Raw genomic sequence first — 455,617 nt, forward strand, 5'->3', positions numbered from 1 at the left:
ATCTGGACGGGGTGTGCACCTCCGTGGGTGACGTAGGTGCCGACGTCGTGGGTGTGGATGGTGCGGTTGCTGATGTAGTCGTTCATGTCAGGTTCCTCCTTCGTGGGTGATGACCGTGGCGGCGAGGGCCGCTGCGGCCGGGTCGAGATACGTGCCGCCCCGCGTCAGCGGATGCCCATCGGAGGCGAGGTCGTACATCAGGGGGTGTCCGGTCGGGATGTTGAGCGCGGCGACCTCGAGCGGGGTCAACGCGTCGAGCAGCAGGCAGAGTGCGCGGAGGCTGTTGCCATGGCCCACCACGAGCACGGTGCCGCCGGCGGTCCCGGCCTGGACCGCCTCGGTGACGGGGCGGACCCGGGCGATGACGTCGAGCAGGCTCTCGGCCCTGGTCCGGTTCTCGGGTTCCACATGACGGAGGGCATCCTGAGCCCACAGCTTCGCGAACAGCGCGTCAGAGGACGGCGGGGGCGGGGTTTCCAGGGAGCGCCGCCACAGGGTGAAGTCCTCCTCGCCGTCTGAGCGGCGAACATCCGCCTTGGTCCGTCCGGTCAGGTCGCCGTAATCGCGTTCCCGGAGTCGCACGTCGACGGTGACGGGCACGGGCCACTTGTTCTCGGCCACCATGACGCGGGCAGTCTCAGTTGCACGGGCCAGCGGTGAGCACAGGATCGATGCCGGGCGGAAACCCGCCTCGTCGAGCAGGTGTGCAGCACGGCGGGCCTCTTCCCGGCCTCCGGTCGTGAGGGGTGAGTCGGTGATACCGGTGAACAGCCCGTCGGCATTGGCCTGGCTTTCGCCATGTCGCACGAGGACGATCCGGGTCGTCACGGCCATGCCTTCGAGACCGGCACCACGAGTACCGGCACGGGTTGATGGTGCATGAGGAACGATGCCGTGGACCCGTGCAGTGCAGCCTTCAGGCCCGCGGCCGGACCGTTCGAGGATCCGACGACGATCATCACGGCGTGCGTGTCGGCGGCGACGCGGGCCAACGCCTTTGCGGGGTCACCGGCGAGGACACGGACGTCGACCGTGATCTGCACGTCGGTGCGGAGCCGGGCTGCCGTCGCCTCGAGGGCAGATCTGTCGACGGCGTCGTCGTCGTACTCGTCTGGGTCGAGGGGAACGGTCGCCCCTCGGCCGCTGGCGTCGTCGGGGTCGGCGGGGACGCGGGAGTCGTCGACCTGCACGACGACGAGTTGTGCCGACAACCGGGCCGCGAACCGGGCGGCGGTCGAGAGAACGGTGTTGGCCGTCCGGGTATGGGCTCCGACGACGATGGTGTCGGTGGTCATCTGGTCTCCTATCTCGGTATCTGGGCACGCCAGTGGATGAGATAGGGACTGTTGTCGACCTGAGTCGAGGTTGGTGACGGCGAGCCCCACCGCCGTGGCGTCTCCGCCACGCTCAGTGAAGCACTGATCCGACCAAGCTGCACCTGCTGATACAACATTCGTTCCGACCAAGAAAAGGGTGTGTTGGCCAGTCCCGATAGGGGATCGTTCACCGAGATCAGTTTCGGACTGATCTATCGAGACAGCCTGCGCCCCGTAGCTGCGGGGGAGTGGCTAGCGTCCGCCGCTGGTCGGTGACCGATCGTTCACCGAGATCAGTTTCGGACTGATCTATCGAGACAGCCTGCGCCCCGTAGCTGCGGGGGAGTGGCTAGCGTCCGCCGCTGGTCGGTGACCGATCGTTCACCGAGATCAGTTTCGGACTGATCTATCGAGACAGCCTGCGCCCCGTAGCTGCGGGGGAGTGGCTAGCGTCCGCCGCTGGTCGGTGACCGATCGTCTAATGAGACGAACGGGGAGGGGTGGCGCATGCTCCTCGGTCTCAGATCGCGGGTGTTCCTCAGCTCGCCAAAAATCGGCTGGAATTGATATCATCGGCGCGTGCCGATTATTAAAGAGTTAACTGCAGCGGTTTCGCTGTTCCATTCGCTGGCAGACCCGAGCCGTCTGCTCATCCTGCGCCGACTCAGCCAAAGCGAAGCGCGTGTACGGGATCTCACTGACGAACTTGGTTTAGCCCAGTCCACTGTTTCTGAGCATGTCGCCTGCCTTCGAGACTGCGGCCTTGTCACCGCTCGCGCCGAGGGGCGGCAGAACTTTTACTCAGTGGCCACACCGGAAGTCCTTGACGTCCTCGAATCCGCCGAGCAGCTGCTTGCCTCTACCGGGCACAAGGTCGACTTGTGCACGACTTACGGAAGCCAGACCCGATGATCGGCACCATCGTCGCCGCGGTCGGTCTTTTCGCGGCCACCAACATCGACGACCTCGTCGTCCTGACCGTTCTTTTCGTTGCGTCAGCACGAGGCGCTCTGCCCGGGTGGAAGGTTGTTGCCGGTCAGTACGCCGGGTTCGTGACCCTCGTCGCCATCAGCGTCGTGGCCGCTGCGGGGCTCACAATCGTGCCGGATAAGTGGGTTGGATTCCTCGGCCTCATTCCGCTTGCCATCGGCATCTACGGTCTCGTTCGCACCCTTCGGCGCCGAGGCGATGACGACGACGATGACGATGACGACGCAATTTCCGCAGTTGGTCTCCTAGGAGTTGCCGGCATCACAATCGCCAACGGTGCCGACAACATCTCGCTCTACACGCCCGTGTTCCGGACAAACCCCGTGCAGGACACCGTCGTCACAATCATCGTGTTCCTTGTCCTGGTGGCGGTGTGGTGCCTCACCGCTCGCTTCATCGGAACGAGCAAAACCGTCAGTGAGCTGCTCGAAAGAGTCGAGCACTGGCTCGTGCCCGCAGTGTTTATCGGCCTCGGGCTCTACATCCTGATCGAGTCCGGTGTCCTCATTCGGCTCGTCGAGGCCCTCTCATGACGGCCGGAGGGCGGGTCGCCGGTGCAGTCGTGATCACTGCGGCTGCGTTCGTTCTTGATCAGGTGTCGAAGGCATGGGCGCTGTCATTTCTCGGCGCAGAGCGTCAAATCGATTTAGGACTCGGCGCAAGTCTCCGGCTCGTGTTCAACCCCGGTGTCGCGTTTGGTCTCGGGGCCGAGTTCGGCCCAGCCCTGACCGTCGGCATCATAGCGATCGTTGCGGCCCTCGCCGCCTGGGTCCTTGTTCGGGCACTGAAGGAAAGGAGGACGTTTGCGACATTCCTTCTCGCGGTCGTTCTCGGCGGAGCCACGGGCAACGTTTGGGACCGCATCTCGCGAGCGGACAAAGGCCCCCTGTCTGGTGAGGTCGTCGACTTCATCGCGATCGACTGGTTTGCCATCTTCAATGTCGCCGACATCTTCACCACAGTCGGTCTCATCAGCTTCGCGGTTGTATCCGTGGCGTGCGATTCGAAGCCCACCCGACGTCACCCGGCTGACACTCCACCGACAACGTAGAAAATCGGCGACTTACCGCTCAGTCCCGCTTCCGGTCGAGCAGGCCCCAGAAGATTTGTCTCCATCCGCAAGCTCTTCCTGCTACCCCCTAGTCGAGGGTCTTTATTGGTGTGCGGGCCGGGGGGTGTTCATCGACGGTTTACCGAGTCGGGGTCTGCTGGTTCCTGCGCTGTAGCGGCTTCCGCATGGCGCTCACGGATCACGATCACCTGGAGCAGACACGTGTCACTGATGACTTCCGGCCGCGCAGCGGCCACGACGTTCGGAGCGGTGGCGCTTGCTGCCTCCGTCGCCCTCGTCCCGACCGCAGCCGTCGCCGCAACTCCCGCAGACGTTGCCCAGAACGGTGGTGCCGCCCGTAGCATCGACGACAGCACCCAGGCGATCCTCGACTCCGTCCAGGGCGGCCCGGCGAAGAACGTCATCCTGCTAATCGGTGACGGCATGGGCGACTCCGAAATCACCTCGGCCCGCAACTACGAGTACGGCGCGGGCGGTGTCCTGCCTGGCATCGACGCCCTGCCCCTGACGGGTCAGTACACGACGTACTCGCTCACGAGAGACGGCAAGGCCGACTACGTACCCGACTCCGCCGCGACCGGCTCCGCGTGGGCCACCGGCACGAAGACGTACGATAACGCCGTCTCGGTCGACATCGCCGGCACCCCGCAGGACACCCTGCTCGAGATCGCCAAGGCCAACGGCCTGAAGACCGGCAACGTCACCACCTCCGAGGTCCAGGACGCGACCCCCGCAGTCCAGGCCGCGCACGTCGCCGCGCGCAGCTGCTACGGCCCCGACAGCGTCACCCAGTGCGGTGCCGACGCTCTCGACCAGGGTGGTCGCGGCTCGATCAGCGAGCAGATCATCGGCACGCGCGCCGACCTCACCCTCGGTGGCGGCTCGGCCTCGTTCCGCCAGGCGGCCCGTGCCGGCCAGTACCAGGGCGACACGCTCTTCGACCAGGCCGGCGACCGCGGCTACCAGGTCATCGGTGACGCGGCGGGCCTGAGCGGCCTTGCCGCGGCCGACCAGACCGCGCCCGTGCTGGGCACGTTCACGGACGGCAACTTCCCCACGCGCTTCGCGCCCTCGACGGCCACCGTTGGTGGCGGCGACCTCGCCCCGCAGCGCTGCACGCCGAACCCTGCCCGCCTCTCGACGGACCTCTCGCTTCAGGCGATGACTGAGAAGTCGATCGACCTGCTCGACAACGAGGACGGCTTCTTCCTCCAGGTCGAGGGCGCCTCGATCGACAAGCGCGACCACAGCGCGGACGCTTGTGGCCAGATCGGTGAGGTCCTCGACCTTGACGAGGCCGTCCAGGCCGCGCTCGACTTCGCCAAGGCTGACGGAAACACGATGGTCATCGTCACCGCCGACCACGCCCACACCAGCCAGATCGTCGACGGAACCCCTCCTACCTCGCTCAGCACGTCGCTGCTGACCAACGAGGGCAGCACCATGAAGATCGCCTACGGCACCGCCGCGGCTGGTGGCTCGCAGCAGCACACCGGCAGCCAACTCCGCGTTGCCGGCTACGGTCCCGGCGCTGCCAACGTCGTCGGCCTGATCGACCAGACCGATAACTTCTTCACCATCGTCAACGCGCTCGAGCTCGACCGGAACCTCGACGGACTCAGCAATGACGCCACGATCTCCGCCCCGGCCGAGGTCGCTCCCGGAACAGACTTCACCGTGACCGCCTCCGGGATCGAGGGCGACCGTCAGGTCTCGGGCGTGTTCACCCCTGCCACCGGTGACCCCGTCGACCTTGGCTACGTCGATGTCATCGACGGAATCGCGACCTTCACGGTCACGGCTCCGACCGCACTGGGCGCTGGAACGGTCACCCTGACCGGGGTTCAGTCGGGTGTGGAGCTCACCGCCGCGGTGAACGTCATCGCCGGCGCCGTCACCCCGGCCCCGTCCGCCACCCCGACCCCTGGTGCTGTGCCCGCTGACGGCGGCAACACCGCCGGTGGTGTCGGGACCGCCGGGTCCGGCAACGGTCCTCTCGCCTTCACTGGCTCCGAGGTCCTGCCGGCGTTGCTGCTCGCCCTCATGCTGACTGGTGCCGGTGCGGTGCTCGTCGTGCGCCGCCGCCGCCGCGCAGGCATGATCGATCACTCTGGTGTGCAGATGTAACGCACGGACAGAGTTCGTGTGAATCAGGAGGAGGCGTGGCGCCGGTTGGTGCCACGCCTCCTCTGTGCGTCGTCCGCCGTCTACCGCTCCGCGCCTCTTCTCCGGGAGAGGACGCCGGCACCGAGCAGGACACTCAGACCAGTGATGCTGATGATCTTTTCGATCTGGCCGCCCCACATCGCCGCCGGCGTCAGATTCGTGGACAACGGAACGTCTTCCACCAACACCCCAGGACTGAACCAGGGCAGCTCAGCTGTCACGGAGCCGTCTGGCGCGATTACGGCGCTGCGGCCGACGGTCGAGATGTTGACGACACTCCGCCCCAGCTCGATCGCCCGAATCTGGGTGATCGCGAGCTGTTGGGCGCTCTGGTCGGAGCGTCCGAAATCGGCGTTGTTGGACGACGAGAACAGCACCTGGGCGCCTTCGGTGACGGACTGACGGAGTACGTCATCGTCGACGATGTCGAAGCAAATGCTGATGCCGACCGAAACCCCGGAGATGTCGAAGATGGGGTCGGTTGTCCCTGGGGTGTAGTCGCGAGCGACCATGTCGACCAGGTCAGGCGCGAGGGATCGCCAGAACGCCCGGTCGGGGACATACTCCCCGAACGGGACGGGGTGCTTCTTGTCGTAGAAATCGACAGGGCCACGGCCTGGCTCCCACTGGATTTCCGTGTTGTAGGTCCGTCCGTCCCGTTCCGTGATGGCCCACCCGATCAGCGGCGCCGCCGTCGCCTGGGCGATCGCATCGAACGTTGCAGCCGTGTCGTCGTCATCGAGGGCGCTTCGGTCCGTGGCGCCTTCGGGCCAGAGAACAGCATCAAGACGTTCATCGAGAAGGGGTGTGGTGGCGTCTACTTGGGCCTGGGTGAGGTCCCCGGGGTTTCTTTCGTCGAAGTAGCCCGCTGGACCATTCCCCTGCACAGCGCCCACCCGCATCGTCCCCGTCTGCGCGATGGGCCACGCCGGCAGACCCACGAGTATGGCCGCCGCGGCCACCGGTGCAATCCACCGGCCGGAGTGTCGAAGTGTTCTGGTGCTGACGATCTGCAGAATCATCGCGACAACGAGGACCATGACGAACCCCACACCCGATATTCCTAGCCACGCGAAGGCTTCTCGGAGAGGGCTGGTGGATTGTGACATCGCGGCTCGGCCCCAGGAGAACCCGCCATACGGCCAGGTGCTCGACACCGCCTCACGGGCACACCACACTGCCGCCACCACGGCCGGGACCCCAAGGCAGGCTCCACACGGGCCTGGCCACAGCTGGGGGAGCCACCGATACGCCAGGGTGATCGCCACGCATCCCGCCGCGAACAGCAACGCCTGCAAGAGAACTAGCGCTGCGATCGGGACGGGCCCGAGGAAGAGCGCTACCCACTGAATGTGGAAACCGTAGAACGAAACGCCCGCGACAAGCCCGACAGCGAACGCTGCCCCTGCGCGTCGTCCGGGGAGGGCCGCCAAGATCAACCCGATCCCCAGGAAGGCTAGAGGCCACCAGTTCTTGTCGGGAAAGGCGCCATCGAGAATGGCTCCACCTGCTGCCGCGGCCGCGAAAGCAGCAGGCAGCGGCATGACCGCGGGAGCCTTCGATATCTCGGCTGGCGGCCTCATGTGCCGTCGAGATTTTCTGGCGTGTCGCCAAGTTGGTGGGCGGCCCGCTCGCGCTCTTCCTTGTCGATCGCAGCGTAGGCCTGCCGTTCGTTGCGGTCGGCGCGCACGAGTGCCCGGACGACGAACCAGAAGATGAGCCCCACAACCAGGCTCGGGACGACGGAGAAGATGGCTGAGCCCCAGAACGATTCAGGCATGGGTGGCGTCCTTCGTTGTGACGGGTGGCTGAGGGAGACCTGTGGCCCGTGCCGGTGGCCGACGTGTCCTAGTCATTTCGGCCGCCATGGTTGATGTTCCTGAGGTAGGCGTTGTAGTCGTCGAGTTCGGTGTCGCCTTCGACGTCGGCACGCCTCGCCGCTCTTGCGGCTTTTCGGGTGTCCTGTCGCTGCCAGCGGGCGAGGCTGACGAGGAGGATCACCACGACGGGGAGTTCCCCGTACGTCCACACCAGGGCACCGGCGAGCTGCTGATCGCGGAGGGCATCGATGCCAAGGCGGGGTGAAGGGGAGCTGAAGGCTGCTACGAGGGGGGCGCTGCTGAAGATCAGGGTGAGGCCGAAGGCGGCGTGGATCTGCATCTCGAGGAACGCGTCGAAGACTCGAATGACGTAGGACGTCTGTCGAGGCAGCGGGTCTGTGGACACCAGGGGCACCATGACCACCACCCCGACAGCGACGAAGCCGATTTGCAGGGCCGCTCGTCCTGTTTCGGTGGCGAGGAGCGCGTCGATGGCGCCGGTCAGGTAGAGCCCGAACAGCGGAACCAGCAGCAGAGGGAACACGGCGATCGGGTTCACGACTGCACGGGCGAAGCTCGATCTGAGCGCCCCGACAGCTGCCCGAAGTGCGATAAGTCCTACGCCGTGCCGGGGCAGACCCCGCAGCAGCACCGTTCCTGGTCGTCCGAGGATGAGCAGCGGCGGCACGATCATCAGCAGCGTCAGCTGCTGGAACATGAACGCCGAGAACAGCTCCCGGCTGTACGTCTGCACCCCCGTTGCCGTGACCAGGACGATGAGTACGCAACCCAGAACGAACACCGCTGCCCGCCCGACACCAGGGCCACTCCGGCCAGGAGTAAGGGCCCGGTCCCGGCGTCGCGCCCGGCGAAACAGGAGCACGTAGCCGGCTGCCAACAGGGCGGCGCCGATCGCGACAGGGGACACCGGTCCCTGGGCCCAGCCCAGCAGAACGGCGAGGTCAAGTGCCGGCATCTCAGGCGCCCTCCTTCGAGCGGGTCACCGTGGCCAGGGCTGCCGCGAGTTCGTCGGGGTGCCGGGTGGACACAAGCCAGTACGGTGCCGGGTCTGTCTCGTCGAGAAGCTCGATCTTCACCACGGGATGCACCCACCCCCGGAACAGCGTCCACGCCCGGGCGTCCAAGCGGGGCCCGCGTTGTTGTGTGGCGTCTCCGCCGGTGTAGGTGGTGATGGTCCCGATCTCGTCGGGTGTGAGGCGGGCGGGACCGGCGAAGAACCCATCTGGGGTGACCTGGACGACGGGCGAGGTGCCGATGAAGGCTGCGACAGAGCCGAGGTAGAGCACGGCCGCGACGATGATCCCGGCGGTGACGTTGATGGGCAGGAACACCAAGAAGGTGGCGGGGATCACGAGCACGATCGCGAGGTAGAACGCCGGCGAGGGGGTGAGTCGTTCGCGGTGCAGAGGGAGGGAAGTCATAGGTTCCTGGTCGGTCAGAGGGGGAGGACGAAGCCGTTGATGAGGCCTTGGAGCTGGTAGATCAGGGCGGTCCAGATGCCGGTGGCCATGGCGATGCCGACGGCGATGAGGACGGCGCCGCCGGCGAGGTTGATGGCGCGGATGTGGCGTTTGACGAACGCCACAGATCCGGTCACCCAGGACAGGCCCAGGGCGACCAGCACGAAGGGCAGCCCGAGACCTATGCAGTACGCCAACCCGAGGAGGGCCCCGCGTCCTGCGGAGCCGCTGCTGAGGCTGAGAGCTGAGATCGCGGCAAGGGTCGGCCCGAAGCAGGGGGTCCATCCCAGGCCGAAGACGACTCCGAGAAGAGGTGCACCGGCAAGGCCGGTGACGGGCCGCCACCGCGGTGTCAAGGAGCGTTGCAGGAAGCTGACCTGCCCGATGAATACCAGCCCCATCAGGATCACGACGATTCCGAGGATGCGGGTGACGAGGCCCTGCCACTGGATCAGCCACACGCTCAGCGCCCCGAAGAGGGCCCCGTAAGCGATGAACACCGCAGCGAACCCCGCCACGAACAAGCCCACTCCGATCAGGAGACGTCTTTTGCCTGTCTTCGCGGTGGGGTCGGCAAGACCCCCGACGTAACCGAGGTAGCCGGGGACGAGGGGCAGAACGCAGGGGCTCACGAAAGAGACCAGCCCGGCGAGGAGGGCGATCGGGACGGCAAGGAGGAGCTGGCCGTCGAAGACGGTGTCGGCGAGGTTCATGGGGTCTCGGCGAGAACGGTGGTGATGAGGGAGTTGAGGATGGATTTCTCGGCTCGGCCGGTGATCCGGGCTGCTGCTCGGCCCTCTCGGTCGACGACGATCGTGGTGGGAACGGCGTTCGGGGACACCTGGCCGGCGAAGGCCAGCTGTACGGCGCTGTCGGTGATGTCGATGACGGAGGGGTAGGTGACGTTGAACCGTTCAGCGAAGGCGACCGCGGTGCTCGCCTGGTCGCGGACGTTCACTCCGATGAAGGACACGCCCTGGTCTTGGTACTGCTGGTGGAGGGCTTCGAGGTCAGGAGCTTCGGCTCGGCACGGGGGGCAGGCGGCGTACCAGAAGTTGACCACCATCACGTCGCCGTCGTAGTCGGCTGAGTCCAGCGGTTCGCCGAGGTCTGTGGTGCTGGTGAAGGAGATCGGTTCACCCCTGTTGGCCGGAGGAATCTCGACCACGGTGCCGTCGCCGCCGATGTAGTTCTTCGTGGACCCGTCCGCGTACTGTTCCGCGACAGAACTGCTCGAGCCGCAACCCGACGTGACGATGGCCATCGCGGCGACCAGGGCAGCGGCGACAAGGGTTCGGATGGTGGGGCGTGTCATGAACGTGAGTCCTCCGAGGTAAGGGACGGGGTGGCGGTGCGGGGCCCGGTGAGCGCACGGAGGGCCAGGACTGTTGCGGTGAGAGCTGTGGCGGCGGCGCTGATGAGGAGGATGACGCTCCCGAGGCGCTGATCGGCGTCGGCGGCGGGGTGTCCGCCGGGGTTCATCGTCTTGAACCAGTCGAGCATCACGGTCGGCCCCAAAAGGGTTACTGCGGTACCCGCGAGAGCACAGGCGGCGAGGCCGCCGATTAGGGCGATGTCGCCAGCTTTGTGGCCGGTCAGTGCCCGTCGGAGAGCGGACCCCAGCACGGCGCCGGCGACAACGACAGCGGTGAGGACGACGACACGTCCGAGGGGCTCGGTCACTGCCCAGCGCATGCCCGCCGGGATCATGGCCAGCACCACGGTCACCAGCACGATCAAGCCGACGCCGAGCGGGCTGTCGTCGAACAGGCCCAGGGGCCGGCGAAGGAGAGACGTCGCCCACTCCCGGGGGCCTCTCGTCCCGTCTTCTCTGAGTCTGAGGGTCGCTCGAGCAAGGGCGCCCGGGCGTCCCTGAGCGATGCAGGCCCCCGCGAGCAGAAGCGCCACGATCGTCACCACGTAGGAGCTGAGGAGGTACGTGGCGTAGATCGACAGTGGACCACACGTCACCCACAGGACGACGAGCAGGCCCGCTAGGAAAGGGGCACTGCGATGCCACGGCCAGGGCGTCCCGGGCCGGTGCTGCGCACGGGTGGCGAGGAGGTAGGTCGCTGCGGAGAAGAGGATGAGGAGGAGCCAGAAGGGATCTGGTTGACCTTGGAACACGGTGGCCCAGCTCGGTGGTGCAGGGAAGACCGACCCGGTGAGGGATTCAGCCGCGGTGACCGGACCCGTTTCGTAGATCTCTTGCTCAGCGCCAGGAGGCGCGGTGCGGGCGAGTACTCCGGCAAGACCGGACGCGACACCCATGAACGTGACCTCCACGGCGGCCAAAGCCCAGAAGAGACGCGTTCGGCCGGTGTGGATGTGCGGCAGCAACCATGTGCGGAAGACGGCAGCGAGGACGCCGACGAGGACCAACACGACGACCTTGCCGAGGACGATGAGGCCGTAGGAGGTGGTGGTGAGCGTTGTGGGGTCGGTGATGCGGATGGTGGCACTGACGAGGCCCGAGAGTGCCACGGCGACGAAGGCCGCGAACGCGATTGCCGAGTAGCGGCGGAGGACGACGGGGAACAGGTGCCCGGGGAGGGTTCGTCTGAGCCAGACGAGGGCGACGAGGCCGCCGACCCAGATCGAGGCGAACAGGACGTGCATCAGGATCGACACAACCGCGAGGTTGTGGGACGCCGAACCCGCCGCATGCCCTTGCTGGGCCAGAGGTATCAAGGCCAGGGCGCTCACCCCCGCGAGGGCTGCTGCGTGTCCGGGGGAGTGGGTGAGTGACGCCCACACGGTGACGAGGGCTGCTGCGGCAATGGTGGTTGTCCACGCCTGGCCGAGCTCGATTCCGCTGCTGTAGAAAGAGAATTGCGACCAGAAAGCGGCAGTTCCTGCTTCGTTGAGGGGAACGCCGCTGATGTTGGCGAACGTGAAGACGCTGGCAACGAAGCCCGCGATGGCCCAGACAGCAGCTGAGCTGCGCAGCAGGTGGAACAGGCTTCGCTGTGAGGGCTCGTGAACGGGGACGGCGGTGGCCAGGAGGAAAGCGGTACCGAGGGCGATCGCGGCCGCACTGTTGCTGAAGGTCTTGCTGACCGCATACCCAGACCTCACGATCTCTCCGGGGTCCACGATCAGCACGATCTCGCTCGATTTCACCGCCACCAGCAGAACCGCGACGGTCGCCGCAGCCGCGACCGCGGCCACCACCAGAGAGATGCCTGGTCGGGGGCTACTAGTGGTGCTGCGAGGGTGAAGAGGTGTGCTCACTCCTCAGTGCCTGCTGTCTCCGCAGGGTCCGCTGTCCCGGCCTTTTTCCGGCGGCGGGCGCGGAGAGCGAGGATGACGATGACCGGAATCAGGATCAATACCGCGAGAGCCGTCGCGCCCGCGATCCAGGGGATGAGGTTGCTTGAAGCAGGCTCGGTGGCAGAGTGCGTCGCGGCCGACGTTGGTGCTTCTTCCTCCGCCGAGGCGGCCGGTGTGCTCGCGTCGGGGGCCGGTGTTGTGGGGGCAGCTGCGGCGACGGGGCCGGCGTAGGTGAAGGTGTAGGTGCCGGAGATGGTGTGTCCGTCACTCGACACGCTCTGCCACGTCACGGTGTGTAGACCTGCCTCAGTGACCTCGACGGGAACAGAAAGGGTCGTTCCGTCCGCCACGGGGGCGCCTGTGGTGTCGGAAGTCCCGGCGGGGTCGGTGACGTTCAACGCGATGGCGTTCGCGAACTCGGCCAACGGTGTCTCCGAGAACGTCAGGGTCACCGAGGACAGTTCGGTCGTCACGGTCTCGTCAGCCGCGGGAACTGCTTGGGCGAGGGCGTCATGGGCGGCGGCAGGCCGAGCGTCCAGGACGGCGAGGCCAGCAGCGAGGGCGAGCATGACGAACAGTGCCGTCACGAGGTTTCGAAGAGGGGGGAAGGTCATGGGCTTTCTCAGTTCTCTGAGCAGGTGAAGGTGCCGAAGGCGCCGTCGTGGTCGCCGGGGCCGAGTTCGGCGCAGACACCGGTCTGGCCGGCGAAGACGGCTTGGAAGTAGATGACCCCGGCGACGAACGCCGCAGTCGTGGCGAGGCCGACGATCATCCCGACCAAAGCGACCGTGTTCTTTTCACCTGCTCGACGTGAGCGGATGAACGCGACGAGGCTGACGACGAAACCGACCGGGCCGGCGATGCAGGCCAGCAGCAGTCCAAGGACGGCCAGTGTGCGGAGGTTCGGCGGGGGAGCAGCGACGGGTTGCGCTTTCCGGGCGCGCCCGCGGTTCCTAGCCACCGGCGACTGCGCTTTCCACGGCCTTGTCGAGGTCGTCGACGGCGGTGAGTTCGATCATCTGACCGTCGACGAAGAACGTCGGGGTGCCGGTGACGCCGAGGGCGGTGCCCTCCGCCCGGTCGGCGACCACGCGCTCGAGGGTCGCCGGGTCGGCCACCGCCTCGTCGAACGCTGTCATGTCGAGCCCGAGGTCTTCAGCGAACGTGCGGAACAGGGCTGCTTCGGACTCCTGCTTCTCGCCCCACTCGGCCTGGGTCTCGTACATGCGCGCGTACATCGCCTCGAGCTGGCCCTGCTGGGCAGCCGCCTCGACGGCGACGGCCGCGTTCTCGGAGTTCCGGTGCGACGGGATCGGGAAGTAGCGGACCGCGAGGTTGATCTGCCCGGCGTACTTCTCCCGGACCTGCTCGACGTACGGGTACATGGCCGCGCACGACTCGCACTCGAAGTCGAGGAACTCCACGACGGTGACGGCGTCGCCCTCGACCTGGTCGAGGTAGCGGGTGTCGTCACGAACGACTTCCGCACTGGCCGGTGCGACGGTGGGGTCGGCGGCGAGGGGCTGGGCGGTGTCGGTGCGCGTGCCGTTGTAGATGATGACCGCGACGACGACGGCAGCGGTGACGATGAGTGCGATGACGGCGACGATGAATTGGTTCTTGACCATGGTCAGACTCCTTTGGTTCTGAGGTAGGCGATGGGGTCGGTGGCAGCTCCGCCCTGGCGGAGCTCGAAGTGGAGGTGGCAGCCCGTCGAGAGGCCGGCGTTGCCGACCTGGGCGATCTGCTGACCGGCGGTGACCTGCTGGCCGACACGGACTTGAACGCCAGAGGAATACATGTGGCCATAGTTGGTGGAAACCCCGCCGGCAGACGTAACCGTAATGAGGTTCCCGAATCCGCCGTAGGCGCCGGCATAGGTGACGGTGCCGGCGGTGGCGGCGTAGATCGCGTTTCCGCAGGAGGCCCCGAAGTCCGCCCCAGCATGCAGTTTCGGGTAGCCCAGGACTGGGTGGATGCGCATGCCGTAGGCCTGGTAGCTCGAGTACGCCGTGATCGGCATCGTCCATCCCGAAGGCGACACGGCGGAGGATGTGGGGGCTGCAGGAGCCGAGGTCGCCGCGGCTGCTGCGCGGGCGGCTGCGGCGCGAGCTGCCGCCTCGGCGGCCGCCTTGGCTCGCGCGGCTTCGGCCGCTGCGTACCCTTGTTCGGCGGTGGCAGTCTCTTGCTTCAACACGGCCAACTGAGCCTCGAGCTCGATGCTCCGTGTCTCTTGTTCCGCGACGGCGGCTTGCGCGGTGGTCGCCGCGGCAAGCGCGTCGTCGCGGGCTGTCTGCGCGAGACCCTGGAGTCGGTCCCGTTCGGTCGTTGCGACTTGAGCTTGATCGCGAAGGCTGCTGACGGTGTTCGCTTTCGCGGTCGCGTTTTCTAGCATCCGGTTCGAGGTTTTCGTCAGCTGCGAGGCCGTTCCGAGCCGGGAAAGCAGGTCATCGGCGTCGCCGCCGGCGACGGCGATGTTCATCGACACATCGGTCCCGCCGGCACGGCTCAGCGACGCAGCCCACTGGCTGATCTGCCGTTCTGCATTGTCGGCGTCCTGCTCGGCGCGGGCGACGTCGTCAGAAAGGGAACGAAGGGCTTCCGTTGCAGCGTCAGCGGCATCCTGAGCCTCTTGAAGCTCAAGGCCACGCTGATCGGCTGCAGTGGTCAGCGTCTCGGCTTGTTGCCGGAGGCCATCCAGTAGGCCGGTCAATTCGGTGATCTTGTCGGCGGTCGCCGCCTCGTTTGAGCGGGCGGCGATGACGTCATCCCAGGTTGGATAGGCCGCAGCGCGAGAAGGGGTGGCGGTAAGAAAGGTGGCGGCGAGAACGGCTACAAGGGCCGGCGCAGTCACCCTGACGATGCGAAGCATGTAAGGGGTGTCCTCGGTCTCGAAGGAGCACGCCGAACGCCTGATGACTGATCGTCATCGTCCGCCGACGCGCAGGTCGCGATCGGGGAGTGTCTAGATTCGGGAGATGCCCAGCACGGTAAGGCTCACGATCGCCGGGCGTCGCGCATCCGGGACGGAGGGCACTGTTGAGTCGGGGCCGGCGAGTGGATCGAGCGTTCGGGCGGCTGCGCCCCGCATCCGCACCAGGGCAACAGCGAGAGTCACCACGCAGAGGAGGGCCAGGAGGGTACAGGCCAGAACTCCACCGCTGTCAGTGAGCCCGGTCATGGCCTCGTCGCCGACTGACAGTGGAGGGAGGGAAGAGTCTCGAGGGGCCGGGTCGTCGACCGACACGGCCTGCGTCACGCTCGACGCGGCTTGCACCCCGCCGGAGAAGGCGTTGTCGCCGAGGGTGTGGATGCCCAGAACTGCTGCGAGGGTCGCGGCTGTGATGGACAGCAACAGTGCCCAGACCCCGACGGACCACCGTGAACGGGAGGCGCCGGACGTAGTTCTGAACATCACGCCTCCTTCCAGGTCCAGGTCTGACCAAAGGCTAATCAACAACAGGGGTACGTCGCTGCAGAACTGCCCCAAGACTCTAGACATCGAGGCAACGTCGTGTGACCATCTTCGCATGCACGAAGATACGCATCAAGAGGAACTCCACCCGGATGACGCGTTCGTGGAACTCGCCGTCGAAGTGTTCTCCATGCTTGCCGACGCAACCCGTGTCCGGATGATCCTTGCTCTCCGCGACGAAGAGTTATCGGTAAATCATCTGGCCGACATCGTTGACAAATCTCCCACTGCGGTCTCGCAACACCTCGCCAAGCTCCGTATGGCCCGGATGGTCTCGACGCGCCAGGCCGGCAACCGTGTCTTCTACAGGCTCGTCAACGATCACGCCAGCAAGCTCGTGCAAGACGCCATCTTCCAAGCCGAGCACTCCGTCGGCGCCGCTTACCGTCACCACCACGAAGGACACTGACATGGGCGCAGGCCACGATCACGCGGCACCCGGCGGCACCGACCACCGCCGCCGCCTCGCCATCGCCTTCGGGATCACCACCTCGATCCTGATCGTCGAAGTCATCGGCTCGGTCATCACGGGAAGCCTGTCGCTCCTGGTCGACGCAGCCCACATGCTCACCGACGCCGGCGGCCTCTTCATGGCGCTTCTCGCAGCCACCCTCATGAAGCGAGCCGCAACCTCAAAACGAACGTGGGGCTTCCAACGAGCGGAAGTGCTCGCCGCCACAGCCCAAGCGACGGTGCTTCTTGCGGTTGGCCTCTTCGCTCTCGTCGAAGGCATCCGGCGCCTGTTCGAGCCTCCTGCTGTGCCCTCTTCTGAGCTGCTCATCTTCGGCATCATCGGACTCGTGGGCAACATCGTGTCCATCACTGTTCTCACTGCCGGCCGCTCGGCCAACATGAACATGCGGGCAGCGTTCCTCGAAGTCGTCAACGACGCCCTCGGCTCAGTGGCCGTTATCGCCAGCGCCCTGATCATCATGACCACCGGATGGGGCCAAGCCGACGCACTCGCCGGAATGCTCATCGCCGTGCTCATCATCCCCCGCACCATCAAGCTGCTCCGCGAGACAACAGGGGTGCTGATGGAATCGACCCCCACCGGCCTTGACCTCGACGACGTTCGGGCTCACATGCTCGAGCTGCCACACGTCACCGAGGTCCACGACCTGCACGCTTCGCTCGTGGCCACGGGGCTGCCGATCCTGAGTGCGCACGTCACCGTCGAGGATTCCTGTTTCCAAGACGGGCACGCACCTCAGATCCTCGACGACCTCCAGAAGTGCGTCGCTGAACACTTCTCGATCAAGGTCGAGCACTCGACCTTCCAGATCGAGCCCGCCCAGCACGCTCAGCACGAGCACCACACCCACGTCTGAGCTTCCCCGGGGTCAGCAGCAATCGCAGGCCTCGACCTGGCGCTCGCCCGTCAGGGCCGACACGGGCGTCTTGCAGGCGTCGCCGCGCCAGGCCTCGAGGCCCTCCCTAACGGCGAAGACGACGATGACGAGCCCGGCCACGGGGTCGGCCCATGCCCACCCGAACGCGAGGTTGAGCACGAGTCCGACGAGGACCGCGGCCGAGAGGTATGAGCAGATCAGCGTTTGCTTCGAGTCGGCCACCGCGGACGCCGAGCCCAGCTCGATGCCGGTGCGGCGCTCGACCAGGCTGAGGAACGGCATGATCGCGAGACTGACCGCGGCGAGAACGATGCCGACGGGGGAGTGGTCGGGCTCGCGGATGCCGGTCAGGGCGAGTACTGCATCCACGGACACGTAGGCGGCTAGGCCGAAGAACGACACGGCGATGACGCGCAGCGCGAGCCGTTCGCGCTTCTCCGGGTCGGGGGCGGCGAACTGCCACGCGATCGCGGCGGCCGAGAGAACCTCCACGATCGAGTCCAGGCCGAAGCCGACCAGGGCCGTCGAGGAGGCGACGGTGCCGGCGGCGATCGCAACGATCGCCTCGATCACGTTGTAAGTGATCGTGATCGCGACGATGATCCGGATCCGACGCTGCAGGAGTAGCCGGCGTGCGGGCTTGAGCAGGGCAGGCAGCGTGGTCGTGCTCATGCGCCGGTTCCGCAGCAAAGGGGGACGTCGCATGCGTCGTCGGTGCAGGGCTCTCCGTCGTCGACGGCGAGCACGACGTCGACAAGGGCAGTGAGTGCCTTCGTGAGGTGAGCGTCAGCGATCTCGTAGCGGGTCGACCGACCCTCGGGAACGGCAACGACGATGCCGCAGCCGCGGAGGCACGAGAGGTGGTTCGACACGTTGGACCGCGTGAGATCGAGCTGCTCTGCCAGAGCGCCGGGGTAGCCGGGCTGGTTCAGGAGGTGCAGCAGGATGCGCGATCGTGTCGGATCGGCCATGGCGCGCCCGAGGCGGTTCATGACGTCGACGCGCGATGAAAGAGTCAGCATGCACTGACTCTACAGTCGACGCTGACTTGACACGACTGGCTAATTGGGCTCGGGTCTAGATGCCGCCGGTTCGATTCGCCCGGCCGAGCTCGGGACAAGACGAGGGACGAGTCGGACGAAGATCACCATGCCGATGAGCTCGACGAGCGTCTGGGTCACGACGACGACTGGAGTGAGCGACAGGGACGCCGGCAGGGCCAGCGCCAGCGGGAGGACCACGAGGGAGTTCCTGGTCGCGCCGCTGAACACCAGAGCACGGGTCGCTGGCACGTCAAGGCGGAAGATGCGGCCGGCGCCGATGCCGAGCACTGCCATGACGATGAGGAATTCGGCGTAGAGCGGCACCAGCACGAGCAGCTGGCCCAGGGAGTCTCCGACAGCACCGGCTTGTGAGGCCACGACGGTCAACAGGGTGGCCATCATCAGCGGCACCATCAGGCCGAGCGTCGTCCGCTCGATGACGACCCCGTATCGGTGTCGCCGGGCGAGTGCCTGCACGAGTGCGGCCGCGGTGAGCGGGACGACGATCAGGAGCAGGAACGCCCGGGCGAAGGGGCCGACCTCGACCACGGCGACGCCCTCGGGGCCGATGAACAGCAGCAGGTACAGCGGCAGGAGGAGGATCTGCGCCAGCATCAGCAGCGGCGCCGCGGCGAGGAGTCGTTCTGATGCCCCGCCGGCGAGGCCTGCGAACACGATCACGTAGTCGATGCACGGGGTCAGCAGCACCAGGAGCACCCCGAACAGCAGTGCCGGCTCGTCCGAGACGAACCGGGACAGCCCGTAGGCGACGAGGGGGACGACGACGAAGTTGAGCACCCCGACCGCGGCGAGGAACCGTCCGTCGCGGAGGGATTTCCCGATCGCGGCGAACGGGACCCCGAGGAATGTCGCGAACAGCAGCAGCGCGAGCACGGGCTCGATCGCTCCCTCTAGGTGGTGTGCTCCCGGCACGGTGAGGCCGACGACGCCGGCAGCCAGGATCGCCGCCAGGTAGAGGCCGATTTGCCGGTGTTCGAGCCAGGAGACGACCGCGTTCACGGCTGGACTGGTGTGGGGGAGGAAGGCACGTCAGTGACCGTAGAGGTTCGAGCCGCTTGAAGGTCAAGCGGCGTCGGCAGCTCTAGGGTCGCGGTGTGCGAATCTCCGAGGTCAGCAAGCGCAGCGGCGTCTCCGCAACGGCGCTCCGGTACTACGAGTCCATCGGGCTTTTGACCCCTGCTAGGGCTTTGAATGGGTACCGGGACTACAGCCCGGACGTGCTCAGCCGGCTCGACCTGATCGAGGCCAGCAAGGAACTCGGTCTGCCCCTCGATCAGATCGGCGCGCACCTCAGCACCATGGAATCGACGTCCTGCACCGACGTCCGGGAAGCGCTGCGCCCACTCCTGGCAGAGCAGGTGCGTCAGATCGAGGAGAAGCAGGCCCGGCTCGACGGGCTCCGGTCGCGTCTTGCTCGTGCCGAACACGACCTGGTCGAGTGCCCTGACCGGTCTGAGCGGTGCTCGACCGAGTGCGTCTTCCGAGCTGGCCCCTAGGAGGGGTCGGTGGGTGAGCGTCGTTCGATCAGAACGGTGTCGCGCCACACGCCGGCATAAGGGCCTGCTTCGGAGCGTGCGATCCGTTCCCGCGTCCCGATCCGGCGGAACCCTGCACGGTCGTGGAGGGCCAGGCTTGCCTCGTTCTCAGGGAAGATCGACGACTGCGCGGTCCAGATGCCGGCGGCATCCACCGAGTCAAGGAACGCCCCCAGCAGCGCTTGTCCGACCCCGTGGCCTTGGGCTGCCGCGGCGACGTAGACGGAGTGCTCGACGACGCCGGCATAGGCAGGCCTGGCCGACGTCGCGGACGCCGCCACCCAGCCGAGGACAGCGCCCGTGGTGTCGTCGACTGTCACGAACCGATGCGCGGCGAGCTTGCCGGCATCGAACGCCTCCCATGTCGGGGTACGGGTCTCGAAGGTGGCGTTACCGGTGTCGATGCCCTCTTGGTAGATCCGCTCGACGGCGGGCCAGTCGTCCGGGCTCATGGCCCGGACGGTGACGCTCACGAGCAGCACCCACCTGCTGCCGCTCCGTCGACGGCGCACCCGGAGGCGTCCGGGAGGTTCGTCGAGCAGACACCCGTGTCCGGGAGTTCGAGCTGCACGATCCGGGCGGCTTCATGGTTGCCGGCGAGTTCGTCCGCGATGGAGCGGACCTGCTCGTAGCCGGTGAGGAGCAGGAACGTCGGGGCGCGGCCGTATGACTTCATGCCGGCGATGTAGAAGTTCGGCTCCGGGTGCCCCAGCTCCGCGACCCCGTGCGGGTAGACCGTGCCGCAGGAATGCAGGTTCGGGTCGATCAGCGGGGCGAGCTGCCGAGGTGCTTCGACGATCTCGTCCAGGGATACCCGGACCTCACGAAGCATGTCGAGGTCAGGGCGGAACCCGGTCGCGTTCACCACCACGTCCGCAGCGACCGTCAGGGGCTCACCGCGTCGACGCCCGACGAGCTGCACGCCGTCAGCGGTCTTGGTCACGTCGTCGACCTCGAACCGGTCCACGAGGGCGATCGGGCCCGCACGGACGAGGTCGCGGACGGCGCTGCCGAGGTCGCCGCGGCCTTCGAGCTGGTCGGCTGCGGACCCGTAGACCCGGGCGGGGGTGCTGCTGCGGATCGCCCACGTGATCGTCGTCCCGGGGGCTTCCTTGGCGAGGGCCGCGAGCTTGATGAGGGTGTTCGCGGCCGAGTGGCCGGCGCCGACGACGACCGTGTGCCGGCCGGCGAACCGGTCCCGGTCGCGGCCGAGGACGTCGGGCAGGGCGTGGCTGATGCTGCCGGCGACGTCGTCGCTGTGGGAGAGGCCGACACCGGAGGAGGTGAGGGTGTTGGGGGTCGTGTAGGTGCCGGAGGTGTCGATGACGGCGCGGGCGAGTTCGTCGCGCACCTCGCCGTGGTGGTCGAGGTGCAGCAGGAACGGCGTCTCGGCACGTCCCGTGGAGCGGGTGCGGTCCATGCCCTGCCGGGACACCGCGGCGACCCGGTGCCCGTATCGGATGCGGCCCGACAGCTCGGGGGTGGCGGCGAGGGGTTCGAGGTAGTCGCGGACGAAGTCGGCACCGTAGGGGAGCTTCTTCGCTGCCGGGGCTTCCCAGTCGGTGGTGTCGAGGAGACGTGCGGCGGCCGGGTCGACGAGGTGCTCCCACGGGGTGAACAGGCGCGTGTGACCCCACGCACGGACCGCCGTTGCGGCACTCGGGCCGGCTTCGTAGATCGCGACGTCGACGCCTCGTTCGAGGAGCCGCGCGGCTGCGGCGAGGCCGACGGGGCCGGCGCCGATGACGGCGACGGGGAGCCCGGCGAGGGTGGGTGCGTCGGTGCGGGGAGGGACAGAGAGGGTGAGGCTCATGCGGGGAGGCCCTTCGATTCGATGCCGAGTTCGGCCAGGAGCGATTCGACGAGCTTGCGAACGTCGTCGCGGATGAGGCGCACCTTCTCGAGGGGGAGCCCGGCGGGGTCGGTGAGGTGCCAGTCGCGGTAGGTCTTGCTGGGGTAGATCGGGCACGCGTCGCCGCAGCCCATCGTGATCACGACGTCGGCTGCCTGCACGACGTCGTCGGTCAGAGGCTTCGGGAACGCCTCGTCAAGGTCCAGGCCCAGCTCCCGCATCGCTTCCGCGACGACGGGGTGGAGGTCCCGGGCGGGCAGGGACCCGGCCGAGCGGACGTGGACGGCACCGCCGGAGAGGACGTTGGTGAACACGGCTGCCATCTGGGAGCGGCCGGCGTTCTGCTCGCAGACGAACAGCACCTCCGGAACCGTCCGCTCGATCGCCCCGGTGGCCTGCCCGAGGGCGGTCAGTCGGTCGATAGCGAACCGGGTCGCGTTGGTGGTCAGGTGCGCCCGGACCTGCGCTGTGCGAAGGAGAGCCGTGTAGGACTCGAGCACGTACCGCTCGATCGTCTCGGGCCCGAAGATGCCCTCGAACCGGGTGGCGAGGTCGCCCGCGGCACGCTTGAGTGCGTCCTCGGGGAAGGCAAGGCCCGGCAGGCCGCGCCTCGTGGTCAGGTCCGTCATCGTCGTCTCCTCGCAGCTCAGGGTCAGGCGGTCGCGGGTGCGATCTCGGCCAGGAGGGCCTGGATGCGGCCCTTGATGTCGTCGCGGATGGGGCGGACGTCCTCGATGCCGCGGCCGGCGGGGTCGGTCAGCTCCCAGTCCTCGTAGCGCTTGCCGGGGAAGATCGGGCACGCGTCGCCGCAGCCCATCGTGATCACGACGTCGCTGTCCCGGACGGCCTCGGTGGTGAGGACCTTGGGCTGGTTCCCGGCGATGTCGATGCCCTCTTCGGCCATGGCCTGGATCGCGATCGGGTTGATCTGGTCCTTGGGCTCGCTGCCGGCGGAGAGGACGTCGACGCGGTCGCCGGCGAGGGCCTGCATGTAGCCGGCGGCCATCTGTGAGCGGCCGGCGTTGTGGACGCAGACGAACAGGACGGTGGGCTTGGTGCTCATGACGGGTTCCTTCGGGTGAGGGGTCAGACCCGTTCAGCGATGCGCGCTGCCGGGGCGGGGGAGGGGAACAGGCGTGGCCGGAGCCACAGGGACAGGTACACCAGCGCCACGAGCGCCGGGACCTCGATCAGGGGGCCGACGATGCCGGCGAGGGCCTGGCCGGAGGTTGCTCCGAACGTGCCGACCGCGACGGCGATCGCCAGCTCGAAGTTGTTTCCCGCGGCCGTGAACGCCAGCGTCGCGGTCCGCTCGTAGGCCAGGCCGATCGCGCGTCCGGTGAAGAACGCGACGAGGAACGTGACGGCGAAGTACACCAGCAACGGCAGGGCGATGCGGACGACGTCGAGAGGCCGGTCAACGACTTGCTGGCCTTGGAGGGCGAACAGCATCACGATCGTGAAGAGCAGCCCGTAGAGGGCGAAGGGGCCGATCTTCGGCAGGAATCGTGTCTCGTACCAGGTGCGCCCCTTGGTCGCTTCCCCGATGCGGCGGGAGAGGTAGCCGGCGAGGAGGGGGATACCGAGGAAAACCAGGACGCTGAGGGTGATGGACCAGATGCTGAACGACGCGCTGGTTGTGGGGAGTCCGAGCCAGGCGGGGAGGATCTGGAGGTAGAACCAGCCGAGGCCGGCGAAAGCGACGACCTGGAACACCGAATTGAGGGCCACGAGGAACGCGGCCGCCTCTCGGTCACCGCAGGCGAGGTCGTTCCAGATCAGCACCATGGCGATGCACCGGGCGAGGCCCACGATGATCAGACCCGTGCGGTACTCCGGCAGGTCGGGCAGGAACACCCACGCCAGGGCGAACATGAGCGCAGGCCCGACGACCCAATTCATGACGAGTGACGACACCAGGAGGCGCCGGTCGCCGGCTATGGCGCGGGTGTCGGAGTAGCGGACCTTCGCCAGCACCGGGTACATCATTACCAGCAGTCCGACCGCGATCGGGACGCTCACCTGTCCCACCTGGAACGAGTGCAGCAGTTCACCGAACGCCGGCACGAACACGGCCAGCAGCAGCCCTGCGCCCATGGCGGCGAGGATCCACACGGGGAGGAAGCGGTCAGCGGTCCCGAGCTGGGCAGGCGCGGTGGGGGTGATCGTCATGCAGCTCCGTAGATCGATGAGTGTCGATGTGTTGAGCCTGCCCCAACCCATCGACGACTGTCAATCTGTGTGGAAGAGTGTTCACATGCCCGTTGCCGAACTCCTGCCCCTTACGGACGTGACCGCGTGCTGCGCACCGCTGGCCCGCGAGGCGATGGACGCGGAGAACGCCGAGAAGCTGGCCCGCAGCCTGAAAGCCATCGCGGACCCGGCCCGGCTCCGGCTCATCTCGATGGTTGCCGCGCACGACGGGGCCGAGGCGTGCGTGTGTGACCTCACCGAACCTCTCGGGCTCAGCCAGCCGACTGTGTCGCACCACCTGAAGGTCCTCGTCGACGCCGGCATCCTCACTCGCGACAAGCGCGGGATCTGGGCGTACTACGCGCTCGTCCCTGGGGCCCTCGATTCCCTCGGCAAGCTCCTTGTAACGGCCTGAGTTCTGCTGCGTTTTCCCTCGTCTCTTGGCTGGCGCATGCACTCGAGATGCCGCATGGCTTACAGCTGGAGGGAATCAACATCGCGTAGTGTGAGTTGATCTCGTTGATGGGAATCATGACGAATGGGGGGTTGACCGTGGAGCGGACCGTTGCGGCTGCATCGATTGCGTCACGTCTGCTCGTCGCCGCGAATCACGATGGTCGAAGTCTCACCAACCTGCAACTGCAAAAGCTCGTCTTCCTTGTTCAGAGCAAGGGGCTGTCAGAGCGACATGCGCCGACGTTCCGAGAGCCGGTTCAGGCCTGGAAAAACGGCCCCGTGGTCAAGCCTCTCTACGGCTTGTACAAGGAGTACCACGATCAGCCAATAGCCCACATCGACACCTCAGCCATCAGCGTCGAGGAGTTGCGTGAGGAAGTCATCGATGACGTCGAAGACGTGTGGTCGCTTTTTGGAGATATGACCGGGGGCGCGCTCTGGACACTGACCCATGAGCCGGGCCGAGTGTGGGACAAGCATTACCGCGAGGGTTCGCTGAACATTGAACTGCCTCAGCCGGAGATCGGAAGCGACTGGGCCGCGTACCGGCGGGTAGCGGAGCTTCGCAAGGCTGGGCGGTTGCGGGCCTCCGAACATGCCGCGATTGAGCATCCGTCGCTCGGCACTGCTCAATTTGCTACGACATCTGGTCCCGCCTACGAGGCAGCAAAGTCACGATTCCGCCTTTCGCGGCCCGTTAGGCGTGCCAACTGACGCAGGGACGGGATCGCCAGCTAGGGCTTCACGCCTTGTAGTCATCCTGGACGTGAACGTCTACCTCGACGCCGCCCGAGTCGTCGGCGCGCCGTTCACCTGGGAGCGGCTCGTGGCAGCAGGGGTCCGGGCGCGAGCCGATGGAGTTCCGCACCGTAGGGATCCGGGACTTGACAGCGTGTTGACCATCCTCGCCTGCGCGGGCGGCCAGCACGCAGACGGGCGCAGCCTGAGTGTCTGGACGAGCGACCACATCAACCTCATGGTCGCGTCTAAGGCTGCCCATCCCACATCGGGCGTCGGGAACCCAGGTCTTGGATGGCTAGACGCCGATGCCCAGACCTTGCTCGAGGACCTCGTTTGGGAAGTCGTCATTCGCTCGGAGGGTGACACGGTGGGTGAGATCGTGAGCGCCTACGGGGATCCGCCGCTCGATCATGAAGATGGGACGGTGTACGCAACCGCCCGGGATGCCGACGATCCTGATGATGGCTACGTCGACCGCGTGTGCATCACTCGTGACACCGGCTTCCTCAACGCTTCACTCCCAGGCCTGATCCAGGTTGTTTCGCCCAGCACGTGGATCCTGGAATACCAGGCTGAAGAGCGCAAGCGAGCTATGCGTCGTCTTGGCGCCGCCCGTCCGCATTGAACCTCACCATTCCTTCTGGCTTTGTCGGACTCAAGAATCCGAAGGTAGTTCGGACAGCACAAGGCGAGCTTCGTAGGGGTTGTAGCCCACAGCGGCATACAGCTGCGGGAGATCATGATCAGGCAGCCCCATCATCTCGAGAGCTGTTTTGGCGAGATCGTGCGAAGCGCCGATGGACTGTCCGTCCGCGATGGACGCATAGAAGCGCGCCGCGTAGTTGATCGCATCAGAATCTCCGATCGAATCGGAATGACCGATAGCAAAGGCCGCAATGCCTTCTGTGAGGCGACGGGCCTGTTCCGCGGTCTTGCACGCATTCAGGACGACGAGAAGGGGAGTTTCGTCGACAGCTTGTAGAGCACGGCCAAGTAGCCGGCCGGACATCGCGCGGCCGTCATTGTGGGCGTCGACATCCTCTTCGAAGACGATGACGTCCTCGTTGCCGTGGCCGGAGAAGTGGACGACGTGAGGGGTGCCCTGCGTGAGACCGTTCAAGAGGTCCTCACCCGTCGCAGCCGGCCGGACGTCTAGCCGAACCTGATCGCGACCAGACGCGAACCGAACTGCATCCTGGATTTGCTTTTGCTCGCGTCCGACACGGAGGTCATCTCGGCCTGACGAGGTGAGGACGAGGATGCGGAGGCGCTCTTTCTTCGGCTGTCGAAGTTCGGCTATCGCTCTCTCGTGCACGTCGAAGCGCATCGCCGTCTCGTCGAGCAGACGGCCCGTCTCAGCTCTGGCTGCCGTCACTTGCTGAGCTCGTTGCCGTTCTAGGGCTGTGTCGGTCTGCTCACGCTTCCGCTCCGACGCCTTCTGTTCCGACCTCTCGGCGGCTGACAGCTGCTTTTGTAAAGCCACTTCCTCAACCAGGTACTTGCTCGCCTTGGTCTGCCAAGCGGCGGCGTCCTTGCCAGCGGCATTGGCGTCCTGCTCGTACCTGTCCGCGTCCCGCGATCGTGACTTTCGCGTCGAGTCGTTGCTCGTCTTGGATGCCGCAGCCCGAGCCTTCGTTGCATCGGCGCGCTTGGCGTTCTCCTTCGTTCGCGCCGCCGACGCCTTCTTCTCGGCATCGGCCTTTTGTGCGCGCTTCCGCTCGAGTTGAGACCGAATCGTCGAGCTGCTCATGGGACGAGGTTAAGGGAACGGCCCGACTCTCGAACGCGAAAGCGTCCAAGAGGCCGCACGGCGCGGTGACCTCGGCGCGCCCCCTGCGTCCGCGCATGGGGTGCTCATGCTCGAGGATCCCCCACTGGGCCGCGGGGCGGCCCGCCACCGCCCAGGTCAACTCGTCAACCATCTGGCGCCGTGGGGAGGCTTGCCCGATCGCAGGCGCGGCCACGGCAAGTCCAGTGCGCTTACGGGGTTGAGGGAGCCCGCAGGGGAAATCGCAGCGACCCTCGGGGGAAATGCAGCTTCATTAGGGTGTCCAAGGCCCGACTCCGCGGCGATTCAGGGGTTGTGCAAACAACCCGCCACGAGAAAGCCCCGCGAACCCAGCCTCACTGGGTTCCGGGGCTTTTCTCGTCTCGCGTGCTCCGGAGGGATCCGAGACGCAGTCTCGGGTCAGCTCACCGCGTCCGTCAGCGCGTCGAACTCGGCGTCGGTGAGCTCGATGGTCGCGCCGGCGAGGTTGTCCTCGAGGTGGGCGATGCTCGACGTGCCGGGGATCGGCAGCATCGCGGGCGAGCGCTTGAGGAGCCAGGCGAGGGCCAGCTGCGCCGGGGTGGCCTCGTGCTGCTCGGCGAGCTTCGTGAGCGGGCTGTCCGAACCGGTGAGGCCGCCGGTGGCGAGCGGGAACCAGGGGATGAAGGCCAGGCCGTTCTCGGTCGCCCAGTCGAGCAGCGGCTCGGCGGAGCGGTCGGTCAGGTTGAAGAGGTTCTGCACGGAGACGATCGGGGCGACCGCCTGTGCCGCCTTCACCTCGTCGATGCTGACCTCGCTGAGGCCGATGTGGCGGATCTTGCCCTCGTCGCGCAGTGCGCCCAGCTCGCCGATCTGGTCCTCGAGGGGGACGTTCGGGTCGATGCGGTGCAGCTGGAGGAGGTCGATGCGCTCCACGTCGAGGTGGCGGAGGTTCATCTCGACCTGCTGACGGAGGTAGGCCGGGACGCCGAGGGGAGTCCACTGGTCGGGGCCCTGGCGGGTGTTGCCGACCTTGGTGGCGATGACGATGTCGTCGGCGTAGGGGTGGAGGGCCTCGCGGAGGAGGCCGTCGGTGACGGCAGGACCGTAGGCGTCGGCGCTGTCGAAGAACGTCACGCCGAGCTCGACGGCGCGGCGGATGACGCGGACGGCTTCGTCGCGGTCGCTCGGCTCGCCCCAGACCCCGGGGCCGGTGAGCTGCATGGTGCCGTAGCCGAGGCGGGTGGTGGGCAGGTCCCCACCGATGCTGAAGGTGCCGGAGGCGGTGGCGGGACGGTTCGTGGTGGTGTCGGTCATGGACGCAGTCTGCTCCTCGACGTTCTTCCCGGGATCAGACGGGGAAGCTACGCCGAGCCAGTGAACAGGTCGGTGAAGGTCGCAAGCAGGATGACGACCGACCCAGCGACGAAGAAGAGGCCGACCACGAGCAGCATGCCCGGCTGGCTCTCCGAGCCGAGGTGGAGGCCGAGCCGCTTGCGTTCACGCTGCATCTGCCGCGCCACCGGGTGACGGAACAGCACGAGGCCGAGTCCCACCACCATGAAGAGGACGGCGCCCACCGCGGCCGCTGTCGCCTCCACCGTCACCGGTCCCTCCTCCGGACAGGAGCCGCCAGACGCGTCCGACTGCACAGAGGGGACGAGAGGGGAGCTGTCCAGATCACCCGTCCATCCAACGCCACTGTGCCGAGTCGGCGCCCCGGCGCCCGCCGCCCCGCCGAGCGGCCGGGCCCTCGGCGACGCCCGGCACGGCCCCGCACCCTCACCGGCCCCGCACCGCTCACCGGTACGAGTAGAAGCCCTCGCCCGACTCGACCCCGAGCTTGCCCTGGTCGAGGTAGTTGGTCTTGAGGTGGTCCGCCCAGAGCTGGGCCCCCTCCTCGTCGCTGGCAGCCGAGATGGCGTAGGCGGTCCGCAGGCCGACGATGTCGAAGATCTGGAACGGCCCCATCGGGGCACCCGTGCCGATGCGCCAGGTGGCGTCGATCGTCTCCGGGTCCGCGACGCCGCGCAGGACGAGCTCGGACGCGGCGCCGAGGAACGGCACGAGCAGCGAGTTGAGCACGTAGCCGGGCTGCTCCTTGTGGAGGGGGATCGGCACCATCCCGATCTCGCCCGCGAAGGCCACGACCTGGTCGAAGACGGCAGGGTCGGTCCGCGGGCTGCCCATGATCTCGGCCGTGTTCTGCCGCCAGATGTGGTTGGCGAAGTGCAGCGCGAGGAACTTCTCGGGGCGGCCCGTCGCGTCGGCCAGCTGGCTCGGCAGCAGGGTCGACGAGTTCGTCGCGAAGATCGTGCGCTCGGGCGCCGCGGCGGCGAGCCGCGCGTAGACGCCCTGCTTGAGCTCGAGCGTCTCCGGCACGGCCTCGACCACGAGGTCGGCGTCGGCGACCGCCTCGGCGAGGTCGGTGGTGAAGGCGATCCCGGCCACCGCCTCCTCGGCTGCCTGCCGGTGCTCGTCGCCGAGGTCGCCGACGTACTGCTCGACGATCGACCGGAGGCGCGCCTGGGCGGCCGTGACGGCGTCGTCGTCGACGTCCCAGGCGCGGACCGCGACGCCGTGGCTCGCGATCTGGAAGGCGATCTGGGCGCCGAGGACGCCGGCGCCGACGACGGTGACGTGGCTGAAGGTGGTCATGGGGTTCCTGTCTCTCGAGGGGGCGCGCGTCGTGGCGCCCTGCCTCATCGAGGTGTACTCCTCCGCGACCGGACGGGAGCTGTCGGTGGACAGCCGCCGACGATCAGCTGTCGAGGTCCCAGATCTGCTCGACGTAGTCCTGCGACCAGCCGGCGCGGAGGCGCGTCACGCCTCGGTCGTACGAGGCCAGCAGGTCCATCTCCGGCCGCACCATCGACTGCATCTGCAGCCCCTCGTAGAGGGCGATGAGCTGCTCGGCCCCGCGGACCGGGTCCATGGTCTCCGGCTCGCGTCCGACCTCGACGTCGACGGTGAGGCCGCCGAGGATCAGGGCGTGGAACTTGCGCCACTCGTGCTGCAGGGTCGGCGCCATGGGGTGCCCCGGCGTCGCGGCGACGTTCAGGAGCGAGGTGAGGAGGCGCATCAGCGACGGGTCGTGGACGTTGCGCTCCACGATCCCGCGGAGGAACCGCACGGTGCCGTGCGCGTGCATGAGGGGGATGACCGGCCGCATGCGCTCGGCGTTCCACCGGTCGACGGCGGCCATGACGAGGCCGTTCCAGCTCGGGAAGAGCCCGCGCACCGTCTCGACGGGCACGCCGGCCAGCTCGGAGACCACGTCGACGTCGGTCTCGTGGAACGCCCGGCTGCGGAACGCGACGATCACCGCCTCGACGACGCGGACCCGCAGCTCGGTGTCCTCGTCGAGGGGGGAGGCAGGGCGGGGGAGCGAGGGCACGTCGGTCACTGGTCCACCTCACCAGGCGGCGGCGGCCGCGGCCAGACCCCGTTCTGGTGGCGCGGAAACGCGCGGTGTCGGCCCGTGGTCGTAGGGTGCGGCCATGCAGACGAACGCGCAGAGCGCAGCACCGGCACGCGTCCCCGAGGAGGCGGTGGCCGACCTCCGGGAACGCCTCGCCCGCCGACGACGCGTCGACCTGCCCGCGGGGCTCGAGCCGCGGCACGGCGTGGACGCCGCGTGGCTCGAGCGGCTGCTCGCGCGCTGGGCCGACGGGTACGACTGGCGGGTGCACGAGCAGCGGGTCCTCGACCTTCCGTGGGAGCTCGTCGACGGTGCCGTCCCGCTCCGCGTCGTGCACCGCCGCGGTGCGCCCGACGCCCCGGTGGTCGTGCTGCTGCACGGCTGGCCCGACTCGGTGCTGCGCTTCGAGAAGGTGCTGCCGCTGCTCGGGGACGCGACCGTCGTGGTGCCGGCCCTGCCCGGGTACCCGTTCAGCGCCTCCTCGGCTGCCGGGGGCATGTCGGGCGTCGACATGGCCGACGTGGTCGCGGCCGCGATGCAGCAGCTGGGGCACGACCGGTACGTGGTCAGCGGCGGCGACATCGGGGCCGGCGTCGCCGAGGCGCTGCTGCGCCGGCACGGCCACGCGGTCTCGGCCGTGCACCTGACCGACGTGCCGCAGGGGCACCTCGCCGCCGAGCTGCCCGACGACCTCACCGACGAGGAGCGCGCCTACGCCGACCGCCGCGAGCAGTGGCAGGCGACCCAGGGCGGCTACGCCCACGAGCACGCGACCAAGCCGGCCACGCTCGCCGTCGCGCTCGGCGACTCCCCGGCGGGGCTGCTCGCCTGGATCGGCGAGAAGCTCTGGTCGTGGAGCGACCGCTCGGTCGAGGGCGGCATGGAGGCGGTCTTCGGCGACGACGACGTGCTCACCTGGGTCTCCGCCTACTGGTTCACGGGCACGATCGGCACGTCGTTCGGCGCCTACGCGCTGCGGGAGCCCTCGACCAACGAGCCGGTCGAGGCAGCCGTGCCCGCAGTGCTGTCGATCTTCCCCGGCGACCTGGCGAACGCCCCGCGCTCGTTCGCCGAGCGGCTGTTCGACGTGCGCGCGTTCCACGAACACGCGTCGGGCGGGCACTTCGCCGCGTGGGAGCGGCCCGAGCAGTTCGCCGCCGACCTGCGCGAGGCGATCGCGCTCGGCTCGGCGGGGGCCTAGCCCGAGCCGGCCGTTGCCTGTCGCCGAGACGGGTCAGGCGGCCGCGACCGCGGCGGCTGCGAGGCCGAGGACGGCGCAGACGCCCGTCAGCGTGCGGACGGTGTTCCACCGGGCCCACGGCGACTCGAACGCACGTCGCGCGGCGCTCGCCGAGGTCGGCCCGGACACGCTCGCCCGCGCGAGCGCCTCGTTCAGCGGCACGTTGCGCGCGACCGTGACGACGAAGGTGGCGACCGAGGCGGCCGCCGCCCCGACGGCCCACGCGCTCGCCGAGCTGCCGTCCACGACGTGCAGCACCGCGAGCAGCACCGCGGTGGCGGGTGCCGCGACGAACACGACGAGGAACGCCGGGCGCAGGATCGCCGCGTTGATCGCGCGGAACGCACCGGTGAAGGCGACGTCGTCGACCCGGCGCAGCCCCGGCGACACCGCGACCACGAAGGCGAAGAAGAGGCCCGCCACGAGACCGTTCGTGAGCAGCGCGACGACGGCGACGAGGTCAGGCACGAGTCCGCTCATGGCCGGAGGCTAGCGAGCCGACGTGAACAGCCGTCGACGGCGGGTCTCGTACGCCGAGGGCGGGCCTCGTACGCCGAGGGCGGGTCCGCGGCGACCCGCCCTCGAGCGGGAAGACCCGCCCTCGGCAGCACAGGTGGATCCGAATAACCGACGCGTCACGCGCGCCTGCTAGGGTCCCGACCGACAGCGCCTAGGGTTCCGGGATCTCGCGATCCGACTGGTCCGAGCGGCGCCACGGCCGGGCGCCACCGCCCCGCCGTCATCTGAACGGACAAAAGCCTGGAGGATCCTGCCGACGCGCCTGCGTCGGGTCGAAGGGTCCGATCTCATGTCCGGCACAGCTCTCCTCCTCGTCCTCGCCGCGGCCGTCTGCCACGCCTCGTGGAACGTCGTCGCCCACGGGGTCAGCCGCATCGGCACACCGTTCCTCTGGTGGGGCGCCGTCGCCAGCGCCGTGCTCTGGCTGCCCGTCGTCCCGTTCACGGGCGGGCTCGGGGGCAGCGTCGGGGGCCTCGCCCTCGGCGCGGGAGTCTCGGCGGTGCTGCACGTCGTCTACATGGTCGTGCTGCAGCGCGGCTACGCCGCCGGGTCGCTCTCCACGGTCTACGCGACCGCCCGCGGTACCGGCCCGGCCGTCAGCGCCGTGCTCGCCGTCCTCCTGCTCGGCGAGCGGCTGTCGGCGCTCGCCGCGATCGGCATCGCGGTCGTCGTCGCCGGCGTCGTCGCGACGGGCCTGGTCGACCGTCGCCCCCGGCAGGCACCCGCGCCGGTCGACGGTGCTGCCGCGATCGCTGACGGCGCCGCCGCCCCGGCGTCGACCGGCGGGGCCTCCGAGGAACCCGCGCCGAGAGCGGACGCGGCACCCCGCAGGAGGCGGCGGCTCGACCCCGGCATCGCCTGGGGCCTCCTGACCGGCCTGGCCATCGCCTCCTACACGATCTGGGACGCCCACGCCCTGCGCACCTGGGAGCTCTCGCCGGTGTCGTTCATGGTCGGGGTGACGGCTGTCGAGGTCCTGTTCTACACGGCGACGCTCGGCCGTCGACGCCGCGAGCTGCTCGACGTCGTCAGGGCTCACTGGCCGCGCGTGCTCGCCTTCGGGGTGCTGTCCCCGATGTCGTACATCCTCGTGCTCGTCGCGATCCAGACGACGCCGGTCGCCCTCGTCGCCCCGGCCCGCGAGACGAGCGTCGTGATGGTCGCGGTGTTCGGGGCCCTGGTGCTGCGCGAGGGGTCCGTGGCGAAGCGGCTCACGGCGTCGGTCGTCGTGCTGGGCGGCATCGCGCTGCTCGCCCTCTGAGCGGCGCCGAGCCGAGCCGCGCCGCCGTTCCGGCGCCGCACCCAGGGCGGTCGGGGATCCAGGTGACGCGTCGGGGGCATCGTGCCCCGCCCGACGCCTCCGGAGCGTCATCTCGACGATCCGTCCGCGCGCAGCGGGCACCTGCGCGCCAGGTTCGGCATACAAGAGGTGAACTCTGCCTGAACTAGCCCCGAGATAGGTTCCTATGTCGGCCGACCGCGTGTCAGCATCGTGACGTCCCGCTCCCCTCCGAAAGGCCGTCATGACCCTCCGCCGCTCCCGCGCCGCGATCGCCCTCGCCGGCACCGCGCTGCTCGCCACCGCCCTCGCCGGCTGCTCGACCGCCGCCTCTTCCGCCGAGGGCACCGGGTCGCCCGACGACGCCGCCGGCTACGCGGTCGACTCGAGCACCCTCGTCTTCGGCGTCGTGCCTGACTCGGTCGACACCGAGACCAACTACCAGCCGCTGATGGACTACATCGCGCAGGAGACCGGCAAGACCGTCGAGTACCACGAGTCGACCGACTACGCCTCTCTGATCGAGGCGAGCATCGCCGGCCAGATCGACGTCGCGTCGTTCTCGGGTTTCACCTACGTGACCGCCACGAACAACGGCGCCGAGCTGACCCCGATCTCGTCGATCACCACGGCCGAGGGCCAGGAGCCCGGCTACTACTCGCAGGCCATCGTGCCGAAGGGCAGCGACATCACGTCGATCGACGACATGGCAGGCAAGAAGATCTGCTTCGTCGACCCGTCGTCGACCTCGGGCTACCTGTTCCCGAGCTACGCGCTGCTCGAGGCGGGCATCGACCCGGAGAAGGACATCACCCCCGTCTTCGCGGGCAAGCACGACGTCAGCGTGCAGAAGGTCGGCGAGGGCACCGAGTGCGACGCCGGCTTCGCGGAGGACAGCGAGGTCGAGAAGAGCGACGCCGTCGAGGTCATCGACGAGCAGATGGTGCCCGGCGCCCCGATCGTCGAGTCGGACACCCTGCCCGACGACGTCAAGCAGCAGCTGAAGGACATCCTCTCGGACGTCACTGCCGACGACATGGTCGCCGCGGGCATCGAGAGCGCCGACAGCGAGGGCTTCCGTGCCGTGTTCTTCCAGACCACGCCGGTCGACGACGCGTACTACGACCAGATCCGCGACATCTGCGAGGCGACGAACGCCACGCAGTGCCAGGCCTGACGGCTTCTGCCTGAAGGAGGCGCGGTGACGGTCCCGAGCGTCGCCGCGCCTCCCGCGATCCGCACTTCCCGCACCGCACCGCGCACCTCGCATGCCGCGCCGCCCGCACCGCCCAGCCCCCTGGAGACGTCATGACCCCGCACGCCGACCCCGCCGCCCCGGCCGCTCCCTCCGCTCCCGGCTCAGCCGCCGCCCCCGCCGAGATCGTCGTCTCGCTCGAGGGCATCACCAAGCGCTTCGGCACGACGACGGCCCTGGACAGCGCGTCGCTAGACGTCCGGCGCGGCGAGGTCGTGGTGCTGCTCGGCCTCTCCGGCTCGGGCAAGTCGACGCTGCTGCGGCACGTCGACGGCCTCGAGCGGCCGACGTCGGGCACCGTGCACGTGCTCGGACGCGAGGTCACCGCGCTCTCGGGCCGCGCCCTCCGCGAACTGCGCAGCGAGGTCGGCTTCATCTTCCAGCAGTTCGAGCTCGTGCCCTCGCTCACGGTGCTCGAGAACGTGCTCACCGGCTCGCTCGCCGCCGTGCGGGGCCCGCGTCTCGGCCTCTGGTCGTACGGTCGCCCGGCCCGGGCCGAGGCGCTCGCCCGGCTCGAGCGCGTCGGCCTGCTCGAGCGCGCCTACCAGCGTGCCGACACCCTCTCGGGCGGCCAGCAGCAGCGCGTCGCCATCGCCCGCGCGCTGATGCAGCGGCCCCAGGTGCTGCTCGCCGACGAGCCCGTCGCCTCCCTCGACCCCGAGTCGAGCGACCAGGTGATGGCGCTCATCCGCGAGATCGCCGTCGACGAGGGCCTCACCGTGATCTGCAGCCTGCACCAGGTCGACCTGGCGCTCTCGTGGGCCGACCGCATCGTCGGGCTCCGGCACGGCGCGGTCGTGCTCGACACCGCGACCGAGGGGCTGTCGAAGGCCCAGGTCATGGAGATCTACGGCCGCGTCGCGACCAGCACCGGCGAGCTCGAGGCCATCGAGCTGGAGCTGGCCGGGGCCGCCAGCGCCACAGGCACCGGCAGCGCCGCAGGCGCCGCCGCCTCCGGGGACGCCGTCCGATGACCGCCGTGACCGAGCGCCCGCGCACGACCGACCCGGTCCTCGCGCCCGTCGCCGCGCCTCCTCGTCGTCGGGTCTCGCCCGAGCGCGTCGCCGCCGGCCTCACGATCGTCGCCCTGCTGGGGCTGAGCGTCGTGGCGCTCCGCAGCGTCGAGATCGACCCGGCCCGCATGCTGCAGAGCTGGTCGAACGCGGAGCGCTTCTTCGGCAGGGTCGGGGCGATCGAGTTCCCGCCGCTCGGCGAGCTGCTGCAGCTCACGGCGCTGACGCTCGGCCTCGTGATCTGCGGCACGCTGCTCGCCGCCGTGCTGTCTGTCCCGGTCGCGGTGCTCGCCGCCTCGAACACCACGCCCGGGCCCGTCTGGCGTGCCGCCGCCCGCTTCGTGACGGTGCTCGCCCGCGCCGTGCCCGACGTCGTGCTCGCGATGGTGTTCGTGCTGCTCTTCTCGCTCGGCACGCTGCCGGGCATCCTGGCGATCGGCCTGCACTCGGTCGGCATGATCTCGAAGCTCTTCGCCGACGCGATCGAGCAGATCGACGAGGGGCCGCGCACCGCCGTCCGCGCCGCCGGCGGCACCCGCCTGCAGCAGTTCTCCGCGGGGGTGCTGCCCCAGGTGCTGCCCTCGTGGGTGGCGACCGTGCTGCACCGCAACGACATCAACCTGCGCGGCAGCGTGATCCTCGGCTACGTCGGCGTGGTCGGCCTCGGCATGGAGATGTCGTTCGCCTTCAAGTCGCTCGACTACGGACTGGGGCTCGGCTACGCGCTCGTCATCTTCGTGCTCTGCGTCGTCATGGAGATCGTCTCCAGCTCGGTGCGCGCCGCCATGCTCGGCGTCGCGCCGACCGGTCGCGGCCTCGGCGACCGCGTCGTGCGACGCGCCACGAGGAGGCGCACGCCCGGGGCGTCCGCCGCGGTCGTCCCCGACGCCGCTGCGCCGGTCTCGGTCGACAGCATGCTGCGCCGCCCCTGGGACCGCACCCGCGTCCGGAACACGTCGTGGGGGGCGATCGCCGCCGCGGTCGTCGTCGCGAGCGTGCTCGTCTGCGACGTCGCCTGGTCCGACCTCGTCACCGTGTGGAGCGGCGTGCCCGCCGTCGCCGTGCAGTTCTGGCCGCCCTCGTTCGGCAGCTACGAGACGTCGACCATGGTCGCCGCGATGGGCGAGACGATCGCGATCGCGCTCGCCGCGACGCTGCTCACCCTGGTCGCTTCCGTCGTGATCGGCTCGCTCGCCGCCCGCAACGTCGCGCCGAGCCGGGGGATGCGCAGCGGCATGCGCCTGCTGCTCGTCGGGATCCGCGGCGTGCCCGAGGTCATCCTCGCGATCGTGCTGATCGTCGTCACGGGCCTCGGCACGCAGGCCGGCACGCTCGCCCTCGCGCTCGGCGGCGTCGGCCTGCTCGGCAAGCTGATCGCCGACTCGTTCGAGGAGGTGTCGGCCGGCCCCGAGCGCGCGCTCGCCGCCACCGGCGCCACCCGCCTGCAGGTCTACGCCGGCGCGACCCTGCCGCAGGGCACCCGTGCGCTCGTGGGCCACACCTTCTACATGCTCGACACGAACATCCGCGCGGCGACGCTGCTCGGCATCGTCGGCGCCGGGGGAGTCGGCTACTACCTGCTCAACGCCAGCCAGGGGTCGAACTACGGCGCGGTGACCGCGATCGTGCTGATGATCCTTGTCACCGTGCTCGCCGTCGAGGGGCTCGCGATGTGGATGCGGAAGGTGCTGCGATGAGCGCGCGGGCCGAGCTCCAGTCGGAGTCCGGCGTGCCCACGGAGTCCGTCCGGCATGCTGCGCCTGCCCACGACGTCGTCGTCGTCGGCTCGGGCATCGTCGGCCTGGGGGCGGCGCTCGCCGCCGTCGACCGCGGCCTGTCGGTGCTGGTGGTCGACCGCTCGGCCGTGATCGGCGGCTCGACGATCCGCAACTTCGGCCACCTCTGCCTGACTCCGCAGAGCGGCGAGGCCCGCCGGCACGCGCTCACGGCCCGCGGGCTCTGGCTGCGGCTCGCCCGCGACGCCGGGTTCTGGGCCTCCGAGCGCGGCACGCTCGTCGCCGCCCGGCACGCCGACGAGCTCGCGCTGCTCGACGAGCTCGCCGCCGCGCGCACCGAGCGCGTGCTCGGCGACCGGCCCGAGATCGAGCCGCTCGACGAGCGCGAGCTCCGCGCCCTCGCCCCGGTCTCGCCGGGAGTCACGCTCGGCGGAGCGCTGCTGCCGTACGACCTGCAGGTCGACCCGCGGGAGGCGGCGGACGCGATCCGCAGGCACCTCGAGTCGCGAGGGGTGCGCTTCCTGACCCGCACCTCCGTCGGGTCGGTCCGCAGCGGGCGCGTCGAGACGAGCCGCGGACCCATCGACGCCGGCACCGTGGTCGTCGCGACGAACCACGACCTCGACCAGCTGCTGCCCGATCTCGCCGAGCGCGCCGAGCTGCAGCGCTGCGGACTCGACATGCTCCGCGTGCGGGCCGACCTCGCGCGGCCGCTCGTCGCGCCGCTGCTGACCGGGTGGTCGCTGATCCGCTACAGCGCGTTCGCCGGCACGGCCGCGGCCGACCAGGTGCGGGCGAGGCTGCACGCCGACCGGCCCGACCTCGCCGCGCTCGACCTCAACCAGATGTACACGCAGCTGCCCGACGGCTCGGTCGTCGTCGGCGACAGCCACCAGAAGGGCGCGGCGATCTCGCCGTTCCAGGACGAGCGCGCCTCCGTGGCGTTCCTCGACGAGTTCCGGGCGCTGTTCGGCGCCGAGCCCGTCGTCACCGAGCGCTGGCAGGGCGTCTACGCCTCGGGCCGCGACGAGTTCGTCGTCGACGAGGTCGAGCCCGGCGTGCTCGTGACCGTCGTCGCCACCGGCATCGGCATGACCACCGGCCTCGGGCTCGCCGAGCACGTCGTCGGCAACCACCTCGACGGCGGGCGCGACGCGGCGCTCTCGCTCCCCGCGTCGCCCTCAGACGACTCCGCACCTCTCCCCTCCGTCCTGACAGGAAGCCGCTCATGAGCATCGAGACCACCTCCTCCCGCCCTGCCTCCGCCGCGCCCGCCGTCGAGCTCGTCGTGCTCGACATGGCCGGCACGACCGTCGTCGACGACGGCATCGTCGAGCAGGCCTTCGTCCGCACCGCCGACCGGGTCGACCTCGGCCCGTCGCTGACCCGCGAGGAGGCGCTGAAGCACGTCCGCGACACGATGGGGCAGTCGAAGATCGACGTGTTCCGGCACCTGGCCGGCGGCGACGAGCAGGTCGCGCAGCGCGCCGCCGAGCAGTTCGAGGTCGCCTACGGGGAGCTCGTCGACGAGCTCGGCGTCGACCCGATCGAGGGGGCGGGCGACCTGATCGACGCGCTGCGTGCCTGCGGTGTCGCCGTCGTCCTCACGACCGGCTTCGCCCCCGCCACGCGCGACCGCCTGCTCGACGCCCTCGGCTGGCAGGTCGACGCGGCGCTGTCGCCCGTCGACGCGGGTCGTGGGCGCCCCGCGCCCGACCTCGTGCTCACGGCGCTGCTGCGCACGGGCGCGTCGTCGGTCGCCTCGGTCGTCGTCGTCGGCGACACGGCGAGCGATGTGCTCTCGGGTCGTGCCGCGGGCGCCGGCCTCGTCGTCGGCGTCACGACGGGTGCGCACACGCGCGAGCAGCTGCTCGTGGCGGGCGCCGACGTCGTGCTCGACAGCGTGCGCGAGCTGGCGGGGCTGCCGCAGCTCGCGGGCCTGCTCACGACCGCGACGGCGACCGCGAGCCCGGTCCTGATCTCGTGACGACCGCCTCCTCGCGCTCGGCACGCACGACGCGCCCGCCGCGCTCGGTGGCCCTGGCCGGCGAGGAGGCGCGGGCCGCGTCGACGGGAGCGCCGTCCGGACAAGTCGACCTGCGTCTCGACCCGGCGCCCACGGCGATGGTCTGGACGCAGCCCGGTCGCCCGCACGACGCGGTCGCGGTGCCGAGCGTGCACCTGGCCCCGGGGGACCTGCTCGTCGAGGTGGAGCTGGCCACGATCTGCGGCTCCGACGTGCACACGACCCGCGGCGACCGCGGGGCCTCGGCGCCGCTCGTGCTCGGCCACGAGCAGGTCGGCCGGGTCGTCGCGGTCGGCGCGGGGGCGGTGGCCGTCGACGGGACGCCCCTCGTGCCCGGGCAGCGGGTCGTCTGGTCGCTCACCGTCAGCTGCGGGCGCTGCTCGACCTGCGGGCGGGGCCTGCCCCAGAAGTGCGAGTCGGTGCTCAAGTACGGGCACGAACGGCTCATCACGGGCTGGGAGCTCAGCGGCGGCTTCGCCACGCACGTCCACGTCCGCGCCGGCACCGCAGTCGTCCCCGTCGCCGACGACCTCGACGCCGCGCTGCTCGCCCCCGTCTCGTGCGGCACGGCGACCGCGCGGGCCGCCCTCGACTCGGCGGCGCAGGTCGTCGACCTCGCCGGGGCCGTCGTGCTCGTGCTCGGAGCCGGGCTCATCGGGCTCACGGCCGCCGCGATGGCGACGGACGCCGGGGCACGCGTCGTCGTCGTCGACCCCGATGCGTCTCGTCGTGCGCTCGCCGTCCGCTTCGGGGCCGTCGCCACGGCGTCGCCCACCGTCGCGCCCGGATCGGACGACAGCGTCGAGCACGCGCTCCGCACCGCAGGAGGCGCCCCCCTCGTGGCCGTGGAGGCGTCCGGATCGCCGCACGCCGTCGCTTCCGCGCTCGCCCTGCTCGGGACAGGCGGGGTCGCCGTGCTCGTCGGCAGCGTGTTCCCCGCGCCGGCCGTGCCGCTCGACGCCGAGAGCGTGGTGCGGCGGCTCGTGACGATCCGGGGCGTGCACAACTACGCGCCGCGGCACCTGGTCGAGGCGGCCCGCTTCGTCGAGGAGCGGCACGCGGCCTGGCCGCTCGCCGAGCTCGTGGGCGAGGTCGTGGCGCTGCCCGACCTCGACGCCGGCATCGCGGCTGCCGCGACGGGTGGCTCGGTGCGGGTGGGCGTCCGCCCGGCCTGACCGGGCTCTCCTGCGCGGTCGCACCGCCGCCTCCTCGTGTTCATCGAGGGCGGGTCTTCCGGGCCGAGGGCGGGTCCGCAGCGACCCGCCCTCGAGCCAGAAGACCCGCCCTCGGCAGGTGCGCAGCCTAGAGGAGGCGGCGCACGCCTCCTCGCGTCACGCGCCGGTCGAGCAGGTGTTCAGGCGCCGATCGCGCGGATGAAGTGGCCGCCCTCGCGCGCCCGGCCCGACGCTGCGACCGTGAAGCGGACGATGTCGCTGCGGTAGCGGTCGTCGGAGGCCTCGAAGGTGCGGCCGTCGCGGCCGCGGGTCACGCGGTGCAGCCGGAGGATCGGCGTCCCGAGGTCGACGCCCAGCAGCTCGGCGTCGAGCTCGTCGGCCGCCACCGCGTCGATCTCGTGGTCGATGTCGTCGTAGCCGAACCCCCGCGAGTCGAGGTACTCGGTGATCGAGACCGTGTCGAGGTCGACGTCGAACAGCACCCGACCGACCTCCTCGAGGAAGGTGAGGCGCTCGAGCATCGTGGGGCGGCCGTCGACGAGTCTCAGCCGCACGACGTCGACGACGAGGTCTCCGGGCTCGATGCCCAGCGCCCTCGCCTTCTCGTCGTCCGCCCGCCGCAGCGACACCTCCTGGGTGCGTGCGCCCGGCTCGCCGCCCACGTCGCGCACCCACTTCGTGAACGGGATCGACACGTCGACGGGGTGGTGCGCCTTGCGAGCGACGACGCGGGCGGGTCGACCGCGCCGGGTCTCGACGAGGCCCTCGCTGCGCAGCGCCGCGAGGGCGTTGCGGATGGGACCGCGGGAGGTGCGCCACTGCTCCGCGAGCTCGCCCTCGCTGGGCACGTCGTCGCCGACCGCGAGGTCGCCGCTGAGGATGCGGCGACGCAGGTCGTCGGCGATCTGGTCGTACAGGGAGCTGGCCACGCTCGGAGCCTACCGATCGCGCCCGTCGTGCCTCGGCGTGCGCGCCCTCTCGCCGCCGAGGGCGGGTGTGCCGCGCTCGAGGGCGGGTCCACGGCGACCCGCCCTCGAGCGCGACGACCCGCCCGCGAGCTTCACCCGCGCGGCGAGAGCTCGCCGTCGGGCCCGATGCGCGGCGTCGTCGCGGGCAGGTCGCGCTCGCCGAACTCGCGCACGAGGTCGGCCGCCTTCCCGGTGGGGTCGGGCACCGGGCGGCCGTCCACGAAGTCGAAGCGCGCCGAGCGCAGCTGCCCCCGCACGAACGACCCGTCCGCGTCGAGCACGACGTCCAGGTACACGCCGTGCCGCGTCGCCTCCTCTGCCCCGAAGACGCCCCCGCCGCCGAAGTTCCCGAGGCTGTAGGCGATGAGCTTCCCGTCGCGGAACTCGGCCCCCCGCAGCGAGTGCGGCCCGTGCCCGACCACGAGGTCTGCGCCGGCGTCGACGGCGGCGTGCGCGAAGGCCACGGGGTCGCCGCGGTCCTCGCCGAACATCTGCTCGGGGCCGGGACGGACGACGTTCGCGTCCGGCCCCTCGGCGCCCATGTGGGCGTGGACCACCACGACGTCGGCGGCCCTCCGCGCCGCGGCCACGAGCTTCCGCACGTGCCTGAAGTCGGTGACCCGGTTCGTGCCCGCGTACGGGGCGAAGCCGACGACGGCGACGACCGTGCTGCCGATCCGGGTGCAGACGATCTCGTCGCGCTCGCCGACGGCGGCGATGCCCTGGCCGGCCAGCGCCTCCCTCGTCTCGCGGTACCCGACCGGGCCGAAGTCGCCGGTGTGGTTGTTCGCCATGTTCATCAGGTCGAAGCCGGCGAGGTGCGCCGCCGTCCCCGGGTCGCTGCGGAACGCCAGGCAGTCGCTGCCGGCGGCGCACTTGTCGAACCCGGTGTCGTCGGCGACGACCTGCTCGAGGTTGCCCGTGACGAGGTCCTCGGTGAACCAGGGGCGCACCTCGTCGAAGTGACTCGCGCCTCCGTCGGCCGGCACGCGGTGCCCGACGTCGTGCATCAGGACGTCGCCGACGGCGCCGATGCTGACCTGCCCGTCGGCGGCGGCCGGGCGCGCGGGCAGGTCGACCGTGCACCCGGCGAGCTGCTGGGCACGGGTGCCCGCGACGCCGCCGAGCACGAGCAGCAGCACGGCAGCGCCGGCACGCCAGGGCGCCCGACTCGAGAGCCGCGCCGTCCGACCCGAGCGGCCCGAGCGACCCGCTGGTGGGTGCGGCCGGTCGACCTCGACCGCCCGGGGCGTGCGCCGCCCCGGCAGGTCCCAGAGCCAGCCCAGACCGTCGCGGGCCGCGAGCCGGTCGATCACGAGGCAGATCCCGACGAGCGCCGCCGTCAGCGCCACGGGCAGCGCGGTGGCGGCGACCAGCTTCGCGCCCACCCGCGCCCCCGAGAGCGGCTCGGCGAGCAGGTGGTCGGCGAGGGCGAGGAGGGGCATGTGCAGCAGGTAGATCGGCAGGCTCCGCCGTCCGAGCCGCACCAGCACGGGGCCGACGCCCCGGAGCCGCGCCAGCCACGGCGACGCCGCGAGGACCGCGCTCGACCCCAGCAGCGACAGGGCCAGCCAGGCACCCGGCACCGTCGCGGAGCCGGTGACGCGCACGGCCGCGAACGCCGCGGCGTACACGGCCACCAGCCCGAGGACGACCCGGAGGCGCGCGCCGGGCACGACCCGGCGGAGCCACGGCGCGAGGGAGGCGCCGAGCACGAAGAAGACGAGGTCGCCGAGCAGCTGCCCCCGGTTCGACACCACCTCGACGAGCCCGGACGAGACGACGACGGACAGCGCGGCGGCGGCCGCGACGACGACGACCGGCGGCACCCGGCGCAGCGCCTTCGCCACGACGAAGTAGAGCACGAGGGCGTAGAGGTACCAGGTGCTCATCGGGCTGATCGTGACGGCCTCGACGAACTCGGCCACGCTGCGGGGCACGAAGGTCGGGAACTCGGGGAACGCCCAGAGGGCGGCCGTGTGGATCAGCGACCACAGCAGGTACAGCCAGGCGAAGCGCAGCACCCGCGGCCGGAGGACCGCCGACCACGGCCGGGCCAGCGCACCCGCGGCGAAGACGCCCGAGACCAGCACGAACGCCGGCATGAGGAACGGCCAGACGGCGTCGACGGCGAGGCCCCAGGCGCCGGGCACCGGCAGGCCGAGCTGCCAGTCGACCTGCAACGTGCTCTTCAGGACGACGTGCCAGAGCACCACCAACACGATGAGCAGCCCCTTGAGCGCGTCGGCCCAGCCCTCGCGCGACGCGGGCGACGAGGTCGACGCCGGGGCGCTCGCGGCCGCGACGCTCACGCGCGACCGCCGGCCAGCGCGGCGTCGACGAGCGCCCCGACGAGCTCGACGTAGCCGAGGCCGACGGCCTCGAACATCCGGGGGACCTGCGACCGTTCGGTGAACCCCGGCGACGTGTTCACCTCGTTGAGCACGACGCCGGCGTCCGTGACGAAGAAGTCGAAGCGGGCGACGCCGTCGCAGCCGAGCGCGTCGTACAGCAGGCGGGCCGCCCGCTCGACCGCGGTGTGCTCGGCGAACGTGAGGCGGGCCGGCAGCGTGAACTCCGCGCTCCCGTCGTACTTGCTGTCGCGGTCGAAGACCCCGCGCGGGTCGACGCCGATCTCGAGGGTCGACCCAGCGCGCAGCACGCCTCCCGCGTCGCGGAACAGGGCGATGTCGACCTCGCGGCCCTCGACGAACGACTCGACGAGCACCAGCTCGCCGGCGGTCCGGGCGTGGGCCACCGCAGCGGGCAGCTCGGCGAGGTCGGCGACGACCGACACCCCGTCGCTCGACCCGGCGGACGTCGGCTTGACCACGAGGGGCGGCGCGAGCGTGATGCCGTGCGGCCCGTGGCCGCCGCCGCGGCAGACGCCGTCGCCGGCGCGCACGAGCACGCCCGGTGCGGTGGCCACGCCGACCGCCTCGGCGACGAGCTTCGTGGCCCACTTGTCGGCGGCGAGGGCGCCTGCCCGCACCGGCGAGCCGACGAAGGGCACCCCGGTCATCACGAGCAGCCCCGCCACGGCGCCGTCCTCGCCGTCGACGCCGTGCAGCACCGGGAAGGCGACGGCGCAGTCCGTCAGCACGGCCACGGCCTGCGCGGGCGTGAGGGCGCCCTCGCCCTCGAGGTGCCAGCCGCCCTCGCGGTCGACGGTGAGCGCGACGGCATCGGCGCCGAGCTCGCGCACCGCCCGCGTGACCGCCGCCGCCGAGGCGAGCGACACCTCGTGCTCGCCGTTCGCCCCGCCTCCGATCACGGCCACGCGCCGGCTCTCCCGGTCGGTCGTCACGGCGTTCTGTCCTGTCATGCGAGGGTTCCTGCTTCGTCGGAGGGGAGGGGGATCGAGGAGGCGCGGGGCGCGGAGGAAGGGCGGGGCGCGGGGGAGGCGCCGGGCGCGGAGGCAGCGGTCGTGCGGTGCACCCGCGCGACACGGCTGCCGATCCGCGTGACGATCTCGTGCGGCACGGTGTCGGCCCAGCGGGCCCAGTCGGCCACCGTGGGCTCGCCGTCCTCTCCCGGGCCGAACAGGACGGCGGACTCGCCCGGCCGAACGAGGTCGTCCCCCGTGTCGACGACGACCATGTCCATCGAGAAGAGGCCGACCACGCGTCGTCGGCGGCCGCGGACCAGGACCTCGGCGCGGTGCGAGGCCGCCCGGGGCAGGCCGTCGCCGTAGCCGATCGGGAGCAGGGCGAGGTTCGTGCGTCGCGGCAGCACGTGCGCCAGGCCGTACCCGACGCCGGTCCCCGCCGCGGCCTCGCGGGACGACACCACGTGCGACGTGAGCGTCAGGGCCGGACGCAGGGCCGAGGAGGTGCCCGACGGGTCGATCCCGAAGAGCCCCGCCCCGATCCGGTGCAGGTCGAAGCCGGCTCCCGCACCCGTCACGGTGGCCGCCGTCGCCGCGAGGTGGGCGACCGCGGGGGCCAGCCCGCGCCTCCTCGCCGTCCGCAGAGCCGCATCGAAGACGAAGCGCTCCCGCTCGTTCTGCTCGTCGCCCGGGCGGTCGGCGCACGACATGTGCCCCATCACCCCGACGACGCGCACCTGGCCGGTCGCGCGCAGCTCCCGGGCGAGGTCGCACAGGGCGCGCCACGCTGTCGGGGGGCAGCCGTCCCGCGCCATGCCGACGTCGACGTGCAGGTGCACGCGGGCCGGCCGCCCGGCGGAGCGGGCCGCGCGGGCGACCGTGTGCAGCAGCTCGGGCCCGGGGACGGCCAGGTCGACGTCGGCGCGGATCGCGGCCTCGAAGTCGGCGTCCGGCGGATTGAGCCAGCTGAGGACGGGCACGCGCACGCCCTCGGCGCGCAGGGCCAGCGCCTCCTCGACCGACGTCACGCCGACGGACCGCGCGCCGCTCTCGACCACCGACGCCGCCACCGAGCCGTGGCCGAAGCCGTCGGCCTTGAGCACGGCCATCAGCCGGCCGCCGGTCAGCGCGGCGAAGTGCGCCGTGTTGGCCCGGACGGCGTCGTCGTGCACGCGCAGGGAGGAGGGCACGCGCAGGGCGGACGCCGCGCTCACGCGCGCATCCTCGGGTCCTCGGTCGGGTCGCGGTACATCGGCGGGCAGCCGTTCCGCGAGGCGCCGTCCCGCAGCTCGTAGTGCCAAGTCTCGTTCTCGTAGACCTGGCAGAGGTCGTAGGAGGCGCCGTTCCGGGAGAACCAGTCGGTCGCGTCCCACGAGCCGATGTCGACGGCGTCGCCGCTCACGTGCGCGGAGGTGGCCGGCGTGGCCACCCAGCGCGCCGCCTCCTGGGCCGACCCGTACTGCGCGACCGCGTCCCGCAGCAGCTGTTCCTGGTGGGCCGCGGAGCGCCAGCCGCTGTTGACGACGACGTCCACCCCGTCGGAGGAGGCGTCGGTCGCGGCGTGCTGCAGGGCGTCGAGGAGGCGCGGGTCGAGCCCCGCGACGCCCGGCACGTCGACGTCGAAGGCCGAGGTGCCGTCGGGGACGACCCCGCCCGCCACCCCGGTCGCGTCCTGGCCGCGGGACGGATCGCCGTCGCCGGCGAGGGCCGCGCCGTCGACCGGCCCGCCGGCGCCGCTGCCGCCCGCGCGGCCGCCGCTGTCGGCACCGCCGCTGTCGGCACTGCCGCCGCCGGCCGGGGTGCCGCCGGAGAACGCGACGCCCGCCCAGGCGGCGGCCACGAGCGCGGCCACGAGGAGCACCGCAGCGGCCACCATGAGCGTGAGGTCGCGGGCGCCGAGTCGTCGACGGCGGGGAGCGGATGCGTCGGCGGGAGCAGGTGCCTCGGCGGGAGCCGCGAGGGGCGCACGGGGCGCCGGGATCGGGAGCGGGGCGGTGTCGGACATGGTCCCAGTGCACGGCAGGGGCCGTTGCCGTGACGTTGAGCATTTCTGATACGCGGCGGATACCTCCCGGCTCGTACCATCGAGCGCATGCGCGTGTTGATCCTCGAGGACGAGCCCCTGCTGGCCCAGGCGGTCCACGACGGCCTGCGGCTGGAGGCGATCGCCTCCGACGTGGCCGGCGACGGCGACACGGCACTCGAGCTGCTCGACCTCAACAGCTACGACGTCGCCGTGCTCGACCGCGACGTGCCCGGCCCCTCGGGCGACGAGGTCGCGGAGCGCATCGTCGCCTCGGGCAGCGGCGTCCGCGTGCTCATGCTCACGGCGGCGGACCGCCTCGACGACAAGTCGGCCGGCTTCGAGGCCGGCGCCGACGACTACCTCACGAAGCCGTTCGACCTGCGCGAGCTCGTGCTCCGGCTGAGGGCGCTCGACCGGAGGCGCACCCACCACCGCCCGCCGGTCACCGAGCTCGCCGGGCTGCGGATCGACCCGTTCCGTCGCGAGGTGCACCGCGACGGGCGACACGTCGCCCTCACCCGCAAGCAGTTCGCCGTGCTCGAGGTGCTCGTCGGGGCGGGCGGCGGGGTGGTCAGCGCCGAGCAGCTGCTCGAGCGGGCCTGGGACGAGAACGCGGACCCCTTCACGAACGCCGTCCGGATCACGATGTCGGCCCTGCGCAAGCGCCTGGGCGAGCCGTGGGTGATCGCGACGGTGCCGGGCGTCGGGTACCGGATCGACACCGGGTCCGCTCCGGCCGGTGACCGTGCGGAGGCCCCCGACCGTGCCTAGGCCCCCCGTGGCGCCGAGGCCCCGCGGCGTCAGCGTCCGCGTGCGCCTCGCGCTCAGCTACGCGGGCGTCGTGGTCGTCACGGGCCTGCTCCTGCTCGCGGTCGTCTGGCTGTTCCTGCTGCGCTACGTGCCCCGGCGAGTCGACTCCACGGGCAGTTTCGTGCCCGGGCGCGGCGACCTCGTCGACGCGTTCCTGCCCCGCGCCGGCCTCGCCCTCGCGGTCCTCCTCGTGCTCGGCCTGGTCGGCGGCTGGCTGCTCGCGGGTCAGGTGCTGGCCCCGCTCGAGCGGCTGGCCGAGGCCGCCCGCCGTGTCGAGGCCGGGTCCCTCTCGCACCGCGTCGACCTCCCCGGTCGCTCCGACGAGTTCCGCGACCTGGCCGACGCCTTCGACGCGATGCTCGAGACGGTGGAGGCGCAGGTCGAGACCCAGCAGGGGTTCGCGGCCAACGCCTCCCACGAGCTGAGGACGCCGCTCGCCGTGACCCGGGCGCTGCTCGACGTCGCGCGGGAGGACCCGTCCCGTGATGCCGCCCTGCTCGTCGAGCGCCTCAGCGCGGTCAACACGCGGGCCGTCGACCTGACCGAGGCCCTGCTGCTGCTGAGTCGGGCCGACCAGCTCCCCGCCGTGCGCGAGGTCGTCGACCTCTCCCTGCTGGCCGAGGAGGCGGTCGAGACGCTGCTGCCGCTGGCCGAGCCGAGGGGGGTCGCCCTCGACGCCTCGGGCGAGGCCGCGTCGACCTCGGGCTCGCCGGCGCTGCTGCTGCAGGTGGTGACGAACCTCGTGCACAACGGGATCGTCCACAACGTCGCCGGCTCCGTCGACGGCGCCGGACGCGGCGACGGCCGCTCGGGCCGGGCGGCCGTGGTGCACGTGCGGACCCGGGCCGACGGCGACCACGTCGAGCTCGTCGTCGAGAACACCGGCGCGGAGGTGCCCCGCGACCTGGTGCCGACGCTCACGCAGCCGTTCCAGCGCGGCGCCGCCCGCCTGCACGACGGGGACGGCGGCACGGGCCTCGGCCTCGCGATCGTGGACGCGGTCGTGCGGGCGCACGGCGGGCGGCTCGACCTCGCGCCCCGGCCCGGAGGCGGTCTCGTCGTCCGGGTGCGGCTCGCGCGCGCCTTCGTCGCCGACAGTCCTTGACTGCCGTGTGATACGTCAGTATCGTCGGCGTGCGGCATCTCGTTAGGCGAGGCGTCTGCGCGAACACAGGCCACTGATCCGACGACGTCGAGAGACGCCCAGGGTCAGGACAGATCTCTCCGGCTCAAGGGGTGATCCGAAGTGGCTTCCCGCTCGACCGTCGGTCGTCGGGATCACGTCGTGCAGTGCTGAAGCTCTCACGTGGGGATGCCGGCCGGCTCGTTCCGGTGCGCTGACGCGCGTCGTCGTCATGCGCCACGGTCGGCCCGTCGGGGCCCGGACAAGAGGAGGTGATGCTGCATGGGCAGTGGTCATGGTCGCGTTCCTCCTGCCCGCCCCGGGCGCGCCTGACGGTCGGCTGCACACGCAGCAGGCCGGCACGGTCGTCCGGCGGTGCGGCGCGCCTCCGGCGCCCCCGTCCCGCACGACCGAAAGGCACCACCATGTCCGTCCCCACCGCTCCCGCCTGCGCCCGCTGCGCCTCCTCGGCGACCGCCGCCGCGACCCTCTCGACCCCCGGCACGGTCCGTCGCGACCTCGACGCGAAGCTGTCGCCGCTGCGCTCGTTGTTCCTCAACCGGGCCCTGTGGCTCGTCCTCCTGACCCTCTTCGGGATCGTGACGAGCACTCTCGTCGCCGCCCAGGAGGAGATCCTCACGTCCGCCCTCGTCCTCGCCGCGTTCCTCGCGCCGATCATCGACATGGGCGGCAACACGGGCAGCCAGGCCGCCACGCTCGTGATCCGGTCCATGGCCGTCGACACCGTCAGGGCGACGTGGCGCGACGTCTGGGCCATCGTCCGCCGCGAGCTGCTGGTCGCCGCCTGCCTCGGCGCCACGGTCGCCGTCCTCGAGGTGGTCCTCGCGTACTTCGTCAAGAGCGTCAGTCTCGACATCATGGTCATCGTCGGGGCCACCATGCTGATCGTGACCGTGGTCGGCGGGCTCCTCGGCGCCGTGCTGCCCTTCGCGGCACGCGCCCTGCGGATCGACCCGGCGACGCTCTCGGCGCCCTTGATCACGTCGATCATGGACCTCGTGGGCGTGACGATCTACTTCGCGATCGCCGCCCTCGTGCTCAGCGACCAGCTGGTGTGAGGCGGGCCGAGACGACCGGCGACCGAGGCTCAGAACTCGACGTCCACGCGCAGTCCGCCCGCGCGCCTCGGCACGAGCTCGAGTCGGGCCCCGTGCCGGTCGGCGACGGCCTGCACGATCGCCAGGCCGAGCCCGTGCCCCCCGGCGCCGTGCACGCGGCGGGCGCCTCGGTGGAACGCCTCGGTCAGGCGGGCGACCTCGTCGGGCTCGAGGACGTCACCGTCGTTGGCGACGCTCAGGAGGCGGCCCCGGAGCACGACCTCGACCCGGCCGCCGGGGCGCCCGTGCCGCAGCGCGTTGTCGACGAGGTTCGTCACGAGGGCGGCGAGCAGTTCGGGGTCCCCCTCGACGACGGCCGGCTCGAGGTCGTCGACCAGCGTGGTGCCGGCCGCGGCGGCCGTCGGCTCAGCCCGGGCGAGCGCGTCGACGACGAGCTCGCGCAGGTCGACGGGGCGGTCGTCGCCCTGGCCGGCGGTCGCGTCCGCCAGGGTGAGCAGCGCCTCCACCGTCCTCAGGCTGCGGGTGTTGGTCTCGCGCAGCCGCGTGCCGAGACGTTCGAGGTCGACGCTCTGCGGCTCGGCGAGGGCGACGTCGAGCATCGCCTGGGTCGTCGCCAGCGGGGTCCGGAGCTCGTGGGAGGCGTTCGCGGCGAAGCGCTGCTGCGCCCGGTACGAGCCGTCGAGGCGCTCGAGCATGTCGTCGAACGCGTTCGCGAGGCGGTGGAACTCGTCGTGGGGACCGGCCAGCGCGAGGCGGTCGTGGTCGAGCGTCGGGCGCCTGCTCGTCTGGCCGAGCTCGGCCTCGCGTGCCGCGTCGGCGAGGTGGTCGAGGGGCCGCAGGAGGCGCCCGGCGAGCAGCCAGCTCAGCCAGGCGCCCAGCGCGAGCACGACGACGAAGACCACGAGGGACGTCGTGAGCAGCACGCGGAGCAGGTCGCCCTCACCGTTGATGGTCAGCGAGTCGGAGATCAGCGTGTCGGTCAGGCCGGTCGCGTCGGGGGCGACGGGGACGCGCTCGGAGGTCGGGGCCGGCGTCGGGGCCGTGACCTCGCTGGGGCGCATGTCGACCGCGGGGCCGACGACGGCGGTGATGGCGTAGCGGGGGAGGTACCGCATGACCACGACGACGCTCGTCACGATCGCGGCGCCGACCACGAAGAGCAGCCCCGTGAAGGTCAGGGTCAGCCTCGCCCGCGCGCTCAGTCGGCGTCGCTGCCAGTAGGTGCCGGTGCCGGGGCGCCTCACCGGGAGAGTCCCGTGCGGCCGACGTCCGAGGCGTCCCCACGAGTGCGGGCGGCCGCGTCGGTGCCCGTGCCCGTGCCCGCGTGCGTGTCCGTGTCCGTGTCGGGCAGCAGCCGGTAGCCGACGCCGGGCACGGTGTGGATCATCCACGGCTCGCCCAGCCGCTGGCGGAGGTTCGAGATGGTGACGCGGACCGAGTTCGTGAACGGGTCGGCGTTCTCGTCCCAGGCCTTCTCGAGCAGGTGCTCGGCGCTGACGACCCCGCCCTCGGCTGCCAGCAGCACGCCGAGCACCGCGAACTCCTTGCGGGTCAGCCGCACGTGGCGTCCGGAGCGCTCGACCTCGTGCCGGAACGGGTCCCAGCGCAGCGACCCGCAGCGGAGCACCGGAGGCGCCGCCCGGCGAGGGCGGCGCGCCAGCGACCGCAGGCGGGCGACCAGCTCGGGGAACTCCACCGGCTTCGTGAGGTAGTCGTCCGCCCCGAGCTCGAGACCGCCGACGCGGTCGCGCAGGGCGCCGGCGGCGGTCAGCATCAGCACGGCGGGCCCGTCGGGCGTCGCGGCGATCGCGGCGCAGACGTCGTCGCCGTGGACGCCCGGGAGGTCGCGGTCGAGCACGACGGCGTCGTAGTCCACCACGGCCAGGCGCTCGAGGGCGGCCTCGCCGTCGGGCGCGACGTCGACCGACATCGACGCGCGCTCGAGCGTGGTCTGCACGGCCTCGGCCAGCCAGGGCTCGTCCTCGACGACCAGTACGCGCACGGAGTTCCTCTCGATCGGGCGACGGGAGCGGATGCGCTTCCGGAGGAAGTGTCACATGTGACCTGTCACGTCAGCATAAAGCGGGCTGTTTACGACCTCGCAACGCGCTGGACGGTGGGATCGTCGTCGTCCCTCTCCGAGCGGACCGGGAGCGGCCGCGTGGTCGCCCCGCACCTCCTCCAGCGAAGGAACAGACCATGACCACCACCTCCCGCACCTCCCGTGCGCTGTTCGCCCTGGCCGCCGTGCCCCTCCTCGTCGTCGCCCTCGCCGCCTGCACCTCGGGCGACGGCGACGCGACGCCGGACGTGAAGAGCGACTCGCAGGTCTCCTCCGACGCGCAGAAGTGGGACGTCGCGAACGCGTCGTGCCTGCGCAGCGAGGGCATCGACATGCCGGACCCCTCCGCCGACGGCATGAAGCAGGGCATCCCCATGACCGGCGACATGGACGCCATGACCGCGTCCATCGACAAGTGCGAGAAGAAGGTCACGGACGAGCTCGGCCCGAGGCCCGTGACGGCCCAGGAGAAGAAGCTCCAGAAGGAGTTCGAGGAGCAGGCACGTGAGTCCGCGAAGTGCCTCCGCGAGAAGGGCTACGACGTCGCCGACCCGAGCGAGGGCGGCTCCGGCCTCGGCAACGGCGCGGAGGACGTCCCCGACGACGTCCTCGAGGCCTGCGGCGGGGCGGCGGGCAACGGCTCCGTGACGGTGCAGAAGTGACCTCGGTCGAGAACGACGCCGGCACCTCTCCGGGTCGCGGGCGCCGACGCCGCTGGGTGTGGCTGTCCGTCGCCGCCGTCGCGACCGCGGCCGTGGTCGTCACGGGAGTCGTGCTCGTCGGCCCGCCGGGCGGGGCCGCCGCCGACGCCGACGGCGAGTCCGGCGCGGGTGCGGCCGCCCCGACGGTCACGGCGAAGGTGACCCGGGGCGACCTCACCGGCGTCACGCAGAAGGCCGGCAAGCTCAGCCTCCTCGGCGGCCCGGCGGTCGTCGCCGGACTCGGCGGCACCGTCACGGAGCTGCCTGCCCCCGGGACGGAGCTCACGTCCCGCTCGGTGCTGTACCGGGTGGACGACACGCCCGTGCTCGCCGTCGAGGGGTCGCTGCCCCAGTGGCGCAGCATCGAGTCCGGGATGACCGACGGGCCCGACGTCGGGCAGCTCGAGCGCAGCCTCGTCGCGTGGGGCTTCCTCATGGGCACGGCGAACGACCACTTCGACGCGCGGACCGAGGCGGCCGTGAAGGCGTGGCAGAAAGAGCTCGGGCTGCCCCGCACCGGCGCGCTCGAGAAGGGGCGCATCCAGTTCGTCACGGGCACCTTCACCGCGGGCGAGGCCGGGGTCGCCGTCGGCGACGAGGTCGGCGCGGGGGCCCCGCTCTACCCGACCTCCCGTAGGGACCGCGTCGTCACCGTCGACCTGCCCGTCGGCTCCCCCCTCGCCCGCCTCGACGGGGTGGTGACGATCGACCTGCCGACCGGAGGGGCCGCCGCCGGAAGAGTCACCGGAGTCGGAGCGCCTCGTGACGCCGACGGCAAGACCGTCGTCGCCGTCTCGGTGTCGTTCGACGACCCGGCCGCCGCGGGGGACCTGACGGCAGCCGCCGTCCAGGTCGGGTTCCGGTCGGAGGTCCGCGAGGGCGTCCTGTCCGTGCCCGTCACGGCGCTCGGCGCCGCCAGCGGCGGCGGGTTCGTCGTCGAGGTCGTCGGCGGGGCCTCGGGCTCACGCCTGGTGCCCGTCGAGGTCGGCCTGTTCGCGGGAGACCGGGTCGAGATCTCGGGCGACGTCTCCGAGGGCGACGAGGTCGTGGTGCCCGCATGAGCACATCGGCAGTGGCCCCGACGTCGCCAGCGGGCGCGCCCGACCCGGTCGTCGAGCTCCGCGACGTCGGACGCACCTACGGCCGGCCGCCGACCGTCGCGCTCGCCGACGTCTCCCTGACCGTGCAGCGCGGCGAGCTGCTCGCGGTCGTCGGCCCGTCCGGGTCGGGCAAGTCGACCCTGCTCAACGTGCTCGGCACCCTCGACCGGCCGACGACGGGGACCGTCCTGATCGACGGTGTCGACGTCGCGGCCCAGAGCGACCGCGCCCTCTCGGGGCTGCGGGCCCACCGCATCGGCTTCGTGTTCCAGCAGTTCCACCTCAGCGAGGGCGTCTCGGCGGTCGACAACGTCGCCGCGGGGCTCCTCTACTCGGGCGTGCCACAGCGGTCGCGACGCCAGCGGGCGGTGGCGGCCCTCGAGCGGGTCGGACTCGGGCACCGGCTCGACCACGAGCCGAACCAGCTGTCGGGCGGGGAACGCCAACGCGTCGCGATCGCCCGGGCCGTGGTGCACCGGCCGCCGCTGCTGCTGGCCGACGAGCCCACCGGCAACCTCGACAGCCGCGCCGGCGCCGGCATCGTCGAGCTGCTGCACGAGCTGCACCGGGAGGGGACGTCGATCATCGTCATCACCCACGACGTCGACCTCGCAGCCCGTCTTCCCCGACGCGTGACCATCCGGGACGGCCACGTGGTGGACGACAGCTCGTCGCCGACCGCGCCGACGCCGGGTCCGGGCGGCCTGCCCACGCTCGCCCCGAGCAGAGGAGCCCTCTCATGACCGACCCGACCGCATCACGGCTGCTCCCGGCGGACGTCCTCCGCCTGGGAGCGTCCGGACTCCTCACCCGCCCCACCAGGGCCCTGCTCTCCGCCCTCGGGATCGCGATCGGCATCGCCGCGATGATCGCCGTCGTCGGCATCTCCACCTCGAGCCAGGCTCGGCTCGCAGCGCAGCTCGACACGCTCGGGACCAACCTGCTCGAGGCCAGCCAGGGGCAGGACCTCTTCGGGGAGAAGACGCCGTTGCCCCTGACCACGCTGGGGTCGGCAGCACGGGTCGACGGTGTCGAGTCGGTCGCGTCGACGGGGCTCGTCGCCGACACCGGCGTCTACCGCAGCGCCGCCGTTCCCGAGGGCGAGACCGGCGGGATCGCGGTGCGGACCGCCTCCTCGGGGCTGCTCGACGTGCTCGGCACGGACCTCGCCGCCGGCATCTGGTTCACGGACGGCACCGCGTCCTATCCCACCGTGGTGCTCGGATCGGCCGCTGCCGAGGCCCTCGGCGTCAGCAGGCCCGGCCAGCACGTGCTCGTCGGGAAGACCGAGCACCTCGTCATCGGGGTGCTCGAGCCCTCTCCGCTCGCGTCGGATGTCGACCGCTCCGCGCTGATCGGCGAGCGGGACGCCGAGGTGCTCACCGGCGCCGCCGTGCCGCCCTCGGCGGTGTACCTGAGGGTCGACGACGAGAGGGTCGACGAGGTGCGCGAGCTGATCGCGCCGACCATCCGCCCCGACGCGCCCTCCGAGGTCAGCGTGGCACGCCCCTCCGACGCCCTCGCCGCCAGGCAGGCGGCCGACCAGGCGTTCACCGGGCTGCTCGTGGGCCTGGGGTCGGTGGCCCTGCTCGTCGGCGGGATCGGCGTCGCGAACACGATGGTGATCTCGGTGCTCGAGCGGCGCCGCGAGATCGGGCTCCGTCGCGCGCTCGGGGCCACGAAGGCCCACGTGCGCGACCAGTTCCTCGCCGAGGCGCTGCTGCTGTCGCTGCTGGGCGGGGTCGGGGGGATCGTGCTCGGCCTGGCGGTCACCGCGGTGTTCGCGGCCTCGCGAGGGTGGCCGCTCGCCGTGCCGCCGGCCGTGCTCGGCGCCGGCCTCGGAGCGACCCTGCTGATCGGCGCGATCGCCGGGCTCTGGCCTGCGGTCCGCGCCGCGCGGACCCCGCGGACGGAGGCCCTGCAGTCGTGAGCCCGCGCCGTCGTCCCCGGCCTGTGACCTGCCTGCGCGTCCGGACGGCGACGAGCGTCGCGGAGTCTCCTGGTGGGGGTCCGTGCTGGACGGGCCGACGACGAGAGGACGACGACATGGGTCTCATGGACAGCGCGAAGGACGCGCTCAGCAGCGACAAGGGCGAGAAGGCCACCGACGCGGGGATCGACAAGGCCGAGCAGGCCGCCTCGCAGAAGACCGGCGGAAAGTACGACGACAAGATCGACAAGGCCGGCGACGCCGCCGACGGCAAGGTCGGCCACTGAGCCGACGCCCCAGACGAACGACCCGGTGCCCGGAACGGCGCCGGGTCGTTCGTCGTCAGGTCGTTCGGCGTCGTGTCGTTCGGCGTCGGGCCTGTCCGACGTCGGGCCGCCCGTGTCGCGGGCGACGCCTCACGTGCCCGCAGCCGCGAGCACGAGGCCGCCGGCCGCGGCGACGAGCACGACGGCCCACGGCGGGGTCCGCCATGCCGTCATCAGCACGAAGCACACGAGCGCGAGGCAGAACGCCCCGGTCGACGTGATCGCCGTCGTCACCACCGGGTCCCAGAGCGCGGCCGCGAGCAGCCCGACGACCGCGGCCCCCGCGCCCCGCATGACGCCGCGCAGCCAGGCGCGGTCCCGCAGCGCCGCCCAGAACGGCAGCACCCCGACGAGGAGGAGCAGGCCCGGCGCGAAGACCGCCAGCGTCGCGAGCAGGGCGCCGACGGCACCTCCCGGGCCGAGCGTCGTCACGGCGCCGAGGTAGGTGGCGAGGGTGAAGAGCGGGCCGGGCACGGCCTGGGCCGCCGCGTACCCCGTGAGGAACGCCTCCTCGGTCACCCAGCCCGGGTCGACGAGGCCCGCCTGCAGCAGCGGCAGCACCACGTGGCCGCCCCCGAACACCAGGGCTCCCGACCGGTAGAAGACGTCGACGAGGGCGACCGCCTCCGAGCCGGTCGCGCGGGCGAGCAGCGGCAGGCCGCCGAGCAGCGCGCCGAAGACCGCGAGGCACGTGACGGCGGCCCTCCGAGGAACGGCGGCCGCCCACGCCGCGGGTGCCTCCGGCGGGGAGGCGTCCGTGCCGCCGGCCGGGTCGCTCGCGCCGCGGAGCAGCCACAGCCCCGCCAGCACCCCGACGGCGATCGCGGAGAGCTGCCCCGCCGAGCCCGGCAGCGCGAGCGCGAGCACGGCGGCGACCACGGCGACGGAGGCGCGGGTCCGGTCGGCAGCCAGCGAGCGGGCCATCCCCGCGACGGCGTGCGCGACGATCGCCACCGCGCCGATCGTGAGGCCCGACACGAGCGCGGCACCCGCCGGACCCTCGAGGAACCCGACGCCCGAGGCGACCGCGAGCATGAGGAGGGCCGACGGGAGGGTGAAGGCTGCGAACGCGGCGAGGGCGCCGACCGGGCCGGCGCGCAGCAGGCCGAGGCCGAAGCCGACCTGGCTCGAGGCCGGACCGGGGAGGAACTGGCCCAGCACGACGAGGTCGCCGTAGTCGGCATCGCCGAGCCAGCGCCTCCGCTCGACGAGCTCGGCTCGGAAGAAGCCGAGGTGCGCGACCGGGCCGCCGAACGACGTGACGCCGAGCACGGCGAAGGCGCGCAGCACCTCGGACGGCGTGCCGGGGCGCGGTGCCGCCCCCTGGGGGGCGTCGCCCGTCCGGTCCGTCCTGTCCACGGAGTCCATCGTGGCGGACCTGGAGGTGGCGGGCCGACGGGCGAGGTGGACCACCGGTGACGAACGGGTGACCACCGCGTGCCGGTGCCCTGGGACTTCCGTCACATCCGAGCCGTGGAAGACTCGACGACGTGCGCATCCTCCTCGTCCGACACGGCCAGAGCACCGCCAACGCCGCAGGTGCCGTCTCCAGCGCGGCCCCCGGCCCCGACCTCACCGACCTCGGTCGCGAACAGGCCGAGGCCCTCGCCGGGACGCTGGGCGACGACCGGATCGACGCCGTCTACGCGTCGACGCTGGTCAGGGCCCAGCAGACCGCCTCCCCCCTCGCCGCCCGCCTCGGGCTCGACGTCGTCGTCCGTGACGGACTGCACGAGATCGAGGCCGGCGACCTCGAGGACCGCACCGACGAGGAGGCGCTCCGGGGCTACGTCCTGCCGCTGATCGCCTGGGCAGGGGGAGACCTCACGGCCTCGGCCCCGGGCGCCCCGGACGGCCACGCGTTCTTCGAGCGGTTCGACGCCGCGATCGCGGACATCGTCGCGCTGCACCGCGACGACGACCACGCGACCGTGGTGGTCGTCGGCCACGGCGCCGCCACCCGCGTCTGGCTCGGCGGCCGCGCGCTCAACGTCGACCCCGAGTTCACGACCAGCACCGAGATGGAGAACACGGGCGTCATCGAGGTCACCGGTTCGCCCGAGGCCGGCTGGACGGTCGTGAGCTGGCAGGGGGCGCCGGTCGGCGTCGCCGCCCCGAACGACCCGACGGGCGAGGCACTCGACGAGACGGTCGACGCGGACTGACGCACCTCGGGCTACGGGCGCCGGTAGTCGTCGTCCGACACGTGCTCGAGCCACGTCGTGGTCGTCGACGGGTCGTCGGCCGACTCGATCATCGCGAGGTGCTCCATGTAGTCGTCGGGAGTCGCGCCGTGCCAGTGCTGCTCGCCCGGAGGCGTGTAGATCGTCTGGCCGGGCAACGCCTCGACCACGGTGCCGTCCCGCGAGCCGAGCAGCGCGACGCCCTCGGTGACGTGCAGGGTCTGCCCCCTCGCGTGCGAGTGCCAGGCGGTGCGGGCGCCGGGCAGGAACCGCACCTTCACCACCGTCATCCGGTCGCCGTCCTGCTGCGGCGACGCGATCGCGTCGAGCCAGACGTCGCCGGTGAACTGCTCGGGCGGGTTCTTGACGGTGGGCGTCTTCGGGACGATCTGCACGGGTGCTCCTCGGTCGTGGGGGAGCGGCCGGCCGGGCGGCGGCCGCTCGCACCGCCGCGGGGCTGACCGCGAGGCGCACCTCGACGCTACGACGGCGACCCGCCGCCCGGGGTGCCCTGCTGGTGCCCCTGTGGAGCCGGGGCCGACGCCCGGTGCCGGGGAGGGGTCACGCCGATGGCTGGCAGGACGGAAGGAGGCGCGGCACCCGACGGGCACCGCGCCTCCTTCGTCCCAGGGCCGGGGGCCGGCGTCAGTCGGGCAGCGGCGCCGCGTAGACGCGGAAGTCGCCCTTCTCGGCGTGCATCGTCCACAGGGTGTCGGCGAGCACCTCCGGCTCGTGGGCAGGGTCGCCGCCGCCGATGCCGAGCGGGATGATCAGCTGTCCGACGTGGATGCCCTCGGGCGCCAGCGCGCCGTGCAGCAGCTCCGCGTACGCGCTCTCGCCCGCGAACGCGACGGCCGTGCCCGTGACGCCGTCGCGCGGTCGCACCGCGCTGGCGCCGTTGACGAAGAGGAGCGTGCCGCCGCCGATGCTGCGCATCCCCGGGATCACCTGGTGCGCCGCCGTCGCCGGGCCGTAGATCGAGAACTCGACCGGGCCGACGAGGTCGTCGGCGACGGTCTCGAGGACGGGGCGCATGAACTCCTTGGCGGGGAGGGGGCTGTACTGCAGCACCTCGATCGGCCCGAGGCGGGAGGCGGCCTGCCCGAGCGCGGAGACGAGCGAGGGGCGGTCGCGCACGTCGGCGACGAAGCCGGCGGCCGTGTGCCCCTCGGCGACGAGGGTCGCGGCGAGCTCGTCGACCCTGGCCTGGTCGCGGGCGATCAGCGCGATGCTGAGGCCCTCGCGGGCGAAGCGGCGGGCGACGGCCAGGCCGAGGCCCTGGCCGGCGCCGATGATGGCGAGTGTGGTCATGGCCCGACCCTACGGACGCCCGAGGAGGCGTGACGCACCCTGCCAGGGAACGCCCGGCGCACGAAGCACCCCGGAGTGGGGCGGGGCCCCCCCCCCCCCCGGGGGGGCGGGGCCCACCCGGGGGGGGGGGGGGGGGGGGGGGGGGGGCCGGGCCGGGGGGCGGGGGGGGGGGGCGGGGGCGGGGGCGGGGGGGGGGGGGCCGGGGCCCCCCCCCCCCCCCCCGCGCCCCCCCCCCCCCGGGGGCCCGCCCCCCCCCCCCCCCCGGGGGGGCCCCCCCCCCCACTCCGGGGTGCGGCGCGAGCGGCGGTTGTCGGCCGGGCCGGGCGGCCGGGCCGGGCGGCCGGGCCGGGCGGCCGGGCCGGGCTGGGTCAGGAGGCGCGCTCACGCAGCAGCGCCGCCTCCTCGTCGGGGGTGAGACCGGCACGGCGTGGACGGTCGACGCCGCGCGCGATCTCGTCGTGGCGCACTCGGGTCATCGTCTCGGCGAGGGGGCGGGTGGTCCCGCCCGCGGCACGGAACGCGGCCGTGCTGCGCCGGGCGAAGCCGGACGCCTCGAGCGGCAGCCAGAGCGGGAGCGACCGGGGTCCCGCCCACCACCGCACGTCGTGCTCGAGCAGCCAGGCGTCGTCGACCGCCACGAGCTCGACGTCGGTGCCGGACGCGACCCGCGCCTCCTCGATCACCTCGGCCAGGGGCACGGGCTCGCCGGCGGCGGTGAAGGCTCCGAGGAGGCGGTCGCGACCCGCCAGCACCACCCACGCCGCGAGGTCGGCCACGTCGATCACCTGCGCCCAGCGTCCCTCGGTCGTGGGCACGAGCATGCGGCCGCCCCGCAGCATCCGCGCGGGCCAGTGGCCGAACCGGTCGCTCGGGTCGCCCGGACCCACGACGAGCGAGGGCCGGACGACGAGGAGGCGGTCGCCCAGCCGGGCGGCGGAGGTGCGCTCCGCCCAGGCCTTCTGCTGCGCGTAGAGGTCGGGAGCGGCGTCGTCGGGGCGCTCGCCGACCGCGACGAGCTCGGCGGACTCGTCGGCGCCCGGCTCGTCGTCGCGGGCGTGGACGCTGACGGACGAGACGAGGGTCCAGTGCCGGGCGCGTGCGGCCAGGGCGTCCAGCGCGCCCTCGACGAGGCCGGGCGTCGTCGCGAGCTCGACGACCTCGTCCCACTCGTGGTCGACGCGGGCCACCGCGTCGTAGGCGCCGGGGCGGGTGCGGTCGGACCGGACCAGCGCTGCTCCCTCGGGGGCGCCTCCTGTGCTGCCTCGGGCGAGGCAGGTGACGTCGGCTCCGTCGGCCACCGCCTGCCGCGCGATCTCGTGGCCGAGCCACCCCGTCCCGCCGAGCACCAGCACCTTGCGCATGCGGGCCAGTCTGCCGTGTCCGCGGCGTGCCGGCGCACGCTCCGGGACTGCGGCAGACCCCTCGGACCCGCGCAGACCCCTCCGCGCGCCGACGGGTGTGCGCGGATCCACGGGGCCTCGAGTCGTGGGGATCGCACAGGGGGCGGAGGCAGAGAGAGGGCACGACCACCACGCAGGTGGCCGTGCCCGGGTCGATGTTGTCCGCATCTGAGCTTCACGGGCAGGGGAGCGGAGCAACACCGGCCGGTGAAGACGCATGGTGACGCCTTCGACCCGGTGGACGGTACGCCCTTCGAGCGGGGCCCGTCCGCATCCCGGTCAGGGCCCGGTCGGCACCGGGGCGAGCGGACGCCGGGATCGTGCACGACGCCCCCAGGTGGTGACGGTCTACCGTCGAGGACATGTCCGTCACCCTCCCTGCCCCTGGCCGCCTCGACGACCGCGCCGTCGTCGTCACCGGAGCGAGCTCCGGGATCGGCCGCGAGGCCGCCCGGGCGCTGTCGGAGCTCGGCGCGACCGTCGCGGTCGTCGGCCGGAACCCGGAACGCACCCGCGCGGTCGCCGACGAGGTCGGCGGCACCGCCTACCTCGCCGACTTCGCCGACCTCGCCTCGGTGCGCTCGCTCGCCGACCAGCTCCTGGCCGACCTGCCCCGCATCCACGTGCTCGCCAACAACGCCGGGGCCACGATCGCGGAGCGTCAGCGCACCTCCGACGGGTTCGAGCTGACGTTCCAGGGCAACCACCTGGCGCCGTTCCTGCTGACCTCGCTGCTGCTGCCGCGCATGGTCGAGACGGCGGCCGACCACGCGCCCGGCACGGTGCGCGTGGTCCAGACCTCCAGCGCCGGCAACCTCTTCGGCCGGGTCGACCTGGCCGACCTCGACGGCGACCACGAGCGCTGGTACGGCGGGTTCCGCGCCTACGGCACCTCGAAGCTGCTCAACATCCTCTTCACCCGCGAGCTCGCCCGTCGCCTCGGCAGCACGGGGGTCGACGCGTTCGCGTTCCACCCCGGCTTCGTCGCCTCGGGCTTCGGCGGGAACGGCCCCGTCGCCACCTTCGCCAAGCGCGCGGCCGTGTCGACCGAGCAGGGGGCCGAGCCCCTGGTGCGTCTCGCGGCGGCGCCGACGGTGCCCGCGCCGAGCGGCAACTACTTCGACCGGCTCCGCGCGCCGGGCCGCGTCGCGGCGCAGGCCGGCGACCGCGACCTGATGCGCGACCTCTGGGAGCGGAGCGCCGATCTGCTCGGCATCCCGTCCGACCCGCTCGCCTGAGCAGGAGCACGGGGGAGGCGCGGGTCAGGTGATCCTGACCCGCGCCTCCGTCGTCCCTCGCGTCCTCGGCGCGGCTCGCCTCAGTACGCGACGGAGATGTGCTCGCGGCGGTGCGCCGGCGTCTCGAGCTCGTCGACGATCGCGAGCGCGAAGTCGGCGCCGCTGACGGCGGAGACGCCGGCCTCGTCGGTGAAGGCGACCTCGCCGCCGACGCGGTAGCGGCCCAGCGCATCGCCGGGCGCGTACGCACCGAACTGCATCGCGGGCGACACGAACGTGAAGTCCAGCGACTCGGCACTGGCGAGCAGCTCGCCGAGCACCTCGTTCATCTGCAGCGCCTCGCCCGCGTACTCCGGCGGGATCTGGCCGGTCTCGGCCTGGCGCGGCCCGCCCTCCTCGAGGCGCAGCGAGCTGTAGCCGCCGACGACGACGAAGCGGGCGCCGTGCTGCTCGGCGAGGGCCGCGAGCTCGCGGTCGACCTCGACGATGCGTCCGTCGAGCTCGCCGCGGGGCGAGAGGCTCGAGACGACGACCTCGGCGTCGGCGACGGCGCGGGCGCGCACGTCGGCGTCCACCAGCGACCCGGTCTCGTAGCGGACGCCCTCGACGCGGGCCTCCTCGGCGGGCACGCTGCGGCTGACCGAGACGACCTCGTGGCTGCGGCGCGCGGCCTCGGCGACGATCGCGCTGCCGGCGTAGCCGGTCCCTCCGACGACGGTGATGCGGGTCATGGCGTTCTCCTTCTGGTTCTTCTGTCCGTGGGGCTTCGCGGCTACGCTAGGTCCATTGGTCACTGATGGGAAGTAGGCACTTTTTGGTAACTATTACCAGCTCAGAGGCTGCCCCGGCGGCTGCTCCCGCTCCTCCTGCGGGCGGTCCGCCCCCGCTCGACCCGTACGCCGCGGGCTGCCCGTCGCGCCGTCTGCTCGACCGCATCGGCGACCGCTGGACGGTGCTCGTCGTCGGCTCCCTCGGCACGGGCCCGCTGCGCTTCTCCGACATCCGGAGGCGCGTCGAGGGCATCTCGCAGAAGATGCTGACGCAGACCCTCCGGGGGCTCGAGCGCGACGGCCTCGTCACCCGAACCGTCTTCGCCGAGGTCCCGCCGCGCGTCGTCTACGAGCTGACGGAGGCGGGCGAGACGCTCCGGACGCCGCTGCGCGCCCTCGAGGAGTGGTCGATCGCCCACTTCGGGCAGGTGTCCGGCGCCTGGGCCGAGTACGACGAGAGGGCAGGCGGAGGCGCGGAGGGCTGACGCAGGAGGCCGGCGGCCCTGCAGGCCCGGTCGTGGGCACCGGGGTGGACGCAGCCCGGCACGAGTCGTATGGTCGACCCGTGATCATCACCGCAGTCGCGCTGCCCTCGGGGCGTCAGGAGGTCGTCGGCGCACTCTCCGCCGGCGGCAGGTAGTCGCACAGTCGACACCCCCTCCCTCCTCCCCTGATCACTGCTCATGTGCGCCGTCGTGCGCGCACCTCCTCGCCCCTCTACGTGCCTGCCTGCCGTCGAGTGGTCACTTCTCGTCCGTCCCCGTCGTGGGATCGACCGGAGCTGACCACTCGTCGTGCGGGCACGTCCTGACGGGGCCGGGGCAGGTGCGCGCGGCCCGATGCCCGAGCACCCCTACCGACTGGTGAATCCCTGATGCTGCCCCTGACCGCCTCCGCCCTCCGCACCTCCTTCGCGAACGCCTCGCGCAAGGAGACCTCCGACCTCGTGCTCCCGCCCGACCTCGACGCCCTCGACTGGGACTCCCTCGAGTTCGTCGGCTGGCGCGACCCGAAGCTGCCCCGCCGGGCCTGGGTCGTCGTGCCCGTCGACGGCGAGCCCGTCGGCCTCGTGCTGCGCCAGGCCGAGGCCACGCCCCGGTCCCGCGCCCAGTGCAGCTGGTGCCAGGACGTGACCCTGCCCGCTCCGGTCGCCTTCTTCAGCGCGAAGCGGGCCGGTGCTGCCGGACGCAACGGCGACACCGTCGGCACTCTCGTCTGCGCCGGGTTCGAGTGCAGCGCGAACGCCCACCGCCCGCCGCCGCCCGCGTACCTCGGCTTCGACGTCGCGGCCGCCGTCGAGCAGCGCGTGCTCAGCCTGCGCGAGCGGACCGCCGGGTTCGCCCGGACGGTGGTCGACGGGCGCTGACCAGCACGCGAGGGCGTGAAAGGTCAGTCGAGGAGGCGCCCCACGGCCACGCGCACGATCGCACGCTGGGCGTCTACGTCGGGCGTCCGCGGCTGGTCGTCGGGCAGGCCCGGCAGCTGCACCCACGCCGACGCGATCGCCAGCACGAGGGCGAAGAGGTCGTCGGGCGACCACGGCGGTGCCTCCGCCGACGCAGCCGTCGCGTCCACCGCCAGGCTGGCGCCGACGAGGCGCTCGAGGTGACCGACGGAGGTGGCCCGCACGCTCTCGAGGACCCCGAACGACGCCGCCCAGTCGTGCCGCTGCTCGAGCCGGGCCCAGGCGAGGAGGCGCTGGTTGGCGGGGTTGTCGACGAGATGGTCGAAGACGGCTACCGCGAAGTCCTCCACCGAGGCGAAGTCGGCCGAGGCGGCCTCGCCGAGGTGGGCGAAGGACGCGTTCAGCACCGCGGTGAAGAGCGACTCCTTGTCGCCGTAGTGCGCGTAGAGCCGCTCCTTGCTGCAGGCAGCCGCCGCGGCGATCCGGTCGACGCGGGCACCGGCGAGGCCGTGCTCGGCGAACTCCGCCGTGGCCGCCGCGAGGATGCGGCGGCGCGTCTCGTCCGCGTCGTAGGCCATGCGGCGAGATTAGCCCCTTACGAAGCCAACCAACTAGTAGGTAGTATCGCCAGGTCCACGACGGCCGCCCGTCGTGCGGCCCCCCGGAGCCCGGGGCCCAGAACCAGGAGAACAGTGACCACCTCAGCAGCACGGCCCGCCACCGGGTCGCACCAGACCGCACCTCCGTCCGACGCGCCCGCGTCCGCCCGCCGTTGGTGGGTGCTCGTCATCGTCGGGCTCGCGCAGCTCGTCGTCGTCCTCGACGGCACCATCGTCAACATCGCCCTGCCGCAGGCCCAGGCCGAGCTCGGCCTCTCGGACGAGAACCGCCAGTGGGTCGTCACGGCCTACGCCCTCGCCTTCGGCGCCCTGCTGCTGCTCGGCGGTCGCATCGCCGACTTCTGGGGCCGCAAGCGCACCTTCATCGTCGGCATGGTCGGCTTCGGCGCCGCGTCGGCCTTCGGCGGTCTCGTCTCGACCGGCGAGCTGCTCGTCACCGCCCGTGCGCTGCAGGGCGTCTTCGCCGCGCTGCTCGCCCCGGCCGCCCTGGCCGTGCTCACCACGACCTTCTCCCGGGGGCGCGAGCGCAACACCGCCTTCGCCGTCTTCGGCGCCATCTCGGGTGCGGGCGCGGCCGTCGGCCTCGTGCTCGGCGGCGTCCTCACGGAGTTCGTCAGCTGGCGCTGGTGCCTCCTCGTCAACGTGCCGATCGTGATCGTCGCGATCGTCGCCGCCGCGCTCGTCGTGCGCGAGAGCAAGGCCGAGGGCGACAACCGGCTCGACGTCGTCGGCACGGTCGTCGTGGCCCTCGGCCTCGCGTCGCTGGTCTACGGCTTCACCCAGGCCGAGGACGGCTGGGGCAGCCCCGTCGTGATCGGCTTCATCGCCCTCGGCGCCGGCCTGCTCGCCCTGTTCGTGCTCGTCCAGAAGCGCAGCGACCACCCCCTCCTGCCCCTCGGCGTGCTCACGAACCGCGTGCGCGGGGGAGCGTTCCTCGTCCAGCTGATCGTCGGCAGCGTCATGATCGGCGCCCTGCTCTACCTGACGTTCCACCTGCAGATCGTGCTGGGCTTCGGCCCGCTCGAGGCCGGTCTCGCGACCCTGCCGATGACGCTCGTCATCATGGTGATGGCCCCGGTCCTCACGAAGCTGCTGCCGGTGATCGGACCGCGCCTCCTCATGATCGTCGGGCCGATCGTGGCCGCCACGGGCCTGTTCTGGCTGTCGTTCATCACGGCCGACGGCGGGTACGCGACGCACGTGCTGCCCCCGCTGATCGTCATGGGCGTCGGCCTGGCGGGGATCTTCGTGCCGATGCAGAACCTCGCGCTGGCCGGGGTCGCGCCGCACGAGGCCGGCGCGGCCAGTGCCACCTCGAACGCGATGATGCAGATCGGCGGCTCGATCGGGCTCGCGGTCTACACGAACCTGTACGCGTCGGCCGTGGCCGGCAGCACCGCGGGCGGGCTCGGAGCGCTCGTGGACGGCTACTCGGCGGCGTTCGTCGCGGCCGCGGTCGCCGCGTTCGTCGCCGCGCCGATCTCGTTCTTCATGATCCGCGGCACGAAGGAGGAGCTGCTCCCGAGCGGCCCCGTCGTGCACCTGGGCTGAGCCCGTCCACGCGAAGGAGGCGCGGTGTCGGTCTGACCGGCACCGCGCCTCCTCCGTCTCGTGGGCCTGGCACCACCGAGTGGGCGCAACACCGCCTCAGCGGGCGGTGTTCCGTTCACTCGGCGGTGTCGGAGCAGGCCCGTCGCCGCGAGCAGAGGGGGCGAGCGGCCGGGCTACTCGGCCTTCTCGGTCTGCCACTTCTCGGGGGCACGGTCGCCGTTGGGGCGGACCGGGCGCACGTCGCCGACGATCGGGATGGCGCGCTTGCGCAGGGCCCACATGTAGCGGACGAAGAAGTGGGTCAGCGTCGACAGGCGGTTGCCGTTGCCGAGCAGGCTCGTGATGTGCACGAAGACCCAGAGCAGCCAGGCGACTGGCCCGGTCATCGTGAAGCCGTTCGGCAGCTGCACCACGGCCGCGTTCGTGCCGACCGTGGCCATCGTGCCCTTGTCGTGGTACTTGAACGGCGTGGACGGCTTGCCGGCGAGGAGGCGCTCGATCTGCTCGCCGATGTGCTCGCCGCCCTGGATGGCCGGCTGGGCGAGCTGGGCGAGGGCGTCGTCGGTCGCCGCGATGTCGCCGGCGGCCCAGATGCGGTCGAGGCCCTTGACCGTGAGGTCGTCGTTGACCTGGATGCGGCCGCCGTGGGTCTGCGGGACGCCCCACGCGGCGACCTCGGCGTGCGCGGCGACGCCGGTCGCCCACACGACGAGCTCGGCGGGGATGAACTCGCCCGACGTGGTGTGCACGCCGTCGGGCGTGACCTCGTCGACGCCCGTGTCGAGCCGCAGGTCGACGCCGCGCTTGCGCAGCACCTTCGCGGCGTAGCGACGGAGGCGCGGCGCGAACGGCTTGAGGAGCTCGCCGCTGCGGTGCACCAGCGTGATCGTGATGCTCGAGGCGTCGATCTCGGGGTAGGCGTCCTTGAGGGCCTGGTCGCGCAGCTCGGCCAGTGCTCCGGCCATCTCGACGCCGGTCGCGCCGCCGCCGACGATGACGACCCGCACCTCGCCGCTGCCCTGCGACGCCGCCGCGTTCTCGAGCTGCGTGAAGAGCTCGTCGCGGATGCGGAGGGCCTGCGAGCGGGAGTACATCGAGTAGGCGAACTCGTAGGCGCCCTTGGTGCCGAAGTAGCTCGTGTTCACGCCGTTCGCGAGGACGAGCGCGTCGTACGAGATCTCCTCGCCGTCACGGAGCGTGATGACGCGCTCGTCGGCCCGGACGGTCGTGAGGAGCCCGTGCCGGAAGTCGGCGTTCGACTGCTTCGAGCGGAGGCTGCGGAGGAAGTACGTGACGTCGCCGGCGTTCAGGCCTCCGGTCGCGACCTGGTACATGAGCGGCTGGAACATGTTGTAGACGTGCCGGTCGATCAGCGTGATGTCGACGTCGGCGTCCTTGAGGGCGCGCATCGTCGCGATGCCGGCGAAGCCGCCGCCGACCACGACGACGTGGGGCCGGGTGACGTGCTCGTCGGAGGTGCGGTCGTCGGACATGAGGGTGCTCCTGCGGGGTGCTCGGTTCGTGGCGGAGGTCGCCGGTGACCCCGATCTGCAGGCGGCTGGTTCCTCCGCCCGTGTCAGGTTACTCGCCTGCGAGGCGCCCTCGGACACCCTTCTGCAGGCTGCGCAACGACTGTTGTCCAGCGAGGGAGAGCGGTCCTCGCGGGGCAGGGCGGCGTAGCGTCGTCGTCACCGGATCAGAGGGCCCCGCGCGAGCGGACGGCCGAGGGGGTACAACGTCGTGACAGGACACCACCGTCGAGGCTGCCGCGTGCGGGGCGAGCGTCCGTGAAGGGCTACGTCCTCTGGCGTCGGGACGCGTCGCCCGTCGTCCGCCGCGACCGCGAGGGCGACGACCGCCTGCGGCTGGTGGCGTCCCTCGAGGACCTCGTGCCCCTCGGCGCCGAGATCGCCGGGCTCGTGATCGACGACGACACGGACACGGACACGGGCCACGAGACGCAGGACGCGTCGTCGTCGGCCGACCCGGACCCGGACGACCGGCCGCTCGCGCCCGTCGTCCCGCTCTTCTCCGCCGACCGTCCCGCTCGTCGCCGTCGCCGCCTCCACCGCTGACGTCGAGCTCTCGGGCTCGGGCTAGGGTCGTGACGACCGTCGCGCACCGGGCCGACGGCAGTCGAGGAGGCGCGCAGCCGTGACCGAGGTCGTCCTGTTCCACCACGCCCAGGGCCTGACCCGCGGGGTCGTCGCCTTCGCTGACGCGTTGCGGGCCGCCGGCCACGTCGTGCACACGCCCGACCTGTACGAGGGGCGCACCTTCGACTCCATCGACGAGGGCCTCGAGTTCGTGCACGGCCTCGGCGTCGGCGAGGTCGCCGCCCGCGGGGTCCGCTCGGCCGCCGACTTCGACGCCGACGTCGTCTACGCGGGCTTCTCGCTGGGCGTGCTGCCCGCGCAGCACCTGGCGCAGTCGCGCCCCGGTGCCCGCGGCGCGCTCTTCTTCCACGCCTGCGTGCCCGCGGCCGAGTTCGGCACCTGGCCGGCCGGCCTCGCCCTGCAGGTGCACGGCATGGACCACGACCCCTTCTTCGCCGACGAGGGCGACCTCGACGCCGCCCGCGAGCTCGTGGCCCAGCTGCGGGCCGACGACCCCGGGGCCGACGCCGAGGTCTTCACCTACCCCGGCAGCGAGCACCTCTTCGCCGACTCGTCGCTGGCCGCGTACGAGCCGGCCGCGTCGGCGCTGCTCACGGAGCGCGCGCTCGCGTTCCTCGCACGGCACTAGCGGAGGGTCGGCGAGAGGCGGCGACCGGGCGGGCCGAGGTCTGCCTGGGTCCTCGCCCGCACCTCCGGGGCAGAGTGGAGCGACCGCGGCACCCCCGACGTCGGGGGCGGACCCGCGGCACTCCACGAGAGAGGGACCAGACATGGGCGACACCACGAACGCACGCGACGACGACACGACGACCGGGACGGGCGTCGACGCAGGCTCCGGCGTCGAGGACGACGGCCGGTCGCCCCTCGGCCAGCAGGGCGCCTTCCGTGACGCGGAGGGGACGAGCGCCGACACCGAGTCGTCCGAGCAGGACGGCACGGAGAGCGTGCCGCGCGCGGGCGGCGGCCCGGCGCCGACGGACGGCACGGGCACGAGCGGCACGGGCGTGACCGGCTCGGCAGCCGTCAGCTAGTCCGCGCCGCAGTCCGCAGGAAGGCCCCGTCCCGGGAGGACGGGGCCTTCCTGCGTGTCCGGCCACCGGTGCAGAGCTGGCCCTCGACGTACCCCGTCGACCCGGACCTCGGCGGGCTCGCCGGCGCGGATTGTCACTGCTGGAGGGAGCCGTGGTCAAGCCCCCCTGCCCCTTTGTCCCCCTGATGCTCGTTCCTGGGACGAGCCTCCCCGAGCTCGGGACAGATTGAGGCGACCACAGACGACCGTGGTCACCACGGTCACGACCCTGGAGAGATTCGACATGAGCGACACCAACGGAGACGGCGCCACGCCGTCGACCCCCGTGTACGACCAGGCCGCCGAGACCGGCTCGCCGCTCGGCGAGGCCGGTGCCTACCGCGACGTCGAGAGCAGCCTCGAGCGTCCTCTCGACGACTCGAGCGGCGGCGGGAAGGCCGACGCGGCGAAGGGCGAGGCAGGCAAGGTCGCCGGCGACGCCGCGGAGCAGGCCGCGAACGTGGCCGGCAGCGCCAAGGAGCAGGCCGGCAAGGTCGCCTCGGAGGCCGCCGACCACGCCAAGCAGCTCTTCGGCCAGACGACGTCCGAGCTGAGGGACCAGGCCGGTGCGCAGCAGGAGAAGGCCGCGGCCGGCCTCCGCACCGTCGGTCAGCAGCTCGAGTCGATGGCGCAGGGCTCCGACAGCGGAGTCGCGCAGCAGCTCGTCGGCAACCTGTCGGGCCGCGCGCACGGCGTCGCCGAGTGGCTCGAGGGGCGCGACCCGGGGTCGCTGCTCGACGACGTCAAGCAGTTCGCCGCGCGCAAGCCCGGCACCTTCATCGCGATCGCCGCGGTCTCCGGCCTGCTCGCCGGCCGCGTCGTCAAGTCGCTGACCGCCGAGGCGAAGGACGAGCACGGGGCCGCGTCGACCTCCGCCCCGAGCGCCGGCACCTCGACCACGGGCGCGGCGCAGGCCACGGGTGCCGCGCACACCACGGGTACCTCGACCACCGGCCCGATCGCCGGCGAGTACGACGTCGTCACCGAGGGCGACGTCCCCGGTCTCGGCGCGACGGGCGGCACCGCCGGCACGAGCACCGCCGGCACGAGCACCAGCAGCGTGCCCGGCACCTGGCCCGACTCCACGGGGGCGCGCCCGTGACCGATCCGACCACGGGGGCGGCGTACCCGTCCTCTCCCGTCGGCGGCCCGGACCCCCGGGTCCCCGGCCCCGACTCACCCGCTCCGGAGGAACGCGCGGCGAACACGTCACTCGGCGACCTGCTGAGCGGCGTGACCGGTGACATCTCCACCCTCTTCCGCCAGGAGGTCGAGCTGGCCAAGGCCGAGCTCAGCGTCTCGGCCAAGAAGGCGGGCAAGGGCGCCGGCATGTTCGGCGGTGCCGGGCTCACCGGCCTGTTCGCCCTGCTGTTCCTGTCGCTGGCGGCCATGTGGGGCCTCGGCTCCCTCATCGGCCTCGGCTGGTCGTCGCTGATCATCGCGGTGATCTACGGCGTCGTCGCGCTCGTGCTGTTCCTGCGCGGCAAGAAGGAGCTGAAGCAGATCCAGGGGGCGCCGAAGACGGTCGACTCCCTCAAGAAGATCCCCGACACCGTGAAGCCTGGAGGCACCGCATGACCAACGCAGACGGGTCGAAGACCCCCGAGGAGATCCGCGCCGAGATCGAGCGCACCCGCGCCGGACTCAGCTACGACGTCGACACGCTGGCCGACAAGGTCGACCCGACGAGCATCGCCCACCGCCAGACCGACAAGGTCAAGGGCAGGTTGACCACCATGAAGGAGTCCGTCATGGGCACCGCCCACAGCGGCACGAGCAGCGTCTCCGGGGCAGCCTCCGGCGCCGTGGACTCGGCCGAGGAGACCGCGCACCGGGCAGTGGGCAAGGCCAAGGGCAACCCGCTCGCCGTGGGGCTCATCGCCTTCGGCGTCGGCGCGCTCGTCGCCTCGCTCATCCCCGCGTCCGACGCCGAGCAGGAGCTGGCCGCCACGGCCAAGGACAAGGCCGGGCCTGCCGTCGACGCTGCCGAGGGCGCCGCGAAGGACGTCGCGCAGAACCTGAAGGAGCCCGCCCAGGAGGCGTTCTCCAGCGTGGCGGACACCGCGCAGGAGGCGGCGGGCACCGTCAAGAGCGACGCCCAGTCGGCCGTCGGCGACGTCGAGGACAGCGCCCAGCAGTCGAAGGACACCGTCCAGGGCGCCTGAGCCCGTCACCCTCTCGAAAGGAACCACATGTTCTTCCACAAGCAAGAGCTGCAGCACAGCGCCACCCCCGACGCCCCCGACGCGGTCTACGCGCGCAAGCTCCAGGAGGTGCTGGGCGGCCAGTACGGCGAGATCACCATCGCCATGCAGTACGGCTTCCAGGCCTGGAACACGCACATCCCCGGCAAGTACCGCGACCTGCTCTACGGCATCGCCGCAGAGGAGTTCGGCCATGTCGAGATGCTCGCGATCATGATCTCGCAGCTGCTCGAGAAGGCCCCCGTCGGGCTCACCGACGAGGCCGTGCAGAACGACCCCGTCATGGCAGCCGTCATCGGCGGCACCGACGTGCAGCAGGCGATCGTCGCCGGCGCGGGCGCCCGCCCGGTCGACAGCATGGGCAACCCCTGGCAGGGCGCCTTCATCACCTCGAGCGGCAACCTGCTCGCCGACTTCACGGCGAACGCCAACGGCGAGATGCAGGGTCGCCTCCAGGCCGCGCGGCTGTACCACATGACCGACGACAAGGGCGTGAAGGACCTGCTGAGCTTCCTCATCGCCCGGGACACCATGCACCAGAACCAGTGGCTGGCCGCCATCCAGGAGCTGCAGGACGACGGGATCGAGCAGTTCCCGGTGCCGAGCACGTTCCCCCAGTCGAAGGAGGACCAGACGGTGAACTACCAGTACCTCAACTTCTCCGACGGCGAGCACGCGAAGGAGGGGTCGTGGGCCTCGGGCCCCTCGCCCGACGGCAAGGGCGAGTTCTCGTACCACGACGGTCCCACCACGACCGCGCCGATGCCCGCTCCGACCACGCCGGACGAGCGCTTCCACGGCACGACGGGCAAGCCGCCGCTGCTCGAGAAGACGAAGGGCGCCGTCAAGGACGCGCTGCACAAGGGCTGAGCGCAGACGCACGACGACCCCGTCCCCCTCGAGGGGCGGGGTCGTCGTGCGTCGTCGCGGCGGGTGCTAGCGGCCGAGAACGACGGAGCCGGTGTGCGTGCGGATCGTGGAGGTGCGGGTGCTGAACGCGTTCAGCTGGGCGCGCACGTAGCGGCCGAGCGAGGTGCGCTGCACCGACGGCGTCACGTAGGCGCCGATGGTGACGGCGTCGCGGTGCGCGGTCGAGACGTACGAGCCCACTGGCTCGTCGCGGCGGGTGGTGCTGACGTAGCGGCCGCCGAGCGGGAACGGCTGGGCGGGGGTGGTCGATGCGGTGCGGTCCATGGGGGCCTCCTCGTTCAGGGAGACGAGGGCCGCCGGTCGACTGAGGGCGGGGTGCTCGTCTCCGTCGGCGTGAGCACCACCCTAGCTCGCTTTCTTGAATAGTTCAAAACAATGCCCCGACCGAGGAGGCGTGCGTCACGCCCCGACCAGCAGTCGCAGCCCCAGCGCCGTCATCACCACGGCGATCAGGCCGTCGAGCACGCGCCACGACGACGGCTTCGCGAAGAACGGCTTGAGGAGGCGCGAGCCGAGGCCCAGCGCCGCGAACCACAGGAAGCTGCCCGCGATGGCCCCGCCCGCCCACCACCAGCGGAGGTCGCCCGGCTGCTGGTTCGCCACCGAGCCGAGGAACACGATCGTGTCGAGGTAGGTGTGGGGGTTCAGCCAGGTGAGGGCGAGCACGGTGACGACGGCGGTCTTCCTGCTCGGCTGCACCGCACCTCCTTCGGCCTGCAGCGCGCCCGACGGCCGGATCGCCCGCCTCGCGGCGAACCCCGCGTAGACGAGCAGGAACGCGGCCCCGACGATGCGCACCATCACGAGAGCCTGCGGGGCCGCCGCGATCAAGGCCCCGACACCGGCGACCCCGGCGATGATCAGCACGGCGTCGCTCACGGCGCAGACCGCGATGACCGGGAGGACCACGCGGTTGACGCCCTGCAGGCCGATCTTCAGCACGTACGCGTTCTGCGCGCCGATCGCGACGATCAGGGCGAGGCCGGTGCCCATGCCGAACAGGGCGGGCAGCAGGAGGGAGGAGAAGGTCACGTCCCGACGCTAGGGAGGATGCGATGCATCTCTCTAGCTCATGTTCGTGATGCTGCATAAGCTCTGCTGATGATCACCTTCGCCTCGGAGCACCTCGTGACCCTCCGCGCCCTCGTCGACGAGGGCACGTTCGAGGCCGCGGCCCAGCGGCTGCACATGACGCAGTCGGCCGTCTCGCAGCGCATCAAGCAGCTCGAGCGCACGGCGGGGCAGGTGCTCGTGCAGCGCACCACGCCCGTCGTGACGACCGCGGCCGGCGACGTGGTGCTGCGCTACGCCCGGCAGGTGCAGCTGCTCGCCGACGACGCGGCGGTCGAGCTGGGCGCCGGCGCGGGCGGCTCAGGAGGCACCGGCGGGCCGGGCGGGCTCGGCACGTCGATCGCCGTGGCGGTGAACGCGGACTCGCTCGCGACGTGGTTCCTCGAGGCGCTCGCCGCCCTGCCGCCCGAGGTGGGCGCCGTGTTCGACCTGCACCGCGAGGACCAGGAGAACACGACCTCGCTGCTGCGCTCGGGCACGGTGCTCGCCGCGGTCACGTCGACGCGGGAGCCGCTGCAGGGCTGCTCGTCCGAGCCGCTCGGGCTGATGCGCTACCGCGCGGTCGCCAGTCCCGGCTTCGTCGACCGCTGGCTCGGGGGAGTTCCGACGATGGGCCGCGTCGACGCCGCGCCGATGCTCGACTTCGACCGGTCGGACCAGCTGCAGCGCGGGTTCCTCCGGGCCTCGCTCGGCTACGACCCGCGGCCGCCGCGGACGTTCGTCCCGTCGTCGGCCGACTTCGCCCGCGCCGCCCGGCTCGGCCTCGGCTGGGGGCTGCTGCCCGAGGCCCAGTGCCTCGACCTGCTCGCCGACGGGTCGCTCGTCGAGCTCGCACCGGGCGAGCACGTCGACCTCGCCCTGTACTGGCAGCGCTGGGCCCTGTCGTCGCGGCTGCTCGACACGCTGACCGAGTCGGTGCGGCGCTCGGCGGCAGAGGTGCTGCTGCCGGCCTGAGCGGCGCCCCCGAGCACAGGAGGCGCGCGTACCGTGAGCCGGTGAGCAGCGCACCCGAGACCCGCACCGCCGAGACCGCCGCGGCGGAGACCCCCACCGCGGAGACCCTGGCCGCCGAGACCCGCACCTTCGAGACGCGGGTCGGCACGGTCGTCGGACGCGTCGACGGCGACGTGGTGCGGGTGCTCGGCGTGCCGTACGCGGTGGCCGAGCGCTTCGAGGCTCCCCGGCCCGCGCCTCCTGCGGTCGGCGACGACGGCCAGCCGATGCCCTTCCTCGCCTTCGAGCGCGCGCCTGCCTCGCCGCAGCTGTCGTCGCCCTCGATGCAGGTGCTCTTCGACGACGCGGCCCGCGGCATGGTCGACTCCGAGCACTGCCAGGCGCTGTCGATCACGCTGCCCGCCGACCTCGCCCCGGGGGAGCGGCTGCCCGTGATGGTGTGGATCCACGGCGGTGCCTACGTCAACGGCGCGGGCGACCTCGGCGTCTACGACCCGCGCTCGCTCGTGGTCGAGCAGCGCGTCGTCGTGGTCGCGGTGACCTACCGGCTGGGCGTCCTCGGGTTCCTCGGCGACGGCGACCGGGTGCCGTCGAACCTCGGGCTGCTCGACCAGCTCGAGGCGGTGCGCTGGGTGCACGACACGATCGACGCGTTCGGCGGCGACCCCGACACCGTGACGTTGTTCGGGCAGTCGTCGGGCGGCGACTCTATCGCCCACCTCATGATCAGCGACGGGGCGCGCGGGCTGTTCCGCCGCGCGATCGTGCAGAGCGCCCCGCTGGGGCTCGGCCGCGGCCGGTCCGCGATGTCGCGGGCGATGCTGCGGGTCGTCGGCGTCCCCGACCCCGACGCCACCGTCGAGGAGCTGCTGGCGGGGCAGCCCCCTGCCGAGCGCGCGGCCCTGCGCTTCGGGCTGCGCGGCGGCATGCCGTTCGGCCCGCAGTACGGCCGCGCCCCCCTGCCCGCCGAGGAGGACCGTGACGCGGCCTGGCGTGACGTCGCCCCGCACGTCGACCTGCTGATGGGGGCGACGACGGAGGAGACCGGGCTGTACGTGCCGCTCGTCCGGCCGCTCGACGTGCTGACGAGCCTGCCCGTCGTCGGCGGGCTCGTGCGCCGCGTGCTCGTCCGGGCGACGACGGGGGCCGTGTACGGACGCGACGCGCGCCGCTTCGTCGAACGGCACCGCGCCTCCGGCGGTCGTGCCGTGCGGTACGAGCTGAGCTGGGCTCCGCGGGGCAGCCGCTACGGAGCCGCCCACATCACCGACCTGCCGCTGCTGCTGGGGACGGAGGAGGCGTGGGGCCGGTCGGCCCTGCTGGGCGAGTCCGACTGGGCGGAGGTCGACCGGCTCGGGCGGCGGGTGCGGCAGATCTGGGCCGACTTCGCGCGGACCGGGACCGTCGCGGCGGACGCGGCCGCCGGGGCGTCGCAGGCGCTGGTGCTCGACCGCGGCTGAGCGCTGCCCGGCGTGACGCACCGCACCGCGAACGCGACAACGGGAGCGGCGGGTCGGTGCCCCTCGTGCTCGACCCGACGCTCCCGCGTCTTCCCCCCTCTCGCCGGCCGTCCCTCCCCGACGACCGGCCCGTCCGGCGCCCCCGCGCCGGATGGTCTCCGTGCCCCCGCAGGGGCTGCCCCGCAGGGCTGCTCGTCCCGGACTAGCCCCGTCCGGAGGCGGCGGCCTGGGCGGCGAGGACCGCCTCGCTGAGCGGGATCAGCAGCCCCGAGTCCTCGGGGTCGACGTATGCCAGCACCTGGACCCACGTGCCGTCCGACACCAGGTCCACCCAGCAGGAGGCTCCCTCGTGGGAGTAGCAGACGAGGGTGGCCGAGTCGGCCCCCGCGACCTCGACGGGGGTCCCCGGCATGGTCTCTCGTCCGTAGGCCCACGCGCTCCCCGACACGAACTCCACGGTCACCCCGCTGACGTACCCGTCCGGCTGCGTGTCGTCCGCCGACGCGATCGTCCAGGAGCACCGTGTCGACCACGCCTGGGTCTGGCGGATGCCCGTCGCGGGCGTCCATCCCTGCTCCACGACGTCGCCCATGTCGGGCGAGCCCGCGAGCTCGCCCACGGTGCGGCCCGACGGCAGAGCAGCGCAGGAAGTCCCTGCCCACGACGACTCCTGGCCGGCCCAGGGCGCACCCGGCGTGAGCGCGTCGGTGACCGTGACGACGCTGCCGGCGGCGGCCCGCGCCGTCTCCGTCGTCACGGGGGCGGAGGTGACGGTCGCGCCCAACGACAGCTCGATCCACCACGGACCCGACACCAGCGAGGCGTTGCACCTCGTGCCGTAGTCGTCCTCGCACCGGGCGGCCGACACGTCGCCCACCTGCAGGCCGGGGAGGCCGGACTGCGTCAGCCCCGAGATCCACTCCCTGCCCCGGTCCGCCGCGGGCGAGATCCGGATCTCGACGACGTCCTCCGAGAGCTCCGCGCCCTCGGCGGTCCAGCGGCAGTCGAGGACTCCCGCCTGCCGGTAGGCGGCGTCGCCCGAACCCCAGTAGCCCGGCTGCACCGTGACGAGCTGGGCGGCCGGCACCAGGGAGGTCACCTGCGCGCGGTCGCCCAGGGTCGCGCAGTCGATTCCCGTGGCGGGCGCGGGGACGGTCTGCGGGGGCGGGGCCGACGGGCTCGGAGCGGCCGAGGGCGTCGGCCGTGGGGTCGGCGTGGCCGACGGCGTGCTCGTGGGGGTGGCGGCCGGCGACGCCTGGAACGGCGAGGGCAGCACCAGCGCGAGCGCGCCTCCTGCGCCCCCGACGCCGAGCAGGGCGACGAGGCCGAGGGTCAGGCCGAGGTGGCGACGGGCCCAGGGGCGTCGTCGCGCAGGGGGCTCGGCGGCGGCGCGGCGCAGCACGTCCTGCTTCATCGAGACGAGCATGCGGTTCAGGTCGTCTCCGGTGGGGGGCTCAACGTCCATCGCGGATCACCGCCTTCCTCAGTCGTGTCCGGGTCCGGGAGACCCGTTGTGTCAGTGCGCCGACGCTCAGCCCGAGCAGCTTCGCGGCCTCGGCGTAGCTGCGGCCCTCGATCAGGCACAGCTCGCAGATCTGCTGGTCGACGGGGCTGAGCGCCTCGATCTCGGCACGGACCCAGCGGAGCCGCTCGCGCGCCTCCTGGGCGTCGTCGTCGGCGGGGGCGATCAGCTCGGCGGGCAGCTCGTCCGCCTCGGTGCGCTGCCGCTTGCGCCTCAGGTTCATCGCGTGGTTGCGGCAGGCGACGAGCAGCCACGGCAACAGCGACCCGTCGTGCAGGGTGATCTCGGCCGAGCGGCGCCAGAGGGTGACGAGCGTGTCCTGCACGATCTCCTCCACGTCCATCTTGCTGTCGGCGAGCGCCCAGGCGTAGCGCGTCAGCGTCGGCGCCCAGCGGTCGAAGATCTCCGACAACGCCCGCTCGTCCCCGCCCGACGTGCGTCGGACGAGGTCGGAGTCGTTCTCCGTCGTCATGTCCATGTCTGCCCCCCTCACTACAGGAATGTCGCAGATCGCCGAGGTCTGACAGAAATCGTCGAGAAAGTCCGACGAGTGCCTCGAGGGACTCAGGAAAGAGGTGCGGCCGCCTCCTGATTCGTGCACGTCTCAGGACTGGCGCTCCCCCCGTTACGCGATGCAGGACAGAAGTTCCTGAACGGAGAGGCGGCAGCCGAGCCGGGTGACCTGAGAATCGCTGCAAGGCCGAGGAGGCGGGTGAGAGCAAGCTGGACGGCATGCCCGACGCAGACAGCACCTCCACCGCCTCCTCGTCCGCCGACGCGCTCGAACTCGTGCGCTCCGAGGTGGACCGTGCCGTGCACGCGGTCGTCGAGACCGACGCCGAGGGCCTCGACGCCGTGGCCGACCTCGTGTCCGGTGCCGGGCGCGTCTTCGTGCACGGCGCGGGCCGCTCGGGCCTCGCGCTGCGGATGACCGCGATGCGGCTGATGCACCTCGGCCTGGCCGTGCACGTGGTCGGCGAGGTGACGTCCCCTGCGATCGGCGAGGGCGACGTGCTGCTGACCGCGAGCGGGTCGGGGACGACGAGCGGCATCGTCAGCGCGGCGCAGTCCGCCGTCGACGCCGGTGCCCGGGTCGCCGCCGTGACCACCGCCGCCGACTCGCCGCTGGCCGAGGTCGCGACCGCCGTCGTGCTCGTGCCCGCCGCCGAGAAGCTCGACCGCTCGGGCTCCGCCTCGGCGCAGTACGCCGGCGGCCTCTTCGAGCAGGTCGTCGTGCTCGTCGGCGACGCGCTGTTCCACGCTCTGTGGCAGCGCTCCGGCCAGAGCGCCGACGACATGTGGCCCCGCCACGCCAACCTCGAGTAGCCCCCGGCTGCTCGTCCGACACATCCCACCCCGAAAGAAGGAGCACCACATGAAGCTGCAGTTCGCCATGGACACCCTGACCACCGAGGCCGCCCTCGAGCTCGCCGCCGCCGCCGCGCCCAGCGTCGACATCATCGAGCTCGGCACCCCCTTGATCAAGGCCGAGGGCTTCCGCGCCATCACCGCGATCAAGGAGGCGCACCCCGACAAGGTCGTGTTCGCCGACCTCAAGACGATGGACGCCGGCGAGCTCGAGGCCGGCGAGGCGTTCAAGGCCGGTGCCGACCTCGTGACCGTGCTGGGCGTCGCGGGCGACAGCACCATCGCCGGTGCGGTCAAGGCCGCGAAGGAGCACGGCAAGGGCATCGTCGTCGACCTGATCGGCGTGCACGACAAGGCCGCCCGTGCGAAGGAGGTCGTCGCCCTCGGCGCCGAGTTCGTCGAGATGCACGCGGGCCTCGACGAGCAGGCCGAGGACGGCTTCACGTTCGAGGCCCTGCTCGAGGCCGGCAAGGCCTCGGGCGTGCCGTTCTCGGTCGCCGGAGGCGTCAAGGCCGCCACGGTCGGCTCGGTGCAGGACGCGGGCGCCCAGGTCGCCGTCGCGGGCGCCGCGATCTACGGTGCCGACGACGTCGCGGACGCCGCACGCGAGATCCGCGCCGCGATCAAGTAGCACCGCCGCAGACCGCTGAGGGCGGGTGAACTGCGCCGAGGGCGGGTCGTCAGCGACCCGCCCTCGAGCCAGTTCACCCGCCCTCGACGTGTGCCCGCGGCTAGTGCACCAGCACGACGGCGAGCGTCGTCGGGGCGTCGTGGCCCGGCCACGTCGCGGACAGGACCTGCGTCGTGTCGTCGTGCACGCCTCCTGCGGCCTCGGCGAGGGAGGCGGGCGAGCCGCCGCCGTCGGGAGTCCGCGCGACCACGAGGGTGCACGAGCCCGCGTCGACCACGGTCGCTCCGTCGACCACGCGCGTGCCGCGCACCGAGGTCGACGGCACCTCGGCGCCGGCCGTGCCGCTGCCGACGACGACCATGGTCTGCTCGTGGGGCACGCGCTCTCCGTCGGACTTCTGCAACACCTCGTCGGCCTGGCCGTCGCCGGTGAGCGCGGCCGCGATGGTCGCCGCGACGAAGACGGGGTCGCCGCACCCGTCGTAGACCCAGCGCTCGCCGAGCACCGAGTGCTGCATCGTGCCGACCAGCACGTCGTCGGCGCCCTCGAGCGGGGCGCCCCGGTAGGTCAGCGGCACCTGCAGCACGGGGCCGTCGCCGGCGCGGACGAGCAGCACCTCGACGCCGACCTCGCCGGCCGGGTCGTCGAGGCGGAACGCCGCGACCTTCTCGAGCGGCCCGGGATCGCCCTCGAACCACGGCTGGCTCGGCGCCCAGGCCGCGAGGGCCTCGAGCTTCGACGGGACGAGTTCGGCCTGGTGGAGGAGTGCCATGCCGCGATCGTAGGGGGCACGACCGACGCCGGCCAGCGCGGGCCTAGCCTGGTGCGGTGACCGCGACCCCCTCCGCCACCGGCCCTGTCCGCCCCGCCGAGCCCGCGCCTCCTGTGCCCGGCACGTACCGCCACTTCAAGGGCGGCCGCTACGAGGTGATCGGCACGGGGCGGCACGTCGACACCGAGGAGGCGCTGGTCTTCTACCGCACGCTCTACGGCGACCGCTCGCACTGGGTGCGTCCCGTGGCGCAGTTCGTCGAGCGCGTCACGCGAGACGGCTGGGACGGGCCGCGGTTCGTCCGCGAGGAGCCGCAGCCGGAGCAGCCGGAACAGCCGGAACAGCCGGAGCCGGAACCGGAGCCGCAGTCGGAGCCGGGCACGGAGCCCTAGCCCGGGGGGACGCGGGCTTCTCGCACCCACCCGTGGCGTCCGGAGTGCGGACGGGCGACGTCCCCCGGAGCGGGGTCTCGGAGGTCCCCGAAGTGGGGGACCGGGACTCGTTGCCTGCCCCCGGGGGGTCCTCCACAATGAGGACTGCCGCGTCCCGACCCGCGGCGACGCTCCCCGCGACTGAACCCGCGCACGAGGCGTCTCGCGCCCGGCTGCCCGGGCGAGCTCCTGGAGTCACCCGTGCCCCGTCCCGTCGCCCCTGCCCTCTCGCCTGCGCTCCCGGCCGGCCTCCCGCGCGCCCTCTGGCGCCTCCTGCTCGCGGTCGCCGTCGTGCTCGCGGGCCTCGCCGTCCCGGCCCTGGTCGCGCCGACCGCCGCCCGCGCGGCCGACGGGCTCGCCGTCACCTTCACCGAGTCCGCGCCCGCCAGCACCCTCGTCGGCGGCGCCGTCGCGGTGACGCTCACGGCCTCGAACGCGACGTCGACGCCCGGCTACAACCTGACCCTCACCGACGTGATCCCGGTCGGCGCGACGTTCGCCTCGGCCGACGCCGGCCTCGGCTCGCCCAGCCGAGTCGTGAAGCTCAAGGACGGCACGACGAAGCTGATCTGGTCGAACGTCGCCGACCTGCAGGCCGGGGTCACCGTCGCCTCCACGTACTCGTACACGACCACGGCGGCCGTCGGGGCCGTCGTGACGACCTCGGGCACCGCCTTCGTCAGCTCGGCCGCGCGGACCCTGCCGAAGTTCGACGCCGGCGCGCCCGTCGCCGACCCGGCCGTCGTGAGCGCGACCGGCGGCTCGACGACCACGCTCGTGCCGTTCAAGCTAGACAAGAAGGAGGACTCGAGCCCCGAGGGCGAGCTGCTCCGCGGCGTGCACGACCACCCCACGACCTACACGCTGACCGTCACGAACAACGAGGTCGGCCGCTCGACGGGCTTCTCGATCGTCGACTTCCTGCCTGCCGGCCTCGAGTTCCTCGGCTGCACGAGCGTCGACAACAGCGCGGCCGACACGGTCGAGTACCCGGGCGCTCCCCGCCTCGACAGCAGGCCGCTGCCCGACACGGCCGGGCTCTGCCACGAGCCGGCGAGCGTCAGCACCGTCCGGGTCGACCCTGACGGCACGGCCGGACCGCTGGCCCTCGGCGTGTACACGCGGGTCGAGTGGACCGGCCTCGGCGACCTCGCCGCCGGCGCGACGACCACCCTGCGCTACGCCGCGGCCGTGCCGCTGCGCGAGAACGAGCTGTTCCCCGCCGGGGCGCCCGCTGCGGGGGCGACCGGCCTCTCCACGGCGAACCTCGACAACAACACCGGCAGCGAGACCCGCGACGAGCAGCCGCTGACGAACAGCGCCACGACGTCGGGCAGCTGGCAGGGCACCGTCTACACGTCGTCGGCGACCGCGACGGTCAGCGCCGAGGACGTGCGTATCGTCAAGACCCGCGGCGTCAGCGGCGACGACCAGGGCGCGATCCGCCAGGGCGCCACGACGAACTGGCACCTCGCGATCGCCACCTCGGAGTACGCGCAGGGCACGAGCGACCTCACCGTCGTCGACACGATCCCGGACGGCCTGTCGTACGACGCGGGCTCCGCCACGCACCGCCAGTCGGGCACGGCCTTCGCACCCGTCTCGACCACCCCGGGCACGGCCAGCCCGTGGACCCAGGCGATCACCTGGACGGTGCCCGGCTTCACGGCGACGAACGGCGCCTTCACCGTCGACTTCACGACCACCACGCTCGCCTCGTACCGCAGCGGCGTGGGCCCCGTGGCCGCCGAGGACTCGTGGACCAACCGCGTCGACCTCACCTCGACGTCGACCCTCATCGACGCACGCAGCACGCCCGACTCGCTGCGCAGCCACGTGCTGGCGACCCCGGACGACTCGTCCGCCGGCCAGGAGGCCGCCGCCGTCGTGCTCACGAAGCAGGTCGCGGTGCCGCAGACGACCGCCGACTGCACCACCGCCTCCTGGGTGCCCGAGGGCGGCGCAGCCCCCTCGTACGGCCCCGGCGACACGGTCTGCTGGAAGATCGAGGCGACGTTCCCGGTCGGGCTCAACACGGTGTCGACCACGGTGAAGGACTTCCTGCCCGCCGGGTTCGCCTTCGTGGGCGCCGCGTACGGCGCGGGCCACACGGCCGCTCGCCCCGAGGCCGTGTCCGACGGAAGCGTCATCTCCTGGACCCTGCCCGACGAGGCGTCGGGCAACGTGTTCCAGGCGATCGTCACCTCGACCATCAGCGACCCGACGGCGGCCGCCGACGGCGACATCACGGCGAACCTCGCCAAGCTGACGTTCACGAACACGGCCGGTGCCGTCTTCCAGCTGCGCGACCAGGCCGACGCGGTCTGGACCGAGCCGCAGCTCACGACGGCCAAGACGGCCACGCCGACCACCGTGCAGGGCGGCGACACGGTCGACTACACGGTCACCGTCTCGAACTCCGGCCGTGCGCCCGCGACCGAGGTCAGCGTCCGCGACCTGCTGCCCGCCGGCTGGACCGCCGGCCAGGTCAGCCAGGTCACCGCAGGAGGCGCGGTGACGGACGAGAGCCCGCGCTCGCGGATCGACTGGTCGGGCCTGACCGTGCCTGCCAAGTCGGGGACGACCGACGGGCGTCTCGTGCTCACCTACTCGGTCGCCGTGCCGGCCGGCATCGCTGCCTCCGACGAGTTCAAGAACACGGCGGGCGTGCGGCAGTACCAGGACGCCACCAACACGGGCACGCCCTTCACGTACACACCCGCGAACAACGTCGACAAGACCCTCACGACCACGAACGCGGCCCACGCCGACGCCACCTCGACCGTCCGCGCCGGCGAGCCCACGGTCGCGAAGGACGTCGACGTCGCGACGGCTCCGGTGGGGTCGCAGATCACCTACCGCGTGACGACGACGATCCCGGGCGGCGTCTCGCTCTACAGCTCGGCGGAGGGGCTCGCGCCCTCGGTGACCGACCAGCTCCCCCAGGGTCTCCAGGTCGTCGGCGTGCCCACGGCCAGCATCAACGACGGGCCCGCCGCCCCCGCGTCGGTCGCCTCGGCGAACCGCCTCCGCCAGCGCGTGTCCTTCGACCTCCCGACGAACGCGCAGGGCGTCTACGTCAGCGAGCGGGGCGACGCCGACGTGGTCGTGCTCACGATCACGGCCACGGTCGTCGACTCGGCGGCGGACCCGGCCGTAGTTCGCGGCTACGCGCTCCGGAACACGGGCACCCTGGCGTGGTGGCCAGCGGCCTCGGCGGCGTCGACGCCGGCACGGACGGCCTTCAACTCCCGGCCCGCCACCACCACCGTCGTCGAGCCCGCCCTCACGCTCGCCAAGACCGACGACGCCACCGCCGGCAAGGTCGTCGTGGGCCAGGCGGTCACGTACTCGCTCCGGGTGCGGAACCCTGCCGGCACGGCCGTGTCCACGGCGCACGACGTCGTCGTCTCGGACGTGCTGCCGCAGGGCCTCACCTGGGTCGACGGCGGCACCTACGACCCGTCGAGCCGCACGATCACGTTCCCCGAGATCGACGTCGCGCCCGGCACCTCGCCGGCCGACTTCACCTTCCGCGCCACCGTGGACGAGACGGTCGGCGACACCCGCATCCGCAACGTCGCCACGGCGGTCGGCAGCTCGCTCGACGGCCCCGTCGAGGGCGAGCGCACCTACTCCGCCACCGCCGAGGACACCGTGACCGTCCCCTCCCTGTCGGTGGTCAAGGCCCTCGCGGACCCGGCCGTCACGACGCGCACGACCGGCGAGCTCACGACCTACACGCTCGACGTGCGCGTCCCCGCCGGCGTCTCCGCCTACGACGTCACCGTGCACGACACGCTGCCGAGCGGCCAGGCCTTCGGCTCCCTCACGGCCGTGACCTGCGCCTCCTGCGACCCGTCGCTCACCGCGTCGATGCTCGGCACCCCGAGCACGGGCACGATCGGCTTCTGGCTCGGCGACGTCACGGCGGCCGCAGCCGAGCGCGTCGTGCACCTCGAGTACACCGCGTACGCGCAGAAGTCGACGACGTCGGGCCAGGTGCTGACCAACGTCGCGCAGGTCGCGTTCGACAAGACCGACAAGATCGACGGCAAGCCGGCCTCGCGCCCGCTCGCGGCCTCGTACGACTACACGAGCCTCGCGTCGACCGCCGCCGTCACCGTCGTCGAGCCGCGCCTCGTGCTCGACAAGCGCGTCGACGGCCAGGTCGGCGACGCCGACACCCGTCGCGCCGTGCCCGGCGAGACCCTGACGTACCGCGTCGCCGTGACCAACACCGGCACCGGCCCCGCGTACGACGTGCAGGTCACGGACGCGCCGGACACGCGCTTCACGGGCTTCACCCCGGTCGAGGGAGGCGCGGGCACCGTCACCGGCGCCGTCCGCAGCTGGACGATCGACGGCCCCGTCGCCCCGGGCGAGACCCGCACGGTCGTCTACCGGCTGACCGTCCCCGCCGGCCTCGGCTCGGCCGACGAGGTCGCCGGCCCCGAGCTCGCCAACACGGCCGACGTGGCGTCGTACGCGGGCGTGGCCGACCAGCCGACCGACGGCCGAGACTACGAGACCTATCACGACGTCGACGCCGACACGGTCGGCATCGAGGTCGACCTGGCCTCGCTCGCGGGCTCGACCTGGTTCGACGCGAACGGCGACGGCGTCCGCACGGCAGGTGACCCGGGGCTCTCGGGCGTCGGCGTGACCGTCGTCTTCGCGGGCGTCGACGGCGTGCTCGGCACGGCCGACGACGAGCGCCACCCGACGACGTCGGGCCCCGACGGCTCGTGGAAGGTCGACCACCTGCCCGGCGGCAGCTACCGGGTCGACGTCGACCCCGCGACCCTGCCGGCCGGCCTCGTGCCGAGCTACGACCTCGACGGCGTGGCCTCGGCGAACTCGGCCGTGTTGACGCTGGCCGAGGGCGCCGACCGCACCGACGCCTCCTTCGGCTGGGCCGGCAGCGGCTCGCTCGGCGACCTCGTCTGGGCCGACCGCGACGGCGACGGCCGCCAGGGCGCGGGCGAGCCCGGGATCGGCGGCGCCGAGGTGCTCGTGACGTGGGCGGGCCAGGACGGCGACCTCGCGACCGAGGACGACAACGTCGAGTGGGAGCGCGACAGCGACGCCGAGACCGGCGCGTGGTCGGTCGGCAGCCTGCCCGCCGGGAACTACTCGGTGAAGGTCGGCAGCCTGCCGGCCGGCTACCTGCTCGCGTCCGGCCCCGCCGGCGTCTCGGGCCTCGGCGGCCGCACCGCGACCAGCACGCTCGTGCTCGGCGCGGGCCAGCAGGTCGTCGACCAGGACACCGGCTGGCGCGGCACCGGCGCGATCGGCGACCGCGTGTGGCTCGACCGCGACGGCGATGGCGTGCAGGACGACGGCGAGCAGGGGCTCGTGGGCGTCCAGCTCACGGTCACCTGGGCCGGCGCCGACGGCGAGCTCGACACGGCCGACGACGCGGTCGTCCCCGTGGTCACGGGCACCGACGGCTCGTGGCTCGTCGACCACCTGCTGCCCGGCGAGCACCGGGTCACGGTCACGGGCGCGCTGCCCGAGGGCGCGACCTCGAGCTACGACGAGGACGGCACCGCCACCGGCACCGCAGGAGGCGACAGCACGACGCGCGTCGTGCTCGCGGCCGGCGACGCCCCGCACCTGACGGCCGACTTCGGCTACGAGGTCACCTCGAGCATCGGCGACCGCGTGTGGTGGGACGTCGACGGCGACGGCGTGCAGCAGCCCGGCGAGCCCGGCCTGCGCGGCGTGGGCGTGACGGTCACCTGGCTCGGCGCGGACGGCGTGCTCGGCACGGCCGACGACCTCGTCTTCGGCGCCGTCACCGACGACGAGGGCGACTGGCTCGTCCGCGACCTGCCGAACGGCGACCACACGGTCGCCGTCACCTCGGGCGTCGCCCCCGGCTTCGTACCGACGCACGACGCCACCGGCCCGGCCGACGGCGTCTCGCGCACCTCCCTCTCGAGCGAGCGCTCCGTCGACCTCGACCAGGACTTCGGCTACCGCGGCGACTCGACGATCGGCGACCGGGTCTGGCTCGACCGCGACGGTGACGGCGTGCAGACGAGCGACGAGCCCGGCCTGCCCGGCGTGCGCGTCACGGTGACCTGGGCCGGGCCCGACGGCACGGCCGGCACCGCGGACGACGTAGCGCTGCCCTCGGTGCTGACGGACGCCTCCGGGGCCTGGTCGGTCGGCTCGCTGCCCCTCGGCTCGTTCTCGGTCGTGGTCGACCGGAGCACGCTGCTGCCCGGCCTGTCGTCGGTGCACGAACGTGACGCCGACCTCGACCTGGCCACGACCGTCGTCGTCGCCCGGACCGGGACGACCGTCGACGACGCCGACTTCGGCCTGCGCGGCGACAGCAGCGTCGGTCGGGTGGTCTGGCTCGACCGTGACCGCGACGGCGTGCTCGACGACGACGAGCGCGGCCTCGGCGGCGTGCGGGTCGACGTGCTCTGGGTCGGCCCCGACGGCCGGTTCGACACGGCCGACGACGCCGTGTTCAGCGCCGTCACCGCGACGGACGGCAGCTACCTGGTCGACGGCCTGCCCGCGGGCAGCTACCGCGTGAGCGTCGACAGCGCCTCCGTGCCCGCCGGGCTCGGCCTGGTGCGCGACGAGGACGCCAGCCCCGACGGGGTCACGACGATCGAGCTGCCGGTCGCCACGGCGCACCGGACGGCCGACTTCGCGTTCGCGGGCGGCGCCTCCGTGGGCAGCTCGGTCTGGCTCGACACGGACGGCGACGGCGTGCGCTCGTCGGACGAGCAGCCGGTGCCGGGCCAGCGCGTCTCGCTGACCTGGGCAGGCCCCGACGGCGTGCTCGACACCGCGGACGACCAGCTCTTCTCCACCCTGACCGCGGCCGACGGCTCATACCTGTTCACCTTGCTGCCCGACGGCCGCTACCGGGTGTCGGTCGACGGCGGCGTGGCTCTCGCCGCGGTGAACACCGGTGACCCCGACGGAGGTGCCCCGAACGTCTCGCAGGTCGAGATCGCCGGAGGCGCGTCGGACTTGGTGCAGGACTTCGGCTACCGAGGCACGAACGCCCTCGGCGACACGGTCTTCTGGGACCGCGACGCGGACGGGACCGACTCGGCTGGCGACCCGCGCCTGCCCGGAGTGAAGCTCGAGCTGACCTGGCTCGGCCCCGACGGCGTGGCCGGCGGCGGCGACGACGTCGTGCTGACGACGACGACCGACGCCGCGGGCTCGTGGCGGGTCGACGGCCTGCCGGACGGCCGCTGGACGGTCGCGGTGGTCGGCGGCGTGCCCGCCGGGCTCACGCCGAGCAGCGACGCGGACGGTGCGGACGCCACGGGCGGGTCGGACGGTGCGGGTGACGCATCGGCCGACGGCCGCAGCGCGCTCGAGCTGGGCGGCGGCGTGGTCGACCTCGACCAGGACTTCGGCTTCGCCGGGGCGGGCTCGATCGGCGACACGGTCTGGCTCGACGAGGACGGCGACGGTCGTCAGGGTGCCGACGAGGTCGGGATCCCCGGCGTCACGGTGACCCTGACCTGGGCCGGCGTCGACGGCGTGCTCGGCTCGCCCGACGACCGGGTCGAGACGGCCGTCACCGACGAGCAGGGCCGCTGGCTGGTCGAGCACCTCGCCGCGGGCGAGTTCCGGGTCGAGCTGACGGGCGGTGTGCCCGCCGGGCTGACGACGACGCGGGCCGGGTCCGAGTCTGGTGCTGGTGCTGGTGCTGGTGCTGGTGCTGGTGCTGGTTCGGGCTCCGGCCCTGGTGCCGGCAGCGGCTCCAGTTCCGTGCCGACGAGCACGACGACGCTGGCGGCCGGTGAGGCCGACCTCGACCAGGACTTCGGCTTCCGTGCCGACGCGTCGCTCGGCGACTCGGTCTGGCTCGACGTCGACGACGACGGCGTGCGCGACCCGCACGAGCCCGGCGTCGGCGGCGTGGTCGTCACCGTGCGCCTGGCCGGTGCCGACGGAGCCCTCGACACCGCCGACGACCTCGTGCTGACGCGGACGACCGACGCGTCGGGCGCCTGGACCGTCGACGGCCTCCCGGCCGGGGCGGTGCGGGTCAGCTACGACCCCTCGACCCTGCCTGCGGGCACCGTGCCGGCCTCCGACCTCGACGGCGGCACCCCGACGGCGACCACCGTGCAGCTGGAGGCCGGCGAGCAGCAGCTCGACGTCGACTTCGTGGTGCGCGGAACGGCCGGCGTCGGAGGCGTCGTGTTCGACGACGCGGACGGCGACGGAGTGCGCGACCCGGGCGAGAAGGGCGTCGGAGGCGTCGGCGTGACGATCGTCTGGAGCGGACCCGAGGGGCCGGTCACGATCGTCGTGACGACCGGGCCCGACGGCAGCTGGTCGGTCGGCGGTCTGCCCGCCGGCGACTACACGGTGACGGTGTCGATGGACGGAGTCCCCGCGGGGACGCGGCCGAGCACGGGCGTGCGCACCACGTTCACGCTCGCGCCCGGCGGCTCCGAGCAGGTGCTCACCGGCCTGACCGCGCAGCGTCTCGCCTTCACCGGTTCCGACCTCGGCGGAGTGCTGCTGATGGGGCTGTCGCTGCTCGTCGCCGGAGGCGCGGCCCTGGTCGTCTCGCGCCGGCCGAGCCGTCGCCGCCGCACCGTGACGGAGGACTGAGGAGGCGCCTCCTGCGGGCGACGACGACCCTCGACTTGCCACTTGGTGGGCCTCTGAGTCGTGCCAGACCCCGCCAACGGGCAACTCCCGAGGTGCCCAGACCGAGCAGCGACCCGGGATTCTGCGGGGACACTCAGGCTCGTGGTGCATGCTCGTCGCTTCGCCCGCGCCCGCCCGTACCCCTCGGGAGCGCTGGGCGGACGTGCCGGGCCCCGAGGCCCCGCTGGAACCGACACCGACCCGTCACCTCGACAGCACCTGCCGGTCGACCGGTCCGCCCCTGGCGGAACGGCCGGGCCGCCTCCGGGACCGACTCCCCGGCCGTGCCGTCGTGCACCGCGCCTCCCGCGGTGCTGCGCACCCGAGGCGCAGAGGTGAGTCGACGTGCCCCCGACCGAGGCGCGCCGAGCAGGCCGGCCGAGCAATGGGACGACATGACCTCCGAGAACACCCCCGCCCCCGAGGGCACCCGCAGCACCAGCACCGCCAGCACCACCCGCTCCACCACCGACGACTCCGCCGGCACCGCGGCCGCGCCGCTGACTCGCCGGGCCATCGCCGCCAGCCGTCGCCGGACGAGCCGCCGCCGCCTCGTCGGAGTGACCGCGGTCGCCGCCGTCGCGATCGTCGCGGGCACCGGCTTCGCCTTCGTCAACCGTGCCCCGTCGGCCGAGGCCGTCGCCGCGGCCCACGCGGAGAGCGTGAAGCAGAACGAGGAGGCGATCGCCGACTCGCTCGCCGAGGCCCAGGCCAAGGCCACGATCGACATCGCCTCGCAGGTCGTGACCTCGACGAAGGACAAGGTCGACGCCAGTGCGCTCGAGACCTCGGTCGCGTCGCTCGCGGACTACGAGAACCTCGACTCCGACACCCTCGCCGCCCGTGTTGCCGAGACGGCGACGACGGCGCAGACGGTCCAGGCCGCCGCGTCCGAGGCCGACCGCCAGGCCGCTGCCGCCGCCGCTGCCGCGAAGGCCGCCGCCGAGGCCCAGGCCGCCGCCGAGGCGCAGGCCGCCGCCGAGGCCGCCGCAGCCGCGGCCGCTGCCGCCCAGGCCGCCGCGAACACGCCCGCCGCCGCCAAGGCCGCCGCCCAGCAGCTCGCCTCGTCGAAGTACGGCTGGGGCAGCGACCAGTACGGCTGCCTCGTGAACCTGTGGCAGAAGGAGTCGGGCTGGAACTACAAGGCCTCGAACCCGAGCAGCGGAGCCGCCGGGATCCCGCAGGCGCTCCCGGGCAGCAAGATGGCCTCGGTCGGGACCGACTGGGCCACCAACGCCACGACGCAGGTCACGTGGGGCCTCGACTACATCAAGCGCGCCTACGGCACCCCGTGCAGCGCCTGGGGCCACAGCCAGTCGGTCAACTGGTACTGAGCCCGCCCGCCGGTCTCGGCCGCGTCCCGTCACGGGGGTGACGGGCGCGCTGAACCGTCAGAGGAGGTCCTCCCCGAGCTCGGGGAGGACCTCCTCTGTCGGTTCGAGCCTTCGCCGCCAGCAGCGTGGGCTAGTTCTGCGGCGGGATCGTCTGCCGGTCCGTGGGCTTGTCCGTGGTGACGGGCGCCTCCACCGAGGGCTCGGGGGTGGCCGGCTCGGGCGTCGCCGTCGGGCTCACCGGCGACGGGGTCGGCGTCACGACGGCGTCGTCGCGCTCGCCGCAGCCCGCTAGAGCCCCGACGGCGAGCGCGGCCACGGACAAAGCTGTCACGGCTCGCGCCGTCACGGCTCGTGCCGTCCTGCCTGCACTGCCCGTCCTGGCCCTGCCGCGCATCCCGTCCCTGCCGTCCATGTGCCGAGCCTACGCACGAGCGGGATCCGCCGAGTGGTCCCGAACTGTCGTCGCGCTCGCCGGGGACGACGACATCCGACCACTCGGCGGGGCGTGGCGCGTCAGACGGCGCCGACGAGGGTCCAGGCGCCGCCGTCGCGGCGGGTGACCCGGGCTCCGCGCACCTCGGCCAGCCGGTCGATCGTCGACTCGACCGCGGAGCCGACCCCGAGGGCGAAGCCGTCGTCCGTCCCCGTGAACCGCACCACGAGCTGGGGCTCGCCACGCAGCATCATGATGTCGTTCGCCTCGACGGTGGCGTGCTCGGCGGCGGACGCGGCCGCACTCGGCAGAAGCGTGTCGGGTCGCACCCCCGGTCGCAACGACCCGACGGAGAGCATCACGCGATAGGAGGGCATGCCTCGATCCTGCCCGACTACCGGTCGTCCTCCGTCGCCGGGGCGATCTCCGTCGGCTCCGACACGAGTCGCATCCCCACGGTCGTCGACGCCGACTCGAGCAGCTCGGCGACCCAGAGGCGGTTGACGGCGGCCATGCGACTCCCGGCATAGACGAAGTGGAGCGGGATGGACTCGTGCATCCAGATGACGGAACGGCCCTGACCGGACGGCTGGTCGTCACGCCACGTCAGCGAGAAGCTCTCGTGGCGGCGCAGCTTGGTCACCACGGCGAGCTGCAGGTGGGCGAGAGCTCGGTCGTCGATGTCGATGGCATATCGATCCGACCCGTAGAACAGTGTGCCCAAGTGCTTCCCTCCCTGCCGTTCGAGCGTAGATGCCTGCAGGCGCATGGAAGATTCCTCCTCCCACCCCTTGACACGGTGGTCATCCCGTCGCTATGCGAGGCGGCCCGATTCTTCGTCCGCGCGGGACGTGCTGCCGACACGAGTTCACCTGCGCGACCCAAGCCCGACTCGGCACCGACCCGCGGGCCTGCCAGGCTCGGGGCATGAAGCGCACCGCCTCCGCCCGTCTCGAGTTCGACGTCGCCGGCCCGGCCGAGTTCGTCCTGTCGGTCGCCGCCTCGGCCCTGTACGAACAGCGAGCGGAGGAGGCGCTGGTCGTGACCCAGGACGGCGCCCCCGTCACCGTGCGCGAGCTCGTCGACCAGCACGGCACCCGCCTGCACCTGTGCGACGTCGGCGCCGGTCGGGTGCTCGTCGACTACCGCGTCGTCGTCGAAGGGAGGCTCGCCCCGCCTCCGGTCGACGAGCTCGACCTCGTTCGCTCCCGTCGCCCGAGCCGCTACTGCGAGTCGGACACCCTGGCCCCGACGGCGCGGGCGGAGTTCGGCGGCCTCGCGGGTCGCGACCTGCTCGCGGCCGTCAGCTCGTGGGTGGGGTCGCACCTCGCCTACGTCCCCGGTGCCAGCGCGCCGACCGACGGAGCCGTGCAGACGCTGCTCGACCGCCAGGGCGTCTGCCGCGACTACGCGCACCTCGTGATCGCCCTGCTCCGCGCGCTCGACGTCCCGGCCCGGCTGGTGTCGGTCTACGCGCCGGGGCTGTCGCCGATGGACTTCCACGCCGTGGCCGAGGCCTTCGTCGACGACGAGTGGCACGTGGTCGACGCGACGACGCTCGCGCCGCGCAGCACGCTGCTGCGCATCGCGACCGGCCGGGACGCGAGCGACACCGCGTTCCTCACCAGCCACGGCGCCGCCGTGACCGTCGCGTCGATGCAGGTCGGCGCCGTCGCCGACGAGCTGCCCCGCGACGACGTGACCGCCTTCGTCAGCCTCGGCTGAGCGTCAGGCCAGGAGCCTCGACTGAGCGTCAGGCCAGGAGCCTCGGCTGAGCAGGCCGCTCAGTCGTCCTCGACCGCGGGCCACGACGACGGGCCGGCCGTGCCCGCCGGGTACTCGTCGATCGGCACGTCGCCGGCGCGCCACGCGTCGAGCACGGGGGCGACGATGCGCCACCCCTCGACGGCCGAGTCGCCGCGCACCGACAGCGTGGGGTCGCCGTCGAGGATCCCGGCGAGCACCTCGCCGTAGGCCGTCAGGACCCCGAGGCCGAACTCGGCGTGCAGGGTCGCCCGCGACAGGTCGTACGAGTCGCCGGGGCCGTTGACGTTGAGCTCGAGCGACATCTCGTCGGGGGCGATGGCGATGCGGAGGCGGTCCGGCGTGCCGCCGCCGACGAACTCGCGCGGCACGTGGGTCGGCGGGCGGAAGGTGATGACGATCTCGCGCCTCCTCGAGGCCAGGGCCTTGCCCGAGCGCAGCCGGATCGGCACGCCGGCCCAGCGCCAGTTCTGCACCTCGACCACCATCTCGGCGAGCGTCTCGGTCTCGATCGACGCGTCCACCCCCTGCTCGGCGGTGTACGCGGGCAGGTCGCGGCCCTCGATGGTGCCGGCCGTGTAGCGGGCGCGACGGCTGTTCGCGACGGGGTCCCCGTCGAGGAGGCGCGTGGCACGCAGCACGAGCTGCTTCTCGTCCCGCAGGTCGACGGCCGTCAGGGTCGAGGGCGCGTTCATCGTGAGCACGGCCATCACCTGCAGCAGGTGGCTCTGGATCATGTCGACGAGGGCGCCGGCGTGGTCGTAGTAGCGGGCCCGGCCCTCGAGGCCGAGGGTCTCGTCGTAGACGATGTCGATGCTCTCGACTTGCTGGTTGTTCAGCATCGGCTCGATCAGGCGGTTCGCGAAGCGCAGCCCGAGCAGGTTGAGCACCGTGGCCCGGCCGAGGAAGTGGTCGACGCGGTGCACGCGCTCCTCGGGGACGAGCTGCAGCACGAGCTCGTTGAGGTGCGCGGCCGACGCCACGTCGGTGCCGAACGGCTTCTCGAGGGCGAGCGCGGTGCCCTCGGGCAGCTGCACCTGCTTAAGGGCCTCGCAGGCCTTCTCGGTGACGGCGGGAGGCAGCGCGAAGTAGATCGCGGGAGGTGCCTCGCACGCGTCGAGCAGCGTGGTCAGGGCGTCGGCCGAGGTCACGTCCGCCGTGATGTAGCGGGTCGAGGCGAGCAGGGCGTCGACCGCGGGCCCGGCGGCTTCGACGCTCGCGAACGAGTCCCTGACCCGCTGGTGCCACTGTTCGTCCGAGTACTCCTCGACGCCGGCGCCGATCAGCTGCACGCGTCGCACCGGCTCGTGGGCGAGCAGCCCCCCGAGCCCGGGCATCAGGAGGCGGGCGGCCAGGTCGCCGGACGCGCCCAGGATCAGGAGCGTCACCGGCTCGCTGCTCGGCCCGCCCTCGTCGCCGATGGTCGCCTCCGTGGCGGGGTCGCTGGCCGTCTGTCGCGTCGCGGTCGTCATGCGGACGACGCTAGACCGCGCGCCGGTGCGGTGCCCTGCCCTCTCGTCGTGCGCCGCCGCCTCAGCAGCCCAGCTCGGGCAGGCTGGCGCGCTCGTCCCACTGGCTGAACGAGAAGACCGCGCGCCCCGACGCGTCGGCCGCCGTGAACGACACGGGCCGCGGCTCGCCCTCGGCGGAGACGACGAGGGTGCCCACGACCGAGGTGTCGTCCCCGACGACGAGCTCGACCGTGTCGGGCTCGCCCGGGCCTCCCTCGACGACGGCCCCCGTCGAGACGGTGACCGCGGCGTCGCCGCTGCGCAGCAAGGTCGAGAGCAGGGTGGGAGGCGAGAGCAGGGGTGCGAACCGGGTCACGGCCTCGTCGGCGGCGGACACGCAGGAGGCGCCGTCCGTCGTGATCTCGGCGTCGGCACCCGAGGTGCGGACGTAGGTCGTCTGCACGCCCGAGTCGTCCTCGACCTCGACCCGTGCGGAGTAGTCGGAGGCGGTCCCGACGAAGGACACGCCGAGGACGCGGCCCTCGGGCTGCACGTCCGACCCCTGCGGCGCTGCCAGGAGCTCGGTGAAGGTGCCGGCCATCGTGACGGACGTGGCGGTGCGGACCGAGCGCAGCACGGAGTCGAGCGCCGTCGGGCCGTCGAGGTACTCGAGGCCGTTCCGGTCGGGGTCGGACAGGTCGACGTCGGGGAGGGCGATGCCGGTGGGCGTCGGCACGGCGGGCGGCTCCGACGCGCAGCCCGCGAGCAGCGCCGCGGCGAGCGGCAGGGCCGCGACCGCGAGCAGGCGTCGCCGCGAGCAGCCGTCAGCCGGCATCGGCGTCGGCCACGCAGACGCTCTGGGCCGACTGGTCGCCCAGGTCGGCCGGCTCGAGCGAGACGGGGTCGCCCGCGGTCGCCTCGGCCGCGCGCACCACGAAGCAGGAGTCGTCGGTGACCAGGCCGCCGACCCGGGGGATCCACGCCTCGGTGCCGCGCACGAGCTGCGTGAGGTCGGTCGCCGCACCGTCGGAGGCGACGGCGTAGAGGTCGTAGGGCACGTCGGGGCCGTCCCAGGTGAGGCGCACGTTGCCCTCGCCGACGGCGACGGTCAGCGCGGTGACCTGGGGCGGGCCGGCCGAGGTGAGCGACAGGATCATCAGCGTCGCCCCGACCCCGACCGCGAGCACGGCGAGCACGCCCGACACGATGAACGCGGGGTGGCGCCAGAGCGGTCGCTTCTTCTCCTCGCGGTGCTCGAGCTCGGGCAGCACGCCGATCTCGCTGCCGAGCGGCCTCTTCGGGGCGGCCTCGACCGCCTCGCCGCCCTCGCCGAGCCGCGGGGCTCCCGGCTCCCAGCCGAGCCGGGACGCCGTGAGCGAGCCGGGCGCCGTGGTCCAGGACGGGGCGAGGGGCCCCGAGGCGACGGGGAGCGAGGAGGCGGGGGCAGGGGGGAGCGAGGAGGCGGGGGCAGGGGGGAGCGAGGAGGCGGGCGCCGGGGGGAGCGAGGAGGCGGGGGCCGGGGGGAGCGAGGAGGCGGGCATCGGAGGGAGCGGGGCCGCGGCAGCGGGCGGCGCCGAGGACGTCGGGGGAGCCTCGACCGAGTCCACCGGGACGTCGGCAGCGCGCCGGGCCCGGCGGCCGCGCGTGACGGTCAGCTCGAGGTCGTCGTCGGCCTCGGCCGGTCGCACGCCCTCGGACTCGTCCTCGGAGCCGCCCCCGCGGTGCTGTCCGTCGCTCATGGTCCCCCTGGGCCGTCACCGCCCGGTCTGTCGACGGTGGCCCTTAGTATATGGATCACTCGACGAGAGGGGAGCCGGGGGAGTGGGACGTTCTCTGCGTGCCGCCGTGCTCGCCGTGGTCGTCGCGACCGCCGCCTCCTCGGCGTTGCTCACCGGCACGGCCGGGTCGGCGCTCGCCGCAGCCCCCGGCTCGTCCGCCGCATCGCCCGGCTCGACCGCAGCGCCCGGCGAGGCCGAGGTGCCCGCCGATCCCGGCCTCGTGAGCATCCCCTTCGGCGACGAGGCCGAGGTGCCCATGGCCGAGGGGTGGTCCGTCGCCGACTGCACGGCCGTCGTCCCGCCCGCGGGCGTCGAGCTCGGCTGCGAGCCGAGCCGGCTGACCCTCTCCGTCGACGAGTACGACCCCGACGCGGGCACCGTCGTCATGCCGGTCGAGCTGCGCACCGGCCCCACCCGCGTGACCGTCTCGTACCGCGTCGAGCAGGCGCCGCCGACCCCTCCTGCCGCTCCCGAGCTCGTCTACGACCACCCGTTCGACTCCGGTGCGGTCGCGCTCGTGCCGCTGTCCGACCTCCTCGTCCACTGTGACGGCTGCGAGGGCGTCGGTGCCCGACTCCAGGTGCGCGGCGTCTCGCCCGAGGGCGCGGCCGTGGCCCGGGCGACCCCCTCGCACCTCGCCGTGCAGTCGGCGCCCGGGTTCGTCGGCGACGCCGTCGTGTCGTACCGGCTCCGCGACGCGCAGGACCAGTGGTCGGAGACGACCAGCCTCACGGTGGCGTTCACCGCTCCTCCTGCGGGCGCGACCGGGGCCGGGCCGCTGCAGGCGCTCGCCGTGACGGTGCCGCTCGCCGAGCAGGGCGACACGGTCGTCGACCTGGGCGCCCTGACCATCGCCGGCCCGACCGGCGGCGGCGACGCAGCGGACGCCCCGCGCCTGCTCGGCTGCGGCGCGCCCGCCGCCGGCACGGTGCGCTGCTCGGGCGACGAGGCCGTCTGGACGCCGCCCGCGAGCACCGACGACGACCCGACCACCGACGTCGACCAGTTCGCGTTCCACGTCGCGACGCCCGACGGCCGCCAGGCGACGGGCAGCGTGACGCTGGTGAGGGCCGGCTCCGACGCGGCCGAGGCGCTGCCGGTCGGCCTCGCCCGCGTCGCGCCCGTCCCCGGCCGCGGAGACGACGACGCCGCCGTCCGCACCCTCGTCCCCGCCCTGCCCGCGGACGACGGCGACGACGGCGCCCCCGACGCGCCCGTGCTGCTCGCGCCGCTCGTCTCGATCCTCGACCGCCTCGGAGGCACCCCGTGACCCTGCGACTCAGCCTGCGCGACACCGACGACGCCGGGGCCCCCGCCGGGCCGCCGCGTTTGGTCCTGCTCGACGTGACGGACGACACCTCCGTCGCCGAGGTGGCCGAGAGCCTGGGCGTCGACCCCTCCCTCGTGGCCCCGACTGTCCACCCCGACACCGCACTCGTCGACGCGCCCGTGCTCAACGGCCAGACCCTCCCCCCGCAGGAGGCGCCCGCCCTGCACCCGGGCCAGCCCCGTCTCGAGGTGGTCGGCGGCCCCTTCGCCGGCGAGGTCGTCCCGCTGGCCGCGGGCACCCCGCTGCGCATCGGCAGCGGCGCCGGGGTCGACCTGCGCATCGCGGACCCGTGGCTCGCCGGGCACCACGTCACGCTCACGCTCGACGCCGTCGACGAGGTCGGCGGCGCCCGCCGCGGCCCGCTCGCCGCTCGCCTCTCGGTCGTCGAGGGCGCCGCGGGCATCGCGGTGAACGGCGAGCCGCTCACCGGCGACGGGCGGATCGTCCCCGCCGACGTGGTGCAGCTGGGCAGCTCGGTCGTGCGCATCGGCCTCGCCCCGTGGAGCGACGCCGACACCGCGCCCGACGAGGTCGGCATGCGGGGCTTCAACCGCACCTCCCGCATCTCGCCCGCCACGACGCCGCCGGTGGTCGTGCTGCCGGGCGACCGCCCCGACGACGCCGACAAGACGCCGCTGCCGTGGCTGTCGGCGGTGATCCCCGTGATCCTGGGCGTGACGATGGCGATCGTCTTCAACCGCCCGGTGATGCTGATGATGGCCGCGGCGTCGCCCGTCATGGTGATCGGCACGTTCCTCACCTCGCGCTCCCGCGCGAAGAAGAAGGGGGTGCGCACCTTCGACGAGTGGCAGCAGGACATCGTCGACGGCCGCACGCGCATCGCCCGGCTCGTCCGCGAGCAGCGCCTCGACCGCTGGTACGCCCATCCCGACCCGGTGGTCGTGCGCGACGTCGCGACCCTGCCGCTCTCGCGCCTCTGGGAGCGCCGCAAGCGCGACGCCGACGCCGTGCACGTGCGCGTCGGCGTCACCGAGGTGCCGCTCGACGTGCGGTTCGAAGGAGGCGGCAGCCGCGACCGCGCGACGCCTCGCCACGTCGGGGTGGCCCCCTCGCCCGTCGCGGTCGACCTCTCCGCAGGCGTCGTCGGCCTGGCCGGCGCCCCCGACGCGACCCGCAGCGCCGTCCGCGCGATGCTCGCCTCGTTCGCGACGCTGCGCTCGCCGCGGGACGCGCAGGTCGTCGTGCTCTGCGACGACGACGACGCGGCCCTCTGGGAGTGGGTGCAGTGGCTGCCGCACGCCCAGGCGGGCTCGTCGGTCGTGGCCCTCGTCGGCAACACCGACGACACCCGGCGCGACCGGCTGCGCGAGCTGAGCGCGCTGACGACCGCGCGCCTCCGTGCCTCGACCGAGCGCGGCTCCGCCGCCTTCGACTCGACCGTCGTCGTCGTGGTCGACGGCGCCCGCCGGTTCCGCATGCTGCCCGGCATGGTCTCGCTGCTCGAGTCGGGCGGGCAGGCCGACGTGCACGTCATCGCGATCGACACCGACCGCACCCGCCTGCCCGAGGAGTCGCGCACGGTCGTCGTCGTCGACGGTGAGGACCACTCGCTCGCCCGCCTCGAGTCCGACGCCGCCTACTACCCCGACGTGCTGCTCGACGGGCTCTCGCTGCCCGCGGCCGAGCAGATCGCCCGCAGCCTCTGCTCGATCAAGCACGTCAGCGGCGTCGGCGACGAGGGCATGCTGCCGACGTCCGTCCGGTACACCGAGCTGCTCGGCGTCGACCTCGACGACCCGCAGGCGATCGTCGACCGCTGGCAGCTCTCGCCGCGGCGCACGGCCGTCGTCGTCGGCGCGGGGCCCGACTCGCAGTTCGCCGTCGACATCGCCGCCGACGGCCCGCACGCGCTCGTCGCCGGCACGACCGGCTCGGGCAAGTCGGAGTTCCTGCAGACCTGGGTCGTCTCCCTCGCCCTCGCGAACCGGCCCGACGCCCTCAACTTCGTCCTCGTCGACTACAAGGGCGCCTCCGCGTTCGAGGACTGCTCGCGCCTGCCGCACACGGTCGGCATGGTCACGAACCTCGACGCCCGCGAGACCGAACGGGCGCTGCAGTCGCTCGACGCCGAGCTCAAGCGCCGCGAGACCGTGCTGCGCCGCCCCGAGCTGGGCGTCAAGGACGTCGACGCGGCCTGGTCGAAGGACCCGGCGGCGGCGGCCCGCCTCGGCCTGGCCCGGCTGATGATCGTGATCGACGAGTTCGCCGAGCTCAAGACCGAGCACCCCGACTTCATCAACGGACTCGTGCGGATCGCCCGCGTCGGCCGCTCGCTCGGCGTGCACCTCGTGCTCGCGACGCAGCGTCCGAGCGGCGTCATCACGCCCGAGATGCAATCGAACATCAACCTCCGCGTCGCGCTGCGCGTCACCGACCGCGCCGACTCGACCGACGTGCTCGGCTCGCCCGAGGCGTCGCTGATCGGCGTGGCGACGCCCGGCCGCGGCTTCGTGCGCGCCGGGGTCGGCGTCGCGCCGGCGGCCTTCCAGACGGCCCGCGTCGCCGGCGTGCGCCCGGGCGCGCACCGCACGCGCAAGGTGCTGCCCGCGCTGGCCGAGCTCGACTGGCGCGCCGTCGGCTACCAGCCGCGGTTCCCGTCGCAGGGGGCCGCGTCGGCCGGGGTCGACCAGGACGACACCGACCTGCGCGCCCTCGTCGACCTCGTCACCGAGGCGACGCGGCTGCTCGGCGTGCCGGCCAACCCGTCGCCCTGGCTGCTGCCGCTGCCGACGATGCTCCCGCTGGAGGCGGTGGTCTCGTCCGCCGCGGACGCCCCTGCCCCCGACGGCACCGGCACCGCCGCGCACCCGCACGAGCTCGTCATCGGCCTCGAGGACGTCCCCGCGCAGCAGACCCAGCGCCCGCTCGTCTGGGACGTCGCCACGGGCTCGCACCTGCTCTTCATCGGTTCGGCGCTCTCGGGCCGCACGACCGCGCTCCGCACCCTGCTCGCCCAGGCCGTCCGGGCGCACGACCCGGCAGACCTGCACCTCTTCGTCGTCGACTACGGCAACGGCGGGCTGCTGCCGCTGGCCCGGGCGCCGCACACGGGCGCCGTGGTGACTGCGCTGGAGCCGACACGGCTGCCGCGGCTGATGACGCGCCTCCTCGACGAGCTGTCGCGCCGTCAGACGGTGCTGTCGCGCGCCTCCGTCGGCAGCGTGGTCGAGCAGCGCCGCCGGGCCGAGCCGGCCGACCGCCTGCCGTTCGTCGTCGTGGCCGTCGACGGCTGGGAGCGGGTCACCTCGACCCTGCAGTCGGACGAGCTCGTGCTGTTCCGCGACCAGGTGACGCGCGTGCTCCGCGAGGGGCCCGGCGTCGGCATCCGCGTCGTCATGGCCGCCGACCGCACCGTCTCGGGCGACCGCGTCTCGGGCTTCATCGGCGACCAGTACGTGCTGCCGCTGCGCGACGTCAACGACTACCGCGGCGCCGGCGTGATGATCCGCGAGCTGCCCGAGACGGTGCCCGCCGGACGGCTCATGTTCGGCGCGAGCGCCCGCGAGGCCCAGGTCGCGGTGATCGGCCGCGATGCCTCGGCCGAGGCGCAGACGGCCGTGCTGCGCGACATCGTCGAGGAGGCGCGGGCCGCGTTCGAGGCGGCCCCGCGCGACCCTGCCCTGCCGGTCCCGTTCCGCGTGGACGCCCTGCCCGGGGCGCTCTCGCTGAGCGACGCCGCGGAGCTGCCGCGCGCCTCCTGGTCGCCGGCCGAGTCGCCGACCGTCGGCGTCGGCGGCGACGTGCTGTCGCGGTACACGATCGACTGGCCCGCGATCGGCGGCTTCGCGGTGGTCGGCGACCGCGGCACCGGCCGCTCGACTGCGCTGGCCTCGATCGCCCACCAGCTGATGTGGGACGCGCGGCCCGTGCTCGTCGTCGCGACGCGCGAGTCCCCGCTGTCGCGCTGGGCGCGCACCGCCGAGGTGCCGCTCGCCGTCTCGTCGTCGTCGCCGTCGGCCGGCGACGACCTCGCGGCCGAGGTGGCCCGGGTCGGCGACGGCGTCGTGCTCACCGTCGTCGTCGACGACGTCGAGACGCTCCGCGACACCCCGCTCGAGCAGGCGCTGATGGCGCACCGCGACCGCCTGGCCTTCGTCGTGGCGCTGTCGCCCGACGCGGCCGGCAAGACGTTCTCGGGGCCGTACGGCGAGGTGCGGAAGACGCAGGAGGGGCTGGTGCTGTCCCCGACGTCCGCCCTCGTGGGCACGCAGCTCTTCGGGCAGAAGATCCCCAAGTTCATGGTCGGGCGCGCGGGTGCCGGCGGCGGGGCGCTGCACAGCGGCGGGCGCTGGGCGCAGGTGCAGGTGCCCGACGTCACCCGCTGACGCCGCCTCCTCGTGTGCCGCCGTGCCGCCGTGCCGCCGTGCCGCCGACAGCGGTCACGGTGAACCGGCGAGAAGTGCTCTCCGACGGGCGGGGGAGCGCAGTCCCTGCCGGCTCACCACGCCGCGGGAAGGCGTGGACCCGGCACGCCGGGCCGGCGCGGCCGGTCGCGTATCGTGGGGGACGGCTTCGAGGGGACGACGTGACGGGGACTGACGGCTGATGGCATCGCGCTGCGAGTACTGCGGGGCCGAGCTGCGCCCGAACAGCATGTTCTGCCTGTCGTGCGGGCAGCTCGTGACGTCGGGCCGCGCGCCGGTCGCGGCGCCGCTGCCGGCACCGGTGGCGAGCACGCGGCCGCCGCTCGAGCGCACGGCGCCGCCGGTCGTGCGGCCTGCCGTCGCCCCGGCGGCCGCGCCAGCGGCGACACCCGTGGCCGCACCCGCGCCCGCACCTGCCCCGGCTGCTGCCGCACCGGTCCCGGCGGCCGCGCCCGCGCCTCCTTCGCCCGTCGTCGCGAACGCGACCTTCGTCGTGGCGTTCTCGACCGGGCAGCGGCTCGTCGTCGACGGCCCGGTCGTCGTCGGGCGTCGTCCCGAGCAGGCCGCGGCCGAGGCCGGGTCCGCGGCGTTCGCGGTGACCGACCCCGAGCGGTCGACCTCGCGCGCCCACGCCGCCTTCGCCGTCGTCGACGGGCAGCTCGTGGTGACCGACCGCGGCTCCGGCAACGGCACCGTGGTGCACCGAGCCGGCGTCGAGATCGAGTGCGTCGAGGGGCGGCCCGTCGCGCTGCGCCCGGGCGACGAGCTCGAGCTGGGCTCGGTCGGCGCGACCGTCGCCGCCGTTTGACCGAGGCCGCGACCGTGACGCGGGCCGAGACCGTGACGAGCCCTAGGCTGTCGGCGTGACCACGACCCCGCGCCGTTCCCTGCTGGCCCTCGTCGCCCTCGCCTCCGTGACCGTGCTCGGCCTCTCGGGCTGCGTGGACATCGCGGACCACAGCGACCTCGACCTCGGCTCGACGGTGACGGTCAACCCGGCGCTCACCTCGTCGGCTGACGACACCCGTGTCGAGGTCACCGTGACCGACATCGCACGGGCCGATCCCGAGGACGTCGCCTCGTGGGACGAGTTCGACGCCGCGGGCGTCGACGTCTGGCTGGCGACCGTCGACCTCGCCGTGACCGAGGGGGCGATCCCGCCCGAGGGCGATCCCGGCTTCGGCAGCCAGTACTGGGGGCTCATGGTGGACGACGAGCTCGTGCACGGGGACCGTCTGCCCGGCGTGCTGGCCTTCGACGACGACTTCACCGCGGACTGCCCGCTCGAGGGGCGCGCCGTCGCGCCCGACCTGTCGCAGGGCTCCGCCACCACGTGCGTCGTGCTCACCGCCCCCGCCGGGGCCGAGCCGAGCCTCGTCGTCTTCGACAACTTCAGCATGGGCGGCCGCTACGGCCGCAGCCAGGCCGAGGCGAGCTGGGTCGTCGACGCGAGCTGACGGCCGGCGCGGCCGGCCTCGGTCGCAGCCCGATCGAGTCCGACCAGCCGCGACCAGCCCCGACCGGCAGTCCCTCTCGCTACCATCGGAGCAGTCCGACCGACGACGGGGGAGAGACGTGACCGACGACCTGGAGACCACGTGTGCGGCGTTGAAGGCGCCCACCATCGAGCTGATGAGCGCCACGATGCTGGCGCAGGGGAACCCCGGGGCGCTCGTGCGCGTGCAGGCCGCGGTCGAGGGCGTCCGCGCCGTGCTGGCCTCGGCGCCGTCGACGACGTCGTCCCCGGCGTTCGACGCGTGGGCCGCCTCCGCCCCCGCCGTGCTCGCCGAGATGGAGGCGGGCGTCGAGTCCCGTGACCCGCGTCGCGCCTGGCAGGCCTTCACCGACCCGGTGCGCGGCTTCGACCAGCTCGGCCAGGCGTGCGCGGGGATGCCGGGGTGGTGAGCCCCGCGGCCTCGCCCGAGGACGAGCGCAGGCGCCAGACCTGGCGCGACTTCTTCGCGGGGGGCAGGCGCTACGAGGTCCGCTACCTGCCCGCTCGGTGGCACGACATCGTCCGTCGCAACGTCGTCACCGCCGCGCTCATGATCGGCCTCGCCGTCGTGCTCGTCGCGGCGCTCTGGTGGTGGGGCCGTCTCGGCCCGTTCGTCCTCGGGAGCGTGCTCGCTCTCGTGATGGTCATCTACGCCCTCACGGCCCTCCACCGGCGCACGATGCTGATGGCGCAGTCCGGCGGGGAGCCCGGACTCGCCCTCGGCGTGTCCGACGAGGGCCTCCACACGCCGGTCCAGGGGGTCGGCACCGTCCCGTGGCCCGAGGTGCTCGGGATCTTCCTCGTGGACGCGCACGCGAAGGCCGACGCGATGCGTGCCGCGAAGGGGCTGCAGGGGGCCGCGGCGAGGTTCGCGGCGAAGAACGGCGCCGACTCGGTCCAGATCAACGTGGTGCTCTCCGACGGGAAGGCCGTGAGGATGCGCATCCCGCGACGATCCCACCGTCGCGTCGTGCAGACGTGGGCCCATCACGACGGTCCGCAGTTCGGCGTGATCTCGTTCTCGATGGACAGCGCCACGGACCAGAGCGACCCGTCTGCCATGCCCCGCCTGGGTCTCGCCCTCACCGTGCAGTGCGAGGACCGCGGCATCCCCGCGCGCCTCAACGACGACGCGACCCGCTTCACAGAGCACATGATGCGCATCTCGAACGTGTTCGACTACTCGGGCGTCGACGGCACGGCCGCGGGCACGGGCGCCGACGCGTCCGGGGGACAGTCGCGCACCTGATCTGGACGGATCGTTCTGCCCCGCCCTAAGCTCGCCCTGACAGCATGACGGATCGTCGCTATGCTGCCGGAGTTGTGTGCCTCGTCCAAGGGGGGACACGGGGGCGACACCACCGGTGCGTCCCGTGTACACGAGCGTTCAGGAGGAAGAACCATGGCCGACATCCGCGTCACGTCCGATTCACTGTCAGGCGTCTCGAACCAGCTGTCCTCGGGATCGCAGTCGATCGAGTCGCAGCTGCAGAACCTCAAGTCCCTCGTCGACGGCCTCGTCGGCGGCGACTGGTCGGGTGCGGCGTCGCAGTCGTTCCAGGAGCTCTACTCGCAGTGGGACCAGTCGGCGATCCAGCTCAAGGAGAGCCTGCAGGGCATCAGCGAGCTGCTGAGCCAGGCCGCCCTCTCGTACGAGGAGTCCGAGAACTCGATCTCGGGCACGTTCCGCGGCTAGCAGTCATCCGCCGTCGACGCCGCCTGCTCACCAGCGGGCGGCGGTGACGGCGTAGGGGGAGTCACATGGTCCAGTACCGGGTCAGGACAGAATCGCTGGGCGAGGTCGCGAACCTCCTCCAGTCGGTCGTGAGCACGTTCGACGCGCACGTCGCCGAGACGGGCTCCGTCGTGCGCAGCGTCGTCGACTCGTCGTGGGAGGGCGAGGACGCCACCCTCTTCGAGAAGAACTGGCAGGAGTTCCAGGCCGGCGCGACCGCGTTGCGCACCGTGCTCTCGAGCCTCGCGGGGCGCCTCCAGGCTGCCGAGGGCGGCTACGGCAGCACCGAGTCCGGCCTGAGCGGCGGGTTCTCCGAGAGCGCCGGGGCCATGGCCGTCCGCCCGGCCGCCGCGTCCGCCGGGCTCAGCGCGGCCGTCCCGGCCGACCAGCAGTCGCCCCCCGCCGTGGAGGGCCCCCGATGAGCGAGCAGCAGGCCGACACGACGACGCTGCAGCAGCTCGTCGACCAGATGCAGTCGCTCACCGAGTACTGCGACGCCCTCAAGCAGGGCGCCAGCACCTTCGCCTACATGCTGCCGAACGACTGGCAGGGCCCCGCGATGGCGGCGTTCCTCGGCAGCTTCGAGCAGTGGGCCGCCGGCGCCGAGGCGCTGACGCAGTCCGCCGAGGCCCTGCACCAGCAGGCCACGACCGCGCACACCGCCTACGAGTCGGCCGTCGAGCAGCTCGACACGCAGTGGAACGACTTCAGGGGGCAGCTGCCGTGACCACCGTCAGGCTGAACGCGTTCGGGCTCGTCACCGACGGCAGCGAGATGTCGACCATCGCGTCCGACGTCACCGCCGCCTGGACGAGCCTCTCGAGCTCGCTGAGCGGGTCGGCGGGCATGGCCGGCGACGACGAGCTCGCCGAGGACTGGAGCCCGGACTACGACGATGCCGCGAAGGGCTGTGCCAAGGGCACGGAGGCGATCGCGTCGTTCCTCCAGGGCTTCGACGGCCTGTTGGCCGGCACCGGCGCCGCCTACAAGGAGGCGGAGCTCACGGGGGCAGGAAAGCCCGGCACGAGCGGCATCGAGATCCCCGCCAGCACGACTCCGTCCGCTTCGGTGCCGCCGTCCGCGCTCGGGTCGAACCCCCTCCCGGGTGGTCTCGGCGAACTGGCCGAGCTCGTCGAGGGCGCCCTGTACGCCGTCGGCGTCGTGTTCCCTCGAGGCGACACGGAGAAGCTGCGCGCGGCCGCCCTCGCCTGGGGCACCTTCGCGACCGACCTCGACCGGGCCAAGTCGCGCCTCGGCAGCAGCCTCGTCGAGCTGGCGGCGTCCGAGGTGCCGCAGAGCGGCGTCGCCGACGAGGTGCGGACCGCCATCCAGAACATGATCGGCGAGTTCTCCGAGGCGGCGAGCGGCAACGAGGCCGCGCTGAGGGACCTCGCGCAGAACATCGACGACACCTGGGCCGAGATCCGCAGCATGCTCGAGAGCCTGGCCATCGAGCTGGCCATCGACATCGGCATCTCCGTGGCGCTCTCGTTCGTCACCTTCGGCGTCGGCGCCCTCGCCGGTGCGGCCAAGGCCACGACGACCATCGCTCGCTGGGTCGTCAAGATCGCCGAGCTGATCCGCAAGCTCAAGATCATCAACCGGATCCCCGCCGACAAGTTCCTCAAGGCGTCGAGCGTGCTGCGGAAGCTCGAGCACGGACCGATGCGCTGGCGCTTCGGGGCCGAGGTCGTCAAGGGCACCATCAGCGGTGCTGCCTCCTCGGTCATCGTGTCGGCTCGCAACGGCGACGAGATCACGGTCGACTCCCTGCTCGCGACGCTCGCGGGCGGCGTGGTCGGCGGCGTCGCCGGCGGTGGCGTGGGCGCGGGCTTCGCGGCCGCCTTCGGGCGACGTGCCGGGCGCCACGCCGTGCAGCCCACCTTCTTCCGCGCCACGGCGACCGAGGCCGCCAAGGGCGCTGCCGAGGGCGCCGCCGGTGGAGTCGCGGGCGGCTACACCGAGTCCCGCATCAAGGGCGAGGACTTCAACGCCGGTCTCGCGGCCCTCTTCGGCATGGGAGCCGGCTCCGCCATGGGCGCCGGCGGCCACGGCGTCGGCGCGGCGATCGACGCGCGCGGCGGGACGGGTCTCGGCTTCGACGCCGATGCCGCCCTGGCCGGCCGCGACGGCGAGAACGTGTCCCCGCAGTTCCTCGCCGACCGCCAGGCGTCCGCCGACGGCGGGGCGCTCGCTGACCGCGGAGGCGACGCCGGAGCAGGAGGCGCGGGCCAGGCCGGCGCCGACAGCGCCGCCCCCGGGGCAGCCGGCCCGACCGGCGCGACCACCGCCGGGGACGCGACGAGCGCCCCGGGTGACGCGTCGCAGGGCTCGGCCGCGCCGACGCCCGGTCCGGCCGCCGCGGGCGGGCCGTCTGCCGTCGCGGGCGGTCAGCACGTCTCGGTCGGCACGGACGGCCCCCCGGCGGCAGCGGGGACCGGGGGCGGAACCGGCGCCACCAACGCAGGAGGCGCCTCCTCGATCCGCACCGACGGCCCGGCCGTCGACACCCGGACCGCGCTCGACACGGCGCCTGCCGGCGGCGGCGACGTCTCGCACGGCGACGCGGTCGACCGGGCGGGCGACGGGGCGCCCGACCGCAGCAGCGACGACGCTGGTCGCGACGACGCTGGTCGTGACGATGCCGGTCGTGACGATGCCGGTCGTGACGACGCTGGTCGCGACGACGCTGGTCGTGACGATGCTGGTCGTGACGATGCTGGTCGTGCCGACGACGCGGCTCGGGGCGACGACCCCGGCCGAGGCGAGGGCGACCGTGCCGACGCTCGTGCCGACGCCGACAGCCGGACCGACGCCGACAGCCGGACCGACGCCGACGCGCGCCCCGACCCCGTGGAGCCTGCCGACGACGGCCCTGCGCCGGTCGACCCCGACGGCGCGGACACGGTCGAGGCGAGCACGGGCGCCGAGGGCGGCCGTGCCGCCGCGGCGGCACCCCTGCTGACCGCGGCCGACCTCGACGTCCACCTCGACCTGACGGCTGAGGGCGTCGACCCGACGGCTCCCGGAGGGTCGTCGTTCCTGGCCGACGTCCGCAGCGAGGTGGTCGCGGCGCAGACGAGCGCCGAGGCCGGGGCGACGGCGTCCGAGACGGGTGTCCCCGCCGAGACCGCGCCTCCGGCCGAGGCCGCTGTCGGCGAGACGACGGTGTCGGACTCCGCGCAGGCCGAGCCGGCGTCGGCGACGCCCGAGACGTCTGTCGACCCGTCCGCCGTCGCGGACGCCGGTGGCCAGGTCGCGGCGGACGCCCCAGGCGTGCACGCCGAGGCCACGGCTGCCGGACACGCCGAGTCGACCGTCGACCCCGACGGAGCCGCAGCCGCGGGCACAGCCGTGGCGGGCGGTGCCGCCACGGCGCTCGTCGGCGCCCCGCTGGGCCGCCGCACGCTGCTGCCTCGGCCCGGTGCGGGCACCCCGACCACGATCACGTCGACGGACGCCGCTGGTCCGACCGGCGACACCGTCGACACGACCGACGGCGATGACGCTCCCGAGGCCCGCGGCGCAAGCGAGGCCCTCGAGGCCAGCGAGGCTCACGGACCGCACGACATGAACGCAGGAGCCTCCGACGGGTCCTCGGCGGGGCACGTCGGTGAGCGCCTGACAGCGGCCGAGTTCTCCGACCTCGTCAGTGCCGACCCGGATGCCGCGTACGACTACGCCTTGGCCGAGGTGTCCGAGGGCGCGCGCACGTTCCCGGACGACGCCGCAGCCGACGCCTACGGACAATCCGTCTGGTCGGAGCACCTCGCGACCCTTCCGGAGTCGCAGACGGCTGCCATCGAGTCGTACACGTCGAACGACTACGAGCGGTGGAACGCGTACTTGCGGAGCCGCGACGAGAACGACGTGCTGGACGAGAGCCTGGCCGACGATCGCCTGAGAGGTCTGGTGGCCCACCTGGACACGGCAATGGCTTCGCTTGCCGTCCCCGACGCGGTGATGGTCGAACGCGGGATGGACCTCGATCACGTAGAGGACGACGTAGCCGATCTCGCGGGCCACTCGTTGGCCGACGACGCCTACCTCTCGACGGCCCTGGGCACCGTGCCCCGGCCGTTCGACGAGGCAGAGGCCATACTCCACTTGAAGGTGCCGGGCGGCATGCACGCCCTGTACCTCGAGAGCGTCAGCAGCACGAGGAACGAACGCGAGCTCCTCCTCGGACGAGGGCGCCAGATCGACGTCGCTCGCGTGCTCGCGCGAGACGGTCAGTGGCACATCTTCGGGGAGGTCCGATGAGCATCCGAGACAAGTATCCGCTGGAGCCGGCGGAGGAGCGTTTCGTCTCCCCGCTGCGTGTGACGCCCGAGTCGAGGGCAGGTGCGTTCAGCAAGACGGCAACGGGACCGGTCTCGTACCGAGTCGTCGTCAGGGACGGTGTCCCGCTCGGCTACGTGTGGCACGACGAGAGCGGTGGAGCTGCCGGGTGGGTGCCTCGGAAGGACGCTGGCGACGTGGGTCTCAACGCAGGCGTCTCCTGGGCTCGGGGCCTTCGCGAGCAGAAGGCCGCCGGCGCGGACTCGGTCCAGGCAGTCGAGAGACTCAGCGAACCGGGTGCGATCACGTCCTCCGCGGGATCGTCGGCGGGGTCCGAGGTGCGGGGCATCGAGTCGGTGGCCGAGTTGAGGGCCCTGGCCGCCCGGCCCTCCGCGTCGACGTGATCTGCGCTGCGGTCGATGACCACGGGACGAGGATCACGGCACGGACCGTGTCCTTCGACGGCAGATGGCGACTTCTCAGAGTGTCGCGATGAGGACGGGTGACCACGGCGACCCTGCGAAGGGACCGCTCTCTGCCGACCTGTCGGGCACCTTCACGGGCGGGCGACCGCGTTACGTCAACCACCCGGACGGCCCGTGCAGTCCTACGACCTCGTCCTCGACGGCCGCGTCATGGGACGCGTCTGGTGGGACTCCACCGGCGAGGCGACCGGGTACGTCGCGTCGCCCCACCAGGGCGACCTTGCCCACAACATCTCGGGACGCTGGACGAAGAAGCTGTCCGATTCGCGGGGACGCGGCCTGCCCTCCTCGGAGGCTGTCGCCGAGCTGTCGGTCCCGGGTGTCCTCCCGCCTGATGCCGGAGTGCTCTCCCCCGCCACGCACCGTGAGTTCACGTCCCTGGACGAGGCCCGAGTCTTCGAGCCCTGACTCGGTGGGAGGAGTGCGGCGCGCAGACGAGTCGCGACGGCCGGACACGACCACGGGGGCGAACGACGGATCTCGAGGATTCTGAGATGACGAGTGGCTACAAGGGTGACCCGAACAAGGGGCCGATGTCGGCCGACCTCTTCGGGACCTTCACGAACGTCCGGCCGCGATATGCGGACAAGGCGAGCGGACCGGTCACGGCCTACGACGTGGAGCGTGACGGAGTCGTCCTGGGACGGCTCTGGTGGGACTCGGCGGAGGGTGCCGCGAGTTACGTCCCCTCGCCCTCGCAGGGTGACGTCGCGAGGAACGTCGGCATCATCTGGAAGCGGAGACTGTCGGACGCGAAGTCTCGTGGCCTCACCGCGCAGGAAGCCGTGACCGGGCTGCTCGAGCCCGGTGCCGTCCCCGAGCACGCCGGCGCGATCTCTGCTGCGTCGCGGCGTGAGTTCACCTCCCTGGAGGAGGCCCGGGTCTTCGAGTCGGGAACGCCGGAGGAGACGCCGCCGCGGCTCCGTTCCTGACGGCGGTGCCGGGCGTGGTGGATCGACTTGTCTGTCCCCGCCCTGTGCCATCCTGGTCCGGGCGACCGACGAACCAGCGCCGTCGCCGAACGACCTCGGAGGGGCGCAGATGATCCTGCAGAAAGCCGTCACGCCGCAGCTGAGCGCGGCTTACCACGACCACGACCACGACCGGGTGGCGGGCTTCGTCGTGCCCTGGGGCGCCGTCGGCCACGCGCGCACGCCGCGTGAGCTGATCACGGCGCACGGCCTGGACTTCCCGGCGACGCCGTTCTCGGCGGACATGCCCCACATCGACGTGCTCCGGTTCGAGGGCACGGCGAACCTCCTCCTCGAGAAGGCCACGGGCGGTCCCGACCGGGCCACGCAGAACGTGACCGGCGGGCCGTTCCTCGACCGTCCTCCGTTCCGCGGGGACGGCTTCGTCGCCGACCCCGACCACGTCATCCCGCTCTCGTGGCTCCCGCACCGCCGCGTGCCGGCCGGCGCCGAGCTGCACCGCATCGCCGCCGACGGCACGAGCACCTACCTCGCGTACTTCCACTCCGCCGCCTGGGGCTGGATCTACGCGGACGACATCGAGGCGAGGCGTGAACGCCAGCCGCGCCTCGTCAGCCGCTTCGTCGGCGGCCTGGCCCGGATGGACGACGGCGAGGTCCGCATCGCCGACCTGATCGACGGCGGCACGCGGGTGATCGCCGTGCGCCAGGACGAGCAGGCCGAGGCCGACGGCTGGACGCCGACCACCCCGATGGTCTGGTCGCGCACCATCGACGCCGCCGACGCGCAGGAGTACTTCGAGCTCGACATCCGCACCCGCTGGAACGGCCTCGGCTACCGCGTCACCGACCAGTACCCGACCGCCACGGGCCTGCAGCTCAGCGGCACGTACACCGACCACGACGCCGACCTCGCCGAGGGGCTGCAGCTGGTCAAGATCGACGCCGCGGTCTACGAGGGCGAGCTGCCGGGCCACCTGCTCGAGGAGGCGACCATCCGTCAGACGCAGCTGCCGGAGTGGCCTGCCCTCGCGCTCACCTGACCCGCGCCCACCTGACCCGCGTCGACGCGGGCCGGCGCGGGCGCCCAGCTCGGGCCCGAGCGCTGAACCCGGCGTCAGGCGCGACGGGTCGGGCGCACCGACACCACCTCGGCCGTCGCGCCGTGGGGCAGGTCGACGACGAGGCGCACGGCGTCGGCCACCGACTGCGGCTCGAGGTAGAGCGACGCGTCGTAGACGCCTCCCTCGCTCTCGACCAGCTCGTGCTGCATGTCGGTGTCGACGCGGCCGGGATGGACCGAGCTGACGCGGACGCCGTGCCGGCGCTCCTCTTCGCGCAGCGAGTCGGTGAGGGCCCGCAGCGCGAACTTGCTCGCCGCGTAGGTGCTGCCACCGGGGCCGGCGGCGAAGCCCGAGCCGCTGTTGATCGCGACGACCGTGCCCTGGGTCGCGCGCAGCGCCGGCAGCAGCTGCCGGGTCAGCTCGGAGACGGCGAAGACGTTGACCTCGAAGACGCGGCGCCAGTCGTCGCGGCTCGTGCCCTCGACGGTCCCGCCGCCGATCACCCCCGCGGCGTGCACGACGACGTCGAGGCGGTCGAGCGCGGGCGCCTCGAAGGGCGACCCCGCGAGGTCCGCGACCCAGGGCGTGGCCGAGGGGAGCGAGTCGGCGAGGGCGACCAGCGCCTCCTCGTCCCGGCCGTGCACGACGACGTGGTGCGTGCGCGACAGGTCGCGGGCGACGGCGAGGCCGATGCCGCGGGTGGCTCCGGTGACGAGGGCGGTGGGGCGGGACGCGTCGGTGCTCATCGCCCCATTCTGACGCGTCGCGGCGTCACTCGCGGATGATCGGCAGCGGCCCCGTGAGCTGCGGCAGCTCGCGGTCGCTGAGCAGCCAGCGCTCGCCGGAGGCGGTCACGAGGAACGCGAGGGGCCCCGGCCGGCAGACCACGAGCGCCCCGCCGGACTGCTGCTGCAGCACCTGGTCGAGCGCGCCGCCGAGGTCACGGTCGTCCTCCGAGCCGCCGGCCGAGAGCACGGCGCAGCGCCCGTCGGCACCCATCGCCGAGAGCAGCCGGCGCACGCCCTCGGGGTCGCGCAGCTCGGGTGCCATGGGGTGCACGACGCCCATGTCGACCCACTCGACCGACTCGAGCAGGGCGTCGAGGCGCTCGCGGGGGGTGTCGACGCCCTCGGCCGCCTCGTGGGCCAGGCTCTGGACGGTGTCGCGGGCGTCGGGGGCGGCGAAGGCCTCGAGTGCCGCGATCACGGGTGCGGGCAGCTGCGGCACGGGGATCTCCTTCGGGGTCTGGATCTCCCATCCTCCCACCTGGTGCGGACGGGCGGGTCCTCCGCGCGGTCGAGGCGCCGACGGGGGCCGCGACTGCGAGGATGGGGCGGTGACCACCGCCTCCTCGTCCACCGCCTCCTCGACGCCCCCGCCCCTCGGCCTCCTCCTCGACGTCGACGGGCCGATCGCCAGCCCGGTCAGCCGCAGCATCGCCCTGCCGCAGATCACGCGAGACCTGGTCGCGCTCGCCGCGGCGGGCATCCCGGTCGTCTTCAACACGGGGCGGTCGGACGCGTTCATCCGCGACGAGGTCGTCGGCCCGATGATCGCGGCGGGCCTGCCCGCCGGGGCCCGCGTGCACGGCATCTGCGAGAAGGGCGCCTCGTGGTTCTCGATCGGGCCCGAGCACGGCCCCGGCGGCATGAGCGAGGTGCAGGTCGACTCCGCCCTGGCGATGCCCGCCGACTTCGCCGCCGAGATGGACGAGCTCGTCACGGCCGAGTTCGCCGACCTGGTCTTCTTCGACCACACCAAGCGCGCCATGGTCTCGATCGAGCAGCTCACGACGGTCGAGTCGGCCACCTACCTGGCCCGCCAGCGCGAGTTCGACGAGAAGGCGATGGAGGCGCTGGTCCGGCGAGGTGCCGGGGTCCGGCGACTCGACGACGAGCGTCGCGACGCCCGCGGCGAGGTGCAGTGGCGCGTCGACCCGACCATCATCTCCACGGACATCGAGTCGGTCCGCCTCGGCAAGGACCTCGGCGCCGAGCGCGCCCTCGAGCTGCTCGCCGAGGACGGCGAGCTGCCCCTCGCCTGGCGCACCGTCGGCGACTCGCGCAGCGACTACGCCATGGCGGACTGGCTGCACGCGAACGGCCACGACGTCGCGCACGTCGACGTCCGGCCCGCCGACGGCGTGCCGGCCACCGAGTACCCGGTGCTCACGAGCGCGACGGGGCTGATCCACGACGAGGCCGGGGCGGAGTTCCTGGCGCGCTGGGTCCGCGACGTCGGCGCCTGAGCCGGCCCGCGCCTCCCTCGGGACGTGCACCCTCTGCACGGAACCCGCCTGCGGGACGTGCATCCCCTGCACGGTTCCGCGTCTCCGGGCGGGCCGCTCGACGGGTGAGAGCGGGCGCCCCGGGTGAGTCTGTCCCTCGCCCGGGTGACACGACGGGCGATACCGCCGGGTATGAGGCCAGCAATGGCGCGGGTCCGGGAGGGCGTGTGCCCCACAGGAGGGGTACGACCCCCCGAACGGGTGACAACCCCGTTCCAGACCAGCCTGTACTGTTCTGATCAGTCGCCGCGAGGTCCCCCGAAAGGCCCACACGACGACCGCACCACCAGCACCACCGCTGCCCGGCGACCCACCGGGCGCACCCGACAGGCCCGTCCGAGAGGACGAGCCGCGGAGGCACCCTCCTCCGCTCACCGCCGTCGCCGGCTCACACCCAGGCCGTCGACTGCACGCACCCGTCGCCACAGCTGCCGACGCCCTCCCCGGACGTCTGCAGGCGACAACGGCTCCTCTCTGCCGTCCGGGATCTCCGCAGTCCCGAACCAGGAGAGAAGTACTCGCATGTCCCGAACCATGCGCGACGCTCCGCTGTCCCCGGAAACGGGGTCGGCCACCACGTCGTCCACCGCCGACCGCCTCGCGGCCGGCACCACCGCAACCACACCCGGCACCACCAGCACCGGCACCCTCGTCCTCGACGAGCGTCCCGACACCGCGACGACCGTCGACCAGAGGCACCTAGCACCCTCCGGACCCGTCGGCCAGCGTCGCGAGCCGGTGCCCGCTCCTCGGCCGCGGGCCGACCACGTCAGCGTGGCGGCCCGCCCCGAGGGCGGCAGGGCGCACAGCCCGGTCATGGTGCTGCTCGTGCTCATCGCGACGCTCGGCATCCTGCTCTACGCGCAGTTCCTGCTGAACCCGAGCAACCGCGGCGACATCCTGCCCTACGCGATGATCATCGTCGCCGAGGCGATCCTCGTCGTGCAGACGCTCTTCGCGATGTGGACGATCCTCTCGGGCGGCCAGGACCCCCGCGACTTCGACTTCCACGCGACACAGGACACCCTGTACGACGAGGACGAGATCGACCGCCTGGGCCTCCGCGGCACGCCGCACCTCTGGCCGATGCGCGTCGCCGGCGAGAAGATCGTCGCCGACGTGTTCATCACGGTCTACGGCGAGGAGCTCGCCAAGATCGCGACGACCGTCCAGGCCGCGCTGGCCCTCAAGGGCGAGCACCGCACCTGGGTGCTCGACGACGGCCGCAGCGACGAGGTCCGCGACCTCGCCGCGCAGCTCGGCGCGCGCTACATCCGCCGCCTCAGCAGCAACGGCGCGAAGGCCGGCAACGTGAACCACGCGCTGGCCATCGCGAAGGGCGACTACTTCGCCATCTTCGACGCCGACTTCGTGCCCGAGACGGACTTCCTGTTCGAGACGGTGCCGTTCTTCGTCGACGAGAAGGTCGCCTTCGTGCAGACCCCCCAGACCTACGGCAACCTGACGAGCCTCGTCAGCCGCGGTGCGGGCTACATGCAGACCGTCTTCTACCGCTTCATCCAGCCGGGCCGCAACCGCTTCAACGCGGCCTTCTGCGTCGGCACGAACGTGATCTTCCGCCGCAGCGCGATCGACGAGATCGGCGGCATCGACACCGACTCGAAGTCGGAGGACGTCTGGACGAGCCTGCACCTGCACGAGGCCGGCTGGAAGTCGATCTACATCCCCATGACGCTCGCCGTCGGCGACGCCCCCGAGACCATCGAGGCGTACAGCAAGCAGCAGCTGCGCTGGGCGACCGGCGGATTCGAGATCCTGTTCCGCCACAACCCGCTCAGCCCGCGCCGCACGCTCACGATGGACCAGCGCCTCCAGTACTTCGTCACCGCGACGAACTACCTGACCGGCATCGCCCCGCTGTTGCTGCTCATGGTGCCGCCGATGGAGATCTTCTTCGACCTCCGCCCGATGAACCTGCACATCTCGGTGCTGCAGTGGTTCCTCTTCTACGCCGGCTTCTACCTGATGCAGATCGTGCTGGCGTTCTACACGCTCGGCTCGTTCCGCTGGGAGGTGCTGATGCTCGCCACCGTGTCGTTCCCGATCTACGTCAAGGCCCTGTGGAACGTCATCAGCGGCAAGGACGAGGCGTGGAGCGTCACCGGCCGCAAGGGCAAGGTGTCGTCGCCGTTCAACTTCATCATCCCGCAGGTGCTGTTCTGGCTGTTCCTCACGCTGACCTCGTGCGTGGCGCTCGTCCGCGACGCCGACAACGGCGTGCTCACGCTGGCGACCGTGTGGAACCTGCTCAACACCTTCATCCTGTCGGCGTTCCTCGTCGCCGCCTGGCGCGAGGGCCGCACGCTCAAGCGCTTCGCGAAGGCCGAGCAGCGCGGCGAGGTGACCGACGCCCCCGTGGTGCTCACCGCGCCTCCCGGCTCAGCGCCCGTGTCGCGTCGCACGCAGGTCTCGCGGCCCGCACCGCGCACCGGCGAGGAGATCCTCGCCCTGCAGCAGGCCGACGAGGCCGAGCAGGCGGCGGCGACGGAGGCGGACCTCGCGACCGCGCACCGCCTCGCCGACCGCACGCCCTCCGACGACCCGGAGCAGACGGCTCGCGACCAGGCCCGCCAGGCCGAGCTCGCGGCGTCCCGCGCCTTCGCCCACGCCCACGAGAGGGACGCGCTGGCGCACGCCGCCGAGCACGACCCCGACTCGCTCGTCGGCGCAGCACGCCGGGCCGACCGGCCCAGCGGCCGCCGCGCCTCCGACGCCGCCCCCGACCACGGCGACGCCCCCGACCACGGCGCCAGCGCCGACGACTCCGGCGCCCGCGCCGACCAGCAGGAGAGGGTCACGTCATGACCTGGATGAACCGCCTCAAGATGACCGCCGGCATGCTCGTCGTGCTCGTGCTGGTCGCTGCCTTCACGATGATCTTCACGCAGCGCCAGCAGCAGGTGAACAGCACGAGCGCCGAGATCGCCGCCCAGGAGTACTCCGTCGGCACCGACTACAGCGGCACCATCACCCGCTCGTACGTCGAGAACGGCGACGAGGTGAAGGAGGGCGACACGCTCTTCGAGGTGCAGAGCCTCTCGCTGCTGCAGGACATCTCGCGCGGCCTGGTGACCTACGACACCGCGACCTACTCGGTGGCGCCCGACGGCACCCTCACCCTGAAGGCCGCCGTCGACGGCACCGTCGCCGACGTGCTCCTCAAGGAGGGCAGCTTCGTCCAGGCCGGCGGCTCGCTCGGCACCATCGACAAGGAGGACACCCTCTTCGTCGCCGCCGACTTCGTGCTGACGCCGCGTGACTACGAGCGGATCGAGTCGGGCGCCGAGGTCGACCTCATGCTGCCGAACCAGACCACCATCACGGGCAAGGTCGGCGTCGTGAACGTCGAGACCAAGGACGGCGACGCCGAGACGACGCTGCAGGTCTCGAGCGACCAGCTCGTCGAGGGCGCCTACAACGGCCTCGTCACTCCGGGCACGCCCGTCGAGGCGAAGCTGCACCTCCGGGACGACGGGGTGCTCGCCGGCCCCGTCGACTCCCTCACCGACTTCCTGCGTCAGATCGGGGTCTGATCATCGCTGACGCAGGAGAAGAGACGACGGGTCGTCGTCGTGGGCTGGGTCGTTCGGGACCCTCGACCGACGCCGCGACCACCCGTCACGCCGAGGAGGCGCGGGTCGACACCCGACGCGCGCCGCGCCTCCTCGGCACCCCCCGCCCCGCAGGGCACGGCCTCGCAGGCCGCCGCCTCGGAGCCCGCCGCCTGGCCGGTCGCCTCGTCGCGGCCCTGGCGCTCGTGACCGCCGGCGGCCTCGTGCTCGCCGGCTGCACGAGCGACGACGGCTCGGCCGGCCCCGACGGCGGCAGCACCGAGGGCCGCACCACGGCGGCCGGCGACGTGCTGCCCGCCTCGCAGGTCGACCCGCTCGTGGCCGCCCTGCCCGAGGAGTCGGTCGCCGACGTCCCGACGATGCGGCTCGCCGACGGCGTCCTGCCGCCGACCAACCGCTGGTTCTCGGGACTGGTCTTCGGCGACGAGCCGATGCCGGTCTTCCCGTTCCCGATCTCGTTCCAGCTGACCGACGACGGCTTCGCCGCCGGCCAGCCCGCCCCGGTGCCGTCCGCCACCGCGATCGTCGGCCCCGCGCTCACCGACGTCTCGGTCGACCTCGGGTCGTCCGACTTCGTCGTGAGCGGCTACGACGACGTGTCGGTCACCCTCGAGCACCGCGACGGCGACACCGTGCTCGGCCACACGACGATCGCCGAGGGCTCGCCCACGGTGTCGTACACCGCGGCGACGGCGCAGACCGACGCGCTCTCGGTGCTCGGCGACGGCACCTTCGAGGCGGCCGGCGACGGCCGCGCGACGGTCGAGGTCGGCGACGCCACCTGGGGGGTCGTCGTCACCGGCGGCACCCTCGACGCCGACGCCGCTTCCGTCTCGCTGGACGAGGGGGGCTCGGTCGTGCTCGTCTCGGTCCCGGCCGGCGCCTCCTCCGACCAGGCCGTGCAGGTGCTCGACGCGGCGGCCTCGCCGCTGACCGGAGTCACCACCTCGTACGGCACGAGCGGCAGCGGCGACCAGCAGCAGCAGACCACCGAGCTCGGCTACGTGACGGCGGCGGGCGGCGACGCCCTCGTCGTCGCGGCGCCCCACCAGGGCGACTCCGGCCCCGCGGCCGGCGGGACCGACACCGGCCTCACGTACCCGACCGTCTACGGGACGGTGCCCCTCTCGATCGGCACCGGCCTGTCGTTCGGGGCGCCCACCACGACGGCCTCGGCGGCGCTCGACCTGAGCGGGCTGAGCGACGCCGAGCGCGCCTCCGTGCGCGACCAGCTCGAGATCGACGTCAGCCTGACGCCGACCTTCGCGGCTGACACCTACTACGGCGGCAAGGCGCTCTACCGGGCGTCGATGCTCTACCAGCTCGCCGTGCAGCTCGACGACCAGGAGGTGGCGGCCGACCTCAAGAAGCGGATCGTCGACCAGCTCGACCTCTGGACCGAGCCCGACGGCTGCGAGTCGCGCGACCAGGAGTGCTTCGTCTACGACCCCGCGGTGAAGGGCGTCGTCGGCAAGGCCGCGTCGTTCGGCTCGGACGAGTTCAACGACCACTACTTCCACTACGGCTACTTCCTCTACGCGGCCGGCGTCATGGCCGCCGACGACCCGTCGCTCGCCGAGGGCTGGCAGCCCGTGATGGACCTGCTCGCCGCCGACATCGCGTCGGGCTCGCAGAACGGCTCGTTCCCCGACCGTCGCGCGTTCGACCCGTTCTGGTCGCACAGCTGGGCCAGCGGCTACTCGCCGTTCGCCGACGGCAACAACCAGGAGTCGTCGTCGGAGGCGGTGGGCGCCTACGCGGGCCTGTCGCTCTGGGCGTCGGCCACCGGCGACGATGCCCTCGGCGGCGAGGCGAGCTGGATGCTGAGCGCTGAGTCGCAGGCGGCCCTCGCCTACTTCGTGGCGCCCGACCTCAGCGACCCCGTGTTCCAGGGCGCGGCCGGCACGACGACCTTCGACCACACGGTCGTGTCGCTCAACTGGGGCGGCAAGCGGGACTACGCGACCTGGTTCTCGGCCGAGCCGTCGGCCATCGCGGGCATCCAGCTGATCCCGCTCAGCCCGACGTCGGTCGACTACCTGACCGCCGAGGCCGCAGGAGGCGCGGAGCAGGTCGACGCGTTCGTCGCGGAGGCAGCGCCCGACGGCTTCGACGGGCCGCTCGCCGACTACGTCCTGATGTACTCGGCCCTGGCCGGGAAGGACGCGGCCGCGTCGGCGCTCACGACGCTCGCCGCGCTGCCCGCGACGGGGATCGACGACGGGAACTCGCGGTCGTACGCGATGGCGTGGATCTTGGCGGCGCAGGCGCGCGGCTAGCTGCGCGCGGCCGCGGGTGTGGCTGCGGCTGCGGCCGCGGGTGTGGCTGCGGCGGCGCCTGCCTCGAACCGCGTTCCGAACCATGAACCGCGTTCGTTCGCGGTTCATGGTGCGGAACGCGGTTCCTCGCGTCCGGGGCGGCGTCAGCCGACGACGCGCGTGTCGTCGACGAGCTGCGTGACGACGCCGTCGTCGCCCACCGCGACGAGGGTGCCGCCCCAGAACTGCAGGTCGCGCATGCCGGCGGCGTCGCCCTCGCCGGGCGTGAGCTGCCAGAGCGCGCGGCCGTCGGCGAGGTCGTACGCGACGACGGCGCCGCCGAGCGACTCGCCGACGAGGCCGATGCGGTCGGGTGTCGTGAGGTAGAGCGCGGTGCGCGACCCGGCGACGGGGGCGGCCTCCAACGGTGCGGCCAGGCGGCTCCGGACGGCGCCGGTCGAGGCGTCGAGCACGAGCAGCTCCCGGCGCGGTCCTGTCCCGTCCGACTCGTCCGGCCGCCCGACGGGGACGGCCGTCCGCACCAGGACGTCGCCGTCGCGCTGCCCGGGGGCGGCCGCGAGCACGACGGGCGCAGACTCGTCGGCGCTCCCGGTCGGCGCCGACCAGCGCTCCGACCCGGTGTCGCGCTCGACGCACGTCACGGCCTCCTCGTCCGCGAAGACCACGCAGCCTCCCACCACCGCGGGCGGGCGATCGGGTGCGAAGCCCCGCCTCCACAGCTCACGTCCCTCGGCCGCGTAGGCGATGCGCTCGACCGGGAACCCGTCGTCGCCGTTGGCCTGCAGGTCGACGAAGACGAGGTCGTCGTCGACGACGCTCGACGTGCCTCGCCCCCACGCCTCGCCCCACGCGCGTGAGGCGCCGGTCGCCGGGTCGACGAGCGACGCCGCCCCCGCCGTGACGACGAGGACTCGACCCTCGACGAGTCCGGCGCGTCCCACGGTGCCGAGGTCCGCCTGCCACGTCGACCTGCCGATCTCGTCGCGGGACAGCGTCGCGACGCGGGTGCGCGCGGGGCCGTCGACGAAGCCCGTGCCGCGGTCGCCGCCGCCGCCCGCGCGGGTCGTGACGAGCACCCAGTCGTCGTCGGCCTCGAGCACGGTGACCGGGCCCTCGGCCGAGACGCGGCGCTCGAGGACGAGGCCCGTCGCGAGGTCGAGCAGCGCCACCGTGGTGCTGTCCGAGCCGAGTTCCGTCGCCGTGGTGCCGACGACGGCCGTCGACGCGTCGGCGTCGACCCAGGCGCCGAGCTGGCCCGGGGCGGAGGCGTCGCTGACGTCGGAGGTCGCCGTGCTCCACCGCACGTCTCCCGAGCGCGGGTCGACCCGCGCGATGCGGTCGCCTCGGGCGGCGCGGTCGAAGCAGCCCGTCGTCGCCGTGCCGAGCTGCGTGGTCGTCAGGACGAGCACGTCGCCCCCAGCCCGAGCCAGCACGCGCAGGTCGAGGCAGCCCGGCTGCACGTCGGGCACGCCGAGGTCGGCAGGGTCGATCCGCCAGCCCTCGGGCACGGGAGCGCTCCGCAGCTCGTCGACGACGAGCCCGTCCGCCGGAGCGCCCTCGGGGTACTCGGGCTGCGCGGCGAGCCCCGCAGAGACGACGAGGGCGACCGCCACGACGCCCGCCGCGGCGGCCGTGCCCGCTCGACGCCCTGAGGAGGCGCGCTGCCAGCGGGCGCGCAGGCCGCCTCCTCGTCTGCCCGGCCGGGCAGCACGGGCCCGGGCTCCGTCGTCCCGGGCGTCGCCTTCCGCTCGGCGTTCGTCGTCCCGGGCGTCGCCGAAGGGGCGCGTGTCCTCGTGGTCCGTCACGGTGCTCGTCCCCTCTCGCGCGCCTCCGCCGATGGTACGGCTGCTGCCGCGCCTGCCCTTGCTGCCCCCTCGCACCCGATCACTCCCGAAATTCGAGAGTGATCGGCACCGTCCGGCCCCGTGGAGCCCGGTGCCGCAGTCGTCCGGCGACGGATCTCTCTCGGCTCGCCCGGAACCGCCCGCCGTTAAGCTGGTCCCGCCCGATCACCGCCGCCCCAGCCCGAAGGACTCCCTCATCGAAGCCCTGGTCATCTCGATCCTCGCCGTCGCGGCGGTCGTCCTCATCGTGATGCAGGTCCTGTACCGCCGCCGGGTCATGCGCCGCCGCCAGGCCGCGGGCCAGGACCCGGTCGGGCGCGGCACCTACGTGATCTTCGCCGTGACCGCGGCCTTCTTCCTCTTCGCGGTCTTCGTCTTCCCGCTGCTCGTCCGCGGGAACTGACCCGCGCCTCCTGCACACGAGCCGCCCCGGCTCGTCGCGGCGGCCGCGGACTGCCTGCGGCGACGCGTTCCGGACATGGTGACGCGCTGGATCGCGTCACCGTGTCCGGAACGGGCCAGTCCGGCACGTGACGCCGCGTCGAGGTGCGGCTGAGCCCGCGACCACCCTCAGCCGGCGAGCTCGACGCCCGTCGTCAGCCCGTGCACGACCCCGTCGGGGTCGACGCGCACGAGCGTCGGCCCCCAGAACGCCGACGTGAACGAGCCCGACGAGAGCTCGATCGTCCACAGGGCGCGGCCGTCGGACAGGTCGAACGCGATCAGCGTGGGGGTGTCGCGGCCGCTGGGGAAGAACGTGGCCGCGTAGCCGGTCGTCCGCGAGGTGGCGATGACGTAGGAGGCGACCGGCAGCTCCGTCACCCACCGCTCGTCGCCGGAGAGCGCGGCCAGGGCGTGCACCTCCTTGCCGCGGTCCAGACCGCTCGGGTCGCCCTGCTCGTCCGCGTCGACGACGGCCGCCAGCACGTCGTCGGTCGCCGTGCCGAAGTACGCCTGCACCTGCTCGGCCTCGCCGCTGCCAGGACCGTCGTCGCCGTCGTCGCCGCCGCGGCCCGGGGCCTGGAGCGTGCGGCTCCAGAGCTCGTCGCCGGTGCGGGGGTCGAGGCAGGTGACCTCGCCGCCCGGGACGGTGACCGAGATGCACGAGTCCGTCACGGACGGGTAGCTCGTCGACGGGAGGCGGGCCGACCAGCGGAGTGCGCCGTCGGAGTCGAGCGACACCATCGTCGGCTCGCCCCCGGCGCGCCCGCTGAGCACGACCCCGTCGAGCGACGCGGCCCACGACTCGACGTTGCGCAGGCCGCCCGGCAGCGGCTCGACCGCGCCGTCACGCGCGTCGACGACGAGGGGCTCGTCGCCCACGTCGATGACCAGCAAGTCGCCGACCAGGCGCACGCTGAGGCCGGCGCCGGCGTTCCCCGTCCAGGTCGGCGCCGACAGGTCGTCCGCCCGGTAGAGGCGGTAGAGCGAGCGGCCGCCCTGGGAGACGGCGGCCCCTCCGTCCGAGAAGCGCTCGACGGGCTGCTCGGAGACGACGACGGCCGTCGTGCTGAGGCCCTCCACCTGGAGGACGGTGCCGGAGCTGCTGCCGGTGCCGGTGCCGGTGCCGGTGGACGGGCCGGAGCCCTCGGGGTCGTAGCCGGGGTCGCTCCCGTCGGCGGTGCCGCCCGTGGCCGACCCGTCCGAGCCGTCGGCTCCGTCCGATCCTTCGGCTCCGTCCGATCCTTCGGCTCCGTCCGATCCGTCGGACTCGTCCACCGGGTCCGTCGCGCCGTCGTCCGGCGGCCCGCGCAGCACCTCCCGCACCTCCCCGGTCTCCGTGTCGATCCGGGCGAGGCCCGAGCCGACGATCGACTGCACCGCGACCAGGGCGTCCCCGGTCGCCGGGTCGACGCTCGCCTGGAGCCCGATCGCGTCGATGCCGACCGCCTCGGCGACGTCGGCGACCCAGAGCACCTCGCCCGTGCGCGCGTCGAGGCGGGCCAGGCGGCCGGGAGCGTCCTCGCAGCCGGAGTCGGGCACGTACCCCTGCGCCGACGTCGTGACGAGCACGTCGTCGTCGCCGAGCCGGGTGCTGCCGTCGAAGCCGACGCAGTCCGCCTCCGCGCCGGGCGCGAGGGCCGATCGCAGGTCGGTGCTCCACGCCGTCGCCGTCGGGGCCGTGCGGAGGTCGTCGACCTCGAAGGAGGCCCTGGCCACGGGGGCGTACTCGGGCCCCGCCGCGACGCCCCCGACCGCCACGAGGGCGGCGACGAGGGCGGTCGCGCCGAGCAGGCCCGCCACCCGCCGCGTCGGGGCCAGCCGTCGCCAGCGGGCGGCCGCGGCACGCGCGACGCCGGTCAGGGCCGAGGAGGCGCGACCGGGAGGGCGGAGGGGGCCGGCCGTCGAGACGGCCGGGTCCGGCGCCGCGGGGGCGAGGTCGCCCGCGTCGTCGACGTCCACGGCGCGGGGCCCGCCGTCGCTCCGCGCCGGGGCCCCCTCCCACACGGCCGACGCCCGGGCGGGAGCCGCCGGGCGCCAAGGCTGATCGTCGTCGTCCCGCACGGCTCCATGCTAGGTCGGGACCGGGGCGACCGGGCCGGCCCGCACCTCCGCCGCCGCCCCTCTGCGACCGACCGTCCGGTCGCGCGACCGCCGTCGTCGAGCCGACGACCGCCTCCTCGACGACGCCTCGCGCGCGTGCACAGCCCGCAGTATGCTGGCGCGTCGCCCCCGGCCGGGGGCCGCGTCCGCCCACCGAGGAGCCACCCATGGCGACCACCCCGCCCCCGAGCGCCCGCCGCGGCCTGATGCGCACGAAGTCCGTCGAGTCGTCGATCCAGGACTCGCTCGAGGGCGAGAGCAAGCTGAAGCGCTCGCTGGGCGTCACCGACCTGACCCTGATGGGCATCGCCGTCGCCGTCGGCGCCGGCATCTTCTCGGTCGGCGCGAACGCCGCCGCGAACTTCGCCGGGCCCGGCGTCATCATCTCGTTCGTCCTCGCGGCCGTCACCTGCGGCCTGGCCATCATGTGCTACGCCGAGTTCGCCTCGACGATCCCCGTGGCCGGCAGCGCGTACACCTTCACCTACGCGACGATGGGCGAGTTCCTGGCCTGGATCATCGGGTGGGACCTCATCCTCGAGACCCTCACGGGCGCGGCCGTCCTCGCGAAGTACTGGGGCATCTACCTAAGCACCGTGTTCGAGCAGTTCGGCGTGCCGCTGCCCGACACGATCGCGCTCGGCCCGGTCCAGCTGAGCTGGGGGCCGTTCCTCATCGTCGCCGTCTTCACGGTGCTGCTCGTGCTCGGGACCCAGCTGAGCTCGCGGGTCGGCAGCGTCTTCACGGTGATCAAGGTCGGCATCGTGCTGTTCGTGATCGTCGTCGGCTTCTTCTTCGTGAAGGCGTCGAACTACACGCCGTTCATCCCGGAGTCGCAGCCGCGTACCGGCGAGGGCGCGACCGACGCCTGGACGCAGTCGCTGTTCTCGTTCCTCAGCGGGGCCGCCCCGGCCCAGTACGGCGTCTTCGGGCTGCTGGCCGGCGCCTCCCTGGTCTTCTTCGCCTTCATCGGGTTCGACATCGTCGCCACCAGCGCGGAAGAGGTCAAGGACCCGCAGAAGACCATGCCCCGCGGCATCTTCCTCGGCCTCGGCATCGTCACGCTGCTCTACGTGCTCGTCGCCGTGGTGCTGACCGGCATGGTGTCGTACCGCGACCTCGCCTCGAGCGAGACGCCGAACCTCGCCACGGCGTTCGAGCTCGTGGGCGTCGACTGGGCCGCGAAGGTCATCGCCGTCGGGGCGCTCGTCGGCCTCACCACCGTGATCATGGTGCTGCTGCTCGGCCTCGCCCGCATCGTCTTCTCGATGAGCCGCGACGGGCTGCTGCCCCGCGGCCTCTCGAAGACCTCCGCCAAGCGCGGCACGCCCGTGCGCGTGCAGGTGCTCGCGGGCGTCGTCGTCGCGCTGATCGCCGGGCTCACCGACGTCGGCGTGCTCGAGGAGATGATCAACATCGGCACCCTGTCGGCGTTCGTGCTGGTGAGCATCGGCGTGATCGTGCTGCGCCGCACCCGCTCGGACCTGCCGCGCGCGTTCCGCGTGCCACTCGTGCCGTTCCTGCCGATCCTCTCGGCGGTGCTCTGCATCTGGCTGATGCTCAACCTCACGACGCTGACCTGGGCGCGGTTCGCCGTGTGGCTCGTGATCGGCGTGGTCGTGTACTTCGCCTACGGGCGGCGGCACTCGCGCGTCGGGCGCGAGCAGGCGGCCGAGCGGCAGGAGGCGCCCCGGTCGTAGGGCGCGCGGGCTGCGGCTCGGCCGCGGCTCGGCTGCGCCTGCTCCTGCACCTGCGGCCGGCCGGGTGTCTCGGCGTCGAACCGCGTTCCGAACCATGAACCGCGATGAAACGCGGTTCATGGTTCGGAACGCAGTTCCTCGCGGTGCCGAGGTGGCCGAGGGACGCCGGTCGGCGCCGCCGCCGGTCGGCGCGTGCGCGGAGCGACGCGAAAGGGACAAGACGACGCGGGGGCCCGCGTCGTCTTGTCCCTTTCGAGTCGGCTCGCGTCCGGGGGCACCCGCGCCCGGGCGCGCCCGGGTCAGCTCAGCTGGTCGAGGGCGGCGACGACCTCGGCGACCTCGGTGCGGGTCGTGTAGTCGACGTGGACGTCGGCGAACACGACCCGGCCGTCTCCGTCGACCACGAGCACCGTCGGGAACGGGATGTCGCCCGTCGCGTCCGCGTTGCTGTCGGCGACGTCGAAGCCGAGCTGGGTGTGGGCCGCGCGCGCGTCGGCGGTGGGCTCGGTCACGATGCCGAGCGCGCGGCTGAGGACGTTGCCCGGGTCGGACAGCACGGGGAACTCGAGCGATCCGTTCGTCGTGGCGAGGTCGCTGCCCTCGGGGGTCTGCGGGCTGATGGCGACCAGGGCGACGCCGCGGTCGCGCAGGGTCGGGAGCAGCTCCTCCTGGTAGGTCTTCAGCGTCAGGTTGCAGTACGGGCACCAGGCGCCGCGGTAGAAGACGAGCACCGCGGCCGACTCGCCGATCGTCTCGGCGAGGGAGACCTCGTCGCCCGCCGGGGTGAGCAGCGTGGCGTCGACGACCTGGTCGCCGACGGCGATCGCGTCCTCGGGGACGCCGACCTCGCGGAGGCTGCGCTGCTCGGCGTCGAAGACGGCGCTGAGCTCGGGGCCGATCTGGGCCGTGAAGCCCTCGTTGAACGTGCTGACCTGCGTGGCGATGTCGGTCGTCATGGCGTGCTCCTCGGTGAGGCCGCGCGTCGGGTGCGGGCCGGGTGCGTGCGACTGTAGGGGCACCTCCTCGGGGTCGTTCCCAGGTGCGTCACGGTTCGTCACGAACGCCGTCGTCGTCGCTGCCGCGTGCGTGGGTCCACGACTCAGGACCAGCGGCCCGGGTCTTCCTGAACGGTGCACGGCTCAGGACTCCGAGTCCCCCCGTCCCGCGATGCAGGACAGAAGTTCCTGAATGAGGAGGGAGGCGCGTCAGCTCTGGCAGTGGGGGCACCAGTAGGTGTCGCGCAGCTCGAGCTCCGACTCGCCGAGCTCGCCCCGGACGATCTTCGTGCCGCAGCGGAGGCACGGCTTGCCTGCCCGCCCGTAGACCCAGTCGGTGGTGCCCCGGAGATTGCCCGTGGTGGTGCGTTCGATCCTGTCCTTGTTCGCGACGATGAGCCGGTGCGCGAGGTCGATCATCTTCGGGCGGTTCTCGACCTCGCCGACCGGACGGGTCGGGAGCACTCCGCGCAGGAAGCAGACCTCGGCCCGGTAGACGTTCCCGAGGCCCGCGAGCACGCGCTGGTCGAGCAGGGCGAGCCCGACCTCGCGCCCGGGGTCGGCCTCGAGGTTGCGGAGGGCCAGCGCGGCGTCCCAGTCGGGGCCGAGCAGGTCGGGGCCGAGGTACGCCGTGACGCTGTCCTCAGGGTCGCGGGCGACGAGCTCGACGATGCCGAGGTCGAAGCCGACGGTGACCCACTCCTCCGTCTCGAGCACGACCCGGGCCTGGTACGCGGGCCGCCGCCACTTCGTGCCGTGCCTGTAGACGTGCCACGAACCCTCCATCTTGAGGTGCGTGTGCAGCGTGTGGTCACCGATGTGGTGCAGGAGGTGCTTGCCGCGGGCGATCACGTCGTCGACCACCTCGCCGCTGAGGTCGACCGTGGCGAACGCCGGGACGCGGAAGTCGGTCGCCGTCAGCACCTGGCCGTGCAGCACGGCGTCGAGGTTCTTGGCGGAGCGGTAGACGGTGTCTCCCTCGGGCACGGTGGGGGCTCCTCCTGGTCGGTGCGGTGCGGTGCGGTGCGGTGCTGTGGGTGTGGGTGTGGGTGTGGGTGGCGGTGCAGGTGCGGGCGTGATGTTCGTGTGCTGGTGCTGGTGCTGGTGCTGGTGCGGTGCGGTGCGGTGTGCCGCCGCCGCCGCCGTCGGACGACTGGGGTGGTCGGCCCCGGCACGGCGACGGCCGGGCGCGGTCTACGACCGCAGCCGGATCCCGCTCGGGGTCGGGGCGAAGCCGGCGTCGCGCAGGGCGTCGCCGAGACGGGTGCCGAGGACGAACTCTCCGTCGACGCGCTCGACCGCGAGCTTGCCCAGCCTCGTCCGCACGACCGAGGCGAGCGAGCCGGCGGCCAGCGCGAGCTCGCGGTCGTCGGGCTCGCCGAACGTGAGCAGCGTCTTGCCGCCGCGCTCGACGTAGACGGTGAGGCGTCCGTCCACGAGCACGACGAGCGAGCCGGCCTTGCGGCCCGGACGGTGCCCGGTCTTCTTCGACGTGCCGGTACCCGTGCCCGACCCCGCGCCCGTGCTCGCGCCGGTGCCGGTGGTCGGCCGATCCGGGGCGGTGCCTGCTGCGTCGGGACGGGTCAGCCCCGCCGCCGCGGCTACGACGCCGGCGGCGCCCTCGGCCGCGGCGGGTTGCCCGGGCCAGGGCAGGGCGGCTCCGTAGGGGTTCGCGGGATCGGTCGCGGCCAGGGTCACGACGGGGATCTCGCGCCCGCGCCCGGCCGACGCGAGGGCGTCGTCGTCGCGGCGGTCGGTCTCGTCGCGGACGAACGACCGCAGCCGGTCGACCGTCGGCCCGGTCGCGAACTGGGCGGCGCCCAGACCCTCGACGAAGTAGCCACGGCGGGCCCGGCCCGTCTCCTCGAAGCCGCTCAGCACCTTGTAGACGGTCGAGAAGCCGCCTCGCACGCCCTCGTTCATGACGGCCCCGCGCGTCACGACGCCGTGTCGTTCGAGCAGGATCTCGGCTTGTGCCGTGGCGCGCACGGTGGCATCGGGCTCGGCCAAGGGCAGCAGCGACCAGCGGCCGCCGACCGTCGGGGGCCCGGCCTGACGCGGCATCGTCACACGACCTCGGCTGCGGTACGACGACCGCGACCTGGTCGGCGTGCGGGGACGGGACGCCTTGCCGCTCACCTGGGTGCGCAGCGGTGCGAACGTGTCGTTGGTGATCTGGCCGGCCCAGACGAGGTCCCAGATGGCGGTGACGAGCGCGGCGTCGTCGGTGCTGCCCACGGCGTCCGAGAGCTGCCGGAAGAAGTACGCCCCCCCGCCGGCCAGCGCGCCGAGCACCTCGCGCTGCAGCTCGTCGGTGTCGGTGCCGAGCGGCTCGGGCAACGTCACCTGCGCACCGTCCGCGAGGTGCAGGCTGACCCAGCCGTCGTTCCCGGCCAGGCTGCCCGAGCCCGACCAGATGACCTCGCCGGTCGCCGTCAGCTCGTCGAGCATGCCGGGGCCGTAGTCGGTGACGCGCGAGGGCAGGATCAGCGTCTCCCACGCGGAGGCAGGCAACGCGACCCCGCTGAGCTGGTCGACGACCTGCACCACGCCGTCGAGCCCGCGCAGCCCGGAGCCCTTGGTGCCGGTGGCGACGTGCTGCCAGGCCGGGAGGAACCGGCCGAGCGTGTCGGGCGCGACCGGCTCGACCTCGTGCCGCAGCGCCGCGAGCGACCGGCTGCGGAGCCGCTTGAGCACCTCGGAGTCGCACCACTCGCTGCCCTGCTGCTGGGGTCGGAACTCGCCCTCGACGACCCGCCGCTGCACCCCGAGCTTGCGCAGGGTGTCGAGCACGACGGCCGTCCCGAGCCCGAGCCGGTCGGCGACCATCTGCGGCGTGAACGGGGCGTGGGTGCGCGCGAAGCGACCGACGAGGTCGCCGAGCGGATCGTCGACCGGCTCGACGAACGCCGTGGGCACGCCGATCGGCAGGGCGACGCCGAGGGCGTCGCGCAGTCGCGACGCGTCCTCGATGCCGGCCCAGCGCTCGGTGCCGCCGTGGATGAAGCGCAGCACGCGGTTCGAGCGGACGAGGTCTGACAGGGCTGTCTCGAGCCTGGTGCGCCCCTCGGCCGCTTCTCCGGACGAGGCAGCCACGGCGTCGCCCACCGGGGCGCTCGCATCTGCGCCCGCTGCGCCCGCTGCGCCCCCGGTCTCGGCCTCGCCCTCGGCCGTGCTGGTCGCCGCGCTGCCGGCCGTCGTCGCCAGCCAGCTCCGGTCGACGATCTCGGAGGTGGTCAGCGGCCCGAGCAGGCGCAGCAGGTCGACGACGCCCTCGATGTCGCGGGCGCGGCGGTCGGGAGCCAGGCGCTGCAGCTCGAGCTCGTGCTGGTCGATGACGTCGGCGTCGAGCAGCTCGCGGAGCTCGGCCCGGCCCAGCAGCTCTTGCAGCAGGGTCGAGTCGAGCGAGAGGGCGGCCGCGCGGCGCTCGGCCAGCGGCGAGTCGCCCTCGTACATGAACGCGGCGACGTAGCCGAAGAGCAGCGACCGGGCGAAGGGCGAGGGCACCTCGGTCTCGACCTCGACGACGCGCACGGCGCGGGTCTCGAGCTCGCGGGTGAGGCTCATCAGGGCCGGCAGGTCGTAGACGTCCTGCAGGACCTCGCGCACGGCCTCGAGCACGATCGGGAACTGCGGGTACTTGCGTGCCACGTCGAGCAGCTGCGAGGCCCGCTGGCGCTGCTGCCAGAGCGGCGAGCGACGGCCGGGGTTGTACCGGGGCAACAACAACGCGCGGGCCGCGCACTCGCGGAAGCGGGAGGAGAACAGGGCGGAACCGCCCACCTCCTCCGTCACGATCGCGTCGAGGTCGTCGCCCTCGAACCGGAAGAGCTCGGCCCCGGGAGGCTCGGCGTCGGTGTCGGGGATGCGCACGACGATCCCGTCGTCGGCCGCCATCGCGCCGCCGTCGACGCCGAGCTGGTCGCGGATGCGGGCCGAGATCGCGAGGGCCCACGGCGCGTGCACCTGCATGCCGTAGGGGGAGTGGAGGACGAGCCGCCAGTCGCCGAGCTCGTCCCGGAAGCGCTCGACGACGAGGGTCGTGTCGGACGGCACGTGTCCGGTCGCCTCGCGCTGCTCGGTGACGAAGGCCAACAGGTTGCGGGCCGCGCGCTCGTCGAGCCCGCCCTGCGTGACCCGCCGGGTGGCGTCGTCGGTCGACGAGCTGGCGAGCTCACGGATGTAGCCCCCGATCGCACGGCCCAGCTCGGCCGGACGGCCGATCCCGTCGCCCTTCCAGAAGGGGACGCGACCCGGCTGCCCGTAGGCAGGGGAGACGAGCACGCGGTCGTGCGTGATGTCCTCGATGCGCCAGCTCGTCGCGCCGAGGGCGAAGACGTCGCCGACCCGGGACTCGTACACCATCTCTTCGTCGAGCTCGCCGACGCGGGCGGCCTTCTCGCCGACCATGAAGACGCCGAACAGGCCGCGGTCGGGGATGGTGCCGCCGCTCGTGACCGCGAGCCGCTGGGCGCCGGGTCGACCGGTGAGCGTGCCGTGCACGCGGTCCCAGACGATGCGGGGCCGCAGCTCGGCGAACTCGTCGGAGGGGTACTTGCCGCTCAGCAGGTCGAGCGTCGCGTCGTAGGCCGAGCGGGGCAGGGTCGCGAACGGGGCGCTGCGGCGCACGGTCTCGAACCACTCGTCGGCGTCGATCTCGTCGAGGGCGACGGCCGCGACGGTCTGCTGGGCGAGCACGTCGAGCGGGTTCGTCGGCACGCGCAGCTCTTCGATCAGGCCCGCCACCATCCGCTCGGCGGCGACGGCCGAGTGGATCAGGTCGGCCCGGTGCTTGGGGAACATCACGCCCCGGCTGATCTCGCCGACCTGGTGCCCGGCCCGCCCGACGCGCTGCAGGCCGCTGGCGACCGACGGCGGCGACTCGACCTGGACGACGAGGTCGACCGCACCCATGTCGATGCCGAGCTCGAGCGAGCTGGTCGCGACGACGCAGCGGAGGCGTCCGCTCTTCAGGTCGTCCTCGATGATCGCTCGCTGGTCTTTCGAGACGGAGCCGTGGTGCGCGCGCGCGAGCAGCGGCTCGCTGCCCTGGGTCTGCCCGCTGCCGCCGATCATCTGGGCCGGTGCGCCGCCTCCCACCATGGGGTTGCGGGTCGCCACCGTGGCTGCGGACGGCGCGAAGGGATCGACCGCGGTGGACGAGTCCGAGGCGTCGGAGCTGTCGGAGGCGCCGGCCGCGACCTCGGGGACGGCGCCGGCGGGCACCAGCTCGCCTCGCGCCTCCTCGGCGGCCTGCAGCGCGGCGGCCCGGGTCTCGACGTCGGCGCCCGTGCGCTCGAGGTAGATGTCGTTGAGGCGCGCGGTGAGCCGCTCGGCCAGCCGACGCGAGTTCGAGAAGACGATCGTCGAGCGGTGGTCGAGGATCAGGTCGACGATCCCCTCCTCGACGTGGGGCCAGATAGAGCCCTGCGGAGCACTGCCCGCGGCGGAGCCCTCGAGCGGCGCGGCCGTGCCCAGCTCGGTCATGTCGTCGACGGGCACGACGACGCGCAGGTCGAAGGTCTTCTCCGACCGTGGGTTGACGATCGTGACGGGCTTGCGGCCGGAGAGGAACCGGGCCACCTCGGTCGGCGGGCGCACCGTCGCCGACAACCCGATGCGCTGCGCGGGCTTCTCGAGCAGCGCGTCGAGCCGCTCGAGCGACAGGGCGAGGTGCGCGCCGCGCTTCGTGGCGGCGACGGCGTGCACCTCGTCGACGATGACGGTGTGCACGCCCTTGAGGTTCTCGCGGGCCGCCGAGGTGAGCATCAGGTAGAGCGACTCGGGAGTGGTGATGAGGATGTCGGGCGGGGTGCGCTGCAGGAGGCGGCGGTCGCCGGACGACGTGTCGCCCGACCGCACCCCCACGGTGAGCTCGGGTGCGTCGATGCCGAGCCGGCGAGCCGTCTGGGTGATGCCGACGAGGGGCGAGCGGAGGTTGCGCTCGACGTCGACGCCGAGGGCCTTGAGCGGCGAGATGTAGAGGACCCGTGTGCGGTGTTCTCTCACCTCGGGCGGCGGCCCGCTCGCGAGCGTGTCGATCGACCAGAGGAACGACGCGAGGGTCTTGCCCGAGCCGGTCGGCGCGATGACGAGGGCGTCGTCGCCCTCGCTGATCGCCTGCCACGCCGCCTGCTGCGCGAGGGTGGGCGCCGCGAAGGCGCCCCGGAACCACTCGCGGGTCGCGGGGGAGAAGCGCTCGAGGATGTCGGTCATCGTGAGGACCATCCTGCTCCGGACCACCGACACTGCGCCGAGAGCGCGGCACGACGGCGGCTGCCCGGGCCCCGGCCCCGGACGTCGGGGGCCGCCGCTACGGTGGGCGCATGCCGAACCTGCTGCACCTCGACTCGTCCGCCGACACGGCGACCAGCCGGTCGCGCGCCATCACCGCCTCCTTCGCCGACGCCTGGCGGTCGCTCGGCGACGACCACACGGTGACGCGCCGCGACCTGCACGTCGACCAGCCGCCGCACCTCAGCGACCCGGCCCTGCACTGGCCCGCGCGGCTGCGGCTCCCCGGCGCCGCCCCCGACCCTGCCGCCGAGGCCCTCCAGGCCGAGCTGATCGCCGAGCTGACGGCCGCCGACGTGGTCGTCGTCGGCGCCCCTCTCTACAACTACACGGTGCCGTCGACGCTCAAGGCCTGGCTCGACAACGTGCACCTGCCCGGGGTCACCGCGCCCTTCGACGGCGACGACCAGCAGCCGATGCTCGGCCGTCCGCTGCTGATCGCGACCAGCCGGGGCGGCTCGTACGACGTCGGCTCGCCGACCGAGGGCTGGGACCACGCGGTGCCGGTCCTCGAGCAGATCCTGGGGGCGACGCTCGGCATGGTCGTCGAGGTGATCGCGGTGAACCTCACGCTGAGCGGACAGATCGCGATGCCCGACGGGGCGCGCGAGCGAGCCGAGCGCGAGCTCGCCGAGGCGCTCGCGGCGGCCGCCGACGCCGCGCGCCGCCTCGGGTGAGCGGCCGTGCCGGCCGCCTCGGTCGCCGCGCGCAGATCGTCGCGGCCCGGGTGCTCGGCTACCTCTCGGCGGTGCTCGCCGTCGTCGGCGTCGTGACGCTCGCCAAGGGCAGCCCCGGCGTGGGCGGCCTGCTGTTGCTCGCCGCCTTCGTGCTCGTCGCGATCGCGTACGCGTTCGTCCGCAGCGTGGCCCGGCGCAGCGTGGCCCGGCGCAGCCCGGACCGGACCAGCCCGGACCGGCCCAGTTCGCGGCGCGGCTCCCGCCTCAGGCGACCCGGGCGATGAGTCCGCGGCCGTAGTTGAGGCGCGACTGGGCCTCGAACAGCTGCGCCTGGCCGTCGGGCAGTGCGGGCTCGAAGCTCTGGTGGGTGAACGAGCCGTTCGTCGCGGTGAACTGGACGAAGCCCGAGCGGCGGTCCGCCTTGACGAAGAAGAACGCGATCGCCCCCAGGCCGATGATCGTCCAGAAGAACAGCACGAGCAGCACGACGCCGAGGGCGATCGCCCAGCCCGGCGTGTAGCGGTCGGTCCGCGACATGTCCTGGACGAAGAGCTGCGTGCCCGCGAGCGGACGCGTGCCCGACGGGGTCACGAGCTCGTGCTCGGTGAGGGTGATGTCGCCGTACTGGACGAGCGCACGGGGAGGCGCGGGCCGGCGGGGCGGGACGGGGACGAGCTCGCTCGACATGAGGGCCTCTCGACGATCGGGGTGAGATCCCAGGATGGCGGTCTCGCGGGCCGGGCGCCAACCCCCTCGCGGGGGAGGAGCCCGGGGCGGCGACCGGGCACGCCGCCGGCCCCGCTGTCGGCGGCAGCGCCTAGGGTCGGACCATGCACAGTCGCACCCTGGGCCGCACCGGCCGCGAAGTATCCGTCATCGGCCTCGGCACCTGGCAGCTCGGCGCCGACTGGGGCGACGTCAGCGAGAGCGACGCGCTCGAGGTGCTCGGCGCCTCCGTCGAGTCGGGCGTCACCTTCTTCGACACCGCCGACGTCTACGGCGACGGCCGCAGCGAGAAGGTCATCAGCACGTTCCGCGCGGCGAACCCCGACCTCCCGCTGACCGTCGCCACCAAGATGGGCCGACGCCTCGACCAGGTGCCGTCCAACTACGTGCGCGAGAACTTCATCGCCTGGACCGACCGCTCGCGTCGCAACCTCGGCGTCGACACCCTCGACCTGGTCCAGTTGCACTGCCCGCCGTCCGCCGTGTACGACGACGACGCCGTGTACGACGCGCTCGACGAGCTCGTGCAGAACGGGGCCATCGCCTCCTACGGGGTGTCCGTCGAGGAGGCGCAGCAGGCGCTGACCGCGATCGCCCGCCCCGGCGTCGCGACCGTCCAGATCATCCTCAACGCGTTCCGGCTCAAGCCGCTCGACGAGGTCCTCCCCGCGGCTCAGCGGGCCGGGGTCGGCATCATCGCCCGCGTGCCGCTCGCCAGCGGGCTGCTCTCGGGCAAGTACACGGCCGAGACGACGTTCGCCGAGAACGACCACCGCACCTTCAACCGTCACGGCGAGGCCTTCGACCAGGGCGAGACCTTCAGCGGCGTCGACTTCGAGCAGGGCGTCCGCGCCGCGCAGGAGTTCGCGGCGGCCGTGCCCGACGGCGTCACCGTGCCCCAGGCGGCGCTCGCCTGGATCGTCGACCAGCCGGGCGTCAGCACCGTCATCCCGGGGGCGCGCAACGTCGAGCAGGCGAAGGCCAACGCGGCGGCCGGCGACGTCGAGCTCGAGGAGGGCCTCGACTCCGAGGTCGTCCGCATCTACGACGAGTACTTCCGCGCCGCGGTCCACCCCCGCTGGTGACCTGGTGAGAGGCCCGAGATCGACCGCGGCGCACACGCCGACGTCGATCTCGGGCCTCTCGTGCGCCCGGCCGGGCCGCCGTCGGGCTCGTGCGGGCCCGGCCGGGTCGCGGTCGGGCCCGGCCGTGCTCGGGCCGGGGTACAGCGACCTGACCAGCCGAGCAGCCGCGCGGGCGTAGACCGGGGTCATGGCCGACAACATGTACACGCCCCAGAACCCCGTCGAGCAGTACCCGCAGCCTCCCTTCGAGCCGCAGCAGCAGTCCGCGCCCGGCGACGTCCACGCGATGGTGCCCGAGCCCGACCACGGCGAGACCAGCTACGTCGGCAGCGGCCGTCTGGCTGGCCGCAAGGCGCTCGTCACCGGCGCCGACAGCGGCATCGGCCGTGCGACCGCCATCGCCTACGCCCGTGAGGGCGCCGACGTCGCGCTCAGCTACCTCCCCGAGGAGCAGGCCCAGGCCGAGGAGGTCGCCCAGCTCGTCCGCGACGCCGGACGCACCGCGGTGCTGCTGCCCGGCGACCTCCAGGACGAGCAGACCAACGCCGAGGTCGTCGAGAAGACGGTCGCGGAGCTCGGCGGGCTCGACATCCTCGCGATCATCGCCGGGGTCATGCCGACCGTCGACAGCATCGACGACTTCGAGACGAAGACGCTCGACCACGTCCTGAAGGCCAACATCTACCCGCTGTTCTGGCTGACCAAGGCGGCGTCGCCGCACCTGGAGCCGGGTGCGTCGATCCTCACGTGCTCGTCGATCCAGGGATTCCAGCCGTCGCCCTCGCTGGCCGAGTACGCCGTCTCGAAGGCCGGCATCGCCAACTGGACCCGTGCCATGGCCCAGCAGCTCGCCGAGCGCGGCATCCGGGTCAACGGCGTCGCCCCCGGCCCCGTCTGGACCCCGCTGCAGCCCGCGTTCGTGCCGAACGAGAAGATCGAGACGTTCGGGTCTGAGGCCGCCTACGGCCGTCCCGGACAGCCCGTCGAGCTGGCCCCGTCGTTCGTGTTCCTCGCGAGCCAGGAGTCCAGCTACATCAGCGGCGAGACCATCGCGGTCACCGGCGGCACGCCGATCCACTGAGCCGCGCCTCCTGCGGTCGTCGACGGTCCGTCCTGCAGCTGCGGGGCGGGCCGTCGGTCGTTCGGGGGCTCGTCCCGCGATGCGAGACGGATCCTCCTCCGCGCGACCGCGTTGCCGCCTCCTTGCGGCCCCCGACGCAGGAACGCTCTCACATTCGAGAGTGATCCGGATGCGGGTCCGGGTCCGGGTGCGGGTGCAGGTCCGAGCCCGAGCCCGAACCCGAGCCCGAGTCCGAGTCCGAGCATCGCCGCGGGACTACGCCCAGCGCGTGCCCTCGCCCGCGAGCACGGCCCGATACCCCTCGCGGAACGTCGGGTAGGCGAACGTGAAGCCCGTCCCGCGCAGCAGCCCGTTCGACAGCCGCTTGTCGCCGCCCGCCTGACGCCCCGCAGGAGGTGCGGGCTGCGGAGCAGGGACGCCCAGCTCCGCGGCCAGGAATACCAGGACGTCGTCGAGCCGCGCCGGCTCGTCGTCGGTGCCGAGGTAGACCGGTCCCACCATCGCGAGCCCGGCGAGGTGGACGAGCGCGGCGGCGGCGTCGTCCCGGTGGATCCGGTTGGTGTGCGGCGACGTGCCGGGCGTCTCAGCCAGGGTCGCCGACCCGCCGCGCACCTGCTCGATCAGGCGTTCGCGCCCCGGACCGTAGATGCCCGAGAGTCGCACCAGGGTCGCGTGCGGTGCGCGGTCGCGCAGCAGCGCCTCCGCCTCGACCAGCACCGCGGCCGTCGGGGTGCCGCCGGTCGCGGGGGTCTCCTCGGTGACGAGCCCGCCGTCCTCGACGTCGTACACCGCGGTCGACGAGACCACGAGGAGGCGCGGGTCGGCCGCCGAGCGCTCGATCCCGTCGAGCACGTGCGCCAGCCCGTCGACGTACGTGGCCCGGTACTCGTCCGGGTCGCGACTGCCCGCGGCGAGGGCGACCACGACGACCGTCGCGTCGTCGTCGATCACGGGAACCTCGGTGCGCAGGTCGACGGCGCGGCCCTCGAGCTGCTCGGGCAGCACCTCGGGCCGACGGCGCAGGCCCACCACGCGGTGCCCCGCGGCGGCGAACCGCAGGCCGGTCTCGGTGCCCAGGTCGCCGCAGCCGGCGATGACGATGCTCATCGACCGAGCGTACCCACGGAGGTGCGGCGCGGCCTGGGCGGGCGGCAGCGAGCTCGAGACGGGTGCGGCGGCTCAGAGCCGCTCGAGCGTCGCCGGGTCGAGCGTCCCGTCGAAGAACCGCCCGAGCGCCCGGGCGAAGCGCTCCTCGGAGGGGTCCGCCTGGGCGAAGAGCGTCAGCGACGAGTGCAGCTTCATCGCGTCGACCTCGCCGAGCACGTCGACGGCGGAAGGCCCGACAGCGCCGTCGCGCACACCGTCGACCGTCCCGTCGGGCAGCTCGAGCAGGGCGTCGACGCAGTCGAGGAGGCGCGGGCCGAGCACCGGGTGCGCGAGGAACGCCCGGGCGGCGCCGACCGTCTCGAGGGCGAAGTGCTGCGAGGTCGCGCTGGTGCCCAGCCCCGCCACCTGCGGGAACACGAACCACATCCAGTGGCCGCGCTTGCGCCCGGCGCGCAGCTCCCGCAGCGCGTGGTCGTACGTGCCGTCCGCCTCCTGGGCGTCGACGAAACGGTCGAGGTCGTGGCGCGAGAGCAGGTCGTCGTCGGTCATCGTCCCGGTCTACGCCCGTCGACGGGAGGTGCGTCCGACACGGGGCCCGTCCTCGCCCCTGCGAGCCCGCGACCCTCCAGGGGCTGGCGGAGCCGTCGCCGCACGAGCTAGTCTGGTCGGCTGCCCGGACCGGGCGGCGCGTCCCCGCCGCACGCCTCCGCGGCCCGAGAGACCACGATGACCTCCACCGCCGAGCCCGGCCACGAGCCCGTCCCCGAGACGCCGACGCACGCCGTCCCCGAGACGCCGACGCACGCCGTCGTCGTCGTCGAGCAGATCCCCTTCCCCGCGTCCGTGTCGCCCGACGCCGCCGACGTGCCCGACGCCGCCGCTGCCGACTACGTCGCCGCCGTCGACCTCGAGAACGCCGTCCGCCGCGCCGCGATCGGCTCCGACGAGCTCTCGTGGGAGCCCGACGAGCAGCTCCCCCACCTGCTCGACGAGGTGCACAGCGACCACCGGCTCTTCGGCGTGCGGGAGCAGGGCCGTCTCGTCGCGGTCGGCTGGTACGAGACGCGACGCGAGGGCGACGCGGCGACGACCGCCTGGCTCGACGTGTCGGTGCTGCCCGAGGCCCGTCGCCGCGGCCACGGCACGCTGCTGGCCGAGCACCTCGAGCAGCTCGCCCGCGCCGAGGGGCGGACCCAGGTGATCGCCTACGTGCGCTCCCGGGGCGAGGGCGAGCCGCGCCTCCTTCCTCCCACCGGCGCCGGGTCGGTGCCACGGGAGAACGACGAGGTGCGCTTCCTGCTGGCCCGGGGCTGGGAGCTCGGCCAGGTGATGCGCTGCAGGCGGCTGCCGCTGCCCCCGGACGAGGAGGCGCTCGGCACGGTCCGCGAGCGGGCTCGGTCGGCCGCGTGCGACGCCTACCGCCTGCACACGTGGGTCGGCCGCTCGCCCGAGCGCTGGGTCGACGACCTCGCCGCGCTCGAGACGCGGATGAGCACGGACGCCCCCGCCGGCGGCCTCGACGAGCCGGAGGACGTCTGGACCGCCGAGCGCTGGCGCGACGAGGAGGAGCGCTCGCTCTCCGGTCCGCGCACCCGCTTCACGGCGGTGGTCGAGCACGTCGCCTCCGGCCGGCTCGTCGGGTTCAGCCAGGTCGAGGCGCCGGCCGACCGCGCGCGACCGGCGTTCCAGCAGGACACCCTCGTGCTGCGCGAGCACCGAGGTCACCGGCTCGGCTGGCTGCTCAAGGTCGCCACGACCGACCTGCTGCTCGCCGAGCGTCCCGGGCACCCCGCGGTGTTCACCTTCAACGCGGAGGAGAACCGGCCGATGCTCGACGTCAACGAGGCCGTGGGCTTCGTGCCGTTCGAGCACGAGGGGGCGTGGAGCAAGAAGCTGTGACGCCGCGACCTCGTGTCAAGGCCCTGACCGCGTCCGACGTGCCCGGCTACCGTCGAGCACGACCGGCGGGGATGGCAGCTCCCCGCCGGTCGTCGACTCCCTGGACGTTCACGTCCGTCCGTCCGTCTGCCCCGCCCGCCGCCGTCGATGTCGAGAGGTCCCCGCCGTGAGTCCCTTCCTGCCCCGCACCGCTGTCGTCACGGGCTCCGAGTCCGGGATCGGCCGGGCGACCGCGGTCGCCCTCGCCGAGGCGGGCCTCGACGTCGGCGTGACCTGGCTCGACGACCAGGCGGGGGCGGAGGCGACCGCCGAGGAGGTGCGTTCCCGTGGGCGCACCGCCCACGTCGCGCACCTCGACCTAGGGCAGCTCGAGAGCTGCGGGGACGTCGTGGACGACCTGGCCGAGCGGCTCGGCGGCCTCGACGTGTTCGTGAACAACGCGGGCACGGGGTCGTCCGTCCCGGTCGTGGACCTCTCGCTCGAGGAGTGGCGGCGGGTCGTCACGGTCGACCTCGACGCCGCGTTCGTCTGCCTGCAGCGCGCCGCCCGGCGGATGGTCGCAGCGGGCACCGGCGGGCGCATCATCGGCGTGACGAGCGTGCACGAGCACCAGCCGCGGGTCGGCTCGGGCGCCTACGACGCCGCGAAGCACGGGCTCGGCGGGTTGCTAAAGACGATGGCGCTCGAGCTCGGCCGGGACGGCATCACCGTCAACGCGGTCGCGCCCGGCGAGATCGCGACCCCGATGACCGGGCAGGCCGACGTCGACCCCACGACGGTCGACCGGCCCGGCGTTCCGCTCGGTCGTCCCGGGGACGCGCGCGAGGTCGCGGCGGTGATCGCGTTCCTCGCGTCGCCCGCGGCCGGGTACGTGACGGGCGCCTCCTGGGCCGTCGACGGGGGGATGCTGCAGATGGGGCCACAGGGCGGGTCGCACCTGGTGGGCGACGGGTGGCGGCACGTCTGATCGCGGACTCGCGCCCTACGCCGTGAAGTCGGCGCTGAGCTCGGCGTGCACCTCGATGTCGGCGGGGGCGAGGTCGAAGCCGCCACCGCCTCCTGCGGGCGACATCGCGGCGCGGGCGAGGCCGAAGGTCGCCGCGCCGCCCGCCGCCCCGGGGCGCAGTCCGGGCTCGAAGACGGCGACGAGCACGGGCTGCGACAGGCCGAGCGCTTCCGCGTAGTCGCCCGCTCGCGTCACCGCGTCGGCCACGGCGGCGACGCGGGCCGCCCGCTCGGCCTCCGCCCGCGAGTCGTGGCCGAGCGACCACTCGAGCGCGTCGACCGAGACGCCGTCGACCCGGGCCAGCTCGGACACCCAGGCAGAGAGCGCCGCGAAGTCGCTGAACCGCACGACGACGACCGAGCGCGCCCGGAAGCGGGCGGGCAGGTCGGGGTCGGGAGTCGAGGAGGTGCCGTCCGCGTCCCAGCGGACCGGCGGGGCCACGGGGCCCACGGTCACGTCCTGCGCGCTCCACCAGGTCGCGGCGCCCTGCCGTCGGTGCCCCGTGGCCTGCTCGGAGACCTGCGCGTGCAGCGACTCGGCCTCGGCGACGACGGCCTCGCGGTCGGTGCCCTCGGCGACGAGCGACAGGTGCACGACACCCCGCTCGGCACGGTGCCGGTGGACGACGGAGCCGGTGACGGCGATGGTGGTCATGGTGCCTCCTCGAGCGGGCGGGCGGTCCGCCGGGGCGGGGCGCGCCTCCTCGGCGGTCACCGCTCGGCAGGCCGGGCTCGGCCTCCGGGGCCGGGCTGTGCCTCAGGCTACGGGCGCCTCGTCCGCGCCGTCGAGCACGGCGGGAGCCGTGACCCGCGACATGAACGCGACGAGGTCGGCGAGCTCCTCCTGCGAGACGCCGTGGGCGAGGCCCGGGTAGACGGTCTGCTCGGCGTCGGCGTGCGTCTCGAGCCAGGCGGAGGTGCGCTCGACCGCGGCGACCGGGATCACCGAGTCGACGTCGCCCCGACCGTAGAAGACGGGCGGCCGGACCTCGGCGAGGGCCTCGTCACGAGCGGCGGACGCGGCCGCGGTGTCGGGGTCGGCGTCCGACGCGGTCGGCACGACGAAGCCCGCCAGCACCGCGGCGAACTCGAAGCGGCGAGGAGCGTGGCGCAGCAGCTGCAGCGACAACGAGCCGCCCTGCGAGAAGCCGAGCAGGCTGACCGAGGGGTGTGCGTCGCCGAGCGAGTCGAGCCAGGAGAGCACGGCCTCCGCGGCGTCGTCCACCGCGCCGGCGGACGGTGCGCCCGGCGTGCTGAGCGGGTACCAGGAGAAGCCGTCGCCGTGCGGCATCGGGGCGCGCAGCGACGCGAGCACCACGTTCTGCGGCAGGTAGGGGGCGAGTCCGATCAGGTCGCCCTCGTGCGAGCCGACGCCGTGCAGCAGCACGACGAGCGGCCGCCCGGCCCGGTCGGGCTCCTCGACGGACCAGCGGACGAGGGCGGGATCGATCGTGACCATGCCTCGACCCTGCCAGACGGGCTGACGGGACGCGCGCCTCCTCGGGGCTCGGAGAGCGTTTCGTCACCCGACCGTGACGAAGGCCTAGTAGACAGGGGGCCATGAGCTCTGTCCAGACCCCCGACCCCACGCCCGGCGACCCCAACCCGGGCTGGCTGTCCGAGGAGGAGCTGTACACGATCCGGCAGCGCATGCCGATCCTCTACGTCGAGGCGGTGCCGGTGCGGACCGACGGCATGGGCGTCGTGACCGAGGTCGGGGTGCTGCTGCGCGCCTCCGAGGAGGGGTCGATCTCGCGGATGCTCGTCTCGGGGCGCGTGATGTACGGCGAGAGCCTGCGGACGGCGCTGTTCCGCCACCTCGAGAAGGACCTCGGGCCGATGGCGTTCCCGCAGCTGCCGCCGTCGCCGGTGCCGTTCCAGGTCGCCGAGTACTTCCCGCTGCCGGGGTCGTCGGTCTACACGGACGCCCGCCAGCACGCCGTGTCGCTCGCCTACGTCGTGCCCGTCACCGGCACCTGCGACCCCCGTCAGGACGCGCTCGAGCTCACCTGGCTGACGCCGCACCAGGCCGCGTCGGACGACGTCGCCGGCGAGATGGAGGGCGGGCGCGGGGCGCTGCTGCGGAGCGCGCTCGCCTCGGTCGGCGCGCTGCAGTAGCGCGCCGCGCCGCGCCGCGCTGCGTGGCGCGCCCGCGCCCGCGCTGCGTGGCGCGCCCGTCGGCATCGCTGCACCCCTGAACCCGCGCTGCACCCCTGGAACCGAGGGTGCGATGCGGATCCGCGGGTGCAATCGGATCCGAGGGGGTGGCCGGCGACTTGTCCACAGCCGAGGAGGCGCGGGTCGCGACCCGAGGACCGCCTGCGACATGCTCGTCTCGTGCGTGACATGTCAGGACTGCTCATCCTCCGGCAGGAGGTCGTGGCCGACGGGGGCGACAGCTCGACCCTCGAGCGCGACGCCCGGCGCGGGCGCCTCGTCCGCCTGACCGCAGGGGCGTACGTCCGCGCCGACGAGTGGGCCGCCCTGACCCGCGCAGAGCAGCACGGAGCCCGCGTGCACGCGGTCGTGCCGCGGCTCGGGCCGGACACGTTCGTGTCGCACGAGTCGGCCCTGGCGCTGCAGGGCTTCCCGCTGCTGGGCGAGTGGCCGACGCGGGTGCACGTCGTGTCCCGGGGACGCCCGCGCACCAAGGTCAGCTCGACCGTGCACCGACATGCCGTGGCCCTGCGGGACGACGAGACCTCCGTGGTCCAGGGGCTGCCGGTGGTGCTGCCGCGACGGGCAGCGGTCGACGTCGTCCGCCGACGGGACCTCCGTGGCGGGGCCGTCGTGCTCGACCACGGTCTCGCCGTCGGCGCGTTCTCCCGGGAAGACCTCGAGGGGGTCCTCGCCGAGCGCGGTCGTGCGCAGGGCAGCCGGCGGGCCGCCGCCTCCGTGGCCTTCGCCGACGGGCGAGCCGAGTCGCCCGGGGAGTCGATCAGCCGCGCCGCGATGCACTCCGCGGGGCTGACGCGACCCGAGCTGCAGGCCCGTCTGCCGGCCGAGGGGTCGCTCGTGGGGTTCGTCGACTTCTGGTGGCCGTGCTGCGGGGTGATCGGCGAGTTCGACGGGGAGGTGAAGTACAGGGACGCCGCGATGCGCGCAGGGCGCACCGCCGAGCAGGTCGTCGTCGATGAGAAGCTGCGGGAGGACGCCCTGCGTGCACTGCCCGGCGTCCGCACCGTCGTGCGCTGGGGCTGGGCGGAGGCGCTCGCGGTCGAGCCGCTCCTCCGGAAGCTCGCCCGCGCGGGCGTCTGCTGAGGCGGTACCGCCCGAGCGCGTGGTCCCCGTCGCGCGGTGCACCCCCTGTCCGGCACTGCACCAGCGGTTCCGGAGGTGTCGTGCGGGCTCGGGGGTGCAGCGCGCGGCGCAGGCTCGCAGCGTGGGCGGTCCGGCGTCGGGGGAACCGGCTGCGGCGGGCGCAGCGCGACGCCCCCGGGCGGGGCGGTGGCGCCGCCCGGGGGCGTGGGTGCAGGTGGTGCCGTGGGGCCTAGCGGCCGCCGCGCTGGCCGCCGCCGCTGCGGGGCTTGCCGCCGACGAGTCCGCCGACCTTCAGGCCGCCGGGACGACCGCCGTCCGAGGAGGCGCGACGCGAGCCGCCGCCGGAGCGACCGCCCTGCGAACGCTCGCCCTGCGACGCCGCGAAGTCGGCCTGGTCGTTGCGCACGGCGTTCGTGCGGCTCTGGCCGCCGTCGCTCTGGGCGCGGCGTCCGGGCTGGCGGGTGCCGCGAGCCTCGGAGTCGCGAGCGCCGCCGTCGCGGGCGCCGCCGTCGCGCACCGGCGACACCGCGCCGCGGCCCGACTCGGTCGAGTAGAAGGTCGAGGCGCCGCCGCGGGGAGCCGCGTCGCGCGAGCGACCGCCGTCACGACCGTCACGTCCGCCACGGGGTGCTCCGTCACGACCGCCCGAGCGGGCGGGCCCGCCGTCGCGACCCGCGCCTCCTGCACGCCCGCCGCCCGCAGCGGGACGACCCGAGCGGTCGGCACGAGCGATCGGGGCGCCGGTGCTGTCCTGGCGGGCGGCGCGCTTGCGCTGGGCGTTGGCGCCCTGCGAGCGACCTCCGCCGCCTCCGCCGTTGCCGCCCTGCTGCTGCTGCACGGCCGACTTCGGCAGGGGCTTGACGTACGCGGCGACCTCGCCGACGAGCGCCGCGACCTCGGGGGAGGAGGTCGTGACGGCCGTGGTGGTCGGCTTGATGTCGGCCTTCTTCATCAGCTGGGCGACGTCGCGCTTCTGGCTGGGGATGACGAGGGTGACGACGTCGCCCTCGGCTCCGGCACGAGCGGTGCGGCCCGAGCGGTGCAGGTACGCCTTGTGCTCGGTGGGCGGGTCGACGTGGATCACGAGCTCGATGTCGTCGACGTGCACCCCGCGGGCGGCGACGTCGGTGGCGACGAGCACACGGGCGGTGCCGTCCTGGAACGCGGCGAGGTTGCGGTCGCGCTGCGGCTGCGACAGGTTGCCGTGCAGGTCGACCGAGGGGATGCCGGCCTCGGTCAGCTTCTTGGCGAGCTTCTTGGCGTGGTGCTTGGTGCGCATGAAGAGGATGCGGCGGCCCTTGCCCGAGGCGAGCTTCTGCACGAGGGCGTTCTTGCTGTCGAGGTCGGGCGTCTCGAAGACGTGGTGGGTCATCGCGGCGACGGGCGAGTTGGCCTCGTCGACCGAGTGCAGCACCTCGTTGTGGAGGAACTGCTTGACCAGCTTGTCCACGCCGTTGTCGAGAGTCGCGCTGAAGAGCAGGCGCTGGCCGTCGTTCGGGGTGGCCTTCATGATGCGGGTGACGCCGGGCAGGAAGCCCAGGTCGGCCATGTGGTCGGCCTCGTCGAGCACGGTGATCTCGACGGCGTCGAGCTTGATGAAGCCCTGCTTCATCAGGTCCTCGAGGCGGCCGGGGCAGGCGATGACGATGTCGACGCCCGACTTGAGGGCCTGGACCTGGCGGTTCTGCGAGACGCCGCCGAAGATCGTGGTGGTGTTCATGCCGTACGCGGCCGCCATCGGCGCGAGGACGGCGTCGATCTGCGTGGCGAGCTCGCGGGTCGGGGCGAGCACGAGGCCGAGCGGGCGGCCCGGGCGGCGCTTGCCGCCGGCGAGCTTGCCGCCGAGGCGCGCGGCCATCGGGATGGAGAAGGCGAGGGTCTTGCCCGAGCCGGTCTTGCCACGGCCGAGGACGTCGCGTCCGCCGAGGGTGTCGGGGAGCGTGTCGACCTGGATCGGGAACGCGTTCTCCTTGCCGTCCTTCGCGAGGGCGGAGACGATCGGGGCAGGGACCCCGAGGGAGGCGAACGAGACGGCGGGAGCGTCGGTCGCGTCGGCGGCCGGGACGACGGGGGAGTCGGTGGTGAGTGACATGCGTGCCTTTCAGGGGCAGGTGTCGAGCCGGGCCGAGGCTGCGGGCCACGCGTCCTGGTCGCCTGGACACGGTGGTCGTGGGCGTTCCGGAGAACGGCGGTGCAGAGCCGGTGAGCGGCTGTCGTAGCCGGGCTCGAGGTGTGGCGACGGTGCAGGTGTGCACGATCGTTTCGCCGCAGAGTGAGCTTCGCGCGCCTGCTGGGTGCCTGGGTGTGTGCCAGGGCGAGAGGCGAGGAGGGGCGTGCTACGACGCAGGGAGCCGGTCGGGCCGACTCGCAAGTGACCCCAGCTTAGCGGCACTCGTCGCAGAACGCGAGGAGGTGCGAGCCGGGCACCCAGGAGCTGCGGGCCGGCACGCGAGGAGGCGCGGGCCGGACAGCCCGCCTGCGCCCGCCGGGCAGGTGGGTCGACCTAGGAGAAGAGGCCGCGGATCGCCTTGCCGAGGGCCGTCCTCCGACGGTGCCAGCCGTGTGCGGCGAGGGTCCGCTTGACGGGACCGACGACCTTCGCCGAGTTGAACGTGTACGAGCCGGACGCCGTCCCGACGCTGCGCTCGGTGTTGATCTCCGATCGCTTGTACTCATGGGTCTCGGGCAGCAGCGTGATGCGCAGCCGGTAGCTGGAGCGGCTGCTGCCGAGCATTCCCCGGGCGTCCTGGTACACCCAGGTGGCGACGATCCTGCCGCCCTCGACGGCGACCGTGAACGGGTTCGCGGGGTCGCGGCCGAGCACGAGCAACGCCTCCGTCACGACCTCGGGCGAGGAAGGGGCAGGCGTCGCGGCGGAGGAGCCGTCGGGCGGCGTCGTCGCGGTCATGCGGCCACGCTAGCGGACAGGTCGTCCTGCCCCTGCTGCGCCGTCCGGGCGGGGGCTCAGTGCGCCCCGGAGTACCGCTCGCCCACGGGGATCTCGACGGCGACGCGGTTGCCCGGCTGCGCGAGCGGGCAGGCCCACGCGGGGTCGTAGGCGCAGCTCGGGTTGTAGGCGAAGTTGAAGTCGAGCACGATCGTGCCCGGCTCCGAGCCGGGCCCGAGGTCGGCGCCCTTGACGGAGTCGATCAGGTACCGACCGCCTCCGTAGGTGCCGCCCGGCTTGCCGGCGAGCGCGTCCCCGACCGGGACGAACAGGCCGCCCCCGTACGAGCGCAGCCGCCAGACGTCGAGCGAGCCGACGCCCGGCACCTCGGCGCGGCCTACCCGGTCGAAGGGCACGTCGCCGTCGGTGCCCGTCTCGACGACCATGCGGTGCGGCTCCGCGGGCAGGATCGGCACCTCGAAGCGCCAGGCGGCGTCGTACGGCTTCGTCGGCAGGCCGGTGAAGTGAGGCCTGTCCTCGGGCAGCAGCGGCGTGACCGGGTTCGTCGTGAAGAGCTCGTCGCGGGTGCGCCGCCACAGGTCGTGCGCCGCCTCGAGGTCGGTCGCCTCACGCACCTGTCGGTACAGCCCGTGGATCGTCCGGCGCCACGCGGCCAGCGCGAGGCCCGAGTCGGTGTCGGGCACGAGCGGCGCGGCTGCGCCGGTGTCGCCTGCGGCGGAGGGGGACGAGGAGGTGGGGGTCGGGTCGGTCACGCGGGCGACGGTAGTCGGGACGCACGGTGTCGGTGCCAGACTCGACGGCGGGGAGCGAGGGGCGTTCCCCGGAACGAGGGGGAACACCATGCGGGCTCTGCACACCGCCGGCAGCGTCGTCATGATCGCCGTGCTGGCCGCCGGCCTCGCCGGCTGCACCGTCGAGGCGAACCGGACCGTGTCGGCTGACAAATTCGCCACGACCGTGGCGGACGGCCTGGAGGAGTCCGTCGGCACCCGGCCCGACGTCGACTGTGGCGACGAGGCGATCGACGTGGTGGACGGTGGGGAGGTCCACTGCGACGTGAACACGCCGGGCTACGACGTCGTCTACGACTCGCTCGTGACCATCAGCACCGACGGCGGCGAGGACTACCACGTGGACGTCGCCGTCGACGAGCAGCCGAAGGAGTAGGAGCGGGAGGGGCCGGGCGCGTCACGCCCCGGCCCTCCTGGTCAGCCTGCGTGCCGCGGGTGCGCCTCGGGTGCGCGCCAGCCCGGCGCGAGGGCGCGCATCCGGAGCGCGCGCCACTGCCAGACGAGCCAGAGCCCGGGCCAGAGCGCGATGCCGATCGGCCCGGCGTGGAACACCAGGCGGTCGCGCAGCAGGGTCTCGTCCGGGCCGAGCGGCGACACGGCCATGCGGTGGTCGATGCGCATCCGCGAGAACTGGCCGGCGGTGCCCTTCCCGGTGTCGCGCTGGATCCAGGCGCCGTCACGGTCGTGCCAGTCGAGGTCGACGTGCGTGTCGCCGAGGGGCAGCAGGCCCAGGATGTGCGCGGTCACGGGGTGCGCCTCCTCGGTCCAGCGGTCGGGGAAGCCCTCGGGCGCGAGCGAGCGGTAGCGAACCAGGGGCTTGGTCACGGCGACCATGACGGCGGGGTCGCGCAGGGCGTCGGCCGCGGCGTCGACGGGACAGGCGAGTCGGATCTTGAGCTGCACGTGCATGTGGACGAGTCTGCTCCCGTGGGCTGGGCGGCGGGCGCGGCGCTCGCGGGGCTCTCCTCGTTCAGGAAGATCTGTCCTGAGGCGTGCGGCGGGGGGACTCGCGGTCCTGAGTCGTGCACGGTCCAGGAGGCGCGGGTCGCGACTTCCTGAATGGTGCAGCCGGAGCAGGAGCAGGAGCCGGAGCCGGAGCCCTGAGCCCGGACCCCTGAGTTCGCGCCCCGCAGTCCGCGCCCGTCGTAACGCGGGGCAACGCACCGACCCGAGGAGGCGCCCCGACCTACCCTGAGGACGTGACCGCATCCCGCACAGCCCCGCAGCAGACGGCCCCGCACCAGCAGCAGGAGCCGCAGCCCCAGCACCGGAAGCCGCACCAGTCCAAGTACCAGGTCCGCCTCGACCAGGGCGTCGCCGGTGCGGCCCGCGTCGCGTCCGGGGCGCACGTCGTGGTCGTGGTCGACGTCCTCGACGGGCACGGTCTGCTGTCGACGGCGGACGTGCTCGACGCGGTCGCCGCCGTCTCGGACGCCGGGGCGCTAGTGCTGCACGCGACCGCCGCCTCCTCGGCCGACGTCGCCCGCCGGGTGCTCGACCGCCAGGCCGAGCGGGGCGACCGCGCGGTCGTGGCCGTGGTCGCCGCGGGCGCGCTCGACGACGACGGGTTCCGCTCCGCCGTCGAGGACGTCCTCGCCGCGGGGGCCGTGGTCGACGCGCTCGCCGCCTCCGGCATCGACTTCTCGTCGCCCGAGGCCGCCGTCGCGTGCGCCGCCGCCGTCTCGCTGCGGGGGGCGCAGTCCCACCTGCTGACCGCCTCCTCGTCCGCTGCCGAGCTCGCGGCGACCGGACGCGAGGAGGCGCTGGTCGCGGCCCGGACACCGGCCGCGGTCGCGACGGTGCACCGCGTGCCCCTCGTGGCGGAGGCGACCGGCCGAGACGGCGGTGCCCACGCCGGTGCGGGCACCCACGCCGGTGCGGGCACCCACGCCGGTGCGGGCGACGACACCGGTGCGGGCACCGACGGCGGTGCGAGCGGCGGCGGCGACGCGCTGCGCCTGGACGGCTCCCGCGCGCACGGCTCGCACGGGGAACAGAGCGAGCCGGCGTAGCGTTCTGCTCAGCACGGGGGCCGACCGAGCCCCCGACCAGAGGAGTGGACGATGAAGGCAGTTCTGAGCGACGGCACCGTGGTCGCCGAGGCACCGAAGGACGAGCTGATCTCGATCGAGGGCAACTGGTACTTCCCGCCCGCGAGCGTCAACGACGAGCTCTTCGAGAAGAGCCCCACGCAGTACCACTGCCCGTGGAAGGGCGACACCCAGTACTTCAGCGTGAAGGACGGCGAGACGCTGCTGCAGGACCGCGCGTGGAGCTACCCGACGCCGATCCCCGCGTCGTTCGACCGCGTCGGCAAGGACTACACCGGCTACGTCGCGTTCTGGAAGGACGTGCAGGTCGTCGAGTAGGCGCACCTGCCGCCTCGCACCCCCACACGAGCATCGGACCCCTGAATTCGAGGGTGCGAGGCTCGTTCAGGGGTGTGGCGAGGGGCGTGCGGGCTGCAGGCTCACCCGGCGCGTTCGGCGTGACGCTGGCGCGTCACCGCTGAGCCGCCCGGGTTCGCAGGCTCACCCGGCGCGTTCGGCGTGACGCTGGCGCGTCACCGCTGAGCCGAACGCGCCCGATGCGCGCGGACCTTGGCCCGGTTGCCGCAGCGCTGCATCGAGCACCAGCGGCGGCTGCGGGCCCGCGACTCGTCACGGTAGACGAGACCGCACAGCGCGTTGGCACAGCGACGGAGGCGCGACTCGTCCCCGCCGCCGAACCCCACCTCGTCGAAGAGCCGCACCCCGTCGCGGGCGACCGAGGCGAGCGCCTGACCCAGCCGCAGCCGCCCCGCGCCGGCCTGACGGCGGCCCCCGACGAGTGCGGGAGGCACGTCCGGCGTCGCGGCGAACAGGTTGAGCATGTCGACGTCGCCGGGGTCGGGCGAGGCTCCGTCGACCGCGGCGACGGCCAACCGGGCGATCGCGTCGCGGAGGCCACGGGCGTCCGCGAGCTCGCGGTCGGAGGCTCCGCCGCCTACCCCGGGGAACCGCTCGGAGAGCCAGTCGTCGAGGTCGGCGGGCAGCAGGAGGCCGTCCCAGGGCGACGAGCCGTCGGTGGGCTGAGCGAGGCCCGACTCGGGGCCGAGGCGCGAGCCGGCGCGGAACCCGCCGAGGTACGCGAAGTCGAGCGCGAGCGCCCCGGAGTCGAAGAACCAGCGCGTGCCGGTGTCGGAGCGCAGCCACTGCCCAGTCGTCATCTGACCACCCTAGCTGGTTACGCAGCCCGGCCCGCGCCTCCTGAGCTGCCTGGTCGGCACATGCCGACCGAGGGAGCGCGACACGCCACGTGTCGAGGCGCATCCCGAACGTGTCGCGGCTCTGCGGTCGGCATCTGCGGGCATCACGGGGCGGAGGCAGCGGCAGCGGCAGCAAAGCGAGAGAGATCTCGCAGACGACTCGCCGCGGGCCTGAGTCCTGGGTCGCCGACTGGCGGATCTCTCTCAAATTCGGCAGAAGTACAACGTGGCGCTCGGTGCCGGGTGCCCGGTGTCGGGCGTGAGGGCGCGACCCCGGGGCTCCGAGCCTCAGACCGCGCGCTTGGTCCAGGTGATGAGGTGCGCGGGGTCGTAGCGGCGCGAGCAGCGACCGCAGGCGAGGGGCCGCTTCGGCTCCCGGTAGCGGAAGTGCTCGTGTCCGGCGGCGCAGACGCCGACCCACGGGGCCAGCTCGGAGGCGATGGCCCCGTCGTGCAGCCGGCCGCCGACGTAGCCCAGCTCGGTGGCGACGCTCTTCCAGCGCGGACCGTGGCCCGCCCGCGACCCGGCGACGGCGTGCGCGACCTCGTGCAGCAGCACCTGGTGGATCTCGTCGTCCTCGTACCTGCCCGCGAGGTGCCGCGAGACGGTGATCCGCTTCTTGCCGTAGTCGCAGAGCCCGGCACGGGTCTTGGCCGCGTCGAAGCCGAAGCTCCACACGGCAGGGTCGAGGTGCAGGGCGATCAGGGCGTCGGCCCAGCGCCGCACCCGGTCGAGGTCGGCCACGGTCAGCGCCTCCCGACGGACGCCGAGGTCCGGGGCGTCACGAGGAGGTGCGGTGCAGCATCGACGCGCAGGTCAGCGCGCCGGGAACGGCCAGGTGGTCGGCTCGTCGTCGCGCGGCAGCCCGTCGACGACCCCGGTGACGCCGGTGGCGCCGCGGCGGGGCTCGCCGTCGTCGTCGACCGCGGGTGCGTCGACGACCACGGCACGCTCGCCGTCTCGGTCGCGGTGCCCGGCGGCGTTCGCCGCGAGGCTGGAGATCTTGCCCCAGAGGCTGGTGTCGGCGCGGGTCGACGGCTTGTCGAGCACGGGCTCTGACGGGGCGGCAGGCGCCGAGGAGGCGGCGGGCGCGTCACCGGGATCGATCCGCATCGCGGCGGCGAGGGCAGGCTCGATCGGCGCAGGGGCCTGCAGAGCGGGGGCCGGGGCCGACGCGGGAGCCGCGCCGGACTCGGGCGTCGCGGACGCAGCCGGGGCGGGTGCGGCGGAGGCGGCGGGAGCCGGGGCGTCCGCGTGCTCCGGGGACTGCGGCGCGCCTCCTTCGCCCTGGCCGTCGTGCCCGACGGCGGCGGTCGCGGTCGCGGACGACCCGTCCCCGACGCGGGGCAGGCCCGAGGGGTTCGTGTCGCCCGCCTCAGGCGGCGAGACGACGGCGGCGTGGGCGCCCGCCGCGGCCCGGCCGATCGGCGTGATCGAGCCGGTCTCGCGGGCGTGCGCGGGGCCCTCGTGCGCGGCCCGCATCAGCCCCTCGATCACCGTGCGGAGCGCGTCGAGCCGGTCGCGGGCGGCGCCGGCCTGCTCGTAGGCCGTCAGCGCGGCGGTGAGGACCTCGTCGCTCTCGTCGTACCGGCCCAGGTCGAAGAGCGTGTAGCCCTCGAGCTCGGCGGCGGTGGCCTCGAGCACGCGCCATTCCTCGGTGGAGGCGGTGATGCGGCTGGTGTGCAGGTCGCCGAGCGCGCGCTCGAGCTTGCCCTGCTCGCGCAGGACGTGCGCACGGCGGATGCGCGCCGCCGTGGAGTCGGCGCGGTCGCCGGTGAAGTGGGCGAGGCGGAACGCCTCCTCGGCGATGGCCAGGGCCTCGTCGAGGCGGCCGAGGGTGCGCAGCAGGTCGGCGCGCTCGCCCAGGGCGGAGGTGCTGCGGCTCTGGCCGAGGGCGGCGAGACGGGCCTCGGCGGTCCGCACGTCGACGGCGACACGGAGGCTGATCGGCTCGACGCCGGGCACGGGGCGGGAGGTGCGGCCCGAGGGCGCGTCGGAGCCCGGCGGCACGCTGCGGGGGCGGGTGCTGCCGGTCGCGGATCCGGGGTTCGAGTCGTGCTGGCTCATCGAGTACGAGGGTAACCGCAGGGTGGTCGTTCGGGCCGTCCGGCGCGCGCTCTGCGGCCGTCCTCTCGATTTCCGTGCTGCTCTTCTCGAGTTCGAGAGTGATCCGCCTCGCGGTGACCGGAACAGTCGCGCTGGCTCGTGCCGCGCCGCGCCGGTCAGTCGAGCGGCTGCAGCGGCACGCTGACGATGCGGTCGTCGCCCTGCCGGGCGTCGCCGCGGCCGTCGGTGTTGTTCGTCAGCAGCCAGAGCGTGCCGTCCGGACCGGGCAGCACGTCGCGGATCCGCCCGAGCGACTCGTCGCCCGAGAACCGCTCGGTCGAGGTCGCCTCGCCGGCCTCGGGCACCTGGATCTCGAAGAGCACCTCGCCGCCGAGCCCGGCCAGGAACAGGGTCGAGCCGACCGCCGTGAGGCCGCTCGGGCTCGCCTGGTCGGTGCGCCACTGCAGGACCGGCTCGAGGAACCGGCCCGCCGAGCCCGACGAGCCTGACGGCCCAGTCGATCCCGACGTGCCCCGGCCCTCGACCTCGGGCCAGCCGTAGTTCGCGCCGGGGGCGAGGGAGTTCAGCTCGTCCCAGGTGTCCTGGCCGAACTCGGCGACCCAGCCGCCGCCCCACGCGTCCCAGGCGATGCCCTGCGGGTTGCGGTGGCCGAGGCTCCAGACGGGCGACCCGGGCATCGGGTTGTCGCTCGGCACGGCGCCGGTCGGCGAGAGCCGCAGCACCTTGCCGCCGAGCGAGGTCTCGTCCTGGGAGGCGTCGTCGTCGGAGGCGTCGCCGGTCGTGGCCCAGAGCATGCCGTCGGGGCCGAAGGCGATGCGGCCGCCGTCGTGGTTCGAGGCCGCGGGGATGCCGGTGAAGACGTCCTCCACGGGGCCGAGGCCGTACGACCCGGCCGCCCCGGTGATGGCGGCCCGCACGATGCGGTTGTCGTCGGCGGTCGTCAGGTAGGCGTAGAGGTACGAGGGCGACCCCGCGAGCACGGCGAGCCCGAGCAGGCCCGACTCGCCCTGGTGCACGACCCCGTCGATCGTCGCGACGTCGCGGACCGCCCCGTCGTCGCCGATCTCGACCACGCGGCCGCTGTCGCGGAGGCTCACGAACGACGACCCGGAATCCAGCCGCACGACAGACCAGGGAGCCTCGAGGCCGGTGGCGACGTCGGTCGGCTCGGCGTCGTCGGCGACGCGGACGGCCGCCGTGTCCGTGGTCGGTGCCACGGGCCCGGGGCCCGGCGTCGTCTCGACGGGCGCGGCGGCGTCGCTCGCGGCGCCGGACGACGACGTGCTCGAGGTCGAGGTCCCCGCCCCGGTGCAGCCGGCCAGCAGCGCGAGGGCCGTCGTCACAGCGGCGCCGGCGACCACGGCGCGCGTGCGCCGGGCGGGCCGGTGTCGGGGCCGGTCTCGTGTCATGGGGTGCGCCTCCTCGTCCCTCAATCAGACACGAGGAGGGGCGGGCCGGGCGACGGGTGCGGCGCATCGTTGCACGACCGTGACGACTCCGTCACCGGACCGTGACGTATGAGCGACACTCGCCAGCTGTGCACGCAGCGCACGCGGAACGCCCGGCGCACGCGAAGCACCCCGGAGTGGACGATGCACCCCGCAACGACGGGGTGCAGCGTCCACTCGGGGGTGCGAGGCAGGTGGGCCGGGCGCGCGCGGGGCGCGGGAGCGACTCAGGCGCGCGCGGCGAGCTCCGCGCGGAGCGGCCAGTCCTGGCCCTCGAGGATGAGCTGCGCGGCCTGGCCGGTGCGCGTGTTGACGACGACCGGCGCGAGCAGGTTCACCGTCATGCCGCTGGCGGCGGGGGTCGCGACGACGAGCAGCAGCGCCTCCGCGGCGTCGTGCAGGTCGAGCCCGGTGGTCTGCTCGTCGGTCAGCACCGGCGAGTAGTCGGGCAGGTGCACGGCGGCGTCGAGCACGTAGAGGCGGACCTCGGACGACGTGTCCGACGTGTCCGTCGCCCGCAGCGCGAACAGGCCGGTCGCCCCCTCGACCTCGTCGAGGACGAAGTCGACCAGCGGCTCGAGCCCGAAGGGAGGCGCGACGAACGCCACGGGGGCGGTCACGGCGCTCATCGGAGGAAGTCCATCAGCGAGACCTGCAGCACCTTCGCGGTGACCTGCAGGGCGGCCTGGTACGAGTTGTTCTGCAGCTGCAGGTCGAGCACGGCCTGGCCGAGGTCGAGGTCCTCGAGCCCGGCGCGCTGTGCCTCCAGCGTGACCTTCGTGTCCATCAGGGTGTCCTCGGCTCTCAGCAGCTGGGCGTGTCGCGCGCCCATGTCGGACTGCACGCTGCGCAGGCCGGACACACGGGCGTCGACGGTGGTCAGGTGGGACGCGACGTCGCCTCCGGTGCGGAGGCTGGTCGCGATGTCGTCGATCAGGGCGAAGACGGAGGAGGCGCCGGCACCGAACGCGGCGGAGCCGTCCGAGTCGACCGCGACGGTCGTCTCCGGCCCGATGCGGCGGGTGACGCTGGAGCCGGCGGTGCCGGTCCAGCTGTAGTCGGCGCGGAAGGCGACCCCGGCGTCCGAGGTGCCGGCGAAGACGCTGCGGCCGTTGATGCTCGTGTTGGCGACGCCCAGCAGGTCGGCCTTGAGGCCCTCCAGCTCGACGGCCACCGCCTCCTTGGCGTTCGGGGACAGCGAGCCGTTGGCGCCCTGCAGCGTCAGCTCGCGCACCTTGGCCATCAGCGAGTCGGCAGCGATCAGGGCGGAGTCGGTCGTGCTCAACCAGCCGTCGCCGTCGGCGACGTTGCGGGTGTGCTGGGCGTGGGCCGACTGCAGGCTCTTCACGCGCAGGGCCTCGGCCGTGGCGGTGGGGTCGTCGGAGGGGCGGCTCAGCTTGTCGAGGCTCGTGGCCCGCTCCTGCGCCTGCGCCAGGCGCACGGAGCCTGCCTGCAGGTGCTGCTGCGACTGCAGCGCCGTCATCTGGTTCGTCACGCGTGTCAGCATCGTCCCTACCTCCCGACCCGGCCCATGCCGTTGATCAGCGTGTCGAGCATCTCGTCGATGGCCGTCATCACGCGTGCGGCGCCCTGGTAGGCGTGCTGGTAGCTCAGCAGCGAGACGTTCTCCTCGTCGAGGCTCACGCCCGAGCCCGAGAGCTGCCGGTTCTTCGCCGACGACGCGGCGAGGTCGGCGAGCGACGACTGCGCCATCTCGCTCTTGGCGGAGGCTCCGATGCCGGCGACGATCGACGACCAGGCGCGGTCGGGCGAGCCGGATCCGACGCCGATCTGCGCGATGCGCTGCGCGACGGAGCCGTCGAGGGCTCCCGCTCCGCCGCCCGAGGCGATCGAGGAGGCGCCGGTCGGCACGACCGTGAGGCCGCGTGCCGCCGAGACGCCGGGCGCCAGGGCGAAGAACTGGCCGGCGGGCTGGCCGTCGGCGCGGACGCCGCCGGCGTGCACGGCGTTGACCTGCGTCGCGAGCTGCGTGGCGAGGGCGTCGTACGACGCGGCGGCCTCGGCGAGGGCGCCGCCCTGTCCGCCGGCCGCGGGGCCGAGCAGCGAGACGGCGCCGGCGAGGCTGCCGCCGTCCATGGCCACGGCGTCGCCGGGACGGTGCGCCCACTCGACGGTCACGCCGGTCGAGGCGCTCATCGCGAACTCGCCCTTGACGACGATGCTCCGCGCCGTGGTGCCGCTGACGAGCGCGTTGCCGCCGATCAGGACGTCGACCGTGCCGTCGCCGGCGTCGCGGACCGTGCCGCCGGCGATCGAGGCGATCTGCTCGGTGAGGCGGGCGCGGGCGTCGATCAGCTCGTTGGCGCTGGTGCCGTCCTGCACGGCCGAGCGGATGCGGCCGTTGAGGTCGGCGACCTGGCGGGCGGCGTCGTTGAGCTGGACGCCGAGGGTCTGGGCGGTGCCGCGGGTGGCGCTCCACTGGTCCTCGACAGCCTGGTGGCCGGAGGCGATGCTCGCGGCGAGGGTCTTCGCCTGGCCGAGCAGCACCGACGCGGGGCCGGTCTGGTCGGGGTGGCTGCCGACGTCGCTCCACGAGTTCCAGAAGGCGCCGAGCTGGGCGGTGATGCCCGTGCTGCGCGGCTCGCCGAGACCCTGCTCGAGGGACGAGAGCGCGTCGGCACGCACCGACTGGTAGCCGGCGGCGGCCGCGGCGCTGCGCACCTGGCCGTCGACGACGGCGTTGCCGAGGCGGGCGATCGCGTCGACCGCGACGCCCTGCCCGGGCACGACGCCGGCGCTGAACCGGCCCGTCCGGGCCGGGGCCTCGACCGAGCTCTGGCCGACGCGCTGGCGCGTGTAGCCCTCGGTGTTGACGTTGGCGATGTTCTGGCCGGTGACGTCGATGCCGGTGCGGGCGGCGACGAGGCCGGTGTAGGCGGTGTGCAGGCTGCCGAAGGTGCTGACCATCACAGCCGCCCGTCGAAGAGCTGACCGCCGGAGACCTGGCTGCCGGAGGCGGCTCCCGCGCCGGCACGTCCGGCGCGCGACGCCGAGGCGCCCCCGACCGAGCCGCTGGCGTCGTAGATGCTGCCGGCGGCCGCGTCGGCCGCCGTGGCCATGGTCTCCTGCGTCGCCCGGGCGGCGGCGCGGAGGAACCGCTCGTTCTCGTCGCGCAGCTGCGCGATGCGGGCGGTGAGGTCGGTCATCGACCTCAGGTGCGCCGTGAAGATCTCTCCCCAGGGGCCCGCGGGAGCCGCGGCGATGATCTCGCGGAGGGGCGCCTCCTCGTCCGTGCCCCATTCCTGGGCGACCGACGAGACCTCGACGGCGCGGGCCAGCCCGGCCTCGCGGAGGCGCTCGAGCACCTGCTCGACCTCGCGGGTCGCGTGCTCGATCCAGCGGGTGCGGCCGGCGGTGAGCAGCAGCTGCTCCTCCTCCAGCTTGAAGGTCAGCAGCTCCAGCAGCTCTCGCTCACGCCAGAGCAGCGCGGACAGCTCGTTCGCGCCCATGGGGCCTCCTCGGTCAGGGGGTCGTCGGGTGGTGCAGGGGAGCGGTGATGTCCTCTGCACGGGGGACTATCGGCGTCCCGCCGTCCGGCGTTAGGCGACGGGCGTCCGCCTGCCCCTCCTCATCCAGGAACATCTGTCCTGAGTCGCGCGGCGGGGGGACCGATCGTCCTGACTCGTGCACGACGCAGGAACCCTCGCGCGCAGGTTCGTGCACGATGCGACCGCAGGCTCAGGCCAGGCCGCGCACCGAGAACACCTGGTCGAGGAACACCCGCCCCGCCCCTCGCAGCCCGCCCGAGCCCTGGTGGCGCGTGACCTCGACGGTCAGCTGGTCGGTGGCCATCGGCAGGCAGTCGGCCCAGAGGGTCGAGCGGACGCCGGCGACGAAGACGTCCGAGTCGGCCAGCACGCCGCCGAGCACGAGCCGGTCGGGGTTGAAGAAGTTGACGATGGTCGCGAGCACGCCGCCCGTCATGACCCCGGCTCCGCGCAGCAGGCCGGTGGCGAGGGGGTGCGCGTCGCGGGCCAGGTCGATCATCGCCTCGACGGTCGCGACGTCGTGTCCGGCCAGCTGCATCTCGCGCACGAGCGCGTTGCCCGAGGCGAGCGCGTCGAGGCAGCCGGTGCGGCCGCACGAGCACGGGACGGCGGTCGCGCCGGGCACCGTGACGTGGCTGATGTCGCCCGCCCAGCCGTTGCTGCCCGTGTAGAGCTCGCCGCGCGAGACGATGCCGCAGCCGATGCCCGAGCCGACCTTGACGAAGACCTGGTCGGCGGGCACGGCCTCGTCGCCCTCGGCCACGAGCTCGCCGGCCGCCATGAGGTTCGCGTCGTTGTTGACCACGACGGGCAGGTCGATCTCGCGCTGCACGACCTCGGCGACCGAGACGCCGTTCCAGCCGGGCATGCGCGAGGGCGAGACGATGCGCGCGGTCGTCGACGAGACGGGGCCGGGCACGCCCACCGACAGGCCGCTCAGGCGTGCGTGCTCGGGGTCGCCCAGCTCGTCGAGCATCCCGAGGAGGTGCGCCAGCGACGCCGACAGCACCGCGGTCGGCCCCTCGGCCACGTCCAGGGCCACGTGGCGCTCGGCCAGCAGCGCGCCCGAGAAGTCGACCAGCCCGAAGGACGCGCGGTCGACGCCGAGGTCGACGCAGCCGACGAGGCCGGCGTCGCCCCGGATCTGCAGCCGCCGGGGACGGCGGCCGCCCCGTGACGCGCCCTCGCCCGTCTCGACGACGTGGCCGAGACGGATCAGGTCCTCCACGCGGGAGGCGACGGTCGAGGGCGACAGCCCCGTCACCCGGGCGAGGTCCGCGCGTGACCTCGCGGCGCCCGTCCTCAGCGGACGCAGCACCTCGACGGCCTGGGGCGTGTGGCGGGGAGGGGCGCGGAACGCCTCGGTCGTCGTCATGGGCCCCTCGCGATGATCGGTCGCGAACCTGGTCAGGCTGGTCGCGTTCCTCCAGTATTGCACGAAGTTGATCGAAATCTACGTGTAACAATCGCACAGTAGGTTCCCGTCCCACACGGACGACGACCTCACCGGACGGCGACGCGGCCCCCTTGCCGCACCTCTCGAGAAAGCGGCACCAGCGTGGACAGCACCGCCTCAGGCACCAGCGCGAACGACATGATCACGATGCGCGACGTCCAGAAGCACTTCGGCGAGCACCACGTCCTCAAGGACGTCACGCTCAGCGTGGCACCGCGCGAGGTCGTCGTGGTCGTGGGCCCCTCCGGCTCGGGCAAGTCCACGCTCTGCCGCTGCCTCAACCGGCTCGAGACGACCACGAGCGGCGAGATCCTCGTCGACGGCGTCCGGCTGCCCGAGGAGGGCAAGGCGCTCGCCGCCCTCCGCTCGGACGTCGGCATGGTGTTCCAGTCGTTCAACCTCTTCGCGCACCGCACGATCCTCGACAACGTGACCCTGGCGCCGATCACCGTGCGGGGGGAGTCCAAGAAGGACGCCCAGGCCCACGGGCTCGAGCTGCTCGCCCGGGTCGGCATCGCCGACAAGGCCGACGCGTTCCCCGCCCAGCTCTCGGGCGGCCAGCAGCAGCGGGCCGCGATCGCCCGTGCCCTGGCGATGCGGCCGAAGGTGATGCTCTTCGACGAGCCGACGTCGGCGCTCGACCCCGAGATGGTGAACGAGGTGCTCGACGTGATGGTCTCCCTCGCCGCCGAGGGGATGACGATGATCGTCGTCACCCACGAGATGGGCTTCGCCCGTCGCGCCGCCGACCGCGTCGTGTTCATGGACGACGGCCGCATCGTCGAGCAGGCCGACCCGGCCACCTTCTTCGACCACCCCGAGTCCGACCGGGCGAAGGCGTTCCTGTCGAAGATCCTCACCCACTGACCTCCTCCCCCTCCGCACCTCCCGCAGCACCACCTCCCACAGCAGCCCCATCGAAGAGAGGCACCACCTTGCGCACCTCCCCCTCCCCCCTCCGCCTGCGTCGGGTCGTCCCGGCAGCCGTGGCCGTCGTCGCCATGCTCGGCCTCGCGGCCTGCTCGAGCGACAGCTCGGCCGTCCCCGGCGCCGACCCCAGCGCCTCCTCGGCCGCCTCGGCCCTCGACGAGGTCTACGCGAACGCGGTCGTCGCGGACGCGGCCGACATCCTGCCCGACTCGACGATGGCGAAGATCAAGGAGCGCGGGAAGCTGATCGTGGGCGAGGCCCTCGACGCGCCGCTGCTCTCGCAGCAGGACCCGTCGAACCCCGACGACGTGCAGGGCTTCGACGCCGACCTCGCCAAGCTGCTCGCCATCTACATCCTGGGCGAGCCGAACGTCGAGATCGTCCCGCCCGCCTCCGAGACCCGTGAGGCCCTGCTGCAGAACGGCACCGTCGACGTCGTCTTCAACACGTACACGATCACGGAGGAGCGGGCCGAGCAGATCTCGTTCGCCGGCCCCTACCTGGAGTCCGGCCTCGCAGTCGCGGTGAAGGCCGACGACGACGAGATCAAGGGCATCGAGGACCTCGGCGGCAAGAAGGTCATCGTCGGCGCCAACACGCCCGCCGTCACCGCCGTGCCCGAGGAGCAGCCGACCGCCACGCTCGTGTCGTTCGCGACCGACCCGCAGGCGATGCAGGCCCTCAAGCAGGGCCGCGGCGACGCCTACGTGCAGGACTTCACGCTGCTCGCCTCGAACGCCGCGTCGGACGACTCGATCAAGGTCGTCGGCCAGCCCTTCACGACCGAGGCCTACGGCATCGGCCTCGCCAAGGACGACGCCGACTTCAAGGCGTTCATCAACGACTGGCTCGTGCAGATCGAGGACGACGGCACCTGGGCGAAGGTCTGGGACGCGACCCTCGGCGCGGCCGTCGAGTCGGACACCCCCGACGCCCCCGAGATCGGCTCGGTCCCCGGCTCCTAGCCGGACCGCGGGCGCCGGTGCGCCGGCCGGCCGTGGGGGCGACCCGACGGCCGGCCGGCACCCGGTCGCCTCGCTGCAGCCGCACCTCCTGCGGTCTGCCCGTCCACCGCTCCTCCCCGTTCTCCGCACCTCCGGTTCACCGCACCTCCCCGTTCTCCGCCCCACCCGCCCTCGGCCCGAAAGACCCCATGGACCTCTTCGTCGACAGTGCAGGGCCGCTCCTCACGGCCCTCGGCACGACGATCGTGATGGCGCTGGTCGCCGGCGCCGGGGCCCTCGTGCTCGGCACGCTCGTCGCCGCCGCCCGGATCAGCCCGGTGCCCGTGCTGCGCGGCGTCGCCTGGGCGTACACGCAGTTCTTCGTCAACGTGCCGCTGCTGGCGCTGCTGATCCTCGCCGTCTTCGCCCTGCCCGACGCCGGGCTGATCATGCCGCTCGCGCCGACCACGGTGCTCGTGCTCGCCCTCTACGAGGCCGCCTACGTGGCGGAGGCGGTGCGCAGCGGCGTGAACACGGTCGGCAACGGCCAGATCGAGGCGAGCAGGGCCCTCGGGCTGACCCTCGGCCAGACGCTCCGGCTCGTCGTGCTGCCGCAGTCGCTGCGCGCGGCCGTGCAGCCGATCGGCAACGTGATGATCGCGCTCACGATGAACACGGCGCTCGCCGCGGCCGTCGGCGTCGTCGAGCTGACCAGCGCCGTGAACAAGCTCAACCTCGTCCAGGCCCAGCCGATCCTGATCTTCACCGCCGCCGGCCTCGTCTACATGGTGCTCGCCCTCGTCATCGGCCTCGGCGCCGGACGCCTCGAACGAAAGGCGGCGATCGTCCGATGACCACGCCGACCACCCCCTCCGCCCGTCCCGCGAGCGGCGCCGCCTCCGCCGCTGCCACCACCTCCGCCTCCGTCCGGAAGGCGCCCACGGTCTCGCTCTACGACGAGCCGGGCCCCCGCACGCGACGCGCCATCCGGCTCTGGTCGGTCGTCGTCGTGCTCGCCCTCGCGGGGCTCGTCGCGGCCGGGCTCGTCCAGTTCGGCTCGCGCGGGCAGCTCGACGCCGACCGCTGGACGCCGTTCCTCTCCTGGCCGATCTGGCAGTACCTGCTCGTGGGGCTCTGGGGCACGATCCAGGCCGCCGCCCTCGTCGCGGTGCTCGGCGGCGCGCTCGGCCTCCTGCTCGCACTCGGGCGGCTGAGCCCGCGTCGCCCGCTGCGCTGGCTGTCGACCGCCTACATCGAGGTCGCCCGCACCGTGCCGGTGCTGCTGCTCATCTACCTGATGCTCTTCGGGCTGCCGCAGCTCGGCCTCGACCTGCCGCTGATCTGGAAGCTCGTCGTGCCGCTGACCGTGGCGAACTCGGCCGCGTTCGCCGAGATCGTCCGCGCAGGGATCCTCGGGCTGTCGCGCGGCCAGCGCGAGGCCGGGCTCAGCCTCGGGCTCTCGTCGGCGCAGACGACCCGGCTCGTCGTGCTGCCGCAGGCGCTCCGCTTCGTCACCCCGTCGCTGGTGACCCAGCTGGTCAGCCTGGTCAAGGACACCTCGCTCGGCTACATCGTCGCGTTCACCGAGCTGCTCTACCGCGGCCAGGTGCTGTCGTCGTTCAACCACCTCCTGATCCAGACGTTCCTCGTCGTGACGCTCGTGTACCTCGTCTTCAACGGGGCGCTGTCGACGCTCGCCGCCCGCCTGCGGGCACGGCCGTCGCGGCGCAGCCCCCGGCGCGCGGCGGCTCCCGTGCCGGCGCCGGCCTCGGCGCCCGCGCTCGACTGACCCTCCCTCCCCTCCCCGTCACCAAGGAGCACACCGTGGCCCCCTCCCTCCCATCCCGTGCCGACGGTCTGCCGACGCCGACCGCCCCGACCGCCCCGGCCGCCCCTGCGGCACCGTCAGCCCCGGCCGCGTCGCTCGCCGAGCTCGCCGTCGTCGTGCGCTCGGGCGTGGTCGAGAGCCGGCACCTCGGCTGGCTCGTGGCCCTCGATGCCGAGGGCCGCGTCGCCGCCGACCTCGGCAGCGGCGCGACGCAGGTGCTGCCGCGCTCGACGACCAAGCCCGTGCAGGCGCTCGCCTGCCTCGAGGCCGGGGCCGACCTCGACGGCGAGGAGCTCGCGATCGCGGCCGGCAGCCACACCGGCGAGGACGCGCACGTCGAGGTCGTCCGCCGCATCCTCACCCGCGCGGGGCTCGACGAGTCGTCGCTCGGCTGCCCGGTCGACTGGCCCGAGGACGAGGCGACGCGCGAGCGGCTGATCCGCGACGGCGAGACCCGGTCGCGCGTCCGCATGAACTGCTCGGGCAAGCACGCGGCCATGCTGCTGGCGTGCGTGTCCGCGGGCTGGGACACCGCCTCCTACCTGGACCCTTCCCACCCACTGCAGCAGCTCGTCCGCCGGACGCTGGAGGCGGTGGCCGGCACGACCGTGGAGGCCACGGCCGTCGACGGCTGCGGGGCGCCCCTCTTCAGCACGACCGTCGAGGGGCTGGCGCGCTCGTTCCGGGCGCTCGTCACGGCTGAGGCGGGCACGCCCGCCCGCCGTGTCGCCGACGCGATGCGCGCGCACCCCTTCTACGTGGGCGGGAACGCCCACGCCAACAGCGACGCGATGACCCGCGTGCCCGGCCTGCTCGCCAAGGGCGGTGCCGAGGGCGTGATCGGGATGGCGACGTCGACCGGCGAGGCCGTGTCGATGAAGGTGGTCGACGGCAGCCCGCGGGCGACGACGCTGGTCGCGCTCGAGGTGCTCGGGGCGCTCGGCGTGGACGTCTCCGGGGCCGGGTCGCTGACCGCGCTGCCGGTGCTCGGCGGCGGGGTGCCCGTCGGCGAGATCCGGGTCGGGGCGGACGTCGCGGCGTGGGTCGCCGCGGTGCGCGGCGCCGGGGTCGACGCCTCGTGACGGACGTCGTCGTCGAGCTCTGCGTCGACGACCTCGACGGCGCCCTCGTGGCCGACCGTGCGGGCGTCGAGCGGATCGAGCTCTGCGCCGACCTGCTCGAGGGCGGGACGACGCCGAGCGCCGGGCTGGTCCGCTCGGTGCTCCGGGCCGTGCGGCACGTCGGCGTGCAGGTGATCGTCCGTCCGCGCGGCGGCGACTTCACGTACGACGACGGCGAGCTCGACGTCATGTGCGCCGACCTCGAGGCGATCGCGGCGCTCGCGGCCTCGCTGTCGGCCGGGGACTCTGCCGGCCGGGAGGGCGGCACCGAGGTCGGCGTGGTCCTCGGGGCCCTGACCCCCGCCTCCGAGGTCGACGTGCCGGCGATGCGCCGGCTGCTCGCCGCGGCCGGGCCGCTGCCCGTCACGTTCCACAAGGCGATCGACGCCACGCCCGACCTGCTCGCCGCGTACAACGTGCTGCGCTCGCTCGGCGTGCGCCGCGTCCTGACGGCGGGCGGACCGGGCACCGCGGCCGAGGGCGCGGACGTGCTGGCCGAGCTCGTGCGGCGGTCGGCCGTGAGCCGCGACGCCCCCGAGGTGCTCGTCGGCGGCGGGGTCCGGGCCGCGGGCGTGGGCTCCCTGCTCGCTGCGACCGGCGCCCCCTCGGTGCACCTGCGGGCGATGTCGCCGTCGCCGCGCGGCGACGGGACGCTGCGGACCGACCCTGCCGTCGTCGCGGAGTTCCTCGCGGCCGTCGGGCGCGGTCCACGCGACCCTCACGTCGCGGGCGTCGCAGGCGTCGCGGGCCCTGCCGGCGCCGTCAGGGTCGCCGACTCGGCGGACGTCCAGGGCGGCGAGAGCGCAGGAGGCGCGGTGCCGGACCCGGCCCCGTCCCGGTCCGCGGTCGTCGCGGTCGACATCGGGGGCACCTCCTTCAAGGGGGCGGTGGTCGACGACTCGGGGCGGACCGTCCTCTCCCTCTCGGTCGCGGCGGGAGCCACCGGCGCAGAGTCGATCGACCTGGTCGTCGGCCTGCTGCACGAGCTGCGGGCCGCGGCGCGCGCCTCGGGGCACGACGTCGTCGGGGTGGGCGTCGTGACGCCGGGCATGGTCGACGCCGAGCGCGGCGTCGTCCTCTTCGCGTCCACGCTCGGCTGGACGGACGTGCCGCTCGGCCCGATCCTTTCCGCCGAGCTCGGGGTGCCCGTCGAGATCGACCACGACGTCCGGACGAGCGGCCTGGCCGAGAGCCTGTTCGGCGCCTCGGAGGGGGTCGCCGACTCGGTGCTCGTCGCCGTCGGCACCGGCGTGGCCGCGTCGGTCACGAGCGGCGGGCACGCCGTGCGCGGGGCCCTGACGGCGGCGGGCGAGCTCGGCCACGTGCCGGCGGTGCCCGGCGGCGAGGCCTGCACCTGCGGCCAGCGCGGCTGCCTGGAGGTCTACCTGTCGGGGGCCGGCGTCGCCCGGCGCTACGCGGCCCTCGGCGGACTTCCCGGGCTCGACACGGCGGCCGTCGTCGCGCGGGTCGGGGGCGTCGAGGGCGTCGGGACCGGCGTCGACGCGGTCGCCGACCGGGTCTGGGCGGACGGCGTCCGGGCCCTCGCGCTCGGCCTGACGTCGCTCACGCTGCTCGTCGACCCGGCGGTGATCGTGCTCGCCGGGGGAGTGTCGCGCGCGGGCGCCGCCCTCGTCGACCCGCTGCGCGCCGAGCTCGCGGCCGGGCTGGCCTGGCGGGCCGCGCCCGAGGTGCGGCTGTCCGAGCTCGGCACGCACGGCGGGCGCATCGGCGCCGCGGTGCTCGCGTTCCGCGCCGGCGGGCGCGGGAGCGTCGTCGACTCGTGGTCGCGGTCGGACCTGCTCGCGGAGCAGCCGCGCCCCTGAGGCGGCCTTGCACCCCCGAACGAGCGCCGCACCCCCGAACCCGAGGGTGCGGCGCTCGTTCAGGGGTGCGACGCATCGCGGGAGCGCCGGAGCGCCGGTGTCGGAGGCGGTGGCGGAGGCGTCGGTAGCCTGCCCACGGCCCGAGGGTGGGTGGCGGGGCGCGCCGGGCGGCCGTGCCTGCGCTGCGGCACGACCGTGCTCGTGCGCGCCGAGGTCGCGGACGACCCCGGCCGGCGCCGCACCTGGTGGTGCCCGAGCTGCCAGCCGGTCCGCTGAGCGCACGGCCGCCGACACGACACGCCGATACCTGGCGGTATGCGCCTCTCATCGCCTACTCTCAGCACGTCTCGACGAGCGAGACCACCCGACGAAGCCGGATCCCGATGCGCCCTCTCCGTTCCCCCTTCCTCCGCCGTGCCGCCGCCGGGCTCGCCGCGACCACCGTCGCCGGGGCCCTGCTCCTCTCCGGGGTCGGTGCCGGTGCCGCCCAGGCGGCTCCTCCCGCGCAGACGGTGTTCCTCGACCAGAGCTTCGGCGGGGCCTCGGCCGGGCCCGACTTCCTGCTGCCGACGACGCCGTCGGGCAACGTGGCCTGCCTCACCGCAGGCACCGACGTCGCCGCGTCGCCGATCCCCGGGTGCCGCTTCGCGAACGACCCCGAGGGCTCGGGCGCGCTCCGCCTCACGGACACCGGCACGAGCCAGTCCGGCGGCGTCGGGTCGACCGTCTCGGTGCCCACGGCCCAAGGCCTCGACGTCACCTTCGACTCGTGGCAGTACGGCGGCGGCGCCGCCGACGGCCTGACCTTCTACCTGGCGGCGACGGATCCCTTCGACCCCGAGGTGCCGACGCGCCTCGGAGGCATCGGCGGCTCGCTGGGCTACAGCCCGCAGGACTCGCAGCTCGGCCTCGCGAACGGTTACCTGGGCGTGGGGCTGGACGCCTACGGCAACTTCGCCAACCCCGCCTTCAGCGGGAACTCGTGCCCGCCCGTCGGCGGGGCGGGCTCGAACGCCCTGACTCTCCGCGGGCCCGGCAACGGGTCGACGGGCTACTGCGTCCTGAGCAGCACCCCGGTCGACGGGAGCCTGCGCGGGTTCGACGGCGTCCGCGACGAGGCCGGTCGAGTCCCCGTCGAGGTGGCCGTGAACCCCTCGGCCGACCCCGTCACCTCGCCGTCGGGTCTCGAGGTGCCGGCCGGCAGCTACGTCGTGAGCCTCCAGGGGAGCTTCGGCAGCGCGCCGACGATCACCCAGGGCCCCCTGCCCTCCCTCCTCGGCTCGTCGACCGACCCCTCCTGGTACGACCCCACGACCGGCGTGCCCTACAAGCTCACCTTCGGCTGGACCGGCGGCACCGGCAGCCTGTCCGACTACCACGAGATCGCGAACGCCCGGGCGACGACCCTCGTCGGCCCAGCCCCCGTGCTCGCGCAGGCGACGTCCGGCAGCGCGACCGTCGTCCCGACTCGCAGCTCGAGCGTCAGCGTCGCCGCGTCGGTCAGTGCCGACGGCGGCGCCGAGGGAGAGCCCGTGGTGGCGACGCTCGTGTTCCCCGAGGCGCTCGCCCCGACGCTGCCGAGCGGGGCGACCGGCTGGGCGTGCACCGTCTCCGGCCGGACCGTGACGTGCACCGTCGTGCCCTCTCCCGAGTTCGCGCCGGGCGCCTCCCTGCCGGTCCTGACCTTGCCCTACACGGCGACCGCCGACGCTGCGGGCGCCCTGACCGTGCTCACGACCGTGTCGTCGACCGACTCCGCCGCGGCGACGTCGCAGCTCGAGGTCTCGGCAGTGCGTGAGCCCACGGTCGTCACGTCGTCGTCGGGCCGACAGACGCCGGGCACCACCGGCCTGTCCACCGTCTTCACCGCCGACGTCGCCTCGGCCGCGGCGACCGACCCGACGGCGCCCCTCGGCACGGTCGAGTTCGTCGACTCGGCCACCGAGGAGCTGCTCTGCGAGGCCGACCTCGTGCCGGCCGCGTCGGGACCGACGTCCACGGCGACGTGCACGACCGACGCCGACCCGTCGACCGCCGTCCGCGTCGACTACGACCAGGCCGACGCCGCGCACGAGCCGACCCGGGCCGACCTCGGCTCGTTCGTCGTCGTCACCACCCCCGTCACCCTGGCTGCCGCCGCGGTCGTCGTCGACGGCGACGCGCAGTTGAGCGTCACGGGGCTGCCCGCGGACGCCACCGGCACCGTCGTCTTCTCGACCGGAGCCACGACCGTCTGCACCGTGACCCTGCCGACCGTCGCCTGCATCGTCCCCGACCTGGCAGACGGCAGCTACACGGTGACCGCGGCCTACTCGGGCGACACGGTCTACGCGTCCGCCGAGGCCTCGACGGCGTTCCGGATCGGCACGGTCGCTGCACCGGTCCCTGCCCCCGCAGCCCCCGCAGCCCCCGCGGCGCCGGCGGCCACGTCGGCACCCGCGGCGGCCGCGCCCGTCGCCGACGACGAGGAGGCGCGCCTCGCCTTCACGGGATCGTCGCTCGTCGCCTGGACGGCCGGCGCCCTCGGCCTCGCGCTCGCCGCCGCCGGGGTCGTGCTGGTCGCCGCGCGCCGCCGCAGCCGTCTGACGGCCTGACGGCCTGACGGCCTGACGGCCTGACGGTCTGACGGCCTGACGGCCTGCCGCGGCGCGCTACGCGAGCGGGTCGGCGGCGCGCCGCTCGCGGAACGCGACCGCGTTCACGCGGTTGCTGCAGCGCACGCTGCAGAAGCGCTTGGAGGCGTTCCGCGAGAGGTCGACCAGCACGCCGTCGCAGTCGTCCGCCGCGCACTCGCGGAGGCGTCCGGTCTCGTCGGTCCGGACGACGTCGACGAGGGCCATGGCGGCCTCGACGAGGATGCGGTCCGCGAGGGGCGCCTCCTGCGGGGTGGCGTGCACGTGCCAGTCGAGGTCGCCGTGCCGCACGAGCCGCGGCACCGCCTGCAGCCGCGCGAGCAGCTCGTTCACCGCCTCGACCATCGCGTCGCGGTCGAGGGTCCAGAGCTGACGGAGGCGCGTGCGGGCCTGCCGCACGGCCTCGAGCTCGGCCTCGTCGCCGTCGAACCGGCCCGAGAAGCCGAAGCGCGTCATCAGCTCGGCCAGCTGGTCGGTCGTGGCGAGCTGGTCGACGCCGCTGCGGGTCGCTCGGGCGGCCGTGTTGAGGATCGTCGCGTCGAACTCCAGCACGTCTTCCGTGTCAGGGGCGAAAAGCACATTGACTCCTTACTCGCATCCAGTCTACTGTCAGGACTCATCACCCTTTAGCCCCTGATGAGAACAGTGCCCCTGACGCGCCGGTCGTCCTCGACGACCGGCAGCCCCTGACGAATCGAGCAGCCGTGGACCGCCGCCACCTCACGACCGGACTGATCGTCGCGGTCGTGGCCGCCGCCTCCTTCGGGGTGTCGGGCCCGTTCGTCAAGCCGCTGCTCGCCTCCGGCTGGAGCCCCGTCGCGGCCGTGGCCGTCCGCGCCCTGGTCGGGGGCGCGCTGCTGGCGCCGGTCGCCCTCGCGGCGCTCCGCCTCGACCTCCGACCGATCTGGCGGGCGCGTCGTCGTGTGCTCGGCATGGCCGTCGTCGGCGTCGCGGGCACGCAGGTCTTCTACTTCGCGGCGATCCAGCACATCCCGGTCGGCACGGCGATCCTGCTCGAGTACATGGCTCCGCTGCTCCTGGTCGCCGTCGCGTGGGTCGCCTCGCGGCGTCGGCCGGCCGGGGTCGTGCTGATCGGCTCCGCGGTCGCCGCCGCCGGGCTCGTGCTGGTCGTGTCGCCGGGCGGCGGGGGAGCGCTCGACCCCCTCGGCCTGCTCTTCGGCGTCCTCGCGATGGTCTGCTGCGCCGGGTACTTCGTCATCGCGGCGCAGCCGTCCGGCGACCTGCCGCCCGTCGCGCTCGCCGCCTCGGGGCTGCTGGTCGGGTCGGCGCTGCTCGGGCTCCTGGGCCTCACCGGGCTCGTGCCCTTCACGGCGTCGGCCGCCGACGTCGTGGTGCTCGGCGGCGTCGTCGCCTGGTGGGTGCCGATGCTGGTCATCGGGGTCGTCGCCACCGCCGTCGCCTACGCGACGAGCATCACCGCGAGCTCGATGCTCGGGTCGCGCCTGGCCTCGTTCGTCGGCCTGCTCGAGGTCGCGGCCGCCGCGGCCTGGGCGTGGGTGCTGCTCGACGAGGCGCTGACCCCGTGGCAGCTCGTCGGAGGCGTCCTGATCGTCGCCGGCATCGTCGCCGTGCGGTCGGACGCCGGGGCCGACCAGCCGAGTGCGGCGCCCGAGGTGCTCGCCTCGACGCTCGCCGGCCCGGCCGAGCAGTCGTCGACGACGGTGGTGGACGGCCCCCCGCGCCGATAGGGTCGGGCCACATCGACCGGCCGGGCCTCGCCTCCGCGAGGACGGCCGTCAGGGTCCGGCGTGGTCGCCGGCGAGGGGGGCGACATCGTGGGACGACGAGCACGGGCGGCGATCGTGGTGGCGGGCATCTGCGTCGGCGCGACGGTGACGAGCGGCCTCCCGGCCGTCGCCTCCGGCGGCGCCGTCGGGGGCGTCGGCACGCAGTACTTCCTCAACGACCGGTGGAGCGGCGACGCGGACCGGGCCTTCACCTGGGGGCTCGACGACGACGCCGTCCACGTCGGCGACTGGGACGGCGACGGGGCGGACAGCCTCGCGACCCGTCGCGACGCGACCTTCGCCTTCGACGACGTGCTCGGCGGCGGCGGCGACCTCCGGACCGGCCGCTTCGGGACGCCGTCCGACGTCGCGCTCACCGGCGACTGGGACGGCGACGGCGTGGACACGCCCGCCATCCGCCGTGGGTCGACCTACCACCTCACGAACCGGCTCACGGGCGGCGCCGCCGAGCAGGTGCTCGCCTACGGCCGGGCCGACGACCTCGTCCTCGTCGGCGACTGGGACGGCGACGGCCGCGACACCCTCGGCATCCGCCGGGGGAACGCCTTCCACCTCAAGAACACCATCGCCGGAGGCGCCGCCGACGTCGCCTTCACCTTCGGCCGCGCCGACGACCAGGTGTACGTCGGCGACTGGGACGGCGACGGTCGCGACACCCCCGTCGTGCGCCGCGCCACGACCTACTTCGTCAGCGACTCGTTCGCGGGCGGCGAGGCCGACCGCGTCCAGGCCTACGGGCGGGCAGGGGACACCACCCTCGTCGGCGACTGGGACGGAGACGGCCGCGACACGCTGGGCGTGCGACGCACCGCCGCGCTGCCTGCCGGGGTCGTCTGGGCACAGGAGTTCGACGGGGCCGCGGGCAGCGCTCCCGACCCGGCGACCTGGAACCTCGAGACCGGGGCCGGCGGCTGGGGCAACGCCGAGCTGCAGACGTACACGACGTCGAGGACCAACTCGGCGCTCGACGGAGCGGGCGCCCTCGTCATCACGGCGCGGAAGGAGGCGAACGGCACCTACACCTCCGCGCGCCTGACCACGCAGGGCACGTACGAGACCCAGTACGGACGCGTCGAGGCGCGGATCCAGGTCCCGCGGGGCCAGGGCATCTGGCCGGCCTTCTGGATGCTCGGCGCCGACCTGCCCGCGAAGGGCTGGCCCGCCGCGGGCGAGATCGACGTGATGGAGAACATCGGCCGCGAGCCGCACCTCGTGCACGGCACGGTGCACGGTCCGGGCTACTCGGGGGGCGAGGCGATCAGCGGCACGTACCGGCACCCCCAGGGCTGGGCGTTCGCGGACACCTTCCACACGTTCGCGGTCGACCGGAAGCCCGGGTCGATCGAGTGGTCGGTCGACGGGCAGGTCTACCACCGCGTCACGCGCGCGAGCACCGGGGGCGACCCGTGGGTGTTCGACGCCCCGTTCTTCCTCGTGCTCAACGTCGCGGTCGGCGGCCAGTGGCCGGGCTACCCGGACGGCACCACGGTGCTGCCGCAGCAGATGAAGGTGGACTGGATCCGCGTCTACCGCAACTGACCCGCCTCCGCCGTCCCCCTCCCCTTATCGCCTGACGCACCTCCCCCGCTAGGGCACCGCCGCCCCAGCCCGGGGGTCAGCACCGCCCGGCACCCCCCGAAGGCGCGCCGTGTGCGCCCCCTCACTGGGGACAGCGCACCCCTTATACGGCCCTCGGCCCGTCGATAGGTTTGCTCTTGCACGGCGGAGGACATCCGCCGGGCCGGGAGACCCGAAGTCCCTGGCCCGACGTCCACGGAGTCCGAGCCCTGCACCACCTCGCCTACCCGCGACCGAACGAGCGGACCGACGAACGAGCCCTGATCAGAGGGCTGTCCGTCGCGCCCGGAAACGAACACCGGCCTGCCCCGCGCAGGCCCCCGTCCTGCTGGGAGCACCGGATGAACCGCACCGAACGCAACGCCATGGTGGTCGAGAACCTGCCGCTGGTGGGCTACCTCGTCAGCGAGGTGTGCGCCCGCGCCACCCACCTGTCGCGCGACGACCTCGCGAGCGTCGGCGCCGTCGCCCTCGTGCAGGCCGCTGACGCGTTCGACCCGACCCTCGGCATCCCGTTCGGCGCCTACGCCCGCACCCGCATCGTCGGCGCCTTCGCCGACGACATGCGCTCCGGCGACTGGGCCAGCCGCGGCACCCGCAAGCGCATCAAGGAGACGCTGTCCACGCAGGAGGCGCTGACCGCGTCCCTGGGACGCGCCCCCTCGGTCGACGAGATCGCCGGCGCCCTCGGCGTCGACCGGCAGACCGCGTCGAGCGCCCTCGCCGACGCGGCCCGCACCGTCTCGACCCTCGACGACACGGTCGCCGACCACCTCGCGGCCGACGTGCCGATGCCCGGCGACCACCTCCTCGCCAGCGAGCGCAGCCGCTACGTGCGCGCCGCCGTCGACGCCCTCCCCGAGCGCATGCGCCTCATCGTCGAGGCCGTCTACTTCGGCGACCGCACGGTCACCGAGGTCGCCGCCGAGCTCGGCATCACCCACAGCGCGGTCTCGCAGCAGCGCACGGAGGCGGTCCGCCTGCTCCGGGACGCGCTCGCCGCGCACTACGCCGACGACGAGCAGGCCGAGTTCGTGCCCGTCTCCAAGACGGCGCACGCGCGCCGCAGCGCCTACCTCTCGAAGGTCGCCACGAACGCCGCCGTGGGCATCGCCCGCGCCGTGCGCGAGCCGGCCTCCGAGGGCTTCAGCGCCGCCGTCTAGCGGATCCAGAAAAACTTCGGCGCTCGGCTAACGAGCACCGGCGACCGGCCGAGAGTAGCCGGTGTCAGCCCACGGACGGGCTGACGAACACCACCCAGTCACGGAAGAGGAAACACCATGGGCATGCAGATCAACACCAACCTCGCGGCGAACAACACCTACCGCAACCTGAACGCCACGCAGAACGACCTGTCGAAGAGCCTGGAGAAGCTCTCGTCGGGCCTCCGCATCAACCGTGCCGCTGACGACGCGGCCGGCCTCTCGATCTCCGAGGGCCTGCGTTCGCAGGTCGGCGGACTGACGGTGGCCGCGCGCAACGCCCAGGACGGCATCTCCGTCGTCCAGACCGCTGAAGGCGGACTGAACGAGGTCCACTCCATCCTGCAGCGCGTCCGCGACCTCGCCGTCCAGGCCGGCAACGACTCGAACAACGCCGACGCCCGCAAGGCGATCACCACCGAGGTCACGGCCCTGTCGGACGAGCTCACGCGGCTCTCCGGCTCGACCAACTTCAACGGGATCGACCTGCTCAGCGCCGACAAGAGCCTGACCTTCCAGGTCGGCGCCGGCAGCATCGCCGCCAACGACCAGATCAACGTCAAGCTGATCAACGTCGGCGACGTCGCCACGAAGATCGGTGGCACGGTCGCGGCCGACGGCACGCGAACGGGTGCGCTCGTCTTCGACACTGCAGCCGACGCCCTCGACTCGATCAAGGCCATCGACGAGCAGATCACGAAGGTCTCGTCGGCTCGTTCGGACCTCGGTGCCGTGCAGAACCGCTTCGAGCACTCCATCGCGTCGACCAACGTCGCGAAGGAGAACCTCACGGCGGCGAACTCGCGCATCCGCGACGTCGACATGGCGGAGGAGATGGTCAAGTACACGCGATCCAACGTCCTCAGCCAGGCCGGCCAGGCGATGCTCGCACAGGCGAACCAGAGCACCCAGGGCGTGCTGTCGCTCCTCCGCTAGTCGTCACCGACCGGCGGTCGACCGGCTCCCGATCCCAGCGGGGGCCTGACACCACCTGAGCTCGGCTCCTCCGGGAGCGAACGGTTCACGACCGGTGGTCGGGACGCAGCAGCTGATCCTCTGCGTCCCGGCCCTCGGTCATCCCGAGCAGCATCCCCAGCGTCATCCCGAGCGTCGACGACGACCTCGCTGGCACCTCCCGCAGCACCGCACCACCCCACGACTCCTGCATCCTGCGGTCTCCTCCGCACCTCCTCAGCTCGCCCGCCCCCGTCCCCGAAGGAGCACCCGATGGCCTCGTTCGGCATCGACGGTCTCGTCTCCGGGCTCGACACCACCACGCTGATCAACGGCCTGATGGCGGCGGAGGCGGTGCCCCAGACGATCCTGAAGAACAAGGCGACCGCGAACCAGGCGCTGGTCACCGCGCTCCAGGGCCTCAACACGAAGGTCGCCGAGCTGGCGACCCTCGCGACCAAGACCGCGAAGGCCGACTCGCTCGCCGCCTTCACCGCCAGCAGCAGCTCGAAGGACGTCACGGCCACGACGACCGCGGCCGCGCTGCCCGGCTCGATCGACTTCACCGTCGGCGCCACCGCGCAGGCGAAGAGCGGCGTCACCGCCCCGATGACCGCCTGGCCCACGTCGCCCGCGACGCTGACCCTCACGTCGGCCGCCGGCAAGGCGGTCGAGGTGACCAGCGCCTCCTCGTCGCTCGACGACCTCGTGCGTGCCGTCAACTCGTCGGAGGCGGGTGTCAAGGCCGTCAAGGTCGCGTCCGGCAAGGACGCCGACGGAGCCGTCACGTACCGTCTGCAGCTCACCTCCGCGACGACCGGCGCCGCGGGCGGCTTCACGGTGCACCAGGGCACGGCCGCCGAGGTCGCCGCCGGCACCGCCCCCGACCTGCTCGCCGCCCCCGGCGCGGCCGTCGTCAAGCAGGCGCGCGACGCGTCCGTCACCCTCTGGGCGGGCACCGCCGCCGAGCAGGTCGTGACGAGCGCGACGAACACCTTCGCCGACCTGCTGCCCGGAGTCTCGGTCACCGTCACGGCGCCGAGCACCGACCCCGTCACGCTCACCGTCGCCCGCGACGGCGCCGCGTCGTCGAAGGTCGCCTCCGACCTCGTGTCGGGGCTGAACGGCATCCTCACGCTCATCGCGTCGAAGAGCGCGACGTCGACCTCGACCAGCGCCTCCGGAGCCGTGACGGTCACGTCGGGCACCTTCACCGGCAGCTCGACGACCCGCGACGTCGTGCAGAAGATGACCACCGCGATGTCGTCGCCGATCGGCGGCGTCTCGCCCTCGAGCATCGGCATCTCCATCACGAAGACCGGGGCGTTCGAGTTCGACGAGGCCAAGTTCTCGGCGGCGCTCGCGGCCGACCCCGTGAAGGTGCAGGCGACACTCTCCGAGATCGCCGGCCGCGTCGAGGCCGCCGCGACGAGCTCGTCCGACAAGCGCGACGGCACGCTGACGAAGATCATCACCGGCCAGCAGTCGGTCGTGAAGGACCTCACCGCCCAGATCGCGAACTGGGACGACCGGCTGGCGTCGCGTCGCACCCAGCTCCAGAAGACCTACACCGCCCTCGAGGTCGCACTCAGCTCGCTCACCGCGCAGCAGAGCTGGCTGACCAGCCAGATCTCGAGCCTGAACGCGAGCAGCTGATGGACGCCACCTCCTTCGCGGCCTTCGCCGCCGCCTCCCAGCCCACCACCGTCGTGCAGCGCCAGCGGTCGGAGTACGCCGAACAGGCCGTGCTCTCGGCGACGCCCGTGCAGCTCGTCACGATGCTCTACGACCGCCTGCTGCTCGACCTCGCGCGCGCCGAGAAGGCCCAGGTCGGCCAGGAGTGGGCGACTGCGTCCGAGCAGCTGCTGCACGCCCAGGCGATCATCGCCGAGCTCACCTCGTCGCTGCGCGTCGACGTGTGGGACGGCGGCGAGGGCCTGCTTGCGCTCTACAGCTACACCTCGACGGCGCTCGTCAACGCGAACGTCCATCGCGACGTGGCCCTGACCCGCGAGGTCACCGGGCTGCTCGAGCCGCTCCGCCAGGCGTGGCACGAGGCGGCGACGTCGCTCGGCGGCGGGGTGGCCGGCGGTGCCGGTGCGTCTGCGTCGGCCGGTGCCGGTGTCGCTGCTCCGGCCGCGGCCGCGCCCGCGTTCGCGGCGTCGGCCTTCCCGTCTGCGGCACCGGCCTCGCCGACCGCGTCGCAGCCCGGCGCCGGCTCGCCGCTGCCCGTGGGCGTCGCCGCCTTCGGGGCCGCGACCTCCGGCTACGGGGCGACCAACGCCTCCTCGACCTCTCTCGGGGGCGAGCTCGGTGTCGCCTAGGACCGACCGCACCCACGCCGCCTGGCTCGCCGCCCTCGACGAGCTCGAGGCGGTCGCGGGGCGCGACCCGCAGCTCGCCGCCGACGGCACCGGCGTGTCCGGTGCCGGTCTCGGTGCGCACGGCACCTGGACGCCGCCGGCCGGCCTCGGCCCGCTGCCCGCGGAGCTCGCCGACCGGGCCGCCGCCGTCGCCGGCGTGCAGCGCGGGGCCCTCGCCCGGCTCGACGCCGCACGAAAGGCCGTGCTCGCTCACCTCGGGGCCGTCCGCAGCGTCGAGTCGTCGCACGAGCCCGAGCGCCCGGTCTACCTCGACGCCACCGGCTGACCCCGCCCGGACTTCTCACGACGCGAGTGATCCGCGCTGCCGCACCCGCACCTCCTGGGGTCGCGAGGTCTACCGCGACCGATCACGCGCGGATCACGGGCACGACAGCCCGGGAGGCGCCTCCTCAGCCCCAGGGGATGACGCCGACGACGATCGCCACGGCCAGCATCACCAGCGACACGATCGCCGCGCGCCAGAGCACCTTCTTGTGGTGGTCGCCGAGGTTGACGTTCGCGAGGCTGACGAGCAGCAGGATCGCGGGCACGAGCGGGCTCTGCAGGTGCACGGGCTGTCCGACGACCGACGCGCGGGCCATCTCGACGGGGTCGATGCCGAACGCGGCGCCGCTCTGTGCGAGCACCGGCAGGATGCCGAAGTAGAAGGCGTCGTTGCTCATGAAGAACGTGAGCGGCAGGCTCAGCACCCCCGTGATGACGGCCAGGTACGGCCCCATCGAGGTGGGGATCACGTCGACCAGCCACTGGGCCATCGCGTCGACCATGCCGGTGCCGTTGAGCACGCCGATCAGCACGCCGGCCGCGAAGACCATCGACACGACGCCGACGATGCTCGGGGCGTGGGCGACGATCTCGGCCGACTGCTCCTTGACGCGGGGGAAGTTCACGAGCAGCGCGACCGCCGTCCCGACCATGAACACGTAGGCGAGCGGGAACAGGTCGGCGACGAGCAGCACCATCACGGCGACCGTGAGGACGAGGTTGAACCAGATCATCCGGGGCCGCAGCGTGGCGCGGTCGGGGTCGAGCATCGTGTCGGCCATCGTGACGCCGCCGCCGAGCGAGCCGTTCGCGCTGCCGTCCGAGCCCGAGCCGACACCGCCGCCGGGGTTGTCGACCGCTCGCTCGCCCGGCCCGTCCGCCCGCGAGCCGTCGGCCCGCCCGCCGCGCACGCCGAGGGCGACCGTCGGGCTGGTGAACATCGAGACGCCGACGCCGGGCACGCCGGGGCCGCCGCCGCGCGAGGCGCTCGCGAGCTCCTGCGAGAGCGGAGACATCGCCGACGCCGCGGCGGCCAGCTTCGAGCCGCCCAGCTCGAGCGTCCCGAGGCGGCGACGCTCGCTCAGCCCGAGCAGCCACGAGAACACGAAGACGAGCACGAGGCCCGCGATCAGCGACGGCACGAGCGGCACGAAGATCTCGCTCGGCTGCACCCCGAGGGCGGCGGCGGCGCGCACGGTGGGGCCGCCCCACGGCACGATGTTCAGCGTCCCGTTCGCGAGGCCGGCGACGCAGGTCAGCACCACCGGGCTCATGCCGAGCTTGAGGTAGATGGGCAGCATGGCCGCCGTCGTCACGATGAACGTCGTCGAGCCGTCGCCGTCGAGCGAGACCGCGCCGGCGAGCAGCGCCGTGCCGAGCACGACCTTCGCCGGGTCGTTGCCGGTCACCCGCAGGATCAGCCGCACCAGCGGGTCGAACAGTCCGACGTCGATCATCAGGCCGAAGTACATGATCGCGAACATGAGCAGCGCGGCCGTGGGGGCCAGGTCGCCGATCGCCTCGATCACCATGTCGCCGATGCCGAGCCCCGCGCCGGCGAAGAGGCCGAAGATCGTCGGGACCATGATCAGGGCGAGCATCGGCGAGAGCCGCTTGGTCATGATCAGCACCATGAAGGTGAGGACCATCAGATAGCCGAGTACAACGAGCATCAGGACTCCTTCGTCCGTCGGGCGCGGTGGCGCGTCCGGGCACGCTAGCCGGGCACGAGGAGGCGCGTCCTGCTTCTGCGCGTTGGGGCCGTTCCGCACGTTGGCCGCGTTCTGCGCGTTCTGCTCACGCGCCTCCCCCGCCGCCGCCTACGCTGGCGGACGTGACCGACGACAGCTCACGGGCGGCGCCCGCCGCGACACGCGCGCACGCGGCGACCGCGACCGCGTCCGCGCCGCGGCCTCGCCGGCGCACCCGCTTCGCGACGCAGGTGCTCCTGCTGCAGCTCTCGGTGGTGACCGCCATCGTCCTGCTCACCAGCGCCGTGTTCGTCGCCCTCGCCGTGCAGCGCCTCGAGCGCGAGGCCGAGTCGACGGCGCTCGCCGTGGCGCAGAGCGTCGCGAGCGACGTCGACGTCCGCACCGAGGTCGCGCGGCTGAGCGTCGACGGCACCGCCCTCGACGAGGAGGCGCTGGCCGACGGCGACCTGCAGCGCACCGCCGTCGCGGCCCAGCAGCGCACCGGGGCCCTGTTCGTCGTCGTCACCGACGACCGCGGGGTCCGCCTCGCGCACCCCGACCCCGACCGCATCGGCGAGATGGTCAGCACGAGCCCGGACGCGGCCCTCCGCGGCGAGGAGACCGTCTCGTGGGAGCGCGGCACCCTCGGCGACTCCGCCCGCGCGAAGGTCCCGATCTACGAGGCCGACGCCGCGGCCGACTCCGACGCCGCGGCCGACTCCGACGCCGCGGCCGGCTCCGATGCCGCTGCCGCGGGCCGGGCCGTGGTCGTCGGCGAGGTCAGCGTCGGCTACGCCCCGGCGCGGGTCTACGACACGCTGGTCCGCGACAGCCTGCCGGTGGCGGCCGTCGCGGTGCTCGCCCTCGGGCTCGGCGTCGTCGCGTCCGTGCTGATCCGGCGTCGCCTCGACCGGCTCACGCTGGGGCTGCAGCCCGACGACCTCGCGTCGCTCGTCCAGAACCAGCAGGCCGTGCTCGCCGGGGTCGGGGAGGGGGTGCTCGCCGTCGCGCGCGACGGGCGCGTGAGCGTGTGCAACGAGCAGGCGGCGCAGCTGCTCGGGCTCGCCGACGGAGCCGTGGGGCGCCTCCTCGGCGACCTCGACCTGCCCGAGCCGCTCGTCGCCCTGCTCGGCCGCGGCCCGGCCCGGCCCGAGTCGACGACGCTGGTCGTCGGGCCGCACGTGCTCTTCGTCGACGTGCGGCCGGTGCGGCGCGAGGGGGTCGACCTCGGGCGCGTCGCCGTGCTGCGCGACCGCACCGCCGTCGAGGCCCTGACCCGTCGGCTCGACGCGGTGGGCGCGATGACGACCGCCCTGCGCGCCCAGCGGCACGAGTTCGCGAACCGGCTGCACGCGGTCAGCGGGCTGCTCGAGATCGGGCGGGTCGACCAGGCCAAGCGCTACCTCGCCGACGTGCTCGAGCACGGGCCGCTGCGCTACCCCGTCAAGCACGCCGACCGGCTGACCGAGCCGCACCTGCAGGCGTTCCTCGGCGCGAAGGGGGTGGAGGCGGCGGAGAAGGGGGTCCTGCTGCAGCTCGGCCCCGAGACGCTGGTCTCGGGCTCCGTGGTCGAGCCCGGAGACGTGACGACCGTGCTCGGCAACCTCGTCGACAACGCGGTGCGCGCCGCGGTGGCGGGCGGCACCTCGCCGGCGTGGGTGGAGGTCGAGGTGCTCGACGACGGACGCGACCTGCACCTGTCGGTGATGGACTCGGGGCGCGGGGTCGACGACGAGCACGCCCTGTTCGCGCGACGGCCCGTGGCGGACCCGATCGGCGACGCCGGAGCCGACCCCCACGCCGACCCCGAGGCCGACCTCGACCCCGACCTCGACCCCGACCTCGACCCCGACCGCGTGCACGGCCTCGGCTTCGGCCTGCCCCTGTCGCGCGAGATCGCCCGCCGGGCCGGCGGCGACGTCTGGCTCGCGTCGCCGCGCGGCGACGGGCACGGCGCCGTGTTCTGCGCCCGGCTCGTCGGCGCGGTCGAACCGGGCGGCACCGCCTCCGCCGGCACCGGTCCGGCAGGCACCGACCCGACCCGCACCGTCCCGACCGGTGAGCCCGCGCCCGTCCCGACCCCGAGGAGCACCCCGTGACCGACGCCGCCGCACCCGCACCCGCGCCGGCACCTGCCCCCCTGACCGTGCTCGTGGTCGACGACGACTTCTTCGTGGCCGAGGTGCACCGTGCGCAGGTCGACGCGCAGCCCGAGCTGCGCGCGCTGCCGGCGGTCGGCACCGTCGCCGAGGCCCGCCGGGTGGTCGCCCGCGAGCGCGTCGACCTCGTGCTGCTCGACCTGTACCTGCCCGACGGCCGCGGGCTCGACCTGCTCCGCGAGCTGGACGTCGACACGTTCGTGCTCAGCGCGGCGTCCGACGGCGAGACGATCCGCACGGCGCTCCGCCGCGGAGCCCTCGCCTACCTGATCAAGCCGTTCGCAGCGGAGCTGCTCGTCGACCGGCTGCGGTCCTGGCTGCGGTTCCGGCACGTGCTCGACGGCGGCACCGACCAGGAGGCGGTCGAGCGTGCCCAGCGCATCCTCCACTCGGGAGACGCCCGCGCCTCCTCCCGGTCGCGCTCGGCGACGGAGCAGGCCGTGCTGGAGGCGGTGGTCGCCTCCTCCGTCGAGGTCTCGGCCTCGGAGGTGGCCGACCAGGTCGGCGTCAGCCGGGCGACCGCGCAGCGCTACCTCGCGCAGCTCAGCGCCGACGGGCAGCTCGCGATGCAGCTGCGCTACGGCGCGACCGGCCGGCCCGAGCACCGCTACCAGCGCCGCTGACCCTCGCCGCGCCTCCTCGCGCGGACTCGGCGGGACGATGTGACGCGTCGGAGGCGTCGCGGCAGCACGGACACCCCCGACGCGTCACATCGATCTCCACCTCACCGAACGGGCGTGTACTCGATGCCGCGACGGACCTGCTCGGCTCGCGACGCGCCTCCGAGGCGCATGACGAGGTGCAGCGCCATGTCGATCCCGGCGCTGACGCCCGCCGACGTGATCACGTCGCCGTCGTCCACGAAGCGCTCGTCCTCGCGCACGTCGATCGTCGGGTCGAGGCTGCCGAGCAGCACCGTCGAGCCCCAGTGCGTCGTGGCGGCACGCCCTGTGAGCAGGCCTGCGGCGGCGTAGACGAGGGCGCCCGTGCAGACGCTCGTCATCAGCGGCACGGTCTCGGCCTGCTGCCGCACCCACTCGAGCCGTTCCTCGTCGTCGAGGTGGGCGCGGGTGCCCTTGCCGCCCGGGTAGATCAGCACGTCGAGCGGCGGCAGCTCGTCGATCGTGGTGTCGGGCAGCACGCGCAGGCCCTTCGCGGCGGTGACCGGCCCGGGGGCGTCGCCGAACGTGATCACCTCCCAGCCGTCGCCGGGGTGCCCCTTCGTCCAGTACGAGAGCACCTCCCAGGGGCCGATCGCGTCGAGCTCCTCGTACTGGTCGAACAGGAAGATGCCGATCGTCTTGGTCATGCCCCCAGTCTCGTCGCTGGACGACAGGACGCCGCACCGCCGGCGGCCGACGGGGCGGGGCGAGTCTCAGCCCGCGAGGACGAGCACGGCCATCGGCCGCCGCACGCCGCTCACCGGAACCACCAGAGCGACGGCAGCTCGAGGGGCGGCGGCCGCAGGAACGCGATCCACGCGCCGACCGGCCACAGGAGCAGCGGCACGACCACGACCACGACGACCACCGCCGCGATCAGCCCGAGCAGGACGAGCCCCACGGCGCCGCCGAGTGAGCGGCCCAGCACGTGACGCACCCGGTCGGCGTCGTCCACGTCGCCGTCGACGGTCGCCGGCTCGGCCCCGTCGGGGGTGCCGAACAGGCGACGGGCATCGTCCAGCCCGTCGGGCCACGCGTCGTCGTCGCTCACGCCCCCAGTGTCGCATCGTGCCCGGCCGTGCCGCCGAGTTGCCCGAGATGGTCGCCTGGCCTCCGCCCAGCCGACCATCTCGGGCAACTCGTCGTCCGGACGCACCGCGCCCCCACTCCGGGGGCACGTGCCCCGCGCGGCCTTACGCACCCCCGGCCCGCGCCGATAGAGCGCCCTGAGCACGGATCGCTCGACCCCTCGGCCACGGATCGGCCCCCAGACCACACCACACCCCGGACGGGCACCATGCCGATCGAATCCGTGACCCAGGCGGCGCTGCAGAGCGCCCTGGACGGTCTCTCGCTGCGCCAGAAGACCATCGCCGCCAACATCTCGAACGTGAACACGCCCGGCTACCAGGCCAAGCGCGTGCAGTTCGAGGAGGCGCTCGGCCGGTCCGTCGCCCAGGGCGGCGCCGTGCAGGGGGCCGGCCACGTGCAGGCCACGACGCAGCGCTCGCTCGAGCCGACGCGGCTCGACGGCAACAACGTCAACCTCGACACCGAGACCCTGTCGAACATCGACACCGTGCTCCGCTACCAGTTCGCCACCCAGGCGATGAACGGCGAGCTGACCAGCGTCCGCGCCGCGTACAGGACGAACTGATGACCGCCTTCGACGCGATCGGCATCGCGAGCACCGGCCTGACCGTGCACCGCAAGTGGCTCGACGCCGTCTCCGACAACATCGCCAACGTCAACACGGTGAAGTCCATGGACGACACCGCGTTCCAGGCCCGCTACGTCGAGGTCCAGGAGGGCGCCGGCACCAGCGGCGTCTTCGTCAAGGCCGACCGCTACGGCAGCGAGGCCGGCCGCGTCACCTACCTGCCCGACCACCCGCTCGCCGACGCCGAGGGATACGTGCGCATGCCCGACATCGACCTGGGGGCCCAGATGGGCGACCTGATCATGGCCCAGCGCGGCTACCAGGCGAACGCCGCCGTGGTCGACCGCGCCAAGACCGCCTACGAGGCCGCTCTCCAGATCGGCCGCGGCTGATGCCGGTCGGCGGCGTCCCCGCGATCGGGGCAGTGCAGCAGACCGGCTTCGCCGACGTGTCCGCCCTGTTGCAGGGCGGTGCGGTCGGGAACGCAGGAGGCGCCTCCTCCGTCACCGGGACGACCGGCGCGGCCAGCGCCTCCGGTGCCGCCTTCGGCTCGAGCATGGTCGGCGCGGTCGAGGGCCTGCAGCAGCTGCAGAGCCAGTCGAAGACGCTCGCCGTGAAGGCCGTCACCGGCGACCTCACCGACATCCACGACGCGACCATCGCGGCCACCCGTGCCCAGGTGACGCTCGAGCTCGTCGCCGCCGTCCGCAACAAGGGCGTCGACGCCTTCACCGAGATCATGAGGATGCAGGCCTGATGCCGACCGCAGTGCAGAACTCCCTCGCCCGGATGCGGGCGACGATGGGCGGCTTCTCCGTCGCCCAGAAGACCATCGCGGTCATCCTGATCGCCGCGCTCGTGCTCGGCACGGTCGCCCTCGTGAGCTGGCTGACGAAGCCCAGCTACTCGCCGCTCTTCAGCGGCATCGAGCCCGCCGACGCGAGCGCCATCGTCGAGCAGCTCAAGGCCGACGGGGTGCCCTACGAGCTGACCGCGGGCGGCGGCACGATCCTCGTGCCCGAGGAGCACGTCTACCAGGAGCGCCTCACCGCCGCCGCGGCCGGCCTGCCCTCGACCGGCGGCCAGGGCGGCTACTCGCTGCTCGACACCATGGGCGTCACCTCGTCCGAGTTCCAGCAGGACGTCACCTACAAGCGCGCCATCGAGGGCGAGCTCGCCAAGACCATCTCGGCGATGGACGGCGTGAAGACCGCCACCGTGCAGCTCGCGATCCCCGAGGAGTCCGTCTTCGTGGCGGAGCAGAAGGACCCCACCGCGTCGGTGTTCGTCGAGACGCAGGGCGGCGTGACGCTGACCAGCAAGCAGGTGCAGGCGATCGTCAACCTGACCAGCGCCTCCGTCGAGGGCATGGCGACGACCGACGTCGCCGTCACCGACTCGACGGGCGCCGTGCTCTCGCAGGTCGGCACCGGGGCCGTCGGCGGCGCCGGCGACCAGGCCAGCGACTACGAGTCGAAGGTCCAGACCGCCGTGCAGACGATGCTCGACAAGGTCGTCGGCCCCGGCAAGTCGTCGGTGATCGTCGCCGCCGACCTCGACCAGAGCTCGGGCACGAAGGTCACCGAGTCGTTCGCGCAGCCCACCAGCGGCCCCATCGCCCTCAACGAGTCGAGCACCACCGAGCAGTACGGCGCGGGCTCCGGGGGAGCGGGCGGCACCGGCGCGACAGGCGTGCTCGGCCCCGACAACATCGCCGTGCCGAACGGCACCGGCACCGGCACCGACGCAGCCGGCACCGCGACCGGCGACGACGGCTACGTCAACGAGTCGGCCACCAAGAACAACGCGGTCGACAAGGTCACCGAGACGATGAGCGTGCCCGCAGGAGGCGTCAGCCGGCAGACCGTGTCGGTCGCCCTGGACGCGAACGCGGCCTCCGGCGTGAACATGCAGAGCATCAACGACCTCGTGCGGAACGCCGCGGGGATCGACACGGCGCGCGGCGACGCGGTCGAGGTCGCCCTGGTCGACTTCGACACCGAGGGCGCCGAGGCCGCGAAGGCGGCGCTCGCCGCGGCCGACGCGGCCGCCGCCTCCGAGGCCATGTGGGGCACGATCCGCACCGTCGGGATCGTCGCGCTGATCGTGATCGCGCTCATCGTCGGCCTGGTCGTCTTCGCGAAGAAGAACAAGCGGCACGACCGGGAGGACGTCGACCTCGGCGAGCTCGCGGCGGGCAACGCGGCCCAGACCTGGGACGCGACCATGCGGCTCGACCTCGACGACGCGGGCGCCGCCTCCCGCCGTCAGCTGCTCGCCGACGAGGCCGCCACCGTGGCCCTGCCGGTCGCGGCGCCCGAGCCCTCGCCCGAGTACGTGTCGGCCGAGCGCCGCCGCGCCGAGATCGACGCCCTCGCCGAGCGCGACCCCGAGAAGACCGCCGAGCTGCTGCGCGGCCTGATGGACGAGCGGGTCCAGTCGTGAGCGCGACCGCGTCCGCTGCGGACCTGACCCCGACGCAGGCGTTCGGGGTGCCCGCCGCCTTCGGCGCGCCTGCCACGCGCCCGGCGCTGACCGGGCCGCAGAAGGTCGCGGTCATCCTCATGCAGATGGAGCAGGCGCACGCCGCCGTCGTCATGAAGCAGTTCAGCGAGGAGGAGGCCGAGGAGATCACGGCCGAGATCGTCAAGCTGCGCCGCGTCGACCCCGCCGTGGCCGAGTCGGCCGTCGCCGAGTTCCACGACCTGACCCGCTCGGGCCGCTACCAGCGTCGCGGCGGACACGACGTCGCCGTCGGCCTGCTCGAGGCGTCGTTCGGCTCGGAGCGCGCCGCCGGCGTCATGGAGCGGCTCGCCTCGAACGCGATGGGCAAGAGCTTCGAGTTCCTCGACGAGGCCGACCCCGGCCAGGTCATCACCCTGCTCGACGGCGAGCTGCCGCAGACCATCGCCCTCGTGCTCGCGCACCTGCGGCCGCAGCAGGCCTCGGCCGTGCTCGCCGGCCTCGACGTCGCCGCCCGCACCGACGTCGCGCAGGCCATCGCCACGATGGGCACCGCGACGCCCGAGGCCGTCGGCATCGTCGCGACCACGCTCAAGGTCCGTGCCGGGGCCGTCGTCGCTCCGCGCGAGCAGGTCGAGGTCGTCGGAGGCATCCAGCCCCTCGTCGAGATCATCAACCGCAGCGACAGCGCCACCGAGCGCGCCCTGCTCGACGGCCTCGACGAGCGCGACCCCGAGCTCGCCGAGGAGGTCCGCTCGCGGATGCTCACCTTCGAGGACATCGTCAAGCTCGAGTCGCGCGACATCCAGCAGGTGCTCCGCGGGATCGACGCCGCCGTGCTCGCGACCGCGATGAAGGGGGCGCTCGCCGCCGTCGTCGAGGTCATCCGCGGCAACGTCTCGGAGCGCAACCGCGAGCTGCTCGACGACGAGCTGCAGTCGATGGGCCCCGTCCGCAAGTCGCAGGTCGAGGAGGCGCGGGCCGAGGTCGTGCGTGCCATCCGCGAGCTCGAGGCGCTCGGCACGATCACGATCCACCGCGCCGACGAGGACGCCCTCGTCGAGTAGCCCCTGCTGCCGCCGCCGCTGCTCGCCCTCGAAATTTGAGAGTGATGCGGCGGCGACTGCCCGGTTCTGCCCGGTCCTGTGCCCGGCGGAAGCGGATCTGTCTCGCTTTGGAACGGTGGCTGTTGTTACCCGGTCCACCGGTCGGCAAATGCCGACCGGTGAAGCTGCGATACGGGGATATCCGGGTACGAGAGGGTGATCCGGGCCCGTTCTGTCGGGTTCTGCGGCGTCTCGCGCGGCTCGGCCCGCGCCTCCTCGGCTCGCGACTGGATCACTCTCAAATTTGAGAGTGATCCAGTCGCGACGAGCATCGAACCCAGGAGGCGCGGTCGAGCTGGGCAGGATCTCTCTCGCTTTGCGGACGCCGGCAGGCCGCAGGCGGCCGGTAGTGGGCGTCGCGCAGCGCTAGCCGGCGGCGATCTCGCGCAGCACGGCGAGGTGCGCGGTCCAGGCGGCGCGCCCCTCCGGCGTCAGCTTCAGCGAGGTCCGCGGCCGCTTGCCGACGAACCCCTTCGACACCTTCACGAACCCGGCGGCCTCGAGCGTGCTGATCTGCTTGCTCAGCGCGGAGTCGGTCACCTGGACGGCGTCGCGGAGGTCCTTGAAGTCGAGCTGGTCGGCCGCCGCGAGCGCCGCCGCCATCGAGAACCGCACCGGCTGGTGCAGCGTCTCCGACAGCCGGAGGCGCGGGTGCGGACCGCGGGACGTGCCGTCGCCCCCCGCACCGGCGACGCTCCCCGCGACCGCGCCCGTGCCCGTGCTCGATCCCGTGCCCGTGCCCGTGCCCGACCCCGCACCGTCGCCGCTCATCGCTCCGCCTGCCGAGCCTCGTGCGTCGCCGCGGCGACGGAGACGACCATCAGCGCGGCGGCCAGCGCGCAGGTGCCGACGACGTCCTCGCCCTGGGACGAGCCGACGACGACCATCGCCACGACGTAGATCGCGAAGATCGCCCCGAGGTACAGGCCCCAGCGGCGGCCGAACCCGATGCGGTGCGACCGGAGGAAGGCTAGCTGGAACGCCACCACGACCGCGATCCAGACCAGCAGCGCGATCATCGCCACGAAGTAGTTCGTGCCCGTCGTGAGCCCGAGGGCGAGCGTGCCGAGCGACAGCACGGAGCCGAGCGAGAGCAGCACCGCGACGCCGGGCCAGCCGGCCCGAGCGGTGGCGTGGCGCCCTGTCGAGTCGGCCTCGTCCAGCAGTCGACGGGCCTCGTCCGGCGTGGGGAGCCTGGTCTGGTCGGTCATGGTGTCGTCCTCTCCTCGATGTGTTTCCCACTCTAGGAAGTACTTTCTTGTTAAGCAAGTACTTTCTGATCGCTTGAGAAAGCCGCCTCGCCGCACCTGCCCCCGTTCGGGGCAACGCCTTACGCGCCCCCCGCGACCTGCCGAGAGTCGCCCTTGAGCACGGATCGCTCGACCCCTGGCCACGGATCGGCCGCACCGCCCTCCCCTCTGAACGGCCCGTCGATGCTCGATCCCGCGATCTCCGCCTCGGAGACGATCTCCGCCCCGGAGTCGTTCTCGCGCGTCGTCTACCCCTCGCTCACGGAGGTGCGGTCCGGCTCGTCGACGACCGCCCCCGCACTCGACCCCGGTCACGCCGTGACCCGCGGCGCCGGCCTCGGCACGCTCGCCGGCCTCGGTGCCAGCGCCCAGGGTGCCGCCGCCCGCAGTGCGTCGCTCCGCTCTCCCCACGCCGAACCCGACGCCGCCGCACGCGCGGCCCGTGCCGAGGCCCGCGGCCACGCGGCCGGCTACGCGGCGGGCCTCCGCGCCGCCGAGGCCGACCTGGCCGCGCGCCGGGTCGCGATGGACGCCGAGCACGTCGAGTCCGTGACGCGCCTCGAGCGCTCGCTCGCCGCCTCCTTCGCCGCGCTCGACTCGGCCGCCGACGCATTGCGGCAGCGGGTCGCGCCGGTGCTCGCCGAGTCCGAGGAGGCGCTGGTCCAGACCGCCCTCGACCTCGCGTCGGCCGTGGTCGGCTACGAGGTCGCGGCGTCCGAGCCCGACGTCCGAGCCGGGAGCCGCCCCGCGGCCGAGCACGACGGCGTCGCCGAGCACCGCGCCGCCACCGAGCACCTCAGCGTCGCCGAGCACGCCGCCGCACCGCACCCCGCAGGCCCCCGCGAGGGCCGCACGGCCCGCGCCGCCGTCGCCCGCGCGCTCGACGGGCTCGACCGCTCGCTGGTCGTCGGCGTGCGCCTGCACCCGGCAGACCTGGCCGCCCTCGGGGACGCGGTCGCCGCCTCCGCGGTCCCGCTCGTCGCCGACGCCCGGCTCGCCCGGGGAGACGCCGAGGTCGACCTGCCCGCAGGCCTCGTCGACGCCCGGCTCGTCACCGCCCTCGCCCGGGCCCGCACCGCTCTGCTGGGGGCATCGTGACCCTCACCGCGCCCACCCGGACCCGCCTGGCCGCCGCCCGCGCCGCCGCGCGCCCGCAGCGCGTCGGCAGCGTCGTCAGCGCCGTCGGGCTCGGCATCACGGTGCGCGGGCTCGACGCCGCGGTCGGCGACGTGCTCGAGATCGGCGTGCCCGCCACCAGCACGGACGCCGCCTCCCTGAGCACCAGCGCCGCCGCCGCCTCCGTCACGACCGCCACCGTCACGACCGCCTCCGCCACGACGTCCGCCTCCGCCCTCGCCGAGGTCGTCGCGACCACCCCCGACGGCCTCCGCTGCATGCCGCTCGGCCGCCTCACCGGCGTGACGGCCGGCACGCCGGCGCGCTCGACCGGCCGCCCCCTCCTCGTCCCCACCGGTACCGGTCTCTTCGGCCGCGTGCTCGACGGGCTCGGCCGTCCGATCGACGGGCGCGGCCCGCTCCGCGACCCCGACGGCGGCTCCGTCGACCTCGTCCCGCTGCACCACGAGACCCCGTCCGCGATGCACCGTGCGCGGATCGACACCCCGCTCCAGCTCGGCGTCCGCGTGCTCGACACGCTGACGACCGTCGGGCGCGGGCAGCGCGTCGGCCTGTTCGCCGGCTCGGGAGTCGGCAAGTCGTCGCTGCTGTCGATGATCGCCCGCGGCACCGACGCGCAGGTCAGCGTCATCGCCCTCGTCGGCGAGCGAGGCAGGGAGGTGCGCGAGTTCCTCGAGGACGACCTCGGACCCGAGGGCCTCGCCCGCTCGGTCGTCGTGGTGTCGACGAGCGACGAGCCGGCGCTGATGCGCCTCCGTGCCGCGTTCGTCGCGACCCGCATCGCGGAGTCGTTCCGCGACCAGGGCGCCGACGTCGTGCTGATGATGGACTCGCTGACCCGCGTCGCGATGGCCCAGCGGGAGATCGGGCTGTCGGTCGGCGAGCCGCCGGCGACGCGGGGCTACCCGCCGTCGACGTTCTCGGTGCTCGCCGAGCTGCTCGAGCGTGCCGGGACCGACCGGATCGGCTCCGTCACGGGCCTGTACACGGTGCTCGTCGACGGCGACGACCACAACGAGCCCGTCGCCGACGCGGCCCGCAGCATCCTCGACGGGCACGTCGTGCTCGACCGCAAGCTGGCCGTGACCGGGCACTTCCCGTCGATCGACGCCCTCGGCTCCGTCTCACGCGTCGCCTCGAAGGTGACCACCCCCGAGCAGCGCGCCGCCACGACGAGCCTCCGCAAGGTGATGGCCGCGCGCCGCGCCGCGCAGGACCTGCTCGACGTGGGCGCCTACCAGCGGGGCACGAACCCGCTCGTCGACGCCGCGGTCGAGCACCAGGGCGCGATCGACGCGTTCCTGCAGCAGGGCATGGACGAGCGCGCCGACACCGCCGCCTCGTGGGCCGGACTCGCCCAGCTGACCGCCCGGCTCGGGGGTGCCTGATGGCCCGTGCCTTCTCCCTCCTCGGCCTCCTGCGGCTGCGCCACGCGCAGCAGGACCAGGCCGCCGGGCACCTCGCCGAGGCGAACGACCGGCTGCGCGACGCCGCCGACCGTCGCCTCGCCGCCAAGCGCACCCTCGACGACGGGCCCGCGCAGGTGACGGACGCGGCCATGCTCAGCGCGATCGCCGCCTCCCGCGCGTCGAGCCGGGCGATGCTCGCCGAGCTCGACGCGGTCGCGGCACGCCGCCGCGCCGAGGCGGACGAGGCGGAGACGGCGTTCGGGGCGGCGCGCCGGGCTGCGATCGGCCTCGAGAAGCTCGAGGCCGCGCACGCCGTCGAGGCCGCCGCCGAGGACCTCCGCACCGAGCAGGCCGCCCTCGACGAGATCGCCGGCCAGTCGTGGCGGGTGCGCCAGGCCGAGGCCGCCGCCTCCTCGACTGCTGCTGCTGCTGCCCGGCCCGCCGGCACCCCGACCCAGACACCGACGCCAGGAGGCGCACAGTGAGCCCCGTGAGTGAGGTCCTGTCCCGGATCGACGACATCAGGACGCAGATCGACCAGCTGCGGAACGGACGCACGCCGTCCGTGCTCGGCACGGCAGCCGCGGCGTCCGCCGGGTCGGGCAGCTCCGCGACCTCGGCCAGCGCGTTCGCCGACGCGCTCGCCGGCACGAGCGGCGCCGGTGCGACCGGTGCGGCAGGTGCTGCGGGCGGCCTCGCGACGACCCCCTCGGTGGCGGCTGTCAAGGGCTCCGTCGCGACCGGCAGCGGCGCGACCGGCGCCGACGTGGTCAGCGGCGCGAAGAAGTACCTCGGCGTGCCCTACGTGTTCGGCGGCGAGAGCGCGAGCGGGATGGACTGCTCCGGCCTCGTGCAGACCGTGTTCAAGGAGCTCGGCGTCTCGATGCCGCGCGTCGTGCCCGACCAGGCCCGGATGGGCGCCGAGGTGCCGTCGCTGGCCGAGGCGAAGCCGGGCGACCTGCTCGTCGCCAAGGGCGAGGGCCACATCGTGATCTACCTCGGCGACGGCAAGGTGCTGCACGCGCCCCGTCCCGGCAAGGACGTCCAGATCGTCGACAACTGGTACAAGGACTCCGACCTGTCGACCATCCGCCGCATCGTGCCCGCGACGGGGACCGCTCCCGCGTCCGCCGCTGCGGGCGCTTCGGCTGCAGGCGCCTCGGCGACCTCGCTGGCCTCGCTCGCGTCGTCGCTCGGCGTGACCGGCGCCGGTGCGGCGGGCGGCTCCGGCTCGACCGACCTGATGACCGCCGCGCTCCAGCGCCTGATGAGCGGAGGGGCCGCCTGATGAGCGTCCTGCGCACCCTGCCCTTCGTCGTCCCCGGCCCTGCCGACCGGGCTGACGCCTCCTCCGGTCCCGACCGCCCGGCGGGCGGCCGCTCGTCGGCCGGTCGTCCCGCGGCCGGGCGTTCCGCCGCGGGCTTCGGCGAGGCGATGTCGTCGGCTGCGCCACGCGATCCGGCGCAGGCGCACGCTCCGGGCCCGCGACGCCCGTCGTCGCCCGCTCCGACATCCGCGCCTCACGCGGCAGCCGCCGGGCGCGCGCTCGCGGCCGCTGCGGGCCCGGCCACTGCGGCTGGGTCTGGGTCTGCGTCTGCGTCTGCGTCCGCGGCAGGTCCGTTCACGGCCGGGGAGTCGGTCGAGGACGGAACCGTGGATCGCGTCGGCGATCGCCCCCAGGCGGGATCGTCCTCACCGGGAGCGACCTCCCTCCAGGCGGCCCTGGCCGCCGCGGGCCTCGGCTCCTCGTCGTCTCCGGCGAGCGTCTCTCCTGAGGCTGATCCGTCCCGTGACGGATCAGCGACCCTCCCCCTCTCCCCGACCGTCGGCCAGGCGATCGGCCCGGCGATCGGCCCGGCCTCGTCCCCGGCCCCGGTCGTGACGCCTGATCCGTCTCGTGACGGATCAGCCCTCGACCCGGCCGGCCTGAGCAGCGATCCGTCTCGTGACGGATCAGCTGCCTCGGCCACGGGCGCCGCGACGCCGGGACAGCTCCTGCAGGAGGCGGCCCTCGCGCCGACCGTGTCGGTCGCCGATCCGTCCCGTGACGGAACAGCCCTGAGCCCAGGCCTCCCCCCGACAGCGCCCGCCCCGAGCGCGGACGGCGGCGACGTGCCCGAGGGCCTCGCCGCCGCCGCGACCTCGGCCTCGGCCGCGACCTCTGCTACGACCGCGACCGCCGCGAGCAGCTCCACCGGCGCCGCGGTCGCCGGCTGGCGGCAGGCGGCAGCCTCGGGCACCTCGCCCGCGACGCCCGGCCCCGTCACGGCCGCGTCGCCGTCGGCGGGGGAGAAGGTCCCGACGGCCGCCGCGCCCTCGACCACCGTCCCGTCGGCATTCGTGCGCGCCACCTCGGCGGCCGCGGCTGGTTCGACGTCCGTCCCGGTCCCCGGCTGGGCCGCCGGACTCTCGGCGACCGCTGCGGACCGTGCGCTCGTCGCCGACGCAGGCGTCGCGACCACCACGACGACCAGCACGACGACCAGCACCTCCGCCTCCGCCGTGCCCGTCGCCCCGCCGATGGTCGCGGTGCCCGGCGCGCCCGCTCCGGCAGCCGCAGCGGGCTCGACCGCCGTCGCCGCGCCTCCTGCGGCCCCGGCGCCCCTCGGGCAGCAGCTCGCGCGTCCCCTGTTCTCTCTCGCGGCCGCCGGTGCCGGGACGCACGTCGTCACCGTCACCGTGAGCCCCGAGGCCATGGGCCCGGTCACCGTCCGGGCGCACGTCGGGGCGCACGGCATGCACGTCGAGATGTTTGCCCCGACCGACGCCGGGCGGGAGGCGGTGCGGGCGATCCTGCCCGACCTCCGCCGCGACCTCGGGGGAGCGGGGCTCCAGGCGAGCGTCGACCTCTCGAACCAGAACCAGCCGTCCGACGACCGTGCCGACCAGCAGCGGCTGCTCGACCAGCGGGCGGCGCAGCAGTCGGCCCAGGAGGCGCGCGACGGTTCCGCCCAGTCCGGCACCGGACAGCGCGGAGCCGGCCAGCCCGCCGGGCGCGACCCCGACGGCAGGCTCGGTCGGGACGACCCCGACCCCGACGGCCTGCGGGCCGGCGCACTCGCGGCCGCGGCCGGTGCGGGCGGGCTGCGCGGCACCTCCTCGTCGCCGACCGTCTCGATCGACGTGCTGGCCTAGCGCCCGCACCGCGCACCACGGCCCGCACCGCCGACCACGGCCCGCACCGCCGCACAGCACGACCCTCCACAGCTCGCCCCCGTTCCGCCCTCCACAGGAAGACACAGCAGATGCCCTCGATCGACCAGATCTCCGGAACCGTCGACCCGACCGTCATGGCCGCCGCCCAGCAGTCGTCCTCGGCGCGCACGACGAAGACCGCCATGGACGGCGAGATGTTCATGAACCTGCTGGTCACGCAGCTGAAGAACCAGGACCCGTCGTCGCCGATGGACACCAACGCGATGATGGCGCAGACCACGCAGCTCGCGATGATGGAGCAGATCACCAACCAGACGACCACCGCGAACGAGGGCTTCTCGCTGCAGATGCGCACCTCGGCGTCCGCCCTGGTCGGCCGCGAGGTCAGCTACACGGGCCCCGACGGCAAGGCCGTCACCGGCACCGCGACCAGCGTCTCGTTCGCCGAGTCCGTGCCCAAGGTCACCGTCGGTGGGAAGGAGGTCGCGTTGGATCTCATCTCCGGCATCACCGCGACGCCGAAGGCCTAGCGCCTCGTTCCCTCGCGGCCCAGCCGCACGGCACGGCCGCACAGCACCCCCGCTCTTCAGCACCGCTCCGGACGCAGGACGCGACCGGTCTCTCCGCGCAGGACGCGCCTCCTCAGCTCCGTCCGAAAGGCAGCTCCCATGCTCCGCTCCCTCTACTCCGGCATCTCCGGCCTCCGGTCGCACCAGACCATGCTCGACGTCACCGGCAACAACATCGCCAACGTCAACACCGCCGGCTTCAAGTCGTCGACCACGCAGTTCCAGGACACCCTGTCGCAGATGACCCAGGGCGCCGGAGGCCCGCAGACCGGCATCGGCGGCACGAACCCCGCGCAGGTCGGCCTCGGCGTGCAGGTCGCCGGCATCTCGACGAACTTCGCGCAAGGCTCGGCCCAGGCGACCGGCAAGGCGACCGACCTGATGATCTCGGGCGACGGCTTCTTCGTCACGCGTCTCGGCAACGACACCGTCTACACGCGTGCCGGCGCCTTCGACTTCGACGCGGACGGTCGTCTCGTCTCGGCCGACGGCAAGATCGTGCAGGGCTACTCGGCCACGAACGGCGTCGTGAACGACGGAGGCGCGGTGGGCGACATCATGCTGCCCCTGAACGGCGCGGCTCCGGCCACCGCCACGACCGGCGCGAACGTCGCCGGCAACCTGCCGTCCGAGACCGCGGTCGGCGAGACCCTGACGCGCGACTCGAAGGTCTACGACGCGTTCGGCAACGAGCGCACCCTGACCCTCTCGTTCAAGCGCACCGACATCGGCTGGGACGTCACCGGCGTCGACGGCACCGGCACGCCGAGCACGACGCAGCTCAGCTTCACCGACGGCGTGCAGAACGGCGCCGCGTCGCTGACCGTCGGGAACATCGCCGTCGACCTCTCGAAGATCACCGGCTTCGCGGCCCTGAACACGGTCGCGGTCACCGACCAGAACGGTCGCGAGGCCGGCACGTTGAAGGGCTTCAGCCTCTCGAAGGACGGCACGCTCGTCGGGCAGTTCAGCAACGGCGAGTCGCTCGCCGTCGGCCGCATCGCGCTGGCGACCTTCGCCAACCCGGGCGGCCTCGAGAAGTCCGGATCGTCGGGCTACCGCGCCACGGCGAACTCGGGCAACGCGGCGCTCGGCGTCCCCGGCTCGCCCGGAGTCGGCTCGCTCTCGAGCGGCACGCTCGAGATGAGCAACGTCGACCTCTCGCAGGAGTTCACGAACCTGATCGTCGCCCAGCGCGGCTTCCAGGCGAACGCCCGCATCATCACCACCTCGGACGAGGTGCTCCAGGAGCTCACGAACCTGAAGCGCTAGCCGCAGCGGCGCAGGAGGCGCGGGCCCGGTCCTCGAGACCGGCCCGCGCCTCCTGCGTCCCCCGCCCGCGCCCGCACCAAAGCGCGGGGTACGGCGGCCTGCCCTCCCAGCGCCCGCCGGGTAGACAAGATCGATGACGACGGGGACGGAGGCGCGGCGCGGCACGCAGCCGGAGCCCTCCGCCCCCGGCACCCGCAGCCGTGCCGTCGGCGCAGGGCTCGCCTCGCCCCGCCCGGGCCTCGCAACGACGCTCGTCCTGCTCGGCGTCTACGCCGCCTCGCGTCTCGTCACGACGCTGTTCCTCGCCGTGGTGCACGCCCTCACGGCGACCGCGACCTGGGCGCAGCACGACGGCGGTCCGGGCTTCGCCGGCTACCTCTCGTCGTGGGATGCCGCCTTCTACCGCGAGATCTCCGAGCAGGGATACCCGGTGGAGCTGCCGCGGGACGACGAGGGCCGGGTCGCCAAGAACGCGTGGGCGTTCATGCCGCTGTTCCCGGCTCTGGTGCGGGTCGTGCGGCCGGTGGTCGGCGGCGACTGGCTGATCGCGGCGATCGTCGTGGCGGTGCTGGCGGGGGCCGGGGCGACGCTGGTGCTCCACCGGCTGATGCTGACGCGGTTCGGGGCCCGCGCCTCCTTCTGGGGTGCGGTCTCCTTCTGCGTCGCGCCGATGTCGTTCGTGTTGCAGGTGCCCTACGCGGAGTCGCTGTTCCTGCTGCTGATGTTCGGCGCGCTGCTCGCGATGACCGCCCGGCGCTGGGCCTGGTTCACGGTGCTCGGCGTGCTCGCCTCGGTCGCGCACCCCGGCGCGCTCGCGCTCTCGGCCGCGCTCGGCCTGACCTGGCTGGTGCGGCTGGTCCGTGACCGCCGCGCTCGCCGCGGCGGCGTCGAGAACGAGCGCCTCGACGACTCGACGCCCCTCGCCGAGCACGTCCGCATCTGGGCGGCCGGCCTGGTCGTCACCGCGGCGGGCTTCGCGTGGCCGGTCGTCGTGGCCGTGGTCACGGGCGAGCGCGACGGCTACTTCGCGACGGAGTCGTCGTGGTGGCGTGACTACATCGGCTCCGACGGCTTCGTCCCCTTCACGCCGTGGTTCCGCTTCGGCGAGGCGATGGCCGGCTGGCTCGGGGTGGTGGCCGTGGTGCTGCTGCTCGCGGTCGTGGTGCTCGGGCTGGTGCGCCGCTCGCAGCGTCTCGGCCTCGAGCTGCAGACCTATGCGATCGGGTACGTCGCCTACCTGGTCGCCGTGTTCCTGCCGCAGCAGTCGAGCTTCCGCATGCTGATGCCGCTCGCGCCGCTGCTGGGCGATCCGCAGCTGTCGGCCACGAGGAGGCGCGTGGTCGTCACGATCGTCGCCGGCCTCGCGCTCCAGGTCGTCGCGATCGTGCTGCTCTGGACGGCCTGGCCGCCGTGAGGCTCATCCGCGTGACGGAGGTGGTCCGGCCAGGCCGCCCGTAGTGTCGGCGCAACGCACTCGACGATCTCGGCGCGGGTGCCCGTCACGACCTGACAGGAGACCCGCGATGACCCTCCTCACCCGCAGTGCCCGTGGCTTCGGCGTCGTCGCCCGCGGGCTGTCCAGTGCCCTCGTCGCCGTCGTCGGCGCCGTCGTCACAGGAGCGGCCGTCATGGTGGTGGTCCTGCTCGCAGCCGTGGCCGTCACCCTCACGACGGGCACGGCCGTCCACCTGCCCGGTGTCCTGCGGACCTGGCCCAGCACCGAGAACGGCGCGCCGGCGGTGCTCTTCGAGCCCGACGGCACCGGGGCTGCCGTGGCCGTCCTCGTCGTCGCCGCCGTCCTGGTCGCGGTCGGGCAGCTCTGGACCCGGCGGTCGCACGCCCGCACCCCCGCCGCCTGACGACACCCGCAGACGCGAAGGAGGCGCGGTGCCCGTCGAACGGGCACCGCGCCTCCTGCAGGAGATCCGGCTCGGATCAGTAGGTCGTGCCGACCTGTGCCATCCCGGCCGAGAAGACCGAGATGCTCACGATGACGCTGATGATCATGAAGACGATGCTGAGGATGACGCCGGCCAGCGCCAGGCCGCGGCCGCGCTCGCCCGTCTTCTTGATCTGCGAGAGCGCGATGATGCTGACGACGAGGCCGGCGAGGGCGAAGACGAACGCCAGGATGAACCCGACGATCGCGAGGACGTTGTAGCGGCCAGCCGTGCCGGGGGCCGTGGTGGCGGGGGTGTTCTGGTCGTAGGTCATGGTCGTGACTCCTCTAGAGCGGGGTGGCCTCGACGATCGTCGGCCCGTCGCCCAAGCTAGAGACTTTCTCGATTCTGTGTCCGACCTGGGAGCGATTCACCCCCAGATCACCCCCGAAGTGGTCACGTGCGACCGAGGTACCGCCCCTGCTTGTGGTTGAGGGCGAGCACGAGGTTGAGCACGACGGCGCCCGCGGCCGAGAGCAGCACGATCCACGGCGAGACGACGGTGAGCGAGAACAGGATGATGACGACGTCGACCGCCATCTGCACGTAGCCGGCCCGCCAGCCGAGCTTCTCCTGCAGAACGAGCGCGAGGATGTTGATGCCGCCGAGGCTCGCCCCGTGCCGGAACAGGATCAGCAGGCCCACCCCGACGAGCAGGTTGCCGCCGAGCGTGCCGTAGACCGGGTCCACGCTCTCGATGTGGAACACGGCGGGGTGGAGGTACGACATCGCCGACACCATCGCGACGGTGAGCACCGTCCGCAGGGTGAAAGCGATCCCCTTCTTCCACACCGCGAGCGCGAAGAACGGCACGTTCACCAGCATGAACAGCGCCCCGAACGACAGCGGCCCGGCGTAGTCGAGCAGCAGCGCGATGCCGGCGGTGCCGCCCGAGACTGCTCCGCTCGCCTTGAGCAGGAACAGCCCGAAGGAGGCGATGAAGACTCCCGTCACCACCCCCATCACGTTCTCGACCAGGGTGTGCCGGTTGGCGTCGGCGGTCGCGGCCGTCTCGGTCAGGGCCGGGTCGTCGACCAGCGGGGTCGCCGTGTCGGGCGACAGCGCGGCGTCCGGCCCGGTGGACTCGGGCGTCGAGTAGACGGGCGTCGAGCCGGTCGGCGTCGAGCCGACCGTGGGTGCGGCGTCGGGCGAGGCGGAGGCGGTGGCGGGGGAGGCGGAGGTGGGGGAGGAGGGCCGGGCGACAGGGGTGGCGTCGCGCGTGCCGTCGTTCGCGGGGGTGTCGGTCACCGCAGCATCTTGCCAGCCCGGTGTTGCGCGCATGTGTCGCCCGCCGCCTCCTGCGCGCCGTCCCGCTCGTCCCCCCGTCCCGGCGCCTCCCGTCCCCCGCCCGTCCCGCCTCAACGTGCCCCGCTCCGCTCGAGTGGTCACTTTCGGTCCATCCACGCGCTGACCCGACGCGAAAACGACAAGGCGACGTGGGGCCCCGCGTCGGCTTGTCGTTTTCGCGTCGGCTACCGCTCCGGGCAGCAACGACGCGCCGTCAGCCGAAGAGGCGACACCCACGCCGACCGGCGCCTAACGCCGACCCGACCCCTGCCGATAGTCCCCCCTGAGCAGCTCAGGACGAGCAGCTCGCCCGCCCCACGGACGGTGGCGGGAGACACAGACCTAGGACGGGCCGATGATCGTCGTCACGCGACTCAACGACAGCAGATTCGCTGTCAACCCAGACCTGATCGAGCGCATCCACGAGACGCCCGACACGACGCTGATCATGGTCGACGGGGCGAAGTACATCGTCACCGAGCCGATGGCCGTGGTGATCGAGATGATCGCCCGCTACCGTGCCCGCATCGTCTCGCTGGCCTACGACGCGCCCGACCTCGCCGCCCCCGCGACGCAGCCGCTCGGCAGCCGGACGTCGACCGGCCCGCAGCTCGGCATCGTCCGCGGCTCGCGAGGCGAAGGAGGCGGCGGCCTCGTCTCCGCCCTCCGCCCGGCCGAGCAGGCCCCCGCGACCACGGCCCCGGCCACCAGCACCACCACCGCGCCCGCACCGACCGGAGCCCGCTGATGGATCCGGCGACGATCATCGGCATCCTGCTCGCGTTCGGCGCGTTGTTCGGGATGATCAAGCTCGAGGGCGTCCACGTCGAGGGCCTGTTGCTGCCCGCGCCGATGCTGCTCGTCTTCGGCGCCACGATCGCGGTCGGCATCGCCGGCACGACGATCAAGGACGCGATGCTGAGCTTCAAGAAGATCCCGCACGCCTTCACGGGCAAGGTGATCCCGCCGCAGTCGGTCATCGACGACATCGTGGCGCTCGCCGAGAAGGCCCGCAGCGAGGGCCTGCTCTCGCTCGAGGCGGAGGCCGAGAAGGTCGAGGACCCCTTCATGAAGGGCGCCCTGCAGAACATCGCCGACGGCACCGACGGCGAGGAGCTGCGGATCCTGCTCGAGGACGAGATGGAGTCGCGTCTCGCCGCCGACCGCACGGCGAGCAAGTTCTTCAACAGCCTGGGCGGCTACGCCCCGACCGTCGGCATCATCGGCACGGTGGTCAGCCTGACCCACGTGCTCGAGAACCTCGCCTCTCCCGACGAGCTCGGCCCGCTGATCGCTGCGGCGTTCGTGGCGACCCTCTGGGGCCTGCTCAGCGCGAACTTCCTCTGGCTGCCGTTCGCCGGTCGCCTGAAGAAGCTGGCCGACCTCGACGAGGCGCGCATGACGCTGCTGATCGAGGGCGTGCTGGCCGTCCAGGCCGGGAGCCAGCCGCGCCTCCTCGGCGAGCGCCTCAAGGCCATGGTGCCGGTGCACTCGCTCGAGGCCGGTGCCGGCAAGGCGGGCAAGGCAGGCAAGGGCGCCAAGGCGAAGGCCGGCGCCGACGACCAGGGCCTCGCAGCGTGAGCGGCGCGCGCGGCGGCCGCAAGAAGAAGGGCCACGCCGAGGAGGAGCACCCCGACGAGCGCTGGCTGGCCTCGTACATGGACATGGTCACCGTGCTGATGTGCATGTTCATCGTGCTGTTCGCGATGTCGAGCGTCGACCAGGACAAGTACATCGCCCTGCGCAACTCGCTCGCCACCGGCTTCGGCCAGACCGACGTCGGCAAGGTCGACACGGCGTCGGGCACCGTCGTCACGGTCAACGACGTGACGCCGGAGGGCCAGGGCTACTCGACCGGCGACGAGACCGACATGAGCAAGGCCTCCGCGAGCGGGACGGCCGGCACGGCCGAGGAGCTCGCGCAGGCGCAGGCCGAGCTCGACGACCTGACCGCCATCAAGGAGGCGATCGCCGCGGGCCTCGCCGGCTCCGGCCTGAGCGCCGACGTGCAGTTCTCCACCGACGCGCGCGGCCTCACCGTCCGCCTGGTCGGCTCGGAGACGTTCTTCGGCACGAACAGCGCCGACCTGAGCGACACCGCCCGCCGTGTGATGGACGCGATCGCGCCCGTCCTCCGCGGCGCCGGCCACGACGTGTCGATCGAGGGGCACGCTGACCAGCGCAGCTCGACCGCTCCCTACGCGACCAACTGGGAGCTGTCCTCCGCCCGGGCCACGCAGGTGCTGCGCGACCTGGTCGAGCGCGGCGGTCTCCCGGTCGAGCACGCGCAGGCCGTCGGGTTCGGCTCGTCGCGCCCCCTCTCGACCGGCGGCACCGAGGCAGACTTCGCCACGAACCGCCGGGTCGACATCGTCGTCCTGTCGAACCAGTCCGACGACGTGAGCGCGCTGCTGCCCCAGCTGCAGGCGGCGGCCGAGGGCGCAGGAGGCGCGGTGACCGCCGGCAGGAACGCCGCCGCCGAGAGCCCGCCCGCCGTCGAGGACGCCGCCGCGACCACGACGACCACCGAGAAGAAGACCGACAAGACCGAGAAGAAGACGGAGAAGGAGTCCGAGGACGCCCACGCCGAGGGGGCCCAGTCCGGGGGGCACTGACCACGAGCGCCTAACGACGAGGAGGCGTGGGCCGAGAGTGCCGGTCGTGACGCTCCTCGAGACCCTGCCCCCGGGCACGCCCGCACCGGCCCCGGCCGTCGCTGCGCCGCGCCCGCCGAAGCAGGTCGAGATCTACGACTTCCGTCGTCCGACGACGCTGCCCCGTGAGCACTCGCGGGCCCTCGAGCTCGCGTTCGAGACGTTCGCCCGGCAGTGGGGCACGCAGCTCACCGCCAAGGTCCGCGTGCTGTCGCAGGTCACCTGCGAGCAGCTGCAGGTCCTCACCTACGACGAGTTCGCCGCCTCGCTGCCCGCGACGACCGCGATGGTGCTGTGCGGCATCGAGGGCACGACGCCCAAGGCCGTCATCCAGTTCCCGACGTCCGCGGCGCTCAGCTGGGTCAGCCACATGCTCGGCGGCACGCGAGCCTCGACCGTGCCCGAGCGCACCTTCACCCCGATCGAGCAGGCCCTCGTGCGGCGCCTCATGGAGGACGCCCTCGACGACCTCCGCTACTCGTTCGGCAACCTGCTCGTCGCCCAGATCGTCGTCGGCGGCTTCCAGTACAACTCGCAGTTCGCCCAGGCCGCGCAGAAGTCCGACCTGATGATCGTCGCCTCGTTCGACATCCGGGTCGGCGAGCGCAGCGCGGCCGGCACCGTCGCGATCCCCGCCGAGGTGCTGCTGCCCCAGCTCGGCGAGTCCGAGTCCGCGGTCGACCCGGTCGAGGTGCGCCGCCTGCTCGGCGGCCAGCTCGCCTCGGTGCCGGTCGACGTCGCGCTCCGTCTCGCCCCTGCGGCCGTGCTGCCGAGCGTCGTGCTCGACCTCGCCGTCGGCGACGTGCTGCCCCTGCCGCACCCGCAGTCCCGCCCGCTGGCGATCACGGTCGACGGCCAGGTCGTCGGCCGTGCCGCCGTCGGCTCCGCCGGCTCGCGCCTCGCGGGCATCGTCGTCTCCACCTCCCTCACCGGCACCGAAGAAGGAACCTCATGACCGGCACGACCATCACCCTGCACACCGCCGCGGCGGAGGCGCTCGTCGCGCAGCTGCCGACGCCCGTGCCGCTGCGGGCCGTGCCCGTCGACGCCGCGACCGCCCAGGCTCGCCGCAGCACCGCCTCCTCGGCCGTCGTCACCTCGTTCGTCGGCTCGCTCTCGGCCGACACCGCGCTGCTGCTCGCCGACATGGACCAGGTCGCCGCGGCCGCGGGCACCGACTCGCCCCTCGTCTCGGTCGTCGACGTGCTCCGTCCGGCCCTCGAGGCCGCGACCTCGGTCCTCGGCGCCGGCGTGCTCGGCGACAGCCAGCTCGAGTCGGCCGACGCGTTGTTCGCCGACCACTCCACCGTCGTGTTCGACCTGACCGCCGCGGGCGAGACGGTCGGCTGGTTCGCCGTGCGGCTCCGTGAGGACGGCACCGTCGGCCTCGTCTCGTCGAGCTCGCCCGCCTCCTCCGTCCCCGCCGCGCCGCTCGGCGCCGGCAACCTCGGCCGCATCAACAACGTCGAGATGGCGCTGACGGTCGAGATCGGCCGCACCCGCATGTCGGTCCGCGACGTGCTCGGCCTCGAGCCCGGCGCCGTCGTCGAGCTCGACCGCTCGGCCGGGGCCCCCGCCGACGTGCTGCTCAACGGCCGCCTGATCGCGCACGGCGAGGTCGTCGTCGTGGACCAGGACTACGCGATCCGCATCACCCGCATCCTCGACGTCGCCGACGGCGTCGCCTGATCGTGGACACGCTCTTCGTCGCGCTGCGCGTCGCCCTCTCGCTGGGCGTCGTGCTCGCCCTGCTGTGGGTGCTGCAGAAGCGCCTCGCGAAGGGCGGGCTCCGCGGGGGCCGTGCCTCGGCTCCCGTCTCGATCGTCGCCCGTCAGGGCATCGGCGCCAAGGCCAGCGTCGTCGTGGTCGACGTCGAGGGCGAGCGCCTCGTGCTCGGCGTGACCGAGTCGTCGATCACCGTGCTGGCCGCGGCCGACGCACCCGCCGCCCAGCCCGCCGTCGTCGCGCTCGAGGCCGCGCCCCAGTCTCCCGTCGTCGCGCTCGAGCCGGCCCCGCAGGAGGCGCGGGTCACCCCGATCGTCCCCCTCGCGTCGGTCGCCCCCGCGCCGGCCGCCTCCGCGACCCCGAGCTTCGACGCCGTCCTCGCCGCCGACTCCGCCCTCGCCGCCCACCCCGCCCGAGTTGCCCCGAACGGTCGCCTCGACGCGGCCGCGGCAGCGTTCTCGGGCAACTCGATCGCCGTTCCTGCGGGCGCGGCGATGCTGCGGCCGCGCGGGGCCGAGCGTCGTGCCGCGACGCGCGGCTCGCGCAGCACCGGCAGCGCCGCCGCACGCGACCCGCGCGAGCGCGCCCGTGGCCGCGCCGCGAAGCCGCTCGAGGGCTCGATCCTCGCCCCGGACACCTGGCGGCAGGCGGCCGCCGCCGTCCGCGCCGGTCGCGCCGGATGAGCGCGTCCGCCGCGCACCGCGCGACCGGAGCCGCCGCTCACCGCGCGACCCGCGCCTCCTCCGCTCCCACGTTCGTGCCGGCCTTCGCCACGGCGCTGCGGCAGCGCGTCCGCCCGACCCTCCGGGACGGCCTGCGCGGCGCCCCGCTGCGGCACGCCCGCCTCGGCGCCCCCGCCGTCGGCGCCGCGCCCGTCCGCTTCGCCGACACCCGCCTCGCCCGCGCGGTCGTCGTCGCCCTGCTCGCGATGGTCGTCGCGTCGGGGCTCGTCATGCTGATCGGCCAGCAGGCCTCCGCCGCGCCGGTCGCCCCCACGTCCCCGACCGCCCCCGCACAGCCCGGCACCGGCACCGGCAGCACCGGAGGAACCGGCAGCACCGACGGCTCGACCGGCACCGGCACCGGCGAGACCCCCGACTTCACCGAGTCCGACCAGACCGTCACCGACGGCACGGGCACCGGCGGCCTCAACATCGACATCAACGGCCCCGACGGCGCCCCCAGCCAGGCGATCGTCACCCTGCTCGGCATCACGCTGCTCAGCGTCGCGCCGGCGCTGCTGCTGATGATGACGTCGTTCACGAAGATCTTCGTCGTGCTCGCGATGACGCGGAACGCCCTCGCGCTGCCGTCGATCCCGCCGAACCAGGTGCTCGCGGGCCTCGCCCTGTTCCTGAGCCTGTTCATCATGGCGCCGATCCTGGGGCACATCAACGACGACGCCGTGCAGCCCTACCTGAACGGCCAGCTGGACTTCCAGGGCGCGATCGACGCCGGTGCCGCCCCGCTCCGCGAGTTCATGCTGGCGCACACCCGCGAAGAAGACCTCGCGCTGATGACCCGCTCCGCCGACCAGCCGAACCCCGCCAGCCAGGCCGACGTCCCGATGCTGACCCTCATCCCGTCGTTCATGATCAGCGAGCTGCGCGCCGCGTTCATCATCGGGTTCGTCATCTTCATCCCGTTCCTCGTCATCGACCTCGTCGTCAGCGCCGCCCTCATGTCGATGGGCATGATGATGCTGCCCCCGGTGATGATCTCGCTGCCGTTCAAGATCCTGCTGTTCGTGCTCGTCGACGGCTGGGGGCTCATCATCACGAGCCTGATCGAGAGCTACCAGGTGAGTGCCTGATGGACTCCAACGCCGTCCTCGACCTGTCGATGCAGGCCCTGATCATCACGGGCAAGCTCGCCGCGCCCGTGCTGATCACCTCGCTCGTAGTCGGCTTCGCGATCTCGCTGCTGCAGTCGATCACGCAGATCCAGGAGGTGACCCTCGCGTTCGTGCCCAAGGCCGTCGCGGTCGGGATCGCCCTGATCGTCTGCGGCCACTGGATGATCAGCGAGATGGTCTCGTTCACGACCATGGTCTTCGACCGCATCCCGCAGCTCCTGAGCGGGGGCTAGGCCGCCGTGTCGATCGACCTCAGCTGGCTCGAGGCGACCATGCTCGCCGCCGTGCGCATGACCGCCTTCATCGTCGTCGCGCCTCCGTTCTCGTACCGGGCGTTCCCCGGCCGGGTGAAGGCGATGCTCGGCGTCGGCCTCGCGCTCGCCGTGGCGCCGCGCGTCGCGCCCGGCTACGAGTCGCTCGACACGGGCGGCTTCGTGCTGGCGCTCGTGCTCGAGCTGGTCGTCGGCGCGGTGCTGGGGTTCCTCGTGTTCCTGGTCTTCGCGGCGATCCAGTCGGCGGGCAGCCTGATCGACCTGTTCGGCGGCTTCACGCTGGCGCAGGCCTTCGACCCGCAGTCGATGATCAACGGCGCCCAGTTCACCCGCCTGTTCCAGATGACGGCGCTGGCGCTGATGTTCGCGAGCGGCGGCTACCAGGTGCTGATCGGCGGGCTGACCCGCTCGTTCGACGCGTTCCCCCTCGGCCTCGGCATGGACCTCTCGCGACCCGTCGAGCTGATGACGAACGGCGTCTCGCAGATGTTCCTCGCGACGCTGCAGATCGCCGGCCCGCTCTGCGTCGTGCTGTTCCTCGCCGACGTCGGGCTCGGCCTGCTCAGCCGCGTCGCGCCGGCCCTGAACGCCTACGCGATGGGCTTCCCGCTCAAGATCCTGATGACCGTGATGCTCGCCGGCGGCGTGTTCCTCGCCCTGCCCGGCGTGGTGCAGAGCCTCACCGGCGACGCGGCCGACATGGTCCTGGGGGTGAGGTAGCGATGGCGGACGACAGCGGCGAGCGCTCCGAGGCGGCCACCGACAAGCGGATGAAGGAGGTCCGCTCCAAGGGCCAGCTCTCGCGCTCGCAGGACCTCAGCGCCTGGGTCGGCGTCGGCGCGGCCGCCGTCATGATCCCCAGCACCATCCAGCGCGGCGCCGAGGCCGGCACCGACCAGCTCTTCTCGATCGGCCAGGTGATCCGCCACCCCGACGACACCACCGTGCTGCAGCTGCTCGGCGGCGGCGTGGGCTCGATGGCCGGCACGATCGGCCCGATGCTCGCGGTCGTCGGCGTGGCCGTGCTCGCGACCGCGGTCGTGCAGGGCGGCGTGCACGTCAAGCGCATGACCGGCAACTACGAGCAGTTCAACCTGCTGAACGGCCTCAAGACCACGTTCGGCACCCAGGCGCTCTGGAACGGCGCCAAGGCCCTGATCAAGACCGCGGTCGTCGGCCTCGTCCTCTGGGCGGCCGTCCAGGGCCTCCTGCCCGTCCTCATGAGCGGAGGCGGCCTCAGCGTCTCCGCGATCATCGAGGAGGCGTCGGCCGGCACCACGGTCCTGCTCCAGGCCGCCATCGCGGCCGGCCTCCTCCTGGCGGCGGCCGACGTCTTCGTCGTCATGCGCCGCAACCGCAAGAAGACGCGCATGACCAAGAAGGAGGTGCGCGACGAGCACAAGAGCAGCGACGGCGACCCGCTGGTCAAGTCGCAGCGCCGCTCGCGCCAGCTCGCCATGAGCCGCAACCGCATGATGGGCGCGATCGTCGACGCCGACGTCGTGATGGTCAACCCGACCGACTACGCCGTCGCCCTCAAGTACGAGCCCGGCAAGGCCGCCCCCCGCGTCGTCGCGAAGGGCGCCGGCGCCGTCGCCGCGAAGATCCGCGAGCAGGCCGAGGCCGACGGCGTGCCGATGGTCGCCGACGTGCCGCTGACCCGGGCGCTGCACGCCTCGTGCGGCCTCGGCGAAGAGATCCCCGTCGACCTCTACACGCCGGTCGCCCGCGTCCTCACCTTCGTGATGGCCCTGAAGGCGCGCGGCGCGACCGCCGCCGTCGGCCGGGCCCACGCGAACCCCCGCCCCACCACGGCCGACGAGGTGTCGAGCGTGCTCGCGCCCGAGTCGCTGGCCCCCGACGCGGTGCCGCGCGCGATCCGCGCCGCCCGCGCCGCGCCTCCTGCGCCCGTCGCCGCCCCGGCCGCCTCGCCGGCCCCCTCGCTCTCGCCCCGCCCCGCCGCCACCGGAGGAACCGCCTGATGAAGAAGACACTCCCCAAGCTCGCCGTGCCGGTCGGCGTCGTCGCGATCGTGCTGCTGCTCGTCGTGCCCGTGCCGGCGCCGATGCTCGACGTGCTGATCATCCTCAACATCCTGCTGGCGCTGGTGATCCTGCTCACGACCCTGTTCGTGAAGAAGCCCCTCGACTTCTCGGTGTTCCCGTCGCTGCTGCTCGTCGCGACGCTGTTCCGCCTCGGGCTCAACGTCGCCTCGACGCGCCTCGTGCTCGGCGAGGGCTTCGCCGGCCACGTGATCGAGGCGTTCGGCCACGTGGCGGTGAGCGGCTCGATCATCATCGGCGCCGTCATCTTCTGCATCCTGATCATCATCCAGTTCGTGGTCGTGACGAAGGGCGCCGAGCGCGTCGCCGAGGTCGGGGCCCGCTTCACCCTCGACGCCATGCCCGGCAAGCAGATGGCGATCGACGCCGACCTCAACGCCGGCCTGATCACCGACGAGGTCGCCAAGGAGCGCCGCGCCGCCGTCAGCGCCGAGGCCGACTTCTACGGCTCGATGGACGGCGCCTCGAAGTTCGTCAAGGGCGACGCGATCGCCGGCATCCTGATCATCGTCATCAACCTGGTCGGCGGCGTCGCGATCGGCGCGATCCAGAACGGCATGGCGATCGGCGAGGCCCTGAACCACTACGGCCTGCTCACCATCGGCGACGGCCTCGTCACGCAGATCCCGGCGCTGCTGATGGCGGTCAGCACCGGCATGATCGTCACCCGCTCGGGCGCCGACAGCGACATGGGGTCGCAGGCGGCGGCGCAGCTCTCGCAGTCGCGCATCGCGATCATGATCGCCGGCGTCGCCGCGATCGGCATGGGGTTCATCCCCGGCATGCCGATCATCCCGTTCCTCCTGATCGGCGTCGGCCTGCTCGTCATCTCGCAGCGCCTCGCGGCGAAGGAGAAGGCCGAGGAGGCGCAGCAGGCCCTCGAGGCCCTCGCCGCGCCTCCTGCCCCCACCGACACCACCGAGGACCTGCTCGAGCAGATGCGCGTGCACGCCCTCGAGATCCTGCTGGCGCCCGACCTGGTCGACATGGTCAGCGGGTCGTCGGACGACCTGCTCGGCCGCGTCAAGGCGCTGCGCCGCAAGATCGCCGTCGACATGGGCATCGTCGTGCCGCCGGTGCGCACCCGCGACAGCGTCGACCTGCCGCCCTCGACCTACTCGATCCGCATCGCAGGAGTCGAGGCCGGCCGCGGCGTCGCCCCGACCCGCTCCGTGCTCGCCCTCGGCGACCAGCTCGACGGCCTGCCCGGCACGGCCACGGTCGAGCCCGTCTTCGGCCTCGCCGGCAAGTGGGTGCCCGCCGAGATGCGGCACAGCGCCGAGATGACCGGGGCGACCGTGATCGACCGCGTCTCGGTTCTGGTCACGCACCTGTCGTCGATCATCGGCGACAACGCCGCCCGGCTGCTCAGCCGTGAGGACGTCCGCGTCCTGACCGAGGGCCTCAAGCAGGTCAACGCCTCCGCGATCGACGACCTCGTGCCCGGCATGCTCTCGCTCGCCGAGCTGCAGCGCGTGCTGCAGGGGCTGCTCGCCGAGCGCGTCCCGATCAACGACCTCGGGCGCATCTGCGAGGGGCTGACCCTCCGCGCCAAGGTCTCGACCGACCCCGAGGGCCTGGTGGAGGCGGCCCGCGCCTCCCTGGGGCCGGCCCTGACCGCGCGCCACCTCGACCAGGGCGTGCTGCGCGTCATCATGATCGACCCGGGCCTCGAGCAGTCGATGCTCGAGGGGCTGCGGCCGTCCGACCAGGGCACGCAGATCCTGCTCGACGGCCACCGCGTCGAGCAGGTGCTGGGCTCGCTCCGCGAGTCGGTCGCCTCCGTCGAGGCCCAGGGCCTCAGCGCCGTGCTCGTCTGCGCGCCGGCCCTGCGCCCCGCCATCCACCGCCTCGTCTCGGCCCAGCAGGGCGGCCTGCCCGTGCTGTCGTACCAGGAGGCGACGGCCGCCGGCTCGACCATCGAGACCGTGGGCGTCGTCCGCGCCGCCGACCCGATCACGGCGATCTGACGTGCCCACGCGGAGGATGATGAGCGGCGAGTCGCTCGAGGCGCTGCGGGCCGAGGTCCGAGCCGTGCACGGCCCCGGCGCCCGGATCGTCGCGGCGCAGAAGGTGACCGTCGGGGGAGTAGCGGGCGTCTTCGCCCGCAAGCACTACGAGGTCACGGTCGAGGTGCCCGACCCGCGCACCGACGTGCCGACGGCACGCATCACGATCACGCCCCCGGCCTCGCGCGCCGGCATCGCGGCGCTGCTCGCCGACGCCGACGCCGCGGACGGGTTCGACCCGCGCGGCGGTGCCGACCTGCGCGGCGCCACCAGCCCGCAGGGCGACGGAGGCCCGCGCGACCCGTTCGACGACGTGCTGTCCGGGCGCGAGGCGACCGCGCCGCGGGTCGTCCGCGCGGTGCCTGCCTCCCCGGCGTCCTCCGCCGCAGCCGCAGCCGCAGCCGCTGCTGCCGCCGCCGCACGGCCGCCCGCCGCGGCCAGCCCGCGTCGCGCCGCCCGCGCCGCCGCGGCCGCTGCTGCCTCCGTCCCGTCGCCCGCCGTCGCCGCGGCCGCCGGCGACCTCTCGACCCGTACGGACGCGTTCGCCGAGATCATGGACGACTTCACCTTCAACGGCATCGCCGCCCCCGGGACCCCGGCGGCCGAGGTGCACGACGTCGAGGAGGCGCCCGCCGGCCCCCTGACGACCGCAGCCGCCTTCCTCGCCGCGGCCGCCGCCTCCTCGTCCGCCCCCTCGGCGCTCGCCCCGGGCGACGCGGGCGACCGCCCCGCGCCGTCCGTGCTGCGCGGGGCCGGCGACCTCGTGGTCGTCGTCGGGCGTCCGGGCGACGCGTTCCGCGTGGCCGCCCAGATGGCGACGTCGTTCGGGCTGCGCTCGGTCGACGCCGCCGACCGGCGCGGCGCGATCCTCGCCCGGGCGACCGGCGTGCACGAGGACTCCGCCGTCGTCACCGCCCTCGCGTGGGACGCCGCCGCGCCCGCCGCCCTCGAGGCGATCGCGGCCGACCAGGTCTGGGTCGCCGTCGACGTCGGCCGCAAGCACGACGACACCGCCCGCTGGGTCGAGGCCGTCCGGGCCGTCCAGCCGGTGGCGGCGGTCGCCGTCGTCGGCGAGGACGACACGTCGACGCCCGGCACGGTCCACCTGCTCGGCGTCCCGGTCGGCTGGCGCGCCTAGACCCGCCGGTCTGCGCCGTGTGCGGCCCCGCACCTCGTAAGGTGGGGGGATGCTGGTGTTGACGCGCAAGGTCGGGGAGCGGATCCTCATCGGTGACGACATCGTCATCACCGTGCTCGACTCCCGTGGCGACGGCGTGCGCATCGGCATCGACGCCCCCCGCGGCGTGAAGATCCAGCGCGAAGAGGTCGTCAAGGCCGTCACCGAGGCCAACGTCGAGGCCGCCGGCGCGACCTCCGCGGCCGACGCCGAGGCGCGCCTCCGTGCCGCCCTCGGCGCCCCTGCCCCGCGCGCCGACCAGTAGTTCCCGCAGACCAGTAGCTCCGCAGGCCGGCAGCTCCCCGCTGGCCAGCAGCCAGCAGCCAGCAGCCAGCAGCCAGCGGCCGGCAGCGAGCAGCCAGCAGCGTCAACGACTCCCGAACACGCTCCGCGACGGCTCCGGCGACGGCACCGCGGTCGCGTCCGTGACGACCGGTGCCCCGGCGACGAAGTCGCGCAGCTCGCGCCCGTGCACGACCTTCGCCGGCAGCGGGTCCGACGAGTAGAGACGCGGCATGCGGTCGGTGGGCAGCGGCGAGGGCGAGCCGATCAGCACGACGTTGCCGAACCTCCTGCCCTTGAGGGTGGCAGGGTCGGCGACCGCGGCGACGTGCTCGAAGACGGTCGACAGGGTCGACGCCTGTCCGCGGGCGAAGGCCAGCCCGGCCCCGTCGGCCGAGTTGACGATCAGCATGCCCGTCGGCGACAGGAACGAGGAGGCGGCCGTGTAGAACTCGAGGCTCGTCACGTGCGCGGGGATGCGCGACCCGCCGAAGACGTCGACGACGAGCAGGTCGACCGACCCGCGGAGCCCGGCCGGCAGCTTCTCCATCACCTCGCGGGCGTCGCCGTAGCGGAGCCGGATGGAGGCGCTCCGCGGGAACGGCAGCCGCTCGCGCACCAGCGCGATCAGGTCGGCCTCGAGCTCGATCACCTGCTGGCGCGAGCCGGGCCTCGTCGCCTCGACGTACCGGGGCAGCGTGAGCGCGCCGCCGCCGAGGTGCAGGGCCGTCAGGGGCCCCTCGGGCAGCAGATCGATCGCGTGGCCGATGCGGCGGACGTACTCGAAGGCGAGGTGCGTGGGGTCGTCGAGGTCGACGTGCGACTGCGGGGTGCCGTCGACGACGAGGGTGAACGAGCCGGGCCGGTGCCGGTCCTCGTCGACGCGGGCGAGGCCCGCTCCGATCGAGACCTCGGCGGGCGGGTCGTCGTGGGGTGCGGCCATGTCCCGATCCTCCCACCGAGGAGGCGCGGGCGGAATTCCGCGGGATCGCCTGCGTTATACCCGAGGTCAGCCCCGAGGTCAACGACAGGGCTTGCCAGGCGTGTCCCGGCTGCATAGTATTGACCTTTGCGCTCCCTCGTGCGTCCCGTCGTCATATCTCGGTCGACGACGCACATCCGAGACAGTCCCCCGAATATCGCGGCGGGGGCGTCCTCGGTCTCGGCCTCCGGCACGGTCCAGCGACCCTGCCGCGCGGCCGACGGTTCCCGGGAGGGCCGTTCACCACCCACTCATACTGTCCGACAGTGATGACCCGACGGGGTCCACGGAGGTAACTTCCTTGGCTGCTGCGAACACCGCATCCACCAACTCGCCCAAGAACGGCCGTGGCGCATCGCGCCTCTCGTTCGCCAAGATCACCGACACGCTCACGGTCCCCGACCTCCTGGCGCTGCAGACCGAGAGCTTCGACTGGCTCGTCGGCAACGACATCTGGAAGACCCGCCTCGCCGAGGCGACCGAGCAGGGTCGCACCGACCTCGCGCTGCACTCCGGCCTGGAGGAGATCTTCGAGGAGATCTCCCCGATCGAAGACCTGGGCGAGACCATGCAGCTCAGCTTCACGGCTCCCGAGCTCGAGGACCCGAAGTACTCCATCGACGAGTGCAAGGAGCGCGGCAAGACCTACGCCGCCCCCCTCTACGTCAACGCCGAGTTCATGAACCACCTCACCGGCGAGATCAAGACCCAGACGGTCTTCATGGGCGACTTCCCCCTCATGACCGAGCGCGGCACGTTCATCATCAACGGCACCGAGCGCGTCGTCGTGTCGCAGCTGGTCCGCAGCCCCGGCGTCTACTTCGAGCGCGCCTCCGACAAGACGTCCGACAAGGACATCTACTCGGCTCGCGTCATCCCCAGCCGCGGCGCCTGGCTCGAGTTCGAGATCGACAAGCGCGACCAGGTCGGCGTGCGCATCGACCGCAAGCGCAAGCAGAGCGTCACCGTCTTCCTCAAGGCCCTCGGCCTCACGAGCGAGGAGATCACGGAGAAGTTCCAGGGCTTCGCGTCCATCGAGGCCACCCTCGAGAAGGACGCCATCCTCACGAAAGAGGAGGCCCTCAAGGACATCTACCGCAAGCTCCGTCCCGGCGAGCAGGTCGCCGCCGAGGCCGCGCGTGCGCTCCTCGACAACTTCTACTTCAACCCGAAGCGCTACGACCTGGCGAAGGTGGGTCGCTACAAGATCAACCGCAAGCTCGGCATCGACGCGCCCCTCGGCGACTCGGTCCTGACCGTCGACGACATCGTCGCGACGATCAAGTACCTGGTCTCGCTGCACGCCGAGCAGAAGACGATCGACGGCACGCGCGACGGCGAGTCCGTCGAGCTGCGCCTCGACGTCGACGACATCGACCACTTCGGCAACCGTCGCATCCGCGCGGTCGGCGAGCTGATCCAGAACCAGGTCCGCACCGGCCTGTCCCGCATGGAGCGCGTCGTCCGCGAGCGCATGACCACGCAGGACATCGAGGCGATCACCCCGCAGACCCTGATCAACGTGCGCCCCGTCGTCGCCGCGATCAAGGAGTTCTTCGGCACGTCGCAGCTCTCGCAGTTCATGGACCAGAACAACCCGCTGTCGGGCCTGACGCACAAGCGTCGCCTCAGCGCGCTCGGCCCCGGCGGCCTGAGCCGCGAGCGCGCCGGCGTCGAGGTCCGCGACGTCCACCCGTCGCACTACGGCCGCATGTGCCCGATCGAGACCCCGGAAGGCCCGAACATCGGCCTGATCGGCTCGCTCGCGTCGTTCGCCCGCATCAACTCGTTCGGCTTCATCGAGACGCCCTACCGTCGTGTCAACGGCGGCAACGTCAGCACCACGATCGACTACCTCACCGCGTCTGAAGAGGACGAGTTCGTCGTCGCCCAGGCCAACGCCCCGCTCGACGACGACTTCAACTTCGTCGACGACAAGGTGCTGGTCCGCAAGAAGGGCGGCGAGGTGGAGCTCGTCGCCAAGGACGAGGTCGACTACATGGACGTCTCGCCGCGCCAGATGGTGTCGGTCGCGACCTCGCTCATCCCGTTCCTCGAGCACGACGACGCGAACCGCGCCCTGATGGGCGCGAACATGCAGCGTCAGGCCGTCCCGCTGGTCCGCAGCGAGAGCCCCCTGGTCGGCACCGGCATGGAGGGCTACACGGCCATCGACGCCGGCGACGTCGTCACCGCCGACGCCGCAGGTGTCGTCACTGAGGTCTCGGCCGACGTCGTCACCGTCCAGCTCGACGAGGGCGGCACGCAGGACTACTACCTGCGCAAGTTCGACCGCTCGAACCAGGGCGCCAGCTACAACCACCGCGTGATCGTCGACGCCGGTCAGCGCATCGAGGTCGGCGAGGTCATCGCCGACGGCCCTGCGACCGAGAACGGCGAGCTCGCGCTCGGCAAGAACCTGCTCGTCGCGTTCATGCCGTGGGAGGGCTACAACTACGAGGACGCGATGATCCTGTCGCAGAACCTCGTGAAGGACGACACGCTCTCCTCGATCCACATCGAGGAGTACGAGGTCGACGCCCGCGACACGAAGCTCGGCAAGGAGGAGATCACCCGTGACCTCCCCAACGTCAGCCCCGACCTGCTGGCCGACCTCGACGACCGCGGCATCATCCGCATCGGTGCCGAGGTCCGTCCCGGCGACATCCTCGTCGGCAAGGTCACGCCCAAGGGCGAGACCGAGCTGTCGGCCGAGGAGCGCCTCCTGCGCGCCATCTTCAACGAGAAGAGCCGTGAGGTCCGCGACACGTCCCTGAAGGTGCCCCACGGCGAGCAGGGAACCGTCATCGGCGTCAAGGTCTTCGACTCGCAAGACGGCGACGACGAGCTCGGCTCGGGCGTCAACCAGCGCGTCGTGGTGTTCATCGCGCAGCGACGCAAGATCACCGCGGGCGACAAGCTCGCCGGCCGTCACGGCAACAAGGGCGTCATCTCGACGATCCTCCCCGTCGAGGACATGCCGTTCCTCGCGGACGGCACGCCGGTCGACATCATCCTGAACCCGCTGGGCGTCCCCGGTCGCATGAACTTCGGCCAGGTGCTCGAGATCCACCTCGGGTGGATCGCGGCGCAGGGCTGGAACGTCGAGGGCATCCAGGAGTGGGCCAAGAACCTCCCGCCGGAGGCGCTCAGCGCGGCTCCCGGCACGAAGGTCGCCACCCCGGTGTTCGACGGTGCCGCCGAGCGCGAGATCGAGGGCCTCCTCGACTCGACGCTGCCCACGCGTGACGGCGACCGCCTGATCGGCTCCTCGGGCAAGACGATGTTGTTCGACGGTCGCTCGGGAGAGCCTTTCCCGAACCCGATCTCGGTCGGCTACATGTACATCCTGAAGCTGCACCACCTCGTCGACGACAAGATCCACGCTCGTTCGACGGGCCCCTACTCGATGATCACGCAGCAGCCCCTGGGCGGTAAGGCCCAGTTCGGCGGACAGCGGTTCGGAGAGATGGAGGTGTGGGCCCTCGAGGCCTACGGCGCCGCGTACGCGCTGCAGGAGCTCCTGACGATCAAGTCCGACGACATCCTCGGCCGCGTCAAGGTCTACGAGGCGATCGTCAAGGGCGAGAACATCCAGGAGCCCGGCATCCCCGAGAGCTTCAAGGTCCTCATCAAGGAGATGCAGTCGCTGTGCCTGAACGTCGAGGTCCTCTCGGCCGACGGCCAGACGGTCAGCCTGCGCGACACGGACGACGAGGTCTTCCGTGCTGCGGAAGAGCTCGGCATCAACATCTCCTCCCGCTTCGAGTCGTCGAACGTCGACGAGATCTAAGCCCCCTTCCCACAACGACACGTCGATACATCTGACAAGGGACTGAATTTTGATCGAAGCAACAACTTTCGATGAGCTGCGGATCGGCCTCGCCACGGCCGAGAACATCCGCGCCTGGTCGCACGGTGAGGTCAAGAAGCCGGAGACCATCAACTACCGCACGCTGAAGCCCGAGAAGGACGGCCTCTTCGGAGAGCAGATCTTCGGGCCGTCGCGTGACTGGGAGTGCGCGTGCGGCAAGTACAAGCGCGTCCGCTTCAAGGGCATCGTCTGCGAGCGCTGCGGCGTCGAGGTCACGAAGTCGTCGGTGCGCCGTGAGCGCATGGGCCACATCGAGCTCGCCGCCCCCGTCACGCACATCTGGTACTTCAAGGGCGTCCCGTCGCGCCTCGGCTACCTGCTCGACATGGCGCCGAAAGACCTGGAGAAGGTCATCTACTTCGCCGCCTACATGGTGATCTCGATCGACGACGAGGGCCGTCACGCCGACATGCCCGGTCTCGAGAACGAGCTCCGCCTCGAGATCAAGCAGCTCGAGACGCAGCGCGACACGCGCATCGCCGACCGTCTGCAGAAGCTCGAGGTCGACCTCGCCGCTCTTGAAGAAGAAGGTGCGAAGAGCGACCAGAAGCGTCGTGCGAAGGACGTCGCCGAGAAGGAGATGGGCCAGACCCGCAAGGCCTTCGACGAGGACATCAACCGCCTCGAGCGCGTGTGGGAGGACTTCCGCACGCTCAAGGTGGGCGACCTCAAGCCCGAGGACGCCGTCTTCCACGAGCTCCAGGACCGCTTCGGCATGTACTTCGAGGCCCACATGGGCGCCGAGGCCATCAAGAAGCGCCTCGAGGGCTTCGACCTGACCACCGAGGCCGAGAACCTGCACCTGCAGATCTCGGAGGGCAAGGGCCAGAAGAAGATCCGCGCGATCAAGCGCCTGCGCGTCGTCAGCTCCTTCCTCGCCACGGGCAACTCGCCCGCCGCGATGGTGCTCGACGTCGTGCCGGTGATCCCGCCCGAGCTGCGCCCGATGGTGCAGCTCGACGGTGGTCGCTTCGCGACGTCCGACCTGAACGACCTCTACCGTCGCGTCATCAACCGCAACAACCGCCTCCGTCGACTGCTCGACCTCGGTGCCCCCGAGATCATCGTCAACAACGAGAAGCGGATGCTGCAGGAGGCGGTGGACGCGCTCTTCGACAACGGTCGCCGCGGCCGTCCCGTCACGGGCACCGGCAACCGCGCCCTGAAGTCCCTGAGCGACATGCTCAAGGGAAAGCAGGGTCGGTTCCGCCAGAACCTGCTCGGCAAGCGAGTCGACTACTCCGGCCGTTCGGTCATCATCGTCGGCCCGACGCTCAAGCTGCACCAGTGCGGTCTGCCCAAGCAGATGGCGCTCGAGCTGTTCAAGCCGTTCGTGATCAAGCGCCTGATCGACCTGTCGCACGCTCAGAACATCAAGAGCGCCAAGCGCATGGTCGAGCGTTCGCGCCCGCAGGTGTGGGACGTCCTCGAGGAGATCATCCGCGAGCGCCCCGTGCTGCTGAACCGCGCGCCCACGCTGCACCGTCTCGGCATCCAGGCCTTCGAGCCCCAGCTGGTCGAGGGCAAGGCCATCCAGCTGCACCCGCTCGTCTGCGCGGCGTTCAACGCCGACTTCGACGGCGACCAGATGGCCGTGCACCTGCCGCTGTCCGTCGAGGCCCAGGCCGAGGCGCGCATCCTGATGCTCGCGTCGAACAACATCCTGAAGCCGTCCGACGGCCGACCGGTGACCCTGCCCGCACAGGACATGATCATCGGCCTGCACTACCTGACGACGGTCACCGAGGGCGCAGTCGGCGAGGGCCGTGCCTTCTCGTCTGTGTCCGAGGCGATCCTCGCCAAGGACCAGGGCACGCTCGACCTGAACGCGATGGCCAAGATCCGCATGAACGGCGTGCACTTCGCCGAGGGCGAGGCTCCCGAGGGCTACGAGGTCGGACAGGACATCCTGCTCGACACGACCCTCGGTCGCGCGCTCTTCAACGAGAACCTGCCGGCGGACTACCCGTTCGTGCAGCAGGTGACCGACAAGGGCACGCTCTCGACGATCGTCAACGACCTCGCCGAGCGCTACCCCAAGGTCGCGGTCGCGGCTGCCCTGGACAACATCAAGGACGCGGGCTTCTACTGGGCCTCGCGCTCCGGTGTCACGGTCGCCCTCTCCGACGTCCTCACGCCTCCGCGCAAGCCGGAGATCGTGGCGGGCTACGAGAAGCAGGCCGCAGCGGTCCAGTCCGAGTTCGACAAGGGCCTCATCAGCGACGCCGAGCGTCGTGCGGACCTGATCAAGATCTGGACGGAGGCCACGAACGAGGTCGCCGCCGAGATGCGGGCGAACTTCCCGGTCGACAACACGATCAACCGCATGGTCACCTCGGGTGCCCGAGGGAACTGGCTGCAGGTGCGCAACATCGCCGGCATGCGAGGCCTCGTGAACAACCCGAAGGGCGACATCATCCCCCGCCCGATCATCTCGTCGTACCGCGAGGGCCTGTCGGTGGCCGAGTACTTCATCGCGACGCACGGTGCCCGCAAGGGACTGGCCGACACGGCCCTCCGTACGGCCGACTCGGGGTACCTGACCCGTCGACTCGTCGACGTCTCGCAGGACGTCATCATCCGTGAGGACGACTGCGGCACTTCGCGCGGTCTCGAGATGCCCATCGCCGCACCCGACGCCGACGGCGTCATGGTGCGCGACGCGACCGTCGAGAACACCGTGTTCGCCCGTTCGCTGGCGGCCGCGGCCGTCGACGCGAAGGGCACCGTGCTGGCCGAGGCCGGCGCCGACGTCGGAGACGTGCTGATCGACGAGCTCGTGGCGGCAGGGGTCGAGACCATCAAGGTCCGTTCCGTGCTCACCTGCGAGGCCGCGGTCGGCGTCTGCGCCCAGTGCTACGGCCGCTCGCTCGCGACCGGCAACCTGGTCGACATCGGCGAGGCCGTCGGCATCATCGCGGCCCAGTCGATCGGCGAGCCCGGCACGCAGCTGACGATGCGCACCTTCCACACCGGCGGTTCGGCCTCGGCCGACGACATCACGCAGGGCCTGCCCCGCGTGACGGAGCTGTTCGAGGCACGTACCCCCAAGGGTGCGTCCCCGATCGCCGACGGTGCCGGTCGCATCACGATCGAGGACACGGACAAGGCCCGACGGGTCATCCTCAACCTCGACAACGGCGACGAGCCGGTCATCTACCCCGTGCTCAAGCGCTCGACCCTCCTCGTCGAGGACGGTCAGCACGTCGAGCTCGGTGCGCAGATCATCGCCGGTGCGGTCGACCCGAAGGAGGTCCTGCGAGTCAAGGGCGTCCGTGCGGTGCAGCAGCACCTCGTCGGGGGCGTCCAGGACGTCTACCGTTCGCAGGGCGTGCCGATCCACGACAAGCACATCGAGGTCATCGTCCGTCAGATGCTCCGCAAGGTCACCGTCGTCGACCACGCCGACACCGACCTGCTCCCCGGCGAGCTCGTCGACCGGTCGAAGTACAACGAGATCAACCGTGCGGCGCTGACCGAGGGCAAGCGGACCGCGTCCGCCCGCCAGGAGGTCATGGGCATCACCAAGGCCTCGCTCGCGACCGAGTCGTGGCTGTCGGCCGCCTCCTTCCAGGAGACGACCCGCGTGCTCACGCAGGCTGCGATGGAGGGCAAGAGCGACCCCCTGGTCGGTCTGAAGGAGAACGTGATCATCGGAAAGCTGATCCCCGCCGGAACCGGCCTGTCGCGCTACCGCGACGTCTCGGTCGAGGCGACGGAGGAGGCGAAGGCCGAGCGGTACCCCAACCGCGTGTTCACGGACGACGCGTCGTTCACCGAGGCTGACCTCAGCTTCGTGGACTTCGACTCGTTCTCGTCGGACGACTTCACCCCCGGCACCTACAACTGATCGGGATCGCCGTGGAGGCGCCGCGGGTCTGACGACCTGCGGAGCCCCCAGGCACCACGACGGGCCCCGGCCCTCGCACCACGCGAGGGACGGGGCCCGTCGTGGTTCCCGGGCACCTCAGGGAGGCGCGGGTCGGTCCCGCAGGCTCGCGAGCGGTCCCGTGACCTGAGCGGCTCCCGAGACCGGGCAGTATGGAGCGATGAGCACCGAGCAGTCCGCACAGCCGTCCCCGTCCGCCGAGCACCCCGAGCCCCCGGTCGCTCGGGGCGAGGCCGCGGCGGGCGTCCGGCTCGAGGCGGTCGACCTGCCCGTCAGCGCCCGGGTCCCGAGGCCGGACGCGCCCCTCCCTCGTGACCGTGACGGCCTGCGCTGGCGCCTGGCGACCCTCGCCGACCTCGGCGCCCTGCACGCGCTCGACGGGCGCGTGGCGTCGCTCGACCACCCGCTGCACGTGACGTCGCTGTCGTCGATGCGCCAGCTGCTCGAGATGCCCGGCATCGACCTCGAGCGCGACTCCCTCGTGGCCGACGAGGGGGACGGCCAGCTGGTGGCCTGGGGCCTGAGCTTCCTCTGGCCCGTCCGCGAGTCGGTCGTACGCGTGTCCGTCGACGGCGGCGTCGACCCGCGTCGGCGCGGGCAGGGCCTCGGGCGCGACCTCGTCGAGTGGCAGCGGCTGCGCGGTGAGCAGCACCTCTCCGGGTCGGACGACGTGCTGCCCGCCGTGCTGGCGGCGGGCGTCGAGCAGGAGGCGGAGGCCCACGGGGCGCTGCTGCAGCGCCAGGGCTTCGGCCCCGCGCGGTGGTGGAGCACGCTCAGCCGCGACCTGACCCGCCCGGTCGAGCCCGTGCCCCTCGACCCCGCGGTGCGGCTCGAGGAGTACTCGACGCCCCGCGAGGAGGCGACCCGGCTGGCCCGCAACGAGGCCTTCGTCGACCACTGGGGCAGCCAGGCGAGCACGCCCGAGGTGTGGCGCATGCTCGTCGGGGCGGCGACGTTCCGCCCCGACCTGTCGTTCGTGGCGGTCGCCGCGGGCGACGACGGCGAGGAGGAGGTGGTCGCCTTCGTGCTCACCACCGTCGAGCCCGAGCAGTGGCCGGCCCACGGCGGTCGCAGCGCCCACGTCGACTACGTGGGCGTCCGGCGGGCCTGGCGCGGCCGGCACCTCGCGCAGTCGCTGCTCGCGACGGCCCTCGCGCGTCAGGCCCACGAGGGCTTCGAGCTCTGCGTGCTCGACGTCGACTCGTCGAGCCCCACGGGTGCGGTCGGCCTCTACGAGCGTGCCGGGTTCACGGTCGCGGGGCGCCGGGCCGCCTACCTCCGCGAGTACTGACGCCCCCGTGCGTCGCCCGCGTGCCCGGCGGCTCGAGCTGCCGCTTCGAGGGCGTCCGCGCGCCCCACGCCCCCGCGAACCGGCGGTTCGACGAGCGGCCAGCCAGGAGGCGCTAGCCGCGGACGGTGAGGATCTCCGCGCCGTCCTCGGTGATGGCGACCGTGTGCTCGCTGTGCGCCGTCAGGCAGCCCGTCGCGCTGCGGAGGGTCCAGCCGTCGTCGTCGGTGACGAGCTCGTCGGTGTCGGCCATGACCCACGGCTCGAGGGCGAGCAGCAGTCCGGGACGCAGCTTGTATCCGCGGCCGGGTCGCCCGATGTTGGCGACGTGCGGGTCCTGGTGCATGGTCGAGCCGATGCCGTGGCCGCCGAACTGGACGTTCACGGGGTAGCCCGCCCCGGTGAGCACCGAGCCGATGGCGTACGAGACGTCGCCCATCTTCGCTCCCGGCACGGCGGCGGCGATCGCGGCGGCCAGGGCGCGCTCGGTCGTCTCGATCAGCTCGGTGCTGCCCGCGGGACGCGAGGTGCCGACGACGAAGCTGAGGGCCGAGTCGGCCGCGATGCCGTTCAGCACGACGGCGAGGTCGAGCGTGAGCAGATCGCCGTCGCGCAGGGCGTAGTCGTGGGGGAGGCCGTGCAGCACCGCGTCGTTGACCGCAGTGCAGATCCAGTGCCCGAACGGCCCGCGGCCGAACGACGGGGCGTAGTCGACGTAGCAGGACTCGGCGCCGGCCTCGACGATCATCTCGCGCGTCCACTCGTCGATCTCGAGCAGGTTCGTGCCGACCCCGACGCGCTGCGAGACGGTGTGCAGGATGTGCCCGACCAGCGCTCCGGAGTCACGGGCGCGGCCCAGCTCTGCGGGGCTGAAGATCTCGATCACGGGGCGTCTCCTCGGGTCTGCCGCCTGACGGCGGGACAACTGTCCCGGTAATGCTATCCCGGCCAGCGCCTCCTCGCGCTAGGCTCTGCGCATGGTCCGTCTGCCGCTGAGCCCCGCCGAGGTCGCTCGCGGCCGCCGCCTCGGGGCCCTGCTGCGGCAGGCGCGCGGCGAGCGGTCGATGCTCCGCACGGCCCTCGACGCCGGCGTCTCGCCCGAGACGCTGCGCAAGATCGAGTCCGGCCGGGTCGCGACCCCGTCGTTCCCCACCATCGCCGCGATCGCGCAGGTCGTCGGCGTCTCGCTCGACGACGTCTGGGCCGAGATCAGCCGGCCGGCACAGGGCGACCAGGCGCAGGAGGCGGTCGTCCCCGTCGACGCGCCGCTCGCCTCCTAGCCCCCTCGGCCACGTCGTCCCCCGACGGCTGCGTCACCGGCCCACGACGCCGGGCGCGGGCGCGGCCTAGGGTCAGAGGGTGCAGTTCGAGCAGGCCCTCACCGACACCGTCCTCCTGCGGGAGGCGCGGGTCGGCGACGCCGCCGCCCTCGCCGAGGCGCACCGGCGCAACCGCGAGCACCTCGCGCCGTGGGACCCGGAGCGGGCGCCGTCGTTCTTCGAGCCCGCCGGCCAGCGGGCCATGCTCACGGCGCGCATCGCGTCGGCCGCCGCCGGCGAGCAGCAGCCGTTCCACCTGATGGAGGGCGACCGCGTGGTCGGCACGATCGCCCTCAACCAGATCGTCCGCGGGCCGCTGCAGAAGGCGGCCGTCGGCTACTGGGTCGACCGGGAGCGGACGGGGCAGGGCCTGGCGAAGGCGGCGCTGGCGGTCGTCGTCGACCTCGCGGCGACCGCCCTCCGCCTGCACCGCCTCGAGGCGAGCGCCCTGCCGCACAACGCGGGGTCGCGTGCGGTGCTCGCCGCCTCGGGCTTCGAGCAGTACGGCACGGCGCCGGGCTACCTCCGCATCGCGGGGGAGTGGCGCGAGCACGTGCTGTACCAGCGCCTCCTCGACTAGACCGCCCGCATCCGCATCCGCATCCGCATCCGCATCCGCATCCGCATCCGCATCCGCACGCGCCCGCACCCGCGCACGACGACGGGGCGCCGACCTCAGTGGTCGACGCCCCGTCGGGGTGCTGCGGCTCAGGGGGCCGCGGCCCGGGTCAGAAGGCCAGCTGGCCCTCGACCTCCTTGGACTTCATGCGAGCGAGGGCGAGGTTCGCCTTCGAGCGGTCGAGCACGAAGTAGATGAAGACCTCGCGGTTGCTGGCGAGGGGGCGGATGATGTGGATCTGGCTCGACAGGGTGATGAGGATGTCCTCGATCGAGTCGGCGAGGCCGAGCGACTTCGCCGTCTTGAGCTTGGCGCGGACGACCTCGGTGTTGCCGGCCGCGGCCAGCTCCAGGTCGATCCCGGTGCCGGCGCCGCCGAGCAGCATGCCGGACGCGCTGTCGACGACGGCGGCCGCCATCGCGCCGTCGACGGTGAGGAGGGTCTCGAGGGAGTCGGAGATGTTCGCCATGGTGTCTGTGCTTCCTGTTCGGGTCAAGGCAGTTCGGGTGTGAGCTGTCCGGCCCTGACCTGGTCGGGTCAGGGGTGGTGCGGGCAGCGGTGCCGGCGTTGGGCGGGCACCGCTCGGCAGCCGGCCGCGGAGGTGCGGCCGGAGCGGTCGGAGGGGCAGGGCTGCGTGCCTGGCCAGGGTCAGAGCGCCGGGACGCCGTGGGCGTCGGCGTGCGCGCGTGCGTCGCCGTGCTCGACGGCGGCGTCCGGCTCGTGGGCGGCCGCGTCGGGCTGCACGGCCGGGCGGTCGGCCAAGGAGGCGGCCAGCTGCTGGGCGCAGCGGCGCGCGACCGAGAGGGCCTTGCCGAGGGTCTCGTCGTCGCCGAACAGCGCGCCGAGCACGACGGGGTGCCCGGGGACGCGCAGCTGGATGACGTGGCCCTTCTCGGAGGCGATGATGACGTACTCGCTCGAGCCGATCCGCACCTCCCGGGCGACGGCCTCGCTGAGCGCCTGGATGGAGCTGGCCATGCTGGCGAAGCGGTTCGCGTCGACCTTGCCGTCGGGCACGTGGACGACCTCGAAGCCGTCGTCGGTGAGGAACGAGCCGTAGACGAGCGAGCGGCTCACCTCGCCCATGTCGAGCAGGGCCCGGCGGCCGAGGTCGACGACGACGGGGTCGAGGTGGGGCGCGAGGCTCACTCGGCCACCGCCACGGCGGGCTGCGAGGGCGCGGCAGCAGCAGCGGGTGCAGAGAACATCTCGCGCATCTCGATGTTGGCGACGAGCGTCATGAGGACGGTGCGCATCTGGTCTTCCTGTCGGGGGTCGACCGTGAACACCGGCACGACCAGGTCGGGGCGGCGCTCGGTCAGCGCCGCCGAGTAGTCGGCCACCGTCGGGGTGGCCGAGACGTCGGAGCGCGTCGCCGCGACGACGACGCCGCCGCGGTCGTAGAGGTCGCGGAACTCGTCGAGGAACGTGAGCATCTCGCCCACCGGGTCGGCGGCGTCGTTGTTGACGAGCAGCACCATGCCCTTGGCGCGCTCCTTGAGGATCGTCCACATGAAGTCGAACCGCTGCTGGCCGGGGATGCCGTAGAGGCGCACCTTGTCGGTCTCGCCGAGGGTGATCTCGCCGTAGTCGAGGGCGACCGTCGTGGTGTCCTTGTCGGCGGTGGCGCGGTCGGTGTTCGCGGCCTCAGTGCGGACGACCTCGGTCTCGCTGAGCGTCTCGATCGCAGTCGTCTTGCCGGCGCCCATCGGGCCGCCGAAGAGGATGACGTGCTCGGCCATCAGAGGCCGAGCCGGTCGCGCAGGCGGCTGAACAGTCCGCCGCGGCGGGGCTGCGGGGCGACCCTGACGTACTCGGGGTCGGAGGAGGACGACGAGGCAGACGGCGACGAGGCAGACGACGACGAGCCGGCGGCGACCGCGGCAGGCTCGGGCGACTCGGCGCGCAGCAGGCGCATCAGGCTGAACGCGTTGACGAGGCGCCGCGCCTCGGCCGGATCCGACTCGCTGGCGTTGGCCAGCTCGCCGACCGGGAGGAACGTGTAGCCGAGCATCGCGGTCATCCGCATCTGCTCGGGGGTGTGCGTCAGCATCGTGAAGTTGGGCCAGCGCACCAGCTTGTAGCGGTCGTCGCGCTGCAGCCACCACGCGAGCTCGCCCAGGAACGAGTTGTTCCCGATCAGCCAGAGCAGCGCGTCGAGGTCGGTGCCGGGCGGGCGCGACGCCTCGACGGCGGGGTCCTTGGCCTCGACGACCACGTCGATGTCGACGGGCTCGGCGGGGAACGCCGTCAGGGGGGTGTCCCACCAGTAGGCGTTCGTCTCCACGTCGACGACGAGGGGGAGGTGGTCGGCCTGGCGGACGACCACGATCGACGCGGTCGGCTGCTGCTGGAGGCGGTGGAGGGCGATGGCCACGCCGGTCCAGCCGAACGACGGCACGGTGATGCCCGTCGTCTCGGGGCCGGCGGCGGCGCCTGTGTGGGGGGCCTGAGGGTCCGCGGGTGCGGTCCGGGCAGGCTCGAACGTCATCTCGTGACCGTGCATCGTGCGTGGCTCCTAGGGGGGTTCGGCGGTCGTCATCCGTGAACTGGGCCACACGTGTCGTCGGGCCCAGGATCGCCGTCGTCCACTAGACCAGGCCGGTCCGGCGGCGTGCCACCCCCTGTTCTGGGCGACGGCGACCCCCTTTCTGGGCGGTCGCCGCGCCTCCTCGTGTCTGCCGGGCGGTGCCGCGGAGCCGACCGGCAGCCCGCCGCGGAGGGCTGTGACGCAGACGGGGGGCACCCTCACTGGGACGTGTCGGGCGGGCGGCCCCGCCGTAGCGTGGCGACTGCTCGGGACGACTCCCGAGGACCTGCCGCCAGGACCCCGACTTGCCGGGCGCGCGTACCGAGGAGATGCACCCGTGGCTTCGATGACCGAGATCCTGATCCTGCACGGGCTGCTGCCCATGGAGCACCTCGACCGCGTGGGGCGCCGGGGCGCCGACGAGGAGGCGTCCATCCGGGAGCTGCTCGAGTCCGGCACCGTGACCCCCGCGCAGGTCGCCCGCGCCCGGGCACAGGCCAACGGCGTCGACTTCGTCGAGCTCGTCGACTACCCCGTCGACCGCGCCGCCGTGACGATGGTGCCCGCCGCCGTCTGTCGCCGGCACAGCGTGCTGCCGATCGCCGTTCGCGACGGCCTCCTCCTGCTCGCGATGGCCGACCCGGGCGACGTCTTCGCGATCGACGACGTGCGCGCCGCGCTCCGCATCGGCGTCGAGCCGGTGCTCGCCGACCGCGCCGACCTGCAGGCCGCGCTCGACCGCTACCTCCGTGCCGACGACGAGCTCAACGACCTCACCTCGACGCTCGAGGAGGAGACCAGCGCGATCGAGGCCGCCCAGGCCGACATCGCCTCCTCCGGCCCCGACGACGACGTGCCCATCGTGCGGTTCGTCAACCTGCTCGTCAGCCAGGCCATCACCGACCACGCCTCCGACATCCACATCGAGCCGGCCGAGCACGACGTGCGCATCCGCTACCGCATCGACGGGGTGCTGCACGAGATGCAGCCGGCCCCGAAGGCCATCCAGAACGGCGTGATCTCGCGCCTCAAGATCATGAGCGAGATCGACATCGCCGAGCGTCGACGCCCGCAGGACGGCCGCATGTCGGTCCGCCACGGCGGCCGCCAGATCGACCTCCGCGTCGCGACGCTGCCGACCGTGTGGGGCGAGAAGGTCGTCATGCGGATCCTCGACAACTCGAACACGTCGATGAGCCTCCGCGACCTCAACCTGCTCGAGCGCAACTTCGACGTCTACGCCGCGTCGTACTCGAAGCCCTACGGCATGATCCTCGTCACCGGCCCCACGGGCTCGGGCAAGTCGACGACGCTCTACACGACGCTCAACGCGGTCGCGCGCCCCGAGATCAACGTCATCACCGTCGAGGACCCGGTCGAGTACCGGATGGACGGCATCAACCAGGTGCAGGTGAACCCCAAGGCGGGCCTCACGTTCGCCGGCGCGCTGCGGAGCATCCTGCGGTCCGACCCGGACGTCGTCCTGCTCGGCGAGATCCGCGACCACGAGACCGCCCAGATCGCCATCGAGGCGTCGCTGACCGGCCACCTCGTGCTCAGCACGCTGCACACGAACGACGCCCCGAGCGCGATCACCCGCCTCACCGAGATGGGCATCGAGCCGTTCCTCGTCGGCAGCGCGATCGACTGCGTCGTCGCCCAGCGACTCGCGCGCCGCCTCTGTGACCGCTGCAAGACGCCGACCTCGTACACGCCCCGCCAGCTCGAGCACCTGCGGTTCCCGGTGCGCCTCGACGAGCCCGCGCCGCTCGTCTACCAGCCCGTCGGCTGCGCGCAGTGCTCGAACACGGGCTACCGCGGCCGCATCGCCCTGCACGAGGTGATGAGCGTCTCCGAGGAGATCGAGCGCCTCGCCGTCTCCCGCGCGTCGAGCGCCGAGATCGCCCGCGTCGCCACCGAGCAGGGCATGGTAAGCCTCCGCCACGACGGCTGGGCCAAGGCGAAGCTCGGCCTGACCAGCGTCGAAGAGATCCTGCGGGTCGTCGCGTGAGCGCCGCCGACGCCGCTCGCGCCGCCTGCGTCCGCCCGGCCCGCACCCGCACCCGCACCGCACCCGTCCGCACCGCCCGCCGCACCGCACCCGAGGGAACGCCCGCATGAGCGACAACGTCTTCGAGATCCCCGACCAGGTCGACCCGGCCGACGGCTGGACCCCGGGCACGCCCGGCAACGACCTGGGCACGCAGACCCCCGCGACCTCGTGGGAGCTGCCCAAGGTCGTGACGCCCCTGGCCCCCCACGTCGACGAGGCCGAGCGCGGCCCGGTCTACTCGATGGACGACGCCGGCGGGGAGGCGGTGCTCGGCTGGAGCCCCACCCCGGCGCCCACCAGCCGTCGCGCCGCGCGGCTCGCGAGCGCCCTCGAGGGCGGCGGCATGGCCGCCCGCACCCCGTGGAGCGACCCCCGCTTCGACGACTTCGACGACGCGGCTGCCCAGGTCGCCCCGGCCAGCCCCGCCGTGGGCGAGATCGGCTCGGGAGCGCCGCAGGCGTTCATGCCGGCGTATCTCGCCGCCGAGACCGCCCTCGACGACGCGGCCGCCGCCTCCTCGGCCCCCTCGCTGCCCGACGTGTCGTCGGCCGCGCCGACCTCGCCGGTCGTGCCCGCCGCCTCCTCGGCTCCCTCGCACTCCGCCGCCCCGGCGCCCGTCTCGCCCCAGCTCGGCGACGGCGGCCTGCTGCGCGTCCCGTCGTTCGCGCCGTCCAGCGCGCAGCACGCCGCCGAGGAGGCGCCCCCCGCCGCCCAGGTCGAGTCCCGACCCGGCATCGAGCTGCACGAGCACGCCCGCACGGTCGCTCACCCCGCCCTGATCTCGGCGCTCTGCGAGGTCGTGCTGCAGGGCGCCTCCGACCTGCACGTCACGGTCGACGCCGCCCCGACCCTCCGCGTCGACGGCGGCCTGCAGCCCGCCCTCGCCGGCGGCGAGCCCTGGGACGCCCCGACGGTCTCCGCAGCCCTGACCAGCCTGCTCACCCCGGCCATGAAGGAGCAGTTCGACGAGCGGCTCGAGCTCGACTTCGCCTACTCGCTGTCGGACGAGTCGCGCTTCCGCGTGAACTTCTACCAGCAGCGCGGCGCGATGGGCGCGGCCTTCCGCCTCATCCCGACCGAGATCAAGCAGCTCGCCGACCTGGGCGTGCCCGAGGTCGTCAGCCGCTTCGCGAAGCTGCCCCGCGGCCTCGTGCTCGTCACGGGCCCCACCGGCTCGGGCAAGTCGACGACCCTCGCCGCCTTGATCGACCTGGTCAACCGCACCCGCGCCGACCACATCGTGACGGTCGAGGACCCGATCGAGTTCATGCACCAGCACAAGAAGGCGATCGTCAACCAGCGCGAGGTCGGCCACGACACGCACAGCTTCGCGAACGCGCTCAAGCACGTGCTGCGCCAGGACCCCGACGTCATCCTCATCGGCGAGCTCCGCGACCTCGAGACCATCTCGGTCGCGCTGACCGCCGCCGAGACCGGCCACCTCGTGTTCGCGACCCTGCACACGCAGAGCGCCGCCCAGACGATCGACCGTGTGATCGACGTGTTCCCGCCGCACCAGCAGGACCAGGTGCGCACCCAGCTCGCGTCGACGCTCCAGGGCGTCGTCTGCCAGACGCTGCTGCCGAAGGCGGGCGGCAAGGGCCGTGTCGTCGCGACCGAGATCATGATGATGACCCCGGCCATCGGCAACCTCGTCCGCGAGGGCAAGACGTACCAGATCTCGTCGTCGATGCAGGCGGGGCGCGACCTCGGCATGCACACGATGGACCAGAAGCTGGCCGACCTCGTCAACACCGGCACCGTCACGCACAAGGCGGCGATGGAGAAGGTGCACGACACCGAGGGCTTCGACCGCCTCGTCACCCGCGTGATCAACAAGTCCGAGACGACCGGCCTCGACGCCGGCATCGACTTCGGCGACGCCTTCTCGATCGGGAGCAACTGATGGCCACCAGCACCGCCTACGCCTACAAGGGCCGCGACTCGGCCGGCAAGGTCGTCAAGGGCAAGGTCGACGCGTCCAGCGAGGGCGCCGTCGTCACCCGCCTGCGCACGATGGGCGTGCAGCCCATCTCGATCGCCGCGGCGAGCGACGGCACCGGCCTGCAGCGCGAGATCTCGATCGGCGGCCTCGGCGGCGGCGGGGTCAAGATGAAGGAGATCGCGGTCATGTCGCGCCAGATGGCGACCATGATCGCGTCGGGCCTGTCGCTGCTGCGCACCCTGACGATCCTCGCCGACCAGGTCGACAACAAGACGCTGCAGAAGGTCATGCAGGAGGTGCGCGACGACGTCGAGACCGGCGTCTCGTTCTCCGACGCGGTCGGCAAGCACGACAAGCACTTCCCGCCCCTGATGATCAACATGATCCGGGCCGGAGAGGTCGGCGGGTTCCTGGACAAGGCGCTCGAGTCGACCGCGGACAACTTCGAGAAGGAGGTGGCGCTGCGGTCCACGATCAAGTCGGCGATGACCTACCCGGTCGTCGTGCTCGTGATGTCGCTGCTCGCGGTCGTCATCATGCTGACCTTCATCGTGCCGATCTTCCAGGACATGTTCACGAACCTCGGCGGCCAGCTCCCCCTGCCGACGATGATGCTCGTCTACGCCTCACAGGCGATGCCCTACGTGCTGCCGGTGCTCATCATCGGCGGCATCGGCGGGTCGATCTGGTGGAAGACGAACAAGAACTCCGTCAAGGTCCGCTCGAAGCTCGATCCGCTGAAGCTCAAGCTGCCGGTGTTCGGCGAGCTGCTCCGCAAGATCGCCATCGCGCGTTTCTCCCGCAACTTCTCCAACATGATCGGCGCCGGCGTCCCCATCCTCACCGCCTTGCGCATCGTCGGCGAGGTCTCGGGCAACTACGTGCTCGAGGAGGCGCTGGTCGAGGTCGCGGAGTCGGTGCGGCAGGGCGAGTCCATCGCCGCCCCCCTGACCGCCTCCGGGGTCTTCCCGCCGATGGTCACGCAGATGATCTCGGTTGGCGAGGACGCCGGCTCGCTCGAGACGATGCTCGAGAAGGTGGCGGACTTCTACGACCAGGAGGTGAAGTCGACCACGGAGTCGCTCACGGCTCTGATCGAGCCCCTGCTGATCGCGTTCCTCGGCGTCGTCGTGGGCGGCATGATCGTCGCGCTGTACCTGCCTATCTTCCAGATCACGTCGCTGATCAAGTAGTCGCAGAGCGGCTCTGAGCCGTCCTTCCTCGCTGTGCCAGAAGGGCCCGACCCCCGGTCGGGCCCTTTGTCGTGTGCAACGGGTGTCGCTTTGCAGGTGACCCCTGAACAGGGGTTCTGCCCGTTCGGGGGTGACCCGGACTGGGGCCGTGTCGCGGGCAGAAACCCCCCGTCTGCGGGATTCTCGCGGGTCTCGGGGGCTGGGAGAGTCATCTCCGGCGGGAACGACGTGACCGCCTCCGATCACCTCTCCCGCACCCGATCTCGAACGGACCAGTCATGTACTTCGCACTCATGGGCAAGCTCTCCGCCCGCCGCCAGGACCTCGCCCAGGACAAGGACAAGGGCTTCACGCTCATCGAGCTCCTCGTCGTCGTCATCATCATCGGCATCCTCGCCGCCATCGCCATCCCCGTGTACCTCGGCGTGCAGAACAACGCCAAGGACTCGGGAGTCAAGAGCGACCTGTCGAACGCCAAGACCGCAGTCATCGCTTACCAGACCGAGAGCGGCTCGTTCCCGGCTTCCACTGACCTCACGGTCGAGAAGCTCGGCACCTACGGCTACACGGTCGGCGCCAACACCGCCGGACTCGCCTACAGCGGCACCGCCACCGCCGCCAAGTTCTGCCTCACGGCCAAGAAGGCCAGCGACGCGACGAAGAGCTTCTACGTCACCGAGTCCTCGGGCGTCGTCGAGGCCAAGCCTGCCGGCTCCGTCTGCTGATCATCCGGGACGGGTGTCCGCGCTTCGGCGTGGACACCCGTCCGCCCGATCGTCCCCCTGACGGTCTGACCTGAACCCACCCCTGAACCCGACCGGGAGGTGATCCACCATGTTCCGACGCCTCAACGACGTCCTCCGCCCCGCCAGCCCAGCCGAGCGTGACACCGGCTTCAGCCTCGTCGAGGTCATTGTCGCCATGATGGTCTTCACCATCATCTCCATCGGGGTCGCTTACACGATCACCAACTCCCTCGTCCTCACCCGCGAGAGCCGAGCCCGTGCCATCGCCACGCAGCTCGCCGCCCAGGACATCGATCTCCTGCGCAGCGTGAAGGACGTCTTCACCATCGTCGACAAGACGTGGACCACCGAGGTGGGCGGCACCACCTACGAGGTCACGCGCCGCGCCAGCTGGGCGACCACCACGTCGAACACGACCATCTGCGGCACCGGTACCGGCACGCTGCAGTACAAGCAGGTAGAGGTCTCCGTCAGCTACGCAGGCATGCGGCCCGGCGGCGAGATCACCAGCGCCACCGCCATCGCGCCGAACAGCCGCATCAACGACCCGAACAAGGGGACCATCGTCGTCGAGGTGCTAGGCGCCAGCGGCACGGGCACCTCGGGAGTGACTGTGCAGATCGCTGCGGCCACCGATTCCCCGAACGGCGCGGTTGCGCCGCCCACGCCGGCCAAGACCGACTCCACGGGCTGCACCTACGCGCTGGGCCTGGCCGCGGGCAACTACCAGGTGACCATCTCGAAGGGCGGCGCCGTCGGTCCAGACCAGAAGAGCACCCAGGTGATGACCCCGGTCGTCGTGACGGCCGGCACGTCGCAAACGGCCTCCTTCTCCTTCGACACCGCCGCCTCATTCAACGCCTCCGTCGGTCGAGAGCAGGCGCTGCTCCGCACCCTCCCCACGAACCTCGACCTGACCTTCCGCAGCAGCGCACAGGGCGACTACACGGTCGCTGCGTCCGCGGCTTCGCCGGTGCCGCTCTTCCCGTTCACCGGGGGGTACTCGGTCATGGCCGGTCGACACATCGACCCGACGACCGATCCCAAGAACAACGTCGAGTCGTCGTGCCTCAACGTCGACCCGTCCGCCTGGACCACCCCGGCCGCTGACGGCATGGTGGGCGCTCAGATCATGCCCGTAGGCGCTGCACCCGGCGACTCGGCGGTGCCGATCGTCCCGACCGGGGTCGTGCAGCTGGCCGACCTCCCAGGCGTCCAGCGGGTCGCCGCCGTGCAGCAGAACAGTAAGGCGAACGGTGACCCGGGATGCGTGACGGGCCAGACGTACTACTTCCCCTCGGTCACCGCCCTGACGGCGATGGCGCTGCCCTACGGCACCTGGAAGTTCTACACCTACAACACGAGTAACAGCGGCACCGTCTTCACCTTGAAGGACCAGATCACGCCGCGCGGTGACGCCGCCCGTACCCGGGGCATCGTCGACACGACGGCCAAGACGGTGTTGCTCGACCCCCGAGGCGGCACCCCGTGACGCTCCTCCGCGCTCGGCTTGCCGAGCTGAACGAACCAGGACGCCGCGACCTCGGCATCAGCCTCGCCGAGCTGCTCGTCTCGATGATGGTCTTCGCGATCCTCATGGCCATCACTGGCAGCTTCATGGTCGGTGCCTCGCGGGCCTCATCACAGGTCCGCGCCATCGACGGTGCGACCCGGACGGTGACGAACTCGATGACGGCGGTTACGCGCAACCTGCGGGCGGCCACTGACAACCCGGTCTCCGGGCAGCCTCTCGACGCACCCGCCTTCGAGCTGGCGAAGAGCAACAGCGTCAGGTTCTACGCCTACGTCAACTTGGTCTCGGCCGCTCAGACCCCGGTGATGGTGCAGTACGACCTGACAGGCGGGCAACTCGTGGAGAGCATCTGGCCCAGCTCCGTCACGTCCGATGGCTTCTACACCTTCAACGTGGCGAACGCCCCCGTTCGACGAGTCGTGGGCTCGCCCATGGTGCAGGGCGTCGATACCTTCACGTACCTCGACGCGGCCGGGGCCGTCATCCCTCTAACGACCGACGCGGTCCCCGCCTCCAAGGTGTCCACCGTCGCGGCAGTGCGTGTGCGCCTGCAAGCGGGCACCGGCACGACCCCGGCGACGTCCACGACGCTCGTGAACACCGTCGGCCTGCCCAACCTCGACATCGCCAGGACGCTGCCCTAATGACCCGACTCCTGCACCTGCACATGTTCCGGGGTGTCCTCCGCCGTCTGCGCGGCGACGACCGCGAACGCGGTGTCGCCTTGGCCAGCGTCATCGGGCTCGGAGCCGTGCTGCTCCTCCTGAGCGTCACGATGATCTCGGTCGCGGTCAGCGGCTCCGTCAAGGCCCGTGGCGACTCGGACTACAACGCTGCCATCGCCGCCGCCTACGCGGGTGTCGAGGACTACCAGAGCAAGCTCGCCAACAACAACGCCTACAGCCAGTACGGCGTGCGCGCTACGTCCTTCAGCAGCGGGAGCAGCTTCACCGGCACGAACGGAAACCCGGCTTTCGGCAAAGGCAAGGCCGGCACATGGCAGACCGTCCCCGGCTCCGACGCCTCGTACCGCTACGAAGTCGACACCTCGCAGTACTCGAGCAAGGGCAGCCTGCGGCTGCGCTCGACGGGACGCGTCGGCGACACCACCCGCAGCGTGGTCGCCGACCTCAAGCAGGACGGCTTCCTCGACTACGTCTACTTCACCGATTTCGAGATCAGCGACCCTGCGCTGTCGAGCACGAACTGCAGCCCGGCTTACGAATGGGCTGTGAACTCCCGGCCCAGTTGCACGACCATCCAGTTCGCCCCGGGCGACGTCATCAACGGTCCGCTGCACACGAACGACACCATGGTCGTCTGTGGTGGTCCTCAGTTCCTCGGTGCGACGACGACGGCGAGCACGCGTGCCAACCGCTTCAACTCGGCGACGGGGGCGAACTGCACGGGCACCCCGGTCTTCGGCAAGGACAAAAAGGCGACTCCCGACTACGCGGCCCAGATCACGATGCCGCAGACGAACGACAAGATGAAGCAGGAGACGAGGGCTGACCTGTCGGGATCAACTGTGCCGAACCCGGGTTGCCTCTACACCGGTCCGACCTCGATCACCCTGAACGGCGACGGCACGATGACCGTGTACTCGCCGTGGACCAAGTCCACACAGCTGAACAACGGGGCCGAGACGGGAGCCGTCCGGACGCCCGTCAAGTGCGGCATCGTCGGCGACCGAGCCGGCGGCGGTTCGCTCGGCAGCCCTGGCGGCCAGACACTGCCCGTGCTCGACGGCAACCTGATCTACGTCCAGGACGTCCCGACGGCATCGGGCAATGTCAACGCCCGTGTCGGCTCGAACCTGCCGGCGAAGTACAGCTGCACCGGTGCCGACGGCGCCGTCGCGGGCAACGGGGTGGGATTCCCTGCCGCGGGGGAGACCGGCGCGAGCTACTCGTGCACCGCCGGCGACGTCTTCGTCAAGGGCACGCTCAAGGGCAACATGACGATCGCGGCCTACAACTTCGTCTACGTCACGGGTGACGTCCTCCTCGCCGACTCTGCCCGCGACATGCTCGGCCTCGTCGGCACGAACGCGGTCTACGTCTACAACCCCACGAAGACCTACTCGACGACGACGACGCGCTACCGCACCGAGTACTACACCTGCTACTACAACGGCAGGGCCTACAACTGTCCTCGGGACGTCCCCTACGACGAGACCACTTATTCGACCGGGCTGATGGACCGCACCGCCAGCGACCGGACGATCCAGGCCGCGATCCTGTCCGTGGCGCACACCTTCACCGTGCAGAACTACAACCAGGACGGCGGCTTCCCGAAGGGCAAGCTGAACGTTCTCGGATCGATCTCGCAGAAGTTCCGCGGCCCGGTCGCGACCACGGGAGCCACGGGATACACGAAGTCCTACGTCTACGATCCGCGGATGCGCTACACGGCGCCGCCTAAGTTCCTCAGCCCGGTCTCGACCAGCTACGGCGTGACGCACATCGTCGAGAGCCAGACCGCCGTCGACTGGACCGGCAAGGAGGTCGTCTCGTGACCGCCCTCCTCCTCGCCGCGCTCACCGCCGGCGGGCTCGGCGTGCTGATCGGCTCGTTCCTCAACGTCGTCGTCTACCGCGTCCCCGCGGGCATGTCGATCTCGTCGCCGCCGAGCGCGTGCCCCGGGTGCCACACGCCGATCAGGGCCTACGACAACGTGCCCGTGCTCAGCTGGCTCGCGCTCAAGGGCCGTTGCCGCAGCTGCCGCACCGCCATCTCGGCCCGCTACCCGATCGTCGAGCTCGCCACCGGCGGCTTCTTCGCCCTCGTGGCGGCTGCAGTCTGGCCCTGGTCGGCCGTCCCGACCGAGGCCGCACCGCTCGTCGCCGCGCTGCTCGAGCTAGTCGCGTTCCTCTGGCTGGCCGGCGCGAGCGTCGCCCTCGCCATCATCGACGTCGAGCACCACCGGCTGCCCGACGCGATCGTGCTGCCGTCGTACGCGGTCGGCCTCGTGCTGCTGGGCGCCTCCTCGGCCCTGTCGGGGGAGTGGGACGCGCTGCTCCGCGGCGTGGTCGGCATGGCTGCCCTGTTCGTCTTCTACCTCGGGCTCGCCCTCGTCAAGCCCGGGGCCATGGGCCTCGGCGACGTCAAGCTCGCCGGCGTGCTGGGCCTCTGGCTCGGCTGGCTCGGCTGGGGCGAGCTCGTCGTCGGCGCCTTCGCCGCGTTCTTGCTCGGCGGCCTGTTCTCGCTCGTCCTGCTCGCCACCCGTCGTGCCCAACGCACCGGCGGCATCCCCTTCGGCCCCTGGATGCTCGCGGGCGCCTGGGTCGGCGTGCTCGTCGGCGGCATCGTCGCCGCCTCCTACCTCCAGCTCCTCACCCTCGCGTGAGCCCGAACTCACGCAGAAAAGAGACCACCCCATGACGAAGAACATCGTCGGCGTCGACATCGGCAGCCGATCGCTCCGCGCGGTCGAGGTCGCCGACGTCGACAAGCCGCGCCCCACCGTCGTCCGCTTCTCCGAGATGGCCCTCAGCGACGGCGCTGCCAGCCGCGGAGAAGTGCTCGAGCCCCAGACCGTCGCCAGCGCCCTCAAGCAGCTCTGGAGCGCCGGCGGGTTCAAGAGCAAGAACGTCGTGCTCGGCATGGGCAACCAGCGCGTGCTGGCCCGCGACCTGACCGTGGCGAAGGCGTCGCGCGAGCGGATCCGCGAGTCGCTGCCGTTCCAGGTCCAGGACATGCTGCCGGTGCCCGTCGCCGATGCGCTGCTCGACTTCTACCCCTACAAGGAGAGCGAGGGCGAGAACGGCCCCGTGCTCAACGGCCTGCTCATCGCCGCCGTCAAGGACGCCGTCCTCGGCAACGTCCGCGCCAGCAAGCTCGCCGGCCTGTCGACCATGGGCGTCGACCTCATCCCGTTCGCGAACACGCGCCTGCTGATCAACCGACCCGGCCTCACCGGCACCGTCGCCCTGATCGAGATCGGCCACAGCACGTCGTCCGTGATCGTCGCGACCGACGGCGTCCCGCAGTTCGTCCGCATCATCCCCTCGGGCGGCGACGACGTCACGCAGGCGATCGTCGCCAAGCGCGGCGTCTCGGTCGAGGAGGCGGTGGCCGTCAAGAGGCAGCGCGGCCTCAGCACCGTGATCACCAACGCGGAGGAGCAGGCCTCGTCGGCCGCCATCTTCGAGTCGGTCAACGAGCTGCTCGGCAGCTTCCGCAACACCGTCCAGTACTTCGTCAACACCAGGCCGACCGAGACGGTCTCCCAGATCGTCCTCGCCGGGGGCGGCGCACTGCTGCCGGGCCTCCCGGACGCGCTGTCCGAGGTGACGCGCCTGCCCGTGGTCGTCGCCGATCCGTTCGCCACCGTCGCGTTCGGCAAGAACGTCGACGAGGCCGCCCTCCGCGGACGCGCCTCCGACATGACCGTGGCCCTCGGGCTCGCACTGGGGAGCGCCGCATGAGCCGCACGAAGAAGACCGCCACGGCGGTCGTCGGGGGACTGCCCCGCGTCGACCTGCTGCCCCCGGAGGTCCGGGCCGAGCGCCGGGGCGGCGTCGCTGTGCGTCGAGCCTGGATGGGCGTCGTCGGGGCGGCCGCCGTGGCGGGAATCGCCGTGGGGGCCGCCACCCTGCACTCGATCGAAGCTCAGGACGAGCTGCTGGCCTCGCAGGCAGACACGCAGCAGCTGCTTCTCGAACAGGGCAAGTACACCGAGGTGCGCGACACCCAGTCCGAGATCACGCTGCTGACCGCCGCGCAGGCCGTCGCCGGAGCTACCGAGATCGCCTGGCCCTCGTATCTGGCCCAGATCCAGGCGACCCTTCCGGCGGGGGTGACGGTCTCGACGATCAGCATCGACCAAGCCACTCCGACGTCGGACTACGCACAGTCCGACACGCCCCTCCAGGGCGCTCGTATCGGAACCGTCACTTTCAGCGCGAGGAGCGCCGAGCTGCCGAGCGTCCCGGACTGGCTGGACGGCCTCGCGACTCTCCCCGGGTACACGGATGCGACCCCAGGGTCGGTATCTCTGGAGAACGGCGTCTACGAAGCAACAGTCACCATGCACATCGACCAGCGCGCGTTCTCGAACCGCTTCGCTCCGACGGAAGGCGAGTGACCTCGTGGACCGCAATCGCATCAAGATGATCGTCGCCGCGCTGAGCGGCGTCGCCGTCCTCGCGCTGGGCTTCCTGCTCGGCGTGCAGCCCCAGCTCTCCTCGGCGTCCGCCGCGGCCGAGCAGCGCGCTACGGTCGAGACGCAGAACGAGAGCCTCCGAGCCACGCTCGCCCAGCTCGTCTCCGAGAACGACCAGCTCTCGACCCTGACGGCCGATCGCGACACGCGTCGCGCGTCCGTGCCGGACGCGGCCGACATGCCCGCGCTGATCCGTCAGCTCGACGAGATGGCCGACGCCGCTGGGGTACCCGTCACGTCGTTCACGGCCGCGGATGCCGTCTCCTACGAGATGCCCGCGTCGGCTGCCGCTCCGGTCGCCGACGCGGCGACTGCCGAGGGCGCTGAGCCGACGGAGGGCGCAGACGCGTCGGCTGCCGCCCCGGCGGAGGCGGCAGGTCCCACCGCTCCCACCACGTTCACCGACCCCGCCGTCACGGCCGCCAATTTCTCGACCATCGCCGTCACGGTCGACATCGCGGGCTCGTACGACCAGGCGCTCGACTTCGTCGACCGCCTGCAGAAGGGCCCCCGCCTGTTCCTCGTGACCACCATCACGAGCAGCGACCCGGAGGAGGCCTCCGGGGGCGAGGCCGGTGCGGCCGAGGGCCAGACCTGGACGGTCGGCGGACTCGTCTTCGTCATGCAGGACGGCGAGACCGCCCCCGCCGACGGCGACGCCACGACGACGGCGCCGACGCAGGCCGAGGGCACCGACGAGGGTACGGACACGACCGCCAGCGGTCGCTGACCGGCCGACCCGCGCCTCCTGCGCTCGGCTAAGCGCCCAGAGCCCGGCTCCTCCCTCCACAGGGACGAGCCGGGCTCTTCCGCCGCCCGCGCCCGTCCTGGCCCGCCGCCTGGGACGTCCCGCGGCGTACCCTCGGCTCATGACCCGTGCCGTCTACGCCCTGATGGCGAGCGTCCTCTTCGGCGCCCTGCTCGTGGCGACGGCCGGCTTCGAGAGCCTGCTGCTCGACCGCGACGTCATCGGCGAGCCCGACGCGGGCCCCTTCCTCGGTCCGGCCATGGGCGGTGCCGCCCTCCTCGTCGTCCTCCTGGCCTTGATGCGCTCAGCCGCGCTCGCCGACGCCCGCGACGGGGGAGCGCCGGAGGTGCGGGGCACGTTCCCCGCGCAGCCCCTGCACGACGCCCGTCCGGCCCGCCGGGGCCCGCGCCCCGGAGACGCGGGCGGCGGCGCCCCGGGTCCCCGACCCGCGCCTCCGAGCCCCTGGCCCGCGGTCGTCTCCGCGGCCGCCGCCGTCTGGGCGGTCATGCTGCTCGTCGGCAGCGTCGGCTACGCCGTGGTGCGCGGCGAGGTCGTCTGGCTGGTGCTCTTCGCCGCCCGCTACGCGCTGTCGCCGTTCGTGCTCGGCGCCGTCGTCTGCGCCGCCCTCGTCGTGCTCGGCACGCTGCTGCTCTCGAGGGCCGAGCCCGCCCGCTGAGCGGGCCGGGAGGCGACTGGCCGTTCGCCCCGGGCGTCCCGTCGCAGCCCGGAGACATTTGATTAACCCCCTGTCCGAAGCTATGCTCTATCGGGTGTGCGCTTCATCGCGCGCCCGAAAATCCCGCTCGTACCACGGTCGACGACCCGGCACGAGCAGGGTCACACCGTCCCCCAGCTGTTCCGCGTGCTCGTCACGCGGCGGTCGCCGGGCGGGGCAGGGCCTCATCCGGCCCGGTCCCGACGAGACGAGGACGCCGACCATCCGGTCGGACAGAGCAGAGCACTGCACGGCGCAGCACCGGCCGAGAGCAGAGCGCAACCAAGGAGAACCAGTGCCAACCATCCAGCAGCTGGTCCGCAAGGGACGCACGCCGAAGGTCGTCAAGACCAAGGCCCCCGCCCTGCGGTCCAACCCCCAGCAGCGTGGCGTGTGCACCCGCGTGTACACCACCACCCCCAAGAAGCCGAACTCCGCGCTCCGCAAGGTCGCCCGTGTGAAGCTCTCCAACGGCACCGAGGTCACCGCCTACATCCCCGGCGAGGGCCACAACCTGCAGGAGCACTCGATGGTGCTCGTGCGCGGCGGTCGTGTGAAGGACCTCCCCGGCGTGCGCTACAAGATCGTCCGTGGCGCCCTCGACACCCAGGCCGTGAAGAACCGCAAGCAGGCTCGCAGCCTCTACGGTGCGAAGAAGGACAAGAAGTAATGCCTCGTAAAGGACCCGCGCCCAAGCGCCCCGTCGTCGCCGACCCGGTCTACGGTGCGCCGATCGTCAGCCAGCTCGTCAACAAGATCCTCCTCGACGGCAAGAAGGGCCTCGCCGAGCGCATCGTCTACGGTGCTCTCGCCGGCGTCTCCGCCAAGAACGACCAGGATGCCGTCGTCACGCTGAAGAAGGCGCTCGACAACGTGCGCCCGACCCTCGAGGTGCGTTCGCGCCGCGTCGGCGGCTCGACCTACCAGGTCCCCGTCGAGGTCAAGCCGCACCGCGCGAACACGCTCGCGCTCCGCTGGCTCACCACCTACGCCAAGGCTCGTCGCGAGAAGACGATGACCGAGCGCCTCATGAACGAGATCCTCGACGCCTCCAACGGCCTCGGCGCCGCTGTCAAGCGCCGTGAGGACACTCACAAGATGGCCGAGGCGAACAAGGCCTTCGCGCACTACCGCTGGTAACAGCCACGGAGGCGCGGTGTGCGCACGACGTGCACCGCGCCTCCTCGGCTCCCGCTTTCCCCACCTACCCCTTCGGAGGAACCTGTGGCACAGGACGTGCTCACCGACCTGAACAAGGTCCGCAACATCGGCATCATGGCGCACATCGATGCTGGCAAGACGACGACGACCGAGCGCATCCTGTACTACACCGGCATCACCCACAAGATCGGTGAGGTCCACGACGGTGCGGCCACGATGGACTGGATGGCGCAGGAGCAGGAGCGCGGCATCACGATCACGTCCGCCGCGACGACGTGCTTCTGGAACAAGAACCAGATCAACATCATCGACACCCCCGGCCACGTCGACTTCACGGTCGAGGTCGAGCGTTCGCTCCGCGTGCTCGACGGCGCGGTCGCCGTGTTCGACGGCAAGGAGGGCGTCGAGCCCCAGTCCGAGACCGTCTGGCGTCAGGCCGACAAGTACGACGTGCCCCGCATCTGCTTCGTCAACAAGATGGACAAGCTCGGCGCCGACTTCTACTTCACGGTCGACACGATCATCAACCGCCTGGGCGCCAAGCCCCTCGTCATGCAGCTCCCGATCGGTTCGGAGTCCTCGTTCGAGGGCGTCGTCGACCTCGTCGAGATGCGTGCGCTGACGTGGCGCGGCGACTCCAAGGGTGACGTCGAGCTGGGTGCCAAGTACGAGATCGAGGAGATCCCGGACGACCTCAAGGAGAAGGCCGCGGAGTACCGCGCCAAGCTCCTCGAGACGGTCGCCGAGTCGGACGACGCGCTGCTCGAGAAGTACTTCGGCGGCGAAGAGCTGACGATCGCCGAGATCAAGGGCGCCGTCCGCAAGATGACGGTCAACAGCGAGCTGTACCCGATCTTCTGTGGCTCCGCCTTCAAGAACCGCGGCGTCCAGCCGATGCTCGACGCGGTCATCGACTACCTCCCCTCGCCGCTCGACGTGCCTCCCATGGAGGGCCACGACGTCCGCGACGCCGAGAAGGTCATCATCCGCAAGCCCGAGTCGAGCGAGCCGTTCTCGGCCCTCGCCTTCAAGGTCGCGGTGCACCCCTTCTTCGGTCGCCTCACCTACGTCCGCGTGTACTCCGGCTCGATCGAGTCGGGTGCCCAGGTCATCAACTCGACCAAGGACAAGAAGGAGCGCATCGGCAAGATCTTCCAGATGCACTCCAACAAGGAGAACCCGGTCGACAGCGTCACCGCCGGCCACATCTACGCGGTCATCGGCCTGAAGTTCACCACCACCGGTGACACGCTGTGCGACCCGTCCGAGCAGATCGTGCTCGAGTCGATGACGTTCCCCGAGCCCGTCATCGAGGTCGCCATCGAGCCCAAGACGAAGGCCGACCAGGAGAAGCTCTCGCTGGCCATCCAGAAGCTCGCCGAGGAGGACCCGACGTTCCGCGTCGAGCTCAACGTCGAGACGGGCCAGACGGTCATCAAGGGCATGGGCGAGCTCCACCTCGACATCCTCGTCGACCGCATGAAGCGCGAGTTCAACGTCGAGGCGAACGTCGGCAAGCCCCAGGTGGCCTACCGCGAGACGCTCAAGAAGGGCATCGAGCGCTACGACTACACCCACAAGAAGCAGACCGGTGGGTCGGGTCAGTTCGCCAAGATCCAGATCGCCCTGGAGCCCTACGAGGTCACGGCCGAGTCGACCTACGAGTTCGTCAACAAGGTCACCGGCGGCCGCGTCCCGCGGGAGTACATCCCCTCGGTCGACGCCGGCATCCAGGACGCCATGCAGGTCGGAGTCCTCGCGGGCTACCCGACGGTGGGCGTCCGGGCGCTGCTCCTCGACGGCGCGGCGCACGACGTCGACTCGTCGGAGATGGCCTTCAAGATCGCTGGGTCGATCGCCTACAAAGAGGCGGCTCGCAAGGCCCAGCCCGTTCTCCTCGAGCCGCTCATGGCGGTCGAGGTGCGTACGCCCGAGGAGTACATGGGCGACGTCATTGGCGACCTCAGCTCGCGACGCGGGCAGATCTCGTCGATGGAAGACGCCAGTGGTGTGAAGGTCGTTCGGGCCAGCGTGCCGCTGTCGGAGATGTTCGGCTACGTCGGAGACCTGCGGTCGAAGACCTCGGGTCGTGCCGTCTACTCGATGACGTTCGAGTCGTACCAGGAAGTCCCCTCGGCCGTCGCCGAGGAGATCATCCAGAAGAACAAGGGCGAATAGTCCCGAATCTCGCGGCCGTTCCTCGACCGCGTAACATGTACACACACCAATCCGCAGTGTCCGGTAGGCCGGGTCATCGACCCGGCCCCCGGCCCCACTGCAACCGAGTCCTGAGGAGGACCCACAGTGGCTAAGGCCAAGTTCGAGCGGACCAAGCCGCACGTCAACATCGGAACCATCGGTCACGTCGACCACGGCAAGACCACGCTCACCGCGGCGATCACCAAGGTCCTGCACGACAAGTACCCGACCCTCAACGAGGCGTCGGCCTTCGACCAGATCGACAACGCGCCCGAAGAGAAGCAGCGCGGCATCACGATCAACATCTCGCACGTCGAGTACCAGACGGAGAAGCGTCACTACGCTCACGTCGACGCTCCCGGTCACGCCGACTACATCAAGAACATGATCACCGGCGCGGCTCAGATGGACGGCGCGATCCTCGTGGTCGCCGCCACCGACGGCCCGATGCCCCAGACGCGTGAGCACGTCCTGCTCGCCCGCCAGGTCGGCGTGCCCTACATCGTCGTGGCCCTCAACAAGTCCGACATGGTCGACGACGAGGAGATCCTCGAGCTCGTCGAGATCGAGGTGCGCGAGCTCCTCTCCAGCCAGGACTTCGACGGCGACAACGCCCCCGTCGTGCAGGTCTCCGCTCTCAAGGCCCTCGAGGGCGACGAGAAGTGGGCCGCCACGGTCGCCGACCTGATGGACCAGGTCGACGAGAACGTCCCCGAGCCCGTCCGTGCCACGGACCAGCCCTTCCTCATGCCCGTCGAGGACGTCTTCACGATCACCGGTCGTGGAACCGTCATCACCGGTCGTGTCGAGCGCGGCATCCTGAAGCCGAACGACGAGGTCGAGATCGTCGGCATCAAGGAGAAGTCGTCCAAGACGACCGTCACCGCCATCGAGATGTTCCGCAAGACCCTCGACGACGCGCGCGCCGGTGAGAACGTCGGACTCCTCCTCCGCGGCACCAAGCGTGAGGACGTCGAGCGCGGCCAGGTCGTGGTCAAGCCCGGCTCGATCACGCCCCACACCGAGTTCGAGGCGAACGTCTACATCCTCTCGAAGGACGAGGGCGGCCGTCACAACCCGTTCTACGCGAACTACCGCCCGCAGTTCTACTTCCGCACCACCGACGTCACGGGTGTCATCACGCTGCCCGAGGGCACCGAGATGGTCATGCCCGGCGACACGACTGAGATCACCGTCCAGCTGATCCAGCCCATCGCCATGGAAGAGGGCCTGCGCTTCGCCATCCGCGAGGGTGGCCGCACGGTCGGCGCCGGCACGGTCGTCAAGATCGTCAAGTAGCACCCGCCGCACAGGCACCTGCACGACCAGCACCACCTGAACACCCGAGAGGGGTCGGGCCCGAGAGGGCTCGGCCCCTCTCGTCGTGCACCGGGGGCACGACGGGGGTGCGTCGATCGCTGTTTCGCGGCAGAGTGGTGGCGTGCCGGAGACGCCGGCCAGAGGAGGCGCACCATGGCAGGCTTCGACGACATCACCAAGAAGGCCCAGGAGTTCCTGAAGGACGGCAAGGTCCAGGACGCCCTGAAGAGCGAGAAGGCCGAGGGCGTCAGCGACAAGATCCTCGACGCCGTCGCCGGTGCCGCCGACAAGGCCACCGGGGGCAAGCACAGCGACAAGATCGCCCAGGCGAAGGAGCAGGCCGACAAGAGGATCGGCGACCAGTAGCCCCGGCCATCCGCGACGCCCCGTTCCCTCCGGGACGGGGCGTGGCTTGTACCCCGGCCCACCGCGGGTCAGGCCGTCGGTGGTTCGATCGACGGATGCCGCGCCTCCGAAGGACGAACTCGAGCTCCCCGGGCCTCTCGCGAGTCCCGAGCGGTGCCGGATTCTCGTACCGTCACGCGGACGGCTCCAGCGTCACCGATCCCGAGCTCCGTGAGCGGTGCGAGCACCTCGGCATCCCGCCCGCCTGGACGGACGTCTGGATCGCCCCCTACGCCAACGGGCACATCCAGGCGACGGGCGTCGACGGCGCCGGGCGTCGGCAGTACATCTACCACCCGACCTGGCGGGAGCAGAAGGACCGCCTCAAGTTCGACCGAGCTCTCGCCCTGGCCGAGTCCCTCCCCGCGGCGCGACGTCTCGTGACCCGCGACCTGCGCCTCGACGAGCCTGTGCGCGACCGCGCCCTCGCCGCAGCGTTCCGCATGCTCGACACCGGGTCCCTCCGGGTGGGGTCGGAGCGGTACGCCGAGCAGCACGGCAGCCACGGCCTCTCCACGCTGCTGTGCGCGCACGCGAAGGTGTCCGGCGACGTGGTCTCGCTCGCCTTCCCGGGCAAGAGCGGCCAGGACTGGGACTCCCAGATCCGCGACCCCGACCTCGCGACGGTGGTGCGCGGGTACAAGCAACGCGGCGGACGGTCGCGGCTGCTCGCCTGGCGTCCCGAGGCGGGCTCGCCCTGGCGACCGCTGCACGCCTCCGAGATCAACGAGTACGTGAAGCTGCGTGCCGGGGACGAGTTCACGGCCAAGGACTTCCGCACCCTGCACGGCACGGTGGCTGCCGCGGTCAGCCTCGCGAGGACGGGCCCGCAGGCGGGAGTCGGCAAGCGCAAGGGTGCCGTGTCGCAGGCCATGCGCGACGCGGCCGACGTCCTCGGCAACACCCCGTCCGTCGCCCGTTCCTCGTACGTCGACCCCCGTCTCGTCGACGCCTACCTGCACGGCGAGACCATCGACCCCGGGCGCCTGGGGTCGGCCGAGTCCGAGGTTCGGTCGCTGCTCTTCCGATGACCCGGGGACGAGGAGGCGCCCGGCCGTCCCGCGGGCGGTCGCGAGCGGGCGGCCCCATGACGTACCGTAGAGGGTTGCGTCCGTTCGAGTCGGGCGCTCGAGAGGACCAACTGCAGTGACTGACGAGTGCATCCACGGTTTCGAGCGAGAGCTGTGCGACATCTGCGCACCGCGCAAGCGGGAGCCCCTGCTCGACGCTGACGGGCAGGCACGGACGCTGGTCACCAAGCGCCGCGCGCCCTCGCGCAAGCCCGAGTCGCTGCGCAGCACGCCGGCTCTGGCCCGTGACTCCGCAGCCGTGGCCGTGGCGGCGCAGTCCGCCGCTCGCGTCGCGCCCGCGTTCGAGGCGCAGCGCGTCTACCACTGGACCCACGTGAGCAACCTGCCGGCCGTGTTCGCCGCCGGCGAGCTCGTCCCCGCCGCCCAGGCGGCCCCCGTCCTCGACGTGAGCTCCGAGGCGACACGCGCCCTCCGCGCCTCCGTGACGACCGCCTCCGGCGCCGCCGTGGCCGCGCACGTGCCCTTCTCCCTCTCGCCGCACGCCTCTGCGTGGGAGGTCCTCCGCTCGGGCGCCGAGGGCTACGAGTGGTCCGACGCCGCCCGCGGCGCCAAGGCGACCGACTTCGTCATGCTCGTCGTGCCCGTGACCGCGCTGGAGGACGACTTCGTCGTCACCGAGCGCGACGCTGCCGTGCAGGGGGTCCGCTCGGCGGCCGGCGTCGACGCCGCCTCCTCGATGGTGCGCCGCTTCTCGCTCGCCGACCCCGACCTGCTCGAGCCCGAGGTGCTCGTCCCGCACGCCGTCCCGCTCGACTCCGTGATGCTGATCGGCGTCCCGAACGACAAGATGCGCGACCGGGTCAAGCAGCTGCTGGTCGAGGCCGGGGGCGCGGCCCCTCGCGTGGCGGTCTACCCGCCGTGGTTCCGCCCCGCCGAGACGGCCTGACGACGGCCTGAGGAAGGTCCGAGGGGGCCCGTCCGGCCCCCTCGACAGCGCGGCTGACATCCGCGACACGCCCGGGTTGCAGCTTGTGCCCAGGTGTGGCAAAATCGTCTAGTTCAACATTCCGAGCTCGCCGTGCGCGAGTGCCGGATCACTGCCAGGCAGTGCACAGACGCAAGACGTCTGGGCCGCGGGTAGCAGGACACATCTCACACAGGAACACCGCCAGGGCCGAGCTCTGCGCGACGGTGGACACGATGATGACCTCCCCGAGGTCCTCTCGCGCGGAACCCGTCGGGCGGCCGCCCGCATCGTTCCCGAGATGGCTTGACACCAGAACAGCGGTACGCGAGGGCGACAGCCCTCGGAGATCGTGTAGAGCCAGATGTTCGCCCAGCGAACAGCGTCAGGCGGCCCCCGAGGTGCGCGACGTCCGAACGAGAGAGAGTCACACATGGCGGGACAGAAGATCCGCATCCGGCTGAAGTCGTACGACCACGAGGTCATCGACACCTCCGCGCGAAAGATCGTCGACACGGTCACCCGCGCGGGCGCCACGGTGGTCGGCCCCGTGCCGCTGCCGACCGAGAAGAACGTGGTCGTCGTGATCCGTTCGCCCCACAAGTACAAGGACTCGCGCGAGCACTTCGAGAAGCGCACGCACAAGCGCCTCATCGACATCGTCGACCCGACGCCCAAGGCAGTCGACTCGCTCATGCGCCTCGACCTCCCGGCCGACGTCAACATCGAGATCAAGCTCTAGGGGAGGCGACCATGACCATCAGCAGCACCAAGAACGTCAAGGGCCTCCTGGGCAAGAAGCTCGGCATGACCCAGGTCTGGGACGAGAACAACAAGCTCGTCCCCGTCACCGTCGTGGAGATCGCTCCCAACGTCGTGACCCAGATCCGCTCGCTCGAGAAGGACGGCTACAGCGCCGTCCAGATCGCCGCCGGCCCCATCGACCCCCGCAAGTCGAACAAGCCCGCCACGGGCCACTTCGACGCCGCGGGCGTCACGCCCCGTCGCCACCTCACCGAGGTCCGCACCGCCGACGCCGCCGAGTACGCACTCGGCCAGGAGCTCACGGCTGCGACCTTCGAGGCCGGCCAGAAGGTCGACGTCGTCGGCACCTCCAAGGGCAAGGGCTTCGCCGGTGTCATGAAGCGTCACAACTTCAAGGGCGTCAGCGCCTCGCACGGTGCGCACCGCAACCACCGCAAGCCCGGCTCGATCGGTGCTTCGTCGACCCCCAGCCGTGTCTTCAAGGGCATGCGCATGGCCGGTCGCATGGGTGGGGACCGCGTCACCATCCTCAACCTCACGGTGCACGCCGTCGACGCCGAGAAGGGTCTGCTGCTCGTCAAGGGCGCCGTCCCCGGCGCTCGTGGCCGCATCGTCTTCGTCCGCACCGCCGTGAAGGGGAAGTAGCTCATGGCCACCATCAACGCAACGGCCACCTCGGTGGACGTCCTCGACGCCAAGGGCGTGAAGACCAGCACGGTCGAGCTGCCCGGCGAGATCTTCGACGTCGTCACGAACGTGCCGCTCATCCACCAGGTCGTCGTCGCCCAGCAGGCCGCCGCTCGCCAGGGCACGCACAAGACCAAGCGTCGCGGCGAGGTCTCCGGTGCCGGCCGCAAGCCGTTCAAGCAGAAGGGCACCGGCCGCGCTCGTCAGGGCTCGATCCGTGCTCCCCAGATGACCGGCGGTGGCATCGTCCACGGTCCGCAGCCACGTGACTACTCGCAGCGCACCCCCAAGAAGATGATCGCCGCCGCTCTGCTCGGCGCTCTGTCCGACCGTGCCCGCGGTGCTCGCGTGCACGTCGTCGAGAGCTTCGTCGCCGACACGGTGTCGACCAAGGTCGCACTCGAGCTGCTCTCGACGATCTCGTCGAGCAAGCACGTCCTGGTCGTCATCGACCGCGACGACGCGCTCACCCGCAAGAGCGTCAACAACGTGCCCACGGTCCACGTGATCACGTTCGACCAGCTCAACGCCTACGACGTCCTCGTCAGCGACGACATCGTCTTCACGAAGAGCGCCTTCGACGGCTTCGTCGCCTCGAAGAGCAAGAAGGAGGCCACCGCATGAGCGGCTACGGCAAGGACCCCCGCGACGTCATCATCGCGCCCGTCGTCTCCGAGAAGAGCTACTCCCTGATCGATCAGGGCAAGTACACCTTCATCGTCGACCCGCGGTCGAACAAGACCGAGATCAAGCTCGCGATCGAGAAGATCTTCGACGTCAAGGTCGACAGCATCAACACGTTGAACCGCGTCGGCAAGACCCGTCGCACCCGCTTCGGCACCGGCAAGCGCAAGGACACCAAGCGCGCCATCGTGACGCTCAAGTCGGGCTCCATCGACATCTTCACGGCTGTCGGCTAGGGCCCGGAGGGAAAACAAAATGGCTATTCGTAAGTACAAGCCCACGACTCCTGGTCGTCGCGGTTCGTCGGTCGCCGACTTCGCGGAGATCACGCGTTCCACCCCCGAGAAGTCGCTGCTCCGTCCGCTCTCCAAGAGCGGTGGCCGCAACAACGCCGGTCGGATCACGACGCGTCACATCGGTGGTGGCCACAAGCGCCAGTACCGCGTGATCGACTTCCGTCGCAACGACAAGGACGGCGTCAACGCCAAGGTCGCTCACATCGAGTACGACCCCAACCGCACGGCGCGCATCGCGCTCCTGCACTTCGTCGACGGCTCGAAGCGCTACATCATCGCGCCGAACAAGCTGTCGCAGGGTGACATCGTCGAGTCCGGTCCCGGCGCCGACATCAAGCCCGGCAACAACCTGCCGCTCAAGAACATCCCGGTCGGAACCATCATCCACGCGATCGAGCTGAAGCCCGGCGGCGGCGCGAAGATGGCCCGCTCGGCTGGTGCCTCGGTGCGTCTCGTCGCCAAGGACGGCCCCTACGCGCAGCTCCGCCTGCCGTCGGGCGAGGTCCGCAACGTCGACGCACGCTGCCGCGCCACCATCGGCGAGGTCGGCAACGCCGAGCAGTCGAACATCAACTGGGGCAAGGCCGGCCGCATGCGCTGGAAGGGCGTCCGCCCGACCGTCCGTGGTGTCGCCATGAACCCCGTCGACCACCCGCACGGTGGTGGTGAGGGCAAGACCTCCGGTGGACGCCACCCGGTCAGCCCGTGGGGCCAGAAAGAGGGCCGCACGCGCCACCCCAACAAGGAGAGCGACAAGCTCATCGTCCGCCGTCGTAACGCTGGCAAGAAGCGTAAGTAGGAGTTGTAGAAGATGCCACGCAGTCTTAAGAAGGGCCCCTTCGTCGATGACCACCTGCTTCGCAAGGTCGTCACGCAGAACGAGGCCAACACCAAGAACGTCATCAAGACCTGGTCGCGCCGTTCGATGATCGTCCCCAACATGCTGGGACACACCATCGCCGTGCACGACGGGCGCAAGCACATCCCCGTGTTCGTGACCGAGAGCATGATCGGCCACAAGCTCGGCGAGTTCGCGCCCACCCGCACCTTCCGCGGCCACGTGAAGGACGACAAGAAGGGTCGTCGCCGCTAACGCGGCGACGTAAGGAGGAGAGAAATGGTGGAGTCGATCGCACGCGTGCGTCACATCCGCGTCACCCCCATGAAGGCCCGTCGCGTCGTCAACCTGATCCGCGGCAAGCAGGCCCTCGAGGCCCTGGCCATCCTGAAGTTCGCGCCCCAGGGCGCCAGCGAGCCCGTCTACAAGCTCGTCGCGTCGGCCATGGCCAACGCACGTGTCAAGGCGGACAAGGACAACAGCTACCTGGACGAGCAGGACCTCTACGTGAGCCGTGCATTCGTCGACCAGGGCGCGACCCTCAAGCGGTTCCAGCCGCGTGCCCAGGGGCGTGCCTTCCAGATCCTGAAGCGCACCAGCCACATCACGATCGTCCTCGCGACGCCGGATGAGGTCGAGGCTGCCGCTGCTACGAAGAAGGCGAGCAAGTAATGGGCCAGAAAGTAAACCCGTACGGCTTCCGTCTGGGCATCACCACCGACCACGTGTCGCGGTGGTTCACCGACAGCACCAAGGCCGGTCAGCGCTACAGCGACTACGTCGCCGAGGACATCAAGATCCGCACGCTGCTCAAGACCTCGCTCGACCGCGCCGGCGTGGCCAAGATCGAGATCGAGCGCACCCGTGACCGCGTCCGCGTCGACATCCACACGGCCCGTCCGGGCATCGTGATCGGGCGTCGCGGCGCCGAGGCCGAGCGCATCCGCGGCGACCTCGAGAAGCTCACGAGCAAGCAGATCCAGCTGAACATCCTCGAGGTCAAGAACCCCGAGGCCGAGGCTCAGCTCGTCGCGCAGGGCATCGCCGAGCAGCTCGCTGCTCGTGTGGCGTTCCGTCGTGCGATGCGCAAGGGCCTCCAGGGCGCCCAGCGCGCCGGCGCCAAGGGCGTCCGGATCCAGGTCTCGGGTCGCCTCGGCGGCGCCGAGATGAGCCGCTCGGAGTTCTACCGCGAGGGCCGTGTGCCCCTGCACACCCTCCGCGCCAACATCGACTACGGCTTCTACGAGGCCAAGACCACCTTCGGTCGCATCGGTGTCAAGGTCTGGATCTACAAGGGCGACATCACCAACAAGGAGCTCGCGCGCGAGCAGGCGAACCAGAAGTCGTCTCGCCCCGAGCGCCGCAACGACCGTGACGGTGCACGTCGCGGGGGCAGCGACCGCGCCCCCCGCGAGCAGAAGGCACCCGCCACCACAGGAGCTGAGGCGTAACCATGCTTATCCCCCGTCGTGTCAAGCACCGCAAGCAGCACCACCCCGGCCGTAGCGGCCAGGCCACTGGTGGCACCAAGGTCAGCTTCGGTGAGTACGGCATCCAGGCACTCACGCCCGCCTACGTGACCAACCGTCAGATCGAGTCCGCTCGTATCGCCATGACGCGTCACATCAAGCGCGGCGGCAAGGTCTGGATCAACATCTACCCCGACCGTCCCCTCACGAAGAAGCCCGCCGAGACCCGCATGGGTTCCGGCAAGGGCTCGCCCGAGTGGTGGGTCGCCAACGTCAAGCCGGGTCGCGTGCTCTTCGAGCTCAGCGGCGTCAGCGAGGAGATCGCCAAGGAGGCGCTCACTCGTGCAATCCACAAGCTGCCCCTCAAGGCACGCATCATCAAGCGCGAGGAGGGCGACGCATAATGGCGATCGGTTCCAAGGAGCTCCGTCCTGTCGAGCTCGACACTTTCGAAGACGAGCGTCTCGTCGACGAGCTGAAGAAGGCCAAGGAAGAGCTGTTCAACCTGCGCTTCCAGTCGGCCACCGGCCAGCTCGAGAACCACGGCCGCGTGCGCGCCGTGAAGCGCGACATCGCTCGCATCTACACGGTCCTGCGTGAGCGCGAGCTCGGCATCCGTGCCACCCCCGCCCCGGTCGAGGCCGCCCCCAAGGCGACCAAGAAGTCGACCAAGAAGGCTGCCGCCGCCGACGAGGCGCCCGCCGCCGACACCGTCGAGACTGCCGAGGAGAAGTAATGGCCACCGAGAACAAGACCGAGGTCGACTCGGCAGCCGTCGAGGTCCGCGGCTACCGCAAGACCCGTCGCGGTTACGTGACCAGCGACAAGATGGACAAGACCATCGTCGTCGAGGTCGAGGACCGCGTGAAGCACCCCCTGTACGGCAAGGTCATCCGCCGCACCTCCAAGGTGAAGGTCCACGACGAGGCCAACGTGGCCGGCGTCGGCGACCTCGTCGTGATCAGCGAGACCCGTCCGCTCAGCGCCACCAAGCGCTGGCGCCTGGTCGAGATCCTCGAGAGGGCGAAGTAGGCCTCGCGGTCTGCTCGCGTAGAAGGAGACAGAAGTGATTCAGCAGGAATCCCGCCTCAAGATCGCCGACAACACCGGCGCCAAGGAGATCCTCACCATCCGCGTCCTCGGTGGCTCCGGCCGTCGTTACGCCGGACTCGGTGACGTGATCGTGGCGACCGTCAAGGACGCGATCCCCGGCGGCAACGTCAAGAAGGGTGACGTCGTCAAGGCCGTCATCGTTCGCACCAAGAAGGAGGTCCGTCGTCCGGACGGCTCCTACATCAAGTTCGACGAGAACGCCGCAGTGATCCTGAAGGCCGATGGCGACCCCCGTGGCACGCGCATCTTCGGACCGGTCGGTCGCGAGCTTCGCGACAAGAAGTTCATGAAGATCATCTCGCTGGCGCCGGAGGTTATCTAAGTCATGGCAAACATCAAGAAGGGTGACCTCGTGCAGGTCATCACCGGGGCGACCCAGGCCCGCGGCGGCGACCGCGGCAAGCAGGGCAAGGTCCTCGAGGTCCTCGTCGAGCGCAACCGCGTCGTGGTCGAGGGCATCAACCTCGTCACGAAGCACGTGCGCGTCGGCCAGACGCAGCGTGGCACCAAGACCGGTGGCATCGAGACGCACGAGGCCCCCCTCCACGTCTCGAACGTCGCCATCGTCGACCCCAAGACCAAGAAGCCGACCCGCGTCGGCTTCCGCGAAGAGACGGTCACGAAGAACGGCGTCACCAAGACCGTCCGCGTCCGCTACGCCAAGGCGTCGGGAGAGAACCTCTGATGACTGACACCACCACGAGCACGCCGGCCGCGCTGCCCCGCCTCAAGGCGAAGTACCGCGCCGAGATCCTGCCGCAGCTGAAGAGCGACTTCGGTTTCACGAACGTCCACCAGGTCCCCGGCCTGGTCAAGATCGTCGTGAACACCGGTGTCGGCGAGGCAGCTCGCGACAGCAAGATCATGGACGGCGCCATCAAGGACCTCACCGCCATCACGGGTCAGAAGCCGCAGGTCACCAAGGCACGCAAGTCGATCGCGCAGTTCAAGCTGCGTGAGGGCCAGGCCATCGGCGCTCACGTCACGCTGCGTGGCGACCGTGCCTGGGAGTTCCTGGACCGACTGCTCTCGCTGGCGCTGCCGCGCATCCGCGACTTCCGTGGTCTCAGCGACCGCCAGTTCGACGGCAACGGCAACTACACCTTCGGCCTCAACGAGCAGAGCATGTTCCACGAGATCGACCAGGACCGCATCGACCGTGTCCGTGGCTTCGACATCACCGTCGTCACCACGGCCCGGAACGACGACGAGGGCCGGGCTCTGCTCAAGGCTCTCGGCTTCCCGTTCCGCACGGCCGACCAGGCCAACTAAGATCGTCCGGTCGGCAACTCCTCATCGGAGTTGCCGACCGTTCCCCTGAGGTCACGGAGAATCGCTCCGTGACCGCCCGATCATCGAGGTCGGCACCCGGTGTACCGGATGTCGAAACCGGATGAGGAAGAGATCAACCGCATGACGATGACAGATCCGGTCGCAGACCTGCTGACCAGACTGCGCAACGCGAACTCGGCTCACCACGAGACCGTCTCGCTCCCCAGCAGCAAGCTCAAGTCCCACATCGCTGAGATCCTCAAGCGTGAGGGCTTCATCGAGTCGTGGAAGGTCGAGGACGCCCGCGTGGGCCAGACCCTCACCATCGACCTCAAGTACGGCCCCGACCGCCAGCGCTCCATCGTGGGCATCAAGCGCGTCTCGAAGCCCGGTCTCCGGGTGTACGCGAAGTCGACCGAGATCCCCCAGGTCTTCGGTGGCCTCGGCGTGGCGATCCTGTCCACCTCCTCCGGTCTGCTGACCGACCGTGAGGCCGAGAAGAAGGGCGTAGGCGGAGAAGTCCTCGCCTACGTGTGGTAACCCGCCATGTCTCGAATCGGAAGACTCCCCATCTCGATCCCTGCCGGGGTCGACGTGAAGATCGACGGCCAGGCCGTCTCGGTCAAGGGCCCGAAGGGCGAGCTCGCGCTCGTCGTCAAGAGCCCCATCGAAGCCAAGCTCGAAGAGGGCACCGTCGTCGTGACGCGTCCCGACGACGAGCGTGAGTCGCGTGCCCTGCACGGCCTGACCCGTACCCTCATCGCCAACCAGATCATCGGCGTGACCCAGGGCTACACCAAGGGCCTCGAGGTCGTCGGCACCGGTTACCGCGTGCAGGCGAAGGGCTCGAACGTCGAGTTCGCGCTCGGCTACTCGCACCCCATCACCGTCGAGCCGCCCGCGGGCATCAGCTTCACGGTCGAGGGCAACAACAAGCTCACGGTCGTCGGCATCGACAAGCAGGCCGTCGGCGAAGTCGCCGCCAACATCCGCAAGCTGCGCAAGCCCGAGCCCTACAAGGGCAAGGGTGTCCGCTACGCCGGCGAGGTCGTCCGCCGCAAGGCCGGAAAGTCAGGTAAGTAATCATGGGTCTCGGTACACGAGGAAAGTCCAAGTCGGCAGCCACCAAGCGCCGTCACACCCGCCTGCGCAAGAAGGTCGTGGGCACCGAAGAGCGCCCCCGTCTCGTCGTCACCCGCTCGGCCCGTCACGTCTTCGTGCAGGTCGTCGACGACAGCAAGGGCTTCACCGTCGCCAGCGCCTCGACCCTCGAGGCCGACATGCGCACGTTCGACGGTGACAAGACCGCTAAGTCCCGCAAGGTCGGCGCACTCGTCGCCGAGCGCGCGAAGGCCGCGGGCATCGAGGCCGTCGTGTTCGATCGCGGCGGCAACAAGTACGCCGGACGCGTCGCGGCCATCGCCGAAGGCGCCCGAGAGGCTGGTTTGAACCTGTGAGCGACGCTACGAACACCACTCCCCCCGAGGCCCCGGCCGAGGCGACGACGGAGGCCGCCAAGGCTCCCGCCGAGGCCGTCGTCGAGCGCCCCGTCGAGACGGCTGCCGGCTCGGAGTCCAACAACCGCGAAGGCGGTCGCACCGACCGTCGCGGCGGCCAGGGCCGCGGAGACCGCAACGCCGGTGGCCGTGGCCGCGGCGACCGTGACGACAAGAGCCAGTTCCTGGAGCGCGTCGTCACCATCAACCGCGTGTCCAAGGTCGTCAAGGGCGGTCGACGCTTCAGCTTCACGGCGCTCGTCGTCGTCGGCGACGGCAACGGACTCGTCGGCGTCGGCTACGGCAAGGCCCGCGAGGTCCCGACCGCCATCAGCAAGGGCGTCGAGGAGGCGAAGAAGAACTTCTTCCGCGTCCCCCGCATCGGCAACACCATCCCGCACCCCGTCCAGGGCGAGGCTGCTGCCGGCGTCGTGATGCTGCGTCCGGCCTCGGCCGGTACCGGTGTCATCGCCGGTGGTCCCGTCCGCGCCGTGCTCGAGTGCGCCGGCATCCACGACGTGCTCAGCAAGTCGCTCGGCTCGTCCAACACGATCAACATCGTGCACGCGACCGTCACTGCGCTGAAGCTCCTCGAGGAGCCTCGTGCCGTCGCGGCCCGTCGTGGCCTCGACATCGACCAGGTGATGCCGGCGTTCCTGCAGCGTGCAGAGGACGCAGCGCGCACCGCCGCGACCGAGAAGGCAGGTGCCTGATGGCCGCCAACCTCAAGGTGACCCAGATCAAGTCCGTAATCAGCGAGAAGCAGAACCAGCGTGACACGCTGCGGAGCCTGGGCCTCAAGCGCATCGGCCACTCGGTCGTTCGCGAGGACACCAAGCAGAACCGTGGCTACGTCAACGTGGTCGCTCACCTCGTGAAGGTCGAGGAGATTGACTAATGGCTGACGAGAAGAAGGAGCCGGCCGCGAAGGCCGCTCCCAAGAAGGCCGCCGCCCCCAAGGCGACGACCACCAAGGCTGCTGCCCCCAAGGCCGCCGCCAAGAAGCCGGCTGCCGACAAGGCCGCCGCGTCGACGGCGTCCAGCACGACGTCGGCTCCGGCCGGCTCGTCGGACGTCGCGCGTCCGCAGGTGCTCAAGGTGCACCACCTCCGCCCGGCTCCCGGTGCCAAGAAGGCGAAGACCCGCGTCGGACGCGGTGAGGGCTCGAAGGGCAAGACGGCCGGACGTGGCACCAAGGGCCAGAAGGCCCGGTACCAGGTCAAGGTCGGCTTCGAGGGCGGCCAGATGCCGCTGCACATGCGTACTCCGAAGCTGCGCGGGTTCAAGAACCCGTTCCGCGTCGAGTACCAGGTTGTGAACCTCGAGAAGCTCGGCGAGCTCTACCCCCAGGGAGGCGACGTCACCATCGTCGACCTGGTCGCCAAGGGCGCCGTCCGCAAGAACGAGAAGGTCAAGGTCCTCGGCCAGGGCGACCTCAGCGTCGCGCTGACCGTCGCGGTCGACAAGGTCTCCGGCTCTGCCGAAGAGAAGATCGTCGCCGCAGGCGGATCCGTCACCAAGTAATGCCCTGAGGGGGTGGTCCGTCAGGGCCACCCCCTTCAGTCGTCTATCCTTCACACCGGGAGGCCCACCATGTTCAGAGCTGTCGCGCGCATCATGCGCACGCCCGACCTTCGCCGCAAGATCGGGTTCACGCTCGGCATCATCGCGCTCTTCCGGCTGGGGTCCTTCATCCCTGCTCCGTTCGTGGACTACCAGAACGTGCAACTCTGCCTCGCCGGCAGCCAGGGCACCTCGGGCCTCTACGAGCTCGTGAACCTCTTCAGCGGCGGCGCACTGCTGCAGCTGTCCGTGTTCGCGCTGGGCATCATGCCCTATATCACGTCGTCGATCATCGTGCAGCTGCTGCGCGTGGTGATCCCGCACTTCGACACCCTCTACAAGGAGGGCCAGTCCGGCCAGGCCAAGCTGACCCAGTACACGCGGTACCTCACCATCGCGCTGGGCATCCTGCAGTCGACCACCCTCATCACCGTGGCCCGCTCCGGCACGCTCTTCGCGGGCTCCGGCGCCGCGGAGTGCCAGCAGCTCATCACGAACGACGCCTGGTACGCCGTGCTCCTCATGGTCATCACCATGACCGCCGGCACCGGCCTCATCATGTGGATGGGCGAGCTCATCACCGAGCGCGGCATCGGCAACGGCATGTCGCTCCTCATCTTCACGTCGATCGCGGCCCGCTTCCCCACGGCCCTCTGGAGCATCGCCCAGGCGCGCGGCTTCGAGATCTTCCTCATGGTCATCGCGGTCGGGCTGGTCATCATGGCCGCCGTCGTGTTCGTCGAGCAGTCGCAGCGACGAGTGCCCGTGCAGTACGCCAAGCGCATGGTCGGCAGGCGGACGTACGGGGGCAACAACACGTACATCCCGATCAAGGTCAACATGGCCGGCGTCGTGCCCGTCATCTTCGCCTCGTCGCTGCTGTACCTGCCGGCCCTGGTCGCCCAGTTCAACCGGCCTACCGACGGCACCGCCCCGGCGGCGTGGGTCTCGTGGGTCGAGGCGAACCTCACCTCGGGCGACAACCCGCTCTACATGGCGGTGTACTTCGCGCTCATCGTCGGGTTCACGTACTTCTACGTCGCGATCACCTTCAACCCCGAAGAGGTCGCGGACAACATGAAGAAGTACGGCGGGTTCATCCCCGGCATCCGTGCGGGCCGTCCGACGGCCGAGTACCTCGACTACGTCCTGACGCGGGTGACCCTGCCCGGCTCGCTGTACCTCGGCATCGTGGCGCTCATCCCGCTGATCGCCCTCGCCACCGTCGGCGCGAACCAGAACTTCCCCTTCGGCGGCGCGAGCATCCTGATCATCGTCGGCGTCGGCCTCGAGACGGTCAAGCAGATCGACTCGCAGCTCCAGCAGCGGCACTACGAGGGGCTCCTCCGATGACCGGCGCACAGTCGGTCCCGGCGCCGCGCCTCTTGATCGTCGGTCCGCCCGGCGCGGGCAAGGGCACCCAGGCGGTGCGCATCGCCGAGTCGTTCGGCATTCCCGCGATCTCGACGGGCGACATCTTCCGGGCCAACGTCGCCGGCGAGACCGATCTCGGCCTCAAGGTCAAGGCGATCCTCGACGCAGGCGACTACGTCCCGGACAGCCTGACCAACGAGCTCATCAGCGACCGCCTCACGGAGGCGGATGCCGAGCACGGGTTCCTGCTCGACGGCTACCCGCGCACCGTGCAGCAGGTCGACTTCCTCGACGAGTTCCTCGCCGGTCGCGGCGAGGCCCTCGCGGCCGTCGTGCAGCTCGTCGCCGATCGTGACGAGATCGTCGAGCGCCTGCGCCGACGCGCTCTCGACCAGGGGCGCTCCGACGACACGGAGGAGGCGATCCGCCACCGGCAGGACGTCTACCTCCGCGAGACCGCTCCACTGATCGAGACGTACCGCGATCGCGGCCTGCTCGTCGAGGTCGACGGCCTGGGCAGCATCGACGAGGTCGCCTCGCGCATCGACGACGCTCTCATGGGCGCCGGCTTCAGGCCCACCGCCTCCGCGTCCTGACCGACGTGGCGTTCCGCAAGCCCGGGATCTACAAGACCCCCGACGAGCTCCGGCTCATGGTGCGCCCTGGCGTCCTGACTGCGGAGGCGCTGGACGCCGTCGCTGCCGTCATCCGGCCCGGGGTCACCACCGGTGAGCTCGACGCCGTGGCAGAGCGCACGATCCGCGAAGGCGGCGGCGTGCCCAACTTCATGCTCGTGCCGGGCTACCGGCACACGATCTGCGCCTCCGTCAACGAGGAGGTCGTCCACGGCATCCCCGGCGACCGCGTCCTGCGGGCAGGTGACATCGTCTCCGTCGACTGCGGCGCCGAGGTCGACGGCTGGAACGGCGACAGCGCTCGGACCTTCGTCCTCGACGACCCGTCGCGCCCCGAGCTCGTGGCCGAGCGTCGGCTCCTCGCCGAGGTCACCGAGGAGGCGCTCTGGCGCGGCATCGCGGCCCTGGCCGTGGCCCGCCATCTGAACGAGGTCGGCGACGCCGTCGAGGACCACGTGGAGTCCCGGGGCGAGTTCGGCATCGTCGAGGACTACACGGGCCACGGCATCGGCCGGTCGATGCACGAGGAGCCGCCCGTCTTCAACTACCGGATCAAGGGCCACGGCCCCGCGGTGCGGCCCGGCCTCGTCGTCGCCATCGAGCCCATGGTCACGCGAGGAGGCGGCGACACGGTCACCCAGGACGACGACTGGACCGTGACCACCGTCGACGGCTCGGACGCTGCGCACTGGGAGCACTCGGTGGCTGTCCACGAAGGCGGCATCTGGGTCACGACGGCCCACGACGGGGGAGCAGCCGGCCTCGCCGCGCTCGGCGTCCGGCCCGTCCCCGTCGCCTGAGGCCTCGTCCGGCCAGCTCAGCCCCGCGAGGACCCGACCGAGCAGGTCGCCTCTGCGGCCGTCTGGCCCGTGATCGTCGACGGCAGGGTCGTCGTGACCGGTGCCGGCTCGGCCGGCGCTGTGGTCCCCGCATCGTCGGCACCGGTCGTCCCGGTGGCTGCAGGCGCGGGCGTCTCGGGCGCAGGTGCGGGCGCGGCCGACTCGTCCACGGTGGAGCCTCGGCCCACCGCCTCATCGCCGAGCGTGAACTTCTGGTCGGCCTGCAGCGCCGCCTCGAGCACCGCGGCGTCCGACTCGGCGGGGATCACCCGACCGGCCTGGTCGGGGTCGTCGACCACCGGGTACTGCACGAACACGATGTCGGCCGGGGTCAGGTTCCTCAGCGCGAGCGCGAGCGACACCAGCGTGTCGGGCGAGCTCAGGGACGACGAGAGGGTCATGTTGCCGAGCGCCGCCGAGGCCAGCTTGTAGAGCGTCGTCGGGCTGCCGAGCGTGCCGCCGGAGATGATCGTGCGCATCATCGACGACAGGAACACCTGCTGCGAGCTGATGCGGGCGAGGTCGCTCCCGTCGCCGACGCCGTGGCGCGTGCGGAGGAACTCGAGGGCGTCCTTGCCCTGCAGGGAGTGGGTGCCGGCCGAGAGGTCGAGCCCGGTGTCGGTGTCGCGGATCCGCTGCGTGACGCAGACGTCGACCCCGCCCAGGGCGTTCGACATCTCGATGACGCCGTCGAAGGTGATCATGCCCGCGTAGTAGACGCTGAGCCCCGTCATGCTCTCGACGGCGGCGACCGTGCAGCTGATGCCGCCGTCGCCGTAGAGGGTGTTGAACTGCTGGTACGTGGCGGCCGGATGCGCCGCCCCGTCGTCGCCGGTGCACGCGGGACGGTCGATCATCAGGTCGCGCGGGAAGCTGACGGCCGTGAGCTGGGTCTGGTCCTCGGACAGGTGCACGAGGATGTTGACGTCGTTCCGCACCCCGTCGACCACGCCGGCGTCCACCGCGCTGCCGGGATCACGCTGGTCGCTGCCGATCAGGAGGATGTTCGCGCCGCCGGGGATCGCCGAGATCTCCTTCGGGGCGGCCGTCTCGTTGTCCAGGGCGACCGACGTCACCGACGAGGTGAGCTGCTGGGCGGTGATGGCGGCCAAGGAGGCGCCGCTCACGAGCAGCACGGCCAGTGCGCTGGCCACGAGGGTCACCAAGGCCCGGAACGGCCCTCGCCGTCGGAGGCGACCGTGACGGGCGGCCCCTCGGCGGCCGGGCGTGCGTGTCTGCTGGGGCATGCGGAGCTCCTGGTCGGCGTCTCGTCGTCGACTCGGCGTGTCGGGTCGACGGGCGGGTTGCTGAAGTGTAGCGGCATCACCTAGGATCGATCTTTGGTGTTCCCAGGTCACATCTGTGTGCCCGGGGCGCCGACTGCCCGCACGACCAACACCCCCAACTCTGAGCGACTGTGAGTCCATGGCCAAAAAAGACGGTGTCATCGAAATCGAAGGAGCTGTGATCGAAGCTCTGCCCAACGCGATGTTCCGCGTCGAGCTGACCAACGGTCACAAGGTTCTCGCCCACATCTCGGGAAAGATGCGTCAGCACTACATCCGCATCCTCCCCGAAGACCGTGTGATCGTCGAGCTGAGCCCCTACGACCTGACCCGCGGCCGGATCGTCTACCGCTACAAGTAGGGCGTGCTGGAAAGGAACGGCCCCGCGCACCCGCGGGGCACGAAGCCAGCGAGATCAAGGAAACAACGATGAAGGTCAACCCCAGCGTCAAGCCCATCTGCGAGCACTGCAAGGTGATCCGCCGCAAGGGCAACGTCATGGTCATCTGCAAGAGCAACCCGCGTCACAAGCAGCGTCAGGGCTAGTCAGCGGCCACGCTCCGACCGCGACAGCGGTCAGCAGCAGCCGGGGCTCTCGAGCCCCACAGCACCACCCCACGAGCAGCACCAGAACTCGTCGACACGTCGCCCCGCGCGGCGGCCGGCGGGGGACACCCCGGGCGGAGGCCCGGGCACCGGTGCTGCGTCACACCTCCACCACTCTCTGAGGAGAAGCCACCATGGCACGTCTAGCAGGCGTTGACATCCCGCGTGACAAGCGCGTCGAAGTCGCACTGACCTACATCTACGGAGTCGGCCGCACCCGCGCGCTCAAGACTCTCGCCGAGACCGAGATCGACGGCAACATCCGCGTCAAGGACCTCACGGACGACCAGCTCGTCCTGCTCCGCGACCACATCGAGGGCAACTTCAAGGTAGAGGGCGACCTCCGCCGTGAGGTCGCCGCCGACATCCGCCGCAAGGTCGAGATCGGCAGCTACGAGGGCATCCGCCACCGCCGCGGCCTGCCTGTGCGCGGCCAGCGCACCAAGACGAACGCGCGTACCCGCAAGGGCCCGAAGCGCACCGTCGCCGGCAAGAAGAAGGCTCGCTAGGCCCCGGCTCCCGCCGTACGCCTCTAGGTTCGTAGGAGATCAAAATGGCAGCACCGAAGTCGGCCGCGCGCAAGCCCCGCCGCAAAGAGAAGAAGAACGTCGCCGTGGGCCAGGCCCACATCAAGAGCACGTTCAACAACACCATCGTGTCGATCACCGATCCCTCGGGTGCCGTGCTGAGCTGGGCTTCGTCCGGCGCCGTCGGCTTCAAGGGCTCGCGCAAGTCGACCCCGTTCGCCGCGCAGCTCGCGGCCGAGTCGGCTGCGCGTCAGGCGCAGGAGCACGGCGTCAAGAAGGTCGACGTCTTCGTCAAGGGCCCGGGCTCGGGTCGCGAGACCGCGATCCGCTCGCTCCAGGCCGCAGGCCTCGAGGTCGGCTCGATCAACGACGTCACCCCGCAGGCGCACAACGGCTGCCGCCCGCCGAAGCGTCGTCGCGTCTAACTGAGTTGCCGCCCGTCGTGCCTCCTCCTCCCCTCGTGGGGCGAGGAGGCGCGGCGGGCTCGACCGCGTCACCACCGCCTCCTGCGTCCCTCGCACGGGGCGCCCACAACTCAAGAGACCGACGGGCCAGCCACCCTGTCGTACCGCCGAGAGTCATATAGCGGACTCTCCGCCGAAAGGAACCCACAGTGCTCATTGCACAGCGCCCCACCCTCACCGAGGAGAACATCTCGGAGTTCCGCTCGCGTTTCGCGATCGAGCCCCTCGAGCCCGGCTTCGGCTACACCCTCGGCAACTCGCTGCGTCGCACGCTCCTGTCGTCGATCCCCGGCGCGGCCGTCACCAGCATCCGGATCGACGGCGTGCTGCACGAGTTCACGACCGTCCCCGGCGTGAAGGAGGACGTGACCGAGGTCATCCTCAACATCAAGCAGCTCGTCGTCTCGAGCGAGCACGACGAGCCCATCACGGCCTACCTGCGCAAGCAGGGCGCGGGCCAGGTCACGGCCGCCGACATCTCGGCTCCGGCCGGCGTCGAGATCCACAACCCCGAGCTCGTCATCGCCACGCTCAACGACAAGGCGAAGTTCGAGCTCGAGCTGACGATCGAGCGTGGCCGCGGCTACGTCTCGGCCGTGCAGAACCGCGCCGAGTTCAGCGAGGCCGGTCAGATCCCGATCGACTCGATCTACTCGCCCGTCCTCAAGGTCACGTACCGCGTCGAGGCGACTCGTGCCGGTGAGCGCACCGACTTCGACCGCCTCGTCGTCGACGTCGAGACGAAGCCGGCCATCACGCCGCGCGACGCCATCGCGTCGGCCGGTCGCACGCTGACCGAGCTGTTCGGCCTGGCGCGCGAGCTCAACACCGCTGCCGAGGGCATCGAGATCGGCCCCGCGCCGGTCGACGCCGTCCTCTCCAGCGAGCTGCAGACGCCGATCGAGGATCTCGACCTGTCGGTGCGCAGCTACAACTGCCTGAAGCGCGAGGGCATCAACACGGTGTCCGAGCTCGTCGCCCTCTCGGAGACGCAGCTCATGAACATCCGCAACTTCGGTCAGAAGTCGGTCGACGAGGTGAAGGACAAGCTCGTCGAGCTGGGTCTCTCGCTCAAGGACACGGTCCCCGGGTTCGACGGAGCCCACTTCTACAGCGGCTACGACGAGGAAGAGACCAACTAGGTCTCGTCTCCCGACGCCCCCCATCTTCGACAGCTAGGAACCAACGATCATGCCCAAGCCCACCAAGGGTCCCCGCCTCGGAGGCGGCCCGGCTCACGAGCGTCTGATGCTCGCGAACCTCGCCGCATCGCTCTTCGAGCACAAGAGCATCAAGACGACCGAGACGAAGGCCAAGCGCCTCCGTCCCGTCGCCGAGCGCCTCGTCACCTTCGCGAAGCGGGGCGACCTCGCGTCGCGTCGTCGCGCGATGCAGACGCTGCGCAACAACAAGGACGCCGCGCACATCCTCTTCACCGAGATCGCGCCGCTCGTCGAGAACCGTGAGGGCGGCTACACCCGCATCACGAAGCTCGGCTTCCGCAAGGGCGACAACGCCTCGATGGTGTCGATCGAGCTCGTGCTCGAGCCCGTCACCCCCAAGGTCAAGTCGTCGTCGAGCTCGAAGTCCACGCCGGCCGCCGCGCCCGTCGAGGAGCCTGCCGAGGCCCCCGTCGACGAGACCGAGACGGTCGAGCAGAGCGCGCTCGTCGAGGCCGAGACCGAGACGGCTGCCGCCGACGAGGTCGAGACCGACGCCGCCGCGAAGTCGGACGACGTGAAGTCGGACGACAAGTAGTCACGAGCACCACCGGCAGAGGGCCCGTCACCGCGAGGTGACGGGCCCTCCGTCGTCGGGGCGGGGCGGGGCGGGGCTGGGCGAGGCGGGGCGAGGCGGTGCGGGGCGAGGCGACGCGGGGCGGGACAGCTGGCGACGGGCCTCCGCCTACGCGACGACCGTCGTGTAGGTGATCATGCCGACACGCGGCGTCCCCCGAACGGGTGTCGTTCACCTGCTCGAAACCTGCAGGCCCTCGAGGCCCCGTAGCGTGACGGTGTCCCGCCGGATCAGCGGGCCCGAACCGTCACGAAGGACGTCATGCACCCCCGACCCCGTACCGTCAGGACGGTCGCGCTCGCGACCGGTCTCGGCGTCGCACTCGGCCTCGCGCCGCTGGTGCCCGCCACAGCCGCCCTCTCCTCGCCCTCCCTCGGCACCGCCGCCGTGGACGGCTCGGGCCTCGTCATCGACGAGGCCTACCTGAAGGGCGGCAGCGCGAACGCGCCCTTCACGAACAAGTTCGTCGAGCTGTACAACCCGACCGACGCCGCCGTCTCCCTGGCCGGCTGGTCGCTCCAGTACCGGGCAGCGACCTCGTCGGCCGTCTCGGGGGTCGGCGCCCTCGCCGGCACCGTTCCCGCGGGCGGCAGCTTCCTCGTGCAGCTCGGCAGCAACGGCACGGCCGGGGCGGCCCTGCCCCAGGCCGACGCCGTGCTCGGGCTGAACCCCAGCGGCACGACGGGCACCCTCGTGCTCGCCGACCGGGCCACGGCGGTGACGCTCCCCGTCGGCGCGTCGTCCGTCGGGGTCGACGGCGTCGTCGACCTGCTGGGCTACGGCACGTCCAACACCTCCGAGACCGCCGTCGCCGCGACGTCCGGCTCGAACTCCGTCCCCAACTCGCTGGTGCGCACCGACCATGTCGACACCGACGACAACGCGGCCGACTTCACGGTCAGCGACGTCGTCACGCCCGTGAACAGCGCAGGAGGCGCCCCCGCCGACCCCGAGGAGCCCACCGACCCCGAGCCCACCGAGCCGCCCGCGCCCGCGGTCGAGGCGACCATCGCCGAGATCCAGGGCACAGGCGACGCCAGCCCCCTCGCCGGGCAGGTCGTGAGGACGCGCGGCGTCGTCACGGCGACCTACCCGACGGGCGGCCTCGACGGCTACGTCGTGCAGACGCCGGGCACCGGAGGTGCGCTCGACCTCGCGACGCACGCCGCGTCCGACGCGGTCTTCGTCTTCAGCTCGGCCACCGCCTCCTCGGTGTCGGTCGGCGACCACGTCGAGCTCACCGGCGAGGTCACCGAGTACTACGGCCTGACCGAGCTGACGGTCGCCGACGCCTCCGGCCTGGTGCAGCTCGACGCGAGCACCGTCGAGGCCCCCCGGGCGGCGGCTGTCGCCTGGCCCACGACGGATCCCCAGCGCGAGTCGCTCGAGAGCATGCTCATCGCACCGCAGGGCGACTTCACGGTCTCCGACGTCTACACGACGAACCAGTACGGTGAGGTCGCGCTGGCGGCAGGCACCGGCCCGCTCCTGCAGCCGACCGAGGTGGGCCGTCCCGGCAGCGCCGAGGCGGCAGCCGTCGCCGCGGACAACGCCGCCCGTGCCGTCACGCTCGACGACGGCTCGAGCGTGAACTTCTTCACCGCGGCCAACCAGTCGATCCCGCTGCCGTGGCTCTCGCCCGAGACGCCGGTCACGGTCGGCGCCCCGGTCACCTTCGCGGAGCCCGTCGTGGTGGACTTCCGCAACGGCACCTGGAAGCTCCAGCCCACCGGCCGCGTGACCGGCGACACCCCCGTCGCCGAGCTGCCGGCCTCGTTCGGCGTCGTGCGCGAGTCGGCCCCCCGCGACGTCGGCGGCGACGTGTCGATCGCCAGCTTCAACGTGCTGAACTACTTCCCGACGACGGGCGACCAGCTCTCCGGCTGCACCTACTACCGTGACCGCGCCGGGGTGCCGCTCACGGTGAACAGCGGCTGCGACGCCCGAGGCGCCGCCACGCAGGAGAGCTTCGAGCGTCAGCAGTCGAAGATCGTCTCGGCGATCAACGGCCTCGACGCCGACGTCGTCTCGCTCGAGGAGATCGAGAACTCGGCCCGCTTCGGACAGGACCGCGACGCGGCCGTGTCGACCCTGGTCGACGCCCTCAACGCCGACCTCGGCGCCGACGAGTGGAGCTACGTCCCCTCGCCCGCGACGGTGCCGTCGAACGAGGACGTCATCCGCCTCGCCTTCATCTACAAGGCCGGCACGGTCGAGACGGTCGGTGGGTCGACGATCCTCACCGACGCCCCGGCCTTCAGCAACGCGCGTCAGCCGCTCGCCCAGGCGTTCCGCCCTGTCGCCGCGGCCGACTCCGACGACGCCACGTTCGTCGCGATCGCGAACCACTTCAAGTCGAAGGGGAGCGGATCGGGTGCCGACGCGGACCTCGGTGACGGCCAGGGCGCCTCCAACGCCTCGCGCGTCAACCAGGCGGAGGCGCTGGTCGCCTTCTCCGAGCGCGTGCAGCAGGCGGCGGGCACGGACCTGGCGTTCCTGCTCGGCGACTTCAACGCCTACTCGCAGGAGGACCCGATCGAGGTGCTCCGCGACGCGGGCTACGCCGACCTCGGCTCGACCGAGACCGACGAGTACAGCTACGTCTTCGGCGGCCTCAGCGGCTCGCTCGACCACGTGCTCGCCTCGCCGGCCGCGGCCGAGGCCGTCACCGCGGTGGACATCTGGAACATCAACTCGGGAGAGTCGGTGGGGCTCGAGTACAGCCGCTACAACTACAACGCCGTCCCGCTGTTCGAGGAGGGGCCGTTCCGTGCGAGCGACCACGACCCCGTCCACGTGGGCCTCTCCCTCGTCGCCGACGAGGACCCGACCGACCCGACCGACCCGACCGACCCGACGGACCCGACGGACCCGACGGACCCGACGGACCCGGGCACAGGCCCCACGGACCCGTCCGACCCCGGGCACGGCGGGGGCGCGCACCCGCTGCCGCCCGTGGTGCAGGTCATCGTCGCCGTCGTCACCGCCGTGGTGTCGTGGCTGACGAAGCTGTTCGGGTGGCGCTGGCGCTGAGTCGCCGAGTCGCTGACTCGCTGAGCCAGCCGGCGCGCGCGGGGCGGCTGCGCGAGGAGGCCCGAGGGGCGGACGGGCACGAGCCCGTCCGCCCCTCGCGTCGCCCGTAGCATGGACGGCGTGACGAGCGACGCCCCTCCTGCAGCCCCGGCCCTCGACGACCCGGCCTTCGTGCAGGCGGGCCTCACCCGGGTGCGGCTGACGGTGGCCTACGACGGCACCGCGTTCTCGGGCTGGAGCGAGCAGCCCGGCCGGCGCACGGTGCAGGGCGAGATGGAGGCGGCGCTCCGCACGCTCTTCGGCCGGCACGAGCACGTCCCGACCGTCACGGTCGCCGGCCGCACGGACGCCGGCGTGCACGCGCGGGGACAGGTGGTGCACCTCGACCTGACGGACGAGCAGATCGCCCAGCTGCAGCGGCCGCACCGCGGCATGGTCGACCGGTCGCCGCTCGACGCGCCGACGGTCCTCGCTCGGCGCCTGAACGGGCTGGCCGGCTCCTCGGACGAGATCGTCGTCTCGGGGGCGCGACTCGCGCCTCCCGGGTTCCACGCGCGCTTCGGCGCGTTGTGGCGGCGCTACGAGTACCGCATCGCCGACCGCGGGGCCGAGCGCGACCCGACGAGGCGCAGCCACACGCTCTGGTACGACCACCTGCTCGACCTCGACCTGATGAGCGCGACGGCTGCGGGCCTCGTGGGACTGCACGACTGGGCCGCCTACTGCCGCCACCGCGACTACGCGACCACCATCCGCGAGCTCCAGCACTTCACCTGGAGGCGCGACGCCGACGGCGTGCTCGTCGCGACCGTGCAGGCCGACGCCTTCTGCCACAACCTCGTGCGCAACCTCGTCGGCGCGTGCGTCGCGGTGGGGGAGGGCGCCATGCCCGAGCACCGGGCCGTCGGCGTGCGCCGCGAGGCCGCGCGCAACGGCGAGTTCCGCGTGGTCCCGGCGACGGGCCTGACCATGGTCGAGGTGGGCTACCCGTCCGACGACGAGGTCGCGGCACGCGTCGTGCTCACGCAGGTGAAGAGGTCGGCCGCTAGCCTCGACGGATGAGCGCTCCCCGCCCCGCTGCCCCGTCCGACGTCCCCGAGCTGCTGCGCCTGATCGTCGAGCTCGCGGTCTACGAGAAGGAGCCGGACGCCGTCAAGACGACCGAGGCCGACCTCGAGAGCGCGCTCTTCGGCGAGGGGCCCGCCGTCTTCGCCTTCGTGGTCGACGGCGACGAGCCGGGCGAGCTGGCGGGCCTCGCGATCTGGTTCCTCACCTTCTCGACCTGGGAGGGCGTCCACGGCATCCACCTCGAGGACCTGTACGTCGCGCCGCAGCACCGGGGCGCCGGCCACGGCCGGGCCCTGCTGGCGAGGCTGGCGCAGGAGGCGGTGGCCAGGGGGCTGGCCAGGGTCGAGTGGGCGGTCCTCGACTGGAACGAGCCCTCGATCGGCTTCTACCGGTCGCTCGGCGCCTCGTCGATGGACGAGTGGACCACCTTCCGGCTCGACGGCGACGCGCTCTCCTCGCTCGGCGCCTCCTGACGAGGGGGCGGTCCGCCGGTCGGGTCGGCCGGGCGCGACCGTTTGACGCCTCCGGGCGTGTCCGGTATCGTCGACCCTTGGTGTCTGCGCAACTGCGCGCGGCGCCCGAAGTTGAGCCCTCCACCTGACTCGTTCTCACGACATCGTCGCGACAACGGCAACGGAGCGGGATTCACGGACACCTCACCTCGACCAGGAAGCAGCACTACTGTGACGCGCACTTTCTCCCCCAAGCCGGCTGACGTCCAGCCGCAGTGGCTGATCATCGACGCGAACGACGTCGTCCTCGGCCGTCTGGCCTCGCACGTGGCAGCCCTGCTGCGCGGCAAGCACAAGGCGACCTTCGCCCCCCACATGGACATGGGCGACTTCGTCATCGTCATCAACGCCGACAAGGTGGCCCTCACCGGCTCCAAGCTGGCCGAGAAGCTCTACTACCGCCACTCGGGCTACCCGGGCGGCCTGACGGCGACGACCTACTCCGAGATGGTCGAGAAGCACCCCACGCGTGCCGTCGAGAAGGCCATCCGCGGCATGCTGCCGAAGAACTCGCTGGGCCGTGCCCAGATCAAGAAGCTGAAGGTGTACGCGGGTGCCGGGCACCCCCACGCTGCTCAGCAGCCCACGGTTTACACCCTCGACCAGGTCGCCCAGTAGCGTCCGCCTTCAGACTTAAGGACCCCCACACAGTGGCTCAGATCGCAGATTCCATCGACCAGGCTCCCGAGAGCTTCACCACCGAGAGCTCGGCTCCCGAGGCCCAGGCGACGCCCCGCGCCGTCCTGAACGTCTCCGGCTCGGCCGTCGGCCGCCGCAAGGAGGCCATCGCCCGTGCTCGCCTCGTGCCCGGCACCGGCACCTTCGTGGTCAACGGACGCACCCTCGAGGAGTACTTCCCGAACAAGCTGCACCAGCAGCTGATCAACGACCCGTTCAAGGTGCTCGACCTGCTCGGCGCCTACGACGTCACCGTCAAGGTCACCGGCGGCGGCCCCTCGGGCCAGGCGGGCGCCCTGCGTCTCGCCATCGCCCGCACGCTGAACGAGATCGACCGCGAGAACAACCGCGCCACGCTCAAGAAGGCCGGCTTCCTCACCCGCGACGCCCGCGTCATCGAGCGCAAGAAGGCCGGTCTCAAGAAGGCCCGCAAGGCCTCGCAGTTCTCGAAGCGCTAAGAAACACGAGGGGCAGGTCCGCGATGTCGCGACTCTTCGGTACCGACGGCGTTCGGGGACTTGCCAACCGCGAGCTGACCGCCGCGCTCGCCCTGGGCCTCGCCCAGGCGAGCGCGGTGGTGCTCACCAAGGGGCACCACGCCGAGGCGCGTCGTGCCGAGGGTCGGCGGCCGGTGGCGGTCGTCGCTCGTGACCCCCGCATCTCGGGGGAGTTCATCACCGCCGCCGTCTCGGCGGGCCTGGCCAGCTCCGGTGTCGACGTGCTCGACGCCGGGGTCATCCCGACCCCCGCGGCGGCGTTCCTCGTCGACGACATCGGCGCCGACTTCGGCGTCATGATCAGCGCCTCGCACAACCCCGCGCCCGACAACGGGATCAAATTCTTCGCGTTCGGCGGCACGAAGCTGCCCGACGAGGTGGAGGACCGCATCGAGGCCGCCATGAGCGAGCCGCAGCTGATGCCGGTCGGGGGCGACGTCGGTCGCATCCGCCGCTTCGCCGACGCCGAGGACCGCTACGTCCTCCATCTCCTGGGCGCCCTGCCGAACCGGCTTGACGGCATCCACGTCGTGCTCGACTGCGCCCACGGCGCCGCGTCCGCCGTGTCGCCCGAGGTCTTCACCGACGCCGGCGCGACGATCACCCTCATCGGGGCCGACCCCGACGGCATGAACATCAACGACGGCGTCGGCTCGACGCACCTCGACAACCTCGCCGCCGCCGTGCTCGAGCACGGCGCCGACATCGGGATCGCCCACGACGGCGACTCCGACCGCTGCCTCGCGGTCGACGCGAGCGGAGCGGTCGTCGACGGCGACCAGATCATGGCGATCCTCGCCGTCGCCCAGAAAGAACACGGCAGGCTGGCGCACGACACGCTCGTCGCCACGGTCATGAGCAACCTCGGGCTGATCCGCGCGATGGCCGACCACGGCATCACGGTCCGGCAGACCCGGGTCGGCGACCGGTACGTGCTCGAGGACATGAACGAGCACGGCTTCACGTTGGGCGGCGAGCAGTCGGGCCACATCGTCTTCAGCGACTACGCGACGACGGGCGACGGCATCCTCACGGGCCTCTCGCTCGTGGCGCGCATGGCCGAGACCGGCAAGACCCTCGCCGAGCTGGCCCAGGTCATGACGGTCTTCCCCCAGATCCTGATCAACGTGAAGGGCGTCGACCGTGAGCGCCTGGCGGGCGACGAGGGCGTCGCCGAGGCCGTCGCCGCCTTCGAGCGCGAGCTCGGCGACTCGGGTCGCGTGCTGCTCCGCCCGTCGGGCACGGAGCCCGTCGTCCGGGTCATGGTCGAGGCCGCCGACCAGGAGACCGCCGACCGCGTCGCGCACGCGCTCGCCGACGTCGTCCGCGAGCGGCTCGCCCTCTAGCGACCGCTCGGACGGCACGGGCATCGTGCCGCGCCGCCGCTGGTCGGGCACGATGGGCGCATGACCCTCCTCGTGCCGGCTGCCGTCTTCGCGATCCTCTACGTCGTGAGCCGGCGCCGCGACGCCCGGCGGCTGCGCAACGGGGTCTTCCTCGTCGGGGCGCTCGGGGCGCTGCTGCTCGCAGGGGTGCTCGAGCTGGCCGCCGCCAGCGCGCTGCTCCAGCTGGTCGTCGTCCTCGGCTTCGGGCTCGCGGGCGTCCTGATCCTCGTCCTGGCCGTGTTCCTGGTGGCCAACGGGGTCACGATGCTGCGCCTCGAGGGGCGCAGCCTCGGCAACCTGCTGTCGCTGCTGGCCGGGCTGGCGCTGGTCGCCCTGCCGACCGCCGCCGTGCTGCTCGTCTTCCTCCCCGCGAGGACGGCACTGCCGTCGGGCGTCGTCACGGTGCTGGTGTCGCTCGGCGTCCTCGTCTTCCTGGCCTGCCTCTACGCCGCGGCGACCTTCGCGGCCTTCGGGCTCTACTCGCTCGTCTACAGCCGGTACCGCCACACGGACCGTCCCGACGCGCTGGTCGTGCTCGGCTCCGGGCTCATCCGCGGCGAGGTGCCCCCGCTGCTGCGCAGCCGGCTCGACAGGGCCCTCGCGATCTACCGGTCGGTGCCGGTCGGGACGCGACGGCCGATCCTGGTGCCGTCCGGCGGGCAGGGGTCCGACGAGCCGCGGCCGGAGGGCGAGGCCATGGCCGAGTACCTGCTGGCCCAGGGCGTCGACCCGGCCGACGTGCACCCCGAGACCGCGTCCACGAGCACTCGCGAGAACCTCGTGCTCTCGCGGGAGGTGCAGCACGCGACAGGTCGCGGGGGCAGCACGCTCGTCGTCACCAACGACTACCACGTGCTCCGTGCCGCCCTGCTCGCCAGGGCGGTCGGCAGCGACGCCCAGGTGGTCGGCTCACCGACGGCCGCGTATTACGTGCCGAGCGCGTTCCTCCGCGAGTACGTGGCCATCATGGTCGAGCACAAGCGCCTCAACGCGGTCGCGATCGCCGCCGTCGTCGCCTTCGTCGCGCTGCTGACCGTGGTGTCGTTCCTGCCGGTGTGACGACCGCGGCGGGCCAGGGTGCCGGCCCGCGCCTCCTCGGGCCTAGATCTTGCGGAGCAGGACCGAGCTGACCTTGTGGTCGGCCGCCTTGCGGAGCACCAGGGTGGCGCGCGACCGCGTGGGGAGGACGTTCTCGATCAGGTTGGGCTCGTTGACCGAGCGCCACACGGTCGAGGCGAAGGCCCTGGCCTCGGCCTCGTCCATGTCGGCGAACCGGTGGAAGAACGAGCGCTCCTGCGTGAAGGCGCTCTTCTGCAGCGCGAGGAACCGGTCGACGAACCAGCTCTCGATGTCGCTGGTGCGGGCGTCGACGTAGACGGTGAAGTCGAAGAGGTCACTCAGCGCGAGCCGCCCCGCGACGGGGGGCTGCAGCACGTTGAGACCCTCGACGATCAGGATGTCGGGCCGCCGGACGACCACCTCGGCCCCCGGCATGATGTCGTAGCTCGTGTGCGAGTAGAAGGGCGCCCGCACCTCTTCCGCACCGCTCTTGACCTGGGAGACGAAGCGCAGCAGGTGCCGGCGGTCGTAGGACTCGGGGAACCCCTTGCGGTCCATGATGCCGCGGCGCTCGAGCTCGGCGTTCGGGTAGAGGAACCCGTCGGTGGTGACGAGCTCGACGCGGGGCGTGTCGTCCCACCGGCTGAGCAGCTCGCGCAGGAGGCGCGCGACGGTCGACTTGCCGACTGCCACCGAGCCCGCGACGCCGATCACGAACGGGGTGCGCTGCGCCCGCTCGCCCAGGAAGTCGCTGGTGGCCCGGTGCAGGTTGCGCGCACCGGCGGCGTAGAGGTTGAGGAGGCGGCTGAGGGGCACGTAGACGTCCTGCACCTCGCGCATGTCCAGCCGGTCGCCGAGGCCGCGGAGCTGCACGATCTCCGTCTCGGTGAGCGGGAGGCGCGTCGCCGGGGCGAGGTCGGCCCAGGCGTCGCGGTGGATCTCGACGAACGGCGTCGCGTGGGTCGTCGGGGAGCTCGCGTCGGCCATGGGCCCGAGGCTACCCGGTCGGCCGCCCGGCGCACCCGGGCGTGCCGCGGAGCCGGCGCGGCAGGCTCGAGAGGGCTCGTCGGGTCGTCTCCCCGGGCCCCGCCGGGCCACGCCCGGGGGCCTCGCCGACCGACCAGCGCCGACGCCCTAGGATCGTCTGCATGTGTGGAATCGTGGGATACGTGGGCTCTGCCGGAGCCGGTGAGAAGAGCGTCGAGGTGCTGCTGGGCGGCCTGAAGCGGCTCGAGTACCGCGGCTACGACTCGGCCGGGGTCGCGGTCATCGGCGCGGACGGCGCGCTCGACAGCCGCAAGAAGGCCGGCAAGCTCCAGGTGCTGGTCGACGACCTCGAGGCCGACCCCCTGCGCGACGGCCAGACCGGCATCGGCCACACCCGCTGGGCGACCCACGGCGGCCCGACCGACGAGAACGCGCACCCGCACCTCGCCGACGACGGCAAGCTCGCCCTCATCCACAACGGCATCATCGAGAACTTCTCCGAGCTCAAGGCCGAGCTGCTCGCCGAGGGCGTCGAGTTCCTCAGCGAGACCGACTCCGAGGTCGCGGCGCACCTCGTGGCCCGTGCCTACCGCGCCACCGGCGACCTCGCCGAGGCGCTGCGCACCGTCGTCGCCACCCTCGACGGCGCCTTCACCCTCCTCGTCGTGCACGCGGACCAGCCCGGTGTCGTCGTCGGCGCCCGCCGCAACTCGCCGCTCGTGATCGGGCTCGGCGACGGCGAGAACTTCCTCGGCAGCGACGTCGCGGCGTTCGTCGCCCACACCCGTCGTGCCATGTCGATCGGCCAGGACCAGCTGGTCACCATCCGCCCCGACTCGGTCGAGGTCGTCGACTTCGACGGCGCCCCCGTCGAGACGAGCGAGTTCGAGATCGACTGGGACGCCTCGGCCGCCGACAAGGGCGGCTGGTCCAGCTTCATGGCGAAGGAGATCAGCGAGGAGCCCGAGGCCGTCGCGAAGACCCTGCTCGGCCGCGTGTCGGGCGGCGTCGTCTCGCTCCGCGAGCTGGACGGCGTCGCCGACCGCCTCGTGACGGTCGACCGCGTCATCGTCATCGCCTGCGGCACCGCCGCCTACGCCGGCATCCTCGGCAAGTACGCCATCGAGCAGTGGGCCCGCGTGCCCGTCGAGGTCGAGCTCGCGCACGAGTTCCGCTACCGCGACCCCGTGCTCGACGAGAAGACGCTGGTCGTCTCGATCAGCCAGTCCGGCGAGACCATGGACACGCTCATGGCCGTCAAGTACGCCCGTGAGCAGGGCGCGCAGGTCCTGTCGATCTGCAACACGCAGGGCTCGACCATCCCGCGCGAGTCCGACGCGGTCATCTACACGCACGCCGGCCCCGAGGTCGCCGTCGCGTCGACCAAGGCGTTCGTCGCCCAGGGCACGGCCCTGTTCCTGCTCGGGCTGCACCTCGCGAAGCTCCGCGGCACGCTCAGCACCGACGAGATCGCCGCGCAGGTCACCGACCTCCAGGCCATCCCGGAGAAGATCGAGCGCGTGCTCGAGTCGTCCGAGCGCATCCGCACCCTGGCGGGCTGGATGGCCGACACGCGGTCGGTGCTGTTCCTCGGCCGCCACGTGGGCTACCCGATCGCCCTCGAGGGCGCCCTGAAGCTCAAGGAGCTCGCGTACATCCACGCCGAGGGCTTCGCCGCCGGCGAGCTGAAGCACGGCCCGATCGCGCTGATCGAGCCCGGCCAGATCGTCTTCGTGATCGTGCCGTCGCCCCGCGACCCGCGCTCGCTGCACCCGAAGGTCGTCTCGAACATCCAGGAGATCCGCGCCCGAGGTGCTCGCGTCATCGCGATCGCCGAGGAGGGCGACGCCGCGGTGCTGCCCTTCGCCGATGAGGTGCTGCACATCCCGCTCGCCGCGCCGCTCTTCGAGTCGCTGCTCGCCGTCGTGCCGTTGCACGTCTTCGGGATGGAGCTCGCCGCGGCCAAGGGCCTGGACGTCGACCAGCCGCGCAACCTCGCCAAGTCGGTCACCGTCGAGTAGCGGGCCGCCGATGACACACCCCCGCAGATCGTGATCGTGGGCATCGGGGTCGACGTGGTCGACCTGGACCGCTTCGAGGGCTCGCTCGACCGCACGCCGGCCCTGCGCACCCGCCTGTTCGGCGAGGCCGAGCTGGTGCTGCGCGACGGCTCGCCCCGTCGCGTCGAGTCGCTGGCCGCCCGCTTCGCCGCCAAGGAGGCGCTGATCAAGGCCCTGGGCGGCTCGGCCGGGGTGCGCTGGCACGACGTCGTCGTCGAGTCGGACCCCGACGGGGCGCCGAGCCTCGTGCTCACCGGGGGAGCGCGGTCGCTGGCCGACTCGCGGGGCGTGACGCGCCTCCACCTGTCGCTCAGCCACGACGGCGGCGTCGCGGTCGCGTACGTCGTCGCCGAGGGGCCCGAGCCCGGCCAGGCGCCGTCCGCGCGATCGGCGAGCTCGTCGCGCTCGTCGGACGAGGAGGCGGTGGTCGCGTGACGCAGGACGTCCGGCTGACCGTCGACACGGCGGCCCTGGCCCACAACGTCGGGGTGCTCCGCGAGAGGGCGGGCTCCGCCCTCGTGATGGTCGTCGTCAAGGCGAACGCCTACGGACACGGCGCGGTCGAGAGCGCCCGGGCCTTCGCGGCCGCCGGTGTCGACTGGCTCGGCGTCGCCGACCTCGACGAGGCCCTCGAGCTCCGCCGCGCGGGCATCACCACGCCGGTGCTCGCCTGGCTGCACGCGCCCGGCGAGACGTTCGAGCAGGCGGCTCGGCACGACGTGACACCCGCGGTCTCCGACCTCGCGCAGCTCGAGGCGGCCGCCGCCGCGGGCGTCCGCGCCGTGCACCTCTGCGTCGACACCGGGCTCAGCCGCAACGGGGCCGTCGAGTCCGAGTGGCCCGCCCTGTTCGACCGGGCCGCCGAGCTGCGCGACCTGCTGCCCGTCGAGGGGCTGATGAGCCACCTCTCGAACACGTCGCCCGAGGAGGACGGGCTGCAGCTCGCCTCCTTCCTCCGTGCCTCCGCCGCCCTCGGCGAGCGGGGCGTCGAGCCGCCGCTCCGGCACCTCGCGGCGTCTGCGGCGGCCCTGCACTACGAGGGCTCCCACACCACCCTGGTGCGTCTCGGGCTGGCGGCCTACGGACTGAGCCCGTTCCCCGACCGCACGTCGGCAGACTTGGGTCTCCGGCCGGCCCTGACGATGACGGCGCCCGTGACGTCGACCAAGCGCGTGCCCGCCGGCGAGGGCGTCTCGTACGGGTACCTGTTCCGGCCCGAGCGCGACACCACCATCGCCGTCGTCCCGGTCGGCTACTCGGACGGGATCGACCGCGCTGCGAGCGACCGCGCGTCGGTGACGATCGGCCAGCGCACCTACCGCGTGCGCGGGCGCATCGCCATGAACGCCCTCGTGATCGACGTCGGCGACGACCCGGTCGAGGTCGGCGACGAGGTCGTCGTGTTCGGCGACCCGGCGCTCGGGCGACAGGGCGCCGACGACTGGGCCCGCGCCTCCGGCAGCATCACCTGGGACGTCGTCGCCTCGCTCTCCGCACGACTCCCGAGGAGCACCGCATGACGGCCTGGATGCGCCGCGCGACGATCGACCTGGCCGCCTACCGGGCGAACCTGACCTCGCTGATCGAGCGCATGGCGCCGGTCGAGGTGCTCGCGATCGTCAAGGCCGACGCCTATTCGCTGGGCGCCGACGTGATCGTTCCCGAGGCGCTCGCCGCGGGGATCCGCTGGTTCGGCACGGTCGAGCCGCAGCCCGCGTACGAGATGCGCCGGGCGGGCGTCGGCGACGAGGCGTCGTTCTTCGCCTGGCAGCTCGGCCCCGACGAGGACTGGGACGCCGCCGTGCGGCTCCGGGTCGACCTCGGGGTCTCGACCCTCGAGCAGCTCGAGTCGTTCGCCGCCGCCGCCCGGGCGGCGGGCTCGGGCCATGAGGCGCTCGTCCACCTCACGATCGACACCGGGCTGCACCGCGAGGGTTGCCTGCCCGCCGACTGGCCCGCCTTCGTCGCGCGCGCCGTCGAGCTGCGCGACGAGGGCACGGTGCGGCTGCGCGGCGCGTTCTCGCACGTGTCCGAGACGAGCGAGGCCGACGACCACGCCGCCTCCCTCGTGTTCCGCAGGGCGCTCGAGGACGCGGAGGCGCTGGGGGCGACGTTCGAGAAGCGCCACATGTCGTCCAGCTCGGCGGGCATGGAGCACCCCGAGCGGCGCTTCGATATGGTCCGCATGGGCTCGAACGGCTACGGCAACCCCGTCACGGAGGGCGTGACCGCCGCCGACCGCGGGCTCCGCCCCGTGCTGACCCTCGGAGCCCGCGTGGTGCGCGTCAAGCGCGTCGCGGCCGGCACCGGCGTCTCGTACGACTACACCTGGCGGGCCGAGCGCGACACCACGCTCGCCCTCGTGCCCCTCGGCTACGCGGACGGCGTGAGCCGGCGTGCGCAGCAGCGAGCCCAGGTGACGATCCACGGCCGGCGGTACCCGATCGTGGGCCGCGTCGCGATGGACCAGTTCCTCGTCGACGTCGGCGACGACGTGGTCGAGGTCGGCGACGAGGTGCTGCTCTTCGGCCCCGGCGACGACGGCGAGCTCACCATCGGCGAGTGGGCCGACCTGACCGACAGCATCCCGGAGGAGGTCTCCTGCCGCATCGGCGCGCGCGTGCCGCGGCGCTACCTCGGCAGGACCGGCGGGGGAGTCGACCCCCGCGCGACCGCGCCCGACGGGACGGCTGCCGGGGCGTCCTCGTGACCGTGCCGCCGCCTGCTGCGGGCCGGGTGCTGTTCGCCGGCGACCTCGTCGACACCGAGGCGACGGAGGCGCTCGGCCGCCGGCTCGCCGGGCTGCTGCGTGCCGGCGACCTGCTGGTGCTGACGGGGCCGCTGGGCGCCGGCAAGACCACGCTGACCCGCGGCCTCGGCGCCGGGCTGCAGGTGCGCGGCCAGGTGGCGAGCCCCACCTTCGTCCTCGCGCGCACGCACCCGACGGCCTCGGGCGTGCCGCTCGTGCACGTCGACGCGTACCGGCTGGGCGGCGCCGACGAGCTCGACGACCTCGACCTCGACTACGAGGGGTCGGTCGTCGTGGTCGAGTGGGGCGCCGGGCTGCTCGACGGTGTGGCGGAGTCGTGGCTCGACGTCGTGATCGAGCGCCCGACCGGCGCGGGAGGCGAGCTCGGCGACGACGGCCGCGACCCCGAGGGCCTCCCCGCCCCCGACGGCCTCGCCGACACCGACCCCGACGACGTCGCCGACGAGCCGCGCCGCCTGACGATCACGGCGCACGGCCCGCGCTGGGAGGGCGTCCGGCTCACGACCGGCTGAAGCGCTGCTCTCCCACGACGCCGAGCAGCCCGAGCGCCTCGGCGGCGCCCGACCCGGGCACGGGGGTGAGCACGAGCAGCACCTGCGACTGGTCCTCGGTGAAGAGCGCCTGGCAGTGCACCTCGATCTCGCCGACCTCGGGGTGCCGCAGGGTCTTGTGCTCGTCGAAGCGGCTGCCCACCTCCTGCAGGTCCCAGTAGCGACGGAACTCGTCGCTCGAGGCGAGGAGGCTCGCCACGACGCGCGCCGCCAGCGGATCGGGATCGGGCATCGACGCGGCGACGCGCAGCTGCGCGACCTGGAGCCGGCCCTGGTGCTCGTGGTCGTGCTCCGGGTACTGGCCGCGCGCCTCCGGGTGGGCGAACCAGCGGTGGATGCCGCTGCGGTCGAGGCCGGTCCAGCCGAGCCCGTCGCCGAAGACGGCGGCGGCGAGCCGGTTCTGCGCCAGGGTCTCGCCGAGCTCGGTGATGACGAGGGCGGGAGTGTCGTCGAGGCGGTCGAGCACGCGCATGAGGCCGGGGCTCACGTGCGGAGAGCGGCGTGCACGGCGGGGAGCCTCGTGGCCGGCGAGGCGGAACAGGTGGTCGCGCTCGTCGAGGTCGAGGCGCAGCCCGCGGGCGATGGCCGTGAGCATCTGGTCGGAGGGCTGCGGCCCCCGGCGCTGCTCGAGGCGGGCCCAGTAGTCGGACGACATGCCGACGACCGAGGCGATCTCCTCCCGCCGCAGGCCGACGGTGCGACGACGGGCGCCGGAGGGCAGGCCGACGTCGGAGGGCTGCAGCGCCTCGCGGCGTGCGCGGAGGAACTCGGCGAGTCCGGGACGGTCCATGGGCCCATCCTCGCCCCTGGCGGCGGCGCGGACCAGGGACCGGCGCTCCCCCGATGGGCGCTCCCTTCCCGGGCGGGGAGGCGCGGCGCAGGCTGGGCTGCGACGGGGCCCCGGGCCCCGACGCCGCCGGACGACACCGACGGCCCACACGATCGAGGAGACACCATGAAGACCACCGGGAACACCGTCCTGATCACCGGCGCCACGTCGGGCATCGGCCTCGGCCTCGCCGAGCGCCTGAGCGCCCGCGGCGACACCGTGATCGTCGCGGGACGCCGCCGTGCGCTGCTCGACCAGATCGTCGCGACGCACCCCGGCGTGCACGCCGTCGAGCTCGACGTCGCCGACCCCGAGTCGATCCGCTCGGCCTTCGAGACGGTCACCCGCGAGCACCCCGGCCTCGACGTCGTCGTGACGATGGCGGGCATCATGCTCCCCGAGGACCTCCGTGACCCTGCGCACCTCGACGTCGCCGAGTCGATCGTCACGACGAACCTGCTCGGCACGATCCGCACCGCCGCCGCGTTCGGCCCCTGGCTCGCGGCCAAGCCGGACGGCGTGCTGATGACCGTCTCGTCGGGCCTGGCGTTCGTGCCCCTGCCCGTGACGCCGACCTACTCCGCCACGAAGGCGGCAGTGCACTCGTTCACGCAGAGCCTCCGCGTGCAGTGGGCCGACACGCCCCTCCAGGTCGTCGAGCTCGTGCCGCCGGCGGTGCAGACCACGCTGATGGGCCAGCAGGACGACGAGTCGGCCATGCCGCTCGACGAGTTCCTCGACGAGACCGTGCAGATCCTCGAGCAGCAGCCCGACGTCGAGGAGGTGCTCGTGCGGCGCGTGCGGTTCCTCCGCGACGCCGAGGCCGAGGGGCGCCACGCGGACGTGCTCGCGCTGCTCTCGCAGCACCGCTGACCGGCCGTCCCAGTCGAGACGAGGAGGCGCGGGCCGCGTCGGCGGCACCGCCTACGATTGACCTCGTGATCCTGGCCATCGACACCTCCGCCGGCACGGCCGTCGCCGTCGTCGACCGCGACGGCGGGGTCCTGGCCGAGCGGTCCGTCGCCGACACACGTCGGCACGCGGAGGTGATCGGCACGCTGATCGAGGCCGTCACGACCGAGGCCGGCGTCGCCGCGCGCGACCTCAGCGCGGTCGTCGCGGGCGTCGGGCCCGGCCCGTTCACCGGTCTCCGGGTCGGCATCGTCGCCGCCCGTGCCTACGCGTTCGGCGCCGGAGTGCCCTGCCTCGCCGTCGGCAGCCACGACGCCGTCGCCTTCGAGCGCCTCAGCGCCGCGGCCGGCAGGTCGGTCTCCGACGCGGGCGGTCGCCTCGACTCCCCGCTCGTGGTCGTCACCGACGCGCGCCGGCGTGAGGTGGCCTGGACGGCGTGGTCGGGCCTCGACGACGACGGCCTCCCCGTGTCCGTCGGGGGGCCGGCGCTCGTGGTGCCGGCGCTCCTCGACGACGCGACCGGCGCCTCCTCGACCTGGTCCCGCACCGACCCCGACGACACCGTCGTCTCGGCCGGCGCACTGGGCATGCTGGCCGAGCGGCTCTTCGAGCACGGCCGGCCGTTCGCCGACGCTGCTCCCCTCTACCTGCGCGAGCCCGACGTCACCCCTGCTGCCCGGCCGAAGACGGTCAGCCAGTGAGCTTCCGGCTGCGACGCGCCTCCGTCGACGACCTCGACGCCGTCATGGCGATCGAGACGTCGGTCTTCGTGAACGACGCCTGGTCGAGCGAGGGGATGGCGCACGAGCTCGCCTCCCGCGACGGCTTCTACCTGGTCGCCACGCCCGACGCCGATGACACCCGCATCGTGGGTTACGGCGGGCTCATGGTGCTGCCCGGCGCCCCCGACGCCGACGTCCAGACCATCGCCGTGCTGCCCGAGGCTCGGCGTTCGGGGCTCGGACGCGCGCTGATGGGCCAGATGATCGCGGAGGCCCGGCGCCGGGGCGTCCGCGAGGTGTTCCTCGAGGTGCGTGCCGACAACCCCGGGGCGCAGAGCCTCTACGAGTCGCTCGGCTTCGAGGCGATCGCCGTGCGCCCCCGCTACTACATGCCCGACGCCGTCGACGCGGTGGTCATGCGGCTGCGGGTGCCGGCGACGACGACCGAGCCGGCGGGGCCCGTGACGGAGCCCGTGACGGAGCCCACGGCGGTGCCCACGGCGGTGCCCTCGACGGCGCCCGCGGTCGTCGTGCCCGAGACGAGCGAGAGCGGGCCCCTGTCGTGACCGAGACCACCGCCTCCTCGACCGGCGCCGTCCGGGTCGCCGACGTGGGCCGTGGCCCCGTCGTGCTCGGCATCGAGACCAGCTGCGACGAGACCGGGGTCGGCATCGTGCGCGGCACCGAGCTGCTCGCCAACGTCATCTCGTCGTCGATGGACGAGCACGCCCGCTACGGCGGCGTCGTGCCGGAGGTCGCCGCCCGCGCCCACCTCGACGCGATGGAGCCCGCCCTGCGCGGGGCGCTCGCCGAGGCCGGGCTGACGCTCGACGAGGTCGACGCGATCGCCGTCACGAGCGGCCCCGGGCTGGCCGGCGCCCTCATGGTCGGGGTCGGCGCGGCCAAGGCGCTCGCGCTGGCCACCGGCAAGCCCCTCTACGCCGTGAACCACCTCGTCGGGCACGTCGGCGCCGACGTGCTGCGCGACGACGGCAGCGACCTCGAGCTGCCGACCGTCGCCCTGCTCGTCTCGGGCGGCCACACCTCGTTGCTGCACGTGCGCGACCTCGTCGACGACGTCGAGCTGCTCGGCGAGACCATCGACGACGCGGCGGGCGAGGCCTTCGACAAGGTCGCCCGTCTGCTCGGCCTGCCCTACCCGGGCGGGCCGCACATCGACCGCGTCGCCGTCGGGGGAGACCCGGCCGCGATCCGGTTCCCCCGGGGCCTCACCCTGCCGAAGGACAGGGCGGCCCACCGCTGGGACTTCTCGTTCTCGGGGCTCAAGACCGCCGTCGCCCGGTGGGTCGAGCGCCGCCGCGACGAGGGGCAGGAGGTGCCGGTCGCCGACGTGGCGGCCAGCTTCCGAGAGGCGGTCGCCGACGTCCTGCTCACGAAGGCGCTCGACGCGTGCGCCGAGCTCGGCGTGCCGCGCCTGCTGCTCGGCGGGGGAGTCGTCGCCAACGCCCGGGTGCGGCAGCTCGCGGAGGAGCGCTGCGCGGCAGCCGGAGTGGAGCTGCGCGTGCCGCCCCTGTCGCTCTGCACCGACAACGGCGCCATGATCGCGGCCCTCGGCGCACAGCTCGTCTCCCGGGGGCGGGCGCCGTCGCCGCTCGACTTCGGGGCGGACTCCACGCTGCCGGTGACGGTCGTCCAGGTCTGACGCGCACCGCGCCTAGGCCGTCCACAGCCCCCGTGCGCTGCCGAGCCGCCGCTGGCCCCCCACGCTAAGGTGGGGGCCTCACGACCAAGGAGACCCCGGACATGACCGACCAGAACCCGGCCCCCCAGGGCCAGCCCTACCAGCAGGACGCCTACCAGCAGAACCCGTACCAGGCGCCCCCGGCGCCGAACGGCGGCTACGGCGCCCCGGCCCAGCGAAACTCGCTCGCCCTCGTCGCCCTGATCCTCGGCATCGCCGGCTTCTTCACGGGCATCGCCAGCATCGGCGCCATCGTCGTCGGCCACATCTCGCTGAGCCAGATCAAGAAGACCGGCGAAGAGGGCCGCAGCATGGCGCTGTGGGGCACGATCCTCGGCTACGCCGCGATCGCGCTGGGCATCATCCTCGCGATCGTCTTCTTCGTCTTCATCTTCGCCGTCGGCTCCGCGGAAGGCTTTGGCGAGTACAGCAACTACTAGCCACCGTGCGGGTCGCCAGCCCGCCGCCGAGGTGACCAGCCGTCCTCCTCGACTCGGTGGATAGCATGACGGGGTCCGCGCTCACCGGCGCGGGCCCCGTTCCCGCATCCTGAGCGTGCCGACCGCACGACTCGTCCGCAGCAGCCCCGCACGCGAAAGGCTCCTCATGGCCACCGACGACCCGAACACCGAGCAGCCGGCACCCGGCTCGTCTCCCGCGCCCGCCCCGTCGGGCGAGCACGCATCTGCCTCGTCGGGCGACCACGACCGACCCGCTTCGTCGCCGCCGCTGCCGCCCACCGCCTTCCCCGGCGCCGCCTCGCAGCCGCCCGCGCCCCAGCCCTCGCACCACCCGTTCGTCGCACCGGGCGCCGCGTCGTCCCCGCCGCAGCCTCCGGCGTCGGCTCCGTATGGTGCGCCGCAGGCTCCGGCGTCGGCTCCGTATGGTGCGCCGCAGGCTCCGGTGTCGGCTCCGTATGGTGCGCCGCAGCCTCCGGTGTCGGCTCCGTATGGTGCGCCGCAGCCTCCGGCGTCGGCTCCGTATGGTGCGCCGCAGCCTCCGGCGTCGGCTCCGTACGGTGCGCCGCAGGCTCCGCCTCGGCCCGTCTACGGCCAGCCGGGCCAGCAGGGGCAGCAGCCCTACGGCGGCCCGCAGCAGCAGCAGTACGGCGTGCCCCCGCAGCAGTACGGTGCTCCCGCGCAGCAGCAGTACGGCGCGACTCAGCAGCAGTACGGCGTGCCCCCGCAGCAGCCCTACGGAGCGCCGCCGCAGCAGTACGGCGCCCCGCAGCAGCCGTACGGCGCCCCGCAGCAGCCGTACGGCGCCCCGCAGCAGCCGTACGGCGCGGCGTACTCGCCCTACGCCTCGGCGGGTGCCACGAAGCCCTCGAGCGTCCTCAGCATCCTGTCGCTCGTCGCGTCGATCGTCGGGTTCCTCGGGGTCATCGTCACCTTCGGCGGCGGTGTCGTGTTCTCGATCGCGGCGGTCGTGCTCGGCCACATCGCCGGCCGGCGTGAGCGGCAGTCGCGCAAGCTCTGGCTGCCGGGCCTCATCGTCGGCTACGCGGGCATCGCCCTCGCGGTGGTCATCTGGATCGGGCTGATCGTCTTCTTCGCGAGCATGCCCGGCGGGTCGTCCGGCACGTTCGACGGCGGGTACGGGCAGTCCTGACCCGCGCCTCCGGGGGCAGGTCGTCAGAGGGGCAGGTCGTCCGGGCGGCGGGCCGTCAGGACGACCGGCCACGTGGGCGGCAAGTCGTCAGACGCGCTCGCAGAGCAGCGCGGTGTGGCGACCGGCCACCCGGGTCAGCACCAGGGTCGCGGCGTGCGTGCCCTGCAGCGACAGCCGCTTGCGGAACGCCGCGGGGTCGACGTCGACGCCGCGCTTCTTGATCTCGAGCCGGCCGATGCCCCGGGTGCGCAGCTCGCGCTTCAGGGTCTTCTCGTCGAGCGGGAACGTCTCGACGACGCGGAACACCTGGGCGAACGGCGTCTCGACCGCCTCGTCGGAGGTGAGCCACGCGATGTCCCGGCTGAGCGTGCGGGCACCGAGCCGCCGAGCCAGGTCGCCGATCAGCCGGGCGCGGATGACGGCTCCGTCGGGCTCGTAGAGGTACTCGCCGAGCTCGCCGACCTCGACGTCGTCGGAGTCGGCGGGCGCGGTCAGCTCGGCCGTGCCGTGCGCTCCCACGACGAGCGCGGCCCTGCCCACGCCGGGGCGGGCGAGCGGCCCGAACCAGACGCCGACCTCGACCACCTCGCGGTCGACCGAGATCCACTGGCACTCGGCGTCGGCGGGCAGCAGCTCGCGGTCGACGCCGGGGCCGAGCTTGACCCCGGTGGGCAGGCGCTCGGCCCAGCCGAACGCGACGTCGAGCGAGGGCGACCAGTCGGCCGGGTCGGCCAGCCGCCTCGTCGCGGCGTGGCCGGCCGTGCGGCGCGCCGGGTCGAGGAACACGCCCTCGACGTCGCCGACGTCGACCGTCGCGGCGTCGCCCTGGACGACGCGCGACGAAGCCCAGGGCGCGAGGTTGTAGGAGGCGACGGCCGCGGTGACCTCGTCGCGGTCGACCGCCAGCACGTCGAGCTCGAGGGCGGCCAGCGCGAGCGCGTCGCCGCCGATGCCGCAGCCGAGGTCGGCGACGCTGCCGAGCCCGGCGGCCCGGTAGCGGCCGGCGTGGCGGGCGGCGACGGGGAGGCGCGTGGCCTGCTCGAGACCGGCCTCGGTGAAGAGCATGCGGCTGGCGAAGTCGCCGAACTTCGTGACGGCCTTGGCCCGGAGCCGGGACTGGCTCAGCACGGCCGCGACCAGGGAGGGCGAGTGGCCCTGCCGGCGGAGCGCCGCGACGGCGCCGACGACGTCGTCGGACGCGCTCCACGGCGGGAGCGAGTCGAGCAGTCGGAGCCCCTCGGGCGAGAGCACGTCGAGGAGCTCAGCAGTGTCCATGGCACCAGTCTCGCCCATCGCCGACCGACTCTGGCACTCGGATTGACCGAGTGCCAGTTCGGCTCTACAGTTGTTCTGGCACTCGCACGTGGCAAGTGCCAGCCCACGTTCTACGAAGTTCCGAGAAAGCAGAGGTCAACCGTGTCGGTCTCCATCAAGCCGCTCGAAGATCGCATCGTCATCCAGCAGGTCGAAGCCGAGCAGACCACGGCTTCCGGCCTCGTGATCCCCGACACCGCCAAGGAGAAGCCCCAGGAGGGCGAGGTCGTGGCGGTCGGACCGGGTCGCATCGACGACAACGGCAACCGCGTGCCGCTCGACGTCGCCGTCGGCGACAAGGTCATCTACAGCAAGTACGGCGGCACCGAGGTCAAGTACGCTGGCGAGGACTACCTCGTCCTCTCGGCGCGCGACGTCCTCGCCGTCATCGTCCGCTAGGCAGACGACGCACCTGCTCCACCCGGAGGCCCCCGCCAAGGCGGGGGCCTTCGTCGTCCCCGGCCGGGAACGGCAGCGGAGCGAGCCAGCGTGGCAGGAGTGGCCGTGTCCGACGACGGCGGCCCGCCCTAGAGTCGTCCCGTGAACCGCAGAGCGCTCTCGTGACCCGCACCCGCACCTCCTCGTCGGGCGGCCTCGCCTACGCCGTCAGCGCGTACGGCCTCTGGGGCGTGCTGCCGGTTTTCTTCCTGCTCATGTCGCCCTCGGGGCCGTTCGAGATCGTCTCGTGGCGCATCCTGTTCTCCCTCGCCTTCTGCGTCGTGCTGCTCGCCGTCACCCGCGGGTTCCCGGCGTTCCTCGCCCTGCTGCGCCAGGGTCGCGTCGTCGGCACCATGGCGCTGGCGGGCGTTCTCATCGTCGTCAACTGGACGACCTTCATCGTCGCGACCCTGGCCGGGCACGTGGTCGAGGCTGCCCTCGGCTACTTCATCAACCCGATCGTCACGGTGCTGCTCGCGGTGCTTGTGCTGCGCGAGCGCCTCCGGCCGGTGCAGTGGGTCGCGATCGGCCTGAGCGCCGTGGCCGTCGTCGTCATCACGGTGGGCACGGGCGGGGTGCCGTGGCCGTCGCTGATCATGGCCTTCTCGTTCGGGGCCTACGGGCTCGTGAAGAAGCAGATGGGCGGCAAGGTCGACGCCGTCAGCGGGCTGACCCTCGAGACGATGGCGGTCGCGCCGTTCGCGGCGGTCGCGCTCGTCGTGCTGGCCGTCACGGGCATCGGCGGGGGCGTCGTGTTCGGCTCCGTCAGCCTGGTGCACACGCTGACGGTGATCAGCTCGGGGATCGTGACGGCAGTGCCGCTCCTGCTCTTCGCCGCCGCCGCACGTCGGTTGCCGCTGGCGACCATCGGGCTGACGCAGTACCTCGCGCCCGTGCTGCAGTTCGTCGTCGGGGTCGTGCTGCTGCGCGAGGAGATGCCGACGAGCCGGTGGATCGGGTTCGCCATCGTGTGGGTCGCGCTGGTAGTGCTCACGACCGACATGGTCGTGACGAGCCGGAGGAGCCGCGCCCGAGGCCGCGAGGCCGACCGTGCTGCGGCACTGGCTCCCGACCCTGCCGGCGGACGTGACGCCGGCCCTGCGGGCGACCGCGCGGCAGGTGCTGAGTCGATGTCACGAATTGCTAACGAAACGGCAGGGTGACCGGGAGAACACACGCAGGAAACATTCCGCCCCTAGTTTCTTCTCAATCGCGGGGACCGTCCACCTAGTGTCGGTCCGGCTGTACGCGCTTCATGAAAGGGACCACGGATGATCCGATCCACCAAAGGGCTGAGGGCCCTGGCGCTCGCAGGAGCCGCCTCCGTTCTGCTCGCAGCCTGTTCCACCACTTCTTCCTCGACCGACGACCCCTCGTCGTCCGCGTCGTCGACGACCAAGGCCGACCCCGCGGCCTCCTGCGAGGCGCCCAGCAGCCCCGGCCAGGACGCCCTCCGCATCGGCACCATCCTGCCGAACACGGGAACGCTCGCCTACCTGGCCCCGCCCGCCGAGGCCGGCGTCGGCCTCGCCGTCGAGGACATCAACGCCGCCGGCGGCGTGCTCGGCCAGGACGTCACGATCGACCCCGCGACCGACTCCGGCGACAGCAACGACCTCACCGTCTCGAGCGCCGCAGCGACGCAGCTGATCGACGCGAAGGTGCCGGTCGCGATCGGCGCCGAGTCGTCGAGCGTCACGCTCAACGTCATCGACCAGCTCACCGCCGCCTGCATCGTCGAGATCTCGCCCGCCAACACGGCGACCTCGCTCAGCGGCTACTCGTCGTACTACTTCCGCACCGCTCCGCCGGACTCGGTCCAGGGCAGCGCGCTCGGCACGCAGATCGTCAACGACGGCCGTGCCAACGTCGCGTTCCTCGTCTTCAACGACACCTACGGCACCGGCCTGCGCGACTCCGTCCAGGAGTCGATCGAGGCCTCGGGCGGCACCGTCGTCTACGGCGCGTCCGGCGAGGGCCAGGAGTTCCCCCCCGGCCAGACCACGTTCTCGTCCGAGGTGACGGCCGCGCTGGCCACGAACCCCGACGCGATCGTCATCCTCGCCTTCGACGAGACCAAGTCGATCGTCCCCGAGCTCATCTCGCAGGGCGCCGACATCAGCACGGTCTACATGTCGGACGGCAACACGGCCGACTACAGCGAGGACTTCGACCCGGGCACCCTCGCCGGCGCCCAGGGCACCATCCCCGGTGCGTTCCCGTCGACCGACCTGCAGTCGCGCTTCGCCGAGTACTACCAGCGCACCGCGGGCTCGGCCCTGGCCGACTACTCGTACGCACAGGAGTCCTACGACGCCGTCATCCTCGCCGCGCTCGCCGCGGTGAAGGGCGGGGGCACGGACTCGGGCACCATCCAGGCCAACATGGCCGCGGTGTCCGGTGCTGACGAGGGCACCGAGTGCACCACCTTCGCGGAGTGCGTCACGGCCATCGAGGCCGGCGACGACATCCACTACACCGGCCCCTCGGGCATCGGTGCGTTCGACGACCAGAACGACCCGTCGAGCGCCTTCATCGGCATCTACAAGTTCGACGACAACAACGTCCCCGTCTACCAGACGGCGGTCGAGGGCCAGGTCGAGTAACACGGCCCCTGCCTGACGGAGAGGCCCCGGTGCTGCGGCACCGGGGCCTCTCTGCGTGCCCAGGGGCTGTGCGTGCCCGGCGGCGTCACCGTGTCCATGATGTGCCGGCGTGCCGGCGTGCCGGCACGCCGGCGTGCCGGGGTGCCGCGGGGGTCCTGGACGATGCGTGGTGCGCCCGGGTCTCGTGCGCCTCCTCGGGGCCGCCCCGCACCTCGTCTCTGCCTTGCAGGCCCGTAATTTGAGTGTGATCTGAGCTGCTGGACCCTGCGGAGTCAGCATCAACGGGACTGGCTCAGAAGATCTGTCTCGCTTTGGTGCCGATGCTCGAGCAACCAGCAGCGCCGTGCAGCGAAGGAGGCGCGCCGCGGCACGGGCGCATCAGGTCCCGTCCCCGGCCCACCCGCCTCCACACCGCCCCCACGCACGACGAAGGCCCCGCACGCGATCGTGCGGGGCCTTCGAAGGTGCTCAGGTCAGGGTCAAGAGTCCATGTCCTTGGCCAGGGTGCCGAGGTAGAGCTCGATCACCTTGGGGTCGTCGGCCAGCTCGCGTCCGGTGCCCGAGTAGGCGTTGCGGCCCTGGTCGAGCACGTAGCCGCGGTCGCAGATCTGCAGGCAGCGGCGGGCGTTCTGCTCGACCATGATGACCGAGACGCCGGCCTTGTTGATGCGGCGGGTGCGGATGAAGGTCTCGTCCTGGCGCACCGGCGAGAGGCCGGCCGACGGCTCGTCGAGCAGCAGTACCTTGGGGTCCATCATCAGCGCGCGGGCCATCGCGACCGACTGGCGCTCACCGCCCGAGAGCGACCCGGCACGCTGGCCGCGGCGGTCGCCGAGCACGGGGAACAGGTCGTAGATGTACTCGAGCCGCTCGGCGAACAGCTTGGGGCGGAGGAACATCCCCATCTGCAGGTTCTCCTCGATGGTGAGCGAGGGGAACACGTTGTTCGTCTGCGGCACGAAGCCGACGCCGGCCTGCACGAGCTTGTTGGCCTTGAGGTTCGTGATGTCCTCGCCGCCGAGCGTGACGCTGCCCGAGTGGATCTTGACGAGGCCGAACAGGGCCTTGAGCAGCGTCGACTTGCCGGCGCCGTTCGGGCCGATGATGCCGATCAGCTCGCCGGGGTAGCAGACCAGGTCGCACCCGTTGAGGATGTTCACCCCGGGCAGGTAGCCCGCCGTGAGGTCGCTGGCGTTCATGATCGGCTCGATGCCGGCGAACTTCTCGGTGCCGGGGTGCATCTCGGTCGTCGAGGCGCTCATCGCTTGTCTCCGCTCTGCTGGTCGGCGGCCGCGTTCGTGGCCGCCGGGGTCGACGGGTCGGGGGAGCCGGGCAGGTCGCGCCCCGGCGTGCCGCCTGAGCCGGTCGACGAGGAGGCGCCCGTCGCGTCGCCCTCGCGGGCCGCGTCCTCGGCCGCCACCTCCTGCTCGAGCTCCTCGAGCACCGCGTCCGTCAGCAGCGAGTCGTCGCCGAGGTCGGTGTCGTGGTGCGCGCCGAGGTAGGCGTCGATGACGGCCTGGTCGTCCATGACGGTGTCGGCCGGACCCTCGGCCACGACCTTGCCCTCGGCCATGACGATGACCCAGTCCGAGATGTGCCGCACCATGTGCATGTCGTGCTCGACGAAGAGCACCGTGGTGCCCTCGTCGCGCAGGCTCTGGATGTGGCCGAGCAGCGACTGCGTCAGGGCCGGGTTCACGCCGGCCATCGGCTCGTCGAGCATGATCATCTCGGGGTCGCTCATCAGGGCGCGGGCCATCTCGAGCAGCTTGCGCTGGCCGCCGGAGAGGCTGCCCGCGTAGTCGTCCTTCTTCTCGTGCAGCTTGAAGCGGTGCAGCAGGTCCTCGGCCTTGATCGTGATCTCGCGCTCACGTGCCCGCCAGAGCGGCGGCACGATGCCGACGAAGAAGTTCTCGCCGGGCTGGTCGCGGGCGCCGAGCAGCATGTTCTGCATGACGGTGAGGCGCGAGAGCGCCTTCGTCAGCTGGAACGTGCGCACCATGCCGGCCCGCGCGACCTTGGCCGCGCCGACGTTGCCCATGGGCTTGCCGTCGAAGACCCACTTGGCCGTGTCGGCCCCGCGCTTGAACGTGGTCGGTGCCGACGACGCCTTGTCGAACCCGGTGAGCAGGTTGAAGAAGGTCGTCTTGCCGGCGCCGTTCGGGCCGATCAGCGCGGTGATGGCGCCGCGCTGCACCTCGACGTGCTGCACGTCGACGGCCGTCATGCCGCCGAAGCGACGCACGACGTTGTCGACGGTGAGGATCGAGTCGGGCTTGGCCGAGCCGGGGGTGCGCTCGACGCTGCCGAGCTTGCCGCGCAGCACCTCGCGGTCGTAGTCGTAGCCGGGCTTGTCGCGACGGCCGGCGGTGCCGGACGTGCCGGACGTGCCTGCGGCGCCGGTCGTGTTCGCCGAGGTCGTGCTCGACGCGTTCGTCTCAGACACTGAACGACAACTCCTTCTTGTTCCCGAGGATCCCTTGCGGGCGGAAGATGATGAGGCACATCAGGGCGATGCCGACGAGGACGTACGAGAACTGGTCCGCCTGCTGGTTGCTCATGATGCTCGCCGGGATGAAGTCGCCTGCCAGGGTGCGGATCAGGAGGCGGACGACGAAGAACAGGATCGCCCCCAGCACCGGTCCGAACACCGTCGCGGCGCCTCCCAGCAGCAGGGCCGTCCAGATGAAGAACGTCGTCGAGCGGCCGAGGGCGTCGGGCTGCACCGACGAGGGCAGCACGTAGATGATGCCCGCCAACGAGCCGATCACGCCTCCGAAGACCAGCGCCTGCATCTTGTACGAGAACACGTTCTTGCCGAGGCTGCGCACGGCGTCCTCGTCCTCGCGGATGCCCTTGAGCACGCGGCCCCACGGGCTGCGGCTGAGCAGGAACACGATGAGGCAGAGCAGGGCCACGAGCGCCCAGGCGACGATGCGGATCCACCAGCCGTTGACGCCGTTGTTGTCGTAGGTGAACCACAGGATCGTGGTCTGGCCGTCCGGCAGCGGCGACAGGGCGGTGAACGGGTCGCGGTACGACGAGCCCGTGATGCCGTTGGAGCCGCCGGTCACGTCGGTGAGGATGCTCGAGCGGCCGACCATGCGGATGATCTCCGCGGCGCAGATGGTCACGATGGCGAGGTAGTCGCCCCGGAGCTTCAGCGTCGGCACGCCGAGGATGAGCGCGAACACGAGACCGCCGGCGAGGCCGATGAGCACGGCGAGCCCGAGGGGCAGGCCGTTGACGAGCGAGATCGCGAAGCCGTAGGCGCCGACGAGCAAGAAAGCCGCCTGGCCCATGTTGATCAGGCCGGTGAAGCCGAAGTGGATGTTGAGGCCGATGGCCGCGAGTGCGAACGCCGCGGTGGTCGGGGCGAGCGCCTCGCCGGTGAGCTGGCGGATGAGGTCGATGACGTAGTCCATGGTTCTTCCCCTCAACCGATCCGCTCGGCGCGACCGAAGATGCCCTGCGGCCGGAACAGCAGGATGACGATCAGGATGAGCAGTGCGGTGGCGTACTTGAAGTCACCCGGGAGCACCAGGTTGGTGAGCTCGACGATGACGCCGATGATGAGCGAGCCGACGAGCGCCCCGAAGGAGGTGCCCAGTCCGCCGAGCGTGACGGCCGCGAACATGAGCAGCAGGATCTGCAGGCCGGTCATCCAGTTGACGCCGTTGAGCACGAGGCCGAGCATCACGCCGGAGAGGCCCGCGAGGCCGGCGGCCAGCGTCCAGACCAGGCGGATGATGCGGTCGACGTCGATGCCGGAGGCGGCGGCCAGCGCCGGGTTGTCCGAGACGGCGCGGGTGGCGCGGCCGGTGCGCGTCTTCGTGAGGAACAGCCCGGTGAGCACGAGCACCACGATCGAGATGCCCATGGCCACGTACGACTGCACCGTCAGGGTGACCCCGGCGAGCGTGATCGTCGTCGGGTTGGCCGTCTGGATGCGCACCGTCGCGGCGCCGAAGAAGTACTGGAACGCGTACTGCAGCGCGATCGAGAGGCCGATGGTGACGATCATCAGCTGCGTGAGGCTCAGCCCCTTCTTCCGCAGCGGTTTCCAGATCGCAGCGTCCTGCAGGAACCCCGTCGCGGCACAGATGACCACTGTCAGCGTCGCCGCCAGGAAGATGTTCATGCCGAGCTGGTTCGCGAAGACGTAGGCGAGGAGCCCGCCGAGGGTGACCTGCTCGCCGTGAGAGAAGCTGCTGAGGCCGGTGGTGCCGTAGATCAGCGAGAGGCCGATGGCTGCGAGGGCGAGCAGCAGACCGAGGCGGATGCCCGAGGCGAACTGCTGCGCGACGCGGTCCCAGCTGAACGACGAGGCCTGCGCGCCGCCGGTGGTGGCGCCCTCGGTCTCGCTGAGCTGGAAGATCACGCCCGCGTTGGCGCCGAGCGTGGCGTTCACCATGCGCTCGTCCTGCTCCGCGTTGGTGAGGAACTGGCCGTCGGGCAGCGAGTCGGTGTCGAGGGTGACCGTGTACTGGCCGGCCTCGGTGACCGGCAGCGCCCAGCGGCCGGTGCCGTCCACCTCCGCGGTCTGCTCGAAGCCGCCGGGGCCGGCCACCTGCAGGACGACCCCGCTCGCGGGCTCGCCCTCCGAGGTGCGGATGCTGCCCTGGATGCAGCCGGTGGCGGGGTCGACGGTGCACGAGGCGGTCGCACCGCCGGACGCGTGGGCTGCGGCGGGCGCCAGCATCACCGAGACGAAGGAGCCGGCGAGGCCGAGCAACAGCGCGAGGACGGTGACGATCAGGGCAGGCCGCAGCGCGCGCGGTGCGATGGTCGTGTCGGGTTTCACGGAACCTCCTGGACAGGTGCCAGTCGGGGCGATGCCCCGGGTGCCGCTGGCTCACCGTCGTTGGTGAAGATACTTTCGCTGTGTGTCGGCCGTGTTTCGTGCAGGACACAGGCGAGAGTCGAAAATTCGTCACCGAATCGTGTCCTTCTGGCCGTTTCTCGGCGGGTCGGGGGCTCGAGGCGACAGGAATGCAGGAGGCGCGGGCCGGGTTAAGATCGATCACCGGAGTCGACGGCGATCCGGTGCTCCCTCCTCCCACCTCACTCGCTCCTTCGAAGGGGACTCATGGACCAGCCGGATCCGTTCGGATTCATCGGACTCACGTACGACGACGTCATGCTCCTCCCCGGGCGCACGGACGTGATCCCGAGCGAGGCGGACACCTCGTCGCGCCTCACCAAGCGCATCCGCGTCGCCGTCCCGCTGCTCTCCGCCGCGATGGACACGGTCACCGAATCGCGCATGGCGATCGCCATGGCCCGGCAGGGCGGCATCGGCATCATCCACCGCAACCTCTCGATCGAAGACCAGGCTGCGCACGTCGACAAGGTCAAGCGCAGCGAGTCGGGCATGATCACCAACCCCGTCACGACGTCGCCGGACGCGACCGTGGCCGAGGTCGACGCCCTGTGCGGCCAGTTCCGCGTCTCCGGCCTGCCGGTCGTCGAGCGCGACGGCACGCTCGTCGGCATCATCACCAACCGCGACATGCGCTTCGTGTCGCCGTTCGAGATGCAGACGACGTTCGTGCGCGACGTCATGACGAAGGCGCCGCTCATCACGGCCTCCGAGGGGGTCGACCCCGACTCCGCCGTCGCGATCTTCGCCCAGCACAAGATCGAGAAGCTGCCCCTCGTCGACGAGTCGGGCAAGCTCCGCGGCCTCATCACCGTGAAGGACTTCGACAAGAGCGAGAAGTACCCCGACGCCACGAAGGACGACGAGGGCCGTCTCCGCGTCGGCGCCGCGATCGGCTTCTTCGGCGACGCCTGGAAGCGCGCGTGCGCGCTCCGCGACGCGGGCGTCGACGTGCTCGTCGTCGACACCGCCAACGGCGAGAGCGCCGGCGAGCTCGACATGATCAAGCGCATCAAGGCCGACCCGTCGTTCGCGGCGATCGACGTCATCGGCGGCAACGTCGCGACCCGCTCGGGCGCCGAGGCGCTCATCGAGGCCGGCGCCGACGCCATCAAGGTCGGCGTGGGCCCCGGCTCGATCTGCACCACCCGCGTCGTGTCGGGCGTGGGCGTGCCCCAGGTCACCGCCGTCTACGAGGCGTCGCTCGCCGCGCGGGAGGCCGGCGTGCCGGTCATCGCCGACGGCGGCCTGCAGTACTCGGGCGACATCGCCAAGGCGCTCGTCGCCGGCGCGGACACGGTCATGCTCGGCTCGCTGCTCGCCGGCTGCGACGAGAGCCCCGGCGACCTCGTCTTCGTGAACGGCAAGCAGTTCAAGAACTACCGCGGCATGGGCTCGCTCGGGGCCATGCAGACCCGCGGCAAGAACACGTCGTACTCGAAGGACCGGTACTTCCAGGCCGACGTCCCCACCGACGACAAGCTGATCCCCGAGGGCGTCGAGGGCCAGGTGCCCTACCGCGGCGCGCTCGGCAACGTCGTCTACCAGCTCACCGGCGGGCTGCGCCAGTCGATGTTCTACGTGGGCGGCCGCACGGTCGACGAGCTGAAGATGAAGGGCAAGTTCGTCCGCATCACGGCGGCCGGCCTCAAGGAGAGCCACCCGCACGACCTGCAGATGGTCGTCGAAGCGCCCAACTACCGCCGCTAGCGCTGGCCCGGACGGCGCGTGCCGGTCGGTGGGTGACGAGAAAGGGACGATCTGCCAGCGGGCCCGCCGGCAGATCGTCCCTTTCTCGTCACCCACGGTCGACGGACCGTCCCGGCCGCACGCAGGAGCTGCGCGAGCCGGCCCGGCCGCACGAGGTCGCGCCGGGTCCAGCGGGCCAGTCCTGCCGTGGTCGGCATCGCCCGCAGGCGGTCCTCGCGGAGCTTCTCGTCGTGGACGACCTCTTCCGGTGTCCGGCCGGTGCGGTGTGCACCGCCCAGGTACTTCACGTCGCCGTCGAACTCGCCCAGGCTGCCCCTCCCCGGGCGCGCAGGGTCCGGGAAGAAGAAGTCGACGTAGCCGATGAGGCCGTCCGCGTCCCGGCACGCCTTCTGCAGGACGGGTGCGACGAACCCGGAGTCATGAGCCGACACCCGGCTGATCGACTCGCCCGGAGACTCCGCTCGGTCGTCGCCGAACGCGACCGCCCAGGCTGCCCGCCGCCGCGCGCGGGCGTTCGGCCGTGACGCGACCAGGTCGGCGAGCTCGGCTCGGTCGAGACGCCCACGGTGCAGCACGTCGTCGACCAGCACCACGGCCTGCTCCCGCCCTCGGGTCATGAGGAGGTCCAGCGCTGTCCGGTGCATCGAGGTCACCAGCACCCCGTCGAGGTCGACGACGTCCTCCTGGACCAGCGACGCCGCCCTGATCCGGACCGTGCCCTCGCTTCGCGGAGCCCCGTCGCCCGGATCGATGAAGTCCGCGGGGCCACGCGGCCAGCCCCACGCGGGAAGGCCCCATGCGATAGCCGCTGTCTCGTGGGAGAGGACGAGGTCTCTCTGCCGCTTCCTCTGCACGGCGACGGCGCGGTGCAGGTGCTGCTGCCGGGGGTCGAAGGTCGACCACTCGAGCGAAGGAACGTAGGCGCCCGGGGCGATGCGCGTGAGCGACCCCGCTCGGCAGGCGCGGGCAAGCGCCCTGTCGTCCTGTCCGCTGGCGGTGAGCTGCGCGGACAGGACGAGGTTCGGTGTCACAGCGGCGTCCATGCGCCCACCATCTCCGACGCAACGGGCCGGCCTCGTGCCGAACCCTTGTGGCTGGGGACGGCCGGTGTCCCGTCGCGGTCAGGGGAGGGAGCACATCGTGCCGAGAAAGGGACGTCTCGGCCTGGGGCCCCGGGGCAGGTCGTCCCGTTCGGGTGAGAACGCGGGGCGCGGCGGAGCGGGGTGACCGGGACAGGGCGCAGGCGGGCCCCGGGCGCCGGCCCGCGCCTCCGGTAGGGTTGCGGCGTGACTGAGGTAGAGATCGGCGTTTCCAAGCGCGCGCGCCGCGCCTATGCGTTCGACGACATCGCGATCGTCCCGAGCCGGCGCACCCGCGACCCCCGAGACGTGTCCGTCAGCTGGTCGATCGACGCGTTCCACTTCGAGTCGCCGATCATCGCGGCGCCGATGGACTCGGTCGTGAGCCCGGCGACGGCCATCCGCATCGGCGAGCTCGGCGGCCTCGGCGTCCTCGACCTCGAGGGCGTCTGGACGCGCTACGACGACCCGGAGGCGGTGCTCGCCGAGATCCGCGGGCTGCCCGAGGACGAGACGGTCGCCCGCATGCAGCAGATCTACGCCGAGCCGATCAAGCCCGAGCTGGTGACGGCGCGCATCGCCGAGATCCGCGCGGCCGGCGTCCCGGTCGCAGGCTCGCTCAGCCCGCAGCGCACGCAAGACCTGTACCAGACGGTCGTCGACGCCGGCGTCGACCTCTTCGTCATCCGCGGCACCACGGTGTCGGCCGAGCACGTGTCGAAGACGACCGAGCCGCTCAACCTCAAGAAGTTCATCTACGAGCTCGACGTGCCGGTCATCGTCGGAGGCGCCTCCACGTACACGTCGGCGCTGCACCTCATGCGCACGGGCGCGGCGGGCGTGCTCGTCGGGTTCGGCGGCGGTGCCGCCAGCACGACCCGCGCCTCCTTGGGCATCCACGCGCCGATGGCGACCGCGGTCGCCGACGTCGCGGGTGCGCGCCGCGACTACCTCGACGAGTCGGGCGGACGTTACGTCCACGTCATCGCCGACGGCGGGCTCGGCACCTCCGGCGACATCGTGAAGGCCGTCGCCTGCGGCGCCGACGCCGTCATGCTGGGGGCCGCGCTGGCGCGTGCCACCGACGTGCCCGGCGGCGGGTTCCACTGGGGCGCCGAGGCGCACCACCCCGAGCTGCCGCGGGGCCGTCGCGTCCACGTCGGCCAGGTCGGCACGCTGGAGAAGATCCTCTACGGACCGGCCGACTCGGTCGACGGCCAGGCGAACATCATCGGTGCGCTCCGTCGCTCGATGGCGACGACCGGCTACAGCGACCTCAAGGAGTTCCAGCGCAGCGAGGTCGTCGTCGCTCCCTACCAGCCGCACTAGGCGGCGTCGCCTCCCCAGACACCCCGGTCTCACCTGGCGCTGCCAGCCGATCGGGCGTTGGATGGTCGCATGCACGGGTCCTCGGGCCCGCGACCGATCCGACGATGGAGGCACCGCATGGCCACGACCGCGACCGAATCCCGCTCCGCGAAGCTCGGGCCAGACGAGCGCGAGCGCGCCGTCGAGGCGCTGAAGACCGAAGAGCTCGACATCCTCGTGATCGGGGGCGGCATCGTCGGGGCGGGCTCCGCCCTCGACGCGGTGACGCGGGGCCTGAACGTCGGCATCGTCGAGGCCCGCGACTGGGGCTCCGGCACGTCGAGCCGTTCGTCGAAGCTGGTGCACGGCGGCATCCGCTACCTCGAGCAGCTGAACTTCCGGCTCGTCCGTGAGGCCCTGATCGAGCGCGGCCTGCTGCTGCAGCGCCTCGCTCCGCACCTCGTCAAGCCTGTGCGGTTCCTCTACCCCCTCAGCAAGCCGGTCTACGAGCGCTTCTACATCGGCGCCGGCATGGCCCTGTACGACATCTTCAGCTGGACGGGCGGGCGTCCGCCCGGGGTGCCCCACCACCGCCACCTCAGCAAGACGCAGGTGCTGCGCGCCATCCCGAGCCTCTCGAAGGACGCGGTCGTCGGCGGCCTCACCTACTACGACGCCCAGGTCGACGACGCTCGCTACGTCTCGTCGCTCGTGCGCACGGCGTCGAGCTACGGCGCCCACGCCGCCAGCCGCGTGCGGGTCGAGGGCTTCGTCAAGGTCGGCGAGCGCGTGGTCGGCGTGAAGGCGCACGACTACCAGACGGGCGAGCACTTCGAGATCCGCGCGAAACAGGTCGTCAACGCGACCGGCGTCTGGACGGACGACACCCAGGCCATGGTCGGCGAGCGGGGCCAGTTCAAGGTGCGTGCCTCGAAGGGCGTGCACCTCGTGGTGCCCCGTGACCGCATCCACTCCGACATGGGCATGATCTTCCGCACCGAGAAGAGCGTGCTGTTCGTCATCCCGTGGGGCCGCCACTGGCTGGTCGGCACGACCGACACCGACTGGGACCTCGACAAGGCGCACCCGGCGGCGACGGCGGCCGACATCGACTACATCCTCGAGCACGTCAACAAGGTGATGGCCGTGCCCCTCACCCGCGACGACGTCGAAGGCGTCTACGCGGGGCTCCGGCCCCTGCTGGCCGGCGAGTCCGACCAGACGTCGAAGCTGTCGCGTGAGCACATCGTCGCGCACACGGTGCCCGGCCTGGTGGTCGTCGCCGGCGGCAAGTGGACCACCTACCGCGTGATGGCCGAGGACGCGATCGACGAGGCGGTCGCCGCGCTCGACGGCCGCATCCCCGAGAGCACGACGATGGAGATCCCGCTGCTCGGCGCCGAGGGCTACCACGCCGCCTGGAACAAGCGCGGCAAGATCGCGAAGCAGCTGGGCGTGCACCGGGTGCGCGTCGAGCACCTGCTGAACCGCTACGGCACGCTGACCGACGAGGTCCTCGCGCTGGTGCGCGAGCGTCCCGAGCTCGCCGAGCCCCTGCCGGGTGCCGACGACTACATCGGGGCCGAGGTCGTCTACGCGGCCAGCCACGAGAGCGCGCTCCACCTCGAGGACGTGCTGGCGAGGCGCACCCGCATCTCGATCGAGGCGTGGGACAGGGGCGAGTCCGCCGCGCCCGTTGCCGCGAAGCTGATGGCCGAGGTGCTCGGCTGGTCCGACGCCGAGACCGAGGAGGAGGTCGGCAACTACCTCAAGCGCGTCGCGGCCGAGCGCGCCAGCCAGCTCGAGCCCGACGACGAGTCCGCCGACCGGGTCCGCCTCGAGGCGCCCGACATCACGTTCGGCTTCGACGAGGACGACATGGTGGTCCCCGGCGCCGACCAGGGCGGCGCGCCGAAGCCCGGCGAGGACGTCGTGGAGTCCGCGGGGACGCCCGGCGACGACACGTCGGCGGACGCCCCGGGCGGTCACGCGAGCTAGCGCCACGGGGTCGCGACGCGACCAGGTCGCAGGAGGCGCGGTGCCCGCTGGTCGGGCACCGCGCCTCCTGCGTCCGCCCGCCGAGAACACCGCGTCGCTCCGGGAACACCGGGGGAGAGGTGCGGGTTGTCCACCGCATGAGCAGCCCGGTGTCCGCGTCCGTGCCCGTCGCTAAGCTGAGACGACTGCCCCTGAGTGACCTGGAGTCGGACCATGGCTGATGTGCGTCGAGTGAAGCTCCCCGGTGTGGGCGTGCTGCACACCTTCGTCACCGACGACGGCGGCAAGTGCGGCGTCATCACGCACCGATCGGGCCACAGCGACCTGATCACGTTCAGCGACGACGCCGACGGCGCGGACGTCAAGAAGGTGTCCCTCCGCCTCAGCGAGGACGAGGCGCACACGCTCGCCGAGCTGCTCGGCGGCACGCGCATCACCGAGTCCCTGTCGGCGCTCGACCAGATCCCCGGCCTCAGCATCGACTGGTTCACGGTCGACTACGACGACCACATCGCCGGCCAGCCGCTCGGCGACCTCGGCGCCAAGGGCGTCGTCGGCCTCACGGTCGTCGCCGTCGTGCGGGGCGACGCGGCGAACCCGGCGCCGTCGGGCGACTTCAAGGTGTTCCCCGGCGACACGCTGGTCGTGGCCGGCAGCCCCGAGAAGGTCGCCAAGGCCTTCGCCTGGTACCGCACGGGTGAGCTGCGCCACCGCAGCCCGGTCGACGCCCCGCCCGGGAGCTGATCGCCGGTGCACCTGGGTGAGGAGCTGGTCGTCCTCGGCGTCCTGCTGCTGATCGCCTACGGGCTGGGCAGGGCAGGCAAGCTGATCGGCCTGCCGTCCATCCCGATCTACATGATCGTCGGCCTGCTGGCGAGCACGAACACCGGCTGGTTCCCGATCAGCTTCGACTCGCACGACATCGAGCTCATCGCGATCTTCGGGCTCATCCTGTTGCTGTTCAACCTCGGCCTCGAGTTCGACCAGGACGAGTTCTTCTCGAACGCGGGTCGCCTGATCGTGTCGGGCGGCAGCTACATCGCCGTCAACATGGGCGTCGGACTGGTCTTCGGCTTCATGCTCGGCTGGGGCACGCGTGAGGCGTTGATCATCGCCGGCATGACGGCGACGTCGTCGAGCGCCATCGTCACGAAGCTGCTGATCGAGCTGAACCGCCTCGCGAACCGCGAGACGCCGATGATCCTGGGCGTCACCGTCGTCGAGGACATCTTCATCGCCATCTACCTGGCGATCGTGTCGGTGGTGCTCAGCGGCGAGACCGACCCGCTGCCGGTCGTGCTGAAGCTGGTGGTCGCCTTCGCGTTCCTGGTGGCGATGTTCGCCGTCGCGAGATGGGGCGGCGCCGTCGTGTCGAAGCTGATGCGGACGCGCGACGACGAGCTCTTCACGGTGCTGTTCTTCGGCCTCGCCGTGCTCTTCGCCGGCCTCGGCGAGATCCTCGGCGTGACGGACGCGATCGGCGCGTTCCTCATCGGCCTCATCATCGGCGCGACGCGGTACCGCAACAGGGTCGAGCAGTTCGCCCTGCCGATGCGCGACGTCTTCGGCGCCTTCTTCTTCCTCAACTTCGGCCTCGGCCTCAACCCGTCGCTGTTCCCGAGCGTGCTCGGGCCCGTCGCGATCGCGGTGGGCATCACGATCACGCTGAACGTGATCGCGGGCCAGTTCGTCGCCTGGCTCAACAAGCTCGGGCCGCAGGCGGGCATCAACACCGCCGTGATCCTGCAGAACAGGGGCGAGTTCGCGCTGATCCTCGCGACGCTCTCGGCCGGGGCAGGGCTCGACGAGCGGCTGCAGCCGTTCGCGGGGCTGTACGTCCTCATCATGGCGGTGCTCGGCCCGGTGCTCGCCTCGAACTCCGAGCGCATCGGCGGGGTGGTGCTGCGCACCCGTCGACGGGCTGAACGCGAGGCGAGCGAGGCCCGGCGCCTCGAGCGCGACGCGCGCCATTCGGAGGAGATCGCCCTGATGGAGGCGGCGCTCGCCGGGGACGAGCCGGGCACGTCGCGCAGGGGCGACGGCAGCGGCAGCGGTGCCGGGGCGGACGCCGACGACGAGGAAGCCCTGCTCGGCACGCGCGAGCGCGCTGCCGCCGCCGAGGCAGCAGCGGACGCCGACGCCGACGCCGCGGACTACGACGACCTCGACGAGCAGGACAGGGCCAGGGCCGCCATCCTCGCCGACCAGGCCGGTCAGCAGTCCGACCAGCGGGCCACGCGTCAGCGCGACCCCGAGTACTGATCCCGACTGCCGGCCCGGGCGCTGACACGGTCCCCGATGCAGGTCGGGCGCACGGTCGGCACCCAGCAGGCTCCCGCGGGGGCGCAGGTACCATCGGGCTCGTGACCCGCACCGAGAACCCTCCCGTCTCGCGCGACGTCGACGTGCCCGCCTCCATGTGGGAGGTCGCCCGGCGCCCCCGCTGGATCGCGATGCTCGCCCTCTGCCTCGTCATCTCGGGCATCTTCGCCTGGCTCGGCCACTGGCAGATCGAGCGCAGCGTCGAGAGCGGGCAAGAGGTCAACCCCGGGACCGAGACGGTCAAGGTGCTCAGCGACGTCGTCGACCCGCAGTCGCCGTTCTACGACCGCGTCGGCGGGCAGATGGTCACGCTCACGGGCCAGTTCGCACCCGACGACTACCGCGTCGTCGTCGACCGCTACAACGGCGGCGACCCAGGCTCGTGGCTGATCGGCCGTCTCGTCGACGACGCCGACGGGTCGTCGGTCGTCGTGGCCCTCGGCTGGAGCAGCGACGAGGGCGGCGCCGAGGCCGCCGAGCGCGCCGTGCCCACGGGAACGGTCACCGTGACCGGTCGGTACATGCCGAGCGACCAGCCCTCCGACGGCGACTTCAAGGGCGGCCGCGAGAACGTCGTGTCGGTGCCCATGCTCGTCAACGAGTGGACCGACCTCGACGGCGACGTCTACTCCGGCTACGTCGTCTCGGCCGACCCGGTCGACGGCCTCGCCGCCATCGACTCGGTCGCGCCCGAGAGCGACCGCTCGCTCAACTGGCTGAACGTCTTCTACGCGATCGAGTGGGTCGTGTTCGCCGGCTTCGCCATCTTCCTGTGGTTCCGGCTGGTCCGTGACCGGTTCGAGCGCGAGGTCGACGAGGCCGAGGAGGCGCGGCTCGAGGCCGAGACCGCCTCCTGACCTGCTCCTCCTGCGCTCGCCGACCCGCGCCTCCTTCGCTGGCTCGACGACGACCGACCCCGCCCTGGCGCCGCCGGCTCCGCGGGTAGGATCGAGGCCATGCCCCTGAAGCCCCGGCAACGCGACATCCCGAAGATCCCGGGTGCCGTCAAGTTCTACAAGATCTCTGCCTACGTCACCGGCGTGATGCTGCTGCTGCTCGTCTTCGAGATGGCCTTCAAGTACACGCCCCTGCAGCTCGAGATGCAGCTCGGCGGCGAGGGCGGGTTCCTCGTGCCCGTCGACTCGATCACCACCGGCTTCAACCTGTCGACCGCCATCCTGATCGCGCACGGCTGGCTCTACGTCGTCTACCTCTTCGCCGACTTCCGCCTCTGGAGCCTGATGCGCTGGCCGTTCTCGCGGTTCATCATCATCGCGCTCGGCGGCGTCGTGCCGTTCCTCTCGTTCTTCGTCGAGAGCCACATGACCAAGCTGGCGATGCGTGAGCACGCAGCGCTGGTCGCCGAGCCCACCCCCAGCACCCAGGGAGCCCCCGCGTGACAGAAGCCACCGAGACGGCCCAGAGCCCCGTCCTCGTCGTCGATTTCGGGGCGCAGTACGCGCAGCTGATCGCACGTCGCGTTCGGGAGGCCAACGTCTACTCCGAGATCGTGCCGCACACGATCACCGCTGCCGAGATCGCGGCCAAGAACCCCGTCGGCATCGTGCTCAGCGGCGGCCCGTCGAGCGTCTACGAAGAGGGCGCGCCGGGTCTCGACCCCGCGATCCTCGAGCTCGACGTGCCCGTGCTGGGCATCTGCTACGGCTTCCAGGCGATGGCCAAGGCCCTCGGCGGCGAGGTCTCGCGCACGGGTCAGCGCGAGTACGGCGCGACCGACGTCACCCTCGCCGAGGGCGACAGCACGCTGCTCTCGGGTCAGCCGACCTCGCAGACGACGTGGATGAGCCACGGCGACTCCGTGTCGAAGGCGCCCGAGGGCTTCGACGTGCTCGCGTCGAGCGCCGCGACCCCCGTCGCCGCGTTCTCGAGCGACGCCCGCAAGCTCTACGGAGTGCAGTGGCACCCCGAGGTGAAGCACTCGTCGTTCGGCCAGGCCGTGCTCGAGAACTTCCTGCACCGCGCCGCTGGCATCCCCGCCGACTGGAACAGCGGCAACGTCATCGCCGAGCAGGTCGCCCGCATCCGCGAGCAGGTCGGCTCGTCGCGCGTGATCTGCGGTCTCTCCGGAGGCGTCGACTCGGCCGTCGCGGCCGCCATCGTCCACGAGGCGGTCGGCGACCAGCTCGTCTGCGTCTTCGTCGACCACGGCCTGCTGCGTGCCGACGAGCGTCGCCAGGTCGAGGAGGACTACGTCGCCTCGACGGGCGTTCGCCTCGTCACGGTCGACGCCGAGCAGCAGTTCCTCGACGCGCTCGCCGGCGTGACCGACCCCGAGCAGAAGCGCAAGATCATCGGGCGCGAGTTCATCCGCAGCTTCGAGGGCGCCGCCGAGGCGCTCGTGCTCGAGGCGGCGGCCGAGGGCGAGTCCGACGTCAAGTTCCTCGTGCAGGGCACGCTCTACCCCGACGTCGTCGAGAGCGGCGGCGGCACCGGCACCGCGAACATCAAGAGCCACCACAACGTGGGCGGCCTGCCTGAGGACCTGCAGTTCGAGCTCGTCGAGCCTCTCCGCACCCTCTTCAAGGACGAGGTCCGGGCCATCGGCCGTGAGCTCGGCCTGCCCGAGGTCATCGTCGGCCGCCAGCCGTTCCCCGGGCCCGGTCTCGGCATCCGCATCATCGGCGAGGTGACGCACGAGCGGCTCGAGCTGCTGCGTCACGCCGACGCCATCGCGCGGGCCGAGCTGACCGCCGCCGGCCTCGACGGCGACATCTGGCAGTGCCCCGTCGTGCTGCTCGCCGACGTCCGCTCGGTGGGCGTGCAGGGCGACGGTCGCACCTACGGCCACCCGATCGTGCTGCGCCCGGTCTCGTCGGAGGACGCCATGACGGCGGACTGGACGCGCCTGCCCTACGACGTGCTCGCCAAGATCTCGAACCGCATCACGAACGAGGTCGACGGCGTCAACCGCGTCGTGCTCGACGTCACGTCGAAGCCGCCGGGCACCATCGAGTGGGAATGAGCGGGTGGGTCTCGATGCGGAGCATCGAACCCGCTCATTCCGGGGGAGCCTGCGACCCCGGTGCCCACCAGTAGGTGCTGAGCATCGCGTTCCGCAGACGCCTCTGCGAAGCGTGCTGAGGCGCGGTGCCAGCCTGCGGGCAGCCTCGCACCGCGTCGCAGGCGAAAAGGGACGTCGTGCCGGTGGGCCACCGGCACGACGTCCCTTTTCGCCTACCTAGGCACGGGTCCGCGGGGCCAAGAGCGTCCGCGCACAGCACCCCTCGAACACAGAGAAGCGGGGCCCGTCCCTCTCGGAACGAGCCCCGCCTCCTGGAGTCGCAGGCCTGCTAGTCGTTGCCTCGCAGGATGGCGAGGAGACGCAGGATCTCGACGTAGAGCCACACGACGGTCATGACCAGGCCGAAGGCGGCCGACCAGCCGTAGATGCGCGGGGCGCCCCGCTCGACGCCCGTCTTGATGTTCGCGAAGTCGAGCACCAGCGAGTAGGCGGCCATGAGGATCACGAGGATGCCCAGGACGAAGCCGATCGGGATGTTGGTGCCGGGGATGTCGGTGCCGCGGAGGCCCCAGGGGTTCGAGTTGGCGCCGAAGGCCATGAGGCCGAGGTTGAGCAGCGAGAAGACGGCGTAGCCGATCATGCCGATCATGAAGATCTTCGTGGCCTTGGCCGACGCGCGGATCTTGCCGCTGCGGAACAGCAGCAGGGTGACGACGAACACCGAGGCGGTGGCGAGCAGCGCCTGCGTGACGATGCCGTCGAACTGCGCCTCGAAGATGGACGAGATGCCGCCGACGAACAGGCCCTGGGCCGCCGAGTAGGCGAGCACCAGACCGGCGGAGGGGCGCTTCTTGAAGATGTTGACGAGGGCGAGCACGAAGCCTGCGATCGCGCCGACGATGGCGAGGGCCGGGATGAACCAGCCGACGGCCGCACCGAGGGCGACGACGGCGAAGGCGATGACCGTCTTCGTGATCGTGTCCTCGTAGGTCATGCGGTCGGTCTCGACGGGGCCGGCGGCGGGCTGCGTGTACAGATCCTGCAGCTGCTCGGCGGTCATGCCGTTGTACTCGACGGGGCGCTGTCCCGCAGCGGCGCGCTCCTGCCGGATGACAGCGGCGCCCTTCTCCGAGAAGGCCGGCGACTGACTGAAGCCGGGATTCGAGAATGCCAAGGGAGTTCCTCTTCTGGTCGTGAGACGTGGTCGCGACGCGAGGTGCTGTGTGCTGCGTCGCCGTACAACAGAGGCTAACGGGTGTCGGCCAGGGGAGGGCTGGGGATTTGCCTGATGAGGCCCGTATTCGCGGCAGGCGAACGTGCACCGGCTGCAGGGTTGCACCGTCTCGGGGCCGGGGTGCAGCTGCCTGTCGACGCCGCGCCTCCTCGTCCGTCGCCCGCCGCCGGTACCGTGGCTGCCATGTCGCCTCGCCCCCTCGTCATCGCCCACCGCGGAGCCAGCGGGCACCGGCCCGAGCACGGGGAGGCGGCCTACCGTCTGGCCATCGAGCTGGGGGCCGACGCGATCGAGCCCGACATCGTGCCCACCCGCGACGGCGTGCTCGTGCTGCGGCACGAGAACGAGATCTCGGGCACGACCGACGTCTCCGACCACCCGGAGTTCGCCGACCGGCGCACCACGAAGCAGATCGAGGGCAAGGAGGTGGCGGGCTGGTTCACCGAGGACTTCACCTGGGCCGAGCTCGCGACCCTGACCGTGCGCGAGCGCCTGCCGCACCTGCGTCCGCGGAGCGCGGCCCACGACGGGGAGGGCGGCATCCAGCGGCTGAGCGACCTGCTGCGGCTGCTCGACGACGCTCCGCGCGAGGTCGGCCTCGTGGCCGAGGTGAAGCACGCCCAGCACTTCGAGGCGCTCGGGCTGCCCCTCGACGAGCTCGTCGCCGCCGAGCTGGCCGAGCACGGCTGGGCGGACGACTCGCGCCTCACCGTCGAGAGCTTCGAGCAGACCGTGCTGTGGCAGCTGCGCGAGAGGGGAGTCGGCGGCAGCCTCGTCTGGCTCGTCGAGAAGGCGGGCTCGGCGGCCGACCAGGTGGCCCGGCTCGGCTCGGCGGCGCCGACCTACGCCGAGCAGCTCGATGAGACGTCGCTGACGGCCCTGGTCGAGGCGGGCCTGCACGGGGTCTCGTTCGACAAGGCGATGCTGCTGCACCCCTCCGGCGAGACCCGGCCCGAGCTCGTCGACCGCGCGCACGCGGTCGGTCTCGACGTGTTCGCCTGGACCCTGCGGATCGAGAACGCGTTCCTCGCGAAGGGCAACCGCCAGGCCGGCGGCAAGGAGGCGGAGGGCGACTGGGAGTCGGAGTTCGCCGACCTGATGGCGCTGGGCCTCGACGGGGTCTTCGCCGATCACCCCGAGCGCGCGGTCGCGGTGCGCGCGGCGCTGTGAGGGCGAGGTCGTGACTGCTGACCGGTGGTGGCAGCGCTCGGAGGTGCTGCTCGCGCGGGCGGTCGTCGCGTGCCTCGGTGCCTTCGTGCTCACCCTCGTGCAGGTGCCGGTCGCCGTCTTCTGGGCCGTGCTGGTGGTGGCGGGGCCCGTCTCGGCTGCGCAGGGCACCGGTGCGGGCCTGTTCGTCGCGGGACCCTTCGCGGCGATGATGTGCGGCCTCACCGTGAGCTCCGTCCTGAGCACGAGCGTCGTGCCGGCCGTCTGGATCGCGCGGGTCCGCACACGACGACACGAGGAGGCGGTGGCCCAGCGCACGGGACGCTCGCCGCACCTCCCCGACTCCGACCTCGAGGTCGACTGGCTGCTCACCGGCGTGCGCTTCGTGGGCTTCTTCTTCACTCCCGTGCACACGGGCGACGAGCGGTGGCTGCACACCGACGCGGCGCGGTCGTTGCCGCCCCGGCCAGAGCGCTGGCTCGTGCCGCCACGACCGTTCCGGGCGCCGTGGCCGAGCCGGCTCTTCGACCGCGTGCGCACCAGTGCGCCGCGGGGGACGTGGTACGTCGTCTTCGTCGCCGCCGGCGCACAGACGGGGCTCTCCGCCCTCGTGTGCTGGGCAGCGGGCGTGCCTCTCTGACCTGGTCGTCGAGCCGGTGCTCGAGCTGGTGCTCGACCTGGTGCTCGACCTGGCTGCTCGCCCGGCTGGGGCGCCTCCTCCGTCCCGGCTCGGATGTCGGGGGCCCGGCTTAGACTGGCCGCGCCATGACGATCGTGCTCGAGCCCTCTGACGCTTCCGGTTCTGCCGGTGATCCCCTGACCGCGGGGCTGAACCCGCAGCAGAAAGAAGCGGTCGAGTACCGCGGGCAGTCGCTGCTGATCGTCGCCGGCGCCGGCTCGGGCAAGACGAGCGTGCTCACCCGCCGCATCGCCGGGCTGATCGCGACCCGCGAGGCCTGGCCGAGCCAGATCCTCGCCATCACCTTCACGAACAAGGCCGCGGCCGAGATGCGCGAGCGCGTGCAGCAGCTCGTCGGCCAGGCGGCCGAGGGCATGTGGATCTCGACGTTCCACTCGGCGTGCGTGCGCATCCTGCGTCGTGAGGCCGAGCAGTTCGGCTTCACGAAGAGCTTCACGATCTACGACTCGGCCGACTCGAAGGCGCTGCTCAAGCGCATCCTCAAGCAGCTCGACGCCGACTCGCTCGGCTTCACCGTCAGCCAGGCGGCCGGCAAGATCTCGAAGCTCAAGAACGAGCTCAGCGACGTCGAGACGTACGCGCGGCAGATCAACGCCGGCGACCCGCAAGACGTGATGTTCCTCGAGATCTTCCGGCAGTACACGCGGTCGCTGCAGCAGGCGAACGCGTTCGACTTCGACGACCTGATCTCGCAGACGGTGTTCCTGTTCCGGGCGTTCCCGCACGTGGCGGCGACGTACCAGCGGCGGTTCCGCCACCTGCTCGTCGACGAGTACCAGGACACCAACCACGCCCAGTACGCGCTGATCCGCGAGCTGACGCGTCCCGTCGACCCCGAGCACGTCGACGCCCTCGAGCGCGGTGGGCAGTTCGTGCAGTCGATGCGCGACGGCAGCGGCCGCATCCCCGGGGCGTCGCTCACGGTGGTCGGCGACAGCGACCAGTCGATCTACGCCTTTCGCGGTGCCGACATCCGCAACATCGTCGAGTTCGAGCGCGACTTCCCCAACTCGAAGGTCGTGCTGCTCGAGCAGAACTACCGCTCGACGCAGAACATCCTCGACGCGGCCAACGCCGTCATCGCGAACAACTTCGACCGGCAGGCCAAGAACCTGTTCACGACCGTCGGCGAGGGCGCCAAGATCGTCGGGTTCACGGGCTACACCGGGCACGACGAGGCGCAGTTCGTCGCCGACGAGATCGCGAAGCTGCACGAGCAGGGCACGGCCTACAAAGACGTCGCCGTCTTCTACCGCACCAACTCGCAGACGCGGGCGCTCGAAGAGATCTTCATCCGCTCGGCGATCCCGTACCGGGTGCTCGGCGGCACGAAGTTCTACGAGCGTGCCGAGATCAAGGACGCGATGGCGTACCTGATCACGGTCGCGAACCCCTCCGACCCGATGGCGCTGCGCCGCATCATGAACGTGCCGAAGCGCGGCATCGGCCCGGCGACCGAGACGGCGATGCAGCGCTGGGCCGACGAGCGCGAGGCGCCCCTGCGCGAGGCGATGCGCAACGCCCGCGAGCTCGGCCTCGGCCCCAAGGTGACCGGGGCCATCACCGGTCTCGCGACCCTGCTCGACGAGGTGCAGGCGACTGCCGACACGGCGCCGGTTCACGAGATCCTCACCCGGCTGATCGAGGGCAGCGGCCTGGTGGAGGCGCTGCGGGCGTCGAGAGACCCGCAAGACGAGGCGCGGGCCGAGAACATCGACGAGCTCGTCGCGGTCACGAAGGAATTCCAGCGGAACAACCCCGACGGCACCCTGCTCGACTTCCTCACCGAGGTGACGCTGGTCGCCGCGGCCGACGACCTCGACGACTCGAGCGGCACGGTCTCGCTGATGACGCTGCACACGGCGAAGGGCCTCGAGTACGAGGCGGTGTTCCTCACCGGTGTCGAAGAAGACCTGCTGCCGCACCGCATGTCGGCGAGCGAGCCGGGCGGCCCCGCTGAGGAGCGCCGGTTGTTCTACGTCGGCATCACGCGGGCCCGCAAGCAGCTGTTCCTGTCGCTGGCGATGACCCGCGCCCAGTTCGGCGAGGTGAACGTGGCGATGCCGTCGCGCTACCTGCAGGAGATCCCGGTCGACCTGATCGACTGGAAGCAGTCGCCGGGCATGGCGAACAGCCGAGGAGGGACCCAGCCGCGGGCGCTCAACGCGCGTCGCGAGGGCGGCCCCGACACCAACCGCGGGGCGACCCCGCGCGCATCGGGCGGCTACGGCAGCGGCAGCTACGACCGCGCCACGGCGGCGGCGAAGACGAAGCCGAAGACCGAGTGGGCCAACCGCGTCACCGGCACCGTGCGCGACAACGGCGACCTCGTGCTCGAGACGGGCGACCGCATCTCGCACGTCGACTTCGGCGAGGGCCGCGTCATGGCCGTCACCGGCGAGGGCGCCCGCCGCATCGCCGAGGTGCTCTTCGACACCGCCGGCCGCAAGAAGCTGCTGATCAAGGTCGCGCCGATCGAGAAGATCTAGGCGGGTCGAGCGAGCGGGGGCTCGCGGCGACCTAGGGGCTTGATCGCGCCTCCTGCAGGAAGGCCGTCGTGCCGCCCAGGTGGAGGACGTCGCCGATTCCCAGGACGAACGGGGCTCCCGGCACGAGCTCGACGGCCGTGCCTCCGGATCGTCGCACCGTCGTTCCGTTGCCGGAGCCGAGGTCCGTGACCCTCACGATGCCGTCGTCGTCGACGACGAGGTGGGCGTGTTCGCGGGACAGTGACCTCGACTCGTCCCCGAGCTCGAGCCTCGGGGTCGATGACGGGTCCGAGGCGGTCGCCGACGACCGGCGGCGGCCCACCACCAGCCCCGCCGACGTGACTCGAGTCCTCGTCCCGTCTGCGAGGCACAGGTCGTGGCGGGGCCCGTGCCCGTGGTCCCGGATCGGGGCCGGTGCGGCTGTCGAGGCTGCTGCCGGCACGGTGAGCGCGGGCAGGGCGTACCGCGGGGGCGGGGGGATCGGGACGGACGGTGCCCCCGCCACGACAGGCAGCCGGATCACCTTGCTGAGGAGCCCGTCGCGTCGGAGCGCCTCGACGTCCTCCTCGGCGAGGGGTCGGCCGTGCTCGGGTGCCTGTCGGCGATCCCTCCTCGATCGTGATCCTCGTGCCATCTCGTCTCCTCCCTGTGGAATGCGCCCCGAACGGTCTGTCCATGTGACATGTTAATGCAGGGCGGCTCAGAGCGGGTCGCCGCGAGAGAGGACCACCCATGGCAAACGTCTCCGTCACCTTCGACGACATCCGCACCCAGGCGACCCAGCTCCGCAACGGACAGCGAGCCATCGAGGACCAGCTGAGCCAGCTCAGGTCGCAGATCGACACCCTCGTCGGCTCGGGGTTCGTGACCGATCGGTCCTCGAAGGCCTTCGACTCGGCGTACGGCGAGTTCACCAGCGGGGCGAGCAAGACGATCCAGGCGATCGAGGGGATGGCCGGTTTCCTCGAGGGCGCAGCCGACGCCCTGCAGAGCACCGACGAGCAGCTCGCCAGCAGCCTCCGCTGACGCCCGACCCGATGACGGACGCCCGTCTCGCCGAACCGGCGGGACGGGCGACCACCCGAGAGAGGGAGATGACATGGCTCGATCGAGCCTCACGGTCGACACAGGTGACCTCCGGTCGCTGTTCACGACGCTCGGCGAGGTGAAGACGGCGTTCGAGGCAGGCAGTGACGGCATCGACGACGCGGACGCGTGCGGCCATGCCGGTCTCGCGCAGCGCGTCCGGTCGTTCGCCGCAGGGTGGGACGACTCTCGGCGACAGCTCGCCGAGGCGATCGGCGACCTCGGCGCGTCCGCCCTCGGCATCGCCGACGGCTTCGACGCCGCGGACGCGGACCTCGCGGCGTCGCTGGCAGGTGAGGACTGATGGCGTTCTCGTGGTCGTCTCCCCTGGCCGTCGTGCCGGGCGACCCCACCGTCGTCGACCGGATGGTGCAGCGTCTCTCGCTGACCGCCGAGTCCATCGGATCGGCCGCGTCGTCGTTGCGGTCGCTCGACACGTCATCGGCCGAGAGCGAGGCCGTGGCGGCGTTCTTGCGCGAGGCAGCGGACCTCGAGTCGAGGCTCAGCAGGGCACGAGGGCGCTACGTCGAGGCCGGGGCCGCGCTGCGATCGTATGCGGGGTCGCTGGCGAGCGCCCTCGACGAGTCGCGTCCCGCGGTGCGCGACAACGACCGTGCGAGGGAGGACTTCGACGCCGCCGACCGCCTCGTGGCGACCTACGAGGGACGCGCGATGCTCGAGCCCGAGGGGCCGGCGAAGCGGCAATACGAGGACTGGGCTACGGCGCAGGAGCTGAGACGCGAGGAGGCGCGTGACCGGATGGCGACGTCGGCTCGGCGCCTCGCTGCCGCCCACGCTGCCGCCGACGCCGCCGCTGTGGTCGCGATCCGGCGGTTCGACGACGCCACGGCCGACGGTCTGCACGACTCGCTCTGGGACGACCTCGGCGGCGTGGCGCACGCGGTCGGGACGCTGGTGGGCGACGCCGGTGCAGCCGTGTCCGAGGCGTGGGACGCATCGGCACTGCGCGACGTCGTCGCTCCCGGCTTCGAGTCGTTCCAGGACTGGATGCGCGAGAACGACGCGTGGATCGGGCAGGTCGTGGACGTGCTCGAGAACGTCGGTGCGGTGGTCGCCATCTTGTCCCTTTTCGTCCCGGGCTTGGGTGTCGCCCTAGCCGCGCTCGCGGGGATCCTTGCACTCGTCGCTGTCCTTCGCGCGGTCTCGGGGACCGTGAGCTGGGGCAGTGCGGCCATGTCGGTCGTCTCAGTGGCGGGGCTGGGAGCCGGCGCCGCCGTCATGCGTTCAGCCACGCAAGCGACACGGAGCATCACTGCTGGCCGCATCGTCGGCCTTGTCGATTCTGGCGTTTCCCCGCAGCTGGCTACCTCCTGGGTATCAAGGAGCTTCGACAGAGCCCGCCCGTCGTTCGGTGACAGATACCTTTTCAAGTCCTTCGGAGAGGAGAACGTTGCTCAGATGCTCCATTTCCTTCGTTCGTCACGTCCTGGGGCGTTCGCAGACGATGCAACCGTGTTGTCGGGCATCCGGCGACAAGTGATGGTCGTGCAGCTCATCAACGGCAGTGATTTCGTATGGTCTTCGACCGAGGCCGCACGGAAAGCCGTGAATAAGCTCAGCTCCGTTCCGACCGGGGCGGTGAGCGCGTGATCGCCGAGTGCCTGCGCAGAACACGGCAGAGGTTGCCAGTCGTCCTCTACGTCTCAGCACCCATCCCTGCAGCGGTCGTGTTCTTGACGTTGGCAACGTACGGCGTCGTTTCGATCATCTGGGGCTTCGAAGGTCGGCGCCCCCTGGAAGTTGACTCGGTCTTCGTCCCGTCACCGGGTTGGCCGCCGTTCGTCCTGCCACCCGTCCTGTGGATCGTCTGCGCCCTGGTCGGCTTGCTCGCTGTCGCTGAGATGGTCAGCGGGGGGCCCGAGTCCCTGCTCCGCCAAAGATCGGGACTCATGGCATACGTCTTTGCCGCAGACGTGGCGTCGAATTGGATCTACAGCATCGGATTCCTCGACGGTTTTACCTGGACGTCACCAGCGACTTGGGCAGCAGGCACGACGGCTCTGGCCAGCCTCACCGCCAGCGTTGTCTCTGTAGGCCGCGTCGTCGATTGGGCACGACCAGATGTTCGTCGGTCTCAGCGGGGTGTCCGATGAAGGGGGCAGGGTACGTGACCCGCGACTCCGGGGCGCGGGGCGCCTCCTACTCGGTCGTGGTGCCGCCGGGGTTCATCCGCATCCCGGGAGGCGCAGGGCCGGAGACGGCGCTCGCGACGGTGCTCGATCAGCTGTACGAGACCAGCCCCGGTCCCGAGTTCGAGACGCGCTTCGTCGACGCCCTGCGGCGGGTCGGCGACGCCGACGTGCACCACGCGGTGCTCGACTCGTACGTCACGGCCGGACCCGTGCCGGACGCGGGCGTGGCGTGCAGCATCGTCTTCGCCGCCGTGCCCGTCACGCGCAGCGCGTACAGCGACCTCGACCGGCTGCTCCTCGCGCGGGTCGCTGCCGGTGCGACGCCCACCGTGGTGGGAGGCGACCCCGCGGTGTCGTGGGAGCTCGAGGCTGCGGCGCCGCACGAACGCGAGCGGGTCCTCCGGCGGCGAGCCGTCCTCGCCCGCGTCGTGGGGCACGACCACCTGCTGGTCTCGATCGTCCTCACCGTCGTCGCGGATGAGGCGCCCGAGGCTCCGGGCCGCGGACAGGTGGCCGACGCGTTCGTCGAGCTCTTCGACGCGGTGCTGACGACCGTTCGATGGCGCGACGACCGAGGCCGCCTCATCACTGATCGGCCGGTCGAGTGACGCCCGCCCTCGTCACCCCACCTCCCTCGACCTGCCCACAGCCCGACACCGACCAGGAGAACGCCCCATGACCGACTCGCCTCACGCCGTGGCCCCGCGGGACGACCCGCCGATGGAGATCCTCGTCGGGTACGACGCGACCACGTGGATCTGCCTCCCGCCCTCGTGGCCGCACCAGGGCCACGAGGGGCCGCGCTCGTGGGTCGCCGCCACCGTTCGTGACGTGTGCACGAGGTCGCTCGGCACCACACGGGCGAACGAGCGTTGGCTGACGAGGACCCTCGAGCACCTCGCCGAGTGGCAGGACGAGAACGAGCTCAAGTACCTGCACCTACCGTCCGTCACGAGCGAGTTCATGCTGCTCCGCATCCAGTACGCCTTCTGCGAGGGGGACCGTGACGACCTGCTGCGACGCCTCGTCCTCACGACGGATCTCGACGCTCTGGAGCCTCCCGTGCTGCAGGAGGTCACCGCCCACGGTCTCGAGCGAGGACTGCGGGGCCTGGTGCACGCCGACGTCGCCGGTCAGCTGACCACGATGGTCGTGACCGCGTTCCGGTCCGAGCCCTTCGACCTGCGCATCACCTGCGAGCTCGGTCCGCCGGAGAACGTGCCGCTGCTCCTGCCCGTCGTCGACGACTTCATCGACGGCATCAGCGTCGTCCGAGCGGAGTGAGGCTCTCGGCGACCGTCCTCGACGTGTCGAGCGGCCAGCAGGCCGACGTGGTCTGGGAGGTGAGTCTCGACACGACCGTCGGTCAGCTCATCGCGTCGGCGCTGCCGCGCCTCGGAGCGGGGGCGACCGCCGATCCACACGCATCGGGGCACGGGGCGGTGACCGTCGACGGCCGTGCGGTGGCCCTCGACGTGCGCGTGGCGCAGGGGCTCGTGCTCGAGGGGAGCGTGCTGACGATCGGTGCGCCTCCCGGGCCCGCGCCCCTGCCCGACGACGGGCCCAGCATCCGCGTCGTCGGAGGGCCGGGGGCCGGGACCGTCTTCGTCGTCGATCCCGGTGTGTGCGTCGTCGGGTCGTCTCCGCGGGCCACGGTCCGTCTCGACGGCGACGTGCCTGCCTTCGCGGCCGTCCTCCGTCTCGACGGCGCGGGGCGCTTCACGATCGAGCCCGCACTCGGGACGGAGGGTGGCGGGACGGCCCACGACGGGCTCGCCGACAGCCCAGTCGTGACCGTCGACCGGCGACCGCTCGTCGAGTCCGTCCCGCTCGACGAGTCGTCCGTCGTGCGCATCGGGAGCGTCCTGCTCGGGGTCGCCGCCGGACGCCGGCCAAGTGCGGCGCTCCACCTGGCCAGGAGCGGGACGCACCTCGAGTTCGCCCGACCGCCACGGCTGCTCCCCGAACCGCCGCCGACCGCCTTCCGCTTGCCGCCCGAGCCGCAGGCGCCGGCACGGCGACCGCTCCCGGTCGTCGCAGCCTTGGCCCCGCTCGCGATGGCCGGAGTCATGGTCGGCCTCTTCGGTCACCTCATGTACCTCGCCTTCGGCCTGATGTCGCCGATCGTGCTGGTCGCCAACTACGTGTCCGACCGGCGGAACGGGAGGTTGACCCACCGACGGAGACTCGACGAGCACGAGGCGGCGACGTCGTCGGTGCTCTCCGCAGCAGACGACGCCGTGCACCAGCTCGAGCAGGAGCGGCGAGCGAGCTGCCCCGACCCTGCCGCCGTGCTCGACATCGCGATGCGTCGTCGTGCCCGGCTGTGGGAGCGTCGCCGCGCCGATCCGGATCACCTCGTCCTCCGTGTCGGCACGGCGGACCACCCCTCGGGCGTCACCATCGACGACCCCCGTGAGCTCGAGCACCTGCGGACCGTCGCCCGCGAGGCGCACGCCGTCCCCGTCACCCTCGACCTGCCCCGCTGCGGGGTCGTGGGGATCGCCGGCCGTGACGAGCACGCCCGCCCGCTCGCCGCGTGGCTGCTGGCGCAGATCGGCGTGCTGCAGAGCCCGCGCGACGTCGAGGTCGTGCTGCTCACCTCGCCCTCCGGCGAAGAGCACTGGTCGTGGCTGCGATGGCTTCCGCACACCCGTCCCGGCGCCGGCGGCTCGTGCTCGATCCGGGTGGGCCACGACGCGGAGGGGGTCGCTCGCAGGCTCGCCGAGCTCTCGGCTCTCATCGAGGCCCGGCGGCGAGCGGCCCGGGAGACGCGCGGAGCGGCCGACCACGACGCCCCCGACGTGGTGGTCGTCGTGGATGGGGCCCGGCGGCTGCGCAGCCTGCCCGGGCTCGTCACCGTGCTCAAGGAGGGGCCGTCGGTGAGGGTCTGGGCGATCTGCCTCGACGTCGACGAGCGCTCCCTGCCCGAGGAGTGCGTGGCCGTCGTCTCTGCCGGGGCGCACCGGCACGGCGTCGCCGCACAGCGCGCGACGAGCGTGCAGGAGGTGCTCGCCGACGAGCTCCCGGAGGGCTGGCACGAGACGGTCGCGAGGGCCGTGGCGCCGGTCGTCGAGGTCGACCACGAGGGCGAGGCAGGCGGCCTGCCCTCGACCTCTCGCCTCCTCGACCTGCTCGGTCTGGACGAGCCGGACGCTCGTGCCGTCCTGGACCGCTGGCGACGACTCGGCCCGAGCACCCGCGTCGTGCTCGGAGAGAGCATCGACGGCCCGTTCGCCGTGGACCTCTCCGCGGACGGCCCGCACGCCCTGGTCGCGGGAACGACCGGGTCCGGCAAGTCCGAGCTGCTCCAGAGCCTCGTGGCGTCGCTGGCCGCGACGAACGACACCGACGCGATGACGTTCGTCCTCGTCGACTACAAGGGCGGCGCTGCGTTCCGTGACTTCGCGCTGCTCCCGCACACGGTGGGGACGGTGACCGACCTCGACGGCCACCTCGTCGAGAGGGCGCTCACCTCGCTGCGCGCCGAGCTCCACCGTCGTGAGCTCGTCCTGGCGGCGGCTGGCGCCAAGGACGTCGAGGACCACGCAGACCAGGTCGCCCGTGGGCAGCTGACGACCGCCCTGCCGCGGCTCGTCATCGTCATCGACGAGTTCGCCTCCCTCGTGCGCGAGCTGCCGGACTTCGTCACCGGTCTCGTGGACATCGCCCAGCGTGGACGCTCCCTCGGCATCCACCTCGTCCTGGCGACGCAACGGCCCACGGGCGTCGTCTCGGCTGACATCCGTGCGAACACGGCCCTGCGCATCGCCCTGAGGGTGACGGACCCGTCCGAGAGCACGGACGTCATCGATGCCCCCGACGCCTCCGCGATCTCTCCGTCCACCCCCGGGCGGGCCTTCGTCAGGCTCGGCGCGGGCGCGCTCCTGCCCTTCCAGGCCGGACGGGTGGGCGGACGAGCGCCCGGCGCCGTCGTGACGCAGCCCGGCCCCGTCTGGAGCTGCCGTCTGGCGTGGTCGACGATCGGCGCGCTCCCGGAGCTCCCTCCCCAGGACGTGCGGGCGGACGACGACGAGGTCACCGATCTCGCGCGCGTGGTCGCCGCGGCGGCCGCTGCCCACCGGCTCAGGGGAGGCTCGGCCCCGCACCGACCCTGGCTCGACGCCTTGCCCGACGTGGTGCTGCTCGACGACCTGCCTCAGACCCCCGTCGAGAGGCTGGCCGGCCGGACCGAGCGCCCAGGGGAGCAGGCCGCGGAGCTCGCGTCGTTGCCCTTCGGCCTGCAGGACCACCCTGCCCGACAGGCGCAGGAACCGGCAGTCCTCGACCTCGACGCCTCCGGTCACCTCTTCCTCGTCGGAGCGCCCCGATCGGGCCGCTCGCAGGTGCTCCGGACACTCGCTGCCTCGGTGGCCGAACGGACGTCGTGCGCCGATGTGCACCTCTACGGGATCGACTGCGGCAGCGGAGCGCTCCTGCCGCTCGCGGCCTTGCCGCACACCGGCGCGGTCGTGCAGCGCAGCGAGGTGGACCGTGTCCGGCGTCTGCTCGCGCGCCTCGTCTCGGAGACTCTGCGGCGGCAGGACGAGCTCGCCCGGCAGGGGCACGGCGGCGTCGCCGAGCAACGACGCGCGTCGGTCCTCGCCGACCGCATACCGCACGTCGTGCTCATGATCGACCGGTGGGAGGGTTTCACGGCATCGCTCGGCGAGCTCGACCACGGGGAGCCCGTGGAGCAGGTGACGTTCTTGCTGCGCGAGGGTGCCGGTGTCGGGGTGCACCTCGTGGTCACGGGTGATCGACAGCTCATCACCGGTCGGCTCGCGACGATGGTCGAGGACAAGCTCGTCCTGCGACTGGCGGACCGCGCTGACTACGGGCTCGCCGGCCTGTCGCCGAGGACGCTGCCGGAGAGGATCGGAGACGGGCGGTGCTTCACGTCGGAGACGGCCGTCGAGACGCAGGTCGCACTCCTCTGCGACGATCCTGCTGCCAGCGCCCAGGCCGAGTCCCTGCGGGTCCGCGGCGCGTTCGCGACGGAGCGGGACAGGACTGTGCCGGCGGCCCGTCGCCCCTTCCGTCTCGAGCGCCTCGACGGGCCGGTGGCGTTCGGCGAGGCCTGGGCTCGGCGCTCGCCGGGGCTCCGGGCCGATGCCATGGTCGCCATGGTCGGTCTCGGGGGCGACGACATGGGCGTGGTCGGCCCCGACCTCGCCGCCGGAGCAGGGACTTTCCTCGTTGCAGGGCCCGGTCGCAGCGGACGGAGCACCGTGCTCCTGACGATGGCACGCTCCCTCCTGGCACAGGGCGTCGAGCTCGTCGTCGTCGCCCCGCGTGCCTCGCCGCTCCGTGAGCTCGAGTCCGTGCCCGGCGTCCTCTCGGTGCTCGCGACGGCGGCCGTGTCGGCCACCGACCTCGCGCCGTGGTTCGACGGTGGGCAGCGGCGCCGTGTGCTCGTGGTGGACGATGCGGAGACGGTCAAGGACTGCCCCGCTGCTGCCTGGCTGGCCGGCTTCGTCGCGTCGTGCGCGGAACGGGGGCAGGCTGTGGTCGCCGGAGGATCCTCGGCCGAGCTGGCCCACGGATTCACGGGGTGGCACGTCGACCTGAGACGGGCCCGCTGCGGAGCGCTGCTGAGCCCACAGGTGCCGGCGGAGGGCGACCTGATCGGGGCAGTCGTGCCCCGGAGCTCGCTGTCCGTCCGCCCTCGGATCGGAGTGGCTCAGGTCAACGTCGGCGACGGTGTCGTCCAGCCGGCCCAGGTGCCCGTGCCGTGAGCCGGCCGTCGTCCAGCAGCCCCGCCTGGTCATCGAAGGGCGGTCCCGGTCGTGGTCGGCTGACCGGAGCCAGCCGCGAGCGCGAGGCCCTCGTGGGATCGGAGTCGGCGACGACGCCGGCCGACGTGCGCACCTGCCGCGCCCGCGACGAGGAGCCCTCCGGCGAGCGAGATGCCGAGGGCGAGACCGCCAGCTCCGGACCCCGTGAAGGCGAGTGCGGCCGGCACCACGGGTGCGATCGGCGGTGCCTCGACGCGGAACGACTCGGACGCGTGCACCCGCATGTCGGTGAAGGCCGGGACGACCTGGTGCGAGTCGGGCCCCGGGGCCGTTCCCGGCGACGTGTAGACGAACGCGTACCCGCCGACGTCGCGGGCCACGAGGCACGGTGTCTCCACGTGGCCGGCGCCGGTCAGCGTCGTCGAGACACGTCCGGCCACCAGTCCTGCCGTCTCGAGGTCGCGGACATCACCAAGGTCGGTGTCGACGGCGGGCAGCTCGGCGAACGGGCCGATGAGCAGCGTGTCGACCACCACCTCCTCGACCTCGGGGTTCCACCTGCTCACCTCGAGCGAGTCGCTCACGCAGGTGTCCGGCGCGACGACCGATGCACCGACGACGGCTGTCTCGATGTCCGGTGCCCAGGGCACGACGGTGGTCTCCGAGGCTGTGCCGAACGCGGACCGCCAACCGTGCAGCCGGTCGCGCCCCTCCTCCTCGGCCGTGTCGGCAGGGTCGATCGACTCGACCCACGTGTACCAACCGCCAGCCGGCAGCGCGCACGCTGGGGTCGTGTACGTGCCGGGGCCCTCGACCACGCGGACCTCGACGTCGCAGACCGCAGGTGCGTCCACGGGCCAGTCGGCAGACTCGACGGGCCGTGCGGAGAACGGGCCGAGCAGACGGCTCCGGACGGTCACCGGGATGGGCGCCCAGCCTCCGTCGACCTCGATCCGCCCCCACTCCGACAACAGGCCGTCACCCGGCTCGACCGTGAGGGTCAGCTCATCGGTGACCTCCGTGCCCGCATCGGCGACGGCGTCGCTCGCCACTGTCGAGACACGCGGTCGGAACGGCAGCGGGGACAGCGCCGTGGCGCTCGCCGAGCCCGTCGCGGTGACGCTCGTGCCGCCGGTGAAGAGGATCATCTGGGACCCTGCCGGGCTGCTGCCCACGGTCATCACCCGGCCGTAGGGCAGGTCGTCGAAGCGCGCCTCGGCGCCCACGACGATCTGAGGGAGGTCGCCGACGGCCCGGAACGAGACCGTCTCGCCGTTCTGGACGGAGGAGGCGCTGCTCCCGTCCGCGAAGACGGCGCCTGACAGCGTGACCGAGCCAGCGGGCCCGGGCGGGAGCTGTCCTGGGCCGCCCGCCACACGGTCGACCGCGACGTCGGCACGGAGGGTGCCGGTGCCGTCCGGCTGCAGGTCGACCGCCATCGACGCCGAGACCGACGTCGATGCCTCGCGAGCGGCCTCGTCCAGCATCTGCTGCATCTTCTCGAGGACGATCGGCCACCGCTCGTTCGCGCGGCCTGCGTAGTAGCGAGCGCTCCGGCCGGCGAGGCCGGTGATGCTCCACACGGCGAGCTGGCCGGCGGCAGCGGTGTCCTGGTCGTCGGTCCCGGCCCAGGTGCGGGCGATGTAGGCGAGCCGAGCGTGGTCGTCGCTGGAGATGTCGAAGACGTCCGGGCCGGTCGCGGTGTCGTACTCGTTGCCGACCGGTGACGACTTGCCGGCCTCCAGGCAGAAGGCCTTGCGGCCGTCGGCGAGCAGGTACGTGCCGAGGTAGGAGACGCCGTCCCCACGCCAGAGGTACCCGGTGCCGAGGCCTGTCGACGTGACGGCCCTCGCGGGCGAGGCGAGCGCGAGCGGTGCGACGAGCACCGCCAGGAGGAGCAGCAGGAGGGACAGGAGCAGGAGTCGCGGAGCCCGTGGCGGGGCGGTCTGAGGTGTCATGCGACGACGATGACGGGACGGGCCTGCGGGCATGACGCCCGCCTCCTCGTTCTGTGGACGTCAGCGCAGGGACGCTGCTCGGTGGAGGGAGCAGGGGAGGCATCGACGCGGCGTGAGCCGTTGGTCGATGCGAGCTGTGGAGGTGTCGGCGTGTGTCCGTGGCTGGCCGGGCCGCCGCCGCCCGTTCCCGTCGCTGAGCCCGGACGTGACGACGCCCGCCGACCGGGGTGCGGTGGGCGGGCGTCGTGGTGGTGTTTGGCGCTACTCGGTCTCGTCGAGGTCGACGTCCTGGTCGCCCAGGTCGTTCTCGGCCAGGCTCGGCTCGACCTCGCGCGGCGAGCCGCCGGTGGGGCCGTCGTTGCCGTCGCCGAGGCCCGGCAGCACGGTCTCGCCGGCGACCGCGTCGTTCGTGACGATCTGCTGGCTCTCCTCGAACTGGGTCTCCTCGTCGTAGGGCTCGTCGCCCGAGGATGCGGGGGTCTGGGTGTCGCTCATGGTGCGTCCTTCCGGTCGGTGGTGCGGTGCTGCGGGTGGGGGAGCGGCTCAGGCCAGGCCGAGCTGCTGCATCAGGCCCGCCTCGTCGGTGGCGCCCCAGCGCTCGACGAGCAGTTCCTTGCTGCGGGCCGCTGCGGTGAACCGGGTCATAAACCGTGCCAGCCGTCGGTGCCTAACGGCTCTTCCGCGTCACCGGTCGGACGCTCTGATCTGATTGTGGCGTCCCCAATGCGCCGACGGATCGGGTGTGGGGTGAGGATGCGCCGGACGAAGGAAGGGGAGAGGGGCACCCACGGGTCGTGGGTGCCCCTGCTATGGGAGCGTTTTTCTCGTTGTCGCTGCCCGGTTCGGTGAGTCGTCTAGTTACGACTGCGGGCTCGCCTTCGGAGAACGATCCAGCGAGCTGTGTAGAGCACGACGGCCACTCCGATGAGGATGTAGCTGAGGATCTTTGCGAATTCGGATGAACCGAAGGCGCCGAAGAGGGTCATCAATCCAAGAACGGCGAGCGTAACGGCAGCGACCCAGTAGGCCACGTCGAACCTCGGTACCCGCTCAGGTGTGTGCGTAGTCCGTTTCATGGGTGTCCTCTCTGGTTCGGGTCAGGCGTAGCAGCGGATGTAGACACCGTGCATGCCGGTCACGATCGGTGCCCGGATGCCGCGGACGCCCACGCATTGGCCTCGCGAGACGGCAATCTTCGCCTGGGCCCACATCGCCGTCACCACGACCGCGCACGCCGGTGCCGCCGGGCCCATCAACGGGCAGACGGTATGTCCGACCAGGACGTTGTTAGCCAATGCTCGCGTTTCTGCGCGTGTGAGTTCCAGGGTGCAGAACGCGCCACCGCACACGAAGCGCGGATCGGCAACCACGGGGTAGGCCGCCCCCTGGTGCTCGACGTGCTGGGTCAGAGTGTTGCCCTCGACTGTGTAGTGCGTGGGGACTTCGGCGCCGGTGGCGTCCTTCGCCCACGGGGGAAGGATCGAATTGACGAGATTTCCGCCGCCGTCGAGGACGCTGACGCCGCCTCCCTCGACGAGCTCGAGGACAGCAGGTTCATCCCCGACCTCGATGTCGTAGCTGTACTCCGTCGGTGCGCCGGCGTCGAGGGAGATCGAATAGCCCGCAGTGTCGGACGCGCTCAGCGCGAAGGCTGAAGAGTCCGTGTCGGCGAAGACGGCCAGGCCGTCGGGGGTCACCGATGCTGCTGACGACTCCGTCACGGGCACGGTTGTGATGGTGTCGCCGGACGCATCTGAGTCATCAACGGGGAGAGTGAGACCCGTCTCGGCTGAGACCAGCGCCCCGCTCTCGATCGCGGCCGTTCCCGCCGGCGCTGAGGTCTCGACCCCGACGTTGGTGAGCGCGGCTTCGAGCTGGGCGACGTCGAGCTCGGAATGGGCAGACGCGCTGGTTGCTCCGAAGCTGACCCAGAGGGCCGCCGTCACTGCGACGACGCCGGCTGCTAGTCCGGTCTTCCTTAGGCCAAGGGTGCTGAAAGTAGAACTCATTGAAACCTCCAGTTGGGATGTACCCATCTGTCTAGTGGCCCAATACTTCATTAAACAATCTTGACATTTCAGAATCTTGCAGTTCAGTTTCCGGAGCGGATTTGACACCAAGGCGAGCTGACTAGGCACGAAGCTCTAGGCCACGACGAAACCATGGGGTTCGATTGGCTGTCTCGAGGGAAGTCCTCGGCTTGAAGGGCCATAGGCATTCGTCTAACCCGGTCACGACGACGCCCGCCCGCCGCTGTGCGGTGGGCGGGCGTCGTCGTGCAGGGCGCTATTCGGTCTCGTCGAGGTCGACGTCCTGGTCGTCGAGGTCGTTCTCGGCGAGGCTTGGCTCGGCTTCACGCGGCGAACCACCCGTGGGGCCGTCGTTGCCGTCGCCGAGGCCCGGCAGCACGGTCTCGCCGGCGACCGCGTCGTTCGTGGCGATCTGCTGGCTCTCCTCGAACTGGGTCTCCTCGTCGTAGGGCTCGTCGCCCGAGGCTGCGGGGGTCTGGGTGTCGCTCATGGTGCGTCCTTCCGATCGGTGCTGCGGGGTGCTGCTGGTGGGTCAGAGGGTCAGGCCAGGCCGAGCTGCTGCATCAGGCCGGCCTCGTCGGTGGCGCCCCAGCGCTCGACGAGCAGGCCGTCGTCGTCGAAGCGACCGACCTGGATGCCGCGCACCGTGAAGCTCTTGCCCGTGGCCTGGTGGCCCTGGAACGGCCCGGTGTGCGTTCCCTTGATGGTGAAGACGGCGGTCACGTTCTCGTCGTCGGCGACGAGCGTCTCGACGGCTAGGTCGGCGTCGGGGAAAGCGGTGAAGAAGTCGCTCCAGAACGCCTTGATCCCCTCGACGCCCGCAGGCGCACCCGGCGCCGGGTCGTGGTCGACGACGGCGGCGTGGAAGCCCTCGCCGAGCCGGTCGATCTCGCGGGCGGTCAGGATCTCGCCGAGCAGCTGCTGGGTGGCGAGGTTCTTCTCTTTCGACATGTGCATCTCCGTGTTCTGGGTCGGTCAGATGGTTCTCGTCTACTCCGCCAGGGTGAGCAGACCGTCAGACGGCCGTGAGCAGGTGGTGCTCCGCGACCGCCTCCAGCGCGAGCACCTTGTAGCCCTCGCCCTCGAAGAACACCGTCATGCGGTCGCCCTCGGTGCTCATCACCGTGCCCTCGCCCCAGGCAGGGTGCGAGACACGGGTGTCGGGGTCGAAGAGGGGAGCGTGCGCCGGGTCGTCGACCCGCGCCTCCTCGGCGTCGGCCGGGCGGTCGGGCTCGGCCGCGGCGGCACGGCAGTCGTCGCAGTTGCCGCAGCGCTCGGGCGCCTCCTCACCGAAGTAGCCGAGCAGGAACCGCCGACGGCAGCCGTGCGACTCGGCGTACGTGCGCATCATCTCGATGCGCGACTTCTCGACCCGCTCCCGGCCCTCGGCGACCTGGCGCGCCTGCTCGGCCGCCTCCTTCGACGCGAGGTCGGTCGTGACCTCGTAGCCCGTCTTGCTCTCGGCGACCACGCCCGCCTCGAGCAGCAGGTCGACGAGGCGCGAGACCTGCCGCGGCTTCAGCTCGGTGGCCTCGCTGATCGCCTTGCGCTTGACGGGACCCGAGGAGGCGCGGATCGCCGCGTGCACCCGCCGCAGCTCGGCTCGTGACGGCAGCCCCGCCGCGAAGAACGACCGCAGCGACAGATCCTCCGCCCGGTAGTGCAGGGTCGCGTCGGCCGGCTCGCCGTCACGACCGGCCCGACCGATCTCCTGGTAGTAGGCGTCGAGCGACTCGGGCACGTCGGCGTGCACGACGAACCGGACGTCGGGCTTGTCGATGCCCATGCCGAAGGCGCTCGTCGCGACGATCACGTCCATCTCGCCGGCGTGGAAGCGCTCGTGCAGGGCGCCCCGCTCAGCCGAGCGGAGGCCCGCGTGGTACGCCTCGACGGTGCGGTCGGGGCAGCGGTCGGCGATCTGCTCGGCGTAGCGCTCGCTCTCCTTGCGGGTGGCGACGTAGACGATGCCCGGCGTCGTGAGCTGGGCGACCTGCTCGACGATCGCGCGGCGCTTCTCGGCCTCGTCTCCGTGGCGGTGCACGGCGAGCGACAGGTTCGGGCGGTCGAAGCCGCGGCTGATCACGAGCGGGTCGCGCAGCCGCAGCCGCTCGATCACCTCGTCGCGCACCGGGCCGGAGCCGGTCGCTGTCAGCGCGAGCACCGGGGGTCGGCCGAGCCGCTCGACGATCTCGCCCAAGTGCAGGTAGTCGGGCCTGAAGTCGTGACCCCACGACGACACGCAGTGCGCCTCGTCGACGACCAGCAGGGACACGCCCGCCCGCGCCAGCCGCTCGACCGTCTCGTCGCGGGCCAGCTGCTCGGGGGCCAGGAACACGTAGGTGACCTCGCCAGCGTCGACGCGCCTCCAGCTCTCGTCGTTCTCGTCGTCGGTGTGGCCCGAGTTGACGTCGACGGCGGGCGGGGCGTCGGGGTGCCCGACGAGCCCGGCGACCTGGTCGGCCTGCAGGGCGATGAGCGGCGAGACGACGACGGTCGGGCCGTCGAGCAGCGCGCCTGTGACCTGGTAGATCGCGCTCTTGCCGAAGCCCGTGGGCATGATGCCGAAGGTGTCGCGCCCCGCGAGCAGGGACTCGACCGCCTCGACCTGGGCGGGCTTGAGGTCGTCCCACCCGAAGAGGCGGGCGGCGACGTCGGCGATGCGGTCGCGGGTCGTGGTCTGCTCGTCGGCGCTGACGGGGCGGGTGGCGCGGCGTGTGCGGCTCGTGCTGCGGGCGGTGCGAGTGGTGGTCATGCGGCGTCCTCGTGGTGCGTCCCGGCACCGGAGCGCGCCGAGACGGTCCATACGATGCCGGGGGCCACCGACACGCGCGCCGTCCACAGGGGATCGGCAGAGACGCCTCCCCATCCGTACCCCAGGGCCGGGAGGGTACGCCTCCGCGCCTCCTCAGGTCCGTGCCCGAGAGGGGCCCGGAGGCCAGGCGCTAGGCTGGCCCAGGCCTGTTCGTCCCGACGTCGAGACAGACGCGAGGTGGGCGACGAGGCCGGTGCCGACTCGGTCGGCAGCCCCTCCAGAGCACTGGCGCAGCGATGCGGATTGGAAGAACAGCGTGGATCTTTTCGAGTACCAGGCCAGGGACTTGTTCGAGTCCTACGGCGTGCCCGTCCTGCCGGGAGTCGTCGCCGACACCCCGCAGGAGGCGCGGGCCGCAGCCGAGCAGATGGGCGGCGTGACCGTCGTCAAGGCCCAGGTCAAGGTCGGTGGCCGAGGCAAGGCCGGCGGCGTCAAGGTGGCGAAGACCCCGGACGACGCGGAGGCTGCGGCCGAGGCGATCCTCGGGCTCGACATCAAGGGCCACGTCGTCAAGCGCGTGATGGTCGCCGGCGGCGCGCAGATCGCGCAGGAGTTCTACTTCTCGGTGCTGCTCGACCGTGCCAACCGTTCGTACCTCTCGCTCTGCAGCGTCGAGGGCGGCATGGAGATCGAGCAGCTCGCCGTCGAGAAGCCCGAGGCCCTCGCCCGCGTCGAGGTCGACCCGCTCTCGGGCATCGACCTCGCCAAGGCAGAGGAGATCGCCCGGGCCGGCGGCTTCCCCGACGAGCTCGTCTCGAAGGTCGCCCCCGTGCTCGTCAAGCTGTACGAGGTCTACGCCGGCGAGGACGCGACGCTCGTCGAGGTCAACCCGCTCGTGCTGACCGAGCAGGGCGACATCGTCGCCCTCGACGGCAAGGTCACGATCGACGAGAACGCCGACTTCCGCCACCCCGGCCACGCCGACCTCGAGGACGCCGACGCGGCGGACCCGCTCGAGGCCAAGGCGAAGGCCGCAGGGCTCAACTACGTGAAGCTCGACGGCGAGGTCGGCATCATCGGCAACGGCGCGGGGCTCGTCATGTCGACCCTCGACGTGGTCGCCTACGCCGGCGAGGCACACGGCGGCGTCAAGCCCGCGAACTTCCTCGACATCGGCGGCGGAGCGAGCGCCGAGGTCATGGCCGCCGGCCTCGACGTCATCCTCGGCGACGAGCAGGTCAAGAGCGTCTTCGTCAACGTCTTCGGCGGCATCACCGCCTGCGACGCCGTGGCGAACGGCATCGTCTCGGCCCTGGGCATCCTCGGCGACGCGGCGACCAAGCCGCTCGTCGTGCGTCTCGACGGCAACGCCGTCGACGAGGGCCGACGGATCCTGGCGGAGGCGGCGCACCCGCTGGTCACCGTCGTCGCGACCATGGACGAGGCTGCCGACAAGGCCGCCGAACTGGCTTCGAAGTAAAGGGACAGAGCACAACCATGTCGATCTTCCTCAACAAGGACAGCAAGGTCATCGTCCAGGGCATCACCGGCGGCGAGGGCACCAAGCACACGGCGCTGATGCTGAAGGCGGGCACCCAGGTCGTCGGCGGCGTGAACGCCCGCAAGGCCGGCACCACCGTCACCCACGGCGACGTCACCCTGCCCGTCTTCGGCACGGTCGCGGAGGCGATCACCGAGACCGGCGCCGACGTCTCGATCGTCTTCGTGCCGCCGGCGTTCGCGAAGGACGCCGTCGTCGAGGCCGTCGAGGCGGGCATCCCGCTCGTCGTCGTCATCACCGAGGGCATCCCCGCGCAGGACGCGGCGGAGTTCTGGGCGCTCGCGAAGTCGAAGGGCGGCGCCACCCGCATCATCGGCCCGAACTGCCCCGGCATCATCACGCCGGGCGAGTCGCTCGTGGGCATCACCCCGGCGAACATCACCGGCGCCGGCCCCATCGGCCTCGTGTCGAAGTCGGGAACCCTGACCTACCAGATGATGTTCGAGCTGCGCGACCTCGGCTTCTCGACCGCCATCGGCATCGGCGGCGACCCGGTCATCGGCACGACGCACATCGACGCGCTCGAGGCGTTCGAGGCCGACCCCGACACCAAGGCGATCGTGATGATCGGCGAGATCGGCGGCGACGCCGAAGAACGCGCCGCCGACTACATCAAGGCGCACGTGACGAAGCCGGTCGTCGGCTACGTCGCCGGCTTCACCGCTCCCGAGGGCAAGACGATGGGCCACGCCGGCGCCATCGTCTCCGGCTCGGCGGGCACGGCCCAGGCCAAGAAGGAGGCGCTCGAGGCCGCCGGGGTCAAGGTCGGCAAGACGCCGAGCGAGACCGCGGCCCTGCTGCGCGAGGTGTACGCGGCCCTCTGAGGTCGTCGCGCGGTGCCGTGACCGGCACCGCGCCTCCTGGGCGGGCGTGTTCGTCCGGCCCGGTCCGTCACGACGGACCGCGGTCGACGCACACGCCCGCCTTCGTGCGTCCCCGGCTGCTCGGCACGGCACGTCGGCCGCCCAGCGGCCCGGCGGTACAGTCGTGCCCGATGAACCGCCCTGTCACCGCCGTCTTCGCCGCGCTCGAGGCCCTGCTCGTCGTCGGCATCGGCGTCGGGCTGCCCGTCGTCGTCCTCAGCCTCCTCTGGGCGTTCCAGTACGGCCTCCAGATCGACTGGATCGTCTTCTGGCGCGCCGCCGTCGACATCTGGCTCGTCGGGCACGGCGTCGACCTCGACCTGCAGCTGGGAGCGGCGACGGCCGCGGCCTCCGGCGTCCCGGGGGCCGAGGCCCCCTTCGCCGTGACGATCGCCGCGCTCGGCTTCTCGGTCCTGACCGTGCTGCTCGGGGTGCGCGCCGGTCGTGCCGTCGCCGAGACGGCGCACCGTGTCGTCGGGGTCGTCAGCACGGTCGGGGTCTTCGCCCTGCTGAGCCTGCTGGTCACCGCCACGGCCCAGCATCCCCTGGCCTCGCCCGTCCTGTGGCAGGGGATCGTCCTGCCAACGCTCGTCTACGCCGTGCCCGTCGTGGTGATGGCCGAGGTCACGCGCCGACGTCGCGGCGAGCCGGCCGACCCCGTCACGGGCGCGCTGTTCTCGGTCGTCGCCCGTGCGCCACGCACCGCTCGCGTCGTCGCCGCCGCAGGGCTCCGCATCGGCACGGCGAGCGCGGCCGGCGTGCTCGCCGTCTCGGGCGTCGTCGTCGGCGTGCTGATGCTCACGAACTACGGCGAGCTGATCACCCTCTACGAAGGCGCGCACGCCGGGCTGCTGGGCGGCATAGCCCTGACCCTCGGCCAGCTCGCCCTGCTGCCCGATCTGGTCGTCTGGGCCGCCTCCTGGTTCGTCGGCCCCGGCTTCGCGCTCGGCACCGGCTCGGGCGTCTCGCCGCTCGGCACCTCGGTGGGGCCGATGCCCGCCGTGCCCTTCCTCGGGGCGCTGCCGACCGCCTCCTCGTCGTTCGCCTTCGTCGGGCTGCTCGTGCCGGTCGTCGCCGCGTTCGTCGTGACGACCCTGCTGCGCCCGCGGATCGAGCGGCTGCTCGCCGAGTCCGGATCGGCCGACGTGCTGCGTCGCGTGCTCGTCGGGGTCGCCGGCGGAGTCGTCGCCGGGGTGCTGCTCGGCCTGCTCGCCTGGTCGGCCTCCGGAGCCGCGGGGCCCGGCCGGCTCGCCCACGTCGGGCCCGATCCCCTGCTTGTCGGCGCGTTCGGGGCCCTCGAGGTCGCCGTGCCCTCCGTGCTGGCGATGGTCGTGTCGCTTCGGAGCTTCCTCGGGCACGACGACGACTCGGCGGCTGCTCCCGCAGGAGGCGCGCGTCCGGCCGACGACGTCGAGACCGGCCCGCAGCCGGTGCTGTCGGGCACGTCCCCGTGGTCGCGGTCGTCGACGGGTGCTGCGGCCACGATGTCCGGCCTCGCGCCGGAGCGCGCGTCCGGCCACTCGCCTGAGCGCACGGCCGACGACCGGACCGGCGCCGGCGGAGGCGGAGGCGCCGCCGCCCGCCTCGGATCCGACCACGACGAGACGACCGATCTCGGCGCGGAGCCTCTCGTGCCCTCGTCCGGCGCCGGGGCCGACGGCGCCGAGGCCGACGGCGACGCGGGCGACGAGACCGACCGCGCGGCCGGCCGGCGACGCCGACTGGGGGAGCGGCTGCGTCGGCTCCGTCCGCATCGCCGCACCGACGGCACGGACAGCGGGGACCACCCGGACAGCGGGGACCGCACGGACAGCGGGGACCGCGCGGACAGCAAGGACAGCGGTGACCACGCGGCCGGCGGGGACGGATCGGCTCACACGCACGACGGAGCCGCTGCTCGGTCGGACGCCCGGACGCCTCCGGCCACCGAGGCCGACACGGGCGAGACCGCCGTCGTCGAGACGGGGCTGCGCGCGCCCGGCGACCGCGTCCACGACCCCCGCGAGGTGCACGTCGACGCGGCGCGCGCCGCGCGTGCCGCACGCGACCGGGATCGCGACCACGCCCGCGACCGCGAGGAGCACGACGACGAGCGCGACGGCCCCGCCCCGTGGTGGCGCAGGCTCGGAGCGACCGCCGACCGGCCGGCCCCGGGGCCCGACGACGACGAGACCGAGCCGGTCCGCGGTCTCGACCGCTGACCCGCTCCTCCTCGGGCCTAGAGGGTCCAGAGGATCCGGAGGGCCCGGAGGGCCCAGAGGACCCAGAGGACCCGGAAGCCGTCGAAGCCCCGGGGGCCCCCGCCTCGGCCACTAGGCTTGCCGGGTGCTGAAGCTCGTGGTGCTCATCTCCGGTGGCGGCTCGAACCTGCGTGCCCTGCTCGAGGCCGCGCACCACGACAGCTACCCCGCCCGCGTCGTCGCCGTCGGTGCCGACCGCGAGGCCGACGGCCTCGAGCACGCCGAGCACTTCGGGGTGCCGACGTTCACCGTGCCGTTCTCGAGCTTCGACGACCGGGCGTCGTGGGGCGACGAGCTGCTCGCGCAGATCCGGCAGTGGCAGCCCGACCTCATCGTGCTGAGCGGCTTCATGCGGCTGCTGCCCGTCGGGGTCGTCGACGCGCTCAGCCCGCACCTGATCAACACGCACCCCGCTTTCCTGCCCGAGTTCCCGGGCGCGCACGGCGTGCGGGACGCGATCGCGGCCGGCGTCGACCAGACCGGCGCGAGCGTCATCGTCGTCGACGCCGGCGTCGACAGCGGCCCGATCCTGGCGCAGCGCCGCATCCCCGTGCTGCCGGGCGACGACGAGTCGTCGCTCCACGACCGCATCAAGATCGTCGAGCGCGAGCTGCTGGTGCAGACCGTGCGCGAGATCGCCGACGGAACGACCGACCTCGAGGAGACGAGACCCGCATGAGCGGCCACCAGATCGACCCCACCCTCTACCGCGACCGGGACGCCGTCCCCGTGCGTCGTGCGCTCATCAGCGTGAGCGACAAGACCGGACTCCTCGACCTGGCCGAGGCGCTCGCCGCGGCAGGCGTCGAGATCGTGTCGACGGGCTCGACCGCGTCGACCATCCGCGACGCAGGACACGACGTCACCGACGTGAGCGCCGTCACCGGGTTCCCCGAGTCGCTCGACGGTCGGGTCAAGACGCTGCACCCCGGCATCCACGCGGGAGTGCTCGCCGACCTGCGCCTCGAGTCGCACGAGCAGCAGCTCGCCGAGCTCGACATCGCGCCGTTCCAGCTCGTCGTCGTCAACCTCTACCCGTTCGTCGAGACGGTCGCGTCGGGTGCCGAGGCGCCGGCCGTGATCGAGAACATCGACATCGGCGGGCCTGCCCTCGTGCGCGCCGCCGCCAAGAACCACGCGAACGTGGCCATCGCCGTGTCGCCCGCCAGCTACGGGCAGATCGTCAAGTCGCTCACGCTCGGGGGCACCACCCTGGCCCAGCGGCAGCGCCTGGCCGGCGAGGCCTTCGCGCACACCTCCGCCTACGACACGGCCGTTGCCGCCTGGTTCGCCGAGAACATCGGGGCGCGGGCCGAGCACGAGGCCGGTGCCGGAGCCGACGCTGCGACCGCAAGCGAGGAGGCGCGGGCCGGGTCGGCAGCGTTCGACGCCCCCCAGCACGTCGTCCTCGAGGGCACGCGTCAGGCCACGCTCCGCTACGGCGAGAACTCGCACCAGCAGGCCGCGCTGTACGCGTCGCCCGAGGGCGCCGGCATCGCCCAGGCCGATCAGCTGCACGGCAAGGAGATGTCGTACAACAACTACGTCGACGCCGACGCGGCCCTGCGTGCCGCCTACGACTTCGCCGAGCCGGCCGTGGCGATCATCAAGCACGCCAACCCCTGCGGCATCGCCGTCGCCTCGGCCGACGCCGTCGACGCGATCGCCGACGCGCACCGCCGTGCCCACGCCTGCGACCCCGTGTCGGCCTACGGCGGCGTCATCGCCGCGAACCGCCCGGTGACCCTCGCCATGGCCGAGACGGTGAAGGACATCTTCACCGAGGTCGTCATCGCCCCCGCTTTCGAGCCCGAGGCGCTTGCGCTGCTGCAGACGAAGAAGAACATCCGGCTGCTCGTGCTGCCGGCCGACTTCGCCCGCCCGGCCGTCGAGGCGCGGCAGATCTCGGGCGGCCTGCTCGTGCAGCAGGTCGACTCGTTCGACGCCTTCTCCTCGCAGGGCTGGACGCTGGCCGCGGGCGACGAGGTCGACGCCGCCACGCGCGCCGACCTCGAGTTCGCCTGGCGGGCCTGCCGCTCGGTGAAGTCGAACGCGATCCTGCTGGCCGACGCCGGCGCCTCCGTGGGCGTGGGCATGGGCCAGGTCAACCGGGTCGACTCGTGCCAGCTGGCCGTGACGAGGGCGGGGGAGCGGGCCCGCGGCTCGGTCGCCGCCTCCGACGCGTTCTTCCCGTTCGCCGACGGCCTGCAGGTGCTGCTCGACGCGGGCGTGCGCGCGGTCGTCCAGCCCGGCGGGTCGATCCGCGACGACGAGGTCGTCGCGGCCGCCGCCGCCGCGGGCGTGACGATGTACTTCACCGGCGAGCGGCACTTCTTCCACTGAGCCGTCGAGTCGTCGTCGACGGACGCCCCGGCCCATGCGGCCGGGGCGTCCGTCGTCCGCCGTCAGCCGGCCGTGGTGGCACGCACGTGCCGCTCCCTCCGCCCGCTCCGCCCGCGCGCGGCCACGGCCGCCAGGACACCTGTCGCGCATCTTCTCCTCGCTCGCCCTTGCGGGGGAGGTGTCAGCACACATATCCTGAAAAGCTGCTCACAGCCGGTCGCTCGCGACTGACATGACGGACGAACGACGACCTGCACAGGAGGACACGATGAACTCGACGCTGACCACGGTGGCCTCGGCCCCCGCCGGTGCCCTCGTGCCTGCCTCCCGCACCTTCGTCGCCGCCCGCCGGGCCGCCCGGACCCTCGTCGGCTAGGCCGACCGGGACGCACGCCGGGCTCGCCGCCAGCACCGCACCTCCTCCACCCGAGCGCCTCGTGCGCTCCACATCAGGGTCGCCGCCGTGCCCTCCCCAGGGCACCGGGCCGCGACTCCCTCCCCAGTCGACAGCTGCCGCGACGGCTCCGACGCTCCAGATCACGACACTTGGATCAGCCATGTCCCCGAAGTCCCCTCCGCCCCCGTCCGCGCCGCCGCGTCGCCCGTCGACGTTTCGTGCGCTGATGCGGCTCCACCCCTACGCGAAGCCGGCCATCCCGCGCATCGTGCTCGGCGCCGTCGCCGCGCTCGCCGCCGCCGTCGTCGCCCTGCTCATCCCCGCCGTGCTCCAGCTGCTGGTCGACGGTCCGCTGTCGAGCGGCGACCGTGCCCAAGTGTGGCCCGCCTTCGCCGTCGTCCTCGGGCTCGGCATCGTCGAGGCCGTCATGATCGGCCTCCGTCGACGGCTCGTCCTCACGCCCAGCACCCATGTCGAGGCGTCGATGCGCAACTCGCTCTACGCGAAGCTGCAAGACCTGCCGGTGGCGTTCCACGACCGGTGGCAGAGCGGCCAGCTGCTCAGCCGGTCGGTCAGCGACCTCTCGCTGATCCGGCGCTGGCTCGCGTTCGGCGTCGTGCTGCTCGTCGTCAACGTGCTGACGATCGTCGTCGGCTTCGCGGTGCTCTTCTTCTACAGCTGGGCGCTAGCGATCCTGTTCATGGTCGCGTCGATGCCCGTGTTCTTCGTCAGCTTCGCGTTCGAGAAGCGCTACTCGATCGTCGCGCGGCGCAGCCAGGACCAGGTCGGCGACCTCGCGACCAGCGTCGAGCAGAGCGTGCACGGCATCCGGGTGCTCAAGGCCTTCGGCCGCGGCAAGCACTCGCTCGACGAGTTCGCCAAGCAGGCCGACGACCTGCGCGGCACCGAGATCGAGAAGGCCCAGGCGATCAGCCGCCTGTGGCTGTGGCTGCTGCTCGTGCCCGACGTCGCATTCGCCCTCTGCCTGCTCGGCGGCATCTGGCTGGCCGCCGACGGTCAGCTGACCGTCGGGCAGCTGTTCGCGTTCTTCGCGACGGCCACCGTGCTGCGCTGGCCCGTCGAGTCGATCGGGTTCCTGCTCTCGATGACGTTCGACACCCGCACGGCCGCCGACCGGTTCTTCGAGGTGCTCGACAGCGAGAACGCGATCACGGACCCCGAGCAGCCGGTCACCATCGAGGCGCCGGAGGGGCGGCTCGAGTTCGCCGACGCGCACTTCCGCTACCAGGACAGCCCGGCCCAGTACCCGGACCTCGTCAACGGTGTCGACCTCGTCGTCGAGCCGGGCGAGACCATGGCCCTCGTGGGGCTCACCGGCTCGGGCAAGACGACGCTGCTCGCGCTCGTCTCGCGGCTCTACGACGTCACGGGCGGCAGCGTCCGGATCGACGGCGTCGACGTGCGCGACCTGTCCCGGCAAGAGCTGCGCCGCCTGGTCGGCATGGCGTTCGAGGACGCGACGCTGTTCAGCGCCTCCGTCCGCGACAACGTGCTGCTGGGCCGTCCCGACCTCGCCGACGACCCCGCCGAGGCCGACCGCGTCATGCGCGAGGCCCTCGAGATCGCCCAGGCCGACTTCGTCGCCCGCCTGCCCGACGGCGTCGACACCCGTGTCGGCGAAGAGGGGCTGAGCCTGTCGGGCGGGCAGCGCCAGCGGCTCGCCCTGGCGCGCGCCGTCGCGGCGCGCCCCGCGATCCTCGTGCTCGACGACCCGCTGTCGGCGCTCGACGTCGACACCGAGGCCCGGGTCGAGGCCGGCCTCCGCCGGGTGCTCGCGTCGACGACCTCGTTGATCGTCGCGCACCGTCCGTCGACGGTGACCCTCGCCGACCGCGTCGCCCTGCTCGAGAACGGCAGGGTCACCGCGGTCGGCACCCACTCCGACCTGCTCGCCACGAACGAGCACTACCGCTGGGTGATCTCGTCCCTCGACGACGACACCACGCCCGCCCGAGAGGAGGTGCTGGCATGACCGAGCAGACGACGCACGACCAGGCCACGCGCCGCACCGATGACGCGCCCGACGGCGCGGTCCGTGACGATCGTCTGGTCGACGGCACCGGGGGCGGCCCCGCCCACGAGGCCCTCGACGGCCGCACCCCGGCCGAGAAGCGGGCCGAGCAGGGCTCGACGACCCAGGGCGTCCGCGGCGAGGAGCGCGACGACTTCACCAAGGCCGAGAGCAAGCGGCTCCGTCGACGGTCGCTGCGCCTCCTCGGCTCGCTGATCCGTCCGCTGCGCTGGCGGCTGGCGCTGATGGCGGTCGTCGTCATCGTCAGCACCGCCTCCCAGGTGGCCGGCCCCGCCCTGATCGCGTTCGGGATCGACACCGCCCTGCCGGCGCTGATGGACCGACAGGACTGGGCGCCGGCGATCCTCGTGGTCGTCGTGTACCTCGTGACGGGCGTGCTCGGCGCGGTGCTGATGGCGCAGTACACGGTGCTGTCGGCGCGGATCAGCCAGGCGATCCTGTTCGACCTGCGCAAACGGCTGTTCCTGCACACGCAACGGCTCAGCCTCGAGTTCCACGAGACGTACACGTCGGGCCGCATCATCTCGCGCCAGACGAGCGACCTCGACTCGATCCGCGAGCTGCTCGACTCGGGCATCAACCAGCTCGTCTCGGGCCTGCTCTACATGGGGTTCACCGCGATCGCGCTCGTCAGCCTCGACGCGCCGAGCGGGCTCGTGCTCGCCGTCGCGCTCATCCCGCTGATCGCGCTGACGCGGTGGTTCCAGGTGCGCTCGCAGAAGCTGTTCCGCGCCACGCGCGTCGCCAGCGCCCGGGTGATCGTGCACTTCGTCGAGACGATGACGGGCATGCGGGCGGTGCAGGCGTTCCGCAAGGAGGCGCGCAACGAGAAGGAGTACGCCGGCTACGTCGAGGAGTACCGCCAGGCCAACTCGAAGGTGTTCACGCTCTTCGGCACGTTCGACCCGGGCCTGGTGCTGATCGGCAACGCCACCCTCGCGGCGGTCGTGCTCTTCGGCGGATTCCGCGTGATCGACGGCTCGCTCGAGATCGGCGCCCTGCTCGCGGCGGCGCTGTACGCGAAGCGCTTCTTCGACCCCGCAGAAGAGATGGCCATGTTCTACAACGGCTACCAGTCGGCCTCGGCGGCGCTCGAGAAGATCTCGGGCGTCCTCGAGGAGGAGCCGAGCGTGCCCGACCCCGAGTCGCCCGTCGACCTGCGGCACGCGAAGGGCGCCGTCGTCTTCGACGACGTCGAGTTCGCGTACTCGGCCGACACGGTCGTGCTGCCCGAGTTCGACCTCGACGTGCCCGCAGGGCAGACCATCGCGCTCGTCGGCTCGACCGGCGCGGGCAAGTCGACGCTGGCCAAGCTCATGTCGCGGTTCTACGACCCGACCCGCGGCCGCGTCACGCTCGACGGCGTCGACCTGCGCGACCTGCACCCGAAGGACCTGCGGCGGGCCATCGTCATGGTCACGCAGGAGGCGTACCTGTTCTCGGGCTCGGTGGCGGACAACATCTCGCTCGGCAAGCCGGACGCGACGCGAGACGAGATCGAGCGCGCCGCCCGCGCGGTCGGCGCCCACGAGTTCATCGTGGCGCTGCCCGACGGGTACGACACCGACGTGAACAAGCGCGGCGGGAGGGTCTCGGCCGGGCAGCGCCAGCTGCTGTCGTTCGCGCGGGCGTTCATCGCCGACCCGGCGGTGCTCATCCTGGACGAGGCGACCGCGTCGCTCGACATCCCGTCCGAGCGCATGGTGCAGGAGGCCCTGCAGACCCTGCTCGCCGACCGCACCGCCGTGATCATCGCGCACCGGCTGTCGACGGTGGCGATCGCCGACCGGGTGCTCGTCATGGAGCACGGTCGCGTCGTCGAGGACGGCACCCCTGCCGACCTCATCGCCGGCACCGGGCGGTTCGCACAGCTGCACGCGGCCTGGCGCGACTCGCTCGTGTAGGCGTCGCCCTCCTCCTCGTTCAGCAAGATCTGTCCTGCGTTGCGCAGCGGGGGGAGTCGTTCTCCTGAACGGTGCACGGTTCAGGAGGCGGCCCGCCCGTTCTCCTGAGTCGTGCGCGGCGGGCGTCAGCCGTGCCAGGTCGTGCGCTACGCATGCTCCGATCGAAGCGCCTGGCAGTCGTGAGCGCGTCAGCCGAACGGGTCGACCGGCTCGTCCGACAGGTTGACGTCGGGCGACCAGGAGGCGCGTTCGAGGTCGACCCGGACCGTGCCGGTCCGCGACCACCGCAGCGGCGTCCCCTCGGCGCGCCACTGCTCGAGCGCACGCTGGCCGTGGCCCTCGGGCGCGTGCCCGGACGCCTTCACGATGCGCCACCACGGCAGGTCCGAACCCGCGTGCGCCATCACCTTGCCGACGCCGCGCGACGAGCGTGAGCCGACGGCCGCCGCCACCGAGCCGTACGACATGACCCGACCCTCAGGCACGGACTCGACGACCGAGACGACGCGCGAGACGAAGTCGCCGCCTGACGGGGCGCCGTCAGTCGGGGCGTCGTCGGGCGCAGCCGCCCCCGCGGTCACTCGCCCTGCGGCGTCGGGCTGATGGTGAGCGCCGCGAGGTGCTCGCCGTACGGCGTCTCGCCGACGACCTCGAAGCCGATGTGGGCGAAGAAGCGCTCAGGGCCGTCGTCGCCCGGCTCGTAGATGACGGTGAGCGTGTCGAAGCCGCGGCTGCGCGCCTCGCCTGCGAGGGCGTGGATCGCGAAGCGCCCGACGCCCCGGCCCTGGTGCTCGGCCGAGACGTTGACCCGCCAGATGCAGCTGCGCAGGGACTCGTCGTCGGCGTCCGCGTCGAAGTTGCCCATGATGAAGCCGACGACCTCGTCGCCGTCGAGCACCACGCGCGGCCAGGCCGTCGTCGGGTTCACGTACGCCTCGGCGATCGAGTGCGAGACCGGGGCCACGTACTGTTCCTGGCCCGGCTTCAGCGTCAGGTTGTTGGCCGCCACGACGGTGGCGGCGGACAGGGTCTCGAGGCGCAGGTCCGACATGGCCTCAGGGTAACGGGGCACCCCCGCCCGGCACCACCGTCGCGGGTGGGAGGATCGGGGCATGCAGACCGACCGAGGCCCGGCGAAGCCGTGAGGCGCGGCACCAACCTCCCGGCCGTCGGCGGCTACAACCGCTCGGTCGTGCTCGACGCGGTGCGGCGTGAGGCGGCCGGGCTCAGCCGGACGGAGATCGCCGAGCGCACCGGCCTCAGCCCGCAGGCGGTGACGAACGTGTCGCGACGGCTGCTGGACGCCGGCCTGATCCGCGAGAGCGGCACCGTCATCAGCGGTCCGGGCAAGCCGCGCACCATGCTGCAGCTCGAGCCGGGAGGCAGCTTCGCGCTCGGGGTCCACGTCGACCCCGCGGTCGTGACCTACGTGCTGCTCGACCTGCACGGCACCGTGGTGGCGCACACGCAGACCCCCACCCCGTCCGCGTCGCGGCCCGACGAGGTCGTGGGGCTGATCGCCCGGACGGTGGACGGGCTCGTGGCGGGCTCCGGCGTGGACCGCGCGCGCCTCCTCGGGATCGGCATCGCGGCGCCGGGGCCGATCGACGTCGAGGACGGAGTCGTCCTCGACCCGCCGATGCTGCCGCGCTGGCGGCACGTGCCCCTGCGCCGGGCGATCGCCGAGGCGACGGGGCTGCCCGTGCTGCTCGAGAAGGACGTCGCCGCGGCTGCCGTCGCCGAGCTCTGGTTCAGCGACGGCGCCTCCCGGCGGGACTTCGCCTTCGTCTACTACGGCACGGGCTTCGGCACCGGGCTCGTCATCGGCCGCGACGTCGTGCGGGGGTCGAGCTCGAACGCGGGCGACTCCGGACACGTGACCGTCGCCTCCTCGGGTCGCCGCTGCACCTGCGGCCGGATCGGCTGCGTGGGCGAGCTGATCACCCCCCACGCGCTCGTCCGCCAGGCGGTCGAGGCCGGCGTGCTCACGGCGGACGACCTGCTGGTCGACGTGCTCGACGCGGCCCGCTCGGAGGGCGACCCCGACGACCTGCACCGGATTGAGGAGGCGCTGGTCGCGTTGGCGGGCAAGGCCGCGGACGGCGACGAGGGGGCCCTCGAGATCCTGCACGAGGCTGCGCGGCACCTCGCCCGGGCAGTCGTGGTCGTGCTCAACCTGCTCGACCTCGCCGAGGTCGTCTTCGGCGGACCGTTCTGGCACGTCGTCGCCCCCTGGGTGCTCCAGGTGCTGCCGGAGGCCGTGCGGTCGTCGGCAGCGCTCATCGCCAAGCACCCGATCGCCCTCGAGCAGTCGGCCATCGGCACGGACGTCGCGGCGGTGGGCGCCGCCTGCCTCGTGCTCGACCACGCCTTCTCGCCCAGGCCGTCGGCGCTGCTCATCTCCGCCTAGGGGCGGGCGCCGGGCGCGGCGGACCGGGGCCCTCGGTCGAGTGTCACAGCTCGGTCACGACGTCTTGACAAGCAATAACTCCATACGGTGTAGTAACTCCACGGACCGGCGACGACGCCGGTCGAGCGATGGAGCAAGGGAGCACCATGACTCGCACGACGAACACCCGACGACGTCGCGTGCTGGCGGTCGCCGCCGCAGCGACGACCACCGTCCTGCTGGCAGCCGGCTGCGCCGGGGGCAGCGGCGGAGGCGACGAGGACACGCTCAAGGTGGCGTACCAGAAGTTCGGCACCTTCACCCAGATGGACGACCACATGAAGGCCGTCGCCGCAGAGTTCGAGGCGGCGAACCCGGACATGACCGTCGAGCTCGTCCCCATCGCCGGCCAGAACGACGACTACTTCACCAAGCTCGCCCTGATGAACCGCTCCCCCTCTACCGCCCCCGACGTGCAGTACGAGGACACGGCCAAGCTGAAGAGCGACGCCGCGGCTGGGTTCCTGCTGCCCCTGGACGAGTACACCGAGGCCTGGGACGACTGGGACATGTTCTACGTCAACGCCAAGGAGGCGGGGGTCGGCGAGGACGGCAAGCTCTACGGAGTCCCGATGGGCACCGACACGCGGGCGCTCTGGTACAACAAGGAGCTCTTCGCCGCTGCAGGCCTGCCCGTGCCGTGGGAGCCCGCCACCTGGGACGAGGTCCTCGACGCGGCCGCGACGCTGAAGGAGGCCTCCCCGGACGTCGTGCCCTTCAACATCTACTCCGGCAAGCCGCAGGGCGAGGGCGCCACGATGCAGGGCTTCGAGATGCTGCTCTACGGCACCGAGGGCGGCACCCTCTTCGACGACGACGAGGGCAAGTGGGTCACCGGGTCGCAGGGCTTCGTCGACTCCCTCGGCTTCATCGAGGACGTCTACCAGGGCGGGGTCGGCCCGACCCCCGAGCAGGCGCTCGACACCAACATCGCCACGATCGTCGGCGGCGAGTGGCTCCCGCAGTCGAAGGTCGGCATCGCCCTCGACGGGTCGTGGCTGAGCGGTACCTGGCTCGAGACGGGCACGAACCCGTGGCCGGAGTGGAGCGAGGTGCTCGGCCAGGCGCCCATGCCCACCCAGGACGGGCAGGCCCCGGGCGCGGTCAGCATGTCGGGCGGCTGGACCCTCGCGGTCGGCGCGAACAGCGCGAACCCCGACAAGGCGTTCGAGTTCATCGAGCAGTCGCTGAGCAAGGAGGGCTCGCAGTCCTACGACATCGCCGCGAGCCAGATCGCCGTGCGGAGCGACGTCGCCGAGGACCCGGAGTACGTCGCAGCCAACCCCTCGTTCGAGTTCTTCTCGTCGATCGTCCCCGTGACGCACTTCCGCCCGGCCACCACCGACTACAACCGCATCTCGAGCGAGATCACCATCGCGATGGAGGCGGTGATGACCGGCCAGCAGAGCCCCGAGGAGGCGGCGGCCGCGTACGACGAGGCCCTGGTCGGCATCGTCGGCGAGGACGCCACGGTCGAGGCCGACTGACGATGGCGACCCTCGCTCCTGCCCCGGTCGGTCGCGACGGCGACCGACCGGGCGGCCCCGGTGCGCGCCCGGGAGGTGAGCCGTCCGGTCGCCGGGCGGGCGCCTCCCGGGCCCGTGCCCTCCGCACCGCCGGACGCACCGTCCCGCTGGTGCCCGCGATCGTGCTGCTCGCGATCTTCCTGCTCGGCCCCGTCATCTCGTCGTTCTACGGGTCGTTCACCAACGCCTCCCTGACCGGCTACGCCGCCGGCGGCTCGGAGTTCGTCGGCTTCGCGAACTACCGCGAGCTGTTCGCCGACCCCGACTTCCCCAAGTCGGTGCTGCTCACGCTCGCGTTCGTGTTCTTCTCCGCCGTGGTCGGGCAGAACGTCATCGGGCTCGGCGTCGCCCTCCTGATGCGCTCGGCGAACAAGGGCGTCCGCGCGGTGGTCGGCACCTTCGTCATCGCCGCGTGGGTGCTGCCGGAGATCGTCGCCGCGTTCGTCGCGTACGCGTTCTTCAACGACGGCGGCACGCTCAACACGATCCTCGCCGGCCTCGGCGTCACCGGGGCGAACTGGCTCTACACGTTCCCGCTGATCTCGGTCATCATCGCCAACATCTGGCGCGGCGCCGCCTTCTCGATGCTCGTCTACTCGGCGGCCATCCAGGAGGTGCCGCCCGAGATCACGGAGGCGGCTGAGATGGACGGCGCCGGCGGTCTCAAGCGCCTGGTCTACATCACGCTGCCGGCGATCCGTCGCAGCATCTCGACGAACCTCATGCTCACGACCCTGCAGACGCTCTCGGTCTTCACCCTGATCTTCGTCATGACCGGCGGGGGCCCGGGCACCGACAGCTCGACGCTGCCGATCCTCGCTTACCAGGAGGCCTTCCGCTTCTCGCAGCTCGGGTTCGGCACCGCGATCGCGACCATCATGCTGCTCGTCGGGGCGGTCTTCTCGATCATCTACATCAGGGCGCTCAAGCCGGAGGTGGACTGACCGTGGCCATGACCTCGCCCAGCGGCCGTCGGCTCGCGCTGGTCTCGAACCTCGTCCTGGTCGTCGTGGGGCTCTGCTTCGCGGTGCCGCTCGTCTGGCTCGTGCTCGCCTCGGTCGACACGGACGCGTCCCTCTCGGCAGCCGTGCCCGACGAGTTCACGCTCGACAACTTCAGGCAGGTGCTCACGCCCGAGATCTCGTTCATCCCGCTCGCGAACAGCCTCGTGCTGTCCGGGGGTTGTGCGCTGATCACCGTCGTCGTGGCGATCCTCGCCGCGTACCCGTTGTCGCGCTACCGGATGCGGATCAACAAGCCGTTCCTCTACGGCATCCTCTTCGGGACGTGCCTGCCGATCACCGCCATGATGGTGCCGGTCTACAGCCTGTTCGTCTCGCTCGACCTGATCGACTCGATCGGCGGCACCGTGTTCTTCCTCGCGGCCTCCAGCCTGCCCATGGCGATCTGGATGTCGAAGAACTTCATGGACTCGGTGCCCGTCTCGCTCGAGGAGGCAGCCTGGACGGACGGCGCGTCGATGTTCTCGACGCTGACGCGCGTCGTCGTGCCGCTCATGCGGCCCGGCATCGCGGTCGTGTTCATCTTCGTGTTCATCCAGGCGTGGGGGAACTTCTTCGTTCCCTTCATCTTGCTGCTGAGCCCCGACAAGCAGCCCGCCGCCGTCAGCATCTTCAACTTCTTCGGACAGTACGGCTCGGTCGCCTACGGCCAGCTCGCGGCGTTCTCGATCGTGTACTCGGTGCCGGTCATCGCCCTCTACGTGCTGGTGTCGCGCACCCTCGGCGGGTCGAACGCCCTCGCCGGCGGGGTCAAGGGGTGATGTCGCTCCTCCACGACCGCGCCTGACCTGCCCTCGTCCCACCGGATCACCGAACCTCCGCGCGCTCGTGCGCGCTGACAAGGAGACTCTCCCCATGCACGACAACACCGCCCTCGTCGAGGCCCGCATCGACCGCTTCGTCCTCGACCGGATCACGCCGAACATCTACCGCCGCGCCGCGCCGCTCACCGTCGAGGCGTGGGAGGTGCCGGACGAGCCCGTGCCCTTCGCCGAGGCCGTCCGTCAGCAGTTCGTGCCCTTCGTCCCCGGCACGCCGTGGAGCCGGCCGTGGGGCACCACCTGGTTCCGGGTGACGGGCGTGGTGCCCGAGGGCTGGGGTGCAGACCCGGCCACGGCGCTCGAGGCCGTCGTCGACCTGGGCTTCAGCACACGTCAGCCCGGATTCCAGGCCGAGGGACTCGTCTGGCGTCGCGACGGGACGCTCGTGAAGGCCATCGAGCCGTACAACGGATACGTGCCGTTGGCGCTGGTGGGCGGCTCGGCCTCGCCGGGGGCGCCGATCGAGTTCTTCGTGGAGGCGGCGTCGAACCCCGACGTCGGCGGCAACTTCTTCTACCTCGAGACGCCCATGGGCGACAAGGCGACCGCGGGGACGGCACCCATCTACACGCTCCGGACCCTCGACCTCGCCGAGAGGGACACCGTGGTGTGGGAGCTCGACCGCGACATCTGGACGCTGCTCGGCCTGATGCGGACCCTCGACCCCGGCACCCCACGGCGACACGAGATCCTGCGCGCGCTCGAGCGGGCGTGCGAGGTCGTCGACCACGACGACGTCGCCGGGTCCGCGGTCCTCGGGCGTGAGGCGCTCGCGGGTGTGCTCGCATCGCCGGCCGCCGCCAGCGCCCACCGCGTCGTCGCGACCGGCCACGCGCACATCGACTCGGCCTGGCTCTGGCCCGTCCGCGAGACGCAGCGCAAGGTGGCGCGCACCTTCTCGAACGTCGTCGCCCTGATGGACGAGGACCCGCACTTCGTCTTCGCCGCCTCGAGCGCCCAGCAGTACGCGTGGGTGAAGGAGCGCTACCCCGACCTCTTCGCCCGCATGAAGGAGAAGATCGCCGAGGGCCGGTTCGTGCCGGTCGGCGGGATGTGGGTCGAGTCCGACACGAACATGCCGGGAGGCGAGGCGTTGGCCCGTCAGTTCGTGGCCGGCCACGCCTTCTTCCGGCGCGAGTTCGGGATCGAGTGCGACGAGGTCTGGCTGCCCGACTCGTTCGGCTACACGGGCGCCATGCCGCAGATCGCCCGCGCGGCCGGCGCCCACTCGTTCTTCACGCAGAAGGAGTCGTGGAACGAGACCAACCGGATGCCGCACCACACGTTCCTGTGGGAGGGCATCGACGGGAGTCGGGTCTTCACGCACTTCCCGCCGGTCGACACCTACAACTCCGACCTCTCGGCGGTCGAGCTGGCACACGCCGAGCGCGAGTACAGCGAGAAGGGCGTCTCCAACGTCTCGATCGTGCCGTTCGGCTGGGGCGACGGCGGTGGCGGGCCGACCCGCGAGATGATGGCCGCCGCGAGGCGGGCCGCCGATCTCGAGGGCTCGCCGCGCGTGACCGTCGGCACCCCCGCCTCCTTCTTCGCGCAGGCCCGTGACGAGATGCCCGACCCGGCGGTCTGGTCGGGCGAGATGTACCTCGAGTTCCACCGAGGCACGTACACCTCGCAGGCGCGCACGAAGCAGGGCAACCGCCGCAGCGAGCACCTGCTGCGCGAGGCCGAGCTGTGGTGCGCCACCGCGGCCGTCCGGGGTCTGCTCGACTACCCGCACGACGAGCTGGACGAGCTCTGGCAGACCGTCCTGCTGCTGCAGTTCCACGACATCCTCCCCGGCTCGTCCATCGCCTGGGTGCACCAGGACGCCGAGCGGAACTACGCCCGGGTCGCCGAGCAGCTCGGTGCGTTGACGGCCAGGGCGCAGGAGGTGCTGGCCGGGCAAGGCGACGTGGCCGTCGCCTTCAACGCCGGCCCGGTCCCGCACCGCGGGGTGGCCGCGTCGTCCGCAGCGGTCGTCGGCAGCAGCGGCGGCGCAGCGGCCGGCTCGACGGCGACCGGCGTGGTGCTCGACGCCGACGGCGACGGCTGGGTGCTCTCGAACGGGCTCGTCAGGGCGGTCTTCGACTCCGACGGCCTCGTCTCGTCGCTCGTCGACTCGACGTCCGGGCGTGATCTCGTCGCTCCCGGCGCGAGGCTCGGACTGCTGCAGATCTTCCGGGACACTCCGAACCAGTGGGACGCGTGGGACATCGACGCCGTCTACGCCAACGCCCGCACCGACCTCGTCGACGCTGTGTCGGTCGAGGTCGACGGGGTGTCGCTCGTGGTGACGCGGACGACCGGCACGTCGACGATCGTGCAGCGCTGGGCCCTCGAGGAGGGCGAGGCGGAGCTGCAGCTGGTGACCGAGGTCGACTGGCACGAGAGGCAGAAGCTGCTGAAGCTGGCCTTCCCGCTCGACGTGCACGCCGACCGCGCGGCGTCCGAGGTCCAGTTCGGGCACGTGCAGCGCCCCACGCACTCCAACACCTCGTGGGACTTCGCCCGGTTCGAGACGGTCGCCCATCGGTGGGTGCACGTGGCCGAGCCGGGCTTCGGGGTGGCCGTCGCGAACGACTCGACGTACGGGCACGACGTCACGCGCTCGACCCGGGACGACGGCGGCACCACCACGCTCGTGCGGCAGTCGCTGCTGAGGGCGCCGGTGTTCCCCGACCCGCACGCCGACCAGGGCCGCCACGTGCTGCGGTCGACCGTGCGCGTCGCGCCCGACGTGGTCGACGCGCTGTCGGCCGGCTACCGGCTGAACTTGCCGCTGCGCACGGTCGCCGGGAGCGGCGTCCCGGTCGCCCCGCTCGTGTCGTCGTCGTCGCCGGCGGTCGTGGTGGAGGCGGTCAAGCTCGCCGAGGACCGCTCGGGCGACCTCGTCGTCCGCCTCTACGAGGCGAGGGGGTCGAGGGCCGCGTCGACCATCGAGGTCGACACGTCGGCCGGGCTCGGCGCAGCCTGGAGGACGGACCTGCACGAGCGCGAGCTCGGGGTGGACGGAGCCGACGTCCCCGGCGCCGCGCGCTGGGCCGCGGGGGAGCCCGTCGAGCTGACACTGCGCCCGTTCGAGATCGTCACCCTGCGCTTCGCGCGCCGGGGCTGAGGCCCGCCCGGCCGGCCGGCCGGGTCGGCCGGTCGGCTGGCTGGCCGTCGGTCGGCCCGGTGAACCGGCGGGAAGTGCTTCTCGGGAAGGCCCGGGCAGCACTTCCTGCCGGTTCACGGCGGAGCAGAGGAGGAAAGGGAGAGGGAGGAAGAAAGAGGAAGCGTCAGCTGAGGGTGGCGACGGGGACGAGATCGGCCTGCGCACCTGCCATGGCCGCCCCGACGGCGGCGGCGGGCAGGCCCGCGGGCAGCAGCACGAGCCGCGAGGCGAGGTCGAGCGACGCGATGAACGAGGAGGCGGCGGCCTGGTGGGCGAGCGCCTCACGCACCGGCCCCATCAGCTCGTCGCCGAGCGCGCTCATCCCGCCGCCGACGACGATCGTCTGCACGTCGACCGTCAGGGCTAGCAGCCGGACGGCCTGCGCGACCCCGTCGACCAGGGTGCGTCGGGCCTGCACGGCCAGGTGATCGCCGTCGGCTGCCGCGTCGAGGAGGGCGCGTGCCGGGTGCAGGGCGGTGGTCGGCCAGAGCCGGGCCGCCGCCGACCCCGAGGCGACGGTCTCGAGGCAGCCGCGCTGTCCGCACGCGCACCAGGCGCCGGCCGGGTCGACGGGGACGTGGCCGATCTCGCCCGCGGCCCCGTGCGCGCCGCGGCGGACCTGACCGTCGAGGACCAGCCCGGCGGCGAGGCCGGTGCCGAGGTTCAGGTAGGCGACCGAGCCCTGCAGGGACATCGCGTGCCACGCGCCGAGCGCCGCGGCGTTGACGTCGTTCTCGACCCGGACGGGCACGCCGAGGCGGCGGGCCAGCTCGTCGCCGAGCGCCGTGTCGACGAGGCCGAGGTTGACGGCGTGGCCGACCCTGCCGGTGGTGGCGTCGACGACGCCGGGCACGCCGACGCCGACCGACGCCAGACGGTCGAGCGGCACGCCGGTGAGCGCCGAGAGGCGCCGCGCGGCCTCGACCGCGTTGTCGAGCACCTCGTCGGTGCCGAAGCCCGAGGCGAGCCGGACGCGGTGCACGGGCCGGGGCGACCGGGCGCCGTCGTCGGCGACGGCCACGGCGTCGATCTTCGTCCCGCCGATGTCGAGGCCCAGCCTCACGGGCACGGCTCCGACGCCACGGCGCGGTCGCGGCGAGGAGCCCCGCTCGCGACCAGGACGGGCGTCACGACGATGCCGGGGAAGGCGGGGACGGGCCTGCTCATGGGTGTTAGTAAAGCTTACTAACCGGACGGCAGCAAGCACGAGACCCCCGAGATCTCGGGCTCGTTTCGGGTATTGACCAGCCGTGTTTCCTGCTCGTAAACTCACCGCACCAGCCTTGACAACGTGTTTGTAAGGCATTTTTACTAAACGGCAACGCTGCCGGGCCCGTCTCGCACCACGAGACGGCGCACGCCTCTCGAGGCCCCGGTCGGCGACGCCCGAGACGAGAGGAGGCGACCGTGCCCCGAGCAGCCGCCCCCCGTGCCGCCGGCGTCGCCGCCCTCGGTGCCGGTGCCGCTCCTGCGGTCGCGGAGCGCGCCTCCTCGACCCTGCGGGTGACCGCCAAGTCGCTGCCGCAGCACACCCGGGCCCGCAACCGCTCGCTCGTGCTGCAGACCCTCTGGCACCAGGGCTCGATGAGCCGCGCCGACCTCGCCCGCGAGAGCGGGCTCACCCGGCCGACCGTCTCGGGCATCGTGCAGGAGCTGGCCGACGAGGGGGTCGTGGCGGAGCTCGGCCTGCGCGGCGACTCCCGGGTCGGCAAGCCGGCGACGCTCGTCGGCATCCGGCCCGACTCGTTCCACATCCTCGCGCTCGACCTCTCGTCGGCGGAGCGGTTCTCCGGCGCCGTCGTCGACGTCCGCGGCGAGGTCGTCGGCCGGGCCAGCGTCGACATCGACGGGGCGACGGGCGAGGCGGCCGTGGCGCTGGCCGAGCGCCTCGTCGACGAGCTGTCCTCGCTGACGACCACGCGCCTCCTCGGCGTCGGGGTGGGAACGCCCGGCATCGTCGACCACCAGGGCGTCGTGCGCACGGCGGTGCACCTGGGCTGGTGGGACCTTCCGCTCGCGGCCCGGCTGAGCGCACGCACGGGCGTGCCGGTGCACGTCGGCAACGACGCGAACCTGGCAGCCCTCGGGGTGCACACCTTCGGCGACCCGGAGCGCGATCCGTCCCGCAGCCTGATGGTGATCACCATCGAGCACGGCGTGGGCGTGGGCCTCATCGTCGGGGGAGCGCTCGTCGAGGGCGACCGCTTCTCGGCCGGCGAGATCGGGCACGTCACGGTCGACGAGGCCGGCGACGTGTGCGCCTGCGGCCGACGCGGCTGCCTCGAGGTCTCGCTCGCGGCACCGGGGCTGTCGGCCCGCCTGCGCGCCGTCGACCCCGGCTCGCGCGGCGCCGTGCTGCACGCCGCGGGGCGCGACCTCGGCTTCGTGCTCGCCCCCGTCGTGAGCGCCCTCGGGCTCGACGAGGTCGTGCTCTCGGGGCCCCGTGAGCTGCTCGACGGCGTGCTGCTGCGCGCGGCGGTCGAGACGGTCAGGGCCCGCACTCTCGCGGCCGTCGGCCAGGGGCTCGTCCTCCGCTACGCGGGCGACGACCGCGACCTGGCCGTGCTCGGCGCCGCCTCCCTCGTGCTCTCGGCCGAGCTGGGCGTCTCGTGACGGCGCGTGGCCGAACGGCGCGCTGGTCCTGCCCCGGCGGCCCCTCCCCAGGCGCTGCCGCCGCCCGATCCACCACAGACCGCACCACCCGCACCAGCACCGCACGCACCTGTTCGACCACCATCACTCCCAGCAGCACCCCGCGGCACCGCCGCCCCGTCCACGAGGAGACACAATGCGAATGACACGTCACACAGCGGTCGCGGCCCTCGGCCTCACGGCCGCACTCGCCCTGACCGCCTGCTCCAGTGCGGGCACGGCAGGAGGCGGCAGCAGCGACGGCCCGCAGACGGTGCCCACCACGAAGGGCGACGGCGAGACGCTGACCGTCTGGGTCATGACGGGCGACTACACCGACGAGACCATCAAGGCGATCAACGACGAGTTCACCGAGCAGACCGGTGCGGAGGTGGACGTCCAGACCCAGCAGTGGGACGGCATCACCACCAAGATCAGCACCGCGCTCGCGACGTCGACGCCGCCCGACGTGCTCGACCTCGGCAACACCCAGGTCGCGAGCTACGCCGAGAACGGCGCCCTGCTCGACCTGAGCGACTACGCGGACGACATCGCCCAGGGCCAGGAGTGGCTCACCGGCCTCGAGGAGCCAGCCACGGTCGACGGCTCGCTGTACGGCGTCCCCGGCTTCGCCGGAGCCCGCGCGGTCATCTACAACAAGGCCCAGTGGGAGGCCGCCGGCATCACCGACGAGCCCACGACCTACGACGAGCTCACCGCCGACCTCGACGCGCTGAAGGCCGCGAACCCGGCCAGCGACTACTCGCCCTTCTACACGCCTGGCGAGTACTGGTACGCGGGCATGCAGTTCGTCTGGGACGCCGGTGGAGAGATCGCCACGCAGGGCGACGACGGCTCGTGGGAGGCCGGCTTCAGCTCGCCGGAGGCACAGCAAGGCCTCGAGGACTGGCAGGAGTTCCAGAACTCGTACTCGACCGGCGCCTCGCAGACGCTCGACACCGACGTGCCCGACCAGAACCAGGTCTTCGCCGACGGCAAGACGGGCGCCGTGCTCGGCACCAACGGCAAGATCGACCTCATCAAGGAGTTCAACCCGGCCCTGACCGACGACGACTTCGGCACGTTCCCGTTCCCCGGCAAGTCGGGCGACTCGCAGCCCGTCATGCTCGGCGGCTCCGACTGGGGCATCGCCACGAAGAGCGCGAACAGCGAGCTGGCTCTGCAGTGGGTGAAGATCGCCGCGAGCCCCGAGATCCAGAACGACTGGGTCTACGGCAACGACGGCTGGATCCCCAACAGCACCGACGGCATCGAGGCCGCGCAGAGCACCCTCAGCGACATCGACGAGGGCTTCTTCACGGCGGCGCTGAACTCGAAGGCCACCCCGGCCAGCGGCAACTGGGCCGCTCTCGAGGGCGACCGCAGCATCAACGAGCTCTTCTCGAGCATCGCATCGGGCACCAAGTCGCCCGAGGCTGCCGCTGAGGCGTTCGACAGCTCGACGGACGACGCGCTGAACAAGTAGTCCCCCCAGGAAGCGGCTCCACACCGCAGGGCCGGGCGACGCACGAGCAGGACGTGCGCCGCCCGGCCGGCACCACCCCACTCGACCAGCTCCTCCGCTCGACCCGATCTCCGCTCGACCCGATCTCTGAGTCCCGATCCAGGAAGCAGCCATGGCCGTCACCACAGCGCCGCCCCTCCCACCCCGCCAGCACGCCCCCGAGGGCCCGGCCCCGCGGCCGCGGAAGAAGCGCCAGCTCGCGCCGTTGTGGCTGCTGAGCCCGGCGGGCATCGTCCTGCTCGTCGTGATGGTCGCGCCGATCGTGTTCCTGGTCTTCACCTCGTTCACGAACTACGACCAGCGCAGCCTGTTCACCGGCGCCTACGAATCGGTCGGCCTGCAGCAGTACGTCACGCTCTTCACCGACAGCGACTTCTGGTGGTCGCTGCTCCGCACGGTCCTGTTCACCGCGGCCATGGTCGCCGGCAGCGTCGTCATCGGCATGGGCGTCTCGCACCTGCTGACGCGGATCCACACGAGCATGCGCTACGTCGTCACGGTCGTGCTGATCTTCGCGTGGGCGATGCCGAACGTCGCCTCCTCGCTGGTCTGGAACTGGCTGTTCCAGCCGGGCTACGGCGTCGTCAACTGGATGCTCACGCAGCTGCGAGTCTTCGGCGACATGACCGACACGCAGTGGTCGAACGACCCCCTGCTGTCGTACACGTCGATCTGGATGCTGATCGTCTGGCAGGCGGTGCCCTTCATCGCGCTGACCCTCTACGCCGCCGAGACGCAGGTGTCGCCCGAGTACAAGGAGGCGGCCCGTCTCGACGGTGCCGGCGAGTGGCGCGTGTACCGCGACGTCACCCTGCAGTTCCTCAAGCCGACCCTGCTGCTCGTGACGATCCTCTCGATCATCTGGGACTACAACGTCTTCAACCAGATCTGGCTCGTCTCGCAGGGCGGCCCCGACGACGCCACGTCGACCCTGGGCGTCTTCATGTACAAGACGGCGTTCGTCGGCTTCGAGATCGGACAGGGCGCCGCGATCTCGGTCGTCACCACCCTGCTGCTGCTCGGCCTGACCGCGTTCTACATCCGCAACCTGATCCGCTCGGGAGAAGACCTGTGACCACGACAGTCCCCACCGGAGTCGGCGCCTCGGCGACCGACGGCCCCTCCGAGACCGCAGCCGCTGCCGACTCGGCCGTCTCCGCCTCCGCGAGCCCTGCCCCGGGCTCCTCCGACGGCACCGCAAGAGGCGCGACGCCCGTCCGCCGGTCACGTCGTCGCAAGAAGCCCCGCTGGTTCAGCAACTCGCTCGCGGTGCTCTTCAGCGCCGTGTGGATCTTCCCCGTCTACTGGATGGTCAACACCGCCTTCAAGCCGCGGTCGGAGTCGATGACGACGACACCGCTGTTCCTGCCGCAGAACCCGACGCTCGACAACTTCGTCGTCGCGATCACGCAGAGCGGGTTCCTCGTGAACCTGCGCAACAGCGCCGTGGTCGTCGTCGCGACGGTGCTGCTCGCGATCATCCTGGGGTTCTTCGCCGCCGCGGCGCTCTCGCGGTTCCGCTTCCGCGGGCGACGCACGATCATGATCGTCATCCTCGCGGTGCAGATGCTGCCGACGACGGCCCTGCTCATCCCGTTGTTCCTGATCTTCAACAGCCTCGGACTGCTCGGCACCTACGCGGGCCTCGTGCTGGCGTACATCGCGACGGTGCTGCCGTTCTCGATCTGGGTGATGCGCGGGTTCTTCGTGGCCATCCCGATGGAGATCGAGGAGGCGGCCCAGCTCGATGGGGCGAACACCTGGCAGGTGCTGACCCGCATCCTGTTCCCGCTGGTCGCGCCGGGCGTCATCGCGACGAGCATCTTCGCGTTCATCGCGGCCTGGAACGACTACATCATCGCCTACACCTTCATGAAGGACCAGTCGATGTACACGCTGCCGGTCTGGCTCGCGTCGTTCGTCTCGCAGAACACCGGCACCGACTCCGGCGGGCAGATGGCGGCCAGCGTGCTGTTCTCGCTGCCGGTCGTCGTCTTCTTCGTCATCATCCAACGCAACCTGGTGTCGGGCATGTCCGCCGGTGCCGTGAAGGGCTAGAACCGTGACCGACCCCCTGCTGCTGCCCCGTGTCGACCAGCTGACCACCGCCTCCGGCGCGTACCTGCTCGACTCCGCCACCCGCGTCTCGGCGCCCGACGAGCTCGCCGGCACGGTCGCCTGGCTGCAGTCCGTGCTGCGGCCCGCGACCGGGCTGCCCCTGCGCGAGGGGGACGGCGACGGCGCCGGCATCTCGCTCGACCTCGACCCCGCGCTCGACGACGAGGGCTACCGGGTCGAGGTGCGCCCGGCCGGCGTCCGCATCACGGGCGGCTCGGCCGCCGGCGTCTTCTACGGCGCGCAGGTGCTGCGGCAGCTGCTGCCGCCCGAGGTGTTCCGTCGCTCGCTCGTCGAGGGCGTCGAGTGGTCGGTGCCCGCCGTCGACGTCGCCGACTCGCCCCGGTTCGGCTGGCGCGGCATGCACCTCGACGTGGCTCGGCACTTCATGCCGACGCACGACGTCATGCGCCTGGTCGACCTCATGGCGATGCACCGCCTCAACACGCTGCACTGGCACCTGACCGAGGACCAGGGCTGGCGCATCGAGATCGTGAAGTACCCCCGGCTGACGACGGTGGGAGCCTGGCGTGCGTCGTCGCAGGTGGGCGCCGGCCCCGACGCCGTGCAGGACGGCCGTCCGCACGGCGGCTTCTACACGCAGGCCGACATCCGCGAGGTCGTCGCCTACGCCGCCGCGCGGCACGTGACCGTCGTGCCCGAGATCGACGTCCCCGGCCACTCGATGGCCGCCATCACCGCCTACCCGCACCTCGGGGTCGGCGCGGTCGAGGTCGGCGGGCTTCCCGTGCCCGAGCCGCGGCAGATCGCGGTCGGCACCGAGTGGGGCATCTTCGAGGACGTCCTCAACACCGAGCAGTCGACCGTCGACTTCTACAAGGACGTCCTCACCGAGGTGATGAGCCTGTTCCCCGGCACCTGGATCGGCGTCGGCGGCGACGAGTGCCCGAAGGCCCAGTGGGAGGCGGACCCCCGCACCCAGGAGCTGATGCGCGAGCGCGGCCTCGCCGACGAGGAACAGCTGCAGGCCTGGTTCATCGGCCAGCTCGACGAGCACGTGGCCGCCGCGGGCCGCCGCACCTTCGGCTGGGACGAGATCCTCGAAGGACACAGCCGCGAGGGGCACGGTCCGGACGGCGCCCGACCCATGTCACCCGGCGCGACCGTCGCCTCCTGGCGAGGCATGACCGGAGCGGTGACCGCCGCCCGGCTGGGCTACGACGTCGTCGCCTGCCCCGACGACCAGGTGTACCTCGACTACCGCCAGTCCGACTCGCCCGACGAGCCGATCCCCGTCTCGATCGTGCTCGGCCTCGAGGACGTCTACGCGTTCGAGCCCGTCCCGGCCGAGCTGACCGCCGAGGAGGCGCGGCACGTGCTGGGCGGCCAGGCGAACGTCTGGACCGAGCACATGGACTCGCCCCGCACCGTGGACTTCCTCGTGTTCCCTCGCCTCTGCGCGGTGGCGGACGTGCTCTGGTCGGACGCGCCGCGGGACTTCGCGGGCTTCTCCGCGCGGCTCGACCACCACCTCCTGCGCCTCGAGGCGGCGGGGGTCGAGTACCACCGGGCGTCGGGTCCGCTGCCGTGGCAGACGCGTCCCGGCGTGCCCGGCCGGCCGGCCTCGCGGGAGGACCGCGCCGCTTACATCGCCTCGGTCACCGCCAACATCGCCTGAGCCGTCCGCGCCCTCCCTCTCCGCATTCAGGAACTTCGGTCCTGATCCGCGCGAGGGAGGGAGCGCGGGTCCTGAGTCGTGCACTGATCAGGAACGCGCGACCGCCCGTTCCTGAGTGAGGAGAGCTCCGTGTCGACGTTGGTGCTGGTCGGGGCGACGGTCCACGACGGTCGAGGAGGCGCGGCGCAGGTCGCCGACGTCGTCGTGCGCGACGGGGTGGTCGCGGCCGTGGGACCCGGGGCCGCCGCGTCCGTCGTCGAGGCGGGTCGCGCCTCCTCGGCGCTCGCTTCCGGCTCGGGCTCGGGCTCGGGCTCCGTCGCAGGCGTCGGGGTGGTCGACGCCCACGGGCTCGAGGTGCTGCCCGGGTTCGTCGACGTGCACGCGCACGACGACGCGGCGCTGTTCCGCCCCGGCGGCATCACGCCGAAGACGGCGCAGGGCGTGACGACGACGATCGTCGGCAACTGTGGCCAGGGCGCAGCGCCGTCCGCGCCGCCGCCGTCCCGGCCGAGCGACCCGCCCGACCGGTCGCTCGAGCAGTACTCCCTGCCGGTGCTCGGCCCGTTCCCCGACCGGCGCTGGGCGACCTTCGGAGACTACGTGGACACGCTCGCCCGCGAACCGCTGGGCATCCACGCGAGGGCGCTCGTGCCGCACGCCCCGGTGCGCGCCTCCGTGCTCGGCATGGCGCGGCGGCCTGCCGACGCAAGCGAGACCTCACGCATCGCGGGGAAGGTCGGCGACGCACTCGACGCCGGTGCGCTCGGCGTCTCGCTGGGCCTGATGTACGCGCCCGGCGACGCCGCCGACCGGCCCGAGCTGCTCGCGATCGCCCGCGAGGTCGCGGCCAGGGACGGGCTGCTCGTCGCCCACGTCCGCAACGAGGCCGACGGGCTGCGCGCCTCCGTCGACGAGCTCGCGTCGCTCGGCCGGGAGTCGGGCGCTCGCGTGCACGTCAGCCACCTCAAGGTGACCGGGCCGCGGAACGTCGGCGGGATGGGCGCGATCGTCGAGCACCTGGACGACCTGCGCGCCGAGGGGCTCGACATCAGCGCCGACGTCTATCCCTACGACGCCGGGAGCACGACGGTGGCGTCGCTGTTCCCGCCCTCGACGGCCGACCGCGGGGTCGACAGCCTGCTCGAGGCACTCGGCGACCCGACCGCCCGGGCCGCGGTGCTCGCCGGCCTCGAGCAGCCCTGGCCGGGCACGGCGCTCGAGAACCAGTGGGCGGCGATCGGACCTGCGCGCATCCTGCTCGCCGGCTTCGCGCGGCCGGAGAACGCCGGGCTCGAGGGGCGCAGCGTCGCCGACATCGCCGCCGAGCTCGGCGGTGACCCGCGCGAGGTGCTCGCCGACCTCGTCCTCGCCGAGCGGGGCGCGCTGACCGTGATCGTGTTCCACACCGACCTCGAGGGGATGCGCACCGCCCTCGCCTGGCCGCACACGCTCGTCGGCTCGGACGGGCTTCCGCGCGAGTCGGGCACCGTGCACCCTCGGCTGTACGGCACCTTCGCCCGGCTGCTCGACGTGTACGGCGGCACCGGGCCCTCGGCGGTGCTGACCCGCGAGGAGGCGGTGCACCGGATGAGCGTCGCCGCGCACCGCCGCTTCCGGACCGGCACCTCCTCGACGCCCGTGGGGGTCGTGCCCGGGGCGGCTGCCGACCTGCAGCTCATCGACCCGGTCGCGTACGCCGACCGGGCGACGTACGCGGAGCCGCGGTGCCCGCCGTCGGGGGTGCGCGGCGTGTGGGTCGCAGGCGAGCTCGTCGCCGGCGAGCTCGCAGGGCTCGCAGGGCTCGCCTGACGTTCACGGCCACGACACTGCCCGGGGGTGTTCGCTCGACCACAGCTCGCCGACACCCGACTCGGCGCGCGCCGGACGACGAGGAGACACCATGGAGCTGTTGTTGCTGGGAGCCACCGGGGGAGTCGGGTCGCACCTGCTGCGCCAGGCGCTCGCCGCCGGTCACGAGGTCACGGTGCTGGTGCGCGACGACGCGGCGCTGGACGACGCCGACGTCGACGGGGTGCGCGTCGTCGTCGGCGACGCCACCTCCGCGGACGACGTGGCCGAGGCGGTCGTGGGGCAGGACGCCGTCCTGAACGCGGTCGGCTCGCGCCGCGTGCGGCACCCCGTCGAGGTCGAGGTGGGCGAGGCGCTGCTGCCGGCGATGCGGGCGTCGGGCGTCCGCCGGCTCGTCGTCTGCTCGGCGTTCGGCGTCGGCGATACCGAGGCCGACGCCAGCGCCCTGCAGAAGATCTTCTTCCACACGGTGCTCGGCAAGGTCTACGAGGCGAAGGAGGCGGCCGACGCGCAGGTGCGCGCCAGCGGCCTCGACTGGACCCTCGTCTACCCCACGCGCCTCGTGGACGACCCCGCGACGGGAGACGTCGTGGCGTCCGAGCACCTCGCCGACGGCGCGTCGACCCAGGTGACGCGCGCCGACGTGGCCCGCTTCATGCTCGCGCAGCTCGGCGACGACACCTGGCTCCGCCGCACGGCGGTGCTCACGGGCGCGTAGGCGGCTGGATCGGCGTTGACGCCTGTCGCTGTCGCTGTCGCTGCTGCTGCCGCCGCCGCCGCCGCGGGCGGCTCAGCCGAGGACGGCGAGTGCGTCGATCTCGACGAGCATCGCCTCGTTCGGCAGCTCGACGAAGATCGTCGTGCGGGTGGGGAAGACGCCGCTGGTGACGTTCGCCCGCACCCAGGTCTCGTAGGCCGCGTTCATCTCGGCGAAGTCGCTGCGCTGCGTGAGGAACACGCGCAGGGACATGACGTCGTCGACGGTGCCGCCCGCCGCCTCCACGATCGCCTTCACGTTGTCGAGCGTGCGCAGGGTCTGGGCCGTCAGGTCTCCGCGGAACAGGTACTCGCCCGTCGCCGGGTCCTGCGGGCCCTGGCCGGAGACGGCGAGGAACCCGTTCTTCAGCACGCCCTGCGAGAAGATCGGCATGGGGGTGGGGGCTCCGGTGGTGATCACCTGGGTCTTGTCGCTCACAGGGGGCCTCTCTTCTGTGTCGGTGGTGGTGTCGTGGGGCTGTGGCCTCCCCGTCGAGGAGGCGGTGGCTGTGGACGGCGCACGGTCGCACCGTCACCCCTGCAAAGCTATCGGGAGACCGCCCCGCTCCACGACGAGAGGACACCCCGTGCAGACGTCAAAGGCCACCTTCGCGAGCGAGCGCCGGCCGGTGCCGCTGCTCCGCCTCCCCACGCCCGTCCTCACCGTCGACCTCGACGCCCTCGAGCACAACGTCGAAACGATGGCCGCGTGGTGCCGCGCGGCCGGCGTCGACCTGGCGCCGCACGGCAAGACCACCATGTCGCCCGACATCTGGCGGCGGCAGCTCGACGCGGGCGCGTGGGGCATCACCGTCGCGACGGCGTTCCAGGCGGCGGTGGCCCGCGAGTCCGACGTGCCGAACGTCGTGCTGGCCGGGACGACCTTCTCCGAGGAGGCGCTCGTCGCCCTCGCGGCCGACCCCGGGTCCACGCGCGTGCTGATGTGGGTCGACTCGGTCGCGGCCGTCCGGCTCGCCGACGAGGCGCTCGCGCGGGCGGCCGCGCGGACCTCGGGCCCCGCCGACGCCTCCCGTGCTGCGGACCCTGACGCGGCCGTGTCGCCCCTCGCCGTCCTCGTCGAGATCGGCTCGCCCGTCGGCCGGACCGGGGCCCGCACCGTCGCCGAGGCGCTCGCCGTGGTCGACGCCGTCGTCGCGGCGCCGCACCTCGTCCTCGCCGGCGTCACCGGCTACGAGGGTGCCCTGACGCACGACGTCGATCCCGCGGGCATCGAGATGATCGACGACTACCTGCGCACGGTGCTCGAGCTGCTCGACGCGATCGACCTCGCGGCGTTCGAGCCCTGGCTGGCGGGCGGCGGCGACGTCGTCGTGAGCGCGGGCGGCAGCGTCTACTTCGAGCGCGTCGTCGCCGTGCTCGCCGAGCGCCACGACCCGGACGGCGAACGAGGGCCCCGGACGCGCGTGGTGCTCCGCTCGGGCTCGTACGTCGCGCACGACCACGACCTCTATCGCCGGCTCACGCCGTTCGCCCGCGACACGACCCCGCCGATCGACGGCGCCACGGGCCGCGAGTCGTTCCTGCCCGCGATCGAGCTCTGGGCGAGCGTCATCTCCCGCCCCGAGCCCGGGCTCGCCCTGCTCAACGTCGGGAGACGCGACACGGCCGACGACGAGGGCCTGCCCCTGCCCCTCGACGCCTGGCGGCCGACCGCAGGAGGCAGCACGGACGACACGTCGGCGACGCGCCTCGACGGAGCGCTCGAGGGTGCCGTGGTGACCGCCCTGAACGACCAGCACGCCTTCCTCCGGCTGGGCGCCTCCTCGGGGCTGGCTGTGGGCGACCTGGTGCGCCTCGGCGTCTCGCACCCCTGCACGACGCTGTCGCAGTGGCGCGAGCTCTCGCTCGTGCGCGGCGGCACGGCCGTCCGCGAGCAGCCCCCGGTGGTCGAGGGCACCTGGCTGACGCGCTTCTGAGCACTGCCGAGGCAGGGCCCGCGAGACCGGTCGAGTTCGTCGGCAACGGGCGGTGACGACGGCCCGCCCACGACGGACCCGCCCGCCGTCCGAACGGCAGAGGGGGCCGGTCGGCCCGTCAGCCTGCAGCGAGCCGGTCGTAGAGGGCGTCGACCTCGGGGTCGACCACGCGTCGCGACGCGTCGGCGTCGTGCCAGGCGACGATCTGGCGGGCACCCTCGGCGAAGGGCACGCGCGGCTCCCAGCCGACGGCGACCTCGCGGACCTTCGACGAGTCGAACAGGGCGGGGTGGCTGCGGTCGCCGCGCAGGTCGGCGTCCCACTCGGGCGCCGCCGCGACCAGGTCGTGGGTCGTGCGGTGGACGACGTGCAGCGACCCGCCGGCCGCGTCCGAGAGGCAGCGCGCGATCTGGTTCCAGGTGAGCAGCTCGGACGACATGATGTTGAACGCCTCGCCCGACGCCTCGGGGGCGCCGAGCAGCGGGACGAACGCCCGCGCGAAGTCGTCCGCGTGGGTCATCGCCCACATCGAGGTGCCGTCGCCGTGCAGCACGACGGGGGCTCCGCGACGCATCCGCTCGACGACGGTCCAGCCGCCGAGCAGCGGCACGTGGGTGCGGTCGTAGGTGTGCGACGGGCGCACGACGGTCGCGCGGACCCGGCCTGCGAGGTGCTCGTCGCGCAGCAGCCGCTCGCAGGCGATCTTGTCGCGGGCGTAAGGCGACCACGGGTTGAACAGAGGGGTCGACTCCGAGATCAGCAGCGCGGCGGGCGGCTTCTGGTACGTGGAGGCGGAGCCGATGAACACGTACTGGTCGGCGTGCGGCACCACGGCGCGCAGCATCGTGCGCAGCTCGTCGGGCGTGAAGGTCAGGAAGTCGGCCACGGAGTCGAAGCTGCGGCCTGCCAGGGCCGTGACCAGCGCCTCCTCGTCGCGGACGTCGGCGACGATCGACTCGACCTCGTCGGGGAGGGGGCGGCTGGCGGTGCTGCCGCGGTTGAGCACCGAGACGGACCAGCCGACGCGCAGCGCCTCGCGCACGCACGCGGCGCTGATCTGGCCGGTGCCGCCGACCACGAGGAGGGACTTCTGCGTCATGGCTCCACTGTGCACGCTCACGGTCGGGGCGGGCCAGCCTCGGCGGGCAGGGTCGCCCGGGTGCGTCAGGGGGCGCGCGGCGTGGGCGTGCGCGGTGCGACGTCGCGTGCCACAGCGACCGCGGCGTCGACCGCCGCGCGCGCGGCCCGGACGACGGAGGCGTCGGTCACGGCGTACGAGTCGGTCGCGCCCGCCGAGCCCAGCGAGACGAGCGATCGGCCGTTCTCGTCCCCGGCCCCGGGCGTCCCGGCTGCCGCGGTCGTGGCGGCGGTCGTCGACGCCGACAGGTGCACCGCGGCGACGCCCGCCTCCACCAGCGCCGTGACGTCGTCGAGCCGCACGCCGCCGCCCGCCATGACCTCGACGCCGCCCGCCGCCGCGACCATGTCGGGCAGCACGCCCGAGGCGAGCCCGTCGCGGGCCCGGGAGGCGCCTCCCGAAGTGAGGACCCGGTCGACGCCGAGCGCGGCCAGGGCGGCGACCGCGTCGACCGGCGAGGCCGCCCGGTCGACGGCGCGGTGCACGGTGACGTCGAGGCGTGGGCCGCCGAGCTCGGCAGGACGGGCGCCCGCCGCGTCGCGCGCAGCCGAGACGAGCCGTGCGACGGCGTCGACGTCGAGGGAGCCGTCGGCCCGCAGCGCGCCCACGACGACCCCGGCGACGCCGGCTGCGACGAGGGTGCGGACCTCGCGCTCCATCACGGCGAGGTCCGTGTCGTCGTAGACGAAGTCGCCGCCGCGCGCCCGAACGAGGGCGTGCACCGGCACGCCCGTCGTGACCACCGCCTCCGTGAGTCCCTGGGACGGCGTGACGCCCCCGATCTCGAGCGCGGTGCAGAGCTCGACCCGGTCGGCTCCCTCGGCCAGCGCGGTGCAGGCGCCGGCGAGCGACGTCACCGCGATCTCGAGCGCGACGCGCCTCGGGCCGGAGGTGGCAGCGTTGCCTGCGACGGCAGCGGCGGCGGTGGCAGCGGCGGACGAGGAGGTGCGGGTGCGGTCGCTCATCCCCCGATCCTCCCAGAGGCGCCCGCCTGGGATCCTCCGTGCGAGGACGTCGAGGGCGGGTCGCCGTCACCGAGGGCGGGTAGCCAGCGACCCGCCCTCGGCGCCGATCACCCGCCCTCGGCGCCGATCACCCGCCCTCGAGAGAAGGAGAGGCCGTGCGGCCCGGCTCGCCGACGCCGGAGTCCTGCGCCGCATGCCGCGCTCGGCATGGGCGGGCGAGCATCATGGGCACATGGTCCCCGTCGAAGACTCCGCCGCCGAGAAGCCGTCCACCACCGCGTTCCGCGCCGCCCGAGACTCGCTGTCGGCGCACGCCGGCGACCACGAGGCGGCCCGCGCGGCGTTCCGCTGGCCGGACGTCGGCGACTCGTTCAACTGGGCCCGCGACTGGTTCGACGTGATCGCGCGGGGCAACGACCGCGTCGCGCTCTGGATCGTCGACCAGGACGGCGTCGACCACCGGGTCACCTTCGACGAGATGCGCCGCCGCTCGGACCAGGTCGCCTCGTGGCTCGTCGAGCGCGGGGTCGCGAAGGGCGACCACGTCATGGTGATGCTCGGCAACCGCGTCGAGCTGTGGGAGGCGATGCTCGCGATCATGAAGATCGGTGCGGTCATCCTGCCCACCTCCGTCGTCCTCGCCCCGCACGACCTCGCTGACCGCGTCGAGCGGGGGCTCGTCCGGCACGTCGTGGCGGCGCTCGCCGACGCCCCGAAGTTCGACCACATCGCCGAGGGCGTCGGGCGGATCGTGGTCGGCGGGGAGCGCCCGGGGTGGGCGTCGTTCGACGACTCGCGCCGCGCCTCCGAGACGGCGCCCGACGTCGACACGGCGACGAGCGACCCGTGCCTCGTCTACTTCACGTCGGGCACCACGAGCAAGCCGAAGATGGTCGTCCACACGCACGCCTCGTACCCGGTCGGGCACCTCACGACCACGTACTGGATCGGCGTCCGGCCCGGCGACGTGCACCTCACGATCTCGTCGCCCGGCTGGGGCAAGCACGCGTGGAGCCTGTTCTTCGCGCCGTGGACCGCCGAGGCGACCGTGTTCGTCCACGAGCAGGCGCGCTTCTCGGCCGCCGCCCTGCGCGAGCAACTCGACCGGGCCGAGGTGACCTCGTTCTGCGCGCCGCCGACCGTCTGGCGCATGCTGATCCAGTCGTCGCTCGGCGAGCGCCCCGTCGCGCTGCGCGAGGCGCTGTCGGCGGGGGAGCCGCTCAACCCCGAGGTCATCTCGCGCGTGCAGCAGGCCTGGGGCCTCGACATCCGCGACGGCTACGGCCAGACCGAGACCACCGCGATCGTGGCCAACCCGCCCGGGTCGGTCGTCAGGGCCGGCTCGATGGGCCACCCGCTGCCGGGTGTCGAGGTCGTGCTCGTCGACCCGGCGACTGGCGTGGTCGGCGACGCGGGCGAGGTCTGCCTCGACCTGCGGGTACGTCCGGTCAACCTGATGGCGGGCTACCTCGGCGACGAGGCGCGCACGGCCGCGGCGCAGCGCGACGGCCTGTTCCACACCGGCGACGTCGCCACCCGCGACGCCGACGGCATGATCACGTTCGTCGGGCGCACCGACGACGTCTTCAAGTCGTCCGACTACAAGGTGTCGCCGTTCGAGGTCGAGAGCGTGTTGATCGAGCACCCCGCCGTCGCGGAGTCGGCCGTCGTGCCGGCTCCCGACGACGTGCGCCTCGCGATCGTCAAGGCGTACGTCACGCTCGCCGCCGGCTGGGAGCCGACGGCCGACACCGCCCGCGCCGTGCTCGCGCACGCCCGCATCGGCCTGCCGGCGTACGAGCGCGTGCGCCGCCTCGAGTTCGTCGACGAGCTGCCGAAGACCATCTCGGGCAAGATCCGTCGGGTCGAGCTGCGGGAGCGCGAGGAGGCGGCGGCCCGGTCGGGCGAGCGCCTCGCCGCGGAGTGGCGCGACGCCGACTTCCCCGACCTGCGGGGCTGACGCGGCGCCTCCCGTGACCCGGGATCAGTGCTCGAAGCGCTGCCAGGCCGGCTTGTTCGCGTACGTGTAGCGGTAGTAGTCGGCGAGGGTGAGCAGCGCCGCCGCCTCCTCGTCGACGACGATCGTCGCGTGCTGGTGCAGCTGCAGCGCGCTGCCCGGGCACATCGCCGAGAGCGGCCCCTCGACCATGCCCGCGACGGCCGAGGCCTTCGACGAGCCGACCGCTACCAGCACGACCTCGTGGGCGTCGAGGATCGTGCCGAGGCCCTGGGTCATGCAGTGCGTGGGCACCTGCGACGGGTCGTCGAAGAAGCGCGCGTTGTCGGCACGGGTCTGCGGCGCGAGCGTCTTGATCCGGGTACGCGACGCGAACGACGACGTCGGCTCGTTGAAGCCGATGTGCCCGTTCGCCCCGATGCCGAGGATCTGGATGTCGATCCCGCCCGCCGCAGCGATGGCCTCGTCGTACTCGACTGCTGCGGCCTCGATGTCGTCGGCGCGGCCGTCGGGCACCCGCACGCGGTCCGGGTCCATGCCGAGAGGCTCGACGACGTCGCGGCGGATGACCGACGCGTAGCTCTCGGGGTGCTCGAGGGGGATGCCGACGTACTCGTCGAGGGCGAAGCCGGAGGCGCGTGAGAAGTCGAGCTCGCCCGCCTGCACCCGGGCCGCCAGCGACGCGTAGATGCCGGTGGGGGACGAGCCGGTCGCGAGGCCGAGCACGGCCTCGGGCTTCCGCTCGACGACCGACGCGATCTTCAGGGCGGCGACGCGGCCTGCCTCGGCGGCGTCGCGGACGATGACGATCTCCACGCGTCAGGCCTTCGTCGCCGCGTCGGCGGACTCGGCCGAGACGTCGTCGTCCTCGCGACCCGGCGTCTTGAGGTTCCACTTCTTGATCACGAAGCTGAAGACGACGTAGTAGATCACCGCGTAGCCGAGGCCGATGGGGATCAGCCAGATCGAGTTCTGCGAGATGTTGAAGTTGAGCACGTAGTCGATCAGGCCCGCCGAGAACGAGAACCCGGTGTGGATGTCGAGCGCGTTCACCAGCGCCATCGACGTGCCCGTGAGGACCGCGTGGACGATGTACAGCGGCCAGGCGACGAACATGAACGAGAACTCGAGCGGCTCGGTGATGCCGGTCAGGAACGCGGTCAGCGCCGTCGACAGCATGATGCCGCCGATGAGCTTCTTCTTCTCGGGGCGGGCGTGGCGCCAGATCGCGAGGGCGGCGGCGGGCAGCGCGAACATGAAGATGGGGAAGAAGCCGGTCATGAAGACGCCCGCGGTCGGGTCGCCCTGGAAGAAGCGGGTCAGGTCACCGCGGTACACCGTGCCGTCGGCGCCGGTGAAGTCGCCGACGAGGAACCACACGACGTTGTTGAGGATGTGGTGCAGCCCCGTGGGGATGAGCAGTCGGTTGACCACGCCGTAGACGCCGCCGCCGACCACGTCGTTCGCCGCGACCGCGGTGCCGATCCAGGTGAGGGCAGAGTTGAACAGCGGGTAGATGAACGACATGACGACGCCGACCACGAGTCCGGTGACGGCCGTGAGGATCGGCACGAGGCGCCGACCGGAGAAGAACCCGAGGAAGTCGGGCAGCTTCGTCCGGTAGAAGCGCTGCCAGAGCATCGCCGACAGGAGCCCCATCACGATGCCTCCGAGCACCCCGTAGTTGATCACCGCGGGGTCGCCCGCCGGGGTCTCCTCTCCGGCGAGCACCAGCGGCGACATGGCCGTGAAGACCCCGTCGATGACCATGTAGCCGACGACCGCGGCGAGGGCCGTCGAGCCGTCCGACTTCTTGGCCCAGCCGATGGCGATGCCGACCGCGAAGATCAGCGGCAGCCAGGTGAAGACCGCGTTGCCGGCGGCACTGATGACCGAGCCGCCGGTCTCGAAGCCGGGGATCGCGCCGAGCAGGTCGGGCTGGCCGAGGCGCAGCAGCAGGCCGGCCGCGGGCAGCACGGCGATCGGCAGCATGAGGCTGCGGCCGAGCCGCTGCAGCACCGCGAAGGCGGCCGAGCCCTTCTTCGGCTTGGTGGCCGTCGTGTCGGTCGTGGTCATCAGGGGTCCTCTCGTCGGGGCGCAGAGTCGTGCGGCAGGGGCCGCGCCCGACGGATCGTCGGAGGCGGGGAGGGCCCTGGGGCAGGAGGTGCGGGTCGGCCGGTCCTGTCCGGTCATGACCAGTGAGTGGTAGTTTCCTCAGACCCGCCGGTGGTGTCAACTAGGAGGCGCGCTCGGTCCTCGGACGCACCGCTCGGACGCAGCCCGTCCGGACCCGCCGCGGGCTCGAGCCCCACGACGAAGGAGAACTGCTCATGTCGAAAGCACAGGCCATGATCGACGGACTCGGCGGCGCCGAGAACATCGAGGAGATCGAGGGCTGCATCACGCGCCTCCGCACCGACGTGAAGGACGTCTCGCTCGTCGACGACGCCGCGCTCAAGGCCGCGGGCGCCACCGCGGTCGTCCACGCCGGCGGCAGCGTCCAGGTGATCGTCGGCACGATCGCCGACTCGCTCGCCGAGGACATCAACGACTTGCTGCCGTGACCGTCGCACTCACCCCGGTCACGGGCCGGGTCGTCTCGCTCGCGGACGTGCCCGACGCGGTGTTCGCCGGCCAGCTCGTGGGAGCGGGCGTCGCGATCGAGCCGAGCGCGCCTCCTGCGGGCGGTCGCCTCGTCGACGTCGTCTCGCCGATCGACGGCGAGATCGTCAAGCTGCACCCGCACGCCTTCGCGGTCGTGCACGAGTCGGGCACCGGCCTGCTCGTGCACGTGGGCATCGACACGGTGAAGCTCGGCGGCGAGGGCTTCGAGCTCGCCGTCGCCGAGGGCGCGACCGTTACGGCGGGCGACGTCGTCGTCCGCTTCGACCCGGCGGTCGTCGCGGCCGCGGGCTGGTCGGCGGTCTGCCCGGTGATCGTGCTCGACAGCGCACCCGACAGCGTGCCCCAGGGGGCGGTCGGCAGCGACCTCGAGGCGCGGTCGCCGCTGTTCGAGTTCTGAGCCGGCGCTGACCGGAGGCCTGAGGGCTCGGGTGTCCTGACCAGGTCGCGCCTGAGGGCTCAGGCCTCCTGGGGCCCGTCGGCCGACGTCACCTGCATCGTCAGGCGGTACCGGTCGGACCGGTACCAGCTCTCGGACCGCTCGATCGGGTCGTCGCCCGAGAACGACACCCGCTCGAAGTGCAGCACGGGCGCGCCGTCGGGCGTCCCCAGCAGGGTCGCGATGTCGACGGGCGCCTCGCGGGCGGCGACCGTCTGGGTCGCCCGGGTCACCGGCTGGTCGTACTCGTCCGCCAGCAGGCGGTAGAGCGAGAGGCTGAGGTCGCGGTCGAGCAGCCCCGGCAGCCGGGCGGACGGGTACCAGGCGTCGTCGATGCTGACCGGCTCGCCGTCGGCGAGGCGCAGGCGCTTGACGTGCAGGGCCGGCTCGTCGGGGCCGAGCCCCAGGGCCGCCGCGGTCTCGGCCGCGGGGAGGCACTCGTCGCGCACGAGCACGACGGTGCTCGGGCGGTGGCCGAGCGACGTCATCTCGCTCGTGAACGAGTTGAGCCGCAGGGTCGACTGCACCGCGCGGTGCGCCACGAAGGTGCCCTTGCCGCGGACCCGCGTCAGCCACCCCTCGGCGACGAGCTGCCCGACGGCCTGCCGCACCGTGATGCGGCTGACCCCGTGGTCGACCATCAGCTGGCGCTCGCTCGGCACCGCGGCGCCGGCGGGCAGCTCGTCGGCCGCCAGGCGCTGCAGGATCGTGCGGAGCTGCTCGTGCTTCGGCACGGCCCCGTCGGTGATCCGCTGCCCCGTCGCCCGTGCCATGGCGTGCCCCCTCGGCTGTCGTCGTCGGGCCGGAGGCGGTGGTCCCGTCCGGTCATGACCTATCTGTGCGCCCCCAGACTACGCACCCCCGCACGGCCGGCGCTGGCCCGCGACCGGGGCGCGGCCCTGGTGCGACGGACGCCCCTGGCCTACACTCGACGGGACCCGTGGAGCGAGGAGGACCGTGATCGACAGCCCCGGCCCCTTCGTGACGGCCCCGTGAGCGCTCCGGACCGCGCCACGGTCGAGCCCGCCGCTCCGCTGACCCGGCGTGAGGCACTGGCACGGGAGCGCGCCGCGCTCGCTGGCTCCTCGGCCGTCGTCGCTCCGTCCGACGCCGCCTCGTCGGCTCCGGCCCCCTTCACTCCTGCAGCCCCTGCGGCCGTCCCGCCTCCGGCAGCCGCATCCGCCGCCGCTCAGACCGCTGCGCCGGCCTCGGCCTCCCGCCGTGCCGTGGTCGCCGTGCGCCCTCGCCGGGTGCCTGCCTCGACCTCGCCGGCCCGCGCCTCCTCGTCGTCCCGGACGCCGTCGTCACCGCCCGTCGCCCGCGCGACCATGTCGAAGGCTGCCCGTCGGCTGCGCGCCGCCGCGGTGCCTGCCGTCGCGTTCCTCGCGAGCGGGCTGTTCTTCTCGTCCAACGTCACGCCGGCGACCGCGAGCGACCTCGGCGGGTCGGTCGTGCAGACCTCGGCCGCGGCCCCCGTCCCCGGCCAGACGCTCGCCGCCTCGCTCGTGGTGCTCACCGTCTCGGAGCGCGACGCGTTCGTCGTCAAGGACGCCCCGCCTCCGCCGCCCCCGCCCCCGGTCGTCGCGCCGACGCCCGAGAAGGGCACCTCGAACGCGAAGTCGACCCGCACCGGCGGGGTCGCGGCCGGCGGCGGCACGATCGTCAACTCGGGTACGGGCGACATCCGGTGGCCGTTCCCCGGCACCGTCGTGCTCAGCTCGGGCTTCGGGCCCCGTGCCGCGCCCTGCGCCGCCTGCTCGAGCATGCACATGGGCCTCGACATGACCCCGGGAGGCGGCACTCCCATCGGCGCCGTCGCGGCGGGCACGGTCCGCACGTCGGGCCTTCACGCGCAGTTCGGCCAGTACGCGGTCATCGACCACGTGATCGACGGCCAGAAGGTCAGCACCCTGTACGCGCACATGATCGTCGGGTCGAGCCCGCTCGTCGTGGGCCAGCAGGTCGCCGTGGGCGAGCTCGTCGGGCTCGTCGGGCGCAGCGGTGTGGCCACGGGCGAGCACCTGCACTTCGAGGTGCTGATCGGCGGCTCGACCCAGGTCGACCCGCGTGCCTGGCTCGACGCCAACGCCGGCCGCACGCTCTAGCCGCAGCCGCAGCCGTCGCCGCTCCAGCGGCCGACGCGGTTCAGCGACCGTCCGTCAGCTCGCGGCCCGCGGCCCACACGCGGGACACGTGCCAGTCGTCCGTCCACGCGACGGCGTCGGCGACGTAGCCCGGAGCGAGCAGGCCGATCCGGTCGTCCTCGCCGAGCGCCTTCGCCGGCACCGTCGTCAGGGCCTCCACGGCGCACGTCGGCGATTGCTCGGCGCCCGTCAGGGCGAGGCGCAGGGCGGCGTCCTGCGTCAGGGTCGAGCCGGCGATGGTGTCGGTGCCGGCGAGCACCGCGACGCCGTCGCTCACCGTCACGGCGAGCTCGCCGAGCAGGTAGTCGCCGTCGGCCGAGCCCGCGGCGGACATCGCGTCGGTGATCAGGGCGACGCGGCCGGGGGCGGAGGCGAACACCATGCGGACGACCTCCGGGTGCACGTGGACGCCGTCGAGGATCAGCTCGATCGTGACGCGGTCGTCGCTGACGGCCGCGACGACGGGGCCGGGCTCGCGGTGGCCGATGCCCGCGATCGCGTTGAACGCGTGGGTCATCATGGTCGCGCCGCGGTCGAACGCGGCGACCGCGAGGTCGTGGTCGGCGTCGGTGTGCCCGACGGCGACGACGGCGCCGGCGGCGACGATGCGCTCGACGGCGTCGAGCCCGCCCGGCAGCTCGGGGGCGAGCGTGACCTGCCGCACCACGCCGGGCACGGCCCCGAGCAGGGCGTCGACGTTCTCGGGTGAGGGCACGGCGAGGTGCTGCTCGGCGTGTGCGCCCTTGCGGTGCGGCGCGAGGAACGGCCCCTCGAGGTGCGCGCCGAGCACGAGCGGGTCGCGACGCCGGAGCTCGGCGATGGTCTCGAGCGAGCCCCGGAGGCGGTCGAGCGGGTTCGCGACCAGGCTCACCAGCGAGCGGGTCGTCCCGTGCGCGCGGTGCAGGGCCAGGCCGCGCTCGATCTCGTCGGCGCCTCCGTCGTGGCTGGCGCCGCCTCCTCCGTGGGTGTGCAGGTCGACGAGGCCCGGGGTGAGGCGGGCGCCGTCGAGATCGACCACGACGTCGGCGACCGGCAGCGCGCCTCCTAGTCCGTCCCGGCCGTCGCGGTGCCGACCAGGGGCCTCGAGCGGGAAGGCCTGCTCGGCCGTGCTCCCGGTCGCGACGATGAGGTCGCCGTCGACGAGCATCCAGAAGCCCTCGGTCTCGCCCGTGGCGTCGACCGCCCGGGCGTTCGTGAAGAGGGTGGTGCTCATGCGCGGTCCTCCCGGCGGGCGGCGACGACGCCGGTGACGGCGGCGACCAGGGCGAAGGCGACCGCGACGACCGGGTGCCCGAGCTGGGCCCAGGCGATCGCGGCCGCGCCCATCACCGCGATCTCGACGAGGCTGCGGCCGACCCGGTCGGTCGGCACCACGGCCCGCGGCGAGCGGAACAGGGCCCAGACGACGACGGCGAAGCCGGGCGCCCCGAGCATGAACGCGAGGGCCGGCCACGGCCAGGCCCAGGCCAGGTAGCCCCACAGGGCCAGGGAGAACAGGGCGAAGAGCTCGACGGCGAAGCGGAGCAGGTCGAAGGGGGCGGGGCGGCGAGCCGCGGGCGGACGGTGGTCGGCTGTCGCGGCGTCGGTCGGGGTCACGGTGCCAGCGTACGACCGTGCGCCCGGTGCGCGGTGCGGCAGGTCAGCGGAAGACGATGGTGCGGGCGCCGTCGAGCAGCACCCGGTTCTCGGCGAACCAGCGGACGGCCTGGGTGAGCGTGCGGCTCTCCTCGTCCTGGCCGATCGCCATCAGCTCGGGCGCGCTGCGGGTGTGGTCGACCCGCACGACGTTCTGCTCGATGATCGGCCCCTCGTCGAGGTCGCTCGTCACGAAGTGCGCCGTCGCGCCGATCAGCTTCACGCCGCGGGCGTGCGCCTGTCGATAGGGGTTCGCGCCCTTGAACCCGGGCAGGAACGAGTGGTGGATGTTGATCGCGCGCCCCTCGAGCGCCGCACAGAGCTCGGGGCTGAGGATCTGCATGTACCGGGCGAGCACGACCAGCTCGATGTCGTAGCGGTCGATGACCTGCAGCACGCGGGCCTCGAACGCGGCCTTGCTCTCGGCGTCCGAGACGGCGTGGTGCTCGAAGCGGGTGCCGTAGAACTCCGCGAGCCCGCCGAGATCGGGGTGGTTGGCCAGCACGAGGGGGATCTCGACGGGCAGCTGGCCGGCACGCTGGCGGAACAGCAGGTCGTTGAGGCAGTGCGCCGCCTTGCTCGCGAGCACGAGCGTGCGGGTCGGCCGACCGACGACGTCGAGTTCGTGCTGCATGCCGTAGCGCTCGACGACGGGGGCGAGCCGCGACTCGAACGCCGCGCGCTCGCCGGGCGCCTCGACCTGCAGCCGCATGAAGAAGGTGCCGGTGTCGTGGCTCGAGAACTGGGCCGACTCGGTGATGTTGCCGCCCGCCTCCACCACCGCTCCGCTGATCGCGTGGACGATGCCGGGGGCGTCGTCGCAGACGAGCGTGAGGGTCCAGTGGGTCGTCGGCGCGGCGGCGGCAGCCGAGGAGGCGGTGGTCGGGTCGGTCACCAGCCCAGGGTAGTGCGCGGGTCGGCTCTGCTACGCGACCGCGGAGACGAGCAGCGCCGACAGCGTGACCAGCGGGAACAGCCCCTGGGTCGCGGCGGCGCGCGCCTTGCTGCGGTCGGTGACGACGAGCACGAGCGCGGCGGCGAGCATCGAGCCCGTGCCGGCGAGGAGGAGGGCGAGACCGGCAGGGGATGCTGCGGAGGCGGGACCGCCGCCTCCGGCGATCACCAGGGCCACGCCGACCGCCGTCACGATCGCGAGGAACAGGTTGTAGAAGCCCTGGTTCAGCGCGAGCGGCTTCGTGTGCTCGGCCTGGGCGTCGCTCGTGATGCCGAAGGTGGCGCGGACGCGCGGGGTCGTCCAGAGCACGGACTCCATCACGAAGATGTACACGTGCAGCAGGGCCGCGAGGGAGGCGGCGACGAGGGCGACGATCATGTGCCGACTCTAGGCCCGGGGGCGCGCTGGCCGGCAGGCGGTGCCTCGGCTCCGGGGCGGGGGTCACCCTGTCGCATGGGGTTCCGGGCATCACGTCCCGTCACGACGCGACGTGATGCTCGGAACTCAATGCGACACTGTCGGGGTCGGGTCTAACGTCGGGGGAGCGGTCTCGGGAGATCGGTCTGCCCGCCGCGGGACCGCCTCCAGGCCGCCACTCGAGCTCACGACGGAGGGACCTGGCCCCATGCCCCGCTCTGCTGACGCGATCGGCGTTGACGAGGTCGGCGCCGAGGTGGTCGGTGCCGACGTGGTCGGTGCCGGCGCCGGGGTCGGCGGCTCCGACCCGGCCCGTGCCGGCGTGGTCGTCGTCGGGTCGATCAACGTCGACCAGGTCGTGACGGTCGACCGCCTCCCCCTGCCCGGCGAGACGCTGATCGGCACGTCGATGACGTTGCTGCCCGGCGGCAAGGGTGCGAACCAGGCCGTCGCCGCGGCCCGTCGGGGCGCGGCCACGACGATGATCGGCGCGGTCGGCGACGACGTGCACGCCTCGGCGGCGCTGCCGCTGCTCGTCGAGAGCGGCGTCGACGTCGAGCGGGTCGCCACGGCGGAGGGCCCCACCGGGCTCGCCGTGGTGAGCGTCGGCTCCGACTCCGAGAACACGATCGTCGTCGTGCCCGGCGCCAATGCGTCGGTCGACGAGGAGGCGGTCGCCCGGCACGCCGAGGTCGTCTCCCGTGCCGCCGTGGTCGTGCTGCAGGGCGAGATCCCCGTCTCGGGGATCGAGCGCGCGGCACGGCTCGCGACGGGACGCCTGGTGCTCAACCTCGCGCCCGTCGTCGCGGTCTCGGCCGAGGTCGTCCGGCTCGGGGACCCGCTCGTGCTCAACGAGCACGAGGGGCGGCTGCTGCTCGAGCTCGTCGCCCCGGAGGCAGCCGAGCGCCTCACGGGACGGGACGCGTCGCGTGACGCGACCGGCGCCTCCTCGGCTGCTGCCCCTTCGGACCCGTCGTCCCCGGACGCGTCTGATGTCTCGTCGGATGACGACGCGGCCGTCGTCGCCGAGCTGCGCGGCCTGGGCGTCGCCTCCGTCGTGCTCACGCGCGGTGCGGCCGGCGCCCTGGTCTCGGACGCCTCCGGCTCGTGGTCGGTGCCGTCCCCGCGGGTGCGGGCCGTCGACTCGTCCGGAGCCGGCGACGCGTTCGTCGGCGCGCTGAGCGCCGCGCTCGCGGGCGGCTCCTCGCTGCTCGAGGCCGCGCAGGAGGCGGTGCGCGTCGGCGCCTACTCGGTCACGACCGCGGGCACCCAGCCCTCGTACCCGGGGGCCGACGACGAGCTGCCGTCGACGGACGAGCAGGTCACGGCGATCCCGGGCCTCTCCTGAGCCGTGCTGCTGCGCGGTGCGGGCCGGGGCATCAGGCCGAAGCGAGAGTGGTCGGGTCCTGTCGGCCCGTGGTTGCTGGGCCGGAGGGCCTCGCCCCGCCGGATCACGCTCAAATTTCGGGGCTGGGGGATGGGGGCTGGGGGATGGGGGCTGGGGCTGGGGCGGCTGGTGGCGACGGAGGCCGAACCAGACGAAGTGATGCCCGGAAGCGCGCAGGCCAACTGACGCGTCGCCTCAGGCGCCGGCGGGCGGCGCGCCGTCGACGGCGACCGGGCCCTCGCGTCGGGCCTTCCAGCGGCCCGACGCGACGTACTTGACCATGACGTTGACGGTCGCGGCGGTGGGCACGGCGAAGAGCGCTCCGGGGATGCCGGCCACGAGCGAGCCCGCCGCCACCGCGAAGACCACGGCGAGGGGGTGCACCTTCACCGCGCCTCCCATGACGAGGGGCTGCAGCACGTGCGCCTCGAGCAGGTGCACGAGCAGCACGCCGCCGAGCATGACGAGCGCCTGGACCGGACCGGCGACGACGAGCGCGAGCACGACCGCGAGCGCACCCGTCACGATCGCTCCGAGCACGGGGATGAACGACGCGAGGAACACGAGGATCGCGATCGGCACCGCCAGCGGCAGCCCGAGGAAGAACGCGAACAGGCCGATCCCGATGCCGTTCGCCGCGGCGACCACGACCTGCACCTTCACGAACGAGGTGAGCGTCTGCCAGCCGGCCTGGCCCGCACCGTCGACGGCCGGCCGTGCCGCCCGCGGGAACAGCCGGACGACCCAGTGCCAGACGCCCCGACCGTCGATCAGCAGGAAGATCGTCGCGAAGAGCGTCAGCAGCCCGCCCGCGACGAGGTGCCCGGCCGCCGAGCCGATCGCCGCGACGCCGCTGAGGATCTGCTGGCTCGCGTCCTGCAGCGCCTGCCCCGCCTGGCCGACGTACTGGTCGAACTCGCCGTCGGTGAGCTTCAGCGGCGACGTCCGCAGGAACTGCCGCAGGCTGTCGTACGCCGCCATGCCCTTGTCGCTCAGATCGCCCGCACCCGCACGCACCTGGGTCACGACGAGCACGAGCAGGCCGCCGACCACGACGACGAGCGCGAGCAGCGCCACCACGATCGCGAGCCAGTGCGGCACCCGCCGCCGCGTGAGCAGGCGCACGACGGGCTGCAGCAGCGCGCAGATCAGGATCGCGATCAGCAGCGGCACCACGATCTCCTCGAGGCGGGACACCAGCCAGCCCAGCACCGCGAGGCACGCCGCGACGACAAGCAGGCGCCAGCCCCAGGCGCCGGCCACGAGCATGCCCGGCGGGACCGCGCCGGGTGCGAGGGCGCGGCCGGGGGAGCCGGCCCGCACCTCCTCGGCCTCGCCCGCGACGGGGACACGAGGAGGCGCTCCGGGCTCGCCGAGGTCGGCCCCGGTCGTCGAGGTGGTCGGGTCGGTCGTCGCGCTGCGGCGGCGCCAGGGGAGGTCCATGGTCGGAGTCTCCGGTCAGTCGGCTATCAGTGGGCTGTGACTCCGCCGATCCGGGCGTGGGCGTGCGCTGGACGGCCATCCGTCGGCGCGTGCGCCGGTGCGTGCGCCGGTGCGCACGACTGCTCCTGCGTCGTCTCGGCGGCCGGCACGGGGTGCTCGCGAGGCCTGCCGTAGCATCGACGGGTCCCCGGCCGCCGCCGAGGACCAGCCGACAGGCCGACCGACGAGGAGGCGCGACGTGACGGACAGGGTCACCATCGTCGAGGTCGCCGCCCGTGCCGGCGTCGCCATCAGCTCGGTGTCCAGCGCGCTCAACGACCGGCCCGGCGTCTCGGAGCAGACGCGCGCGCGGATCAAGCAGGCCGCCTCCGACCTCGGCTTCGTGCCCAGCGTCCGGGGCCGCTCGCTCAGCGCCAAGCGGGCCTTCACCGTCGGGCTCGTCGTGCACCGCGACCCGTTCGTGCTCGAGTCGGACCCCTTCTTCGGCAGTTTCATCGGCGGCCTCGAGTCGGTGCTCGACCCGCGCGGCTACGCGTTGATCCTGCAGATGGGCTCGGCCGCCGACGAGACCCTCGACCGCTACCGGCGCCTCGCGGCCGGTCGACGGGTCGACGGGGTGTTCCTCAACGAGCTCGTCGTCGACGACCCGCGCGTCGCCCTCGTGCAGCAGCTCGGCCTGCCGGCGGTCGGCGTGAACCCGGCCCCGGGGTTCCCGCTGCCCGCGGTGCACCAGGACGTCTCGGCGGGGGTCCACGAGCTCGTCGCCCACCTCGTGTCGCTCGGGCACCGACGGTTCGCCCACGTCGCCGGGCCGTCTCGGTTCGTCCACGCGGTGCACCGGGTCGAGGCGTGGCGCGAGGCGCTCGTCGCGGCGGGATGCGACCCCGGCGTGCTCGTCGAGGCGGACTTCACGTACGAGGGGGGACGTCGGGCCGCGGCCGAGCTGCTCGGCGGCGCTGCTCGCGACGGAGGTGCCGGCGACGGCGCTGCCGGCCGCGGCGACCGTCCCACTGCCGTGTTCTGCGCCAACGACCTCGCCGCGATCGGCTTCATGGCGGAGGCGGACGCCCGCGGCGTGCGCGTTCCCGAGGACGTCAGCGTGGCCGGCTTCGACGGCATCGAGCTGGGCACGTACGTGCGGCCTGCGTTGACCACGCTGACGACGGCGCCGCGGCTGCTCGGGGCGGAGGCCGCCCGGCTGCTGCTCGCCGCCGTCGAGGGCCCCGACGCCGACGCCGACCTGAGTGCGCCCGCGGTGGCGCACGCCGGCATCGAGCCGGCGCGCCTGCTGGTCCGCGCCTCCACCGGTCCCGCTCCGCGCTGACGCCGCGGCGAGTCTGCCTGCTCCTCGAACCGCGTTCCGAACCATGAACCGCGAAAGAACGCGGTTCATGGTTCGGAACGCGGTTGATGGCGAACCATGCGCGGGGAGGGGAGGCGGGGTTCCGCTTCGGAGGCGGGCGTGCTAGCTTCACCTCTACCGAAACGTTTCGGTAGATCGAGACAACCACCCGACGACGAAGTTGGTGCCCATGGACCCCGCGACGACCACCGCCGCCCGCGACCTCGCCCGAGCCGCCTCCGTGCCCACGGGCAGCACGGGCAGCACGGGCAGCGCCGACCACGACGCGACCGGGGCGACCGCCCTCGCGGCGCACCTCGTCCCGTTGACGCGCGACCGCCTCCGGCAGGTGCTCGACGACGCGCTCGCGCACCGGAACGCGCTGACCAGCGCGCTCGCCCAGCTCACCTTCTCGGGCGAGGCGGCGTTCGGCGCCGACCGTCCCGACTGGGCCGTCGGCCCCTTCGCCGCCGACCCCGCGCTGACCTTCACGCTCGACCACCAGTGGGACGACCCCGACGGCATCGGCTGGACCAGCTCGTCGCTCTACAACCCCACGATGATCGAGCACGACGGCGTCCTGCACCTCTTCTACCGCGCGTCGCCCGTCAAGGAGAGCCTCGGCAGCCGCATCGGCCACGCCACCCGCGACCTGACAGGCACCGGCACCGGCACCGGCACCGGCTCCGGCTCCGACGCGGGCACCGACACCGCCGTCTGGGTCGACGACCCGGCGAACCCGGTCGTCCGCCCGACCCGCGACCTCGAGCTGCTGGGCACCGAGGACCCGAAGGTCTACCGGGCCGAGGGCCGCTTCTGGCTCTTCTACAACGGCATCTGGCCGATCACCGAGGAGGCGCGGGCCGCGTTCCCGAGCACCGGCTACCCCGTCGAGGCGGTCGGCTGCGACATGATGCTGGCCGTAAGCGACGACCTCGTCACCTGGGAGCGCCTCGGGCCGATCGCCGACCCCGAGCAGACGCGGCTGTGGGCGAAGGGCGCGGTGATCCCGCGCGACGAGCACGGCGACGCCGTCCGCGTCGGGGGCGAGTACCTGATGTTCGTCAGCGAGGGCTTCGACGGGGTGCTGCACGTGGGGCACTCGCACGACATGCGCACCTGGCGCTTCGAGCCGACCCCGTACCTCGACCTGTCGAGCGTCGGCGGGCATCTGCACGAGGTCGCCGCCGCGATCGTCACCGGCGACGGGCGGCTCGTGCTCGACGTGTTCCACGACGACGCCGAGGGCCGCTTCGCCGCGAGCCAGGCGCTCTACGACGTCGAGCGGCCGTTCGACCAGCTCGCGCTGACGCCCGGCGGCTCGCTCTGCTGGGGCGGCCTCGGCCGGGTCGACGGCCGCTGGACCTTCGCTCAGGGCTGGGACGCGCCTCCTGGTCGCCGCGACCTCTACGTCTACCGCGAGGCGGACGGCGGCGGCGTCGACGACCCCGTCGACCGCCCCTCCTGACCCGCACCCGCACCCGCACGACACCCTCACCCGCACGACCCCTGCACCGCAGCGCACCACCCGAACCCAAGGAGAACACCGTGCAACGACGCACCGCACTCATCGGAGCCACCGTCCTGCTCGCCGGCCTCGGCCTGACCGCCTGCTCGGGCGGCGGGGGAGGAGGAGGCGGCGACGCCCTCACCGCGAAGGGCCCCATCACCATCTGGTACTCGAACAACGAGTCCGAGGTCGAGTGGGGCAAGGCCACGGTCGCGTCCTGGAACGCCGACCACCCCGACGAGCAGGTCAAGGGCCAGGAGATCCCGGCCGGCAAGTCGAGCGAAGAGGTCATCGGCGCCGCCATCACGGCCGGCAACGCCCCCTGCCTCGTCTACAACACGGCCCCGAGCGCGGTCGGCCAGTTCCAGAAGCAGGGCGGCCTCGTCGACCTGTCGAGCTTCGACGACGGCGCGGGGTACATCGAGGACCGCAGCGGCGACCTCGCCGAGCAGTACCAGGACGCCGACGGCAAGTACTACCAGATGCCCTGGAAGTCGAACCCGGTGATGATCTTCTACAACAAGGACCTCTTCACCCAGGCGGGCCTCGACGCGGAGAACCCCGAGCTGTCGACCTACGACGACTTCCTCGCCACGAGCAAGACCCTCGTCGACGCGGGCGTCTCCGACTACGCGATCCACCCGGCCCCGACCAGCGAGTTCTTCCAGTCGCAGTTCGACTTCATGCCGCTCTACGCGGCCGAGACCGGCGGCACCGGCCTGATCGAGGACGGCAAGGCCACCTTCGCCGACGGCGCGGGCGAGGACGTCGCCGGCTTCTGGCGCGACCTGTACGACCAGGGCCTGGCCGGCCAGGAGCAGTACACGGGCGACAGCTTCGCCGACGGCGAGGCCGCGATGTCGATCGTCGGCCCGTGGGCGGTCAACGTCTACGAGGACGTGAACTGGGGCGCCGTGCCGGTGCCCACCAAGGACGGCACCGACGCCGACGAGACCTACACGTTCAGCGACGCCAAGAACGTCGGCATGTACACGGCGTGCGAGAACCAGGGCACCGCGTGGGAGTTCCTGAAGTACTCGACCAGCGAGGACTCCGACCGCGCCCTGCTCGAGACCACGGGCCAGATGCCGATCCGCACCGACCTGGCCTCGACCTACTCCGACTACTTCGACGCCAACCCGTCGTACGCGCTGTTCGGCGACCAGGCGGCCCGCACGATCGAGGTGCCGGCCGGCCCGAACACCGTGGCCGAGCTGCAGGCGTTCCGCGACGCGTGGTCGAAGAGCGTGATCTTCGGCGAGGGGGACGTCGGATCGTCGCTCAAGGACGCGGCCGACAAGGTCGACGAGCTCGCGGCCCAGGGCTGAGACCCGTGTCCTCCCTCCGTGCCGGGGCGACCGCCCCGGTCACCGGCAGTCGACCCGAGGAGGCGCCCCCCGCCTCCTCGGGTCGGAAGGCCCGCGGGCGAGGCTCGCTGCTGGGCAAGAACCCGCTCGGCCTGCTCCTCAGCGCGCCGTACCTGGTCTTCGTGCTCGCGGTCTTCGCGTACCCGCTGGTCTACGCGGTGTACATCGCGTTCCACGACTACTTCTTCACCGCGCCCGGCGCGGTCGTCGACCGGCCGTTCGTCGGGCTGGCGAACTTCGTCACGGCGTTCACGGACCCGGCCGTCCTGCGGTCGTTCGGCAACGTCGGGATCTTCCTGGTCATCAACGTGCCGCTCACGGTCGTGCTGAGCATGGTGCTGGCGTCGGCGCTCGACAAGGTGTCGCACTTCAAGGGCTTCCTCCGCGTCGCGTTCTACGTGCCGTACCTCGCGGCGAGCGTCGCCGTCGTGGCCGTCTGGCTGTTCCTCTTCAACGGGAACGGCCTGGTCAACCAGGTGCTGGGGCCGCTGGCTCCGTCGCCGTCGTGGCTGATCAACTCGGCCTGGGCGATGCCCTCGATCGCGCTGTTCGTCACGTGGAAGCAGCTCGGGTTCTACATCCTGCTGTACCTCGCGGCGCTGCAGAACGTGCCGAAGGAGCTCTACGAGGCGGCGTCGAGCGACGGCGCCGGCCCGATCCGGTCGTTCTTCACCGTGACCGTGCCCGGGGTGCGCCCCGCGACCGTGCTGGTGCTGCTCGTGTCGACGGTGACCGGGGCGAACCTGTTCACCGAGCCGTACCTCCTCACCGGCGGCGGCGGGCCGAACGGCGCCTCCACGTCCCCCGTCCTGCTGATGTACCAGAAGGGCATCGAGCAGGGGAACCCCGACCAGGCGGCCGCGATCGGCGTCGTGCTCGTCGTGCTCGTGCTGATCATCGCGCTGCTGCAGAACCGGTTCGCCGGCGGCAAGGAGGACTGAGATGTCCAGGACCCAGACCACGCTGCGAGGCGTCGTGCTCGCGCTCGGGGCGCTCGCGTTCCTCTTCCCGTTCTACTACATGGTGATCGGCTCGCTGCAGGCGCGGCCCGACCCGACCGTCGCGGGCGCGTTCCCGCACCCGTCGAACCTCACCCTCGAGAACTACGCCGCGATCGACAGCCGCATCGGGCTGCTCACGGGGCTCGTCAACTCGGGCATCTTCACCGCGGGCGTGCTGATCTGCACCGTCGTGTTCGGGGTGCTCGTCGGCTACGCGCTCGCCGTGCTGCAGTGGCGAGGACGCGGCGTGACCTTCGCCCTCGCGCTGCTCGTGCAGGTGGTGCCGTTCCAGCTGCTGGTCATCCCGCTGTACGTGCTCATCGCGCGCAACTACGGGCTGAGCGACAACTACCTCGGCATGATCCTGCCGTTCGCCATCAACTCGACGGCGGTGATCATCTTCCGGCAGTACTTCCTGCAGCTGCCCCGCGAGTTGTTCGAGGCGGCGCGCATCGACGGCACCGGCGAGTTCCGGCTGCTGTGGAACATCGCCCTGCCGCTCGTCCGCCCCGCGCTCGTCACGGCCCTGCTGCTGACGTTCATCGGGCCGTGGAACGAGTTCCTCTGGCCGTTCCTCATCACCAAGGAGGCGTCGATGCAGCCGCTCGCCGTCTCGCTGGCGAACTACATCTCGAACGTCGCCGCCACCGCCGCCAACCCCTTCGGCGCGACCCTGGCCGGAGCCGTCGTGCTCGCCGCCCCGGTCGTGCTGCTGTTCATCGTGTTCCAGCGCTACTTCATCTCGACCGACGTCGGCTCGAGCGTGAAGGGCTGACAGGAGATCCCCGTGACCGACACCGCACCTCCTCCGTTCCCCTACCGCCTGACGCGCCTCGGCGTCGTGAGGGCGCCCGACCCCGACGAGCCGCTCGAGGCCGAGGGCGTCCTCAACCCCGGCTCGGGCCGCGGGCCAGACGGCGAGCTGTACCTGCTGCCGCGGCTCGTCGCCGCCGGCAACGTCTCGCGCGTCGGCCTCGCCCGCGTGGTCGTCGACGACGGCGTGCCCGTCGGCGTCGAGCGCGAGGGCGTCGTGCTCGCCCCCGACCGCGGCTGGGAGCGCGGCGCGACGCACTCGGGCGTCGAGGACCCGCGCGTCACCCGGGTCGACGAGCTCGGTCTGCACGTGATGACCTACGTCGCCTACGGTCCGCTCGGGCCCCGCACGGCCGTCGCCGTCAGCGACGACCTGCGCGAGTGGCGTCGCCTCGGCCCCGTGACCTTCGACTACGTCGACGACCTCGACACCGACCTCGGGCTGTTCCACAACAAGGACACGACGTTCTTCCCGTCGCCCGTCACCGCGCCCGACGGCGTCCGCAGCTTCGCCGTGCTGCACCGGCCGATGTGGCACATCGGCGCCACCGTGCCGGGGGAGGGCAGCCCGCTGCCCGCCGGGGTCACCGACGGGCGGCACTCGATCTGGATCAGCTATGTGCCCGTCGACGCGGTCGCGGCCGACGAGCGCGCCCTGGCCCGCTGGGGGCAGCACCGACCCGTGGCCGGCCCCGAGTTCCCCTTCGAGGAGCTCAAGATCGGCGGCGGCCCGCCCCCGCGCCGCGTGCCCGAAGGGTGGCTGCTGCTGCACCACGGCGTGACGGGCGTCATCGACGACGTGTTCGCCCAGCAACAGAACGTCAACTACGCGGCGGGCGGCATGATCCTCGACGCGGACGACCCCTCCCGCGTCGTGACCCGCTCGGCCGTGCCCCTGCTGGAGGCCGAGACCGCCGACGAGCGCGACGGCATCGTGCCGAACGTCGTGTTCCCCACCGCGATCGAGGAGGTGGACGGGGTGCCGTTCGTCTTCTACGGCATGGCCGACTCGAAGATCGGCGTCGCCCGGCTCGACCGCGCCTGACGCGTCCCCGCTCACCTGCTGGCGAGCCGCCCCAGAACGTCACCCAGAACGAGTCGACCCGACATCCCGGGGCAACTCGACGACCATGCACGACGAGACAGAAGGAGGCGGTCGACGATGACCGCACGCACCTCACGATGGGCCGGGCTCGCCCTGGCCGCCACGACCGCGATCGCGCTGGGGGTGACGGGGGTGCTGCCGGCGTCCGCCGCGCCTCCTGCGGCACCGGCTGCGCCTGCGCCGGCTGCGCCGAGCGCCGCCGCGCCGACGGCTGCCGCCGCGCCGGCGCCGCTGACGAACCTCGCGCACCTCGACTTCCTGCTCGACCAGACGACGCCCGCCGCGGAGGAGGGGCACACGTCGTACCGCCTCGACGCCGAGCCGACGCTGACCCTGCCGTGGACCTACGCGGACGCCCGTGACGGCGGCACCTTCGCCCGGGTGGGCGGCGGTCCGCTCGACCCCGCGACCGGGTACTGGGGGCAGGGCGCGTACAACTCCGACGACGTGTCGCGCGCCGCGGTCGTGTACCTGCGCGACTGGCAGCAGACCGGGGCGGAGGCGAGCCGCGACAAGGCGTACGAGCTGCTGCGCGCGACCGCGTACTTCCAGACCACGACGGGTCCGGCCGCCGGCAACGTCGTGCTGTGGATGCAGCCTGACGGCACCTTCAACCGCAGCCCCGTCCCCGTCGAGCTGCCCGACCCCTCCGACAGCGGCAACAGCTACTGGCTCGCCCGCAGCATCTGGGCGTTCGGCGAGGGCTACGCGGCGTTCCGCGACGAGGACCCGGAGTTCGCCGCGTTCCTGCAGCAGCGGCTCCAGCTCGGCGTGACGGCCCTGCAGCGCGACACGCTGTCGCGCTACGGGCAGTACGACGTGGCCGACGGCGTGCAGGTGCCCGCCTGGCTGATCGTCGACGGCGCGGACGCCACGGCCGAGGCCGTTCTCGGCCTCAGCTCGTACGTGGCCGCCGCCCCCGACGACGCGACGGTGCGGACTGCGACGACGCAGCTCGCGGAGGGCGTGGCGCGCATGGCGTCGGGCGACCCGCAGACCTGGCCGTACGGCGCCGTGCTGCCGTGGACGAACTCGCGCTCGATGTGGCACTCGTGGGCGTCGCAGATGCCCGCGGCCCTGGCGCGCGCCTCGACCGTGCTGGGGCGCAGCGACCTGCTGGCTCCCGCGGTCGTCGACACCGCCTCCTTCACGACGACCCTGCTCACGGCCAGCGGGCCGGACAACGCCTGGTATCCGACGCCCGTCGACCAGACGCAGATCGCCTACGGCGCCGACTCGCGCCTGCAGTCGGCGCTCGCCGTGGCCGACGCCTCGGGCGGGGCGGGCTTCCGCCAGGTGGCCGCCGTCGCGGCGAGCTGGTACTTCGGCACGAACCGCTCGGGGAAGCCGGTCTACGACCAGGCGACCGGCGTGACGAACGACGGCGTCCAGGCCGACGGCTCCGTCAACCGCAACAGCGGTGCCGAGAGCACGATCCACGGCCTGCTGTCGATGATCGCGCTGGACGGTGCCCCGGACGTGTCGGAGCTGGCCCAGGCGTCGACCACGGTCGCGTCGCGTGACGGGCTGACGACGATCGAGGCCGAGGGCGCGTCGCCCACGACGGGCACCGTCGTCACCCCCGACTCGGCGTGGACGGGCGAGTCGCAGTACAGCGGCGGCGCCGCGCTCACGCTGCAGCCGGGACAGAGCGCCAGGATCGCCGTGCCCGCCGGGTCGGGGCTGCGTCACGTCGAGCCGGTGCTGCTCGGCGCCGAGGGAGTCGTGTCGACCTCGACCTGGAAGGCGGGACGGGTGCCGCTCGGCACCCTGACGACCCGCGTGGGCGCGCAGGGCGTGACCGCCGCCTCCGGGGCGCTGCTGCCGCAGACGCTGCCGCTCCCCGTCGGGCCGGGGGCCACCTCCGTGACGGTGACGGCCCGCGGGTCCCAGCCGGTGACGGTGGACGCTCTGATCGTCCGGCCGCTCGTGCAGCGGCTCGCGCTGGCCGGGGCCGGCGGACGGGCGACCGAGCTGGTCTCGTCGACGTCGAAGCTGCCGCTGCCGACCACGGTCGGCGCACGCGGCGTGCGGTCGACGGTCGCGAGCTACGACTCGCGCGGGGCGCTCGTGTCGCAGCGGACGGTCTCGGGTCAGTCGGTCGCGCTGGTGCGCGGCGGCGGGTTCGTCGTCGTGACGCGGTAGGGGGAGCGCGCGTCCCCGACCCTCGCACCGCGGGATGCACGAAGAACCGCGTTCCGCACCATGAACCGCGTTATATCGCAGTTCATGGTGCGGAACGCGGTTCGTGGCGTCCTGTCACACATGCAGGGGGCGATGCGCCTGCAGGAGGTGCGGGGCGCCTCCTGCAGGAGAGCTGTGGCTAGGCCTCGTCGGCGTGCGGCGCCGGCTCGTTCGTCGCCGTCGCACGGGTGGCCTTGGCGAGGTTCTCGACGAGCTCGGAGCGAGTCTGCGACACCACGTAGGCGGGCTGGTCGCGCTCGACGCGCCAGCTCTCGCTCAGCGGGCCGACGTTGACGGTGTCGAAGCCGACCTCGTCGTAGAGGCGCTGCACGAGCTCGGCGGCCTCCTCGAAGTCGCTCGAGGTGGCGAGGGCACGACGGCCCTCGGTGCCGGCGGGCTTGCCGTCGGTGGTGATGTCCTTCGCCATGATGTGGTTGAAGCCCTTGGCGACCTTGCTCTCGGGAAGGTGGCGCTGCAGCATGCCCGACACCGTGTCGAGGCCGTTGTCGAGGGCGGCGATGTGGCCGTCGCGCTCGAAGTAGTAGTTGTTCGTGTCGATGACGACCTTGCCCGCGAGCGGCTCGACCGGCACCTCCTCGTAGTTCTTCAGCGGGACCGTGACGACCACGACCTCGCCTGCCTCGGCCGCCTCCTGCGACGTGGCGGCGCGCGCCTTCTCGCCCAGGTCGGCGACGAGGTCGGCGAGGGTCTCGGGTCCGCGCGAGTTGCTGATCACGACGTCGTGGCCCTGGGTGATGAGGGCCCGGGCGACCTGGCTGCCGATGTTGCCTGCTCCGATGATTCCGTACGTAGTCATGTCACCAGCCAACGCCTGTCGGGTGGCCGGGTGTTCCCGCTCCCAGGAGGCTCGGAGGAGGCGCCCAGTCGTCGCGAGGGGCGGACGGTGCAGCCACTGCAGGGACAGGCTGGAGGGATGACCGACTCGACCCTCGCCTCCTCGGACTCCAGGACCGACGCCTCCGACGCCCCCACGACCGCTGTCCTCTTCGACATCGACGGGACGCTCGTCGACTCCAACTACGCGCACGTCGACGCGTGGTCGAAGGCGTTCGCCGACATCGGGCACCCGGTCGACAGCTGGCGGATCCACGAGGCGATCGGCGAGGACTCGACGCTGCTGCTCTCGGGCCTGCTGGGCGACGAGGTCGCGGAGGCGCGGGGCGACGAGGCGAAGGAGCGCCACTCCGCGCATTACCTGCCCCACGGCGACACCGACCTGCACGTCTTCCCGCGGGCGACCGAGCTGCTCGACGAGCTCACGCGACGGGGCCACCGGGTCGTGCTCGCGACCAGCGCCCCCGAGGAGGAGCTCGCCGTGCTCCGCGACCTGCTCGACGTCGAGGGGGCGCTCTGGGCGGTCACCTCTTCGGAGGACGCGGAGACCGCCAAGCCCGACCCCGGCATCGTGCAGGGCGCGCTCGACAAGGCCGGGGTCGACGCCGCGCAGGCGGTGATGGTCGGTGACGCGGTCTGGGACATGGAGGCGGCCGGTCGTGCCGGGGTCACCTGCGTCGGCGTCCGCTCAGGCGGTACGTCGGCGGCGTCGCTGACCGAGGCCGGCGCGGTCGAGGTGTGGGACGACGTGGCGGCGCTGCTCGAGGGGCTCGACGGGAGCGTCGTCGGGCGGCTGAGCTGAGGCGGGCGGGGCGGGGCAGGGCCTGGCTGGGCCTGGCTGAGCTGGCCCGCACCGAGTTCCTCGCGCTGCACCGCATTCCGTGCACTGCACCGGGACTAGACCCGGTGCCGTGCGCGAAGGACGGTGCGGGGACGAGCAGGGCCGCGTGTCAGCGGCGACCGCGCCGGCCGACGAGGCGGGCCCACGCGCCGCGGCCCCGGATCGGGCACGGCGCGGCGGCCGCCCGTGGCTCCTCTCGGGGCACGAACGTCGAGGACGAGCAGGCCGTGCAGGTGAGCACCCACGGGTGCACGCTCAGCCCGGAGCCGTAGTACGGGTTGTCGACGAGCCGCGCCGGGCCGTGGCAGTCGGGGCAGGTGGGGGTCGCCGTGGGGCGCGTCTCGTCGTGCATCGTCGGGGGCCTTCCGTGGAGGGGATCGCCCGGTCGTCCGTGCCCGAGCGCTTCTGCGTCGTCTCGGGTTCGGAGTGCCGCCTCCTCGTGACTGGCCCCGGCCTGGCCCCAGATCGGGGCTGCGGCCGCGGTGCTGCGGTCGCAGGGCTGCGGCGGAGGTGCTGCCCAGGACCGGGGTGTCCGCGGGGGCTGATCCGTCTCGTGACGGATCAACTGCACGTGGTGTCCGCGGGGCCTGATACGTCTCGTGACGGATCAGCGGCACGAGAGAGCCCCGCCCCTCGCCGCGTCGTGCGCGGACGGTGAGGAGCGGGGCCCGTCGGTGCTGCGGCGCTGCCTAGCTCTCGAACGTCGCGTCGAGCGTGATCTCGACGCCGGTCAGCGCCTTGCTCACGGGGCAGGTCTCCTTGGCGTCCTTCGCGGCGGCTTGGAACTGGGCCTCGTCGATGCCGGAGACCTCGCCGCGGACGGTGAGGGCGATGCCGGTGAGCTTAAAGCCGCCAGCCGAGTCCGGGCCGAGCGAGACGTCGGCCTTGACGTCGAGCGCCTCGACGGTGCCGCCGGCCTGGCCGAGCACGGCGCTGAACTGCATGGCGTAGCAGGCGGAGTGGGCGGCCGCGAGGAGCTCCTCGGGGCTGGTCGAGCCGTTGGCGTCGTCGGCGGCGCGCTTCGGGAACGAGACGTCGTACGTGCCGAGCTTCGAGCTGGAGAGCTCGACCTGGCCCTCGCCGGTCTCGAGGCTGCCGCTCCATGCGGTGCGGGAGGTGCGAGTGGGCATCGTGTCCTTCTTTCGTGTGGGGATGGGGGAGTCGGGGGAGTCGTGGGGGTCGCGGGTCGCAGGGAGACGCGGCGGCAGGCCTAGGAGGCGGCGCGGACGCTGTCGCCCAGCTCGCCGACCTGGGTCGTGAGGGCGGCGATCGCCGCGGGGTCGAGGCCGGTCGCGGCGCAGATGCTCGCCGGGATGCCGGCCGCCGAGGCCCGGAGCGCCTCGCCGTCGGCGGTGAGCTCGACGCGGACGCTGCGCTCGTCGTCGGGCACGCGGGTGCGAGTGACGAGGCCCTGGCCCTCGAGGCGACGCAGCAGCGGGGAGAGCGTGCCCGAGTCGAGGTGGAGGCGCTCGCCGAGGCCCGAGACCCCGGTCGGCCCCTGCTCCCACAGCACCAGCATCACGAGGTACTGCGGGTAGGTGATGCCGAGCGGCTCGAGCAGTTCGCGGTACCGGGTGGTCAGCGCCCGCGACGCGGCGTAGAGCGCGAAGCAGATCTGCTCGTCGAGCAGGGGGGTGGTCGGGGCGGCCGCGGTCATGTCGTCGACACTAGCACGTTGCGTGCAACTGAGTTGTGCGCAATTCAAAGCCGGTTACGTCCGTGCCGTCACTCGTTGACGGGCATATACGATCGTAGATACAGTCGACCCGTGATCATGACGGCGGCGGACACCATCAGGGACGCACGGGGCCGCGCTGGCCTCACCCAGGCCGAGCTCGGGGCGAGGGCGGGTCTGCCGCAGAGCGCGGTCAGCGCCTACGAGGGCGGCGTGAAAGACCCGTCGACGACCGTCCTGGCCCGTCTCGTCGAGGCCGCGGGCTTCGACTTGGCTCTCGGGCTGGTGGCGCGACAGGCCGGCGGGCGGTCGGCAGCGGCGTTCTCCGGGCCGGTGGGCCGTCGCGTGCAGCCTGGTCGTGCGCCGGCCCGGGCGTGGCTGCGCACCCACGGGTTCGGTTCGCCGCAGGTCTTCGGGAGCGTCAGCCGGGGCGACGATCGCGACGACAGCGACCTGGACGTGCTGGTCGACCTGCCCGACGGTCTCGGCCTGTTCGGGCTCGGCTCGGCCCGGACGGAGCTGGAGTCGATCTTCGGAGTCCCCGTCGACCTCGTTCCGCGGGGGTCCCTCAAGAGCGAGGTCGCCGCGCGCGTCTCGGGCGACCTGGTGTCGTTGTGAGCAGGTCCGACGAGACGCGCCTCCGTGACGTGCTCGCCGCCCTCGACGCGATCGACGCGCACACGACGCGGGGCAGCCTCGACGATGGCCTCGTGTTCGACGCCGTCCGCGCACGGCTGATCGAGATCGGAGAGGCCGTCAAGGGCCTGTCGGACGACGTCCGGGCCACAGCGCCGGGCATCCCCTGGGGCGAGGTGGCCGGCATGCGCGACTTCCTCGCACACCGGTACTTCGACGCGTCGCACGCCATCGTCGAGCACACCGTGACCCGCGATCTGCCTGAGCTGCGCCGCACCGTCACTGGTCTGCTGGGCTGACAGCCGCCGCCTCCTTCGCCGCCGGGTGCGCCTCGGCGAGGTCGAGCGCGACGGCGGCGCGGCCCAGCCCCTCGAGGCTGGCGGCCGTGGTGAACGGCAGGCTGAGGACCGAGAGCAGGGCGCCGGCGAAGCCGAGGCCAGGGAACCCCTCCACGACGGCGATGACCACCGTGCCCACGAGGCTGCACGTGAGCGCGGCTGTCGTGCCGAGGCTGATCGTGAGCGCGCCCACGAGGCCGAGTCGCTGCTTGCGGGCCGAGGCGAGGAGGCGCGGCGCCAGGGTGGCGGACAGCTCCGGCGCGCCCTCGGTCGAGTAGTCGCCCACGAGCCGGTCGTCCCGCCACGAGACCGGCGCCAGTGACCGACGTTCGCGGCGGAGCCAGAGGCAGACAGCCACGAGGACGACGAAGGCGACAGCCATCGAGGCAGCCGTGACCGCGACGAGGACCCGGGACGCCGTGCTCCAGTCGAGGTCGTCGAAGCGGGACAGGAGACGATCGATGCCGAGGGCGGCCGCGGAGCCGACGACGACGGCCGCCACGGCGAGCACGAGCCGGCGACGCGGCGTGAGGAGCTGCGCGGCCCCGGCCCGTCACTCGTCCCAGCCGCGGCGGCGGAGGTCCCGCCGGCTGGGGAACGGCTCGGTCACGAGCGTTCGCCGCCGGGAACGGGAGCCGGGCCCGCCGTGCCCGCCGTGCCCGCAGATCCCGCTGGTCCCGCCGTCTCGGCCGCGCTCGGCGGCAGCAGGTGCGTCCGTGCGGCGGCGTAGCGACGTGCACGCGTGGTCCGCGTCAGGAAGAAAGGCGTGAAGCCGAGCAGCATCACGACCATCGCGACCACCAGGACGCGGGGGAAGGTCGAGTCGTCGTCGCCGAGTGCCTGCGGCAGCTGGTTGCAGATCAGGCCGGCGAAGAGCGTCGCGCTCTGGGCGTACTGCACCGGGAGCGACACGGCGCTCACGGAGGCCCACCGGGCGGCGACCCGCTCGTCGTCGGGGCCCAGCTCGAGCGGGCGGCGGGACAGGACGGCCTTGCCGATCCTCCTGGCCCGGTCGTGGTCGCGGCCGATCACCGCCCCCGCCTGCTTCATCAGCCGGAACGAGACGACGGTGCAGGCGATCGAGGCGGCGAGGAACCCCAGCCCGGCGGCGACGAAGAGGAGGTCGGCGCCTGAGTCGTCGTCGTCGAGGGGGACGAACGAGAGGCCGACGGCGGCCGGGACGACGGTGAGGACGAACGCGAGCGTCACCGTGCGCACCCCCCGGCGCACCTCTCCGTGGGGGACCTCGCGCCACTCGACCGGCTCCGCGCCCTGCCGGACGTGTTCGCCGACCGCCGGGCCCGCGACGAGGGCGACCACCGTGAGCGCGGCGCCGAGGGCGACGAAGGAGGCGGGGAGCCAGGCGGGCGGGTCGCTCAGCCAGGCGGACAGCAGCACCAGGGCCGCTCCTCCCGCCTGCACGCCGAGCATCCACCCGAGCAGGCGGCGGGAGCGCCGCTGCTCCCGGTGGGTGGTGGGCGCGTCCCGCGCCGCGAGGACGGCGCCGAGGACGATCGGGGCGATCGTCAGCAGGGCCAGGCCGAGGGCCCCGAGCAGGAGAGCGGTCACGCCGCCTCCGTCCCCGAGCAGGACGAGGAGGACCGTGCCCCCGATCTGCGCCGCCGTGACGACGACGACCGCTGCGGCGAACGCGAGGGCAGCCACGAGGTCGCGACGGCCGGTGGGTCGGTGCTGCGTCGGCGTCGCCCCGCCGGTGGTGGCAGCGGTGACGCCGGGTACGGCGGGTGCTGGTGCGGCGGGCGGCGGGGACGCGGGGCGGTGGTCGTCGTCGGTCACGCTCCCAGTGTGGCCGCCCCGCGTTCGGGGGGCACGGCGGTCGCCGGGTGGGAGCCGGCCCGGACGGGTGAACGGCGGGCGACCGGACGAGGCGCCCTCCGATGGGTGCGGCGGGGGCCGCGGGGACGGCTCCCGCGTAGCCTCGACCGCATGAGCAGCGACGCGACCGAGCACGACGGCACGACCGGCGACCACGGCGACCCGACCGGCATGACCGCCGACGAGAAACGGCACGACCAGCTGACTCGCGCACCGAAGTCGGACGAGTCGGATGCCGCCCCGCGCATCACCACCGAGGAGCGACCCGACGGCGTCACCCGCATCGACGTCGCCGACACCGCGAAGGTGCGTCCCGGCGGGGGAGAGGCGCACACGCGCGACTGACCCGCTGCGGACGCGCGGTGGTGCGTCGACGGCGAGCCACGATGTCGGGGGCGGGACCTACGGTGACGACGTGACCGGGTCCTCGAGCGCAGGCAGCGCCTCCTCCGTCTGCTGCGTCGACGGCTGCGGACGTCCGGTCGAGCCCGGCGGCCCGGCCCCGCTCTGTGCCTGGCACCTCGACGCTGCGGCCGACTGGTCCGACCGCGAGCACGGTCTGACCGACCTGCTGCCCTCGCCGTGCGTCGCGTGCGGCTCACGGCTCGGCGTGCACTGGCCGTCGGGCTGGCTCTGCGCGGTCTGCGAGTGGCGGCACGGCGACTCGCCCGACGGCGAGCTCGCGCCCCCGCGGGTCGATGTCGTCTACTACCTCCGCTTCGACGACCGGGTCAAGATCGGCACCTCCTCCGACCCTCGACGTCGGCTCGCGCGGATCTGGCACGACGACCTGCTCGCCTTCGAACGCGGCGACCGGCTCGTCGAGCACCGCCGGCACGTGCAGTTCGCCGAGCACCGCCTCGCCCGCACCGAGTGGTTCACGGCCGCGCCCGAGCTGCTCGCGCACGCGGCGGCGCTCCGGGCCGGCTCGGACGACCCGTGGAGCACCTACGCGCGCTGGCGCAGCGAGGCCCTCGCCCTGCGCTCGTGATCGCCGGGTCATCGAGGTGACGCGTCGCAGGGGTGCCGCGGCCGCCGACGCCCCCGGCGCGTCACCTCGATCGGGTCGGTGCGCTCGGGTCGACCCACGCGGGTCGGCACGCTCTGGTCAGCGCAGCCAGGCGTCGACGTAGAGGTCGCCGCGCACCTCGCGGAACACGTCGAGCAACTGCGGCACGGTGCTCCGCGTCAACCCGGAGACGACGAGGTCGTGGGGGCCGAGCGCCTCGAGGCCGCCGGTCCGGACGCGGACGACCTCCCACCCTGCGGAGCGGAGCGCGCGGTCCTTGCGGCGGTCCGCCTCCTCGCGGTGGCCGACGTGCTCGAGCCCGTGTCGTCCCGTGGAGTCGTACTCGACCGCGACGCGCAGCTCGGGCAGCAGCACGTCGGGCCACGCCTCGAGGTGCTCGAAGAACGGCCGCGCGAGGCGGACCGCGTCGACCCCCGCCGTGAAGGTGATCGCGGCGGCGAGGTCGGCCCGCAGCTGCTCCTCGACCGCGGACGCGGGAGGCGGTGCGCACGCGCTCGAGAACGCCTCGCCGACGGGCAGGTCGGGGGTGCGGTCGCAGAGCTGGTCGCGCCTCCTCGGGACGCGGGCTGCGGGGGCCGACCGTGGCGTCGGCGCCGACCGTGGCGACGGTGCCGACCGTGGCGACGGTGCCGACCGTGGCGACGGTGCCGACTGTGGCGTCGGCGACGGCAGGCCCGGCCGGGACGCCCCGATGCGCCGGAGCAGGGCGGCCCGCTCGCCGCCGTCGACGACGGGCCCCGGACCAGGCCCCGGACCCTGCGGCGCATCCGTGGCCGCGGCGACCGGTGCCGCCGTCTCGGGGGCGTCGCGCGGACGCTTCGGCGCCGGGTCCATCGGCACGGCGGGCAGTCGCCGCGGCGACGCGAGGTCGGCGCAGGTCGGGCACCACGACGACCGTCGTCGCTCACGCCCAGGCCGGTGGCGTTGCTCGTCGGGCGTCGCGACGAACTGGTGGCCCACGTCGCAGAGCCAGGTCAGCCAGACGTCGGCCGCGGGAGGCACCTGGCTCAGCAACAGCCCCCGGTTGTGCTCGGGCCGGTACTGCCGCACGAGCACGGGGTAGCGGGCCCACGCGTCGCGGTAGGCGCCGGGCGCGTAGGGCACCTCGGCGGCACGGGACCGCTGACGGCGGGCCCACCAGCTCTCGATCGGTTCGGGCACGCCGCGACGCTACGACCCGCCACCGACATCGGCGCTCGGACTCGATCGACCACGAGGAGGCGCCCCCTCGACCCGGCGCCCGTCGCGGCGGATGATGGGGACATGACCGCCGCCTCCGTCGTCTCCGTCAGCCGCGACCCCGAGCACCGCTTCTCGAAGGAGGTGGTCGACGACATCGTCCTGATCGCCGGGCTCGGCGTCGACGGCGACGCCCACGCCGGCACCACCGTGCAGCACCGCTCGCGGGTCGCCCGCGACCCCTCGCAGCCGAACCTGCGCCAGGTGCACCTCGTCCACGCCGAGCTGTTCGACGAGGTGGAGGGCTCAGGCTTCGAGGTCGCCCCGGGCGAGCTGGGCGAGAACGTCACGACGCGCGGGGTCGACTTGCTCGGGCTGCCCCGCGGGGCCGTGCTGCGGCTCGGGCCCGACGCGGTCGTCGAGGTCACCGGGCTGCGCAACCCGTGCGTCCAGATCGACGGGCTCGAGGCCGGCCTGATGCGCGAGCTGGTGACCCGCGACGACGAGGGCCAGGTGGTGCGCAAGGCGGGAGTCATGGCCGTGGTGCTCGTCGGCGGACGGGTCGCCCCCGGCGACCGTGTCGGCGTCGAGCTGCCCGAGGGGGAGCACGAGGCGCTGCAGCCCGTCTGAGGCCGGAGGCCGGGTCATCCTCGGGGATGGACTCCGCGCCTCCTCGTGTCGTCCGCCCCCGGCGAGGCCGCGACGGCGGCCATGCTGTCGGGGACGTCCCCGCCCGGTCGTGACCGCGGCCCCGGCGAGGGGACGCCAGGAGGAGCTCCATGAGGACCAGGTCGCACACCAGCACCAGCGCCAGCGCCAGCACCAGCACCAGCACCAGCGCCGCCGCTCGCCGCGCCACTCGCACCACCGGCACCACGGCGGCGCTCGCGACGGCCGCGCTCGTCGCCGTCGTCGTCAGCGGCTGCAGCACGTCCCCGTCGGGTGCCGCCGGGACCGCCAGCCCGTCGTCGGGCGCTGCCGCCACCCCGTCCGCGACGCCGGCGGTCGACGTCTCCGCCGACGTGGCCGACGACCTCGCCGCGCTCGAGGCCGAGTTCGACGCCCGCGTCGGCGTCAGCGTCGTCGACACGGAGACCGGGACGACGGCCTCGCACCGCGCCGACGAGCGCTTCGGCTACGCCTCGTCGATCAAGGCGCTCGCGGCGGCCCAGCTGCTGCACGACGTGCCCGCCGAGCAGCGCGACGAGGTCGTCACCTGGACCGCGGCCGACGTCGAGGCCGCCGGCTACTCGCCGGTGACGAGCGAGCACGTCGCCGACGGGTTGACCCTCGCGCAGCTCGCCGAGGCGGCCGTGCGGAAGAGCGACAACACGGCCCTCAACATCGTGCTCGACCGCGTCGGAGGGCCAGCCGGGCTCGACCAGGGGCTCGAGGACATCGGCGACACGACCACCGAGGTCGTGAACCGGGAGCCCGAGCTCAACACGATCGAGCCCGGCAGCAGCGACGACACGAGCACGCCCGCGGCCTTCACGGCCGACCTCGGGGCGCTGCTCGACAGCCGCTGGCTCGACGCCCCCGACCGCGCGCTGCTGCTCGACTGGATGAGCGGCAACGCGACCGGCGACACCCTGATCCGTGCCGGAGCCCCGGACGGCTGGGACGTGGCCGACAAGTCAGGAGGCGCGGGCGGCATCCGCAACGACGTCGCCGTCGTCACCCCTCCCGGCCGGGCACCGGTCGTGGTCACCGTGTTCACGACGCGGAACGACCCCGACGCCCGCTACGACGACGCCCTCGTCGCCCGCGCGGCCGCGATCGTGCTCGGGGCCCTGCCGACGCCCTCCTGACCTGACCGGCCCGAGATCGAGTTCGAGTGGTCGGTTCCGGTCCTTCGATCGCCCCGGGGCGACAGGAACTGACCACTCGGCGGCTGCCGGCAACTGGCAGCCGGCTGCCAGTGCTCGCCGACCCGTCAGAGGCTGTCCGGGTCGAGCAGGAGCTCCGTGCCGTCGAACAGGCGCTGCTCGTCGTCGATCACCTCGAGGCCCTGGTTCAGGTAGATGAGGGCCGAGACCGTGATGCCGAAGCGGGCCGCGACGGCGTCGGCGGTGTCGCCGGTGGAGACCTGGTAGCGCTTGGGCGCCCCCGCGGCGGTGGTCGCCGTCACGACGCCGTTGGCGAAGTTCGCGACGCCGCCGTCGACCGGGACGATGTTGGTCGTCTTCGCGGGCACCGACCACCTGACTGGGGCGACCGCGAGGACCTTGCCCCGGCTGATCTCGACGGGCACGTCGGGTGCTGCCTCGGCGGTGGACACGACGAGGGTGCCGAGGTACGACGGCTGTCCGATCGGCAGGGGCGCGGAGCCCGACGTCGGTGCCGAGGTGGGTCCGCCGAGCACGGCCACGCCGTCGCCGGGGGAGGTCAGGCCGTCGAAGACCGCGGGCGCGATCTCGAAGTAGGAGAGCTGGACCGTGACCGGCAAGGTCGAGGTGTAGCCCGACCACTCGGTCGAGAAGGTGCCGTCGCCCACGGCGACGACCCGGTAGTGGAACGCGATGCTGCCCTTGGGCGACCGCACGTCGGCCTCGGCCACCACCGTGCCCGCCGCGACGGGAGTGACGTAGGGCGCCTCCTCGGCGGCCTCCGCGGGGGGAGGGGTCGCGGCTCGCGGGGACGGCGAGGCGGACGCCGTCGGCGTCGCGCTCGGCGTCGGGCTGGTCGACGGGCGTGCGCTGGTCGTGATCGGGGAGGCCGGCTCCGACGTCGCGGCGGGGGCGCCGGACGCGAGCGGGCCGCCGCCCGAGAACGCGAGGACCGTGCCGAGCACCACGGCGACCACGGCAGCTCCGCCGACCACGGCGAGGATCGCCGCAGGGCGCATTCGCCGTCGCCCGGGCTCGTCGTCCTCGGAGTCGGTGTCGGCGCTCGCTGCGGCGGCGCCGGTCGCGCCGGCTGCCCCGGCGGCACCGGAGCGCCCCGAGGAGGCGGCGGCCGACCCGGCCGTGCCCTCCGACGTCGTGGGGCGGTGCGTCCACGGCACGAGTCGCGGGCCCGCGCCCGTCGTGGGGGCCGGCTCGTCGGCGGACGTGTGGGCCGTGGGCGCGGCGGGCTGCACCTCGGTCGGCTGCGTCGTCGCGCGCGTCGACGTGTCGTCGGCGCCGGGTCGCTCGTCTCCTCCGCCGTGCTCGTCAGTGCCAGGGCGCCCAGCGGTGCCGTCGCGCGCGTCGACAGGGGCCTGCTCCGCCGCCGCCGCGTCGTCGCCGTGCGCCTCGTGCCCGCGTGCTGTGCCATCACGCTCGACGTCGTCGTCGTGCGGCCCTGGTGTGTGATCGTCCGTCATGTTCCCCCCTGCGGCGATCCTAGGACAGGCTGCCGACACGGTCGAGCCGGGCCCGTTCGACGTCCCGACGCGCGCCGTCCCCCTCCCGGCTCCTCGTGGCGGTCGCTCGACGCAGGTCGGCAGGATCTCCCTCGCGCGCCTCCTCGGCGACTGGCTACGGTCGGGTCATGCCGATCGTCCCCGACACGAAGAACTGGACCTGGGTGCTCGACGAGCCCTGCCCCGAGTGCGGCTACGACGCCGCCGAGGTCGAGCTGGGCGACGTGCCCGGCCTGGTGCGGTCGAACGCCGCCGCGTGGCCTGCCGAGCTCGGCCGAGCCGACGCCCGCGAGCGACCTGACGACGCGACCTGGTCGCCGCTCGAGTACGGCGCGCACGTGCGCGACGTCTTCAGCGTCTTCGACGGCCGCCTCCGGCGCATGCTCGACGAGGACGCCCCCGCCTTCGAGAACTGGGACCAGGACGCCACGGCGCTCGCCGACGACTACGCCGGGCAGGACCCTGCCGTCGTCGCCGAGCAGCTCCTCGCCGCGGCCGAGGTCGTCGCCCGCCGCTTCGAGGAGGTGCCCGCCGACCAGGTGCACCGCACCGGACTGCGCAGCGACGGTGCCGCCTTCACGGTGGAGACGCTCGGCCTCTACTTCGTGCACGATCCGGTGCACCACCTGCACGACGTGCGCCGCTGACGGCTCTCGCGGGTGCTCGGGCTCCGTCGGCGCCCATGATCGGGTCGCCGAGTCGACCCGAGTTGCCCGAGTCGCCCGAGTCGCCCTGAATGGTCGCTCGGGCTGACGTGGAACAGCCGTCCGGGGCAACTCGACCGCCGTCGCGTCCGGTCAGCGGACCCCGAGCGCCACGACGAGGGCGCCGAGGCCGGCCGCGAGGGCGAGCGCCGCGGTCGCCGCGGGCAGCGCGCCCCCGGTGGTGGGCACCCGGGAGGGCGAGCTCGCCGAGCCGGCGCCGGCGCGGGTGTGGCCAGCGTCACGGGCGGCGAGCAGGAGGCGGTGCACCCGCCGGTACCGCCGGTGCGCCGCGGCGAGCACGGCGAGCGACGCGACGACCCCGAGCCCGGCCAGCACGTACGCGGCAGGTCCGAGCAGGGGCGGCAGCACGCGGAGGCCGATCAGCGACCCGACGGTCAGCGCCAGGCCGGTGCGGCGCCAGGCGAGCGCGGTGCGCTCGGGCTGCAGGCCCGGGTCCCACGGGCCGTCGCTCACGCCAGCACGACCCCGAGCAGCACGAGCACCCCGGCGACCGCGACGGCGACGCCGAGCGGCAGCGCCAAGGGCGCGGACGGCAGCGGCCGGTCGGCCCGAAGGGCGCGCTCGGTGCGGGCCCAGCCGACCCAGGCCTGCACGGGAGCCGCGATCCCGGCGACGATCAGCACGAGCGACGCCGCGAGCCTCAGCCCGGGCTGCAGGCCGAGCCCCAGCGCCTCGAGGGCGACGCCGCCCGCCACGAGCGCGAGCGAGGTCCGCACCCAGGCGAGGAACGTGCGCTCGTTGGCGAGGCTGAACCGCACGTCGGGCTCCTGCCCCGTGCCGTAGACGCGCCGGGGGAACCGGCGGTCGCGGTCCTCGGCGGTCACCGGCCGCCTCCTGCGCGCCGTCGTCGGATGCGGATCGGGCCCTTCGCGGTCGACGGGTCGACCACCGAGCCGCCCTGCGTGATGTCGACCTCGCCGGCTGCGACGAGACGTCGGGCGGCTCGTCGGACGGGCTCCATGAGGTCGCGCCAGGCAGCCTCGTCGTCGGGGGCGATCGATCGGGCGACGTCGGACGGGCAAATCGTCGAGGTCGCGGCACGGGCCGCGAGGAGCTCGCGGATCCGCTCCTCGAGCTGGCGGTCGAGCGAGGACACCTTGCGGCGGCGGCACGCGTCGCTGCAGTACGCGACCTCGTCCCAGTTCGCGGCCCATTTCTTGCGCCACTCGATGCGGCGGCCGCACGAGCGGCAGGTCTTCTCCTCGGGCGTGCTCACCCGTCCATGCTGCGCCTCGCGGCTGACGCGTGGCTGACGAACCGACGTGATGACGACGAACCGGCGCGATCCTCCGCGGAGGTTCGTCGCGCTCGCGTCGCTTCCTCGTCGTTTCCGCGTCGCGCCCCGTCGGCCGACCTGCCCTCGACAGAGCGGTCTGCGCTCGCTAGCGTCGAGGGGCGACGGCGCCGACCGGGCCGCCGCACGACCACGACGGCCACGGCCGTCCGCACCGAGGAGGCGCGCGCATCCGACTGCCCGACTCGCTGACCGTCGACGGCCCCGTCTCCGTCTCGCGGCCCTGGATCGCCTGGGCCCGGGCCGTCACCCGCCTCACCACCACGGGGCGGGCCAGCCGCTCGGAGTTCTGGTGGACGTGGCTGCTCCAGACCGCCGTCGGGGCGGTGCTGCTCCTGCTGGTGCCGTTCCTGCAGGGCCGCACCCGCGACCTGCGGCTGCCCACCGGCCCGTTCGGCGCCGGCCCGCTCGGCACGCAGCCGCTCTTCTCCTGGACCGACACCTCCGGCGACGCGGCGGGCGGCGCCTCCGTCCTCATCTGGACGGTCTGGTCGCTGCTCACCCTCGCGCCGATGGTCGCCCTCGCGATCAGACGACTGCACGACGCGGACATCTCGGGCTGGTGGGCGCTCGTCGCCGTGCTCGTGCCGATGCTGTCGTTCCTGATGCTCGTGCTGCTGGCGCGGGGGTCGAGGGCGGCGGGCGTCCGTTTCGACCGTCTGCCCACCGACGGGCCGGGCGGGAGAGGGGCCCTGGCGCCTCCGGAGGGCAGCCGGTAAGATCCTCCATGGTCGCGCGTCACGTGCGGCCCCGGGCGTGCACGACAGCGCGCAGTCGGGATCACCATCCTCCCCGCCGAGCCGGCCCCGCAGCATCGTTGAGCGTCAGCATCGCTGAACCGCAGCAGAGCTGCCGGAGCCACGGCACCTCGGGTCGAGGGAACGGCGCCCGCCGACTGACCGAGACCCTCCCATGACACCTGCTGCCCAGGGTCGTCCCTCGACGACCTCCACCTCTGCTTCCTCCTCGACCCGCGCCTCCTCGACGGGCCGCCCCACCACGCCCGCGACGTTCCCGCTCGCCGGGCTGCTCGCGCTCGCCGTCGCCACGTTCCTCAGCATCTCCGGCGAGATGCTGCCCACCGGCCTGCTGCCCGAGATGAGCGGCGAGCTCGGCGTCAGCGAGTCGAGCATCGGCCTGCTCGTCAGCGTCTTCGCGTTCACCGTGGTGCTCACCAGCACCGGGCTCACGCACCTGACCCGCAAGCTGCCCCGCCACCTCATCGTCGTCGGCCTCATCACCGTGCTCGCGATCAGCGCGGCGCTCACGGCGATCGCGCCGACCTACGAGCTCGTCGTCGCCTCGCGGGTGCTCGGCGGGCTCGCGCACGGCATGTTCTGGGCGATCGGCGGCGCGTACGCGGCCCACCTCGTCCCGCGGGAGCAGGTCGGGCGCGCGCTCGCCGTCGCGATGAGCGGCGGCACGCTGGCCTTCGTGCTCGGCGTGCCCCTCGGCACGGCGCTCGGCCAGGGCCTGGGCTGGCGTGCCGCGTTCGGCATCCTCGCCGGAGCGATGGCGCTCGGCGCGGTGCTCGTGTGGCGGCTGCTGCCGCCGGTCCCGTCGACGCACACGGCACGGCCCGCAGGCGACTCGGAGGAGGCGCTGGCCGCCTCGACCGCGACGGGCAGCGTCCCGACGCTCACCGGCTCGACGCCGACCGCGTCCCGGCACCTGCCGCCGCCGTCGGTGATGGGCATCGTCTTCAGCTGCCTGATCACGGCCGTGTTCATGGTCGGCCACTACTCGTTCTTCACCTACATCGCGCCGTACCTGCTGCGCTCGACGGGCATCGCGGAGTCGAGCCTCAGCGTCGCGCTCTTCGCGTTCGGCATCGCGGGCGGCGTCGGCCTGCTGATGGTCGGCTGGTTCCTCGGCAAGCGGCCGCGCGTCAGCATCCCCGTCGGGGTGGGCATCGTGGTGGTGTCCGTGCTGGCGCTGGTGCTGCTCGAGGGGCAGCCGGGCCCCTCCTTGGTCGCCTTCGTGATCTGGGGCGTGACCTTCGGTGCCCTGCCCCCGCTGTTCCAGACGAAGATGCTGCAGGTCAGCCCCGAGAAGCACCGCGACATCGCCAGCGCGTTCTACACGACGGCGTTCAACACCGGCATCGGCGGAGGCGCGCTGATCGGCGCCCTCGTGCTCGACGGGTCGGGGCTCGACACCCTGCCGCTGCTCTACGTCGGCATCGCCGCCGTGGTGCTCGTGGCCGTGGTCGTCACCGACCGCGTGCTGGTCGCCCGCGCACGCCGCCAGCGCCGCCTGGTCCACGAGACCGCCGCGGGCTGACACGAACACCGCCGAGTGAACAGGACACCACGTGGTTCGGCGGTGTTCCGATCACTCGGCGGTGTCAGAGCGGTGAGGTGGGGTGCGGGCGCCTAGCGGCGGCGACCGGAGCCGGAACCGGCCTGGCCGTTCCCGCCGCCCTTCCGGTTCTGGAACTTGCGGATGATGATGGGGATGAGCAGGGGCGCGAGCCTGCGGAGCAGCGAGGCCATGGGTGACTCCGTATCGTCGGTGGACGCTCGACGGTACCCGCTGGTCGCCGCGACGGCGCACGGCCAGGTGCACGCACCTGCCGGCATGCGCCCAGCGGCCAGGCCAGGCAGGGCAGTCAGCGCAGGCAGGGCAGGCAGGGCGGCCAGCGCCACCGGAGCGGCGTGGCCTGCCCCGAGGAGGCGCGCCCCCGTCACCGGGACCGCCGTCGGAGCCCCTCGATAAGGTGGCACGGCCCGCCGGCGCAGGGAGCCGGCGGCGAGTCCCCAGGGGGAGACACCCATGACACCGACCATCTCGACGACCCGCTCGCGCAGGGCCGTGGCGACCGCCGCCTCCGGGGCGCTGGCGCTGGCGCTCCTCCTCACCGGCTGCACGAGCGGCGGCGACTCCGATGACGAGGCGAGCCAGGGGGCGACCGGCGGGTCGAGCGGCGGCAGCTCGGCGGCCGCGGGTGACGGCGAGCCCGGCACGATGATCGCCTTCGGCTCGTGCGAGGCCGTGGGCGAGGCCCTGGGCTCCGCGGTCGAGGGCCTCGAGCTGCGTGACGAGAGCACGGCGACCGACGAGGGCTTCCAGTGCTCGTGGGCATCGTCGACCGAGGACACCGCCGACGCGAGCGCCGTGCAGGCGGTCATCGCGGTCGCCCAGGTGCAGGAGTTCGACGCCGACACCATCGCCGAGCAGGCCGACACCGTGGCCGCGACCGAGGGCGTCACCGCCGTCGACGACAGCCGCGCCGCCGACCTCGACGGCCGCGCGTTCACCCAGACCGGCGAGAGCACGGGCATCCTCGTGAACGGCGGCACGGTCATCACGACGCACGGCCTCTTCAACGTCACGGCGACCGCGACCACCGAGACCTCGCTCGACGCCGACCAGGCCCTCGACGCGGCGTTCTCGCTGATCAACTAACAGCGGCAGCGGCAGCGGCAGCGGCAGCGGCAGCGGCGGCGGCAGCGGCGGCGGCAGCGGCGGCGGCAGCGGCGGCGGCAGCCGCAGCCGGCAGCCGCACCATGCGGCCAGGCGCTTCAGCGCCCGAGCACGCCCGTCATGAACGCGGCGATCGCGCGCTGGCCGGCGTCGTTCGGGTGCAGCCCGTCCGACGAGAGCAGGCTGAGCAGGTCGGTCGTGCCCGAGCTCGCGAGCGCGTCGCCGAGCGACACCGACACGACGCCGGTCTCGTCGACGACCTCGTCGAGCGCGGCGGCGTAGTCGGCGATCGGCGCCTGCCCGGTGTCGGCCAGGCCGGCCGCGACGGGGAACTCGTCGACGACGACCACGGTAGGAGGCGCGTCCAGCGCCTGCAGGCCCTCGACGACGTCCCGGTAGCCGTCGGCGAACTCCTCGGGGCTGCTGCCCCGCAGGTCGTTGGCCCCGAGCGTGATCGTGACGACGTCGGGCTCGGCCGCGGCCACCGCCTCGAGCCAGCCCGCGAGGTCGTCGGTGAAGGTGCCGGTCGTGGCGCCCGACCGCGCCGAGTCGTACAGGGTCACGCCGCGCTCCCGGTCGCCGTCGAAGGCGGCCAGGCCGTGCAGCACGACGGGCTCGTCCGAGCGGTCGCCGGCCGCCACGGTCACCGTCACGGTGTGCGGCCCGGAGCCGAGGTCCTCGACCGGGGTCACGGACGACGACGCCGAGGAGGCGCCGGTGTCGACCTGGCCCTGCCGGGTGCCGTCGACGTCCCAGGTGAAGGAGCCGCCGCCTCCTGCCCACCAGAGGTCCACGTCGGTGCCCGTCACCGGCCAGCTCACCTGCGCGCCGGGCTCGAGCTCCAGGCTGCGGAAGCCCAGGGCAGGCGAGGTGCCGTCGAGGTCGACGCCGCCCTGGCGGTCGGTCGCCCAGTCGCCCCAGGGGGAGTCGGGTCCGTAGGTCGCGAACACCGCCGGCCGGTAGCCGACGCCGCCCGTGACGCCGTCGACGGGGTGCGCGGCGCGGAGGGCGTCGCGGGTGAGGTCGACCCAGCGGGAGCCGACCGAGGAGGCGCCCTGCCCCTCCGTGATCGAGTCGCCGACCGCGAGCCACCGGGCGGGCGACCCGTCGACGTCGGCGAGGGCCGCGTCCCAGGCGGCCCAGGCGTCGTCGGAGCCGGCGCTCGTGCCGGTGCCCGCGTCGGGTGCGGCCGAGGCGCTGCCCGTCGCGCCGGACGTCGCGTCGTCGTCCGTTCCGGCCCCGCTGGTGCAGCCCGCCAGCAGCAGGGCCGCGGCGAGCAGCCCCGCGACGGGGAAGGCTCGTCGCGTCGACGAGCGCCACGAGCGGGTCGTCGAGCGCGAGCGGGTCGTCGAGAGCGAGCGGGTGGTCGAGGAGGCGCGGGTCACGACTCCGTCACCCGGCCGCCCTCGACGCGCCACTGCCGGTCGAGCCGCACCGTCTGCAGCATCCGCCGGTCGTGCGTCACCAGCAGCAGCGTGCCCTCGTACGACTCGAGCGCCTGCTCGAGCTGCTCGATCGCGGCGAGGTCGAGGTGGTTCGTCGGCTCGTCGAGCACGAGCACGTTCACGCCGCGGGCCTGCAGCAGGGCGAGACCAGCGCGGGTCCGCTCGCCGGGCGAGAGCTCGTCGACGGGGCGCGAGACGTGGTCGGCCTTCAGCCCGAACTTGGCGAGCAGGGTTCGCACCTCGGCCTGGGGCCAGTCGGGCACGAGCGCCTCGAAGGCCTCGGCCAGGGGCTCGTCGCCGGCGAGGAGCGCACGCGCCTGGTCGATCTCGCCGACGGCGATGCTGGCTCCGCGGCTGGCGCCTCCTTCGCTCGGGGCCTGACGCCCCAGGAGCCCGCGCAGCAGCGTCGACTTGCCGGCCCCGTTGGGCCCGGTGATGCCGATGCGGTCGCCGCCGTCGACCTGCAGCGAGACGGGGCCGAGCATGAACTCGTCGCCCGGCTCGCCCTGGCGGAACACCGCGCCGCTGAGCGTCGCGACGACGGCGCTCGACCGCGGTGCCGAACCGATGGTGAACTCGAGCTGCCATTCCTTGCGGGGCTCGTCGACCTCCTCCATGCGCGCGATGCGGCTCTCCATCTGCCGGACCTTCTGGCCCTGCTTCTCGCTCGACTCGGCGGACGCCTTGCGGCGGATCTTGTCGTTGTCGGGTGCCTTCCTCATCGCGTTGCGGACGCCCTGGCTCGACCACTCGCGCTGCGTGCGGGCACGGCCCACCAGGTCGGCCTTCTTGTCCGCGAACTCGTCGTAGGCCTCGCGGGCGTGACGTCGGGCGGTCTCGCGCTCCTCGAGGTAGGAGTCGTAGCCGCCGCCGAACACCCGGTTCGACGACTGGGCGAGGTCGAGCTCGAGCACCTTGGTGACGCAGCGCGCGAGGAACTCGCGGTCGTGGCTCACGAGCACGACGCCGCCGCGCTGGCCCTGCACGAAGCGCTCGAGCCGCTCGAGGCCGTCGAGGTCGAGGTCGTTCGTCGGCTCGTCGAGCAGGGCGACGTCGAAGCGGCTGAGCAGCAGGGCGGCGAGGCCCACCCGGGCCGCCTGGCCACCGCTGAGCGAGGTCATCGGGCTGTCGGGGCCGACGGCGCCCTCGGCGGCACTGCCCGAGCTCACACCTGCTCCGGCACCTGCCCCGGCGCCGAGGCCCAGCTCGGCGAGGACCTGCGGGAGGCGGTCGTCCAGGTCGGCCGCGCCGCTCGCGAGCCAGCGCTCGAGCGCCGTCGAGTACACGTCCGCCGGGTCGAGGCCGTCTGCGCGGGGCGCCGCGTCGACGTCGCCGAGGGCGGAGGCGGCCTCGTCCATCTCGGCGGCGGCCTGGGTGCAGCCGGTGCGGCGGCCGATGTAGCCGGCGACGGTCTCGCCGGGCACGCGCTCGTGCTCCTGGGGCAGCCAGCCGACGAACGCGTCACCCGGGCTCAGCACGACGGAGCCGCCCTGCGGCTCGTCGACGCCGGCGAGGAGGCGCAGCAGCGTCGACTTGCCGGCCCCGTTCACGCCCACCACGCCCACGACGTCGCCGGGCGCGACCGTGAGGTCGAGGTGGTCGAAGAGGGTGCGGTGCCCGTGGCCGCCGGCCAGGTCCTTCGCCACGAGTGATGCGCTCATCGGACCATCCTCCCAGGCGCCCGTCCCGGCCGTGATCGCGTCCGCCGCCTCCCTCATTCAGGAAGATGTGTCCCGATCCGCGCACCGGGGGAATGACGAGTCCTGAACCGTGCACGATGCAGGAACCCCGCCGCGCGAGTTCCTGAGCTACGTCGAGGGCGTACTGGCAGGGTGGGCCCATGGCTACCCTCACTCGTCCCCGCCGCGGCAAGGTCATCGCCGGAGTCTGTGCCGCCCTCGCGAACCGCTTCGGCCTCAGCCCGTTCCTCGTGCGGCTGCTGTTCGTGCTGTCGCTGCTGCTGCCCGGCCCGCAGGTGCTGCTGTACCTCGTGCTCTGGGTGGTGTTCCCGAAGGAGGGGCGCTAGCACCTGCCAGGACCGGCCACGATCCCGAGGAGGTTGGGTCTCGCAGCGCGCGGGCTCAGCCCAGCGTCTGGACCAGGCTCTCCTGCAGGTAGCCGAGCCAGTCGAACACGTCGTGCATGACGACCACGTGCGGGTCGTCGCTCGGTGCCGGGCCCTCGACCGTGACGCCGAGCCGGCTGCCGAGCACGAGCCGCAGGTCGGTCAGCGTCCGCAGCCACGACTGCTGCCCCGCGGCGTCGAGCCGCTCGGCCGTCGGCGCCGCGACGTCGTCGAGCACCCGTCGCGCGTTGGCGAGCTTGCGGGCGGTGAGGTCGTCGGAGGTGAACCTGCGGAACTCGGCCGCCGCCTCCTCGTCGTCGGGGTAGGCGGACGGCAGGAGGCGCGCCACGGCAGGGTCGCCGGGGTCGCCGCCCTCGAGCACGGTGACGAGCTGGGCGACGAGGTCGCCGAGCAGCCGCGCCTCGTGCTCGGGCAGGTCGAGCAGCAGGTCGTCGCCGCGACGCCGGAACGGGATCACTCGTCGGCCTTCGCGACGGTCGCCCAGAGGCCGAAGTCGTGCAGGGCCTCGACGTGCCGCTCCATCGCCTCGCGAGGGCCGGTGGCCACGACGGCGCGGCCGGTCGTGTGCACCTGCATCATGAGGCGCTCCGACTCGGCCGCCGCGTAGCCGAAGTAGCTGCGGAACACCCAGCTCACGTAGGACATCAGGTTGACCGGGTCGTCCCAGACGAGCACGACCCAGGGCACGTCGGGCGCGACGAGGAGGCGCTCGCCGGTCTCGGTCCCGGTGCGCGTGTCGTCGAGGGTCTGCGTCACCGCACCAGCGTGCCACGGCTCGCCCGACAGAACGAACCGTCTGGTCTGTCGGCACCTCCTCGGGCGCCTCTCGCAGGCCGGCCGTCGCACCGACGGCCGCCGGTCAGCGCGTCGCGACCGGCGCCTCCGGCACGTCCAGCAGCTCGCGCACCCTGGCAGCCGCGTCGACGGGGTCGGGCACCTCGACGTTGTAGGTGCGCCCGTCGGTCGTCATGACGCGCAGCCCCTGGTCGCCCCGCCGACCGAGGGAGGCGTTCAGCAGCAGCCCCTTGCTCGACCGCGCCCAGCCCTTGACGCCCCAGCCGCCGAAGCTGATCGGGCTCCAGGTGTCGGCCGTGACCGAGACGATCTCCTGACGCGCCACCGACCGCCGGTAGAAGGGCGTGAACGCGAGGAGGAGGCGCTCGCGGTCGGCCCTCACGGTGACGCCCATCGACGCGAGCATCATCGCGACCAGCACGAGCACCAGGGGGCCGACGGTCCGCTCGGAGGTGCTGGCGTCGTCGCCCGGCGCGACCCACGAGAACACGGCGAGGGCGAGCATCACGGCCACCAGCGGCCACCGGAGCCAGCCGGTCATGCCGGTGCGGAACCGGACGTCGGACGTGGAGGTGGCGGTGCGGTCCGGCATCGCCCCAGTCTCGCATCCGCCCAGCCCGCCGAGATATGATCGACCGGTCGCGACTGGCGTTCAGATGGTCACCATCGGGGAGCGACGCACACACGGTACGTGGCCGTACGCCTGGGCCACCTCACCACCTGAAGAACCGGCACCTCGTGCCGCCCTCGTCCCGTGACCGTGTAGAGAGAGACCCGCCATGACGATCCAGTCAGAGTCCACCGTCGGCGCCGCCGACACCAGCGCCGGCCAGAAGCTGCCCTCGACCTTCAACGCCCCGCTCAGCGAGGTCGACCCCGAGATCGCCGCCGTGCTCGAGCAAGAACTGGGCCGTCAGCGCGACTACCTCGAGATGATCGCCTCCGAGAACTTCGTGCCGCGTGCCGTGCTCGAGTCGCAGGGCTCCGTGCTGACGAACAAGTACGCCGAGGGCTACCCGGGCCGTCGCTACTACGGCGGCTGCGAGTTCGTCGACGTCGCCGAGAACCTCGCCATCGAGCGCGCCAAGTCGCTGTTCGGCGCCGACTTCGCCAACGTGCAGCCCCACTCGGGCGCCCAGGCCAACGCCGCCGTGCTGGCGGCGCTCGCCGACATCGGCGACACGATCCTCGGCCTCGAGCTGTCGCACGGCGGCCACCTGACCCACGGCATGAAGCTCAACTTCAGCGGCAAGATGTACAAGGCCGTCGCGTACGAGGTCGACCCCGAGACGTACCTCATCGACATGGACGTCGTCCGTCGCCAGGCGATCGAGCACCAGCCCAAGGTGATCATCGCCGGCTGGTCGGCCTACCCCCGCCAGCTCGACTTCGAGGCCTTCCGCGCCATCGCCGACGAGGTCGGCGCGTACCTCTGGGTCGACATGGCGCACTTCGCCGGGCTCGTCGCCGCCGGCCTGCACCCCTCGCCCGTGCCGCACGCCCACGTCGTCTCGTCGACCGTGCACAAGACCCTCGCCGGTCCCCGGTCCGGCGTGATCCTGTCGAACCACGAGCCGCTCTTCAAGAAGCTCAACTCGGCGGTCTTCCCCGGCCAGCAGGGCGGCCCGCTGATGCACGTCATCGCCGCCAAGGCGACCGCGTTCAAGCTCGCGGCCGAGCCCGAGTTCAAGGACCGCCAGGAGCGCACCATCCGCGGTGCCCAGGCGCTCGCCGCACGCCTCATGCAGGCCGACGCGAAGGCAGCCGGCGTCGACGTGCTCACCGGCGGCACCGACGTGCACCTCGTGCTCGTCGACCTGCGCGCCAGCGAGGTCGACGGCAAGCAGGCGGAGAACCTCCTGCACGAGGTCGGCATCACCGTGAACCGCAACTCGGTCCCGTGGGATCCTCGCCCGCCGATGGTCACCTCCGGCGTCCGCATCGGCACGTCCGCACTCGCGACCCGCGGCTTCGACGACGCCGAGTTCGCCGAGGTCGCCGACATCATCGCCGCGACGCTGATGCCCGAGCCCGACATCGCCGCGCTCACCGCGCGGGTGAAGGCGCTGACCGACGCGTTCCCGCTCTACGCGTGAGCGCGGGCGTGGGCCCGGTCGACGCGACCGGCGCCTCCTCGTCCCCTGAGCCGGCCGGTGCGGCCGACCGTGCGACTGCGACTGCGACTGCGGCTGCTGCTTCTGCCGGTGCTGCCGGTGCCGGTGCTGCTGCTGCCCCTGCCGGTCCTGCCGGTGCTGTTGCCGGTGCGGCCGCGGTCGCCGGTGCTGGTGCCGTCGTCGGCGGGGGTCCTTCCCCGTCCGGTGCCGTCGGGGTCGACGTCGATGACCAGGGGCGGCCGCTGATCGCCGGGCCGGGCAGTGCCGTGAAGATCGACGGCACGGCTCTCGCCGCGACCGTCAAGGCCGACCTGCGCGAGCGGGTCGACGCCCTCAAGGCGCGCGGCACGGCGCCGGGGCTCGGGACGATCCTCGTCGGGGCCAACCCCGGCTCGCTGTCGTACGTCGCGGGGAAGCACCGCGACTGCGCCGAGGTGGGGATCGAGTCGATCCGCATCGACCTGCCCGACACGGCGTCCGAGGCCGAGATCCGCGCCGCGATCGAGACGATGAACGCGGACGAGGCCGTGACGGCCTTCATCATCCAGCTGCCGCTGCCCGAGGGCATCGACCCGACGGTGATGCTCGAGCTGATGGACCCCGCGAAGGACGCCGACGGCCTCCACCCCGTCAACCTCGGCGAGCTCGTGCTCGCCGTGCCCGGGGGCAAGGGCTCGATCGACACGCCCCTGCCCTGCACGCCGCGCGGCATCGTCGCGATGCTGCGCGCCTACGACGTGCCGATCGCCGGTGCGCACGTGACGATCGTCGGCCAGGGGCTGACGGTGGGGCGTCCGCTCGGGCTGCTGCTGACGCGGCTCGAGGCCACGGCCACGCTGACGCACTCGCGCACGGCCGACGTCGCCGCCGAGGTGCGGCGGGCCGACATCGTCGTGGCCGCCGCCGGGGTGGCCGGCCTGGTCAAGCCGGACTGGGTGCGGCCCGGGGCGACCGTGATCGACGTGGGCATCACGCGTGTCCTCAACGAGGAGACCGGCAAGTACAAGCTGCGCGGCGACGTCGACCCGGGCGTGGCTGCTGTGGCGGGCGCCCTGTCGCCGGTGCCCGGGGGAGTCGGCCCCATGACCCGTGCGATGCTGCTCGCCAACGTGGTCGAGGCCGCCGAGCGCGTCGCCTGAGGCGCCGCGCCGCGCCGCGCCCGCGCCCGCCGCGCCCGCGCCCGCCGCGCCCGGCGCCCGGCGCGACCGGCGCGCCCGGTGCGCCCGCCGAGCTCGGCGCCCGCCGAGCTTGGCGCCCGCCGCGCCTGGCGCACCCGGCGCCCGGCGCCCGCCTGGGCCTGCATCGGCCGGGGCCACGCCCGCCGGGCCCCGGCGCCCGGCATTGCGCGGCGCAGCGGCAGGAAGTGCCCGAGAAGGGACTGAGTAGCGCGGGGCCCGTGGGGACATCGTCCCTTTTCGCATAACTCTCACGCTGGCGCCGGGCGCCCGGCGGCGGCGCGGCCTGCAGCGCGTGGAAGTGCCTGACAAGGGACGAAGTACGGCCTGGCCCGGCCGCATTTCGTCCCTCCTCGCGTGAGTCGAGCCGGCGCCTGCGCCTGTGCTTGCGCCCGGCGGTCCGGTCGGGCTCGCCGGTCCGGGCGAGTTCGTCGTCGCCGGGCTCTCGTGGACGCCCGTCGTCGTCGAACTCGACCGTGGTCGGCAGTGCTGGCTGTGCACGACGGACCCGGCCCGCACACGACGAACCCGCCCGCCCCCGGGAGGGGACGAGCGGGCCGGGTCGAGCGTGCGGGTCGCGTCAGGCGTCGCGGCGTGCGCCCTCGGCGGGGTGCACCGTGAAGACGGTCGGCGCGGCGAAGCCGGCCTCCGCGAAGGCGGCGGTCACGGCCGACGCGACGGCGTCGCGGTCGGCCGAGCGGACGAGCGCGATCGCCGAGCCGCCGAAGCCGCCGCCGGTCATGCGCGCACCGACGGCCCCGGCCGCCTGGGCGGTGGAGACCGCGAGGTCGAGCTCGGGCACCGAGATCTCGAAGTCGTCGCGCATCGAGACGTGGGAGGCGTCGAGCAGCGCGCCGATGGCCTCGGCGCCCTCGGTGCGCAGGGTGCGCACGGTGTCGAGGACGCGCTGGTTCTCGGTGACCACGTGGCGCACGCGGCGGAACGTCTCGTCGTCGAGGACCTCGGCGGCACGGGTCAGGTCGTCGACGTCGAGGTCGCGCAGCGAGCTGACGCCGAGCGCCTCGGCTCCGCGCTCACACGAGGTGCGGCGGTCGACGTAGCCGCCGGTGGCGTGGGCGTGCTCGACGTGCGTGTCGACGACGAGGATCTCGAGGCCCGCCGCGTCGAAGCCGAGGTCGACGACGTCGGCGTCGAGGCTGCGGCAGTCGAGGAACACGGCCGAGTCGGCCTGGCCCAACAGCGACGCGGACTGGTCCATGATGCCGGTGGGCGCGCCCACGGCCTCGTTCTCGGACAGCTGGCCGACGGCGGCGAGGGCGGCGCGGTTCACGTCGAGGCCCCAGAGCTCGGTCATCGCGACGGCGACCGAGCACTCGAGCGCGGCGGACGACGACAGGCCCGCGCCGATCGGCACGTCGGAGGTGACGAACAGGTCGAGCCCGGGCGCCGTCGACAGGTCGATCGTCGAGAGGTCTCCGCCGGCGGCGGCGAACGACGGCGACGCGGCGCGCGTCGGCGCGACGGAGAGCGCCCAGGCGATGCCGAACACGTAGGCGGACCAGCCGTCCAGGCGGGCCGGGTCGAGCTCGTCGAGCGAGATCTCGTGGACGCTCTCGTCGAAGGTGCTGGCGACACGGAGGAGGCGGTCGTCACGCACGCCGACGGTCACGACCGTGCGGCGGTCGATCGCGAACGGGAACACGAAGCCGTCGTTGTAGTCCGTGTGCTCGCCGATGAGGTTGGCGCGGCCGGGCGCCGACCACCGTCCGGCGACGGCGGTGTCGAAGACGGAGGCGAAGTCGCGGGCGTGGCCGGTCTCGGTGGCGCGGGCAGCGCCTCCTGCGGTGTCGGGGGTGGTGTCCATCAGCGCGTCATCGCCTCTCTCAGTCGGTCGGCCTGGACCTCGGGCACGAGGTCGCCCACCCAGGCTCCCATCGCGGCCTCGGAGCCCGCCAGGAACTTCAGCTTGGTCTCGGCACGTCGCGGGGACGTGATCTGCAGCATCAGTCGGACGGTGTCGCGCCCGACGTTGACGGGAGCCTGGTGCCAGGCGCCGATGTAGGGCGTCTCGTCGCCGTAGAGGGCGTCGAGGCCCGTGAGGAGGCGCTTGTACATGACCGCGAGCTCGTCGCGTTCGTCGCTCGTCAGGCCCGCGAAGTCGGGCACGTGGCGGTGGGGGAGCAGGTGGATCTCGATGGGCCAGCGCGCGGCGAACGGCACGAAGGCCGTGAAGTGCTCGCCGGCGAGGACGACGCGCGGGCCGCTGCGCTCGCTCTCGAGCAGGTCGGCGAAGAGGTCGGGGCCGTAGGCGTCGATGCTGCGCAGCAGCGCGGAGGTGCGCGGCGTCACGTAGGGGTAGGCGTAGATCTGGCCGTGCGGGTGGTGCAGGGTCACGCCGATGGCCTGGCCGCGGTTCTCGAACGGGAACACCTGCTCGACGCCGGGCAGGGCCGAGAGGGCCTCGGTGCGGTGCGCCCACGCCTCGACGACCGTGCGCGCTCGGGAGTCGCTGAGGCCGGCGAACGAGCCGTGCGTCTCGGGGCTGAAGCAGACGACCTCGCAGCGGCCGACGCTGCGGCGCGTGCGGCCGAGGCCGACCTCGGCCAGGTCGGCGAGACCGGCGGGCGCGTCGGGCCCGTCGAGGTTCGGGCCGAACGACGGGGAGCGGTTCTCGAAGACGGCGACGTCGTAGAGGTCGGGGATCTCGGACGGGTTCGTCGAGGAGGCGGGGGCCAGGGGGTCGAGCTCGGCCGGCGGCAGGAACACGCGGTTCTGGCGCGAGGCCGCGATCGAGACCCACTCGCCCGTGAGCGGGTCCTGACGCATCGAGGCGGTCTCGGGGCGCGGGTCGAGCACGCGCGCGTCGGCACGACGCTCGGCGCCGAGGGAGGTGTCGGCGTCGTCGAAGTAGATGAGCTCACGGCCGTCGGCCAGTGTCGTCGGGCGGATGGCGATCGACGCCATGGTGCCTCCTCGGGGGGCGGGGGTGGGGCCTGCGGACGCCCCCGCGACTTGCACTTGCGAAAGCAGGTGAAAGCATACGAAGATCGAGGGGTGACCCGCAACCCCGACGACGCCCCGCTGCCCGGCGAGCGTCGGCGCGGGCGCATCGCCGACCTGGTCGGCCGTCGCGGGTTCGTCTCGACCTCCGAGCTGGCGCGTGAGTTCCGGCTCTCCGAGGTGACGATCCGCACCGACCTCGAGAGCCTCGCCGCCGAGGGGCTGCTGTCGCGCGTCCACGGCGGCGCCCTCTCCGTCGACCGGCCGGTCGAGCGCCCCTTCGAGGAGGAGAGCGCGGTCGGCACCGACGCCAAGAAGGCGATCGGCGTCCGTGCCGCCTCGCTCGTGCGCTCGGGCGACTGCGTCGTGATCGACGTCGGCACCACGACGACGCAGATCGCCCTGGCCCTGCTCGACCGTCACGACCTCGAGGGGGTCGTCGTCGTCACCAACGGGCTGACCATCGCGCTGGCCCTCGAGCAGGCGGTGCCCCGGTTCACGGTGATCGTCTCGGGCGGCACCCTCCGGCCGCTGCAGCACTCGCTCGTGAACCCCCTGGCGACCAGCGTCTTCAGCTCGATCACCGCCGACCTCGCCTTCATCGGCTGCACAGGCGTGCACGCCGAGCACGGCGCGACCAACGTCAACCTGCCCGAGACCGACCTGAAGCGCCTCATGACCACCACCGCCCGGCGCTCGTACATCGTCGCCGACGGCGGCAAGCTCGGCGAGGCGCACCTGGGCGTCATCGGCCCGCTCGACCGGTTCGAGGCACTCATCACCGCCGACGCCGACGCCGGGCAGGTCGACGCCCTGCGGCGAGCCGGGCTCGAGGTCGTCGAGGCCGAGCTGCCCGATGACGGTCCCGGCCCGGCCGGGTCGGCCGACGACCTGGCAGGCTGACGCCGGAGGCGCGGTGCCGGCCACCGGCACGGCTGCGCGTCCTGCAGTCCGCACCCGCACCTCCTGCGACGACGCTCACCACGGTCGCGACGCTCACGACGAAGGGACGACCATGACGACCCCACCCACCGGGCACCAGCACGAGCTGCGGCTCGAGGCCGACGGCCGCGTCGTCACGGCGACGGTGACCGAGGTCGCCGCAGGGCTGCGCGCCCTGGCCGTCGACGGCGAGGCGCTGACCGAGACGTTCGCGGAGCACGAGACGCCGCCGTCGGCGTGCGGGATCACGCTCTTCCCGTGGCCGAACCGCGTCGACGGCGGGCGCTGGACGCTCGACGGACGTGAGCTGCAGCTCGACCTCACCGAGCCGGCCAAGGGCAACGCGAGCCACGGGCTGCTGCGGTACACGGCGTGCGGGGCGGTCGACGTCGAGCCGCACGCGGTGACGCTCGCGGCGACGGTGTTCCCGCAGCACGGCTGGCCCTTCACGCTCGAGACGACGGTGCGGCACGAGCTCGTCGCCGACGGCATGCGGGTGGTGCACACCGTGTCGAACGTCGGCGCAGCCCGTGCGCCGTTCGCCGTCGGCTCGCACCCTTTCCTCCGCGTCGGCGAGCACGACCCGGCGACGCTGACGATCGCCCTGGAGGCGGCGACCCGGTACGAGGTCAGCGAGCGCGGCATCCCGACCGGCACGTCGCCCGTGGCGGGCACGTCGGCCGACCTCCGTGGCGGGCCCCGGCTCGGCGACCTCGACCTCGACACTCCCTATCGTGACGTGCAGCCCGGCTCCGACGGCGTGCGCCGCACGCGGCTGACGGCGCCCGACGGCACGGTGACCGAGCTCTGGCAAGACGAGGCGTTCCCGTACGTGCAGGTGTTCACGCCGCGGAACTTCCCGCGCGCGGGGGCCGAGGGGCTGGCCGTGGCGGTCGAGCCGATGACGGCGCCGCCGAACGCGCTGGCGACCGGCGAGGGGCTCCTCTGGCTCGAGCCGGGCGAGACGTGGACGGCGGCGTGGGGGATCCGGCGGGTCGTGCCGGTCTCCTCGGGCGAGTCCGCGCGGGCGTAGGCGTAGGCGACGCGATCGCGACGAACCTCCGCGATGTCCCGCGTCGTCTCGTCGTCATCGCGTCGCTGTCGCTTCACCGACGTCACGGGAGGCACCGATCCAGCTGTGCAACACGTGTCGCCCGGCGAAACCGACCCGCTGACCTGTTGTCCAGTATGCGCAGGTGGTCCCTGCCGCACACCCCGCTCTGCCCGTCTGGGCGCTAGCGTGTATTCGTTCGGCTGGTTACCGGACACAAGTCGCCGGGAGGTCCGTGCGCCGTTCCCCACCTGATCCGGGGACCGGAGCCGCTCCCGGTGCACCGTGCCCCCGCTGGCTCCGCCGGTCGGGGGCACGCTCGTCTCCGGCGTCGGCAGCCGGCCCTCGGTGCGTCCTCGACGCGACGAAGGCGACACCCGGTGGAGTTGGGGTGTCGCCTTCGTCGTTCGTGGGCCCCGTGGGGCTCGATCCCCACCAGCACGAGTGCGTTCTCGACGACACGAGACCCACGAACGAGGAGAGACCTCCCGATTATGCGGGGAGGCCTTTCCTCGTTCGTAGGCCCCGTGGGGTTCGAACCCAAGACCCGCTGGTTGAGTCAGCATGGCGGGGCCGTTCTGTTACGCCTGTTGGCGAGGACTGACGGCCTAAGGCCTTAGATCTGATCTGTGCGGCACCAGATCTGCGACATACAGCAATGCCGCCTAAAGCAGCCGCCCCCAGTCGACTCGAGGCCATTCGCGCCGGAAGCCCCTCCGGCAGCCAAAACCTGGACGCGGGCGCGTACCGCGATTCTGTGGCACCCCTGCTCAGCTACTGCGCCAACGACGTCGGATGGTCAGTGAACGACTATTCAAGTTTCAGTAACGCCGGCGGCGGCGCGGCTTCGCTGGGGCGGCCTTGAGGGCGATGCTCACGACGACCAAGGCCGGCAGGCTCCACAACCACGGGTCTTGCTGAGCTGCTGTCCAGAACATGCCCGGGAGCGCGGCAAAACCGAGCAGCAATTGGTCGAGAAAAAAGGCCGAGTAGTCGAGCTGAGTCATGGCAGGAGGGTATTGTCCGCCACTGACATTCGCTGTCATTCCTTCATAGTCACCTTGGGCGCGTCCGCCAGACTAAACTTGGACAGTTGCGTTCATAGTCGTGCTTCCGCTGAAGGCTAGGTTCGAGTCTGTGGACATGTCGAACTGGATCAACGTGGCACTGCTGGTCGTGACGGCACTCATGGCCATCCTCGCTTGGCAGCAGACCCGTATCGCAAGGGCAGCGCAGGTTGATGCGAACCATGCAAGCCACTTGGCGGCAGAACACGAGCAAGGCGCGAACGAGGCTCGGCTTAAGGCAGGTGCCGCTCTTTCCCAGATTGCTGAGGAGATGGCGGCCCAGGCTGATTCGGACGCATCGTGGGTCTTGGCACACGATCGTGACGACCCGTCGAAGTGGACCGTGACCAACTGGACCGGTCAGCGCGTCTTCGCTCATCTGCAATTTCCTGAGTCTGGAGAACCATCACAGCTAAGTCATGCCGACCTTTACGGCTTGATGTTCGAAAGTTGGCTGACTCCGGGTCAGTCAGTGCCTTTCATCTGGACCCAGGACCACAAGGAACGCTCTCAGGTGCAGAGGGTTGATGTCGTGTGGGGAGTGCGTGAGGGGGAAGCGCGCATTGCTCGGCTTAGGGCAAAGTGGCCCGAGTCCGAGAGGCATGAATGAACGTTGTGGACGCTAGCCAAAACGCATCGGCTGCTGGTGACAGCACCAAGACCAACCCAATGAACAGCCAAATAGGAGCGAGCCGTGAGCGACCGCATTCGTAAGAGCATCGTCACCCCCTATGACAACCCGGAGCGCACCCGCGACAGAATTGCTTTTCCCCTACTGCGGCGGGCATACGTTGAAGGGTTGGCGGATGGATGGGACGACGGCAAGGCCAGCAGCCCAAATGAGATCGAAAACCCCTATCGAGGCAATACCCATGACGATCCAGGCGCGAGCCCTGGTATGTAAGGGTCCGTAAGAGTCGGGCTTGGGCATGTCGGGATGATGAGTCGGTCTGACCGCGGTGCCCCTGTTAATTGGTCGTCCGGACCATGTGGAACAACGCGACCGATGAGGCGTTGCGGTGAATTTTACAGAAGGCCTGGCTCCCAATCCCTGGCGCTTTACCTCGCGCTGTCGGCTCTCCGTCTGCCCGTGCAAAACTGTCCAGCGTGCCAGCGAAGCAAGACAAACCCGCATGGGTGGCTCCGGTTGTCGACGGTGACAGGGCAGTGTTGGCGGCGGGACGTAGGTTGCTCGGCGTCGGAGTGAACGGGCCAGGAAACGCAGCCAAACGTGCGTGGGCAAAGCCGTCCTCGACGCACCCGCACGCGCACCCTCCGACTCAAGGCACACGGATTCTGGGTGGTGCAGGTCGAGCCAGGCCCACCCCTCGGCTGGGTCATCTCGAGGTCGGTCGGGAACGGGCCGTGGTGCCACTGCTACGCCTACTGCCGAGACCAGGAAGGCAAGCGGCCGTGGCTGCGCGAATTCGCGACCGAACAGTGCTTTGGCGTGGATGCTCCAGCGCGAGCCGAGACTTCGAGCCCTGGTTGCTCGCTTTTCTCCCAAACCCGAATGAGGAGGCTGCCATCTCGATGGCAGCCTCCTCATTCGTTTGGAACTTGATGAGGATGCGTTTAGCGGATCGTCACGCCCGAGTCGAACTCGACGACCTCAATGCGCCGGAGGAAGGCTGACGCACAGGCGTGGGCGGTAGGGCTTATCAACAGTTGCGCCATCTACGCCCGTTGCGGGAGTTGGTTGGTCACTTGCCCGGATTCGCTGTTGTGCGGCTGCTCAGGGTGACTCTAGGTAGGTGCGTGTGACGTCATGCCGGAAAGCGGGTCCGTGTCGTGTGCGAGCCGGCCGCATGCGAGTTCTTGCTGGCAGCGCGGTTAAATGTTGGATCAGCGTCCCGTGCCCCGTTGTGGCCTGTATCGCGACTACGCGTTCTCATGGGAGGCTTCCTTGAGTCATGCTCAAAAGATGGGCATGGCATCGAGGTGCATAACTAGCTCGACGGGGAGAACATGCAACTGCAAGAAGTATCGATTTACGGCTTTCGGTCCATCGAAAAGCTTGAGGGGCTTTCTGTCGGTTCTCCGACAGTTTTGGCGGGCCAGAACGACGCCGGCAAGTCAGCAGTTATCGAGGCAGTAATGATGCTTTTAGGGGGATACCAGATAGTTGCTGCTGACGTGACATACGCAGCAATTACTGAGGAAGGTGACCCTCTCGATCAAGCCGATTTGTCCCGGGTGGATCAGACAGTCGTTGTTGGTCGGTTCGCCCTGCGTGACGCTGAGCAAGAACAATTCGGGGTGACAACGCTGTCGCTCCGCCGCATATCAAAGGGCGGGGCTAGCGCAGTTCTCGAAGTTCTGCGTTCAGCTCCGGAGAACAAACTGCTTCGTGATTATGGCGATCTAAATGTTTCGCAGCTCAAGGACCGTCTTAGTAATTTGGAATTGTCAGTAGACGGGCTAAAAGCGGAACTGACAGCCCGGTTGGACGAGGCTGCGGCTCTCGCGCCGCAAACTGAGCTTTGGGTCAAGGCGGAGGCATCCCTCGAGAAAGCGCTCCCCAGGGGTGAGCGCTTTGACGCGGCCAGCGCCATCAGTGCAGAAGATGCAATCAGATCGACGCTTCTCACGGCCTACAAGGCGCACATCGGGGCCGACGATCTACGGGGAAGTGTCCGCGGCATCGAAGAAGGACTCGAGAAAAAGCTCGTTGGCGACGTCGAGAAGATTCGCAAGCACATCATGGCGAAAGTACAGGACATCGGACGGGTGCAGATTCGTCCAACCGTTAGTTTTACGAGCGCTTCCGGCCTTAAAGGCACCGAAATAACGGTGACAAACCGCGCCGGGGAAGATATAGGACTTAATGCCTCCGGCGCAGGCCGGGCAAGGCGAATTGCCCTGGCAGTCTGGGAGTACAACTCGCTACTCCTTGAGCAAACGGGTGAAGACGTTGTTCTTCTCTACGATGAGCCTGACACGCATCTCGATTATGGTCACCAACGGGAACTCATGCATCTTATCCATGAGCAGACCAAGAAAGATAACGTCACCGTCGTCATCGCATCTCACTCCATGCACCTCATCGATGGCACCGACATAGGTGACGTTGTGCACGTGAAGCACGAGGGCAACCGGACGCAGATAGAAACGTTGGCAGACGAAACTCAGGTGGGATCCCACCTTGGTGCCATTGCCGCCAGCGTTGGGCTCCGTAACACGGTTCTCCTTCACGAACGCCTTTTTGTAGGCGTGGAGGGCGACTCGGAAGCTCGTGCCCTGCCGGTGCTTTTCAAGCTCGCTACAGGATTACACCTTGAATCGTGCGGGATAGCGCTCTGGCCCTGCGGCAACAACGAGGGCGCGCTTCGCTTTGCGTCATTCCTTGTCAAGCATGGCCGAGACGTGGCGTTCTTGGTTGACCGCGATTCCCTGACGCAGGCGAAGCACATCTTTCGCCGCGACAAGCTCCTAGCCGAGGGATTGAACCCTGACGCAAATTGCTTGTTCGTCGGCGAACCTGCCGAAATCGAGGACCTATTCACGGACGCCCAATGGTGCGAGGCCGCCAATTCCTTATGGCCCCGAGACGGAGAACAGGAAACCGTAGACACCTGGAGCGACGAAGACTTTGCTCAACACCGATCCGGCAAATTTAGCTCGGCCGTGCTCGACATGCTTGGCGTGGGATCCTCAGTCGGGCCCGGTGGCAAGCCAGAAATGCTTCAACAGCTCGCACTCACGCTTCGTTCAGTTGATGAAGTGCCGATGGAATTGCGATCTCATTTCCAGACCCTGATCAACAGGGCGCGCTAAGACGGCGGCGGAGCATCCTCGCCTTACGTTGTGCATCAGTCGGTGGTGACCAGGTGTGACTGCCGACTGACGCCGTGTAAGACACGCCGTGAGCCGTGTTTTCCCTCCCGCACCAACGGCAAGCGTTTGGCGAAGGGGCCGATGAGTGTCGGATAAGTAGACGCTTGTGTGCCGTATGCATGTCACTGCCTCCTTGATTGAGGTGCTTAGCCCACCACGAGCCTCCGACATCGCTACCTGTTGCGCGCGGGCCCAGGAGCACCACCGACGTCGGAATGCCTCGTCTCGTCCCGATGGATGGACTCGAACCATTGACCGGCAGATTGTGAGACTGCTTCTTTGTCCGCTGAGCCACATCGGGTTGGACTTATACGACGGTCCGCCCGAGGCTTTTGCCTTCTGGCGGACCGGTTGCTTAGCGCAAGTACGCCACCTGTTCGGACATGCCGTCTACTAGGGGACTGCGGTGTGTTGGATGCTCTGAATGCGTAGCCGTTTCGCCCGCCAAGTGCAGGCAGCTCGTCGGTGTGGACGTACGCGGTGCCCGCATGGGTAAGGGTTCTGAGCCCGTCCGTGATGTACCTGTCGATGGTCCTGACGTTCACGTCGAGCTCGAGGATGGACCGTCGATTCTTCCACCATTCGACTTTGGGTTCGGGGTGCTCTTCGCGGAGTTCGTGCATGAGCTCTCTGACGCGGCCGTCCTTGGGGCAGGTGGCCGCATCTTCGGTGTACTCGCAGTGGGAGCGACGCAGTTCAAAGTCGGTTGCACTTTCTCCAGTCCATGTGGCTCCGTAGGCGAATTGGTCGCGCACGGGGCATGGCCGGCCGATGTCTCCGCGGGGCGCCCGTGTGTCATCGGGTACCGGCCCCGCACCTTCCAGGTCATCTCGGCGATGTCCTCGAGGTAGACGAGTGCAGTGTGGTCCTAAGCGATGAGGTCGTGTCGGGCGAGAAGCCAGAGACTTAGCTGCTTCGTGAGTGCTGCAGCGCCGTCCCGTGTGGTGGTGGAGCGGAAGCCGGCGGGTTCGCCCGTCTTGCTTCGGTGCACCTGCGCGATCAACGGTGCGGGGGTCTTGAGGGTGGCTGCCCAGTAGTCCACGCACTCGAGCAGCCTGGCGAAGGGGTGACGTGCCGTGTAACGAACTCGTTTTTCCGTCCATGCTCGGAAAGCTCAGTGACACCTTGAACACCAAGGTGGATTAGCGGGCGAACCGTGACCGGCTCGGTTACCCGGGGCTCAGTTCTCAGGCCTTCCGCAAGACGGTGGCTACGGCCCTCGATGTCTCCGGGTTGTCGGCTCGGGCGATCGCTGAATACCTAGGCCACAAGCGCCCATCCGTGACTCAGGACGTCTACATGTCGCGCCGGGCTGGTGGTGACGAGTCCGCCGAGAAGCTGACCCAAATGTTCGGGGTTTCTTCGGACTTCGTCTCGGCCACCTAGTCGAAACCCTTGCAGCGAGTGGGCCCCGTGGGGCTCGAACCCACGACCCGCGGATTAAAAGTCCGATGCTCTGCCAACTGAGCTAGAGGCCCTCGGTGTTCGAGGATACGTGATCGCGGGCGTCCTCGCGGGCCGGCAGCGCGCCTCCTTCGCGGCTGTCAGCGTCGATGAGCGTCGGCGGGCGGCGACGCCCGACCCACACGCCGCTGTCGGTGCACGCGCGTATCGTCGAGGCGATGCCCAGAGACTTCCACCGCCCGACCCAGTTCCCCAGCGCCGCCTTCGAGGCGTTCCAGGGAGGCGACGACCCGGCGACCGTGAACCGGATCGCACACGAGTCGGCGGCTGCCCTCGTCGCCCGGGTCAAGCACGACCCGCAGCCCGAGATCCTCGACCGGCTCGTCTCGTTCAGCGACGAGCACGGCATCGACGTCGTCGCCGAGTTGTGGGCCCGCGCCGCACCGCACACCCTGCCCGGGGCCCTGTGGCGCATCTACCTCGTGCGCGCCGTCATCCGCCAGGCGCCCGAGGAAGTCACCTACCTCTTCGACCGCGGCGTCGAGACGTCGACCACCATCGATCCGATCGTCGCCGGGGCGCCGACGCCCGCGACGCCGGCCGAGGTGCTCGCGCTGGCCGACCTCCTCCTCCGCGGGGTCTTCGACGGCGACTTCGCGGTCGCGCTCGAGCGCGGTGCGGCGTTCTGCCGGCTCGCCTCGGCAGGCGCCACGACCGTCGCCGACGAGCAGGACTCGATCGGCTCCGACCTCGCCTCGACGCTGACCCGACGCGCGCTCCGCCTCTCGGAGCTCGGAGTCGACCTCACTGCCTGCGCCGCGCTCTGGCGCGACGGCAGCCTCGACTGACGCTCCGTGTTCGCACCGGGCGAACGCCCGAGCCAGGCCCGGCGACGACGGTTACACTCGATCACTGTCGGGCCGTAGAAACCCCGGGCTCCAAATTTAGCCGCTTCGAGCGGCCTCGCGCCGAGAGGCGTTCCTGCGGCTCGACACCCTCTTCCTCTCGCCGAGCGTGACCATCCCGCTCGGCTGACCCGGGGTCCGTCCCCGTCCTCCATCCGGGGCCCTCGGTCGAGTGGTCCGACGTGGTTCCCCCCGACGTGATGACCGACCGTTCGTGACCACTCGGCCAGAGGCCCGCCGAGGCCCCGCCAGGCGTTCCGTGCACCCGAGGCAAACTCGCCCAAACCAGCAGCCCCCCGGTGCCGAACCATGAGCGTGAGGGATCGAGAGATCCTCCGCTGACTTCCCGCCGCCCTGACTGGCGGGACGACGCGGTCGTTCCCTCCGCTCGGCCCGGGCCTGAACGCCATCCCAGACGGTCACCGGGCGGGGGGAGCGACTCACACCAGCAAGAACGAGCAGGAACAAGCCCGACCAGCAAGAACTGCACCACGAACGACCAGCACGAACCCGTCACGATCCTGTGACGGTCAACCCGACACGAGCGGATCGAGGTGAACCCTGACATGCTGAAGCTCGTGACCCATGACATCGAGACTCCCCAGGACGAGGCGCGTGCGTCGACTCCTGACGAGCTCCTCCTGAGGGTCGCCCAGGCCGATCGAGTGGCCTTCGCCGAGCTGTACGACCAGACCGCACCCCGTGTGATGGGCCTGATCAAGCGCCTCCTGAAGGACCACTCGCAGTCCGAGGAAGTCACCCAAGAGGTCTTCCTCGAGATCTGGCAGAACGCCGCTCGCTTCGACACCACCCGGGGCAGTGCCTCGAGCTGGATGTTGACGATGGCCCACCGCCGGGCCGTCGACCGCGTCCGCGCCTCTCAGGCCGGCCGCGACCGAGACCTCAAGATCGGCGTCCGCGACCTGGAGCCCGGCTACGACTCGGTCACCGAGTCGGTCGAGATCCGGATCGAGCACGAACGCGTCGAGCGTGCACTGGGACGACTCACGGAGCTCCAGAGCCAGGCCGTCAGGCTGGCGTACTACGGCGGCTACAGCCACAGCGAAGTGGCCGCGATGCTGGGGGTGCCGATCGGCACCGTCAAGACGAGACTGCGCGACGGCATGATCCGCCTGCGCGACGAGATGGGAGTGGCATCGTGACCTACCGCGACGACTCCACCACCGGGGGCAACCCGCCCCACGACTCGCTCGAGGCGATGTCGGGCGCCTACGCGCTCGACGCCCTGAGCGACGACGAACGACACGACTTCGAGACTCTGCTGGAGGAGTCCGAGAGCACCAGAAGGGAAGTGACCGAATTGAGAGAGACCGCATTGCTGCTCGCCCATGCGGCACCGCCCGTGATGCCTTCGGCCGCCCTCCGCGCGAGCATCATGGACGCCATCGTCGGGCTGCCTCAGCTGCCCGCCCAGACCACCTCCGACTCTGCCTCGCAGACGCCGGCAGCGACCCAGGTCGCAGGAGGCGCGGGTGACGACCACGAGATCGCCCGCCCCGGCCGCCACGCCGTCCCCGAGATGGAGCCGAGCGAGTCCGAGACCGCTGCCCGCGTGCTCGAGCCCACCGGCGCGGCTCGTGCCCGCTGGTTCACCCGGCCCGTCGCGATGCTCGGCGTCGCCGCGGCAGCCGCCGCGCTCTTCTTCGGAGGAGGCGCGCTGTTGTCCGAGGTCACCGGCCCGAGCCAGCAGCAGGAGGCCACCGCCTCCTCGATCGACGAGATCTACGCGGCAGGCGACTTCCAGCGGACCGTCGCCGACGTCAGTACCGGCGGCACGGCGACGCTGGTCTGGTCGAACGAGCTCAAGCGCTCGGCGGTCGTCCTCGACGGCCTCACGTCGCTGCCCGGCGACCAGACGTACGAGCTCTGGTACATCGGCGCCGACGGTGCCGTCCCCGCCGGCACGTTCGACACGGACACCGACTCGACGGTCACGAAGGTGCTCAAGGGCGAGATGACCCCCGGTGCCACCATCGGCCTGACGATCGAGCCCGCCGGCGGCTCCGAGCAGCCGACGAGCGACCCGATCATGGCCGTGCAGAGCGCCTAGCAGCGACTGCTCGACCCGGTCGGGCCCCGCGAGGGCGCGATCCGGCCACACGACGAAGGAGGCAGCCCACCAGCAGGTGGGCCGCCTCCTTCGCGTCGTGCCGGGCCGACGACGACCCGTGGGCCGCACACGACCGTCGGCCGTGCACAGCCTCCGGGCTCAGCCGAAGCGGCCGGAGACGTAGTCCTCGGTCGCCTGGACGCTGGGCTTCGAGAACATCGTGGCGGTGTCGTCGTACTCGATGAGCTTGCCGGGCTTGCCGGTGCCCGCGATGTTGAAGAAGGCCGTCTTGTCGCTGACGCGGCTGGCCTGCTGCATGTTGTGGGTCACGATGACGATCGTGTACTGCTGCTTGAGCTCCTCGATGAGGTCCTCGATGGCGAGCGTCGAGATCGGGTCGAGGGCCGAGCAGGGCTCGTCCATCAGGATCACGTCGGGGGAGACGGCGACGGCGCGTGCGATGCAGAGGCGCTGCTGCTGGCCACCCGAGAGGCCCGAGCCGGGCTTGTCCAGGCGGTCCTTGACCTCGTTCCAGAGGTTGGCGCCCTGCAGCGAGCTCTCGACCAGGTCGTCCTGCTCGCCCTTGCCCATGCGGCGGTTGTTGAGCTTCACGCCGGCGAGCACGTTGTCGCGGATGCTCATGGTGGGGAACGGGTTCGGGCGCTGGAACACCATGCCGACCTGACGGCGCACGAGCACCGGGTCGACGCCGGGGCTGTACAGGTCATTGCCGTCGATCAGCACCTCGCCGTCGACGTACGCCCCGGGGATGACCTCGTGCATGCGGTTCAGCGTGCGGAGGAACGTCGACTTGCCGCAGCCGGACGGGCCGATGAAGGCCGTGACCGTGCGCGGCTCGATGGTGATGTTGACGTCCTCGACGGCCTTGAACTTGCTGTAGTAGACGTTGAGGTCCTTGACCTCGATGCGCTTGGACATTCAGGTTCCTTCGGTGAGGTGCGGCGTCGTACGGGGACGCAGGGGGAAGAGAGGGGGAGGCGCGTGGCCGTCAGCGGCCGAGCTTGGGGGCGAAGAGGCGCGCGATGAGGCGGGCCAGCAGGTTCAGCGCCATGACGATGAGGATCAGCGTCAGGGCCGAGGTCCACGCCCGGTCGATGTAGGCGGCCGCGTCGGTGCCCTGGCTCACGTACGAGCTGTAGGCGAAGACCGGCAGCGACTGCATGCGGCCGTCGAACAGGTCGTAGTTCATGCTCGCGGTGAAGCCGGCGGTGATCAGCAGCGGGGCCGTCTCGCCGATGACGCGGGCGATCGAGAGCATGACGCCGGTGGTGATGCCCGCGATGGAGGTGGGGAGCACGACCTTGAGGATCGTCAGCCACTTCGGCACGCCGAGCGCGTAGGCGGCCTCGCGCAGCTCGTTCGGGACGAGCTTGAGCATCTCCTCGGTGCTGCGGACGACGACGGGGATCATCAGCACGGCCAGGGCCACGGAGCCGGCGGCGCCCATGCGGACGCCCTCGCCGAAGAAGATCACGAACAGGGCGTAGGCGAACAGGCCGGCGACGATCGACGGGATGCCCGTCATGACGTCGACGAAGAACGTGATCGCGCGGGCCAGGCGGCCACGGCCGTACTCGACGAGGTAGATGGCCGTGAGCAGGCCGATCGGCACCGAGATCACGGCGGCGAGGGCGGTGATCAGCAGGGTGCCGGTGAGGGCGTGGAGACCGCCGCCGCCCGCGCCGACCACGTTGCGCATCGACATGGCGAAGAAGTCGCCGTCGAAGCGCGCGGCGCCGCTCGTCACCACGGTGAAGAGGACGGAGACGAGCGGGATCAGGGCGAGGATGAACGCGGCGCTGACCAGGGTCGTGACGACGCGGTCCTTGGCGCGGCGGATGCCCTCGACCTGCATCGAGATGACGAAGACGAGCGCGGCGTAGAGGATCGTGCCGAGCACGATCGCAGCGACCCAGTTGAACGTCTCCGTGACGCCGCCGGCCTGCAGGAGGCCGAAGACGACGAGCATGATCGCCCAGCTGCCGGCGAGGATGACCAGGGGCGAGGCCTTGGGCAGGCGTCCCGTGGTGAGGGTGTTGACTGTGCGGCTGGCCGTGCGGGGACGGTCCTGGGTGGTCGTGGCCATCAGTTCGCTCCGGAGAAGGCCTTGCGGCGGTTGATGACGATGCGGGCGATCGAGTTGACGACCAGCGTGATGACGAACAGGACGAGTCCGGTCGCGATCAGGGTGTTGATGCCGATGTCGTGCGCCTCGGGGAACCTCAGGGCGATGTTCGCGGCGATGGTCGACGAGTTCGTCGAGGTGAGGATCGCCGGGTTGATCACGAGCGCCGGCGAGAGGACGAGCGCGACGGCCATGGTCTCGCCGAGGGCCCGGCCGAGGCCGAGCATCGAGGCCGAGATGATGCCGGGGCGGCCGAAGGGCAGGACCGCCACCTGGATCATCTCCCAGCGGGTCGCCCCCAGCGCGAGGGCCGCCTCCTCGTGCAGGGTCGGCGTCTGCAGGAACACCTCGCGGCTCAGCGCGGTGATGATCGGGAGGATCATCACGGCGAGCACGATGGAGGCGGTGAGCAGCGTGCGGCCGGTGCCCGACACGGGACCGGCGAACAGCGGGAACCAGCCGAGGTGGTCGGCCATCCACGCGTAGACGGGCTGCACGGCGGGGGCGAGGACGATGCTGCCCCACAGGCCGAAGACGACCGACGGCACGGCGGCCAGCAGGTCGATGACGTAGCCGAGGCCCGCGGCGAGGCGGCGGGGCGCGTAGTGCGAGATGAAGAGAGCGATGCCGATGGCGACGGGGAGGGCCATGACGAGCGCGAGCGCGGCGGCGTAGACCGTGCCGAAGGCGAGCGGGCCGACGTACTGCCAGAACGAGTCGGGGAAGCCGGACAGCGAGATGTCGGCCGGGTCGGCGATCACGGCGGGGATGCTCTGCGCGACCAGGAAGATCGCGACGGCGGCGAGGATGGCGAGGATCAGGCCGCCGGCGACGACGGTGCTGCCCGAGAAGATCCGGTCTGCGGGGCGACGCGGCGCACGAGGTGCTCTGACCTTCGTGGCGGTCGATGCGGGGGCGGTCATCGGACGAGGTCCTCCGGGTGGGTGCTCGGTGTGCGGGCGGTGCTCGGGTGGCGGTGCGGTTCTGCCGATGGTGCTGATCGTACGGGTGCCCCTGTCAGGGCGACGGCCCGGGACCGCACGGCGTGCGGTCCCGGGCCCGGTGTGGCGGGTGCTACTTGATGAGCGCGATCGCGTCGGCGACCTGGCCCGAGAGGGTGCTCGAGATGGGAGCCGAGCCGGCGGCGTCGGCCGCGACCTGCTGGCCCTCGTCGCTGGAGACGTACTCGAAGTACGACTTCACGAGCTCGCCCTGGGCGGCGTCCTCGTACGACTCGCAGCCGATGAGGTAGCTGACGAGGACGAGGGGGTAGACGCCGTCGGCGGTCGAGGTGCGGTCGAGCTCGATGGCGATGTCGCCCTCGCTGCGGCCTTCCTCTTCAGGGGACTCGTCGACGATGGCGGCGGCGGCCTCGGCCGAGTACTCGACGAACTCCTCGCCGACCTTGATCTTCGCGACGCCCAGGTCGCCGGCGCGCGAGGCGTCCGCGTAGCCGATGGTGCCGGTGCCGTTGGTCACCGCGTCGATGACGCCCGAGGTGCCGGAGGCGCCCTCGCCGCCCTCGAGGGGCCAGACGCCGTCGGGCTCCGACGACCAGACGTCGGGGCTGTTGGCGTTCAGGTACTCGGTGAAGTTCTCGGTGGTGCCCGAGTCGTCCGAGCGGTGCACGGCCGTGATGGGCGTGCTGGGCAGGTCGGCGTCGGGGTTGTCGGCCTTGATCTCGGCCGCGTCCCAGGTGGTGATCGCGCCGCTGAAGATGCCGGCGATGGTGGCGGGGGAGAGGTTGAGCTCGTCGACGCCGTCGAGGTTGAAGACGACCGCGATGGGCGAGACGTAGACGGGCAGCTCGACGATGCCGGTGTCGGGGGTGCAGCCCGCGAAGGTGCTCGACGAGATCTCGTCGGTCTTGAACGCGCGGTCCGAGCCGGCGAAGGCCGCGGCGCCGGAGATGAAGCTCTCACGGCCGCCGCCGGAGCCCTGCGGGTCGTAGTTGACGGTCACGTCGGGGTTGGCGGTCTGGAAGCCGGCGACCCAGGCCTCCTGGGCTGCCTGCTGCGACGAGGCGCCGATGCCGGCGATCGTGCCGGAGAGGTCGGAGGAGGCGCCCTCGGTCGAGGTGCCGGAGCCGCCCTCGTTGGAGGCGCAGGACGCGAGGAGCATGGTGCCGACCGCGGCGATCGCCACGATGCTGCCGGTGCGCTTGAAGTTCACAGGGGTTCCTTTTCGGGATGTAGTGCTGTGGGGTGCTGGGGGGCCGGTGCTGGCCCGTTGCGAGACGCTACGTCGGGCGGTTAACCACGGTCGTCTGCGATGGTGAACGGGAGGTTAACGCGGGGGGAACATCGGCCGGGCGTGCCCGCAGGCACGGTGCCGCAGGGCCAGGATCACCCGCCGAGCCCACCCGTCGCGCCGACACGGCCCGACACGGCTCGCGCCCCGGGGCAGTGCCACGGGGCGCGATGGTCGAACGGTCGGCGGTCGGCCTCAGAGCACGGGGCCGTGCGTCTCGACGGCGACGAGCGCGGCATCGGAGCACGACACGTGCAACACGGTGTACTCGCCGGGGCTCAGCGAGGAGGCGCGGCGCAGGTCGAGCCGGTGGCCCCCGACCGTCCCCGCGGCGATCTGGCGCACGATCTCGGGCAGCACCGGGGCGTGCGTGCAGAACACGGCCGGCACCCGCTTCTTCAGGCGCTTCGCGACGACGCCGGTCACGTCGTCGTCGTGGCGGTCGAACGCGTCCTGGCTGATCGAGTCGCTCTGCTTGACCCCGACGCGCGTCAGCGCCGAGACCGGCTCGAGCGTCGCGAGGCAGCGGGCGGCCGTGCTGCTGATCAGCCGCTGCGGGGCCCACGCGGCGATGCCGGGTGCGATCGACTTCGCCTGGCGGCGGCCCTGGGGCAGCAGGGGTCGGGTGGCGTCCGAGCCGCTCCAGTCGCCGGGGGACGTCGTCTTCGCGTGCCGCAGGGCCACGAGGGCGAAGGTGCGGGCGGCGCCCGAGGCGACGCGGTCGGCGAACCGGTCGAGCACCTCCGCGTCCCGTTCGTAGGTCAGCTTGGCGCGCGCCTTCTCGATCGAGACCCACTCGATCGCGGCGACCTCGCTGTTGGGCGTGAAGCGACCGGCCTCGGCGAACGCCTCGTCGGTGACCTCGGCCGCCCAGTAGTGCACGATCTTGTCCCGACCGCCGGGCATGACGTACTCGGCGGTGCCGAGCGGGGCCCCGAGGGCGACGCGGTAGCCCGTCTCCTCCCGGATCTCGCGGACGGCCGTCTGCGGCGTCGACTCGCCGGGGTCGACCTTGCCCTTGGGCAGCGAGACGTCGCCGTGGTGCTCGCGGTGGATGAGCAGCACGCGCGCCTTGCCGTCGACGAGGCGGAAGCAGACCGCGCCGGCGGCGACGATCGTCGTGGGGGCGACCGTGCTCACCGGCTGGCCCGGCGGCGCTGCGTGATCTGCTTCATCAGCACGTTCTGCATGTCGGCGAGCGGCGCGTCCGACGCGTCACGCGCGTGGCGCGTCCAGGTGCCGTCGCTCTCGAGCCACCACGACGCCGTCTCGTCGGACATCGCACGGTCGAAGAGCTCGGAGACCTGGTCGAGGTGGTCCTGTTGCGTGAGGCGCACGAGCGCCTCGATGCGGCGGTCGAGGTTGCGGTGCATCATGTCGGCGCTGCCGATGAAGACCTGGGGGTCGCCGTCGTTCGCGAACCAGAACAGGCGCGAGTGCTCCAGGTAGCGGCCGAGCACCGACCGCACGCGGATCGTGTCGCTGAGGCCCGGCTGGCCCGGCTTGATGGTGCAGATGCCCCGCACCCAGACGTCGACGGGCACGCCGGCCTGGCTGGCCTTGTAGAGCGCGTCGATGATCTGCTCGTCGACGATCGAGTTGATCTTGATCTTGATGCCCGAGGGGCGACCGGCCTGCGCGGCCTCGATCTCGCCCTGGATCTGCTTGAGCAGCCCGCGGCGCAGGTAGCGCGGCGCGACGAGGAGGCGCTTGAACTTCTTCTCGATCGCGTAGCCCGACAGCTCGTTGAACAGGCGCGTCAGGTCTTTGCCGACCTGGTCGTCGGCGGTGAAGAGGCCCATGTCCTCGTAGATGCGGCTCGTCTTCGGGTTGTAGTTGCCCGTGCCGATGTGCGTGTAGTGCCGCAGCCGGCCCTTCTCCTGGCGGATCACGAGCGCGAGCTTGCAGTGGGTCTTGAGCCCGACCAGGCCGTAGACGACGTGCACGCCGGCCTTCTCGAGCTTCCGTGCCCAGGTGATGTTGTTCTGCTCGTCGAAGCGCGCCTTGACCTCCACGAGGGCGAGCACCTGCTTGCCCGACTCGGCGGCGTCGATGAGAGCCTCGATGATGGGGCTGTCGCCGCTCGTGCGGTAGAGCGTCTGCTTGATGGCGAGGACGTTGGGGTCGGCCGCCGCTTGCTCGAGGAACGCCTGCACGCTCGTCGCGAACGACTCGTACGGGTGGTGCACGAGGATGTCCTGCCGGGCGATGCTGGCGAACATGTCGGGCTTCATGTTCGGCTCGGTCGGCTGCAGCTGCAGCGCCGTCTGGGGCAGGTGCTTCGGGTACTTCAGGTCGGAGCGCGGCATCTTCGTGATCTCGAAGAGGCCGGCGAGGTCGAGGGGGGCCGGCAGCCGGTAGACCTCTTGGTCGGTGACGTCGAGTTCGCGGACGAGCAGCTCGAGCGTGACCGGGTCCATGTCGTCGGTGATCTCGAGGCGGATGGGCGGGCCGAAGCGCCGACGCAGCAGCTCGCGTTCGAGCGCCTGGATCAGGTTCTCCGACTCGTCCTCGTCGACCTCGACGTCCTCGTTGCGGGTGACGCGGAACACGTGGTGCTCGACGACCTCCATGCCCGGGAACAGGTCTTGCAGGTGATTGGCGATCAGGTCTTCCAGGGGGATGAACCGTACGCGCCCGCTGTCGTTGTCGGGCAGCTGCACGAAGCGCGGCAGCATCTGCGGCACCTTGAGGCGCGCGAACTCCTGGCGCATCGTCTTCGGGTTGCGGACGCGCACCGAGAGGTTGAGCGACAGGCCCGAGATGTAGGGGAACGGGTGCGCAGGGTCGACGGCGAGGGGCATCAGCACGGGGAAGATCTGCTCGGTGAAGATCTCGCGCATCCGGACGCGGTCGGCCTCCTCGAGGTCGGACCACTTCTCGATGTGGATGCCCGCGTCGTCGAGGTCGGGCTTGACCAGGTCGAGGAACGCCCGGGCGTGCCTCTCCTGCAGGTCGTGCGCCTTGGCGTTGATGTCGGCGAGCACCTCGTTCGGGCCGCGGCCGACGTTCGTCGGCACCGCGAGCCCGGTGGCGATGCGCCGCTTCAGGCCGGCGACGCGGACCATGAAGAACTCGTCGAGGTTGCTCGCGAAGATCGCGAGGAAGTTCGCGCGCTCGAGCAACGGCGTCGTCGGGTCCTCGGCGAGCTCGAGCACGCGCTGGTTGAACGCCAGCCAGCTGAGCTCTCGGTCGAGGTACCGCTCGGCGGGGAGCGTGCCGTCCTCGAAGCTGACGATCTCGTCGAAGTCGTCGAGGAAATCGGGGGTGACGCCGGCGCCGTCGACGCGTGGTTCGCTGTCCATCGCACCATCGTGCCACCCCTGGTGGCCGCCGACGTCCCCGCCACGTGAACGGCTGGTGACGAGGCCCGGCCCGGCGGCTGTGGAGGAGGCACGAAGGCAGCGCGTACGAAGCACGGAAGGGGCGCGACGGAGGCGCCTCAGGCGGTCGCGAGGGCCTCGCCGACCGGTGCGCGCCTCCTGCGCCCGCCCGCCAGCACGAGGGCGGAGCCGGCGCCGCTGAGCACGAACCCCGCGAGGGTCCACGCCGTGAGCGGCTCGCCGAGCAGCAGGGCGCCGGACGCCGCGGTGGTCGGCGCGACCAGGAACAGCAGCGCGTTCAGGGCGGTCACGCCCAGCCGGCGCAGCAGCCACCAGTAGAGCCCGTACGCGGCGAGCGTCGGCACCAGCGCCGACAGCACGGTGGCGACCCAGAACGAGAACGACGGAGGCGGCACGAGCGTCCCGGTCGCGGCCGCGAGCACCACGAGCGCCGCGGCCGTCACGCTCACGTGCACCGTCAGCGTCGTGAGCACCGGCAGCTCTGCCGCACCGCGTCGCTCGACGAGCGTGCCGGCGATCAAGCTCGCCATGGCCAGTGCCGGGAACGCCCAGGCCCAGGCCGGCGCGTCCGAGTCGCCGAGCTGCGACCCGACGACGAGCACGACGCCGACCGCACCGACGCCGAGCCCGGCCCACTGCGCGCCGCGCACCCGCAGCCCGAGCAGCGGGCCGACGAGGGTGGCGACGACGAGCGGCTGCACCGCGTCGACCAGGGCCGTGCTGCCGGTCGCCACCCCGGCGCCGACCGCCGCGTAGACGAAGACGACGTAGCCGAACTGCGCGAGCAGCCCGATCACGGCCTGTCGCCGCAGCTCGACGACGGGGACCCCGCGCAGTCGTCCGCGGGCGGCGGCGGCCGCGACGAGCAGCACCGCGAGCGGCAGGAACCGCCAGAGCAGCAGCGTCGTCGCGGGCGCGTCGACGGTCGCGACGGCCGCGATCGTGAAGCCCGAGCTCCAGGCGAGGACGAACGCGGCGGCGGCGAGCACCGTGACGACGCCCGGCACGCGGCCCGACCGACCGTTCGCGCGGTCGGCGAGTACACCGATCTGTTTAGTCATGCCGCTGACTATACAGGTTGGTATAGTCGAGGGCATGGTCGATCTCACCGCGCCCGAGCTGCCCTCCCTCACGCCCGGTGCGCGCCGCCTCCTCGACGCCGCCTCCGGCCTCTTCTACGACCGCGGCGTCCACGCCGTCGGCGTCGACACGATCGCCGAGGCGGCCGGCGTCACGAAGAAGACCCTCTACGACCGCTTCGGCTCGAAGGAGGCGCTGGTCGTCTCGTACCTGCAGCACCGCGACGCGAGATGGCGCGCCCACCTCGCCGCCCAGCTGGCCCGCACGCCCGAGCCCGGCCCCGAGCGGGTGCTCGCGGTCTTCGACGCGACGCTCACCTGGGCCGCCGACAACTCGCCCAAGGGCTGCGGCGTGATCAACGCGCGCGCGGAGGTGGGCGGCCCGGACGACGGCGGGCCGGTGCTGCCCGAGCTCACCCGGCAGAAGCGCTGGATGCTCGCGCTGGTCGCCGACCTCCTCGCGGAGGCGGGGCTCGGGCGGGGCGACGACGGCGCCCTCGCGCGGCAGCTGATGCTGCTGCACGAGGGCGCCCTCGTCACGCTCGGGATGGCGACCTTCCCCAGGCCGGTCGAGACGGCACGGGACCTCGCCGCGGTGCTGATCGCCGGCGCCCGTCGCCCCTGAACGGCCCCGGCCTCCGGGGACCGTCACGACGCCTCCGCCGAGGACGGCGAACGCGACGATCGTGAGCCCGGCGCCCAGCGCCGCGGTCAGCCAGCGAGGGGCGAGCAGCACGACCGGGAGCAGGACGAGGCCGGCGACGGCGTACTCGCGCAGCACGTCCCCGGGGAACACGAGCGCGTGCAGCACGCCGAGTCCGAGCAGGGCGGACAGCACGATGAGCTGGGCGCTCAGGCCGAAGAGGAAACAGAAGATCGGCACGAACCGCTGCTCGACCAGCACGCGTCACCAGCGTCGTGGAGCCTCGCCGCGAACGAGTCGTCCCCCCGGATGACGTCGCCGCGGCGCCGTCGTCCGGAGGGACGAGAGGGGAGAGCTGCCTACTTCTCTTCCTGCTTCAGGGCGATGCCGAGGGCGAAGAACGTGGGCGCCCAGTGGCCGATGAAGATGCCCCAGCGGTCTGACTGCGCCTTGTCGTTCGAGTCCTTGCCCTGCGACGCCAGCCAGGCGACGAGCGCGATGACGATGGAGGCGAAGCCGCCCCAGTAGGCGTGCTCGCTCTTGACGCCGAGGTCCGAGATGAATTTGACGGGGTTCATGGTGTTCTCCTGCAGGTCGTGGACGATCCGATGACGACAATCCACTCCCTCAGGCTGTGAGCGGCGTGCCAGGTCGGGGTGCACCTCCGAGTAGGCCGTCGACAGGCGTCCTCGTACCCCGACGCGTACCCCGGTCCACGCCCCGAGGGCGCAGCGGGGCTCCTGCCGTCAGTACGGCAGCAGCGTCGACGTGAAGGTCGCGCCCTCGCCCGTCACGTCCGGGATGACCCCCTGGACGGGGACCCGCACGGAGCCCACCGAGTTGAAGGTGCCGGTGGAGCCCGCGCCGTCGCTGACCGTCGAGGTGAAGACGGCCGACCCCTCCGTCGTGGCCTCGACCTGCCAGCCCTGGCTCGTCCAGTCGCCGATCTCGTAGACGGGCGTCGTCTCGAGCGTCCACTTCTGGTCGGTCAGCGTGTAGCCGGTCGGCTCGTTGAGGATCTGGAAGCTGCAGCCGGCGGGCTTGAGGTCGGGACTGGCGACGCACGCGGCGAGCCACGCGTCGACGGCGGCGCGTGCCGACGCCTGGCCCGTGTCGGTCAGCGTCGCGACGAGCGTGGCGGGGCTGCCGGGCGAGGAGGCGCCGGTCGCGATCCCGACGACGTCGTCCGCCGCGTAGGCGCCCGCCCCGTCGAGCGTGGCGGGGTAGCTGCCGGGGAACGCCCGCAGCTCGACCGTGTCGCCCTCGGCTCCGGCGTGGGGCACCTCGACGCCGGCCGCCGTCACGACGGCGGCGTCGGGCGCGCCGACCTGGACGGTGAGGGTGCCGAGCTCGACGGGCGTGAGCGTCCAACGGTCGAAGAAGAGGAGGTCGGTGCCGTCCTTCTCGAGCGTGAACTGCTGGTCGTACACGGCGCCCGCCTCGCCGCCCTGCTGGACGACGGCGTAGACGGCGGCCGTGTCGCCGTCGACGCGCGAGCCGGTCACGCGCCAGCCCGTGACCCCGTCGGTGACGCCCGCGTAGGCGTCGTTCGTGAGGAGCACGTCGCCGTCGCCGTCGCCGACCTCGGTGCCGTCGAGCGACATCGCCTGCTCGACGTCGCCCTGCTGCACCGCGTCGAGGTAGGCCATGACGGCGGCCTGCGGCTGGTGCGTGGCGGCCGTGCGGCCCACCACGACGGCGGCGACGACGCCGAGCGCGAAGAGCACGGCGGCCCCGCCGACCAGCAGCGTGCGACGACGGCTCCAGCCGCGACGCCCGCTCGGCGACGGCGACGGCGACGGCGAGGGGGACGGCGACGGCTCGTGCGGTCCCGGCGACGGCCTTCCGCTCGCCCCCGGTGCGGTCTGGCCCGCGGCCTGCGGCAGTGCGTCGTCGCTCATCTGGTCCCCCTGGTCAGTCGTGACCGGCCAACACTACCGCCGCCCTCGTCGGCGCCACGGGCACCTGCACGGTGAGGGGCTCGCCGCTGCCGAGGTGCACCAGCGCCCGCCCGGGGACGACTCGCGACGACACCATCGACCGTGTCACCCGGACGCCGACCAGGTCGCCGTCGAGGGTCGCCTGCGGGCTGAGCAGCGCCCCGCGGCGGTTCTTCTTCGCCTCGACCTGCCAGCCGGAGAAGCCCGCGCAGAGGCCGTTCGCGTTGCCGCCGAGCACGAGCGCCCGGCGGTGGTCGGCCGCCGACTGCACGAACGCGCGGAGCCACTGCTTCGCGCTGACGTCGAGCAGCAGCTCGCCGTCGTCGACGATCAGCGCCACCGGCCTGCCGTCGGGCGCGAGCAGGGGCGCGAGGTCGTCCTCGACGAGGTCCGAGCCGGTCAGCACGCCCCGGACGCCGGGGTGCCCGGCCAGCCCGCGGAGGGGCGAGGGGCGCGGGGCTGCGACGACGATCTCGGTGCCGGCCCGCAGCAGCGACTCGGCGATGGTGAGCAGCATCGTGCTGCGGCCGCTCCGCGACGGGCCGGCCACGACGAAGGTCGGGGCGTCCGCCTCGAGGTCGATGCCCTGCGCCGTCATCTCGTCGCCGCCCACGCCGACGAGGGCCCAGAGGGGGCGGCTGGCGTCGGCACCGGCCAGCTCGAGCGCCGCGTCGAGGTCGAGCTGGCTCGGCAGGTCGTCCACCCGCAGGGGGGAGGTGCGGCGGAGTCCCCGCGGCTCGACCGCCTGCAGGCGCTCGGCCAGCGCGCGCACGGCGGCCACCTGGGCCTGGCCGCTGACGTCGTCGCCGAGCACGCCGACCTGCACCTCGACGCCGCTCCCGGAGCGGAAGCCCCGGCCCGGGCCGATCTCGGCGGGCAGCGTCTTGTGGTCGATCGTGGCGAGGCTGTAGTCGAGCCGGTCGGTGAGCCGCAGCACGACCTTGTCGTCGGTGAGCACCGCCATCCGGCTGGTCAACAGCGACCGGTCGCCCGAGATGACGAGGTGCAGGCCCGCACCGGCCCCGTCGCGGAGCATGGCCTGCACCGAGTCGGTCAGCCGCCCGCCGTCGAGCTCGCCGAGGGTGCCGACGAAGTTCTCCCACCGGTCGATCAGCACGAGCACGTGGGGCAGCCGGTCCCCGGGTGCGGCCGTGGCCCGCTGCTCGGCGATGTTGGCGACGCCGGCGGTCCCGATCACCTCGTGCCGCCTCCCCATCTCGGCGACGAGGCGGTCGATCAGCCGGGTCGACCGCTCGAGCTGGGTGCGCTGCGCGATCGCGCCCGTGTGCGGGAACCCGGACAGCGACGTGATGCCGCCGTTGCCGCAGTCGAGGCCGTAGAGGTGCAGGTCGTCGCTCGACACCGCGGAGGCGGCCGCCGCCGCGATGCTCCGCAGCGCCTGCGAGCGACCGGAACCGGGGGCGCCGACGACGTAGAGGTGCCCGAGCTGGTCGAGGTCGATCGTGGCGGCGCGCTGCTCCTGCCGGTCGGGCAGGTCCTCGGTGCCCCAGCGGAAGGCGAGGGGCGCGCCCTGGCCGGCCCGCGCCTCCGGCGGGACCAGGTCGAGCGGCACGACGGCCTCGAGGGGCGGCAGCCACGGGCTGCGCTGACGACCGAGGCCCGACAGCTCCGTGGCCCGGCGCAGGGCCCCGACGAGCACGGTCAGGTCGGTCTCGACCGCGGTCGCCCCGGTGGCGGGCCGGGTCGGCAGGGCGAGGGCGGCGTCGCGCCAGTCGAAGAGGCGGACGAACGGGGGAGCCGTCGTGCCGTCGCTGTCGAGGGCACTCCGGCCGCCGACGCGGGCCGACTGGAACGGCACGACCGACGAGTGCCCGAGGCGCGCGTAGGCACGGCCGGGCAGCGACTTGGCGATGCGCGCCGCGTCGGGCACGTCGATCACGTCCGAGCTCTCGCCCGTGTCGGTCATGCGCAGGGCCACCCGCAGGTTCGTGTTCGCGCGGATCTCGGGGCTGATCACGCCCGACGGCCGCTGCGTCGCGAGGATGAGGTGCACGCCGAGCGACCGGCCGCGCTGGGCGATGCCGACGAGCCCGCTGACGAAGTCGGGCAGCTCCTTCGCCAGGGCGGCGAACTCGTCGATGACGATCAGGAGGCGCGGCAGGCGCTCGCCGAGCCCGCCTCGGGCCAGGTGCTCGTCGTGGTCCTCGACGTCCTTCGCGCCCGAGGCGGCCAGGACGTGCTCCCGCCGCGTCAGCTCGGACCGCAGCGACCGCAGCGCCCGCTCGACGAGGTGGCTGTCGAGGTCGGTGACGAGGCCGACCGTGTGCGGCAGGTCGGCGACGGCCGCGAACGCCGCGCCTCCCTTGTAGTCGACGAGCACGAACGTCATGGCGTCGGGCCGGTTCTCGACGGCCAGCGACGCGACGAGCGTCTGGAGGAACTCGGACTTGCCCGACCCGGTGGTGCCCGCGACGAGGCCGTGCGGGCCGTCCGAGACCAGGTCGATCGAGAACGGGCCGTCGATCGAGACCCCGACGACCGCCGAGGTCGAGGCCCCGCCGTCGCGCCGCCAGCGCTCGGCGAGCAGCTCGCCGGTGGGGTGCTCGAGGCCGAGGACGGGCAGCAGCGCCGCCGAGTCGGGCACGAGGCCCGCGGTCTCGCTCGAGCTGAGGTCGCGGATCGGCGACAGGTCGCGCGCGACGTCGTCGTACCAGTCGTCGACGACGAGGTCGGCCAGCACGTCGTCGAGGTCGGCCCGGCCCTGCTCGCGCACCGTCAGCCGCGTGTCGGCGTGCTGCACGACGGTCGCCGTGCACTCCTCGGGCAGCTGCCACTCCTCGGCGTCGAGGCAGACGACGCGGATCCCGTGCTCGGGACCGTCGCGCAGCAGCCCCACCACGCCGGGCATGGCGCGCAGGCGTCGGGCGCCGTCGAGCACCACGACGTACTCGGGCGAGAACCGGGCCGGGCGGGAGGAGTGCGACGCCGTCGACGCCGCCCGCCTCTCCTGCAGCACGAGCGAGAGCTCGGCCAGGCGCCGGCCGATCGTCTCGCCGTCCGCGCCGATCGCCGCCAGGGCGTCGTCGCCGTCGCCCGGGCGCGCGTGCGGCAGCCAGGTCGTCCACTCCCACGCCGGCAGCGACGCCACCGAGGTCAGCACCACGAGCCGCACGTCGTGCGGGCTCTGCGCCACGGCGAGCTGGCCCACCAGCCAGCGGCCGAGGAGGCGCGGGCGGCTCCCGGCACCGGCCACGCCCAGCACGCCGGTGCGGGCCAGCGACAGCACGACGGGCACCTGCCGCGTCGTGCCGGTGGCCGTGCTCCGCTGGTCGGTCGAGCGCTCGTCCTGGATCTCGACCGTGCTCGGCAGGTCGGCCGTGCCGACGCGGACGTGCAGGTGGTCGGGGTCGGTCGGGCGGCGTTCCCAGAGCCGGTGCGTGGGCACGCGGGCCGCGGTGCGCAGCTCGGCCGCGTCGGCGGCTCGCGTGCGTCGACGGTCGCGCTCGGCGTCGATCGAGTCGTCGACCCAGCCCTCGATGCGCGCCACGAGCTCGCGGTGCTCGGCGAGTGCCTTGCCGTGGCTCTTCTTGCCGTTGCGGCGGTTCGTGACCGTCGTGCCGATCATCATGATCGGCGACATGAAGGCGAACATCAGGTAGAACGCGTGCTGGAACGCCACGGCCATCACGATCCCGAAGACCGCCGGCACGGCCGCCATGATCCAGGGCAGGGGCGAGCGTTGAGGCGGGGCGGGCACCCGGGGGATCACGTACTTCACCGGCGGCGTCGGCGGCAGCAGGCGCGGCGGGCGGTTGAAGTCGACCCAGCCCGAGTCGGGCGCGCGCAGCAACACGACGTCCGGGACGGTCGCGGGCAGCGCGGCGAGCACGGACTCGCCGAGGCGCAGCCGGGCCTCGGGCGGCCACGGCGTCCACTCGTCCCCGAGCGGCTCCTCCTCGAGCAGGGCCGGGGCGGCCGCGCCGCCGACGCCCTCGGGCAGCACGGCACGCACGCGGACGGCTGCGTCGAACGAGACGTCGACCTCGGCGACGGCGGGCAGGTCGGCGACGCCGGTGACCAGGTGCCCGTCCGGGTCGACGGCGAGGAGGGTCCGGCCGACGACGAGCGGCGCGGAGCGGCCGGCCCCGACGCCGCCGACGAGGCGCAGGTCGACGACGCCGGGGGCGGCACGGCCGGGAGGCGCGGAGCCGACGTGCAGGAGCGCCCCGTCGAGCAGGCCGCTCGTCGCGAAGGTCGCCTGCTCGTCGACCCCCTCGGGCATCCGCGAGACGGTGCCGACCTCGCGGCCGATCGCGTCGAGCACGAGCGCGAGCGGCGTCTCGCCGGGCGCGTCGACGACGAGGTCGGAGCGCGTCCCGGCGACGTCGTCGGAGACGGTGAGGACGACCCTCATCGGGTCGCCACGGCGTCGCCCGGGCGGGTGGCGCCTCCTCTGCTCGCGTCGCGCCGACGGCCGGCCGGGGCCGTCCCCGGGGCGACCGGCAGGGAGGGCACGGACGGCGACGACGGAGCGCCCTCGGCGGCGGGCCGCGGCAGCCCGGCCGGCACGGCCACGGCGTCGTGGCCGTTCAGCGCGACGTCGACCCAGCGCAGCTCGCCGACGGCGTCGCCGACCAGCGTGCCGTCGCGGCGCGCGGTCAGCTGCCAGCGCACCTGGTCGTGGTGGGCGAGGAGCACGACCCCCCAGCCGTTCTCGGGTCGCTCGAGGGCGGAGCGGAGGGCGGTCCAGGCCGAGGCCGAGGGCACCTCCGAGAGGAACAGCACCCCCGAGGAGGCGCCCGTCACGACGACGTCGAGGGCGTCGTCGAGCGACAGCAGGGCACCGGCCGCCACCTCGTCGTCGCGGACGCCGACGCGCAGCACCGCCGTCGACCGGCTCCAGGGCGAGGTGGCGAGCTGGTCGGCGATCCGGCGCGCGACGGCCAGGCGGGCGGACCGGTCGCCGTCGATCCCGAGGACGCCGTGCAGCGCGTGCAGCCCGACGAGCACACGGCCCTCGGCGGACGACCCGAGCGCGACGACCGTCGCGAGGCCCTCGGGGCGCCGCGCCGGCAGCGCCTCGAGCTGCACGAGCTCGACGGGGGCCGACCAGCGGCGGCCGTCGCGGCTCGTGCTCCACGGGGCGGGCGGCGCGACGGTGGGCGTGACGAGGTCGACGTCGATCCGCTCGGAGCCGACCACGACGCGGGCGAGCCCGGGGAACACCACGTGCTCGCGCTCGCACGACGCGAGCAGCACGCGCAGCGCGCGGTCGGCGGCCCAGGTCGCCGAGGGGTCGCCGCGCACGTCGTCGGCCCAGGCGACGGCCTCGACCTTGACGACCCGGCGCGACGCGACCCAGACCGGGATCGTGAACGCGAGCACCGCGACGGTGAGCAGCACCGCGACCGTGAGGGCCAGGTCGCCGAACGGCTCGAGCATCGGGGGCAGGTCGACCGCGAGGGCCGTGGGCGTCACCGCGCCGACGACCGTCACCGCGCCTCCTCGGCGGCCGCGACGGCGAGCTCGACCGGGGTCGGGTCCTCGCCCGGCACGTCGGTCCAGCGGAACGTGGTCATGATCGAGTCGAACAGCTCGACGAGGGCGTCGGCGAGGCGCTCGCTCGGCTCGTCGCCGTAGACGGCCGACCAGGTCAGCACGACCCACCTCCCCGGCCGGTGCGGCACCGAGATCGTGTAGACGACGCGCCTCGACCAGGTGCGCTCCCACGAGCCCTCGGCCTGGTCGGAGGCGATCGTGACGGCCGTCCGGGCGGCCGCGGCGCCGTCGACGTCGCGGAGGCCGTCGAGCTGTCCGGCGTCGCTCAGCAGGTCGGCGACGATGCGCACCGGCTCGGTCTCGGACTCGTCGTCGACCTCGGCCTCGCTGAGGCTGACGGGCAGGGCGAACCCGTCCATCGACGCGGGCAGGTAGACGGCGTTCGCGCCGGCCCGCCCCGCCTCCTCGACCGCGTCCGTCAGGCGGCGACGCAGCTGGCGTCGCAGCGGCTCCGCGCTGTCGCGGGGCAGGTCGTCGGGCAGCGCCTCGCGCACGATCCGGTCGACCTCGCGCGCGAGCTGGGCGGTCTGCTCGGCACGTGCCGGCAGCCGGGCCCAGCCGACGGGCAGGGCCAGGGCGAAGGAGGCGGCGGGCGCCGCCGTGGGGGAGGTCGCGGTGGTCATCGGCTCGTCTCCTGCAGGTCGTCGGCCCGGTCGACGAGGCGTACGCGTCCGGCCAGCTCGACGACGGCCGGCGTCTGGAGCGGCACGAGCCCGAGGTCGGTGCTGCGCCACGTGGTGGTCACGTCGAGGCCGTCTCGTCGCGCGGCGGCGGTGACGGTGACCCAGACGCGGCCCTCGAGGTCGAGGTCGAAGCGGGTCACGACGACGCCGGGGCCGACGTCGTCGGGCAGCTCGTCGATCAGGGGCGCCTCGAGCGGGGAGCCGCCCCGGGCGCGGCCGAGCTCGAGCAGGTCGGGGGCGTCGTCGCCGGTCAGGCCCGCGTCGACGATCACGGGCAGGGGCCAGGCGCCCGGCACCGAGAAGCCGGCGGCGAGGCGGGAGGTCTCGCCCAGCGTGGCCGCCATCGCGAGCAGGCCGTCGAGCGCACCGTCGACGTCGAGCACGGGGGGCGTGACGCCGCCGGTGCGGTCCACCTCGTCCGAGAACGCGAAGAGGGCCGCGGCCGCCTCCCGCCAAGGGCCGGACGCCATGTCGGCGGGCGGCACGATCAGCCAGGCAGGCGGGTCGACGTCGACGACGACCGTCGGGCGGGCCGGGGCCTCACCGGTCACAGCTTCTCCGCCTCGGCCTCGGCGACGGAGGGCGTGCCGCCGGGGAAGTTCGCCTTCGCGTCCTCCCAGCCCGTCCAGCGGGCGAGGTCCTCACCGAGGCCGGTGGGGTTCGCGCCGAGGCTGAAAGCGGTGCTGCCCCAGCCGAACACCTTCGAGCCGCCCGTGAAGTAGACGAGCTCCTGGACGCGCATCGAGGTGAGGCTGATGCCGCTGGCCTTGGCCTTGGTCGCGATGTCAGCCAGGCCCTTGAGCCCGTCGACCCCGATCAGCTTGTCGAGCGACCAGCCCTTCTCGCCGAACTGGTCCATGATCGCCTTCTTGTCGAACTTCAGGATGTCCCCGGTCCGGCCGACGTTCCACCAGTTCGGCTTGACCTCCCCGAGGTCGGCGGCCTTGAACTGCTTGACCGCCGAGGCCTGGATCTCCTTCATCCGCACCGGGAGGTCCTTGAGGCGCGTCACCGTCGCCTCGACCGTGGCGCGGCCGGCCAGGAGGTCGTCGAAGATCTGCTTGCGCTTGACCGTCTGGTTGGCGGTGAACGCCATGGCCGCGTGGGCGTTCTTGGTGATCTTCGCCGTGTGGGCGGCGCCCCCGGCGATCATCGTGCCCTTGGTGACGTTCGTCGCCTTGGTGATCAGCGCACCTGCTCCGAGCGACAGGATGCCGATGCCGGCCATCAGCACCGTGACCCACGACGCGTCGCCCATGGCCGCCTGCGCGATGGTCGCGGCGAACGCCACGCCGGCGGTCACAGCCGCCATCAGGCTGACGAAGCCGAGCCCCGGGATGATGATCGCGATGATGGCCAGGGCGATCCCGATCCACGTGAGGATCTTGATGAGGATCGCGAGGAACTTCTTGAAGAAGGCGCGGATCTTGTCGCCGAGCGTGTCGTGCAGCCCGTCCTTCCAGGCGCCCCTGATGGTCGAGGAGGCGGCGTGCCCGGCCGCGTCGAGGTCGGCCTGGGCACGGCGGAGGTGCGCGATCGCGGCGGCGGAGGCGCCCTGGGCCGAGTCGAGCGCGGCGTCCTTGGCGCGGCCGGCCCCCTCCTCCTCGCTGGTGAGCGGCGGGGCGTCCTTCGGTCGGTCCTCGCGGGGGTCGGCCATCCCGGTGGCCTGCGACATCGAGTCGCGGGCGGCCACCGCCTCCTGCAGGGCCGAGGCCGACTCGGCCAGGCCGTGCTCGAGCTGGGGCAGGTACGACCGCAGCGCGTCACGGACGGCGTCGTAGCGTCCGGACATCTGCTCGAGCGAGGCGCCGACGGCCTTGCTCTTCTCGCGCACCTTGTCGGCGCCCTGGCCCTTGAAGTGCGTCTCGTCGCCCTCGCCGATGCGCTTGAGGACGTCGGCCTGCTCGTGGATGGTGCGGGCCATGTCGTCATAGAAGGCCGCGAGCACCTTCACCTGGTCGACGTCGGCGGACATCGGGTCGTCGTTCTCGTGCAGCAGCGACCACTCGCCGGGACGCGCGCCCATCAGACGGTCTCCGTGCTGATGCTCTTCGCCATCTCGCCGTCGGCCTCGTCCCAGGTCTCGCTCATCTCGACGAGCTTGTCGTGCAGCTTCGAGACGTCGTCCTTGATCTTGGTGCGGTGGATCTTCCAGTCGCCGGCGAAGTCGCGCATGGCCTTGTTCAGGTCCCTCTGGCCGAAGATGTCGTGGTTCTCGTCCCGGCCCGACATCTGGTTCCCCAGTTCGTCGCGCACGCGGGAGAGGGAGTCGATCGAGGTGCGGAGGGCTTCTCCGTCGACGATGAGGTCTGGCATGGGGCGTCCGTTCGTGGGGCAGGCCGAAGGAGGTGGGGCGGTTGAGGTGGGGGCGAGGGGGAACGCCGAGGTCCCGCCCCGCGACGGGGGCGGGACCGCGGCGACGCGCTACTTGAGCGCCTTGGCCAGCTCGGAGTCCGTCTGCTCGAGCGCCTCGGCGGCGCTGTTGAGGTACGAGCTCATGCCCTCGAGGCCCTGGATGGTCTTCGTGGCGCCGTCGTTGAACTCCTGGTAGGAGGCGCCGAAGGCGACCGACGACTGGTCGGTGACGTAGCCGCCGCTGATCAGGCTGTCGACCTGCGCCTTGAGCTCGCGGAGCTTCGACTCGATGTCGGCCTCGCCGTTGGTCAGGCGGGTGGCCGCGTCGCGCATGTCGCCGTAGGTGACGTTCAAGTTGGGCATGGTGCTCCTCGGGGTCGTCTTCCGTGTGGTCGCCCGGGCCGCGTCGGCCGGGCGTGATCGGTGGCCCGCCGGGGCGAGCCGAGATCGAAGCTAGGGGCCGACGACCCCCGATCGGGGGTCGGTCACGCAGTGTTAATCTCGACGACCGAACGACCTGGTGCGCCGTCGAGGCCCGTACCCACGGGCATCGCGCGCGTGACCGGCGTTTATTGCGCGGTGCGCACGAAGTTGCACAGAATTGTGCAGGTGGCGCAGTTCACCCCGCCGTTCACCCGCATCGGGGTACGTCCGAGTGCGCGATCCGACGGGTCAGCGCGAGAGCGTGTACTGCACGTCGACGGCGTGGTCGACGAACCCGCGTGCCGCGTAGAGCCGCAGCGCGGCGGCGTTGTCGCCCTCGACGTAGAGGGCAGCGGTGTCGACGCCCCTGTCGAGGAGGCGGGCGAGGCCGGCGTCGACCACCGCGCCTCCCAGGTGCTCGCCCTGGTGCTCGGGGCTGACGGCGACGGCGTAGAACTCGCCCGGCTGGTCGGCCTCGAGCTTGAGCCAACACGAGGCGAGCAGCTCGTCGCCCCGCCACAGCAGCAGCAGGTCGCCGGCGTCGAACCAGTCGTCGGTCTTGCGGGCGTCGAGGTCGGCCTGGGTCAGCGAGCCCTGCTCGGGGTGGTCGGCGAACGCGCGGGCGTTGAGGTCGAGCCAGGCCGCATCGTCGACGCCGGGCCGGAAGGCGGCGATGCGGTCGCCGTCACGGAGGCGCGGCGTGCGTCCCTCGACCGGCGCGCGCTGCTGGAGCAGGCGCCGCGTCTCGACGAGCCCGAGCTGCGCGGCGAGGGCGCGGGCGCCGGGGTGGTCGCCGTGCGCCCAGAAGGCGAGCGGGCCGGTCGTCTCGTCGACGACGCGGCGGGCGAGCGCCGAGCCGAGCCCGCGTCGCCGGTGGTCGGGGTGCACCACGAGCTCGACCTCGCCGGGTCGGAGCACCGCGGCCGCGTGCTCGTCGCCGAGAAGCCGTGCCTCACCCGTGCGGACCTCGACGAGCGCCTGGTCGTTCACCGGCGGGCTGCCGTCGACGACCTGGGCCGCCCGCGCCAGCGCCTCGAGGCCCGCGGCGTCGAGCTCGGCCGGATCGAGCTCGGAGGTCATCGGACGACCGCGCCCGGCTCGTCGTCGTACACGTTGAAGCGGTAGCCCACGTTGCGCACCGTGCCGATCAGCGACTCGAGGTCGCCGAGCTTCGCGCGGAGGCGACGCACGTGGACGTCGACCGTGCGCGTGCCGCCGAAGTAGTCGTAGCCCCACACCTCGCTCAGCAGCTGCTCGCGCGTGAAGACGCGGGAGGGGTGCGTGGCGAAGAAGCGGAGCAGCTCGAACTCCTTGAAGGTGAGGTCGAGCGGCCGGCCGTGGACCTTGGCCGAGTAGCTGGCCTCGTCGATGACCACGCCGGACGCGTGGATCTTCGAGCCCGTCTGCGACTGCGCGAGGCGCCCGACCACGAGGCGGATCCGGGCGTCGACCTCGGCCGGGCCCGCGGTCTCGAGGACGACGTCGTCGGCGCCCCACTCGTGGTTCACGGCCGTGAGGCCGCCCTCGGTCAGCACCAGCACGAGCGGCACGGTGACGCCGGTCGTGCGGAGGATCTTGCAGAGCGACTTGGCGCTGGCCAGGTCGACGCGGGCGTCGACGAAGATCAGGTCGCTCGACGGGGCGTTGACGAGCTGCGCGGGCTCGGCCGGGATCTGCCGCGTACGGTGGCTCAGCAGGGCGAGCGCGGGGAGCACGTCGGAGGAGCCGGCAGAGGTCAGGACCAACAGCTGTGCCACACGGACCTCCAGTGAATGTACTGTCGAACAGCCTAGGTCAAGGGCGACGACCGCCCGGACCACCCCGACCACCCCGATGCTAGAGCAGGGCGGCAGGTCACGAACGAGGGACGACCCCAGTGAGCACAGCACCCGACAGCACCCCGAGCCGCCTCGCGCGCCTCAAGCCGGTGACCATCGTCCCCGTCTGGCTCTTCGCCCTCGTGGCCGGCGTCGTCATCGCGGTCACCACCACCGGCGACGAGCACTACACGTGGCTGTCGCTCGCCCTGGGCGGCTCGATCCTCCTCACGTTCGTCCTGCAGCTCGCGACGAGCGAGAAGGACGGGCTGGTCTCGCGCACGATGCTGGCGCTGTGCGGCAGCCTCGTGCTCCTGGCGCTCACCACGGGGATCGTCGCGCTGCTGCGCTGACCGCAGGTCGTTCGACGCTGCGGGCACCCCGCCTCCTCTGCCTGTCCATCTCGTCGCCCCCCGGGTAGGCTCGGGGCATGGATTCCTTGCTCGCCCTCGAGATCTTCTACATCGGGCTCCTCGGCCTCGCGTCGCTCGGCATCGCGTTCGTCTCCGTCGTGGTGCTGGTCAAGCTGTTCAAGGGACAGCGCTAGACCCGTGATCGACATCCCCACCGACCTGCCGGCCGAGCTCGTCCCGCTGTCGTGGCTGATCGGCGTCTGGGAGGGCACCGGCGTCGTCGACTACAAGATCGGCGACGGCGACCCCGACGCTCCCGTCGACGGCAAGCCGCCCGCCGTGCGCCGCACGCACGAGTTCGGACAGCGCGTCAGCTTCAGCCACGACGGCGCGCCCTGGCTCAACTACAGCTCGTTCTCGTGGGAGCTCGACGACGAGCGCACCCCGCTGGCGAGCGAGACCGGCTTCTGGCGCCTCGAGCGGCCGGCCGAGGTCGGCGACCGCGGCCCCGGCATGCTGCCCGGCCAGGGCGTCGCGCCGTACTCGACCGCGCAGACCGTCGAGATCCTCCGCCGACCCGACGACGGGTTCGGCCTCGAGGTCCAGCTCGTGCACCCGACCGGCGTCAACGAGCTCTACCTCGGCCGCGTGAAGGGCCCGCGCATCGACCTGTCGACCGACGCGGTGCTCCGGTCGAGCAACGCGAAAGAATACTCGGCGGCGACCCGCATGTACGGCCTCGTCGAGAACGACCTGCTCTGGGCCTGGGACGTCGCGGCCCTCGGCCAGGAACTGCGCACGCACGCGTCGGGTCGGCTGGCCCGCGTTGGCTGACGCGGGCCAGGTCACTGCCGTCGTCTCGCCGTTCTCCGGCCGCGACGGCTTCGTCGACGACGGCACCGGTGTCGCGGCTCACTACGGCACCCCGGTCGCCGAGCAGCGTGCCCTGGCCGCCGGCACCGCGATCGTCGACCTCTCGAGCCGCGGAGTCCTGACGGTCACCGGCCCCGACCGGCTCACCTGGCTGCACTCGCTCACGAGCCAGAGCCTCACCGGCCTCGCCCCCGGCGACTCGACCGAGACCCTCCTGCTCGACGCCAACGGTCGCCTCGAGCACGCGGCGCGGGTCGTCGACGACGGCGAGACGACCTGGCTGCTCGTCGACCTCCCCGAGGCGGAGCCCCTGCGCGCCTGGCTCGACCGGATGCGCTTCATGCTCCGCGTCGAGGTGGCTGACCGCACCGCGGACGTCGCGACGATCGGCTCGCTCGGCGACGTCGCGCTGCCGGTCCCCGTGCTCGCCCCCGCCGGCGTCCCGGTCGTCTGGGTCGACCCGTGGTCCGAGGTCGCCGTCGGCGGCCACTCGTACGCCGACGCCGAGGCCCACCCCGGTCGCGAGTGGACGGCCCGCGAGACGCTCGTCGCGCGCTCCGACCTCGACGCGCTCGCCGCCTCCTCGCTGCCCGCCGCGGGCACGCTCGCGCTCGAGGCCCTGCGCATCGAGGCCTGGCGCCCGCGCCTCACGACCGAGGTCGACGAGCGGAGCATCCCGCACGAGCTCGACTGGATGCGCAGCGCCGTGCACCTCGCCAAGGGCTGCTACCGCGGCCAGGAGACGGTCGCCAAGGTGCACAACATCGGGCACCCGCCGCGGCGCCTCGTGATGCTGCACCTCGACGGCAGCGACTCCGTGCTGCCCGCGCACGGCGACCCGGTCGTGCTCGCCGCCGACACGACCCGTGAGGTCGGCCACGTCACCTCCTCCGCCGTGCACCACGAGCTCGGCCCGATCGCCCTCGCGCTGGTCAAGCGCACCACCGACGAGGCCGCGCCGCTCGCGGTCCTCTCCTCCGACATCGTCGTCGCCGCCTCCCCGCAGACGATCGTGCCGGCCTCCGCGGGCGCCTCAGCCGGGGTGCCCCGGCTGCCGCGCCTGGGGGCCGTCCGCCGCTAGCCGTCGTGGCGCGGCTCGACGTCCGGGCCTCGGCGCGGCGCACGGTCACGGCGCTGCCCGCGATCGTGCAGATCGTCGTGGCCGTCACCGCGTCGTACTCGATCGCGCACTACGGCCTCGGCCACGCCGTGCCCCTCCTGGCCGTCACCATCACCATCTCGTCGCTGGGCCTCGCGCGGGACGCCCGGCCGAAGGTCGTGCTCGAGAACGCCGTCGGGATCCTGATCGGCATCGCCCTGAGCGAGGTGATGCTGCTCGCGCTCGGCAAGGGCCTCTGGCAGGTGGCCGTCGTGCTGCTCGTGGTGCTCGCCGTCGCGCGGTTCGCGTCACCGAGCGCAGGCTTCGCCGCCGCGGCCGCGACCCAGGCGATGCTCGTCATGCTGTTGCCCGACCCCGACGGCGGCCCGTTCGTCCGCAGCATCGACGGCGCCGTCGGGGGAGCTGTGGCGCTGGCCGTCACCGCGATCGTGCCGCGGGACCCGATACGCCTCGTCCGCCTCGACGCCCGGATGCTCTTCGCCGAGCTCGCCGCGGCCTTCGCCGCGCTGGTCGAGGCCCTCCGCTCCGACGACGTCCGCCGGGCCGACGAGGCGCTGCGCCGCCTCCGCTCGACCCAGCCCCTGCTCGACGACTGGGCCTCGACGCTCGAGTCGGCCGTCTCGATCTCCCGGCTGTCGCCGTTCCTCCGCTCGCGCCTCCCGTACCTGCGGCAGCAGCAGGAGCTCCGCCAGGACGTCGACCTGGCCGTCCGCAACCTCCGCGTCATCGCCCGGCGCATCGACACCGCGGTCGGTGACGGGCGGGACCGCCTCGGCCTCGCCGACGTGCTCGAGAGCACGGGCCGGGCCGTGGCCGTGCTGGGCGAGTCCGTGGACGACGTCGAGCGGGTGCCGGTCGCCCGCGACGCGCTCAGCGCGGTGGCGGCCCGGCTCGACCCCGCGGTCGTCGCCCCCGGGTCACCCGTCACCGAGTCGATGGTCGTGCTGATGATGCGGCCGCTCGTGATCGACCTGCTGATGGCGACCGGGCTCGACCACGCCGAGGCCCGGCGCCGGCTCGCGTCCGTCTGACCTCAGGTGCGCGGCGCCACCGCGTCCCAGGGCAGCGTCAGCTCGCCGAGCCGCCAGCGTGTGCGGCCGTGCAGCACCGGCCAGCCGCCGGCCCGGAGCCCCTCGACGGTCGCGACCCAGCGCTGCACGGGCCCGTAGACCGACAGCGGAGCCGCGACGGCCCACGCGCGGTCGAGGTCGACGAGCAGGTCGTGCACCCGCTCGCCAGGGACGTTGCGGTGGATCAGCGCCTTCGGCAGACGCTCGGCCACGATCGAGGGCAGCTCGAGCGAGGCCAGCCGCAGCGAGATCGTGAACGTGCGGGGCCCCTCCTCGTCGACGTCGACCCAGCTCGAGACGCGGCCGATCTCGTCGCAGGTCCCCTCGACGAGCACGCCACCCGGCTGCAGGCGCGACGTCATCAGCGCCCACGACGCGGCCACCTGCGACTCGTCGTACTGGCGCAGCACGTTGAACGCCCGGATGACCGCGGGCCGTCGGCCGCCGTCGAGCGGCACCTCGAAGCCGCCTAGCCGGAAGCTGACGCCCGGCCGCGCCGACGGCTGCGCCCGCCGCACGCGCTCCGGCTCGATCTCGATGCCCACGACCTCGACGTCGGGGCGGGCCCGCAGGAGGCGCTGGTGCAGCTCCAGGGGAGTGGTCGCGCTCGCCCCGTAGCCCAGGTCGACGACGAGCGGGTCGTCGGCGCGGCGCAGCGCCGGGTGGGCGGCGATCCAGCGGTCGACCCGACGGAGGCGGTTGGTGCCGGTGGTGCCGCGGGTGACGGATCCGACGGGCATGCACCAAGTCTCGCACCGGGGCGCAGCGATACGCTGGAGGCATGACTTCGACGCTCATCCTCCTGCGACACGGCAACAGCGAATGGAACGCCAAGAACCTCTTCACGGGATGGGTCGACGTGCGGCTCACCGAGCAGGGGCGCGCCGAGGCGAAGCGCGCGGGCGAGCTGCTGCGCGAGCACGACCTGCTGCCCGACGTCCTCTACACGTCGCGCCTGACCCGCGCCATCCAGACCGCCGACATCGCGCTGGAGGAGGCCGACCGCCTCTGGATCGACGTGAAGCGCTCCTGGCGTCTCAACGAGCGCCACTACGGCGCCCTCCAGGGCAAGGACAAGGCCCAGACCCTCGAGCAGTACGGCCCCGAGCAGTTCCAGACCTGGCGCCGCTCGTTCGACGTGCCGCCGCCCCCGCTCGACGACGACAGCGAGTTCTCGCAGGCCCACGACAAGCGGTACGCCGAGCTCGGCATCGACGCGCCGCGCACCGAGTCGCTCGCCCTCGTCATCGAGCGGATGATCCCCTACTGGGAGAGCGACATCACCCAGAGCCTCGCGGCCGGCGACGTCACGCTCGTGGTCGCGCACGGCAACTCGCTGCGCGCGCTCGTGAAGCACCTCGACGGCATCAGCGACGACGAGATCTCCGAGCTGAACATCCCGACGGGCATCCCGCTCGTCTACGAGCTCGACGACGACTTCCGCCCCACCGGTCCTGCGCGCTACCTCGACCCCGAGGCCGCCGCCGCCGGAGCCGCGGCCGTCGCCGCGCAGGGCAAGAAGTAGCCGCAGCCCCTGCGAGGCCCGCCCTGCCCCCCACAGGTGCGGGCCTCGTCGTGTCTAGACGAACTGCTCGCTGATCCTCATCACGAGGTCGTCGGCGTCGACGGGCGTGCTCGTGTCGACGCGCAGCACGGGCCACTCGCCCAGCGGCGCGGCCGCCTCGGCCCACTCGGCCCACGACGAGCGGGTCGACTCGACCGTGCCGTGCGCGGGGTGGCGACCGCCGGCGGCGAGCCGGTCGACGACGCGCTGCAGGGCCACGTCGGGGTCGACGTCGCACCACACCTCGAGCGTGCGCGGCGAGCCTGCCCGCGAGACCCCGGTCCGGGCGAGCTCGAGGTCGCGCGGCCGGTGCCAGAACGAGTCGACGACCACGCCGGCCTCGACCTCGGCCGCCATCGACCAGACCGTGTCCATCGCGATGGAGCCGAGCGCCAGCGGGTCGATCATCGGCCCGGCCAGGTCGGCCAGCGCCTCCTTGATCGGGTCGGTCGCGAGCAGAGGGCAGCCGAGCACGCCGGCGAGCGTGGCCGAGAGGGTGGTCTTGCCCGAGCCGGGAAGACCGTTGACGAGGATCGCGACGGAAGCCATGCCCACCATCCTCTCGTGCAATCCAGGAGGTGCCGGCCGGCAGCTCCTGAATCGTGCACGACTCAGGACTCTCGGCACCTGAGTCGCGCGACTCAGGAGTCATCTTCCTGAATGAGGAGAGAGACAGCAGGAGGCGCGGCGTCCGACGAGCGGACACCGCGCCTCCTGCGCATCACGGCACGGCGGCCGCGGGGCCGATCAGGCCTGAGGGCCGATCAGGCCTCGGGGGCGACCCAGTCGCCGGTGGCCAGGTACTGGACCTTCTTGGCGATCGACACCGCGTGGTCGGCGAAGCGCTCGTGGTAGCGCGACGCGAGGGTCGAGTCGACGGTGTCGACGGCGGCGCCCTTCCACGTCTCGCCGAGCACCTTGTCGAAGACGCTGAGGTGCAACTCGTCGATGCGGTCGTCGTCGTTGCGGATCTCCTCCGCGAGGCGGACGTCCTCGGTCGTGAGCAGCTCGGTCAGCTTGTGCGCGATCGCGACGTCGAGCTCGCCGAGCTCCTTGAAGGTGGGGCGCAGCGACTTCGGCACGACCTTCTCGGGGAACCGGTAGCGCGCCAGCTGGGCGATGTGCTCGGACATGTCGCCCATGCGCTCGAGCGACGAGCTGATGCGCAGCGCGCTCACGACGATGCGCAGGTCGCGGGCGACGGGGTTCTGGCGGGCGAGGATGTCGATCGCGAGCTCGTCGAGCGCGATGGCGCGCTGGTCGATCTGGTCGTCGTCGGCGATGACCTTCTCGGCCAGGGTGACGTTCGACTCGTTGAAGGCGGTGGTGGCGTTGTCGATCGAGATCGCGACGAGGCCTGCGATCTCGACGAGGCGCTCCTGCACCTCTTGCAGCTCCTGCTGGAATACCTCGCGCATGTGGTGATGGGACCTCTCGTGGTGTCGGGGCGGGTGTGCGCCCGTGCCGCAGACGACGTCGCCCGCACATTCCAGACGACTCTCTCGGGTGGAGGTTAACGACTGGTGCCCAGCGACTGAACAGTCACCAAAGTACAGCGGATGGGCAGGGGGCGGTCGATCCGGCCCCTGGCTGTTCACTAAAGTCGACCGCATGGACTCCGCCTGGCTGGTGCCGGCGTCGCTGCTCTTCGGCGCCGTCGTGGGTGCGGCGATCGTGCTCGTCGTCGTGGCGGCGCAGCACCGTGCCGCGCGCGTCGCGGCCCTGGTCGACAGCACCCTGCCCGACGGCATCGACGCGGTGCTCGACGCCCTCGAGTCCGCCGGCATGGTGGTCGACCCGTCGGGCAACGTCCTCAAGGCCTCGGCGGCGGCGACGCAGCTCGGGCTCGTCTCGGCGCAGCACCACCTCGTGCACCCCGAGATGGAGGCGATGGTCGGCCGGGTGCGCCACGAGGGCGAGCCGCAGGAGGCGCAGCTCACCCTCGCGCGCCTCCCCGGTTCCGAGGCCACCATCCAGCTCGGCGTCCGGGCGGCGGCCCTGGGCGGCCGCTACGTGCTCGTGCTCGCCGAGGACCACACCGAGGGCCGACGCCTCGACGACATGCGCCGCGACTTCGTGGCCAACATCAGCCACGAGCTGAAGACCCCCATCGGTGCCGTCGGCCTGCTCGCCGAGGCGCTCGACGCCGCCTCGGCCGATCCCGACCGGGTGCGCCACTTCGCGGGCCGCCTCACGCAGGAGGCCGACCGGCTCGGGCGCCTGACGCAGGACATCATCGAGCTGTCGCGCCTGCAGGCCGTCGACGCCCTCGGGTCGTCGCAGACCATCGACCTGCGGTCGGTCGTCGACACCGCCGTCGACCGCAACCGCGTCGTCGCCGAGGCGCGGTCCGTCGAGCTCATCGTGCGCGGGGGCAAGAGCGCGAAGGTGCTCGGCGACGAGGCCATGCTCGTCACGGCCGTCGACAACCTGGTCGCGAACGCCATCGCGTACTCGCCGGACGGCTCGCGGGTGGGCATCGGCCTCGCCTCGGGCGGCGACGGCTCGGTCGAGGTCGCCGTCACCGACCAGGGCTTCGGCATCCCCGAAGAGGAACTGGAGCGCGTCTTCGAGCGCTTCTACCGCGTCGACCCCGCACGGTCCCGCCGCACGGGCGGCACCGGCCTCGGCCTCGCCATCGTCAAGCACGTGGTGCAGAACCACGGCGGCGACGTGCGCGTCTGGTCCCAGGTCGGCAGCGGGTCGACCTTCACCGTCCGTCTGCCCCAGGTCGAGACCCGTCCTGAGACCCGCAGCGTCCCCATCCCGGTCACCACACGAGGAGACACCGATACCCGATGACCACCCACATCCTGATCGTCGAGGACGAAGAGTCGCTCAGCGAGCCCCTGGCGTTCATCCTCGAGCGCGAGGGCTACCGCGTCACCGTGGCCGACGACGGCCCCTCGGCCCTGGCCGCCTTCGACAAGACCGGTGCCGACCTCGTGCTGCTCGACCTCATGCTCCCCGGCATCCCGGGGACCGAGGTCTGCCGGGTGCTGCGCTCGAAGTCGCAGGTGCCCATCGTCATGCTCACCGCGAAGGACAGCGAGGTGGACATCGTCGTCGGGCTCGAGCTGGGCGCCGACGACTACGTCACGAAGCCGTACTCGACGCGTGAGCTGCTCGCCCGCATCCGCGCCGTGCTGCGCCGCCGGGTCGACGACGACGACGACCTCGCCGACGGCGTGCTCGAGGCGGGCGACATCAGGATGGACGTCGAGCGGCACGTCGTCACCGTCCGCGGCGAGGACGTCGCCATGCCCCTCAAGGAGTTCGAGCTGCTCGAGCTGCTGATGCGGAACGCCGGCCGGGTGCTGACCCGCGGCCAGCTGATCGACCGCGTGTGGGGCTCCGACTACTTCGGCGACACGAAGACCCTCGACGTGCACATCAAGCGCATCCGCTCGAAGATCGAGCCGGTGCCGTCCGAGCCGAAGGCGCTCGTGACGGTGCGCGGGCTCGGGTACCGCATCGAGGCCTAGTGCCCCGTCGCCGCGACGACACGTCGTGGGGCGACACGAGAGAGGCCCGGCTCCCGCGTCTGCGGGGCCGGGCCTCTCTCGTGGTGCAGCCGGGGCTAGCGGTCGGCGGTGGCCGACGGGCTGGGCTCCGCCTCCTGGACGTCGCTCTCGGGCAGCGGGGTCGAGGACTCGCCGGGCTCGACCGCCTCGCCGCTCGGCGTCGGGGTGGGGAGCAGCGTCGCGTACTCGGGCAGGGCGCCGGTCAGGACGGGCACCTGGAGCATCTTCCCCGTCTCGGTGCCGTACTGGACGAACACCGGCAGTAGCTGGCCGGGGGTGACGTCGAGGTCGGTCATGACGAACTGGTCGACGTCGGTGCTCGTGCCGCGGTCGACCTGCGAGCGGGCGTCGACGTCGACGGTCTGCGTCTCGTCGCCGGACTCGGTCTCGTACTGGAACGACACCTCGACCGCGTCGTCGCTCTCGTTGATGACGGTCATCACGAGGCTGGCCTCGGCGCCGTCGTCGGTCAGGGCGATCGCGTTGCGGACCTTGACGTCGCCGACCGTGATGCTCGTGCCGTCGCTCGCGTCGTAGATCTTGGTGGTGCGCTGGGGGCTGATGAAGTTGCAGCCCGCGACCAGGGTCACGACGGCCAGGGCGGTCGCGGTGACGGCGGCCCCGCGGGAGAAGCGTCGCGCTCGGGCGACCGTCGAGTTCGTCTCGAGCACAGGTCCGACTCGCACGGGTGACCTCCAGGTTCCAGTTCACGGCAAGGGTTCTCGTCTAGCCTAGGCGATGCCGTGCACCCCGGCTTCTCAGGCATGCCTGGCCGAGGGGTGCGCATGGTATCCTGGGTGCCGCAGAACGGAGCCTGATTCATGCAGTTCGAGGTCGGAGAGACCGTCGTCTACCCCCATCACGGGGCCGCGACCATATCTGAAGTCAAGAAGCGGATCATCAAGGGCGAAGAGAAGCTGTACCTCAAGCTTCGCGTCACCCAGGGTGATCTGACCATCGAAGTACCCGCGGACAACGTCGACCTGGTCGGCGTCCGCGACGTGATCGGCAAAGAAGGGCTCGACCGCGTCTTCGACGTGCTCCGCGCCCCCTTCACCGAAGAGCCCACCAACTGGTCCCGCCGCTACAAGGCGAACCTCGAGAAGCTCGCGTCCGGCGATGTCATCAAGGTGTCCGAGGTCGTCCGCGACCTCTGGCGCCGCGACCAGGATCGTGGGCTGTCCGCCGGCGAGAAGCGCATGCTCGCCAAGGCGCGCCAGATCCTGATCAGCGAGCTCGCGCTCGCCGAGAAGACGGACGAAGAGAAGGCGTCGAGCGTCCTCGACGAGGTTCTTGCCTCCTAGCACCACCGACGACCGCGCGGTCGGCGCCCCCGGGGTCTCACCCTTCGGCGGCACCGTCCGCGCGGTCGTCGTCGTAGCGGCGGGCAGCGGCACCCGCCTCGCCCAGGGCCGCCCCAAGGCCTTCGTCGAGGTCGCAGGCCGCAGCATCCTCGAGCGCTCGCTCGAGGCCGTCTTCGCCTCGTCCGTCCCGACGCACGTCGTCGTCGTCGTGCCCGCCGCGCTCATCGACGAGGCCACCGTCCTCGTGCGCGGCGTCGCCGGTGTCGCGGCCGACCACGTGTCGGTCGTCGTCGGTGGCGACAGCCGTCAGACGTCGGTCGCAGCCGGCCTCGCCGCCGTCGCGACCGGCGTGCGCACGGTGGTCGTGCACGACTGCGCACGCCCCTTCACGCCCACGAGCCAGTTCGACATCGTCGCCGAGACCGTGGAGGCCACGGGGCACGGCGTCGTCCCCGGGCTGCCGGTCACCGACACGATCAAGAAGGTCTCCGCAGGAGGCGCAGGCCGGGTCGTCGGCACGGTCGACCGTTCCGAGCTGGTCGCCGTCCAGACCCCGCAGGGGTTCCCCCGCGCCGAGCTCGACGCCGCGTACGCGTCCGCCGCCGTGGTCGGCGCCGCGACGGCCCTCGAGGCCGAGGCTGCCGACGACGTGGCTCCCGTCGTCGAGTTCACCGACGACGCGGCGCTCTTCGCCGCGGCCGGCCACGAGGTCGTCGTCGTCCCGGGCGACCCCGCCGCGTTCAAGATCACCACGAGCTGGGACCTGCGCCGCGCCGAGACGCTGGTCGCGGAGCGCGCCGGCAGATCCTCAGTCGCCGGCGGATCCTCTGTCGCCGACGGCGTCCGCGCGGCCGCGGACAGGCTCCGCACCGGCCTCGGCGTCGA

Annotated in this window: 440 protein-coding genes, 2 tRNA genes, 1 pseudogene and 2 riboswitches (2 of these 445 only partly in view); of the genes and pseudogenes, 276 read left to right on the top strand and 167 right to left on the bottom strand. The window is 72.3% G+C overall.

Features of this window, described 5'->3' with window-relative positions; translation table 11 throughout:
* The 3 genes in view from eno to EDF18_RS08915 are tightly spaced (at most 1 nt apart) and all read right to left on the bottom strand, a layout consistent with a single transcriptional unit that may run on beyond the window.
* Positions 1-86 carry the start of a phosphopyruvate hydratase gene (gene eno, locus EDF18_RS08905; RefSeq protein WP_123547494.1) on the bottom strand. It extends 1,267 nt beyond the left edge of the window, so 86 of the gene's 1,353 nt are visible here — the first part of the coding sequence; it begins with the start codon at positions 84-86; its stop codon lies beyond the left edge, outside the window.
* 1 nt (position 87) lies between these two features.
* Positions 88-828 carry a 2,3-bisphosphoglycerate-dependent phosphoglycerate mutase gene (locus EDF18_RS08910; RefSeq protein ID WP_158614655.1) on the bottom strand — a complete coding sequence of 247 codons (741 nt, stop codon included), beginning with the start codon at positions 826-828 and terminating at the stop codon, positions 88-90.
* A complete protein-coding gene (locus tag EDF18_RS08915) occupies positions 825-1,295 on the bottom strand; it encodes a universal stress protein (protein ID WP_055976344.1) in 471 nt (156 codons plus the stop codon). The genes EDF18_RS08910 and EDF18_RS08915 overlap by 4 nt, the downstream gene beginning before the upstream one ends.
* Positions 1,296-1,895: 600 nt before the next feature.
* Here EDF18_RS08915 and EDF18_RS08920 point away from each other — a divergent pair.
* From EDF18_RS08920 to phoA, 4 genes are all read left to right on the top strand, one after another.
* Positions 1,896-2,228, top strand: coding sequence for a helix-turn-helix transcriptional regulator (locus EDF18_RS08920; protein ID WP_123517283.1), 333 nt, complete (start codon positions 1,896-1,898; stop codon positions 2,226-2,228).
* Positions 2,225-2,839, top strand: coding sequence for a cadmium resistance transporter (locus tag EDF18_RS08925; protein ID WP_123547495.1), 615 nt, complete (start codon positions 2,225-2,227; stop codon positions 2,837-2,839). Before EDF18_RS08920 ends, EDF18_RS08925 begins: the two co-directional genes overlap by 4 nt.
* Before the next feature lie 29 nt (positions 2,840-2,868).
* A complete protein-coding gene (locus EDF18_RS08930) occupies positions 2,869-3,357 on the top strand; it encodes a signal peptidase II (RefSeq protein WP_158612593.1) in 489 nt (162 codons plus the stop codon).
* Positions 3,358-3,588: 231 nt separating this feature from the next.
* Positions 3,589-5,505, top strand: a complete 1,917-nt coding sequence (gene phoA, locus EDF18_RS08935) for an alkaline phosphatase (RefSeq protein WP_123547496.1) — start codon at positions 3,589-3,591, stop codon at positions 5,503-5,505.
* Between the two features lie 80 nt (positions 5,506-5,585).
* Here phoA and lnt read toward each other — a convergent pair whose 3' ends face one another.
* The 11 genes from lnt to EDF18_RS08985 form a co-directional block, all read right to left on the bottom strand.
* Positions 5,586-7,127: an apolipoprotein N-acyltransferase gene (gene lnt / locus EDF18_RS08940; protein ID WP_123547497.1), complete on the bottom strand. Its 1,542-nt coding sequence runs from the start codon at positions 7,125-7,127 to the stop codon at positions 5,586-5,588.
* Positions 7,124-7,324: a hypothetical protein gene (locus EDF18_RS08945; RefSeq protein WP_123547498.1), complete on the bottom strand. Its 201-nt coding sequence runs from the start codon at positions 7,322-7,324 to the stop codon at positions 7,124-7,126. The genes lnt and EDF18_RS08945 overlap by 4 nt, the downstream gene beginning before the upstream one ends.
* A 68-nt stretch (positions 7,325-7,392) precedes the next feature.
* Positions 7,393-8,340: a cytochrome c oxidase assembly protein gene (locus EDF18_RS08950; RefSeq protein WP_123547499.1), complete on the bottom strand. Its 948-nt coding sequence runs from the start codon at positions 8,338-8,340 to the stop codon at positions 7,393-7,395.
* A gap of 1 nt (position 8,341) precedes the next feature.
* Positions 8,342-8,806 carry a DUF3093 domain-containing protein gene (locus EDF18_RS08955; RefSeq protein ID WP_056260048.1) on the bottom strand — a complete coding sequence of 155 codons (465 nt, stop codon included), beginning with the start codon at positions 8,804-8,806 and terminating at the stop codon, positions 8,342-8,344.
* A gap of 14 nt (positions 8,807-8,820) precedes the next feature.
* Positions 8,821-9,558 carry a cytochrome c biogenesis CcdA family protein gene (locus EDF18_RS08960; RefSeq protein ID WP_056260046.1) on the bottom strand — a complete coding sequence of 246 codons (738 nt, stop codon included), beginning with the start codon at positions 9,556-9,558 and terminating at the stop codon, positions 8,821-8,823.
* Positions 9,555-10,160 (bottom strand): TlpA disulfide reductase family protein, encoded by a 606-nt coding sequence (locus EDF18_RS08965; protein WP_123547500.1) that lies wholly within the window; start codon positions 10,158-10,160, stop codon positions 9,555-9,557. The genes EDF18_RS08960 and EDF18_RS08965 overlap by 4 nt, the downstream gene beginning before the upstream one ends.
* Positions 10,157-12,019 (bottom strand): cytochrome c oxidase assembly protein, encoded by a 1,863-nt coding sequence (locus tag EDF18_RS08970; RefSeq protein ID WP_123547501.1) that lies wholly within the window; start codon positions 12,017-12,019, stop codon positions 10,157-10,159. Before EDF18_RS08970 ends, EDF18_RS08965 begins: the two co-directional genes overlap by 4 nt.
* 56 nt (positions 12,020-12,075) lie before the next feature.
* Entirely contained in the window at positions 12,076-12,687 is a 612-nt protein-coding gene (locus tag EDF18_RS08975) for a copper resistance CopC family protein (protein WP_158614656.1), read from the bottom strand.
* A gap of 53 nt (positions 12,688-12,740) precedes the next feature.
* Positions 12,741-13,079 carry a hypothetical protein gene (locus EDF18_RS16140; RefSeq protein ID WP_148050072.1) on the bottom strand — a complete coding sequence of 113 codons (339 nt, stop codon included), beginning with the start codon at positions 13,077-13,079 and terminating at the stop codon, positions 12,741-12,743.
* Positions 13,072-13,746 carry a thioredoxin domain-containing protein gene (locus EDF18_RS08980; protein WP_123547503.1) on the bottom strand — a complete coding sequence of 225 codons (675 nt, stop codon included), beginning with the start codon at positions 13,744-13,746 and terminating at the stop codon, positions 13,072-13,074. Before EDF18_RS08980 ends, EDF18_RS16140 begins: the two co-directional genes overlap by 8 nt.
* 2 nt (positions 13,747-13,748) lie before the next feature.
* Positions 13,749-14,990, bottom strand: a complete 1,242-nt coding sequence (locus EDF18_RS08985) for a M23 family metallopeptidase (RefSeq protein WP_123517305.1) — start codon at positions 14,988-14,990, stop codon at positions 13,749-13,751.
* 658 nt (positions 14,991-15,648) lie between these two features.
* Between EDF18_RS08985 and EDF18_RS08995 the strand changes: the two genes are divergently transcribed.
* Positions 15,649-16,002, top strand: coding sequence for a metalloregulator ArsR/SmtB family transcription factor (locus EDF18_RS08995; RefSeq protein ID WP_191330333.1), 354 nt, complete (start codon positions 15,649-15,651; stop codon positions 16,000-16,002).
* A gap of 1 nt (position 16,003) precedes the next feature.
* Positions 16,004-16,924 (top strand): cation diffusion facilitator family transporter, encoded by a 921-nt coding sequence (locus EDF18_RS09000; protein ID WP_123547505.1) that lies wholly within the window; start codon positions 16,004-16,006, stop codon positions 16,922-16,924.
* 12 nt (positions 16,925-16,936) lie between these two features.
* On the opposite strand, the gene EDF18_RS09005 is transcribed toward EDF18_RS09000, so the two are convergent.
* From EDF18_RS09005 to EDF18_RS09015, 3 genes are read right to left on the bottom strand one after another with little or no spacing between them, the layout of a single operon-like run.
* Positions 16,937-17,617 carry a cation transporter gene (locus EDF18_RS09005; RefSeq protein ID WP_123547506.1) on the bottom strand — a complete coding sequence of 227 codons (681 nt, stop codon included), beginning with the start codon at positions 17,615-17,617 and terminating at the stop codon, positions 16,937-16,939.
* Complete coding sequence (locus EDF18_RS09010) at positions 17,614-17,967, bottom strand: helix-turn-helix transcriptional regulator (RefSeq protein ID WP_123517313.1); 354 nt, start codon at positions 17,965-17,967, stop codon at positions 17,614-17,616. The genes EDF18_RS09005 and EDF18_RS09010 overlap by 4 nt, the downstream gene beginning before the upstream one ends.
* A gap of 39 nt (positions 17,968-18,006) precedes the next feature.
* A complete protein-coding gene (locus EDF18_RS09015; RefSeq protein WP_123547507.1) occupies positions 18,007-19,008 on the bottom strand; it encodes an arsenic resistance protein in 1,002 nt (333 codons plus the stop codon).
* Between the two features lie 95 nt (positions 19,009-19,103).
* Between EDF18_RS09015 and EDF18_RS09020 the strand changes: the two genes are divergently transcribed.
* A complete protein-coding gene (locus tag EDF18_RS09020) occupies positions 19,104-19,505 on the top strand; it encodes a MerR family transcriptional regulator (protein WP_123547508.1) in 402 nt (133 codons plus the stop codon).
* Here EDF18_RS09020 and EDF18_RS09025 read toward each other — a convergent pair.
* The 5 genes from EDF18_RS09025 to arsB are packed head-to-tail and all read right to left on the bottom strand — an operon-like array spanning position 19,502 to position 23,568.
* Positions 19,502-19,996, bottom strand: a complete 495-nt coding sequence (locus EDF18_RS09025; RefSeq protein ID WP_123548264.1) for a GNAT family N-acetyltransferase — start codon at positions 19,994-19,996, stop codon at positions 19,502-19,504. The genes EDF18_RS09020 and EDF18_RS09025 overlap by 4 nt on opposite strands.
* Before the next feature lie 17 nt (positions 19,997-20,013).
* Positions 20,014-21,357 carry an NAD(P)-binding domain-containing protein gene (locus EDF18_RS09030; protein WP_123547509.1) on the bottom strand — a complete coding sequence of 448 codons (1,344 nt, stop codon included), beginning with the start codon at positions 21,355-21,357 and terminating at the stop codon, positions 20,014-20,016.
* Entirely contained in the window at positions 21,354-22,025 is a 672-nt protein-coding gene (locus EDF18_RS09035) for an arsenate reductase ArsC (RefSeq protein ID WP_123517319.1), read from the bottom strand. The genes EDF18_RS09030 and EDF18_RS09035 overlap by 4 nt, the downstream gene beginning before the upstream one ends.
* A gap of 23 nt (positions 22,026-22,048) precedes the next feature.
* Positions 22,049-22,459 (bottom strand): arsenate reductase ArsC, encoded by a 411-nt coding sequence (locus EDF18_RS09040; RefSeq protein WP_055811500.1) that lies wholly within the window; start codon positions 22,457-22,459, stop codon positions 22,049-22,051.
* A gap of 23 nt (positions 22,460-22,482) precedes the next feature.
* Positions 22,483-23,568 carry an ACR3 family arsenite efflux transporter gene (gene arsB, locus EDF18_RS09045; RefSeq protein ID WP_123547510.1) on the bottom strand — a complete coding sequence of 362 codons (1,086 nt, stop codon included), beginning with the start codon at positions 23,566-23,568 and terminating at the stop codon, positions 22,483-22,485.
* Positions 23,569-23,653: 85 nt separating this feature from the next.
* Here arsB and EDF18_RS09050 point away from each other — a divergent pair, with 85 nt between their 5' ends.
* From EDF18_RS09050 to EDF18_RS09060, 3 genes are all read left to right on the top strand, one after another.
* A complete protein-coding gene (locus EDF18_RS09050; RefSeq protein ID WP_043594596.1) occupies positions 23,654-24,004 on the top strand; it encodes a metalloregulator ArsR/SmtB family transcription factor in 351 nt (116 codons plus the stop codon).
* Positions 24,005-24,111: 107 nt separating this feature from the next.
* Positions 24,112-24,759, top strand: a complete 648-nt coding sequence (locus EDF18_RS09055; protein WP_123571440.1) for a Panacea domain-containing protein — start codon at positions 24,112-24,114, stop codon at positions 24,757-24,759.
* 52 nt (positions 24,760-24,811) lie between these two features.
* The gene (locus EDF18_RS09060) at positions 24,812-25,411 is read left to right on the top strand and encodes a hypothetical protein (RefSeq protein WP_148050073.1); all 600 of its coding nucleotides are present in this window, start codon (positions 24,812-24,814) and stop codon (positions 25,409-25,411) included.
* 30 nt (positions 25,412-25,441) lie between these two features.
* Here EDF18_RS09060 and EDF18_RS09065 read toward each other — a convergent pair whose 3' ends face one another.
* The 5 genes from EDF18_RS09065 to EDF18_RS09085 form a co-directional block, all read right to left on the bottom strand.
* On the bottom strand, positions 25,442-26,536 hold the full coding sequence (locus EDF18_RS09065) for a CHAT domain-containing protein (protein ID WP_123547512.1): 1,095 nt from the start codon (positions 26,534-26,536) through the stop codon (positions 25,442-25,444).
* A 438-nt stretch (positions 26,537-26,974) separates the two neighbouring features.
* Positions 26,975-27,850 carry an aldo/keto reductase gene (locus EDF18_RS09070; protein ID WP_123547513.1) on the bottom strand — a complete coding sequence of 292 codons (876 nt, stop codon included), beginning with the start codon at positions 27,848-27,850 and terminating at the stop codon, positions 26,975-26,977.
* A gap of 47 nt (positions 27,851-27,897) precedes the next feature.
* Complete coding sequence (locus EDF18_RS09075; protein ID WP_123547514.1) at positions 27,898-28,140, bottom strand: hypothetical protein; 243 nt, start codon at positions 28,138-28,140, stop codon at positions 27,898-27,900.
* Between the two features lie 193 nt (positions 28,141-28,333).
* Positions 28,334-29,191: a 3-hydroxyacyl-CoA dehydrogenase gene (locus EDF18_RS09080; protein WP_123547515.1), complete on the bottom strand. Its 858-nt coding sequence runs from the start codon at positions 29,189-29,191 to the stop codon at positions 28,334-28,336.
* Positions 29,192-29,294: 103 nt separating this feature from the next.
* Complete coding sequence (locus tag EDF18_RS09085; protein WP_123547516.1) at positions 29,295-29,939, bottom strand: TetR/AcrR family transcriptional regulator; 645 nt, start codon at positions 29,937-29,939, stop codon at positions 29,295-29,297.
* Between the two features lie 94 nt (positions 29,940-30,033).
* Between EDF18_RS09085 and EDF18_RS09090 the strand changes: the two genes are divergently transcribed.
* The gene (locus EDF18_RS09090) at positions 30,034-31,155 is read left to right on the top strand and encodes an epoxide hydrolase family protein (protein ID WP_123547517.1); all 1,122 of its coding nucleotides are present in this window, start codon (positions 30,034-30,036) and stop codon (positions 31,153-31,155) included.
* A gap of 33 nt (positions 31,156-31,188) precedes the next feature.
* On the opposite strand, the gene EDF18_RS09095 is transcribed toward EDF18_RS09090, so the two are convergent.
* Positions 31,189-31,674, bottom strand: a complete 486-nt coding sequence (locus EDF18_RS09095; RefSeq protein WP_123547518.1) for a DUF1772 domain-containing protein — start codon at positions 31,672-31,674, stop codon at positions 31,189-31,191.
* 328 nt (positions 31,675-32,002) lie between these two features.
* Here EDF18_RS09095 and EDF18_RS09100 point away from each other — a divergent pair, with 328 nt between their 5' ends.
* From EDF18_RS09100 to EDF18_RS09130, 7 genes are all read left to right on the top strand, one after another.
* Positions 32,003-32,974, top strand: a complete 972-nt coding sequence (locus tag EDF18_RS09100) for an EamA family transporter (protein ID WP_123547519.1) — start codon at positions 32,003-32,005, stop codon at positions 32,972-32,974.
* Between the two features lie 262 nt (positions 32,975-33,236).
* A complete protein-coding gene (locus EDF18_RS09105) occupies positions 33,237-34,169 on the top strand; it encodes a phosphate/phosphite/phosphonate ABC transporter substrate-binding protein (protein ID WP_123547520.1) in 933 nt (310 codons plus the stop codon).
* Positions 34,170-34,300: 131 nt separating this feature from the next.
* Positions 34,301-35,221 carry a phosphonate ABC transporter ATP-binding protein gene (gene phnC, locus EDF18_RS09110; RefSeq protein WP_123547521.1) on the top strand — a complete coding sequence of 307 codons (921 nt, stop codon included), beginning with the start codon at positions 34,301-34,303 and terminating at the stop codon, positions 35,219-35,221.
* Positions 35,218-36,957 (top strand): ABC transporter permease, encoded by a 1,740-nt coding sequence (locus EDF18_RS09115; RefSeq protein WP_123547522.1) that lies wholly within the window; start codon positions 35,218-35,220, stop codon positions 36,955-36,957. Before phnC ends, EDF18_RS09115 begins: the two co-directional genes overlap by 4 nt.
* Positions 36,954-38,228 (top strand): TIGR03364 family FAD-dependent oxidoreductase, encoded by a 1,275-nt coding sequence (locus EDF18_RS09120; RefSeq protein WP_123547523.1) that lies wholly within the window; start codon positions 36,954-36,956, stop codon positions 38,226-38,228. The genes EDF18_RS09115 and EDF18_RS09120 overlap by 4 nt, the downstream gene beginning before the upstream one ends.
* A complete protein-coding gene (locus EDF18_RS09125) occupies positions 38,225-38,983 on the top strand; it encodes an HAD family hydrolase (RefSeq protein ID WP_123547524.1) in 759 nt (252 codons plus the stop codon). The genes EDF18_RS09120 and EDF18_RS09125 overlap by 4 nt, the downstream gene beginning before the upstream one ends.
* The gene (locus tag EDF18_RS09130) at positions 38,980-40,197 is read left to right on the top strand and encodes an alcohol dehydrogenase catalytic domain-containing protein (RefSeq protein WP_233569080.1); all 1,218 of its coding nucleotides are present in this window, start codon (positions 38,980-38,982) and stop codon (positions 40,195-40,197) included. The genes EDF18_RS09125 and EDF18_RS09130 overlap by 4 nt, the downstream gene beginning before the upstream one ends.
* A gap of 179 nt (positions 40,198-40,376) precedes the next feature.
* On the opposite strand, the gene EDF18_RS09135 is transcribed toward EDF18_RS09130, so the two are convergent.
* The 5 genes from EDF18_RS09135 to EDF18_RS09155 form a co-directional block, all read right to left on the bottom strand.
* Positions 40,377-41,126, bottom strand: a complete 750-nt coding sequence (locus tag EDF18_RS09135) for a GntR family transcriptional regulator (protein ID WP_233569081.1) — start codon at positions 41,124-41,126, stop codon at positions 40,377-40,379.
* 131 nt (positions 41,127-41,257) lie between these two features.
* A complete protein-coding gene (locus EDF18_RS09140) occupies positions 41,258-43,477 on the bottom strand; it encodes a CapA family protein (protein WP_123547525.1) in 2,220 nt (739 codons plus the stop codon).
* A complete protein-coding gene (locus EDF18_RS09145; RefSeq protein WP_123547526.1) occupies positions 43,474-44,490 on the bottom strand; it encodes an ATP-grasp domain-containing protein in 1,017 nt (338 codons plus the stop codon). The genes EDF18_RS09140 and EDF18_RS09145 overlap by 4 nt, the downstream gene beginning before the upstream one ends.
* Positions 44,487-45,707, bottom strand: coding sequence for an alanine racemase (gene alr / locus EDF18_RS09150; protein WP_233569082.1), 1,221 nt, complete (start codon positions 45,705-45,707; stop codon positions 44,487-44,489). Before alr (EDF18_RS09150) ends, EDF18_RS09145 begins: the two co-directional genes overlap by 4 nt.
* On the bottom strand, positions 45,704-46,498 hold the full coding sequence (locus EDF18_RS09155; protein ID WP_233569083.1) for a M15 family metallopeptidase: 795 nt from the start codon (positions 46,496-46,498) through the stop codon (positions 45,704-45,706). The genes alr (EDF18_RS09150) and EDF18_RS09155 overlap by 4 nt, the downstream gene beginning before the upstream one ends.
* 87 nt (positions 46,499-46,585) lie before the next feature.
* Here EDF18_RS09155 and EDF18_RS09160 point away from each other — a divergent pair, with 87 nt between their 5' ends.
* The 3 genes from EDF18_RS09160 to EDF18_RS09170 all read left to right on the top strand — a co-directional run bounded on the left by EDF18_RS09160 (position 46,586) and on the right by EDF18_RS09170 (position 49,531).
* Positions 46,586-47,290 carry a response regulator transcription factor gene (locus EDF18_RS09160; RefSeq protein WP_123547527.1) on the top strand — a complete coding sequence of 235 codons (705 nt, stop codon included), beginning with the start codon at positions 46,586-46,588 and terminating at the stop codon, positions 47,288-47,290.
* Positions 47,291-47,297: 7 nt separating this feature from the next.
* Entirely contained in the window at positions 47,298-48,434 is a 1,137-nt protein-coding gene (locus EDF18_RS09165) for a HAMP domain-containing sensor histidine kinase (protein ID WP_123547528.1), read from the top strand.
* Between the two features lie 31 nt (positions 48,435-48,465).
* Positions 48,466-48,648: riboswitch (M-box (ykoK) riboswitch) on the top strand.
* 229 nt (positions 48,649-48,877) lie between these two features.
* The gene (locus EDF18_RS09170; protein ID WP_199732410.1) at positions 48,878-49,531 is read left to right on the top strand and encodes a magnesium transporter; all 654 of its coding nucleotides are present in this window, start codon (positions 48,878-48,880) and stop codon (positions 49,529-49,531) included.
* A gap of 29 nt (positions 49,532-49,560) precedes the next feature.
* Here EDF18_RS09170 and EDF18_RS09175 read toward each other — a convergent pair whose 3' ends face one another.
* Together EDF18_RS09175 and EDF18_RS09180 are read right to left on the bottom strand one after the other, a co-directional pair.
* Complete coding sequence (locus tag EDF18_RS09175) at positions 49,561-50,775, bottom strand: HAMP domain-containing sensor histidine kinase (protein ID WP_123547530.1); 1,215 nt, start codon at positions 50,773-50,775, stop codon at positions 49,561-49,563.
* Positions 50,772-51,533 (bottom strand): response regulator transcription factor, encoded by a 762-nt coding sequence (locus tag EDF18_RS09180; RefSeq protein WP_123547531.1) that lies wholly within the window; start codon positions 51,531-51,533, stop codon positions 50,772-50,774. The genes EDF18_RS09175 and EDF18_RS09180 overlap by 4 nt, the downstream gene beginning before the upstream one ends.
* Before the next feature lie 197 nt (positions 51,534-51,730).
* On the opposite strand from EDF18_RS09180, the gene EDF18_RS09185 reads away from it, so the two are divergent.
* From EDF18_RS09185 to EDF18_RS09205, 5 genes are all read left to right on the top strand, one after another.
* Positions 51,731-52,255, top strand: a complete 525-nt coding sequence (locus EDF18_RS09185; RefSeq protein ID WP_123547532.1) for a hypothetical protein — start codon at positions 51,731-51,733, stop codon at positions 52,253-52,255.
* Entirely contained in the window at positions 52,252-53,355 is a 1,104-nt protein-coding gene (locus tag EDF18_RS09190; RefSeq protein WP_123547533.1) for a peptidoglycan-binding protein, read from the top strand. Before EDF18_RS09185 ends, EDF18_RS09190 begins: the two co-directional genes overlap by 4 nt.
* Positions 53,352-54,137, top strand: a complete 786-nt coding sequence (locus tag EDF18_RS09195) for an ABC transporter ATP-binding protein (protein ID WP_123547534.1) — start codon at positions 53,352-53,354, stop codon at positions 54,135-54,137. Before EDF18_RS09190 ends, EDF18_RS09195 begins: the two co-directional genes overlap by 4 nt.
* Positions 54,134-55,324, top strand: coding sequence for an ABC transporter permease (locus EDF18_RS09200; RefSeq protein WP_123547535.1), 1,191 nt, complete (start codon positions 54,134-54,136; stop codon positions 55,322-55,324). The genes EDF18_RS09195 and EDF18_RS09200 overlap by 4 nt, the downstream gene beginning before the upstream one ends.
* A 116-nt stretch (positions 55,325-55,440) precedes the next feature.
* The gene (locus EDF18_RS09205) at positions 55,441-55,611 is read left to right on the top strand and encodes an antitoxin (RefSeq protein ID WP_123547536.1); all 171 of its coding nucleotides are present in this window, start codon (positions 55,441-55,443) and stop codon (positions 55,609-55,611) included.
* 129 nt (positions 55,612-55,740) lie between these two features.
* On the opposite strand, the gene chrA is transcribed toward EDF18_RS09205, so the two are convergent.
* Positions 55,741-57,009 carry a chromate efflux transporter gene (chrA, locus tag EDF18_RS09210; RefSeq protein ID WP_233569084.1) on the bottom strand — a complete coding sequence of 423 codons (1,269 nt, stop codon included), beginning with the start codon at positions 57,007-57,009 and terminating at the stop codon, positions 55,741-55,743.
* Between the two features lie 131 nt (positions 57,010-57,140).
* Here chrA and EDF18_RS09215 point away from each other — a divergent pair, with 131 nt between their 5' ends.
* Positions 57,141-57,815 carry a histidine phosphatase family protein gene (locus EDF18_RS09215; RefSeq protein ID WP_123547538.1) on the top strand — a complete coding sequence of 225 codons (675 nt, stop codon included), beginning with the start codon at positions 57,141-57,143 and terminating at the stop codon, positions 57,813-57,815.
* An 11-nt stretch (positions 57,816-57,826) separates the two neighbouring features.
* Here the strand turns inward: EDF18_RS09215 and EDF18_RS09220 are convergent, their stop codons facing one another.
* The 3 genes from EDF18_RS09220 to EDF18_RS09240 form a co-directional block, all read right to left on the bottom strand.
* Positions 57,827-58,228 (bottom strand): cupin domain-containing protein, encoded by a 402-nt coding sequence (locus tag EDF18_RS09220; protein WP_123547539.1) that lies wholly within the window; start codon positions 58,226-58,228, stop codon positions 57,827-57,829.
* 250 nt (positions 58,229-58,478) lie between these two features.
* Entirely contained in the window at positions 58,479-59,144 is a 666-nt protein-coding gene (locus EDF18_RS09225; RefSeq protein ID WP_123547540.1) for an SDR family NAD(P)-dependent oxidoreductase, read from the bottom strand.
* A gap of 368 nt (positions 59,145-59,512) precedes the next feature.
* Positions 59,513-60,505 carry an NAD-dependent epimerase/dehydratase family protein gene (locus EDF18_RS09240; protein ID WP_123547541.1) on the bottom strand — a complete coding sequence of 331 codons (993 nt, stop codon included), beginning with the start codon at positions 60,503-60,505 and terminating at the stop codon, positions 59,513-59,515.
* A gap of 401 nt (positions 60,506-60,906) precedes the next feature.
* Between EDF18_RS09240 and EDF18_RS09245 the strand changes: the two genes are divergently transcribed.
* Positions 60,907-61,782 carry an SDR family NAD(P)-dependent oxidoreductase gene (locus EDF18_RS09245; protein WP_123547542.1) on the top strand — a complete coding sequence of 292 codons (876 nt, stop codon included), beginning with the start codon at positions 60,907-60,909 and terminating at the stop codon, positions 61,780-61,782.
* Between the two features lie 80 nt (positions 61,783-61,862).
* On the opposite strand, the gene EDF18_RS09250 is transcribed toward EDF18_RS09245, so the two are convergent.
* The gene (locus EDF18_RS09250) at positions 61,863-62,513 is read right to left on the bottom strand and encodes an NAD(P)-dependent oxidoreductase (protein WP_123547543.1); all 651 of its coding nucleotides are present in this window, start codon (positions 62,511-62,513) and stop codon (positions 61,863-61,865) included.
* A 65-nt stretch (positions 62,514-62,578) separates the two neighbouring features.
* Here EDF18_RS09250 and EDF18_RS09255 point away from each other — a divergent pair, with 65 nt between their 5' ends.
* Both EDF18_RS09255 and EDF18_RS09260 read left to right on the top strand, forming a co-directional pair.
* Positions 62,579-63,037: a helix-turn-helix domain-containing protein gene (locus tag EDF18_RS09255; RefSeq protein WP_123547544.1), complete on the top strand. Its 459-nt coding sequence runs from the start codon at positions 62,579-62,581 to the stop codon at positions 63,035-63,037.
* Positions 63,038-63,426: 389 nt separating this feature from the next.
* A complete protein-coding gene (locus EDF18_RS09260) occupies positions 63,427-63,918 on the top strand; it encodes an FBP domain-containing protein (RefSeq protein ID WP_123547545.1) in 492 nt (163 codons plus the stop codon).
* Positions 63,919-63,941: 23 nt separating this feature from the next.
* On the opposite strand, the gene EDF18_RS09265 is transcribed toward EDF18_RS09260, so the two are convergent.
* Entirely contained in the window at positions 63,942-64,535 is a 594-nt protein-coding gene (locus tag EDF18_RS09265) for a TetR/AcrR family transcriptional regulator (protein ID WP_123547546.1), read from the bottom strand.
* 114 nt (positions 64,536-64,649) lie between these two features.
* Here EDF18_RS09265 and EDF18_RS09270 point away from each other — a divergent pair, with 114 nt between their 5' ends.
* Positions 64,650-66,128 carry an MFS transporter gene (locus tag EDF18_RS09270; RefSeq protein ID WP_123547547.1) on the top strand — a complete coding sequence of 493 codons (1,479 nt, stop codon included), beginning with the start codon at positions 64,650-64,652 and terminating at the stop codon, positions 66,126-66,128.
* Between the two features lie 173 nt (positions 66,129-66,301).
* On the opposite strand, the gene EDF18_RS09275 is transcribed toward EDF18_RS09270, so the two are convergent.
* Entirely contained in the window at positions 66,302-67,621 is a 1,320-nt protein-coding gene (locus tag EDF18_RS09275) for an NAD(P)/FAD-dependent oxidoreductase (protein ID WP_123547548.1), read from the bottom strand.
* A gap of 294 nt (positions 67,622-67,915) precedes the next feature.
* Here EDF18_RS09275 and EDF18_RS09285 point away from each other — a divergent pair, with 294 nt between their 5' ends.
* The 7 genes from EDF18_RS09285 to EDF18_RS09315 all read left to right on the top strand — a co-directional run bounded on the left by EDF18_RS09285 (position 67,916) and on the right by EDF18_RS09315 (position 72,388).
* Positions 67,916-68,203: a hypothetical protein gene (locus EDF18_RS09285; RefSeq protein WP_123547550.1), complete on the top strand. Its 288-nt coding sequence runs from the start codon at positions 67,916-67,918 to the stop codon at positions 68,201-68,203.
* A gap of 79 nt (positions 68,204-68,282) precedes the next feature.
* A complete protein-coding gene (locus EDF18_RS09290; RefSeq protein WP_123547551.1) occupies positions 68,283-68,873 on the top strand; it encodes a dienelactone hydrolase family protein in 591 nt (196 codons plus the stop codon).
* Positions 68,874-69,015: 142 nt separating this feature from the next.
* On the top strand, positions 69,016-69,276 hold the full coding sequence (locus tag EDF18_RS09295) for a hypothetical protein (RefSeq protein ID WP_123547552.1): 261 nt from the start codon (positions 69,016-69,018) through the stop codon (positions 69,274-69,276).
* Between the two features lie 282 nt (positions 69,277-69,558).
* Entirely contained in the window at positions 69,559-70,416 is an 858-nt protein-coding gene (locus EDF18_RS09300; RefSeq protein WP_148050074.1) for a hypothetical protein, read from the top strand.
* Positions 70,417-70,535: 119 nt separating this feature from the next.
* Positions 70,536-70,892, top strand: a complete 357-nt coding sequence (locus tag EDF18_RS09305; RefSeq protein ID WP_233569147.1) for a phage holin family protein — start codon at positions 70,536-70,538, stop codon at positions 70,890-70,892.
* The gene (locus tag EDF18_RS09310) at positions 70,889-71,479 is read left to right on the top strand and encodes a DUF3618 domain-containing protein (protein ID WP_123547555.1); all 591 of its coding nucleotides are present in this window, start codon (positions 70,889-70,891) and stop codon (positions 71,477-71,479) included. Before EDF18_RS09305 ends, EDF18_RS09310 begins: the two co-directional genes overlap by 4 nt.
* Positions 71,480-71,506: 27 nt before the next feature.
* A complete protein-coding gene (locus EDF18_RS09315; RefSeq protein WP_123547556.1) occupies positions 71,507-72,388 on the top strand; it encodes a manganese catalase family protein in 882 nt (293 codons plus the stop codon).
* A 66-nt stretch (positions 72,389-72,454) separates the two neighbouring features.
* Here EDF18_RS09315 and EDF18_RS09320 read toward each other — a convergent pair whose 3' ends face one another.
* Positions 72,455-72,712, bottom strand: coding sequence for a hypothetical protein (locus tag EDF18_RS09320; RefSeq protein ID WP_123547557.1), 258 nt, complete (start codon positions 72,710-72,712; stop codon positions 72,455-72,457).
* 135 nt (positions 72,713-72,847) lie between these two features.
* Positions 72,848-73,441: a LysE/ArgO family amino acid transporter gene (locus EDF18_RS09325; RefSeq protein WP_123548269.1), complete on the bottom strand. Its 594-nt coding sequence runs from the start codon at positions 73,439-73,441 to the stop codon at positions 72,848-72,850.
* Positions 73,442-73,549: 108 nt separating this feature from the next.
* Between EDF18_RS09325 and EDF18_RS09330 the strand changes: the two genes are divergently transcribed.
* Positions 73,550-74,473, top strand: coding sequence for a LysR family transcriptional regulator ArgP (locus EDF18_RS09330; RefSeq protein WP_199732411.1), 924 nt, complete (start codon positions 73,550-73,552; stop codon positions 74,471-74,473).
* 41 nt (positions 74,474-74,514) lie between these two features.
* The gene (locus EDF18_RS09335; protein WP_233569085.1) at positions 74,515-75,933 is read left to right on the top strand and encodes a carboxylesterase family protein; all 1,419 of its coding nucleotides are present in this window, start codon (positions 74,515-74,517) and stop codon (positions 75,931-75,933) included.
* A gap of 202 nt (positions 75,934-76,135) precedes the next feature.
* Here the strand turns inward: EDF18_RS09335 and EDF18_RS09340 are convergent, their stop codons facing one another.
* Positions 76,136-77,398 carry a hypothetical protein gene (locus EDF18_RS09340; protein WP_123547558.1) on the bottom strand — a complete coding sequence of 421 codons (1,263 nt, stop codon included), beginning with the start codon at positions 77,396-77,398 and terminating at the stop codon, positions 76,136-76,138.
* The gene (locus tag EDF18_RS09345) at positions 77,388-77,933 is read right to left on the bottom strand and encodes an RNA polymerase sigma factor (protein WP_233569086.1); all 546 of its coding nucleotides are present in this window, start codon (positions 77,931-77,933) and stop codon (positions 77,388-77,390) included. Before EDF18_RS09345 ends, EDF18_RS09340 begins: the two co-directional genes overlap by 11 nt.
* A gap of 254 nt (positions 77,934-78,187) precedes the next feature.
* Here EDF18_RS09345 and hxlB point away from each other — a divergent pair, with 254 nt between their 5' ends.
* A complete protein-coding gene (gene hxlB, locus EDF18_RS09350; protein WP_123547559.1) occupies positions 78,188-78,781 on the top strand; it encodes a 6-phospho-3-hexuloisomerase in 594 nt (197 codons plus the stop codon).
* A gap of 49 nt (positions 78,782-78,830) precedes the next feature.
* Positions 78,831-79,454: a 3-hexulose-6-phosphate synthase gene (hxlA, locus tag EDF18_RS09355; RefSeq protein ID WP_123547560.1), complete on the top strand. Its 624-nt coding sequence runs from the start codon at positions 78,831-78,833 to the stop codon at positions 79,452-79,454.
* A 100-nt stretch (positions 79,455-79,554) separates the two neighbouring features.
* On the opposite strand, the gene EDF18_RS09360 is transcribed toward hxlA, so the two are convergent.
* Positions 79,555-80,226 carry a hypothetical protein gene (locus EDF18_RS09360; RefSeq protein ID WP_123547561.1) on the bottom strand — a complete coding sequence of 224 codons (672 nt, stop codon included), beginning with the start codon at positions 80,224-80,226 and terminating at the stop codon, positions 79,555-79,557.
* Positions 80,227-80,282: 56 nt separating this feature from the next.
* Here EDF18_RS09360 and EDF18_RS09365 point away from each other — a divergent pair, with 56 nt between their 5' ends.
* The 3 genes from EDF18_RS09365 to EDF18_RS09375 all read left to right on the top strand — a co-directional run bounded on the left by EDF18_RS09365 (position 80,283) and on the right by EDF18_RS09375 (position 90,643).
* Complete coding sequence (locus EDF18_RS09365; protein ID WP_123547562.1) at positions 80,283-80,618, top strand: DUF1653 domain-containing protein; 336 nt, start codon at positions 80,283-80,285, stop codon at positions 80,616-80,618.
* A 240-nt stretch (positions 80,619-80,858) separates the two neighbouring features.
* A complete protein-coding gene (locus EDF18_RS09370; protein WP_123547563.1) occupies positions 80,859-89,270 on the top strand; it encodes an SdrD B-like domain-containing protein in 8,412 nt (2,803 codons plus the stop codon).
* Positions 89,271-89,704: 434 nt separating this feature from the next.
* Complete coding sequence (locus tag EDF18_RS09375; RefSeq protein ID WP_148050075.1) at positions 89,705-90,643, top strand: hypothetical protein; 939 nt, start codon at positions 89,705-89,707, stop codon at positions 90,641-90,643.
* Between the two features lie 130 nt (positions 90,644-90,773).
* Here EDF18_RS09375 and EDF18_RS09380 read toward each other — a convergent pair whose 3' ends face one another.
* The 3 genes from EDF18_RS09380 to EDF18_RS09390 form a co-directional block, all read right to left on the bottom strand.
* Complete coding sequence (locus tag EDF18_RS09380) at positions 90,774-90,974, bottom strand: hypothetical protein (protein ID WP_148050076.1); 201 nt, start codon at positions 90,972-90,974, stop codon at positions 90,774-90,776.
* Between the two features lie 182 nt (positions 90,975-91,156).
* Positions 91,157-91,453, bottom strand: coding sequence for a hypothetical protein (locus tag EDF18_RS09385; protein ID WP_123547565.1), 297 nt, complete (start codon positions 91,451-91,453; stop codon positions 91,157-91,159).
* A gap of 17 nt (positions 91,454-91,470) precedes the next feature.
* Positions 91,471-91,800 carry a hypothetical protein gene (locus EDF18_RS09390; RefSeq protein WP_123547566.1) on the bottom strand — a complete coding sequence of 110 codons (330 nt, stop codon included), beginning with the start codon at positions 91,798-91,800 and terminating at the stop codon, positions 91,471-91,473.
* A 203-nt stretch (positions 91,801-92,003) separates the two neighbouring features.
* On the opposite strand from EDF18_RS09390, the gene EDF18_RS09395 reads away from it, so the two are divergent.
* Positions 92,004-92,801: a transglutaminase family protein gene (locus EDF18_RS09395; protein ID WP_123547567.1), complete on the top strand. Its 798-nt coding sequence runs from the start codon at positions 92,004-92,006 to the stop codon at positions 92,799-92,801.
* Between the two features lie 59 nt (positions 92,802-92,860).
* Here EDF18_RS09395 and EDF18_RS09400 read toward each other — a convergent pair whose 3' ends face one another.
* The 3 genes from EDF18_RS09400 to EDF18_RS09410 all read right to left on the bottom strand — a co-directional run bounded on the left by EDF18_RS09400 (position 92,861) and on the right by EDF18_RS09410 (position 96,030).
* Positions 92,861-94,312, bottom strand: coding sequence for a glucose-6-phosphate dehydrogenase (locus tag EDF18_RS09400; protein WP_123547568.1), 1,452 nt, complete (start codon positions 94,310-94,312; stop codon positions 92,861-92,863).
* 61 nt (positions 94,313-94,373) lie between these two features.
* Positions 94,374-95,126: a hypothetical protein gene (locus EDF18_RS09405; RefSeq protein WP_123547569.1), complete on the bottom strand. Its 753-nt coding sequence runs from the start codon at positions 95,124-95,126 to the stop codon at positions 94,374-94,376.
* Positions 95,116-96,030: a hypothetical protein gene (locus tag EDF18_RS09410; RefSeq protein WP_123547570.1), complete on the bottom strand. Its 915-nt coding sequence runs from the start codon at positions 96,028-96,030 to the stop codon at positions 95,116-95,118. Before EDF18_RS09410 ends, EDF18_RS09405 begins: the two co-directional genes overlap by 11 nt.
* 82 nt (positions 96,031-96,112) lie before the next feature.
* Between EDF18_RS09410 and EDF18_RS09415 the strand changes: the two genes are divergently transcribed.
* The 14 genes from EDF18_RS09415 (at position 96,113) to EDF18_RS09480 (ending at position 111,754) form a co-directional block, all read left to right on the top strand.
* Entirely contained in the window at positions 96,113-97,339 is a 1,227-nt protein-coding gene (locus EDF18_RS09415; RefSeq protein ID WP_123547571.1) for a hypothetical protein, read from the top strand.
* Positions 97,336-101,745, top strand: a complete 4,410-nt coding sequence (locus EDF18_RS09420; protein WP_123547572.1) for an FtsK/SpoIIIE domain-containing protein — start codon at positions 97,336-97,338, stop codon at positions 101,743-101,745. The genes EDF18_RS09415 and EDF18_RS09420 overlap by 4 nt, the downstream gene beginning before the upstream one ends.
* 220 nt (positions 101,746-101,965) lie before the next feature.
* The gene (locus EDF18_RS09425) at positions 101,966-102,592 is read left to right on the top strand and encodes an FHA domain-containing protein (RefSeq protein ID WP_123547573.1); all 627 of its coding nucleotides are present in this window, start codon (positions 101,966-101,968) and stop codon (positions 102,590-102,592) included.
* 55 nt (positions 102,593-102,647) lie between these two features.
* Positions 102,648-103,241, top strand: coding sequence for a hypothetical protein (locus EDF18_RS09430; RefSeq protein ID WP_123547574.1), 594 nt, complete (start codon positions 102,648-102,650; stop codon positions 103,239-103,241).
* Positions 103,242-103,359: 118 nt separating this feature from the next.
* Positions 103,360-103,689, top strand: coding sequence for a hypothetical protein (locus EDF18_RS09435; RefSeq protein ID WP_123547575.1), 330 nt, complete (start codon positions 103,360-103,362; stop codon positions 103,687-103,689).
* Positions 103,683-104,528 carry a hypothetical protein gene (locus EDF18_RS09440; protein ID WP_123547576.1) on the top strand — a complete coding sequence of 282 codons (846 nt, stop codon included), beginning with the start codon at positions 103,683-103,685 and terminating at the stop codon, positions 104,526-104,528. Before EDF18_RS09435 ends, EDF18_RS09440 begins: the two co-directional genes overlap by 7 nt.
* Positions 104,529-104,681: 153 nt before the next feature.
* Positions 104,682-104,975, top strand: a complete 294-nt coding sequence (locus EDF18_RS09445; RefSeq protein WP_158614657.1) for a WXG100 family type VII secretion target — start codon at positions 104,682-104,684, stop codon at positions 104,973-104,975.
* 65 nt (positions 104,976-105,040) lie between these two features.
* A complete protein-coding gene (locus tag EDF18_RS09450; RefSeq protein ID WP_123547578.1) occupies positions 105,041-105,436 on the top strand; it encodes a WXG100 family type VII secretion target in 396 nt (131 codons plus the stop codon).
* Complete coding sequence (locus EDF18_RS09455; protein ID WP_123547579.1) at positions 105,433-105,741, top strand: WXG100 family type VII secretion target; 309 nt, start codon at positions 105,433-105,435, stop codon at positions 105,739-105,741. Before EDF18_RS09450 ends, EDF18_RS09455 begins: the two co-directional genes overlap by 4 nt.
* Positions 105,738-109,277 carry an ADP-ribosyltransferase gene (locus EDF18_RS09460; RefSeq protein WP_123547580.1) on the top strand — a complete coding sequence of 1,180 codons (3,540 nt, stop codon included), beginning with the start codon at positions 105,738-105,740 and terminating at the stop codon, positions 109,275-109,277. The genes EDF18_RS09455 and EDF18_RS09460 overlap by 4 nt, the downstream gene beginning before the upstream one ends.
* Entirely contained in the window at positions 109,274-109,699 is a 426-nt protein-coding gene (locus EDF18_RS09465; RefSeq protein ID WP_123547581.1) for a hypothetical protein, read from the top strand. The genes EDF18_RS09460 and EDF18_RS09465 overlap by 4 nt, the downstream gene beginning before the upstream one ends.
* A gap of 195 nt (positions 109,700-109,894) precedes the next feature.
* Entirely contained in the window at positions 109,895-110,188 is a 294-nt protein-coding gene (locus tag EDF18_RS09470) for a hypothetical protein (protein WP_123547582.1), read from the top strand.
* A gap of 86 nt (positions 110,189-110,274) precedes the next feature.
* Positions 110,275-110,712 carry a hypothetical protein gene (locus EDF18_RS09475; RefSeq protein ID WP_123547583.1) on the top strand — a complete coding sequence of 146 codons (438 nt, stop codon included), beginning with the start codon at positions 110,275-110,277 and terminating at the stop codon, positions 110,710-110,712.
* 109 nt (positions 110,713-110,821) lie between these two features.
* Positions 110,822-111,754, top strand: coding sequence for a hypothetical protein (locus tag EDF18_RS09480; protein WP_123547584.1), 933 nt, complete (start codon positions 110,822-110,824; stop codon positions 111,752-111,754).
* A 74-nt stretch (positions 111,755-111,828) separates the two neighbouring features.
* Here EDF18_RS09480 and EDF18_RS09485 read toward each other — a convergent pair whose 3' ends face one another.
* Both EDF18_RS09485 and EDF18_RS09490 read right to left on the bottom strand, forming a co-directional pair.
* Complete coding sequence (locus EDF18_RS09485) at positions 111,829-112,521, bottom strand: SDR family oxidoreductase (protein WP_123547585.1); 693 nt, start codon at positions 112,519-112,521, stop codon at positions 111,829-111,831.
* 25 nt (positions 112,522-112,546) lie between these two features.
* Positions 112,547-113,002, bottom strand: coding sequence for a hypothetical protein (locus tag EDF18_RS09490; protein ID WP_133738172.1), 456 nt, complete (start codon positions 113,000-113,002; stop codon positions 112,547-112,549).
* 109 nt (positions 113,003-113,111) lie between these two features.
* Between EDF18_RS09490 and EDF18_RS09495 the strand changes: the two genes are divergently transcribed.
* The 4 genes from EDF18_RS09495 to EDF18_RS09510 all read left to right on the top strand — a co-directional run bounded on the left by EDF18_RS09495 (position 113,112) and on the right by EDF18_RS09510 (position 119,934).
* A complete protein-coding gene (locus tag EDF18_RS09495; RefSeq protein WP_123547587.1) occupies positions 113,112-114,023 on the top strand; it encodes a hypothetical protein in 912 nt (303 codons plus the stop codon).
* Positions 114,024-114,584: 561 nt separating this feature from the next.
* Positions 114,585-116,888 (top strand): glycosyltransferase family 2 protein, encoded by a 2,304-nt coding sequence (locus tag EDF18_RS09500; protein ID WP_233569087.1) that lies wholly within the window; start codon positions 114,585-114,587, stop codon positions 116,886-116,888.
* Positions 116,885-117,616, top strand: a complete 732-nt coding sequence (locus EDF18_RS16145; RefSeq protein WP_148050099.1) for an HlyD family efflux transporter periplasmic adaptor subunit — start codon at positions 116,885-116,887, stop codon at positions 117,614-117,616. Before EDF18_RS09500 ends, EDF18_RS16145 begins: the two co-directional genes overlap by 4 nt.
* A 224-nt stretch (positions 117,617-117,840) precedes the next feature.
* Positions 117,841-119,934 (top strand): glycosyl hydrolase, encoded by a 2,094-nt coding sequence (locus EDF18_RS09510; protein WP_123547589.1) that lies wholly within the window; start codon positions 117,841-117,843, stop codon positions 119,932-119,934.
* Positions 119,935-120,077: 143 nt separating this feature from the next.
* On the opposite strand, the gene EDF18_RS09515 is transcribed toward EDF18_RS09510, so the two are convergent.
* Positions 120,078-121,739 (bottom strand): PQQ-binding-like beta-propeller repeat protein, encoded by a 1,662-nt coding sequence (locus EDF18_RS09515; RefSeq protein WP_158614658.1) that lies wholly within the window; start codon positions 121,737-121,739, stop codon positions 120,078-120,080.
* 130 nt (positions 121,740-121,869) lie between these two features.
* Between EDF18_RS09515 and EDF18_RS09520 the strand changes: the two genes are divergently transcribed.
* On the top strand, positions 121,870-122,181 hold the full coding sequence (locus tag EDF18_RS09520) for a hypothetical protein (RefSeq protein ID WP_123547591.1): 312 nt from the start codon (positions 121,870-121,872) through the stop codon (positions 122,179-122,181).
* A gap of 167 nt (positions 122,182-122,348) precedes the next feature.
* On the opposite strand, the gene EDF18_RS09525 is transcribed toward EDF18_RS09520, so the two are convergent.
* Positions 122,349-124,283 (bottom strand): PQQ-binding-like beta-propeller repeat protein, encoded by a 1,935-nt coding sequence (locus EDF18_RS09525; RefSeq protein WP_123547592.1) that lies wholly within the window; start codon positions 124,281-124,283, stop codon positions 122,349-122,351.
* 206 nt (positions 124,284-124,489) lie between these two features.
* Here EDF18_RS09525 and EDF18_RS09530 point away from each other — a divergent pair, with 206 nt between their 5' ends.
* The gene (locus EDF18_RS09530) at positions 124,490-126,022 is read left to right on the top strand and encodes an APC family permease (RefSeq protein WP_123547593.1); all 1,533 of its coding nucleotides are present in this window, start codon (positions 124,490-124,492) and stop codon (positions 126,020-126,022) included.
* A gap of 299 nt (positions 126,023-126,321) precedes the next feature.
* Here EDF18_RS09530 and EDF18_RS09535 read toward each other — a convergent pair whose 3' ends face one another.
* The 3 genes from EDF18_RS09535 to EDF18_RS09545 all read right to left on the bottom strand — a co-directional run bounded on the left by EDF18_RS09535 (position 126,322) and on the right by EDF18_RS09545 (position 133,233).
* Complete coding sequence (locus EDF18_RS09535; protein WP_123548274.1) at positions 126,322-126,978, bottom strand: peroxiredoxin-like family protein; 657 nt, start codon at positions 126,976-126,978, stop codon at positions 126,322-126,324.
* A 249-nt stretch (positions 126,979-127,227) separates the two neighbouring features.
* The gene (locus tag EDF18_RS09540) at positions 127,228-128,004 is read right to left on the bottom strand and encodes a DNA-formamidopyrimidine glycosylase family protein (protein WP_123547594.1); all 777 of its coding nucleotides are present in this window, start codon (positions 128,002-128,004) and stop codon (positions 127,228-127,230) included.
* Positions 128,005-128,211: 207 nt separating this feature from the next.
* Entirely contained in the window at positions 128,212-133,233 is a 5,022-nt protein-coding gene (locus EDF18_RS09545; protein WP_123548275.1) for a DEAD/DEAH box helicase, read from the bottom strand.
* A gap of 110 nt (positions 133,234-133,343) precedes the next feature.
* Here EDF18_RS09545 and EDF18_RS09550 point away from each other — a divergent pair, with 110 nt between their 5' ends.
* Together EDF18_RS09550 and EDF18_RS09555 are read left to right on the top strand one after the other, a co-directional pair.
* Positions 133,344-133,988 carry an FMN-dependent NADH-azoreductase gene (locus EDF18_RS09550; RefSeq protein WP_123547595.1) on the top strand — a complete coding sequence of 215 codons (645 nt, stop codon included), beginning with the start codon at positions 133,344-133,346 and terminating at the stop codon, positions 133,986-133,988.
* A complete protein-coding gene (locus EDF18_RS09555) occupies positions 133,985-134,272 on the top strand; it encodes a hypothetical protein (protein WP_123547596.1) in 288 nt (95 codons plus the stop codon). The genes EDF18_RS09550 and EDF18_RS09555 overlap by 4 nt, the downstream gene beginning before the upstream one ends.
* On the opposite strand, the gene EDF18_RS09560 is transcribed toward EDF18_RS09555, so the two are convergent.
* The gene (locus EDF18_RS09560) at positions 134,253-134,675 is read right to left on the bottom strand and encodes a hypothetical protein (protein ID WP_123547597.1); all 423 of its coding nucleotides are present in this window, start codon (positions 134,673-134,675) and stop codon (positions 134,253-134,255) included. The genes EDF18_RS09555 and EDF18_RS09560 overlap by 20 nt on opposite strands.
* A 143-nt stretch (positions 134,676-134,818) precedes the next feature.
* Between EDF18_RS09560 and EDF18_RS09565 the strand changes: the two genes are divergently transcribed.
* Together EDF18_RS09565 and EDF18_RS09570 are read left to right on the top strand one after the other, a co-directional pair.
* Positions 134,819-135,799, top strand: a complete 981-nt coding sequence (locus EDF18_RS09565; RefSeq protein ID WP_123547598.1) for an aldo/keto reductase — start codon at positions 134,819-134,821, stop codon at positions 135,797-135,799.
* Positions 135,800-135,986: 187 nt separating this feature from the next.
* On the top strand, positions 135,987-136,880 hold the full coding sequence (locus EDF18_RS09570; RefSeq protein WP_123547599.1) for an SDR family oxidoreductase: 894 nt from the start codon (positions 135,987-135,989) through the stop codon (positions 136,878-136,880).
* Positions 136,881-137,135: 255 nt separating this feature from the next.
* On the opposite strand, the gene EDF18_RS09575 is transcribed toward EDF18_RS09570, so the two are convergent.
* Together EDF18_RS09575 and EDF18_RS09580 are read right to left on the bottom strand one after the other, a co-directional pair.
* On the bottom strand, positions 137,136-137,987 hold the full coding sequence (locus tag EDF18_RS09575) for an SDR family NAD(P)-dependent oxidoreductase (protein ID WP_123547600.1): 852 nt from the start codon (positions 137,985-137,987) through the stop codon (positions 137,136-137,138).
* 72 nt (positions 137,988-138,059) lie between these two features.
* On the bottom strand, positions 138,060-138,536 hold the full coding sequence (locus EDF18_RS09580) for a DUF1810 domain-containing protein (protein ID WP_123547601.1): 477 nt from the start codon (positions 138,534-138,536) through the stop codon (positions 138,060-138,062).
* Between the two features lie 177 nt (positions 138,537-138,713).
* Between EDF18_RS09580 and EDF18_RS09585 the strand changes: the two genes are divergently transcribed.
* Both EDF18_RS09585 and EDF18_RS09590 read left to right on the top strand, forming a co-directional pair.
* Entirely contained in the window at positions 138,714-139,886 is a 1,173-nt protein-coding gene (locus tag EDF18_RS09585) for a GNAT family N-acetyltransferase (RefSeq protein WP_123547602.1), read from the top strand.
* 166 nt (positions 139,887-140,052) lie between these two features.
* Positions 140,053-140,853 carry an SDR family oxidoreductase gene (locus EDF18_RS09590; RefSeq protein ID WP_199732412.1) on the top strand — a complete coding sequence of 267 codons (801 nt, stop codon included), beginning with the start codon at positions 140,053-140,055 and terminating at the stop codon, positions 140,851-140,853.
* Between the two features lie 15 nt (positions 140,854-140,868).
* On the opposite strand, the gene EDF18_RS09595 is transcribed toward EDF18_RS09590, so the two are convergent.
* On the bottom strand, positions 140,869-141,546 hold the full coding sequence (locus tag EDF18_RS09595; protein ID WP_123547603.1) for an SIMPL domain-containing protein: 678 nt from the start codon (positions 141,544-141,546) through the stop codon (positions 140,869-140,871).
* A gap of 102 nt (positions 141,547-141,648) precedes the next feature.
* Complete coding sequence (locus EDF18_RS09600) at positions 141,649-142,350, bottom strand: alpha/beta hydrolase (protein ID WP_123547604.1); 702 nt, start codon at positions 142,348-142,350, stop codon at positions 141,649-141,651.
* 101 nt (positions 142,351-142,451) lie between these two features.
* Between EDF18_RS09600 and EDF18_RS09605 the strand changes: the two genes are divergently transcribed.
* Complete coding sequence (locus EDF18_RS09605) at positions 142,452-143,009, top strand: NUDIX hydrolase family protein (RefSeq protein WP_123547605.1); 558 nt, start codon at positions 142,452-142,454, stop codon at positions 143,007-143,009.
* 228 nt (positions 143,010-143,237) lie between these two features.
* Positions 143,238-144,152 carry a hypothetical protein gene (locus EDF18_RS09610; RefSeq protein WP_123547606.1) on the top strand — a complete coding sequence of 305 codons (915 nt, stop codon included), beginning with the start codon at positions 143,238-143,240 and terminating at the stop codon, positions 144,150-144,152.
* 229 nt (positions 144,153-144,381) lie between these two features.
* Here EDF18_RS09610 and EDF18_RS09615 read toward each other — a convergent pair whose 3' ends face one another.
* From EDF18_RS09615 to EDF18_RS09625, 3 genes are all read right to left on the bottom strand, one after another.
* Positions 144,382-146,244: a DEAD/DEAH box helicase gene (locus tag EDF18_RS09615; RefSeq protein WP_123547607.1), complete on the bottom strand. Its 1,863-nt coding sequence runs from the start codon at positions 146,242-146,244 to the stop codon at positions 144,382-144,384.
* Between the two features lie 411 nt (positions 146,245-146,655).
* Complete coding sequence (locus EDF18_RS09620; protein ID WP_123547608.1) at positions 146,656-147,060, bottom strand: hypothetical protein; 405 nt, start codon at positions 147,058-147,060, stop codon at positions 146,656-146,658.
* 56 nt (positions 147,061-147,116) lie between these two features.
* Complete coding sequence (locus EDF18_RS09625; protein WP_233569148.1) at positions 147,117-147,743, bottom strand: DUF1684 domain-containing protein; 627 nt, start codon at positions 147,741-147,743, stop codon at positions 147,117-147,119.
* 157 nt (positions 147,744-147,900) lie between these two features.
* Here EDF18_RS09625 and EDF18_RS09630 point away from each other — a divergent pair, with 157 nt between their 5' ends.
* On the top strand, positions 147,901-148,227 hold the full coding sequence (locus tag EDF18_RS09630; RefSeq protein WP_123547610.1) for a DUF4333 domain-containing protein: 327 nt from the start codon (positions 147,901-147,903) through the stop codon (positions 148,225-148,227).
* A gap of 41 nt (positions 148,228-148,268) precedes the next feature.
* Here the strand turns inward: EDF18_RS09630 and EDF18_RS09635 are convergent, their stop codons facing one another.
* Positions 148,269-148,760 (bottom strand): hypothetical protein, encoded by a 492-nt coding sequence (locus EDF18_RS09635; RefSeq protein WP_123547611.1) that lies wholly within the window; start codon positions 148,758-148,760, stop codon positions 148,269-148,271.
* A 113-nt stretch (positions 148,761-148,873) separates the two neighbouring features.
* Between EDF18_RS09635 and EDF18_RS16800 the strand changes: the two genes are divergently transcribed.
* The 3 genes from EDF18_RS16800 (at position 148,874) to EDF18_RS09650 (ending at position 150,220) form a co-directional block, all read left to right on the top strand.
* Complete coding sequence (locus EDF18_RS16800; protein WP_123547612.1) at positions 148,874-148,969, top strand: twin-arginine translocation signal domain-containing protein; 96 nt, start codon at positions 148,874-148,876, stop codon at positions 148,967-148,969.
* Between the two features lie 81 nt (positions 148,970-149,050).
* The gene (locus EDF18_RS16475) at positions 149,051-149,863 is read left to right on the top strand and encodes a phosphosulfolactate phosphohydrolase (protein ID WP_199732413.1); all 813 of its coding nucleotides are present in this window, start codon (positions 149,051-149,053) and stop codon (positions 149,861-149,863) included.
* 51 nt (positions 149,864-149,914) lie between these two features.
* Positions 149,915-150,220, top strand: a complete 306-nt coding sequence (locus EDF18_RS09650; protein ID WP_123547613.1) for a DUF427 domain-containing protein — start codon at positions 149,915-149,917, stop codon at positions 150,218-150,220.
* A 194-nt stretch (positions 150,221-150,414) separates the two neighbouring features.
* On the opposite strand, the gene EDF18_RS09655 is transcribed toward EDF18_RS09650, so the two are convergent.
* The 9 genes from EDF18_RS09655 to EDF18_RS09695 all read right to left on the bottom strand — a co-directional run bounded on the left by EDF18_RS09655 (position 150,415) and on the right by EDF18_RS09695 (position 159,497).
* A complete protein-coding gene (locus EDF18_RS09655; RefSeq protein ID WP_123547614.1) occupies positions 150,415-151,059 on the bottom strand; it encodes a CGNR zinc finger domain-containing protein in 645 nt (214 codons plus the stop codon).
* A gap of 327 nt (positions 151,060-151,386) precedes the next feature.
* Complete coding sequence (locus tag EDF18_RS09660; protein ID WP_123547615.1) at positions 151,387-151,842, bottom strand: SprT-like domain-containing protein; 456 nt, start codon at positions 151,840-151,842, stop codon at positions 151,387-151,389.
* Between the two features lie 72 nt (positions 151,843-151,914).
* Positions 151,915-153,165 (bottom strand): tetratricopeptide repeat protein, encoded by a 1,251-nt coding sequence (locus EDF18_RS09665; protein WP_123547616.1) that lies wholly within the window; start codon positions 153,163-153,165, stop codon positions 151,915-151,917.
* Positions 153,166-153,320: 155 nt separating this feature from the next.
* On the bottom strand, positions 153,321-154,574 hold the full coding sequence (locus EDF18_RS09670; RefSeq protein WP_123547617.1) for a sorbosone dehydrogenase family protein: 1,254 nt from the start codon (positions 154,572-154,574) through the stop codon (positions 153,321-153,323).
* Positions 154,575-154,840: 266 nt separating this feature from the next.
* Positions 154,841-155,242 carry a flagellar assembly protein FliW gene (gene fliW, locus EDF18_RS09675; RefSeq protein ID WP_123547618.1) on the bottom strand — a complete coding sequence of 134 codons (402 nt, stop codon included), beginning with the start codon at positions 155,240-155,242 and terminating at the stop codon, positions 154,841-154,843.
* Positions 155,239-156,108, bottom strand: coding sequence for a flagellin (locus tag EDF18_RS09680; RefSeq protein ID WP_233569088.1), 870 nt, complete (start codon positions 156,106-156,108; stop codon positions 155,239-155,241). Before EDF18_RS09680 ends, fliW begins: the two co-directional genes overlap by 4 nt.
* A 17-nt stretch (positions 156,109-156,125) precedes the next feature.
* Positions 156,126-157,541 (bottom strand): flagellar hook-associated protein FlgK, encoded by a 1,416-nt coding sequence (flgK, locus tag EDF18_RS09685; RefSeq protein WP_123547620.1) that lies wholly within the window; start codon positions 157,539-157,541, stop codon positions 156,126-156,128.
* Entirely contained in the window at positions 157,541-158,083 is a 543-nt protein-coding gene (locus tag EDF18_RS09690) for a flagellar protein FlgN (protein ID WP_123547621.1), read from the bottom strand. Before EDF18_RS09690 ends, flgK begins: the two co-directional genes overlap by 1 nt.
* Positions 158,084-158,312: 229 nt before the next feature.
* A complete protein-coding gene (locus tag EDF18_RS09695) occupies positions 158,313-159,497 on the bottom strand; it encodes an ROK family transcriptional regulator (protein ID WP_123547622.1) in 1,185 nt (394 codons plus the stop codon).
* A 219-nt stretch (positions 159,498-159,716) separates the two neighbouring features.
* Between EDF18_RS09695 and EDF18_RS09700 the strand changes: the two genes are divergently transcribed.
* The 7 genes from EDF18_RS09700 to EDF18_RS09735 all read left to right on the top strand — a co-directional run bounded on the left by EDF18_RS09700 (position 159,717) and on the right by EDF18_RS09735 (position 168,818).
* Complete coding sequence (locus EDF18_RS09700) at positions 159,717-160,445, top strand: amino acid ABC transporter ATP-binding protein (RefSeq protein ID WP_123548277.1); 729 nt, start codon at positions 159,717-159,719, stop codon at positions 160,443-160,445.
* Positions 160,446-160,513: 68 nt separating this feature from the next.
* The gene (locus EDF18_RS09705; RefSeq protein ID WP_233569089.1) at positions 160,514-161,473 is read left to right on the top strand and encodes a glutamate ABC transporter substrate-binding protein; all 960 of its coding nucleotides are present in this window, start codon (positions 160,514-160,516) and stop codon (positions 161,471-161,473) included.
* Positions 161,474-161,661: 188 nt separating this feature from the next.
* Positions 161,662-162,306, top strand: coding sequence for an amino acid ABC transporter permease (locus tag EDF18_RS09710; protein WP_123547623.1), 645 nt, complete (start codon positions 161,662-161,664; stop codon positions 162,304-162,306).
* Positions 162,303-163,241: an amino acid ABC transporter permease gene (locus tag EDF18_RS09715; RefSeq protein ID WP_123547624.1), complete on the top strand. Its 939-nt coding sequence runs from the start codon at positions 162,303-162,305 to the stop codon at positions 163,239-163,241. The genes EDF18_RS09710 and EDF18_RS09715 overlap by 4 nt, the downstream gene beginning before the upstream one ends.
* Positions 163,242-163,276: 35 nt before the next feature.
* A complete protein-coding gene (locus EDF18_RS09720) occupies positions 163,277-164,362 on the top strand; it encodes an asparaginase (protein ID WP_369878268.1) in 1,086 nt (361 codons plus the stop codon).
* Positions 164,359-166,224, top strand: coding sequence for a copper homeostasis protein CutC (locus EDF18_RS09725; RefSeq protein WP_158614659.1), 1,866 nt, complete (start codon positions 164,359-164,361; stop codon positions 166,222-166,224). Before EDF18_RS09720 ends, EDF18_RS09725 begins: the two co-directional genes overlap by 4 nt.
* Positions 166,225-166,607: 383 nt before the next feature.
* The gene (locus EDF18_RS09735) at positions 166,608-168,818 is read left to right on the top strand and encodes a hypothetical protein (RefSeq protein WP_123547626.1); all 2,211 of its coding nucleotides are present in this window, start codon (positions 166,608-166,610) and stop codon (positions 168,816-168,818) included.
* Between the two features lie 57 nt (positions 168,819-168,875).
* Here the strand turns inward: EDF18_RS09735 and EDF18_RS09740 are convergent, their stop codons facing one another.
* Positions 168,876-169,436, bottom strand: coding sequence for a CGNR zinc finger domain-containing protein (locus EDF18_RS09740; RefSeq protein ID WP_123547627.1), 561 nt, complete (start codon positions 169,434-169,436; stop codon positions 168,876-168,878).
* Between the two features lie 125 nt (positions 169,437-169,561).
* On the opposite strand from EDF18_RS09740, the gene EDF18_RS09745 reads away from it, so the two are divergent.
* The 7 genes from EDF18_RS09745 to EDF18_RS09775 all read left to right on the top strand — a co-directional run bounded on the left by EDF18_RS09745 (position 169,562) and on the right by EDF18_RS09775 (position 177,009).
* On the top strand, positions 169,562-170,566 hold the full coding sequence (locus tag EDF18_RS09745; RefSeq protein ID WP_123547628.1) for a DMT family transporter: 1,005 nt from the start codon (positions 169,562-169,564) through the stop codon (positions 170,564-170,566).
* Between the two features lie 60 nt (positions 170,567-170,626).
* Positions 170,627-172,165 carry a family 16 glycosylhydrolase gene (locus EDF18_RS16615; RefSeq protein WP_233569090.1) on the top strand — a complete coding sequence of 513 codons (1,539 nt, stop codon included), beginning with the start codon at positions 170,627-170,629 and terminating at the stop codon, positions 172,163-172,165.
* A gap of 380 nt (positions 172,166-172,545) precedes the next feature.
* Positions 172,546-173,367, top strand: a complete 822-nt coding sequence (locus EDF18_RS09755) for a sigma-70 family RNA polymerase sigma factor (protein ID WP_123547629.1) — start codon at positions 172,546-172,548, stop codon at positions 173,365-173,367.
* 117 nt (positions 173,368-173,484) lie between these two features.
* Entirely contained in the window at positions 173,485-174,342 is an 858-nt protein-coding gene (locus EDF18_RS09760; protein WP_304982881.1) for a flagellin, read from the top strand.
* A gap of 291 nt (positions 174,343-174,633) precedes the next feature.
* The gene (gene fliD, locus EDF18_RS09765; protein ID WP_123547630.1) at positions 174,634-176,016 is read left to right on the top strand and encodes a flagellar filament capping protein FliD; all 1,383 of its coding nucleotides are present in this window, start codon (positions 174,634-174,636) and stop codon (positions 176,014-176,016) included.
* Complete coding sequence (fliS, locus tag EDF18_RS16805; protein WP_123547631.1) at positions 176,016-176,684, top strand: flagellar export chaperone FliS; 669 nt, start codon at positions 176,016-176,018, stop codon at positions 176,682-176,684. The genes fliD and fliS overlap by 1 nt, the downstream gene beginning before the upstream one ends.
* On the top strand, positions 176,674-177,009 hold the full coding sequence (locus EDF18_RS09775) for a hypothetical protein (protein ID WP_123547632.1): 336 nt from the start codon (positions 176,674-176,676) through the stop codon (positions 177,007-177,009). The genes fliS and EDF18_RS09775 overlap by 11 nt, the downstream gene beginning before the upstream one ends.
* A 124-nt stretch (positions 177,010-177,133) precedes the next feature.
* On the opposite strand, the gene EDF18_RS09780 is transcribed toward EDF18_RS09775, so the two are convergent.
* A complete protein-coding gene (locus tag EDF18_RS09780; RefSeq protein ID WP_123547633.1) occupies positions 177,134-178,681 on the bottom strand; it encodes a CitMHS family transporter in 1,548 nt (515 codons plus the stop codon).
* A gap of 161 nt (positions 178,682-178,842) precedes the next feature.
* Between EDF18_RS09780 and EDF18_RS09785 the strand changes: the two genes are divergently transcribed.
* Together EDF18_RS09785 and EDF18_RS09790 are read left to right on the top strand one after the other, a co-directional pair.
* Positions 178,843-180,798, top strand: coding sequence for a sensor histidine kinase (locus EDF18_RS09785; protein ID WP_123547634.1), 1,956 nt, complete (start codon positions 178,843-178,845; stop codon positions 180,796-180,798).
* Positions 180,795-181,481, top strand: coding sequence for a response regulator (locus tag EDF18_RS09790; protein WP_233569091.1), 687 nt, complete (start codon positions 180,795-180,797; stop codon positions 181,479-181,481). The genes EDF18_RS09785 and EDF18_RS09790 overlap by 4 nt, the downstream gene beginning before the upstream one ends.
* 101 nt (positions 181,482-181,582) lie before the next feature.
* On the opposite strand, the gene EDF18_RS09795 is transcribed toward EDF18_RS09790, so the two are convergent.
* Positions 181,583-182,167, bottom strand: a complete 585-nt coding sequence (locus EDF18_RS09795; protein ID WP_123547635.1) for a DJ-1/PfpI family protein — start codon at positions 182,165-182,167, stop codon at positions 181,583-181,585.
* 110 nt (positions 182,168-182,277) lie between these two features.
* Complete coding sequence (locus EDF18_RS09800; RefSeq protein WP_123547636.1) at positions 182,278-182,571, bottom strand: hypothetical protein; 294 nt, start codon at positions 182,569-182,571, stop codon at positions 182,278-182,280.
* Between the two features lie 246 nt (positions 182,572-182,817).
* Here EDF18_RS09800 and flgB point away from each other — a divergent pair, with 246 nt between their 5' ends.
* Genes flgB through fliG form a run of 5 tightly spaced genes read left to right on the top strand, consistent with a single transcriptional unit; the run spans position 182,818 to position 186,710 of the window.
* On the top strand, positions 182,818-183,177 hold the full coding sequence (flgB, locus tag EDF18_RS09805) for a flagellar basal body rod protein FlgB (RefSeq protein ID WP_123547637.1): 360 nt from the start codon (positions 182,818-182,820) through the stop codon (positions 183,175-183,177).
* Positions 183,177-183,572, top strand: coding sequence for a flagellar basal body rod protein FlgC (locus tag EDF18_RS09810; protein WP_043596823.1), 396 nt, complete (start codon positions 183,177-183,179; stop codon positions 183,570-183,572). Before flgB ends, EDF18_RS09810 begins: the two co-directional genes overlap by 1 nt.
* Complete coding sequence (gene fliE / locus EDF18_RS09815) at positions 183,572-183,937, top strand: flagellar hook-basal body complex protein FliE (RefSeq protein WP_123547638.1); 366 nt, start codon at positions 183,572-183,574, stop codon at positions 183,935-183,937. Before EDF18_RS09810 ends, fliE begins: the two co-directional genes overlap by 1 nt.
* Entirely contained in the window at positions 183,937-185,625 is a 1,689-nt protein-coding gene (gene fliF, locus EDF18_RS09820) for a flagellar basal-body MS-ring/collar protein FliF (RefSeq protein WP_123547639.1), read from the top strand. The genes fliE and fliF overlap by 1 nt, the downstream gene beginning before the upstream one ends.
* Before the next feature lie 47 nt (positions 185,626-185,672).
* Entirely contained in the window at positions 185,673-186,710 is a 1,038-nt protein-coding gene (fliG, locus tag EDF18_RS09825) for a flagellar motor switch protein FliG (protein ID WP_255416195.1), read from the top strand.
* A 405-nt stretch (positions 186,711-187,115) separates the two neighbouring features.
* Here fliG and EDF18_RS09830 read toward each other — a convergent pair whose 3' ends face one another.
* Both EDF18_RS09830 and EDF18_RS09835 read right to left on the bottom strand, forming a co-directional pair.
* Positions 187,116-187,520: a transcriptional regulator gene (locus EDF18_RS09830; RefSeq protein ID WP_123547641.1), complete on the bottom strand. Its 405-nt coding sequence runs from the start codon at positions 187,518-187,520 to the stop codon at positions 187,116-187,118.
* Positions 187,517-187,960, bottom strand: coding sequence for a hypothetical protein (locus EDF18_RS09835; protein ID WP_123547642.1), 444 nt, complete (start codon positions 187,958-187,960; stop codon positions 187,517-187,519). The genes EDF18_RS09830 and EDF18_RS09835 overlap by 4 nt, the downstream gene beginning before the upstream one ends.
* Positions 187,961-188,182: 222 nt before the next feature.
* Between EDF18_RS09835 and EDF18_RS09840 the strand changes: the two genes are divergently transcribed.
* From EDF18_RS09840 to EDF18_RS09880, 9 genes are all read left to right on the top strand, one after another.
* On the top strand, positions 188,183-189,097 hold the full coding sequence (locus EDF18_RS09840; RefSeq protein ID WP_123547643.1) for a hypothetical protein: 915 nt from the start codon (positions 188,183-188,185) through the stop codon (positions 189,095-189,097).
* On the top strand, positions 189,091-190,524 hold the full coding sequence (locus tag EDF18_RS09845) for a FliI/YscN family ATPase (RefSeq protein WP_369878354.1): 1,434 nt from the start codon (positions 189,091-189,093) through the stop codon (positions 190,522-190,524). The genes EDF18_RS09840 and EDF18_RS09845 overlap by 7 nt, the downstream gene beginning before the upstream one ends.
* Entirely contained in the window at positions 190,524-191,030 is a 507-nt protein-coding gene (locus EDF18_RS09850; protein ID WP_199732414.1) for a hypothetical protein, read from the top strand. Before EDF18_RS09845 ends, EDF18_RS09850 begins: the two co-directional genes overlap by 1 nt.
* Positions 191,031-191,035: 5 nt before the next feature.
* Complete coding sequence (locus EDF18_RS09855; RefSeq protein WP_123548284.1) at positions 191,036-191,833, top strand: C40 family peptidase; 798 nt, start codon at positions 191,036-191,038, stop codon at positions 191,831-191,833.
* A 365-nt stretch (positions 191,834-192,198) separates the two neighbouring features.
* Positions 192,199-193,680 carry a flagellar hook-length control protein FliK gene (locus EDF18_RS09860; protein WP_123547644.1) on the top strand — a complete coding sequence of 494 codons (1,482 nt, stop codon included), beginning with the start codon at positions 192,199-192,201 and terminating at the stop codon, positions 193,678-193,680.
* Positions 193,681-193,790: 110 nt separating this feature from the next.
* Complete coding sequence (locus EDF18_RS09865) at positions 193,791-194,231, top strand: flagellar hook assembly protein FlgD (RefSeq protein WP_123547645.1); 441 nt, start codon at positions 193,791-193,793, stop codon at positions 194,229-194,231.
* A 138-nt stretch (positions 194,232-194,369) separates the two neighbouring features.
* A complete protein-coding gene (locus EDF18_RS09870) occupies positions 194,370-195,542 on the top strand; it encodes a flagellar hook protein FlgE (protein ID WP_123547646.1) in 1,173 nt (390 codons plus the stop codon).
* 133 nt (positions 195,543-195,675) lie between these two features.
* A complete protein-coding gene (locus EDF18_RS09875; RefSeq protein WP_123547647.1) occupies positions 195,676-196,956 on the top strand; it encodes a mannosyltransferase family protein in 1,281 nt (426 codons plus the stop codon).
* 109 nt (positions 196,957-197,065) lie between these two features.
* Positions 197,066-197,401, top strand: a complete 336-nt coding sequence (locus EDF18_RS09880; RefSeq protein WP_123547648.1) for a hypothetical protein — start codon at positions 197,066-197,068, stop codon at positions 197,399-197,401.
* Positions 197,402-197,477: 76 nt separating this feature from the next.
* Here EDF18_RS09880 and EDF18_RS09885 read toward each other — a convergent pair whose 3' ends face one another.
* Positions 197,478-197,756, bottom strand: coding sequence for a DUF4190 domain-containing protein (locus tag EDF18_RS09885; RefSeq protein WP_123547649.1), 279 nt, complete (start codon positions 197,754-197,756; stop codon positions 197,478-197,480).
* A gap of 122 nt (positions 197,757-197,878) precedes the next feature.
* Complete coding sequence (locus EDF18_RS09890; protein ID WP_233569152.1) at positions 197,879-198,520, bottom strand: YitT family protein; 642 nt, start codon at positions 198,518-198,520, stop codon at positions 197,879-197,881.
* Positions 198,521-199,124: 604 nt separating this feature from the next.
* Between EDF18_RS09890 and EDF18_RS09895 the strand changes: the two genes are divergently transcribed.
* The 13 genes from EDF18_RS09895 to csrA all read left to right on the top strand — a co-directional run bounded on the left by EDF18_RS09895 (position 199,125) and on the right by csrA (position 210,789).
* Positions 199,125-199,517 carry a flagellar FlbD family protein gene (locus tag EDF18_RS09895; RefSeq protein WP_123547650.1) on the top strand — a complete coding sequence of 131 codons (393 nt, stop codon included), beginning with the start codon at positions 199,125-199,127 and terminating at the stop codon, positions 199,515-199,517.
* Positions 199,517-200,350 carry a motility protein A gene (locus EDF18_RS09900; RefSeq protein ID WP_123547651.1) on the top strand — a complete coding sequence of 278 codons (834 nt, stop codon included), beginning with the start codon at positions 199,517-199,519 and terminating at the stop codon, positions 200,348-200,350. The genes EDF18_RS09895 and EDF18_RS09900 overlap by 1 nt, the downstream gene beginning before the upstream one ends.
* Positions 200,347-201,384, top strand: a complete 1,038-nt coding sequence (locus tag EDF18_RS09905; protein WP_369878278.1) for a flagellar motor protein MotB — start codon at positions 200,347-200,349, stop codon at positions 201,382-201,384. Before EDF18_RS09900 ends, EDF18_RS09905 begins: the two co-directional genes overlap by 4 nt.
* 46 nt (positions 201,385-201,430) lie before the next feature.
* Positions 201,431-202,378 carry a flagellar motor switch protein FliM gene (locus tag EDF18_RS09910; RefSeq protein ID WP_233569093.1) on the top strand — a complete coding sequence of 316 codons (948 nt, stop codon included), beginning with the start codon at positions 201,431-201,433 and terminating at the stop codon, positions 202,376-202,378.
* On the top strand, positions 202,375-203,112 hold the full coding sequence (gene fliN / locus EDF18_RS09915) for a flagellar motor switch protein FliN (protein ID WP_123547652.1): 738 nt from the start codon (positions 202,375-202,377) through the stop codon (positions 203,110-203,112). Before EDF18_RS09910 ends, fliN begins: the two co-directional genes overlap by 4 nt.
* Before the next feature lie 2 nt (positions 203,113-203,114).
* Positions 203,115-203,831 carry a flagellar biosynthetic protein FliO gene (locus EDF18_RS09920; RefSeq protein ID WP_123547653.1) on the top strand — a complete coding sequence of 239 codons (717 nt, stop codon included), beginning with the start codon at positions 203,115-203,117 and terminating at the stop codon, positions 203,829-203,831.
* A gap of 245 nt (positions 203,832-204,076) precedes the next feature.
* Entirely contained in the window at positions 204,077-204,961 is an 885-nt protein-coding gene (fliP, locus tag EDF18_RS09925; protein WP_233569153.1) for a flagellar type III secretion system pore protein FliP, read from the top strand.
* Positions 204,961-205,236, top strand: a complete 276-nt coding sequence (gene fliQ, locus EDF18_RS09930; protein WP_123547654.1) for a flagellar biosynthesis protein FliQ — start codon at positions 204,961-204,963, stop codon at positions 205,234-205,236. The genes fliP and fliQ overlap by 1 nt, the downstream gene beginning before the upstream one ends.
* A 39-nt stretch (positions 205,237-205,275) precedes the next feature.
* Positions 205,276-205,995 (top strand): flagellar biosynthetic protein FliR, encoded by a 720-nt coding sequence (locus EDF18_RS09935; RefSeq protein ID WP_123548289.1) that lies wholly within the window; start codon positions 205,276-205,278, stop codon positions 205,993-205,995.
* 2 nt (positions 205,996-205,997) lie between these two features.
* Positions 205,998-207,257 carry a flagellar biosynthesis protein FlhB gene (locus EDF18_RS09940; protein ID WP_123547655.1) on the top strand — a complete coding sequence of 420 codons (1,260 nt, stop codon included), beginning with the start codon at positions 205,998-206,000 and terminating at the stop codon, positions 207,255-207,257.
* Entirely contained in the window at positions 207,257-209,308 is a 2,052-nt protein-coding gene (locus EDF18_RS09945) for a flagellar biosynthesis protein FlhA (protein ID WP_123547656.1), read from the top strand. The genes EDF18_RS09940 and EDF18_RS09945 overlap by 1 nt, the downstream gene beginning before the upstream one ends.
* 1 nt (position 209,309) lies before the next feature.
* Entirely contained in the window at positions 209,310-210,485 is a 1,176-nt protein-coding gene (locus EDF18_RS09950; RefSeq protein WP_148050077.1) for a hypothetical protein, read from the top strand.
* A 49-nt stretch (positions 210,486-210,534) separates the two neighbouring features.
* Positions 210,535-210,789, top strand: coding sequence for a carbon storage regulator CsrA (gene csrA, locus EDF18_RS09955; RefSeq protein ID WP_123547658.1), 255 nt, complete (start codon positions 210,535-210,537; stop codon positions 210,787-210,789).
* Positions 210,790-210,891: 102 nt separating this feature from the next.
* Here the strand turns inward: csrA and EDF18_RS09960 are convergent, their stop codons facing one another.
* Complete coding sequence (locus EDF18_RS09960; protein WP_123547659.1) at positions 210,892-211,749, bottom strand: spermidine synthase; 858 nt, start codon at positions 211,747-211,749, stop codon at positions 210,892-210,894.
* 340 nt (positions 211,750-212,089) lie between these two features.
* On the opposite strand from EDF18_RS09960, the gene rpoB reads away from it, so the two are divergent.
* The 3 genes from rpoB to EDF18_RS09975 all read left to right on the top strand — a co-directional run bounded on the left by rpoB (position 212,090) and on the right by EDF18_RS09975 (position 220,842).
* Positions 212,090-215,581, top strand: coding sequence for a DNA-directed RNA polymerase subunit beta (gene rpoB, locus EDF18_RS09965; RefSeq protein WP_123547660.1), 3,492 nt, complete (start codon positions 212,090-212,092; stop codon positions 215,579-215,581).
* A gap of 49 nt (positions 215,582-215,630) precedes the next feature.
* Positions 215,631-219,512: a DNA-directed RNA polymerase subunit beta' gene (locus tag EDF18_RS09970; RefSeq protein ID WP_123547661.1), complete on the top strand. Its 3,882-nt coding sequence runs from the start codon at positions 215,631-215,633 to the stop codon at positions 219,510-219,512.
* Between the two features lie 199 nt (positions 219,513-219,711).
* On the top strand, positions 219,712-220,842 hold the full coding sequence (locus EDF18_RS09975) for an N-acetyltransferase (protein WP_123547662.1): 1,131 nt from the start codon (positions 219,712-219,714) through the stop codon (positions 220,840-220,842).
* Positions 220,843-220,954: 112 nt separating this feature from the next.
* On the opposite strand, the gene map (EDF18_RS09980) is transcribed toward EDF18_RS09975, so the two are convergent.
* On the bottom strand, positions 220,955-221,725 hold the full coding sequence (map, locus tag EDF18_RS09980; RefSeq protein ID WP_123547663.1) for a type I methionyl aminopeptidase: 771 nt from the start codon (positions 221,723-221,725) through the stop codon (positions 220,955-220,957).
* 91 nt (positions 221,726-221,816) lie between these two features.
* Here map (EDF18_RS09980) and EDF18_RS09985 point away from each other — a divergent pair, with 91 nt between their 5' ends.
* Positions 221,817-222,119 (top strand): helix-turn-helix transcriptional regulator, encoded by a 303-nt coding sequence (locus EDF18_RS09985; RefSeq protein WP_123547664.1) that lies wholly within the window; start codon positions 221,817-221,819, stop codon positions 222,117-222,119.
* 79 nt (positions 222,120-222,198) lie between these two features.
* Positions 222,199-222,738 carry a GNAT family N-acetyltransferase gene (locus EDF18_RS09990; protein ID WP_123547665.1) on the top strand — a complete coding sequence of 180 codons (540 nt, stop codon included), beginning with the start codon at positions 222,199-222,201 and terminating at the stop codon, positions 222,736-222,738.
* 148 nt (positions 222,739-222,886) lie between these two features.
* On the opposite strand, the gene EDF18_RS10000 is transcribed toward EDF18_RS09990, so the two are convergent.
* From EDF18_RS10000 to EDF18_RS10015, 4 genes are all read right to left on the bottom strand, one after another.
* Positions 222,887-223,246, bottom strand: a complete 360-nt coding sequence (locus tag EDF18_RS10000; protein WP_123547666.1) for a hypothetical protein — start codon at positions 223,244-223,246, stop codon at positions 222,887-222,889.
* Between the two features lie 179 nt (positions 223,247-223,425).
* Positions 223,426-223,926, bottom strand: coding sequence for a roadblock/LC7 domain-containing protein (locus tag EDF18_RS10005; protein WP_199732415.1), 501 nt, complete (start codon positions 223,924-223,926; stop codon positions 223,426-223,428).
* Complete coding sequence (locus tag EDF18_RS10010) at positions 223,923-224,519, bottom strand: ATP/GTP-binding protein (RefSeq protein ID WP_123547667.1); 597 nt, start codon at positions 224,517-224,519, stop codon at positions 223,923-223,925. The genes EDF18_RS10005 and EDF18_RS10010 overlap by 4 nt, the downstream gene beginning before the upstream one ends.
* Entirely contained in the window at positions 224,519-225,268 is a 750-nt protein-coding gene (locus EDF18_RS10015; protein ID WP_148050078.1) for a hypothetical protein, read from the bottom strand. Before EDF18_RS10015 ends, EDF18_RS10010 begins: the two co-directional genes overlap by 1 nt.
* A gap of 376 nt (positions 225,269-225,644) precedes the next feature.
* Between EDF18_RS10015 and EDF18_RS10020 the strand changes: the two genes are divergently transcribed.
* The 42 genes from EDF18_RS10020 to map (EDF18_RS10225) all read left to right on the top strand — a co-directional run bounded on the left by EDF18_RS10020 (position 225,645) and on the right by map (EDF18_RS10225) (position 259,479).
* On the top strand, positions 225,645-227,318 hold the full coding sequence (locus tag EDF18_RS10020) for a GspE/PulE family protein (protein ID WP_123547669.1): 1,674 nt from the start codon (positions 225,645-225,647) through the stop codon (positions 227,316-227,318).
* 106 nt (positions 227,319-227,424) lie between these two features.
* A complete protein-coding gene (locus tag EDF18_RS16755; RefSeq protein WP_304982889.1) occupies positions 227,425-229,266 on the top strand; it encodes a type IV pilus twitching motility protein PilT in 1,842 nt (613 codons plus the stop codon).
* On the top strand, positions 229,266-230,498 hold the full coding sequence (locus tag EDF18_RS10030) for a type II secretion system F family protein (protein WP_123547670.1): 1,233 nt from the start codon (positions 229,266-229,268) through the stop codon (positions 230,496-230,498). Before EDF18_RS16755 ends, EDF18_RS10030 begins: the two co-directional genes overlap by 1 nt.
* A gap of 278 nt (positions 230,499-230,776) precedes the next feature.
* Positions 230,777-231,223, top strand: coding sequence for a type II secretion system protein (locus tag EDF18_RS16810; protein WP_123547671.1), 447 nt, complete (start codon positions 230,777-230,779; stop codon positions 231,221-231,223).
* Positions 231,224-231,332: 109 nt separating this feature from the next.
* A complete protein-coding gene (locus EDF18_RS10040; RefSeq protein WP_123547672.1) occupies positions 231,333-232,736 on the top strand; it encodes a prepilin-type N-terminal cleavage/methylation domain-containing protein in 1,404 nt (467 codons plus the stop codon).
* Positions 232,733-233,422 (top strand): type II secretion system protein J, encoded by a 690-nt coding sequence (locus EDF18_RS10045; RefSeq protein WP_123547673.1) that lies wholly within the window; start codon positions 232,733-232,735, stop codon positions 233,420-233,422. The genes EDF18_RS10040 and EDF18_RS10045 overlap by 4 nt, the downstream gene beginning before the upstream one ends.
* Complete coding sequence (locus EDF18_RS10050; RefSeq protein ID WP_123547674.1) at positions 233,422-235,296, top strand: hypothetical protein; 1,875 nt, start codon at positions 233,422-233,424, stop codon at positions 235,294-235,296. Before EDF18_RS10045 ends, EDF18_RS10050 begins: the two co-directional genes overlap by 1 nt.
* A complete protein-coding gene (locus tag EDF18_RS10055) occupies positions 235,293-236,126 on the top strand; it encodes an A24 family peptidase (protein WP_123547675.1) in 834 nt (277 codons plus the stop codon). The genes EDF18_RS10050 and EDF18_RS10055 overlap by 4 nt, the downstream gene beginning before the upstream one ends.
* A 31-nt stretch (positions 236,127-236,157) precedes the next feature.
* On the top strand, positions 236,158-237,207 hold the full coding sequence (pilM, locus tag EDF18_RS10060) for a type IV pilus assembly protein PilM (RefSeq protein WP_123547676.1): 1,050 nt from the start codon (positions 236,158-236,160) through the stop codon (positions 237,205-237,207).
* Entirely contained in the window at positions 237,204-237,866 is a 663-nt protein-coding gene (locus EDF18_RS10065; protein WP_123547677.1) for a hypothetical protein, read from the top strand. The genes pilM and EDF18_RS10065 overlap by 4 nt, the downstream gene beginning before the upstream one ends.
* A 4-nt stretch (positions 237,867-237,870) precedes the next feature.
* On the top strand, positions 237,871-238,674 hold the full coding sequence (locus tag EDF18_RS10070; protein ID WP_123547678.1) for a hypothetical protein: 804 nt from the start codon (positions 237,871-237,873) through the stop codon (positions 238,672-238,674).
* 139 nt (positions 238,675-238,813) lie between these two features.
* The gene (locus EDF18_RS10075) at positions 238,814-239,368 is read left to right on the top strand and encodes a DUF6121 family protein (protein WP_123547679.1); all 555 of its coding nucleotides are present in this window, start codon (positions 238,814-238,816) and stop codon (positions 239,366-239,368) included.
* 334 nt (positions 239,369-239,702) lie between these two features.
* Positions 239,703-240,077: a 30S ribosomal protein S12 gene (rpsL, locus tag EDF18_RS10080; protein ID WP_043593380.1), complete on the top strand. Its 375-nt coding sequence runs from the start codon at positions 239,703-239,705 to the stop codon at positions 240,075-240,077.
* Positions 240,077-240,547, top strand: coding sequence for a 30S ribosomal protein S7 (gene rpsG, locus EDF18_RS10085; RefSeq protein WP_123547680.1), 471 nt, complete (start codon positions 240,077-240,079; stop codon positions 240,545-240,547). Before rpsL ends, rpsG begins: the two co-directional genes overlap by 1 nt.
* An 84-nt stretch (positions 240,548-240,631) precedes the next feature.
* Positions 240,632-242,746 carry an elongation factor G gene (gene fusA, locus EDF18_RS10090; RefSeq protein WP_123547681.1) on the top strand — a complete coding sequence of 705 codons (2,115 nt, stop codon included), beginning with the start codon at positions 240,632-240,634 and terminating at the stop codon, positions 242,744-242,746.
* Positions 242,747-242,872: 126 nt separating this feature from the next.
* On the top strand, positions 242,873-244,066 hold the full coding sequence (gene tuf, locus EDF18_RS10095; RefSeq protein WP_123355166.1) for an elongation factor Tu: 1,194 nt from the start codon (positions 242,873-242,875) through the stop codon (positions 244,064-244,066).
* A gap of 174 nt (positions 244,067-244,240) precedes the next feature.
* On the top strand, positions 244,241-244,453 hold the full coding sequence (locus tag EDF18_RS10100) for an Rv0909 family putative TA system antitoxin (protein WP_123547682.1): 213 nt from the start codon (positions 244,241-244,243) through the stop codon (positions 244,451-244,453).
* A gap of 95 nt (positions 244,454-244,548) precedes the next feature.
* A complete protein-coding gene (locus EDF18_RS10105) occupies positions 244,549-245,523 on the top strand; it encodes a DNA topoisomerase IB (protein ID WP_123547683.1) in 975 nt (324 codons plus the stop codon).
* A 115-nt stretch (positions 245,524-245,638) separates the two neighbouring features.
* Positions 245,639-246,469, top strand: coding sequence for a DarT ssDNA thymidine ADP-ribosyltransferase family protein (locus EDF18_RS10110; RefSeq protein WP_123547684.1), 831 nt, complete (start codon positions 245,639-245,641; stop codon positions 246,467-246,469).
* 451 nt (positions 246,470-246,920) lie between these two features.
* A complete protein-coding gene (rpsJ, locus tag EDF18_RS10115; protein WP_043593369.1) occupies positions 246,921-247,229 on the top strand; it encodes a 30S ribosomal protein S10 in 309 nt (102 codons plus the stop codon).
* 17 nt (positions 247,230-247,246) lie between these two features.
* A complete protein-coding gene (rplC, locus tag EDF18_RS10120; protein WP_191330343.1) occupies positions 247,247-247,897 on the top strand; it encodes a 50S ribosomal protein L3 in 651 nt (216 codons plus the stop codon).
* 3 nt (positions 247,898-247,900) lie between these two features.
* The gene (gene rplD / locus EDF18_RS10125) at positions 247,901-248,563 is read left to right on the top strand and encodes a 50S ribosomal protein L4 (protein ID WP_123547686.1); all 663 of its coding nucleotides are present in this window, start codon (positions 247,901-247,903) and stop codon (positions 248,561-248,563) included.
* Complete coding sequence (rplW, locus tag EDF18_RS10130; RefSeq protein ID WP_123547687.1) at positions 248,560-248,859, top strand: 50S ribosomal protein L23; 300 nt, start codon at positions 248,560-248,562, stop codon at positions 248,857-248,859. Before rplD ends, rplW begins: the two co-directional genes overlap by 4 nt.
* Before the next feature lie 19 nt (positions 248,860-248,878).
* Complete coding sequence (rplB, locus tag EDF18_RS10135; protein WP_123547688.1) at positions 248,879-249,718, top strand: 50S ribosomal protein L2; 840 nt, start codon at positions 248,879-248,881, stop codon at positions 249,716-249,718.
* A 12-nt stretch (positions 249,719-249,730) separates the two neighbouring features.
* Positions 249,731-250,012, top strand: coding sequence for a 30S ribosomal protein S19 (gene rpsS, locus EDF18_RS10140; protein WP_123547689.1), 282 nt, complete (start codon positions 249,731-249,733; stop codon positions 250,010-250,012).
* 24 nt (positions 250,013-250,036) lie between these two features.
* Positions 250,037-250,429, top strand: a complete 393-nt coding sequence (gene rplV / locus EDF18_RS10145) for a 50S ribosomal protein L22 (protein ID WP_123547690.1) — start codon at positions 250,037-250,039, stop codon at positions 250,427-250,429.
* A complete protein-coding gene (gene rpsC / locus EDF18_RS10150; RefSeq protein WP_123547691.1) occupies positions 250,429-251,208 on the top strand; it encodes a 30S ribosomal protein S3 in 780 nt (259 codons plus the stop codon). The genes rplV and rpsC overlap by 1 nt, the downstream gene beginning before the upstream one ends.
* 2 nt (positions 251,209-251,210) lie before the next feature.
* Positions 251,211-251,630 (top strand): 50S ribosomal protein L16, encoded by a 420-nt coding sequence (gene rplP, locus EDF18_RS10155; RefSeq protein WP_043593355.1) that lies wholly within the window; start codon positions 251,211-251,213, stop codon positions 251,628-251,630.
* Complete coding sequence (rpmC, locus tag EDF18_RS10160; RefSeq protein ID WP_123547692.1) at positions 251,630-251,962, top strand: 50S ribosomal protein L29; 333 nt, start codon at positions 251,630-251,632, stop codon at positions 251,960-251,962. Before rplP ends, rpmC begins: the two co-directional genes overlap by 1 nt.
* Complete coding sequence (rpsQ, locus tag EDF18_RS10165) at positions 251,962-252,258, top strand: 30S ribosomal protein S17 (RefSeq protein ID WP_123547693.1); 297 nt, start codon at positions 251,962-251,964, stop codon at positions 252,256-252,258. Before rpmC ends, rpsQ begins: the two co-directional genes overlap by 1 nt.
* A gap of 34 nt (positions 252,259-252,292) precedes the next feature.
* The gene (gene rplN, locus EDF18_RS10170; protein WP_043593350.1) at positions 252,293-252,661 is read left to right on the top strand and encodes a 50S ribosomal protein L14; all 369 of its coding nucleotides are present in this window, start codon (positions 252,293-252,295) and stop codon (positions 252,659-252,661) included.
* A 3-nt stretch (positions 252,662-252,664) separates the two neighbouring features.
* On the top strand, positions 252,665-253,024 hold the full coding sequence (gene rplX, locus EDF18_RS10175) for a 50S ribosomal protein L24 (protein ID WP_123547694.1): 360 nt from the start codon (positions 252,665-252,667) through the stop codon (positions 253,022-253,024).
* Positions 253,024-253,611: a 50S ribosomal protein L5 gene (rplE, locus tag EDF18_RS10180; protein WP_123547695.1), complete on the top strand. Its 588-nt coding sequence runs from the start codon at positions 253,024-253,026 to the stop codon at positions 253,609-253,611. The genes rplX and rplE overlap by 1 nt, the downstream gene beginning before the upstream one ends.
* A 141-nt stretch (positions 253,612-253,752) precedes the next feature.
* Positions 253,753-254,151: a 30S ribosomal protein S8 gene (gene rpsH / locus EDF18_RS10185; protein ID WP_123547696.1), complete on the top strand. Its 399-nt coding sequence runs from the start codon at positions 253,753-253,755 to the stop codon at positions 254,149-254,151.
* Between the two features lie 6 nt (positions 254,152-254,157).
* A complete protein-coding gene (gene rplF, locus EDF18_RS10190; RefSeq protein ID WP_123547697.1) occupies positions 254,158-254,694 on the top strand; it encodes a 50S ribosomal protein L6 in 537 nt (178 codons plus the stop codon).
* Between the two features lie 2 nt (positions 254,695-254,696).
* Positions 254,697-255,068, top strand: a complete 372-nt coding sequence (gene rplR, locus EDF18_RS10195; RefSeq protein ID WP_123355181.1) for a 50S ribosomal protein L18 — start codon at positions 254,697-254,699, stop codon at positions 255,066-255,068.
* Positions 255,065-255,820, top strand: coding sequence for a 30S ribosomal protein S5 (gene rpsE, locus EDF18_RS10200; RefSeq protein WP_123547698.1), 756 nt, complete (start codon positions 255,065-255,067; stop codon positions 255,818-255,820). Before rplR ends, rpsE begins: the two co-directional genes overlap by 4 nt.
* On the top strand, positions 255,820-256,005 hold the full coding sequence (gene rpmD / locus EDF18_RS10205) for a 50S ribosomal protein L30 (protein ID WP_123547699.1): 186 nt from the start codon (positions 255,820-255,822) through the stop codon (positions 256,003-256,005). Before rpsE ends, rpmD begins: the two co-directional genes overlap by 1 nt.
* Entirely contained in the window at positions 256,005-256,631 is a 627-nt protein-coding gene (gene rplO / locus EDF18_RS10210; protein ID WP_123547700.1) for a 50S ribosomal protein L15, read from the top strand. The genes rpmD and rplO overlap by 1 nt, the downstream gene beginning before the upstream one ends.
* 69 nt (positions 256,632-256,700) lie before the next feature.
* Positions 256,701-258,023 (top strand): preprotein translocase subunit SecY, encoded by a 1,323-nt coding sequence (gene secY / locus EDF18_RS10215; RefSeq protein ID WP_123547701.1) that lies wholly within the window; start codon positions 256,701-256,703, stop codon positions 258,021-258,023.
* Positions 258,020-258,640 (top strand): adenylate kinase, encoded by a 621-nt coding sequence (locus tag EDF18_RS10220; RefSeq protein WP_123547702.1) that lies wholly within the window; start codon positions 258,020-258,022, stop codon positions 258,638-258,640. Before secY ends, EDF18_RS10220 begins: the two co-directional genes overlap by 4 nt.
* A 5-nt stretch (positions 258,641-258,645) precedes the next feature.
* Entirely contained in the window at positions 258,646-259,479 is an 834-nt protein-coding gene (gene map / locus EDF18_RS10225) for a type I methionyl aminopeptidase (RefSeq protein ID WP_123547703.1), read from the top strand.
* Positions 259,480-259,496: 17 nt separating this feature from the next.
* Here the strand turns inward: map (EDF18_RS10225) and EDF18_RS10230 are convergent, their stop codons facing one another.
* Positions 259,497-260,765 (bottom strand): LCP family protein, encoded by a 1,269-nt coding sequence (locus EDF18_RS10230; protein ID WP_123547704.1) that lies wholly within the window; start codon positions 260,763-260,765, stop codon positions 259,497-259,499.
* 178 nt (positions 260,766-260,943) lie between these two features.
* Between EDF18_RS10230 and infA the strand changes: the two genes are divergently transcribed.
* The 13 genes from infA to EDF18_RS10295 all read left to right on the top strand — a co-directional run bounded on the left by infA (position 260,944) and on the right by EDF18_RS10295 (position 272,430).
* Complete coding sequence (gene infA, locus EDF18_RS10235) at positions 260,944-261,165, top strand: translation initiation factor IF-1 (protein ID WP_055857193.1); 222 nt, start codon at positions 260,944-260,946, stop codon at positions 261,163-261,165.
* Positions 261,166-261,233: 68 nt separating this feature from the next.
* On the top strand, positions 261,234-261,350 hold the full coding sequence (gene rpmJ / locus EDF18_RS10240; RefSeq protein ID WP_043593327.1) for a 50S ribosomal protein L36: 117 nt from the start codon (positions 261,234-261,236) through the stop codon (positions 261,348-261,350).
* Between the two features lie 194 nt (positions 261,351-261,544).
* Positions 261,545-261,919, top strand: coding sequence for a 30S ribosomal protein S13 (rpsM, locus tag EDF18_RS10245; RefSeq protein ID WP_056057338.1), 375 nt, complete (start codon positions 261,545-261,547; stop codon positions 261,917-261,919).
* 44 nt (positions 261,920-261,963) lie between these two features.
* Positions 261,964-262,362, top strand: a complete 399-nt coding sequence (gene rpsK, locus EDF18_RS10250) for a 30S ribosomal protein S11 (RefSeq protein ID WP_055799944.1) — start codon at positions 261,964-261,966, stop codon at positions 262,360-262,362.
* Between the two features lie 188 nt (positions 262,363-262,550).
* Positions 262,551-263,543 (top strand): DNA-directed RNA polymerase subunit alpha, encoded by a 993-nt coding sequence (locus EDF18_RS10255; protein ID WP_123547705.1) that lies wholly within the window; start codon positions 262,551-262,553, stop codon positions 263,541-263,543.
* A gap of 49 nt (positions 263,544-263,592) precedes the next feature.
* Positions 263,593-264,159, top strand: coding sequence for a 50S ribosomal protein L17 (gene rplQ, locus EDF18_RS10260; RefSeq protein WP_123547706.1), 567 nt, complete (start codon positions 263,593-263,595; stop codon positions 264,157-264,159).
* A gap of 300 nt (positions 264,160-264,459) precedes the next feature.
* The gene (locus tag EDF18_RS10265; protein WP_199732416.1) at positions 264,460-267,231 is read left to right on the top strand and encodes an ExeM/NucH family extracellular endonuclease; all 2,772 of its coding nucleotides are present in this window, start codon (positions 264,460-264,462) and stop codon (positions 267,229-267,231) included.
* A 111-nt stretch (positions 267,232-267,342) separates the two neighbouring features.
* Entirely contained in the window at positions 267,343-268,293 is a 951-nt protein-coding gene (locus tag EDF18_RS10270; RefSeq protein WP_123547707.1) for a tRNA pseudouridine(38-40) synthase TruA, read from the top strand.
* On the top strand, positions 268,290-268,772 hold the full coding sequence (locus EDF18_RS10275) for a GNAT family N-acetyltransferase (protein ID WP_123547708.1): 483 nt from the start codon (positions 268,290-268,292) through the stop codon (positions 268,770-268,772). The genes EDF18_RS10270 and EDF18_RS10275 overlap by 4 nt, the downstream gene beginning before the upstream one ends.
* A gap of 210 nt (positions 268,773-268,982) precedes the next feature.
* Complete coding sequence (rplM, locus tag EDF18_RS10280; protein WP_123547709.1) at positions 268,983-269,429, top strand: 50S ribosomal protein L13; 447 nt, start codon at positions 268,983-268,985, stop codon at positions 269,427-269,429.
* A 32-nt stretch (positions 269,430-269,461) separates the two neighbouring features.
* Positions 269,462-269,947, top strand: a complete 486-nt coding sequence (gene rpsI / locus EDF18_RS10285) for a 30S ribosomal protein S9 (RefSeq protein ID WP_123547710.1) — start codon at positions 269,462-269,464, stop codon at positions 269,945-269,947.
* Between the two features lie 23 nt (positions 269,948-269,970).
* On the top strand, positions 269,971-271,332 hold the full coding sequence (glmM, locus tag EDF18_RS10290; protein WP_123547711.1) for a phosphoglucosamine mutase: 1,362 nt from the start codon (positions 269,971-269,973) through the stop codon (positions 271,330-271,332).
* 60 nt (positions 271,333-271,392) lie between these two features.
* Complete coding sequence (locus EDF18_RS10295; RefSeq protein ID WP_123547712.1) at positions 271,393-272,430, top strand: YdcF family protein; 1,038 nt, start codon at positions 271,393-271,395, stop codon at positions 272,428-272,430.
* Positions 272,431-272,472: 42 nt separating this feature from the next.
* On the opposite strand, the gene coaA is transcribed toward EDF18_RS10295, so the two are convergent.
* Positions 272,473-273,417: a type I pantothenate kinase gene (gene coaA, locus EDF18_RS10300; RefSeq protein ID WP_123547713.1), complete on the bottom strand. Its 945-nt coding sequence runs from the start codon at positions 273,415-273,417 to the stop codon at positions 272,473-272,475.
* A 161-nt stretch (positions 273,418-273,578) separates the two neighbouring features.
* Here coaA and glmS point away from each other — a divergent pair, with 161 nt between their 5' ends.
* The 5 genes from glmS to tsaE are packed head-to-tail and all read left to right on the top strand — an operon-like array spanning position 273,579 to position 278,759.
* Entirely contained in the window at positions 273,579-275,438 is a 1,860-nt protein-coding gene (gene glmS / locus EDF18_RS10305) for a glutamine--fructose-6-phosphate transaminase (isomerizing) (protein ID WP_123547714.1), read from the top strand.
* 30 nt (positions 275,439-275,468) lie between these two features.
* Positions 275,469-275,912: a holo-ACP synthase gene (locus tag EDF18_RS10310; RefSeq protein ID WP_123547715.1), complete on the top strand. Its 444-nt coding sequence runs from the start codon at positions 275,469-275,471 to the stop codon at positions 275,910-275,912.
* Complete coding sequence (gene alr, locus EDF18_RS10315; protein WP_123547716.1) at positions 275,909-276,997, top strand: alanine racemase; 1,089 nt, start codon at positions 275,909-275,911, stop codon at positions 276,995-276,997. Before EDF18_RS10310 ends, alr (EDF18_RS10315) begins: the two co-directional genes overlap by 4 nt.
* The gene (gene alr, locus EDF18_RS10320) at positions 276,994-278,187 is read left to right on the top strand and encodes an alanine racemase (RefSeq protein WP_123547717.1); all 1,194 of its coding nucleotides are present in this window, start codon (positions 276,994-276,996) and stop codon (positions 278,185-278,187) included. The genes alr (EDF18_RS10315) and alr (EDF18_RS10320) overlap by 4 nt, the downstream gene beginning before the upstream one ends.
* Before the next feature lie 2 nt (positions 278,188-278,189).
* Positions 278,190-278,759, top strand: a complete 570-nt coding sequence (gene tsaE, locus EDF18_RS10325; RefSeq protein WP_369878355.1) for a tRNA (adenosine(37)-N6)-threonylcarbamoyltransferase complex ATPase subunit type 1 TsaE — start codon at positions 278,190-278,192, stop codon at positions 278,757-278,759.
* Here the strand turns inward: tsaE and EDF18_RS10330 are convergent.
* Positions 278,746-279,588: a helix-turn-helix transcriptional regulator gene (locus EDF18_RS10330; protein ID WP_123547719.1), complete on the bottom strand. Its 843-nt coding sequence runs from the start codon at positions 279,586-279,588 to the stop codon at positions 278,746-278,748. The genes tsaE and EDF18_RS10330 overlap by 14 nt on opposite strands.
* Before the next feature lie 165 nt (positions 279,589-279,753).
* Here EDF18_RS10330 and EDF18_RS10335 point away from each other — a divergent pair, with 165 nt between their 5' ends.
* The 6 genes from EDF18_RS10335 (at position 279,754) to EDF18_RS16155 (ending at position 284,574) form a co-directional block, all read left to right on the top strand.
* On the top strand, positions 279,754-280,500 hold the full coding sequence (locus EDF18_RS10335; protein WP_123547720.1) for an SDR family oxidoreductase: 747 nt from the start codon (positions 279,754-279,756) through the stop codon (positions 280,498-280,500).
* A gap of 65 nt (positions 280,501-280,565) precedes the next feature.
* Positions 280,566-281,240, top strand: a complete 675-nt coding sequence (tsaB, locus tag EDF18_RS10340) for a tRNA (adenosine(37)-N6)-threonylcarbamoyltransferase complex dimerization subunit type 1 TsaB (protein ID WP_123547721.1) — start codon at positions 280,566-280,568, stop codon at positions 281,238-281,240.
* Positions 281,237-281,827, top strand: a complete 591-nt coding sequence (rimI, locus tag EDF18_RS10345; protein ID WP_123547722.1) for a ribosomal protein S18-alanine N-acetyltransferase — start codon at positions 281,237-281,239, stop codon at positions 281,825-281,827. Before tsaB ends, rimI begins: the two co-directional genes overlap by 4 nt.
* Positions 281,828-281,889: 62 nt before the next feature.
* Positions 281,890-282,924, top strand: coding sequence for a tRNA (adenosine(37)-N6)-threonylcarbamoyltransferase complex transferase subunit TsaD (tsaD, locus tag EDF18_RS10350; protein WP_199732437.1), 1,035 nt, complete (start codon positions 281,890-281,892; stop codon positions 282,922-282,924).
* A gap of 101 nt (positions 282,925-283,025) precedes the next feature.
* On the top strand, positions 283,026-283,403 hold the full coding sequence (locus tag EDF18_RS10355) for a DUF4190 domain-containing protein (RefSeq protein WP_123547724.1): 378 nt from the start codon (positions 283,026-283,028) through the stop codon (positions 283,401-283,403).
* Between the two features lie 166 nt (positions 283,404-283,569).
* Positions 283,570-284,574, top strand: coding sequence for a hypothetical protein (locus EDF18_RS16155; RefSeq protein ID WP_148050079.1), 1,005 nt, complete (start codon positions 283,570-283,572; stop codon positions 284,572-284,574).
* A gap of 87 nt (positions 284,575-284,661) precedes the next feature.
* Here the strand turns inward: EDF18_RS16155 and EDF18_RS10365 are convergent, their stop codons facing one another.
* Positions 284,662-285,849 carry an SAM-dependent methyltransferase gene (locus EDF18_RS10365; protein ID WP_123547726.1) on the bottom strand — a complete coding sequence of 396 codons (1,188 nt, stop codon included), beginning with the start codon at positions 285,847-285,849 and terminating at the stop codon, positions 284,662-284,664.
* A 141-nt stretch (positions 285,850-285,990) separates the two neighbouring features.
* Here EDF18_RS10365 and groES point away from each other — a divergent pair, with 141 nt between their 5' ends.
* The 3 genes from groES (at position 285,991) to EDF18_RS10380 (ending at position 288,932) form a co-directional block, all read left to right on the top strand.
* Positions 285,991-286,287 carry a co-chaperone GroES gene (groES, locus tag EDF18_RS10370; RefSeq protein WP_123355202.1) on the top strand — a complete coding sequence of 99 codons (297 nt, stop codon included), beginning with the start codon at positions 285,991-285,993 and terminating at the stop codon, positions 286,285-286,287.
* A gap of 161 nt (positions 286,288-286,448) precedes the next feature.
* Entirely contained in the window at positions 286,449-287,489 is a 1,041-nt protein-coding gene (gene rarD, locus EDF18_RS10375; RefSeq protein ID WP_123547727.1) for an EamA family transporter RarD, read from the top strand.
* Between the two features lie 108 nt (positions 287,490-287,597).
* Positions 287,598-288,932 carry an ABC transporter substrate-binding protein gene (locus EDF18_RS10380; protein WP_123547728.1) on the top strand — a complete coding sequence of 445 codons (1,335 nt, stop codon included), beginning with the start codon at positions 287,598-287,600 and terminating at the stop codon, positions 288,930-288,932.
* A 479-nt stretch (positions 288,933-289,411) separates the two neighbouring features.
* Here EDF18_RS10380 and EDF18_RS10385 read toward each other — a convergent pair whose 3' ends face one another.
* The 4 genes from EDF18_RS10385 to EDF18_RS10400 form a co-directional block, all read right to left on the bottom strand.
* Positions 289,412-290,173, bottom strand: a complete 762-nt coding sequence (locus EDF18_RS10385; protein WP_123548291.1) for an ABC transporter ATP-binding protein — start codon at positions 290,171-290,173, stop codon at positions 289,412-289,414.
* Between the two features lie 17 nt (positions 290,174-290,190).
* Entirely contained in the window at positions 290,191-291,258 is a 1,068-nt protein-coding gene (locus tag EDF18_RS10390) for an ABC transporter ATP-binding protein (RefSeq protein WP_123548292.1), read from the bottom strand.
* A 112-nt stretch (positions 291,259-291,370) separates the two neighbouring features.
* The gene (locus EDF18_RS10395) at positions 291,371-292,357 is read right to left on the bottom strand and encodes a branched-chain amino acid ABC transporter permease (protein WP_123547729.1); all 987 of its coding nucleotides are present in this window, start codon (positions 292,355-292,357) and stop codon (positions 291,371-291,373) included.
* An 11-nt stretch (positions 292,358-292,368) separates the two neighbouring features.
* The gene (locus EDF18_RS10400) at positions 292,369-293,634 is read right to left on the bottom strand and encodes a branched-chain amino acid ABC transporter permease (protein WP_123548293.1); all 1,266 of its coding nucleotides are present in this window, start codon (positions 293,632-293,634) and stop codon (positions 292,369-292,371) included.
* Between the two features lie 387 nt (positions 293,635-294,021).
* Between EDF18_RS10400 and guaB the strand changes: the two genes are divergently transcribed.
* The gene (gene guaB, locus EDF18_RS10405) at positions 294,022-295,524 is read left to right on the top strand and encodes an IMP dehydrogenase (RefSeq protein WP_123547730.1); all 1,503 of its coding nucleotides are present in this window, start codon (positions 294,022-294,024) and stop codon (positions 295,522-295,524) included.
* Here the strand turns inward: guaB and EDF18_RS10410 are convergent.
* Positions 295,521-296,567 carry a type IV toxin-antitoxin system AbiEi family antitoxin domain-containing protein gene (locus EDF18_RS10410; RefSeq protein ID WP_123547731.1) on the bottom strand — a complete coding sequence of 349 codons (1,047 nt, stop codon included), beginning with the start codon at positions 296,565-296,567 and terminating at the stop codon, positions 295,521-295,523. The two genes, guaB and EDF18_RS10410, sit on opposite strands and share 4 nt — an antisense overlap.
* A 243-nt stretch (positions 296,568-296,810) precedes the next feature.
* Here EDF18_RS10410 and EDF18_RS10415 point away from each other — a divergent pair, with 243 nt between their 5' ends.
* The 7 genes from EDF18_RS10415 to guaA all read left to right on the top strand — a co-directional run bounded on the left by EDF18_RS10415 (position 296,811) and on the right by guaA (position 305,214).
* On the top strand, positions 296,811-297,932 hold the full coding sequence (locus EDF18_RS10415) for a GuaB3 family IMP dehydrogenase-related protein (protein ID WP_123547732.1): 1,122 nt from the start codon (positions 296,811-296,813) through the stop codon (positions 297,930-297,932).
* A 117-nt stretch (positions 297,933-298,049) separates the two neighbouring features.
* The gene (locus tag EDF18_RS10420) at positions 298,050-299,909 is read left to right on the top strand and encodes a glycerol-3-phosphate dehydrogenase/oxidase (RefSeq protein ID WP_123547733.1); all 1,860 of its coding nucleotides are present in this window, start codon (positions 298,050-298,052) and stop codon (positions 299,907-299,909) included.
* A 231-nt stretch (positions 299,910-300,140) separates the two neighbouring features.
* Positions 300,141-300,653, top strand: a complete 513-nt coding sequence (locus tag EDF18_RS10425; protein ID WP_233569095.1) for a cation:proton antiporter regulatory subunit — start codon at positions 300,141-300,143, stop codon at positions 300,651-300,653.
* A gap of 6 nt (positions 300,654-300,659) precedes the next feature.
* Positions 300,660-302,171: a cation:proton antiporter gene (locus EDF18_RS10430; RefSeq protein WP_123547735.1), complete on the top strand. Its 1,512-nt coding sequence runs from the start codon at positions 300,660-300,662 to the stop codon at positions 302,169-302,171.
* 101 nt (positions 302,172-302,272) lie between these two features.
* Complete coding sequence (locus EDF18_RS10435) at positions 302,273-303,088, top strand: SURF1 family protein (RefSeq protein ID WP_123547736.1); 816 nt, start codon at positions 302,273-302,275, stop codon at positions 303,086-303,088.
* A 99-nt stretch (positions 303,089-303,187) separates the two neighbouring features.
* The gene (locus EDF18_RS10440; RefSeq protein WP_123547737.1) at positions 303,188-303,631 is read left to right on the top strand and encodes a DUF3817 domain-containing protein; all 444 of its coding nucleotides are present in this window, start codon (positions 303,188-303,190) and stop codon (positions 303,629-303,631) included.
* Positions 303,628-305,214 carry a glutamine-hydrolyzing GMP synthase gene (gene guaA, locus EDF18_RS10445; RefSeq protein ID WP_123547738.1) on the top strand — a complete coding sequence of 529 codons (1,587 nt, stop codon included), beginning with the start codon at positions 303,628-303,630 and terminating at the stop codon, positions 305,212-305,214. Before EDF18_RS10440 ends, guaA begins: the two co-directional genes overlap by 4 nt.
* Positions 305,215-305,542: 328 nt before the next feature.
* Here guaA and EDF18_RS10450 read toward each other — a convergent pair whose 3' ends face one another.
* The gene (locus tag EDF18_RS10450) at positions 305,543-306,388 is read right to left on the bottom strand and encodes a Bax inhibitor-1/YccA family protein (RefSeq protein ID WP_123547739.1); all 846 of its coding nucleotides are present in this window, start codon (positions 306,386-306,388) and stop codon (positions 305,543-305,545) included.
* Between the two features lie 243 nt (positions 306,389-306,631).
* On the opposite strand from EDF18_RS10450, the gene EDF18_RS10455 reads away from it, so the two are divergent.
* From EDF18_RS10455 to EDF18_RS10465, 3 genes are all read left to right on the top strand, one after another.
* On the top strand, positions 306,632-307,618 hold the full coding sequence (locus EDF18_RS10455; RefSeq protein WP_123547740.1) for a glycerophosphodiester phosphodiesterase family protein: 987 nt from the start codon (positions 306,632-306,634) through the stop codon (positions 307,616-307,618).
* Between the two features lie 10 nt (positions 307,619-307,628).
* The gene (locus tag EDF18_RS10460; RefSeq protein WP_148050080.1) at positions 307,629-308,255 is read left to right on the top strand and encodes a hypothetical protein; all 627 of its coding nucleotides are present in this window, start codon (positions 307,629-307,631) and stop codon (positions 308,253-308,255) included.
* A 125-nt stretch (positions 308,256-308,380) separates the two neighbouring features.
* Complete coding sequence (locus EDF18_RS10465) at positions 308,381-310,804, top strand: ATP-dependent helicase (RefSeq protein WP_123547742.1); 2,424 nt, start codon at positions 308,381-308,383, stop codon at positions 310,802-310,804.
* 31 nt (positions 310,805-310,835) lie between these two features.
* Here EDF18_RS10465 and EDF18_RS16630 read toward each other — a convergent pair whose 3' ends face one another.
* Entirely contained in the window at positions 310,836-311,438 is a 603-nt protein-coding gene (locus EDF18_RS16630) for an FHA domain-containing protein (protein WP_123547743.1), read from the bottom strand.
* A gap of 98 nt (positions 311,439-311,536) precedes the next feature.
* Between EDF18_RS16630 and EDF18_RS10475 the strand changes: the two genes are divergently transcribed.
* The 6 genes from EDF18_RS10475 (at position 311,537) to EDF18_RS10500 (ending at position 319,781) form a co-directional block, all read left to right on the top strand.
* The gene (locus tag EDF18_RS10475; protein ID WP_123547744.1) at positions 311,537-311,830 is read left to right on the top strand and encodes a WXG100 family type VII secretion target; all 294 of its coding nucleotides are present in this window, start codon (positions 311,537-311,539) and stop codon (positions 311,828-311,830) included.
* 73 nt (positions 311,831-311,903) lie between these two features.
* Positions 311,904-312,194, top strand: coding sequence for a hypothetical protein (locus tag EDF18_RS10480; protein WP_123547745.1), 291 nt, complete (start codon positions 311,904-311,906; stop codon positions 312,192-312,194).
* Positions 312,194-313,501 (top strand): hypothetical protein, encoded by a 1,308-nt coding sequence (locus EDF18_RS10485; RefSeq protein ID WP_123547746.1) that lies wholly within the window; start codon positions 312,194-312,196, stop codon positions 313,499-313,501. The genes EDF18_RS10480 and EDF18_RS10485 overlap by 1 nt, the downstream gene beginning before the upstream one ends.
* Positions 313,502-314,018: 517 nt before the next feature.
* Positions 314,019-314,651: a hypothetical protein gene (locus tag EDF18_RS10490; RefSeq protein WP_148050081.1), complete on the top strand. Its 633-nt coding sequence runs from the start codon at positions 314,019-314,021 to the stop codon at positions 314,649-314,651.
* A 67-nt stretch (positions 314,652-314,718) separates the two neighbouring features.
* On the top strand, positions 314,719-315,327 hold the full coding sequence (locus EDF18_RS10495; RefSeq protein WP_123547748.1) for a hypothetical protein: 609 nt from the start codon (positions 314,719-314,721) through the stop codon (positions 315,325-315,327).
* A gap of 23 nt (positions 315,328-315,350) precedes the next feature.
* Positions 315,351-319,781, top strand: a complete 4,431-nt coding sequence (locus EDF18_RS10500) for an FtsK/SpoIIIE domain-containing protein (RefSeq protein WP_148050082.1) — start codon at positions 315,351-315,353, stop codon at positions 319,779-319,781.
* A gap of 29 nt (positions 319,782-319,810) precedes the next feature.
* Here EDF18_RS10500 and EDF18_RS10505 read toward each other — a convergent pair whose 3' ends face one another.
* The 6 genes from EDF18_RS10505 to EDF18_RS10530 all read right to left on the bottom strand — a co-directional run bounded on the left by EDF18_RS10505 (position 319,811) and on the right by EDF18_RS10530 (position 326,521).
* Positions 319,811-321,739, bottom strand: coding sequence for a thioester domain-containing protein (locus EDF18_RS10505; RefSeq protein WP_123547750.1), 1,929 nt, complete (start codon positions 321,737-321,739; stop codon positions 319,811-319,813).
* 261 nt (positions 321,740-322,000) lie between these two features.
* A complete protein-coding gene (locus tag EDF18_RS10510; RefSeq protein WP_123547751.1) occupies positions 322,001-322,234 on the bottom strand; it encodes a hypothetical protein in 234 nt (77 codons plus the stop codon).
* A gap of 602 nt (positions 322,235-322,836) precedes the next feature.
* Positions 322,837-323,748 (bottom strand): hypothetical protein, encoded by a 912-nt coding sequence (locus EDF18_RS10515; RefSeq protein WP_148050083.1) that lies wholly within the window; start codon positions 323,746-323,748, stop codon positions 322,837-322,839.
* 277 nt (positions 323,749-324,025) lie between these two features.
* The gene (locus EDF18_RS10520) at positions 324,026-324,259 is read right to left on the bottom strand and encodes a hypothetical protein (protein ID WP_123547753.1); all 234 of its coding nucleotides are present in this window, start codon (positions 324,257-324,259) and stop codon (positions 324,026-324,028) included.
* A 50-nt stretch (positions 324,260-324,309) separates the two neighbouring features.
* Positions 324,310-324,720 (bottom strand): ester cyclase, encoded by a 411-nt coding sequence (locus EDF18_RS10525; protein ID WP_158614661.1) that lies wholly within the window; start codon positions 324,718-324,720, stop codon positions 324,310-324,312.
* A gap of 64 nt (positions 324,721-324,784) precedes the next feature.
* A complete protein-coding gene (locus EDF18_RS10530) occupies positions 324,785-326,521 on the bottom strand; it encodes a RecQ family ATP-dependent DNA helicase (RefSeq protein ID WP_123547755.1) in 1,737 nt (578 codons plus the stop codon).
* 316 nt (positions 326,522-326,837) lie between these two features.
* Between EDF18_RS10530 and sucC the strand changes: the two genes are divergently transcribed.
* From sucC to EDF18_RS10565, 7 genes are all read left to right on the top strand, one after another.
* The gene (sucC, locus tag EDF18_RS10535; RefSeq protein ID WP_123547756.1) at positions 326,838-328,001 is read left to right on the top strand and encodes an ADP-forming succinate--CoA ligase subunit beta; all 1,164 of its coding nucleotides are present in this window, start codon (positions 326,838-326,840) and stop codon (positions 327,999-328,001) included.
* A gap of 17 nt (positions 328,002-328,018) precedes the next feature.
* A complete protein-coding gene (gene sucD, locus EDF18_RS10540; protein ID WP_123547757.1) occupies positions 328,019-328,906 on the top strand; it encodes a succinate--CoA ligase subunit alpha in 888 nt (295 codons plus the stop codon).
* A gap of 170 nt (positions 328,907-329,076) precedes the next feature.
* Positions 329,077-331,146, top strand: a complete 2,070-nt coding sequence (locus EDF18_RS16480; RefSeq protein WP_199732418.1) for a DUF6350 family protein — start codon at positions 329,077-329,079, stop codon at positions 331,144-331,146.
* 124 nt (positions 331,147-331,270) lie between these two features.
* Positions 331,271-331,864, top strand: coding sequence for a phosphoribosylglycinamide formyltransferase (gene purN / locus EDF18_RS10550; RefSeq protein ID WP_123547758.1), 594 nt, complete (start codon positions 331,271-331,273; stop codon positions 331,862-331,864).
* Positions 331,861-333,528 carry a bifunctional phosphoribosylaminoimidazolecarboxamide formyltransferase/IMP cyclohydrolase gene (gene purH, locus EDF18_RS10555; protein WP_123547759.1) on the top strand — a complete coding sequence of 556 codons (1,668 nt, stop codon included), beginning with the start codon at positions 331,861-331,863 and terminating at the stop codon, positions 333,526-333,528. The genes purN and purH overlap by 4 nt, the downstream gene beginning before the upstream one ends.
* A 557-nt stretch (positions 333,529-334,085) precedes the next feature.
* Positions 334,086-335,918, top strand: a complete 1,833-nt coding sequence (locus tag EDF18_RS10560; protein ID WP_123547760.1) for an ABC transporter ATP-binding protein — start codon at positions 334,086-334,088, stop codon at positions 335,916-335,918.
* Positions 335,915-337,882, top strand: coding sequence for an ABC transporter ATP-binding protein (locus EDF18_RS10565; RefSeq protein WP_123547761.1), 1,968 nt, complete (start codon positions 335,915-335,917; stop codon positions 337,880-337,882). Before EDF18_RS10560 ends, EDF18_RS10565 begins: the two co-directional genes overlap by 4 nt.
* 188 nt (positions 337,883-338,070) lie before the next feature.
* On the opposite strand, the gene EDF18_RS10570 is transcribed toward EDF18_RS10565, so the two are convergent.
* A complete protein-coding gene (locus tag EDF18_RS10570; protein ID WP_123547762.1) occupies positions 338,071-338,463 on the bottom strand; it encodes an MGMT family protein in 393 nt (130 codons plus the stop codon).
* Positions 338,460-338,933, bottom strand: coding sequence for a GNAT family N-acetyltransferase (locus EDF18_RS10575; protein WP_123547763.1), 474 nt, complete (start codon positions 338,931-338,933; stop codon positions 338,460-338,462). Before EDF18_RS10575 ends, EDF18_RS10570 begins: the two co-directional genes overlap by 4 nt.
* A 90-nt stretch (positions 338,934-339,023) precedes the next feature.
* On the opposite strand from EDF18_RS10575, the gene EDF18_RS10580 reads away from it, so the two are divergent.
* The 5 genes from EDF18_RS10580 (at position 339,024) to EDF18_RS10600 (ending at position 346,815) form a co-directional block, all read left to right on the top strand.
* A complete protein-coding gene (locus EDF18_RS10580; RefSeq protein ID WP_123547764.1) occupies positions 339,024-340,292 on the top strand; it encodes an ROK family transcriptional regulator in 1,269 nt (422 codons plus the stop codon).
* A gap of 146 nt (positions 340,293-340,438) precedes the next feature.
* Complete coding sequence (locus EDF18_RS10585; protein ID WP_233569097.1) at positions 340,439-341,818, top strand: extracellular solute-binding protein; 1,380 nt, start codon at positions 340,439-340,441, stop codon at positions 341,816-341,818.
* Positions 341,819-341,820: 2 nt separating this feature from the next.
* Complete coding sequence (locus tag EDF18_RS10590; RefSeq protein ID WP_123547766.1) at positions 341,821-342,801, top strand: carbohydrate ABC transporter permease; 981 nt, start codon at positions 341,821-341,823, stop codon at positions 342,799-342,801.
* Positions 342,802-342,809: 8 nt separating this feature from the next.
* The gene (locus tag EDF18_RS10595) at positions 342,810-343,640 is read left to right on the top strand and encodes a carbohydrate ABC transporter permease (RefSeq protein ID WP_199732419.1); all 831 of its coding nucleotides are present in this window, start codon (positions 342,810-342,812) and stop codon (positions 343,638-343,640) included.
* A gap of 94 nt (positions 343,641-343,734) precedes the next feature.
* Positions 343,735-346,815: a glycoside hydrolase family 38 C-terminal domain-containing protein gene (locus tag EDF18_RS10600; protein ID WP_123547768.1), complete on the top strand. Its 3,081-nt coding sequence runs from the start codon at positions 343,735-343,737 to the stop codon at positions 346,813-346,815.
* Positions 346,816-346,978: 163 nt separating this feature from the next.
* Here EDF18_RS10600 and EDF18_RS10605 read toward each other — a convergent pair whose 3' ends face one another.
* Positions 346,979-347,917: an ROK family protein gene (locus EDF18_RS10605; RefSeq protein ID WP_199732420.1), complete on the bottom strand. Its 939-nt coding sequence runs from the start codon at positions 347,915-347,917 to the stop codon at positions 346,979-346,981.
* A 344-nt stretch (positions 347,918-348,261) separates the two neighbouring features.
* Here EDF18_RS10605 and EDF18_RS10610 point away from each other — a divergent pair, with 344 nt between their 5' ends.
* The 7 genes from EDF18_RS10610 to EDF18_RS10640 all read left to right on the top strand — a co-directional run bounded on the left by EDF18_RS10610 (position 348,262) and on the right by EDF18_RS10640 (position 357,291).
* The gene (locus EDF18_RS10610; protein ID WP_123547770.1) at positions 348,262-349,467 is read left to right on the top strand and encodes an ROK family transcriptional regulator; all 1,206 of its coding nucleotides are present in this window, start codon (positions 348,262-348,264) and stop codon (positions 349,465-349,467) included.
* Positions 349,468-349,648: 181 nt separating this feature from the next.
* Positions 349,649-350,971 carry an extracellular solute-binding protein gene (locus EDF18_RS10615; RefSeq protein ID WP_199732421.1) on the top strand — a complete coding sequence of 441 codons (1,323 nt, stop codon included), beginning with the start codon at positions 349,649-349,651 and terminating at the stop codon, positions 350,969-350,971.
* Positions 350,972-351,122: 151 nt separating this feature from the next.
* Positions 351,123-352,085, top strand: coding sequence for a carbohydrate ABC transporter permease (locus EDF18_RS10620; protein WP_123547772.1), 963 nt, complete (start codon positions 351,123-351,125; stop codon positions 352,083-352,085).
* Positions 352,082-353,068, top strand: coding sequence for a carbohydrate ABC transporter permease (locus EDF18_RS10625; protein WP_199732422.1), 987 nt, complete (start codon positions 352,082-352,084; stop codon positions 353,066-353,068). The genes EDF18_RS10620 and EDF18_RS10625 overlap by 4 nt, the downstream gene beginning before the upstream one ends.
* Positions 353,069-353,072: 4 nt before the next feature.
* Positions 353,073-354,764, top strand: coding sequence for a beta-N-acetylhexosaminidase (locus EDF18_RS10630; RefSeq protein ID WP_123547773.1), 1,692 nt, complete (start codon positions 353,073-353,075; stop codon positions 354,762-354,764).
* A gap of 129 nt (positions 354,765-354,893) precedes the next feature.
* Positions 354,894-356,573 (top strand): amidohydrolase family protein, encoded by a 1,680-nt coding sequence (locus EDF18_RS10635; protein WP_158614662.1) that lies wholly within the window; start codon positions 354,894-354,896, stop codon positions 356,571-356,573.
* Between the two features lie 91 nt (positions 356,574-356,664).
* Positions 356,665-357,291 carry an NAD(P)-dependent oxidoreductase gene (locus EDF18_RS10640; RefSeq protein WP_123547775.1) on the top strand — a complete coding sequence of 209 codons (627 nt, stop codon included), beginning with the start codon at positions 356,665-356,667 and terminating at the stop codon, positions 357,289-357,291.
* A 72-nt stretch (positions 357,292-357,363) separates the two neighbouring features.
* Here EDF18_RS10640 and EDF18_RS10645 read toward each other — a convergent pair whose 3' ends face one another.
* The gene (locus EDF18_RS10645; RefSeq protein ID WP_123547776.1) at positions 357,364-357,768 is read right to left on the bottom strand and encodes a RidA family protein; all 405 of its coding nucleotides are present in this window, start codon (positions 357,766-357,768) and stop codon (positions 357,364-357,366) included.
* A gap of 148 nt (positions 357,769-357,916) precedes the next feature.
* Between EDF18_RS10645 and EDF18_RS10650 the strand changes: the two genes are divergently transcribed.
* Positions 357,917-359,266, top strand: a complete 1,350-nt coding sequence (locus EDF18_RS10650; RefSeq protein WP_158614663.1) for an alanine racemase — start codon at positions 357,917-357,919, stop codon at positions 359,264-359,266.
* A 118-nt stretch (positions 359,267-359,384) separates the two neighbouring features.
* Here the strand turns inward: EDF18_RS10650 and EDF18_RS10655 are convergent, their stop codons facing one another.
* Both EDF18_RS10655 and EDF18_RS10660 read right to left on the bottom strand, forming a co-directional pair.
* The gene (locus EDF18_RS10655) at positions 359,385-360,365 is read right to left on the bottom strand and encodes an NAD-dependent epimerase/dehydratase family protein (RefSeq protein WP_123547778.1); all 981 of its coding nucleotides are present in this window, start codon (positions 360,363-360,365) and stop codon (positions 359,385-359,387) included.
* Positions 360,366-360,430: 65 nt separating this feature from the next.
* The gene (locus EDF18_RS10660; protein WP_123547779.1) at positions 360,431-361,369 is read right to left on the bottom strand and encodes a copper homeostasis protein CutC; all 939 of its coding nucleotides are present in this window, start codon (positions 361,367-361,369) and stop codon (positions 360,431-360,433) included.
* A 232-nt stretch (positions 361,370-361,601) separates the two neighbouring features.
* Between EDF18_RS10660 and EDF18_RS10665 the strand changes: the two genes are divergently transcribed.
* Complete coding sequence (locus EDF18_RS10665; RefSeq protein ID WP_123547780.1) at positions 361,602-363,329, top strand: AMP-binding protein; 1,728 nt, start codon at positions 361,602-361,604, stop codon at positions 363,327-363,329.
* A 24-nt stretch (positions 363,330-363,353) separates the two neighbouring features.
* Here the strand turns inward: EDF18_RS10665 and nagB are convergent, their stop codons facing one another.
* Entirely contained in the window at positions 363,354-364,142 is a 789-nt protein-coding gene (gene nagB, locus EDF18_RS10670) for a glucosamine-6-phosphate deaminase (protein WP_123547781.1), read from the bottom strand.
* A 3-nt stretch (positions 364,143-364,145) separates the two neighbouring features.
* Positions 364,146-365,402, bottom strand: coding sequence for a PTS transporter subunit EIIC (locus tag EDF18_RS10675; RefSeq protein ID WP_123547782.1), 1,257 nt, complete (start codon positions 365,400-365,402; stop codon positions 364,146-364,148).
* Between the two features lie 254 nt (positions 365,403-365,656).
* Here EDF18_RS10675 and EDF18_RS10680 point away from each other — a divergent pair, with 254 nt between their 5' ends.
* Both EDF18_RS10680 and EDF18_RS10685 read left to right on the top strand, forming a co-directional pair.
* On the top strand, positions 365,657-365,890 hold the full coding sequence (locus tag EDF18_RS10680) for a glucose PTS transporter subunit EIIB (RefSeq protein ID WP_123547783.1): 234 nt from the start codon (positions 365,657-365,659) through the stop codon (positions 365,888-365,890).
* Positions 365,887-366,348: a PTS glucose transporter subunit IIA gene (locus EDF18_RS10685; protein WP_123547784.1), complete on the top strand. Its 462-nt coding sequence runs from the start codon at positions 365,887-365,889 to the stop codon at positions 366,346-366,348. Before EDF18_RS10680 ends, EDF18_RS10685 begins: the two co-directional genes overlap by 4 nt.
* Positions 366,349-366,407: 59 nt before the next feature.
* Here EDF18_RS10685 and EDF18_RS10690 read toward each other — a convergent pair whose 3' ends face one another.
* Positions 366,408-367,160 (bottom strand): GntR family transcriptional regulator, encoded by a 753-nt coding sequence (locus tag EDF18_RS10690; protein WP_123547785.1) that lies wholly within the window; start codon positions 367,158-367,160, stop codon positions 366,408-366,410.
* Positions 367,161-367,379: 219 nt separating this feature from the next.
* On the opposite strand from EDF18_RS10690, the gene EDF18_RS10695 reads away from it, so the two are divergent.
* A complete protein-coding gene (locus EDF18_RS10695) occupies positions 367,380-368,492 on the top strand; it encodes a M23 family metallopeptidase (protein ID WP_148050084.1) in 1,113 nt (370 codons plus the stop codon).
* Positions 368,493-368,532: 40 nt separating this feature from the next.
* Here the strand turns inward: EDF18_RS10695 and nagA are convergent, their stop codons facing one another.
* The 4 genes from nagA to EDF18_RS10715 are packed head-to-tail and all read right to left on the bottom strand — an operon-like array spanning position 368,533 to position 371,499.
* On the bottom strand, positions 368,533-369,744 hold the full coding sequence (nagA, locus tag EDF18_RS10700) for an N-acetylglucosamine-6-phosphate deacetylase (protein ID WP_123547787.1): 1,212 nt from the start codon (positions 369,742-369,744) through the stop codon (positions 368,533-368,535).
* Entirely contained in the window at positions 369,741-370,127 is a 387-nt protein-coding gene (locus EDF18_RS10705; RefSeq protein ID WP_123547788.1) for a YrdB family protein, read from the bottom strand. The genes nagA and EDF18_RS10705 overlap by 4 nt, the downstream gene beginning before the upstream one ends.
* A gap of 43 nt (positions 370,128-370,170) precedes the next feature.
* The gene (gene purU / locus EDF18_RS10710) at positions 370,171-371,061 is read right to left on the bottom strand and encodes a formyltetrahydrofolate deformylase (protein ID WP_123547789.1); all 891 of its coding nucleotides are present in this window, start codon (positions 371,059-371,061) and stop codon (positions 370,171-370,173) included.
* 30 nt (positions 371,062-371,091) lie between these two features.
* A complete protein-coding gene (locus tag EDF18_RS10715; RefSeq protein ID WP_123547790.1) occupies positions 371,092-371,499 on the bottom strand; it encodes a DUF1304 domain-containing protein in 408 nt (135 codons plus the stop codon).
* A 247-nt stretch (positions 371,500-371,746) separates the two neighbouring features.
* Here EDF18_RS10715 and EDF18_RS10720 point away from each other — a divergent pair, with 247 nt between their 5' ends.
* Positions 371,747-372,886, top strand: a complete 1,140-nt coding sequence (locus EDF18_RS10720) for a ribokinase (protein WP_123547791.1) — start codon at positions 371,747-371,749, stop codon at positions 372,884-372,886.
* 234 nt (positions 372,887-373,120) lie between these two features.
* Here the strand turns inward: EDF18_RS10720 and EDF18_RS10725 are convergent, their stop codons facing one another.
* The gene (locus EDF18_RS10725; RefSeq protein WP_233569098.1) at positions 373,121-374,368 is read right to left on the bottom strand and encodes an AI-2E family transporter; all 1,248 of its coding nucleotides are present in this window, start codon (positions 374,366-374,368) and stop codon (positions 373,121-373,123) included.
* 238 nt (positions 374,369-374,606) lie between these two features.
* Here EDF18_RS10725 and EDF18_RS10730 point away from each other — a divergent pair, with 238 nt between their 5' ends.
* The 7 genes from EDF18_RS10730 to EDF18_RS10760 all read left to right on the top strand — a co-directional run bounded on the left by EDF18_RS10730 (position 374,607) and on the right by EDF18_RS10760 (position 383,651).
* Complete coding sequence (locus EDF18_RS10730; RefSeq protein WP_123547792.1) at positions 374,607-375,692, top strand: LacI family DNA-binding transcriptional regulator; 1,086 nt, start codon at positions 374,607-374,609, stop codon at positions 375,690-375,692.
* Between the two features lie 208 nt (positions 375,693-375,900).
* Positions 375,901-377,178, top strand: coding sequence for a hypothetical protein (locus tag EDF18_RS10735; RefSeq protein ID WP_233569099.1), 1,278 nt, complete (start codon positions 375,901-375,903; stop codon positions 377,176-377,178).
* Positions 377,179-377,258: 80 nt separating this feature from the next.
* Positions 377,259-378,548: a sugar ABC transporter substrate-binding protein gene (locus tag EDF18_RS10740; protein WP_123547793.1), complete on the top strand. Its 1,290-nt coding sequence runs from the start codon at positions 377,259-377,261 to the stop codon at positions 378,546-378,548.
* A 5-nt stretch (positions 378,549-378,553) separates the two neighbouring features.
* A complete protein-coding gene (locus tag EDF18_RS10745) occupies positions 378,554-379,528 on the top strand; it encodes a carbohydrate ABC transporter permease (protein WP_123547794.1) in 975 nt (324 codons plus the stop codon).
* A gap of 1 nt (position 379,529) precedes the next feature.
* Positions 379,530-380,363, top strand: a complete 834-nt coding sequence (locus EDF18_RS10750) for a carbohydrate ABC transporter permease (RefSeq protein ID WP_123547795.1) — start codon at positions 379,530-379,532, stop codon at positions 380,361-380,363.
* 12 nt (positions 380,364-380,375) lie between these two features.
* On the top strand, positions 380,376-381,446 hold the full coding sequence (locus EDF18_RS10755) for a glycosidase (RefSeq protein ID WP_123547796.1): 1,071 nt from the start codon (positions 380,376-380,378) through the stop codon (positions 381,444-381,446).
* Positions 381,447-381,563: 117 nt separating this feature from the next.
* The gene (locus EDF18_RS10760; protein WP_123547797.1) at positions 381,564-383,651 is read left to right on the top strand and encodes a hypothetical protein; all 2,088 of its coding nucleotides are present in this window, start codon (positions 381,564-381,566) and stop codon (positions 383,649-383,651) included.
* A 178-nt stretch (positions 383,652-383,829) separates the two neighbouring features.
* Here EDF18_RS10760 and EDF18_RS10765 read toward each other — a convergent pair whose 3' ends face one another.
* A complete protein-coding gene (locus EDF18_RS10765; RefSeq protein WP_123547798.1) occupies positions 383,830-384,507 on the bottom strand; it encodes an NADPH-dependent F420 reductase in 678 nt (225 codons plus the stop codon).
* A gap of 117 nt (positions 384,508-384,624) precedes the next feature.
* Here EDF18_RS10765 and EDF18_RS10770 point away from each other — a divergent pair, with 117 nt between their 5' ends.
* Positions 384,625-385,347 (top strand): HAD family hydrolase, encoded by a 723-nt coding sequence (locus tag EDF18_RS10770; protein WP_123547799.1) that lies wholly within the window; start codon positions 384,625-384,627, stop codon positions 385,345-385,347.
* 148 nt (positions 385,348-385,495) lie between these two features.
* Here EDF18_RS10770 and EDF18_RS10775 read toward each other — a convergent pair whose 3' ends face one another.
* From EDF18_RS10775 to EDF18_RS10785, 3 genes are all read right to left on the bottom strand, one after another.
* Positions 385,496-385,738: a hypothetical protein gene (locus EDF18_RS10775; RefSeq protein WP_123547800.1), complete on the bottom strand. Its 243-nt coding sequence runs from the start codon at positions 385,736-385,738 to the stop codon at positions 385,496-385,498.
* Between the two features lie 337 nt (positions 385,739-386,075).
* Positions 386,076-386,516 (bottom strand): OsmC family peroxiredoxin, encoded by a 441-nt coding sequence (locus EDF18_RS10780; RefSeq protein ID WP_123547801.1) that lies wholly within the window; start codon positions 386,514-386,516, stop codon positions 386,076-386,078.
* An 80-nt stretch (positions 386,517-386,596) separates the two neighbouring features.
* Complete coding sequence (locus EDF18_RS10785; protein WP_123547802.1) at positions 386,597-387,043, bottom strand: MarR family winged helix-turn-helix transcriptional regulator; 447 nt, start codon at positions 387,041-387,043, stop codon at positions 386,597-386,599.
* Between the two features lie 117 nt (positions 387,044-387,160).
* Here EDF18_RS10785 and EDF18_RS10790 point away from each other — a divergent pair, with 117 nt between their 5' ends.
* Entirely contained in the window at positions 387,161-387,679 is a 519-nt protein-coding gene (locus tag EDF18_RS10790) for a helix-turn-helix domain-containing protein (RefSeq protein WP_233569159.1), read from the top strand.
* Complete coding sequence (locus EDF18_RS10795; protein ID WP_123547804.1) at positions 387,676-387,996, top strand: DUF86 domain-containing protein; 321 nt, start codon at positions 387,676-387,678, stop codon at positions 387,994-387,996. Before EDF18_RS10790 ends, EDF18_RS10795 begins: the two co-directional genes overlap by 4 nt.
* Here the strand turns inward: EDF18_RS10795 and EDF18_RS10800 are convergent.
* Together EDF18_RS10800 and EDF18_RS10805 are read right to left on the bottom strand one after the other, a co-directional pair.
* Positions 387,977-388,537 (bottom strand): hypothetical protein, encoded by a 561-nt coding sequence (locus tag EDF18_RS10800; RefSeq protein ID WP_123547805.1) that lies wholly within the window; start codon positions 388,535-388,537, stop codon positions 387,977-387,979. The two genes, EDF18_RS10795 and EDF18_RS10800, sit on opposite strands and share 20 nt — an antisense overlap.
* A gap of 104 nt (positions 388,538-388,641) precedes the next feature.
* Positions 388,642-389,832, bottom strand: a complete 1,191-nt coding sequence (locus EDF18_RS10805) for a hypothetical protein (protein WP_123547806.1) — start codon at positions 389,830-389,832, stop codon at positions 388,642-388,644.
* Between the two features lie 150 nt (positions 389,833-389,982).
* Here EDF18_RS10805 and EDF18_RS10810 point away from each other — a divergent pair, with 150 nt between their 5' ends.
* Both EDF18_RS10810 and EDF18_RS10815 read left to right on the top strand, forming a co-directional pair.
* Entirely contained in the window at positions 389,983-390,216 is a 234-nt protein-coding gene (locus tag EDF18_RS10810) for a hypothetical protein (RefSeq protein ID WP_123547807.1), read from the top strand.
* Positions 390,217-390,286: 70 nt separating this feature from the next.
* The gene (locus EDF18_RS10815) at positions 390,287-390,862 is read left to right on the top strand and encodes a GIY-YIG nuclease family protein (RefSeq protein ID WP_123547808.1); all 576 of its coding nucleotides are present in this window, start codon (positions 390,287-390,289) and stop codon (positions 390,860-390,862) included.
* A 117-nt stretch (positions 390,863-390,979) separates the two neighbouring features.
* Here EDF18_RS10815 and EDF18_RS10820 read toward each other — a convergent pair whose 3' ends face one another.
* Positions 390,980-392,062, bottom strand: coding sequence for a hypothetical protein (locus tag EDF18_RS10820; protein ID WP_123547809.1), 1,083 nt, complete (start codon positions 392,060-392,062; stop codon positions 390,980-390,982).
* 102 nt (positions 392,063-392,164) lie between these two features.
* Between EDF18_RS10820 and EDF18_RS10825 the strand changes: the two genes are divergently transcribed.
* Together EDF18_RS10825 and bla are read left to right on the top strand one after the other, a co-directional pair.
* A complete protein-coding gene (locus EDF18_RS10825; protein ID WP_123547810.1) occupies positions 392,165-392,710 on the top strand; it encodes an MOSC domain-containing protein in 546 nt (181 codons plus the stop codon).
* Positions 392,711-392,859: 149 nt separating this feature from the next.
* Positions 392,860-393,891: a class A beta-lactamase gene (bla, locus tag EDF18_RS10830; RefSeq protein ID WP_123547811.1), complete on the top strand. Its 1,032-nt coding sequence runs from the start codon at positions 392,860-392,862 to the stop codon at positions 393,889-393,891.
* Positions 393,892-394,016: 125 nt separating this feature from the next.
* Here the strand turns inward: bla and EDF18_RS10835 are convergent, their stop codons facing one another.
* A complete protein-coding gene (locus EDF18_RS10835; protein WP_123547812.1) occupies positions 394,017-395,387 on the bottom strand; it encodes a LysM domain-containing protein in 1,371 nt (456 codons plus the stop codon).
* Positions 395,388-395,554: 167 nt separating this feature from the next.
* Between EDF18_RS10835 and EDF18_RS10840 the strand changes: the two genes are divergently transcribed.
* Positions 395,555-396,073 (top strand): DinB family protein, encoded by a 519-nt coding sequence (locus tag EDF18_RS10840; RefSeq protein WP_123547813.1) that lies wholly within the window; start codon positions 395,555-395,557, stop codon positions 396,071-396,073.
* A 150-nt stretch (positions 396,074-396,223) separates the two neighbouring features.
* Here the strand turns inward: EDF18_RS10840 and EDF18_RS10845 are convergent, their stop codons facing one another.
* Genes EDF18_RS10845 through EDF18_RS10855 form a run of 3 tightly spaced genes read right to left on the bottom strand, consistent with a single transcriptional unit; the run spans position 396,224 to position 397,367 of the window.
* Entirely contained in the window at positions 396,224-396,604 is a 381-nt protein-coding gene (locus tag EDF18_RS10845) for a DUF202 domain-containing protein (protein ID WP_123547814.1), read from the bottom strand.
* On the bottom strand, positions 396,601-396,975 hold the full coding sequence (locus EDF18_RS10850) for a YidH family protein (protein ID WP_123547815.1): 375 nt from the start codon (positions 396,973-396,975) through the stop codon (positions 396,601-396,603). Before EDF18_RS10850 ends, EDF18_RS10845 begins: the two co-directional genes overlap by 4 nt.
* On the bottom strand, positions 396,972-397,367 hold the full coding sequence (locus EDF18_RS10855) for a DUF2256 and DUF3253 domain-containing protein (RefSeq protein WP_123547816.1): 396 nt from the start codon (positions 397,365-397,367) through the stop codon (positions 396,972-396,974). Before EDF18_RS10855 ends, EDF18_RS10850 begins: the two co-directional genes overlap by 4 nt.
* 305 nt (positions 397,368-397,672) lie before the next feature.
* On the opposite strand from EDF18_RS10855, the gene EDF18_RS10860 reads away from it, so the two are divergent.
* From EDF18_RS10860 to EDF18_RS10870, 3 genes are all read left to right on the top strand, one after another.
* Positions 397,673-398,164, top strand: coding sequence for a DUF805 domain-containing protein (locus EDF18_RS10860; RefSeq protein WP_255416196.1), 492 nt, complete (start codon positions 397,673-397,675; stop codon positions 398,162-398,164).
* 193 nt (positions 398,165-398,357) lie between these two features.
* Complete coding sequence (locus EDF18_RS10865) at positions 398,358-399,728, top strand: MFS transporter (protein ID WP_123547818.1); 1,371 nt, start codon at positions 398,358-398,360, stop codon at positions 399,726-399,728.
* A 492-nt stretch (positions 399,729-400,220) separates the two neighbouring features.
* On the top strand, positions 400,221-400,853 hold the full coding sequence (locus EDF18_RS10870; RefSeq protein ID WP_123547819.1) for a hypothetical protein: 633 nt from the start codon (positions 400,221-400,223) through the stop codon (positions 400,851-400,853).
* A 116-nt stretch (positions 400,854-400,969) separates the two neighbouring features.
* Here the strand turns inward: EDF18_RS10870 and EDF18_RS10880 are convergent, their stop codons facing one another.
* Complete coding sequence (locus EDF18_RS10880; protein WP_148050085.1) at positions 400,970-402,256, bottom strand: SGNH/GDSL hydrolase family protein; 1,287 nt, start codon at positions 402,254-402,256, stop codon at positions 400,970-400,972.
* The gene (locus EDF18_RS10885; protein ID WP_123547821.1) at positions 402,253-403,977 is read right to left on the bottom strand and encodes an ABC-F family ATP-binding cassette domain-containing protein; all 1,725 of its coding nucleotides are present in this window, start codon (positions 403,975-403,977) and stop codon (positions 402,253-402,255) included. Before EDF18_RS10885 ends, EDF18_RS10880 begins: the two co-directional genes overlap by 4 nt.
* A 179-nt stretch (positions 403,978-404,156) precedes the next feature.
* Here EDF18_RS10885 and EDF18_RS10890 point away from each other — a divergent pair, with 179 nt between their 5' ends.
* Entirely contained in the window at positions 404,157-404,342 is a 186-nt protein-coding gene (locus tag EDF18_RS10890; protein ID WP_123547822.1) for a PspC domain-containing protein, read from the top strand.
* A gap of 55 nt (positions 404,343-404,397) precedes the next feature.
* Here the strand turns inward: EDF18_RS10890 and EDF18_RS10895 are convergent, their stop codons facing one another.
* From EDF18_RS10895 to EDF18_RS10905, 3 genes are all read right to left on the bottom strand, one after another.
* Entirely contained in the window at positions 404,398-404,859 is a 462-nt protein-coding gene (locus EDF18_RS10895) for a DUF2017 domain-containing protein (protein ID WP_123547823.1), read from the bottom strand.
* Positions 404,856-405,158 (bottom strand): ATP-dependent Clp protease adapter ClpS, encoded by a 303-nt coding sequence (clpS, locus tag EDF18_RS10900; RefSeq protein WP_123547824.1) that lies wholly within the window; start codon positions 405,156-405,158, stop codon positions 404,856-404,858. The genes EDF18_RS10895 and clpS overlap by 4 nt, the downstream gene beginning before the upstream one ends.
* 103 nt (positions 405,159-405,261) lie before the next feature.
* Complete coding sequence (locus EDF18_RS10905) at positions 405,262-405,789, bottom strand: hypothetical protein (protein ID WP_123547825.1); 528 nt, start codon at positions 405,787-405,789, stop codon at positions 405,262-405,264.
* 39 nt (positions 405,790-405,828) lie between these two features.
* Positions 405,829-405,913, top strand: a riboswitch (ZMP/ZTP riboswitch).
* Positions 405,914-405,976: 63 nt separating this feature from the next.
* Between EDF18_RS10905 and glyA the strand changes: the two genes are divergently transcribed.
* Both glyA and EDF18_RS10915 read left to right on the top strand, forming a co-directional pair.
* Entirely contained in the window at positions 405,977-407,293 is a 1,317-nt protein-coding gene (gene glyA, locus EDF18_RS10910; RefSeq protein ID WP_123547826.1) for a serine hydroxymethyltransferase, read from the top strand.
* A 263-nt stretch (positions 407,294-407,556) separates the two neighbouring features.
* Positions 407,557-408,450, top strand: coding sequence for a bifunctional methylenetetrahydrofolate dehydrogenase/methenyltetrahydrofolate cyclohydrolase (locus EDF18_RS10915; protein WP_123548297.1), 894 nt, complete (start codon positions 407,557-407,559; stop codon positions 408,448-408,450).
* Between the two features lie 616 nt (positions 408,451-409,066).
* Here the strand turns inward: EDF18_RS10915 and galK are convergent.
* Both galK and galT read right to left on the bottom strand, forming a co-directional pair.
* Positions 409,067-410,311 (bottom strand): galactokinase, encoded by a 1,245-nt coding sequence (galK, locus tag EDF18_RS10920; RefSeq protein ID WP_123547827.1) that lies wholly within the window; start codon positions 410,309-410,311, stop codon positions 409,067-409,069.
* The gene (galT, locus tag EDF18_RS10925) at positions 410,311-411,411 is read right to left on the bottom strand and encodes a galactose-1-phosphate uridylyltransferase (protein WP_123547828.1); all 1,101 of its coding nucleotides are present in this window, start codon (positions 411,409-411,411) and stop codon (positions 410,311-410,313) included. The genes galK and galT overlap by 1 nt, the downstream gene beginning before the upstream one ends.
* A gap of 90 nt (positions 411,412-411,501) precedes the next feature.
* On the opposite strand from galT, the gene EDF18_RS10930 reads away from it, so the two are divergent.
* Positions 411,502-412,350, top strand: coding sequence for a DeoR/GlpR family DNA-binding transcription regulator (locus EDF18_RS10930; protein ID WP_199732423.1), 849 nt, complete (start codon positions 411,502-411,504; stop codon positions 412,348-412,350).
* A gap of 112 nt (positions 412,351-412,462) precedes the next feature.
* Positions 412,463-413,422 (top strand): aldose 1-epimerase family protein, encoded by a 960-nt coding sequence (locus EDF18_RS10935; RefSeq protein ID WP_123548299.1) that lies wholly within the window; start codon positions 412,463-412,465, stop codon positions 413,420-413,422.
* 839 nt (positions 413,423-414,261) lie between these two features.
* On the opposite strand, the gene EDF18_RS10940 is transcribed toward EDF18_RS10935, so the two are convergent.
* Positions 414,262-414,447 carry a hypothetical protein gene (locus EDF18_RS10940; RefSeq protein WP_123547829.1) on the bottom strand — a complete coding sequence of 62 codons (186 nt, stop codon included), beginning with the start codon at positions 414,445-414,447 and terminating at the stop codon, positions 414,262-414,264.
* Positions 414,448-414,583: 136 nt separating this feature from the next.
* On the opposite strand from EDF18_RS10940, the gene EDF18_RS10945 reads away from it, so the two are divergent.
* The 3 genes from EDF18_RS10945 (at position 414,584) to EDF18_RS10950 (ending at position 418,284) form a co-directional block, all read left to right on the top strand.
* The gene (locus EDF18_RS10945; protein WP_148050086.1) at positions 414,584-415,117 is read left to right on the top strand and encodes a hypothetical protein; all 534 of its coding nucleotides are present in this window, start codon (positions 414,584-414,586) and stop codon (positions 415,115-415,117) included.
* A gap of 84 nt (positions 415,118-415,201) precedes the next feature.
* Complete coding sequence (locus EDF18_RS16160) at positions 415,202-415,411, top strand: hypothetical protein (protein WP_148050087.1); 210 nt, start codon at positions 415,202-415,204, stop codon at positions 415,409-415,411.
* Between the two features lie 1,064 nt (positions 415,412-416,475).
* Positions 416,476-418,284, top strand: a complete 1,809-nt coding sequence (locus tag EDF18_RS10950) for an ATP-dependent endonuclease (protein WP_123547831.1) — start codon at positions 416,476-416,478, stop codon at positions 418,282-418,284.
* Between the two features lie 288 nt (positions 418,285-418,572).
* On the opposite strand, the gene EDF18_RS10960 is transcribed toward EDF18_RS10950, so the two are convergent.
* The 3 genes from EDF18_RS10960 to EDF18_RS10970 all read right to left on the bottom strand — a co-directional run bounded on the left by EDF18_RS10960 (position 418,573) and on the right by EDF18_RS10970 (position 419,822).
* Positions 418,573-418,645: transfer RNA gene (locus EDF18_RS10960), tRNA-Val, on the bottom strand.
* 567 nt (positions 418,646-419,212) lie between these two features.
* A complete protein-coding gene (locus EDF18_RS16350; RefSeq protein ID WP_158614664.1) occupies positions 419,213-419,386 on the bottom strand; it encodes a hypothetical protein in 174 nt (57 codons plus the stop codon).
* Between the two features lie 363 nt (positions 419,387-419,749).
* Positions 419,750-419,822, bottom strand: a tRNA-Lys gene (locus EDF18_RS10970).
* A gap of 144 nt (positions 419,823-419,966) precedes the next feature.
* On the opposite strand from EDF18_RS10970, the gene EDF18_RS10975 reads away from it, so the two are divergent.
* The 3 genes from EDF18_RS10975 (at position 419,967) to EDF18_RS10985 (ending at position 422,724) form a co-directional block, all read left to right on the top strand.
* Entirely contained in the window at positions 419,967-420,596 is a 630-nt protein-coding gene (locus EDF18_RS10975) for a DNA-directed RNA polymerase subunit beta (RefSeq protein ID WP_123547833.1), read from the top strand.
* 623 nt (positions 420,597-421,219) lie between these two features.
* Positions 421,220-421,816: an ECF RNA polymerase sigma factor SigK gene (gene sigK, locus EDF18_RS10980; protein WP_123547834.1), complete on the top strand. Its 597-nt coding sequence runs from the start codon at positions 421,220-421,222 to the stop codon at positions 421,814-421,816.
* Positions 421,813-422,724: an anti-sigma factor domain-containing protein gene (locus EDF18_RS10985; RefSeq protein WP_123547835.1), complete on the top strand. Its 912-nt coding sequence runs from the start codon at positions 421,813-421,815 to the stop codon at positions 422,722-422,724. Before sigK ends, EDF18_RS10985 begins: the two co-directional genes overlap by 4 nt.
* 159 nt (positions 422,725-422,883) lie before the next feature.
* On the opposite strand, the gene pstB is transcribed toward EDF18_RS10985, so the two are convergent.
* From pstB to EDF18_RS11020, 7 genes are all read right to left on the bottom strand, one after another.
* The gene (gene pstB, locus EDF18_RS10990; protein WP_123547836.1) at positions 422,884-423,663 is read right to left on the bottom strand and encodes a phosphate ABC transporter ATP-binding protein PstB; all 780 of its coding nucleotides are present in this window, start codon (positions 423,661-423,663) and stop codon (positions 422,884-422,886) included.
* Positions 423,664-423,733: 70 nt separating this feature from the next.
* Positions 423,734-424,831 (bottom strand): phosphate ABC transporter permease PstA, encoded by a 1,098-nt coding sequence (pstA, locus tag EDF18_RS10995; RefSeq protein WP_123547837.1) that lies wholly within the window; start codon positions 424,829-424,831, stop codon positions 423,734-423,736.
* Positions 424,831-425,793: a phosphate ABC transporter permease subunit PstC gene (pstC, locus tag EDF18_RS11000; protein ID WP_123547838.1), complete on the bottom strand. Its 963-nt coding sequence runs from the start codon at positions 425,791-425,793 to the stop codon at positions 424,831-424,833. Before pstC ends, pstA begins: the two co-directional genes overlap by 1 nt.
* Positions 425,794-425,944: 151 nt before the next feature.
* Positions 425,945-427,042 carry a phosphate ABC transporter substrate-binding protein PstS gene (locus EDF18_RS11005; protein WP_369878301.1) on the bottom strand — a complete coding sequence of 366 codons (1,098 nt, stop codon included), beginning with the start codon at positions 427,040-427,042 and terminating at the stop codon, positions 425,945-425,947.
* A gap of 273 nt (positions 427,043-427,315) precedes the next feature.
* Positions 427,316-428,260, bottom strand: a complete 945-nt coding sequence (locus tag EDF18_RS11010; RefSeq protein WP_123547839.1) for an NUDIX hydrolase — start codon at positions 428,258-428,260, stop codon at positions 427,316-427,318.
* A complete protein-coding gene (locus EDF18_RS11015; RefSeq protein WP_123547840.1) occupies positions 428,257-430,425 on the bottom strand; it encodes an RNA degradosome polyphosphate kinase in 2,169 nt (722 codons plus the stop codon). Before EDF18_RS11015 ends, EDF18_RS11010 begins: the two co-directional genes overlap by 4 nt.
* A gap of 137 nt (positions 430,426-430,562) precedes the next feature.
* A complete protein-coding gene (locus EDF18_RS11020) occupies positions 430,563-431,525 on the bottom strand; it encodes a DMT family transporter (RefSeq protein WP_123547841.1) in 963 nt (320 codons plus the stop codon).
* 34 nt (positions 431,526-431,559) lie between these two features.
* Between EDF18_RS11020 and EDF18_RS11025 the strand changes: the two genes are divergently transcribed.
* Positions 431,560-432,168: a TetR/AcrR family transcriptional regulator gene (locus EDF18_RS11025; RefSeq protein WP_123547842.1), complete on the top strand. Its 609-nt coding sequence runs from the start codon at positions 431,560-431,562 to the stop codon at positions 432,166-432,168.
* Between the two features lie 377 nt (positions 432,169-432,545).
* Here the strand turns inward: EDF18_RS11025 and EDF18_RS11030 are convergent, their stop codons facing one another.
* From EDF18_RS11030 to EDF18_RS11085, 11 genes are all read right to left on the bottom strand, one after another.
* A complete protein-coding gene (locus EDF18_RS11030) occupies positions 432,546-432,764 on the bottom strand; it encodes a hypothetical protein (protein ID WP_123547843.1) in 219 nt (72 codons plus the stop codon).
* 168 nt (positions 432,765-432,932) lie between these two features.
* On the bottom strand, positions 432,933-434,087 hold the full coding sequence (locus tag EDF18_RS11035) for a hypothetical protein (RefSeq protein ID WP_123547844.1): 1,155 nt from the start codon (positions 434,085-434,087) through the stop codon (positions 432,933-432,935).
* A 13-nt stretch (positions 434,088-434,100) separates the two neighbouring features.
* Positions 434,101-438,501, bottom strand: coding sequence for an FtsK/SpoIIIE domain-containing protein (locus EDF18_RS16355; RefSeq protein ID WP_158614665.1), 4,401 nt, complete (start codon positions 438,499-438,501; stop codon positions 434,101-434,103).
* Positions 438,498-439,583, bottom strand: a complete 1,086-nt coding sequence (locus EDF18_RS11050) for a hypothetical protein (RefSeq protein WP_123547845.1) — start codon at positions 439,581-439,583, stop codon at positions 438,498-438,500. The genes EDF18_RS16355 and EDF18_RS11050 overlap by 4 nt, the downstream gene beginning before the upstream one ends.
* The gene (locus EDF18_RS11055) at positions 439,580-440,269 is read right to left on the bottom strand and encodes a hypothetical protein (protein WP_123547846.1); all 690 of its coding nucleotides are present in this window, start codon (positions 440,267-440,269) and stop codon (positions 439,580-439,582) included. The genes EDF18_RS11050 and EDF18_RS11055 overlap by 4 nt, the downstream gene beginning before the upstream one ends.
* On the bottom strand, positions 440,266-440,880 hold the full coding sequence (locus EDF18_RS11060) for a hypothetical protein (RefSeq protein WP_123547847.1): 615 nt from the start codon (positions 440,878-440,880) through the stop codon (positions 440,266-440,268). Before EDF18_RS11060 ends, EDF18_RS11055 begins: the two co-directional genes overlap by 4 nt.
* Positions 440,877-442,355 carry a hypothetical protein gene (locus EDF18_RS11065; RefSeq protein ID WP_123547848.1) on the bottom strand — a complete coding sequence of 493 codons (1,479 nt, stop codon included), beginning with the start codon at positions 442,353-442,355 and terminating at the stop codon, positions 440,877-440,879. The genes EDF18_RS11060 and EDF18_RS11065 overlap by 4 nt, the downstream gene beginning before the upstream one ends.
* Positions 442,355-442,645 (bottom strand): hypothetical protein, encoded by a 291-nt coding sequence (locus tag EDF18_RS11070; RefSeq protein WP_123547849.1) that lies wholly within the window; start codon positions 442,643-442,645, stop codon positions 442,355-442,357. The genes EDF18_RS11065 and EDF18_RS11070 overlap by 1 nt, the downstream gene beginning before the upstream one ends.
* A gap of 108 nt (positions 442,646-442,753) precedes the next feature.
* Positions 442,754-443,047 carry a WXG100 family type VII secretion target gene (locus EDF18_RS11075; RefSeq protein WP_123547850.1) on the bottom strand — a complete coding sequence of 98 codons (294 nt, stop codon included), beginning with the start codon at positions 443,045-443,047 and terminating at the stop codon, positions 442,754-442,756.
* A gap of 309 nt (positions 443,048-443,356) precedes the next feature.
* A complete protein-coding gene (mshD, locus tag EDF18_RS11080) occupies positions 443,357-444,187 on the bottom strand; it encodes a mycothiol synthase (protein WP_123547851.1) in 831 nt (276 codons plus the stop codon).
* Entirely contained in the window at positions 444,184-444,864 is a 681-nt protein-coding gene (locus EDF18_RS11085) for a winged helix-turn-helix domain-containing protein (protein WP_123547852.1), read from the bottom strand. The genes mshD and EDF18_RS11085 overlap by 4 nt, the downstream gene beginning before the upstream one ends.
* Before the next feature lie 119 nt (positions 444,865-444,983).
* On the opposite strand from EDF18_RS11085, the gene EDF18_RS11090 reads away from it, so the two are divergent.
* From EDF18_RS11090 to EDF18_RS11105, 4 genes are all read left to right on the top strand, one after another.
* Complete coding sequence (locus EDF18_RS11090) at positions 444,984-445,277, top strand: hypothetical protein (RefSeq protein WP_123547853.1); 294 nt, start codon at positions 444,984-444,986, stop codon at positions 445,275-445,277.
* Positions 445,278-445,475: 198 nt separating this feature from the next.
* On the top strand, positions 445,476-446,111 hold the full coding sequence (locus EDF18_RS11095) for an FABP family protein (protein ID WP_123547854.1): 636 nt from the start codon (positions 445,476-445,478) through the stop codon (positions 446,109-446,111).
* Entirely contained in the window at positions 446,104-447,231 is a 1,128-nt protein-coding gene (locus tag EDF18_RS11100) for a folate-binding protein YgfZ (RefSeq protein WP_123547855.1), read from the top strand. The genes EDF18_RS11095 and EDF18_RS11100 overlap by 8 nt, the downstream gene beginning before the upstream one ends.
* A 5-nt stretch (positions 447,232-447,236) precedes the next feature.
* Entirely contained in the window at positions 447,237-448,301 is a 1,065-nt protein-coding gene (locus EDF18_RS11105; protein ID WP_123547856.1) for an FUSC family protein, read from the top strand.
* A gap of 2 nt (positions 448,302-448,303) precedes the next feature.
* Here the strand turns inward: EDF18_RS11105 and EDF18_RS11110 are convergent, their stop codons facing one another.
* Positions 448,304-449,080, bottom strand: coding sequence for a class I SAM-dependent methyltransferase (locus EDF18_RS11110; protein WP_123547857.1), 777 nt, complete (start codon positions 449,078-449,080; stop codon positions 448,304-448,306).
* A gap of 41 nt (positions 449,081-449,121) precedes the next feature.
* Here EDF18_RS11110 and EDF18_RS11115 point away from each other — a divergent pair, with 41 nt between their 5' ends.
* A complete protein-coding gene (locus EDF18_RS11115; RefSeq protein ID WP_123547858.1) occupies positions 449,122-449,865 on the top strand; it encodes a phosphoglyceromutase in 744 nt (247 codons plus the stop codon).
* 54 nt (positions 449,866-449,919) lie between these two features.
* Here EDF18_RS11115 and EDF18_RS11120 read toward each other — a convergent pair whose 3' ends face one another.
* Positions 449,920-450,453, bottom strand: coding sequence for an AAA family ATPase (locus EDF18_RS11120; RefSeq protein WP_158614666.1), 534 nt, complete (start codon positions 450,451-450,453; stop codon positions 449,920-449,922).
* 215 nt (positions 450,454-450,668) lie between these two features.
* Positions 450,669-451,322 (bottom strand): phosphate signaling complex protein PhoU, encoded by a 654-nt coding sequence (gene phoU, locus EDF18_RS11125; protein ID WP_123547860.1) that lies wholly within the window; start codon positions 451,320-451,322, stop codon positions 450,669-450,671.
* 193 nt (positions 451,323-451,515) lie between these two features.
* Here phoU and EDF18_RS11130 point away from each other — a divergent pair, with 193 nt between their 5' ends.
* Positions 451,516-452,706 (top strand): cell wall metabolism sensor histidine kinase WalK, encoded by a 1,191-nt coding sequence (locus EDF18_RS11130; RefSeq protein WP_123547861.1) that lies wholly within the window; start codon positions 451,516-451,518, stop codon positions 452,704-452,706.
* Positions 452,703-453,389: a response regulator transcription factor gene (locus tag EDF18_RS11135; protein ID WP_123547862.1), complete on the top strand. Its 687-nt coding sequence runs from the start codon at positions 452,703-452,705 to the stop codon at positions 453,387-453,389. Before EDF18_RS11130 ends, EDF18_RS11135 begins: the two co-directional genes overlap by 4 nt.
* Before the next feature lie 95 nt (positions 453,390-453,484).
* On the opposite strand, the gene EDF18_RS11140 is transcribed toward EDF18_RS11135, so the two are convergent.
* Positions 453,485-454,114: a hypothetical protein gene (locus tag EDF18_RS11140; protein WP_133738341.1), complete on the bottom strand. Its 630-nt coding sequence runs from the start codon at positions 454,112-454,114 to the stop codon at positions 453,485-453,487.
* Positions 454,115-454,249: 135 nt separating this feature from the next.
* On the opposite strand from EDF18_RS11140, the gene EDF18_RS11145 reads away from it, so the two are divergent.
* Together EDF18_RS11145 and ispF are read left to right on the top strand one after the other, a co-directional pair.
* Positions 454,250-454,732, top strand: coding sequence for a CarD family transcriptional regulator (locus tag EDF18_RS11145; RefSeq protein WP_043597211.1), 483 nt, complete (start codon positions 454,250-454,252; stop codon positions 454,730-454,732).
* A pseudogene (gene ispF / locus EDF18_RS11150) lies at positions 454,722-455,617 on the top strand (2-C-methyl-D-erythritol 2,4-cyclodiphosphate synthase); its annotated part runs 430 nt beyond the window's last position; the annotation flags it as partial. The gene EDF18_RS11145 and the pseudogene ispF, both read left to right, overlap by 11 nt.

This window comes from Frigoribacterium sp. PhB107, from assembly GCF_003751515.1.
Classification (GTDB): Bacteria; Actinomycetota; Actinomycetes; order Actinomycetales; family Microbacteriaceae; genus Frigoribacterium.

Coding starts and splice junctions, on each gene's coding strand:
- galT (WP_123547828.1), bottom strand. CDS start 411,411: ATGGCGTCGATCGCCATCCGCCCGACGACACTGGCCGACGGCCGTGAG.
- EDF18_RS09455 (WP_123547579.1), top strand. CDS start 105,433: ATGAGCGAGCAGCAGGCCGACACGACGACGCTGCAGCAGCTCGTCGAC.
- EDF18_RS09570 (WP_123547599.1), top strand. CDS start 135,987: ATGGCCGACAACATGTACACGCCCCAGAACCCCGTCGAGCAGTACCCG.
- EDF18_RS11115 (WP_123547858.1), top strand. CDS start 449,122: ATGACTTCGACGCTCATCCTCCTGCGACACGGCAACAGCGAATGGAAC.
- EDF18_RS09465 (WP_123547581.1), top strand. CDS start 109,274: ATGAGCATCCGAGACAAGTATCCGCTGGAGCCGGCGGAGGAGCGTTTC.
- EDF18_RS10870 (WP_123547819.1), top strand. CDS start 400,221: ATGACACCGACCATCTCGACGACCCGCTCGCGCAGGGCCGTGGCGACC.
- nagA (WP_123547787.1), bottom strand. CDS start 369,744: ATGAGCACCACCCTCTTCACGAACGCCCGGGCGGTCGACGCCACGGGC.
- EDF18_RS11015 (WP_123547840.1), bottom strand. CDS start 430,425: ATGGACAGCGAACCACGCGTCGACGGCGCCGGCGTCACCCCCGATTTC.
- EDF18_RS10395 (WP_123547729.1), bottom strand. CDS start 292,357: ATGGACTACGTCATCGACCTCATCCGCCAGCTCACCGGCGAGGCGCTC.
- EDF18_RS10065 (WP_123547677.1), top strand. CDS start 237,204: ATGAGCCGCACGAAGAAGACCGCCACGGCGGTCGTCGGGGGACTGCCC.
- EDF18_RS09395 (WP_123547567.1), top strand. CDS start 92,004: ATGAAGCGCACCGCCTCCGCCCGTCTCGAGTTCGACGTCGCCGGCCCG.
- EDF18_RS08950 (WP_123547499.1), bottom strand. CDS start 8,340: ATGCCGGCACTTGACCTCGCCGTTCTGCTGGGCTGGGCCCAGGGACCG.
- EDF18_RS09195 (WP_123547534.1), top strand. CDS start 53,352: ATGAGCACATCGGCAGTGGCCCCGACGTCGCCAGCGGGCGCGCCCGAC.
- EDF18_RS09615 (WP_123547607.1), bottom strand. CDS start 146,244: ATGTCACTCACCACCGACTCCCCCGTCGTCCCGGCCGCCGACGCGACC.
- EDF18_RS09120 (WP_123547523.1), top strand. CDS start 36,954: ATGAGCGCGCGGGCCGAGCTCCAGTCGGAGTCCGGCGTGCCCACGGAG.
- EDF18_RS10410 (WP_123547731.1), bottom strand. CDS start 296,567: ATGGACGCCGCTGTGACACCGAACCTCGTCCTGTCCGCGCAGCTCACC.
- EDF18_RS09115 (WP_123547522.1), top strand. CDS start 35,218: ATGACCGCCGTGACCGAGCGCCCGCGCACGACCGACCCGGTCCTCGCG.
- EDF18_RS11135 (WP_123547862.1), top strand. CDS start 452,703: ATGACCACCCACATCCTGATCGTCGAGGACGAAGAGTCGCTCAGCGAG.
- EDF18_RS09100 (WP_123547519.1), top strand. CDS start 32,003: ATGTCCGGCACAGCTCTCCTCCTCGTCCTCGCCGCGGCCGTCTGCCAC.
- flgB (WP_123547637.1), top strand. CDS start 182,818: ATGCCGATCGAATCCGTGACCCAGGCGGCGCTGCAGAGCGCCCTGGAC.
- hxlB (WP_123547559.1), top strand. CDS start 78,188: ATGCCCGACGCAGACAGCACCTCCACCGCCTCCTCGTCCGCCGACGCG.
- EDF18_RS09840 (WP_123547643.1), top strand. CDS start 188,183: ATGCTCGATCCCGCGATCTCCGCCTCGGAGACGATCTCCGCCCCGGAG.
- EDF18_RS10615 (WP_199732421.1), top strand. CDS start 349,649: ATGACACGTCACACAGCGGTCGCGGCCCTCGGCCTCACGGCCGCACTC.
- EDF18_RS11065 (WP_123547848.1), bottom strand. CDS start 442,355: ATGGGCGCGCGTCCCGGCGAGTGGTCGCTGCTGCACGAGAACGACGAC.
- arsB (WP_123547510.1), bottom strand. CDS start 23,568: ATGACGATCACCCCCACCGCGCCTGCCCAGCTCGGGACCGCTGACCGC.
- infA (WP_055857193.1), top strand. CDS start 260,944: ATGGCCAAAAAAGACGGTGTCATCGAAATCGAAGGAGCTGTGATCGAA.
- EDF18_RS10530 (WP_123547755.1), bottom strand. CDS start 326,521: ATGACCACCACTCGCACCGCCCGCAGCACGAGCCGCACACGCCGCGCC.
- EDF18_RS10265 (WP_199732416.1), top strand. CDS start 264,460: ATGCACCCCCGACCCCGTACCGTCAGGACGGTCGCGCTCGCGACCGGT.
- EDF18_RS11075 (WP_123547850.1), bottom strand. CDS start 443,047: ATGCCCAACTTGAACGTCACCTACGGCGACATGCGCGACGCGGCCACC.
- EDF18_RS10840 (WP_123547813.1), top strand. CDS start 395,555: ATGCCGATCGTCCCCGACACGAAGAACTGGACCTGGGTGCTCGACGAG.
- EDF18_RS10665 (WP_123547780.1), top strand. CDS start 361,602: ATGGTCCCCGTCGAAGACTCCGCCGCCGAGAAGCCGTCCACCACCGCG.
- EDF18_RS10825 (WP_123547810.1), top strand. CDS start 392,165: ATGACCGCCGCCTCCGTCGTCTCCGTCAGCCGCGACCCCGAGCACCGC.
- EDF18_RS10230 (WP_123547704.1), bottom strand. CDS start 260,765: ATGCCCCAGCAGACACGCACGCCCGGCCGCCGAGGGGCCGCCCGTCAC.
- EDF18_RS09160 (WP_123547527.1), top strand. CDS start 46,586: ATGCGCGTGTTGATCCTCGAGGACGAGCCCCTGCTGGCCCAGGCGGTC.
- EDF18_RS09245 (WP_123547542.1), top strand. CDS start 60,907: ATGTCCGTCACCCTCCCTGCCCCTGGCCGCCTCGACGACCGCGCCGTC.
- fliN (WP_123547652.1), top strand. CDS start 202,375: ATGACCGGCACGACCATCACCCTGCACACCGCCGCGGCGGAGGCGCTC.
- EDF18_RS10335 (WP_123547720.1), top strand. CDS start 279,754: ATGAAGACCACCGGGAACACCGTCCTGATCACCGGCGCCACGTCGGGC.
- EDF18_RS09475 (WP_123547583.1), top strand. CDS start 110,275: ATGACGAGTGGCTACAAGGGTGACCCGAACAAGGGGCCGATGTCGGCC.
- EDF18_RS10560 (WP_123547760.1), top strand. CDS start 334,086: ATGTCCCCGAAGTCCCCTCCGCCCCCGTCCGCGCCGCCGCGTCGCCCG.
- EDF18_RS09530 (WP_123547593.1), top strand. CDS start 124,490: ATGGCGACCACCCCGCCCCCGAGCGCCCGCCGCGGCCTGATGCGCACG.
- EDF18_RS09940 (WP_123547655.1), top strand. CDS start 205,998: ATGGCGGACGACAGCGGCGAGCGCTCCGAGGCGGCCACCGACAAGCGG.
- fliS (WP_123547631.1), top strand. CDS start 176,016: ATGGACGCCACCTCCTTCGCGGCCTTCGCCGCCGCCTCCCAGCCCACC.
- glmM (WP_123547711.1), top strand. CDS start 269,971: ATGTCGCGACTCTTCGGTACCGACGGCGTTCGGGGACTTGCCAACCGC.
- EDF18_RS09545 (WP_123548275.1), bottom strand. CDS start 133,233: ATGACCGACATCCTCGAGCGCTTCTCCCCCGCGACCCGCGAGTGGTTC.
- EDF18_RS10455 (WP_123547740.1), top strand. CDS start 306,632: ATGTCGCCTCGCCCCCTCGTCATCGCCCACCGCGGAGCCAGCGGGCAC.
- EDF18_RS09125 (WP_123547524.1), top strand. CDS start 38,225: ATGAGCATCGAGACCACCTCCTCCCGCCCTGCCTCCGCCGCGCCCGCC.
- EDF18_RS09005 (WP_123547506.1), bottom strand. CDS start 17,617: ATGAGCACGACCACGCTGCCTGCCCTGCTCAAGCCCGCACGCCGGCTA.
- EDF18_RS09975 (WP_123547662.1), top strand. CDS start 219,712: ATGAGCACCGAGCAGTCCGCACAGCCGTCCCCGTCCGCCGAGCACCCC.
- EDF18_RS10590 (WP_123547766.1), top strand. CDS start 341,821: ATGGCGACCCTCGCTCCTGCCCCGGTCGGTCGCGACGGCGACCGACCG.
- EDF18_RS10420 (WP_123547733.1), top strand. CDS start 298,050: ATGGCCACGACCGCGACCGAATCCCGCTCCGCGAAGCTCGGGCCAGAC.
- EDF18_RS10015 (WP_148050078.1), bottom strand. CDS start 225,268: ATGACGTTCGAGCCTGCCCGGACCGCACCCGCGGACCCTCAGGCCCCC.
- csrA (WP_123547658.1), top strand. CDS start 210,535: ATGCTGGTGTTGACGCGCAAGGTCGGGGAGCGGATCCTCATCGGTGAC.
- rplR (WP_123355181.1), top strand. CDS start 254,697: ATGGGTCTCGGTACACGAGGAAAGTCCAAGTCGGCAGCCACCAAGCGC.
- alr (WP_123547717.1), top strand. CDS start 276,994: ATGACGGCCTGGATGCGCCGCGCGACGATCGACCTGGCCGCCTACCGG.
- EDF18_RS09185 (WP_123547532.1), top strand. CDS start 51,731: ATGACCACCACCTCCCGCACCTCCCGTGCGCTGTTCGCCCTGGCCGCC.
- EDF18_RS09265 (WP_123547546.1), bottom strand. CDS start 64,535: ATGGCCTACGACGCGGACGAGACGCGCCGCCGCATCCTCGCGGCGGCC.
- EDF18_RS10735 (WP_233569099.1), top strand. CDS start 375,901: ATGGACCCCGCGACGACCACCGCCGCCCGCGACCTCGCCCGAGCCGCC.
- EDF18_RS09605 (WP_123547605.1), top strand. CDS start 142,452: ATGAGCTCTGTCCAGACCCCCGACCCCACGCCCGGCGACCCCAACCCG.
- EDF18_RS10585 (WP_233569097.1), top strand. CDS start 340,439: ATGACTCGCACGACGAACACCCGACGACGTCGCGTGCTGGCGGTCGCC.
- EDF18_RS16155 (WP_148050079.1), top strand. CDS start 283,570: ATGGCCACCGACGACCCGAACACCGAGCAGCCGGCACCCGGCTCGTCT.
- EDF18_RS10865 (WP_123547818.1), top strand. CDS start 398,358: ATGACACCTGCTGCCCAGGGTCGTCCCTCGACGACCTCCACCTCTGCT.
- EDF18_RS09040 (WP_055811500.1), bottom strand. CDS start 22,459: ATGAGCACCAAGCCCACCGTCCTGTTCGTCTGCGTCCACAACGCCGGC.
- EDF18_RS10330 (WP_123547719.1), bottom strand. CDS start 279,588: ATGGACCGTCCCGGACTCGCCGAGTTCCTCCGCGCACGCCGCGAGGCG.
- EDF18_RS09300 (WP_148050074.1), top strand. CDS start 69,559: ATGAGCGACACCAACGGAGACGGCGCCACGCCGTCGACCCCCGTGTAC.
- rplW (WP_123547687.1), top strand. CDS start 248,560: ATGAGCGGCTACGGCAAGGACCCCCGCGACGTCATCATCGCGCCCGTC.
- EDF18_RS09895 (WP_123547650.1), top strand. CDS start 199,125: ATGATCGTCGTCACGCGACTCAACGACAGCAGATTCGCTGTCAACCCA.
- EDF18_RS09080 (WP_123547515.1), bottom strand. CDS start 29,191: ATGACCACCTTCAGCCACGTCACCGTCGTCGGCGCCGGCGTCCTCGGC.
- EDF18_RS16145 (WP_148050099.1), top strand. CDS start 116,885: ATGACCTGGATGAACCGCCTCAAGATGACCGCCGGCATGCTCGTCGTG.
- rplV (WP_123547690.1), top strand. CDS start 250,037: ATGGTGGAGTCGATCGCACGCGTGCGTCACATCCGCGTCACCCCCATG.
- EDF18_RS09095 (WP_123547518.1), bottom strand. CDS start 31,674: ATGAGCGGACTCGTGCCTGACCTCGTCGCCGTCGTCGCGCTGCTCACG.
- EDF18_RS10355 (WP_123547724.1), top strand. CDS start 283,026: ATGACCGACCAGAACCCGGCCCCCCAGGGCCAGCCCTACCAGCAGGAC.
- EDF18_RS16755 (WP_304982889.1), top strand. CDS start 227,425: ATGAGCGACAACGTCTTCGAGATCCCCGACCAGGTCGACCCGGCCGAC.
- fliE (WP_123547638.1), top strand. CDS start 183,572: ATGCCGGTCGGCGGCGTCCCCGCGATCGGGGCAGTGCAGCAGACCGGC.
- EDF18_RS09945 (WP_123547656.1), top strand. CDS start 207,257: ATGAAGAAGACACTCCCCAAGCTCGCCGTGCCGGTCGGCGTCGTCGCG.
- rpsK (WP_055799944.1), top strand. CDS start 261,964: ATGGCAGCACCGAAGTCGGCCGCGCGCAAGCCCCGCCGCAAAGAGAAG.
- EDF18_RS09690 (WP_123547621.1), bottom strand. CDS start 158,083: ATGGGCGCGAACGAGCTGTCCGCGCTGCTCTGGCGTGAGCGAGAGCTG.
- rpsJ (WP_043593369.1), top strand. CDS start 246,921: ATGGCGGGACAGAAGATCCGCATCCGGCTGAAGTCGTACGACCACGAG.
- rpmC (WP_123547692.1), top strand. CDS start 251,630: ATGGCGATCGGTTCCAAGGAGCTCCGTCCTGTCGAGCTCGACACTTTC.
- sigK (WP_123547834.1), top strand. CDS start 421,220: ATGCTGAAGCTCGTGACCCATGACATCGAGACTCCCCAGGACGAGGCG.
- EDF18_RS10295 (WP_123547712.1), top strand. CDS start 271,393: ATGACCCTCCTCGTGCCGGCTGCCGTCTTCGCGATCCTCTACGTCGTG.
- fliP (WP_233569153.1), top strand. CDS start 204,077: ATGGTCGTCGCGTCGGGGCTCGTCATGCTGATCGGCCAGCAGGCCTCC.
- EDF18_RS10945 (WP_148050086.1), top strand. CDS start 414,584: ATGTCGAACTGGATCAACGTGGCACTGCTGGTCGTGACGGCACTCATG.
- EDF18_RS09780 (WP_123547633.1), bottom strand. CDS start 178,681: ATGCTCGTTGTACTCGGCTATCTGATGGTCCTCACCTTCATGGTGCTG.
- EDF18_RS09445 (WP_158614657.1), top strand. CDS start 104,682: ATGGCCGACATCCGCGTCACGTCCGATTCACTGTCAGGCGTCTCGAAC.
- EDF18_RS09090 (WP_123547517.1), top strand. CDS start 30,034: ATGCAGACGAACGCGCAGAGCGCAGCACCGGCACGCGTCCCCGAGGAG.
- EDF18_RS09960 (WP_123547659.1), bottom strand. CDS start 211,749: ATGGCCGCACCCCACGACGACCCGCCCGCCGAGGTCTCGATCGGAGCG.
- EDF18_RS08960 (WP_056260046.1), bottom strand. CDS start 9,558: ATGAACCTCGCCGACACCGTCTTCGACGGCCAGCTCCTCCTTGCCGTC.
- EDF18_RS08975 (WP_158614656.1), bottom strand. CDS start 12,687: ATGCTCGCCCTCGCTGCTGGCCTCGCCGTCCTGGACGCTCGGCCTGCC.
- secY (WP_123547701.1), top strand. CDS start 256,701: ATGTTCAGAGCTGTCGCGCGCATCATGCGCACGCCCGACCTTCGCCGC.
- pstB (WP_123547836.1), bottom strand. CDS start 423,663: ATGTCCAAGCGCATCGAGGTCAAGGACCTCAACGTCTACTACAGCAAG.
- EDF18_RS09345 (WP_233569086.1), bottom strand. CDS start 77,933: ATGGACATGACGACGGAGAACGACTCCGACCTCGTCCGACGCACGTCG.
- coaA (WP_123547713.1), bottom strand. CDS start 273,417: ATGGCCGACGCGAGCTCCCCGACGACCCACGCGACGCCGTTCGTCGAG.
- bla (WP_123547811.1), top strand. CDS start 392,860: ATGAGGACCAGGTCGCACACCAGCACCAGCGCCAGCGCCAGCACCAGC.
- EDF18_RS09535 (WP_123548274.1), bottom strand. CDS start 126,978: ATGACGACCGACATCGCCACGCAGGTCAGCACGTTCAACGAGGGCTTC.
- EDF18_RS09260 (WP_123547545.1), top strand. CDS start 63,427: ATGCTGCCCCTGACCGCCTCCGCCCTCCGCACCTCCTTCGCGAACGCC.
- EDF18_RS09600 (WP_123547604.1), bottom strand. CDS start 142,350: ATGGTCACGATCGATCCCGCCCTCGTCCGCTGGTCCGTCGAGGAGCCC.
- EDF18_RS09935 (WP_123548289.1), top strand. CDS start 205,276: ATGCTCGCCGCCGTGCGCATGACCGCCTTCATCGTCGTCGCGCCTCCG.
- EDF18_RS09035 (WP_123517319.1), bottom strand. CDS start 22,025: ATGACGGACCTGACCACGAGGCGCGGCCTGCCGGGCCTTGCCTTCCCC.
- EDF18_RS10380 (WP_123547728.1), top strand. CDS start 287,598: ATGATCCGATCCACCAAAGGGCTGAGGGCCCTGGCGCTCGCAGGAGCC.
- EDF18_RS10750 (WP_123547795.1), top strand. CDS start 379,530: ATGTCCAGGACCCAGACCACGCTGCGAGGCGTCGTGCTCGCGCTCGGG.
- EDF18_RS09585 (WP_123547602.1), top strand. CDS start 138,714: ATGACCTCCACCGCCGAGCCCGGCCACGAGCCCGTCCCCGAGACGCCG.
- EDF18_RS09695 (WP_123547622.1), bottom strand. CDS start 159,497: ATGACGACGACCGAGGCGTTCCGCGCCCCTCCCCGCCACACGCCCCAG.
- EDF18_RS09070 (WP_123547513.1), bottom strand. CDS start 27,850: ATGACCGACACCACCACGAACCGTCCCGCCACCGCCTCCGGCACCTTC.
- fliF (WP_123547639.1), top strand. CDS start 183,937: ATGCCGACCGCAGTGCAGAACTCCCTCGCCCGGATGCGGGCGACGATG.
- EDF18_RS09710 (WP_123547623.1), top strand. CDS start 161,662: ATGGACCTCTTCGTCGACAGTGCAGGGCCGCTCCTCACGGCCCTCGGC.
- glyA (WP_123547826.1), top strand. CDS start 405,977: ATGACGATCCAGTCAGAGTCCACCGTCGGCGCCGCCGACACCAGCGCC.
- EDF18_RS10640 (WP_123547775.1), top strand. CDS start 356,665: ATGGAGCTGTTGTTGCTGGGAGCCACCGGGGGAGTCGGGTCGCACCTG.
- EDF18_RS09830 (WP_123547641.1), bottom strand. CDS start 187,520: ATGAGCGGCGACGGTGCGGGGTCGGGCACGGGCACGGGCACGGGATCG.
- rpsS (WP_123547689.1), top strand. CDS start 249,731: ATGCCACGCAGTCTTAAGAAGGGCCCCTTCGTCGATGACCACCTGCTT.
- EDF18_RS09315 (WP_123547556.1), top strand. CDS start 71,507: ATGTTCTTCCACAAGCAAGAGCTGCAGCACAGCGCCACCCCCGACGCC.
- rpmJ (WP_043593327.1), top strand. CDS start 261,234: ATGAAGGTCAACCCCAGCGTCAAGCCCATCTGCGAGCACTGCAAGGTG.
- phnC (WP_123547521.1), top strand. CDS start 34,301: ATGACCCCGCACGCCGACCCCGCCGCCCCGGCCGCTCCCTCCGCTCCC.
- EDF18_RS10950 (WP_123547831.1), top strand. CDS start 416,476: ATGCAACTGCAAGAAGTATCGATTTACGGCTTTCGGTCCATCGAAAAG.
- EDF18_RS10940 (WP_123547829.1), bottom strand. CDS start 414,447: ATGACTCAGCTCGACTACTCGGCCTTTTTTCTCGACCAATTGCTGCTC.
- rplD (WP_123547686.1), top strand. CDS start 247,901: ATGGCCACCATCAACGCAACGGCCACCTCGGTGGACGTCCTCGACGCC.
- rplQ (WP_123547706.1), top strand. CDS start 263,593: ATGCCCAAGCCCACCAAGGGTCCCCGCCTCGGAGGCGGCCCGGCTCAC.
- glmS (WP_123547714.1), top strand. CDS start 273,579: ATGTGTGGAATCGTGGGATACGTGGGCTCTGCCGGAGCCGGTGAGAAG.
- EDF18_RS09425 (WP_123547573.1), top strand. CDS start 101,966: ATGGCATCGCGCTGCGAGTACTGCGGGGCCGAGCTGCGCCCGAACAGC.
- EDF18_RS10010 (WP_123547667.1), bottom strand. CDS start 224,519: ATGGCCGAGCACGTCATCCTCTTCGGCGGCCCGATGGGCGCCGGCAAG.
- EDF18_RS16355 (WP_158614665.1), bottom strand. CDS start 438,501: ATGAGGGTCGTCCTCACCGTCTCCGACGACGTCGCCGGGACGCGCTCC.
- EDF18_RS09880 (WP_123547648.1), top strand. CDS start 197,066: ATGACCCTCCTCACCCGCAGTGCCCGTGGCTTCGGCGTCGTCGCCCGC.
- EDF18_RS10775 (WP_123547800.1), bottom strand. CDS start 385,738: ATGCACGACGAGACGCGCCCCACGGCGACCCCCACCTGCCCCGACTGC.
- EDF18_RS10465 (WP_123547742.1), top strand. CDS start 308,381: ATGACGATCGTGCTCGAGCCCTCTGACGCTTCCGGTTCTGCCGGTGAT.
- EDF18_RS10660 (WP_123547779.1), bottom strand. CDS start 361,369: ATGAGCGACCGCACCCGCACCTCCTCGTCCGCCGCTGCCACCGCCGCC.
- fliW (WP_123547618.1), bottom strand. CDS start 155,242: ATGAGCGCCGTGACCGCCCCCGTGGCGTTCGTCGCGCCTCCCTTCGGG.
- EDF18_RS11035 (WP_123547844.1), bottom strand. CDS start 434,087: ATGAGCGACGACGCACTGCCGCAGGCCGCGGGCCAGACCGCACCGGGG.
- EDF18_RS10835 (WP_123547812.1), bottom strand. CDS start 395,387: ATGACGGACGATCACACACCAGGGCCGCACGACGACGACGTCGAGCGT.
- EDF18_RS09655 (WP_123547614.1), bottom strand. CDS start 151,059: ATGACGACTGGGCAGTGGCTGCGCTCCGACACCGGCACGCGCTGGTTC.
- rplX (WP_123547694.1), top strand. CDS start 252,665: ATGGCAAACATCAAGAAGGGTGACCTCGTGCAGGTCATCACCGGGGCG.
- EDF18_RS11145 (WP_043597211.1), top strand. CDS start 454,250: ATGCAGTTCGAGGTCGGAGAGACCGTCGTCTACCCCCATCACGGGGCC.
- EDF18_RS09870 (WP_123547646.1), top strand. CDS start 194,370: ATGCTCCGCTCCCTCTACTCCGGCATCTCCGGCCTCCGGTCGCACCAG.
- EDF18_RS10600 (WP_123547768.1), top strand. CDS start 343,735: ATGCACGACAACACCGCCCTCGTCGAGGCCCGCATCGACCGCTTCGTC.
- guaB (WP_123547730.1), top strand. CDS start 294,022: ATGGACCAGCCGGATCCGTTCGGATTCATCGGACTCACGTACGACGAC.
- EDF18_RS09665 (WP_123547616.1), bottom strand. CDS start 153,165: ATGAGCCAGCACGACTCGAACCCCGGATCCGCGACCGGCAGCACCCGC.
- EDF18_RS09145 (WP_123547526.1), bottom strand. CDS start 44,490: ATGACAGGACAGAACGCCGTGACGACCGACCGGGAGAGCCGGCGCGTG.
- EDF18_RS10030 (WP_123547670.1), top strand. CDS start 229,266: ATGGCCACCAGCACCGCCTACGCCTACAAGGGCCGCGACTCGGCCGGC.
- EDF18_RS10100 (WP_123547682.1), top strand. CDS start 244,241: ATGGCAGGCTTCGACGACATCACCAAGAAGGCCCAGGAGTTCCTGAAG.
- fliD (WP_123547630.1), top strand. CDS start 174,634: ATGGCCTCGTTCGGCATCGACGGTCTCGTCTCCGGGCTCGACACCACC.
- EDF18_RS10810 (WP_123547807.1), top strand. CDS start 389,983: ATGAGCAGCGACGCGACCGAGCACGACGGCACGACCGGCGACCACGGC.
- EDF18_RS10780 (WP_123547801.1), bottom strand. CDS start 386,516: ATGCCCACTCGCACCTCCCGCACCGCATGGAGCGGCAGCCTCGAGACC.
- EDF18_RS09065 (WP_123547512.1), bottom strand. CDS start 26,536: ATGAGCAGCTCGACGATTCGGTCTCAACTCGAGCGGAAGCGCGCACAA.
- EDF18_RS09485 (WP_123547585.1), bottom strand. CDS start 112,521: ATGAGCACCGACGCGTCCCGCCCCACCGCCCTCGTCACCGGAGCCACC.
- EDF18_RS09025 (WP_123548264.1), bottom strand. CDS start 19,996: ATGAGCCCGGACGACTGGCCCGCCGTCGAGCGGATCTACCAAGAGGGC.
- EDF18_RS10365 (WP_123547726.1), bottom strand. CDS start 285,849: ATGGACACTGCTGAGCTCCTCGACGTGCTCTCGCCCGAGGGGCTCCGA.
- EDF18_RS09670 (WP_123547617.1), bottom strand. CDS start 154,574: ATGACACGAGACCGGCCCCGACACCGGCCCGCCCGGCGCACGCGCGCC.
- EDF18_RS10935 (WP_123548299.1), top strand. CDS start 412,463: ATGACGACCCCACCCACCGGGCACCAGCACGAGCTGCGGCTCGAGGCC.
- EDF18_RS10975 (WP_123547833.1), top strand. CDS start 419,967: ATGCCCAGAGACTTCCACCGCCCGACCCAGTTCCCCAGCGCCGCCTTC.
- EDF18_RS09450 (WP_123547578.1), top strand. CDS start 105,041: ATGGTCCAGTACCGGGTCAGGACAGAATCGCTGGGCGAGGTCGCGAAC.
- EDF18_RS09155 (WP_233569083.1), bottom strand. CDS start 46,498: ATGTCCGACACCGCCCCGCTCCCGATCCCGGCGCCCCGTGCGCCCCTC.
- EDF18_RS09310 (WP_123547555.1), top strand. CDS start 70,889: ATGACCAACGCAGACGGGTCGAAGACCCCCGAGGAGATCCGCGCCGAG.
- EDF18_RS10715 (WP_123547790.1), bottom strand. CDS start 371,499: ATGATCGTCGCCCTCGTCGCCGCCTCCCTCGCGGCCCTGCTGCACGTG.
- EDF18_RS10270 (WP_123547707.1), top strand. CDS start 267,343: ATGGACGGCGTGACGAGCGACGCCCCTCCTGCAGCCCCGGCCCTCGAC.
- EDF18_RS10495 (WP_123547748.1), top strand. CDS start 314,719: ATGACCGACTCGCCTCACGCCGTGGCCCCGCGGGACGACCCGCCGATG.
- EDF18_RS09340 (WP_123547558.1), bottom strand. CDS start 77,398: ATGGACGTTGAGCCCCCCACCGGAGACGACCTGAACCGCATGCTCGTC.
- rplP (WP_043593355.1), top strand. CDS start 251,211: ATGCTTATCCCCCGTCGTGTCAAGCACCGCAAGCAGCACCACCCCGGC.
- EDF18_RS09240 (WP_123547541.1), bottom strand. CDS start 60,505: ATGCGCAAGGTGCTGGTGCTCGGCGGGACGGGGTGGCTCGGCCACGAG.
- EDF18_RS10620 (WP_123547772.1), top strand. CDS start 351,123: ATGGCCGTCACCACAGCGCCGCCCCTCCCACCCCGCCAGCACGCCCCC.
- EDF18_RS10885 (WP_123547821.1), bottom strand. CDS start 403,977: ATGAGCGCATCACTCGTGGCGAAGGACCTGGCCGGCGGCCACGGGCAC.
- EDF18_RS09410 (WP_123547570.1), bottom strand. CDS start 96,030: ATGAGCGACGGACAGCACCGCGGGGGCGGCTCCGAGGACGAGTCCGAG.
- EDF18_RS11020 (WP_123547841.1), bottom strand. CDS start 431,525: ATGACTAAACAGATCGGTGTACTCGCCGACCGCGCGAACGGTCGGTCG.
- EDF18_RS09620 (WP_123547608.1), bottom strand. CDS start 147,060: ATGACCGCGACGACGCCGCCCGACGGCTCCTCCGCCGCGACGCCTGCC.
- EDF18_RS08965 (WP_123547500.1), bottom strand. CDS start 10,160: ATGACACGCCCCACCATCCGAACCCTTGTCGCCGCTGCCCTGGTCGCC.
- EDF18_RS09715 (WP_123547624.1), top strand. CDS start 162,303: ATGACCACGCCGACCACCCCCTCCGCCCGTCCCGCGAGCGGCGCCGCC.
- EDF18_RS10790 (WP_233569159.1), top strand. CDS start 387,161: ATGACGGCGGCGGACACCATCAGGGACGCACGGGGCCGCGCTGGCCTC.
- EDF18_RS09295 (WP_123547552.1), top strand. CDS start 69,016: ATGGGCGACACCACGAACGCACGCGACGACGACACGACGACCGGGACG.
- EDF18_RS16810 (WP_123547671.1), top strand. CDS start 230,777: ATGTACTTCGCACTCATGGGCAAGCTCTCCGCCCGCCGCCAGGACCTC.
- rpsM (WP_056057338.1), top strand. CDS start 261,545: ATGGCACGTCTAGCAGGCGTTGACATCCCGCGTGACAAGCGCGTCGAA.
- EDF18_RS10575 (WP_123547763.1), bottom strand. CDS start 338,933: ATGTCGGACCTGCGCCTCGAGACCCTGTCCGCCGCCACCGTCGTGGCG.
- mshD (WP_123547851.1), bottom strand. CDS start 444,187: ATGACCTCCGAGCTCGATCCGGCCGAGCTCGACGCCGCGGGCCTCGAG.
- EDF18_RS09320 (WP_123547557.1), bottom strand. CDS start 72,712: ATGGACCGCACCGCATCGACCACCCCCGCCCAGCCGTTCCCGCTCGGC.
- galK (WP_123547827.1), bottom strand. CDS start 410,311: ATGGACACCACCCCCGACACCGCAGGAGGCGCTGCCCGCGCCACCGAG.
- pstA (WP_123547837.1), bottom strand. CDS start 424,831: ATGGCCACGACCACCCAGGACCGTCCCCGCACGGCCAGCCGCACAGTC.
- rplE (WP_123547695.1), top strand. CDS start 253,024: ATGACTGACACCACCACGAGCACGCCGGCCGCGCTGCCCCGCCTCAAG.
- EDF18_RS09900 (WP_123547651.1), top strand. CDS start 199,517: ATGGATCCGGCGACGATCATCGGCATCCTGCTCGCGTTCGGCGCGTTG.
- EDF18_RS09560 (WP_123547597.1), bottom strand. CDS start 134,675: ATGTCGAGCGAGCTCGTCCCCGTCCCGCCCCGCCGGCCCGCGCCTCCC.
- rplB (WP_123547688.1), top strand. CDS start 248,879: ATGGCTATTCGTAAGTACAAGCCCACGACTCCTGGTCGTCGCGGTTCG.
- EDF18_RS09200 (WP_123547535.1), top strand. CDS start 54,134: ATGACCGACCCGACCGCATCACGGCTGCTCCCGGCGGACGTCCTCCGC.
- phoU (WP_123547860.1), bottom strand. CDS start 451,322: ATGCGCGAGGTATTCCAGCAGGAGCTGCAAGAGGTGCAGGAGCGCCTC.
- EDF18_RS09255 (WP_123547544.1), top strand. CDS start 62,579: ATGGGAAGTAGGCACTTTTTGGTAACTATTACCAGCTCAGAGGCTGCC.
- EDF18_RS09250 (WP_123547543.1), bottom strand. CDS start 62,513: ATGACCCGCATCACCGTCGTCGGAGGGACCGGCTACGCCGGCAGCGCG.
- hxlA (WP_123547560.1), top strand. CDS start 78,831: ATGAAGCTGCAGTTCGCCATGGACACCCTGACCACCGAGGCCGCCCTC.
- EDF18_RS10385 (WP_123548291.1), bottom strand. CDS start 290,173: ATGCACCCCGGCACCGAGAAGTTCGCCGGCATCGAGCCGATCATGAAC.
- purH (WP_123547759.1), top strand. CDS start 331,861: ATGAGCGGCCACCAGATCGACCCCACCCTCTACCGCGACCGGGACGCC.
- EDF18_RS10595 (WP_199732419.1), top strand. CDS start 342,810: ATGACCTCGCCCAGCGGCCGTCGGCTCGCGCTGGTCTCGAACCTCGTC.
- EDF18_RS11110 (WP_123547857.1), bottom strand. CDS start 449,080: ATGCCCGTCGGATCCGTCACCCGCGGCACCACCGGCACCAACCGCCTC.
- EDF18_RS10655 (WP_123547778.1), bottom strand. CDS start 360,365: ATGACGCAGAAGTCCCTCCTCGTGGTCGGCGGCACCGGCCAGATCAGC.
- phoA (WP_123547496.1), top strand. CDS start 3,589: ATGACTTCCGGCCGCGCAGCGGCCACGACGTTCGGAGCGGTGGCGCTT.
- EDF18_RS09225 (WP_123547540.1), bottom strand. CDS start 59,144: ATGACCACACTCGCCATCATCGGCGCCGGCCAGGGCCTCGGCCTGGCC.
- EDF18_RS08915 (WP_055976344.1), bottom strand. CDS start 1,295: ATGACCACCGACACCATCGTCGTCGGAGCCCATACCCGGACGGCCAAC.
- sucD (WP_123547757.1), top strand. CDS start 328,019: ATGTCGATCTTCCTCAACAAGGACAGCAAGGTCATCGTCCAGGGCATC.
- EDF18_RS10720 (WP_123547791.1), top strand. CDS start 371,747: ATGCCCCGCTCTGCTGACGCGATCGGCGTTGACGAGGTCGGCGCCGAG.
- EDF18_RS08925 (WP_123547495.1), top strand. CDS start 2,225: ATGATCGGCACCATCGTCGCCGCGGTCGGTCTTTTCGCGGCCACCAAC.
- EDF18_RS09610 (WP_123547606.1), top strand. CDS start 143,238: ATGTCAGGACTGCTCATCCTCCGGCAGGAGGTCGTGGCCGACGGGGGC.
- EDF18_RS09170 (WP_199732410.1), top strand. CDS start 48,878: ATGTCCGTCCCCACCGCTCCCGCCTGCGCCCGCTGCGCCTCCTCGGCG.
- EDF18_RS10520 (WP_123547753.1), bottom strand. CDS start 324,259: ATGAGCGACACCCAGACCCCCGCAGCCTCGGGCGACGAGCCCTACGAC.
- EDF18_RS10220 (WP_123547702.1), top strand. CDS start 258,020: ATGACCGGCGCACAGTCGGTCCCGGCGCCGCGCCTCTTGATCGTCGGT.
- EDF18_RS10905 (WP_123547825.1), bottom strand. CDS start 405,789: ATGCCGGACCGCACCGCCACCTCCACGTCCGACGTCCGGTTCCGCACC.
- EDF18_RS09875 (WP_123547647.1), top strand. CDS start 195,676: ATGACGACGGGGACGGAGGCGCGGCGCGGCACGCAGCCGGAGCCCTCC.
- EDF18_RS09050 (WP_043594596.1), top strand. CDS start 23,654: ATGCCCGTTGCCGAACTCCTGCCCCTTACGGACGTGACCGCGTGCTGC.
- EDF18_RS10565 (WP_123547761.1), top strand. CDS start 335,915: ATGACCGAGCAGACGACGCACGACCAGGCCACGCGCCGCACCGATGAC.
- EDF18_RS10680 (WP_123547783.1), top strand. CDS start 365,657: ATGTCGAAAGCACAGGCCATGATCGACGGACTCGGCGGCGCCGAGAAC.
- EDF18_RS10480 (WP_123547745.1), top strand. CDS start 311,904: ATGGCTCGATCGAGCCTCACGGTCGACACAGGTGACCTCCGGTCGCTG.
- EDF18_RS11025 (WP_123547842.1), top strand. CDS start 431,560: ATGGTCGATCTCACCGCGCCCGAGCTGCCCTCCCTCACGCCCGGTGCG.
- EDF18_RS09205 (WP_123547536.1), top strand. CDS start 55,441: ATGGGTCTCATGGACAGCGCGAAGGACGCGCTCAGCAGCGACAAGGGC.
- rpsC (WP_123547691.1), top strand. CDS start 250,429: ATGGGCCAGAAAGTAAACCCGTACGGCTTCCGTCTGGGCATCACCACC.
- EDF18_RS09330 (WP_199732411.1), top strand. CDS start 73,550: ATGATCACCTTCGCCTCGGAGCACCTCGTGACCCTCCGCGCCCTCGTC.
- EDF18_RS10690 (WP_123547785.1), bottom strand. CDS start 367,160: ATGGCACGGGCGACGGGGCAGCGGATCACCGACGGGGCCGTGCCGAAG.
- EDF18_RS10725 (WP_233569098.1), bottom strand. CDS start 374,368: ATGGACCTCCCCTGGCGCCGCCGCAGCGCGACGACCGACCCGACCACC.
- fliQ (WP_123547654.1), top strand. CDS start 204,961: ATGGACTCCAACGCCGTCCTCGACCTGTCGATGCAGGCCCTGATCATC.
- EDF18_RS09360 (WP_123547561.1), bottom strand. CDS start 80,226: ATGGCACTCCTCCACCAGGCCGAACTCGTCCCGTCGAAGCTCGAGGCC.
- EDF18_RS09810 (WP_043596823.1), top strand. CDS start 183,177: ATGACCGCCTTCGACGCGATCGGCATCGCGAGCACCGGCCTGACCGTG.
- EDF18_RS09550 (WP_123547595.1), top strand. CDS start 133,344: ATGCCGAACCTGCTGCACCTCGACTCGTCCGCCGACACGGCGACCAGC.
- EDF18_RS10440 (WP_123547737.1), top strand. CDS start 303,188: ATGCCCCTGAAGCCCCGGCAACGCGACATCCCGAAGATCCCGGGTGCC.
- lnt (WP_123547497.1), bottom strand. CDS start 7,127: ATGAGGCCGCCAGCCGAGATATCGAAGGCTCCCGCGGTCATGCCGCTG.
- EDF18_RS09985 (WP_123547664.1), top strand. CDS start 221,817: ATGGTCCGTCTGCCGCTGAGCCCCGCCGAGGTCGCTCGCGGCCGCCGC.
- EDF18_RS09575 (WP_123547600.1), bottom strand. CDS start 137,987: ATGAGCATCGTCATCGCCGGCTGCGGCGACCTGGGCACCGAGACCGGC.
- EDF18_RS09030 (WP_123547509.1), bottom strand. CDS start 21,357: ATGAGCCTCACCCTCTCTGTCCCTCCCCGCACCGACGCACCCACCCTC.
- EDF18_RS08985 (WP_123517305.1), bottom strand. CDS start 14,990: ATGCTTCGCATCGTCAGGGTGACTGCGCCGGCCCTTGTAGCCGTTCTC.
- EDF18_RS08995 (WP_191330333.1), top strand. CDS start 15,649: ATGCACGAAGATACGCATCAAGAGGAACTCCACCCGGATGACGCGTTC.
- EDF18_RS09835 (WP_123547642.1), bottom strand. CDS start 187,960: ATGACCGACCAGACCAGGCTCCCCACGCCGGACGAGGCCCGTCGACTG.
- EDF18_RS16480 (WP_199732418.1), top strand. CDS start 329,077: ATGAACCGCCCTGTCACCGCCGTCTTCGCCGCGCTCGAGGCCCTGCTC.
- EDF18_RS10505 (WP_123547750.1), bottom strand. CDS start 321,739: ATGACACCTCAGACCGCCCCGCCACGGGCTCCGCGACTCCTGCTCCTG.
- rpsQ (WP_123547693.1), top strand. CDS start 251,962: ATGGCCACCGAGAACAAGACCGAGGTCGACTCGGCAGCCGTCGAGGTC.
- EDF18_RS09635 (WP_123547611.1), bottom strand. CDS start 148,760: ATGCACGTGCAGCTCAAGATCCGACTCGCCTGTCCCGTCGACGCCGCG.
- EDF18_RS10760 (WP_123547797.1), top strand. CDS start 381,564: ATGACCGCACGCACCTCACGATGGGCCGGGCTCGCCCTGGCCGCCACG.
- rpsG (WP_123547680.1), top strand. CDS start 240,077: ATGCCTCGTAAAGGACCCGCGCCCAAGCGCCCCGTCGTCGCCGACCCG.
- EDF18_RS08980 (WP_123547503.1), bottom strand. CDS start 13,746: ATGGTCAAGAACCAATTCATCGTCGCCGTCATCGCACTCATCGTCACC.
- EDF18_RS09595 (WP_123547603.1), bottom strand. CDS start 141,546: ATGACCACCATCGCCGTCACCGGCTCCGTCGTCCACCGGCACCGTGCC.
- EDF18_RS09405 (WP_123547569.1), bottom strand. CDS start 95,126: ATGCCGGCTGACGGCTGCTCGCGGCGACGCCTGCTCGCGGTCGCGGCC.
- EDF18_RS10515 (WP_148050083.1), bottom strand. CDS start 323,748: ATGAGTTCTACTTTCAGCACCCTTGGCCTAAGGAAGACCGGACTAGCA.
- EDF18_RS10050 (WP_123547674.1), top strand. CDS start 233,422: ATGACCCGACTCCTGCACCTGCACATGTTCCGGGGTGTCCTCCGCCGT.
- EDF18_RS08955 (WP_056260048.1), bottom strand. CDS start 8,806: ATGACTTCCCTCCCTCTGCACCGCGAACGACTCACCCCCTCGCCGGCG.
- pilM (WP_123547676.1), top strand. CDS start 236,158: ATGACGAAGAACATCGTCGGCGTCGACATCGGCAGCCGATCGCTCCGC.
- EDF18_RS16630 (WP_123547743.1), bottom strand. CDS start 311,438: ATGGCACGAGGATCACGATCGAGGAGGGATCGCCGACAGGCACCCGAG.
- rpsH (WP_123547696.1), top strand. CDS start 253,753: ATGACGATGACAGATCCGGTCGCAGACCTGCTGACCAGACTGCGCAAC.
- EDF18_RS10475 (WP_123547744.1), top strand. CDS start 311,537: ATGGCAAACGTCTCCGTCACCTTCGACGACATCCGCACCCAGGCGACC.
- EDF18_RS09795 (WP_123547635.1), bottom strand. CDS start 182,167: ATGACCAAGACGATCGGCATCTTCCTGTTCGACCAGTACGAGGAGCTC.
- EDF18_RS10525 (WP_158614661.1), bottom strand. CDS start 324,720: ATGTCGAAAGAGAAGAACCTCGCCACCCAGCAGCTGCTCGGCGAGATC.
- EDF18_RS11070 (WP_123547849.1), bottom strand. CDS start 442,645: ATGCCAGACCTCATCGTCGACGGAGAAGCCCTCCGCACCTCGATCGAC.
- pstC (WP_123547838.1), bottom strand. CDS start 425,793: ATGACCGCCCCCGCATCGACCGCCACGAAGGTCAGAGCACCTCGTGCG.
- EDF18_RS09010 (WP_123517313.1), bottom strand. CDS start 17,967: ATGCTGACTCTTTCATCGCGCGTCGACGTCATGAACCGCCTCGGGCGC.
- EDF18_RS11130 (WP_123547861.1), top strand. CDS start 451,516: ATGGACTCCGCCTGGCTGGTGCCGGCGTCGCTGCTCTTCGGCGCCGTC.
- EDF18_RS08945 (WP_123547498.1), bottom strand. CDS start 7,324: ATGCCTGAATCGTTCTGGGGCTCAGCCATCTTCTCCGTCGTCCCGAGC.
- EDF18_RS10075 (WP_123547679.1), top strand. CDS start 238,814: ATGACCCGTGCCGTCTACGCCCTGATGGCGAGCGTCCTCTTCGGCGCC.
- EDF18_RS10890 (WP_123547822.1), top strand. CDS start 404,157: ATGGCTACCCTCACTCGTCCCCGCCGCGGCAAGGTCATCGCCGGAGTC.
- EDF18_RS09755 (WP_123547629.1), top strand. CDS start 172,546: ATGAACCGCACCGAACGCAACGCCATGGTGGTCGAGAACCTGCCGCTG.
- EDF18_RS09885 (WP_123547649.1), bottom strand. CDS start 197,756: ATGACCTACGACCAGAACACCCCCGCCACCACGGCCCCCGGCACGGCT.
- EDF18_RS09385 (WP_123547565.1), bottom strand. CDS start 91,453: ATGCCCTCCTATCGCGTGATGCTCTCCGTCGGGTCGTTGCGACCGGGG.
- EDF18_RS10510 (WP_123547751.1), bottom strand. CDS start 322,234: ATGAGCGACACCCAGACCCCCGCATCCTCGGGCGACGAGCCCTACGAC.
- EDF18_RS10770 (WP_123547799.1), top strand. CDS start 384,625: ATGACCGACTCGACCCTCGCCTCCTCGGACTCCAGGACCGACGCCTCC.
- rplO (WP_123547700.1), top strand. CDS start 256,005: ATGGCTGACGAGAAGAAGGAGCCGGCCGCGAAGGCCGCTCCCAAGAAG.
- EDF18_RS09580 (WP_123547601.1), bottom strand. CDS start 138,536: ATGACCGACGACGACCTGCTCTCGCGCCACGACCTCGACCGTTTCGTC.
- EDF18_RS10040 (WP_123547672.1), top strand. CDS start 231,333: ATGTTCCGACGCCTCAACGACGTCCTCCGCCCCGCCAGCCCAGCCGAG.
- EDF18_RS10785 (WP_123547802.1), bottom strand. CDS start 387,043: ATGACCGCGGCCGCCCCGACCACCCCCCTGCTCGACGAGCAGATCTGC.
- EDF18_RS10105 (WP_123547683.1), top strand. CDS start 244,549: ATGCCGCGCCTCCGAAGGACGAACTCGAGCTCCCCGGGCCTCTCGCGA.
- EDF18_RS09865 (WP_123547645.1), top strand. CDS start 193,791: ATGCCCTCGATCGACCAGATCTCCGGAACCGTCGACCCGACCGTCATG.
- EDF18_RS09400 (WP_123547568.1), bottom strand. CDS start 94,312: ATGACGACCGCGACGCGACAGACGGCCAGCGACCCCGCCACGGAGGCG.
- EDF18_RS09325 (WP_123548269.1), bottom strand. CDS start 73,441: ATGGGCACCGGCCTCGCCCTGATCGTCGCGATCGGCGCGCAGAACGCG.
- EDF18_RS10675 (WP_123547782.1), bottom strand. CDS start 365,402: ATGACCACGACCGACACGACGGCCACCAAGCCGAAGAAGGGCTCGGCC.
- EDF18_RS11120 (WP_158614666.1), bottom strand. CDS start 450,453: ATGGCTTCCGTCGCGATCCTCGTCAACGGTCTTCCCGGCTCGGGCAAG.
- EDF18_RS09700 (WP_123548277.1), top strand. CDS start 159,717: ATGATCACGATGCGCGACGTCCAGAAGCACTTCGGCGAGCACCACGTC.
- EDF18_RS09500 (WP_233569087.1), top strand. CDS start 114,585: ATGTCCCGAACCATGCGCGACGCTCCGCTGTCCCCGGAAACGGGGTCG.
- flgK (WP_123547620.1), bottom strand. CDS start 157,541: ATGGTCAGCACCTTCGGCAGCCTGCACACCGCCTACACCGGCCTCGTC.
- EDF18_RS09650 (WP_123547613.1), top strand. CDS start 149,915: ATGAAGGCAGTTCTGAGCGACGGCACCGTGGTCGCCGAGGCACCGAAG.
- rpmD (WP_123547699.1), top strand. CDS start 255,820: ATGGCCGCCAACCTCAAGGTGACCCAGATCAAGTCCGTAATCAGCGAG.
- EDF18_RS10765 (WP_123547798.1), bottom strand. CDS start 384,507: ATGACTACGTACGGAATCATCGGAGCAGGCAACATCGGCAGCCAGGTC.
- EDF18_RS09735 (WP_123547626.1), top strand. CDS start 166,608: ATGCGCCCTCTCCGTTCCCCCTTCCTCCGCCGTGCCGCCGCCGGGCTC.
- EDF18_RS09760 (WP_304982881.1), top strand. CDS start 173,485: ATGGGCATGCAGATCAACACCAACCTCGCGGCGAACAACACCTACCGC.
- EDF18_RS09105 (WP_123547520.1), top strand. CDS start 33,237: ATGACCCTCCGCCGCTCCCGCGCCGCGATCGCCCTCGCCGGCACCGCG.
- EDF18_RS11055 (WP_123547846.1), bottom strand. CDS start 440,269: ATGACCACCGCGACCTCCCCCACGGCGGCGCCCGCCGCCTCCTTCGCC.
- EDF18_RS09480 (WP_123547584.1), top strand. CDS start 110,822: ATGATCCTGCAGAAAGCCGTCACGCCGCAGCTGAGCGCGGCTTACCAC.
- EDF18_RS09275 (WP_123547548.1), bottom strand. CDS start 67,621: ATGTCCGACGACCGCACCTCCGACGAGCACGTCACCCGGCCCCACGTC.
- EDF18_RS09630 (WP_123547610.1), top strand. CDS start 147,901: ATGCGGGCTCTGCACACCGCCGGCAGCGTCGTCATGATCGCCGTGCTG.
- EDF18_RS09375 (WP_148050075.1), top strand. CDS start 89,705: ATGACCTCCGAGAACACCCCCGCCCCCGAGGGCACCCGCAGCACCAGC.
- EDF18_RS10275 (WP_123547708.1), top strand. CDS start 268,290: ATGAGCGCTCCCCGCCCCGCTGCCCCGTCCGACGTCCCCGAGCTGCTG.
- EDF18_RS10000 (WP_123547666.1), bottom strand. CDS start 223,246: ATGGCGAACATCTCCGACTCCCTCGAGACCCTCCTCACCGTCGACGGC.
- EDF18_RS11030 (WP_123547843.1), bottom strand. CDS start 432,764: ATGAACCCCGTCAAATTCATCTCGGACCTCGGCGTCAAGAGCGAGCAC.
- rplF (WP_123547697.1), top strand. CDS start 254,158: ATGTCTCGAATCGGAAGACTCCCCATCTCGATCCCTGCCGGGGTCGAC.
- EDF18_RS09850 (WP_199732414.1), top strand. CDS start 190,524: ATGGCCCGTGCCTTCTCCCTCCTCGGCCTCCTGCGGCTGCGCCACGCG.
- EDF18_RS09565 (WP_123547598.1), top strand. CDS start 134,819: ATGCACAGTCGCACCCTGGGCCGCACCGGCCGCGAAGTATCCGTCATC.
- EDF18_RS10485 (WP_123547746.1), top strand. CDS start 312,194: ATGGCGTTCTCGTGGTCGTCTCCCCTGGCCGTCGTGCCGGGCGACCCC.
- EDF18_RS09000 (WP_123547505.1), top strand. CDS start 16,004: ATGGGCGCAGGCCACGATCACGCGGCACCCGGCGGCACCGACCACCGC.
- EDF18_RS10400 (WP_123548293.1), bottom strand. CDS start 293,634: ATGCTGGCGCCCGCCGCAGCCCACGCGTCCGGCGGTGCGACCGCCTCG.
- EDF18_RS09055 (WP_123571440.1), top strand. CDS start 24,112: ATGGGAATCATGACGAATGGGGGGTTGACCGTGGAGCGGACCGTTGCG.